This is a genomic window from Dyella halodurans, assembly GCF_026283925.1.
Classification (GTDB): domain Bacteria; phylum Pseudomonadota; class Gammaproteobacteria; order Xanthomonadales; family Rhodanobacteraceae; genus Dyella; species Dyella halodurans.
Map to the genome: position 1 here is coordinate 1 of NZ_JAPDPF010000002.1, position 461,373 is coordinate 461,373.

The 461,373-nt window shown below is 63.2% G+C and carries 360 protein-coding genes, 9 tRNA genes and 2 pseudogenes (1 of these 371 only partly in view); 211 read left to right on the plus strand and 160 right to left on the minus strand.

What is annotated here, in order from left to right; translation table 11 throughout:
• Positions 1-264 precede the first annotated feature (264 nt).
• The 17 genes from OUZ49_RS03835 to OUZ49_RS03915 form a co-directional block, all read right to left on the minus strand.
• A complete protein-coding gene (locus OUZ49_RS03835; protein ID WP_266148656.1) occupies positions 265-1,014 on the minus strand; it encodes a glycosyltransferase family 2 protein in 750 nt (249 codons plus the stop codon).
• Positions 1,011-1,955 (minus strand): methyltransferase domain-containing protein, encoded by a 945-nt coding sequence (locus OUZ49_RS03840; protein WP_266148657.1) that lies wholly within the window; start codon positions 1,953-1,955, stop codon positions 1,011-1,013. The genes OUZ49_RS03835 and OUZ49_RS03840 overlap by 4 nt, the downstream gene beginning before the upstream one ends.
• Positions 1,956-1,957: 2 nt before the next feature.
• Positions 1,958-3,190, minus strand: coding sequence for a hypothetical protein (locus tag OUZ49_RS03845; RefSeq protein ID WP_266148658.1), 1,233 nt, complete (start codon positions 3,188-3,190; stop codon positions 1,958-1,960).
• Entirely contained in the window at positions 3,187-4,365 is a 1,179-nt protein-coding gene (locus OUZ49_RS03850) for a glycosyltransferase family 4 protein (protein WP_266148659.1), read from the minus strand. Before OUZ49_RS03850 ends, OUZ49_RS03845 begins: the two co-directional genes overlap by 4 nt.
• Positions 4,362-5,003 carry a polysaccharide deacetylase family protein gene (locus OUZ49_RS03855; protein ID WP_266148660.1) on the minus strand — a complete coding sequence of 214 codons (642 nt, stop codon included), beginning with the start codon at positions 5,001-5,003 and terminating at the stop codon, positions 4,362-4,364. Before OUZ49_RS03855 ends, OUZ49_RS03850 begins: the two co-directional genes overlap by 4 nt.
• Positions 5,000-6,178, minus strand: a complete 1,179-nt coding sequence (locus OUZ49_RS03860) for a glycosyltransferase family 4 protein (RefSeq protein WP_266148661.1) — start codon at positions 6,176-6,178, stop codon at positions 5,000-5,002. The genes OUZ49_RS03855 and OUZ49_RS03860 overlap by 4 nt, the downstream gene beginning before the upstream one ends.
• 3 nt (positions 6,179-6,181) lie before the next feature.
• A complete protein-coding gene (locus OUZ49_RS03865) occupies positions 6,182-7,291 on the minus strand; it encodes a glycosyltransferase (protein ID WP_266148662.1) in 1,110 nt (369 codons plus the stop codon).
• Positions 7,288-8,646, minus strand: a complete 1,359-nt coding sequence (locus tag OUZ49_RS03870) for a phenylacetate--CoA ligase family protein (protein WP_266148663.1) — start codon at positions 8,644-8,646, stop codon at positions 7,288-7,290. Before OUZ49_RS03870 ends, OUZ49_RS03865 begins: the two co-directional genes overlap by 4 nt.
• Before the next feature lie 71 nt (positions 8,647-8,717).
• Entirely contained in the window at positions 8,718-10,076 is a 1,359-nt protein-coding gene (locus tag OUZ49_RS03875) for a phenylacetate--CoA ligase family protein (protein ID WP_266148664.1), read from the minus strand.
• A gap of 76 nt (positions 10,077-10,152) precedes the next feature.
• The gene (locus OUZ49_RS03880; protein ID WP_266148665.1) at positions 10,153-11,418 is read right to left on the minus strand and encodes an O-antigen ligase family protein; all 1,266 of its coding nucleotides are present in this window, start codon (positions 11,416-11,418) and stop codon (positions 10,153-10,155) included.
• The gene (locus OUZ49_RS03885) at positions 11,406-12,515 is read right to left on the minus strand and encodes a polysaccharide deacetylase family protein (RefSeq protein ID WP_266148666.1); all 1,110 of its coding nucleotides are present in this window, start codon (positions 12,513-12,515) and stop codon (positions 11,406-11,408) included. The genes OUZ49_RS03880 and OUZ49_RS03885 overlap by 13 nt, the downstream gene beginning before the upstream one ends.
• Positions 12,509-13,639 (minus strand): glycosyltransferase family 2 protein, encoded by a 1,131-nt coding sequence (locus OUZ49_RS03890; RefSeq protein ID WP_266148667.1) that lies wholly within the window; start codon positions 13,637-13,639, stop codon positions 12,509-12,511. Before OUZ49_RS03890 ends, OUZ49_RS03885 begins: the two co-directional genes overlap by 7 nt.
• A gap of 30 nt (positions 13,640-13,669) precedes the next feature.
• Positions 13,670-20,089, minus strand: a complete 6,420-nt coding sequence (locus OUZ49_RS03895) for a non-ribosomal peptide synthetase (RefSeq protein ID WP_266148668.1) — start codon at positions 20,087-20,089, stop codon at positions 13,670-13,672.
• Positions 20,086-27,318: a hybrid non-ribosomal peptide synthetase/type I polyketide synthase gene (locus tag OUZ49_RS03900; RefSeq protein ID WP_266148669.1), complete on the minus strand. Its 7,233-nt coding sequence runs from the start codon at positions 27,316-27,318 to the stop codon at positions 20,086-20,088. The genes OUZ49_RS03895 and OUZ49_RS03900 overlap by 4 nt, the downstream gene beginning before the upstream one ends.
• A 96-nt stretch (positions 27,319-27,414) precedes the next feature.
• Entirely contained in the window at positions 27,415-28,332 is a 918-nt protein-coding gene (locus OUZ49_RS03905) for a cupin-like domain-containing protein (RefSeq protein WP_266148670.1), read from the minus strand.
• Between the two features lie 221 nt (positions 28,333-28,553).
• On the minus strand, positions 28,554-29,492 hold the full coding sequence (locus OUZ49_RS03910) for a hypothetical protein (protein ID WP_266148671.1): 939 nt from the start codon (positions 29,490-29,492) through the stop codon (positions 28,554-28,556).
• An 80-nt stretch (positions 29,493-29,572) separates the two neighbouring features.
• A complete protein-coding gene (locus OUZ49_RS03915) occupies positions 29,573-30,277 on the minus strand; it encodes a hypothetical protein (protein ID WP_266148672.1) in 705 nt (234 codons plus the stop codon).
• A gap of 219 nt (positions 30,278-30,496) precedes the next feature.
• Between OUZ49_RS03915 and OUZ49_RS03920 the strand changes: the two genes are divergently transcribed.
• Complete coding sequence (locus OUZ49_RS03920) at positions 30,497-31,171, plus strand: hypothetical protein (protein WP_266148673.1); 675 nt, start codon at positions 30,497-30,499, stop codon at positions 31,169-31,171.
• Here the strand turns inward: OUZ49_RS03920 and OUZ49_RS03925 are convergent.
• The 11 genes from OUZ49_RS03925 to rnd all read right to left on the minus strand — a co-directional run bounded on the left by OUZ49_RS03925 (position 31,168) and on the right by rnd (position 45,774).
• Positions 31,168-32,568 carry a TIGR03013 family XrtA/PEP-CTERM system glycosyltransferase gene (locus tag OUZ49_RS03925; RefSeq protein WP_266148674.1) on the minus strand — a complete coding sequence of 467 codons (1,401 nt, stop codon included), beginning with the start codon at positions 32,566-32,568 and terminating at the stop codon, positions 31,168-31,170. The genes OUZ49_RS03920 and OUZ49_RS03925 overlap by 4 nt on opposite strands.
• Positions 32,569-32,750: 182 nt before the next feature.
• The gene (locus OUZ49_RS03930) at positions 32,751-33,506 is read right to left on the minus strand and encodes a 4'-phosphopantetheinyl transferase family protein (RefSeq protein WP_266148675.1); all 756 of its coding nucleotides are present in this window, start codon (positions 33,504-33,506) and stop codon (positions 32,751-32,753) included.
• A gap of 5 nt (positions 33,507-33,511) precedes the next feature.
• The gene (locus tag OUZ49_RS03935) at positions 33,512-35,188 is read right to left on the minus strand and encodes a GMC oxidoreductase (protein ID WP_266148676.1); all 1,677 of its coding nucleotides are present in this window, start codon (positions 35,186-35,188) and stop codon (positions 33,512-33,514) included.
• A gap of 111 nt (positions 35,189-35,299) precedes the next feature.
• On the minus strand, positions 35,300-36,310 hold the full coding sequence (locus tag OUZ49_RS03940) for an NAD-dependent epimerase (RefSeq protein WP_266148677.1): 1,011 nt from the start codon (positions 36,308-36,310) through the stop codon (positions 35,300-35,302).
• A gap of 29 nt (positions 36,311-36,339) precedes the next feature.
• Complete coding sequence (gene tviB / locus OUZ49_RS03945) at positions 36,340-37,617, minus strand: Vi polysaccharide biosynthesis UDP-N-acetylglucosamine C-6 dehydrogenase TviB (protein ID WP_266148678.1); 1,278 nt, start codon at positions 37,615-37,617, stop codon at positions 36,340-36,342.
• A 339-nt stretch (positions 37,618-37,956) separates the two neighbouring features.
• Positions 37,957-38,613, minus strand: a complete 657-nt coding sequence (locus OUZ49_RS03950; RefSeq protein WP_266148679.1) for a DUF2076 family protein — start codon at positions 38,611-38,613, stop codon at positions 37,957-37,959.
• Positions 38,614-38,799: 186 nt separating this feature from the next.
• Positions 38,800-39,633: a polyphosphate kinase 2 gene (gene ppk2 / locus OUZ49_RS03955; protein ID WP_266148680.1), complete on the minus strand. Its 834-nt coding sequence runs from the start codon at positions 39,631-39,633 to the stop codon at positions 38,800-38,802.
• A 23-nt stretch (positions 39,634-39,656) separates the two neighbouring features.
• On the minus strand, positions 39,657-41,351 hold the full coding sequence (locus tag OUZ49_RS03960; RefSeq protein WP_266148681.1) for a Na/Pi cotransporter family protein: 1,695 nt from the start codon (positions 41,349-41,351) through the stop codon (positions 39,657-39,659).
• 81 nt (positions 41,352-41,432) lie between these two features.
• Positions 41,433-44,165: a cation-translocating P-type ATPase gene (locus OUZ49_RS03965; RefSeq protein ID WP_266148682.1), complete on the minus strand. Its 2,733-nt coding sequence runs from the start codon at positions 44,163-44,165 to the stop codon at positions 41,433-41,435.
• 348 nt (positions 44,166-44,513) lie between these two features.
• Positions 44,514-44,589: transfer RNA gene (locus tag OUZ49_RS03970), tRNA-Ala, on the minus strand.
• A 63-nt stretch (positions 44,590-44,652) separates the two neighbouring features.
• A complete protein-coding gene (rnd, locus tag OUZ49_RS03975) occupies positions 44,653-45,774 on the minus strand; it encodes a ribonuclease D (RefSeq protein WP_266148683.1) in 1,122 nt (373 codons plus the stop codon).
• 105 nt (positions 45,775-45,879) lie between these two features.
• On the opposite strand from rnd, the gene OUZ49_RS03980 reads away from it, so the two are divergent.
• The 10 genes from OUZ49_RS03980 to OUZ49_RS04025 all read left to right on the plus strand — a co-directional run bounded on the left by OUZ49_RS03980 (position 45,880) and on the right by OUZ49_RS04025 (position 57,104).
• A complete protein-coding gene (locus tag OUZ49_RS03980; RefSeq protein WP_266148684.1) occupies positions 45,880-47,826 on the plus strand; it encodes an SUMF1/EgtB/PvdO family nonheme iron enzyme in 1,947 nt (648 codons plus the stop codon).
• Positions 47,827-48,081: 255 nt separating this feature from the next.
• A tRNA-Leu gene (locus OUZ49_RS03985) sits at positions 48,082-48,166 on the plus strand.
• Positions 48,167-48,245: 79 nt separating this feature from the next.
• Entirely contained in the window at positions 48,246-49,538 is a 1,293-nt protein-coding gene (gene tig, locus OUZ49_RS03990; protein WP_266148685.1) for a trigger factor, read from the plus strand.
• 37 nt (positions 49,539-49,575) lie between these two features.
• On the plus strand, positions 49,576-50,205 hold the full coding sequence (gene clpP / locus OUZ49_RS03995) for an ATP-dependent Clp endopeptidase proteolytic subunit ClpP (protein WP_266148686.1): 630 nt from the start codon (positions 49,576-49,578) through the stop codon (positions 50,203-50,205).
• Positions 50,206-50,311: 106 nt separating this feature from the next.
• Positions 50,312-51,607, plus strand: a complete 1,296-nt coding sequence (gene clpX, locus OUZ49_RS04000) for an ATP-dependent Clp protease ATP-binding subunit ClpX (RefSeq protein WP_266148687.1) — start codon at positions 50,312-50,314, stop codon at positions 51,605-51,607.
• Between the two features lie 177 nt (positions 51,608-51,784).
• Positions 51,785-54,325, plus strand: a complete 2,541-nt coding sequence (lon, locus tag OUZ49_RS04005) for an endopeptidase La (protein ID WP_266148688.1) — start codon at positions 51,785-51,787, stop codon at positions 54,323-54,325.
• Between the two features lie 332 nt (positions 54,326-54,657).
• Positions 54,658-54,930, plus strand: coding sequence for an HU family DNA-binding protein (locus tag OUZ49_RS04010; protein ID WP_019465590.1), 273 nt, complete (start codon positions 54,658-54,660; stop codon positions 54,928-54,930).
• Between the two features lie 21 nt (positions 54,931-54,951).
• Positions 54,952-55,026 (plus strand) — tRNA-Val (locus tag OUZ49_RS04015).
• A gap of 9 nt (positions 55,027-55,035) precedes the next feature.
• A tRNA-Asp gene (locus OUZ49_RS04020) sits at positions 55,036-55,112 on the plus strand.
• An 87-nt stretch (positions 55,113-55,199) separates the two neighbouring features.
• Positions 55,200-57,104, plus strand: a complete 1,905-nt coding sequence (locus OUZ49_RS04025) for a SurA N-terminal domain-containing protein (RefSeq protein WP_266148689.1) — start codon at positions 55,200-55,202, stop codon at positions 57,102-57,104.
• 77 nt (positions 57,105-57,181) lie between these two features.
• Here the strand turns inward: OUZ49_RS04025 and OUZ49_RS04030 are convergent, their stop codons facing one another.
• Genes OUZ49_RS04030 through gloB form a run of 3 tightly spaced genes read right to left on the minus strand, consistent with a single transcriptional unit; the run spans position 57,182 to position 60,016 of the window.
• Positions 57,182-57,964, minus strand: coding sequence for an enoyl-ACP reductase FabI (locus OUZ49_RS04030; protein ID WP_266148690.1), 783 nt, complete (start codon positions 57,962-57,964; stop codon positions 57,182-57,184).
• A 31-nt stretch (positions 57,965-57,995) separates the two neighbouring features.
• Positions 57,996-59,219 (minus strand): LysM peptidoglycan-binding domain-containing protein, encoded by a 1,224-nt coding sequence (locus OUZ49_RS04035; RefSeq protein ID WP_323134910.1) that lies wholly within the window; start codon positions 59,217-59,219, stop codon positions 57,996-57,998.
• A gap of 32 nt (positions 59,220-59,251) precedes the next feature.
• Positions 59,252-60,016: a hydroxyacylglutathione hydrolase gene (gloB, locus tag OUZ49_RS04040; protein ID WP_266148691.1), complete on the minus strand. Its 765-nt coding sequence runs from the start codon at positions 60,014-60,016 to the stop codon at positions 59,252-59,254.
• Positions 60,017-60,239: 223 nt separating this feature from the next.
• Between gloB and OUZ49_RS04045 the strand changes: the two genes are divergently transcribed.
• The 3 genes from OUZ49_RS04045 to dnaQ are packed head-to-tail and all read left to right on the plus strand — an operon-like array spanning position 60,240 to position 62,114.
• Entirely contained in the window at positions 60,240-60,923 is a 684-nt protein-coding gene (locus OUZ49_RS04045; RefSeq protein WP_266148692.1) for a methyltransferase domain-containing protein, read from the plus strand.
• Between the two features lie 28 nt (positions 60,924-60,951).
• On the plus strand, positions 60,952-61,395 hold the full coding sequence (rnhA, locus tag OUZ49_RS04050) for a ribonuclease HI (RefSeq protein ID WP_266148693.1): 444 nt from the start codon (positions 60,952-60,954) through the stop codon (positions 61,393-61,395).
• Positions 61,392-62,114 (plus strand): DNA polymerase III subunit epsilon, encoded by a 723-nt coding sequence (gene dnaQ / locus OUZ49_RS04055; RefSeq protein WP_266148694.1) that lies wholly within the window; start codon positions 61,392-61,394, stop codon positions 62,112-62,114. The genes rnhA and dnaQ overlap by 4 nt, the downstream gene beginning before the upstream one ends.
• A gap of 57 nt (positions 62,115-62,171) precedes the next feature.
• Here the strand turns inward: dnaQ and OUZ49_RS04060 are convergent, their stop codons facing one another.
• The 4 genes from OUZ49_RS04060 to ppsA form a co-directional block, all read right to left on the minus strand.
• The gene (locus tag OUZ49_RS04060; RefSeq protein ID WP_266148695.1) at positions 62,172-62,873 is read right to left on the minus strand and encodes a PP2C family protein-serine/threonine phosphatase; all 702 of its coding nucleotides are present in this window, start codon (positions 62,871-62,873) and stop codon (positions 62,172-62,174) included.
• Between the two features lie 454 nt (positions 62,874-63,327).
• Positions 63,328-63,417: transfer RNA gene (locus OUZ49_RS04065), tRNA-Ser, on the minus strand.
• Between the two features lie 89 nt (positions 63,418-63,506).
• Positions 63,507-64,181: a signal peptidase I gene (gene lepB, locus OUZ49_RS04070; RefSeq protein WP_266148696.1), complete on the minus strand. Its 675-nt coding sequence runs from the start codon at positions 64,179-64,181 to the stop codon at positions 63,507-63,509.
• A 160-nt stretch (positions 64,182-64,341) separates the two neighbouring features.
• Positions 64,342-66,714 (minus strand): phosphoenolpyruvate synthase, encoded by a 2,373-nt coding sequence (ppsA, locus tag OUZ49_RS04075; RefSeq protein ID WP_266148697.1) that lies wholly within the window; start codon positions 66,712-66,714, stop codon positions 64,342-64,344.
• 233 nt (positions 66,715-66,947) lie between these two features.
• Between ppsA and ppsR the strand changes: the two genes are divergently transcribed.
• Together ppsR and OUZ49_RS04085 are read left to right on the plus strand one after the other, a co-directional pair.
• The gene (ppsR, locus tag OUZ49_RS04080; RefSeq protein WP_266148698.1) at positions 66,948-67,763 is read left to right on the plus strand and encodes a posphoenolpyruvate synthetase regulatory kinase/phosphorylase PpsR; all 816 of its coding nucleotides are present in this window, start codon (positions 66,948-66,950) and stop codon (positions 67,761-67,763) included.
• 30 nt (positions 67,764-67,793) lie between these two features.
• Positions 67,794-68,285, plus strand: a complete 492-nt coding sequence (locus tag OUZ49_RS04085; protein ID WP_266148699.1) for a DUF1249 domain-containing protein — start codon at positions 67,794-67,796, stop codon at positions 68,283-68,285.
• Between the two features lie 129 nt (positions 68,286-68,414).
• Here OUZ49_RS04085 and OUZ49_RS04090 read toward each other — a convergent pair.
• The 3 genes from OUZ49_RS04090 to OUZ49_RS04100 all read right to left on the minus strand — a co-directional run bounded on the left by OUZ49_RS04090 (position 68,415) and on the right by OUZ49_RS04100 (position 68,689).
• Positions 68,415-68,491: transfer RNA gene (locus OUZ49_RS04090), tRNA-Asp, on the minus strand.
• Positions 68,492-68,524: 33 nt separating this feature from the next.
• Positions 68,525-68,600: transfer RNA gene (locus OUZ49_RS04095), tRNA-Glu, on the minus strand.
• Between the two features lie 13 nt (positions 68,601-68,613).
• Positions 68,614-68,689: transfer RNA gene (locus OUZ49_RS04100), tRNA-Ala, on the minus strand.
• 217 nt (positions 68,690-68,906) lie between these two features.
• Between OUZ49_RS04100 and OUZ49_RS04105 the strand changes: the two genes are divergently transcribed.
• The 5 genes from OUZ49_RS04105 to OUZ49_RS04125 all read left to right on the plus strand — a co-directional run bounded on the left by OUZ49_RS04105 (position 68,907) and on the right by OUZ49_RS04125 (position 74,071).
• Positions 68,907-70,676 carry a cation:proton antiporter gene (locus OUZ49_RS04105; protein ID WP_266148700.1) on the plus strand — a complete coding sequence of 590 codons (1,770 nt, stop codon included), beginning with the start codon at positions 68,907-68,909 and terminating at the stop codon, positions 70,674-70,676.
• Positions 70,677-70,896: 220 nt separating this feature from the next.
• Complete coding sequence (locus tag OUZ49_RS04110; protein ID WP_266148701.1) at positions 70,897-71,676, plus strand: FKBP-type peptidyl-prolyl cis-trans isomerase; 780 nt, start codon at positions 70,897-70,899, stop codon at positions 71,674-71,676.
• 195 nt (positions 71,677-71,871) lie between these two features.
• Positions 71,872-73,209, plus strand: a complete 1,338-nt coding sequence (locus OUZ49_RS04115) for a UDP-glucose dehydrogenase family protein (RefSeq protein WP_266148702.1) — start codon at positions 71,872-71,874, stop codon at positions 73,207-73,209.
• Positions 73,210-73,211: 2 nt separating this feature from the next.
• Entirely contained in the window at positions 73,212-73,430 is a 219-nt protein-coding gene (locus tag OUZ49_RS04120) for a SlyX family protein (protein ID WP_266148703.1), read from the plus strand.
• Between the two features lie 44 nt (positions 73,431-73,474).
• Complete coding sequence (locus OUZ49_RS04125) at positions 73,475-74,071, plus strand: DUF2058 domain-containing protein (protein ID WP_266148704.1); 597 nt, start codon at positions 73,475-73,477, stop codon at positions 74,069-74,071.
• Between the two features lie 81 nt (positions 74,072-74,152).
• Here the strand turns inward: OUZ49_RS04125 and OUZ49_RS04130 are convergent, their stop codons facing one another.
• Entirely contained in the window at positions 74,153-76,252 is a 2,100-nt protein-coding gene (locus OUZ49_RS04130) for a 3-hydroxyacyl-CoA dehydrogenase NAD-binding domain-containing protein (protein WP_266149365.1), read from the minus strand.
• A 205-nt stretch (positions 76,253-76,457) separates the two neighbouring features.
• Here OUZ49_RS04130 and OUZ49_RS04135 point away from each other — a divergent pair, with 205 nt between their 5' ends.
• The 11 genes from OUZ49_RS04135 (at position 76,458) to recO (ending at position 88,814) form a co-directional block, all read left to right on the plus strand.
• The gene (locus OUZ49_RS04135) at positions 76,458-76,952 is read left to right on the plus strand and encodes a hypothetical protein (RefSeq protein ID WP_266148705.1); all 495 of its coding nucleotides are present in this window, start codon (positions 76,458-76,460) and stop codon (positions 76,950-76,952) included.
• A gap of 1 nt (position 76,953) precedes the next feature.
• Positions 76,954-79,515, plus strand: coding sequence for a putative bifunctional diguanylate cyclase/phosphodiesterase (locus OUZ49_RS04140; protein WP_266148706.1), 2,562 nt, complete (start codon positions 76,954-76,956; stop codon positions 79,513-79,515).
• Positions 79,516-79,799: 284 nt separating this feature from the next.
• Complete coding sequence (gene rpoE / locus OUZ49_RS04145; protein WP_266148707.1) at positions 79,800-80,399, plus strand: RNA polymerase sigma factor RpoE; 600 nt, start codon at positions 79,800-79,802, stop codon at positions 80,397-80,399.
• Entirely contained in the window at positions 80,392-81,045 is a 654-nt protein-coding gene (locus OUZ49_RS04150; RefSeq protein ID WP_266148708.1) for a sigma-E factor negative regulatory protein, read from the plus strand. Before rpoE ends, OUZ49_RS04150 begins: the two co-directional genes overlap by 8 nt.
• Before the next feature lie 115 nt (positions 81,046-81,160).
• The gene (locus OUZ49_RS04155; protein WP_266148709.1) at positions 81,161-82,645 is read left to right on the plus strand and encodes a DegQ family serine endoprotease; all 1,485 of its coding nucleotides are present in this window, start codon (positions 81,161-81,163) and stop codon (positions 82,643-82,645) included.
• A gap of 238 nt (positions 82,646-82,883) precedes the next feature.
• Positions 82,884-84,674, plus strand: coding sequence for a translation elongation factor 4 (gene lepA / locus OUZ49_RS04160; protein ID WP_266148710.1), 1,791 nt, complete (start codon positions 82,884-82,886; stop codon positions 84,672-84,674).
• 49 nt (positions 84,675-84,723) lie between these two features.
• Positions 84,724-85,614 (plus strand): signal peptidase I, encoded by an 891-nt coding sequence (lepB, locus tag OUZ49_RS04165; RefSeq protein ID WP_266148711.1) that lies wholly within the window; start codon positions 84,724-84,726, stop codon positions 85,612-85,614.
• Between the two features lie 138 nt (positions 85,615-85,752).
• On the plus strand, positions 85,753-86,133 hold the full coding sequence (locus OUZ49_RS04170) for a DUF4845 domain-containing protein (protein WP_266148712.1): 381 nt from the start codon (positions 85,753-85,755) through the stop codon (positions 86,131-86,133).
• 15 nt (positions 86,134-86,148) lie between these two features.
• Positions 86,149-86,805: a ribonuclease III gene (gene rnc, locus OUZ49_RS04175; protein WP_266148713.1), complete on the plus strand. Its 657-nt coding sequence runs from the start codon at positions 86,149-86,151 to the stop codon at positions 86,803-86,805.
• Between the two features lie 240 nt (positions 86,806-87,045).
• Positions 87,046-87,987 carry a GTPase Era gene (gene era / locus OUZ49_RS04180; RefSeq protein ID WP_266148715.1) on the plus strand — a complete coding sequence of 314 codons (942 nt, stop codon included), beginning with the start codon at positions 87,046-87,048 and terminating at the stop codon, positions 87,985-87,987.
• Positions 87,988-88,103: 116 nt separating this feature from the next.
• Complete coding sequence (gene recO / locus OUZ49_RS04185; protein WP_266149367.1) at positions 88,104-88,814, plus strand: DNA repair protein RecO; 711 nt, start codon at positions 88,104-88,106, stop codon at positions 88,812-88,814.
• 4 nt (positions 88,815-88,818) lie between these two features.
• Here recO and OUZ49_RS04190 read toward each other — a convergent pair whose 3' ends face one another.
• Entirely contained in the window at positions 88,819-89,568 is a 750-nt protein-coding gene (locus OUZ49_RS04190) for a response regulator (RefSeq protein ID WP_266148716.1), read from the minus strand.
• A 44-nt stretch (positions 89,569-89,612) separates the two neighbouring features.
• On the opposite strand from OUZ49_RS04190, the gene OUZ49_RS04195 reads away from it, so the two are divergent.
• From OUZ49_RS04195 to OUZ49_RS04245, 11 genes are all read left to right on the plus strand, one after another.
• Positions 89,613-91,634, plus strand: coding sequence for an intermembrane phospholipid transport YdbH family protein (locus tag OUZ49_RS04195; RefSeq protein WP_266148717.1), 2,022 nt, complete (start codon positions 89,613-89,615; stop codon positions 91,632-91,634).
• Between the two features lie 32 nt (positions 91,635-91,666).
• Positions 91,667-92,272: a YdbL family probable chaperone protein gene (locus tag OUZ49_RS04200; RefSeq protein ID WP_266148718.1), complete on the plus strand. Its 606-nt coding sequence runs from the start codon at positions 91,667-91,669 to the stop codon at positions 92,270-92,272.
• 90 nt (positions 92,273-92,362) lie between these two features.
• Positions 92,363-93,676: a 23S rRNA (uracil(1939)-C(5))-methyltransferase RlmD gene (gene rlmD / locus OUZ49_RS04205; RefSeq protein ID WP_266148719.1), complete on the plus strand. Its 1,314-nt coding sequence runs from the start codon at positions 92,363-92,365 to the stop codon at positions 93,674-93,676.
• Positions 93,677-93,756: 80 nt separating this feature from the next.
• A complete protein-coding gene (locus tag OUZ49_RS04210) occupies positions 93,757-94,284 on the plus strand; it encodes a CYTH domain-containing protein (protein ID WP_266148721.1) in 528 nt (175 codons plus the stop codon).
• Complete coding sequence (gene nagZ, locus OUZ49_RS04215) at positions 94,278-95,309, plus strand: beta-N-acetylhexosaminidase (RefSeq protein ID WP_266148722.1); 1,032 nt, start codon at positions 94,278-94,280, stop codon at positions 95,307-95,309. The genes OUZ49_RS04210 and nagZ overlap by 7 nt, the downstream gene beginning before the upstream one ends.
• Positions 95,306-95,854 (plus strand): hypoxanthine-guanine phosphoribosyltransferase, encoded by a 549-nt coding sequence (locus OUZ49_RS04220; RefSeq protein WP_266148723.1) that lies wholly within the window; start codon positions 95,306-95,308, stop codon positions 95,852-95,854. The genes nagZ and OUZ49_RS04220 overlap by 4 nt, the downstream gene beginning before the upstream one ends.
• Positions 95,855-95,906: 52 nt before the next feature.
• The gene (locus OUZ49_RS04225; RefSeq protein ID WP_266148724.1) at positions 95,907-96,461 is read left to right on the plus strand and encodes an NADPH-dependent FMN reductase; all 555 of its coding nucleotides are present in this window, start codon (positions 95,907-95,909) and stop codon (positions 96,459-96,461) included.
• A gap of 10 nt (positions 96,462-96,471) precedes the next feature.
• A complete protein-coding gene (locus tag OUZ49_RS04230; protein ID WP_266148725.1) occupies positions 96,472-97,230 on the plus strand; it encodes an S-methyl-5'-thioinosine phosphorylase in 759 nt (252 codons plus the stop codon).
• A 161-nt stretch (positions 97,231-97,391) separates the two neighbouring features.
• Positions 97,392-97,598, plus strand: a complete 207-nt coding sequence (locus tag OUZ49_RS04235) for a cold-shock protein (protein WP_026633225.1) — start codon at positions 97,392-97,394, stop codon at positions 97,596-97,598.
• Positions 97,599-97,710: 112 nt separating this feature from the next.
• Complete coding sequence (locus tag OUZ49_RS04240; protein ID WP_266148726.1) at positions 97,711-98,730, plus strand: glycosylasparaginase; 1,020 nt, start codon at positions 97,711-97,713, stop codon at positions 98,728-98,730.
• A gap of 1 nt (position 98,731) precedes the next feature.
• On the plus strand, positions 98,732-99,457 hold the full coding sequence (locus tag OUZ49_RS04245; RefSeq protein WP_266148727.1) for a copper homeostasis protein CutC: 726 nt from the start codon (positions 98,732-98,734) through the stop codon (positions 99,455-99,457).
• A gap of 739 nt (positions 99,458-100,196) precedes the next feature.
• Here the strand turns inward: OUZ49_RS04245 and OUZ49_RS04250 are convergent.
• The 4 genes from OUZ49_RS04250 to OUZ49_RS04265 form a co-directional block, all read right to left on the minus strand.
• A complete protein-coding gene (locus OUZ49_RS04250) occupies positions 100,197-101,966 on the minus strand; it encodes an ABC transporter transmembrane domain-containing protein (RefSeq protein WP_266148728.1) in 1,770 nt (589 codons plus the stop codon).
• A gap of 82 nt (positions 101,967-102,048) precedes the next feature.
• The gene (locus tag OUZ49_RS04255) at positions 102,049-102,645 is read right to left on the minus strand and encodes an IMPACT family protein (RefSeq protein WP_266148730.1); all 597 of its coding nucleotides are present in this window, start codon (positions 102,643-102,645) and stop codon (positions 102,049-102,051) included.
• Positions 102,638-103,474 carry a hypothetical protein gene (locus OUZ49_RS04260; protein WP_266148731.1) on the minus strand — a complete coding sequence of 279 codons (837 nt, stop codon included), beginning with the start codon at positions 103,472-103,474 and terminating at the stop codon, positions 102,638-102,640. Before OUZ49_RS04260 ends, OUZ49_RS04255 begins: the two co-directional genes overlap by 8 nt.
• Positions 103,471-104,025 carry an RNA polymerase sigma factor gene (locus tag OUZ49_RS04265; protein ID WP_266148732.1) on the minus strand — a complete coding sequence of 185 codons (555 nt, stop codon included), beginning with the start codon at positions 104,023-104,025 and terminating at the stop codon, positions 103,471-103,473. Before OUZ49_RS04265 ends, OUZ49_RS04260 begins: the two co-directional genes overlap by 4 nt.
• A gap of 313 nt (positions 104,026-104,338) precedes the next feature.
• Between OUZ49_RS04265 and OUZ49_RS04270 the strand changes: the two genes are divergently transcribed.
• On the plus strand, positions 104,339-105,103 hold the full coding sequence (locus OUZ49_RS04270) for a YdcF family protein (RefSeq protein WP_266148733.1): 765 nt from the start codon (positions 104,339-104,341) through the stop codon (positions 105,101-105,103).
• Between the two features lie 178 nt (positions 105,104-105,281).
• Positions 105,282-107,045 carry a chloride channel protein gene (locus OUZ49_RS04275; protein ID WP_266149374.1) on the plus strand — a complete coding sequence of 588 codons (1,764 nt, stop codon included), beginning with the start codon at positions 105,282-105,284 and terminating at the stop codon, positions 107,043-107,045.
• 90 nt (positions 107,046-107,135) lie between these two features.
• Here the strand turns inward: OUZ49_RS04275 and OUZ49_RS04280 are convergent, their stop codons facing one another.
• Positions 107,136-108,197, minus strand: coding sequence for an NAD(P)-dependent alcohol dehydrogenase (locus tag OUZ49_RS04280; RefSeq protein ID WP_266148734.1), 1,062 nt, complete (start codon positions 108,195-108,197; stop codon positions 107,136-107,138).
• Positions 108,198-108,371: 174 nt separating this feature from the next.
• Between OUZ49_RS04280 and OUZ49_RS04285 the strand changes: the two genes are divergently transcribed.
• From OUZ49_RS04285 to OUZ49_RS04295, 3 genes are all read left to right on the plus strand, one after another.
• On the plus strand, positions 108,372-109,310 hold the full coding sequence (locus OUZ49_RS04285; protein WP_266148736.1) for an AraC family transcriptional regulator: 939 nt from the start codon (positions 108,372-108,374) through the stop codon (positions 109,308-109,310).
• Between the two features lie 225 nt (positions 109,311-109,535).
• Positions 109,536-111,089: a S10 family peptidase gene (locus OUZ49_RS04290; protein WP_266148738.1), complete on the plus strand. Its 1,554-nt coding sequence runs from the start codon at positions 109,536-109,538 to the stop codon at positions 111,087-111,089.
• Between the two features lie 170 nt (positions 111,090-111,259).
• On the plus strand, positions 111,260-112,423 hold the full coding sequence (locus OUZ49_RS04295) for an acyltransferase family protein (protein ID WP_266148739.1): 1,164 nt from the start codon (positions 111,260-111,262) through the stop codon (positions 112,421-112,423).
• A 218-nt stretch (positions 112,424-112,641) separates the two neighbouring features.
• Here OUZ49_RS04295 and OUZ49_RS04300 read toward each other — a convergent pair whose 3' ends face one another.
• Positions 112,642-113,859, minus strand: coding sequence for a TraB/GumN family protein (locus OUZ49_RS04300; protein WP_266148740.1), 1,218 nt, complete (start codon positions 113,857-113,859; stop codon positions 112,642-112,644).
• Positions 113,860-113,994: 135 nt separating this feature from the next.
• Between OUZ49_RS04300 and OUZ49_RS04305 the strand changes: the two genes are divergently transcribed.
• Positions 113,995-115,203: a DUF2252 family protein gene (locus OUZ49_RS04305; RefSeq protein ID WP_266148741.1), complete on the plus strand. Its 1,209-nt coding sequence runs from the start codon at positions 113,995-113,997 to the stop codon at positions 115,201-115,203.
• 68 nt (positions 115,204-115,271) lie between these two features.
• Here the strand turns inward: OUZ49_RS04305 and OUZ49_RS04310 are convergent, their stop codons facing one another.
• Positions 115,272-115,982 (minus strand): rRNA pseudouridine synthase, encoded by a 711-nt coding sequence (locus OUZ49_RS04310; protein ID WP_266148742.1) that lies wholly within the window; start codon positions 115,980-115,982, stop codon positions 115,272-115,274.
• 106 nt (positions 115,983-116,088) lie between these two features.
• Between OUZ49_RS04310 and OUZ49_RS04315 the strand changes: the two genes are divergently transcribed.
• Positions 116,089-116,610, plus strand: coding sequence for a GFA family protein (locus tag OUZ49_RS04315; RefSeq protein WP_266148743.1), 522 nt, complete (start codon positions 116,089-116,091; stop codon positions 116,608-116,610).
• A gap of 6 nt (positions 116,611-116,616) precedes the next feature.
• On the opposite strand, the gene OUZ49_RS04320 is transcribed toward OUZ49_RS04315, so the two are convergent.
• The 7 genes from OUZ49_RS04320 to OUZ49_RS04350 all read right to left on the minus strand — a co-directional run bounded on the left by OUZ49_RS04320 (position 116,617) and on the right by OUZ49_RS04350 (position 127,883).
• Positions 116,617-117,435 (minus strand): ribonuclease H-like domain-containing protein, encoded by an 819-nt coding sequence (locus tag OUZ49_RS04320; protein ID WP_266148744.1) that lies wholly within the window; start codon positions 117,433-117,435, stop codon positions 116,617-116,619.
• Positions 117,432-119,852, minus strand: coding sequence for a DEAD/DEAH box helicase (locus tag OUZ49_RS04325; RefSeq protein WP_266148745.1), 2,421 nt, complete (start codon positions 119,850-119,852; stop codon positions 117,432-117,434). Before OUZ49_RS04325 ends, OUZ49_RS04320 begins: the two co-directional genes overlap by 4 nt.
• 71 nt (positions 119,853-119,923) lie before the next feature.
• Positions 119,924-121,507, minus strand: a complete 1,584-nt coding sequence (locus OUZ49_RS04330) for an inorganic phosphate transporter (RefSeq protein WP_266148746.1) — start codon at positions 121,505-121,507, stop codon at positions 119,924-119,926.
• Between the two features lie 165 nt (positions 121,508-121,672).
• Positions 121,673-123,103 (minus strand): aldehyde dehydrogenase family protein, encoded by a 1,431-nt coding sequence (locus tag OUZ49_RS04335; RefSeq protein WP_266148748.1) that lies wholly within the window; start codon positions 123,101-123,103, stop codon positions 121,673-121,675.
• Positions 123,104-123,119: 16 nt separating this feature from the next.
• Positions 123,120-124,763 carry an acetolactate synthase large subunit gene (locus OUZ49_RS04340; protein ID WP_266148750.1) on the minus strand — a complete coding sequence of 548 codons (1,644 nt, stop codon included), beginning with the start codon at positions 124,761-124,763 and terminating at the stop codon, positions 123,120-123,122.
• Between the two features lie 104 nt (positions 124,764-124,867).
• Positions 124,868-126,277, minus strand: a complete 1,410-nt coding sequence (gene xseA, locus OUZ49_RS04345; RefSeq protein WP_266148752.1) for an exodeoxyribonuclease VII large subunit — start codon at positions 126,275-126,277, stop codon at positions 124,868-124,870.
• Between the two features lie 127 nt (positions 126,278-126,404).
• On the minus strand, positions 126,405-127,883 hold the full coding sequence (locus OUZ49_RS04350) for a phospholipase D-like domain-containing protein (RefSeq protein WP_380004066.1): 1,479 nt from the start codon (positions 127,881-127,883) through the stop codon (positions 126,405-126,407).
• A gap of 102 nt (positions 127,884-127,985) precedes the next feature.
• On the opposite strand from OUZ49_RS04350, the gene OUZ49_RS04355 reads away from it, so the two are divergent.
• Positions 127,986-129,956: an acetyl-CoA hydrolase/transferase C-terminal domain-containing protein gene (locus OUZ49_RS04355; RefSeq protein WP_266148754.1), complete on the plus strand. Its 1,971-nt coding sequence runs from the start codon at positions 127,986-127,988 to the stop codon at positions 129,954-129,956.
• On the opposite strand, the gene OUZ49_RS04360 is transcribed toward OUZ49_RS04355, so the two are convergent.
• On the minus strand, positions 129,953-130,654 hold the full coding sequence (locus OUZ49_RS04360) for a helix-turn-helix domain-containing protein (protein WP_266148756.1): 702 nt from the start codon (positions 130,652-130,654) through the stop codon (positions 129,953-129,955). The genes OUZ49_RS04355 and OUZ49_RS04360 overlap by 4 nt on opposite strands.
• A 247-nt stretch (positions 130,655-130,901) precedes the next feature.
• Between OUZ49_RS04360 and ispG the strand changes: the two genes are divergently transcribed.
• The 8 genes from ispG (at position 130,902) to OUZ49_RS04400 (ending at position 136,973) form a co-directional block, all read left to right on the plus strand.
• Positions 130,902-132,149: a flavodoxin-dependent (E)-4-hydroxy-3-methylbut-2-enyl-diphosphate synthase gene (gene ispG, locus OUZ49_RS04365; RefSeq protein ID WP_266148757.1), complete on the plus strand. Its 1,248-nt coding sequence runs from the start codon at positions 130,902-130,904 to the stop codon at positions 132,147-132,149.
• 10 nt (positions 132,150-132,159) lie between these two features.
• Positions 132,160-132,831, plus strand: coding sequence for a class I SAM-dependent methyltransferase (locus OUZ49_RS04370; protein WP_266148758.1), 672 nt, complete (start codon positions 132,160-132,162; stop codon positions 132,829-132,831).
• 18 nt (positions 132,832-132,849) lie between these two features.
• Positions 132,850-133,143: a DUF1905 domain-containing protein gene (locus tag OUZ49_RS04375; RefSeq protein ID WP_266148759.1), complete on the plus strand. Its 294-nt coding sequence runs from the start codon at positions 132,850-132,852 to the stop codon at positions 133,141-133,143.
• Positions 133,144-133,259: 116 nt separating this feature from the next.
• Positions 133,260-134,078 carry an HD-GYP domain-containing protein gene (locus OUZ49_RS04380; protein ID WP_266148760.1) on the plus strand — a complete coding sequence of 273 codons (819 nt, stop codon included), beginning with the start codon at positions 133,260-133,262 and terminating at the stop codon, positions 134,076-134,078.
• Between the two features lie 84 nt (positions 134,079-134,162).
• The gene (locus OUZ49_RS04385) at positions 134,163-134,564 is read left to right on the plus strand and encodes a DUF350 domain-containing protein (protein ID WP_266148761.1); all 402 of its coding nucleotides are present in this window, start codon (positions 134,163-134,165) and stop codon (positions 134,562-134,564) included.
• A 6-nt stretch (positions 134,565-134,570) separates the two neighbouring features.
• Positions 134,571-135,038 (plus strand): hypothetical protein, encoded by a 468-nt coding sequence (locus tag OUZ49_RS04390; protein ID WP_266148762.1) that lies wholly within the window; start codon positions 134,571-134,573, stop codon positions 135,036-135,038.
• Positions 135,038-136,144: a glutathionylspermidine synthase family protein gene (locus tag OUZ49_RS04395; RefSeq protein WP_266148763.1), complete on the plus strand. Its 1,107-nt coding sequence runs from the start codon at positions 135,038-135,040 to the stop codon at positions 136,142-136,144. The genes OUZ49_RS04390 and OUZ49_RS04395 overlap by 1 nt, the downstream gene beginning before the upstream one ends.
• A gap of 154 nt (positions 136,145-136,298) precedes the next feature.
• The gene (locus OUZ49_RS04400) at positions 136,299-136,973 is read left to right on the plus strand and encodes a MarC family NAAT transporter (protein ID WP_266148764.1); all 675 of its coding nucleotides are present in this window, start codon (positions 136,299-136,301) and stop codon (positions 136,971-136,973) included.
• 80 nt (positions 136,974-137,053) lie between these two features.
• Here OUZ49_RS04400 and aat read toward each other — a convergent pair whose 3' ends face one another.
• Positions 137,054-137,767 (minus strand): leucyl/phenylalanyl-tRNA--protein transferase, encoded by a 714-nt coding sequence (aat, locus tag OUZ49_RS04405; RefSeq protein ID WP_266148766.1) that lies wholly within the window; start codon positions 137,765-137,767, stop codon positions 137,054-137,056.
• A 108-nt stretch (positions 137,768-137,875) separates the two neighbouring features.
• On the opposite strand from aat, the gene OUZ49_RS04410 reads away from it, so the two are divergent.
• Complete coding sequence (locus OUZ49_RS04410) at positions 137,876-139,282, plus strand: serine hydrolase domain-containing protein (protein ID WP_266148768.1); 1,407 nt, start codon at positions 137,876-137,878, stop codon at positions 139,280-139,282.
• A 23-nt stretch (positions 139,283-139,305) separates the two neighbouring features.
• On the opposite strand, the gene OUZ49_RS04415 is transcribed toward OUZ49_RS04410, so the two are convergent.
• The 3 genes from OUZ49_RS04415 to trxB all read right to left on the minus strand — a co-directional run bounded on the left by OUZ49_RS04415 (position 139,306) and on the right by trxB (position 142,184).
• On the minus strand, positions 139,306-140,439 hold the full coding sequence (locus OUZ49_RS04415; RefSeq protein ID WP_266148770.1) for a GNAT family N-acetyltransferase: 1,134 nt from the start codon (positions 140,437-140,439) through the stop codon (positions 139,306-139,308).
• A 125-nt stretch (positions 140,440-140,564) separates the two neighbouring features.
• On the minus strand, positions 140,565-141,218 hold the full coding sequence (locus tag OUZ49_RS04420; protein ID WP_266148771.1) for a DsbA family protein: 654 nt from the start codon (positions 141,216-141,218) through the stop codon (positions 140,565-140,567).
• Positions 141,219-142,184, minus strand: coding sequence for a thioredoxin-disulfide reductase (gene trxB / locus OUZ49_RS04425; RefSeq protein ID WP_266148772.1), 966 nt, complete (start codon positions 142,182-142,184; stop codon positions 141,219-141,221). It lies immediately after the preceding gene.
• A 428-nt stretch (positions 142,185-142,612) separates the two neighbouring features.
• On the opposite strand from trxB, the gene OUZ49_RS04430 reads away from it, so the two are divergent.
• The 4 genes from OUZ49_RS04430 (at position 142,613) to OUZ49_RS04450 (ending at position 146,872) form a co-directional block, all read left to right on the plus strand.
• Positions 142,613-142,783, plus strand: coding sequence for a hypothetical protein (locus OUZ49_RS04430; RefSeq protein WP_266149412.1), 171 nt, complete (start codon positions 142,613-142,615; stop codon positions 142,781-142,783).
• A gap of 91 nt (positions 142,784-142,874) precedes the next feature.
• Positions 142,875-145,202: a DNA translocase FtsK gene (locus OUZ49_RS04440; protein WP_323134911.1), complete on the plus strand. Its 2,328-nt coding sequence runs from the start codon at positions 142,875-142,877 to the stop codon at positions 145,200-145,202.
• Between the two features lie 330 nt (positions 145,203-145,532).
• Positions 145,533-146,195 (plus strand): outer membrane lipoprotein periplasmic chaperone LolA, encoded by a 663-nt coding sequence (gene lolA / locus OUZ49_RS04445; RefSeq protein WP_266148773.1) that lies wholly within the window; start codon positions 145,533-145,535, stop codon positions 146,193-146,195.
• A gap of 8 nt (positions 146,196-146,203) precedes the next feature.
• The gene (locus OUZ49_RS04450) at positions 146,204-146,872 is read left to right on the plus strand and encodes a YoaK family protein (protein ID WP_266148775.1); all 669 of its coding nucleotides are present in this window, start codon (positions 146,204-146,206) and stop codon (positions 146,870-146,872) included.
• Between the two features lie 216 nt (positions 146,873-147,088).
• On the opposite strand, the gene OUZ49_RS04455 is transcribed toward OUZ49_RS04450, so the two are convergent.
• Positions 147,089-150,190 (minus strand): ligand-binding sensor domain-containing diguanylate cyclase, encoded by a 3,102-nt coding sequence (locus OUZ49_RS04455; protein WP_266148776.1) that lies wholly within the window; start codon positions 150,188-150,190, stop codon positions 147,089-147,091.
• Positions 150,191-150,479: 289 nt separating this feature from the next.
• Here OUZ49_RS04455 and OUZ49_RS04460 point away from each other — a divergent pair, with 289 nt between their 5' ends.
• Entirely contained in the window at positions 150,480-151,028 is a 549-nt protein-coding gene (locus tag OUZ49_RS04460; protein WP_266148777.1) for a cytochrome b, read from the plus strand.
• Positions 151,029-151,095: 67 nt separating this feature from the next.
• Here the strand turns inward: OUZ49_RS04460 and OUZ49_RS04465 are convergent, their stop codons facing one another.
• Entirely contained in the window at positions 151,096-151,803 is a 708-nt protein-coding gene (locus OUZ49_RS04465; RefSeq protein WP_266148778.1) for an acid phosphatase, read from the minus strand.
• Between the two features lie 2 nt (positions 151,804-151,805).
• Entirely contained in the window at positions 151,806-153,986 is a 2,181-nt protein-coding gene (locus OUZ49_RS04470) for a TonB-dependent receptor (RefSeq protein WP_266148779.1), read from the minus strand.
• 331 nt (positions 153,987-154,317) lie between these two features.
• On the opposite strand from OUZ49_RS04470, the gene OUZ49_RS04475 reads away from it, so the two are divergent.
• The 6 genes from OUZ49_RS04475 (at position 154,318) to OUZ49_RS04500 (ending at position 159,175) form a co-directional block, all read left to right on the plus strand.
• Entirely contained in the window at positions 154,318-155,655 is a 1,338-nt protein-coding gene (locus tag OUZ49_RS04475) for a replication-associated recombination protein A (RefSeq protein ID WP_266148780.1), read from the plus strand.
• Between the two features lie 192 nt (positions 155,656-155,847).
• On the plus strand, positions 155,848-156,477 hold the full coding sequence (locus OUZ49_RS04480; protein WP_266148781.1) for a 2-hydroxychromene-2-carboxylate isomerase: 630 nt from the start codon (positions 155,848-155,850) through the stop codon (positions 156,475-156,477).
• 117 nt (positions 156,478-156,594) lie between these two features.
• Positions 156,595-157,167 (plus strand): hypothetical protein, encoded by a 573-nt coding sequence (locus OUZ49_RS04485; RefSeq protein ID WP_266148782.1) that lies wholly within the window; start codon positions 156,595-156,597, stop codon positions 157,165-157,167.
• 155 nt (positions 157,168-157,322) lie between these two features.
• On the plus strand, positions 157,323-158,603 hold the full coding sequence (gene serS / locus OUZ49_RS04490) for a serine--tRNA ligase (protein ID WP_266148783.1): 1,281 nt from the start codon (positions 157,323-157,325) through the stop codon (positions 158,601-158,603).
• A gap of 7 nt (positions 158,604-158,610) precedes the next feature.
• A complete protein-coding gene (locus OUZ49_RS04495) occupies positions 158,611-158,973 on the plus strand; it encodes an LrgA (RefSeq protein ID WP_266148784.1) in 363 nt (120 codons plus the stop codon).
• Between the two features lie 112 nt (positions 158,974-159,085).
• Positions 159,086-159,175 (plus strand) — tRNA-Ser (locus OUZ49_RS04500).
• Between the two features lie 889 nt (positions 159,176-160,064).
• Here OUZ49_RS04500 and OUZ49_RS04505 read toward each other — a convergent pair.
• The gene (locus OUZ49_RS04505; RefSeq protein WP_266148785.1) at positions 160,065-161,021 is read right to left on the minus strand and encodes an SRPBCC family protein; all 957 of its coding nucleotides are present in this window, start codon (positions 161,019-161,021) and stop codon (positions 160,065-160,067) included.
• A gap of 193 nt (positions 161,022-161,214) precedes the next feature.
• Entirely contained in the window at positions 161,215-161,913 is a 699-nt protein-coding gene (locus tag OUZ49_RS04510; protein WP_266148786.1) for a hypothetical protein, read from the minus strand.
• 427 nt (positions 161,914-162,340) lie between these two features.
• Here OUZ49_RS04510 and OUZ49_RS04515 point away from each other — a divergent pair, with 427 nt between their 5' ends.
• A complete protein-coding gene (locus OUZ49_RS04515) occupies positions 162,341-162,721 on the plus strand; it encodes a helix-turn-helix domain-containing protein (protein WP_266148787.1) in 381 nt (126 codons plus the stop codon).
• Between the two features lie 157 nt (positions 162,722-162,878).
• Here OUZ49_RS04515 and OUZ49_RS04520 read toward each other — a convergent pair whose 3' ends face one another.
• Positions 162,879-163,766 carry a hypothetical protein gene (locus tag OUZ49_RS04520; protein WP_266148788.1) on the minus strand — a complete coding sequence of 296 codons (888 nt, stop codon included), beginning with the start codon at positions 163,764-163,766 and terminating at the stop codon, positions 162,879-162,881.
• Between the two features lie 257 nt (positions 163,767-164,023).
• Between OUZ49_RS04520 and OUZ49_RS04525 the strand changes: the two genes are divergently transcribed.
• The 5 genes from OUZ49_RS04525 to OUZ49_RS04540 all read left to right on the plus strand — a co-directional run bounded on the left by OUZ49_RS04525 (position 164,024) and on the right by OUZ49_RS04540 (position 168,670).
• The gene (locus OUZ49_RS04525; protein WP_266148789.1) at positions 164,024-164,329 is read left to right on the plus strand and encodes an autorepressor SdpR family transcription factor; all 306 of its coding nucleotides are present in this window, start codon (positions 164,024-164,026) and stop codon (positions 164,327-164,329) included.
• The gene (locus OUZ49_RS04530; protein WP_266148790.1) at positions 164,326-164,751 is read left to right on the plus strand and encodes a hypothetical protein; all 426 of its coding nucleotides are present in this window, start codon (positions 164,326-164,328) and stop codon (positions 164,749-164,751) included. Before OUZ49_RS04525 ends, OUZ49_RS04530 begins: the two co-directional genes overlap by 4 nt.
• Positions 164,752-165,504: 753 nt before the next feature.
• Positions 165,505-166,014, plus strand: coding sequence for a hypothetical protein (locus tag OUZ49_RS04535; protein WP_266148791.1), 510 nt, complete (start codon positions 165,505-165,507; stop codon positions 166,012-166,014).
• A 75-nt stretch (positions 166,015-166,089) separates the two neighbouring features.
• The gene (locus OUZ49_RS20930; RefSeq protein WP_380004078.1) at positions 166,090-166,503 is read left to right on the plus strand and encodes a DUF4279 domain-containing protein; all 414 of its coding nucleotides are present in this window, start codon (positions 166,090-166,092) and stop codon (positions 166,501-166,503) included.
• Between the two features lie 226 nt (positions 166,504-166,729).
• The gene (locus OUZ49_RS04540) at positions 166,730-168,670 is read left to right on the plus strand and encodes an AI-2E family transporter (protein ID WP_266148792.1); all 1,941 of its coding nucleotides are present in this window, start codon (positions 166,730-166,732) and stop codon (positions 168,668-168,670) included.
• On the opposite strand, the gene OUZ49_RS04545 is transcribed toward OUZ49_RS04540, so the two are convergent.
• Positions 168,647-169,339, minus strand: coding sequence for a dihydrofolate reductase family protein (locus OUZ49_RS04545; RefSeq protein ID WP_266148793.1), 693 nt, complete (start codon positions 169,337-169,339; stop codon positions 168,647-168,649). The two genes, OUZ49_RS04540 and OUZ49_RS04545, sit on opposite strands and share 24 nt — an antisense overlap.
• Before the next feature lie 622 nt (positions 169,340-169,961).
• Between OUZ49_RS04545 and OUZ49_RS04550 the strand changes: the two genes are divergently transcribed.
• A complete protein-coding gene (locus OUZ49_RS04550; protein ID WP_266148794.1) occupies positions 169,962-170,312 on the plus strand; it encodes a hypothetical protein in 351 nt (116 codons plus the stop codon).
• A gap of 529 nt (positions 170,313-170,841) precedes the next feature.
• Positions 170,842-171,489: an alpha/beta hydrolase gene (locus OUZ49_RS04555; RefSeq protein WP_266149380.1), complete on the plus strand. Its 648-nt coding sequence runs from the start codon at positions 170,842-170,844 to the stop codon at positions 171,487-171,489.
• Positions 171,490-172,088: 599 nt separating this feature from the next.
• Here OUZ49_RS04555 and OUZ49_RS04560 read toward each other — a convergent pair.
• The gene (locus OUZ49_RS04560) at positions 172,089-173,249 is read right to left on the minus strand and encodes an IS30 family transposase (RefSeq protein ID WP_266148795.1); all 1,161 of its coding nucleotides are present in this window, start codon (positions 173,247-173,249) and stop codon (positions 172,089-172,091) included.
• A 124-nt stretch (positions 173,250-173,373) separates the two neighbouring features.
• Here OUZ49_RS04560 and OUZ49_RS04565 point away from each other — a divergent pair, with 124 nt between their 5' ends.
• From OUZ49_RS04565 to OUZ49_RS04575, 3 genes are all read left to right on the plus strand, one after another.
• On the plus strand, positions 173,374-173,697 hold the full coding sequence (locus OUZ49_RS04565) for a DHCW motif cupin fold protein (RefSeq protein WP_266149382.1): 324 nt from the start codon (positions 173,374-173,376) through the stop codon (positions 173,695-173,697).
• Between the two features lie 326 nt (positions 173,698-174,023).
• Positions 174,024-174,533 carry a GNAT family N-acetyltransferase gene (locus OUZ49_RS04570; protein WP_266148796.1) on the plus strand — a complete coding sequence of 170 codons (510 nt, stop codon included), beginning with the start codon at positions 174,024-174,026 and terminating at the stop codon, positions 174,531-174,533.
• 372 nt (positions 174,534-174,905) lie between these two features.
• Positions 174,906-175,436: a phosphatase PAP2 family protein gene (locus OUZ49_RS04575; RefSeq protein WP_266148797.1), complete on the plus strand. Its 531-nt coding sequence runs from the start codon at positions 174,906-174,908 to the stop codon at positions 175,434-175,436.
• Between the two features lie 194 nt (positions 175,437-175,630).
• On the opposite strand, the gene OUZ49_RS04580 is transcribed toward OUZ49_RS04575, so the two are convergent.
• Complete coding sequence (locus OUZ49_RS04580) at positions 175,631-176,746, minus strand: hypothetical protein (RefSeq protein WP_266148798.1); 1,116 nt, start codon at positions 176,744-176,746, stop codon at positions 175,631-175,633.
• 577 nt (positions 176,747-177,323) lie between these two features.
• On the opposite strand from OUZ49_RS04580, the gene OUZ49_RS04585 reads away from it, so the two are divergent.
• The 5 genes from OUZ49_RS04585 (at position 177,324) to OUZ49_RS04605 (ending at position 190,611) form a co-directional block, all read left to right on the plus strand.
• On the plus strand, positions 177,324-179,663 hold the full coding sequence (locus tag OUZ49_RS04585) for a GH92 family glycosyl hydrolase (RefSeq protein ID WP_266148799.1): 2,340 nt from the start codon (positions 177,324-177,326) through the stop codon (positions 179,661-179,663).
• A 210-nt stretch (positions 179,664-179,873) separates the two neighbouring features.
• Positions 179,874-182,837 carry a TonB-dependent receptor domain-containing protein gene (locus OUZ49_RS04590; RefSeq protein WP_266148800.1) on the plus strand — a complete coding sequence of 988 codons (2,964 nt, stop codon included), beginning with the start codon at positions 179,874-179,876 and terminating at the stop codon, positions 182,835-182,837.
• Between the two features lie 123 nt (positions 182,838-182,960).
• Positions 182,961-186,398, plus strand: a complete 3,438-nt coding sequence (locus OUZ49_RS04595; RefSeq protein ID WP_266148801.1) for a GH92 family glycosyl hydrolase — start codon at positions 182,961-182,963, stop codon at positions 186,396-186,398.
• Positions 186,399-186,564: 166 nt separating this feature from the next.
• Positions 186,565-189,384 carry a TonB-dependent receptor plug domain-containing protein gene (locus OUZ49_RS04600; RefSeq protein ID WP_266148802.1) on the plus strand — a complete coding sequence of 940 codons (2,820 nt, stop codon included), beginning with the start codon at positions 186,565-186,567 and terminating at the stop codon, positions 189,382-189,384.
• A 453-nt stretch (positions 189,385-189,837) separates the two neighbouring features.
• Positions 189,838-190,611 (plus strand): DUF5694 domain-containing protein, encoded by a 774-nt coding sequence (locus OUZ49_RS04605; protein WP_266148803.1) that lies wholly within the window; start codon positions 189,838-189,840, stop codon positions 190,609-190,611.
• Positions 190,612-190,722: 111 nt separating this feature from the next.
• Here the strand turns inward: OUZ49_RS04605 and OUZ49_RS04610 are convergent, their stop codons facing one another.
• The 10 genes from OUZ49_RS04610 to OUZ49_RS04655 form a co-directional block, all read right to left on the minus strand.
• Positions 190,723-192,810, minus strand: a complete 2,088-nt coding sequence (locus tag OUZ49_RS04610) for an oxidoreductase (protein WP_266148804.1) — start codon at positions 192,808-192,810, stop codon at positions 190,723-190,725.
• Positions 192,811-192,933: 123 nt separating this feature from the next.
• On the minus strand, positions 192,934-194,247 hold the full coding sequence (locus OUZ49_RS04615; protein WP_266148805.1) for an amino acid permease: 1,314 nt from the start codon (positions 194,245-194,247) through the stop codon (positions 192,934-192,936).
• 18 nt (positions 194,248-194,265) lie between these two features.
• Positions 194,266-195,564 (minus strand): Xaa-Pro dipeptidase, encoded by a 1,299-nt coding sequence (locus tag OUZ49_RS04620; protein ID WP_266148806.1) that lies wholly within the window; start codon positions 195,562-195,564, stop codon positions 194,266-194,268.
• Positions 195,561-196,631, minus strand: coding sequence for an aromatic ring-hydroxylating oxygenase subunit alpha (locus OUZ49_RS04625; RefSeq protein ID WP_266148807.1), 1,071 nt, complete (start codon positions 196,629-196,631; stop codon positions 195,561-195,563). Before OUZ49_RS04625 ends, OUZ49_RS04620 begins: the two co-directional genes overlap by 4 nt.
• Positions 196,632-196,694: 63 nt before the next feature.
• Complete coding sequence (locus OUZ49_RS04630) at positions 196,695-198,740, minus strand: S9 family peptidase (RefSeq protein WP_266148808.1); 2,046 nt, start codon at positions 198,738-198,740, stop codon at positions 196,695-196,697.
• 4 nt (positions 198,741-198,744) lie between these two features.
• Entirely contained in the window at positions 198,745-200,094 is a 1,350-nt protein-coding gene (locus OUZ49_RS04635) for an acetyl ornithine aminotransferase family protein (protein WP_266148809.1), read from the minus strand.
• Positions 200,091-200,894 (minus strand): CoA-transferase subunit beta, encoded by an 804-nt coding sequence (locus OUZ49_RS04640; RefSeq protein ID WP_266148810.1) that lies wholly within the window; start codon positions 200,892-200,894, stop codon positions 200,091-200,093. The genes OUZ49_RS04635 and OUZ49_RS04640 overlap by 4 nt, the downstream gene beginning before the upstream one ends.
• The gene (locus tag OUZ49_RS04645; protein ID WP_266148811.1) at positions 200,891-201,736 is read right to left on the minus strand and encodes a CoA transferase subunit A; all 846 of its coding nucleotides are present in this window, start codon (positions 201,734-201,736) and stop codon (positions 200,891-200,893) included. Before OUZ49_RS04645 ends, OUZ49_RS04640 begins: the two co-directional genes overlap by 4 nt.
• A 114-nt stretch (positions 201,737-201,850) precedes the next feature.
• Positions 201,851-203,434, minus strand: coding sequence for an aldehyde dehydrogenase family protein (locus OUZ49_RS04650; protein ID WP_266148812.1), 1,584 nt, complete (start codon positions 203,432-203,434; stop codon positions 201,851-201,853).
• A 10-nt stretch (positions 203,435-203,444) separates the two neighbouring features.
• A complete protein-coding gene (locus OUZ49_RS04655) occupies positions 203,445-204,764 on the minus strand; it encodes an aminotransferase family protein (RefSeq protein ID WP_266148813.1) in 1,320 nt (439 codons plus the stop codon).
• Between the two features lie 105 nt (positions 204,765-204,869).
• Between OUZ49_RS04655 and OUZ49_RS04660 the strand changes: the two genes are divergently transcribed.
• From OUZ49_RS04660 to OUZ49_RS04680, 5 genes are all read left to right on the plus strand, one after another.
• Positions 204,870-205,688: an IclR family transcriptional regulator domain-containing protein gene (locus tag OUZ49_RS04660; RefSeq protein ID WP_266148814.1), complete on the plus strand. Its 819-nt coding sequence runs from the start codon at positions 204,870-204,872 to the stop codon at positions 205,686-205,688.
• Positions 205,681-206,883 (plus strand): 3-oxoadipyl-CoA thiolase, encoded by a 1,203-nt coding sequence (gene pcaF / locus OUZ49_RS04665; protein ID WP_266148815.1) that lies wholly within the window; start codon positions 205,681-205,683, stop codon positions 206,881-206,883. The genes OUZ49_RS04660 and pcaF overlap by 8 nt, the downstream gene beginning before the upstream one ends.
• Complete coding sequence (locus OUZ49_RS04670) at positions 206,880-208,277, plus strand: M20/M25/M40 family metallo-hydrolase (protein ID WP_266148816.1); 1,398 nt, start codon at positions 206,880-206,882, stop codon at positions 208,275-208,277. Before pcaF ends, OUZ49_RS04670 begins: the two co-directional genes overlap by 4 nt.
• 96 nt (positions 208,278-208,373) lie before the next feature.
• Positions 208,374-210,383, plus strand: coding sequence for a tetratricopeptide repeat-containing sulfotransferase family protein (locus OUZ49_RS04675; protein ID WP_266148817.1), 2,010 nt, complete (start codon positions 208,374-208,376; stop codon positions 210,381-210,383).
• A 90-nt stretch (positions 210,384-210,473) separates the two neighbouring features.
• Complete coding sequence (locus OUZ49_RS04680) at positions 210,474-212,981, plus strand: TonB-dependent receptor (RefSeq protein ID WP_266148818.1); 2,508 nt, start codon at positions 210,474-210,476, stop codon at positions 212,979-212,981.
• A 74-nt stretch (positions 212,982-213,055) separates the two neighbouring features.
• Here the strand turns inward: OUZ49_RS04680 and OUZ49_RS04685 are convergent, their stop codons facing one another.
• Positions 213,056-213,820 carry an alpha/beta hydrolase family protein gene (locus OUZ49_RS04685; RefSeq protein WP_266148819.1) on the minus strand — a complete coding sequence of 255 codons (765 nt, stop codon included), beginning with the start codon at positions 213,818-213,820 and terminating at the stop codon, positions 213,056-213,058.
• Here OUZ49_RS04685 and OUZ49_RS04690 point away from each other — a divergent pair.
• From OUZ49_RS04690 to OUZ49_RS04700, 3 genes are all read left to right on the plus strand, one after another.
• Positions 213,819-213,968, plus strand: a complete 150-nt coding sequence (locus tag OUZ49_RS04690; RefSeq protein WP_266148820.1) for a hypothetical protein — start codon at positions 213,819-213,821, stop codon at positions 213,966-213,968. The genes OUZ49_RS04685 and OUZ49_RS04690 overlap by 2 nt on opposite strands.
• A gap of 737 nt (positions 213,969-214,705) precedes the next feature.
• A complete protein-coding gene (locus OUZ49_RS04695) occupies positions 214,706-215,329 on the plus strand; it encodes an OmpA family protein (RefSeq protein ID WP_266148821.1) in 624 nt (207 codons plus the stop codon).
• 343 nt (positions 215,330-215,672) lie between these two features.
• On the plus strand, positions 215,673-217,550 hold the full coding sequence (locus tag OUZ49_RS04700) for a potassium transporter Kup (protein ID WP_266148822.1): 1,878 nt from the start codon (positions 215,673-215,675) through the stop codon (positions 217,548-217,550).
• A gap of 63 nt (positions 217,551-217,613) precedes the next feature.
• On the opposite strand, the gene OUZ49_RS04705 is transcribed toward OUZ49_RS04700, so the two are convergent.
• Positions 217,614-218,516: an META and DUF4377 domain-containing protein gene (locus OUZ49_RS04705; protein WP_266148823.1), complete on the minus strand. Its 903-nt coding sequence runs from the start codon at positions 218,514-218,516 to the stop codon at positions 217,614-217,616.
• Between the two features lie 284 nt (positions 218,517-218,800).
• Here OUZ49_RS04705 and OUZ49_RS04710 point away from each other — a divergent pair, with 284 nt between their 5' ends.
• Positions 218,801-219,739, plus strand: coding sequence for a TolB family protein (locus OUZ49_RS04710; protein ID WP_266148824.1), 939 nt, complete (start codon positions 218,801-218,803; stop codon positions 219,737-219,739).
• A gap of 114 nt (positions 219,740-219,853) precedes the next feature.
• Here OUZ49_RS04710 and OUZ49_RS04715 read toward each other — a convergent pair whose 3' ends face one another.
• From OUZ49_RS04715 to coxB, 4 genes are read right to left on the minus strand one after another with little or no spacing between them, the layout of a single operon-like run.
• Positions 219,854-221,179, minus strand: a complete 1,326-nt coding sequence (locus OUZ49_RS04715) for a ferredoxin reductase family protein (RefSeq protein WP_266148825.1) — start codon at positions 221,177-221,179, stop codon at positions 219,854-219,856.
• 31 nt (positions 221,180-221,210) lie between these two features.
• Positions 221,211-221,549, minus strand: a complete 339-nt coding sequence (locus OUZ49_RS04720) for a hypothetical protein (RefSeq protein ID WP_266148826.1) — start codon at positions 221,547-221,549, stop codon at positions 221,211-221,213.
• Positions 221,546-224,083, minus strand: a complete 2,538-nt coding sequence (gene ctaD, locus OUZ49_RS04725) for a cytochrome c oxidase subunit I (RefSeq protein ID WP_266148828.1) — start codon at positions 224,081-224,083, stop codon at positions 221,546-221,548. Before ctaD ends, OUZ49_RS04720 begins: the two co-directional genes overlap by 4 nt.
• On the minus strand, positions 224,080-224,739 hold the full coding sequence (coxB, locus tag OUZ49_RS04730) for a cytochrome c oxidase subunit II (protein ID WP_266148829.1): 660 nt from the start codon (positions 224,737-224,739) through the stop codon (positions 224,080-224,082). Before coxB ends, ctaD begins: the two co-directional genes overlap by 4 nt.
• A gap of 81 nt (positions 224,740-224,820) precedes the next feature.
• Here coxB and OUZ49_RS04735 point away from each other — a divergent pair, with 81 nt between their 5' ends.
• Positions 224,821-225,333 (plus strand): DUF2231 domain-containing protein, encoded by a 513-nt coding sequence (locus OUZ49_RS04735; RefSeq protein WP_266148830.1) that lies wholly within the window; start codon positions 224,821-224,823, stop codon positions 225,331-225,333.
• Here the strand turns inward: OUZ49_RS04735 and OUZ49_RS04740 are convergent.
• From OUZ49_RS04740 to OUZ49_RS04755, 4 genes are all read right to left on the minus strand, one after another.
• On the minus strand, positions 225,297-225,809 hold the full coding sequence (locus OUZ49_RS04740) for a CopD family protein (RefSeq protein WP_266148831.1): 513 nt from the start codon (positions 225,807-225,809) through the stop codon (positions 225,297-225,299). The two genes, OUZ49_RS04735 and OUZ49_RS04740, sit on opposite strands and share 37 nt — an antisense overlap.
• The gene (locus OUZ49_RS04745) at positions 225,806-226,531 is read right to left on the minus strand and encodes a cytochrome c oxidase assembly protein (protein WP_266148832.1); all 726 of its coding nucleotides are present in this window, start codon (positions 226,529-226,531) and stop codon (positions 225,806-225,808) included. The genes OUZ49_RS04740 and OUZ49_RS04745 overlap by 4 nt, the downstream gene beginning before the upstream one ends.
• Before the next feature lie 47 nt (positions 226,532-226,578).
• On the minus strand, positions 226,579-228,096 hold the full coding sequence (locus OUZ49_RS04750) for a Na+/H+ antiporter NhaC family protein (protein ID WP_266148833.1): 1,518 nt from the start codon (positions 228,094-228,096) through the stop codon (positions 226,579-226,581).
• Positions 228,097-228,207: 111 nt separating this feature from the next.
• Positions 228,208-229,533: a tetratricopeptide repeat protein gene (locus OUZ49_RS04755; RefSeq protein ID WP_266148834.1), complete on the minus strand. Its 1,326-nt coding sequence runs from the start codon at positions 229,531-229,533 to the stop codon at positions 228,208-228,210.
• A gap of 617 nt (positions 229,534-230,150) precedes the next feature.
• On the opposite strand from OUZ49_RS04755, the gene OUZ49_RS04760 reads away from it, so the two are divergent.
• The 16 genes from OUZ49_RS04760 to asnB all read left to right on the plus strand — a co-directional run bounded on the left by OUZ49_RS04760 (position 230,151) and on the right by asnB (position 247,342).
• On the plus strand, positions 230,151-231,575 hold the full coding sequence (locus tag OUZ49_RS04760; RefSeq protein ID WP_266148835.1) for a basic amino acid/polyamine antiporter: 1,425 nt from the start codon (positions 230,151-230,153) through the stop codon (positions 231,573-231,575).
• 32 nt (positions 231,576-231,607) lie between these two features.
• Positions 231,608-232,861 carry an arginine deiminase gene (gene arcA, locus OUZ49_RS04765; RefSeq protein WP_266148836.1) on the plus strand — a complete coding sequence of 418 codons (1,254 nt, stop codon included), beginning with the start codon at positions 231,608-231,610 and terminating at the stop codon, positions 232,859-232,861.
• A 170-nt stretch (positions 232,862-233,031) separates the two neighbouring features.
• Positions 233,032-234,144 carry an efflux RND transporter periplasmic adaptor subunit gene (locus OUZ49_RS04770; protein WP_266148837.1) on the plus strand — a complete coding sequence of 371 codons (1,113 nt, stop codon included), beginning with the start codon at positions 233,032-233,034 and terminating at the stop codon, positions 234,142-234,144.
• On the plus strand, positions 234,141-237,215 hold the full coding sequence (locus tag OUZ49_RS04775; RefSeq protein WP_266148838.1) for an efflux RND transporter permease subunit: 3,075 nt from the start codon (positions 234,141-234,143) through the stop codon (positions 237,213-237,215). Before OUZ49_RS04770 ends, OUZ49_RS04775 begins: the two co-directional genes overlap by 4 nt.
• 18 nt (positions 237,216-237,233) lie before the next feature.
• Complete coding sequence (locus OUZ49_RS04780) at positions 237,234-237,848, plus strand: hypothetical protein (RefSeq protein ID WP_266148839.1); 615 nt, start codon at positions 237,234-237,236, stop codon at positions 237,846-237,848.
• Complete coding sequence (locus OUZ49_RS04785) at positions 237,845-238,372, plus strand: Na+/H+ antiporter subunit E (RefSeq protein ID WP_266148840.1); 528 nt, start codon at positions 237,845-237,847, stop codon at positions 238,370-238,372. The genes OUZ49_RS04780 and OUZ49_RS04785 overlap by 4 nt, the downstream gene beginning before the upstream one ends.
• The gene (locus tag OUZ49_RS04790) at positions 238,365-238,652 is read left to right on the plus strand and encodes a monovalent cation/H+ antiporter complex subunit F (protein WP_266148841.1); all 288 of its coding nucleotides are present in this window, start codon (positions 238,365-238,367) and stop codon (positions 238,650-238,652) included. Before OUZ49_RS04785 ends, OUZ49_RS04790 begins: the two co-directional genes overlap by 8 nt.
• Positions 238,649-238,942: a monovalent cation/H(+) antiporter subunit G gene (locus OUZ49_RS04795; RefSeq protein WP_266148842.1), complete on the plus strand. Its 294-nt coding sequence runs from the start codon at positions 238,649-238,651 to the stop codon at positions 238,940-238,942. The genes OUZ49_RS04790 and OUZ49_RS04795 overlap by 4 nt, the downstream gene beginning before the upstream one ends.
• Positions 238,939-239,883 (plus strand): hydrogenase subunit MbhD domain-containing protein, encoded by a 945-nt coding sequence (locus tag OUZ49_RS04800; RefSeq protein WP_266148843.1) that lies wholly within the window; start codon positions 238,939-238,941, stop codon positions 239,881-239,883. The genes OUZ49_RS04795 and OUZ49_RS04800 overlap by 4 nt, the downstream gene beginning before the upstream one ends.
• A complete protein-coding gene (locus tag OUZ49_RS04805) occupies positions 239,880-240,227 on the plus strand; it encodes an NADH-quinone oxidoreductase subunit K (RefSeq protein WP_266148844.1) in 348 nt (115 codons plus the stop codon). Before OUZ49_RS04800 ends, OUZ49_RS04805 begins: the two co-directional genes overlap by 4 nt.
• Complete coding sequence (locus OUZ49_RS04810) at positions 240,228-241,757, plus strand: complex I subunit 5 family protein (RefSeq protein WP_266148845.1); 1,530 nt, start codon at positions 240,228-240,230, stop codon at positions 241,755-241,757. It abuts the gene before it with no gap.
• Positions 241,754-243,385, plus strand: a complete 1,632-nt coding sequence (locus tag OUZ49_RS04815) for a proton-conducting transporter transmembrane domain-containing protein (protein WP_266148846.1) — start codon at positions 241,754-241,756, stop codon at positions 243,383-243,385. The genes OUZ49_RS04810 and OUZ49_RS04815 overlap by 4 nt, the downstream gene beginning before the upstream one ends.
• An 89-nt stretch (positions 243,386-243,474) precedes the next feature.
• Entirely contained in the window at positions 243,475-244,920 is a 1,446-nt protein-coding gene (locus OUZ49_RS04820; protein ID WP_266148847.1) for an efflux transporter outer membrane subunit, read from the plus strand.
• A 77-nt stretch (positions 244,921-244,997) separates the two neighbouring features.
• Complete coding sequence (locus OUZ49_RS04825; protein WP_266148848.1) at positions 244,998-245,390, plus strand: SpoIIAA family protein; 393 nt, start codon at positions 244,998-245,000, stop codon at positions 245,388-245,390.
• Positions 245,387-245,575, plus strand: a complete 189-nt coding sequence (locus tag OUZ49_RS04830; RefSeq protein ID WP_266148849.1) for a hypothetical protein — start codon at positions 245,387-245,389, stop codon at positions 245,573-245,575. The genes OUZ49_RS04825 and OUZ49_RS04830 overlap by 4 nt, the downstream gene beginning before the upstream one ends.
• Positions 245,576-245,668: 93 nt before the next feature.
• Complete coding sequence (gene asnB, locus OUZ49_RS04835) at positions 245,669-247,342, plus strand: asparagine synthase B (protein WP_266148850.1); 1,674 nt, start codon at positions 245,669-245,671, stop codon at positions 247,340-247,342.
• A gap of 157 nt (positions 247,343-247,499) precedes the next feature.
• Here the strand turns inward: asnB and OUZ49_RS04840 are convergent, their stop codons facing one another.
• The gene (locus OUZ49_RS04840; protein ID WP_266148851.1) at positions 247,500-248,555 is read right to left on the minus strand and encodes an AI-2E family transporter; all 1,056 of its coding nucleotides are present in this window, start codon (positions 248,553-248,555) and stop codon (positions 247,500-247,502) included.
• Between the two features lie 216 nt (positions 248,556-248,771).
• On the opposite strand from OUZ49_RS04840, the gene prfB reads away from it, so the two are divergent.
• The 3 genes from prfB to lysS all read left to right on the plus strand — a co-directional run bounded on the left by prfB (position 248,772) and on the right by lysS (position 251,871).
• A protein-coding gene (gene prfB / locus OUZ49_RS04845; RefSeq protein WP_266148852.1) for a peptide chain release factor 2 occupies positions 248,772-249,897 on the plus strand; the annotation gives its coding sequence in 2 pieces (ribosomal slippage) (positions 248,772-248,846 and positions 248,848-249,897; 1,125 coding nt in all).
• A complete protein-coding gene (locus tag OUZ49_RS04850; RefSeq protein ID WP_266148853.1) occupies positions 249,890-250,246 on the plus strand; it encodes a hypothetical protein in 357 nt (118 codons plus the stop codon). Before prfB ends, OUZ49_RS04850 begins: the two co-directional genes overlap by 8 nt.
• Before the next feature lie 104 nt (positions 250,247-250,350).
• Positions 250,351-251,871: a lysine--tRNA ligase gene (gene lysS / locus OUZ49_RS04855; RefSeq protein ID WP_266148854.1), complete on the plus strand. Its 1,521-nt coding sequence runs from the start codon at positions 250,351-250,353 to the stop codon at positions 251,869-251,871.
• 64 nt (positions 251,872-251,935) lie between these two features.
• Here the strand turns inward: lysS and OUZ49_RS04860 are convergent, their stop codons facing one another.
• Positions 251,936-252,574 carry a YidC/Oxa1 family membrane protein insertase gene (locus OUZ49_RS04860; RefSeq protein ID WP_266148855.1) on the minus strand — a complete coding sequence of 213 codons (639 nt, stop codon included), beginning with the start codon at positions 252,572-252,574 and terminating at the stop codon, positions 251,936-251,938.
• 125 nt (positions 252,575-252,699) lie between these two features.
• On the opposite strand from OUZ49_RS04860, the gene OUZ49_RS04865 reads away from it, so the two are divergent.
• The 6 genes from OUZ49_RS04865 to OUZ49_RS04890 all read left to right on the plus strand — a co-directional run bounded on the left by OUZ49_RS04865 (position 252,700) and on the right by OUZ49_RS04890 (position 261,601).
• Positions 252,700-253,005 (plus strand): YciI family protein, encoded by a 306-nt coding sequence (locus tag OUZ49_RS04865; protein ID WP_266148856.1) that lies wholly within the window; start codon positions 252,700-252,702, stop codon positions 253,003-253,005.
• A complete protein-coding gene (locus OUZ49_RS04870) occupies positions 253,002-253,265 on the plus strand; it encodes a BolA family protein (protein ID WP_266148857.1) in 264 nt (87 codons plus the stop codon). Before OUZ49_RS04865 ends, OUZ49_RS04870 begins: the two co-directional genes overlap by 4 nt.
• A 236-nt stretch (positions 253,266-253,501) precedes the next feature.
• Positions 253,502-257,011, plus strand: coding sequence for a chromosome segregation protein SMC (smc, locus tag OUZ49_RS04875; protein ID WP_266148858.1), 3,510 nt, complete (start codon positions 253,502-253,504; stop codon positions 257,009-257,011).
• 11 nt (positions 257,012-257,022) lie between these two features.
• Positions 257,023-258,018 (plus strand): cell division protein ZipA, encoded by a 996-nt coding sequence (zipA, locus tag OUZ49_RS04880; protein WP_266148859.1) that lies wholly within the window; start codon positions 257,023-257,025, stop codon positions 258,016-258,018.
• Between the two features lie 142 nt (positions 258,019-258,160).
• On the plus strand, positions 258,161-259,738 hold the full coding sequence (locus OUZ49_RS04885) for a phospholipase D family protein (RefSeq protein ID WP_266148860.1): 1,578 nt from the start codon (positions 258,161-258,163) through the stop codon (positions 259,736-259,738).
• A 141-nt stretch (positions 259,739-259,879) separates the two neighbouring features.
• A complete protein-coding gene (locus tag OUZ49_RS04890; RefSeq protein ID WP_266148861.1) occupies positions 259,880-261,601 on the plus strand; it encodes an esterase/lipase family protein in 1,722 nt (573 codons plus the stop codon).
• 11 nt (positions 261,602-261,612) lie between these two features.
• Here the strand turns inward: OUZ49_RS04890 and OUZ49_RS04895 are convergent, their stop codons facing one another.
• A complete protein-coding gene (locus OUZ49_RS04895; RefSeq protein ID WP_266148862.1) occupies positions 261,613-262,074 on the minus strand; it encodes a cupin domain-containing protein in 462 nt (153 codons plus the stop codon).
• 16 nt (positions 262,075-262,090) lie between these two features.
• Positions 262,091-262,528, minus strand: coding sequence for a carboxymuconolactone decarboxylase family protein (locus OUZ49_RS04900; protein WP_266148863.1), 438 nt, complete (start codon positions 262,526-262,528; stop codon positions 262,091-262,093).
• A gap of 115 nt (positions 262,529-262,643) precedes the next feature.
• Here OUZ49_RS04900 and pdxR point away from each other — a divergent pair, with 115 nt between their 5' ends.
• Together pdxR and OUZ49_RS04910 are read left to right on the plus strand one after the other, a co-directional pair.
• Positions 262,644-264,068, plus strand: coding sequence for a MocR-like pyridoxine biosynthesis transcription factor PdxR (gene pdxR / locus OUZ49_RS04905; RefSeq protein WP_266148865.1), 1,425 nt, complete (start codon positions 262,644-262,646; stop codon positions 264,066-264,068).
• A gap of 284 nt (positions 264,069-264,352) precedes the next feature.
• A complete protein-coding gene (locus OUZ49_RS04910; protein WP_266148866.1) occupies positions 264,353-264,670 on the plus strand; it encodes an antitoxin Xre/MbcA/ParS toxin-binding domain-containing protein in 318 nt (105 codons plus the stop codon).
• Between the two features lie 27 nt (positions 264,671-264,697).
• On the opposite strand, the gene OUZ49_RS04915 is transcribed toward OUZ49_RS04910, so the two are convergent.
• The 3 genes from OUZ49_RS04915 to OUZ49_RS04925 are packed head-to-tail and all read right to left on the minus strand — an operon-like array spanning position 264,698 to position 266,801.
• The gene (locus OUZ49_RS04915) at positions 264,698-266,257 is read right to left on the minus strand and encodes a PepSY-associated TM helix domain-containing protein (protein ID WP_266148867.1); all 1,560 of its coding nucleotides are present in this window, start codon (positions 266,255-266,257) and stop codon (positions 264,698-264,700) included.
• Positions 266,258-266,268: 11 nt separating this feature from the next.
• Positions 266,269-266,529, minus strand: coding sequence for a hypothetical protein (locus OUZ49_RS04920; protein ID WP_266148868.1), 261 nt, complete (start codon positions 266,527-266,529; stop codon positions 266,269-266,271).
• The gene (locus OUZ49_RS04925; protein WP_266148869.1) at positions 266,526-266,801 is read right to left on the minus strand and encodes a hypothetical protein; all 276 of its coding nucleotides are present in this window, start codon (positions 266,799-266,801) and stop codon (positions 266,526-266,528) included. Before OUZ49_RS04925 ends, OUZ49_RS04920 begins: the two co-directional genes overlap by 4 nt.
• A 194-nt stretch (positions 266,802-266,995) precedes the next feature.
• On the opposite strand from OUZ49_RS04925, the gene OUZ49_RS04930 reads away from it, so the two are divergent.
• The 4 genes from OUZ49_RS04930 to OUZ49_RS04945 are packed head-to-tail and all read left to right on the plus strand — an operon-like array spanning position 266,996 to position 272,689.
• Positions 266,996-267,565: a LexA family protein gene (locus OUZ49_RS04930; RefSeq protein WP_266148870.1), complete on the plus strand. Its 570-nt coding sequence runs from the start codon at positions 266,996-266,998 to the stop codon at positions 267,563-267,565.
• A 4-nt stretch (positions 267,566-267,569) separates the two neighbouring features.
• Positions 267,570-268,193 (plus strand): translesion DNA synthesis-associated protein ImuA, encoded by a 624-nt coding sequence (imuA, locus tag OUZ49_RS04935; RefSeq protein WP_266148871.1) that lies wholly within the window; start codon positions 267,570-267,572, stop codon positions 268,191-268,193.
• A 12-nt stretch (positions 268,194-268,205) separates the two neighbouring features.
• The gene (locus OUZ49_RS04940; RefSeq protein WP_266148872.1) at positions 268,206-269,615 is read left to right on the plus strand and encodes a Y-family DNA polymerase; all 1,410 of its coding nucleotides are present in this window, start codon (positions 268,206-268,208) and stop codon (positions 269,613-269,615) included.
• Complete coding sequence (locus OUZ49_RS04945) at positions 269,612-272,689, plus strand: error-prone DNA polymerase (RefSeq protein WP_266148873.1); 3,078 nt, start codon at positions 269,612-269,614, stop codon at positions 272,687-272,689. The genes OUZ49_RS04940 and OUZ49_RS04945 overlap by 4 nt, the downstream gene beginning before the upstream one ends.
• Before the next feature lie 68 nt (positions 272,690-272,757).
• Here OUZ49_RS04945 and OUZ49_RS04950 read toward each other — a convergent pair whose 3' ends face one another.
• Together OUZ49_RS04950 and OUZ49_RS04955 are read right to left on the minus strand one after the other, a co-directional pair.
• Positions 272,758-273,339 carry a GNAT family N-acetyltransferase gene (locus tag OUZ49_RS04950; RefSeq protein ID WP_266148875.1) on the minus strand — a complete coding sequence of 194 codons (582 nt, stop codon included), beginning with the start codon at positions 273,337-273,339 and terminating at the stop codon, positions 272,758-272,760.
• A gap of 179 nt (positions 273,340-273,518) precedes the next feature.
• Positions 273,519-273,956 carry a universal stress protein gene (locus tag OUZ49_RS04955; protein ID WP_266148876.1) on the minus strand — a complete coding sequence of 146 codons (438 nt, stop codon included), beginning with the start codon at positions 273,954-273,956 and terminating at the stop codon, positions 273,519-273,521.
• Between the two features lie 323 nt (positions 273,957-274,279).
• On the opposite strand from OUZ49_RS04955, the gene OUZ49_RS04960 reads away from it, so the two are divergent.
• Entirely contained in the window at positions 274,280-274,714 is a 435-nt protein-coding gene (locus OUZ49_RS04960; RefSeq protein WP_266148877.1) for a universal stress protein, read from the plus strand.
• 6 nt (positions 274,715-274,720) lie between these two features.
• Here OUZ49_RS04960 and OUZ49_RS04965 read toward each other — a convergent pair whose 3' ends face one another.
• The gene (locus tag OUZ49_RS04965) at positions 274,721-274,948 is read right to left on the minus strand and encodes a hypothetical protein (protein ID WP_266148878.1); all 228 of its coding nucleotides are present in this window, start codon (positions 274,946-274,948) and stop codon (positions 274,721-274,723) included.
• A gap of 123 nt (positions 274,949-275,071) precedes the next feature.
• Here OUZ49_RS04965 and OUZ49_RS04970 point away from each other — a divergent pair, with 123 nt between their 5' ends.
• On the plus strand, positions 275,072-275,302 hold the full coding sequence (locus OUZ49_RS04970; protein ID WP_266148879.1) for a hypothetical protein: 231 nt from the start codon (positions 275,072-275,074) through the stop codon (positions 275,300-275,302).
• A gap of 53 nt (positions 275,303-275,355) precedes the next feature.
• On the opposite strand, the gene OUZ49_RS04975 is transcribed toward OUZ49_RS04970, so the two are convergent.
• Together OUZ49_RS04975 and OUZ49_RS04980 are read right to left on the minus strand one after the other, a co-directional pair.
• Complete coding sequence (locus OUZ49_RS04975; protein WP_266148880.1) at positions 275,356-276,363, minus strand: NAD(P)H-quinone oxidoreductase; 1,008 nt, start codon at positions 276,361-276,363, stop codon at positions 275,356-275,358.
• 37 nt (positions 276,364-276,400) lie between these two features.
• Positions 276,401-277,399 (minus strand): MBL fold metallo-hydrolase, encoded by a 999-nt coding sequence (locus tag OUZ49_RS04980; protein ID WP_266148881.1) that lies wholly within the window; start codon positions 277,397-277,399, stop codon positions 276,401-276,403.
• Between the two features lie 454 nt (positions 277,400-277,853).
• Here OUZ49_RS04980 and OUZ49_RS04985 point away from each other — a divergent pair, with 454 nt between their 5' ends.
• Positions 277,854-278,333 (plus strand): hypothetical protein, encoded by a 480-nt coding sequence (locus tag OUZ49_RS04985; protein WP_266148882.1) that lies wholly within the window; start codon positions 277,854-277,856, stop codon positions 278,331-278,333.
• A gap of 36 nt (positions 278,334-278,369) precedes the next feature.
• Here OUZ49_RS04985 and OUZ49_RS04990 read toward each other — a convergent pair whose 3' ends face one another.
• Together OUZ49_RS04990 and OUZ49_RS04995 are read right to left on the minus strand one after the other, a co-directional pair.
• Complete coding sequence (locus tag OUZ49_RS04990) at positions 278,370-279,980, minus strand: MASE1 domain-containing protein (protein ID WP_266148883.1); 1,611 nt, start codon at positions 279,978-279,980, stop codon at positions 278,370-278,372.
• 503 nt (positions 279,981-280,483) lie between these two features.
• Positions 280,484-280,891, minus strand: coding sequence for an OsmC family protein (locus OUZ49_RS04995; RefSeq protein ID WP_266148884.1), 408 nt, complete (start codon positions 280,889-280,891; stop codon positions 280,484-280,486).
• A gap of 446 nt (positions 280,892-281,337) precedes the next feature.
• On the opposite strand from OUZ49_RS04995, the gene OUZ49_RS05000 reads away from it, so the two are divergent.
• The gene (locus tag OUZ49_RS05000; protein ID WP_266148885.1) at positions 281,338-282,834 is read left to right on the plus strand and encodes an efflux transporter outer membrane subunit; all 1,497 of its coding nucleotides are present in this window, start codon (positions 281,338-281,340) and stop codon (positions 282,832-282,834) included.
• 17 nt (positions 282,835-282,851) lie between these two features.
• Here the strand turns inward: OUZ49_RS05000 and OUZ49_RS05005 are convergent, their stop codons facing one another.
• Positions 282,852-283,481, minus strand: a complete 630-nt coding sequence (locus tag OUZ49_RS05005; protein ID WP_266148886.1) for an isochorismatase family protein — start codon at positions 283,479-283,481, stop codon at positions 282,852-282,854.
• A 207-nt stretch (positions 283,482-283,688) separates the two neighbouring features.
• Between OUZ49_RS05005 and OUZ49_RS05010 the strand changes: the two genes are divergently transcribed.
• The 3 genes from OUZ49_RS05010 to pgm all read left to right on the plus strand — a co-directional run bounded on the left by OUZ49_RS05010 (position 283,689) and on the right by pgm (position 286,385).
• The gene (locus tag OUZ49_RS05010; RefSeq protein ID WP_266148887.1) at positions 283,689-284,111 is read left to right on the plus strand and encodes a GNAT family N-acetyltransferase; all 423 of its coding nucleotides are present in this window, start codon (positions 283,689-283,691) and stop codon (positions 284,109-284,111) included.
• Between the two features lie 171 nt (positions 284,112-284,282).
• The gene (locus OUZ49_RS05015) at positions 284,283-284,549 is read left to right on the plus strand and encodes a DksA/TraR family C4-type zinc finger protein (RefSeq protein WP_266148889.1); all 267 of its coding nucleotides are present in this window, start codon (positions 284,283-284,285) and stop codon (positions 284,547-284,549) included.
• 183 nt (positions 284,550-284,732) lie between these two features.
• Complete coding sequence (pgm, locus tag OUZ49_RS05020; RefSeq protein WP_266148890.1) at positions 284,733-286,385, plus strand: phosphoglucomutase (alpha-D-glucose-1,6-bisphosphate-dependent); 1,653 nt, start codon at positions 284,733-284,735, stop codon at positions 286,383-286,385.
• Positions 286,386-286,404: 19 nt separating this feature from the next.
• On the opposite strand, the gene OUZ49_RS05025 is transcribed toward pgm, so the two are convergent.
• From OUZ49_RS05025 to phbB, 7 genes are all read right to left on the minus strand, one after another.
• Positions 286,405-287,430, minus strand: coding sequence for an aldo/keto reductase (locus OUZ49_RS05025; protein WP_266148891.1), 1,026 nt, complete (start codon positions 287,428-287,430; stop codon positions 286,405-286,407).
• 158 nt (positions 287,431-287,588) lie between these two features.
• A complete protein-coding gene (locus OUZ49_RS05030) occupies positions 287,589-289,229 on the minus strand; it encodes an ArnT family glycosyltransferase (protein WP_266148892.1) in 1,641 nt (546 codons plus the stop codon).
• Between the two features lie 136 nt (positions 289,230-289,365).
• Positions 289,366-291,132, minus strand: a complete 1,767-nt coding sequence (locus OUZ49_RS05035) for an ArnT family glycosyltransferase (RefSeq protein WP_266148893.1) — start codon at positions 291,130-291,132, stop codon at positions 289,366-289,368.
• Positions 291,133-291,212: 80 nt separating this feature from the next.
• Positions 291,213-292,301 carry a glycosyltransferase family 9 protein gene (locus OUZ49_RS05040; protein ID WP_266148894.1) on the minus strand — a complete coding sequence of 363 codons (1,089 nt, stop codon included), beginning with the start codon at positions 292,299-292,301 and terminating at the stop codon, positions 291,213-291,215.
• Positions 292,302-292,654: 353 nt separating this feature from the next.
• Positions 292,655-293,131, minus strand: coding sequence for a host attachment protein (locus tag OUZ49_RS05045; RefSeq protein WP_266148895.1), 477 nt, complete (start codon positions 293,129-293,131; stop codon positions 292,655-292,657).
• 138 nt (positions 293,132-293,269) lie between these two features.
• Positions 293,270-293,821 carry a GNAT family N-acetyltransferase gene (locus OUZ49_RS05050; protein WP_266148896.1) on the minus strand — a complete coding sequence of 184 codons (552 nt, stop codon included), beginning with the start codon at positions 293,819-293,821 and terminating at the stop codon, positions 293,270-293,272.
• A 184-nt stretch (positions 293,822-294,005) separates the two neighbouring features.
• Positions 294,006-294,728, minus strand: a complete 723-nt coding sequence (phbB, locus tag OUZ49_RS05055) for an acetoacetyl-CoA reductase (protein WP_266148897.1) — start codon at positions 294,726-294,728, stop codon at positions 294,006-294,008.
• 234 nt (positions 294,729-294,962) lie between these two features.
• On the opposite strand from phbB, the gene OUZ49_RS05060 reads away from it, so the two are divergent.
• Positions 294,963-295,085, plus strand: a complete 123-nt coding sequence (locus tag OUZ49_RS05060) for a hypothetical protein (protein ID WP_266148898.1) — start codon at positions 294,963-294,965, stop codon at positions 295,083-295,085.
• 217 nt (positions 295,086-295,302) lie between these two features.
• Here the strand turns inward: OUZ49_RS05060 and ahpF are convergent, their stop codons facing one another.
• The 4 genes from ahpF to OUZ49_RS05080 form a co-directional block, all read right to left on the minus strand.
• Positions 295,303-296,883 (minus strand): alkyl hydroperoxide reductase subunit F, encoded by a 1,581-nt coding sequence (gene ahpF, locus OUZ49_RS05065; protein ID WP_266148899.1) that lies wholly within the window; start codon positions 296,881-296,883, stop codon positions 295,303-295,305.
• Positions 296,884-297,033: 150 nt separating this feature from the next.
• On the minus strand, positions 297,034-297,597 hold the full coding sequence (gene ahpC, locus OUZ49_RS05070) for an alkyl hydroperoxide reductase subunit C (protein WP_266148900.1): 564 nt from the start codon (positions 297,595-297,597) through the stop codon (positions 297,034-297,036).
• 368 nt (positions 297,598-297,965) lie between these two features.
• Complete coding sequence (gene katG, locus OUZ49_RS05075) at positions 297,966-300,227, minus strand: catalase/peroxidase HPI (protein WP_266148901.1); 2,262 nt, start codon at positions 300,225-300,227, stop codon at positions 297,966-297,968.
• Between the two features lie 755 nt (positions 300,228-300,982).
• Entirely contained in the window at positions 300,983-301,621 is a 639-nt protein-coding gene (locus OUZ49_RS05080; RefSeq protein ID WP_266148902.1) for an HD domain-containing protein, read from the minus strand.
• A 157-nt stretch (positions 301,622-301,778) separates the two neighbouring features.
• Between OUZ49_RS05080 and OUZ49_RS05085 the strand changes: the two genes are divergently transcribed.
• The gene (locus OUZ49_RS05085) at positions 301,779-302,747 is read left to right on the plus strand and encodes a GlxA family transcriptional regulator (RefSeq protein WP_266148903.1); all 969 of its coding nucleotides are present in this window, start codon (positions 301,779-301,781) and stop codon (positions 302,745-302,747) included.
• A 174-nt stretch (positions 302,748-302,921) separates the two neighbouring features.
• Here the strand turns inward: OUZ49_RS05085 and OUZ49_RS05090 are convergent, their stop codons facing one another.
• Genes OUZ49_RS05090 through OUZ49_RS05100 form a run of 3 tightly spaced genes read right to left on the minus strand, consistent with a single transcriptional unit; the run spans position 302,922 to position 306,304 of the window.
• A complete protein-coding gene (locus OUZ49_RS05090) occupies positions 302,922-303,596 on the minus strand; it encodes a response regulator transcription factor (protein ID WP_266148904.1) in 675 nt (224 codons plus the stop codon).
• A gap of 39 nt (positions 303,597-303,635) precedes the next feature.
• The gene (locus OUZ49_RS05095) at positions 303,636-303,995 is read right to left on the minus strand and encodes a response regulator (protein ID WP_266149384.1); all 360 of its coding nucleotides are present in this window, start codon (positions 303,993-303,995) and stop codon (positions 303,636-303,638) included.
• Between the two features lie 5 nt (positions 303,996-304,000).
• Complete coding sequence (locus OUZ49_RS05100; protein WP_266148905.1) at positions 304,001-306,304, minus strand: PAS domain-containing protein; 2,304 nt, start codon at positions 306,302-306,304, stop codon at positions 304,001-304,003.
• A gap of 746 nt (positions 306,305-307,050) precedes the next feature.
• Between OUZ49_RS05100 and OUZ49_RS05105 the strand changes: the two genes are divergently transcribed.
• The 4 genes from OUZ49_RS05105 to OUZ49_RS05120 all read left to right on the plus strand — a co-directional run bounded on the left by OUZ49_RS05105 (position 307,051) and on the right by OUZ49_RS05120 (position 310,463).
• Positions 307,051-307,725, plus strand: a complete 675-nt coding sequence (locus OUZ49_RS05105) for a type 1 glutamine amidotransferase domain-containing protein (protein ID WP_266148906.1) — start codon at positions 307,051-307,053, stop codon at positions 307,723-307,725.
• 356 nt (positions 307,726-308,081) lie between these two features.
• Positions 308,082-308,918, plus strand: a complete 837-nt coding sequence (locus tag OUZ49_RS05110) for an enoyl-CoA hydratase/isomerase family protein (protein WP_266148907.1) — start codon at positions 308,082-308,084, stop codon at positions 308,916-308,918.
• A gap of 49 nt (positions 308,919-308,967) precedes the next feature.
• Entirely contained in the window at positions 308,968-309,357 is a 390-nt protein-coding gene (locus tag OUZ49_RS05115) for a GlcG/HbpS family heme-binding protein (protein ID WP_266148908.1), read from the plus strand.
• 137 nt (positions 309,358-309,494) lie between these two features.
• Positions 309,495-310,463 carry an SOS response-associated peptidase family protein gene (locus tag OUZ49_RS05120; protein WP_266148909.1) on the plus strand — a complete coding sequence of 323 codons (969 nt, stop codon included), beginning with the start codon at positions 309,495-309,497 and terminating at the stop codon, positions 310,461-310,463.
• Positions 310,464-310,566: 103 nt separating this feature from the next.
• On the opposite strand, the gene OUZ49_RS05125 is transcribed toward OUZ49_RS05120, so the two are convergent.
• Positions 310,567-311,481, minus strand: coding sequence for a LysR family transcriptional regulator (locus OUZ49_RS05125; RefSeq protein WP_266148910.1), 915 nt, complete (start codon positions 311,479-311,481; stop codon positions 310,567-310,569).
• Between the two features lie 792 nt (positions 311,482-312,273).
• On the opposite strand from OUZ49_RS05125, the gene bcsB reads away from it, so the two are divergent.
• From bcsB to OUZ49_RS05170, 9 genes are read left to right on the plus strand one after another with little or no spacing between them, the layout of a single operon-like run.
• Positions 312,274-314,535 carry a cellulose biosynthesis cyclic di-GMP-binding regulatory protein BcsB gene (gene bcsB, locus OUZ49_RS05130; RefSeq protein ID WP_266148911.1) on the plus strand — a complete coding sequence of 754 codons (2,262 nt, stop codon included), beginning with the start codon at positions 312,274-312,276 and terminating at the stop codon, positions 314,533-314,535.
• Positions 314,536-314,562: 27 nt separating this feature from the next.
• Complete coding sequence (bcsZ, locus tag OUZ49_RS05135; protein WP_266148912.1) at positions 314,563-315,723, plus strand: cellulose synthase complex periplasmic endoglucanase BcsZ; 1,161 nt, start codon at positions 314,563-314,565, stop codon at positions 315,721-315,723.
• Complete coding sequence (locus OUZ49_RS05140; RefSeq protein WP_266148913.1) at positions 315,705-319,493, plus strand: cellulose synthase subunit BcsC-related outer membrane protein; 3,789 nt, start codon at positions 315,705-315,707, stop codon at positions 319,491-319,493. Before bcsZ ends, OUZ49_RS05140 begins: the two co-directional genes overlap by 19 nt.
• 30 nt (positions 319,494-319,523) lie before the next feature.
• Complete coding sequence (gene bcsE, locus OUZ49_RS05145) at positions 319,524-321,272, plus strand: cellulose biosynthesis protein BcsE (protein WP_266148914.1); 1,749 nt, start codon at positions 319,524-319,526, stop codon at positions 321,270-321,272.
• A gap of 7 nt (positions 321,273-321,279) precedes the next feature.
• Positions 321,280-321,483 carry a hypothetical protein gene (locus OUZ49_RS05150; protein WP_266148915.1) on the plus strand — a complete coding sequence of 68 codons (204 nt, stop codon included), beginning with the start codon at positions 321,280-321,282 and terminating at the stop codon, positions 321,481-321,483.
• Positions 321,480-322,286 (plus strand): cellulose biosynthesis protein BcsQ, encoded by an 807-nt coding sequence (gene bcsQ / locus OUZ49_RS05155; protein ID WP_266148916.1) that lies wholly within the window; start codon positions 321,480-321,482, stop codon positions 322,284-322,286. Before OUZ49_RS05150 ends, bcsQ begins: the two co-directional genes overlap by 4 nt.
• Positions 322,283-324,850 carry a UDP-forming cellulose synthase catalytic subunit gene (bcsA, locus tag OUZ49_RS05160; RefSeq protein ID WP_266148917.1) on the plus strand — a complete coding sequence of 856 codons (2,568 nt, stop codon included), beginning with the start codon at positions 322,283-322,285 and terminating at the stop codon, positions 324,848-324,850. The genes bcsQ and bcsA overlap by 4 nt, the downstream gene beginning before the upstream one ends.
• A gap of 11 nt (positions 324,851-324,861) precedes the next feature.
• The gene (gene bcsG / locus OUZ49_RS05165; RefSeq protein ID WP_266148918.1) at positions 324,862-326,445 is read left to right on the plus strand and encodes a cellulose biosynthesis protein BcsG; all 1,584 of its coding nucleotides are present in this window, start codon (positions 324,862-324,864) and stop codon (positions 326,443-326,445) included.
• Complete coding sequence (locus tag OUZ49_RS05170; RefSeq protein ID WP_266148919.1) at positions 326,445-326,639, plus strand: hypothetical protein; 195 nt, start codon at positions 326,445-326,447, stop codon at positions 326,637-326,639. The genes bcsG and OUZ49_RS05170 overlap by 1 nt, the downstream gene beginning before the upstream one ends.
• Positions 326,640-326,682: 43 nt before the next feature.
• On the opposite strand, the gene OUZ49_RS05175 is transcribed toward OUZ49_RS05170, so the two are convergent.
• From OUZ49_RS05175 to OUZ49_RS05185, 3 genes are all read right to left on the minus strand, one after another.
• The gene (locus tag OUZ49_RS05175; RefSeq protein ID WP_266148920.1) at positions 326,683-328,347 is read right to left on the minus strand and encodes a GGDEF domain-containing protein; all 1,665 of its coding nucleotides are present in this window, start codon (positions 328,345-328,347) and stop codon (positions 326,683-326,685) included.
• 520 nt (positions 328,348-328,867) lie between these two features.
• Entirely contained in the window at positions 328,868-329,548 is a 681-nt protein-coding gene (locus OUZ49_RS05180) for a hydrolase (RefSeq protein ID WP_266148921.1), read from the minus strand.
• 701 nt (positions 329,549-330,249) lie between these two features.
• Positions 330,250-330,576, minus strand: coding sequence for a helix-turn-helix domain-containing protein (locus tag OUZ49_RS05185; RefSeq protein WP_266148922.1), 327 nt, complete (start codon positions 330,574-330,576; stop codon positions 330,250-330,252).
• 399 nt (positions 330,577-330,975) lie between these two features.
• Between OUZ49_RS05185 and OUZ49_RS05190 the strand changes: the two genes are divergently transcribed.
• Both OUZ49_RS05190 and OUZ49_RS05195 read left to right on the plus strand, forming a co-directional pair.
• A complete protein-coding gene (locus tag OUZ49_RS05190; RefSeq protein ID WP_266148924.1) occupies positions 330,976-331,842 on the plus strand; it encodes a Crp/Fnr family transcriptional regulator in 867 nt (288 codons plus the stop codon).
• Between the two features lie 321 nt (positions 331,843-332,163).
• Entirely contained in the window at positions 332,164-334,395 is a 2,232-nt protein-coding gene (locus OUZ49_RS05195) for a sensor domain-containing diguanylate cyclase (RefSeq protein WP_266148925.1), read from the plus strand.
• A 69-nt stretch (positions 334,396-334,464) separates the two neighbouring features.
• Here OUZ49_RS05195 and OUZ49_RS05200 read toward each other — a convergent pair whose 3' ends face one another.
• Together OUZ49_RS05200 and OUZ49_RS05205 are read right to left on the minus strand one after the other, a co-directional pair.
• Positions 334,465-336,129, minus strand: a complete 1,665-nt coding sequence (locus tag OUZ49_RS05200) for an EAL domain-containing protein (RefSeq protein ID WP_266148926.1) — start codon at positions 336,127-336,129, stop codon at positions 334,465-334,467.
• 796 nt (positions 336,130-336,925) lie between these two features.
• Positions 336,926-337,294 carry a hypothetical protein gene (locus OUZ49_RS05205; RefSeq protein WP_266148927.1) on the minus strand — a complete coding sequence of 123 codons (369 nt, stop codon included), beginning with the start codon at positions 337,292-337,294 and terminating at the stop codon, positions 336,926-336,928.
• A 538-nt stretch (positions 337,295-337,832) separates the two neighbouring features.
• Here OUZ49_RS05205 and OUZ49_RS05210 point away from each other — a divergent pair.
• Positions 337,833-338,372 (plus strand): hypothetical protein, encoded by a 540-nt coding sequence (locus OUZ49_RS05210; protein ID WP_266148928.1) that lies wholly within the window; start codon positions 337,833-337,835, stop codon positions 338,370-338,372.
• Between the two features lie 258 nt (positions 338,373-338,630).
• Here the strand turns inward: OUZ49_RS05210 and OUZ49_RS05215 are convergent, their stop codons facing one another.
• The 6 genes from OUZ49_RS05215 to OUZ49_RS05240 all read right to left on the minus strand — a co-directional run bounded on the left by OUZ49_RS05215 (position 338,631) and on the right by OUZ49_RS05240 (position 345,807).
• Positions 338,631-339,101 (minus strand): hypothetical protein, encoded by a 471-nt coding sequence (locus OUZ49_RS05215; protein ID WP_266148929.1) that lies wholly within the window; start codon positions 339,099-339,101, stop codon positions 338,631-338,633.
• Positions 339,098-341,464 carry a hypothetical protein gene (locus OUZ49_RS05220; protein ID WP_266148930.1) on the minus strand — a complete coding sequence of 789 codons (2,367 nt, stop codon included), beginning with the start codon at positions 341,462-341,464 and terminating at the stop codon, positions 339,098-339,100. The genes OUZ49_RS05215 and OUZ49_RS05220 overlap by 4 nt, the downstream gene beginning before the upstream one ends.
• Positions 341,457-342,968, minus strand: coding sequence for a site-specific integrase (locus tag OUZ49_RS05225; protein ID WP_266148931.1), 1,512 nt, complete (start codon positions 342,966-342,968; stop codon positions 341,457-341,459). Before OUZ49_RS05225 ends, OUZ49_RS05220 begins: the two co-directional genes overlap by 8 nt.
• Position 342,969: 1 nt before the next feature.
• Positions 342,970-344,127: a site-specific integrase gene (locus OUZ49_RS05230; RefSeq protein ID WP_266148932.1), complete on the minus strand. Its 1,158-nt coding sequence runs from the start codon at positions 344,125-344,127 to the stop codon at positions 342,970-342,972.
• Between the two features lie 903 nt (positions 344,128-345,030).
• A complete protein-coding gene (locus OUZ49_RS05235; RefSeq protein ID WP_266148933.1) occupies positions 345,031-345,444 on the minus strand; it encodes an antitoxin VbhA family protein in 414 nt (137 codons plus the stop codon).
• A gap of 36 nt (positions 345,445-345,480) precedes the next feature.
• The gene (locus OUZ49_RS05240; protein ID WP_266148934.1) at positions 345,481-345,807 is read right to left on the minus strand and encodes a helix-turn-helix domain-containing protein; all 327 of its coding nucleotides are present in this window, start codon (positions 345,805-345,807) and stop codon (positions 345,481-345,483) included.
• A 117-nt stretch (positions 345,808-345,924) separates the two neighbouring features.
• Here OUZ49_RS05240 and OUZ49_RS05245 point away from each other — a divergent pair, with 117 nt between their 5' ends.
• Together OUZ49_RS05245 and OUZ49_RS05250 are read left to right on the plus strand one after the other, a co-directional pair.
• Complete coding sequence (locus tag OUZ49_RS05245; RefSeq protein ID WP_266148935.1) at positions 345,925-346,269, plus strand: hypothetical protein; 345 nt, start codon at positions 345,925-345,927, stop codon at positions 346,267-346,269.
• A 1,014-nt stretch (positions 346,270-347,283) separates the two neighbouring features.
• A complete protein-coding gene (locus OUZ49_RS05250) occupies positions 347,284-350,184 on the plus strand; it encodes a sensor histidine kinase (protein WP_266148936.1) in 2,901 nt (966 codons plus the stop codon).
• Between the two features lie 59 nt (positions 350,185-350,243).
• On the opposite strand, the gene OUZ49_RS05255 is transcribed toward OUZ49_RS05250, so the two are convergent.
• The 5 genes from OUZ49_RS05255 to OUZ49_RS05275 all read right to left on the minus strand — a co-directional run bounded on the left by OUZ49_RS05255 (position 350,244) and on the right by OUZ49_RS05275 (position 355,346).
• On the minus strand, positions 350,244-350,876 hold the full coding sequence (locus OUZ49_RS05255; RefSeq protein ID WP_266148937.1) for a glutathione S-transferase family protein: 633 nt from the start codon (positions 350,874-350,876) through the stop codon (positions 350,244-350,246).
• Between the two features lie 68 nt (positions 350,877-350,944).
• The gene (gene egtB, locus OUZ49_RS05260) at positions 350,945-353,137 is read right to left on the minus strand and encodes an ergothioneine biosynthesis protein EgtB (RefSeq protein ID WP_266148938.1); all 2,193 of its coding nucleotides are present in this window, start codon (positions 353,135-353,137) and stop codon (positions 350,945-350,947) included.
• A 119-nt stretch (positions 353,138-353,256) separates the two neighbouring features.
• The gene (locus OUZ49_RS05265; protein ID WP_266148939.1) at positions 353,257-354,003 is read right to left on the minus strand and encodes an SDR family NAD(P)-dependent oxidoreductase; all 747 of its coding nucleotides are present in this window, start codon (positions 354,001-354,003) and stop codon (positions 353,257-353,259) included.
• Between the two features lie 31 nt (positions 354,004-354,034).
• Complete coding sequence (locus tag OUZ49_RS05270) at positions 354,035-354,430, minus strand: DUF427 domain-containing protein (protein ID WP_266148940.1); 396 nt, start codon at positions 354,428-354,430, stop codon at positions 354,035-354,037.
• 61 nt (positions 354,431-354,491) lie between these two features.
• Positions 354,492-355,346: an alpha/beta fold hydrolase gene (locus OUZ49_RS05275; protein ID WP_266148941.1), complete on the minus strand. Its 855-nt coding sequence runs from the start codon at positions 355,344-355,346 to the stop codon at positions 354,492-354,494.
• A 169-nt stretch (positions 355,347-355,515) separates the two neighbouring features.
• On the opposite strand from OUZ49_RS05275, the gene OUZ49_RS05280 reads away from it, so the two are divergent.
• Complete coding sequence (locus OUZ49_RS05280; RefSeq protein WP_266148942.1) at positions 355,516-356,415, plus strand: LysR family transcriptional regulator; 900 nt, start codon at positions 355,516-355,518, stop codon at positions 356,413-356,415.
• A gap of 140 nt (positions 356,416-356,555) precedes the next feature.
• On the opposite strand, the gene OUZ49_RS05285 is transcribed toward OUZ49_RS05280, so the two are convergent.
• Positions 356,556-357,368 (minus strand): helix-turn-helix domain-containing protein, encoded by an 813-nt coding sequence (locus OUZ49_RS05285; protein ID WP_266148943.1) that lies wholly within the window; start codon positions 357,366-357,368, stop codon positions 356,556-356,558.
• Between the two features lie 339 nt (positions 357,369-357,707).
• On the opposite strand from OUZ49_RS05285, the gene OUZ49_RS05290 reads away from it, so the two are divergent.
• The 8 genes from OUZ49_RS05290 to OUZ49_RS05325 all read left to right on the plus strand — a co-directional run bounded on the left by OUZ49_RS05290 (position 357,708) and on the right by OUZ49_RS05325 (position 366,286).
• Positions 357,708-358,151, plus strand: a complete 444-nt coding sequence (locus tag OUZ49_RS05290) for a hypothetical protein (RefSeq protein WP_266148944.1) — start codon at positions 357,708-357,710, stop codon at positions 358,149-358,151.
• A gap of 45 nt (positions 358,152-358,196) precedes the next feature.
• Positions 358,197-358,607, plus strand: coding sequence for a tautomerase family protein (locus tag OUZ49_RS05295; RefSeq protein ID WP_266148945.1), 411 nt, complete (start codon positions 358,197-358,199; stop codon positions 358,605-358,607).
• Positions 358,608-358,763: 156 nt separating this feature from the next.
• Positions 358,764-359,918: an efflux RND transporter periplasmic adaptor subunit gene (locus OUZ49_RS05300; RefSeq protein WP_266148946.1), complete on the plus strand. Its 1,155-nt coding sequence runs from the start codon at positions 358,764-358,766 to the stop codon at positions 359,916-359,918.
• Positions 359,919-359,947: 29 nt separating this feature from the next.
• A complete protein-coding gene (locus OUZ49_RS05305) occupies positions 359,948-363,136 on the plus strand; it encodes an efflux RND transporter permease subunit (RefSeq protein ID WP_266148947.1) in 3,189 nt (1,062 codons plus the stop codon).
• An 11-nt stretch (positions 363,137-363,147) separates the two neighbouring features.
• Positions 363,148-364,683, plus strand: a complete 1,536-nt coding sequence (locus OUZ49_RS05310; protein ID WP_266148948.1) for an efflux transporter outer membrane subunit — start codon at positions 363,148-363,150, stop codon at positions 364,681-364,683.
• Between the two features lie 24 nt (positions 364,684-364,707).
• A complete protein-coding gene (locus tag OUZ49_RS05315; protein WP_266148949.1) occupies positions 364,708-365,121 on the plus strand; it encodes a hypothetical protein in 414 nt (137 codons plus the stop codon).
• 44 nt (positions 365,122-365,165) lie between these two features.
• Positions 365,166-365,468: a DUF2384 domain-containing protein gene (locus tag OUZ49_RS05320; protein WP_266148950.1), complete on the plus strand. Its 303-nt coding sequence runs from the start codon at positions 365,166-365,168 to the stop codon at positions 365,466-365,468.
• A 212-nt stretch (positions 365,469-365,680) separates the two neighbouring features.
• Entirely contained in the window at positions 365,681-366,286 is a 606-nt protein-coding gene (locus OUZ49_RS05325; RefSeq protein WP_266149386.1) for a response regulator, read from the plus strand.
• A 184-nt stretch (positions 366,287-366,470) separates the two neighbouring features.
• On the opposite strand, the gene OUZ49_RS05330 is transcribed toward OUZ49_RS05325, so the two are convergent.
• Genes OUZ49_RS05330 through OUZ49_RS05345 form a run of 4 tightly spaced genes read right to left on the minus strand, consistent with a single transcriptional unit; the run spans position 366,471 to position 369,791 of the window.
• Positions 366,471-367,220, minus strand: a complete 750-nt coding sequence (locus OUZ49_RS05330; protein ID WP_266148951.1) for an SDR family oxidoreductase — start codon at positions 367,218-367,220, stop codon at positions 366,471-366,473.
• Positions 367,221-367,235: 15 nt separating this feature from the next.
• On the minus strand, positions 367,236-367,637 hold the full coding sequence (locus tag OUZ49_RS05335) for a nuclear transport factor 2 family protein (RefSeq protein WP_266148952.1): 402 nt from the start codon (positions 367,635-367,637) through the stop codon (positions 367,236-367,238).
• A 20-nt stretch (positions 367,638-367,657) separates the two neighbouring features.
• Entirely contained in the window at positions 367,658-368,776 is a 1,119-nt protein-coding gene (locus OUZ49_RS05340; RefSeq protein ID WP_266148953.1) for an alkene reductase, read from the minus strand.
• 28 nt (positions 368,777-368,804) lie between these two features.
• Complete coding sequence (locus OUZ49_RS05345; protein ID WP_266148954.1) at positions 368,805-369,791, minus strand: zinc-dependent alcohol dehydrogenase family protein; 987 nt, start codon at positions 369,789-369,791, stop codon at positions 368,805-368,807.
• A 174-nt stretch (positions 369,792-369,965) separates the two neighbouring features.
• Here OUZ49_RS05345 and OUZ49_RS05350 point away from each other — a divergent pair, with 174 nt between their 5' ends.
• From OUZ49_RS05350 to OUZ49_RS05365, 4 genes are all read left to right on the plus strand, one after another.
• On the plus strand, positions 369,966-370,562 hold the full coding sequence (locus tag OUZ49_RS05350; protein WP_266148955.1) for a TetR/AcrR family transcriptional regulator: 597 nt from the start codon (positions 369,966-369,968) through the stop codon (positions 370,560-370,562).
• Between the two features lie 1,137 nt (positions 370,563-371,699).
• Positions 371,700-372,896 carry an alkene reductase gene (locus tag OUZ49_RS05355; RefSeq protein WP_266148956.1) on the plus strand — a complete coding sequence of 399 codons (1,197 nt, stop codon included), beginning with the start codon at positions 371,700-371,702 and terminating at the stop codon, positions 372,894-372,896.
• Positions 372,897-372,948: 52 nt separating this feature from the next.
• Complete coding sequence (locus tag OUZ49_RS05360; RefSeq protein ID WP_266148957.1) at positions 372,949-373,941, plus strand: zinc-dependent alcohol dehydrogenase family protein; 993 nt, start codon at positions 372,949-372,951, stop codon at positions 373,939-373,941.
• A gap of 344 nt (positions 373,942-374,285) precedes the next feature.
• Entirely contained in the window at positions 374,286-375,218 is a 933-nt protein-coding gene (locus tag OUZ49_RS05365) for an alpha/beta fold hydrolase (protein WP_266148958.1), read from the plus strand.
• Positions 375,219-375,475: 257 nt separating this feature from the next.
• On the opposite strand, the gene OUZ49_RS05370 is transcribed toward OUZ49_RS05365, so the two are convergent.
• Positions 375,476-376,375, minus strand: coding sequence for a LysR family transcriptional regulator (locus tag OUZ49_RS05370; protein WP_266148959.1), 900 nt, complete (start codon positions 376,373-376,375; stop codon positions 375,476-375,478).
• A gap of 164 nt (positions 376,376-376,539) precedes the next feature.
• Between OUZ49_RS05370 and OUZ49_RS05375 the strand changes: the two genes are divergently transcribed.
• The 6 genes from OUZ49_RS05375 (at position 376,540) to OUZ49_RS05400 (ending at position 387,200) form a co-directional block, all read left to right on the plus strand.
• On the plus strand, positions 376,540-377,136 hold the full coding sequence (locus tag OUZ49_RS05375) for a peroxiredoxin-like family protein (protein WP_266148960.1): 597 nt from the start codon (positions 376,540-376,542) through the stop codon (positions 377,134-377,136).
• A gap of 501 nt (positions 377,137-377,637) precedes the next feature.
• On the plus strand, positions 377,638-378,291 hold the full coding sequence (locus OUZ49_RS05380; RefSeq protein ID WP_266148961.1) for a glutathione S-transferase family protein: 654 nt from the start codon (positions 377,638-377,640) through the stop codon (positions 378,289-378,291).
• Positions 378,292-378,541: 250 nt separating this feature from the next.
• Positions 378,542-381,616, plus strand: coding sequence for a sensor histidine kinase (locus OUZ49_RS05385; RefSeq protein WP_266148962.1), 3,075 nt, complete (start codon positions 378,542-378,544; stop codon positions 381,614-381,616).
• Positions 381,617-382,662: 1,046 nt separating this feature from the next.
• Positions 382,663-383,403 carry an SDR family NAD(P)-dependent oxidoreductase gene (locus OUZ49_RS05390; protein ID WP_266148963.1) on the plus strand — a complete coding sequence of 247 codons (741 nt, stop codon included), beginning with the start codon at positions 382,663-382,665 and terminating at the stop codon, positions 383,401-383,403.
• A gap of 590 nt (positions 383,404-383,993) precedes the next feature.
• On the plus strand, positions 383,994-384,776 hold the full coding sequence (locus OUZ49_RS05395) for a hypothetical protein (protein ID WP_266148964.1): 783 nt from the start codon (positions 383,994-383,996) through the stop codon (positions 384,774-384,776).
• 207 nt (positions 384,777-384,983) lie between these two features.
• Positions 384,984-387,200: a hypothetical protein gene (locus OUZ49_RS05400; protein ID WP_266148965.1), complete on the plus strand. Its 2,217-nt coding sequence runs from the start codon at positions 384,984-384,986 to the stop codon at positions 387,198-387,200.
• A 35-nt stretch (positions 387,201-387,235) separates the two neighbouring features.
• Here OUZ49_RS05400 and OUZ49_RS05405 read toward each other — a convergent pair.
• Positions 387,236-387,501: pseudogene (locus OUZ49_RS05405) on the minus strand (integrase); the annotation flags it as partial.
• A gap of 308 nt (positions 387,502-387,809) precedes the next feature.
• On the opposite strand from OUZ49_RS05405, the gene OUZ49_RS05410 reads away from it, so the two are divergent.
• Positions 387,810-388,280: a hypothetical protein gene (locus OUZ49_RS05410; protein WP_266148966.1), complete on the plus strand. Its 471-nt coding sequence runs from the start codon at positions 387,810-387,812 to the stop codon at positions 388,278-388,280.
• Positions 388,281-388,517: 237 nt separating this feature from the next.
• Here OUZ49_RS05410 and OUZ49_RS05415 read toward each other — a convergent pair whose 3' ends face one another.
• The 3 genes and pseudogenes from OUZ49_RS05415 to OUZ49_RS20940 form a co-directional block, all read right to left on the minus strand.
• On the minus strand, positions 388,518-388,988 hold the full coding sequence (locus tag OUZ49_RS05415; RefSeq protein WP_266148967.1) for a hypothetical protein: 471 nt from the start codon (positions 388,986-388,988) through the stop codon (positions 388,518-388,520).
• Between the two features lie 58 nt (positions 388,989-389,046).
• Positions 389,047-389,481 (minus strand): annotated as a pseudogene (locus OUZ49_RS20935) (SOS response-associated peptidase family protein); the annotation flags it as partial.
• A 33-nt stretch (positions 389,482-389,514) separates the two neighbouring features.
• Positions 389,515-390,006, minus strand: a complete 492-nt coding sequence (locus OUZ49_RS20940) for a hypothetical protein (RefSeq protein WP_380004129.1) — start codon at positions 390,004-390,006, stop codon at positions 389,515-389,517.
• Between the two features lie 729 nt (positions 390,007-390,735).
• On the opposite strand from OUZ49_RS20940, the gene OUZ49_RS05425 reads away from it, so the two are divergent.
• A complete protein-coding gene (locus OUZ49_RS05425) occupies positions 390,736-391,686 on the plus strand; it encodes a TIR domain-containing protein (RefSeq protein ID WP_266148968.1) in 951 nt (316 codons plus the stop codon).
• A 742-nt stretch (positions 391,687-392,428) separates the two neighbouring features.
• Here the strand turns inward: OUZ49_RS05425 and OUZ49_RS05430 are convergent.
• The 3 genes from OUZ49_RS05430 to OUZ49_RS05440 form a co-directional block, all read right to left on the minus strand.
• On the minus strand, positions 392,429-392,680 hold the full coding sequence (locus OUZ49_RS05430; RefSeq protein ID WP_266148969.1) for a hypothetical protein: 252 nt from the start codon (positions 392,678-392,680) through the stop codon (positions 392,429-392,431).
• Positions 392,681-392,869: 189 nt separating this feature from the next.
• Entirely contained in the window at positions 392,870-393,010 is a 141-nt protein-coding gene (locus tag OUZ49_RS05435) for a hypothetical protein (RefSeq protein WP_266148970.1), read from the minus strand.
• Positions 393,010-393,432: a hypothetical protein gene (locus OUZ49_RS05440; RefSeq protein ID WP_266148971.1), complete on the minus strand. Its 423-nt coding sequence runs from the start codon at positions 393,430-393,432 to the stop codon at positions 393,010-393,012. Before OUZ49_RS05440 ends, OUZ49_RS05435 begins: the two co-directional genes overlap by 1 nt.
• Positions 393,433-393,526: 94 nt before the next feature.
• Here OUZ49_RS05440 and OUZ49_RS05445 point away from each other — a divergent pair, with 94 nt between their 5' ends.
• Both OUZ49_RS05445 and OUZ49_RS05450 read left to right on the plus strand, forming a co-directional pair.
• Positions 393,527-393,865 (plus strand): surface-adhesin E family protein, encoded by a 339-nt coding sequence (locus OUZ49_RS05445; RefSeq protein ID WP_266148972.1) that lies wholly within the window; start codon positions 393,527-393,529, stop codon positions 393,863-393,865.
• A 1,286-nt stretch (positions 393,866-395,151) separates the two neighbouring features.
• On the plus strand, positions 395,152-396,306 hold the full coding sequence (locus tag OUZ49_RS05450) for a trypsin-like serine peptidase (RefSeq protein ID WP_266148973.1): 1,155 nt from the start codon (positions 395,152-395,154) through the stop codon (positions 396,304-396,306).
• Position 396,307: 1 nt separating this feature from the next.
• Here OUZ49_RS05450 and OUZ49_RS05455 read toward each other — a convergent pair whose 3' ends face one another.
• The 5 genes from OUZ49_RS05455 to OUZ49_RS05470 form a co-directional block, all read right to left on the minus strand.
• On the minus strand, positions 396,308-397,324 hold the full coding sequence (locus OUZ49_RS05455) for a hypothetical protein (protein WP_266148974.1): 1,017 nt from the start codon (positions 397,322-397,324) through the stop codon (positions 396,308-396,310).
• Positions 397,321-397,920 carry a hypothetical protein gene (locus OUZ49_RS20945; RefSeq protein ID WP_423357769.1) on the minus strand — a complete coding sequence of 200 codons (600 nt, stop codon included), beginning with the start codon at positions 397,918-397,920 and terminating at the stop codon, positions 397,321-397,323. Before OUZ49_RS20945 ends, OUZ49_RS05455 begins: the two co-directional genes overlap by 4 nt.
• 778 nt (positions 397,921-398,698) lie before the next feature.
• On the minus strand, positions 398,699-399,544 hold the full coding sequence (locus OUZ49_RS05460; RefSeq protein ID WP_266148975.1) for a hypothetical protein: 846 nt from the start codon (positions 399,542-399,544) through the stop codon (positions 398,699-398,701).
• Between the two features lie 219 nt (positions 399,545-399,763).
• Positions 399,764-401,245, minus strand: a complete 1,482-nt coding sequence (locus tag OUZ49_RS05465) for an alkaline phosphatase family protein (protein ID WP_266148976.1) — start codon at positions 401,243-401,245, stop codon at positions 399,764-399,766.
• A 42-nt stretch (positions 401,246-401,287) separates the two neighbouring features.
• Positions 401,288-402,910, minus strand: a complete 1,623-nt coding sequence (locus OUZ49_RS05470) for a S53 family peptidase (RefSeq protein WP_266148977.1) — start codon at positions 402,908-402,910, stop codon at positions 401,288-401,290.
• A 363-nt stretch (positions 402,911-403,273) separates the two neighbouring features.
• On the opposite strand from OUZ49_RS05470, the gene OUZ49_RS05475 reads away from it, so the two are divergent.
• Positions 403,274-404,653 carry an FAD-dependent oxidoreductase gene (locus OUZ49_RS05475; protein WP_266148978.1) on the plus strand — a complete coding sequence of 460 codons (1,380 nt, stop codon included), beginning with the start codon at positions 403,274-403,276 and terminating at the stop codon, positions 404,651-404,653.
• A gap of 570 nt (positions 404,654-405,223) precedes the next feature.
• Positions 405,224-406,912: a hypothetical protein gene (locus tag OUZ49_RS05480; RefSeq protein ID WP_266148979.1), complete on the plus strand. Its 1,689-nt coding sequence runs from the start codon at positions 405,224-405,226 to the stop codon at positions 406,910-406,912.
• 84 nt (positions 406,913-406,996) lie between these two features.
• Here OUZ49_RS05480 and OUZ49_RS05485 read toward each other — a convergent pair whose 3' ends face one another.
• Complete coding sequence (locus tag OUZ49_RS05485) at positions 406,997-408,001, minus strand: LysR family transcriptional regulator (RefSeq protein WP_266148980.1); 1,005 nt, start codon at positions 407,999-408,001, stop codon at positions 406,997-406,999.
• On the opposite strand from OUZ49_RS05485, the gene OUZ49_RS05490 reads away from it, so the two are divergent.
• The 5 genes from OUZ49_RS05490 to OUZ49_RS05510 all read left to right on the plus strand — a co-directional run bounded on the left by OUZ49_RS05490 (position 407,984) and on the right by OUZ49_RS05510 (position 415,959).
• Positions 407,984-409,057, plus strand: a complete 1,074-nt coding sequence (locus OUZ49_RS05490) for an alkene reductase (RefSeq protein WP_266148981.1) — start codon at positions 407,984-407,986, stop codon at positions 409,055-409,057. The genes OUZ49_RS05485 and OUZ49_RS05490 overlap by 18 nt on opposite strands.
• A gap of 918 nt (positions 409,058-409,975) precedes the next feature.
• Positions 409,976-411,151, plus strand: a complete 1,176-nt coding sequence (locus tag OUZ49_RS05495; protein ID WP_266148982.1) for an HlyD family secretion protein — start codon at positions 409,976-409,978, stop codon at positions 411,149-411,151.
• A gap of 22 nt (positions 411,152-411,173) precedes the next feature.
• Complete coding sequence (locus tag OUZ49_RS05500) at positions 411,174-412,445, plus strand: hypothetical protein (RefSeq protein WP_266148983.1); 1,272 nt, start codon at positions 411,174-411,176, stop codon at positions 412,443-412,445.
• Positions 412,442-414,415, plus strand: coding sequence for a glycosyltransferase (locus OUZ49_RS05505; RefSeq protein ID WP_266148984.1), 1,974 nt, complete (start codon positions 412,442-412,444; stop codon positions 414,413-414,415). Before OUZ49_RS05500 ends, OUZ49_RS05505 begins: the two co-directional genes overlap by 4 nt.
• Before the next feature lie 14 nt (positions 414,416-414,429).
• Complete coding sequence (locus OUZ49_RS05510) at positions 414,430-415,959, plus strand: efflux transporter outer membrane subunit (protein ID WP_266148985.1); 1,530 nt, start codon at positions 414,430-414,432, stop codon at positions 415,957-415,959.
• A gap of 322 nt (positions 415,960-416,281) precedes the next feature.
• Here OUZ49_RS05510 and OUZ49_RS05515 read toward each other — a convergent pair whose 3' ends face one another.
• Entirely contained in the window at positions 416,282-417,283 is a 1,002-nt protein-coding gene (locus tag OUZ49_RS05515; protein ID WP_266148986.1) for a GlxA family transcriptional regulator, read from the minus strand.
• Positions 417,284-417,503: 220 nt separating this feature from the next.
• Between OUZ49_RS05515 and OUZ49_RS05520 the strand changes: the two genes are divergently transcribed.
• From OUZ49_RS05520 to OUZ49_RS05535, 4 genes are all read left to right on the plus strand, one after another.
• Entirely contained in the window at positions 417,504-418,361 is an 858-nt protein-coding gene (locus tag OUZ49_RS05520) for an alpha/beta fold hydrolase (RefSeq protein ID WP_266148987.1), read from the plus strand.
• 199 nt (positions 418,362-418,560) lie between these two features.
• Complete coding sequence (locus OUZ49_RS05525) at positions 418,561-419,298, plus strand: alpha/beta hydrolase (protein ID WP_266148988.1); 738 nt, start codon at positions 418,561-418,563, stop codon at positions 419,296-419,298.
• Positions 419,299-419,419: 121 nt separating this feature from the next.
• Positions 419,420-420,115, plus strand: a complete 696-nt coding sequence (locus OUZ49_RS05530) for a dienelactone hydrolase family protein (protein ID WP_266148989.1) — start codon at positions 419,420-419,422, stop codon at positions 420,113-420,115.
• A 66-nt stretch (positions 420,116-420,181) separates the two neighbouring features.
• Complete coding sequence (locus tag OUZ49_RS05535) at positions 420,182-420,808, plus strand: cysteine hydrolase family protein (RefSeq protein WP_266148990.1); 627 nt, start codon at positions 420,182-420,184, stop codon at positions 420,806-420,808.
• A gap of 186 nt (positions 420,809-420,994) precedes the next feature.
• On the opposite strand, the gene OUZ49_RS05540 is transcribed toward OUZ49_RS05535, so the two are convergent.
• Together OUZ49_RS05540 and OUZ49_RS05545 are read right to left on the minus strand one after the other, a co-directional pair.
• The gene (locus tag OUZ49_RS05540) at positions 420,995-422,734 is read right to left on the minus strand and encodes an alpha-keto acid decarboxylase family protein (protein ID WP_266148991.1); all 1,740 of its coding nucleotides are present in this window, start codon (positions 422,732-422,734) and stop codon (positions 420,995-420,997) included.
• Between the two features lie 388 nt (positions 422,735-423,122).
• On the minus strand, positions 423,123-424,010 hold the full coding sequence (locus OUZ49_RS05545) for a LysR family transcriptional regulator (RefSeq protein ID WP_266148992.1): 888 nt from the start codon (positions 424,008-424,010) through the stop codon (positions 423,123-423,125).
• A 97-nt stretch (positions 424,011-424,107) separates the two neighbouring features.
• On the opposite strand from OUZ49_RS05545, the gene OUZ49_RS05550 reads away from it, so the two are divergent.
• Entirely contained in the window at positions 424,108-425,526 is a 1,419-nt protein-coding gene (locus OUZ49_RS05550; RefSeq protein ID WP_266148993.1) for an aldehyde dehydrogenase family protein, read from the plus strand.
• Between the two features lie 301 nt (positions 425,527-425,827).
• On the opposite strand, the gene OUZ49_RS05555 is transcribed toward OUZ49_RS05550, so the two are convergent.
• From OUZ49_RS05555 to OUZ49_RS05570, 4 genes are all read right to left on the minus strand, one after another.
• A complete protein-coding gene (locus OUZ49_RS05555; RefSeq protein WP_266148994.1) occupies positions 425,828-426,637 on the minus strand; it encodes an acetoacetate decarboxylase family protein in 810 nt (269 codons plus the stop codon).
• Positions 426,638-426,783: 146 nt separating this feature from the next.
• Positions 426,784-428,079, minus strand: coding sequence for a c-type cytochrome (locus tag OUZ49_RS05560; protein WP_266148995.1), 1,296 nt, complete (start codon positions 428,077-428,079; stop codon positions 426,784-426,786).
• Positions 428,076-430,358 (minus strand): xanthine dehydrogenase family protein molybdopterin-binding subunit, encoded by a 2,283-nt coding sequence (locus OUZ49_RS05565; RefSeq protein ID WP_266148996.1) that lies wholly within the window; start codon positions 430,356-430,358, stop codon positions 428,076-428,078. The genes OUZ49_RS05560 and OUZ49_RS05565 overlap by 4 nt, the downstream gene beginning before the upstream one ends.
• A 63-nt stretch (positions 430,359-430,421) precedes the next feature.
• Positions 430,422-430,901 carry a (2Fe-2S)-binding protein gene (locus tag OUZ49_RS05570; protein WP_266148997.1) on the minus strand — a complete coding sequence of 160 codons (480 nt, stop codon included), beginning with the start codon at positions 430,899-430,901 and terminating at the stop codon, positions 430,422-430,424.
• Positions 430,902-431,130: 229 nt separating this feature from the next.
• On the opposite strand from OUZ49_RS05570, the gene OUZ49_RS05575 reads away from it, so the two are divergent.
• From OUZ49_RS05575 to OUZ49_RS05675, 21 genes are all read left to right on the plus strand, one after another.
• Positions 431,131-432,300: an XdhC family protein gene (locus OUZ49_RS05575; RefSeq protein ID WP_266148998.1), complete on the plus strand. Its 1,170-nt coding sequence runs from the start codon at positions 431,131-431,133 to the stop codon at positions 432,298-432,300.
• The gene (locus tag OUZ49_RS05580; protein ID WP_266148999.1) at positions 432,297-432,911 is read left to right on the plus strand and encodes a nucleotidyltransferase family protein; all 615 of its coding nucleotides are present in this window, start codon (positions 432,297-432,299) and stop codon (positions 432,909-432,911) included. The genes OUZ49_RS05575 and OUZ49_RS05580 overlap by 4 nt, the downstream gene beginning before the upstream one ends.
• Positions 432,912-433,550: 639 nt before the next feature.
• A complete protein-coding gene (locus OUZ49_RS05585) occupies positions 433,551-433,865 on the plus strand; it encodes a hypothetical protein (protein ID WP_266149001.1) in 315 nt (104 codons plus the stop codon).
• A 90-nt stretch (positions 433,866-433,955) separates the two neighbouring features.
• A complete protein-coding gene (locus tag OUZ49_RS05590; protein WP_266149002.1) occupies positions 433,956-436,226 on the plus strand; it encodes a phage tail sheath family protein in 2,271 nt (756 codons plus the stop codon).
• A 177-nt stretch (positions 436,227-436,403) separates the two neighbouring features.
• Positions 436,404-436,931 carry a phage tail protein gene (locus tag OUZ49_RS05595; protein WP_266149004.1) on the plus strand — a complete coding sequence of 176 codons (528 nt, stop codon included), beginning with the start codon at positions 436,404-436,406 and terminating at the stop codon, positions 436,929-436,931.
• Between the two features lie 9 nt (positions 436,932-436,940).
• Positions 436,941-437,669, plus strand: coding sequence for a hypothetical protein (locus OUZ49_RS05600; RefSeq protein ID WP_266149006.1), 729 nt, complete (start codon positions 436,941-436,943; stop codon positions 437,667-437,669).
• A gap of 155 nt (positions 437,670-437,824) precedes the next feature.
• A complete protein-coding gene (locus OUZ49_RS05605; protein WP_266149008.1) occupies positions 437,825-438,325 on the plus strand; it encodes a hypothetical protein in 501 nt (166 codons plus the stop codon).
• Positions 438,322-439,578, plus strand: a complete 1,257-nt coding sequence (locus tag OUZ49_RS05610) for a Pvc16 family protein (RefSeq protein ID WP_266149010.1) — start codon at positions 438,322-438,324, stop codon at positions 439,576-439,578. The genes OUZ49_RS05605 and OUZ49_RS05610 overlap by 4 nt, the downstream gene beginning before the upstream one ends.
• Positions 439,575-441,518, plus strand: a complete 1,944-nt coding sequence (locus OUZ49_RS05615; RefSeq protein ID WP_266149012.1) for an ATP-binding protein — start codon at positions 439,575-439,577, stop codon at positions 441,516-441,518. The genes OUZ49_RS05610 and OUZ49_RS05615 overlap by 4 nt, the downstream gene beginning before the upstream one ends.
• A gap of 435 nt (positions 441,519-441,953) precedes the next feature.
• Positions 441,954-442,556: a hypothetical protein gene (locus OUZ49_RS05620; protein ID WP_266149014.1), complete on the plus strand. Its 603-nt coding sequence runs from the start codon at positions 441,954-441,956 to the stop codon at positions 442,554-442,556.
• Positions 442,557-442,566: 10 nt separating this feature from the next.
• Positions 442,567-442,932 carry a LysM peptidoglycan-binding domain-containing protein gene (locus OUZ49_RS05625; protein WP_266149016.1) on the plus strand — a complete coding sequence of 122 codons (366 nt, stop codon included), beginning with the start codon at positions 442,567-442,569 and terminating at the stop codon, positions 442,930-442,932.
• Positions 442,925-444,061 carry a hypothetical protein gene (locus OUZ49_RS05630; protein WP_266149018.1) on the plus strand — a complete coding sequence of 379 codons (1,137 nt, stop codon included), beginning with the start codon at positions 442,925-442,927 and terminating at the stop codon, positions 444,059-444,061. Before OUZ49_RS05625 ends, OUZ49_RS05630 begins: the two co-directional genes overlap by 8 nt.
• Positions 444,062-444,084: 23 nt before the next feature.
• Positions 444,085-444,600: a phage baseplate assembly protein V gene (locus OUZ49_RS05635; protein ID WP_266149020.1), complete on the plus strand. Its 516-nt coding sequence runs from the start codon at positions 444,085-444,087 to the stop codon at positions 444,598-444,600.
• Between the two features lie 327 nt (positions 444,601-444,927).
• A complete protein-coding gene (locus tag OUZ49_RS05640; RefSeq protein WP_266149021.1) occupies positions 444,928-445,302 on the plus strand; it encodes a GPW/gp25 family protein in 375 nt (124 codons plus the stop codon).
• Positions 445,299-447,758 (plus strand): baseplate J/gp47 family protein, encoded by a 2,460-nt coding sequence (locus OUZ49_RS05645; protein ID WP_266149023.1) that lies wholly within the window; start codon positions 445,299-445,301, stop codon positions 447,756-447,758. Before OUZ49_RS05640 ends, OUZ49_RS05645 begins: the two co-directional genes overlap by 4 nt.
• Positions 447,755-450,538, plus strand: coding sequence for a putative baseplate assembly protein (locus OUZ49_RS05650; RefSeq protein WP_266149025.1), 2,784 nt, complete (start codon positions 447,755-447,757; stop codon positions 450,536-450,538). The genes OUZ49_RS05645 and OUZ49_RS05650 overlap by 4 nt, the downstream gene beginning before the upstream one ends.
• Complete coding sequence (locus OUZ49_RS05655; protein WP_266149026.1) at positions 450,535-452,817, plus strand: hypothetical protein; 2,283 nt, start codon at positions 450,535-450,537, stop codon at positions 452,815-452,817. The genes OUZ49_RS05650 and OUZ49_RS05655 overlap by 4 nt, the downstream gene beginning before the upstream one ends.
• A gap of 114 nt (positions 452,818-452,931) precedes the next feature.
• Complete coding sequence (locus tag OUZ49_RS05660; RefSeq protein WP_266149027.1) at positions 452,932-455,568, plus strand: DUF6519 domain-containing protein; 2,637 nt, start codon at positions 452,932-452,934, stop codon at positions 455,566-455,568.
• A gap of 16 nt (positions 455,569-455,584) precedes the next feature.
• Positions 455,585-456,493: a DUF6734 family protein gene (locus OUZ49_RS05665; RefSeq protein WP_266149028.1), complete on the plus strand. Its 909-nt coding sequence runs from the start codon at positions 455,585-455,587 to the stop codon at positions 456,491-456,493.
• A 1-nt stretch (position 456,494) separates the two neighbouring features.
• Positions 456,495-457,931, plus strand: coding sequence for an eCIS core domain-containing protein (locus OUZ49_RS05670; protein ID WP_266149029.1), 1,437 nt, complete (start codon positions 456,495-456,497; stop codon positions 457,929-457,931).
• Between the two features lie 21 nt (positions 457,932-457,952).
• Positions 457,953-461,373 carry the 5' portion of an eCIS core domain-containing protein gene (locus tag OUZ49_RS05675; protein WP_266149030.1) on the plus strand. The gene runs 1,499 nt beyond the window's last position, so 3,421 of the gene's 4,920 nt are visible here — the first part of the coding sequence; the start codon lies at positions 457,953-457,955; its stop codon lies off the right edge, out of view.

Consider the following 461,373-nt stretch of genomic DNA (forward strand, 5'->3'; position numbering starts at 1 on the left):
ATCGCGCCTCGCTCTTCGGCGCTCAGATGACTGTAGTTCTGACCCATGCATCACCTCGAAGGGGGTGTTGCACTTGATGTTAGAGACCGCCTTACTTTTCTTTGGGCCAGCAAAGAAAAGTGACTCGAGCGCCGGCAGGCGATCGAAACGCCCGCTGCGTAAGCGGCAAGCTGGCCACCACGCGCAGTTGTCGCGCTGCCGCGAGCACCCACCCCTCATCCCAGCCTTCTCCCCATAGGGGAGAAGGAGCGAGAGCAGGAGCACTCAGCGGCGCTTGCGTACCGCCTGCCAGGCGTAATGGCACATGTAGTGTGATGCCGCCAGCCAGCCCAGGCGTTCGATATCCCGGTAGATATGCCACTGCCATCGCGCAGCACGCAGCTTGTCCGACGACAGCGAACCGCCATGGACCAGATACCAAGCCAACGCGTCGGCATAAGGTACGCAACTGGCGCCGCCGGCCCGCCGTACCAGGTCGAGCCAGAACACATAGTCCTCATGTCCCACGGCGAGAAAGTGCGCGTCACCGAGGCTGCGGTGGTAGACGCCGGTGAGATTGCCGATATGGTTGCTGCGCAGCATGTCGTCATGGGTCACCACTGAGGGTGGACGCACGTGCGACAGCACATGGCCATCCTCGGCGACGCGATCGTAAGCGGTATAGCTCACCAGCGAGCCGGTGCCGCGCATATGGCCGATCTGCAGTTCGAGCTTGTGGGGGTGCCAGCGATCATCGCTGTCCAGGAACGCAATATAGCTGCCCTGGGCGGCCTCGATCCCGGCATTGCGCGCGGCGGCCACGCCGTTGTTGGAAGGCTGGTAAAGCACGCGCAGGCGATGGTCGGCGCGCGCCAGCTCACAGATCAGGCCGGTGGTGCCGTCGCGTGAACCATCGTCGACAATGATCAGCTCCAGCGCGGGATAAGTCTGTTCGCGCACCGACAGCACGGAGGCGCGCAGCGTGCGCTCCGCGTTGTACGCGGGCATGATCACGCTGACCAGGTCCGGTGTCATCCGGCCATTTCCGCATCGTGCTTGCGGGCGATGAAGTCGATCGAGGTGACGCAGAGCCGCTCGGGTGGAATATGCGCGAACTGCGGGTGCACGTGCAGCGCGGCGAGTTCTTTCAGGCGATTCTCTCGCGCAATCTCGGTGCTCATGGTGATATCGAAGCCGGCGGCCTTGGCGCGATCGATGAACTCGAAGGCGCGCAGGCGGTTCTGGTAGAGAAACGCGTTGTCCCAGCGCCGCCATTCGGCATCGGAATATTGCAGGTAGTTGAGCTGATTGATCTCATGGTCGATATAAGCGTAGTGATCGCCACAGTTGACCGAGTGGAACATGATGCCGCCGGGGGCGAGGATGCGCATGGCTTCGCGAAAGATGCCGTCGACGGCGTCGGGAAGCACGTGCTCCAGCACGCTATTGGAGAACACACAGTCGATCTGTCGCGGTTCGAGCCTGGTCTGGGCCGCATCGCTGGGTGCATCGTAAGTAACGACGCCGTCGGTGGCGGCGTGGATGTCGACGCCTTGGTCCAGGCGCTGAACCAGTTGCTGCTGCCGTTGGCGCACCTCGTCCTCGGCAATGCCGCAGGCCGTCGCGATCAAGGCGGTATAGCGGCCGAGATGGATCGCGCAGGCCCGCGCCAGCTCCGGCTTGAGGTGGCGATTGAGGTCGACCGTCACCACGCTGCGCGCACCACCGAGATAGCAGGCGAAGGGAAACGTGGGGTACCAGCCACTGCCGATCTCGAATAGTCGCGCTCCGACGATGGGCCTGCCTGCTTCGCTCAGATGGCCTGCCATCAAGCGCCAGTCATCCATCTTCACGTCGAACTCGCGCCCGAAGTCGCGCAAGCCGCCGAAGCGCCGCTGCAGCACGTAATGCGCCTCTTCGCCGCCCGGCACGTGGCCGAGCACCTTTTGCAACATACCCTTGGCACGCCAATGCATGATCATCCCTCCAGGTCGGCCCAGCCGGCCGCGGCCTTGATGCCGTGTCGATCTTGCGTATTTCGCCGCCAGGGGGCGTTGGCCAGCCCTGGCGGAGGTGGCAGTTCGTAGTCGCGATAGCGCGATGGGTTGCCGCTATGGCCGGCCTCCGCGGCTTTGACGATGTTGTACAGCTCGCGTGCCGTCACGTAATGCAGTACGTGGTGATTGCCATCGTTGTAATGCCGCTCCAGGTGCTCGTACATGGCGTGAGCCGGCTCGCCAAGCAAGGTATCCATGTCGCGTTCCTGGGTACCGTGGGTATGGATCTTGACGAAGATCCAGTTCGGCTGGCCCTCGACCTGGATGGCAGTGCGAATCCAGGCATCGATGCGCTCGGCATCGGGTGGGCAGGAGCGTCGGATGTCGGCGTTCTCGATGCGCGGCACCAGGCCAAAACGGCGTCGATGCCAGTTCAGGCCCAACGGACCCTGCACGATCATCAGGTCACCCGTGGGTTTTCCACCAGCCTTTACCGCAACGCCCACATCATGGGACTTGGGGCGCCGTGGATCGTCCGTGGCGTAATAGATCGCATTGATGGTGCGCGTCTGCGTATCGCTGGGAGCCGACGGCAAGGTGAAGTCCGCATAGCAGCCTAGCTCGCGCAGCAGGATCAGCTCATTGTTGAGGCCGCACCAGCGACCATCCGGACGCGAGTTGTCCAGGCACCAATTGCCGTGGATAAAGCCGAAGCGCAGTTCACCGGTGCGCGGGTCACGTGGCAGCGCGCCATGGCGCTCATGCAGAAGTTCGTTGAAGCGCGTGATGGTGGTGCGGAAGTTGTCTTCGTTGTCGTTGTCGTGATGGAGATGGATCTCGATTTCTCCATAGCCTTCCGCGCATAGCGCGGCGATCTTGTCGAGATGCTCCTCCAGGTACTCTTCTTCGGGATAAAAGAAGGAGTGCTGCGGTGGCCGCCCGTCCGCATCCCGGTGGGCGGAGGCGAGGACGCGGTAATCCTTGCACCAGCGATCGACACGTGCGCGCTGGGTCTCCAGATCGACCTTTCCCCAGGCAGGTTCGAAATGATCGACGAAGCAGAACATCACGTGCACGGGGCCGCTGGCCGGAGCAGGTGGGCGACGACGCAGATAGCTGCCGAGCCAGATCTGCATGTGGCGGGCGCGAACGCCTTTGACCAGCACCGCGGTTGCCAACAGCAGGATGAGCAGCAGGAACAGGATGGCGATCATGCCGGCACGCCTCCGCTCGGCAGCAGGGTCAGCAATTGCTCGGCGTTGTTGCGCCACTGGCGTTCGCGGACGATGTAGTCCCGCGCGGCGGCGCCCACGCGATGGCATTCGTCGGTGTGGGCCGTGAGTTCGAGCACGCGCTCGACGCAACGCTCGGTCTCGCCGCGCGGAAACAGCCAGCCGGTGCGGCCGTCGCTGATGACTTCGGTGACGGGGTCGTAATCCGGCGCCACCACGGCCACGCCCATCGCCATCAGCTCGAACAGCTTCATGGGCGAGCCGTAGTGATTGGAATCGGGCAACACGGCGTAGTCCATGCACGCAATCCAGCTGGCGATATCTTCATGCGGCACGCGACCCGGCGTGAGCACGCGGTCGGACAGTCCCCTGGCGGCAATCATTTCGCGGATGGTCGGCAGCATCAGGCCGTCGCCCACCAACACCAGGGCGAGGTCCGGCGCCTCGTTCAGGCGGGCGGCGATGTTCTCGACGAAGTACTGCACGCCATGCCATTGGGCAAACGCCCCAACGTGGCCGCAGACGATGCGATCGCGCAAGCCGCGGTCGGCGCGAAGTCGCGTGCGGTCAAAGCGGCTGGGGTCGAAGCGGGACAGGTCGGCGGCGTTGGGTGAGACCACCGACGGCGCCAGTTCGCCATACGCCTGTTGCGCCTGCTCGCGGAAGTAGTTGGAGATGAACACCAGGCCGGTGCAGTTGCGCAGGCACCAGCCCTCGATACGCCGCGCCAAGGTCTTCAGGTAAAGCGGTCGTACACGCTGGACCAGGGCCGAGTCGTTGATTTCCAGCACCAGGGGGATGCCACGACGACGCGCCATCCACACGGTGGCAAACAGGAACAACGAATAACGTTCGTAGATCAGCTCGGGTCGCAGCCGGCGGAATGCGCTGCGCATGCGCACCAGGGTGACCAGGTTGTAGGCAAGTTCCAGGAACTCGAACAGCACCCCAGGCATGCGTGTCACCAGGCGAGCGAGCGTTCCGCGCGAAGGCTTGGGTTGTTGGGGGCTTGTCTCATGCTCCCGCTCGGGATCGGCGCCAGGGAACGACAGCACGTTGACCTCGTGCCCCATGCCGCGCAAGGCATGCACGATGCCGCGTATATGCACGCCTTCGACGTGGCGTCCGCGCGTGCGATGGTGGTAGAGGATCCTCATGCAGCGTCCCCCGACAAGGCGTGGAACGTGTGGCCTTCGGCCAGCCACTCCGGCAGCAGGACGCGCAGCGCTTCGACCGCCCGATGGCTGTCATCGTGCATCAGCACGATGTCGCCGGGCAGGGGAGGCTGGTCGCGCAGTCTGGCGACGAAGGCATCGTGGGGCGGCTTCTGGTAGTCCAGGCTGTCGTAGGACCAATAGACGATGCTGCGTCCGTGGCGGGCGCAATGGAGCAATAGGCGCGTGTCCAGGTAGCCTTGCGGCGTGCGTACGCGATGGCGCGGGCGGGCGTCGAAGCTTCGCAGCAGTTCGTCCGTGCGCTGGAACTCCTCGAGCTGGTCGAGCAGCGACAAGGTCTTGAACATCCGGTGGCTATAGGAATGGTTACCGATCATGTGACCCTCGGCCACCATGCGTTCCACCAGGTCGGGGTACCGCTCGATCTTCTTGCCGATCAGGAAGAAGCTGGCATGGACGCGATGCTCGGCGAGGAGGTCGAGCAAGTACGGCGTGTAGTCCGGCTCCGGGCCATCGTCGAAACTCAGGTAGCGGGCGCCGCCATGGCTTGACCCGTGCGTTTGCACCAGGGCATCCGGCAATAGGCGGAGCAGTTCCTGTCGCTTTGGTTTGAGGTTCATGCGGTGGCCCTCAATGGCGAAGGAGAGGCGGCGACGACGTCGCGCAAGATGCCGGCCAGCCGGCTCACGTTGTCGTCCCAGCGAAAAGCGGCGGCCTGCCTGACGATGGCATCGCGCTCCCAGCGCGTGCCCGCGGCATCGATCAAGGCTTGAGACAAGGCGTCGCGATTGTGAGCTGGTACGAGCAGGCCAGCCTGGCTTGGCAGCACCTCCGGGATGCCGCCCACTCGCGTGGCGACAACCGGTGTGCCGCAGGACATCGCCTCCAGCACCACGTTCGGCACGCCTTCGTTGTGGCTGGGCAGGCACAGCAGGTCGGCAGCGCGGAACCAGTCAGGCAGCGCACCATGCGGGACGGGGCCGGCCAGGAAGACACGGTCGGCACAGCCCAGGGCGCTGGCGCGTTCGAGCAAGCTGGTCTGGCAAGGTCCGGCACCCACGTAGACCAGCTGCGCACGCGGGTGCTCGGCCAGCAAGGCCGGGAACGCCTCAAGCAGATCGAGGCAACCCTTCGCCAGCTTCAGGTTGCCTACGTACAGCACCAGTGGCGCGTCCGGCGACAGGTCGAGCCGCTCGCGCGCCTGACTGCGCGAACCGGGAGCGAACAGGCCCGGATCGACCCCGTTGTAGAGCACGTGCACACGCGCCGCATCGGCATCCAGCGCCACGGCCTTGGTGGCCAGCGCCTCGCTCACCGCGATCACCGCGTTGGCATGGTGAAGCGCAGAACGTATTTGTGGGCGGCGCAAGGCATGTTCGGCCTGCACATTGAGATCGCTGCCATGCACCTTGACCACATAGGGAATACCCAGGCGTCGCGCCAGCCAACCGACGGCGACGGCATCCGGATAGGCCCAGCTCACCAGCAGGCAATCGTAGTTGGCCAGGCGCAACTGGCGGCCGCGCTGGACCAGCAGCGACAGCAGCCAGCACATGGCGTGCAACGTACGCCCAATGCGTGGTGGATAGACGAACGTGAAGTGGTCGGTGCGAAGGCCGCTGACCTTCACCTCGCCCTTCCTGCCGCCCAGGCGCTCGCGAAAATCCACGGCCGTCAGCACGTCGACATCGTGGTATTGCCCAAGGCGCTCGAACTGCTGGCGGTTGAACGTGCCGCGGAGCGGGTCCCAGGGTGTGGGAAACAGGTTGGTGAGGATCAGTACGCGCAGTCGCATGGCTCAGTCCCTTGTCTCCTGATATAGCCGCGCGTAGCGCCCGGCCATGGCTTCCAGCGAGCCGTTCTGTTCCACCCATGCCCGTGCCGCACGGCCGCAGGCGGTGGCCTGCTGCGGCTCTTGCAGTAAGGCGAGCATGGCGTCGGCAAGGGCCCGCGGATTGCCTGCGGGTACCAGGCGCCCGGTGCGTCCGTCATGCACGATTTCACCGTTGCCGCCCACGTCGGTGGCCACGATCGGCAGCGCCACCGCACAGGCCTCGAGCAAGGCCATCGAATAGCCTTCGCTGCGCGAGGAGAGCACGAACAGGTCCAGTCCCTGCAGCAATTCATGCACGTCGTTGCGGTCGCCGAGGAAATGCACGCGTTGCTGCACGCCTTCCTCGCGGGCGCATTGCTCGAGCTGTGCACGCAGCTCGCCGTCGCCGATCAACACCAGGTCCGTGTCCGGACGCAGTGCGTGGATGCGGCGGAAGGCCTGGATCAGGCCGACCTGGTCCTTGGCCCAGTTGAGGCGGCCCACATTGCCGATCAGTCGGCTGTGCGGCGGCAGCTCCAGCGCCTGCAGCAGGCGCTCGCGCATATCGACCGAGGCCTGCGCAAACGTGTCGACCGGAATGCCGTTGGGTACCACTGTAGCCTTGAGCCCGGGCACGATGCCGCGCGCCACGGCGTCGCGACGGGCGGCTTCGCACACGGTGACGACGGTGTCCGTGTGCGCGAGCGAACGCCGATAAAGCCATTCGCGGCGCCCCGTGCGCTGGTTGATGCTCATGCCGTGCCGTGTGTTGACGACACGGCGGACACCCAGCCCACAACAGGCGAGCACGGCCTGGTAGTGCGCCACCGCGTTATGCGTGTGCAGCACCTCGGTACCGTGGCGGCGGATCACCCGTCGCGCCCGCGCCAGCGCACGCAGGTCCAGTCCTTGCCGTTTGTGGCAGCTGGTGACCGGGATGCCCAGGGTGTCCAGTTCATGCGCCTGCGACCCGGCTTCGAACAGGCACACCACCTGGCAGTGATGTCCTTGCCGATGCTGGATTTTCACCAGCTCCAGCACCATGCGTTCCAGGCCGCCGCGATTGAGGTTCTCGACCACGTGGGTAATGTTCACGGCGGCAGCTCCGAAATGGTGAGCCGCGTCTTGCCACTACGCGTCGGCGGTATGTCGTCGACGAAGTGGCAGTGCACCTCGATGTTGTCGCCGAGGACCTTGTGGATCTCACGGCGGATCATGGCCAGGGAGTCGTCGGTGAACGCCGCGCCGCGGACCAGTGAGAGATCCAGCCGGTCGAGTTGGCGCTGCACTACCTGATACTGGTTGACGCCGGGTACTTCCTTGAGCAGGAACGGGAAGAACATGCCGGGGAGGATGCGACCATCGGTCGTGCGGATCGCATCCAGCATGCGCCCTTCGACGCGGCTGATCAGGGGCAGGCCACGACCGCACACGCATGCCTCGGAAGACGACGTGATCAGGTCGCCGGTGGCGTAGCGGATGAAGGGCATGCCGTAATTGAACAGATCGGTGACCACCGCCTCGCCGGTATGCGCGTGCTGGTGGGGGCCGCTTGGTGGCAAACGCTCGACCAGCAGATGATCGGCATTCACGTGCATGCCCTTGCGCTGCTCGCATTCCGCGGCGATGAGCATGAACTCGCGACAGCCGTAGGTATTGAAGGCGGGGCAACCAAAAGCCTCCTCGATGATCCGGCGCTGGAACTCGTGCATCGCCTCGCCACAGACGATGAACGCCTGCGGCCGGTGCACGCGTCGCCCGGTAGCCAGCAGCCATTGCGCAAGCCGGAGCAGGGGGCCGAAATAGCCGAGCAGGATCTCCGGACGATAGCTGTCGACCAGGTCGGCGTACTCACCGATGTTCGCTTCCGTCATGTGGAAGATGTTTACGATGCGGCGACCAAAGGCCGCGTGATAAAGGCGGTCCTTCCAGCGTCGCCCCGCGCTGGTCGAGCCGATGCCGGTGCCCCACAGCATCAGGCTGCGCCGGCCCGGGAGCGCGTTGGCCCAGCCGTAGCCGCGCCACATCACGGCCTGGCGGCGTTCATTGCTCTCGCGTGTAAAGCCGAACTGCAAGGGTTCGCCGGTCGAACCGCTGGTGCTCTTGTACAACATCTGGTCGCGGCACGACGTGGCCTTCAGCTCATCCGCATGCCTGCGAATGTCGGCCTTGGTCAACAAAGGCAGGCGCGCATAGTCTTCCAGGCAGCGGATATCGTCCGGCGTGATGCCGAGCTCGCGCCACTGGCGTTGATAGAACGGCACGTCGCGATAACAGTGCTCCAGCAACAGCTTGAGTCGTGTCCATTGCAGCTCGGCGATCTGTTGCGGCGAGAGCCATTGCGTACGTTCGTATTCGGCCAGCCAGGTCAACGTGCGACGGCGCATCAGGCCGCTCTCGTAGGCGGGATATAGCACTCGGCGAAAGGCTGCTTCATACCATCCACTCATCACGGCGCTCCCCCGTGTGGTGCCTGCTCGAACGTCTCCGAGCCCAGGCCTGGCGATCACGTGAACCATGCTCATGGCGGCAGTTCCGATACCGTCACGCGCGTCTTGCCGGTATGGGTCAAGGGGATATCGTCGACGAAGTGGCAGTCGAGCTCGATGCTGTCGCCAAGCACCTTGCGGACCTCATGGCGGATCATGGCCAACGATTCCTCGTTGAATGCCGCGTCGCGCACGATGGATAGGTCAAGTCGTTCGAGCTGTCGTTGCACCAGCTGGAAGCGCGCGATGCCCGGTACATCCTTCAACATATGGGGAAAGAATTCGCCGGGGAGATAGCGGCCGTCCGCGGTACGGATCGCGTCGAGCACGCGTCCATCGATGCGGGCGAGCAGCGGCAGTCCGCGTCCGCAGGCGCAGCGTTCGGCGCTAGCGGTCGCCATGTCGCCATTGAGATAGCGTATGAAGGGCATGCCATAGTTGAACAGATCGGTGATGGCCACCTGCCCGTGATCGGATGCGGACGGAGTGCCATCGGTATCGACCAGCTCCAGCAGCAAATGGTCGGCGTTGACATGCAGGCCTTGGCGCTGTTCGCATTCGGCGGCGATCAGCATGAATTCGCGACAGCCATAGGTGTTGAATACCGGGCAGCCAAACGCCTGCTCGATGGTCTGGCGCTGAAACTCGTGCAGCGCCTCGGCACCGCCGATCACAGCCTGGGCCCGATATGGGGTTCGCCCGGTTTCCAGCAGCCACTGCGCCATGCGCATCAGCGGGCCTACATAGCCCACGATGATCTCGGGTCGGTAGCGGTCGATGGCGTCGGCGTACGAGGCCATGTTCGCTTCCGTCATATGGAAACTGTTGAGCATGCGCCGCGCGAACGCCGCGTTGTAGAGGCGGTCCTTGAGCTGGTGGGCGCGACTGGGTTCACCGACCGCGCCGCCCCACAGGTACAGGGTGCGCTTGCCCATGCGTGAGCCGGCCCAGGCGTAGCCGCGCCACATCACCGCCACGCGGCGTTCGTTGCTTTCGCGCGTATAGCCGAAGCGCAGCGGCTCGCCGGTGGAGCCGCCGGTGGCCTTGTAGAGCAGGCGCCCGCGCCAGCTTTCCGCCACCAGCTCGTCGGCATGTTCGCGAATATCGGCCTTGGTGAGTGGCGGCAGGCGCGCGTAGTCGTCCAGGTTCTTGATGTCCCCCGGGGTGACGCCAAGTGCCCGCCAGCGGCTGCGGTAATAAGGCACCTCGCGATGGCAGTGTTCGAGCAGGCGCTTGAGCCGTTCGAACTGCAGCGCGGCCACCCGCTCCGGCGCCAGCCATTGGTCGTGTTCGTAGGCGGCGAGCCAGGCCAGGGTGCCGCGCCGACGCAGTCCGGACTCGTAAGCCGGATAGAGCACGTGGCGGAACGCTTGCTCGTACCAGCCGCTCATCGCGTGGGGCTCCCTGGGACATTGGCGACAGGGACGGTCGCGCCTGCTCGATCGGGCGGGTTTGCGCGCATGGCGTTCATCCGGAGGTCTTCAGCAGGACGGCGACCAGTACGAACAGGCCCACGATGCTGCCCATGGCCGCCGGCACCCATCGCCACCATTCCTTGCCCAGGGTGAAACCACGCAGGTCGGGCAGGCGCTGGCGAGCACCCACGTAGTGACCGGTGACCATAGCGATGATCAGGTACATCACCACCGTATAGCTGCGGCTGAGAAAGAAGGCGGCGGTGAACAAGCCGCACAGCGACAGCAGCAGGGTCAGCGCGATGGCCCGTTCACGCCGTAGCTGGACGGGCTGGATGGGATCGCCAGCCTCGGCAGGGGCGTAGCGCAGCAGGGTCAACATCATCCAGAAGCTGTAGCAGACGAAGGCCAGCCACAGGGCGTAGCCGACGAAGCCGGTCTCGGCCAGCACCAGGACAAAGGAATTGTGCGCGGTCAGGTCGTTGTATTCGGTGAAGTTGCCCGCGCCTACGCCAAAGATCGGATGCGAGGTGAACAGGTGCATGCCGGTATACCAGGCATCCACGCGGCCACTGGCGGACTCCTCGCCGGCATCGAGTTCCTGCATGCGCGACGACAGCAGCTTCATGCCCGCCAGGCCTGCCGCGGCGAGCGTGCCGGCGATCACCGCACCGCGGCGCCGCCAGAGATACACGCCGGCCACCATCAGCACGGCGAGCAGCGCGCCGCGCGAATTGGTCAGGTAGACCCCATACAACAGCAAGGCGCTGCAGCCGAGCCAGAACAGGCGTCCGAGAAAGCCACCGTGGCGGCTGAGCAGAACCGACATGGGCAACGCCGCGGCAAACAGCAAGCCGAGATCGTTGGGATCGTTGAAGATGCCCACGTACTGGATGCGACCATCCTCGCCGATCGGCGTGCCGGTCCAACCGATGCCGGTCCTGGCCTGCTGGATGCCGTGGACGGCCAGCACGGCCGAGCACAGCACGATCACGGCCATGGAGATCAACAGACGGCGGGGCTGCGTGCAGGCGGCCGCGAACACGAAGAAGGCGATCACCACGGGACCGAATTTCTGTAGCTGGTCGAGCGCACCGCCGAACCAGCCGTTGACCGCCGTCGATATCATCAGCACGACCAGAAAGATCGGCAGTATCACGAACTGGGGTGCGGCAAAGGTCTTGGCGCTGGAAGCCAGCCAGCTGGCAAAGGCCAGCACCAGCACCACCGACAACACCGGCACGCCAACCAGCGCCGGCATATAGTCCTGCGGCCTGACGATGGTCAGGACCACGTAGAGCAGGATCAGTGGGAACATGTCCGCTCCTCGCCGCTCCCGCTCTGGTAGGTGGGCGTGGGGTAGCTCATCAGATGGGGCATGGTGAGCATGGAGGCGAACCAGCCCTTGCCCATGTTGCGTTCGATGGCCAGGCGATTGAGCGCGTAGCGATTCGAAGCGGGCTGGGGATTGGTCCCGCTCATATAGCTGCACGCCAACTGGAAACCGGCGTCGCGGGTAATGTCGATCACACGCTCGTCAAACGCACGCATGCTTCCCACCGGATAGGACATCAGCAGCGGCATCGTGCCGAGCTCGCGTTCCAGGGCCGCCTTGGAATCGAGCACTTCGCCTTCGAGCGCCGCCTGCGGGAGCTTGGACAACATCCAGTGGTGGACGCCATGCGAGCCGATCTCGAAACCGGCCGCGTGCATTTCGCGAATCTGCTCCCAGGACATGGGGCGACAATCGGGTGGGGCCGTGTCCGAGGGTATCCGCCACTCCTGCTCGAGCCGCTGGATCATGGCGGCCTGCTCGAGCGCACCCAGTTCCTTCATCCGGCACAGCACCTCGGTAGCGAGGGCACGACGCCCCTGGCGATCAGGCGGCAGTGCCATGTCCAGGCCCAGCTCCGGCAGCACCAGCTGCTGCGCGGCGGTGACCAGGATCATGTGCACCAGCCAGTCGTAGGCGTAGGGTCGGCCGCTGTCGATGTGCCCGGTGGATACGAAGAACGTGGCGGGTACGCCGAGCTCGCGCAGGATCGGAAACGCGATGCGGTAGTTGTCGTCGTAGCCATCGTCGAAGGTCACCACGACCGTATCGGCCGGCAGCGACTTGCCATCGTTCAGCGCGGCGGCGACATCACTCAGTCGCATCGGGTTATAGCGCTGCTTCAGCAACAGCATTTGCTCGCGGAAGCGATCCGGCGGCGCGCTGATCAGTTCGAGGTCGAACTCGTACGTCGCGGGGTCGGGCAGCGGCATGATGCGGTGGTAGGCGAGGATGCGCAGGTCCTTTTGCAGCCATGAGCGGACCCGCTGCAGCGAATGCAGCAGACCGCTGCTGTAGCACAGCTCGCCCAGTTGCCCACGCAGGCCGACAGCCAGGCCGCGGTCCTCCGTCTGTATCACCATGGCAGCGATCCCCGATTGCGGGCGAAGGCCACCAGCGCCTGCGCGGAAAACAGATTCAGATAGAAGAACGTCACGGCCAGGCGCACCGGCAGCCAGCGCGTCAAGGTGGGCTGCAAGCGACCGGCTGCCACCAGGCAGGCACCTGCAAGCAGCAACGCCAGCGTGACGGCGCAAGCCGGGTGGCGTCGAACCAGCAAGGCCGACATCACGGCGACGGTCAGCAACAGCCACGGCGTCGCCAGGCGCAACAGCTTATGGCTGACAAAACGCAGCCAGACCGGATTGTCCTGCGGCGACAGCAGCCATGGGGCGAGGCGAATGAGCTGGCAATGGCCGACGAAATTGTGGATGCGGCGCTCGCGGTCTTCTTCCGGGTGTTGCACCAGTCGGTCCCAGGCCAGCGCCCGGGGTTCGAAAATCACGCGCCGCCCGCGCGCAATCACGCGCATCGGCACCAGCAGGTCGTCGAGCATCGTGGCCGGCGGCAAGGGCTCGTAGAGCTCGCGCCGAATGACGTAAAGCGCGTTGCTGACACCGATGGTCGAACCCGACCGGCTTTCGGCGAGCCGGATCTTTTTTTCGTAGCGCCAATAGGCGTCGACGCCTTCGGCGAACGCAGTCTCGTTATTCGCCGGCAGCAACTCTCCGCCGACCACGCCGACCATCGGGTCGGCGAGGTTGGCGACGAGTTCGCGCAAGGCGATGGGCGCGAGTTTCTGGCGTACCTCGGTCAGCATCAACACGTCGCCACGCGCGCGGGCAACGGCACTGTTGAGGCAGACGGCCTTGCCGCGCCGGGGTACATAGTCGATCACGCGAACGCGCGGATCACCAGACTGGCGCGCCAAGGCGGCGGTCCCGTCGCGGCAGCCGTCGCAGACCACGATGATCTCCAGCCGGTCCTGCGGATAGTTGAGCGTGTCGAGGTTGGCGAGTTTCGACTGGATGTAGGCCGCGCCGTTTTGCACCACCATGATCACGCTGACCGACGGCGTCAGCGGCTGCTTGTCCACCCGCCGTGGGCTTAGCCGAGCGAGCAGCAGGATTCCCACGGGATAGCCTACGAAGACATAGGCCAGCAGCCAACTGGAAGCGAGAAACGCGGCGTAAGCCAGCGAGCTCATATCGGTCTCCCCCGAACCGAAGCGTTCATATCAGCGTCGCCCGAACAGGTTACGCAGGCGCTGGCCTAGTGGTGCCGGCTTTTCCGGTTGAACCGGTGCGTTGCCCAGCTCGGCTGCCAGCGTGCCCAAGCTGCCGTTGGCAATATCCAGCAGGTTCAGTCGCACGCCAGTCTCGCGTTGCACCCGGGCGGCCATTTCCACCGCCAGCAGCGAATGTCCGCCGATGTCGAAGAAGTTGTCGCTGGTGTGCACCTGGGTGAGATGCAGCAACTCGCACCACAAGGTGGCGAGCCGCTGTTCGTCGGGCGTCTTCGGCTGGATGGCGAGCGCCGCGAGATCGTCGGAACGATGGTCCGGCAGGGGCAGTGCGGATACATCGACTTCACCGCGGGCCGTCTGTGGCATGGCCTCGAGGATGAGCAGATTTCGCGGCATGGCGTAGCCAGGCAGCGTGTTGGCGAGCGCGATGCGCAGGCGGTCCCGATCGAGTTCGACGCCCGCCGCAGCGGCGACATAAGCATCGATCTGCGGGTTGCCGGAAGCATCCGTCCGGGTCACGGCGATGGTCTGCGCCACACCAGGATAGGCCAACAAGCGGGCTTCGATCGCCGCCGGCTCCACGTCGCATCCGCCGACCAGGAGGCGGCGATCGAGACGCCCCATCGCCTGCAGCTGGCCGTTGGCCAGCCAGCGCCCACGGCAGCCCGTGGGCACGAGCGGCGAGGTTGCCTGCGCGATGGACAGCAGGCCTCGGTTCGCGGCCTTGGTGCGGCAGCCGAACGGCTGGCTGAGCAGATCACCGGCCAGCACGATGTCGCCGATGGCGCCCACCGCACATGGACGCTGTTGACGGTCGAGGATCCACAGCTGGGCGCCGGCCAGGGGACGCCCGTTATGGACGCTGTCGCTGGCGCGCTCGACCGCACCGGCGCTCGCCACCACGGCGCCATCGTCGGTGCCGAAGATATTCCACAGCCCGGCACACTGCGCGAGCAGGGTGGTGACCAGTTCCGGGCTCGGGAGGTCGCCAAAACACACGGCCTTGAGCAGTCGGTTGCCAGGCCAGCCGGCAGCCAGCAGCGACTGCCAGGTGGTCGGCGTGGCAAACATCACATTGGCGTCGCTGTCCTGCACCAGGTCGGCGAGCGCCGCGCCATCGATCGTGTCATGCGGATTGCCCAGGATGAAGGTCGCGCCGCTGCAAAACGCCAGCAGGCTCTCGACGAACGACAAGCCGGTGACCGAAGGCGCCGTGCCCAGTACGCGATCGCCAGCCGCGATGCCCAGCGTGTCCTTGAGCCCGCTCAACATACACGCCAGCGCACGGTGGGTGATGGCCGTGCCCAGCGGTTGCCCGGTCGATCCACGCCCATACAGGGCGAATGCCACCGCGTCCGGGGATGCGCCGGCTGCTTCCTTGCGTGCGCTCGATGCGGCGATGATCTCGCTGGTATCGGCGTCGAGCCAGAGTGCCTTCATGCGCGGCCAGCCCAGGCTGGCCTCGAGTGAAGCCTCGCCTACCAGCAGGTCGATTTCCGCGTCGATGATGATGTCATGCAGCCTGGCGACGGGATCGCTCGGATCAAGCAGCACGCAACTGCCGCCGGCCTTGAGAATGCCCAGCATGCTGGCGAGCCGGTTAAGGCCGGGTTCCACGCAGAGGCCTACAGCGATACCCACGCCGATGCCGCGTTGACGAAGGCAGCTGGCGATGCGATTCGCGCGTTGTTCGAGTTCCGCATACGGCGTGCCCCAGCTACCGGCGTGCACGGCGGTCTGTTCCGGTGTGCGCTCCGCATGGGCTTCAAACAGCGCGACCACGCTGCCCGCTGCAGACGCCGGCGTCGGCGCGGCGTTCCACTGCCGTACCTGCTCCAGTCCGGCGGTGCTGATGGCGTTCAGTGCCTCGATGGATTGCGTGGGGTCTTCGCTGACCTGGGCCATCAGGGCGAGATAGCGGTCGCGCAGCAGGCGCGCCGTATCGCCTTGCAGGATGTCGGCGTTGTAGGTGACGCCACCGAGCATGCCCTTGTTGTTTTCCAGGAACCAGAGGCCGAGGTCCTCGGTCGCGCCGCTCTGGAACAGCAGGATCTGCTCATGGCTGAGGCCGCCCCAGTCCACGATGCGCTGGCGCGCGTCCTGGAACGAGAACAGCGCCTGGTAAAGCACGGCGCCATTGCCGTGGCCGCTGCGCAGTTCGCGCTGCAGGTATTCCAGCGGCACATCCGGGTAGCCGAAGCTTTCAATGGCGATGCTGCGTACCTGGCGCACGAAGTCGAGGAACGACAGCGTCGGATCCACGGTCACATGCAGCGGCAGCAGGTTGTTGAAATAGCCCATCACCGACTCGACTTCGGTCTGGTTGCGACCGCGCACCGGCGTGCCGATGACCAGATGCTGTTCCCCGGTCATGCCGCTCAGCAGTACGTAGTACAAGGCCAGCAGGGTCATGTTGAGCGTGGCATCGGCCTGGCGGGCGACGCCGTGCATGGTGTCGGTGGCGTCCCTCGGCACGCGTATCCACTCGGTGCGGCCGACGCCGGACATGCCTGGGCGCCGGGCGTGGTCGGTCGGCAGGGCGCGGGTTTCCTCCACCTTGGTCAGGCGCTCGCGCCAGTAGGCCAACTGCGACTGGAACGGCTCGGTTTCCAGCCATTGCGCATGCCAGGCGGCAAAATCGCCGTAACTTACCGGCAGCGGCGCAAGTGGAGACGGCGATCCTTGCGCGAATGCACGGTATAGCTGCGAGAGTTCCGCATACAGGATGTCGAACGACCAGCCGTCCCAGATGATGTGGTGCGGCATGAAGAAGAACACATGGTCGTCATCGGCCAGGCGGAACATGCGCGCGCTGAACAAGGGCGCCCGGGTGAGTTCGAATGGCGTGTCGGTCAGCGCCTGCAGCCGCTGCATCAGCACGCGATCACGTTCGTCTGCCGGCAGCGCTGAGAGGTCCTCGGCGGGGAACAGGCGGGTATCGACGCTGTCTTCGACGACCTGCTCGACGTCGTCGCCAGTGTGGCGAAAGGCCGTGCGCATGATCGGCTGGCGACGCGTGAGTTCCTGCAGCGCCTGCTCGAACGCTGCTTCATCCAGATGCCCGCGCAAACGGTGGGCCGAGGGCGCGTTGTAGGTGACGCGTCCGGGTTGCAGTTCTTCCAGCGCCCACAGGCGCTTTTGCATCAGGGACAGCGGCGCGCGCTCCTGCGCGGGACGACGCTGGATGGGCGCCACGGTAGCGGCGACACCACTGGCGAGCTGGCTGTCGATGGCGGCCGCCAGGCTCTCGATGGTCGGCGCGTCGAACAAGGTGCGGAACGACAGCGCGATGCCGAAGTCGCGATTGAGTCGCGCGGTAAGTTGCGCGGCCAGCAGCGAATGACCGCCGAGCGCGAAGAAGTTGTCGCGCACGTCGAGTTCCGGCAAGGCCAGCACGCCTTCCATGGCCGCGGCAACGCGCTGTTCGGTGTCGTTGCGCGGGGCGACTCGTTCGGTACCGGCAGCGACGGATTGGACTGGCGGCGCAGGCAAGGCCTTGCGGTCGATCTTGCCGTTCGGCAACAGGGGTACCGACTCCAGCTGCATCAGGTGCTGCGGCAGCATGTATTCGGGCAGGCGTCGCTTCATGGCAGCGCGTAAGCCGTCCTCGTCCAGCGTGGCGCCCTGGCGTGGCACCACATAGGCCACCAGGCGCACATCACCGGGGCGGTCTTCACGCGCCATCACGACAGCACGTGCCACCTCCGGCACATCGGCGAGCACGGCCTCGATCTCGCCCAGCTCGATGCGGTAGCCACGCACCTTGACCTGGAAATCCAGTCGACCCAGGTGTTCGAGCTGACCCTGGGCCAGCCAGCGGCCGCGATCGCCGGTGCGGTACATGCGGGCTTCCGGCGTAGCCGCGAACGGATCGGACAGGAAGCGCTCTGCCGTAAGCTCCGGCCGGTTCAGATAGCCCAGCGCAACGCCGGCGCCGCCAATATAGATCTCACCCGGCACGCCCAGCGGGCAGAGCGCGCCCAGCTCATCGAGAATATGCACGACGGTGTTGGCGACGGGACGACCGATATAGATCCCGTTGCGCGGCTGCTCCACGCGCCAATAGGTGGAATACACCGTGGTCTCGGTGGGCCCGTAACCGTTCCACACTTCGCCGCAGCGTTGCAACAGGGCCTCGGCCAGGTCGAGCAGCAGCGGCTCGCCACCGGAGACCGCGCGAAAATCCGGGCGACCCTGCCAGCCCGATTCGACCAGGATGCGCCAACCCGCAGGCGTGGCCTGCATCATGGTGGCGCCGCTGCGTTCGACCAGGCCGCGCAGGGCTGCGCCATCGCGCACGTCATCGTGATCGGCCACTATGATTTCGGCGCCGACGCTCAACGGCAACATGAGTTCCATGAAGGCGATGTCGAACGACAGCGTGGTGACGGCGACGAGATGGTCGTGCTCGCCGATGCCAGGCACGCGCTGCATGGTGGTGAGGAAATTCGAGGTGGTGCGGTGGGGCACGCGCACGCCCTTGGGGCGGCCGGTGGAGCCGGAGGTGAAGATCAGGTAGGCGACGGAATCCGGCATCGCGGTCCGCTCATTGCGCTCGGGTCGTTGCGGACTCGCACTTTCGATTTCCGCGGCATCCGCCGCCAGCGACAGCACCTGCGAGCTGGGGAAGTCGAAAGCGGCGGGCACCGTGTCGCTCACCACCAGCACGGCGAGCGCGGCATCTTCCGCCATGAAGCCCAGTCGATCGGCGGGGAAGCATGGATCCAGCGGCACATAGCCGGCACCGGCCTTGAGCACGGCCAATACGGCGGCAACCATATCGGTGCCGCGCTTGAGCGACAGGCCGACCAGCGATCCACGGCCCACGCCACGCTGGCGCAGCACATGGGCGATGCGGTTGGCGCGTGCCTCCAGTTCCGCGTAGCTCAGCGCGGTCGTACCATGCCTGACCGCGGCCCGGCCCGGCGCGCGATCCACCTGTGCTTCGAAGTACTGATGCGCAAGCTGCGCCTCAGGGTAGGGGGTCGGCGCAGGCTGCAGGGATTGCAAGGCGCGCTGCGCCGCGGCGGAGATCAGCCCCAGGCTGCCAGCAGCAGCGTCAGGAGCGGCGATCGCATGGCGCAGCAGGGTCTCGTATGCATCCAGCCAGCCGCGAATGGTCTCGCCGCGGAACAGGTCGCTGTTGTACTGGCACTCCAGCCGCACGCCACCGGCCACCTGCACGGCATTGACGAACAGCTCGAAGTTCTCGAACGCCCGCGGATTGCCCGCAAACTCGAACTCAAGTCCGGGGAAGGAGATCGTCCGCTCGTCCAGCGCCTGGTCGAGATTGAACAGCACGCTGACCAGGGGCAGCCGGCTGGGATCACGCGGCAGCGCAAGATGCGCAAGCAGGCTGCCTAGCGTGTACTGCTGGTGCTCGAAGGCGTCCAGCAAATCGCCGCGCACCTGACCCAGACCCGTGGAGAAGGGCGCGGCGCGATCCATCGCCACGCGCAGCGGCAGTACGTTGACGCAGTGGCCGACCAGGGCGTCGTGTCCGCCCGCTGCTTGTCCCGCCGAGGGAATGCCGATGACGACGTCGTCCTGGCCGCTCAGCCGCTGCAGCAGCAGGCCGAATCCCGTGAGCAGGGTGGCATACAGGCTGGCGCCGCGCTGCGCACCCATGCGCTTGACGTCGGCGACGAGGGCGGCATCCAGCGTGTAGTCCTCGCGTTGGGAGGCAAACGTGCGGCGGCGTGGGCGCGGTCGGTCGGTGGGCAGGTCGAGCGAGGAACTCGCGCCGGTGAATTGCTTCAACCAATAGTGTTCGGCGGCCTGGCCTTCGTCGGTGTTCGCGCGGTTCGCTTCGGCCAGTGCGAAGTCGGTAAAGCCGTCGACCGGGCCCGCGCCGTCGCCATGGCCGGTCTGCTGCGCATACAGCGCGGCGAGATCGCGCACGATCACGCCAAACGACCAGCCGTCGCAGATGATGTGATGCGCCGTGAACACGAGCAGGTGGTCCTGCTCGCCCAATTGCAGCAATTCCGTCCGCACCAAGGGGCCGTTTTCCAGATCGAATGGCGTCGTGACGACCTGGTGCAAGGTCTTGGCCACTTCGGCCTCGCGCTCACCGGCGGCCAGTCCGGACACGTCGCGCAGGGGACAGGGGACGGCCAATTGCGCGGCGATATAGAGCTCGTCGCCCTCGGCGCTCAAGCTGGCGCGCAGCGCCTCATGGCGATCGACCAGCTGCTGCAGGGCCGCCTGCAAGGCCGGCACATCGAGCGTGCCGCGCAGGCGCAGCGAGATGGACTCGTTATAAGCCAGTGAGGCCTCGGCCTCCAGCTTGCTGGCGAGCCATATCTCACGCTGTGTTTCCAGCGCGGGCGCGACGCGCGCCAGCGCGGCGCCGGCAAACGGATCGTAGTCGACGGCGACCGAGGCGGCTGTCGTGTCGTTCGGACTCATGCGTTGACCCTCATGTACTTGCCCGGCGCGTCAGGATTGGGCACGAACCAGGCCGGGTTGCCGTCCGGGTCTTTGCCCAGGCGCGCGCCGGTGACCGGTGGGCGGCTGGCGTCGAAGGCCAGGGCCTCGACGTTCTTGCGGCGTGGCAGGAACTCGGCTTCCTGCATCTCCAGCACGGATTCCTTGAAGGCCTTGGCGATGGCGACGAAGTCCTGTTCCGCATGCGCGGTGGTGAAGAAGCAGGGGAAGTTGTCCAGCACATGGATGCCGCGGCTGCGCATCATGGCGAACAGCAGGTCCTGCAACGGATGGTCTTCGGTAAAGCTGGTCTTCCATACCGAGGCGAAATGCACCAGCTTGATCGGCGCACCGACGCCGGCGCAGAACGCATTGAGCTCGTCCATCAGCAGTGCCGTGCGCGCATTGAGCCGTTCCTGCAGGGCGGAGCCGGCGCTCTTGAGGTGATCGAGCACGGCGTGCGCGGCAGCGAGGGCGAGCGGGTGCCGCACGAAGGTGCCGGCAAAATAGGTCACGCCCACCGTGGGAATCGAGGCATCGCCGTACTGCCAGCCGCCACCGTCCAGCGCATCCATATAGCGACGCTTGCCGGCGATCACGCCGATCGGGAAGCCGCCGCCGACCACCTTGCCGTACGAGGCCAGGTCCGCATCGATGCCGAGCACGGCCTGCGCGCCGCGCGGATGCGCGCGGAAGCCGGTGACCACTTCGTCGAAGATCAGCAAGGCGCCGGCATCGGCGGTAATGGCGCGCAGCTCCTTGAGGAAGTCGCGCGGCTGGAAGTCGGGACGGCGGCTCTGCACCGGCTCGACCAGCACGGCGGCGATGCTGGAGGCGCGCTCGCGGATGATCGCCAGCGATTCCGGCGTGCCGTAGTCCAGCACCAGCACGTTTTCCGAGGTGTTGCGCAGGATGCCGGGCGCGGCAGGCACCGAGCGCAGCTTCTTGGTCCCGCGCACGATCACTTCATCGAAGATGCCGTGGTAGGAGCCGGTGAAGATCACCAGGGTGTCGCGGCCGGTAACGGTACGGGCGATGCGCACCGTGCCCATCACTGCTTCGGATCCCGTGTTGCACAGCGCCGCGCGATCGAATCCCGTGAGCTCGCAGATCTGCTCGGCGACCTCGCCCGCGAGCGGATGCTGCGGACCGATCTCGTAGCCCGCGTCGAGTTGGCGGCGCACGGCGTCGATCACGAACTCCGGCTGCCAGCCGAACAGATTCATGCCGAAGCCGTTGAGCGCATCGACGTACTCGTTGCCGTCGAGGTCCCACACCTTCGAGCCCTTGGAGCGATTCACCACGATCTGGTAGATCATTTCCTTGAGCAACGGGCGGAAGCCGTTCACCACGCGCGGATCGGCCAGGTGGTCGCGGTGGCGCTGGGTGTATTCCTTGGACGCCCGCGTGCGGTCGATATAACGGCGCATGAAGGCGTCCAGCCGGGCCCGCTGGCGCTCGGTCAGTTCGGTATGGGTGGAATGGATGCGCGCAATGGCGCCAAAGGCTTTCTTGACGTCGTACGTGGTATGCGCGAGCGCAGCGTCTTCGTCCTGCACCGGTAACTCGGACGGCTTGGCCGTCGCCTCGGCCGCGATGGCTGGCGCAGCCGCTGCCGCCGGCATCGGCACCGACACGGGCGCGGCGGCGGCCGCCACCATCGGCGCGCCGGTGGCTGCGGCGGCCAGGAGCGCGAGTTGCTGCTGCATGATCAGCATCTGTTGCTGGATCACGTCCTGCATCACGTTGCCGCCTGCCATGGGCTGGATGGCGATCGGGCTCGCGGCGCTGATCGCGCTGGCAGGAGCTGCCGCAGGCAAGGGCGCGGCCGGTGCGCTGGTATCCGGCGGCAACAACTGATCGATATGCATGGCAAGACGCTCGAAGGTGGAGAACGACTCCATCAATTCGCGGAACGTGATCTTGAGCGCGAAGGTCTTCTGCAATTGCAGGGCCACCTGGGTGAGGGCCAGCGAATCGAGCCCAAGCTCGACAAAGCCTGAGGTCGGGTCGGCACCCTGCAACTCGGCACCCGACACGTCCTCGAACAAATCGGTGAGTTGGGCGACGAGTCGGGTATGGCGTGCAGAGCCGGCGGTCGCGCCGGTGAGGTTGGCATCCATGAAACTCTCCGCGGGAAGTGCAGATGGCGTGGTGAACAAGGGAACGACCTTGGCTACGACGGGTTCGATCGTCACCGCTGCCGGCGCGATGACTGGGGCTGCGACGGAAGGCAGCGCGTCGACCCAATGGCGTTTGCGCTCGAACGGATAGGTCGGCAGGCGCACGCGCATGCGGCGCTGGCGACGATCGAGTCCAGCTACGTCGACGCTGGCGCCGGCGCACCACAACTGGCCCAGGGCCTCGAGCCACGCGCTGCGTTCGTTGTCGTGCGCGTCGGCGAGCGAGGGCAGCACGATATGCGGGCGGCTCTGTGGATGCTGCCGCGCCAGCGTGGTCAAGGCCGTACGCGGCCCGACTTCGAGCAGCACCTGCTGTGGCTGTGCAAGCTGGGTCAGCAGTGCGGAGGAGAAGCGCACGGTGCCGCGAAGATGCCGCGTCCAGTAGTCGACCGACCTGGCCTCGTCATCGCCAAGTGCGTCACCGGTAAGCGTGGAGACGATGGGGATGGCCGGTGCCGACAACGCGACCTTGGCCACTTCCTGTCGGAACGGCTCCAGTGCGGGCTCCATCATTGCCGAGTGGAACGCGTGCGAAGTCTGCAGCAGTCGGCAGGCAATGCTGCCGGCTTCCAGCGCGGCGCGGAAGCGCTCGATCTCGTCGGTGGTGCCGCTGACCACGCAGGCGTTCGGCGCGTTCTCGGCAGCCAGCTGCAGGGCTGCGGGCAAGCGCGGGGCCAGCTGCGTGGCATCCATGCGCACGGACAGCATCGATCCAGGCGGCAGCGCCTGCATCAGGCGCCCACGTCGCGCCACCAGGCGTGCGCCGTCGGCGAGGCTCATGACCCCGCCCAGCACGGCAGCGACGAATTCACCGACGCTGTGGCCGATCATTGCGACAGGGTGAACCCCGAAGCTCATCCAGAGCCTGGCCAGCGCATATTCGATGGCGAACGTGGCCGGCTGGGTCAGCGAGGTTTCGCGCAGCGCATCCACATCCTCGGCAAACATGCGCTCGCGCAGATCAAACGACAGCTCGTCGAGCAAGGCCTGCGCACATTCGTCGATGGCCGCGCGAAACGCAGGCTCGGTGCCGTAGAGCGCGCGACCCATGCCGGCGTACTGTGAGCCCTGGCCGGGGAACATGAAGACCACGCCAGGGGGTTGGCTGGCTGCGGCGCGTGGTGACGCAACAGCGGCTTGTTGCAGCCGGCTCACGGCATCCTCGGGCGTATTCGCGACCACGTGCAGGCGCTGCTGGAACGCCTTGCGTCCGTGCAACAAGGTATGGGCGACATCGGCGAGATTGGTGCCGGCTTGCGTCGCCAGGTATGCGCCCAGCCGGTCGGCCGCGTTGGCGATCGCACACGGGGAGCGTGCGGAAAGCAGCAACAACTGCGGGCCATCGGCGGCGTCTGATGGTGTTACGAGCGGCGCCTGCTCCAGGATCACATGCGCATTGGTGCCGCCTACGCCGAACGAACTGACGCCGGCGCGCAGTGGTTCCGTACTGGCAGGCCAGTCGCGCAGCGTGTCGTTCACCACGAAGGGCGAGCCTGCGAAGTCGACCTTGGGATTGGTGGTCTGAAAATGCAGCGTCGGTGGCAGGACCCGGTCGCGCAATGACATCGCCGTCTTGATGACGCCGGTTGCGCCAGCGGCCATGACCAGGTGTCCTACATTGCTTTTCACCGAGCCGATCGCACAAAAGCCGCGTTCGTCAGTGCTCTGGCGGAAGGCAGCGGTAAGTCCTTCGATCTCGATGGGGTCGCCTAACGGAGTGGCTGTGCCATGCGCTTCCACGTAGGAGATCGAGCGGGCGTCGACGCCGGCATCGGCCAGCGCCATGGTGATCACGGCGGCCTGACCGGCGCTGCTGGGAGCGGTGAAGCTGGCCTTGAGGCCGCCATCGTTATTGATGGCGACGCCGCGAATCAGCGCAATGATGTCGTCGCCGTCGCGCTCGGCATCGGCAAGCCGCTTCAGCAGCAATACGGCGGCGCCGTCGCTGAACACCGTGCCCCTGGCGTCCGCGTCGAACGTGCGGGTGTGTCCATCGGGCGACAGCATCGAGCCTTCCTGCGACAGATAGCCACTGCGCGGCGGGCAGGTGATGGATGAGCCGCCGGCCAGGGCCATATCGCATTGCCCAGCGCGCAGCGCCGCCGTGGCCTGGCAAATCGCCACCAGCGAGGTCGAGCAGGCGGTGTTCATGCTGATCGCCGGGCCGGTGAGGTTGAGCTTGTGCGCGACGCGGGTGGCCAGGTAATCCTTTTCGTTGCCGAGCATCACCTGGAACGCGCCGAGCTTTTCGATCAGGTCGGGGCGGCTGCTGAGATGGCGTTGGAAGTAGGTGGCGTTGTGCATGCCGCCAAAGATGCCGACCGGTCCGTCATGCGCATCTGGCACGTAGCCGCCGCGCTCCATGCATTCCCAGCAAAGTTCCAGGAAGATCCGTTGCTGCGGATCGGTCAACTCGGCTTCGCGCGGCGACATGCCGAAGAAGGGCGCATCGAAATCCTCCACACCGTCGATCACGCCGCGCGCGGCGACATAGGCGGGATCGTTGCGCTCCGCGGCAGGCACGCCAGGATCGAGCTGGTCGGCGCTGAAATAGGTGATCGACTCGCGGCCGTCGCAGAGGTTTTGCCAGAACGTCTCCACGTCGCCCGCACCCGGGAAGCGACCGGCCATGGCGATGATGGCGATGGGCTCGCCGCCGTCTGCACGACGACCACGCGCGATCCGCGAGGCGAGCGCGGAACGGCTGTCGCGTCCCTCGATCAGCGCCGCCAGCGCGGTGGGCGTGGGATCGCCGAAAAACGCAGCTACGGTGGGCCGATCCGATATCTCGGCATGAATGCGCGCCAGCGTGCGCACCGCGAGCAGCGAGTTGCCGCCGAGATCGAAGAAGTTGTCGTGCCGTCCGACCTGATCCAGGCCGAGCACCTCGGCAAACAGCTCGCACAGCTGTTGTTCCCGTGGGCCTGTCGGGGGCATATAGGCATCGGCCAGCTCGGGGCGGCTACCGTCCGGCGCCGGCAAGGCGCGGCGATCGAGCTTGCCATTCTGGGTGACCGGGAAGCGCTCCAGCCGCAGGTAAATGGCCGGCACCATGAATTCTGGCAGGTTGCGGGAAAGCTGTTCGCGCAGGTGACGTGCACTGACGGCGGCATCATCGGCGACGTAGTACGCGACGAGGCGCTTCTGGCCTGGCCGGTCTTCGCGCGCCAGCACGGCGCCGGCGCGCACGCCCGGCGTGCGTTGCAAGGCGGCTTCGATTTCGCCGAGCTCGATGCGGAAGCCACGAATCTTGACCTGGTTGTCGGCACGGCCAATGAATTCAACCACGCCTTGCGGCAGCCAGCGCACCAGGTCGCCGGTGCGATAGAGGCGATCACCAGGCGCGCCAAAGGGGTCGGCCACGAAGCGCTCCGCAGTCAGCTCGGGGCGCTCCAGGTAGCCGCGCGCCAGCCCGATGCCACCGATATACAGCTCACCGGCGACGCCCACGGGTACCAGCTCGCCCCGCGCATTGAGCACATGCAAGCTGGTGTCGGCGATGGGGCTGCCGATCGGTACGGAGCGCGCCTGCGCGTCGAACGCGCGGGGAATCGGAAACGTGGCGGAAAACGTGGTGCATTCGGTAGGGCCGTAGCCATTGATGATGACCACGTCGGGCAGCGCGGCGTATGCCTTGAGTACATGCGGCACCGACAAGGCCTCGCCGCCAATCAACAGTTGCCGTAGTCCGCCCAGGCGGCTGGCATCGTCATCGACGATGGCGTTGAACAAGGCCGCCGTGAGCCAGGCGATTTGCGCGTCATGCCGCTGGATGGTGCGATACAGGCCGCAGCCGGTGGGTATGCGCTCGGCATGCACGATGCAGGTGCCGCCGTTCAGCAGCGCGCCCCAGATTTCCAGGGTCGATGCATCGAAGCCGAGTGGCGCGGCATGCAGCATTCGCGGTGCGTCGCCGAAGTCGACATAGCTGACGTCACGCACCAGGCGGATGATTGAACGGTGCATGATCTGCGCACCCTTCGGCGTCCCGGTGGAGCCCGAGGTGTACATCACATAGGCGAGCGACTCGCCATCGAGCGCTGGCAGGTCGTGTGCCGGGGCGCCTGCATCAAGCTGCGCAGCAGTCACCCGTGCCGCCTTGATGCCGGGCAGCGCCTGCGCATCGGCTGGCGCGATGACCAAGGCGGCCTGCGCGTCGTTGATGGTGAAGGCCAGGCGTTCCGCGGGATGATTGGCGTCCAGCGGAAGATAGGCGGCGCCGGCTTTCAGGATGCCGAGGATCACGGCGATCGCCTCGGCCGAGCGATCCAGCAGCAGGGCGACCGTGGCCCCGGCAGTCACGCCCGCGGCGGCGAGCCCGGCGGCGATGCGATTCGCGCGTGCCTCCAGCTCTGCGTAGGAGACCGTGCCATCGGCGGCCTCGATGGCGACCCGGCTCGGGCATTGCTGCGCCACGTCGGCGAACAGGTCGTGCACGGTGTCTTCGGGGCGACGGGGTTTGGCCGTCGCGTTCCATTGCTGCAGCAGGCGTGCGTGCTCGGCAGGCTCGATCACGTCGATCGATGCCAGCGTGGCATCGTCTACAGCCAGCAGCGCGGTCAAGGCACGCTTTACGCAGCCCGCGAACAGATCGATGGCGTTGGCGTCGAATGGCGAACGGAACGTGGTCTCCAGGTGCGCCGACGGGGCACTGCGCAGGCGCCAGTGGCTGTAGGCATTCGCTAGCGACTTTTCATCGATGTCGTCATCGTGAACCACCTGCCAGGCGGCCGAGGCGGCTGGCATGGATGCGTTGGCCAACGCATCCGCGACGGTTTCCATCCACGCGTTGCGGCGCATATCGCGCGGAACCGTGATGCTTACCTGGTAAGCGCCATGGGCGGTGAGCACGTTGCCGGTAATGACATCGGCACCGGTAAGACGCGACTCGGCCAAGGCAAGGGCCGCGCACAAGGCGGCTACCGGACCGATGGGAGTCGGGTAATCGTCGCCCAGCTCATGACTGCAGCGCAGCCAGTTGCATGCTGTGCCGCCGTGCGCACAAGGCAGCACATCAAACAACCGCATCGCGGCAATTCCGTCTTCCCCAGTGGCGTCCCTGTTGATTTCCATGGCATTCACTATGTTGAAGTCAGCGACGAGCGCTTACGGCGACGGGGCCTCTCAATCGGCTACGGCATAGGCGGTCTTGCGCGCCAGGGACGGGCAGGCGGGTGGCCGGCTGCCGACGCCACGCATGGCGATCAAGGCGGATGCACTCATGTAGCTGAGATCATCCAGCAGTTTGTGTTTGCCTACGGGGGGCGGCGACATGCCGTGGCGGCGCATCAGATCGTGCAGCACATGCTCCATCGCGTTGTGGCGCGTGGCGCGCGTGCTGTAGGTGAGGCTGATGGTGATGGAAGGTTCGGTGCCGGTTTCCACCATGTGCGGGCTGGTGATGGGGATATACGCACCCATGCCGGGGCCGACTTCGAACACATGGGCGCGTTCGCGAAATTCTTCCTGCCACTTGACCAGGTCGAGGTTGTGGCTCGAGTGGAAGCTGTCGCGGGCACGCTCGCTGCATACCGCGGTATCGTCCTGGTCCCACACGTACACCTTCTTGGTGCCGCGGATCTGCAGCAGGATGCCGTGGTTGCGGTCGATGTGGAAAGGCGTCGTCGTGTGTGGCGAAGCGACGAAGATCCAGCCTGCCCGGTAATACATGCCCGGGTCGTGGCGTTCGATGGTGGGCTGGATGGGATCGAGCGCGGTGTTGATCAGTTCGCGATAGGCCGGGTCGGCCTGCACGTGGCGCAGCAGCATCCACGCCTTGGCCGAATTGATCTGCTGCAGCGTTTCGGTGACCGAGCGGCGGTTGGGATACATGCGCGCGACTTCGTCGAAGTTCGCGTCCGCGCCAGCATGGTTGTTGAAGGTGAACAAATGCGTGGTGCCCTGGAAACGCTTGCCCAAGGCCACCAGCTGATCGGGCTGCAGCAACGGATGCTCAGTGAGCCGATGGCGGACCGCCTGCGGTCGCCATGGATCGAATGACTCCCAATCCATATCGATTAACGCGGAAGCGTTGGCGTACATGGATGACACCTCCCCAGCGCGGTGTAGTCGTGACCGACGTCGGAACGCGAGCCCCCTTGGCTTGGACATGTCGTGCCTGTGGCCCTGTGGCGCAGGCACGAAACGCGTCCGACCTCGTGGATTTCCTGTGATTGTCGGCCGAACGCCGGCGCATTTCCCTAGTCCATCCCGGCTATTCCTGCTCCTATTCCCTACTGCCTATGCCCCAGGCGTACAGGTCTTCAGGCCGCATCGTGCTGGGTGGCTCCCAACATGCGATGCAGGCGTTGCCCGGCGCGGGCCACGCTGCATTTGGCCCGATCCAGCCAGGCATGGCGTCCTACCGGTGCAGGGCGCAGCCCCAGCCCCCGCATGCGCGCGTTGAAGCGGTGCGCGTCGGTCCACATGTCCGATTGCCGTGTGCGGAAGGTCAGGGCCAGTGACACGGAGAGAGCGGTGCCGGTATGCACGCGATGCGGTGCGATAAACGGATGGTGCACGCCGGTGCCTGGGCGAAGGTCGAAGGCCAGGGCCTTTGCTTCGAACGACGGCTGGTAAGCGGGTCTTCCCCCGATGCGTGAGAGGAGGCGATCCTTCTGCTCGGAATTCATGATGTCGTCGTCGTCCTGGTCCCACAGATACACCGTTTTCTGGCCGCGAATCTGCAGCAGGAAGTTCATCTCGCGGTCCATGTGATACGGAGTCACCGAATCGCGCGCGGAAATGAAGATGTAGGAGGAATACCAGCTCATGATCGGGTCGAGCGGGTCGGTCTGCGCCGCGATTTCGCCGAGCAGACCATCGATCAGGGGCTGGTAGGTGGCGTCGCGCTCGGGATTGTTGATGCAGATATAGGCCTGCCTTTCCTCGAAATGCTGAAGCACGTCCTCCAGCGTCAGGCCTTGCTTGTAATCGTCATACGATGAGTCGAGCGGCGTGTCCCCCGGGATCTTGCCGACGCGGTAGAGGATCTGCTCCGGCGGCAGCCGGCGGCATAGCGCAAACAGTGGGTCGAGCTGGAATAGCGGGTGTTCGCCCAGGGCATGCCCGACCAGGAACGGCTTGCGGTTGTAATCGGTTCGCAGTGTTTCGGGCGCCAGTGCGAGCAGCGGCATGGCTTGGGCGCGACCACGACTGAGCATGTCGGCGTAGCCGGCTGGCGAGATGAATTGACCCACCATGGTCGTCCCCCATGAAAGCAACCAGCGTGTCGCTTAGTCGTGTTTCCAGAGTCGAGGTCGCGCGCGTCAGCGCCGCCGGCCTATTTGGACTGGAAGGCGAATAGCCAAAGTATGGCGCCTTGAATCGGCGAGCCAATCCAACTGACGTTATAGGTGCCTGCCGCTGCGACCTGACGATAGGCGACGGCGACTTGCACGCCGCTGTTGTCCGGCAGGGTCAGATAGCTATCGACCAGGGTGAATTCATGGTCCGGGCGCGTCGTCATGCGTTTGACGCCGGCATCTCCCCACCACACCGCAACCAGGGTGGCCGGTCCCGTCGTGGTGACGTTGCCGCTGGTCAGCACGAGCCCCGGTGCAGGGTAGTTCTGTGCCATGTCCTGCAATACGCCGGCGTGCATGACTTCGATGAACGGCACCGAGATCTCGCCGGCGGGATTGGCGCGCTTGGCAATGCTGACCGTGTGCCCGGCTCCTCCCTTGGCGGCGAGCACGACATAGGCAGACACGGTGAAAGCGCCGCCGTAACCGTTGTAGACCACGGTGTCGCCAACGCGCTTCCAGCGATTGTCATAGCTGTCGACAGGCTTGTCGGCGTTTCCTGCATAGCCGCCATTGAGCACGATCAGCGAGCTGCCGGTGGTTTGCGTATCGATCGGTGCGGTGACGGCGGGCGCCTTGCCCATACCCTCGGAATGGGTCAGCAAGGTGTGTGCGCCCAGTGCGGGTGTGGCCTGCGCGGTGGGAGGGGCGTCGGCTGCCTGGGATGCGGAGGCTCCGGCCATCAACAGGGCCGCCATGGTGGCGCGGCGGCATGAGTTTGCAACCCGGTTTCGACGGCCGTGCATCACGCGGTCCCCTCCGTCTATTGGGAAAGAGATATTGCGAACCACATCACACTATGTCAAGAATGATTTCTGCCGCAGGGTCACTCTGGCGTGGCTGGTTCCGCGCGATGAAGCAGACTCCTATAGGCATCGTGGAAACGCCGACAGGGGACCGGCTTGGCCAACGAGACCGACTTTCTCGATCTGTATCGGACGCTCGGGCTGCGCCCGGGTTGTAGCCTGCTTGACCTCAAGCAAGCCTACCGCCGTCATGTTGGACGCCTGCATCCCGATCGCATGGTGGGCGCGCCAAACGACCCTGCGGTGGCAGACCGGCTGCAACGCATCACCGCGCTTTATGGCGCCGCGATGGAATTCCAGCGTCAGCACGGGCGTCTGCCCGGGGCGACCTTGCGGGTGCGCTTTTCCGTGCCGGAGGCGAGCGCGCCGCCTGCACGCGTGCCCATGCCATCCAGGCGCCGCACGTCGCGGCGCTCGGGCATCATCGCCTTGGCGGTGGCGCTGGTGGCTGCGGTGCTGATCTGGAATGGCGTCGGCTGGTCACCCGCGCCGCCGGACGCCGCCGTACATGTCAGGGACACGCCCGCGCTGCCGCTAGGCAGCGAGGCGAATACGCCGGCGCTGGAAATCGGCATGTCGTCCGACCAGGTGCGTTCGATCGAGGGCGAGCCCACCAGCATTCATGACGATCGCTGGGAATACGGCCCTTCGTGGATTCGCTTCGAGCACGACGAAGTCGTGGATTGGTACAGCTCGCCGTTACGCTCATTGGCCACGGCCAAGCGTACGCCAGATGCCGCGCCGGTCGTGCCGACGGCAACCGACAACTAGCGCGCCCCGCGGCCGAACAACACCACCTCGACGGTCTGGATAAGAATCAGCAGGTCGAGCAGCAGGTTGTGGTTCTTCACATAGAACAGGTCGTACTTGAGCTTCTCGGCCGCCTCTTCGACGGTCGCTCCATAGGGATAGCTCAGCTGCGCCCAGCCGGCGAGGCCGGGTTTCAGGCAGTGGCGCAGACTGTAGTAGCGAATCTGCAAGGCCAGGTCAGCGACGAACTGGGGACGCTCGGGCCTTGGCCCCACGATGCTCATATCGCCCTTGAGTACATTCCACAGCTGCGGCAGTTCGTCGACGCGCAGCTTGCGGCTGATGCGGCCGACCCGCGTCACGCGGTCGTCGTTCTTGCTGGCCCAGCGGGCGATGCCGTCGCGTTCGGCGTCCGTGCGCATGCTACGGAACTTGAGCAACAGGAAGGTCCGGCCGTGTTCGCCGACGCGCTCCTGGCGATAGAGGATAGGCTGGCCCGGACCTGACTCCAGCCAGATCGCCAGCGCCTCGAGCAGCATCAAGGGCCAAAGCGTCAGCAGCAGCACGGTGGCGGCGCCCAGATCGAAGCAGCGCTTGCTGAGCAGGCGCAGCGGGGTGGCATTGAAGCCGCCTGAGAAAACCAGCCATGACGGATCGAGAATGGTGAGCTGCACGCGCCCCGACTCACGTTCAAAGAACGTGGTCAGGTCGGTGATGGTCACGCCCATCTGGCGGCATTCGAGCAGGTCGTCCATCGGCAGGTGACCGCGACGATCGTCCACGCCAACCACCACTTCGTCGATCTGCTCCCGCTGCACGATGACTTGCAGGGGCGTGTTCAGCCTCACGAGCTGTTCGTTGGGCACCGCCACGGGTTCGTCCATGCGGGGCACGTAGCCGACGACGCAGAAGCCCCGTCGATCGGTGCGGCGGCGCATCTGGTTGTGAATCTGCGCGGCCCTCATGCCCGCGCCAAGAATCAGTACCCGGCGCTTGAGTGCGTCCACGTCGACCAGGCGCAGGAAGGCCACGCGAAAACCGAGCACCAGGACAAAGCCCAGCGACAGCGCGATGGCCAGCACGCCACGGCCAACATAGGCTTGTGGCACGACGTAATAGCCGATCACCAGCAGGGTGCCACCCAGGGCGAACGCGACGGCCTGGCGCGCAAGCAGGCCAAAGCGGCTGGTGCGCATATGCGACTGGTACTGGCCCAGTGCGACCATGCCAATGACAATGACCGTGCCGAACACGAACGCACGTTCCGGCAGGTGCACCGAAAACTCCGCCAGCTCATCCGGGCTGCGGAAATAACGAAGGTACGTGGCCATGCTCAAGGACAAGGCGAGCAACAACAGCTCGCACAAGCCGAGCAGCAAGAGCCAACGCACGGATTGCCGACGCAGGAAACGAAGCATCCGACTTCCCCCTTTCCCCCAGATTTGCGCTGTTTTCCTTCAGCAGGCGGAAAGCGTAGAGCCGTGCAACGACCAGTGTCGATGTAACTTAGGTCAGAGTTTCGCCGGCAGTCATGCCTATGTTGCAGGCGTGAAACACCCATGTTGCCGAGGTACGTAGATGGCGAAGTGGCTAGTGATCGCTACGACTGCGGCAACCCAAGGACGTATGACGAACAGCGTGCTACGTTCACCGGCGCCGCCCATGCACCGACCAGTCCGATCGGCAGCTGCAGCGGGTGAACCCGACAGGGGGGCATGTTGGCGGCGGAGGCGGGCGGAGCAACCACACTCGTGGCGCTGACTGACATGTTCGATGGTGCTTCCTTGAGGCCTACGCCGAATGCCTTGAGCAAGGCCTCCTTGCGCGTCCATAGCTGCAGCAGCCAGGTTTCGTGTTGCGCCGGCGGAAGCAAGGCCAGGGTGGCGGCTTCGTCGCTTGAGCAGAGCATGGCGGCAAGATCGCGCAAGGCGGTGCGTGGCGGTGAGCGTTCAAGATCGACACCGATCGTTACCGCATCCGTAATCGCGATGGCGACCTGCGTGCCGCTATGGCTCAGGCTGGTCGCGTAGCTCGTGTCGGTGAGTATCGGTTGGCCTGACGGGCTGGTGGATAGCGGAACCCGCGCGGCTTCCAGTCGCAGTGTCAGGCCAAGCACGTGGCGCCACATCGCATGGGCCAGCACATAGGTATCGCGGTCGCGTGCATGCCGGAAGCGGGCAGCCCGTTCGCGCTCGCGTTGATCCAGCAGTGCATGGGCCTGTTCGCCGAAGTGCTTCCATGGCGCGCTATCGAACAGCGCGACACAGGCCTCGCCGGTGGCGGGTGGCTGGAAGCCGCAAGCAGCCAGTGCATGCGTGGCGCAGTAGGTGAAGGCCTGGCCCAGGGTGGCCGACATGGCCGCTACAACAGGCCCACGCTTTCGCAGGTGGCAAGCGCGCTGCGCAACTGGTCCGCCAGTCGAAGACTCAGCGCGACAATGGTGAAGGTCGGAAATGCCCAGCCGCCGGTGGGAAATACCGAGCTGCCGGCGATATGCAGGTTCTGCACGCCATGCACCTTGCAATCACGATCGACGACGCCTGAGCGCGGATCATCGGACATGCGCGTGGTGCCCAGGTGGTGGGCGGTGCCGTGGACCTGGGGAGCGGTGCCGTCGTCCTTTTCCAGCCAGGGCTCCAGTACAAAGCTGCCACTGCTGGCGCGCGCAAGTTCGTTACCGAACAGCGTGGCCGCCGAACGGTACGTGTGGTGATCGAGCGGCGTAAGCCGCCAGTCCACGTTGACCTTGCGCTGCCCCAGTGCGTCGGTTTCCGCTCCGAGAGTGATGCGGCTATGTGGATTGGGTGCCTGCTCAAAAAATCCCACCAGGTCGATATGGCTGCTGCTCACCGTGGGTTTGTCGGCGATCTTCTGCACGAAGGCACGGGCGATATCGCCGATGCCAAGGCCGAGCCTGAGCGCCAGTGTGCCCAGGCTCTCGGTGGGTGCGGCGAAGCCCTCGGTAGCAGGGCCGTTCCTGAGTGCCTCGCACAAGCGTGCCTCGAGCAATGCCCCTTCATCCTGCACGGGGCGGCGCAAGGCCGCGCGCAGTTCGCGCAAGGCGCGGATGCCATTGGGTAGCGGGCCTTCCACGCCAAACGGATGGACGCGCCCGTTCAGCAATCGCTGCCGACGCTGTGCCTGCGGGGACAGGCCGATCTCGGGAAACGTGGGTGAGCTGCCCTTGCCCGTCCGACGGTCGTAGGGGCGAGTGACACGGTGAGGCGCATCGGTGGAAAGCGTACCCAGCTTGCCGCTGGGGTGATCCATGAAGTAGCGTCCGACCACGTCGTGCTGGTTGCCCAGCCCTTGCGGCACGACCGAATCGGACAGCAGCAGCAGGCGGGCGTTTTCGATGCCGCCGCAGGCCAGCACGTACTGCCGGGCGCGAATCGTGCCGCGATAGCCGCCCAGTGTGCCGACGCGTGCTTCTTGTACGACTGCCCCATCGGACGTCGGCAGCAGCTCGAGCAGATTGACGTGCAGCAGCACCTGGATGTTGGGTGCCCGCTCCAGCTCATCGCGATACGCCTCGCCGAACAGGATCGGGCTGCGCGCGAAGATCTGGTTGACCAGCTTGGACTGCTCGAAATCCAGCGGCGGATGGGTCGTCGGACTCATGAACGAGCCGTCGGCAAATTCGTGGGCGTCGATTTGGCAATAGGACCGCGCGCGCATGTAGTAGGGCACGAGGTCGTTATAGGCGATCGGCCAGCCGCTATGTGGCACCCAGTCGCGCGGGTTCAGATCGTCGGGGCTCAGCGGAATGCAGCCGCCGCCCCACAAGTTGCAGCTGCCGCCGAAAACGCGCATGCGGGAGCTGCCAGGGTCCAGCGGCAGTGCACCCACCGAGCCACCTTCGTACAAGGCCTGGCTTTGCTGCTCGCCGGCTTCGCCGCCGCTTTCGACCAGGCAGACCTTGATCGAGCTGCCGATGAACGATCGAGCGATGGCGATACCCGCCGCACCGGCGCCGATAATGCACAGGTCCGCTTCCATGTGGGCCGGATGCGACCCGATCAGGTAGTCGATGATCACTCCATCCCCCTAGCGCCAGGAACCCGCAGGTACGCAACGTGGTACCGCTTTGACGAACTGATCCGTGGCGAATCGGGCAGGTGATTCGGGGCCACCTGGCGACCCTTTCAATCAGACACGGAAGTACTCTCGATACCAGCGTACAAAGTTCTCGACCCCGGTTTCTACCGACACCTGCGGCCTATAGCCAACGGCCTGTATCAGGTCCGTTACATCGGCTTCGGTGTCGGGCACATCGCCCGGCTGGAGCGGAAGCAACTCCATCGTCGCCTTGCGGCCAAGACACTGCTCCAGTACCTCGATGTAGTGCAGCAGCTCCACCGGGCGTTCGTTGCCGATGTTGAACAGGCGATAAGGCGCGACGCCGCTGTTCGCCGGATCGGGCGTGTTGCTGTTCCATTGCGTATCGATCGTGGGCACGTTGTCGAGCGTGCGGATCACGCCTTCGACGATGTCGTCCACGTAGGTGAAGCTGCGCTTGTGCTTCCCGTGATTGAAGACACGGATGGGTTCACCGGCGAGGATGGCGCGAGTGAACAGGAACAGCGCCATGTCCGGCCGACCCCACGGGCCGTATACGGTGAAGAAGCGCAGGCCCGTGCTTGGAATCCCGTACAGATGCGCGTAGCTATGCGCCATCTGCTCGTTGGCCTTCTTGGTGGCAGCGTAGAGCGTCAGCGGATGTTCGGCCGACCTGTGTTCGGAAAACGGCATGGCCGTGTTGGCGCCATACACCGAACTGGTGGAGGCAAACACCAGGTGTTCGACGCCATGGTGGCGGCAGCCTTCAAGCACATGCAGGAAACCCACCACGTTGCTGCTTGCATACACATGTGGGTTTTCCGCCGCGTAGCGCACGCCAGCCTGCGCAGCGAGATGCACGACGCGCTGCGGCCGGTGCCTGGCGAACGCCTGTTCCATGGCGCCGCGGTCGGCCAGGTCCGCATGGATATGCGTATAGCCGGGTCGGTCCACGAAGCGCGCGAGGCGCGCCTTCTTCAAGCTGACGTCGTAGTAGTCGTTGAGGTTGTCGAGACCAACGACTTCATCGCCACGGTCGAGCAAGCGTTCGGCGACGTAAGACCCGATGAAACCGGCGGTGCCAGTGACCAACACTTTCATTGAGGCGATTCCTATGGATCAGAGCATCCCTACAGACGGCCATCGACATCGGCGCGGGGAAGTACGTACTTAACGTCGTAGACCACCGATGCGGGCTTGCAGAAGGCGCGAATACCCGTGGCGCCCAGCGCGACGAACTGGTGATGACCGACGGCAACGATCACGGCGTCATAGCTGCCGGCCGGCGGTTCCGCGATCGGGGTGAGTGCATATTCGTGTTCGGCCTCCGCCGCGTTGATCCACGGATCGTGCACATCGATCTCGGCGTTGTAGCCACGCAACGCGTGCACGATGTCCACCACGCGCGTATTGCGCAGGTCCGGGCAGTTTTCCTTGAAGGCGAGGCCGAGTATCAGCACTTTCGCGCGCACCGGGTTGATGCCCTTGCGCACCATCAGGCGGATCACCTCGTTGGCGATATGCGGGCCCATGCTGTCGTTGGTGCGGCGTCCCGCCAGGATCACGTCCGGGTGGTGGCCCACTTCCTGCGCCTTGTGGGTGAGGTAGTAGGGGTCCACGCTGATGCAATGGCCACCGACGAGGCCGGGGCGGAATGGCAGGAAATTCCACTTGGTGCCGGCGGCCTGCAGTACTTCCAGGGTGTCGATGCCGAGTTTGTTGAACAGGATGGAGAGATCGTTCACCAGCGCGATGTTGAGGTCGCGCTGGGTGTTCTCGATGACCTTGGCGGCTTCGGCCACTTTCAGCGAGCTGGCCTTGTGCGTGCCGGCCGTGATGATGGAGCCGTACAAGCGATCGACGAAATCCGCCGTCTCCGGCGTCGAGCCCGAGGTCACCTTGAGGATGCTGGTGACGCGATGCTGTTTGTCGCCCGGGTTGATCCGCTCGGGGCTGTAGCCTGCGAAGAAGTCGCGGTTGTAGACCAGGCCCGAGCCTCTCTCCAGGATCGGCACGCACACTTCTTCCGTGCAACCCGGATACACGGTGGATTCGTACACCACGACGTCGCCGCGCTTGAGCACCTTGCCCAGGGTTTCGCTGGCGCGGATCAGCGGGGTCAGGTCCGGCCGCTTGGCCGAATCGATCGGCGTGGGCACGGTCACGATATAGACATTGCGATCGGCCAGGTCGGCGAGATCGGCACTGAAGCGCAGGTGTTCCACCTGTGCCAGCTCATCGGCGCTCACTTCCAGGGTGTTGTCGCGCCCTTCGCGCAATTCGGCGATGCGCCCTTGGTTGATGTCGAAGCCGACGGTGTCATAGCGCTTGCCAAACTCGACCGCCAGCGGGAGACCGACGTAGCCAAGACCAATGACGGCGAGCTTGGTGCTTTCCAGATTCTGCATACCAACGTCCCGGTTGCTGGTTTGTAAGGGCACGACGTAAGGGCACGACGTAAAGGCACGGATTCGGGCAGCAGGTTATCCGATGGATCACCCGGATGGGTTGCGAGGTAGCCCCGTGCGCTTGCTCGTGCCAAGTGCCGGTTAAGCGCGAACGCCCCTGTGCCTGTCGGCCAAACAAGGCTAACAGGGTATGGTGCCGTTTCAGCTAGGCCATTGGTTGCCTGCCGGAAGTGGGGTAAGGCCGCTTCGACTCACCCGCGTGGCAGGCACACGATGGGAGGAGGGCCGGGCGATGGCCTGCGCGTGCACCCGGGAGCGCACGCGCAGGCAGGGCATGCGTCAGGACCAGCTGCTGTCGTCGAAGCCGCCGTCGCTGCTGTCGTCAAAATCGCTGGACGCGAAGTCCTGGTCGCTGACGTCACGTGAGCCGCCATCACGCGAATCGTTGTCGTAGTAGTTGTTCTCGGTCACGTTTTCGATCACCGATGGCTGGCCACCGCCGCCAAACAAGCCGCCACCACCGTGGTGGCCGCCGAGCAGGTTCTCGATACCGTCGAACAGGAACATGCCGCCGGCCACGCCGGCTGCGGTCGTCGCCGCGCTGGCCAGGAAGCTCGGGGCCGCGCTTGGCTGGGGCTGGGCGGGTGCGCCGCCGCCGAACAAGCGATCCTTCCAACTGGGCGCGGCGGCCTGCTGCGGCGCCTGCGGTGGCATGGGCGGGGGCGGAGCACCCCAGGCAGACTGCTGTCCGCCAAGGAAACTGGCACCACCTTGTTGCGCGGCCAGCTGGGCCTGCAACTGGGCGATCTGCGCCTTGGCGCTGTCGAGCGCATGCTGCTGCAACAGGCTGCGCTGCACCAGCAGGTACAGCGCATCGGGCTGTCCGGCCAGGCGCTGGTGGATCAAGGCGTCCGCTTGCGGGTCCTTGGCCACGCCGCTGGCGGCGGCCAGGCGCATAAGGAAATCATCGAGTAGCTGTTGTTCCTGCGGTGTCATGACGTACGAATCTCCATGGGACGGCGAATGGCGCCCACTCTGACCGGCAGAATGCCAGGTGTGCAGTGCCGGAAGTGTGCCCGTTCTGCGTGACATCAAGTGTGCCGTGCCACTTGTTTGCCTGAGAGTCAGCCAATCGCAGGGACTTTCGACGGGTGCCCAGTCCTTGGACAGGCAGGCTCGCCGTCAGTATTTGGCCGGTACGAAGTGGTAGTCGTACGCTGGCGCCCGATAGCCCTTGGCCTTTTGCCTGGCCGGCAGCACGAACTTGGGGTGGGGGATTTCCTTGTAGGGGATCAGGCTTAGGAAGTGCGAGATGCAGTTCAGGCGGGCCCGTCGCTTGTCGTCGGCCTCGACCACATACCACGGTGCGACCTTGGTGTCGGTGGCGGCGAACATGGCGTCGCGCGCCTCCGAGTATTCGTACCAGCGCCGATGCGATTCCAGGTCCATTGGACTCAGTTTCCAGATCTTGCGGGGGTCGCGGATGCGCGCCTTGAACCGCCGCGTCTGTTCTTCCTTGCTGATCTCGAACCAGTATTTGATCAGGGTGATGCCCGAATCGATGATGTCCCTTTCCCACGCCGGGCACAGGCGCAGGAAGCGATGGTATTGATCGTCCGTGCAAAAACCCATGACATGCTCGACGCCGGCGCGGTTGTACCAGCTGCGATCGAAGATCACGATCTCTCCCCCGGACGGGAAGTGCTTGAAGTAGCGCTGGAAGTAGATCTGCGTGCGTTCCCGCTCGGACGGCGCAGGTAGCGCGACCGCGCGAAAGACGCGCGGGCTGACCCGTTCGGTCAGGCGCTTGATCACGCCACCCTTGCCGGCCGCGTCCCTGCCTTCAAACAGCACCACGATCCTGGCGCCGGTATGCTTGGCCCAGATCTGCAGCTTGACCAGCTCGGCATGCAGCTCGGCCATTTTTGCTTCGTAATCCGCCCGGCTCATCTTCGGCAGGGCGGTGGCTTGCGCGTCTTGCGCTGGCGCGGACGGCTTGGTTTTTTGTTTGCTCATGGCGTCACCATCGGCAGGCTGTGCTAGTTGAAGTCTTCGGAACGCTTCGCGATCGCCCGGGAGAGCTGGGCGATTTGCCTGAACTGCTCGATCAGGTCGGTGGCCAGGCGGAAATTCTGCACATCGGCCTTGTCGGCCAGCTGCAGCCGGTTGAGCAAGCCTTGCCGGGCGGTGGCCGCCAGCGCCTCGATATCCGCCTTCGCGGCAGCGACCTGGGCGGCGGCCTCGCCGCTGGGCTGGCCTATGGTGGTGATGGCCAGTTCGAGATTGCGCAGCACGGCCTCGGCGAAGCGGTAGCTGGATTCATCGCGCAGTCGCGTGAGGTCGATGCTTTGCGACAGCCGCTGCTGGCCAACCGAAACCAGGTTGGTGGCGATGATGCCGCTGACGCCTTCCAGGTTGGTGGTGACCTGGGCGAGGCCGACCAGGCGCTGGGCTTCCTTGCTGGAATGGTCGACTTCGGACAGCTGGCCGATGTAGTGGAGCACCTCGGACGCCAGCTGGTCGCTGTCCTTGTCCTGCTCCAGCAGCCGGTTGATGTCCTCCATGCTGCCGTCGATGACGGCCACCGAGCCGCGTCGCACGATGCCAAGCACATGCTCGCCGAGGCGTTTCAGCTCGAGGCAAACGCGCTCCAGTCCCAGTGACGGCACCGTCAGGGACGATTCGTCCAGGTAGATCGCTTCGCCGGCCGGCTTGGTTTCCTGCGGCCGTGACGGGGCGACGCGTTGGGCGAGCCGGCTGATCGGTCCGGTGAACCAGATCAGGATCAAGGTGCTGACCACGCTGAAGATCGTATGGACGTTGGCGACCTGGCGCGGGGTCTCGGCCGCCAGTCGCGCCACCCCTTCCAGCTCGGGATGCGACGGTGAAACGTAGCGCGTTAGCTCGGCCATCTGCGGGATGAAGAAAACCCAGAACAGGATGCCCAGGGCATTGAAGATGAGATGCACGATGCCAACCTGCAGCGCCTCGGGCGGTTTGCCGATGGCGGCCAGCAAGGCGGTGCCGCAGGTGCCGATATTGGCGCCGAGGATCAGCGCGATGCCGGCCTCCAGTGGCATCAGTCCCTGGCCGCCGAGCGCAATCACGATGGCCAGCGTCGCCGCCGAGCTTTGCACCACGGCAGTGAACACCGCGCCCACGAGGATGCCCAGCAGGGGGTTCTCCATGTCCTGCATGGCATCAATGAAAGGCTGAAACGTGCGCAGCGGGCGGGTGGCGTCGCCCATGAACTGGATACCCAGGAACAACAGGCCCAGGCCCAGGATGACGCCACCCAGCTGGCGTAGCAGCACGCGTTTCGCAAACGCATGCAGCAGGTAACCGAGCGCGAGCATGAAGGGCGTCAGTCGCGATACATCGAAGGCGATGATCTGCGCGGTGACCGTCGAGCCGATATTGGCGCCCATGATCATGGGCACGGACTGACTCAAGCTCATCAGGCCGGCGGAAACAAAGCCGACCATCAGCACGGTGGTGATCGTCGATGAATTGAGCAGGGCGGTGATGATGGCGCCGCCCAGGACGCCACGGAACCGATTGGCGGTGAGTGCGGACAGCATCGCCTGCAGCCTCGATCCGGCGATGGCCTTGAGGGCGCCGGTCAGAAACTCCAGGCCGAGCAGGAACAGGGCCAGGCCGCCCACCAGGATGCCAAACATGCGCACCAGATTCAGGCTGCCCGGTTCAATTTCCGCGAGTCCTGTGATCAGCATGGGCTGGATTTCCTCATGACACGCTCCGTGAAAACAGTGGCCTTCGAAAACGAACTGCGGTGTCCCAGGGCCGGCCGCTAGCTAGGCGGAGGAGGATCCCTTCGCTGCGTGCGACATGCGAATGATCCACTTCTCGGCCTCGACCACGAGGAAGAACACGAAGCCGCCAAGGATCAGCCACGGCCAGATGCGTAGCGGAATCGCCTCGGTGCCGAATAGCTCCTGCAACGGCAAGGCATAGGTAAACAGCAGCTGCAGGATCACCACCGCCCCAATGCCCATCGGCAGGTAGCGATTGCCCAGATGCGCCTTGATCGACAGCGACGAGTCGACCCGGTAGCGCGTATTGAGCAGATAAAAGATCTGGCCGATGGTGAGCGTATTGACCGCGACCGTGCGGCCGAGCTCATCGGACGCGTTTTGGGACTTCATCCAGAAGAACGCGCACAGGGTCAGCGCGAGCAGGCTCATGCCGACGAAGATCACCCGCCAGATGCCGAAGCCGGTAAGAATCGGACGCCCGGCCACGGCCGGCGGGCGACGCATCACGTCCAGTTCGTGCGGCTCAAACGAGATCACCAGGCCCAGCGCGACCGACGTCACCATATTGACCCACAGCACCTGCGGCGCCGTGATCGGCATGGTCAAGCCAAGCAGGATCGCCACCATGATCACGGCTGCCTGGGCCACGTTGGTCGGCAACATGAAGAGGATCGCCTTCTCGATATTGTTGTAGACCGTGCGCCCCTCGCGCACCGCGGCGGTGATCGAGGCGAAATTGTCGTCGGCAAGCACCATCGCTGCCGCCTCTTTGGTGACTTCGGTGCCCTTGATGCCCATGGCCACACCGATGTCCGCCTTCTTCAGTGCGGGCGCATCGTTCACGCCGTCGCCAGTCATCGCCACGATCTGGTTGTTTGCCTGGATGGCCTTGACCAGGCGCAGTTTGTGCTCGGGGCTGGCGCGTGCAAACACGTCGACGTTTTGCACCTGTTCCTGCAGCGTGGCGGTATCCATAGCCTCGATCTCGACCCCGGTCAGCGCCGTCTTGCCGTCGCCGATGCCGAGCATCTTCGCGATGGCGGCGGCGGTGATCTTGTGGTCACCGGTGATCATGGTCACGCGGATGCCGCCGGCATGGCATTCCGCCACTGCTTCGATTGCTTCCTTGCGCGGCGGATCGAGCAGGCCGACCAGCCCCAGCAGGACCAGCGTCCGGGGCAGGTCGGCGGGCGAGAGATTTCGCTCGGCGAGACCGGGATGGTCGAGCCAGGCGAGTGCAAGAACGCGTTCGCCCTGGGCCGCAAGCGCGTCAGAGGCGGCGAGGAAATGCGGGAGATTGATCGGCTGTGCACCGTCTTTCGCCTGCTGCCGATCGCAGTGCTCGAGGATGACTTCGGGCGCTCCCTTGACCAGCAGGAACTGACCGCCATCCGCCGCCTCATTCAGCGTGGCCATGAAGCGATGTTCCGACTCGAACGGAATCGCATCGACACGACGATAAGCGGATTCCTGCGCCTGCCGTTCGAGGCCGATCTTGTTCGCAAACGGATAGAGCGCGCCCTCGGTGGGGTCGCCTTCGACCTTCCACACCGCGTCCTCGAATCGCAATTCGGCGTCGTTGCACAGGATGGATACGCGGCCCATCAGCTCGAGCACGGGATCCTGGCCTGCGGGCGTGCCATCGCGCAGCACCCGCCCTCCCGGTGCATAGCCATCGCCTTCGATCTTGTAGACCGCATCCGCGGTGACCGCCGACACCACCATCATTTCCATCAAGGTCAGCGTGCCGGTCTTGTCGGAGCAGATGCGCGACACCGAACCCAGCGTCTCCACCGCGGGAAGCCGCCGGATGATGGCGTGGCGCTGGGCCATGCGTTGCACGCCGATGGCCAGGGTGATGGTGATGATTGCCGGCAAGCCTTCCGGGATCAGCGACACCGCGATACCGACGACGGCCTGGAAGATCTCGACGAACGGCAGTTCTTCGATCCAGTGGCCGTAGGCAAACACCAGGGCGGCAACGACGAAAATGACGGCCGTGATGGCGTAGCCGAATTTCTTGATCTGGCGGAGCAGCGGTGTTTCGAGCGCGTTGACGGAAGCCAGCATCTGATTGATGCGCCCGAGTTCGGTGTCGCTTCCCGTGGCGACCACCAGCCCGGTGCCGCGCCCGGACACGACCAGGGTTCCGGAGTAGGCCATGCTGTGGCGATCACCCACGGTCGCGTTGGCGGCAACCGGCTCGACGGACTTGTCGCTCGGTACCGATTCGCCGGTCAGCGCCGCTTCCTCCATGCGCAGATTCTTCACGTCAATCAGGCGGAGATCCGCCGGCACCTTGTCGCCCGACTCCAGCAGCACGATGTCGCCAGGCACCAATTGGTCCGAGGCGAGCATGCGCGTCTCGCCGGCGCGCAGGGTGCGCGCCTCGGCCGAAAGCATGTTGCGAATCGAATCGAGCGCTTTCTCTGCCTTGCCCTCCTGGACAAAGCCGAGCAGGGCATTGATGACGACGACACCGAGGATGATCGATGCATCGACCCACAAACCCAGCATCAGCTTGACGAAGCCGGCGCCGAGCAGCACATAGACAAGAATATTGTTGAACTGGCCGAGGAACTTCATCAGCAGGCTTTGCTTGCCGGCTTCCGGCAGGCGGTTGGGGCCGTACTTCTGCAGCCGCTCCGTGGCTTGCGTGGCGTCCAGTCCCGATGCAGGGTTTACGCCCAGCTTCTGCGCTGCATCCTCTGCGCTCAAGCCATACCAGGCCGGAGCATTCCCTTGACGTCCTTCACCTGCCGTTTCGTTCATCGCTCACTCCACAATGGCGTTGCGAGTGCTGAATCTTAGAAACCGGGAATGCGGGAGACTTTCTATCGCGGCTCTATCTGACGAAGGCGACAGTCATTCAACGTGGTCTCGCTCGATACATCCGCTTCGAACTGGGAGGCCGACGTTGCGCGCTTGAATGCCGCTTAAAGGAGTAGTTCAAGGGAATCCCCGCCTTGGGCAGGGCCGCTTGCTCAGCCTTGCCGACTGTGCAGAGTTTGTTGCGGAACGGCGTGTAGCGGGCGTGAGGCCTGGGATGGTGCCTCTCCAAATGCAAAAAAAAGCGCTTCACGCCGCAAGGCGCAAAACGCTATTTTGACCGCTATGAAGTGGTGGAGCGGAGGAGGATCGAACTCCCGACCTCTGCATTGCGAACGCAGCGCTCTCCCAGCTGAGCTACCGCCCCACACGAGCCATTGATATTACCAGTGGGCTCCGGCCTTCGCCAAGCCCCTGGACTGGCGGCCGGTCACGGCAGCAGGCGGGTCAGGCCGTCATGCAGGACATCGCGGCGCCAGCCTTCGAGAAACTCCGGCCACTGAGCCGTCACCACATATTCCTCCAGCACCTTGCGCGGGCACAGCAGGCCGCCGGGCAGGTCCAGTTCAGTGGCGCGGTTATCGGTATAGGTCTTCATGGCGGCGAGCGCCTTCTTTGCTTCGCCCTGCGGGGACTCCGGAATCGGTTCGGCGGCGGCGACTTCGTCGGCGTCGAGTGGAACACGCAGCAAGTCCAGCAGCTCCACTCGCTGCGGCGAGCGCAGTGCCCGCTGCCCACGCGTACGTTGTTCTAGCGCGCTGGCCGATGTCGGTGGCTGCTGGGCCAGGCTCATGGCCAGCGCGTCCTCGAGCAGCCACGGGCGAGGGCGGTCGAGCGTGCGTGCGGCCTGGTCGCGCCAGCGCAGAATGCGACGCAGCAGTGCACGTTGCTCGGGGCGCCATTCGGCGGCGCCGCGAAACGAACGCTGTGGCTGCGCGTCGCCTTCGCGGTGGCAGGCGCGCTGTTTCAGGCGCTCGCAGTCTTCGGCGTGCCAGGCAGTGCGATCGCGTTCTGCCAGGCGCGCGGCAAGCTGCTCGTGCACCGGCTTGAGGTAGACCACGTCCAGCGTGGCGTACGCGCATTGCGACGCGGTAAGCGGACGTTGCAGCCAGTCCGAGCGCGTCTCGCCCTTGTCCAGCTCCGCGCCCGTCAGCTCGGCGACCAGGGCGCGGTAACTGATGCCCAGCCCCATGCCGACGAAGGCGGCCGCGATCTGGGTGTCGAACAGGTGGTGTGGTCCGTGCGGCAGCAGCGGGGACAGCGCTTCGAGATCCTCGCTGGCGCTGTGCATGGCGGTAATGGCGCCACCGTCGCCAATCAGCGGGCGCAGTGCGTCGCCGATGTCGAAGGCGACGGGGTCGACCAGGGCGTAGCGTCCATTCCAGCCCAGCTGGATCAGGGCCAGCTGGGGATAGAACGTATTGCGGCGCATGAATTCGGTATCGAAGCCGAGCACGGCATCGGCGGGCAGCTCGCCCAGCCAGTCATGCAGGGCGTCGCGGTGATCGATCCATGCTGCGTCGGGGGGGGCGAGGTCGGAGTGCTGATGCATGCGTGTTCCTGGCGATGCGGAACGCGCATTGGCGCATTGTCCTGACATCGGTTTGTGCCTAAGGTTAAGCGGTGCACCATAGCAGGCCGACCAAGGACGCCCAACATGCCGAGCAAGGAATCCGTACGCCGCCAGCGTGCCATGGGTGGAGCCCTGGGCGTTGCCGTGCTCGGCTTGGCGCTCGTTTATCACTTCTTTCCACGCGTGTTTCATGTGGAGCCGTCGGTCGTCTCCGGCAAACGCGCCATGAACCTGGGCCCGATTCCCAGCGTTGCCCCCGGGGCGCCCGCGACGCCGGTCCGGGGCGTGGCGGAGATCGACGCCGGTCCGCCGCTGACGCTGGCGCCTACCGAGGTCATCGTGGCGCGGCTCGGGCACAAGGACACCCATCTGCCCGAACAGTTGAGTGCCGATACGCCCGAGGTCGAGGCGTTGCTGGCTCGCGCAGGCAAGGCGCTGCGCGGCGGTCAGCTGGCGGGCGACGAGAGTAGCGCTGCCGCACTCTACGAGCAGGCGCTGAAGCTCAAGCCGGACAGTCGTCGTGCGGCGCAAGGCTTGTTTGAAGTGCGCGCCCGCATGGTGGCGGAAATCAACCAGGACCTGGCTGTTGGCGATGCCGAGTCGGCCGGCGACCTGCTCGATACGCTCAAGGACATTCCCGATTCCAAAGACGACGTGGCCCAGCTGCAGGTGAAGTTGAAGACGCTGACGCAGGTGCGTCCGTTGCTGGCCAAGGCGGCCACTTTGCTGCAACAGGGCAGCGCGGACCAGCCCAAGGGCGCCAATGCACTGGAGCTGTATCGCCAGGTGCAGCAGATGGACCCGGACAATGCCGTGGCGGCGCAGGGCGTGTTGCAGGTGCAGCGGAGCGTGCTTGACCGCGCGCTGGCCGCGGTCGCGCAGAACGACTTCAAGGGCGCGGACCAGGCGCTGGCCGAGGCGGCGCAGATCCTGCCCGATTCGCCCGCGCTGCGCGACGTACATACGCGGGTCGACGGCATGCGCCAGGCGCGCGGGACGGGCATTCTCGCCCAGGCGCGTTCGGCCCTGGATGCCGGCAACCTGCCGTTGGCGCAGCAACTGGCCGACCAGGCCAAGGCGATCAGCCCTGACCTGGCCGGCCTGGGCGATTTCAGCGAGCGCCTGACCAATTCACGCCTGTATGCCAGCTTCAAGCCGGGCCAGGTCTTCACGGATCGCTTTGCGGATATGCCCGGACAGGCGCCGTCGATGGTGGTGATACCGACGGGCACCTTCCAGATGGGTGCGCCTGATGCCGAGGCGGGACGACAGGATGCCGAAATCCCGCAGCATGAGGTGACGATCGGCAAGGGTTTCGCGTTGTCACGCACCGCCGTCACCGTAGGCCAGTTCCGCGAGTTCGTGCGGGCCAGTGGTTATCAGCCGGATTCCGTGAAGCTGGGCGGTGCCAGTGTTTATGACGAAGGTACCGGCGCGATGCGTGACGATGTCAACGCCAGTTGGGAGACCGATTATGTCGGTCGCGCGGCCGACTCCCGCCTGCCGGTGGTCAATGTTTCCTGGAACGACGCCAAGGCCTATGTGGAGTGGCTCAGCCAGCGCACCGGCAAGACCTATCGTCTGCCGAGCGAGGCGGAATTCGAATACGCCCTGCGCGGCGGTACCGCCACGCGCTACTGGTGGGGAGAGGGCGGACCCACCTCGAAGGTGGAAAACCTCACCGGCGGCAATGACCGCTCGCCGAGCGGGCGTCGCTGGAGCAATGCCTTTCGTGGCTATAGCGACGGCTATTGGGGCCCGGCACCGGTGATGAGCTTCGCGCCCAATCCGTTCGGCCTGTACGACATCAACGGCAATGTGTCCGAATGGGTGCAGGACTGCTGGCACGACAGCTACCTGCGCGCGCCGCGCGACGGCAGCGCCTGGGTCAACCCGGGTTGCAGCGTGCGGGTGGTGCGCGGCGGCTCCTGGGGCAGCTCGCCGGAACAGGTGCGCTCGGCCTATCGTCAAGGTGCCGATGCCAGCGTGCGCAGCGGACGCGTAGGCTTCCGCGTCTTGCGCGAGCTCTAAGGCGACAAGATGAGATCGCCGTCGCAACCTTGTCGAGACGGCACCCATCCATGCCATAAGGCCCTGGGCGAAGAGCGCCCCGGCGCTTGTGTTGTCGGCTGCCCGAACCGTAAAATGACCCGCTTTCGTGTAAGGGAATCATCGACTTAGGGCGGAGTGTCCGGAGGCTGGCGGGGTGGGGTGCAAGAGCGGATTCGTCCAGCTTTTACCTTTTAAATCCGGTGCTTGCGGCAAGTTCCTCATAGTTGTTCTGATGCGAAAGTGGCGGAATTGGTAGACGCACTGGATTTAGGTTCCAGCGGGCTTGCTCGTGGGGGTTCGAGTCCCCCCTTTCGCACCATCCCTTACTGTATTTACAGGCGGCCGGGGGCCGCCATGCGCCTGTGACGGGCGCACTTTCAGGTACTCCAGGAGACGTCATGCAGGTTTCGGTTGAAAACGTCGGCAAGCTCGAGCGCAAGCTCACGGTAAAGTTTCCCGCGGAGCGCTTCGAGTCGCAGGTGAGCGCACGCATTGCCGAGATGGGTCGCACCGTGCGCCTCAAGGGCTTCCGTCCGGGCAAGGTGCCGACTGCGGTGATCCAGCAGCGCTTTGGCGACCAGGTGCGTGGCGAAGTGCTCTCCGACCTGATCGGCAGCACGCTGCGCGAAGCGGTCGAGCAGGAAAAGCTGCGCCCGATCGCCAACCCCGCCATCAACACCACCGGTAACCCGGTCGACGGCGAGATCGCCTATACCGCTACCTTCGAAGTGATGCCGGAGTTCCCGGAAGTCGACGTCGCCAAGCTGGAGATCTCCCGCCCGGTGGCGGAAGTGACCGATGCCGACATCGAAAAGATGATCGAGACCCTGCGCGTGCAGCGTCGCAGCTTCGACCCGGTCGAGCGCGCCTCGGTCGAGGGCGATTTCGTGATGTTCGAGTACTCGGCCCAGGCCGGCGACTACCGCTTCCCGGCCGAAGGCCTGGAGCGCGCGGGCAGCGTGCTGGGTTCGGGCACCTTGTTCAAGGCGCTGGACGAGGCGCTGGCTGGCCGCAAGGCGGATGACGAATTCGACGCCGAGATTGCCTTCCCGACCGATTTCCGCAACGAAAGCCTGGCTGGCAAAACCGCCCAGGTGCATTTCAAGATCATCAAGGTGCAGGAGCCGAAGCTGCCTGAGGTGGACGCCGAGTTCGCCAAGCTGTTCGGCATTGTCGACGGCGACCTGGAGAAGTTCCGCAAGGAAGTGCGCGCCAACCTCGAGCGCGAGCTCAAGGCGACCCTGATGGCCCGCCTCAAGTCCGAAGTGGCCGAGAAGCTGGCCAACGCACATCCGGACCTGGATGTGCCGAACCTGATGGTGCAGTCCGAGGCGCAGAACCTGGCCCAGGGCAGCGTGCCGCGCGGCCAACAGGTGCCGCCGCAGCTGATCGAGGCCGCCTCGCCGATCGCCCGCAAGCGCGTCATCGCCGGTCTGCTGATGGGTGAGATCGCCCGCAAGCAGTCGCTGGTGATCGACCGTACCCGTATTGCGGAGCAGCTCGCAGCCATCGCCTCGACCTACGAGGAGCCGGAGAAGGTCATTGAACTCTATAACCGTGACCCCCAACTGATGTCAGGGCTGCAGAATCGCGTGATGGAAGACCAGGTGGCAGAGTGGGTGGCAGATCACGCCAGCACCACGGTGCAGAACCTGGGCTTCGACGAGGTGATGCGCCCGGTCAGTGCCTGAGGCATCCTTCAGGCCCATCAACCGGAGAGCGACAAGCATGGCCATGGACCCGATCCAGAACCTCAACCTGGTACCGATCGTCGTCGAGCAGACCGCCCGCGGCGAACGCTCGTACGACATCTATTCGCGCCTCCTCAAGGAGCGCGTGATCTTCCTCGTGGGCGAGGTGAACGATCAGGTGGCAAACCTGCTGGTCGCGCAGATGCTGTTCCTTGAATCGGAGAATCCGGACAAGGACATCCATCTGTACATCAACAGCCCGGGCGGTGCCGTCACCGCCGGGCTGGCGATTTACGACACCATGCAGTTCATCAAGCCCGACGTCAGCACCATGTGCATCGGCCAGGCCTGCAGCGCCGCGTCGCTGCTGCTGATGGCCGGTGCCAAGGGCAAGCGTTATTCGCTGCCCAACTCACGCGTGATGATCCACCAGCCGTCCGGCGGCGCCCGCGGCCAGGCCACCGACATCGAAATCCAGGCCCAGGAAATCCTGTATCTGCGCCGCCGCCTGAACGACATCTACGTTCAGCACACCGGCCAGCCGCTGGACAAGATCGAGCGGGACATGGAGCGCGACCGCTTCATGAGCGCCGAGGCGGCCAAGGAATATGGCCTGATCGACTCGGTCCTCGACCGTCGCGCCGTCGATACGGTGAAATCGGCCTGATTTCAGGCGTCCGGCCCCGGTTCTGGCAGTCGTTCCGCGTCTCGCTGCAGACGCGGAACCCTGTGCTATTCTCAAACCGCAACCGATTTACCAGCAGGATCCAAGCATGAGCGACGAGCGGCAGGGCCGTTCCAACGACAGCGGCAAGATTCTCTACTGCTCTTTCTGCGGCAAGAGCCAGCATGAAGTGCGCAAGCTGATCGCGGGTCCGTCCGTGTTCATTTGCGATGAGTGCGTAGAGCTTTGCAACGACATCATCCGCGAGGAACTCGAGGAGAAGGCCGCCTCCGGGCGCAGCCAGCTGCCCAAGCCCCGCGAGATCATGGAAACGCTTGACCAGTACGTGGTCGGCCAGACCCGCGCCAAGAAGGCGCTGGCGGTGGCCGTGTACAACCACTACAAGCGGATGGAGTCGCGCCAGAAGAGCGACGACGTCGAGCTGGGCAAGTCCAACATCCTCCTGATCGGTCCAACCGGTTCGGGCAAGACGCTGCTGGCCGAGACGCTCGCACGCCTGCTCAACGTGCCGTTCACCATCGCCGACGCCACCACCCTCACCGAGGCGGGTTACGTGGGCGAGGATGTGGAAAACATCATTCAGAAGCTGCTGCAGAAGTGCGACTACGACGTCGACAAGGCGCAGTCGGGCATCGTCTATATCGACGAAATCGACAAGATCTCGCGCAAGAGCGAGAACCCGTCGATCACCCGCGACGTCTCCGGCGAAGGCGTGCAGCAGGCGCTGCTGAAGCTGATCGAGGGCACCTTGGCCTCGGTGCCGCCGCAGGGCGGCCGCAAGCATCCGCAGCAGGAATTCCTGCAGGTCGACACCAAGAACATCCTGTTCATCTGCGGTGGCGCGTTCGCCGGCCTGGAAAAAGTCATCCAGCAGCGTTCCGAGACCACCGGCATCGGCTTCTCGGCCGAGGTGCGCAGCAAGGAGCGTCGGGAAAACCTGGGCAAGGTGCTGGCGGATGTCGAGCCGGCCGACCTGGTGCGCTACGGCCTGATTCCGGAATTCGTCGGTCGTCTGCCGGTGGTGGCCACCCTGGACGAGCTGGACGAGCCTGCACTCGTGCAGATCCTCACCGAGCCGAAGAACGCGGTCACCAAGCAGTTCAAGAAACTGTTCGAGATGGAAGGCGTCGAGCTGGAGTTCCGTCCGGAGGCACTGCAGGCAATCGCCCGCAAGGCTTTGAAGCGCAAGACGGGCGCCCGCGGCCTGCGCACCATCCTCGAGCAGGTACTGCTGGACACGATGTACGAGCTGCCGTCGCTGGAGCACGTGAGCAAGGTCGTGGTGGATGATGCAGTGATCGATGGACAGGCCGAGCCTTATCTCATCTATCGCGGCAACCTCAAGCAACCGCGTGCCGCAGGCGAGGGTGGCGACGCCGCCTGACTCACTGCAACGTCGTTTTAGCTAGCGCGATGGCCTCGGCAAAACTGCCGGGGCCATTTCGTTTGTGTGGTTTGTCATGCACTTGTGTGCGTGGTCGTTTGCCACCACTTGACGTACAGAAGGCCCCGGCGCAGTGTCGGGGCGAACGAAATAATCATCCACGAGAGACTCTCTTCGATGGCAAAGAACGCCCCCAACCCCCAGGCCACCGGAGCCGTGCTGGAAGCCCTGCCAGTGCTGCCGCTGCGTGACGTGGTGGTCTATCCCCACATGGTCATTCCGTTGTTCGTCGGGCGTGACAAGTCGATGCGTGCGCTGGAGCGCGCCATGGAGGGCGAGCGCCAGATCCTGCTGGTGGCGCAAAAGAGCCCCGATATCGACGATCCCGCCATTGGCGACCTGCACGAGATCGGCACGCTGGCTGGCGTGCTGCAGTTGCTGAAGCTTCCCGATGGCACCGTCAAGGTGCTGGTCGAGGGACAGTCGCGCGTGGCGATCGAGAAATTCAACGAGGACGGCGGCATGCTGACCGCCACCTCGCGCATCATCGAGCCCGTCTACAGCAACAAGGAGCGCGAGCTCGACGTGGTGTCGCGCACCCTGGTCTCGCTGTTCGAGCAATTGGTCAAGCAAAGTCGCAAGCTGCCGCCGGAAGTGCTCGCCACGTTGTCGGGCATTGATGATCCGTCGCGCGTCGCCGATTCCATCGCGGCGCACTTGTCCGTGCGCATGGCCGACAAGCAAAAGGTGCTGGAGACGTCCGACGTTGGCCAGCGCCTCGAGCTGTTGATCGGGCTGGTCGATGGCGAGATGGATTTGCAGCAGGTGGAAAAGCGCATCCGCGGCCGCGTCAAGTCGCAGATGGAAAAGAGCCAGCGCGAGTACTACCTCAACGAACAGATGAAGGCCATCCAGAAGGAGCTCGGCGAGAGCGAGGAGGGCCCGAACGAGATCGAGGAGCTGCAGAAGAAGATCGAGGCTGCCGGCATGCCCAAGGCCGTGCTGGCCAAGGCGCGCCAGGAGTTCGGCAAGCTGCGCCAGATGTCGCCCATGTCGGCCGAGGCCACGGTGGTGCGCAACTACCTGGACTGGCTGGTCGGCGTGCCGTGGAAGAAGCGCAGCAAGGTGCGCAAGGACCTGCAGCTGGCGCAGGAAGTGCTGGACGCCGACCACTTCGGCCTGGAGAAGGTCAAGGAGCGCATCCTTGAATACCTCGCCGTGCAGCAGCGCGTGAACACCATGCGTGGCCCGATCCTGTGCCTGGTGGGTCCGCCGGGCGTGGGCAAGACCTCGCTGGGTCAGTCGATCGCCAAGGCGACGAACCGCAAGTTCGTCCGCATGAGCCTCGGCGGCGTGCGCGACGAAGCCGAGATTCGCGGGCATCGACGTACCTATATCGGCTCGATGCCGGGTCGCATCGTGCAGAACCTCAACAAGGTGGGCTCGAAGAACCCGCTGTTCGTGCTCGACGAGATCGACAAGATGTCGATGGATTTCCGCGGCGACCCGTCGTCGGCCCTGCTCGAGGTGCTCGATCCGGAGCAGAACCATGCGTTCAACGACCACTACCTGGAAGTCGACCTCGACCTCTCCGAGGTGATGTGGGTCGCCACGGCGAACTCGCTGAACATCCCCGGTCCCTTGCTGGACCGCATGGAAGTGATCCGCATTCCGGGTTACACCGAAGACGAGAAGCTGGGCATCGCGCAGAAATACCTGCTGCCCAAGCAGCTCAAGGCCAATGGCCTGAAGCCGGAGGAGCTCAGCGTCGATGAAGAGGCGCTGCGCGACATCGTGCGCTACTACACGCGCGAGTCCGGTGTCCGTAATCTCGAACGTGAGATTTCCAAGATCTGCCGCAAGGTGGTGAAGGAGCTGACCCTGGGTCAGGTCAAGAAGAGCGCGGTGGCGAAAGACCTGGCCAAGGGGCAGGTGAAGAAGGCGCTGGCGGCGGTAAAGACGGCCAAATCCAAGTCGAAGGCACCGGGTCACGCCGCGGTCAATTCAGACAATCTCGAGCACTATCTGGGCGTTCGGCGCTTCGATTTCGGTCGCAAGGAGCTGCAGAACGAAGTGGGCCTGGTGACCGGCCTGGCCTGGACCCAGGTGGGTGGCGACCTGCTCAGCATCGAGTCGTCGGTGGTGCCGGGCAAGGGTCGGCTGGTGAATACCGGGCAGCTTGGCGACGTCATGAAGGAGTCGATCCAGGCCGCGTTGTCGGTCGTGCGTGCCCGCGCCGACCGTCTCGGCATCGACCCGGAGTTCCACCAGAAGCTGGATATCCATATCCACGTGCCGGAAGGCGCCACGCCGAAGGACGGTCCCAGCGCGGGTATCGCCATGTGCACCGCCCTGGTGTCCGCCCTGACCAAGGTGCCGGTGCGCTCCGAAGTGGCGATGACGGGCGAGATCACCCTGCGTGGTCGCGTGCTGCCGATTGGCGGGCTCAAGGAGAAGCTGCTGGCTGCCCATCGCGGTGGCATCACCACGATCATCATTCCGGAAGACAACAAGAAAGACCTTGCGGATATTCCGCAAAACATCACCGGTTCGCTGGATATCCATCCCGTGCGCTGGATCGATGAAGTACTCGACATTGCCCTCGAGCGCCCCCTGCAGCCGCTGCAGGCCGCCGAAGACGGCAGCAAGCCCAAGGTCGAGGCACCCATCGACGACGCCCAGGACGAGTCGCAGGAGTCGTACACGCGACCGCACTGATGCGTGACCTGTTTCACCCTTGAAAAAACGGGCGGACCTCCGCCCGTTTTTTTTCGCCCGGGTCACGCGCTGCCGGCCCCGATCGCTAGCGTTTCGGTCACCACTTTGCAAGCGCTCTCGGATAACGCTGAACTGCGGGAACCCTTGGTATTGCTTGTCATTGCGGACCCTGTAGGCCACTGGTATAAAGGCGGCACCGCAGCCTGACGCCGAGCACGATGCGCAGTGATGCGGGGTTGCTTGGCGGCGCCTCGATGGCCAGTCATCACGGGGGCGTCGTCTTGTCCCAGACTGACCACGCGGGCTGCATAACCGTTTAAGGGAGTGTCTCAATGAATAAAACCGATCTGATCAATGCCATTGCCGAGAAGGCCGAACTCACCAAGGCTGACGCCGGCCGTGCTCTCGAGGCTTTCTTCGAGACCGTGCAGAAGGCGCTGAAGAAGGGCGACGACGTGTCGGTGGTGGGTTTTGGTACCTTCACCGTGCGCAAGCGCGCTGCCCGCACCGGCCGCAACCCGCGCACCAATGAGACGATCAAGATCAAGGCCTCGAAGGTTCCGGCGTTCAAGGCTGGCAAGACCCTCAAGGATGCCCTAAACTAAGCGGCTCTTCTGCTTGGTTTCGGGTGCTTAGCTCAGCGGTAGAGCGTCGCCCTTACAAGGCGAGGGTCGTAGGTTCGATCCCTACAGCACCCACCAGAAAAATGCGGAGCGGTAGTTCAGTCGGTTAGAATGCTGGCCTGTCACGCCGGAGGTCGCGGGTTCGAGTCCCGTCCGCTCCGCCACAGTTCGCAAGGGCGCCCGTGTGGCGCCTTTGCCTTTTAAGCGCCGCGCACATGGTGCGCTGAACAACGAATAGCCGGGAACAATCCATGCTGCAGGCAATACGTAACAAGCTACACGGGTGGCCTTCCGTCGTCATTCTGGGCATTTGCGTTTTCGCTATCTCGTTCTTCGGCATCGAGTCGTATTTCAGCTCGCGGACCGATACCTACGTGGCGATGGTTGGCAAGCACGAGATCAGCCAGCAGCAATATCAGCAGCGGATGAACGAGCTGCGCCAGCGCGCCATGGCCCAGCAGGGTGACCATTTCGATCCCACCATCTTCGAGCAGCCCGAAGCCAAGCGTCAGGTGCTCCAGCAGCTGATCGACGAGCAGGTGCTGCTGCAGGCCAACGACAAGCTGGGCATGCGGGTGTCCGACATCGCCGTGCGCGACCTGATTGCCGGCATCCAGGCCTTCCAGGTCAATGGCCAGTTCGACGCCAATACCTATCGTGCCGTCCTTGCCGCGCAGAACAAGTCGCCGGGCATGTTCGAGAACGACGTGCGCGCATCGCTGGAGACGTCGCTGCTGCCGGAAGCCATTGCTGCCACCACCTTCGTGACCGACGCCGACATGGATCGCTACCTGGCGCTGCGCGCGCAGCGCCGCGACCTGCGCTGGTTCGCCGTGCCGCGTCCGGCACTGACCGACACGCAAGTGACCGATGCGCAGCTGGAGGCGTTCTACAAGGAACACCAGGCGGACTTCATGAACCCCGAGCAGGTCTCGTTGAAGTTCATCGAAGTCAACGGCGCCGACCTCAAGCTCGACGCACAGCCGAGCGAAGACGACCTCAAGAAGCGCTACGAGGACGAAAAGCAGCGCTTCGTGCAGCCTGAGCAGCGTCTCGTATCGCACATCCTGATCAACGTGCCGAAGAACGCCACGCCGGATCAGCAGAAGGCGGCCTTGGCCCGCGCGGAAAAGATCGCCAGCGAAGCCACCCCGGAAGATTTCGCCAAGCTGGCCGAGCAGAATTCGGACGACTTGGGTTCGAAGCGCGCCGGCGGCGACCTGGGCTGGCTGGAAAAGGGCGTCACCAACCCGGCCTTCGATACCGCGCTGTTCGCGTTGCAGAAGGGCCAGGTCTCCAAGCCGGTGTTGTCCGACGAGGGCTACCACGTGCTCTGGCTGCGCGACGTGCGCAGCGGCCAGGCCAAGCCTTTTGCGGAAGTGCGTGACCAGATCGCCAAGGATTACCTGGCCACCGAGCGCGACCGTCGCTTCAGCGAGCTGGCCGGCAAGCTGACGGACCAGACCTACCAGAATCCCTCGTCGCTGGAGCCGGCGGCGCAGGCCTTGACCCTGCCCATCCAGACCACCGGGCTGGTCTCGCGCAAGGGCGGCGAAGGTCTGCTGGCGAACCCGAAGCTGGTCGAGGCGGCGTTCTCCGACGACGTGCTGACCCAGGGCAATAATTCAGGCCTGCTTGACCTGGGATCCAACCACGCGGTGGTCATCCGGGTCGACAAGCACGTACCGGCAGCGGCACGTCCGTTGGCCGAGGTGCGCGATCAGGTCCGCCAGAAGATCCTGGATGAGCGGATTGTCGCTGAGGCGCTGAAGCGTGCGGACGGTTTGCTTGAGCGCCTGCAGAAGGGCGAAGACATGCAGGCCGTGGCGGCCTCGACCGGCGCTGCCCTGCAGACGGTCCCGGAAGCCGTTCGCGTGCAGCAGGAACTGCCCGCCGAAGTGCTCGACCAGGCCTTCCTGTTGCCGCATCCGGCGGCGGGCAAGGCGCAGTTCGCGCGTGTCCAGATGCGCGATGGCAGTTTCGCCGTCGTGGCCGTCGACAAGGTGCAGGACGGCGATCTGAGCAAGGTGACGCCGGAGCAGCGCACCATGCTGCGTAGCCAGATGGCGCAGGCCTATGGCGCTATCGCGACGCATGAGTTCATCGAGGCGCTGAAGGCGAAGACCGAGATCAAGATCGCTCCGGAGCGCATGTAAACCGGTGCCACGGTTGTGATGCAAAAAGGGCGGCCCGATGGCCGCCTTTTTTTGTCTGGGATATCCATGCAACGGAGCTAGACGCCGGTCATGCCCAGGATGTTGTAGCCGGCATCGACGTGGGTGATCTCGCCAGTGATGCCCGAGGCAAGATCCGAACACAGAAAGGCGCCGACGTTGCCGACTTCATCGATGGTGACGCTGCGGCGCAGTGGCGCATGCTCATCGACATGGTCGAGCATCTTGCGGAAATTCGCGATGCCGGCGGCAGCAAGCGTCTTGATCGGGCCGGCGGAGATGGCGTTGACGCGCGTGCCCTCCGGACCGAGGTTGAACGCCAGATAGCGCACGTTCGCCTCGAGGCTGGCCTTGGCCAGGCCCATGACGTTGTAGTTGTCCATGGCGCGCTCGGCGCCCAGGTAGCTGAGCGTGAGAATGGCGCCGCCACGCCCGCCCATCAGCGGCCGGGCAGCCTTGGCCAGGGCCGCCAGGCTATAGCTGGAAATATCGTGCGCAATCGTGAAGCTCTCGCGCGTGAGATGGTCCAGGAACTCACCCTGCAAGGCTTCGCGCGGTGCAAACCCCACCGAGTGCACGAGGATGTCAAAACCTGCCCAGTGCTCGCCCAGCCTGTCGAACAGGTGCGCGATCTGCGCGTCTTCGGCTACGTCGCAAGGCAGCACGATGTTGGAGCCGAAGGTATTGGCGGCCTCGTCGACGCGGTCCTTCAGGCGCTCGTTCTGATAGGTAAAGGCGAGTTGTGCGCCTTCCCGATGCATGGCGTTGGCAATGCCCCAGGCAATCGAGCGCTGGCTCGCAATGCCGACCACCAGTGCCCGTTTGCCGTGCAGGAATCCCATGCGTCCTCCCAGCGCCAGAAAGCGCGCCCGGTCAGCCCGGGGAAGTGACCTTCAGCACCTGGCCCGGTTTCACGCCAGGTCCCTGCAGATGGTTCCACTGTTCCAGCTGCTTGATGTCGACCGAGTAAAGGCGCGCGATGCTCCACAGGCTTTCACCGGATTTGACCGTATGGGTCTTTGCCGACGACGCGGTCCGCTTCGTTTTTGCGGCTGGCGCCGAAGCCTCGGAACGATCATCGGTGGCCCCATTCAGGACGGCGGCCAGCGGCGGCAGTGCGGCGGCGCCCGGCACGCTTTGCACGTCGCCACCACGTTCGTTCTCGGCAAGCAGCGAGCTGCGGAACTGCTGCACGTGGTTGCTTGGAATCAGCAGGTAAGAGGCGGCGTTCGTGTCGACCATGCCGTTACGGAAGCCGGCATTGAGCTCCTTCAATTCGCTTGACGACATGCCGGCGTGGCTGGCGGCGTGTTCGATCGGCATGGAGCTGCTGACATTCACCGCAACCAGGCGTTGCTCGGAAGGCAGCAGCGGCAGGCTCACATTGAAGCGGGCAGGTTCGCGAATGACACAGGCAATCGCCAGCAGCTTGACCAGATGCTCGCGGGTGACGCGCTTTACCGGCAGCTTGGGTACGACAGGTTCGGCGGCAGGCACGCCATGCTGGTCGACCATCCGGCGCACGCCGAATTCGCCGGCGTTATACGCGTAGTCGACCAGGCGCCAGTCGCCGAGATCGTCGTGATAACGGCTCAGCAAGGTCATGATGGCATCCGTGGCCGCCGGGACGTCCATACGGCCATCGAAGTTCCTGTCGACCCGGATGCCCATCGCATTGGCGGTGGAAAGCATGATCTGCCACATGCCTGACGGCAGGTTCTTGCCGCCCGACACCGGTCGATACTGGCTCTCGACCCACGGCAACAAGGCGAATTCGCCAGCGACGTTATGCTTGGCGGCGACCTGCTGCACGTAGGCGAGGCGGGGCGCGACCGTGCTCATCTGGCTTTCGAATTGTTGCGGATTCTGGGTGTAGCGACGGGCCCATTCCATGATGCCCGGATCGGCATCGCAGTCGGCCATCGCGAAGCTGCCGCGCAGTTGATCCCAGATATTGGCGTTGTCGTCGCTGACCTTCACCGGGCCGGCGACCGGATGGCTGATATCGCGCACGGGCTCCGGCGCTGGCGCCGGCACGACGGGAACGTGCGGCTTCTGCGCGGGCGGCGTGGCGCAGGCGGCCAGCAGGATCGTCATGGCCAAGGGCAGGGGGCGTAAGCGTCGGCTCATCATCCGCGGAATACGTCCTTGTTGGCGCGCAGCGCGGCAAAACGCGCGACGCGGTCACCCTCGACGCCATGATGGCGACTCCATACGATCACGGCGTCGCTGTCCGTGCGCAGAAAAGGATTCGTCGCCCGTTCGGTATCCAGTGTGACCGGCAGGCTAGGGCGGTCGTGCGCGCGCAAGGCCGCCACTTCCTGCTGGCGCGCAGCCAGGGCTGCATTGCCGGGTTCGATGGTCTGTGCGAAACGGCCATTGGCCGCGGTGTATTCGTGCGCACAGCAGACCAGCAGTTCGCCGGGCAGGTTGGCAAGTCGATCGAGCGAGGCGAGCATTTGCATCGGCGTGCCCTCGAATAGCCGTCCGCAACCCATGCTGAAAAGCGTGTCGCCACACAACAAAACGCCCTCGCCGGCATAGGCGATATGCGTGCTGGTGTGTCCCGGCACGGCAATGACGTCAAAACGTGCCCGCGGCTCATCGAGCGCTACCACATCGCCGTCATCGACTCGCAGCGTCGCGATGGCGATGCGCTCGTCGCGCGGTGCGTACACCGGTACCGGGTGTCGGGACCGCAGCGCCTCGGTGCCACCGATATGGTCGTGGTGATGATGGGTCAGCAGGATCGCGCGCAGCTGCAGTCCGCGTTCCTTCAGGGCCGCCTCGACCGGACCGGCTTCTCCCGGATCGACGACGATGGCCTGGCCTGCATCATCGTGCAGTAGCCAGATGTAATTGTCGGCAAGCGCCGGTAACGGTACGACGTGCAAGGAGATCGCCTCCGCGGTTTCGTATCGACTGACGCAGGCATCCGTGCATGCGCGAAGTGGCCGACTATAAAGCGGCTCGGCGGCGCACTCGTTAGTGAGACGTTAACCGGGGGCCACGCCGTTCAGACTCGTGGACCGGTCGTGGGTCCTGGTGCAAACCAGGACACGTTATGGGTGGCTGCCGCTACACTGTCGGCATCGATCCATACCGGGCCGCCCAGGCATGTCGCAGCGCGACCAAGACATCTACGCCAGCACGCCGTTGCGCAGTCTTCTTGCCGAAGAGACGGTAGCCCTGGTGCCTGAATTGCAGCGTTGCAGCGGCACGCATGCGCTACTGGTCAGTGCCGCTCCGGACGACGTGCCGCCTGGCCTGCCCTTGCTCGGCTTGTGGACCCGATTGCGCCTCAACGCGGATCGTTACGGCGGCGATGTGTGCGGTCGCAGTGACGAAGCGCTGCCGTTCCTGGACGACGCCTTCGATCTGGTGCTGCTGCGTCATGCCTTGGAAGTATCCGCTACGCCGCAGGCGCTGCTGGAAGAGGCTTCGCGCGTATTGGCGCCGGGCGGCATGCTTGCGCTCACTGGCCTGCATCCATTCAGTGCCTGGCTGCCGTGGATGATGTGGCGTACCCGCGGACACGCGCCCGCCCTGCGTTCGCCGCTGCTGCTGGAGCGCTGGGCCCGGCGGCTGGACCTGAACATTGAACGGGTGGAGCGGGTTGGCCGTCTTTGGCCCAGCAGCAGCGTCGGCCTGGATGCAGCGCATAGTCTCGGCGGCGGTTATCTGCTGATCGCGCGCAAGCGGCGTCGTATGGCCACGCCGATCCGGCTGAAGCCAAAGCCCGTGTCCGCGCCGGTGAATGTGGGATTGGCGCCCGGCGCACGTCGCAACGCGGCGCATTGAACAACAACGAATACCATGATGGGTAACAATGACTGACGTGCAAGCTTTTACGGATGGCGCGTGCCTGGGTAATCCAGGGCCGGGTGGATGGGCTGCCTTGTTGCGGGCCAAGGGAACCGAGCGGATGCTCGCCGGGGGCGAAGCGGCCACCACCAACAATCGCATGGAGCTGATGGCCGCCATCGGTGCGCTTGAAGCGTTGACGCGTCCATGCAAGGTCGCGCTGACCACCGACTCACGCTATGTGATGCAAGGTATCGAGGAGTGGGTGCCGAAGTGGCGAGCCAACGGCTGGCGCACGGCAGACAAGAAGCCCGTGAAGAACCAGGACCTGTGGGAACGTTTGTCCGCGGCGACGCAGCTGCATGAAGTGCGCTGGCACTGGGTAAAAGGCCATAACGGCCATGCCGAGAACGAGCGCGTCGATCAGGCGGCACGCGAGCAGGCGGAGCAGTTCAGGAGCAAGCCATGAGGCAGATCGTGCTGGATACCGAGACCACGGGTCTCGAAGTGCGGCAGGGTCATCGACTGATCGAAATCGCCTGCGTGGAGATGATCGGGCGTCGCCCGAGCGGCCGTCATTATCAGACCTATCTCAATCCGGATCGCGCGATTGATGAAGGCGCGCGCCAGGTGACCGGCATCGAGGATGCGTTCCTGCTCGACAAGCCTCATTTCATCGATGTGGTGGACGAGTTTCTCGCCTTCATCGAGGGGGCCGAACTGATCATCCATAACGCCAGCTTCGACGTCGGCTTTCTGGATGCGGAACTGGCGCGCGCTGGTGAGCACTACGGTCGCATCGCCGATCGCTGCAGCGTGCTCGATACGCTGATGATGGCGCGCGAGCGCTATCCTGGGCAGCGCAATAGCCTGGATGCGTTGTGCAAGCGCCTAGGCGTGGACAATTCGGCGCGCGACCTCCACGGCGGCCTGATCGATGCGCAGCTGTTGGCCGAGGTCTATCTCGCGATGACCTCGGGCCAGGTCGGACTCGACCTTGGCTTTGAAGGGGCGCAAGAGCAGGGCGCGTCGGTCGCGCTGACGCCCATGGTGCTCGCTCGTCGCCCCCGCGTATTGCGCGCAAGCGACGAGGAGCTTGTCACGCATGAACGTCGCCTCGATGGCCTGGACAAGAGCTCGGGTGGCGTCAGCGTGTGGCGTCGCGAGGAGGCGGGAACAGTCAACTGAGACTGCTCCCGTGGCTTGCGTGGTCCGATGCCGCTTATCGGAAGCCGGTGAAGATCCTCAATTGACGCGCGCGAGGATGGCCGTGATGTTGTCGCTGCCGCCGCCGTCCAGGGCGGCGAGCAGCAGGTGCTCGACGCACTCCTGAGCCGACAGGTCCTGGCGCGATGCGATGCTGGCGATGGTGGTGTCGCCGACTTCCTCGGTCAGGCCGTCGCTGCACAGCAAAAAGCACATGCCGGGCTCCAGTCGGCCGCGCGCCATCCCGATATGCAACTGGTCGGCCGCGGTGATGCCCAGGGCCTGGGTAATCACGTTGCGTTGCGGATGGCGTGCGGCCTGGGCCGGATCAAGTGTGCCCGCAGCCACCAGTTCCTGCACCAGCGAATGATCGTGACTGACCTGACGCAGATGGTTCTGCCACAAATAGACGCGACTGTCGCCGACCCACACGACTTCGTAGTTTTCCGGACCCAGCCGTAGCGCGGCAATCGTGGTGCCCATCGGACGAGGGTCGTTGAAGCTGCGGCTGAACTGGATCAAGCGCTCGTCCGCGGCGCGAACCGCTTCAACGAGGCTGTGCCCGCGCGCCACCAGGTCCGCGACGGCATCGCGTACGAGGGCGGAAGCCACCTCGCCGTGCTGGTGGCCGCCCATGCCGTCGGCGACCAGAAACAGGCCAAGCGAGGCGTCGGCGTAATAGGTGTCTTCATTGCGCGTACGACGCAATCCAACATGGGTTCCGTGTCCGAATTCAATCATGGGAGACCTGGATTGGCGGGTCGTTGGGAGCATGACGGATGTGGGGGGAATGCGCAAAGAAGTAAGGGGGTGAATGGGGGTTTGGAAAGCTGAGGAGGGTTTGAACAAGCCGTCATTCCCGCGAACGCGGGAATCCAGTGACTTTGCATGGATGCAAGGACGCCGGATCTCCGCTCGGCCACTCCTTCGGCTGTTGGGAGCCGCGGGAAGTGACCGGCGGTGGCTTACTCGGACCGTCCCTGGAAACTCAAAAAAACAACCGGGTGCATCGTTTCGTGGAAGGTGGGATTGTCGGGTCCATCCATGGACCCGACCCCTTCGCGCTTGCGCGCTACGGGGCCAGCCTGCGGCTGTCCTTGTTGTTCCGGACAATTTTGTCGAACCCGGGTGGGTTCTCACCCAGCCGTCACCATCAAAAAAGCAAAACGCCCCACGTGGGGGCGTTTTGCTTTTTTGGCGGAGAGGGTGGGATTCGAACCCACGGTACGCTTACACGTACGCCTGATTTCGAGTCAGGTACATTCGACCACTCTGCCACCTCTCCAAAAACGGTGCGTGTGGTCCACGCGAGCCGGCAATCTTACGCGGACTGCGGCGTGCTGACAACTGGTTTGGCGATCTCGGGCCTACGATTTATTGCAGGGCCACGCCCCAGCGGTCGCCACGGGGCAGGTAGTGGTTGCCGGGGTCGAGGGAAAGGGCTACGCGGGTCGCGCGCCCGGTGATTTCGCCGCGCGGGAAGAAGCCGAAGTAGCGCGAATCGGCACTGTTGTCGCGGTTGTCGCCAAGCAGCAGGTATTGGCCGGCTGGGACGATGACCGGGCCGAAATCCTTGCCATGGCCCGCCTGGGCGATCGACCAGCGCACGAGGTGGTGCATGGCACCGACATTTTCCATCGCGTACTGCGCCGGGTCCTCACGGTCGTCGCGAATGCCTTGCACCGCGATCGGTTGGTAGCTGGCGGGCTGGCCGTTGATGTACAGGTGGTTCTCGCGTAGCGCGACCTCGTCGCCGGGCACGCCAATCACCCGTTTGACCAGCCTTTCGTTGGCACTGGCGGACTCCAACACCACGATGTCACCGCGCTGGGGGTCGGCACGATGGATCAGCGAGATATGGGTGAGTGGCAGGCGCACGTCATAGGCGGCCTTGTCGACCATGATGCGGTCGCCGATGCGGATGCTCGGTTGCATGGAGCCGGTGGGAACCACGTTCCAGTCCGCAATGGCGCTGCGGAAGATCACCATGCACAGCATGAAGGTGATGAAGCCCTTGTTGCGCGAGAGCAGACCCAGGATGGCGCGCATGCTATGTCCTTTGGCAGTGCCGGCAGGGTGGGGCGACGGATCGATGAATGAGACTTCGATCCCGGGCCAAAGTTTCCGACCCGCTGCACGCCGAGACCTGGCGCGCCAGGCATAAAAGAGGGCGGTGTTGCCACCGCCCTCTCGAGTCACGACTTCGGTTTTAGGCCGATTTGCGCTTGGCCAGTCGCAGCCAGGTATCGACCACGGTGTCGGGGTTGAGCGACACCGACTCAATGCCCTGGTCCATCAGCCACTCGGCGAGATCCGGATGATCGGATGGGCCCTGGCCGCAGATACCGACGTACTTGCCCTTTTCACGGGCGGTGTGGATCGCCATCGCCAGCAGCTTCTTCACCGCCGGATCGCGCTCGTCGAACAGGTTCGCCACGATGCTGGAGTCGCGGTCCAGGCCCAGGGTGAGCTGGGTGAGGTCGTTGGAGCCGATCGAGAAGCCGTCGAAGATTTCGAGGAACTCTGCGGCGAGCAGGGCGTTCGACGGGACCTCGCACATCATGATGATCTTGAGATCGTGCTCGCCCTGCTTGAGGCCGTTCTTGGCCAGCACCTCGACGACCTTGCGGCCTTCGCCCAGGGTACGCACGAACGGGATCATCACCCAGATATTGTCCAGGCCCATCACTTCGCGCACGCGCTTGACCGCCTTGCACTCCAGCCCGAACGACTCGGCGAAGCCTGGATCGACATAACGGCTGGCGCCGCGGTAGCCGATCATCGGGTTCTCTTCATGCGGCTCGTAGCGCGAACCGCCGATCAGGCCGGCGTACTCGTTCGACTTGAAGTCGGACAGGCGCACGATCACCGGCTTCGGATACACCGAGGCGGCGATGGTGGCGATGCCTTCGGCCAGGCGGTCGACGTAGAACGACACCGGGTCGGCATAGCCGGCCATGCGCTCGTCGATCTTGCGCTTGGTTTCGGCGTCCTGCTTGGCGTATTCCAGCAGGGCCTTCGGATGCACGCCGATGTGGCTGGCGATGATCATTTCCAGGCGCGCCAGGCCGATGCCGGCGTTCGGCAGCATGCCGAAGTCGAACGCGCGCTCCGGGTTGGCCACGTTCATCATGATCTTCAGCGGCGCCTCGGGCATGTCGCCCAGGTCCGCGGTGACGCGCTCAAACTTCAACGCGCCCTGGTAGATCATGCCGGTGTCGCCCTCGGCACAGGACACGGTCACTTCCGCGCCATCGGGAATCACGTCCAGGCCGTTGCCGGTGCCGACCACGGCCGGTACACCTAGTTCGCGGGCGATGATGGCGGCATGGCAGGTGCGGCCACCGCGGTTGGTGACGATGGCGGCGGCGCGCTTCATCACCGGCTCCCAATCGGGGTCGGTCATGTCGGCGATCAACACATCGCCGGTCTGCACCTTGCTCATGTCGGCCAGCGAGCGGATCACGCGGGCCTTGCCGGCACCGATCTTCTGGCCGATGGCGCGGCCCTCGGCAAGCACCTTGCCCTTTTCGTTGAGATGGAAGCGCTCGAGCTGGGTGGCGTGCGCGCGCGACTTCACTGTTTCCGGGCGCGCCTGCACGACATACAGCTTGCCGGTGTTGCCGTCCTTCGCCCACTCGATATCCATCGGGCGGCCGTAATGCTGCTCGATCACCAGGGCCTGCTTGGACAGTTCCTGCACGTCGTCGTCGTTGATGCAGAAGCGGTTGCGCAGCTCGGCCGGGGTTTCCTCGATGCGCACGCGCTCGCCGGGCTTGTCCGAATACACCATGCGCTGCTGCTTGGCGCCGAGGCTGCGACGCAGCACGGCCGGCTTGCCCTGCTTGAGCGTGGGTTTGAACACGTAGAACTCATCCGGATTCACCGCGCCCTGCACGACCATCTCGCCCAGGCCGTAGCTGCCGGTGACGAAGACGACGTCGCGGAAGCCGGACTCGGTGTCCAGCGTGAACAGCACGCCGGAAGCGCCCACGTCCGAGCGCACCATCAGCTGCACGCCAGCGGAAAGGAACACGTCCTCGTGCTTGAAGCCCTGGTGCACGCGGTAGGCAATGGCGCGGTCGTTGTACAGCGAGGCGAAGACTTCCTTCACCTTGTGCAGCACGTCCTCGATGCCGACCACGTTGAGGAAGGTTTCCTGCTGGCCGGCGAACGACGCGTCCGGCAGGTCTTCGGCGGTGGCGGAGGAACGCACGGCCACGGCGATATTGTCCGAGCCGGCGTCCTTGCACAGCTTGATGTAGGCGTCGCGGATGGCCTGGTCGAGCTCGCTCGGCAGCGGCGTCTCGGTAACCCATTCGCGGATTTCCTTGCCTGCCGCGGTCAGCGCCTCGACGTCATCCACGTCCAGCGTCGCCAGACGCGCCTGGATGCGCTTGGCCACGCCGCTCTTGTCGAGGTACTGCTGGAACGCATCGGCGGTGGTGGCGAAACCACCAGGCACGGACACGCCGAGTTTGGCGAGATTGCCGATCATCTCGCCCAGCGACGCATTCTTGCCGCCGACCTTGCCCAGGTCGGTCATGCGCAGCGTGTCGAGCCAAAGCACCAAGTCGTTCAAGGGAGTCTCCTTAAGAGCTCGTGAGTTTTAAAGGTCATCGGTGGCGCGGCTGGCCAGAAACCGGGCTACAAAGAACTGGTATTGTCCGCTGTCGATGGTGCGGAGCACAAGAAGACCATTACGGGCAAAACCCACGCCAGCTGCATACCAGTCAGGCACGAGTCAAGCAAAGACAGGCTTTTCCCGTTGAGCTAAGGTGGAGGCCAGGAACAGTCAGGGACTTCGGGTTAGCCATGCAGCGAACGGTTTTTTTCATCTCCGATTCCACTGGTATTACGGCCGAGACGATCGGCAACAGTATTTTGGCCCAGTTCGAAGGGGTTCAGTTCGAGAAGCACCGCTTGCCCTTTATCGACGACGCCCACAAGGCGGAAGCGGCGGCACTCCGAATCAAGACCCGCTACGCGCAGACCGGGCAGCGGCCGATCGTGGTCAATACCATGGCATCGCGCGATCTGTGCGAAATCGTGGCCGAGAGCGGCGCGCTGATGCTGGACGTGTTCGCGCCGTTCATCGGGCCGCTGGAGGATGAGCTGGGCGCCAAGCGTTCCGGCATGGTGAACCGCTCGCACGGCCTGGTCGACTTCGATAAGTACGAGGCGCGCATCAACGCGACCAACTATGCGCTGTCGCATGACGACGGCCTCGATGTGGACTACGCACAGGCCGACCTGATCCTGGTCGGCGTGTCGCGATCCGGCAAGACGCCCACCTGTCTCTACATGGCCTTGCATTACGGGGTCAGCGCCGCCAACTATCCTCTGACCGACGACGACCTGGACAAGCTGGAACTTCCGGTGAGGCTGCGTCCCTACAAGGACCGCCTTTTCGGTCTCACCATCGATGCGCAACGACTGGCGCAGATCCGCGAACAGCGGCGCGCCAACAGTCGTTATGCAACGCTGGAGCAATGCCGCTGGGAACTTGCGCAGGCGGACAAGCTGATGCGCCGCGAGGGTATTCCCAACCTCAACACCACGCACGTTTCCATCGAGGAAATTGCGAGCAAGATCTTCGACCGCTTCGGTATCGAGCGGACCATGTTCTGAGTTCCGAGCCCCAAGGAGTAGCTACCGCCGATGAGTGCCGTACTGGACAGCCGCAATGCCTTGTTGCCGGGACGCTTTGGTTTCCTGATGGGGCTGTATGCGGAGAACTATCACCGGCTGGCCAAGCTGTTTGCTCCGCAGGAGCTGCCGCCGGGGTTCTACGTATCCAGCGTGGACGATGGGCTCGATGTGCGGTTGCAGATCCAGGAGCGCCATCCGTATACCCTGGAACTCGAGCTCACCTACAACTTCGTCGATGCGCATACGGGGCAGCCGTCGCCATCGGCGCAGCTGCGCATGTATACCGATGCGCATGTGGCCGAAGCACTGCATTGTCATCCCGGGCGCCACCTGTGGCAGGTGCTTGGGCCGTTTCCGCCGGCGCACACGGTGCTGCAGCATCGCCTGCGCATGAACGGCTTCCTCTCGCGCTGGCTGGAATACCTGGCGGAGCAGGGGCATTCGAAGGGGACGCTCGAGCGACTGGAATCCCACCACTCCGGTGGTGACGCTGTTTTGTAGGAGCGCACCCAGTGCGCGAGAGCCTACGGAGCGGTAACGCCGCGGTCGCGCACTGGGTGCGCTCCTACCATGCGGTCGCAGTTTTCTGCAGGCAACAAAAAACCCGCCAATGGCGGGCTCTTCGTAAAGTGGCGGAGCGGACGGGACTCGAACCCGCGACCTCCGGCGTGACAGGCCAGCATTCTAACCGACTGAACTACCGCTCCACATTTTCTTCCAGACGCTTACCAACTCCAACTTGGCGTCCCCACGGGGATTCGAACCCCGGTCGCCACCGTGAAAGGGTGATGTCCTAGGCCTCTAGACGATGGGGACATGTCTAAGTTGTTGGTGGAGCCAGGCGGGATCGAACCGCCGACCTCCTGCATGCCATGCAGGCGCTCTCCCAGCTGAGCTATGGCCCCGTGCCTCTGGAAGCCCGAAAGAATAGGTCGGGATTGGGATTTCGTCAAGCATTCGCTACGAATTTTTTTCAAGAAATTGGCATGAACGAATCACAACAACCAGTTACGTCGAATCATGGGTGATGCGGAACGAGGGCAGGGAAGCTCACTGACGTAAAAAGCTGCTGATCGCGTGCCCGATTGTTAGTCTTGCCCGACGTCCCCACGGGTTTTGTCGATGCACGATCTGCAGTTCATCCAGGATCTTGCCACCGTCATGCTGATCGCAGGCCTGACGACGGTGATCTTCCAGCGTCTGCGTCAGCCGGTCGTGCTTGGATACATCATCGCTGGCGTGCTGGTGGGGCCGTACACGTTTCCCGTCGTCTTCATCCACGACGAGCAATCCATTCGCACCATGTCCGAGCTGGGTGTGATCCTGCTGCTGTTTGCGCTGGGTCTGGAATTCAGCCTAAAGAAGCTGCGCGAGGTCGGTGGCGCGGCCCTGGTGGCGGCCGTATGCGAAATCGTCCTGATGCTCTGGCTGGGCTACGAGATTGGACGCTTCTTCGGCTGGAGCGCGATGGACGCGTTGTTCCTGGGCGCCATGCTGTCGATGTCGTCGACCACCATCATCATGAAGGCTCTGGACGACCTGGGCTTGAAGCGCGAGCGATTCGCCCAGCTGATGTTCGGCATCCTGATCATCGAGGACGTGCTGGCCATCGTCTTGATGGCCTTGCTTACCGGCATTGCCAGCACCGGCGGCCTGGAAGCGAGCGAGGCGATGAGTGCGATCGGGCGACTCACCCTGTTCATGGCGGTGTCGCTGGTGGTGGGCTTGTTGCTGGTGCCGCGCGTGGTCGACTACATCGCCAGCGTGAGCCGCGACGACGTGCTGCTGGTCGCCGTGCTGGGCATTTGCTTCGGTTTCTGCCTGCTAGTCAACGAGATGGGTTACAGCGTTGCGCTAGGCGCATTCCTGATCGGCGCGATCGTGGGTGAAGCGGCCAGCGTGGAGCGCGTCGAGCGCATCATCGGACCGGTGCGCGACATGTTCAGCGCCGTGTTTTTCGTGGCGATTGGCATGCTGATTGATCCGGCCATGCTGGTGGCGTACTGGTTGCCCATCCTTGTGGTCACCGTGGTGGTGGTGGTGGGCAAGGTCCTTACCTGCGGCTTCGGTACGTTCGTGGCGGGCAATGACGCGCGTACCTCCCTGCGCGTCGGCATGGGCCTGGCGCAGATCGGTGAATTCTCGTTCGTGATCGCCTCGCTGGGCCTGACTCTCAAGGTGACCAGCGGCTTTCTCTATCCGGTCGCGGTGGCGGTGTCGGCGATCACCACCTTTCTTACCCCTTACCTCATCCGCGCGGCCGATCCTCTGGCCGGCTTGCTGGGTCGGCGTCTGCCCCATCGATTCACCAGCGTATTTGGCGCCTATACCTACTGGATGAGCAGCCTGAGCCTGGGCGAGCAGGGCGCGGTGGTGATGAAGATGATCCGTCGCCTGGTATGGCACGTGATCATCAACATGATGCTGGTGGTGGCGGCGTTCCTGATCATGTCGTTTCTGTATCGGCGCGGCGTTTTTCACTGGGATTTCCTGGCCGAGCGCCCGCAGATCAAGCGCAGTCTGGCGTGGTCCATTGCTGCACTGGTGTCGTTGCCGATGATCGTCGCCGCTTATCGCAAGGCCTCCGCGCTGGGCATGCTGTTGGCGGAACTGGGCATCCCCGAGCGGGTTGGCGGCGCCTACACCATGCGTCTTCGCGCAATGCTGGCGCGCGTGATTCCGTTGGTGACGATGTGGGTGCTGGGCCTGTTGGTGGCTGCACTGGCCTCGACCATACTGCCGCCGCGCGAGGTGGCCGTCGTGCTGATCCTGATCTTGCTGCTGCTGGTGTGGTTGCTTTGGCGTGGCCTGGTCCGCGTACATGCGCGTTTGCAGGCCGCCTTGCGGGACACCATCGACAAGCCGGGGCGCCCGGATGACGGCCCCGGTTGACCGAGGGCGGGATGACGGTGTCGAAGTCCAGCACGAAGCTTCGTGTAGAAATCGTAAAAAACCGCGTTAGTGCGCCACGTCGTGAACTTTTGATGATATTCGCCGGTCATAGCCCGGCATCGTTGCCAAGACTCAACAAGCGCCGCACAATGCGGGGCCTGCCTCCATCGGGGGGGCTAGTCCGGTAGCGCCGGCATATCCAAATACGAGGGAGTTCCACATGAAGCATTTTCTGCGTCCCACGCTGACGGCGGCCGCGCTGGCTGTTGCACTGGGCCTGACCGCTGGCGTGCACGCACAGGCTGCCAAGCCGGCTGCCGCTGCCCCTGCCGCCGCTCCGGCCGGCACGGTCGACAAGACCAAGGCCAGCTACGTCGTCGGTTGGGATCTGGCGAGCTCGCTGCCGCCGCTGGTCCGTGAAGAAGTGGACCCGGCCACGGTCGCCCGTGCGCTGCAGTCCGCCCTGTCCGGCCAGAAGCCGACCATGAGCGAGGCGGAAGCCAAGCAGGTTCGTGACGCATTCGTGGCCAACCTGCAGGCCAAGGCCAAGGCCGAGTACACCCAGGTCGCCAGCAAGAACAAGACCGAAGGCGACGCCTTCCTGGCCAAGAACAAGACCGCTCCCGGCGTGAAGACCACCGCATCGGGTCTGCAGTACCAGGTGATCAGCCAGGGTACCGGCGCCCGTCCGGGTCCGAGCGACACCGTGCAGGTCACCTATGTCGGCAGCTTCGTCAATGGCGAAGTGTTTGACGATTCGGCCAAGCACGAAGGTGGCGGTCCGGCTTCGATCCCGCTCGCTGGCGTGATTCCGGGCTTCCGTGAAGGCATCCAGCTGATGCAGGTCGGCGGTCATTACAAGTTCTTCATCCCGTCCAACATCGCCTACGGTGCGCAGCCGCAGAACGGCTTCCCGCCGAATGCGACGATCGTGTTCGACGTGAACCTGGTCAAGACCGGTCCGACCCAGGGTGGCGAGCAGCCGGCCGGCGCCAAGTAAGCGCTAGCTGAGCTTCAAGACATGGCAACGGGGCGCGAAGCAATTCGCGCCCCGTTTGCTTTGGTGGGAATCGACTGTCGTGCCTGACGTGAATGAAAGCTGCCGCTGACGCGTTGCGCTGGCCGTAGCGGCAAGCCAGTCGCGCCGCGTGGCCTGCTAGAATCTGCGATCTTGCTTCCAGGAGTTCTCGCGACAATGAAGGTCACCATTTTTGGCACTGGCTATGTGGGTTTGGTCACCGGTGCGTGCCTGGCTGAAATGGGTAACCACGTTGTGTGCGTCGATATCGATGCGGACAAGGTCGAGCGCCTCAAGCGCGGCGAGATTCCTATCTACGAGCCCGGCCTGGAGCCCATCGTCAAGCGCAACCATGCCAGCGGGCAGCTTGATTTCACGACCAGCGCGGAACCAGCCATCGAGCACGGTCAGGTGGCGTTTATCGCCGTGGGTACGCCACCCGACGAGGACGGTAGTGCCGACCTCAGGTATGTGCTGGGCGTTGCACGAACCATAGGCAGGCATCTGGAGCGCTACACGGTCGTCGTCAACAAATCGACCGTGCCGGTCGGCACCGCCGATCGTGTGCGCGAGGCGATTGCGGGCGAGTTGGCGGCGCGTGGCGTTGCGGTCGAGTTTGACGTCGTCTCCAACCCGGAATTCCTCAAGGAAGGCGATGCGGTGGAGGATTGCCTGCGTCCCGATCGCATCATCATCGGCAGCTCCAGCGAGCGCGCGGTGAATGTGTTGCGCAAACTCTACGCACCATTCAACCGCAACCACGAGCGCACGGTGGTGATGGACGAGCGGTCTGCCGAACTGACCAAGTACGCGGCCAACGCCATGCTGGCGACCAAGATCAGCTTCATGAACGAAATCGCCAATATCGCCGAACGGGTGGGCGCCGACGTCGAGCTGGTACGCCAGGGTATCGGCTCTGATCCGCGCATCGGCTACCACTTCATCTACCCGGGCGCCGGTTACGGTGGCTCGTGTTTCCCCAAGGACGTGCAGGCACTGGAGCGAACGGCCCGCGGCGTCGGTTACGACGCGCGCCTGCTCGGTGCCGTCGAAGCCGTCAACCACGACCAGAAGGCCAAACTGTTCGAGCTCATTGCGCGACACTTCGATGGCCAGCTGGCAGGCAAGACGATCGCGCTGTGGGGGCTGGCCTTCAAGCCGAATACGGACGATATGCGCGAGGCCTCCAGTCGCAACCTGATGGAGGCGCTGTGGGCGGCTGGCGCCAAGGTGCGTGCATTCGATCCGGAGGCAGCCAGGGAAACCCATCGCATCTACGGTGATCGCGACGAACTGAGCTTGTGCGATGGTGCTTACCAGGCGCTCGAGGGTGCGGACGTGCTGGCCATCGTCACCGAATGGAAGGCGTTTCGCAGCCCGGACTTCCAGCGCATTCGCACGATGTTGAAGAATCCCGCCATTTTCGATGGCCGCAATCTGTATGACCCCGTCGCCGTCGAGGAAGCCGGGCTGGCCTACTATGGCATCGGCCGCGGCCGTAGCCTGAGGCGCTGACCATGTCCGACGATGTACTGCAGCAACGCTTGAACGAGCTCGAGGTGAGGCTCACCTTCATCGACGACACGGTGAATGCACTGGCCTCGGCGGATGCGGAGCAGTCGGTGCGCATCGCCGCGCTGGAGCGGGCCATTCGCGACTTGCGCAACGAATTGTCGACGGTGCGCCTGTCGCAGGGTCATGATCCGCACAGCGAGCCCCCGCCGCCGCACTATTGATCGCACCACCATCACTTTCAGTACCACGCAAGCGAGTTCCGATCATGGCCGAATCCCTGCGCGATCAGCTGCTCAAGAGCGGCATCGTCAAACAGGTCCGCGAAGAAAAGCGACCGCTGCCACCCCAGGGAGGCAAGCCGCCTTTCCAGAAGCATGCCGGCAAGCCGCCGCAGCACAAGCAGCAAGGCAAGTCGTCGCCATCGCACAAGCCGGCGCAGGGCAAGAGCCAGGAAGAGATCGACCTGGCCAAGGCCTATGCGATCCGCGCGCAGACCGAGGCGAACGAACGCAAGCGTGCCGAGCAGGCGGCAGCCGAAGAGGCTCGCCTTCGTCGTGAGCGCAAGTTGAAGATCCAGCAATTGCTGGAAGGCAAGACGCTCAACAAGGCCGACGTCGATCACGTGCGGCATTTCGAGTACGGCGGCAAGATTCGTCGCGTGCATGTGGACGCCGAACAACTGGCTGCGCTCAACGTGGGCGAGTTGGGCGTGGTGCAGCAGCAGGGGCGTTACCTGCTGGTGGCGCGCGAGATGGCCGAACAGGTGCGAGCCATCGATGCGCATCTGGTGGCGCTGCTGGTTGAGCCCGGCAGCACGCCGGGTGTGGGCGAGGACGGCGTGCCTGACGACCTGATGTGGTGAGCGGCGCCACCAACTGACGTTGTCGCACATGAAAACGCCCGGCGAAAGCCGGGCGTTTTGCTGTTGCGTAGCGTGGCCAGGTCAGGCGTCGGCGGTTTCGGTCTGCATCGTGGCGGTCGACAGATCGAAACCGGCCTGAGCCAACGCAGGCAGGTCCCAGCCGCTCTTCGGGGAGAAGCGTTCGCCGTAGCGCTTGGCCAGCCGCTCCAGCTTGCCCTGCAGCACGGACGCGCCTTCGCTGCGCACGTACTGGATCGGGCCGCCACGGAAGGGCGCGAAGCCGGTGCCAAAGATCACGCCAGCGTCGAGCAGGTCGGCGTCGTCGACCACGCCTTCCGCCAGGCAAGCGACCGCTTCATTGACCATGGGCAGGATCATGCGGTCCTGCAGGTCGGGCGGCAGCACATAGTCGGGATCGACTTCCGGCTTCTGCGGCTTGCCGTCCTGCCATACATACAGGCCCTGGCCGTCCTTCTTGCCGCGCTTGCCGGCTTCGAGCTTTTCTTCCAGTCCTGGCGGCAGTTCGAGGCCGAGGAACGGTGCCAGCTCCTTGCCGACCGATGCGCACACATCCAGGCCCACGGTGTCGGCCAGTTCGATCGGCCCCATCGGCATACCGAACTTCTTCGCTTCCTTGTCCAGCACCGGGCCTGGCACGCCTTCGTTGTAGAGGCGCATGGCTTCGAGCAGGTAAGGCATCAGGATGCGGTTGACGAGGAAGCCGGGCGTGCCCTTGACGGCGACCGGCAACTTGCCGAGCGCCTTGCAGAAGGCAAGTGCGCGCTTCTCGGCGGCGGCATCGAGTTGATCGTGGCGCACCACTTCCACCAGCGGCATCTGCGCCACCGGATTGAAGAAGTGCAGGCCAAGGAATCGCTGTGCTGCTTTCAGGCCGACGCGGAGTTCATCGAGCGGAATGCTCGATGTATTGGTGGCCAGCAACTCATCGGACTGGAATTGCGGTTCGATGATGGCGTAGAGCGCTCGTTTGGCGTCGGCGTTCTCGTAGATCGCTTCGATGGCCAGATCGGCCGTGGCAACGCCCTTGCCATCGACATCGGCGCGCAGTCGACGCGCGGTCGCCTCGATCTTGTCCGCGGTCTTCAGTTTCTTTTCGTAGAACTGCCGCGCACGATCCAGCGCCGGCTGGATGTACTTCATCTCGCGGTCCTGCAGGGTCACTTCGAAACCCTTGAAAGCCGCCCACGCCGCGATATCGCCGCCCATCACGCCGGCGCCCACGACATGCACATGCTTGATGCCGTGCTGTACGCCACTGCCCTGGGCCTTCAGTCGTTCCTGCAGGAAGAAGATGCGGATCAGGTTTTGCGCCGTCGAGGTTTCCGCCAGCTTCGCCACCGAACGTGCCTCCAGCTTCAGCCGCTGCTGGATGCTCGAGCCGCCGCGCTTCCACACATCGATCAGGGCGAACGGTGCCGGGTAATGTTCCTTGCGAACCTTGGCTGCCGTTTGCTTGATGACCATGGGCGCCAGAATCTGCCGCGCCAGCCAGGTATTGCTGGCCCAGGCCTTGGCGCGCAGGGCGATGGGTCGGGCATGCGGGCGACGGAGCAGGGCCCGGGCTTCGGCCAGCAACTCGGCGGGAGGTGCAATGCGGTCCACCACGCCCAGGGCCAGCGCCCGCCGGGCCGACAAGGACTTGCCGGTCAGCATGACCGGCAGTGCCTCGGTGGCGCCGATCAGGCGAGGCAGTCGGGCTGAACCGCCCCAGCCAGGATGGATGCCCAGCATCACCTCGGGCAGGCCGATACGGGTTTTTTCGTCGTCCGCGGCGATGCGTTGGCCGCAGGCCAGGATCAGCTCGGTGCCGCCACCCATGCAGGCGCCGTGAATCGCCGCAACAGTCGGACAGGGCAGGCGCGCCAGCGACTCGTAGACCCGCTGGCCGTTCTCGATGTTCTCGAGCACGCTGCCCTGCTGGGCATAGGTCACGAACTCCTTGATATCGGCGCCGACGGCGAATCCGAAGGGCTTGGCCGAATGGATCAGCACGCCGGCGGGCTTTTCGATCGCCAGCCGCTCCACGATCTGGCCGAGCTCGTCCAGCACGTCGCGCGAGATCGCATTGACGCTGCTGCCCGCGCGATCAAGGGACAGGGTGACGATGCCGCTGTCATCCAGGTTCGTCTTCCAGTGATTGAAGCGCAGTCCTTCGAACATGGGCATGGGGAGGGTGACCGGGAAGGCTTGCACCATACCTTCCCGTAGCGAGGAATGCGAGACGGGCCAAGGGCTCGCCCGGCAATCATGAAGATCCCGTAAACCCGCGACCTGTGCACTGCCGCATGGAATATCGGGCCGAATCCGGCGAGGCTTGCATGCAAGGCTTTGCGAAGGCCTCCAGACCCCTTTAAGTTAGATGGCAATGAGCACACCAAATCCCAAACCAACCATCCAGGCCGGCGCCGAGATCCTCGAGCGCATCCTGGCCGCGCGCTGGAACCTGATCGCGCTCGAGGGCGGTGACGAGGTGGGCTTGATCGACCAGATGCGCTTGTTGGTGCGCCGCAGCGGCCAGGCAATCTATCTGTGGAATCCGGAAAATGGCCTGGGCAATCTGCGTGAAGAGCACAGCGGCCTGCCTGGTTCCCAGCGCCTGAACATCGCCCTGCGTTATGTGCAGCAGAGCAACCACTTCGGTGTCTACCTGCTGCAGCGGCCGCCGCTGCCCCTGGCCATGGGGGACGCCACCTTGCTACGCCAGCTGGCGCGCGCCAACACCGGCCACGTGCGGAGAATCGTCTTGCTCGACCCACCCCAGACCCTGGTCGCAAGCTTCAACGACGTGCTGGTACGCCTGAGCTGCCAGCCCGAGGCGGTTCGACGCCCGCGTCTGCGTGACGGCCGCTGGTTGCTCTGACATGACCCATCCTGCCGGCATCCTGGTCATCGCCGCCCAGCGCGAGCTGCGTCGCCTCCTGTTCGACACCTTTGATCGCGACGGACACTTTGTGGTGCATTCGGCGCGGGACGCCACCCACGCCGGCATTCTGCTTGAGGGTCGGCCGGCACTGGATCTGATCCTGGTGGCATTCGACGGCGACGGGCGTGACGCCCTGGCCGGCATCGAGGTGCTCCGCAGCCTGCCGGCTTGTGCGCAGGCGCCACTGATCGCCGTACTCGACGATCACGCCTTGCTCAAGCCTGCCGTGCTGCCTGCCGGCGTTGCCGACTGGCTGTATGCCTCGCAGGTCGAGCGCGAGTTGCTGGTGCGCTGGCAGCGCCTGCAACGGACGGCGACTGGACCAGGCGTAGCGCAAGGTTCCCGTTCGGAATCGAACGACGGCGACTACCGTTTTGCGTTCGACGAAGTCGATAGCGAGTGGTTGATTGTTGACCCGGTGCGCAGCCGGATCCTGGAATTCAGTCCTGCGCTGGCCCGCCACAGTGGGCTTGCCGACCATGAATTGCGCGGTCGCTCGCTGCAGGAAGTGCTTTCGTTTGCGGATGTCACGACGGAACAGGTCATTGCCGAAGGGTCTCGCCGCTGGTATTCCGGGCGTCGTCGTTCCGCGCGTGGCGTCGATACCGGCGAGGCGAATGCCCGCCCGGTGCGTCATGCCGGGCGCGATGCCGTGGCCCTGGTGTTTCGCAGCGACCGCGCGGGCGTACGCGCGGAGGTGGCGCTTGGCCTGCTGGCGCGCATGTTTGCGTCCGGCAGCGGCGACGAAGGCATCGCCGAAGCGGCTCGTTTGCTCTACGAGGAAATGGCGCTGGACTATGTGGCCGTATGGTCGGGGCGACCGGACGACGGCAGCGCGCCCATCCAGCTGGTGCAGTACTGGCGGGGCGAGGAGCAGGTCTGGCCTGGGCCGCACCTGCAGAGCTCGCTGCGCCTTGTCCTCGCCGGACAGGCCATGCTGCATCAGTCCGATGCCGCGCGCCTGGCCGCGGTGGATCCCTTGCTCGAGCAGTTGGGTTTGAGCGGGTTCGCCGGCTGGCCGCTGCAGGACGAGCGCCGCACGGTCTTGGGTGCCTTGCTGGTCGGCACGCGGCAGCCGTTGCCGGCACTGCCCATCGTCCAGCCCGTGCTGGCCTGTGCCGCCGTGCGCTTTGCCCATGCGTTGGAGCTGCGCCACTCGCGCGAGCAAGGTCGTGCCGAAGGGCTGCTGGATGCGCTTACCGGATTGCCCAATCGACTGCTGTTCAACGACCGTCTCGATACCGTCATTCGCGAGGCCAATCGCACCGGTGAATCGTTCGCCTTGTTGTTCGTCGACCTGGACCGCTTCAAGACCATCAACGACACGCTCGGCCATGCGGTCGGCGACCAGGTGCTGCTGACCACCACGCAACGCCTGCGCGGCAGCGTGCGCGCCTCCGATACGGTGGCGCGGTACGCCGGTGACGAGTTTGTGGTGATTCTCCGCCACATCGTGAAAAGCGAGGACGTGCTGCGCATTGCCGAGAAGATCGTGCAGGTGATGGGTGCGCCGCTGCGCATCGACGATGGCACCGAATTGCAGGTCACGGCTTCGATTGGCGTGAGTTTCTTCCCCGATGATGCCCCTGATGCCGAGACCTTGCTCAAGCACGCGGACGAGGCCATGTATGCGGCCAAGAGCCTGGGACGCAACAACTATCAGATCTTCGAGGGCAGCGCCGAGCAGTCGCAACAGCAGAACCTCGCGCTGAAGTCCGGCCTGCGCCACGCAGAGCACAAGGGCGAATTGCGGGTGTTCTATCAGCCGCAAGTGGATGCGGTGACCGAGGACATCGTCGGCATGGAAGCGCTGGTGCGCTGGGAGCACCCCGAGCTGGGCTTTATCGGTCCGGGCTTCTTCATCCCCCTGGCCGAGGAGACCGGCCTGATCGTGTCGATCGGCGAATGGGTGCTGCGTACGGCCTGTCGTCACGCGCAGGAATGGGAGCGGCGTTTTGGCTTGCGCCTGCGCCTGGGCGTGAACCTGTCGGCGGTGCAGTTGATGCAACCGAACCTGCTGGAGATCGTGGCATCGGCGCTCGACGAGAGCGGGCTGGAAGCAAGCCTGCTGGAAATGGAAGTGACCGAGAGCATCAGCATCAAGGCAGCCCCCAACCTGGTGGAAAACCTGCAGGGCCTGCATCGGCTGGGCTGTCGTATTGCCATCGACGACTTCGGTACCGGCGCCGCTTCGCTGGACTATCTGCGCAAGCTGCCGGCCGACCGCATCAAGATTGACCAAAGCTTCGTCCGCAATATCGGCGTGGATCCCGATGACGAAGCGATCGTGCGCGCCACCATCGAAATGGCCCACCGGCTCAAGCGGGGCGTCGTGGCGGAAGGCGTGGAGCTGGAGCAGCACATGGAGTTCCTGCGTGCCAACCAGTGCGATGAGCTGCAGGGCTTCCTGTTCTGCCGCCCGCTACCGCAGCCTGCGTTTGAAAAGCTCTTGCTCGAACGCCAGCACCTGCTCGCCGGGGTAAGCGGCACCGCCGCCTGACTTGCGCGAACGCGCCTCATCCCCATATGAATAGGTGAGGCGCTGATGCGCCCCGCTTGCCACGCCAGTGGGGGAGGGAGCGGCCATCCAGTAGCGGCGCGGTACGCCCATGGCGCGTTCGTGCGTTCTTGGGTGATGCGACGCCTCGGGGCGTCTTTCCCGGCAGGGGTTGGTAAACATGTGCGGACATGCTGAACTAGGACGCGTTGTTCTTGTCTGAGCAACTCACTCCTGTCCTGAGGCACCCCAAGCGCGTGGCAGCAACGACGAAGGAGATGGCCCGGATGGGCGAGAACGAACTGGACAGCGCGCTGGTCGAACGGGTCCAACAAGGGGACAAGCGGGCTTTTGACCTGCTGGTACGCAAATACCAGCACAAGGTCATCGGGCTGGTTTCGCGTTACGTGAAGAACTATGCCGAATGCGAGGATATCGCCCAGGAGGCGTTCATCCGCGCGTGGCGGGCCATCGGCTCGTTCCGTGGCGACAGTGCTTTCTATACTTGGCTGTACAAGATTGCCGTCAATACGGCGAAAAATCATCTGGTTGCGATGGGGCGGCGGCCGCCGGCGGACGACATCGCCATTGACGATGCGGCATTTGTGCCGGGTGCCGACCGCATGCACGAGAGCGCCACGCCCGAACGCGAGTTAATGCGACAGGAAATTGAACAAACGGTTTTTTCCACTGTCCAATCGCTGCCTGAGGAATTGCGGACCGCGATTACGTTGCGTGAAGTGGACGGCCTGAGCTACGAGGAAATCGCTGAGGCGATGGGTTGTCCGATCGGCACGGTGCGTTCACGTATTTTTCGGGCGCGTGAAGCTATTGATGAAAAACTGCGGCCACTGCTGTCAGACCGCGAGGACCGACACCATGAGTGACACCCAACGCGAAAACCTGTCTGCCGGCATGGACGGCGAGCTGTCGAAGGAAGAGCTGCGCTTTCTATTGCGCCGGCTCGACCACGACGCCTCGCTGCAGCAGGCGTGGTCGCGCTTTCACGTCGCCCGCGACGGTTTGCGGCGCCAGCTTGCGCCGCTGGCGGCAAGCGACTTCGCGAGCAAGGTCATGCACGCGATCGAGCAGGAAGCCGTGGTGGTCCATGGCAAGCGGCGACATTGGCTGCACTGGTCGGCGGGCGGAGCCATCGCGGCCAGCGTGGCAGTGGCGGCATTGATGCTGGCCCAGCCGGCCGGATCGGGGGCGGACCGGGCAATGCCGCAGACGGCGTCGGTGACCTCGCACGACTCCACCTTCGACAGCGATGCGCGACTGGCTCGCGCCGAAGCACCGGCTGCCGTGCCACCGTGGGTTAGCGCCTATTCAGCTTCCCAGCTCAGCCAGCAGGCCTCGGCCACGCTGGACAGCGATAGCAATGGCAGCTTGCTGTACTCGCGCAACAACCTGTCGCCCTACCAGTTGGACCGGTACCGCATCAACAACGGCGATGGCAGCTACCTGCTCTTGATCCATCCGGATCAGTCGATGCAGAAGTCGCCGGCGCAGGCTCCTGCCATAGCTCAGTGACACCCCGCCGTGTGTCCGACTCCGCGGCCTCGCACTTTCCCAATCCCGTTCGTCCACGCCAGCCTGCTCTGCGGGCTGGCATGGGCGTGCACCTGAAACCTTGATGGAGGAACCCATGAACCGACTCGCCCTGCGCGCGCTTTCGTGTTGTGTATTGATGAGCCTGGCACTGGCTGGCGGCGTGCAGGCGCAGAGTGCGCCCGTTGCGCCGAGCCTGCCCGACTTCACCGGGATCGTGCAGAAGAATGCCCCGTCCGTGGTGCACGTCGAGGCCAAGTACAGCGGCAAGAAGGCAAGCAAGGGCAAGTCGGCCGGCCGCGGCGCACCGGATGCGCCGGACGAAGACGATCCGCAGATGGAGATGTTCCGGCGCTTCTTCGGCATGCCGGCGATGCCGTCCCCCGACGAACAGCAGCACACTTCGCTGGGCTCGGGCTTCATTATCTCGAACGACGGTTACATCCTGACCAATAACCATGTCGTGGAGGGTGCGGACACCGTGACGGTGCGCCTGCAGGATCGCCGCACGCTGACCGCCAAGGTGATCGGCAGCGATCCGCAATACGACATCGCGCTGCTCAAGGTGGATGCGAAGGCCGGCCTGCCGGCCGTGAGCATCGGCGATTCACGCGCGCTCAAGCCCGGGCAGTGGGTGCTGGCGATCGGCTCGCCGTTCGGCTTCGACTACACGGTGACGCAAGGCATCGTCAGTGCCGTCGGCCGCAACCTGGGCAGCCAGGACCAGCCCTATACCTCGTTTATCCAGACCGATGTGCCGATCAACCGCGGCAACTCCGGCGGGCCGTTGTTCGACCTGCAGGGCCGCGTCGTGGGCGTCAATTCGCAGATCTACTCCAACACGGGCGGTTATCAGGGCGTCGCCTTTTCCATCCCGATCGACGTGGCCATGAACGTGGTCAAGCAGATCAAGGAGAAGGGCTATGTATCGCGCGGCGTCCTGGGGGTGATGGTGCAGGCCGTCACCGATGACGTGGCCAAGGCCTTCAATATCGATAGCGGCTCCGGTGCGGCCGTGACCCAGGTGACGCCTGGCAGCGGCGCGGAGAAGGCGGGCTTGCGCCCTGGGGACGTGATCCTTGCCTATAACGGGCAAAGCATCACCCAGAGTGCCGACCTGCCGCCGCTGGTGGGGCAGACCCCGCCAGGCAGCAAGGCCACGGTGCAGATCCTGCGCGATGGCAAGAAGCAGGACGTGAGTGTCACGGTTGGCGAAATGCCTCGTGACAAGAGCGCCACGCTGGCCTCGAACGATGCCAACAAGCCGGCCGCGCATGCGTCAGCCAGTGCCTTGGGTCTGGCGGTTCAGGACCTCGACGGCGACGCCCGCCAGCAATTGGGCCTGAAAGCGGGCGAGGGCGTGGGTATCAGCGGTATCAACGGCTCGCCAGCGGCCCGGGCGGGCCTGCAGCCAGGGGATGTGATCCTGATGGTCAACCAGAAGAAGGTGGGCAGTGTGGCTGCGTTCCGCGAGGCCACCAAGGACATCAAGCCGGGCGACACCGTCCTGTTGCTGGTCCGCCACGGCGATCAGAGCGGTTTTGTCGGCCTGACGGTGCCCAACGGCAAGCAGGACGAGTAAGCCAGTTGCTGCGCAAGCGGCCATCACGGGCCGGCCCTCCTTGGGAGAGCCGGCCCGTGCCGTTTCTGGGTCGAAGCCAAGCTTCCGGGCTGGGCCGTAGGTCGCTATAAGGGTGGCGAGGTAGCCGTCACGCCCGGACGACGCTGGTTCCATGCGATAATGCCGGGTTCGTATTGCCACCCCCGGCGATACGCTGCCTGCGCGCCGCGCAACGCAGTGAACGCAGCTAGCGTGCTCCATGGACCTGATTCGAAACTTCTCCATCATCGCCCACATCGATCACGGCAAATCCACGCTGGCCGATCGCATCATCCAGATCTGTGGCGGCTTGACCGAGCGCGAGATGGAGGCGCAAGTCCTCGACAATAATCCCATCGAGCGCGAGCGCGGCATCACCATCAAGGCACAGTCGGTGTCGCTGCCTTACACGGCGCGCGACGGCAAGACCTACCAGCTCAACTTCATCGATACGCCCGGACACGTGGACTTCAGTTATGAAGTCTCGCGTTCGCTGGCGGCCTGCGAAGGCGCCTTGCTGGTGGTCGATGCCGCCCAGGGCGTGGAGGCGCAGTCGGTCGCGAACTGCTATACCGCCGTGGAAATGGGCCTGGAAGTCGTGCCGGTGCTCAACAAGATCGATCTGCCCACCGCCGACCCGGAGAAGGTGAAGGGCGAGATCGAGGCGGTCATTGGCATCGATGCCGACGACGCCGTCGCCGTCAGCGCCAAGACCGGCCAGAACGTGGTCGAGGTGCTGGAAGCCATCGTGGCGCGCATTCCGCCGCCGAAGGTGGGTGACACGGATCGCCTGCAGGCGCTGATCATCGACTCGTGGTTCGACAATTATCTTGGCGTGGTCTCGCTGGTGCGCGTGATCCAGGGCGAGATCCGCCCGGGTGACAAACTGCTGGTGATGTCCACTGGCCGCACCCACGAAGTGGGCGAAGTGGGTGTATTCACCCCCAAGCGCAAGAAACTGGACAAGCTCTCATCCGGCGAGGTGGGCTGGGTCAACGCGTCGATCAAGGACGTGCATGGCGCCCCGGTGGGCGACACCTTGACCCAGGCCGGCAAGCCGGCAGACAAGCCGCTGCCGGGTTTCCAGACCATGCAGCCGCGCGTGTTCGCCGGCCTGTTCCCGGTCTCGGCGGACGACTATCCGGCGCTGCGCGAGGCGCTGGACAAGCTGCGCCTCAACGATGCGGCGATGTTCTTCGAACCGGAAAGCTCCGAGGCCATGGGCTTCGGCTTCCGCTGCGGCTTCCTCGGCCTGCTGCACATGGAAATCGTGCAGGAACGGCTGGAGCGTGAGTACGACCTGGATCTGGTCACCACGGCGCCGACGGTGGTGTACGAAATCCTCAAGAGCGACGGCTCGGTGATGCTGCTGGACAACCCGGCCAAGCTGCCGGCGGCGCATCTGATGGAGGAAATCCGCGAGCCGATCATCGTGGCCAATATCCTCACGCCGCCGGACTACATCGGCAACGTCATCACGCTGTGCGAGGAGAAGCGTGGCGTGCAGCGTTCGATCCAGTACCTGGCTACCCAGGTGCAGATCAGCTACGAGATCCCGCTGGCCGAAGTGGTGCTGGATTTCTTCGATCGCCTGAAGTCCGTTTCGCGTGGCTATGCCTCGATGGACTACCACTTCGAGCGCTTCGAGGCGGGTCCGTTCGTGCGCGTGGACGTGTTGATCAACGGCGACCGCGTGGATGCGCTGAGCCTGATCGTGCATCGCGTGCATGCCGAGCGCCGTGGCCGCGACCTGGTCGAGCGCATGAAGGACCTGATCCCCCGCCAGCAGTTCGACGTGGCCATCCAGGCCGCGATCGGCGCCCAGGTCATCGCCCGTTCCACGGTGAAAGCCTTGCGCAAGAACGTTCTGGCCAAGTGCTACGGCGGTGACGTCAGCCGCAAGAAAAAGCTGCTCGAGAAACAAAAGGAAGGCAAGAAGCGCATGAAGATGGTCGGCCGCGTGGAAATTCCACAGGAAGCCTTCCTTGCCGTACTGAAGGTGGACAAATAACAACCTGCGGATTCGGCGTCCCTCACGCCGAGCAACCTTGGAGTAGGGCATGGATTTCGATTTTTCGGCGATTCTGCTTGGCCTCACCGTCGTGTTTGGCGTGGTGTGGGGTCTGGACCGCCTGTTCTTCCACAAGCAGCGCAAGGCCAAGGCCGAAGCGACGCGTGCGGAAGTGCGCGAGCCGGTGATTGTGGACTGGTCGCGTTCGCTGTTTCCGGTGGTGCTGGTGGTGCTGCTGCTGCGTTCGTTCGTGGCCGAGCCGTTCCGCATTCCGTCCGGCTCGATGATGCCGACGCTCGACGTGGGCGACTTCATCCTGGTGAACAAGTTCGCCTATGGCTTGCGCATGCCGGCCTTCAACAACAAGTTCCTGAGCCTGGGCGAGCCCAAGCGCGGCGACGTCGTGGTATTCCGTTTCCCGGGCTATCTGTGCGAGGAGGACGGCAAGCTGGTGCGCAGCGGTGACCAGAGCTGTGCCGATCCGCATGCGCCGGTACCCAGCCAGAACTGGATCAAGCGCGTCATCGGCATGCCGGGCGACCGCGTGGAAATGCGCGGCGACCAGTTGCTGGTCAACGGCGAGCCGGTGGCGGCGGACCTGATCGGTCCCTACGAGGGTGATCCGAAGCGCCAGGAATCGCGCCTGATGCTTGAAATGGGCGCCACGGTGTGGAACGAACACCTGCCGAACGGGCAGGGTGGCGTGGTCAACCACCTGACGGCTCGGATGCCCAACTACGCCACCCCGCCGCCGCTGCCGAATGCGAGGGTGCCACTGGTGGTGCCGCAGGGCTGCTACCTGGCCATGGGTGACAACCGCTATAACAGCACCGACAGCCGCTGGTGGGGCTGCCTGCCGGAGCAGAATCTGGCCGGCAAGGCGTTCCTGATCTGGTTGAATTTCTACGACTTCAAGCGGATCGGTTCGATCATCCACTGAATGCCGTGATGCAGGTACGTGACCTGCTGGTGCGCTTAAGGGCAGAATCTGCTGCAACCGCCGGGGCCGGCGCATTGTGTTGCGCTTGCCCACGGCAAGTTTGGGGTAGAGCCGCGATGGCGGCATAGCGAGGGGACTATGAAATCGAAGCAGTCGGGCATCACCCTGATCGGGTTTCTCGTGGTGTTGATCGTTGTGTGCTTCTTTGGCTTTATGGCCATGAAGCTGATACCGGCCTACACCGAGTTCATGGGTGTCAACAAGGCCATGAACGATATCGCCACCGGCAGCATGGAAGGCAAGACGCTGGACGATGTTCGTCGCGACCTGGCGAAGAAGATGGACTTCCAGTACGTGGACGATGCCACCATCAAGCCCAAGGACATCACCATCAAGCGCGAGGGGAATGCGGCGCAACTGCACGTTACGTACGACAAGCGCATTCCCTTTATGTACAACATCGATTTCCTGCTGCACTTCGAGAAGAGCGTGGCGCTGCAGGGAAATATCGGTGGTTAAGCCCAGGCTAGTGATTTGACCAAACTCGCATACCGCTTTCGTGATCCCTCGCTCGGTCAGCTGGCCCTGACCCATCGCAGCGTGGGCAAGCCGAACAATGAGCGGATGGAATTCCTCGGCGACGCCCTGCTTGGCGTCGTAGTGGCCGAGTTGCTTTACGAGGCTCACCCGCATGCCAGCGAGGGTGAGCTTTCGCGCCTGCGTGCCCAACTGGTCAACGGGCAGGCGCTGGCGGTGATCGCACGCGAGCTCGAGCTCGGAGACGAGCTGAAGCTGGGCTCGGGTGAACTCAAGAGTGGCGGTTTTCGGCGCGAATCCATACTCGCCGATGCCTTCGAGGCGCTGGTGGCGGCGGTCTACCTGGATGCCGGCTTTGCCGAGTGCCGGGCCGTGGTTCGGGCGTTGTTCGAACCGTTGGTGGCGGCCATCCCGCGTTCGTCCAAGGACGCCAAGACCCGCCTGCAGGAGCTGCTGCAGGCGCGCGGCTGGTCACTGCCGCATTACGACCTGATCGACAGCCACGGCGAAGATCACGCCAAGACCTTCGATGTCTCCTGTGACATCAGCGAGCCCGAGGCCATCCGGGCCGAGGGCCGCGGCAGCAGTCGACGTGCAGCGGAGCAGGATGCTGCAGAGGCTGTGCTGCGCCGTTTGCAGGACCTGAAAGCCTGATTTCGGCGTTGTCCACCGCGGGTTTGGCTGCCCCGGGACGCTGATCCGGCAGGGTTTCATAGGGCAGTACCCGGCGCGCCACCCTGGGCGTGGGCGTCGCATGGACCGAGGCGACGGCGACGTCGCCGCTGCACGACCTTATCACCCAGTCGAATAACGACTTACACTCTCTATCTCTCCCGTGTCTTGCGCGTAACCGACTCGCGCGGGCCACGAGGACATCCGAAACAGGCTTTGATCATGAACGACAACGTTGATATCGACCTCGGCGCACCGGCCGAGCTTCCCCATGACGATTTCCGTTGTGGCCTGGTGGCCCTGGCGGGCCGACCGAATGTGGGCAAGTCCACCTTGCTCAATGCCTTGATCGGCTTTCGGCTGTCCATCGTCAGCCCGCGGCCGCAGACCACCCGCCACCGCATCCTCGGCATCGCCACCAGCGAAGCCGGGCAGATCATGTATGTGGATACGCCGGGCCTCCATCGCGGCGCCAAGCGGGCGATGAACCGCAGCCTCAATCGCGCGGCGCGTTCGGCGATCAGTGAGGTCGACGTGGTGGTGCAGGTGATCGAGGCGGGGCGCTGGACGGATGAGGACGAGGCGCTCTACGACGCCCTGGTCGAGCAGAAGGTGCCGCGCCTGCTGGTCATCAACAAGGTCGACCTGGCCAAGGAAAAGGCCACCATGCTGCCGTTCGTGGCCGACCTGATGACACGCCACAGCTTCGACGACGTGTATTACGTCAGTGCACTCAAGGAAAAGGGCCTGGCGGAGCTGCAGCAGGGCATTCTCAAGCGCTTGCCGGTGCAGCCGCCGGTGTATGGCGAGGACGAGGTCACCGACCGTAGCGAGCGCTTCCTGGCCGCTGAAATGGTGCGCGAGCAGCTGATGTTGCGGCTGGACCAGGAACTGCCTTATGCCACCACGGTCGAGATCGAACAGTTCACCGATCGCCCGGATGGCGTGGCCGAGATCCATGCGGTGATCTGGGTCGAGCGCGATGGCCAGAAGGCGATCGTGATCGGCAACGGTGGCGCCCAGTTGAAGGCCATCGGCACCTCGGCGCGGCGCCATATGGAGCGTACCTTTGAACGCAAGGTGTTCCTGCGCCTATGGGTCAAGGTACGTGAGGGCTGGGTCGACGACGAGACCATGCTCAAGAAGTTCGGCTATACGGATTAAGAGGCGACGGATGAGCTGCGAGCGCGCATGTTCGAGCGGCATTGACCAGCATGCGGACTTGCGCGTACCTGGCAACAGGGCGCCCTCACTACTCGCTGCTCGCCCCTAGCTTGTCGATGCGCATCGAGCAGCAGCCGGCCTACGTCTTGCATTCGCGGCCTTACCGCGAGACCTCGATGCTGCTCGAATGCCTGACCCATGATTACGGGCGCATTGGCGTCGTGGCGCGCGGGGTGCGGCGCGAACGTGCCCGCCTGCAGCGCGCCCAGCTCGAACCGTTCCAGCCGCTGGTGCTGGATTTATTGATGCGCGGTGAGCTGGCGACCTTGCAAGGCGCCGAGACCATCGGCGTGCCATGTCGCTTGCTGGGCGACGCAGGTCTTGCCGGGCTCTATGTCAACGAGCTCGTGGTTCGCCTGACGGGTCGCCAGGACCCGCAGCCCGAGTTGTTCGATGCGTATGCCCGAACGCTGCCGCGCCTGGCAACGACCGAGTCCCTGGCGTGGTCGCTGCGGCGCTTCGAGCGCGACTTGCTCGAGGCGGTCGGTTACGGCCTGCAACTGGAGTCGGATGCCGAATCGGGCGAGCCGCTGGAGCCAGGACAGCTCTATCGCTACACCGTCGAAGTGGGGCCATCTCCGTGTCGGCCGGGTACCGCGCATGCGTTGCGCGGCAGCGACCTGCTGGCGCTGGCGCAAGACCAGGCACCCGACGTGGCGGGCTTGTCCGCCTTGCGCGTGATGATGCGCGAGGTGATCCGCTTCCATCTGGGCGGAGGCGAGCTGCGTGCATGGCATGTGCTGGCCGCGGCCATGTCGCGACGCTGAGCGCTTAGCCAGTCCCCGCGAGCGCCTCGATCGTGGCCAGCAAGGCCTTGTTGAAGCGGGAAAGCGGCGCGAGTGAACCCGCATGGCCCAGCTTGAGATGCCGCTGCAACACGGTGGCTTGCGTGCCGAGCGCCGTCGCACCGCAGAAGCCGCAGGACGAGCGCAGGCGATGCAGCCGCTCTGCAAAGGCCTCGTGGTCATCGCGCAACACGTCGAGATCCTGGTAGAGGGCGACCAGTTCGGCGCGCAACAAGCTGCGCATCGCTTGGACGACATCGGCATCGCCCATGGTGGCGATGGCCTGCGCATCGTCAAGCAGTGGCAACGCGGCGGCGCCCGCCTGTACCAGGCCCAGGATCCGCCGCAGATCGGCCACGTTGCAGGGCTTCGTCAGCACTTCGCTGAACTCGGCGGCCAGCAGGCGTTGTCGCTCGGCCGGATCCATTTCCGCGCTGGTGGCGACGGCCGTGCAATCGCCGGAGCGCGCTTCGGGATCGCGGCGCAGGGCGGCCAAAACCTCCACGGCGCCCGCCCCCGGCATGCGGCAGTCCAGCAACAGCAGGTCGAAGGCGACGTCGTGGGCCAGGGCAATGGCAGCCATGCCATCGTCGCAGGCCTGGGCCTCGAGACCGAGGCTGCGCAAGGCTTCGACGAGAAAAAGCCGGCTGGCGGGATCGTCGTCGGCCACCAGGGCACGTGCCGTCCCGGGGGGCGCGGCCGCACCTGAAGCGTCGCTGGGAAGCGTGTTGAGCATGACTAGTCCGTGTCGTTCAGCTTATTTTGGCAGAATGGCGCCTCATGCGCTTCTCATCAAGCCACCTTTTGCTCAGTCTAGGCATCCTGCTTTGGGTCGGCCTGGCGCTGCCCGCGCGTGCGGATATTGCCCTGGGCGCCAAGACAGTCAGCCTGCCCGGACTCAAGCTGCAGGAGGTTCAGGGGCTGGTCGGTGAGGACGGCCGCGGTGGCTTGAAGCTCACGCTGCATGCCGCCAGGACAGACGTGCCGACCCTGGGGTGGCGAAGAGTCACTGCGGATCTGCAAGGCTCGTTGCAGCGCGACGTGCATTTGCGCTGGCTGTTCAATGGCACCGTGCAGCTGGTGGGCGCGCCCGGTGCAGCCTTGAGCAATGCAAAGGTCGCCATGGTCGTGGACGAGGCGGCCAACACGCTTGAAATAGACATCAGCCAGGCAGCGGCGCAGGCCAGCATGGCCTTGCCACTGGACCAGCCCACGCATGCGCAGATCAGCCTCAAGGGATTGCCGGCTGCGTGGCTGCAGGGTCTGTTGAGCACCATCTGGTCAGGGCGCGCCACGGCCGGCAAGCTTGACGCCGACATGGCGCTGGACCTGGAAAACAAAGGGGTCCAGGCGTCAGGTCAATTCGCGCTGAGTGCGGCCGGGTTCGATACGGCAAGCGGCACGCTGGCAGGGCAGGGTGTCAATGGCAACGGCCGTTTGAACATCGACACCACCAGCACGCCATCTCGCATCGATCTCGACGCCAGCATGCGCGGCGGCGAACTGTTGCTCGGACCGATCTACGCACGACTGCCCGATCACCCGGTCCAGCTGAGCCTTACGGCCACCACGCACAACGGAGCGGTGGACTTCACGCGCCTGCGCGTGGCGGACGCCGATGCGCTGCAGTTCGACGGCATGCTGGCGTTCAATGCCAAGGGTGAAGTGCAGAAGCTCAAGCTCGACAAGCTGCAGGCACGCTTTCCCGCGGCCTACCAGCGCTATGGACAGGCGTGGCTCACCACGCTGGGCATGCGTGACGTCCACATCGACGGCCAGCTTGCCGGCAGCCTCGACCTCGATGCATCGGGCCTGCGCAGTTTCGACTTCGACACCGATGGCTTGGACCTGGCCGACAGCGAAGGGCGCCTGTCGATCAAGGGCCTGCGTGGCGGTATCGATTGGGCCGCCGAAGGCGAGCGTCCCGCCACCAGCTTGAACTGGCAGGGCTTGCAGGTTTACCGCATGGTCGATGGCCCGGCCCAGTCGCACTGGCAAAGCCGAGCGGGCGCCTTGAGCCTGCAGCGTGCGCTGGAAGTGCCGCTGCTCAATGGCAAGGTCCGTATCGGCGACCTCGCATGGCGCCCCGCCGCCGTGAAGGGGCGCCGATTGGAGACATCGCTCACCTTTGCCGGCATCGATATGGCGGCTTTCTCGCGGGCCATGGGTTGGCCCGAGTTCCAGGGCACCTTAGGTGGCGCCATCCCGGGCCTGCGTTGGGTCGACGACCGCTTCGAGATGGAGGGCGGCCTGACCGTGAATGTGTTCGACGGCTTCCTCAATATCACGCGGATGTCGTTGCAGGGGCCATTCGGCTCCAGTCCCGTGTTGTCCGCGGATATCCAGTTGCGGCAGCTGGATCTGGCCTTGATGACCAATGTGTTCGACTTCGGCAGTATCACCGGGCGCCTGGACGGCTCCATTAACGAACTGCGCCTGGTCAACTGGAATCCGATCGCGTTCAAGGCCAATTTGCTGGCCGGCAGCGGTGGCCGCATCAGCCAGCGTGCCGTGAACAACCTCACCTCGGTCGGCGGCGGCGGGATGGCTGCCGGGCTGCAGGGCGCCGTGCTGAAGCTGTTCAAGACCTTTGGCTATAAGCGGATTGGCCTAAGCTGCGTGTTGCAGGGCTCGGTATGCCGTATGGGCGGTCTCGATAGCAGTGCGGATGGGTACACTATTCTGGAGGGTAGCGGCCTGCCGCACCTGCAAATCGTCGGCCACCAGACCCAGGTGGACTGGCCCACCCTGGTGCGCCGCCTGAAGGCAGCTACGGAAGGCACCCCGCCGGAAGTTCATTGAGCACCGGCCCCCCATCCCCGAAGGAGTCGAACATGCGGAAGTTTGTCTATGGATTGCTGACCACCCTGCTGGTGGCCATGGTGGGATGCGTCACCATCAACGTCTATTTTCCCGAGGCGGCGGCGCAAAAGGCAGCCGATCAGTTCATCGGCACCGTGCTCGACAGCAATGCCCCCGCAGCGGCTCCCCAAAAGGACCAGCCAACCGCACCCGCGAAGGACGGCCATCAGCCCTCGGCCATGCTGCTCGACCTGTTGATTCCGGCGGCTTATGCGGCCGATACGCCGAATATCCGCATCCAGACGGCCACCACCGAAGCCATCCACGATCGCATGCGGCAACGCTTTCACGAGACTCTCGCGCCCCTGTTCAGCAGCGGTGCGGTCGGTTTCACCAAGGACGGCCTGGTCGCCGTGCGCGATGCGACCAAGCTGCCGATGGACCAGCGCGCTGCGGTGAATGCCGCCGTGGCGGACGAAAATCGTGACCGTGACGCGCTCTATCGCGAGGTGGCCAATGCCAACAATCATCCGGAGTGGGAGGCGCAGATTCGTGCCACGTTTGCCAAGGGCTGGATCGAGCGTGCGCGCGCGGGCTGGTATTATCAGGACCCCTCGGGCGCCTGGAAGCAGAAGTAAGCCGCTCGCCCCATCCGCACCGCCCACCCGATTGTCGCGCCCGGGTCCGTCGATCCGGGCGCACTCGTTTTTGGCTGACCGCAGAGCACCATGAAAGAATTCCAAGCCACCATCACCGACCTCAGCCACGACGGCAAGGGCGTTACCCGCATCGACGGCAAGGCCGTCTTCGTCAGCGGCGCCTTGCTCGGCGAAGACGTCTTGCTGCGCATCCGCAAGCGCCATCGTCACTACGATGAGGCCGAGGTGGTGGAGTTGCTGAAAGCATCCCCGCACCGCGTCGAGCCGCGCTGCCGCCATTTCGGCCAATGCGGAGGCTGCTCGCTGCAGCACCTGGATGCCGAATCGCAGATCGAAGTGAAACAGCGCGTGCTGAAGGACAACTTCGAGCGCATCGGCAAGGTGAGTCCGGCGCTGTGGCTGCCGCCGCTGACCGATGACGCCTGGGGCTATCGCCGCAAAGGCCGCCTGTCCGTGCGCCAGGTGGCCAAGAAGGGACGCGTGCTGGTGGGGTTTCGCGAGGAGAGCAATCCGCGCTTCGTTGCCGACATCAGCCAGTGCGAAGTGGTGCACCCGGCGCTGGGGCCGAAGATCGGCCTGCTGGCCGAGCTGGTTGGTGGCATGGATGCAGCCACAGAAATACCGCAGATCGAATTTGCGGCGGGCGACGATACCGTGGCGCTGGTGTTCAGGCATATGTCGCCGCTGAGCGAGCGCGACCAGGCTGCGCTGGTGGCATTTGGCCAGCAGCATGGCTTTGCCATCTACCTGCAGCCGGGTGGCATCAGCAGCGTGCATCCGCTGTGGCCGGAGCATCCGCGGCTGGCGTTCCGCATTCCCAGCAGCGACGCGGCGTTCGACGACGTGGAGCTGGAATTCCGTCCGCTCGACTTCGTGCAGGTCAACGCCGGCATGAATCGCCGCATGATGGCCCGCACGATGGAACTGCTCGATCCACAACCGAATGACCGCGTGCTCGACCTGTTCTGCGGCCTGGGCAACTTCACCTTGCCGATCGCGCGCCGCGTGGCCGACGTCGTGGGCGTCGAAGGCGAACACGGCCTGGTCGAACGCGCCGCGGAAAATGCCGCGCGCAACGGCATCACGCATGCGCGTTTCGAAGTCGCCAACCTGTTCGAGGACCAGCGCCACGCAGCCTGGGCGAAACAATCGTGGGACAAACTGTTGCTCGATCCGCCGCGCGCGGGTGCCGACAAGGTGCTGGAATACCTGCCTCACAAGGACACCCACCGCATCGTCTACGTTTCATGCCACCCGGGCTCGCTGGCACGTGATGCCGGCATCCTGGTGGAGAAGCACGGCTTTCGCTTGAGTGCGGCGGGCGTGATGGATATGTTCCCGCACACCGCCCATGTGGAATCGATTGCGCTGTTCGAACGCTAGTCGGATGTCGGGGGCGCGCCGCGCAACGTGCGCCGGGTTTCGCCCCCGCCTAACTCAAACTCAGACATGTGACGACCACCATGGGTATCGAGATCGAACGCAAATTCCTGTTGAACGACGATGGCTGGCGTGAGTCGGTCGAGCGCAGCGAACGCATCGCGCAGGGTTATCTGGTGGGCGCACAGGCATTGCGCGATGGCACGGCCAGGGCTTCGGTGCGTGTGCGCCGTTCCGGCGATCACGCCTGGCTCAATATCAAGTCGGCACAGCTGGGCATCGAGCGTGCGGAATTCGAATACCCGATGCCACTCGCCGATGCCGAAGAGATGCTGGCGACGCTATGCGATGGCGTGCTGGAAAAAATCCGCCATCACGTCCGCGTGGATGGCGCGCTGTTCGAGATCGACGAATTCTTCGGTGACAACGCGGGCCTGGTCGTGGCCGAGATCGAGCTCACCGCGCCCGAGGCTGCGTTTCCGCAACCATCTTGGTTGGGTCGCGAGGTCAGCCATCTGGTGGGTTACTACAACGTCAACCTGATTGCGCATCCGTACGCCCACTGGACGCAGGATGAGCGCGATGCAGCCAGGGAGCCGACCTCATGCTGATGATCGGGCTGGCCGGCACCGCGCTGGCCGATGCGGAACATGCCTGGCTCAAGGCGACCGGTGTTGCAGGCGTGGTGCTGTTCTCGCGCAATTTCAGCTCGCGCGAGCAGTTGATGGCGTTGGTCGACGCGATTCGCGAGGTCGGCGGTGACGACATGCTGATCGCGGTCGACCAGGAAGGCGGTCCGGTGCAGCGGTTTCGCGAAGGCTTTACGCGCTTGCCGCCGCTGTCGGCGATTGGCGCCGTCTACGATCGCGATCCACACGACGCCGTGCGCCTGGCCGAGGAACATGCCTGGGTGATGTCCAGCGAGCTGCGCGCCAGCGGCGTCGATTTCAGCTTTGCGCCGGTGGTCGACCTGGCGCGCGGCAATGCGGCGATCGGTCCGCGTGCATTCCATGCCGACCCGGCCGCCGCCGCCGAGCTGGCGCAGGCTTATGTGCGCGGCATGCACCTGGGCGGCATGGCGGCGGTGCTCAAGCACTTTCCCGGACATGGTTCGGTGGCCGTCGATACGCACAAGGCCGCCGCCATCGATCCGCGAGCGCTCGACGAGATCCGCCGCGACGACCTGCTGCCGTTTGTCGAAGGTATCGAGGCGCATGCCGAAGCGGTGATGGTGGCGCATGTGATCTACCCCGCCGTCGACGATCGCCCGGCGGGTTTCTCGACGCGCTGGATCGAGCAGATCCTGCGCGGCGAACTGGGCTTCAATGGCGCCGTGATCAGCGATGACATCAGCATGGCCGCGGCCGGTGCGGCCGGTGGCGTCGCCGCGCGCGTCCACGCCCACCTCGACGCCGGCTGCGACCTGGTGCTGGCCTGTTTCCCCGACGTGGTGGAGGAGGCCATCGCCGCCGTGCAGGGCCGCGCCGCTACCGATCCCCAGCGACTGGCCGCCTTGCGCGGTGCCGTCGCCTCGACCTGGGAAGGACTGACCGACAACCCGCAGCGCGATCGCTTCATCGCGCGCATCACGACCCTCCATCCCGTGGCAGGACCAACCCCCGAAGGGCAGGCATGAACACACCAACACCCTCGCTGGCCGCCGCCTTGGCCGATGCGGATCTGCTGTTCGATCGTGAAGCGCTGGAATCGGTGATTGCCGACATGGGGCGCCAGATCGACGCGGCGCTCGATGGCGAGCGCGCCGTCTTCCTCACCGTGATGAATGGCGCGCTGATCTTCGCCGGTCAGCTGGCGCTGGCCATCCGTACCGACCTCGAATTCGATTACGTGCACGCCACCCGCTATCGCGGCGCCACCTCGGGCAGCGAGTTGCACTGGCTGCGCGAACCGGCCGCGGATCTGCAGGGGCGCACCGTGCTACTCGTGGACGATATCCTCGACGAAGGCCACACACTGAAGGCCGTGCGCGACGACTGCCTGCGCCGTGGCGCGCGGCGCGTGCTGATCGTCAGCCTGTGCACCAAGGACCACGACCGCCTGGTCGAGGGCATTGCGGCGGATTTCAACGGCGTGGAACTGCCTGACCGCTACGTATTCGGCTTCGGCATGGATTACCACGAGCAGGGTCGCAACCTGCCGGGTATCTATGCGCTGAAATAATCCTGGTCGCGCCAGTCGTGCGTGGCTGGCCATGGCAACGCGGAGCGGACGCATGAACATACTTGGCATCTCCGGCAGTCTGCGGCAGGCGTCCTTCAACACGGCCCTGCTGCATGCGGCACAGGAACTGGCGCCGGCAGGGATGCACATAGCCATCCATCGCCTGCACGACCTGCCGATGTTTGACCAGGACGTGGAAGAGCAGGGCGACCCGGCTGCCGTGGTGGCATGGAAGCAGGCGATCGACGCGGCGGACGGCCTGCTCATGGCCTGTCCGGAATACAACGGCGGCATCACCGGCGCGCTGAAGAACGCCATCGATTGGGCCTCGCGTATCGGCAAGGGACGCACGACGGCGGCACTCACCGGCAAGACCGTGTGCGTCATCGGCGCCAGCCCAGGCATTACCGGCTCGGTGCGCGCCCAGGACCAGCTGCGGCTGATCCTGCGTCGCGCCGGCGCCCGCACCGAACCCCAGGGTGACGTGCTGGTGTTCCAGGCACATACCAAGATCATCGATGGGCGGCTTGCGGACGAGCGCACGCGCGAGGCTTTGGGCCGCCATCTTCAGGGATTCGCCGAGCGGCTGGCCGCCACGGCACCATGACTCACTACCGATGCAGGAACGACCCGTGACTATTGATCTCGCCGTGATTGGCGGCAGCGGCTTGTATAACTTCCCCGGCCTGGAGAACCCCACGCGTCACAGCGTGGAGACGCCGTTCGGCCAGGCCTCGGGCGACGTGGTGATCGGCGACTTCGGCGGACGCCGCCTGGCCTTCCTGGCACGTCATGGCGAGAGCCATACGGTGCCGCCCCACCGCGTGAACTACCGCGCGAACCTGTGGGCACTGCATTCGCTGGGGGCGCGCCGCGTCATCGGCGTCAATGCCGTGGGCGGCATACGCGCCGACATGGGGCCGCGCGTCATCGTGGTGCCGGATCAGGTCATCGACTACACCCACGGCCGCTACACCAGTTTCTGCGACGTCGAGGGTGCCGAGGTCAGGCACATCGACTTCAGCGAGCCCTATACCGAATCGCTGCGTCGTCAATTGCTTGCGGCAGCGGCGACGGCGGGCATTGCGGTGATCGACGGCGGTTGCTACGGCGCCACCCAGGGGCCGCGCCTGGAGACGCGGGCGGAGATCGCCCGCATGAAGCGCGATGGCTGCGACCTGGTCGGCATGACCGGCATGCCGGAAGCCGTGCTGGCCCGCGAGCTGGAGCTGGAGTACGCCTGCCTGGCCCTGGTGGCTAATTTTGCAGCAGGTTGCGGCGACGAGGCGGAGATCAGCATCGAGGAAATCTTCGCCCATCTGGCCGCGGCGACCGCCGAAGTACCCCGCATCCTCGCCAATTTGGTCAAAAGCTGAGCAACAGGTTCGATTTTGATCGTGTGAATGCGATCACCATATTGCGCTTTGCTATGAAACATGTTGATACTTCCGCCGTGCCAGGGGCGGCGGACCAAGGGGTCAAGGTGGTTCACGCGCTTTCCGTGGTGCATCCAGTCCATGATTCAGAGGTTCACGCAATGCGTTTCGGTACGGTCAAGTGGTTCAACGACGCCAAGGGTTTCGGCTTCATCGCGCCTGAGGACGGTGGGGAGGACGTGTTCGTCCACTTTTCGGCGATCAACTCCAAGGGCTTTCGTAGCCTGCAGGAAGGTCAGCGCGTGAAGTTCGAAGTCACCACGGGCCCGAAGGGCGCCCAGGCTTCGGGCGTCGAGATCGCTGGTTGATTTCGGCGTTCCGGCGCGCGCGCCGGTCATCGAGGTAAAGGGAAACCCCGCGTCGTAAGACGCGGGGTTTTTTGTGTGGTGGACGAACCACCAGGCGTTTCCGGAGCAAGCCATGGCAGACCGTAGAGATTTCCTGAAAGCTTCCGTGCTGGGTGCTTCGGCACTCGCACTCGCCGGCAAGGCGGGTGCAAGCAGCATCACGGCGGGCAGACACGTCACCGGGGCACGCGTCGTGTCCACCTGGGACTTTGGCGTGGCGGCGAACCAGGCGGCCTGGTCCGTCCTTGGCCAGGGCGGTCATGCGCTGGACGCGGTGGAGACCGGCGTGATGGTGCCCGAGGCCGATTTGAAGAATCACAGCGTCGGCCGCGCCGGCTATCCGGATCGTGACGGCCACGTCTCGCTCGACGCCAGCATCATGGATGCCGACGGCAGTTGCGGCGCGGTGGCCGCGCTGGAACATATCGCGCACCCGATCCAGGTGGCGCGTCGGGTGATGGAGCGCACGCCGCACGTGCTGCTGGTGGGCGACGGTGCGCTGCAGTTCGCGCTCGAGCAAGGCTTCAAGAAGGAGGAGCTGCTGACGCCCGAATCCGAGCAGGCCTGGCGGGAGTGGCTGCAGACGGCGCATTACCAGCCGTCGGTCAACAGTGAAGTACGCAGCTACGGCAAGACCGGCTTGCCAGGCGGCAGCGGCAACCACGACACCATCGGCATGCTGGCCATCGATGCGCAGGGCCGGCTGGCCGGAGCCTGCACCACCAGCGGCATGGCGTGGAAGATGCGCGGCCGGGTGGGCGACAGCCCGATCATCGGTGCAGGCCTGTACGTGGATGGCGAGGTTGGCGCCGCCACCTCCACCGGCGTGGGCGAGGAAGTCATCCGCAACGTCGGCAGCTTCCTGGTGGTGGAACTGATGCGCCAGGGACGCTCGCCGCAGGACGCTTGCCGCGAAGCGGTCATGCGTATCGTCAAGCGCCGGCCCCAGGCCTCCAAGGACTTGCAGGTGGGCTTCCTGGCCATGAATCGCCACGGTGACGTCGGCGCCTGGGCGATCCAGCCCGGCTTCTCCTATGCGGTATGCGATTCGCAGCGCCAGAACGGCCTGCTGCCGGCCAAGAGCGTGTTCTGAGATGGCTGCCTGCCTGCTGGAAGTGGCTGCCAATTCGCTGGCTTCCGCCTTGGTCGCGCAGGAGGGCGGGGCCGGGCGTATCGAACTGTGCACGGCGCTGGAGCTGGGTGGGCTGACGCCTTCCCATGCCCAGATCGCGCTGGTGCGGGAACGCGTGCGCTTGCCGCTCTACGTGCTGGTACGACCGCGCGCTGGCGATTTCCTCTACAGCGATCTCGAGTTCGAAACCATGCGTCGCGATATCGAGGCGTGCGCCGCACTCGGTTGCGATGGGGTGGTGATCGGTGTGCTCGATGCCGATGGCGAGGTGGACCTGACGCGTTGCCGTGCTCTGGTCGCCGCTGCCGGCCGCATGGGCGTGACCTTCCATCGCGCCTTCGACATGGCGCGCGATCTGTCGCGCGCACTCGAGGATGTAATCGCACTTGGTGCAGAGCGTGTGCTGACCTCGGGTGGTGCGCGCTCGGCGATGGAAGGGGGCGCCTGCATTCGTACCTTGATCGAACTGGCCGGCGATCGGTTGACCATCATGCCCGGGGCGGGCGTTGCGCCCGGCAATATCGCGAGGTTGAAGGCGCTGACTGGCGCGCAAGAGTTTCACGCTTCGGCCAAGCGCCAGCTTTCATCGGCGATGCGTATGACGAGTGCCGTGCTGGCCGATATGGCCAGTGGCGAAATCCGTACTGATGTCGACACGGTGCGCGCCTTGGTGGCGGCGCTTTCCTAGAACGTTTTCAAAAATCTTCCGCGGGGCGCCTCGATCACCGCTCTGACTCCTTCTTCCCTCCGGGGAGAAGGCTGGGATGAGGGGAGGGTGCTCGCGATGACGCGACAACTAAGCGTGGCCGCAAGGGTGCCGCTTACGCAGCGGGCGTTCCGAACCGCTGCCGCGGTCCGGGTCACTTTTCTTTTGCTGGCCCAAAAGAAAAGTAACCCAAAGAAAATGGCCTCAAGAGCTCATAGCATTACGTGGAATGCGGGCCTGACGGGCGAGGCCAGCCAGATCGGTCTCGGCCCACGGCCGACACACAGCGGCTACACCGCAACGCGCCGAGGCGAAGAGGGCTTAAAGCGTGGGTGGTGTCGTGGCCTGGTGAGCGTCGGGATGCCGCGGGCGTTGCGACCGTAGGACCGACCTGCTTTAAGTCCTCACCGCTATGGCGCGTTGCGGTGTAGCCGCTGTGTAGCGGCCTTGGGTAGCAAACGATCCGATCGCAAAAACCTTCCAACGCTTCTATCCAACGGAGTGCTACCAGCTCTAGAGGCCATTTCTTTGGGTTACTTTTCTTTGGGCCAGCAAAGAAAAGTGACTCGGCTGCCGGCAGGCAGTCGAAACGCCCGCTGCGTAAGCGGCACCCTGGCGATAACGCCTAGTTGTCGCGTCATCGCAAGCACCCACCCCTCATCCCAACGTTCTCCCCGGCGGGGAGAAGGAGTCGGGGCTGTGGCGTAGCGCCCTGTCGATATCAGGCAGTGAATTGCAGGCGGGCCAGCTCCGCGTAGAGGCCACCTTCGGCCAGCAGGCTTTCGTGCGTGCCCTGGGCCACGATGCGGCCTCCATCCATCACCACGATGCGGTCGGCGCGCTGCACGGTGGCCAGGCGATGGGCGATGACCAGGGTGGTGCGACCCTTCTCCAGCCGTTCCAGCGCATGCTGGATGGCCGCTTCCGATTGCGCGTCGAGGGCGGAGGTCGCCTCGTCGAGCAGCAGCAGCGGCGCGTCGCGCAGGATGGCGCGGGCGATGGCGATGCGCTGGCGCTGGCCGCCGGACAGGCGCACCCCGCGCTCGCCCAGCTCCTCGTCGTAGCCCTTGCCCAGGGCGCTGATGAAGTCATTGGCTTCGGCAGCGCGGGCGGCATCACGCACTTCGTCGTCGCCGGCGTCCTGGCGGCCGAAGCGGATATTGTCCGCGGCGCTGCCGCTGAAGATCACCGTCTCCTGCGGCACCAAGGCGATGGCGCCACGCAGTTCGGGCAGGGCGAGCGCACGCAGGTCGAGGCCATCGAGGTTGATGCGCCCGACCTGCGGATCGTAGAAACGCAACAGCAGCGCAAACACCGTGCTCTTGCCGGCGCCTGACGGTCCCACCAGCGCCACGGTTTCGCCGGGACGGATCGCCAGGTCGAAGTCGTGCAGTGCGGGCGCATCGGGGCGCGTGGGGTAATGGAAGGCCACATGCTCGAAACGCAGCTCGCCGCGCAATGGCCGCGGCAGTGGCGTCGGCAGCGCGGGGCTGGCGATCTCGGCGTGCTCCTCGAACAGTTCGCCGATACGCTCCATCGCGCCGGCCGCGCGCAAGACGTCGCCCCATACTTCGGAAAGGCCTGCCAGCGAGCCCGCGGCAAGGAAGGCGTACACAATGAATTGCGCCAGCACACCCGTACTCATGGTGCCGGCCAGCACGTCGTGGGCACCCGCCCACAGCACCAGGGTGATGGCGCCGAAGAACAACACGATGACGCCAGCGGTCAGCGCCGAACGCATGCCGATGCGTTTGCGCGCCGTGGCCAGTGCGCGCGTGATGGCGCCGCCATAGCGCGTGCTTTCGATATCTTCGCGCGCATAGGCCTTTACGGCGGGCGCGGCATTGAGGGTTTCGTTGGCGATCGCGGCGGCGTCGGCCAGGCGATCCTGGCTGGCGCGCGAGAGCTTCTGCACGCGCCGGCCGAACACCAGGATCGGCAGCATCACGGCGGGGATCACCAGGGCGGTCAGGCCGGCCAGGTGTGGGCTGGTCCACACCATCAGGCCGGTGGCACCCAGCAACATCACGGCGCTGCGCAGCGCCACCGAGATGCCGGAGCCGATCAGGGCCTGGATGACCTCGGTATCCGTGCCCAGGCGCGAGATCAGTTCACCGACGCGGCTGCGTTCGAAAAAGCTCACGTCGAGCCGGATCACATGCGCATAGAGCCTGGCGCGCAGCGAAGCGAGCGCGCGCTCGCCGAGCAGGCTGATGCAGTAGTAGCGGGCCGCCGTGGCAAACGCGAGCACCAGCGCGACGCCGAACAGGCCGAGGAAGGTGGCGTTGATCGCCGAGGCATTGGCCTGGCTGAAGCCCCGGTCGATCATGTGGCGCACCGCCATCGGCAGCACCAGCGTGGCCGATGACGAGATCGCCAGAAACACCAGCCAGCCGATGGCGAGCGCGCGGTGTGGCCGCAGGAAGGGCCACAGCTTCAACAGGGTGCCAAGGCGGCGGTTGGGGCGTGGCGTGTTGGCGTCGTCGCTCATTCGTGCTCGCAGGTGGAGGCTGGCAAAGAGAAGCGGCGCGCGAAGGCGCCTGTCTCCAGAGGTGGGGCGGATGGCCGGCGATTCAATCCAGCCGGCGCGCGCTGTGGCGGCCCCTGCTGATATCGGTGATGCGCGCCTGGGCCTCACCGACCCGGCTTGCCGGTAGCTGGAGGTCGAGTTCGACGCCATTGGCATCGAACTCCTCGCGCGTCACCTCGGCGTCCAGTTCACGCAGGCGGGCCTTGAGCAGGGCAAGTTCGGCAAACTCGCAACGCAAGCCCAGTCGCGCCATCGCGACGATGGGGATGCGTGCGGCGAGACGCAGGCATTCCGCCGCGGTGCCGCCATAAGCGCGCACCAGACCGCCAGCGCCGAGCTTGATGCCGCCATACCAGCGCGTGACGACCACCACGGCGCAGTCGATACCCTGGCCCTCGATGGCCTGCAGGATCGGCCGCCCCGCGGTGCCGCCCGGCTCGCCATCATCGTTGAAACGATAGTCCTGGCCGATGCGGTAGGCCCAGCAATTGTGCGTGGCGGCGAGGTCGCTGACCTGGCGCACGAAGGCTAGCGCCTGCTCGGGTGTCTGCACGGGTGCGGCGTGGGCGAGAAAGCGGCTCTTCTTGATGTCCTCGCCGTGCTGGTGGGAGGCGGCGAGGGTGTACAGCGTTTCACTCATGGTCGGGCAATTGAGCGCGCACATCGTCAGGCAGGCTCACGTCAGGATGCGCCTGGCGGAATGCAGACAGGCGCTGCAATGCTTCATCGCGGCGATGTTGCGCAAACAGCAGGCGGATCTTGTCGAGCTCTTGCGCGGGTGTGTCGTTCGGGTTGGATGCCGTGGCATCCACGGCCGACGCCGGTGCGGGCGCTGCCGGGACAGGTGCGGCAGCTGCCATGGTTCGCATGGTCATCGCGCGCGCTGCGGGCTCGGCGCGGTAGCCGGCCGTCGCGGGCGGCACTGCAGAGGCCATGGGGGCTTGTGCTATCGCCATGGGCGGGGCAGGGGCTGGTGGTGGCGGAGCGAATGCCTGGTCGGCCATCTCGGTCGTGGCCACGCGGGACTTGGCGAGCGACTTGGCGGACTCGTGCAGGCGGCGCGTGGCCCGGGGGATTTCTGCAGGTGGCGCCTGCGCGACCATGGGCGCCGGCGATGTGGATGGCTGCAGCAGGGGCGCGCTGGTGGCAAGTGCGGGCGTCGGGCTCTCGGCCGGCGGCTGCCCCGGGATCGTGGCTGCGGCCGGGGCGGGTGCCTGCAGACTCGGCGACGGCTCGCGCATGCGTAGACCCAGCCCCAAGGCGAGCACCAGCACGGCGGCGCTGGCGGCGGCCACGGGCCAACGCGTGAAGCGCCGGTGTGTCTTCGAGCGCACGGCGTCGTCAGCGGCCTGGCGCACCGCCTGGTCGAGCGCCGGCGAAGGCTCTTTGCGCGGCAGGCTGCGATAAAGCGCCTGCAGCTCGTCTTCGCCGGGCAGCGATTCGTCGTCGTGGTGGTCGTGCGTATTCATTCGGCCAACTGTTCGCGCAAGCGGTTCATGGCATAGCGCAGGCGCGACTTCGCCGTTTCGCGTCCTACGCCGGTCACTTCGGCAATATCCTCCACACTCAGGTCATTCTCCAGGCGTAGCAGGACGGCCGTGCGCTGCTCATCGGGCAATTGTTCGATGGCGCGCTGCAGCCGGCGGCGACGCTGGAACTCGGACAGCACATGGTCGGGTTGTTCGTGTTCAGCGGTGGCGAGGTTGGCCAGCGCGCTTTCGGCCTCTTCGCCCGTGGCCAGGGGGCGTTTGCGTCGATGCTGATCGATCAGCAGGTTGTGCGCGATCTGCAGCAGCCAGGTGGTGAACTTGGCCTGTGGCGTATAGCGCGCCCGTGCGGCAATCACCCGGCTCCAGGTTTCCTGGAACAGTTCCTCCGCCTGCCGCGGATCGCGTGCGGCGCGCAACAGGAATCGGTACAAGGTGCCCCGATGGCGCGCATACAGCGCGTCAAACGCCGCCAGCTCGCCCCGGGCATAGGCCAGCATCAGCGTTGCGTCGTCATCCACGGCAGCATCCATGGGCGGCGAGGTTAAGCCAAATCGCCGGGCTGGGTAAGCGTGGATTGCGGCGACGGGGTGGTCGGTCACGGAGGGCAGGGTCTTAGCGCGCGCGGGGCCATATCCATGAAACGCCGAAGTCGCCTCGACGGGGTTGGCACCCAGGGACTTTTCCGTTGCCGGGGATAACGGCTCGGATCACCGGTTTGCTGAAATCTCCAGGCCGCCGGTTTTCGCGTCAGACGGAATACGCCCCACGCCCCCGACTTCGGCCACGCGAAAGTAGCGGACAGGCTCTAAGATGCCACCACTTTCCAGGGATCGGGTGACACCCATGCTGGTCATGCTATTCATCATGCTGCTGGTGGCCGCGCTGCTGTATCGCCTGCGTTGGCGCCGGCTGGGACACATGCTGGTGTTGCTGGCCCTGCTGCTGTTCCTGGGCATAGGCTGCGGGCCGGTGCCGCGTTTCCTGCTGCGCAGCCTGCAGGGTGCTTATGACATGGAGCCGCCGGTCGAGTGGGCGCCGCGCAACATCATCGTGTTGCTGGGTGCGGGTACGGTGGGGCCCAATGATGAGCGGCTGCAGCCGTCGTATTACGCGAACGGGCGCATCCTGCGCGCGGCGCAGCTGTACCAGGCTTGCAAGCTCGCCGGCAAGGCTTGTCGCCTGCTGGTAAGCGGTGGCGATTCGCAGGATCACGGTGAGCCCGAGGCGGTGGTCTATGTCCGGGCGCTACGTGCGCTGGGTATTCCGCAGTCCGACCTGATGGTGGAGGCGCGCAGCATGTCCACCTGGCAGAACGCCCAGTTCAGCCGGCCCCTGTTGGCGCAGTACGCGCCGCAGCACATTGTGCTGGTGACCTCGGCCGTCCATTTGCAGCGCAGTCTGCTGTACTTCGCGCATTTCGGCATCACCCCACAGCCGGTGGCGGGCGACTGGATCAGGGCAAACCGCATTCCGATTCCCGTGTCGTGGAACTTTGTGGCGACCGATGCGGCCGTCCACGAGTACCTGGGCATCCTGCGTTATCACGTCTACAACATGATGGGTTGGAACGCGCCGAAAGCGCCACCGCTGCATTCGCAAGCGAGCTGATAGGCGCGGCCAACCCCTGTTCATTTTCCAGCCAGCTATCGGGCGCAGTTCCGCGTAACCTTGCGCGGTCTACTTGCCCATCTGGCTACCGATGCTCTCCGATAAAACGCCTGAGCCGCACTCGCGTGCGGCGCTTCCGCTTGCCCCGTCGATGGACGCCACGCTGGCCGCGGCGCATATGCCGCGACAATTCCGCCCGTTGGGGCGGCGCGTGCTGTGGATAGCCGGCCTGGCGATGAGCCTGGGCGCCGTGGTGGCGTTGGTGGCGCGCGCGCTCACGGCCTTGATCGGCCTGGTCACGAATCTCGCCTTCCATGGACGCTGGAGCGCTGAGTTCAGCAGCCCCGCTGGCAATCATCTGGGCTTGTGGGTTATTGCCGTGCCGGTGCTCGGTGGCTTGATCGTGGGGGCCATGGCGCGCTGGGGTTCACGAGCGATCCGTGGGCATGGCATTCCCGAGGCGATGGAGCAGGTGCTGCTCAACGAGAGCCGTATTCCTGCGCGCATGACCTGGCTGAAGCCGGTATCGTCGGCCATCGCCATCGGCACCGGCGGGCCGTTTGGTGCGGAAGGTCCCATCATTGCCACCGGCGGCGCGCTGGGTTCGCTGGTCGGCCAATATCTGCACGTGACGGCCGACGAGCGCAAAACCCTGTTGGCGGCTGGTGCGGCTGCCGGTATGGCGGCGGTGTTTTCTGCGCCGATCTCATCGGTGCTGCTGGCCATCGAGCTCCTGCTGTTCGAGCGCCGTGCGCGTTCGCTGATTCCTGTTGCTTTGGCGGCGGTGATCGGCACCGGCGTGCGCTATGTGCTGGAAGGCAATGCGCCGATGTTTCCGATGCCGGAAATCGCCACGCCGACGTTCACCGCCTTGCTGGCCTATATGCTGATGGGGCTGCTGGCCGGCGTGGCCAGCGTAGGCATCACGCGTTTGACCTATGCCATCGAGGACGGCTTCGAAAAGCTGCCGATTCACTGGATGTGGTGGCCGGCAATCGGTGGCGTGGTCGTGGGCATCGTGGGTTACGTGATGCCGGCCACCCTGGGTGTGGGCTATAGCAATATTGCCGCCGTCGTGGCGGGTCAGATCGGACTGGGCAGCATGCTGGCCCTGTGCCTGTTGAAACTGCTGTCGTGGTCGGTGGCGCTGGGCAGCGGCACCTCGGGCGGCACGCTGGCGCCGCTGTTCACCATCGGCGGCGCGCTGGGCGGCGTGCTTGGCCTCGCCTGCGTGATGTGGCTGCCGTGGTTGCAGGTGGATCCGCGGGTGGCCGCACTGGTCTGCATGGCGGCGATCTTCGCCGGTGCATCGCGCGCGTTTCTCACCTCCGTGGTGTTTGCGTTCGAAACAACGCAGCAGCCGCATGGTCTGCTGCCGTTGCTCGGTGCGTGTGCGATGGCCTACCTGGTCTCCGGCCTGATGATGCGCAACACCATCATGACCGAGAAGATCGCACGCCGCGGCGTGCGCGTGCCTGCCGAATACAGCGCCGACTATCTGGAGCGGATCAGCGTGGGCGAGGCTTGCAGCCGCAAGGTGATCAGCCTGCGCGCGACACAAACGCTGGCGGCGGTGCGTCGATGGCTCGAGGCCGACAGCGCCGTGGCCCGTCACCAGGGCTTTCCGGTGCTGGGTGACGGAGCGCAACTGCTAGGCGTGGTGACACGGCGCGACCTGCTCGCTACGGGCCTGGCAGACGACGTGACGGTCGGTGACTTGCTGCGTCGTCCGCCGCTGGTGGTGCGCGAAGATCACAGCTTGCGTGATGCCGCCGACCATATGGTCGAGGCGGATGTAGGTCGCCTGGTGGTGGTTGGCGGCGAAGGCGGTCAGCAGGTGGTGGGCATCATTACGCGTGGTGACCTGTTGGCTGCGCACGCCCGGCGTTTGCGCGAAGCGCATCAAGCGAGTCGCTATAGAAGCCATAAGGGCAAGCTCTAGGGAAGGCCTGAACAAGTCGTCATCCCAGCCTCCGCTGGGATGACGAGCAAACACCCGTTCAAGCGTTCACTGGCAGCTGTCGTGGTTGTCTCAGGCAGTCTGCTTGAGCGACGCCATGTCGATCACGAAGCGATACTTCACATCGCTCTTCAGCACGCGCTCGTAGGCCTGGTTGATGTCCTGGATGGCGATCATCTCGATATCGCTGACGATGCCGTGCTCGGCGCAGAAATCCAGCATTTCCTGCGTCTCGGCGATACCGCCGATGGCCGAGCCGGAGATCGAGCGACGGCCCAGCACCACCATGGCGGCCTGCACCGGCGGCTCGATCGCTTCGAGCAAACCCACCAGGCACAGCACGCCGTTGAGCGTGAGCGTGTTGAGGTAGGGATTGAGGTCGTGCTGCGAAGGCACCGTATCCAGGATGAAGTCGAACTGGCGGGCCACGGCGGCCATCTGTGCGGCGTCGGTGGACAACACCACGTGGTCGGCACCGAGCTTGCGAGCTTCGGCTTCCTTGCCGGGGGAACGGGTAAACAGGGTTACCTCGGCGCCCATCGCCTTGGCAAACTTCAGGCCCATGTGGCCCAGGCCGCCCAGGCCAACGACGGCGACCTTGCTGCCCTTGCCGATGTTCCAGTGGCGCAGCGGTGACCAGGTGGTAATGCCCGCACACAGCAAGGGCGCTGCCGCCTTCGGGTCGAGCTTGTCGGAGACGGAGACGACGAACTTGTCCGACACCACGATGCGCTCGGAATAACCGCCGTAGGTGGGCTGGCCATCATGGCGATCCGTCCCGTTATAGGTCCAGGTAGGGCCTTCCACGCAATACGGCTCCAGCCCGGCCTCGCACGCGGCGCAGTGCTGGCAGGAATCGACCATGCAGCCGACGCCGACCATGTCGCCGAGCTTGAACTTGCTCACCTTGGCGCCAACAGCGCTGACGCGACCGATGATTTCGTGGCCCGGCACCATCGGATAGACGCTGCCATGCCATTCGTTGCGGGCCTGGTGGATATCCGTATGGCACACGCCGCAATAGAGAATATCGATCACCACGTCGTCCGGGCGCGGGTCGCGACGCTGGAACTGATGGGGAGCCAGCGCGGTGGTCGGCGATTGGGCGGCGTAGCCGAGGATGGGGAGAGCCATGCGTAACTCCTTGGGGGCGGGAATGGCGAAGGACGGAAGTATGCGAGCCGCAGTCCGGCCACGGGTAGCCGGATCCTGCGAGATCCTTGCCTGATCCTGCGATGTTGCATGCCTCACCCTCGCCATCGGTTGGAGGAACAGGCAATCTAGTCGGGTCCGAACATCAGCAAAGCCATGAATAACAAGCCTTCTTCCCATGCCCTGGATGCGCGTCTCGAACAGGGCCGCGAGGAATTGACAGCGGTCGTTGAACGATTGACGCCGGGCCAGGGCGTGCATGCCACGCGGTGGCCGGCCTTGAGCCTGTTCCGCGCCGACTCGCCCAGCGTGCCTATCTGCGCGATGTACGGGCCAGGCCTGGGACTGGCCCTGCAGGGCGCCAAGCAGATCCTGCTGGGGCAGCAGACGTTCGTGCATGAACCCGCGTCGTACCTGGTGACCTCGGTCGATGTGCCGGTGTCGTCGCAGGTGCTGCGTGCCAGGCCTGATGAGCCGTGCCTGTGCCTGACGTTTCAGCTGGACCTGCAGCGCATCCGCGAACTGTTGCCCGAAGTGAAGGCGGCCCGCGCCGCGCCGGTGTCGTCACGAGGCTTGGCATTCAGTCCGCTGGATGCCGGCCTGCTCGACCCCGTGTTGCGGCTGGCGCGCCTGCTCGATGCACCGGATGACCTGGCTGTGCTGGGGCCGCTGATCGAGCATGAGTTGCTCTATCGCCTGCTGACCGGCGAGCAGGGCGCGCACCTGGCGCAGATCGCGACCTCCGGCAGCCAGGGTCACCAGGTGTCGCGGGCCATCGACTGGCTGCGTCGCCACTATGACGAACCGCTGCGCATCGACGACCTGGCGGGGCGCGTGAACATGAGTGCATCGTCGCTGCATCATCATTTTCGCGCGATCACCGCAATGAGCCCGCTGCAGTATCAAAAGCAGTTGCGCCTGCATGAGGCGCGCCGCCTGTTGCTGGCCGATCAATGCGACGTCGCCACGGCGGCGCATCGGGTCGGCTATGAAAGTCCCTCGCAATTCAGTCGCGAATACAGCCGCCATTTCGGCGCGCCGCCGTTGCGCGACGTGGCGCGCCTGCGTCTCGCGGATGCGGACGCGGTGGCCTGAGGCGGCCTGCGCGGGCCGGGAAAGTCTTCCAGAAATCGCCCCTCGCTGCTCACCCCTGTCTTACGGCACTGGTGACATGCCCCCGGCTTGCCGCATCAATGGCGGTTCGCCTATCGCGCCCGTCCGGCCGCTTTCATCGAGAGCGGCGATCGGGGAGCGCGTACCCGGCGAGTTTGCCGCTTTCCCTTGAAACGCTTCCGTGTGAGACGCCTGATGATTCGTGACTTGCCTGTTCGTGTAACCCGTGTGGGGCGACGTGCCGCCTGGTGCGCCTGTGTACTGGCGGCCGGCCTGGCGCTGGCGCCGTGGACGGTCGCCGCCGCCGCTGATGCCAAGCCCGATGCCAAGGCTGCCGCTGCCGATACGGGTGCCGCCGAGAAGAAGAGCGATCTCGAGCTGCCGCCGTTGCCGGCGGACAAGACCATCAAGCAAAGCGTCAAGGTAGGCGGTCGCAGCGTGTCCTACGAGGCGACGGTGGGCGTGATTCCGGTGCGCAACGCGAAGGGCAAGAAAATCGCCGAGGTGGTCTACACCGCGTATACCGTGCCGGGCAGCGATCCGCACCGACCGGTGACGTTTGCGTTCAACGGTGGTCCGGGCGCGTCGTCGGTTTACCTCAACATGGGCGCGATCGGTCCCAAGCGCATCCAGTTCGGTGTGGATGGCGACGCGCCATCCGATGCCGCGATCACCAAGGACAATCCCAACACCTGGCTCGACATGACCGACCTGGTGTTCATCGACCCGGTGGGTACCGGCTTCTCGCGTTCGCTGGAAGACGAGGACGCGACCAAGAAGGACTTCTATGCCACCGAGGCCGACATCAAGTATCTGTCGCGCGTGGTGTATGACTGGCTGGTCAAGCACGGCCGCCTGCGCGCACCCAAGTACGTGATGGGCGAAAGCTACGGCGGCTACCGCGCGCCGCGTATCGCCTATGCCTTGCAGACGCAGATGGGCGTGGGCGTGAATGGCCTGGTGATGGTGTCGCCGTATCTCGATCCTGCCGCCATCGGCGATGGCGACGCGCTGTCGCCGCTGCCGTGGATGATCAACCTGCCGTCGATGACCGCCGCCCACCTGGAAAGCCAGGGCAAGCTGACGCCGGCGGCGATGAGCGACGTCGAGAACTATGTGCGCACCCAGTACGTCACCGACTTCCTGGCGGGTCGTTCGGACCCGGGCGCGATCAGCCGCATGGTGCAGAAGGTTTCCGCCTATACCGGTCTGGACCCGTCGGTGGTGGCCAAGCTCGATGGCCGCGTGGACATCGGCACCTTCCTGCGTGAAGTGCATCGCAACGACAAGAAGATCGGCAGCGTGTACGACTCCAATGTGACCGCGTTCGATCCGTTCCCCGGTTCCGCCGAACGTCAGTCGGGCGATCCGATCCTGGAAGCGCTGCTCGCGCCGACCACCAGCGCCATGGTGGACTTCGTCACGCGCGAAGTGGGCTGGAAGACGGATGCCCATTACGAGGCACTGTCGTATGCCGTGAACAAAGCATGGGACCGCGGTGACGCGAACGACAAGCCGGTGGCCGACCTGCGCAAGGCGATCGGCAACGATCCGAACATGAAGGCCCTGATCGTGCATGGCTACAACGACTTGTCCTGCCCGTTCTATACCTCGCAGCTGATTCTGAACCAGATGCCCGGCTTTGGTCAGACGCAGCGCGTGAAGCTGTCGGTCTATCCGGGCGGCCACATGTTCTACAGCCGTCCCGCCAGCGCCGCCTCGTTCAAGGCTGACGCCGCGGCGATGTACAACGCCAAGTAAGACACTTCAGCCGCTGGCCATAGCGTGTTTTGCGTTCGGGTCCAGAGCCCTGCGCGGAACACGTTGGCCAGGGGCTGCAGGGATGGCTGGCGGGCATCGTCAGCCGTCGCTACGGTCGTGGTTCGAATGGCCGGCATGATGGCCGGCCAGATGCACATCAAGGGAACATGATGAACCGCCTGCCAGGCCTGGATCTTCTGCGCGCGATCGCGATCGTATGGGTGATGATCTTCCACTCCTACATCGTGGGCGGCTGGGGACACTTCGGTGGCGTGGAGTCGTACGGCTGGATCGGGGTCGACTTGTTCTTCGTCCTCAGCGGCTACCTCATCGGTTCGCAGTTGCTGCAGCCCATGGCAGCAAACCAGGCGCCGTCACTGGTCGACTTCTATGTACGACGAGCCTTCCGCATCCTGCCGGCCTACCTGGTCGTGGTGGCGCTTTACTTCGCACTGCCCATCGTCCGCGAAGCGCCCGGCATCCAGCCGCTGTGGCAGTTCCTGACGTTCACGGTGAACCTGCTGATCGATGCCCAGCACAACCTCGCGTTCTCGCACGTGTGGTCGCTGTGTGTCGAGGAGCACTTCTACCTGCTGTTCCCGTTGCTGGCGTGGTGGTTGGCGCGCCGGCCGTCGGCGCCACGATTCATCGCCGTATGCGTGGCGGTCATGGGCATCGGCATGTTCATGCGTGGCTACGTATGGCTGCACGAGTTGGCGCCGGCTGGTGCCGCCGGCGATGGCGCCGAAGCGCAGCGGCATTTTCTTGAGGGCATCTACTACCCCTCATGGTCGCGCCTGGATGGATTGCTGGCGGGTGTGGTACTGGCCACCATCAAGGCTTATCGCAAACCGCTATGGGCACGACTGCAAGCTCGTGCCAACGCGATGCTGCTGATTGGCTTGGCCGTCACGGCCGTCGCCATCTGGTTGTTCCGCGACCGCACGGGTTTTATCGCCACCGTGCTGGGCTATCCGCTGCTGGCATGTGGCCTCGGCTTTATTGTGTTGGCCGGCAGCAGCGCGCAGGGCTTGTTGGGAAGGCTGAGGATTCCTGGTGCAGGCTGGCTCGCGCTCGCCTCGTACAGCCTTTATCTCACGCACAAGGCGGTATTCCATCTCGTCCGCGTGGCGCTGGGCCAGCATCTGGATGGCCATGCCTTCGCCGTCTTTCTCATTTATGCCGTCACCGTCCTGCTGGTTGGTGCGCTGTTGCACTATGTGGTGGAGCGTCCGTTCCTCCGTTGGCGTGACCGTTACCGGAAGCCTTCCGGCAAATCGTCAGCTATCTCGACAGCACCCGCGTCATCCGTCATGGCTGCGGATACGCCGTAAGGGAACTTCGAAAGACTCGTCATTCCCGCGAAAGCGGGAATCCAGCGACTTTCAATCCACTGAATACAAAGGCACTGGATTCCCGCTTTCGCGGGAATGACGGGAAAGAAGCAGGGTTCTTCAAGGTCTCCGTGAGTGCCAATGAGTGGTGCGCAGACGCCGCTGCCTTGCGCCCCGCTGGTCCGGCGCAGGGCAGGGGGATCACAGCAGGGTCACTGCTAATTCTGCTCGTCCGGCGCCTCCACCCGATAACCCTGAGCCTTGAGTTTGGCGAGGAAGCCGTCGGGCGCGAGTATCTGCTCCATCGATAGCAGCGCCACGGAACGATTGTTCCGCACGAGCGAGGATTCTGCTGCTTCCATCCAGGCTTTCTCGATGCGTTGCGGCAGGTCGGGAATATTCAGTTGCTTGGCAAAATCGCCGTTGATCGCGGCGACCACGCATGACTCGTAGGAGGCTCCCTGCGACAGGCTCTGCAGTGTCCTCATGTCGCCAGTAGCCCAGGCATTGGCGCGCTTGGTGAGCATGCCCATGTCGTGCTCGACCAGGTGCATGGTCTGGTCCAGGCAGGCGATACCCTGCTGCCTGCCCTGGTCAGCCGTCTGGGCGAGCGGCGACGCATGCGGGATCAGCAACTGATAGGTGACCGGAATGACACGGGTACCGTGCTTGCGCGCCAGCTTCTGCACGATGGCGGCGACATCGGTGTCATTGGTGAGGCCCGCCGACGCCAGCGCCGCTTCGTAGAGCTGCTGGGCGACCACGATCGGGCGCAGGTATTCCAGGGCGTCGTCATTGCCAAGGTACTGGCGCCTCAGTACCAGCCATCGGTCGTACATCTCCGGCGGGAGCAGTTTCTGCAGCGTGGCACCATCGGGATTCAGGCGGGCGGAAGGCTGCAAGGCCAGCCGGTTGAACAGGCTGGTCGGCATCTTCAGCTCGGCGGATGGCGGTTCAAGCAGCTCCTTGGCGCCCGCCAGGACTTTTTCAACCTGCGCTGTCTGCCACTCGGCATGCTTGGGCAGCGGTGACAGCGTGCCCAGGACCCATAGGACGTGATCACCCCGGCGCACCTGCCAGAGCGCTGGACCCGGCTGTTGGCCGGTCACGGTGACGGCCTGCAGGCTGACGACGCTCTCGGGAGACGGCGGCTTGATCACGCTGGCGGCATTCGCCGGCGGCGCGGCTGACTGCGCCCATGCAGGCATCGCCATGATCAGGGCGGCGACATAAATAGCGAACTTTCCTTGCATCGTGAGGCTCCTCGCGGTGACACGACGGCCCGTAGGCGCCTGGACGGCATCGCCATCGGCCATATCTGCTCGTACGCCAGGCAGCGCCATCGGCAGGGTGATCCGGCGCTGATGATTGAACACCACTCGCGTTCGTGGCGCCATATGCGCGATGCCCGTAGCCCCGATGGCCATGATGGTCATGATGGCGCGCCGGTGTTTTGCTGGTTCGCGTTGGTGCGCCGGCACCACGATTACTTGCGCCTGGCGTTCTCCGGTGATGACAACGAATCGTTCATCTGCGGCGGACGAGGATGCGGCTTGGGCCGAGGGCATCCGATGTCACGTGCGAAGAAAGCCAACGTATCGCCCCGTCGCCGAGCGGCGGCGCTGGAAAACAGGCGCCATCGCAAGATGGCGCGATCGGCCCATGCCTATGTACGCGGCAATACGGCGCAGTTCTACGCCTGGCTGGCGGAGGAGGGCGCATCGCTCCTGCCCGAGGGGCCGGCGATCTGGATCTGCGGTGATTGCCATGTCGGCAACTTGGGGCCGGTGGCCGACGACCACGGGCGAGTTCATATCCAGCTACGCGATTTCGATCAAAGCGCCATCAGCAATCCCGCCTACGACCTCATCCGGCTCTCGTTGTCCCTGGCGATGGCGGCGCGCGGCTCGGACCTTCCCGGCATTACCGCCGCTGAAATGATGGAAGCCGTGCTGGATGGTTATGAGGCTGCGTTTCCCGAAGTGGACGAGCCCGAGCCGGTCATGCCGGACACGATCAAACTGGTGATGAAGCGCGCCGCGCGGCGCAACTGGAAGGCCTTGGCGCACGAACGCATCCAGGGTGTCGACACCCAGCTACCCCTGGGTTCCGAGTTCTGGCCGATCACGGACAAGGAACGCAAGGCGATAGACAAGTTGTTCCTCGAGCCAGCGCTGGCCGACCTGGCAACCCAGCTGCGCCACCGCGACACGCAAGGGCAGGTGGCCGTGCTCGATGCCGCGTACTGGCGCAAGGGCTGCAGTTCGCTGGGCCGCCTGCGCTATGCAAGCCTGCTCGATGTCGATGGTGGAAGCGTCGAGGGCGACGATCTCTGCCTGGTCGATATCAAGGAGGCCGCCGCCTCCGTGGTACCGCGGGCAGCGGGCGTACGCATGCCGAGAGATTCGGCCGAACGCGTGGTTGTGGCGGCGCGGCACCTGTGTCCGGCCCTGGGCGACCGCATGCGTGCGACGCATCTGCTCGGCAAGCCGGTCTTTGTGCGCGAGCTACTGCCGCAGGATCTCAAGCTGGATATCGGGCGCATCAAGCGCAAGCAGGCCGTCCGCTCGGCCGCCTATCTCGCCCACGTGCTTGGCCGGGCCCACTCGACCCAGATGGATGCGGACATCCGGCGCTCCTGGCGCAACGAGCTGCATCGCCATCATACGCGTACGCTGGCCGCTCCTTCCTGGCTTTGGCGCGCGGTCACCGGGCTGCTTGCCATGCATGAACGCGAGTACTTGAACCATTGCCGGGCGTATGTCGGCGGTCGCGCCTAGTGCCTGAAGACTGGGCTGCGGTGCAACCTGGCGAAGCATGCACCGTCGCAGGTACTCGATCAGGGCATTCAGAACCGGTCAGTGCTGGCGAGATAACGCCATTGACCCGGCTGCAGGCGCGACATCGGAATGCGACCAACGCGGATGCGCTTGATCGCCTGCACCTGCAGCCCCACCGCATGGCACATGCGTTCGACCAGGTTGGGTGACACGCGCTTCAACGCGAAACGCAGGTGGGTTTCGTTCTGCCAGCTCACCTTGATCGGCGGCAGCGCGTAATTGTTGAAGCTGAGCCCGTGATTGAGCAGGGCGAGACCATTCGGCGCGAGCTTGCCGGCGACTTCGACGATGATCTCCTGCTCGATGCGATCGCTGTCTTCTTCCAATCGGCGCTTAACCCGCCAGTCCTGGGTGAACACCAGCAGTCCGCTGGCGTTGTCGGGCAAGGGCAGGGGCGATTCCAGTCGGGCGAAATGGCGCTTCAGCAGGCGCACGCCGGAGGCATCGTCCTCGGCGTGGCTTTCGATGCTGATCAGGGCGCGCGCCTGTTCGGCGGAAACACCTGCGGGTTTGTGTAATACGAGCGTGGCGGGTTCGGCGGCTTCGAGCTGCGCGTGCGGATCGATTTCGATGAGTTGATCCAGCACCTTGAACTGCGGCTCCTCCACCGTCTCGCCATTCACGCGTACCCAGCCGCCTTCGATGTACATCTCCGCCTCGCGCCGGGAGCACTGGGCCATGGCGGCGATACGTTTGGCGAGGCGGACGGGTTCGGTCATCAGGGGTGGCCTGGGGTGAGGGTGATTATTGTAGGCGGTGTGGAGGCGACAACGGGCAAAGGCCGCCCGGGCACCGTGCTGCGCAGCCGTGGCTGCGCATGGCGTCATGGCGGTCAGCGGCTCCGGATGGGTATGCTCCAGGGCCAGCGAGGCTGGAATGGGCGAGGTCGCCTGTTCATCAACGGATACCGAAAGCATGCTCATCCACGGTCGATGCCATTGCGGCAACATCGCGTTTTCGCTGGTCTGGGAACCCGATCCGGCGGAAATTCCCGCACGCGCCTGCGACTGCTCCTTCTGCAGCAAGCACGGCGGCGTGTGGACTTCCTGTCCGGGTGGCGCGCTGAAAGTCGTGGTGAAGGAACCATCATGCGTGTCCCGTTATGCGTTTGGCACCCGGACCGCGGTATTCCACACCTGCACGCGCTGCGGCGTGGTGCCGGTGGTGACCAGCGAGATCGATGGCCGCTTGTATGCAGTGGTCAGTGTCAACGCCTTCGACGATGTGGATCCGTCACTCATTCGTCGCGCGACGGGCAGCTTCGAGGGAGAAGACAAGGCATCGCGGCTCGCCCGTCGGCAGCGCAACTGGATCGCCGATGTCGAGTTCGTCGAGGCTGCCCGCTAACGGGATCTAGGCAGCGGATTCACGCGTGAAGTGACCCAGGATGCCGCCAAGGCTGCGCAGGTCCTGGCTGTTGTGCCGTGCGACGCGGTGCAGTGGCGCAGCCGAGCCACCACGCAGGAATCCCAGCCAGGCAGCTGGGGCTTCCGAACCAGGCAGATCGTCTTCGCGCACGACGTGCAGCAGTTGCCGTTCGACCGTGGCCAGGCGGCAGTTTTCCCAGACGCCGCGCCAGCGTCGGCGCACCGGATGGAGCAGGTCGATATGCGCCAGTCCGTGCAGCGGACAAGCGCGCTGATGCAGACGGAAACGCGTCTTCAGCAGCGGCGCGTCATAAGACTTGCCGTTGTAGCTAACCAGGACAGTGTCGGGACGCAGCCAGGACGCAAAGCAATCCAGCATGGCGGCTTCGGCCGCTAGCGTGGTGATCAGCAGCTGGCGTTCGCGAAACTGGCCGTGATGCCAATCCGCCACGCCAATCATGAAAGCCCGCGTGCCCGTGCCACCGGCCAGGCCGGTGGTTTCCGTGTCGAACAGCAACAGCCGTTCCGGCGCGACGACTTCGCCGACGCGGGCGAACGATGCGTCGAAGGCGGCTGGCGCGGGCGGCCAGATGCCGCTGGTTTCGCTTAACTGCAAACCGGGCGCAATGGTGTGGCCAGGTAGTACTTGCGGTACTGCCGACCGCGCCATCGACACGGGCTTGCGCTGCCGCACGGCAAGCAGTTGGCTCAAGCCGCCCGGGAGTGGCTCGGCGCGACGAGGCGGCGTCGGCGTGACGCCGGCCTGTCGACGGAGTCCACGCAATTTGTCCGCGAGTGCACTCATAAGGCGACGACCAGATCGAGCACGCGCGTGGCCAGCACTTTCAGCGGCGTATCGTTTTGCTCGTCGGCCGCCAGCACCGGCCCCACGCAGGCCGGGCAGCCCGCACGGCAATCGCAGCGCTGCACCAGTTCGCGCGCCAGCCGCACCAGGTCCTCGCGGCGCTCGAACAGCGGCGCGCTCAGGCCAACGCCACCGGGAAACGCGTCGTAGAGGTAAAGCGTCGGAATGAACGGGCCGTGCGCGCTGGCATCGAGCTCGCCCAGGCTGGAGCGTATTTGTGCGCGTCCGTTGAGATCAGGCGTGGCGAACCAGGCGCCGTCGCCGCTGCCGACGGCCTTTTGCAGGTCGCGCGCCTCGGCCATCACCGCCACCGTGGCGACGATGTGCAAGGCATGGGCTGCTGCCAGAAACCCGTCCAGCGCCTGCTGGCGATGGTCGAAGGCCTGCTCGAGCGCGCGCTGCGGCAACTGCCACCAGACGGCGGTGGTGTGGAGCTCAAGATCCGGCAGGTTGACCGGGCCGTAACCGATGTTCTCGTGCGTGTAGTAGCGAATCTTCTTGTAGCCGGCGACGCGCCGCGCCACATGCACTTCGCCGTGATGCGCGCTGCCTGCGCCGGCCGGCGAATGGTCGAACGCCTCGAGTACCTTGAGCCTGGTGTAGTCGATGGCATCCGTGTAGTAATCGACGTTGGTGTGCGTGACAAACGCCTTGCGACCGGTCCAGTCGAGGCGTTCGACCTGGTACGGCACGGACTGGATCATGTGGATGGCGCCTTCGTACAAGGTCAGTGCGGCAGCGCTGAAGTCGACTTCGGCCACGATGGTCTGCCGTCCCTGGGTGCGGTCGACCACGACGAAGTTGCCGTCCGCCACCGAGCGCAGCGAAACCGCGTTGGCCGGATAACTGTCGGCAATCCATTCGAAGCGGGCGCCTTCCTGATGCAGGACGCCTTCTTCGGCCAGGACCTGCAGCCACGGCGTGGCGTCCTGCGGACCGAAGCGTTCACCGTCATGGAACGGCAGCTCGAACGCCGCGCAGCGAATATGGTCAAGCAGGATCAGCGGCTGGTCCGGGGCAATGCGCGCATGTTCCGGTGACGCGCCCTGGAAGAATTCCGGATGGCGCACGAAGTATTGGTCCAGCGGATCGCTGCTCGCCACCAGCACGCCGAGCGATGCCTGTTGCCGCCGACCGGCACGCCCGAAGCGCTGCCAGGTGGCGGCCACGCTGCCGGGGTAGCCATTGAGCACCACCACGTCGAGCGCGCCGATGTCCACGCCCAGTTCGAGCGCCGACGTGCTGACGATGCCGTCCACCTGGCCGGCGCGCATCTCGCGTTCCGCCGCGCGGCGTTCGGTAGGCAGATAGCCGCCGCGATAGGCGCGAATGCGCGCCGGCTTGCGTGGGTCGCTATCGAACACGTCCTTCAGATATTTCGTCAGCACCTCGACCATCAGGCGCGATTGCGCGAAGACCAGCGTCTTCAGTCCGGCGCGGATGGCGGTGCGGGCGATGCGGTTGGACTGGGAGCGCGCCGATGCGCGTAGACCGAGGTCCGGGTTCACCACCGGCGGATTCCACAGCAGCACATGTTTCTCGCCTACGGGCGCGCCGCTTTCGGTGATCGCGGTGACGGGCTGTTCGATCAACGCGCTGGCGTGCTGGGCCGGATTGCCTATGGTGGCCGAGCACAGGATGAATTGCGGCGAGACGCCGTAGAACGCGCAGACGCGCTGCAGGCGCCGCAGCACATTGGCCACGTGGGAGCCGAACACGCCGCGATAGGTGTGCACCTCGTCGATCACCACGAAGCGCAGGTTCTCGAAGAACTGCGCCCATTTCGTGTGATGCGGCAGGATCGCCTGATGCAGCATGTCCGGGTTGCTCACCACGATGTCGCCGTGCAGGCGGATGGCCTGGCGCGCATCGCCCGGCGTGTCGCCATCGAAGGTGAAGGCCTTGACGCCGAGCGAGCCGGCCTGGTTGAGCTCCAGCAGTTCCGCGACCTGATCCTGCGCCAGCGCCTTGGTGGGAAACAGGAACAGCGCCTTGGCTTGTTGCTGGATCGCGGCGCTGATCACCGGCAGCGTGTAGCACAGGGATTTACCCGAGGCCGTGGGCGTGGCCACGACGACGTGCTCTCCCGCCGCCGTGGCCTGCCAGGCTTGCGCCTGGTGGGCGTAGAGGCGGTCGACGCCGCGTGCGCGCAAGGCCTCCATCAGTGGCGCCGGCATATCCGCCGGCAACGGCGCGTAGTCGCCTTCTCGTCTGGGCAAGACGAAGGCGCCGGTGATGCGATCGCGATAACGGCGCGCGAGGCGGCGGGCCAACTGGTCGCCTCCGCTGACGGGAGCGGCGAGCGCCCCGTCCTGTCGCACGGCGCGTTGGGCCAGGGGGTTGGGCAAGGCGTTCATCAGCAGGCTCCGTCGGAGCCTGCATTGGAGCGGCCGGCGGTCTCAAACGTTGAGACTGCCGGCGTGACTGGCTAGAACAGATGGCGCAGGGCGATATACAGGCCGCCGGCGAGCAGGATCGAGGCGGGCAGGGTCAGCACCCAGGCCATCAACAGGTTGCGCACTGTGCTCCATTGCAGGCCGGAGCCATTCGCGGCCATGGTGCCGGCCACGCCGGAGGTGAGCACATGGGTAGTGCTGACCGGCAGGTGGTACATGTCGGCGGCCTGGATCAGGCCCATCGCCACGAACTCGGCCGAAGCGCCTTGCGCGTAGGTCAGGTGTTCCTTGCCGATCTTCTCGCCCACCGTCACCACGATACGCTTCCAGCCCACCATGGTGCCCAGGCCGAGCGCGAGCGCCACGGCCACCTTGACCCACAGGGGAATGAACTGAATGGCCTTGGTGCCGAGGCCTTTCCAGGTCGTGAGCGTGGCCGTCTGCTCGGTGCTCAAGCCCGGCTGCGTCAGCACCAGCGGGATGACGGTATTGGCCAGGTAGATGTCATTGCGCACATTGCCCATCTGGTCCTGCGGCACGGAGCGCAGCGAGGGGCGGTTGCCCACCTGATGATCAATCTCGGCGATCAGCTCGACCAGCGCCGGTGCCGTTCCTGGCAGCAGGGCATGCTGCTGGATCGCTTTCGTGATCAAGTTGCGCGGATCGCCGATGACCGGCGTGGTATCACCCAGGCCAATCAGCACCTGGCGGGTTTCCACCGAGACCTCGTGGAAGGTCTTCACCTGGCCGCCGGTGACGGCGCCATTCAGGGCATAGGCCGTCGGCACCGTGCCGATCAGGATCAGCATGATCAGGCCCATGCCTTTCTGGCCATCGTTGGAGCCATGGCTGAAACTCACGCCAGTGCAGGTGAGCACCAGCAAGGCGCGGATCGGCCACGGCGGCGGCTTGTTGCCCTCCGGCGCGCGATACAGCGCAGGAATCTTCACCAGGTTCTTCAATACATACATCAGCAGGCCGGCGAGAATGAAACCGGCGATCGGCGAGAAGATCAGCCCCTTGAACACATTGATCGCGGCACCCCAGTCGACGCCGCTGGTGGCCGTGTTGACCGCGATCAGCTGATTGGCCAGGCCGACGCCGATGATCGAGCCGATCAAGGTATGCGAGGACGAGTTCGGCAGTCCGAAATACCAGGTGCCGAGATTCCAGATGATGGCCGCCAGCAACAACGCGAACACCATGGCGAAGCCGGCGTGGCCGCCGACCTGCAGGATCAGCTCGACCGGCAGCAAGGACACCACCGTGAACGCCACCGCGCCGGACGAGGTCAGCACGCCGAGGAAGTTGAAGACGCCCGACCAGATCACCGCCATATTGGCCGGCATGGAGTTCGTGTAGATCACCGTGGCCACGGCGTTGGCCGTGTCATGGAAGCCGTTGACGAACTCGAAGCCCAACGCGATCAGCAGGGCGATGCCGAGCAGGATGAAGGGCGCGGTCGCGTGCGATTTGACCACGGACAGATCGTCAACCAGATGCAGGCCCGCATAGCCGGCACCGATCAGCAGGATCGTGCCAAACAACAGGCCAAAGAGCCGGCCGGAGCCCTGACTTTGAGGCGAGACAGCGACAGCGGCGGCTTCGGTCTGCATGGGTATTCCCTCGTGGTCGGCCCGGCCGAAGCTAAGCACTGCACAAGACAGCAAGGTGACAGCCGGGAAACCTTGCTGCGGGTAACTTTCTCCCCCTGGAAGCGGGGTCGGACGGCCCGAAGAGTGGGGCTCAGGCCGTTCGCCCCGGATTGTTCAAACACCGGGTCAGCGTTCCCGCATCACCATAAGACGCAGCTCAGTCATGTCCTCGATGGCGTAGCGCACGCCTTCGCGGCCGATGCCGGAAAGTTTGATGCCGCCGTAAGGCATGTTGTCCACGCGGAAGCTGGGCACGTCATTGACCAGCACGCCGCCTTGTTCCAGTTCGTTCCATGCGCGCATGGCGTGGTCGAGACTGTCGGTGAAGACGCCGGCCTGCAGCCCGAAGTCGGAATCGTTGACCATGGCGATTGCGTCGTCAAACGAACGGTAGGGTTCGAGCAGCGCAAACGGACCAAACGCCTCCAGCCGATGGGCCTTGGCATCGGTAGGCACGTTCTCCATCAAGGTGGCTTCCAGCATGGCGCCGTTGCGCTTGCCGCCACACAGGATCTTGCCACCGGCCTTGCGCGCCTCCTCGATCCAGCCGTGCAGGCGTTCGGCCGCAGCTTCGTCGATCATCGGGCCGAGGAAGGTGTCCTTCTTCTTCGGGTCGCCAGCCTTGAGCTTCTTGACGGTAGCGACCAGGCGCTTCTTCACCTCTTCGTAGATCGACTCGTGCACGTAGATGCGTTGCACACTGATGCAGCTCTGGCCCGATTGATAGAGCGCGCCGAAGACCAGCCGTTCGATGACGTGGTCCAGCTTCGGTCCCTGGTCGGCGTCGACGATGCAGGCGGCATTGCCGCCCAACTCCAGCGTGACCTTCTTGTGGCCCGCGCGCGCTTTCAGGTCCCAGCCGATCTGGCTGCCGGTGAAGGAGAGCAGCTTGAAACGTGGATCTTCCACCAGCGGGCCGGCGTGCTTGCCGTCGAGATTGAGCACCGAGAACGCGCCCTTGGGCAGATCCGTCTCGGCCAGCACCTCGCCGATGATCAGCGCGCCGATCGGCGTACGCTCGGCCGGCTTGAGGACGAAGGGGCAGCCCGCGGCAATCGCGGGAGCGACCTTGTGCGCAACCAGGTTCAACGGAAAATTGAACGGCGTGATGAACGACACCGGCCCCAGCGGCACGCGCTTGGTATAGCCGTGATAGCCGTTCAGGCGCGGGGCGAGCTCCATGTTGAAGGTTTCGCCGTTGACGCGCACAGCTTCCTCGGCCGCGATGCGAAACGTTTCGATCAGCCGGGTCACTTCGCCGTCCGAGTCCTTGATCGGCTTGCCGGCTTCCACGCACAGCGCATAGGCCAGCTCCTCACGCCGCTCCGTGAAGCGATCGGCGCAGTGCTGCAGCACCTGCTGTCGCGCCCAGGGTTTGAATTCACGCATCGGGCCGCTGGCCTTCACGGCGGCAGCGATGGCTTTTTCGGTGGCTTTCGCATCGGGTACGGCCACGCGCGTGGCTACCTTGCCGCTGTACTTGTCCAGCACATCCATCATTTCCTTCGAGGTCTGTGGCTGGTTGGCGAGATAGTAGGGATAGCTTTTCGCGAGCATGCATGACTCCGCTCGATCAGACGGCAGCACTCAGCCGGCGGATCTCTTCGTTGAGGATGGGGTGGTTGTCGGAATAGTCGATGACCAGGTCGATCAGGTGCACGCCGCCGGTGTCGAAGGCGCGCTTCAAGGTAGGGAGGAAGGCATCGGCGCTGTCCGGACGATGTCCATGCGCGCCGTGTGCTTCGGCAAAGGCGACGAAATCGGGGTTGCCGAACACCATTCCGTAGTCGCTGAAGCCCATCTCCGCCTGCTTCCAGCGAATCATGCCGTAGGCATCGTCGCGCAGCAGCAGGATCACCAGGTCGAGCTTCAGTCGCACGCAGGTCTCAAGCTCCTGCGCATTCATCATGAAGCCGCCGTCGCCGCAGATGGCCAGGACCTTGCGCTCGGGGTAGACCATCTTCGCCGCCATCGCCGAAGGCAGGCCGGCGCCCATGGTGGCCAGCGCGTTGTCGAGCAGGATCGTGTTCGGCTGGCGTGCACGGTAATAGCGCGCGTACCAGATCTTGTACATGCCATTGTCCAGGCACAGCACGCCGTCATCGGGCATGTAGCGGCGGGTGTCGTCCACCACGCGCACGGGATGCATGGGGAAGCGGGGATCGTCCGCGTGGACGCGTAGTTGCGCGTGGAACGCCACGCGTACCCGGTCGAAGTAGGCGAAATCCCACTGCTCCTGAGCTTGCAACGCATCGGTCAGCCGCTCCACCGTGTGCGCAATATCGCCGACCACTTCAATCTGTGGAAAGTAGACCGCGTCCACCTCGGCCGATGAAAAGTTGATGTGGATGACGGTGCGTCGACCCTTTTGCATGAAGAACGGCGGCTTCTCCACCACGTCGTGGCCGACATTGATGATCACATCCGCCGCACTGATCGCGCGATGCACGAAATCGCCGTCGGAGAGCGCCGCGTTGCCCAGCCATAAAGGATGGTCCTCGTCGATCACGCCCTTGCCCATCTGGGTGGTAAAGAACGGGATGCCCAGCTTGTCGATGAAGGCGCGCAACGCCACCGTGGTGCGCTGGCGGTTGGCGGCGGCGCCAATCATCAGGATCGGATGCCTGGCATTGCTGATCGCCTCGGCAGCCTGCACCAGCGCGGCGTCATCCGGCGCGGGGCGGCGGGCATACTCGGTGGGCAACAGGATCGGGTCGTCCACGTGGTCGCGCGCGATGTCCTCGGGCAGTTCCAGGTGCACCGCGCCCGGGCGTTCCTCCTCGGCGCGGCGGAACGCTTCGCGTACGCGCGCAGGAATCGTCGACGCGGACACCAACTGGCGGGTGAACTTGGTCAACGGCTGCATCATGTCGACCACGTCGACCAGCTGGAAAAGCCCTTGCTTGGTTTCGCGGATCGGCTTCTGTCCGGTAATCATCAGCATCGGCATGGCGCCGAGCTGGGCATACGCCGCCGCGGTCACCAGGTTGGTGGCGCCGGGTCCCAGGGTGGACAGTGCCACGCCGGCTTCGCCGGTGAGCCGGCCCCAGGTGGCTGCCATGAAGCCGGCCGCCTGTTCGTGCCGGGTGACGATGAGTCGGATCGACGAATCGCGCAACGCTTCGACCAGGTCCAGGTTTTCCTCACCCGGCACGCCAAAGATGCTGCGGACTCCCTCGGCTTCCAGCGCCTTGACGAACAGTACTGCTGCCTTCATGCCGCGCTCCTCGGACGGAAGCGTGAAGGATGCGATACAAATCGTTCACGCCGCGTGAGGCGTTGGGCCCCGGGACGGGTAGGCCCGAGGCTTGCGTTACGGGCTCATGGCTCGATGGACTCGTCGCCCGCGTGGCCTGCCCTGACGGAGAGCGGCAATTCGCCATCGGCGAGTCTGGCGCGCAATGGTGTGCCGGGCTCGACATGCTGTGCCGAGCGAAGCACCTTGCCTTCCCGGTCGAACAAAATCGAGTAGCCGCGTTCCAGCGTGGCAAGCGGACTTACCGCGTGCATGGCGCGGCCGGCTTGTTGCAAGGTCAGGCGATCGCGTTCGAGCCGGCGTTCGACGGACTGGCGCAGGCGTTGGCGGAGTTCGGCCACGCGACGCTGCAGCAGCTGCAGGCGTAGGCGCGGATGCTGCGCCAGCAGTCTCGCGTGCACGCGGTCCAGGCGTGCGCGGCGGCTCTGTGCCTGTTCGCGCTGGATGCCGACCAGGCGCCTGTGCAGGTGCTGCAAGCGTTCGCGATCACGGGTGAGGCGCGCTTGGGGCCGTTGCGCCTGCAAGCGTGCAAACAGGTGATCGACACGCTGGATGCGCGCTTGCAGTCGGCGCTGTTCCAGCGTGATCAGGCGCTGTTGCAGTTGTTGCAGGTGTCGGCGCAACGCGAAGGCGTCGGGCACCAGCAATTCGGCCGCCGCGGAAGGCGTGGGTGCGCGCAGGTCGGCGACGAAATCGGCGATGCTGAAATCGATCTCATGGCCGACGGCCGACACTACCGGCACCGCGCTGGCGTGGATGGCGCGGGCGACCTGCTCGTCGTTGAAGGCCCACAAGTCCTCCAGCGAACCGCCGCCACGGGTCAGCAGCAGCACATCGTAGCGGCCGCTGGCCGACGCCTTGCGCAGCATGCTGACGATGGCCGGCGGCGCCTCGCGACCTTGCACCGGAACGGGCAGCACATCCACCTCGGCCAGCGGCCATCGTCGCGACATCACGCTCAGCACGTCGCGGACGGCGGCGCCGGTGGCGGAAGTGATGACGCCGATGCGGCGCGCATAACGGGGCAGGGCGCGCTTGCGCGCGGGGTCGAACAAGCCCTCTGCATCGAGTCGAGCCTTGAGCTGCTCGAACTCGCGTTGCAAGGCGCCTTCGCCGGCCAGCTCCATATGCTCGGCGACCAGCTGGAATTCGCCACGCGGCTCGTACAGGCCGACGCGGGCTCGCACCAGCACGTGCAGGCCATCGACGGGCTTGAACTTCAACCAGCCGCTCTTGGGACGGAACATCGCGCAGCGCACCTGGGCGCCGCTGTCCTTCAACGTAAAATACAAATGTCCGGACGCCGGGCGTGCCACGTTGGACAGCTCGCCTTCGATCCAGATCAGCGGCAGCGCATCTTCCAGCAGATCGCGCACCAGCCGATTGAGCGAGCTGGGGGTCAGGATGTGGCGCGGCGGCGAGCCGCCTTGCCCAGCCGAGCTGTGATCAGTCGTGTTGTCGTCGGACGCGTGCATGGAGGCGCGAGACTAGCACGGACCATCCGGGTGGTATTGCTTGGATTACATCCGCTTGCCCGCTCATGCATAGTCTGGCCATGAGACAATCGGCATAATTCATTGAATATAAACAATTGCGACCAGCTCAGGCGGTTTCGTCGGCATCGGCCACTGGCTGCCGGGCGCGTCGGCGCAGCCGCCAGGCGCGCACCCCGAAATTGATCGCGAACCAGGCGCACAGCAGGCCCAGCGGCCAGCCCAGGACGGCGGGCCAGGCGATCTCGACCACGGCCAGCAGGGTCAGCAGCAGGGCGCCGGTGACCAGCGGGCTGATCGAGGTGTCGCCGAGCACGCGCCGATCCGTCAGTGCTGCACCCATGGTATTGGCGATGCGCAGGGCGCCCGCGGCGGCACGCCCGGAACTGCCGCCCGCATGGCGGGGGCGGGGCGGTCGCGCCGAGCTGCTTTGCACATGGTCGGAGCGCGGGTTCCAGCGCCGAGGCGCCAGCACGATCTCGGTCGCGTTGCCCAGGTCCTGCTCGTACTGTTCAGCCAACTGCTGGGCGACGCCTGCGTCCTCGATCGCCACGTCGATCTCGCGGTTGCTCAGCCAGCTGGCGATATTGAGATTGGACGAGCCGACGCGCGCCCATTGGCCGTCGGCCACGGCGGTCTTGGCGTGCAGCATCGAGCCGTTCCACTCGAATACCCGAATGCCTGCCTTGAGCAGGGGCCGGTAGCCCGAGCGCGACATGCCGGCGACCATCGGGATATCGCTGCTGCCAGGTACCAGCAGGCGCACGTCGACGCCGTCGCGTGCCGCCGCGGCGAGCGCCTGCACATAAGGGGCGATGCCGATGAAGTAGGCATCGGTCAGCCAGAGCGTCTTGCGCGCCATGGCGGCAATCAGTTGGTCGAGGCGATACATGCCAGCGGTGGCAGGTTGCGTGGCGATAACGCGCAAGGCTACGGAGCCCATCGGCATCGCCTGCCCTGGTGGCGCGAGCGGTGGCAAGGGCGCGCCAATGCTGGACCAGCTTTCCGCAAACGCATGCTCCAGTTCGACCACGGCGGGCCCGTGCAGGGCGACGCCGGTATCCCGCCAGGGCGCCACCTTGCGCTGCGCATTCCCCAGCCACTTCTGGCTGATGCATACGCCGGAGAGAAAGCCCTGCCTGCCATCCACGACCAGCAGCTTGCGATGGTCACGGCTGATCCAGCCAAAGGGATGGCCGAGCTGCAGGGGATTGAAGGCCCGCACGTGGCCACCGGCGTGGCGCAACGGCGTCCAGAAACCGGCGCGGGACTGTCCCTTGCAACCGAGCCAGTCGTAGATCACCGCGACGTAGACACCGCGACGCGCACATTCGACCAAGGCATCACGGAAGGCGCGGCCGACCTCGTCGTCGCGAACGATGTAGTTCTCGAGCAACACGCGCTGCCTGGCGTTGCGGATGGCGGCGAGCCACGCTTCGAAGTGAGCGGCGGCATCGATCAGCAGATCCACCGCATTGCCGCCGAGCAAAGGAGCGCCGGCGGCGCGGCTCAGGGCCTGTTCGGCGAGTAGACGGGCGGGTGCGGATGCAAGCGGCGGCCTCGTATTCATGGGGCGAGTGTAGGACATGGTTACGCGCCGCCTTCAAATCACGTTCACCCGGACAGTGTCAGGAATAGGCGCCACCAGCCGCGCATGTCGTTCCCTTGAACCTTCTGCCATGATCATTCCATGTCGCCAGAGCATTGCTATACCGACACCGAGGCCTGCGCACATCACCTGGCCGAACGGCTGGGGCCGGATCTGCGCATGGCCGCGCCACTGGGCCTGGGCAAGCCGCATGGCCTGCTCAATGCGCTTTACCAGCTGACGACGGCCGATACGTCGCGCTCGCTATCGCTCTACACCGCACTGTCGCTGACCCGGCCACAGCCGGCGGCGGGGCTGGAGGCGCGCTTTACCGGCCCGTTCCTGGCGCGGCATTTCGGTGACGATGCGGTGGACCCGCAGTACGCGGTCGACCAGGCTCGCAACGCCTTGCCGACGAACGTGGCGGTGCATGAGTTCTACATGCAGTCGGGCGCGCTGCTGGGATCGTCGACGGCACAGCGCAACTACATCAGCCAGAACTACACCCATGTCGCGCGTGACCTCGCCATGCAGGACATCAACCTGCTGGTGCAACTGGTGGCCCGACGGGAAACGGCGGAAGGCGTGCGTTACAGTCTTTCCTGCAATCCCGACCTGACGCTCGATTTCATCGACCGCATGGTGCAGGCCGGCAAGCCACGGCCCGTATGCGTGGCGGTGGTGCATCCGGACCTGCCATATATCACCGGGCATGCCGAGGTCGCCCAGGACTATTTCGATCTCGAACTTTGTCCCGAATCATCGCCGCCGCTGTTTGCGCTGCCGCGCCAGCCCATCGACCTGGCCGAATACGCCCTGGGGCTGCACGCCAGCGCCCTGGTTAAGGATGGCGGCTGCCTGCAGATCGGCATTGGCGTGTTGTCGGATGCGCTGGTCTACGCGCTGCGCTTACGACAGCAGGACAACACGGCCTGGCGTCGCATGCTGGTGGCGCTGGATCCACGCGGCGGCACCCACGCCTTGGCGGCGCGCATGGGCGGGCTGGCGCCATTCCGCACCGGACTGTACGGCGCCAGCGAAATGGTGATGGATGGCTTCATGCACCTGCAGCGCGCCGGCATCCTGAAGCGGCGCGCCTGGGACAATATCGCGCTTGAACGTGCCGCCGCCTGTGGCCGGCTGTCGCCTGAAACTCCCGGTGGCCACTATCTGAGAGGGGCGTTTTTCCTGGGTTCGCACGAACTCTACGCGTGGCTGGCCGCGATGGAAGCGGAGGATCCCGATGCCATCGACATGTGTCGCGTGTCCAACGTCAACCAGCTCTATGGCGATCATCAGGTGCTCGCCTCCCTGCAGCGCCGCGGCGCCCGCTTCTTCAATACCTGCATGATGGCCACCTTGCTCGGTTCGGCGGTTTCCGACGCGCTGGAGAATGGCGAGGTGGTGAGCGGCGTGGGTGGGCAGTACAACTTCGTCGCCATGGCGCAGGAACTGGCCGATGGCCGTTCGGTACTGCTGTTGCGGTCCACGCGGCGCGGTCGCGGCGGCGTGGAAACGAATATCCGCTGGAACTACGGCCACACCACGATTCCGCGCCACCTGCGCGACATGTACGTCACCGAGTACGGTGTGGCCGACCTGCGCGGCAAGACCGATAGCGAATGCATCGAGGCGATGCTGGCGATCAGCGATGCGCGTTTCCTGGATGCGCTATGCGCGGAGGCCAAGTCGCACGGCAAGCTGGCAGCGGACTTCCAGATACCCGAGCGTTGGCGCAACAACCAGCCCGAGTTTCTGCGCGAGACGCTGACCCCGTGGCAGCGCAAGGGCCTGCTGCCGGCGTTTCCGTTTGGCAGCGACTTTACCGAGGTGGAACAGCGCCTGTTGCCAGCGCTGAAGTGGCTGCAGGCGGCGAGCGCGACGTGGCGCGGCAAGCTCCGTATTGTTGCTGCCCTGATGCGGCCCGGTGCTGCAGTCGATGGCGAACAGGAAGCGCTGGAACGCATGCGCCTGGCCAGGCCCGCCGGCCTGCGCGAGCGCCTGCTCCGACGCCTGCTGGCGGCCGCCTTGCGGCGTGTCCAAGCGGCGCCGGGTGAGCGCCCTGCGACTTAGTGCACCAACAGCGACTGGCCAAGCTCGCGCAGGCCATCGAGATCGAGCAGGTTCACGCCATGCCGATCGAGCTGGATCATGCCGCGCTGGCGGAATCGACCCAACAGGCGACTGACCGTCTCGGTGGTCAGGCGCAGATGGTTGCCGATATCGGCGCGAGACATGGGGAGCGGCAGGTGGTCGGTGGACAAACCGAGCGACGCGCGGCGATCGCGCAGGTCGACCAGGAACGCGGCGAACCGCTCTTCCGCCAGGTAGTTGCCGCCGCTCAGCTGCAAATGCGAGATACGGTGGCTGGCCGCGTTCATCAGGTGCCAGGGCACATCGGGCTGCTGCGTGGCGACCTGGCGAATGGCGTTGAACGGGAAGCGGCAGAATTGCGTCTTGCCGAGCGCCACGACGGCATTGTCATGGTGTTCGCGGTCAATCGCGTCCAGCCCAATCATCTCGCCGGGCAGATGGAACGCCACCACCTGTTCTCGGCCCGCGACATCCACCGCCACCGTCTTGGCCATGCCGGTCTGCACCGCGTAGATGGCGCGGAACGGCGACAGCGGCCGGTACAGGTACTCGCCCGTGCGCAGCGGGCCGATGCGCTCGGCGATATGGCGCAGGCCGGACAGCTCCGGACGATCGTAGCCGCTGGCCTGGCAGACAGGGGCATGGCCACACCCGGCGCAGCTCTGGGAGGGCGGCATGCGGGTTTGCTGGCGCTGTGATGAGTGGGTAGTGAACATGACGGTTCAGGCTTCCTTATCCGGGCTGGTTTCCAGGGTTCCATCATCCACGCTGACGACGGAAACGGGGCCTCGTGCGCGGTTTTGCCGCACGATTTAACGGGGTTCCGGGCTTTTTCCGGGCCGCTAGGGCGTGCGTGGCGGTTCGGTTATCCTCTATGGGACGCCGCATCACCCTCGCGGCCCTGGTGCCTGACCGACCCATCCTATGAGTGATACCTCTTCCTCTCCGCGTACCGCCCAGCGTCGTCCCAGCGTGGGCGTCAAGATTGGCAAGATCACCGTTGGCGGCGGCGCACCCATCGTGGTGCAGTCGATGACCAATACGGATACGGAGGATCCGGCAAGCACGGCCAAGCAGATCGCCGAGCTGGCGCGGGCCGGTTCGGAGCTGGTGCGCATCACGGTGAACACGCCCGCGGCCGCCGCGGCTGTGCCGCGCATCCGCGAGAAGCTGGAGATGATGGGCGTGGACGTGCCGATCATCGGCGACTTCCACTACAACGGCCACCAGCTGCTGGAAGCCGAGCCCGCCTGCGCCGAAGCGTTGGCGAAGTACCGCATCAATCCGGGCAATGTCGGTTTCGGCAAGAAGAAGGACAGCCAGTTCGCCTCGATCATCGAGATGGCGCTGCGCTACGACAAGCCGGTGCGCATTGGCGCCAACTGGGGTTCACTCGACCAGAGCATGGTGGCCATGCTGATGGACGAGAATCACCAGCGCGCCGAGCCCTGGGACGCCGCGCATGTGGCGCGCGAGGCCTTGATCCGTTCGGCGCTGGATTCGGCGCAGCGTGCGGAAGAGATCGGCCTGCCGCGCGATCGCATCATCCTCTCGTGCAAGGTCTCCGGCGTGCAGGAGCTGATCTCGGTCTACCGCGACATCGCGGGGCGCTGCGATTACGCCTTGCACCTGGGCCTCACCGAAGCGGGCATGGGCTCGAAGGGCATTACCGCGTCGTCCGCCGCGCTGGCGGTGCTGTTGCAGGAAGGCATCGGCGACACCATCCGCATCTCGTTGACGCCGGAGCCTGGCGCATCGCGCACGGGCGAGGTGATCGTGGCGCAGGAGTTGCTGCAGACTATGGGCTTGCGTGCGTTCACGCCACTGGTCACGGCGTGCCCGGGCTGCGGACGCACCACCAGCGAATTCTTCCAGGTACTGGCACGCACCGTGCAGACGCATGTGCGTGAACAAATGCCCTTGTGGCGCGTGCAATACGACGGCGTGGAGAACCTGACGCTGGCGGTGATGGGCTGCGTGGTCAACGGCCCCGGCGAGTCCAAGCACGCGAATATCGGCATTTCCTTGCCGGGCAATGGCGAGGCGCCGTCCGCACCGGTGTTCATCGACGGCGAAAAGGCGATGACCTTGCGCGGCGACAATATCGCCGGCGAATTCATCGGCATTCTCGACCAGTACGTCGCCACGAAATACGCCAGCCGCGTCGGCTGAGACACGGGCCATGACGACCGCGTCGAGCGAACGGCTAATCCTCGACGCGTGGGAGGTCAATGCGCAGGCCTGGGAGCGTGCCGTGCGCGACCGGCGCATCGAGAGCCGCCGGCTGGTGACCGACCAGGCCATCGTGGAGGCGGTGCTGTCACGCGCGCCGCGCAAGGTCATTGACCTGGGCTGTGGCGAAGGCTGGCTGGCGCGAACCTTGGCCGGCGCGGGCGTGCAGGTGGTTGGCGTGGACGTGGTGCCTTCCCTGGTCGAAGCCGCCCAGTCGCACGGCGGCGGCGAATTTCATCTGCTCTCCTACGCCGACGTGGCGGCCCGTGCGCTGAAGCAACGCGCCGATGTAGTCGTGTGCAATTTCTCCCTGCTGGGCGAGGCATCGGTTAACGAACTGCTCGCTTCGGTGCCTAGCTTGCTCGAAGCTGGCGGTGTCCTGCTGGTACAGACCCTGCACCCGCTGGCTGGCACAGGCACGGAGGCTTACCGCGATGGCTGGCGCGATGGCTCCTGGGATGGTTGCGGCGAGGGCTTCGGCAAGCCGGCGCCGTGGTATTTCCGCACCCTGGGTGGCTGGTTGGCGGCGTTCCGGGCTGCCGGCCTGGAGCTCCTGCGCATCGATGAACCCCTGCACCCTCGCACTGGACGCCCCGCGTCCGTTATCTTCATGGCGGGGTGAAGCAGGGGAGGGCGGGGGATGAACAGGCATCGCGCCGTGGCATTTCGTGCTGCCGTGCAGAGTGGTCACAACCAACGGCTGGTGCCGCTACCGTTCGATCCGGTGAGCCAGTGGTCCACGCCGGCACGGCCCCTATGGAAATGCGGGCACGGCCATCGGGTCCGCGGCAGCCTCAACGGGCAGAGTTTCCAGGGCGCTGTGGTCGAGCGCGCCGGCGCGTTCTGGCTGTTGCTGGACGAGGCCTTGTTTGCCGCCACCGGCCTGGGCGTTGGGCAACTGGTCGACGTGCTGATCGAGCCCGAAGAGATTTGATGTGACGCGCGACACACTCCATGCTCTTTCCATGCGCACGCTCAAGGGTATGCTCGCCCCCCGGCATCGAGGGTCTAACCTGATGCCACCGGAGGGTAAGTCCGCGTGAGGCAAGGATGACGATCAAGCCACAACTTCGCACCGTGATCATCTACGTAGTGGCCGCGTGGCTGTGGATCGTGTTTTCGGATCGCGTGCTGTATGCGCTAGTGCACGAGCCACATTCGCTGGCGCTATTGCACAGCGTCAAGGCCTGCTTGTTCGTGCTGTGTACGGGCCTGCTGCTGTACTGGCTGATCGGGCGCGATATGCGGCGCCTGGACAACCTCAATCACATGCTGGTCAACGGCAATGAGCAATCGTTGCGCGCCCTGGTGTCGGCGATGGACATCCGGCACAAGGAAACCAGCGATCATTCCGAGCGCGTGATGCGCATGACGGTGGCGCTGGCGCGCCGCGCAGGCATCGAGGGCGATGCGCTGCGTCACGTCAGGTTCGGTGCCTTGCTCCACGACATCGGCAAGCTGGCCTTGCCGGATGCGATCCTGATCAAGCCCGGCCCGCTGGACGCGGACGAGATGACCCTGATGCGCACGCACACCACGCTTGGGCGGGACCTGCTGATGCGCACGGCGTTCCTGCGGCCGGCCATCGAGATTCCCTACGCGCACCATGAGCGCTGGGACGGTACCGGCTATCCGCGTGGCCTGCGTGGCGAAGAGATACCGCTGGCGGCGCGCATCTTCAGCGTGGTCGACGTATGGGATGCACTGAGCTATCCGCGCGTGTACAAGTCCGCGTGGCCGGAACACGAAGTGCTGGACTATCTGCGCAACGCCGCCGGCGCCCAGCTCGATCCCCAGATCGTCGGTTTGTTTCTGGAGCATTACGACGACATGAAGGCGATTGGCGTCGACGGTGCCGCAATCTGCTGACGGCGGCACAGTGGACGACCCGCGGGACCCCTGCGCTACACTCCGTCCGTGCCCGGGGCGGGCGCGTGTACAGGGGAAATCACCGTGTTGCCGGAACTTTCAACGCTGCCGGCGTTTGCCGCGTATTTCGGGTTCGGCGTGTGTTTTCTCGCGCTCTTTTGCACCGTCCATATCTGGCTCACGCCGCAGCGCGAACTTGAGCTGATTCGCCATGGCAACCAGGCGGCAGCGATCAGCCTGGTCGGTGCCTTGCTTGGCTTTGCCGCACCGCTGGCCAGCGCCATGGCGCACAGTGTCAGCATGCTGGACCTGGCCGTCTGGGGCGTGGTTGCCCTGGTCGTTCAATGGCTGGCCCACGTGGCCATGCGCTTGCTGATTCACGACCTGGCCGCGCAGATCGAGTCGGACAATCGCGCTGTTGCCGTGCTGGCTGCCGGGGTCGCCGTCGCGGTGGGTGTCGTCAACGCTGCCGCGATGACTTCGTAGCACCTCATGAGCTACCCAGAGAAACCCGGCAGTCCGGGAGAGTGGCGCCCCTCCAGCAGCCCGCCCGTGCGGCGTGATGCGCAGTTTCGGCCACTCCCGCCACGCCTGCAGAAGCGCTCGCTTGCGGTGCCCTTGGCCGCCTTGGGCGGTGCGGCCATCGTCGGGCTGTCTGTCCTGGGCCATGGCCAGGATGTACAGCGCAATCGTTACGACAACTTTGAAAGTTGTGTTCACGACTACTCCACCGGCCAGTGTGAGGAAGACACGGCCGTGGGTTCGAACGTTGGTGGACTGCACTATTACGGCCCCTGGTATCGCAGTGGCGGCGGCGGTGACGCTGCGGACCCAGGACCAGGCCGCACGCTGGGTGCGGGCGGGGTCGCCGGTGGCGTGGCGGAAGGGCCGCGTTCGGTGGAACTTGGCACGCGCGGTGGCTTCGGTTCGTCCGGCCGCGTAGCGGCACGAGGCGGTTGATGCGGCGCGAGGCCTGTCAGCCACGCCCGGACTGGCGCGCGCGGCTTGAATCCCTCGGTTTCGCCTTCCATACCATTGACGGCCAACCGTATTGGCGCGAAGACGCGCGTTACCTCTTCGATGCGCGGGAAATCGACGAGATCGAAGCCGCCACCAACGAGTTGCATGCGCTTTGTCTGGAGGCGGTCGACCGGATCGTACGTGCTGGTCGCTACGACGCGCTCGGTATCGATGCGCGCGCCGCCACCCTGGTCGAGCGGAGCTGGTGGGATCGCGAGCCGGCGTTGTATGGCCGCATGGACCTCGTCTATGACGGCAGCGCGCCGCCGCGACTGCTGGAATACAACGCAGATACGCCGACGTCGCTATTCGAAGCCTCCGTTGCGCAATGGTACTGGTTGCAGGACGTCGCACCGGATGCGGACCAGTTCAATGCCATCCACGAAGCCCTGGTCGAACGCTGGCAAATCTTGCCCAAGGCCTCGCATGTGCACTTCGCCGCTTGCTACGACAACATCGAAGACGCCGTGACGACCGACTACCTGCTCGATACCTGCCTGCAGGCGGGCCATCGCGCAACGGCGCTGGATATCGAACAGGTCGGTTGGTCGGGACGTGACTTCATTGATCTCGACAATGCGCCGATTGCGCGCTTGTTCAAGCTCTATCCGTGGGAATGGCTACTCACCGAACCGTTTGCGGACCATTTGCTGGACGCCCCTCTGCGCTGGGTGGAACCAGCGTGGAAAATGCTGTTGTCGAACAAGGCCATCTTGCCGTTGCTGTGGGAATTTTTTCCAGGACACCCCAATCTGCTCGCTGCCAGTCGCGTGCGCGCAGACATCGAGGGCGCCGTGGTGCGTAAACCCTGCTGGGGCCGGGAAGGTGCCGGCGTCATCGTGCTGGACAGCAATGCGCCAGAACCTCGTGCCGACGAGCCGTGCATCTATCAGGCGTTGGCGCCGCTGCCAGTATTCGATAATCGCCATGCCCTGGTCGGTTCCTGGGTGGTTGGCCATACCGCTGTCGGCATGGGCATCAGGGAAGACGCCGACCGCATCACCCGGAACACCAGCTGCTTCGTGCCACACCTGTTCAAAGGGTGAATGGCGGCGTCACTTCCAGGCGGACGCGATCCCTGTCATGAGCGGTCTTCACGGATTCTTGTCGTAGGCAATGCGTATTTGTCCTGCCAGCAGCAGTTCGCTGGCGACCGTACCAGGCGCCGGGCTTTGGCTACCTCCAGGGAAGCAGACCGCTATGCTCACGTTGCTCGACAATGTCGCGCTGGGATTGCTGGGACTGTTGCCGATCGCCAACCCGTTGACGAGCGCCACCGTGTTGCTGGCGCTCACCGCTCGTTATCCGGAAGCCGAGCGAAACCGGCAGATCAACCGGGCGACGATCTACGTGGTGATCATGCTGCTGCTGTGCTTTTACGCAGGGAACGCGATCATCAGCGGCTTCGGCATCTCGATTCCCGGGCTACGTGTCGCTGGCGGACTGATCGTGTCCTATATCGGTTTCGGCATGTTGTTTCCCCCTGCGCGCGTGGGCGAAGACGACGTGCAAGTGGAGATGGCGTCGCACGGCGAGTCGGCCAAGTTGAAAGACATCGCCTTCATTCCGCTGACCATGCCGTGCACCACGGGGCCGGGCACCATCGCCTTCATCATCAGTGCCTCGTCAGGCTTTCCGGGCAGCCTGATGTCGCCCCTGGTGCATGCCTCGGTGGTCATCACGGTCGTGCTGTTCGCGCTGGTCTTCTGGCTGTGCCTGCGCGGGGCGACCAAGATCGTGGGTTTCCTCGGCGAGACCGGCGTCGATGCCACGGCACGTCTGATGGGCTTTCTGCTCGTCTGCATTGGCGTGCAGTTCATCATCAACGGGATATCCGACCTGTTGCGCATCTGGGGCTTTATCACGATTTCCTAGCACGCCATGCCGAATGGATGGCGCCTGCGCTGCGCACCGGGCGGCCGTGCGCCCGACACGTGTCCGGCGGCACCGGCGCGCTACAACTGCGCCAGCGGCGTGAACTCCGTCCACCGGCCGGGTTGTCCGGGCAGGTGGGTGATCTGCGCCACCATGCGCAGGAACTGTGCACGCGGGTACTCCACGGCACCGAGTTGCAGGAGATGGGCGTTGGTGACCTGCGCGTCGATCAGTGGGAAATCCCAGCGCTGCAGCAACCGGGCGAGCGCCATCAAGGCCACGCGGGAGCCGCCGCTTTCGGCGCTGAACATGGACTCGCCGCAGAACAGGCGACCCACGGCGATGCCGTAGATGCCGCCCACCAGCCGCTCGCCTTCCCATACCTCGACGCTGTGGGCATGGCCCAGCTCGTAGAGCTGGGTATAGGCGTCAACCATGGCGGGCACGATCCAGGTGCCGCTCTGGCTTGGCCTGGGCGCGGCACAAGCCTCCACCACCTGGCGGAAGGCGTGATCGACGGTAATGCGCCAGGACACCTGCGCCAGACGCCGACGAAGGCTGCGATTGGGCTTGAGCGCCTGCGTGTGGAAGACGCAACGCGGATCGGGCGACCACCACAACAGCGGCTCGTCCTCGTTGAACCAGGGGAAGATGCCTTGGGCATAGGCGGCCAGCAGTCGTCGCGACGACAAATCACCGCCGAAGGCCAGCAGGCCGTTCGGTTCGTTCAGCGCCTTGCGCGGATCGGGAAAGTGCTCCGGCCTGGCTGAATCGAGCAGGGGCAAGCGGATCATCGTGGCCCATCGGGTGAGTGCGGAATGGTCGGCGTGTGCCGCCCGACAGATGCTAACCGGATGAGGATGTGATTAGCATGATGGCCCCTTCGAAGGTGAAGCATTTCCATGCCGCGATTTCCCTGGCTGATGTCCTTGTGGTCCGTTTCGCTGGCTGCAGCGGCCATGCCCGCCGCTCCCGCCGTCGACAAGCGCATCGACGCCGACGTGCATGCGGTGCTGCAGCGTACGGAAACGCCTGGCGCAGCGATTGCCGTGTTCAAGGATGGGCAGCTGGTTTATCGCCAGGCGTACGGCTTGCGCGACCGTGACGGCCATCTGCCCGCCAGCGTGGATACCTGGTTCGAGATCGGTTCGATCACCAAGCAGTTCACCGCGGCAGCGATCCTGCAGCTGCAGGAAGCCGGCAAGCTCACCATCGATGCAAAGCTGGCCACGTATCTGCCCGACGCCCCGCACGCCAACGAAGTGACCTTGCGCCAGCTGCTGTCGCATACCAGCGGCCTGCCCGAGTACGTGGATGGGCCGGATATCGAGCAGGCGGCGACCAGGCCGGCCACGTTTGATCAGCTGGTGGCGCGCATCAAGGACAAGCCGCTCGATTTCGCGCCAGGTAGCCGCTGGTCGTACAGCAATACCGGCTATCTCATGTTGGGGCGCGTCATCGAGGTGGTGTCGCAGGAATCCTACCGGCATTACGTGCAAACCCATCTGCTCGATAGCGCCGGCCTGACGCAGACTTTTACCGTCGCGGACGAAGCCCATCTGCCGGTGATGGCGATCGGCTACCGGCATGCGCAGGGGCGACTCGAACGTGCGCCGACGATTCACGACACGTTTGGCTGGGCGGCAGGCAATCTCGTGTCCACCCTGGGCGACCTGCAGAAATGGAACCAGGCCTTGATGGGCGGCAAGATCGTCAGCCCGGCGGACTATGCCTTGATGAGTACGTCGGTGATGACGACGGAAAAGGGTAGCGCCGATTACGGACTCGGCCTGTTCGTCGACTCGGTGGAAGGCCAGCCAAGGGTAGGGCACACGGGTGGCTCGTTCGGATTCACCACGGCGAACGAGTACTTTCCGAAGCAGGGCGTTCGCATCATCGCGTTCACCAACAACGGGGATAACCCTGAGCCGGGTGAAATGCTCACGACGGCGATCTTCAACGAGCTTTATCCGGAGATCTACGCCGCCATGCGCAAGCCAGCGGCGGGCGAGGATACCGCCATGACTGCAGCCGCCAGGGCGACGTTCACGCAATTGCAGGGTGGCAGCGAGGACTCCTCACGCTTTGGCGCCAAGCTCGATGCCAAGCTGAAAGCCGGTCTGTCGGCACGCCTTGCCAAGCAGTTCTCGCCCTACGGCGCGCCAACGGCGTTTGTCTTCAAGGGCCGGCGTGTCGACGGCGCGGTGACCTGGTTTGATTACCTGATCCAGTTCGGGCCGGGCAGCATCCTGAAGTTCGGCCTGGGCATCGATCAGGCCGGCAAGGTGGCTTCGCTCTCATTTGGCTAGGGCGCCGGCGCGGCGTTGCGCTGTCAGCGCAGCGCGTAGGGGCTGTGCGAGTGCAGATGCTGGGCATACTCCTCCACCGCCGCGTCCTCCTGCACGAGCGACGCCCGCACGGCGGCGCGGAAATCCTCGTTCACCAGGTAATGGCGCGAATGCGTTCGTACCGGCAGGAAGCCGCGGGCGAGCTTGTGTTCGCCCTGGGCGCCGGGCTCGAAGCGTTGCAGGCCGTGGCGTATCGCATGCTCGATGCCCTGGTAGTAGCACAGCTCGAAGTGCAGCCCTGGCACGTCCACGTCGCCACCCCAGTAGCGCCCGTACAAGGTGTCGTTGCTTTGCAGGAACAGCGCCATGGCGACGATGTCATGCCCGTCGTGCGCCATCGCCACCTGCACGGCATCGCCCAGCGTCTCGCCGAGGCTCAGGAAGAACGCGCGCGTCAACGCCGCGTGATTGCCCTTGGCGTCGAAGGTGGACTCGTAGAGTGCGTGAATCCGCCGCCATTCATTCACGCTGAGCCCACTGCCGCCGCGCATCTCGATGGCCAGCCCGCAGCTGGCCACGTGGTTGCGCTCCTGGCGGATGTTCTTTCGCTTCTTGTGGTTCAGCGCGGCCAGGAAGTCGGCAAACTCGGCGTGCTGGCGATTCTGCCAATGGAACTGGATGTCCGAGCGCGCGAGCCACTCGTCGCCAAACGCCGCGAGTTCCTCCTCGCGCAGAAAATTCGCATGGACGGACGAGATATTCATGCGCTTGGCGAACGCGGCCATCGCCGATGCCAGCGCCTGCCGCCGCGCCGCGGCCTGCGGTCCGTTGCCGGCCAGCAGGCGTGGGCCGGGCACGGGCGAGTAGGGCGCGGCGTTGAGCAACTTCGGATAGTAATCGCCGCCGGCCCGCTCCCAGGCGCTGGCCCAGCTCCAGTCGAAGACGAACTCGCCGTGCGAATTGCCCTTGAGATAAAGCGGTGCAGCGGCAATGAGCTGGCCATCCTGGTACAGGCACAGATGATGGGCCTGCCAGCCCCAGTTTGCGCGAATGCAACCGGTGCGCTCCAGCGCGGCGAGAAACGCGTGCGACACGAAGGGATTGTCGTCCGGCCGCAAGGCGTCCCAGGCGTGGGCGGGAATATCGTCGATGCTGGAATGGAAGCGGACGTCGGTCACGATAGGCGCCGATGGGGCAGGGTCAGCCATCCTGGGCCAGTCCGCCAACGTCCGGACGAAACCGAATCCGGGCTTGCACCGGGATGGCGGTCAGGGCGAGCGTCAGGCGGGCTGGCAGCATGCGCTCAATGTACCGCCGGCAGCAGCGCGGCGATGCGATTGACGAAGTTGGCTGGCCGGCCGTAATCGTAGTGATGCGGCAACAACTGGCGCTTGCCGTGGATTTCCAGCGCGAGCGTGGGAAAGCCCTGGCCACCCAGTTCACCGAGCAGGCGCCGGCTATCCTGGACGTGCTCGAGCGTCGGCGTGCCCTGGACCTTGGCAAAGGATTGCTGGAATGCCTCGCCATCCAGGCCCAGCGTTTCCGCCAGCTCGGTCAACACCGACGGTTCCACCACGCGCAGACCTTGCTGGTAGTGCGCGTTCTGGATCGCCACCAGCATGGGATACGCCTGGCCGGCATCGAGCGCCTGGGCGGCCAACACGCCGGCAATCGGCGGCAGCGAGAACAACACCGTGCCGTGTTCGGCCAGCAAGCCCTCCTGGTACGGCTTGCCGAACGGCTGGCCGCTGAGCGAGGCGATGCGTTCGTCCGCATGCACGATGTGCTCGGCCAGCTCCGGTTCCAGCGTGCGCGGCTCGTCGAACAGGCCGCCACCGTGCAGCTTCAGCGCAACGCGGCCGCCGAGCGTGTCGACCACCGCGCTGACCAGCGGCTGTGCGGCATAGCACCAGCCGCACAGCGGGTCATGGATGTAATGCAGCGTGGCAACCGCCATTCAGGAGGCCGGACCTTGCTGATCGAGCCAGCGCTCGGCGTCCAGTGCGGCCATGCAGCCGAAGCCGGCCGAGGTCACCGCCTGGCGATACACATGGTCGGCCACATCGCCGGCAGCGAACACGCCGGCCACCGAGGTCATCGTGGCCATGCCGTTCAGGCCGGTGCGGATCTTGATGTAGCCGTCGTGCATGTCGAGCTGGCCGTCGAAGATGCCGGTGTTCGGCGTGTGGCCGATGGCGACGAAGAAGCCGGTGGCGGCGATGTCGCGCGTCTCGCCGGTGTTGATGTCCTTGACGCGCACGCCGGTCACGCCGGAGTTGTCGCCCAGCACTTCGTCGACGGTGTGGTTCCACACCAGGTCGATCTTGCCGGCCGCGGCCTTCTCGAACAGCTTGTCCTGCATGATCTTTTCGGCGCGCAGCTTGTCGCGGCGATGGACCAGGGTGACCTTGCTGGCGATGTTGGAGAGGTACAGCGCTTCCTCGACCGCGGTATTGCCGCCGCCAATCACCACCACTTCCTGCTCGCGGAAGAAGAAGCCGTCGCAGGTGGCGCAGGCGGACACGCCCTTGCCCTTGAAGTGCTGCTCGCTGGCAATGCCCAGGTACTTGGCGGTGGCGCCAGTGGCGATGATCAGCGCATCACAGGTGTACTCGCCGGAATCGCCCTTGAGGCGGAACGGGCGCTGCTTGAGATCCACCGTGTGGATATGGTCGAACACCATCTCGGTATGGAAACGCTCGGCATGCTCAGCCATGCGCTGCATCAGCGCCGGACCCTGCAGTCCCTCGACATCACCCGGCCAGTTGTCCACGTCGGTGGTCGTCATCAGCTGGCCACCCTGCTGCAGGCCGGTGATCATGGTCGGCTTGAGGTTGGCGCGGGCAGCGTAGACGGCGGCGGTGTAGCCGGCGGGACCGCTGCCGAGGATCAGCAGGCGGCTGTGCTTGGTGACTGTGTTCATGCTTTCCTTCTATCCGCGTGGTGAGGCGGTAATGATCGGTGGTTTGGGTGGTGAAACCCAGCCTGGCGTGAGGTGGCCATGCCCGGGCGACTGGCGGGTGCGGTGGCGTATTTCCTGGGGGATGCCTGGCAGGTTTTGACGCCGCGCCATGGATATCCCTTTGACTTTCCTCGACATCTGCCTGGTGGCTTGGCATCGCCATGTGATGGGAATGTGAAAACGACCTCCGGGTCCTGGCTGGAATCCTGCGGATTCGCCGGTGACCCGGTGGGTCATTCGCTCCAGCCCTGGTAACGGTTTCTTCCAGTCGCATCGCCAGGACCGCTGCGTTGCGCCCGAACCCGCAAGGATGGGGAAGACCGCAGGTCTATTCAAGGCTGCGACGCCTCGGCGTGGATCGCTCCGTTTCGCGGACTGGCGCGAAACGCGTGGCGGACTTTGTGCGGCAGCGCTCGTCGATGGCGCTTTCTCCCGCTATTCTTCCCCTCGTGCAGCGTCCAGCCGCCGGCAACCAACGGCGCCCGATCGAACCGCTGCGTCAGGGGATCGACCTGGGCCGTGATGTGCTGGTTCATCCAGCGGTCAAGGGCATGGCGTAAGTTTTGTCCGCCCGTGCGGGGACTTGGAAAGACCGGCCATGCCTGGCGTGGCCGGACACTCTTCAGTACAGACATCAGGAAAAGGAATACGGTGGCGCGTAGCGCGAACGTCAAGAAGGAAAAGGAGCGCGAGGGCCTCAGCGAAGAGCTGAAGCGCCGTCTGCGCGAGGCTGGGGCACTGCTGTTGCTGCCGTTGGCCTTGTACCTATTGGTTTGCCTGTTCAGCTACAACGACCAGGACCCCAGTTGGGGTCATGTCGGCACGGCCGAGCACGCCATGAACTTTGGCGGCGCGGTCGGTGCCAACATCGCCAATGTCCTGCGCTACATCTTCGGACTGGTGTCCTATTTCTTCCCGCTGCTGTTGCTGGTGCTCGGCGTGCAGGTGCTGCGCCACCGCGGCGAAAAGAACGTGCAGCCGTGGGAGCCTTCGCTGCGGCTGATCGGCTCGGTGTTCTTCTTCATCACGGCGCCGGCACTGCTATATCTCAACTTTCATGATGAGCCCGTGCTGCCGCAAGGCGTGGGCGGCATCATCGGCATGTGGGTGGGGCGCGGCCTGATCCATGCGCTGGGCGACAAAGGCGCGCCGCTGCTGCTGCTGGCCTTGTTCCTGGTCGCCGTGACGCTCGCCACCGGCCTGTCGTGGTTTCGCGTGATGGATGTGACCGGGCAGGGCGTCCTGCGCTTTGCCGGCTGGTTCGGCGGCAAGCTGCGCGAGGCGCCGGACGTGCTGGCCGCCCGCCAGGCACGCGCCGAGCGCGAAGTGGTCAAGAAGGTCGAGGCAGTCAAGCAGGCCAAGCGCGAACCCGTGCGCATCGAAGTGCCGCCGGCGCCGGTGGTGAAGAGCGAGCGCGCCAGGCTGGAAACGCAGATCCCGCTGTTCACCGGGGCCTCGGCGCCGGGCGAATTGCCGCCGCTGTCGCTGCTCGATGAAGCGCCGGAGCAGGGCCCGGGCTATTCCGAGGAAACCCTGGAAGTGCTGTCGCGCCAGGTCGAGCTGAAGCTCAAGGATTTCCGCATCGAGGCCAAGGTGGTGGGCGTGTATCCCGGCCCGGTCATCACCCGTTTCGAGCTGGAGCCCGCCGCGGGCGTGCGCGGTTCGCAGGTATCGAGCCTGGACAAGGACATTGCGCGCGGACTTTCAGTGGTCAGCGTGCGCGTGGTCGACGTGATTCCCGGCAAGAACGTGATCGGCCTGGAAATCCCCAATACCCGCAAGCAGATCGTCTATCTCTCGGAGATCCTGCGTTCGGACAAGTACGACCAGATGAAGTCGCCGGTGGCGCTGGCGCTGGGCAAGGACATCGCCGGCCGACCGGTGGTGGCCGACCTGGCCAAGATGCCGCACTTGCTGGTGGCCGGTACCACCGGCTCGGGCAAATCCGTCGCGGTCAACGCGATGGTGTTGAGCTTGCTGTACAAGGCCAGTGCCAAAGACGTGCGCATGATCATGATCGACCCGAAGATGCTCGAGCTTTCGGTCTACGAAGGCATCCCGCATCTGCTCGCGCCGGTCGTGACCGACATGAAGGAAGCCGCCAACGCGTTGCGCTGGTGCGTGGCCGAGATGGAGCGCCGCTACAAGTTGATGGCCGCAGTGGGCGTGCGCAACCTCGCCGGCTTCAACAAGAAGGTGAAGGACGCCGAGAACGCCGGCCAGCCGCTGCTCGACCCGTTGTTCCGCCCGAACCCGGAAATGCCGAACCTGGCGGCCGAGCCGCTGGAGCCGCTGCCATACATCGTGATCATCATCGACGAGTTTGCCGACATGATGATGATCGTCGGCAAGAAAGTCGAAGAACTGATCGCCCGCCTCGCGCAGAAGGCGCGCGCCGCCGGCGTGCACCTGGTGCTGGCCACGCAGCGTCCGTCGGTGGACGTGATCACCGGCTTGATCAAGGCGAACATCCCCACCCGCATCGCGTTCCAGGTGTCGAGCAAGATCGACTCGCGCACGATTCTCGATCAATCGGGTGCCGAGGCGCTGCTCGGCCACGGCGACATGCTCTACCTGCCGCCGGGCACGGCCACGCCTGAGCGCGTGCACGGCGCTTTCGTGGACGACCACGAGGTGCATAACGTGGTGAACTGGCTTAAGGCGCAAGGTTCGCCGCAGTACATCGAAGGCGTGCTGGAAGAGGTGCAGGCCACCAGCGACGGCAAATTCATCAACGACTCCGGCCTGCCGCAGGACGGCGAAGAGGGCGGCGACGCCGAGGCGCAGCTGTACGACCGCGCCGTGCGCATCGTCACCGAGTCGCGCCGCGCGTCGATTTCCGGCGTCCAGCGCCACCTGCGCATCGGCTACAACCGCGCGGCCCGCCTGATCGAACAGATGGAGCAGGACGGCGTGGTCAGCGCACCCCAGCACAACGGCAACCGCGAAGTGCTGGCGCCGCCACCGCCGAAGAACTGACTATTTGCCCGAAATCCCAGCGGCTCTCGACAGCCGAAGGGCTGGTCAGGCTGGGACTTCGGGAGCTCCGCACCTCTGCTCGTCATCCCAGCGAAGGCTGGGATCCAGTGCCTTTGTTCGCGGCAGGCTACGCGACAAAAGCAAAGTCGCTGGATCCCAGCTTTCGCTGGGATGACGGTGAGGGTGGCCCGACGGTGAGGGAGGGGCGACGGTGAGGGTCGGATGACGGTGAGGGGGCGGCAACCAGGCTTCGTGTCGACCCGAATCGCCCAGTCGCCATTAAGCTATAGCCCCGCAGACTTCGCGCATTGCTCCACCCACAGGGTCCCCATGAAACGCTCGCTTGTTCTCGTCGCCTCCGCGCTCCTGCTTTCGCTGACCGGTTTCGCCCAGGCCGCCGCCGGCCCGGCGCGCGCCAAGCTCGACGCCTTCGCCACCGGCCTGCATTCGCTCACCGGCAAGTTCACCCAGTCGCTGACCGACGCGAACGGCAGTGGCTCCAAGACCAGCACCGGCACCTTGGCGCTCGAGGCGCCGCGCCAGTTCCGCTGGGAGACGCTGACGCCGTACAAGCAGACCATCGTTGCCGACGGCAGCCGCGTGTGGTTGTACGACCCGGACCTCGAGCAGGTCACCGTGCGCGTGCAGAGTTCCGAGGAATCGCACAGCCCGCTGACCGTGCTGACCGATCTCAAGCAGATGGACAAGGACTTCCAGGTCGCCGAGCAGGGCGAGCACGATGGCTTGAGCTGGCTGCGCCTCACCTCGACCGCGAAGGACCCGCAGTTCGACTATGCGGACCTCGGTTTTGACGCCAATGGCCTGGCCCGCATGGTGTTCCGCGACCAGCTCGGCGCTACCACCGATATCCGCTTCTCCGCCTGGCAGCGCAACGCGCCGATTGCACCGGCGACGTTCAACTTCGTGCCGCCGCCGGGCGCCGATGTCATCGGCGACGTGCCGGTGCTCAGCACCCAGCCGATCAAGAACTGAGCGCGGCCGTGCTGCGTCAGCTGCCGCGCTGGGCCTGGATCGGCGGCGGTTTGCTGGCGCTGATCGCCGGCTGCATCAATGCCGTCGGCTATCTCTGTTTTCGGCATCAGCCGATCACCCACCTGACCGGCACCAGCACCGAGCTGGGTCTGGCGCTGGCCCGCCTCGACGCGACCGAGGTCGCGCACTGGGCACTGGCCATCGGATCGTTCTTGGCCGGCGCGGTGTTGAGTGGCTTTATCGTGCAGCAGAGCGTGCTGCAGCTGGGGCGCCGCTACGGCGTCGTGCTGATGATCGAGTCGGTGCTGTTGTTTGCCGCGACGCCCTTGATCCACGGCCAGCACGATCTCGGCCTGTACCTGGCATCGGCAGCCTGTGGCTTGCAGAACGCCATGGTCAGCACGTATAGCGGCGCGACGTTCCGCACCACGCACCTTTCCGGCATCTTCACCGACCTCGGCATTTACATGGGCCAGCGCTTGCGTGGGTTGCCGGTGGACAGGTTGCGCGTGCAGGTATGCCTGCTGGTGGCCAGCCACTTCATCGTCGGCGCCACCCTGGGTGCACTCGGTTTCCTGGCCTGGCAGGAGCGCGTGTTGCTGGTGCCGGCCGTGCTTACGGGCGTGGTGGGCCTGGCTTATGCGATTTATCGGCAACGTAGGCTGGCGACGGGCTGAGATCCTGTTCCACGTCTCGGCGGTGGCCGAAAAACACCCCACGCATTCCCGCGATAGCGATCCCGTGCAGGAGCGCACCCTGTGCGCGATGGACGTCTCCTCAGTCCCCCCTAATCATCATCGCCAGCGCACCGCCTAAACGGCCCGCTGGCGGCAGCGATAGGAACAGAGGCGAGCGCCGGTCGCGCACAGGGTGCGCTCCTACACCAGCCAGCCTCACAACGCCGCCACACAGCGATTGCGGCCGGCGTGCTTGGCCTGATACAGCGCCTCGTCTGCACGGGATAGCCATTGCGACAGGCTCTCGCCTGCGCGATAGGCAGCCACGCCGATGCTGGCCGTCACGGCGATCGGGCGGCCCTCGTGGACGGCGTGCTGCTCGGCCACCGCCAGGCGAATACGTTCTGCCACGGCCATGCCCTGCGCCAAGGTGCCGCCGGGGAGGCATATCACCAGCTCTTCGCCGCCGTAGCGGCCGACCAGGTCATCCTCGCGGCACTGTTGCAGGATCGCCGCGCATGCGGCGCGGATCACTGCATCGCCGGCCAGGTGGCCATGGCCATCATTGATCTGCTTGAAGTGATCCAGGTCGAGCAGGGCGATGCAGGCGCCGCCATCCGGCGCTGCCTGGCGGACTTCCTCTGCCAGCGCAAAAAAACGTCGGCGGTTGCAGGCGCCGGTCAGCTCATCGGTGTTGGCCAGCTCGTCCAGGCGCAGGTTGGCGGCGCGCAGGTCGCGCGTATGCATGTCGATCTGCTGTTGCAGCAGGCGGGCCTTGCGTTGCAGGTACAGCGTGCGTAGCTGGATCAGCCCGACCATCACGGCAAGCAGCAGCAGGATTGCGATGACCCTGGCGGTCACGGTCTCATACCAGCGTGGCTCCGCCAGTACCTGGAAAGTCGTCTCGATTCGGCGCGGCTGCATGCCCCGCGTCGTGGCACGCAGGTGCAAGGTGTATTCGCCGTAGGGCAGGTTGGTATAGATCGCCGAGGGCAGGCTGCCCCGCGGAACCTCGCTCCACGTCTCGTCGAATCCCTCCATGCGATAGCTGTATGCAGTTTCCGACGGTGCCTGGTAGTCGAGCAGGGCAAAGTCCACGCGCAGGCTGCGGCTATGCGGCCCCAGCTTCAAGGATTCGCCAGCGCGCGGCAGCTTGCCGAACGGCATGGGCACGCCATTGAGTTCGACCTGGGTGGCGATCAAAGGGGGATCAGGCGTATTCGGCGGACGCCAGTCGGGCCGGATCACCGTAAGTCCGCCGAGCCCGCCAAACAGCAGCTCGCCGGTGGGCGCGCGGGCCGCGGCCGCATAGATGTAACTGGCGATGCGCAGGCCGTCGCGAATACCCAGGTTGCGTACGGTATGGGTGGAGCCGTCGATCATGGCCACGCCATTGGGCAGGCTGACCCACAGGTTGCCGTTGTCGTCGGACATCACTGCATTGACGCTATCGCTGGCCAGTCCTTCCGCGCTGCCGATGTGGCGGAAGCGAAACGTGCCCTGCTTGTCCCATTGCTCCAGCAGGCTCAGGCCACCGGCGGTGCCGATCCATTGCTGTCCTTCCGGATCGGTCGCCATCGACGTGACCAGGTCGTTCGGCAGGCTGGTTGGATCGCCAGGGCGATTCAGCACACGGGTGAAGTCACGTGTCTGCAAGGGGTTGGCGGCGATCGAGATGCCGTAAGCCGTGAGGTACCAGATGGTGTGATCCACCGCGGCGATGTGCCGTACGGTGTCGCTCGAGAGGCTGCCAGGATCGTTTGGCGCATGACGAAAATGCACCACGGCGTGCGTGTGGGTGTTGTAGCGATAGACGCCGTCGTAGGTGGCAATCAGCAGTTGCTCGCCATCGCTGAGCAGGCTCAGCACGGGTTTTTCGTCGAGCTCGGCCAGCAGGGAGTCCTGCAGGACGAAAGTGTCCGGATCCACCCGCGCCAGCCCCTGGGTGCCTATCCAGATGGTGCCATCCGGCCCTTCGGCGAACGCCTGCACGTCGCGCCGGGCCTGGTTGCCGCCAAGCTGCAGGTGGCGGATCTGGCCCTTGCCAAGATCGATCACATCGATGCGTCCCGAGCTCATGCCCAGCCAGATGCGTTGACGCTTGTCGACGTAGATGCCACGCACATTGGTATTGGCGATCGCGCGGTCGGTGCGGGCCGACGGCTGCAGCGCAAACGCGGTGCGCGCATTCGGGTCGTGCCGCGCAATGCCGAGATCGGTCGCGGCCCAGACATTGCCGGAGCGGTCCTGCATCAGCGCACGCACGGAGTCACCCGGCAGCGACGACGGCACCGCGGTGTCGTGAGTGATCGCGCGTACACCGGCGGCGCCGGGCGAGTAGGCCAGCACGCCGGTGCCGTCCGTGCCGATCCACAGCGTGTCGGCTGAAATCTCCAGGAAATCGCGCACGGTGGCGCGGCGTGCGTGGTCCTGCTCGAACCCGCTGAATCCTGGCACGCCTTGCCAATGGCCGTCGGTATCGCGGTAGGCGGCGCCCGCTTGCGTGCTGCCGACCCAGAGTCGGCCCTCGCGGTCCTCGCGGATAGCCCAGATGCCGTCGCTGAGCACGGTGTCGATGCTGCCGTCGGGGCGCGGTGGACGTACGAAGGCGTGCGAGCCGGCGCGGCGGAAGAACAGGCCCTTGCTGTTGCCCAGCCACAGATTGCCTGCGTCATCCTGCAGCACGCTGAAATTCCGCGGCGAGGCGTCGTCGCCCGTCGCCACGGGCACGATGCGGTTGGTGCGCAGGTCCAGGTAATCCAGGCCGTGGTCGGTGGCGATCCAGACCCCGTTGTCGCGGTCGTGCGCCAGCGCGTAGATCTTGCGGTCCGAGGTGCCGCCCCGGCCAATCGGATAGTTGCGCAGCGTATTGCTGACAGGATCGAAGCGGCTCAGTCCTCCCGCATTGGTACCTATCAGCACGCCGCCATCCTGCAGGGCGAGCAGGCTGCGCACATAGGCGTCAGGCAGGCCCGAGCGGCCACCGGCCGCCACGCTGAACACCTGCATGCGATAACCGTCGTAGCGGACCAGTCCGCCTATGGTGCCGACCCATAGCAAACCGCGCTGGTCCTGCACGATCGCCGTTGCGATCGAATGCGGCAAGCCGTCGTTGATGCCGAGCCGGTCGAACCAGGGCGCATCGAACGGCGCCCAGGGATCCTCGGCACGCACCGCGCTGCATGGCAGCAACAGGATAAAGAGCAAGGCCAGCCAAGAGTACAGGCGATGAAGCCGGCCGCTGCCTGCATACGACGTTGAAGCAGGCGATGCTGGCGCGGGCGAGGCACGCCGCGGCAGGACAGTGCCGTCGGCCACCCTCCCGTCCGGGTAAAACCTGCTTTGTTGATGTGACATTTCACCTCACCGCAGCATGGATGCCACATGTGAGAGCAGATGATAGCCGTAGCGGGTTGCTTGCTGACATGCCCAGTCATGCGAGGACGACAGCGCACCCCGTGGTGAAGCGAGATGGCGCCCAGGTCGCCCGTGGATGCTAAGCCGGATCAAAGCCAGCTTCGGCGACATTGGCTAGGCTGGCATGGGTCGACGTCGGCAACGAGGTCGCCGCCATGCCGCTGTCCCTTTCGATACCACCGAGGTTGCCGTGTCCACTATTCGTTATGCGCCGTGGTTGCGCCGTCTGCATTGGCTGATCGCCTTGCTTGTTGCCTGCGCACTTGTGCTGATTGAGATCCGGGGCTGGTTTCCGCGCGGCTCGGCCATGCGCAGCGGCGTCAAATGGGCCCATATGCAGTTCGGCATGGCCGTGCTGCTGCTGATGGTGCCGCGCCTGCTCGCGCGCGCGCGGTCGGCGGTGCCGCCGATATCGCCGCAGCCGCCACGCTGGCAGGACATGCTCAGCAAGCTCGTTCACCTGGCGCTGTACCTGCTGGCCTTTGCCGTGCCGCTGCTGGGCATGGCCATGATGTTCGCCGCGGGCAAGCCGTGGAACCTGCTCGGCCTGCCGTTGCCCGTGCTGGGCGTCGGCAACAGCGATCTTGCCCATCGCATCGGCGATGTCCATGAGACGGCAGGCGACGTGCTGATGTGGCTGGCCATCGTTCACGCCGCCACCGCGCTGTTCCATCATTACGTGCAGCGGGACGATACCTTGCGAAGGATGTTGTCCGGCCGCCGCAACGAAGTTCAGTAGAGTCCACTACCCAGGCAGGCCTTGTTGGCGGCACCGGTGTTGCTGGCCGATGCCGCCGTGCGGGCGATCAGCCCGGTCCGTCCTTGGGAGGGGTGGTAGGCAGTTTCAGCGCGGCGCGCAACTCAAGCCGCGCCGCCTCGTAGTCTGCTTGCCAATCCGGGTCATGCAGCAAGTCGGCACCGATGACGGTGCCGGCCAGTCGGCCGGCTTCGATATCGCTGGGGAAATGCACGCCCATCACCACGCGATGCTGGGCGTACAGGTCGGCGCGGGCAAATATCGCCGCGCGCTTCTCCGGCACCATGTTGGCCAGCAACACGGCTTCGCTATAACCCAGCGTGGCGTGACCGCTGGGATAGCTCCAGTCGTCCGCCTTCTCCTGCGCCAGCGGCTGCACCTGTGCCGACACGATCGGTGGGCGCGGGTGATGCCAGTAGATCTTCGCTGGCTTGACGGCCGCCTTGTCGTAAATGACCAGTCGTGCGAACAAGGCTGCCGTGTGCGGCAGTTTGGCTGCCTCGAAGCTGCTGCCAAAGACGTCGGCGAAACGGAACACCGAATGCTCGTTGTCCGCGCGGGCAGCCGCTTCGTCCGCCGGCGTGCGGCTTGCTTGCACGCCAAGCACGGTCTGCAGCTCGTGCTGCGCCGCCAGCGAGCCTGCGGCAGGCGGAGGCGGCAGCACGGCCACCAGGTCCGGGGTGGAACCGCCGCTGCCAGAGGCAGCGGCGGAGAGGGCCAGCGACAGTGCCAGCCCGAGGATCGTCATGCGCATCATGGTCAGAACTTCGCCGAGAGCGTGACCATGTAGCTGCGTTCCGGGATGGTGAAATACAGCGGCGTGTTGTCCTGCGCCGTGTAGCCGGCCAGCGCGTAGATGCTCTTGTTGTCGAACAGGTTGGAGACCTGCAGGCCCACGCGGATTTCCTTCAGGTCCGCCATGTCCGTAAACGCATAGCTGGCGGCGAAGTTGGTGATCGCGTAGCCGCCAAACGGCTGGGTCTGTCCGGTGTCGCCATAGCGGTAGCCGACGAACTTGTCGATCAGCGAGGCATACAGCGGACCCTGGTTGTAGATCACGCCAAGCGCCGCGGTCTTGCTCGGTGCGTTCGGCAGCCACTGGTTGGTGGTCGAGTCGGTGGCACGGTTCAGCGAGCCGTTGGCGTAGACGCTGAAGCCGGCGCCGAGCAGGTAGCTGCCTTCCATCTCGAAGCCCTTGTAGATGGCGCCACCCTGATTGAAGAACTCGGTGATGCCGCCGACCTTGCGGCTTTCGATCTTGTTGTTGAAGTTGATGTAGTAGACATCGGCCGACAAGGTCAGGCGATCGTCGTTCCAGTTGGTGCCGAGCTGGCGGTTGATCGTCTGCTGCGGCTGCAGGCTGCTGCTGTCCTGCGGCGAGACGGTATAGAACGTGTTGAGGTTGGGTGCCAGGAAGCCCTTGGCCCATTGCGCGTAGGCCGTCCAGTTCGAGCTGAACTGCCAGTGCAGCGCGGCGGAGGGCAGGACCTTGGTCCAGTCCTTGGAGTAGTCCAGCGGATCCAGCGTTTTCTGGTTCACCGAGGCATCGATCTCGCGCTTGAAATCGACATACTTCACGCCGCCGACCACGTAGCCCGCGTCGGTGATGTTCCACTGGTATTCCAGGTAGGGCTGGAAGGTTTTCAGCGTGTCGTCCATGTTGCGGTCGATTGCCGCCGACGCCGGCACCGCATTGGGCGCGCCATTGAGCGTCGCATCCACTTCATGCAGCCAGCGCAGGTTGTCCTGGTCGTCGTACCAGAAGCCGGTGTGGATCTCGCCCGGCCCCAGGTCCTTGGTCAGGCGGAAAATATCGCCCCAGGAGCGATACCAGTTGCGCATGCGCTGGCCAGGGACGTTGTCCGGTCCGTAGATCGTGCCATTCGGCGTCTCGCCGTTCGGGTCTTCGCCGTTGTAGCCGAAGTGGTTGTACGCGAGGGTGTAAACCTTGTTGTCGATGGTCCAGCCGGAGAACTCCGAGTGCAGGCCGAGATAGCCGAGGTAGGTGCTGATGTCGTCCTTGTTGTAGCCGTAGTAGTTCTGGCTGGTCGGATCGTTGCTGAGCGCGAAGTTCGGACCGTGCTGGGCGATCTGGGCGGCCGTGGCGCCAAACGGCACGTACTGGGTGATGTTGTTGTACATGCCGGCGAACGTCAGCGTGGTGTTGTCGCCGATCGGTTGCACGACCTTCGCGAACACGTTCTGACGGCGCTGGCCCGAGTAGGTGAGGTAGCCGTCCGAGTCGCTGTTCTGCACATTGATCACGGCCGTGGTGCCGCCGGTCTGGTCGATGCGTCCGGTGTTGAACGTCGCGCCCTGGACCTCGGTGCTCCAGCTGCCGAAGGTGAGGTAGGGCTCGATGCCGAAGTGGTCGGACGGCGTCAGCGAGTTCACCCCGACGGTGCCGCCGAAGGTGGCGTTGCCCAGCGTGCTGGCCGTGCCCGGACCGCGATCGATCAGGATGCTGCCGGTGGTCGCGTTGTTGAAGTACGAGGTCGAGTGATGGGTGAAGTCGTTCGGGTCGCCCCAGGGAATGCCGTCAAACGTGACGTTGTACTCGCCGTCCTGGAAGCCGCGCATGGCGACCACCGGAGCCTCCATCAGGCCCGGGCCGTTCGGCGCCACGGTGGAGATGCTGGGCGCGATCGCGATCGCATCGGTGTAGTCGCCGGTCGGCGGCACGTTCTTCTGGATAAACAGGCTGTTGATGATCGACTGCGGCTGGGTGGCGATGGCCGAACCCTGGGTCGGTGAAATATTGCTGATCACGTCGGTGCCGGTGACCTGGACCGCGTCCAGGTTCTTGGCCGCCGTCGTCGCGGCGCTGCTGTCTGCCGAGGTGGCGTCGCCAGCCCAGGCGGGTGACGCGAGTGCCGCGGCCAGGCAAAGAGCAATAGTCGTCCGAGAGCGCAAATAAAGCGCCTTATTCTGCCGTGTCATGGGGGAGCCCGTTGGATTGTTATTGAGGTGTGAAGCGGAACGTCACCGTAATTGGGCTGTATGACAGTTTGGCAACAAAATGATTATTTTATTCTTCGTAGATAATCGAAACAAATTGCGCTAAGACAACGCTAAGAGAGATGAAGATAATCCTCTAAGGCAATTATAAGAAACCACTAAGGTTCGTAATAAACAAGCATTATCAGGCTAATGATAAAGGCTCGCTCCGTGCGCCAGTTCAGGTTTTCATACAGCGTCGCCGCGCACCGCGCGTACCTGGCCCGCGCTGTCTTTGCGGCTCGTGGCGCCTCGATGTCCTATCATTCCGGGCATGTCACGCCGCGATATGTACGACGCCCCGGGCCTGTTTGCCGAGTCCGATGATCTGAAGCCCCTGGCCGAACGCATGCGCCCGCGCACGCTCGACGAAATCGTCGGCCAGCAACGCGTGCTGGCGCCCGGCAAGGCGCTGCGGCGCGCGCTGGAAGCCGGACGCGTGCACTCCATGGTGTTGTGGGGGCCGCCAGGCTGCGGCAAGACCACGATTGCACTGCTGGTAGCGCGCTATGCGGATGCCGACTTCCGCGCGATCTCCGCCGTGCTGTCGGGCCTGCCCGATGTGCGCAAGGCGCTGGCCGAGGCGGAAGCCAATTTCGCGCAGGGGCGCCGCACCGTGTTGTTCGTGGACGAGGTACACCGCTTCAACAAGGCTCAGCAGGATGCCTTCCTGCCGCATATCGAGCGCGGTGTCATCATCTTCATTGGCGCCACCACCGAGAACCCGTCGTTCGAGCTGAACTCCGCACTGCTGTCGCGCTGCCGCGTGCATGTGCTCGAAGCGGTGACGATCGACGACATCGTCACTGCGCTCAAGCGCGCCTTGCACGACCACGAGCGCGGCCTTGGCGAGATGGCGCTGGAGGTTTCGGACGAATCGCTGCGCCTGATCGCGCACGCGGCCGACGGTGACGTGCGCCGCGGACTGACGCTGCTGGAGATCGCTGCGGAACTGGCCGAGAACCATCGCATCGACGACACCACGCTGACCCAGGTGCTGGCCGATCGCACGCGCCGTTTCGACAAGGGCGGCGAGCAGTTCTACGACCAGATCTCCGCGCTGCATAAATCCGTGCGTTCGTCCGACCCCGACGCTGCCGTGTACTGGCTGTGTCGCATGCTGGACGGTGGTGTCGACCCGCTTTATCTCGCCCGCCGCATGACCCGCATGGCAGTGGAGGATGTTGGCCTGGCCGAGCCACGCGCGTGGCGCATGGCGCTGGATGCGTGGGACACCTATGAACGCCTGGGCAGTCCGGAAGGCGAGCTGGGCCTGGCGCAGCTGGCCATCTGGCTGGCGATCGCGCCCAAGAGCAACGCGGCTTACAAGGCCTATAACGACGCACGCGCCCTTATCCGCGAAACCGGCACGCTCGACGTGCCGATGCATTTGCGCAATGCGCCAACCAAACTGATGAAGGGCCTTGGCTACGGCACCGGCTACCAGTACGACCACGATGCCGAAGGCGGTGTGGCGCTGGACCAGCAGTGTTTGCCGGACCAGCTCGACGGTACGGTGTTCTACGAACCGGTGGAGCGCGGATTGGAGTTGAAGCTGCGCGAGAAGTTGTTGAGTTTGCGTGAGGCGCGGCGTCAAGCCCGCAACAAGTGACACTCAGCTACAGTCCGCCTTGGTTTTTGCTCGTCATTCCAGCGAAAGCTGGAATCCAGTGCCTTTAGGGCACAGCAAAGTCGCTGGATCCCAGCTTCCGCTGGGATGACGATTCCGTGAGTCCATCCTTTGCCCTAGTCGGCCAGGGTCCGTATTCGCGAACGAACCCCAACAATGCTCTCGAGGTCCGCCATGCCCATCACCTGGTATTTCGACTTCATCTCCCCCTTCGCCTGGCTGCAATGGCCCAAGGTCAAGGCGCTAGCCGCGACGCATCCGGTCATCCTGCGTCCCATCCTGTTCGCCGGCGTGCTCGACCGCCGCGGCCAGAAGGGCCCGGCGGAAATCCCGGTCAAACGCGAATTCACCTATCGCCACGCCTTGTGGCGCGCCCGCCAGGCCGGTCAGTCACTGCGCTTTCCGCCTACGCATCCGTTCAATCCGCTGGCAGCGCTGCGGCTATGCATCGCTGCCGGCAGCAGCGTGGAGGCAACCGACGCGATCTTTGACTGGATCTGGGGGCGGGGCCACGCGGGCGATAGCGTCGATGCACTGGCACCGGTGGCGGCGCGCCTGGGTATTGCCGATCCGGCGACAGCTATCGCCGAGCCTGCAGTGAAGGCACAACTCAAGGCGAATTTCGATGCCGCGATGGAGGAGGGCGTGTTTGGCGTACCCACGCTCTCCCTGGACGGTCGCCTGTTCTGGGGCGACGACGCCCATGATTTCGCGCTCGCCTGCCTGCATGATCCCTCGCTATGGGACGAGCCCGAGATGCAGCGCGTGGCAAGCTTGCCGATTGGCATGGCACGTTCCGTCTGAGAGCTATGCATCCGCCATGACTCGGCCACCCTGGGTTGCCTTGCTGCGACACAGCTTGCGGCCTGTCGCACCGGGGGCATAGATTCGGCCCACCGAAGGTTTCGTGGGGAGCGGACCATGCGCGTACTCGTAGCGGCACTGCTGGGCGGCATCGTGATGTTTCTGTGGGGCGCCATCGCCCATTTGGCGCTGGGCCTGGGTAACCCCGGCATTCACCAACCGGTGAATGAGGATGTGGTGCTCAGCAGCTTGCATCAGGGGCTGGGCGCGGAACCCGGCGTGTATATCCTGCCGTCGATCGATCCCAACAAGATGGGCGACAAGGCCACCATCGCCGCGTACTCCACCAAGTCCCAGGCGTCACCCTATGCGTGGGTGGTCTATATGCCGCAGGGCGAGGATCTCTCCAATATGACCCGGCAACTGCCACGGCAGTGGGCTTCGGACACCTTGGCCGCACTGGCTCTAGCCTTTGTGATGGCACTAGGGCCGTTCGGCTTGATCAAGCGCATGTACATTGCGCTGGCCTTTGCAGTCTTTGCCTGGCTCAGCGACATGGTGCCGTACTGGAACTGGTATCGCTTTCCTTCCTCACTGACGGTAGCCGCCCTGGTCGAGCAGGTAATTGGCTGGCTGTTGGCCGGTGCAGTAATGGCCTGGTGGCTCGGGCGTCGGCGCAAGACGTTCTAGGGGGCGCGCTCGTAGCTTCCTCTCCCCTCCGGGGAGAGGAAGCTCGCACAGACGGGGTTTCGCGATGCCTCATGCGGCCCGCCGCCCCCGACATTGCGGCCATCACGGCCACCCAGCGATAATCCCGCGTTCCGAGTCATCATCCTGGATCGATCATGCTGGACCCTGCACTGCTGCGCTCGCGCCTGGCCGAAACCGCCGAGCGCCTCAAGGAAACCCGTGGTTTCACGCTCGACGTGGCCGCCATCGAGGCCTTGGAGAGTCAGCGCAAGCAGCTGTCCACCGAGACCCAGGAACTGCAGAACCTGCGCAATACGCGGTCCAAGGCCATCGGCCAGGCCAAGGGCAAAGGCGAGGACGTCGCTCCGCTGATGGCTGAAGTGGCCGGCATCGGTGACAAGCTCAAGGCCAACGAGCAAGCGCTGGCCGACGTCCAGGCCAAGCTCGCCGAGATCTCGCTCGGCCTGCCGAATATCCCGCATGCGTCCGTGCCGCTGGGCAAGGACGAAAACGACAACCAGGAAATCCTGCGCTGGGGCACGCCGCGGCAGTTCGATTTCCCGGTCAAGGATCACGTCGACCTCGGCGAGCGTCATGGCTGGCTGGACGGTGAGGCGGGCGCCAAGCTGTCCGGTTCGCGCTTCACGGTGATGCGCGGCCAGTTGGCCCGCCTGCATCGCGCACTCGCGCAGTTCATGCTCGACCTGCAGACCGGCGAGCACGGCTATCTCGAATGCAACGTGCCGGTGATCGTCAACGCCGACAGCATGCTCGGCACCGGCCAGCTGCCGAAGTTCGAGGAAGACCTGTTCGCCACCCAGGTGGGCGACAGCAAGCGTTACCTGATTCCCACCGCCGAGGTGCCGCTGACCAACTTGATGCGCGACACCATCCAGGAAGCCGATGCCCTGCCGTTGCGCATGACCGCGCACACGCTGTGCTTCCGCGCCGAGGCGGGCAGCTACGGTCGCGACGTGCGAGGCATGATCCGCCAGCACCAGTTCGAGAAGATCGAGATGGTGCAGATCGCCCGCGCCAGCGACTCCTACGCCCAGCTCGAAGAAATGGTCGGCCACGCCGAGAAAGTGCTGCAGCTGCTCGGCCTGCCGTACCGCAAGGTGCTGCTCTGCACCGGCGACATGGGCTTCGGCTCGGCCAAGACCTACGACCTGGAAGTGTGGCTGCCCAGCCAGAACACCTACCGCGAAATTTCGAGCTGCTCCAACTTCGAGGATTTCCAGGCGCGTCGCCTGCAGGCGCGCGTACGCAACCCGGAAACCGGCAAGCCCGAACTGGTGCACACGCTCAACGGCTCCGGCCTCGCCGTCGGCCGCACCCTGGTCGCCGTGATGGAGAACTATCAGAACACCGATGGCTCGATCACCGTGCCCGAGGCGTTGCGCTCGTATATGCGCGGCATGGACAAGGTTGCCTGAGATCGCCATGAGCACCCAGCGCTGGGACAAGGTCGAACTCACCGCCAGCTACACCTTGCTGACGATCCTGGCCACCGAACTGCTGACCCGCCTCGGGCTGTTCAGCATGTTCCCGCTGCCCCCGGTTGACCTGGTGCTCTCCCTCATCGCCACGGTGCTGGTCATCGGCGCGTTCTGGTTCGCCCGCACCAGCCGCAAGGCCCGCTTCTGGATCATCGGCTTCGCCAGCGCTACCCAACTGGTGCCGATGGTGGTCCGCCAGCCCATCCTGCTCTTGCCCCTGGTCGGCGCCGCCATTCCGGTCGCCATCATGCTATGGGCGATGATTGCCTTATCAAAAAAAGGGCAGGGCACCGCACCCCATTCCTGATACGATGTCGCCCCTGTAAGACGAGTGGGATACTTCAGCACGCCCACCCGTCATTCCCGCGAAAGCGGGAATCCAGCGCCTTAAATGGCACTGGCAGCGCAGCAAAAATCACGGAGAGATGGCCGAGTGGTTTAAGGCAGCAGTCTTGAAAACTGCCGTAGGTGTAAGCCTACCGTGGGTTCGAATCCCACTCTCTCCGCCAGATACGCAAAGCGCCCCCTAGTGGGGCGTTTTGCGTATCTGGCGGAGAGAGTGGTGTGGACGAGCCCACTGGTTCGACAAAATGGTCAGGAACCATTTTGGACAGCCGCAGGCTGGCCCCGTAGCGCGAGGCGCGGAGGGGTTGGGTGCATGGATGCACCCAACAATCCCACTCCCCACAAGAAACAAAAGCGCCCCCTAGTGGGGCGTTTTGCGTATCTGGCGGAGAGAGTGGTGTGGACGAGCCCACTGGTTCGACAAAATGGTCAGGAACCACAAGGACAGCCGCAGGCTGGCCCCATAGCGCGAGGCGCGGAGGGGTTGGGTGCATGGATGCACCCAACAATCCCACTCCCCACAAGAAACAAAAGCGCCCCCTAGTCGGGCGTTTTGCGTATCTGGCGAAGAGAGTGGTGTGGACGAGCCCACTGGTTCGACAAAATGGTCAGGAACCACAAGGACAGCCGCAGGCTGGCCCCGTAGCGCGAAGCGCGGAGGGGTTGGGTGCATGGATGCACCCAACAATCCCACTCCCCACAAGAAGCGAAAGCGCCCCCCTAGTGGGGCGTTTTGCGTATCTGGCGAAGAGAGTGGTGTGGACGAGCCCACTGGTTCGACAAAATGGTCAGAAACCACAAGGACAGCCGAAGGCTGGCCCCGTAGCGCGAAGCGCGGAGGGGTTGGGTGCATGGATGCACCCAACAGTCCCACTCTCTTCGCCAGAAACGAAATCGCCCCTCGCTGGGGGCGTTTTCGTTTCTGAGGACGATCGGCTCTTGGGCAAGGTGCGATCCGACTCTAGTTTTGTTTGGCGGATCATCCGGCTTTGCACATCAATCAGCGTGGGACATGGATGGGGTTTAACTGTCTACGTCCCGTTTTCTCGATCATCAGCCCATGTAGTTGTGCAGCCAGATGCCCTTCAAATACTTGAGTGCCTGCATGTAGACGTTGTCGTTGTTGTTGTGTTGCACGCAGATGGGGAAGATCCATACCGAGTTGGAACCCTGGGCGACAACCGAGGCGTGCTGCCCGGCGATGACGTGGCCGCCTACCAAACTATTCCCACAGCCGAAACCGTTGGACTGGTAGGACGTGCAGATGACGGGATAGGTGTTGAACTGGTTGGCCCACAGCTGTATCCAGGTCAGTCCGGCGATCTTCGGATCATTGGTGCTGCCAATGACGTTCGCGAAGGCCTCTCCATAGTTGAGCGTGACCTCGCCACCAAAGACCGAATCCACGGTAAAGACTTGCTCTCCGGGCCCATACTGGCGACCCGCTTGGTGGAGACCCTGAAATTGGCCGTCCCGGTAGACGGTGAGGAACTTTTGATGCTCCTCCGCGGACATCTCGGGTGGGTGCTTGCGAACCTGCACGATCAGATGAGGCTGCTCCTGCAACGCCTCGATCACCCGATCATTGACGGTCCTCACGATGCCCTTGAAAACGTCTCTAAGCCCTGGCGTCAACGGTGTGACGTAATTCCAGCGGGGGTTGGACGTCAGGTCGTCAGCGACGAAGCCCCCTCCAGTGACCCGTTGGCGGCAGAATTCCGACGTTCCCTCCGGCACCGTGGTCAGGCACATGGAGCGGGCCGAGTCGAAGTCGGTACCATTGACGGTGACGACATGCCTGTCGGGCTCGTAGGTGTATTCGAAACTGAACTTCCCCAGCAGTCGCCGACCTTCCACGCGGTCGACGACGCCGAGATCGACGTACTCCGACTGGGCCACGTGCGTGCCTTCCTTCAAATGGAAGTCCACCTTGTGTTCGCGATCATGCAAGCTGACAAACGCGTTCTGGTAAGCGATCGGTAATGAGAAACGCACCTGGATATCCAACATAAGACTTCCCTCGCGTCATGCCGGGAACCTGGTGGTGTGCCGAACCGACGGATCCCCGAGGGTACGTATCGGATCGCGTCACGCCGGCGGTTTCACGGCGAAACCAAGCTCGGCCGTGGCGACATGGCCGCGCACGGCGAATGGATGCGTCCGCCGGTACAGTCACAAGCGGACGCACAAAGCCCGGACGGGACTACTTAGGCGCGACGTAGTTGTAGTTGACCACCGTGTACGAGTAGTCGTACGACTGATGCTCGACGCTGCCGCAAGGCACACTGACGAACCAGGTGCTTACTTCGGACGTCGAATAGACGTACTGGAAGGATGTAACAACCACGTTAAGCACCGGCATCACGGAGATCATGCCGATGATGGTTCCGAAGTTCTCAGTCACCGTGCTCTGTTTGGTCTGGGCCTGGACGTCGCCCATTTCCGTGGTGAGGTAGGTCAACATCGGCGCCACATCACCGCTCAGGCCTCCCAGGACGGCGGCAAAAAACTCCCCGTTGATGCTGGCCGCGGTCCCTGACCCTTGTTGCGTGTTCTGGTCGGCGGTGGTTTCTGCCATGCCATCGATAGAGTTCATCGCCGTCGTCATGGCGGCCTGGTCCAGGAGATACAGGCCATTCACTACTTCCTGGCCACTCGTGTTCTTGACCGCCGCCTTGATCGCCGAGGACATCCCCAAGGCGGTTTCGAAGGCCTTCGTGACGTCGGCCACGACGTCCTTCGGCCAATCGTTTTCGATGTATGCAAACAGGAAGTCCGAACTCGGTGCGTGCAGCCACTTGCCTTGATCGGTCATGGTCACGAGGTAGCTTGGATGGCGCCTGCGCGGCAGGGCAAGAGCGCGACGAAGTTGACGACGCACCAGAACGCTTTCATTGCTCATGAATCCTCCTATGGCCGATGGCACGAGCGAAGTCGCCACGAGATCACTGCCACTGGAAAGCTGGGGCAGCTCACCATGCAATTTTCGAATCGCTGTCGGCACGAACGTTGGGATGGGTAAGACGACTGGGCGGATTCGCTGCAGCGCGAGCTGCTGAACCCGTGAAGATGATCTGCAGATTCATGGTTCGACCTCCCGGAGCCATGCGGACAAGCCCCTCGAACCACGCAATGAGCGTGCGCCGGTGTCGATAACGAACTCAAGCGCGAGACCTTGCGTGCGACTCAAAGTACTTGCGCCCCGTGCACGATTCGTGAGCGTGCTGATCTATTCCAGTTGGCCAGTACGACCCTCCAAAAGTAGAGCTCGCCGTTGGTGGGTGCGCACGATGTGGTCTCATGTCCGATCGGTACCGAGAGGAACTCGCATGACCGACACACGAGCGAAGCGACTGCGGTCCGCCATGAATAGACGCGGACTGACGAAGCTGAGTGCAATGGCGGCCACGATGGGGGTGACCGAAAGCGCGGTGAGCCGCTGGCGCCATGGTGGCAAGATGACCGTGGACAACGTGACGGTCCTATGCGACGTGCTGGATATCTCCATGGACTGGCTGTTGCTCGGGCGGGGAGATATGGAGCAGCACAAGCCTTCCACCCAGCAGATCCACCCACACATCGCTCGCGCAGTCGCTCGCTTGAAGCCCCACGCTCGTGAACATCTGTCGAAGTTCCTCCGGTCGATTCAGGACGAGCCGATCCAGGACGATCCGATCCGGGACGACCCGATCCGAGATGACTCGGGGTGATAGGGACGCAGGTGGGACTGGGGAGGTCTTTGCCGCGTTGCCGCACCTTTTTGCGAGATCGAGGACGCCATCGAAGTGCTGATGACCAAGGTCTTCATCAGGCAACCACCTCGTCGTCTCGAATCGTTCCCGACACCTTTTTCGACACGGTCTCGAATTAGTGATGCGCCGCAGGCTTGGGCGCTATCGCAAGACCAATCACCCAGCCCACGTAAAAGCGGATATCGATCGTGTACTCACTCCATGAGTAGATGACCAAGGGTTTGGACGAAAGCAGCAGTACCAGCTGCAGTAGCCCCGTCGAAGCGAGCCATATCAAGGCGATCACGGTCGTCAATTTCACGCACCGCGAAAGATTCCATGGCTCCCTGGACTTTTGCTTGATGAGAAAGCCAGCGAGAAGAATGCACGTACAGGGCACGCTCGTCGTGAATATGTCGTTCCAATCCCACTCAAATATGACGCCAATGAGCGGGATGGTGAGTAGGGCGGCGAGTAGTGCAGGGAGGCTTAGCCATCGCGTTTTGTGCGCGCATAGCCATGCCACCGTCACCATGAACGGAATGCATGACCACTGCAGCACCTCCTCGATCGCTGAGGCGAGGCTGTCCTTTCCTTGATCATGCGCATTGGCGGCCGAAACGTAGCTGGTGATGGCTTCGTGCACGAGAACGGCCAGCACCGCAAAGCTGAAAGCGGCGAGCGTCGCGTGCGTCGTGGTTCGATGCCGGTGCGCGAGATCGAGCCGCATGAATCGTAGCCGCTCGGTCAGAGGTTCTACGAAGAACGCCACGATCGCACCGACGAACAGCACGGACCCGGCGGCGGTCCAGCTGAAATGGTGGACGACCGTGAGTAAGCCTTGCCAGATCAGTTCCGGGGATGCAGAGCAGATGGCCACCCAGGTCGCAAAGAAGAATACGTTGATGGCGTCGACGAAGGAGGAATGCCCGCTTGAGAGATCGTGCGATTCTGCAGGGCCGGCCTGAGCTTGCCGTTCGCTCTGCTCTGAGGCAGCGCCAGCTTCATCAGATGGAAGTTTCATCGTCGCCCTCGTCTTCGAGTAGCGCTCCAGGGCCAGACGGCCATCGTAACTGAATCGAGTAGGGCTACCGAAGCAGACGTGGTGAGGGGCCGAGTGAGTCACCCCTGATTTGGCGAAGATGTAATGCCTAGCGTCCTTCGGTACATGCTTCCGGCGTACCGAGTAAGGAGTGGGGAATAGAGGGCGGCGTGGGCCGCCCCGTCCCGCCTTCCAGGTTCCACTTGACATTTATTTAGATATTTAGCTAAATAGCGACAATGAACGCCGTCTTCAAAGCCTTGGCTGACCCGACCCGCCGCAAGGTGCTGGAGTTGCTGCGCCAGGGGCCGATGACCGCTGGGGACCTGTCGGACCAATTCCCGGTGTCGCGGCCGACCATGTCGGCGCATTTTGCGGTGCTGCGCGAGGCTGACCTGATCGAGGCCAACAAGATCGGCACGAGCATCCTCTATCAGTTGAAGTTGTCGGTGCTGGAAGACGCACTACTGAGCTTCACCCAGCTGTTCGGTATTGGCGCTGGCGAGGCCCAGCGCAAACCCACCCGTAAAGGAGCCGACAAATGAGCGCGAACCCCCATCTTCTCCGCGCGAAACAAGAAATTCTCTTCGGCCTAAAGTTGGCCGCCGCGATGATTGGCGGCGCCCTGTTGCTCACGCTGGCCCGCAAGCTCGGATGGGTCGACGGTGAGCAGGTCGGGCGCGGGCAAAACGTGATCATCGGTCTCGCCTTGGCGGCCTTCTGCAACCTCATGCCAAAGCGGCTGAACGCATCGCCTCAGTCCGTCCGCTGTGTGACGCTGGCGCAGTCGATAGCGCGCGTCGGCGGTTGGGCCATGACGCTGGCGTTCCTGGTATGGACCGCGCTATGGGCATTCGCGCCGCTGCCGCTGGCCAGGCCCGGCGCGGTGGCCGCTATCGGCGCTGGCGTCGCGGTCATGCTGGGCTACGCAGTGTGGAAGGTGGCAAGGTCCACTTCGGGTCGGTAGCGAACCTTGTGACCACGTCGGTCTTTCGGCAAGCTGGGGAGGTCCGTTTCCGACCGCAAGCGGACCTGAGGGTAGCCTTGGATGGGGCTCAAAGTCTTGAATTTCTGCGAAAGGCAGCCGCGGGCTCGTTCGTGGATGTTGTTCGCCACCGAGGGTCATATGAGAAGCAAGATTGCCCGCCAGGTCTTAGTGGTGTTGAGTCTTTGCATGTTTCTAGTTTCGATGCCTCTTCAGACCATGGGTATTGGATCGCCTGGCTGGGGCGTGTTCCTTTTGGGTTGGGCAGGGCCGGCAACCATCCTAGAAGTGGGGCCCTTTGTCGCGTTTGGCTGGTTCGCTAATCCCCTCCTATTTGCTGCATGGGCGGCTACCCTGGCGGGTGAAAGAAGACCGGCGCTGGCATACGCCGGTGCTGGTCTTGTTCTGGGTACTCTTGTTCTTCTGGGCCAGCGGGTGGTCTTAAATCCGGATTCAGACGCAGGCACTAGTCCTTTGGAGCACGGCCCGGGATTTTGGACTTGGCTTGTCGCGCTCATGCTTGGTGTCATCGGAGCGGCACTCGTACGTCGGAAGGGTTAGCTGCGTACGCTAGTGTTCACGGGAAGCACTGTCCGCTCCCGCCTGCGGATTCAGCCGGTCGTTGCAACACTCCTGCTGTTCGCACAGTCTTCAGTGTGTTGCATCGACTGGCTGAAACCACAACCCCAAGCGGACCTTAAGCAGGAGCGGGAAAATGGCAACAAGGACGCATTGATGAAGCTCATGGCTTTGCTACTAACCGCCACTCTATTGATGCCAGCGGGCCCCGCCCTGACTAGAGACCTGTCAGCCAACGAAGTCCTCGCGCACATTCGGAAGGTGGGGGAGAGGCGGGCGCTCGCCGACTACTTCGAATCGCATGACTGGTCTAACTTGACACGTGGAATAGGCTCAGGCGAACCGGAATGGCTTGGGGTCTATCAAGCGCTGCGGCCTGTTTCCGATGGCGAATCAGGCGAAGATCTCGGAGAGGCGATCTTCGATGCGCTGCCAAAATATCCATTCCGCGTCTTGCCGATCCTGGAAGTGGAGACTCACGTCACTGTTCAGGAGCTTTGTACGTTTAGCTTCGAATCCAAATATCCTGACGATGGTGTAGAGAGCTATCTCACTCGCCTGGACGGGGCACTGGCGCTCGCGGCAGGCGAGAATGAGCGACGAATGGCAAGTCAGTGTCGACTTGGAATCCAAGCAACAAAAGAATCCATCAAACATGGATCCTAGTGTCGGCTCCCGACCCGAAGCAGACCCAATCGGGAGCTCACTGCGAGAGGTACTTTGCACTTGGTTCAAAAGGCCATGCACACATACTCTGTACAACTCAGGATCAGTGGGGCAGGACTCTGCCCCGACGAGATCACCGATCGAATCGGCCTTGAACCTAACCAAGTGAGACGAAAGGGGCAGCCGAGAAACACAAAAGAGCTATGGTCCGAATCGATGTGGTCATACGATGGCTCTGCTGACGGCTCGATAAGGGAGTGGAGCAGCCTAGAGGAAGGGCTGTCATCGGTCATGGATGCCCTTTGGCCCAAACGCGCGTCAATCGGTGCATATGCACGCCACTTCCATGTTGTTTGGTGGTGTGGCCACTTCCAGTCCAGCTTTGACGGCGGCCCGACCTTCTCTGTTGCGCTACTACAGAGGCTGGCTGAATTTGGCGTTCCTCTATATCTCGACAACTATTTTTCGGATGCGGACGAAACCGAATAACGTGTCAACACGAGGTCCGCTCCCGACCCAAAGCCGACACGACAAATTTAGATCGCATCACGTCCAGGGATCCGACGTCCCCCCACTGCAAGTTACGCGATGTTTCAGAGTGCGGCGGTGAAACTGCGCTGGCGACGTCGGCTACCCCATCAAGCTATGCTCTAGCCTGCCTAAGGACAGCATCACGGTCCGACGCCGGATCAACCGAGAGAGGCTGGAGGGTTTCATGGCTTCTGAATCACAAGTGGCGCCACCTGCCTCACCCAGCCAGCGCGCGATCACCATCATCGCTTCGGCCACGATATTGGCCTTGCTCTATTTTGGCCGGGAAGTGCTGGTGCCGATTGCGTTGGCGCTGTTCCTTAGCCTGCTGATGGATCCGTGGGTGCGGCTGTATCGGCGTCTGGGCATGGGACACGGCCTGTCGGTGTTCATTGCCGTGCTCGCCCTGGTGGTGATCGTTACCGGCCTGACGACGGTGATCGGCTCCCAGGTGGTGCACATGGCCCGCAGTCTGCCGCAGTACCAGGCGACCATCCACTCGAAGGCGCAGACGCTGCGCGCCATGACGGTCGGTCGCATGGAGGCGGTGCAGGGCGAGTTCGGCAAGGTGATCAACCTGCCCGAAGCGCGCAACGCCTATCCGCCGCTGACATCGCCCACTGCGCCTTCGTATCTGGCACCCACGGCGCCAAGTGCCGAGCCGGTGCAGGCACCAACGCCCAACACGCCTACGGCGGTAATTACGCGCATTCTCTCCACGGTATGGATTCCACTGCAGACCGCCGGCATCGTGCTGGTCGTGCTGGTGTTTGTGTTGCTGGAACACGAGTCTTTGCGCGATCGCTTTATTCGCCTGGTCGGTGGCGCGGATCTGCGCGCGAGTACCGCCGCCATCAATGACGCGGGCGAGCGGCTGTCGCGATTCTTCGTCTCTACGTTCTCGGTCAATTTCGGCGTGGGCGCGGCCATATGGCTGGGGCTTTCACTAATGGGGTTGCCCGGTGCACCGCTCTGGGGCGTGCTCACTGCGGTACTGCGGTTCGTGCCTTATGTGGGCGTATGGATGGTTGCGGTGCTCGCGGCGGTATTCGCAGCTGCGGTGGTTCCGGGCTGGTCGCTGCTGCTGATGACGCTGGCGTTGTTCCTGGTGGTCGAGCTCGTGGTGTCCCAGTTGGTCGAGCCGCTGCTCTACGGGCATACCACTGGCCTGTCGCCACTGGCTATCGTGGTGGCGGCGATCTTCTGGAGCTGGCTGTGGGGGCCGGTCGGGCTGATCATGTCCACGCCATTGACGCTCTGTCTGGTGGTGGCCGGACGTCACATCAAGGCGCTGGATCTGCTTAGCATCCTGCTGGGCGACGCGCCCGCGTTGACGATGCCGCAGCGGCTTTATCAGCGCGCGCTTTCCGGCGACTCACAGGAAATCATTGCGGAAGCCCGCGAGTTTCTGAAGCGCAAGTCGTTTGCGGCTTATTGCGATGCCGTGCTGTTGCCGGCAATGCAGCTTGCGCGCATCGACCTGACGCGCGGGGCAATCAATCGCGAGCAGCAAGAGGGTGTACGACATGTCATCGTGACGGTGGTCGAGACCCTGGGGGGCGAGGCGCGACGGTGGTCGAGCCGGCGTCGTCCCAGCTCGGTGCTCGATGATGTAAGCATTGGTCGTCGCCTGCGACAGCAGCGGGAAAATATCAGCGGACGCTGGCAGGGGCCGCTGTCGGTGGCGCCGGAGTCCGTGGTGCTTTGCGTGGGCCTGGGATCCATGGCCGACGATCTGGCCACGGAGATACTTACGCGCATCCTGCGCAATCTTCATATTGATGCACGCCATCTGTCGACGGAGGATTTCATTGCCTTCGAAGCCGAATTGCATCCGGAGCTGACGCCCAATGCGGTCTCCATGGTCTATATCGTCAGCGCCGATCCGGCCCGTGCAGCGCAAGGCGATGCACTGGCCGGTGACATGCGCGTGCGCTTCCCCCATGCCTGCATCGTGGCGGTGCTGCTGCCGGAATTGCTGAGCCCGCGCGAGGAACTGGCGCCTGTTGGTGCGGATGTCAACGAAGTCGTGGAGTCACTGGAAGCGGCTGCCCTGCAAGCGATCGCCAGGTTCCCCAAGGTGGGCGAAGACACGGCGCCTTCAGCGCGCCGCTCTCGGGGCTGATGCCTCTTCCTGCGCCCATGCCGCGCGCCGATTTAGCTCCGCGGCGCTCGGTTCCTTGGTCTCGAACGAGCCGGTTGGCACCTCGCCGGCTGGTTCATAAGTTGCGAACACCACACCGCTATTGGACACGAAATGCTCGACCAGCTTGAGTGCGCCCGGCTTCTGCGAGCCGTCGAAGACGCGCCTGCCTTGGCCAAGCAGGACCGGGAAGGTCATCAGGATCAGCCGGTCGATCAGACCCGCGGCAAGCAACGGTCCATAGAGGGAGCTGCTGCCCTGGATCAGCAGGTCACGGCCCTCGCTCTGCTTGACCGCGGCAACCGCTTCGGCGGTGTCGCCGCATAGCTTGTGGCTACCTTCCCAGGTTAGCGGCTCGTCGGCATGCGTGAGCACATATTTGTTGATGCGCTGGAATTTCACGCCGATCGCATGATCCTGGTTATACGGCCAGTAGGCGGCGAAAATATCGTAGGTGCGCTTGCCGAGCAGCAGGTCAAATTCCGGTTCGTCGAAAATCCTGGCAGTCGGCGCCTGCATGCTCTCGTCCCAGAACGGCGCGGTCCAGCCGCCGAAACGAAAGCCGCCAGACCGATCCTCCTCGGGAGCACCGGGCGCCTGGATGACGCCATCCAGCGACTGAAAGAAGGCGCCCGTCAGCTTGCGCTTCATCACGATGGTGTTGTCAGCCATGCTTGCTCTCCTTCGGGTCGAATCGCGGGTGCGCTGGCGACGTCGTCCCACGGCCTTCGTGGGCTAAGTGGCGCGCTCTCAAACCAGCATCAGAAGCGCGATCGTAACGCTACGAATGCGGTCGCCGCGTCATGGGCAGGGCCGCTAACCACGTCTGCTTGGCTGGATCGGTGACCGGCTGCAGGGCAGGGGCCAAAAACGACCGGAGTCGCTTGGCCGGCCGAGTCTGTCGCCCTCGCGGTGCATCGCGTGGACGGTATGAGGTAGCTCCCTGCGCAAATTGTTCCAGCCCCTGAGTAGGGCCCGCAGGAGCCAGGCGGTATCGCCTATCGTTTGCAAATAGCCGACGTCAATAACAGCTAAACCCCACACGCAAGCTCGCTGCTTCGCCACACAAAACACCGCGCTTCTCAAGCGATGCGCGGGCTTTCTCCCGGCGGACACGGCTTGCGTGGCATGCGAAGGTCCGCGAGTCGGCGGATGCGATGCATCCAGTCTTTCCGCCGACACGTTGCTTCATCGCAAGGGAAATAGCGCGGGCCGAAAGGGCAGCAACCCAGACGACCCGCTGACCACAACCAACTTACACTAGGAGTTGATCATGGCTACGATCGATCATACGGCAGCCACCGGTTCTTCCGCTTCCAACGGCGTCACACGTCCGACAAATCCACTTGGCCGTCCGTTCTGGACACTGTCGCTCGCCAAGGATGCCGACAAGTTCCGCTCCGCTCGTATCACCGGCTTGTGCATGGGCATTCAGGCGGTGACACGCATCCTGGCCAACAGCGACACCTTTCGCGTGATCCAGTCGAAATGCGATCAAATGGAGCCAGGCAGCTGGCCCCTGGACAGCGAGATCACCGAGGGCATGTTCGCCGCGCTCTACTTCCTCAGCGAACAGGCGGAATTCGCCTGCAAGTCGTCCCTGGACGAACTGGGCTTCGAATAAGACCGGGTGTTCGCATAGCGGGAGCGACTTTCGCTGGCGCGGTGACGGGCACTGAACGAGGGACAAAGGTGACATGGATCACAAGCTGCGCTTCCCGCTTTTGTAGGAGCGCCGCTTGTGCACCAAGAATCCACCCGCAAACGGCATCGCGTGGTCATGGCACTGAGGCCGGCCGGCGGCTGGTCGCGCATTGGGTGCGCTCCTACAAGGGGGGGCGGGACCGCGGATGCCAGTCAGGCTGAACATCAGGTCCGGAGAGCGCTGATCATCTGGCCGATGCTGACGAGGGGCGGGTAGGGTGCTGCTGCCAGACACTACCGGTCATCGACTGAAAGGACTCGCTTGCGACCCGAATCAAACATGAAAAGGCCAGCTTTCGAAGGTGGAGACTGACTAAGATGTCTGTAGGCGCAGTCGTTTAGACGGCAGATGTCGCCAGACTGCTTCGCGGCAAATGCCATGGCGGAGGTCCACTTTAGGGGGAGTAACGATGCTGAAGAGGCGAAGCGCAGGCTGGCTTCTTCTGTCAATGTTGATCGCGTTTCTTGGGCTTGTTGGCTTATGGGCTGCCGGGTCGTTTCTGGTTCGCCCGATCCAGGGCTCTATAGGGGCGCCGCCTCCTGACCTTCCTGCTCGGGCCGTCGCCTTTGCTGGAGCGAGCGGCGAGCCCATTCATGGCTGGCTTGTATCCGGGACGGAAGGGCAAGGTGCGGTTTTACTTCTACATGGTGTTCGCGCTGACCGGCGAGCCATGATCGACCGCGCACGCTTCCTGCATGCGGCCGGCTATGCAGTGCTGTTGATTGACTTCCAAGCCGCAGGCGAGAGCCCCGGCAAAGCCATTACATTCGGCTTGCGCGAAGCGAACGACGTAAAGACATCGCTGCGATACATCCATCAACAGCTTCCAGGCGAGCGCGTGGGCATCATCGGCACGTCCATGGGTGGGGCCGCCACCGTTCTGGCCGAGCCTGACGTACAGGCTGATGCTGTGGTACTGGAACAGGTCTATCCGACCATCAAACAAGCGACGGAGGACAGGCTTGCCATCCACATGGGACCCATGGGGCGCTGGCTGGCCCCCGTACTGCTGACAACTCTACACGCTCATCTCGACATTTCTCCCGATCAATTGCGCCCGATTGACCAAATTGGGCGCTGTCGATGCCCAAACTAATGATCGTGGGTGATCGCGATCGGGACACCACAATTGCCGAATCATATGCAATGTTTCGCGCGGCGACGGGACCTAAGGATCTATGGGTGGTACGAGGCGCAAGTCACGTTGACCTGTGCAGATACGCAGGGATCGACTATCAGGTGAGGGTGCTTAGCTTTTTCGATGTCTGGCTTCGAGGGACGCCGCCGCGATAGGATCCGCTCAGATTTTCGGACCAGCTAACGGGGAGCTCGCGGCCAGCCCGTAGCGGACGTCGCGCGGGGACAACAATTGGAGAATGCCTTGGTTTTATTCGCGCTCACGAGACACGGATTGTCAGAGGCTATCGATCTCACGCGGGGTAGCAACTCGGCGATCTGGGTGAATCATGGTCTATTGGATGTAGCGAATGTGGACGAGTTACGTGCAGAAGGCTTTGATCTGACGAACTTCGTCCACTGGATTGATCCTGTTGACGAAAGGGCAGTTCAAGATGCAGCAGCAACCATTCGGGAGCATCACCCCGATCAAGTCCTCTACATTGAGCGAAGTTAGCTTTTAGGTTCGCTTCCGACCCAAGGCGGCCATATCCATTGGGTCCGCTTCCGCATGCGGATTCAACCGGTCGTTGCAACAGTTTGATGAAATCGCTCGGCCGGCGTCTCGAAGTTTAGAGTCTTTCTTGGACGTCCGTTCAACTCGCGCGCTACAGCGTTGAGCTTTGCCTGCGAGTGCACGGACAAGTCGGTGCCCTTGGGGAAATACTGCCTCAGCAAGCCGTTGGTGTTCTCGTTCGACCCTCGCTGCCACGGATGCTGGGGATCACAGAAGTAGACTTGGATATCGGTCGCCAGCGTAAAGCGTTTGTGGTCGGCCATTTCGCTACCGCGATCCCAGGTCAGCGAGCGATAGAGTTCCTTGGGCAACGTGCGCGCATGTTTGATCAACGCATCGACAACCGTCTCGGTGTCTTTCCGGGCGACTTGGATCAGCATGACAAAGCGCGTGTACCGCTCAACGAGGGTGACGATCTGGCTGTTGCCGCTGCCGCAGAGCAGGTCGCCTTCCCAATGACCGGGTACGGCCCGGTCCTCCACGCTGGCCGGGCGCTCGCTGATGGAGACCGTGTCGCGTAGCCGGCCGTGGTTTGCCGTCTTCTGCGTGTGCTGACGCGACCGGCGCATCGTTCGAGTGCGTCGCAAGTGGGCCAATAGTTCTTTTTTTAAGGCACCGCGGGCCTGGACGTAGAGGGTGCGATAGATGGTCTCGTGTGACACCTGGCGGTCCTCGTTGCCCGGGTAGGTGTGCTTAAGCCAACCGGCAATCTGCTCCGGCGCCCATCGCCCTTGCAGCTTCTTTCCCACGTAGTTGGCGAGCACCCTGTGCTTGGCCAGCTTGCAGACCTTGGGGCGACGGGCGCGATCCCAGGCTTGCTGATCGGCCCGGTTGGCTCGGTAATCGTCCCGACCGCCGCTACGCTGGATCTCGCGACTAATGGTCGACGGTGCTCGCCGCAGTTGCAAGGCGATGGCGCGGATCGAACGGCCCGCGACCAGGGCTCGGGAGATCTCTTCGCGCTCGGCTAGGGTCAACGCGCGCTCGGCGCGGCGACGAGGCATCGGTCGTATGCCACCGGTCTCAGCGAGTATCCGACGCACCGACGAGTGGTGCCGATCGAACAGCTTGGCGATCTCGTGCAACGACTCCCCAAGCTGCCAGCGGTCCCACATCACCGCCTTCTGAGTCACTGTGTAATGGATCCGTGGTCGTTGAGCCATTGCCACACACCTCCTGCTGCCGCAGTCTAGGGGTGTTGCAACGACCGGTTGAATCCGCACACCATTGCGGACGTTGCGTCACTACATATCTGCTTCGTTACCCGGCAAGGAGTCGCCCGTGAAAATGTCAGACATCCCATTTGGTACAACAGATTGGTCATCCGTGGACCCAACGGAGCACGCGGGCGAGTCTGGTTTCGCCTATTGGCGTACCAGGAACTTCGGAAGTTTGCGGGTTCGGATGATTGAGTACACACCGGGCTATCTTGCGGATCATTGGTGCCTCAAAGGGCACATCCTCCTTTGCATGGAAGGCGAGCTCCATACTGAGCTCAACGACGGTCGCCAATTCACGCTGAAGCCCGGCATGAGCTATCAAGTCGGTGATGACGCGGAAGCGCACCGGTCCTATACCGATATAGGTGCCAAGCTGTTCGTTGTTGACTGAGCTGCAGCGAGTCGATTGCGCCTTGATCCTGACGACTGGAAGGGCGCATGAAGAAGGCTGCCAGGAATCTTGTGAAGGCTGATGTTCGCGTCCGACTGCGGATTCAGCCGGTCGTTGCTTCTCGAAAAGCTTGGCAATCTGGTGAAGTGACTCACCACGTTGCCAACGGTCCCATATCAGCCCAATCGGAGTGTCGGTGTAATGAGTCGGAGGCCGTTGGAACATCTTGCAGCACTCTTGCTGCTCGCGCAGTCTTCGGTGTGTTGCAACGACCGGCTGAATCCGCAAGCCCAAGCGGGCATCGCCAACGCAGAGAGAGTCTGAGGGTGAAGCGCTCCGAGATCCACAGCGGTAGCCTGCGTATAAGAAAGGCGAACCTCGACGACGCTCCGGGGATTTTCGCGCTTCGACGCGAGGCCATTCTTGCGCAATGTCGCGGTCACTATCCGCCGCGTGACTTGGAGATATGGACATCCGGGGCCATGTCGGAGGCGTTTGCCCGACGCGTCGAAGAGCTGTTCTACGTTGTCGACGTGGATGCACGTATGGCGGGTTGCGGGATGATCGATCTTTCAACGGGCAAGATTGACGCGGTCTTTGTGCGGCCCGAGTACATGAGGCGCGGCGTGGGACGGGCGATCATGGACCACCTGGAACACCTCGCTCTGCGTGCCGGCCTTGCCAAGCTCCATCTGGAGGCTACGTTGAACGCCGCGCCGTTCTATCTTGCTTTGGGGTTCCAGCCCGAAGGCGACAAGCTCTACCGATCGTCCCTGGGTGTAAGCCTGGCATGCGTATCGATGAGCAAGCCGCTACGAAAAGGCTGGGAAGGGTAAGTGCCCTGCGGTGTGCGGTCAGGCGGGTTTTTCAAAGTATGCCAAAGCGACTTTTATCTCCATTCGCGTTTGGACACCTGTTGGCATTTCGCACGAGAAGGCCTTTTAGTTCGATCCCTGGGGGCGCTTCACCCATGGACATGGATTCCGCTTCCGATCCGCAGCGGACATGACGTGAGCCGTCCAAACGGCCAGTTACGTCAGCCAAGTAAGCGACTTGAAAGCCGGCGAGCGTATCGTTTCCGCAATTAGATGAAGCGCGGCAGCGGCACGGGGGTGCTTATGCGTGCTCGATGGCTAATAGCTCTCATTCTCGTCATGCCATGTGGCCCTGCTTGGTGCGGTAGCGGCATCCTTGGGCTCGATCACACGGTGCGCTACGACAACAGTGGCATCTGGAATCGGACCAATCAGGAAATCCTCCTGTACGGCACGATTGCCACGGTGGGCGGCGGCGCGCTCTGGCTTGGGGACAACGACAAGCTTGGTGACACGTTTTGGCGATCGGTCGACTCGCTGGTCATTACGGGCGTCGGCACGCAGGTGATGAAGTGGACGTTCCAGCGAGAGCGACCCTCACAGACTGACAACCCCAATAAATGGTTCCAGGGCATACACGCGCAAAGCTTCCCGAGCGGCGAAGTCGCGGCCGTCTCCGCCGCCGTGACACCCTTCATGGCGGCCTATGGTCCCGACCATCCTGCGGTCTACCTCCTGGCCATATTGCCGGCATACGACGCCGTTGCTCGCGTGAAAACCCATGGACACTGGCAAAGCGACGTGCTGTTTGGAGCGGCCATCGGCGCGGGCGTCGGCATCTGGAGCGCGCATAGGGACTCGCCGTGGATCATTACGCTGCTACCGGGCGGGTTCCGCGTGGGTTACGTGCATCACTTCGATTGAGCCCGAAGCACTTCGCAACGCCAGGTATAAAGTCTGTGGCACGGCGGACGAGATAGGGTCGGCTTGCGGGCCGGAACGGGCAGTTTGACGTTGCAGCGCAAGCTTGGCGGATCGACAGGGCCGCTTGGATCGCCTTGCCCGCTCCGTGTTTCTGCTTGGAACGGCAAACGATCGTTCAATCGCAAACGCTTCGCTTACCTCGCACGCAGATCCGTGACATACGCGTCAGCGATCAACACGGTAAGCGAAGCGGCCGCCGCGAATACAAAAAAGCGGTAGGTGTCCGCCGGGAAAAACAGCATATGTAGTGCGACGAAACTCAGGCAGATGGTGATGATCTGGGCTGTCTCATTCGCGGTTCCATGGGCTTTCTTCAGCAGCAGCCAAGCCAATGCGAGTCCGAAGATCACAAAATGCGGTTGCGTCGTGAAGCTATAAGCCATCGAAATATACGGCCGGAGGTAATCGCCCAGGGCGCGTGATGGGATCAATGTGGCGGGATACGGCGACTTGTTGATGAACGACATGTTGAACAGGGTCAGCCATCCATAGCTGCCGTTGGACAGGGTGGCGAACAAGTAGAGTGCGCCGGCGGCTATCGCGGAGGCGACAGACTTCGCTTTGCTGCCGTTGACGAAGGTGTGTGCCAGCACCAGCAGGGACAGTAGCAGGGCGTCGGTCCTGACCAGCGGGAGCAGGGCTGCCAGGATGAAGACCAGGGAGCTGTTCCTGATCAGGGCATGGAGCGTCCATAGCGAGAAAAAGCAGGCCATGGCGTCGGGGGTGGACAAGCGCGCGATGTCCAGCAAGCCACAAGCGAGGACGACGAAAGGAATGCTCCAAAGTGGCGCACGCAACCTGACACTGAGGGCGGCCAACATGAAGACCGATAGGGCGGCAAACGTAGCGCTGACGATATGGGTGGCTTCGGGGTAGTCGGAACCCAAGGCATGTACGACCTTGAGCGACTGCATGTACAACACGCGAATGCTGTAGAACGGCAATTGCTGCTGCAAGGATGTCGGGTCGTGAAACACCGTGGCCCGGTAGTCGCCCTGGATCAATTGAGCGAAGGTGGCGGCGTCGACGGCGTTTTTCACGCTAGCGTAGGTGGCCTCATTCAAGCTGGCGCCATGGTGGCCTTCCGTGCTCAGCGCGACGGCCACATAGCCGATCTCGTCCCAGTTGTTGTAGGGCTTCTTCAGGCCAACCGCCAGGACCGACAGTGCGGGGAGCACGGTCAGGGCCAAGCCGAAGAGGCTTAACAAGGGGTGCTGGTCGCCTGGTTTCGGATATCCATCCGCTTGCATGTAACTAGCCTATAGGAGATCGCCTTGGCCATGCGGGCCAAAGTCAAACTTTCCCAATGGCGCGCCCGCAGCAGCCTGTGGCGTTGTTGGATGGCGAGCGGGGCCGCCGGCGTCTGCGCATCGTGGTCATGCGCGAAGGCTTCGTCGCCCATCACAAGCGCGTGCGTCGGCGAGGTCGCGGGCGGATCCAGGGATTAGTCAATCGGGTCGGGCGGGGTGAATTTTTCATGCAATGCAGCAAGCTTTGTGGGGCGGAGTCGATATAGAGTCCACGCCCATGCGTAACGCGTCGGCCATTTGGCGTTGCGTGTTTCTCCGGTCCCTGGCTGTTCGCAGGGGCTCGATAACCACGTGCGACTGCGTCCGCCATTTTTTTTGACGCAAATTTAGATCGATCTAAATCCAATGGGCGGGGCTGGGATCGTTGCCAGACAACCGCTTGGGGCCAACGAATGCCAAGGAAGCGTTTCCTATGAATCAACCGTCTGCCATGAATCGTTCGGGATCTCGCGCTAACCCAAGAACCGACTCGTGGTCACGAGGCCTGGCCCTGGCCCTGGCTGGATTGATCACCACGATGACGGGGCAGGCGATGGCGCAGGAGGCGGGTCGCAGCGCCGACCTGGTGAATCCACTCATCGGCAGCCGCAACGGCGGCAACACCTTTCCTGGCGTGTCGATGCCGTTGGGCATGCTGCAGTGGAGCCCGGAGAACACGCGCGGCAAGCACGCGCACACAGCGTCGCCCAGCGGCTACCAGTACGACGCCACGCGTATTCGCGGTTTCAGTCTTACCCACCTTTCCGGGGCTGGTTGCGCCGGTGCGAGTGGCGACATTCCCTTCATGCCGGTCACCGTGCCGGTGGCGAGTTCGCCATCCGCCGACCTCGGCGACAGCATCTACGCCAGTGATTTCTCGCACGCCGATGAGGTGGCGAAGGTTGGCGACTATCGCGTCGGTCTGTCCAGCGGCGTACACGTTGCCCTGGCGGCGGCGACGCGTAGTGGCATGGCGAGCTTTGCGTACCCGGCCGGCAAGCCCGCGAACCTGTTGATCCGCACGTCGGACTCGGAAGTCGGCAGCAGCGACGCCAGCGTCACGATCGACGCGGCGACGCGCACCGTGCGCGGCTCGGTGACCAGTGGCAACTTCTGTGGCTATCTGGCGCAGGCGGATCAGCGCAGCTACTACACGCTGTACTTCGTGGCCAGTTTCGATCAGCCATTTGACCGCACGGGCGCCTGGCACGATGGCACGGTACAGCCCGGCCAGAAAAACGCGCACGGTGGCACTGGCTACGGCGACAAGGGTTATCCGGAAGCGGGCAAGGGCTCCGGCGTGTGGCTTGGCTTTGCGCCGGGCCATGGCACCGTGCAGGTGCGCGTAGGCATTTCCTATGTAAGCCTGGCCAATGCCCAGGCCAATCTCGACGCGGAGATTCCCAAAGGCACCACGCTGGCGCAGTTGCGTGAGCGTACGCGTGATGCCTGGAGCGGGGCGCTGGACAGGATTTCAATCCAGGGCGGTACCGAAGATCAGCGGACCACGTTCTACACCGCGCTCTATCACTCGCTGATCCATCCCAATGTATTCAGCGACAGCAACGGCGAATACCGTGGTTTCGACCAGCAGGTGCATCGCATCACCGGCACGCAACACGCGCAATACGCGAACTTCTCCGGCTGGGATGTGTATCGCTCGCAGCTGCAGTTGCTCACCTGGCTCGATCCTGAGGTGGGCGGTGATATTGCCCAGTCGCTGTACAACCAGGCCACGCAGAATGGTGGCGAGTGGGACCGCTGGACCCACAATAGCGGTGGCACGCATGTGATGAGCGGCGACCCGGCCGTGCCGGCGCTGGCGGCCATCGATGCCTTCGGTGGGCACAACTTCGACCTCAAGAACGCGTACGCCTCCCTCGTCAAGGCGGCCACCGAAACCACGGCGCATGACCTCTCCGACGATGGCTGCAATGTGGAATGCGTGGGACAGCGGCCGTCACTGGACCAGTGGCTGCAGTTGCACTACATCGCCACTACCTCGCACGCCTGGGCGGGTGCGGCGGAAACGCTGGAAGACGCCACGGCCGATTTCGCCCTGGCGCAACTGGCCGCGCGCGTCGGTGATGCCGAGGGTGAGCGCCGCTTTCTCACCCGCGCCGGCTACTGGCGCAATCTGTTCAATCCCAAGGCCGCGCCGGAAGGCGGCTACATCCAGAACCGCAATGCCGACGGAAGCTGGCCGGCATTTACGCCGGAGACGGAGGATGGTTTCGTCGAAGGGAGTGCATCGGTTTATCTATGGATGTTGCCGTTTGACGTGCACGGATTGTTCGAGCAACTCGGTGGTTACGACAAGGCCGTCGAGCGACTCGATCGCTTCTTCCACGACGACAAGGGCCAATGGGCGCTGACCCGATCCGGTCCGCGGCATGCCGAACTCGATAACGAGCCTTCGATCGGCGCACCCTGGCTTTACGCCTTCGCTGGTCAGCCCTACAAGACGCAGGAAGCCGTGCGTGTCGTGCTCAACACGCTGTGGAAGAACGCGCCGGAAGGCATTCCCGGCAATGACGACCTAGGCGAGATGTCATCGTGGTACGTGTGGTCGGCGGTTGGGCTTTATCCGGCCATTCCAGGGCGAGCCGAACTGGTGATTGGCAGTCCGTTGTTCCCGCGCGCCGTCATCCATCGTGCGGGTGGCGATGTGTCGATCGACGCCGCCGAGGCGGCCACCGATGCACCGTTCGTGCACGGGCTCACGGTGAATGGCCAGCCGCATGACAGCCCATGGTTGCCTGCTGACTTCGCCGTCCATGGCGGGCATCTCGATTTTTCGCTGCGTGCCACGGCTGATCCGCACTGGGGCAGCGATATCCGCAAGGCTCCGCCGTCCTTTTCGCCGCCGCAGTCCTGAGCGGCGGTATCCGGGGGTGGGCTTTGTTTCAAATTTGGATCGATCAAAGCATGACGAGTTTGCATGGTCTGGATGGTCAGCCGTGGCTGCCTTGCAAGCCCGGTGGCCGCTTGGAGTTTTTTCTCCCATCGCGCCAAACGCTTTGAGCGATTAGCCCGCATACGTTTTTAAAAAAGTCGTTGAACACATCGATAAAAAAGAGGGTGCTTGATGAAGATCGGAGAGAACAAACTATGCACGTCGGTGCGCGTGGCGCTGTCGCTGGGCATGCTCGCGGCGAGCACGTACGGGACCACGGCTTTCGCGCAGGACGCGCAGCCGGCGAGTAACGCGGCGCCGGAACAGGCCAAGAGCAAGACACTCGACACGGTCACCGTGACGGGCTCACTGATTCGCCGCGTGGACGTGGAAACGGCGAGCCCGGTCGTGACCATCGACCGCGCCCAGATCCAGGCCACCGGCAAGCAGACGTTGGGTGATCTGGTGCAGCAGCTGCCGGCGATGACCGGCGGCAACGTCAACCCGCAGGTCAACAACGGTGGCGGCACCGGCGGTTCGAGCATCAACCTGCGCGGCCTGGGTTCCAACCGCACGCTGATCCTGGTGGATGGCCAACGCCTGCTGAGCAAGGATCCGAACGCGATTCCGGCCGATGCTATCGAGCGCATTGAAGTGCTGCCGACCGGCGCCTCGGCGACCTACGGTTCGGATGCCATTGGCGGCGTGGTCAACTTCATCCTGCGCCGAAACTATCAGGGCGCTACCTTCACTGCCAACGTCGGCCAGTCCGATCGCAACGACGGCAACCAGAGCGGCTATACCTTCACTTTCGGACAGTCGTCCGACAAGGGAAGCCTCATGGCCGGCATCAACTACAACAAGCAGGACGGCGTGCTGGCCGCCAACCGCGACTTCTCCAAGCATGCGCTGACGCTGTCCGGCAGCAACGTGGTGGTCGGTGGCTCGTCATCCACGCCGGTGGGTCGCATCCAGCTCCCCGGTACCGTGGCTGACCCGGCGAAGGGCATTCAAGCCAGCAGGCTTGCCGGCCAGTTCGGTTGCGGCTACGTGTCGTTGAACTCTGGCGGCAACAGCCAGGTGGTCAACAACGCGAATTATCATTGCTACGGCAACGGCGACAAATACAACTACGCTGCGGTCAACCTGATCATGACGCCGCAGGAGCGCACGGGCGGCTTCATCAATGGCGACTACCACCTCGGCGATCACGTAACCGCGTATGTGGACGCGATCTACCAGAAGACCTCGTCCAACGCCCAGTTGGCGCCGACGGTGTACGGTACCGCGTCGACAGGTGCCGTGATCGACCAGAACAACGCGTTCAATCCGTTCGGCGTGGGCTTCGGAGCGAACGGAAATACGCTGTCTTCGCGCCTGACATCGAACGGCAATCGTACGGCGATGAACGGCAGCACCGACGCGCAGATCAATACCGGCTTCCGCGGCGACTTCACCGCCTGGGGCAAGAACTGGAACTGGGACGCGGGCTACAACTACGGTCACCAGAGCGTGGTCAAAACGGTTGGTGGCCTGGTTGATGGAACCCTCCTGTATACGGGCGCCTCCACCATGGGTGCCGATGGCGTGGCGACAGGTTCCGGTTGCCCCAGCGTAGTGGCCTGCCAGTTCAATCCGTTCGACATCAATTCGCCCGGTTCCGTGGCGGCGATCAAGGCGGCCAGCGTGACGGCCCCTTCGAACCTCTACACCATCGAAAAGACCTGGCACGCCGGACTTAGCGGCGAGTTGTTCAGCCTGCCCGCCGGTGGCGTGCAGCTCGCGGTGGGTGCCGAGTACCGCACGGATTACGAGCGCTCCATTCCTGCGCCGCAGTTGTTGCTCGATCCCAGCACGGGCAACTGCGTGCTGGGCAGCCAGTGCCTGAGCGCCGTGCAAGGTGGCTACAGCACCAAGGACGTCTATGCCGAAGCGTTCATTCCGCTGCTTGCAGGCCTGCCGGGCGTGCAATCGCTCAACCTGACCATCGGCGACCGCTATTCGAAGATCCAGACCTTCGGCAGCACCAACAACTTCAAGTTCGCGCTGGAGTACAAGCCGTTCGACGACTTGCTGTTGCGCGGCACCATGGAAGATGTGTTCCGCGCACCGAACCTCACCGAGCTGTACAGCTCGGGCTCCGATTCACCGATGATCCATACCGACCCATGTACCGGTTTCACCGGTGCGCCGGCAGGATCGCCGCTGGCCCTGGCCTGCCAGTACGTGCCCACCAACGGCACCTTCGTCAACAACTCCGTGGCCTCGCAGACGCAGGCGGGCACGGTGACCCAGGGCGCCCGCGTGGCTGGCTTCCCGGTCAAGCCGGAACATGGCACTTCGTATGATTTCGGTGCGGTGTACAGCCCCTCGTATGTGCCAGGCCTTTCCACCACCGTCGACGTGTGGCGCGTGACCCTCAACGACACGATCACCAGCGTGGGTCTGCAGAGCCTGCTCAATCTCTGCGCCGCTGGCTCGACCATCTACTGTCAGTACATCCAGCGTACGCCCAGCGGTCCGAATGCGGGTCAGCTGCTGCAGTCCACGGTGGAGCCCACCGGCAACCTGGGCAGCATCAGCACCAGCGGCATCGACTGGTCGGCGAACTACAAGCTGCCGCAGTTCTCCTTTGGCCAGTTCAATGTTGGCGTCAACGCGACCTACCTGAAGTACTACACGCAGAACACCGCACCGGGCGTGGCGGGCAATATCACCTACCAGAATGCCGGTCGCTATCTACCAGGCGGTTCCGCGCAGGCGGCAGCGTGCCCGGACAACATCGGCGGCTGCCTGTTCCCGCGCTGGCGCGCACAGGGTTACGTGGATTGGCAGCAGGGCGGTTGGAGTGCCCAGTGGCGCATGCGCTGGATCAGCGGCTTCACCAACGGCGGTGCCGCGGGTTCGGTCAATGACACCCAGCCGAACTTCGAACCGGGCACGATCCTGCACTACGGCTCGACGATGTACAACGACGTATCGCTCGGCTACAACATCGCACCGATCAATACGCGCGTGGATTTTGGCGTGAACAACCTGTTCGACAAGCAGCCGCCCATGCTGTACGCGAACAACACGATCAATGCCAATACCGATCCCAGCGACTTCGACCTGATGGGCCGCTACTTCTGGGCTCGTGTGACGGTCAAGTTCTAACGCTGCGCGTAGAGCAGCGATGGCCTTGGAGGGCTGCGCGAATGCAAGCGCAGCCCTCTCCAAGGCCATGAGGTCGAGCAGGACACGAGCGTGTATCTGACAAAGCATGACTGGATGGCATGAATGAACGACGCATCGCCCGAACGTAGCGGCTTTCCTTATGGATGGGCACACCTGATGTGCCTGTTGCTGACCTTGTTCCTGGTGGCTGGTGCGTACGCATCGGCGAGTCAGGAGAGCGAAGGCGGCAACCCGCATGCCTCGTTCATGAACTCGTTCGAAGCGGGCGATGCGACACCCCGATTGGCCGGCTCTAAGGGCTGGCATCTGAGCGTAGTACCCGGCCCCGGCAAGGAGGAGCCTCCCACCTCCAAGCCGGGCGTCGGCTTTTCAGGCACGCATGCCTTGCGCTATGACGCCGACGCGGTCGGCGAACGGCAGGCTCGGCGCGCGACCCTGTTCCGGGTTCGTCAACGCGTGGATGCGAACACCCACTTGTCTTACCTGGTGTTTCCGGCGAGATCGGGCGAGGCCGCGCAAAGTCCCGCCCAATATGTCGCCGTCGATCTGCTGTTTGCCGATGGCTCGCGCCTGTCCGCGCTGAATGCCCATGACCAGCATCGCGTGCCTGCCAGCGCTAGCGCGCAGGGAAGTGCCCGCGTGTTGTACGACAACCAATGGAATGCGCTGGATGTCGATGTCGGCGCCGCAGCCGGTGGACGCACCGTCACCGCGATTGAACTGACCGAGGACGCCCCGGCGAACAGCCCGGGCTTTCATGGCTATGTCGATGACATTCGCCTGGGCGATGCAGCGTCGGTGGACGCGATGGCCAAGCCCAATAGCTATGTCGATACGCGACGCGGCAGTTATGCCAATGGGCACTACTCGCGCGGCAATACGTTTCCCGCCGTAGCGCTGCCGCACGGCTTCAATTTCTGGACGCCGACCACCAACGCCGGTTCGGATTGGATCTATCAGTACCAGGAGCGCAACGACGCCAATAATCATCCGCGGATTGAGGCGTTCGCGCTCAGCCACGAACCCAGTCCGTGGATGGGCGACCGCCAGACCTTCCAGGTGATGCCCGCCGAAGTCCCCGCCGGCGCGCCACCGCTCGATCGTTCCGCGCGTGCGCTGAGTTTCACGCACGACCACGAGATCGCTCGCGCCGACCTGTACCAGGTGCGGTTCGACAACGGCATGACGGCGGCAATGACGCCGACCAGCCATGCGGCGATGTTCCGCTTCACTTTTACCGGAGATCGCGCGCAGCTGGTGTTCGACAATCGCAATGACCATGGCGAGGTCGTGTTGGAGCCGTCGCGGCAAAGCATCAGCGGCTATTCGGACGTGGCCAGTCGGCTCTCCACCGGCGCGACGCGGCTGTTCTTCTATGCCACCATCGATCGCCCAGTCACCGAAAGCGGCCGACTGAGCGGGGCGGGGCGCGATCATGTCGCCGCCTGGTTTGGCGTCGATACGAGCAGCGACAAGACGGTGACCATGCGCATGGCCACGTCGCTGATCAGCGTGGATCAGGCGAGGCGCAACCTGGCCCAGGAAATTGCCCCGGACGATACGTTCGACACGGTGCAGGCACGTGCGGCCGCGCGTTGGAACCAGCTGCTCGGTGTCGTCGAGTTGCCCGACGCCAGGCCAGCAAACAAGGTGCTGCTCTATTCCAACCTGTATCGCCTGTTCCTGTATCCGAACGAAGCCTTCGAGAACGTCGGTACGACGGCGCAGCCGGACTACCGTTACGCCAGTCCGTTCTCCGCCGCGGAGCGTGCCAACACGCCCACGCAGACCGGCGCGCGCGTGCTGGCTGGCCGACCCTACGTCAACAACGGCCTGTGGGACACCTATCGCACCGCGTGGCCTGCGTATTCGCTGCTCACGCCCACCCAGGCCGGCGAGATGATCGACGGCTTCGTCCAGCAATATCGGGACGGTGGCTGGATTGCCCGCTGGTCCTCGCCCGGCTATGCCGACCTGATGGTGGGCACGAGCGCCGACATTGCCTTTGCCGATGCGTGGAACAAGGGCGTGCACAATTTCGACGTACGCTCGTTCTACCAGGCGGCGCTGAAAGACGCGACGGTGGTCAGCGATATCGCCGGTGCCGGCCGCAAGGGATTGGTGCGATCGGTCTTCAACGGCTACGTGGACAACAGTGTCGATGAAGGCTTGTCCTGGTCGATGGCTGGCTATCTCAACGACTTCGGCGTCGGCGAACTGGCGCAAAGCCTTGCCGCTACGCATGACGCGAACGATTCTTACGCCGGCCACTACGCCGACGATGCGCGCTACTTCCACAGTCGCGCGCAGAACTACATCAAGTTGTTCGATCCCGCCGTGGGATTTTTCGTGGGTCGTACGCCGGACGGCGCCTGGCGCACCGATGCCGCGCATTTCGACCCACGCTCCTGGGGTGGTGACTATACCGAAACGAATGCCTGGAACATGGCCTTCGAAGGCGTGCAGGACGGGCAGGGCCTGGCCAACCTCTACGGTGGTCGCGAGGGGCTGGCCAGGAAACTCGATGCGTTCTTCGACGCGGGCACGGACTTCCATGTTGGCGCGTACGGTGACGTGATCCACGAGATGCTTGAGGCGCGCGACGTGCGCATGGGCCAGTATGGCCATAGCAACCAGCCATCGCACCACATCCTCTATATGTACGATCTGGTCGGCGAGCCATGGAAAACGCAGGATAAAGTGCGTGATGCCTTGTCCCGGCTCTACGTCGGTAGCGAGATCGGGCAGGGCTATCCCGGCGATGAGGACAATGGCGAAATGTCGGGCTGGTGGCTGTTCAGCGCTGCCGGCTTCTATCCGCTGCGCATGGGTACACCGACCTATGCCATCGGCGCGCCCTATTTTCCGCACATGATCATCCATCTCGAAAATGGTCGTGACATCGACATCCGCGCGCCTGACGTGAGCGACCGCAACCGTTACATCCAGAGCGTGACGCTCAATGGTCAGCCGTACGATAAGACCTGGTTGAATCACACCGATCTCGCCCAGGGCGCCGCCCTGGTATTTCATATGGGGCCGCAGCCGTCGCGCTGGGGCACGGCGGGTGACGAGGCACGACTGCCATCGCTTACGCAGGGCGATAAACCACCGTCGCCGTTGGTCGATCTGGTGGACGCGGCGAAGTCACAGGTGACAGTCGATGGCGACCTCGCTGCCGCGCGGGCCGTCAGTGACAACACATCCGAGACGGAGGCGCTGTTGAAGGGTGCTAAGCCCGCCGTACAGGTGCGCTTCGACGCCGTGCAGCGCGTGCTGATGTACACGATCACGTCGGCGGCCAAGGAGGGGCAGGATCCTCGCGGCTGGAAGCTGGAAGGCTCCTCCGATGGCGTGCACTGGACCACGCTGGATCAGCGCCGTGGCGAATCGTTCCACTGGCGTCGGCAGGCCCGCGTGTTCGGGGTCACTCATCCAGGGGACTTCAGCTACTACCGCTTGCGTATCGAACAGAACGCTGCGACGCACGCCGTCGCCGTGTCCGAGATCGAGTGGCTCGGGTATTTGCCCCAGTCCTAAGTAAACCAATGCAGGAAGGAACACGGTCGCGGGAGGACTCATCCTCGCGGCAAGGGGGAGGCTTTGCCTTCGTCAGGCCGAAAGGGTGGGGCGACCGCATAGGAAGTCACCGTAGGGCGAGTCTTCGGCGGTGACCTGAAAACATCCGAGGGAGAACTGTTGCATCATGAAACCGAACATCGCAGGAGCGTTTGCTACATCCTTGTTGGCACTATCGATCACCCAGGCCCTGGCCACCGAGGTCGATCTGGCCACGCCATCCCAGTCCGCGCAGGCAACGCCGGCGCAGGACGACAGCAGCAAGACCGACCCTACCGACAAGGGCGGCAAGGCCAAGAAGCTCGAAGCCGTGCAGGTGACCGGATCGCTGATTCCGCGGGCCCAGATCGAAGGGCCCTCGCCCATCACCACCATCACCGCGAAGGATATTGACCGCCAGGGCTTTGCCGATACGTTTGAAGCGCTGCGCGCGCTGCCCATTGCGAACGGATCGGTACAGGACCCGCAGCAGACCGGTGGCTACACGCCTGGCGCCAAGACGATCAGCCTATTCGGCCTCAGTCCGAGCTTTACGCTGACCTTGCTCAACGGTCGGCCGATGGCAAGCTATCCGCTTGCCTACAACGGCAACAACAACATCACCGATATCTCGAATATCCCGGTCGGCCTGATCGACCATATCGATGTCTTGACTGGTGGCCAATCGTCGGTCTACGGCTCGGCAGCGATCGCAGGCGTGGTCAACATCGTGCTCAAGGACCATATCGAAGGCACCCATATGAGCCTGCGTTATGGCGAATACACCGATGGTGGCGGCGCCAGCAAGCGCTTCCAGCTCAGTTCCGGCCATCAGTGGGGAGCACTCGAGGTCAGTGGCGGCCTGCAGTTGTCCAAGGAAGATCCGGTCTACGCGTACCAGCGTAGCTACATCGATTCCTACGACGACGATCCCACCGGGAAGGGGGCGGTCAACTCGCGAACCTTCCTGCGCATGGCCGAGGGCAGCAATCCGCACTACATCGACCCCGGCGCAGCGACGTGCGCGCCGCTGAGCAACCTTTACGATGGCAGCACCACGTACAGCTACCGGGCCGGATCGAACCTCGGTTACTACTGCGGCAGCCCCAAGAATGTCGGCTATGCCACGCTCGCCAACCAGAGCACGGACGCGAACGGTTCGCTGTTCGTGCGTTACCACGTCAACGACAACACCGAACTGTATTCGGACATGCTGTACAGCTACAGCAATCCGACCTATTCGGGCGGCAGCCCGTTCTGGAACCAGACGTTTTACAACCAGGCCAGCGGCCAATACGAGCAGTGGCAACGCATTTTCGCGCCGGAGGAAGTGGGCCTGGATGCCAAGGACCAGCATGTCTTCACGCGCAGCTACAACGTCAGCATGGGCGTGCGCGGCGGCATCGGCAACTCAAGCTGGAATTACGATGCCTACTACAACCGCTCCCAGTCCGATGTCGTGCGCCGGTCCACCGACTTCCTGGCCAATAACGGTATCGATGCCTACTACCTCGGCCCGCAATTGGGTACGGACGCAAGCGGCTATCCGATTTTTTCGCCGAATTTAGATCGATTGTATCAGCCGTTGACGCGCGCCCTTTACGACCAGTTCTCCGCTACCAACCGGGCCGACTCCATGGCCTGGACCCAGAACGAGACGGTAACCGCCAACACCACCAGCTTGTTCTCGCTGCCCGCGGGCGACGTCGGTTTCGCGGCCATCGTGCAGAACAGCAACGAACGCTTCGATAATCGCTCCGCCAGCCCGCTGGCCGACGAGGGCTATTTCCGTGGCGTGACGGGGAGCACCACCGCATCCGGCAAGCGGAGTCAATACGCGTTCGGTGGCGAAATGCGGATACCTCTGCTGCAGCAGTTGACCGCCAACGTGTCCACGCGTTACGACAAGTACAGCTATGCGGGCGGTGGCAATGGCAAGGCGACCTATAAACTGGGTCTGGAATATCGTCCTATCGACACCTTGTTGCTTCGCGGCAGCTACGCCACTGCGTTCCGCGCCCCGGACATGTTCTATTTGTTCTCGTCGCGCAGCAGTGGTTATTCCCAGTCCACCGACTATTACAAGTGTCGGGAAGCCGGCTACAACTCGCAAACCTACGGCGACTGCGCGCAATCGGGTACATCGATGCTGGCCGTGAGCTCGGGCAATACGGCACTGAAGGACATTACCGCGAAATCCTTCACGTACGGTTTCGTGTGGTCCACCTCGGACAATCGCCTTAGCTGGTCGGTCGATTACAACGCCGTCCGCATCTCCAACGAGGTGGTGACGCTGAGTACCGATGAGATCCTGTCGCAGGAGGCCAATTGTCGCCTCGGTGTGTCGGAGAACGGGCAGACCAGCTATGACATCAACTCACCCACGTGCCGCGAAGTGCTTGGCGAGGTGAAACGACTGCCGTCGACCGACCCGATCAACCCCGGTGGCATACAGGAGGTGGATACCTATCCGATCAACGTGGCGTCTGAATTCCAGTCGGGCATACAGTCCTCACTGAGCTATCACCTGCCAACCGCCTCCATCGGCATGTTCCAGTTCAATCTGGACTATTACGACGAGCTCAGGCACACCTACCAGGAGAAGGCGGGCGACCCCACGCTCAACTACCTGTGCTGCTCCAACTCCGACGAGTTCAAGAGCCGCGTGAGCGGGTCGGCTACCTGGACCATCGGCAAGTGGAGCAGCACGCTGTTCGGCGTCCGCAATGGCACGACCTGGAATGCGATCGGCACGCAGAAGGACGTCGGTCCATGGATCACCTTCAACGGTAGCGTGAACTATAAGGTGACGCCCAAGGCAACGATTTCGCTGATCGCCAACAACATCGCCAACAAGCGTCCGCCGGTCGACACCACCAACGGAAGCTGGCCGTACTATGACGAGGGTAACTACAGCGCCTTGGGCCGGGCGGTCTACCTGGAGCTCGGTTTCGACTTCGGAAGCTGATGCTCATGTGCCTCGTGCGGGCAGGCTTTGCCTCTGCGCACGAGGCATCTACGCATCATCGACATGCAACGGCGGGTACCGAGTTCCAGCTCATGCCGGTGGCGTACGCCGCAAGTCCTCGGTGTCCACGGTGTGGAAGCGGCGCTTGAAAGCGACTTCACCTGACGGTGCTTCTTCCGGCTCGCGTGCATAGCGATGGCCGGCGTAGATCGCCTGGGCGATCAGGCCGGGGGCCCCGGCGTCGCCAGCAAGCCAGTGCCGGCATCGCGGTTTGGCGGAGGCTGCTGATACGGCAATCGCCGTAGCATGAAATTACGCTGCCGAGGGCATTAAGATGCCCATTCAAGCGAGGGACCGTTCATGCTACGAAACGTCGCGCGAGTTGTATTCCAGCTGATCGCCTGCGCCTTGGCGCCCAGCCTGGCTTACGCGGCCGAGTCTCCGCCAGAGATCATGTTTCTCGGCGTATTCCACCTGTCGAATCCAGGCAAGGACGCGGTCAACGTCAGCGTGGACGATGTGCGGGCGCCACGGCGGCAGCAAGAGCTGCAGGCGCTCAGCGAGGCACTTGCAAAGTTCCGGCCGACGATTATCGCGGTAGAGCGACCGCAAGCTGATCAGGCGCATCTCGATGAACTTTTCCAGGCTTACAGCGATGGCAGTCGCTCATTGTCCGTAAGCGAGGACGAGCAAATTGGCATGCGGCTGGCCAGGATCGCAGGTGTACGCGGCGTCGTGGGCGTGGACTCAAACTCCACCAAGCCGCCGGTCAGCGAAGATCTCTACGATTTCGAAGCTGCGGCGCAGCGCTTTGGGCAATCGGACGTACTCGTTGCGGTCAATGCGCGCAACCAGCGGCGCGTCGACGTGGTGATGGATGCGCTCAAGCGCGGCACCATCGTGGACGCACTGGGGGAAGCGAATCGGCCAGACTTCCTCGCGGCGTTTCGCAAGGAGTCGTTGAACTATCTTCGTATCACCAAGGGCGACGAGACGCCGGGCGCAAACTGGTTGCAGTTTTGGTACGGCCGCAATCTTCGCATCGTCGGCCGGCTCGCGGCCCTGGCCAAGCCATCGGACCGTATCCTGGTGATCTTTGGTTTTGGCCACGTTCCGCTGCTCCAGGAATTTGCGCAGCAGTCGGGATTTTTCACCGTCGTCGACCCTCAGCCTTTTCTTCGCGATGCGGCAGAACGGTTGAAGCATGCAAGGGACAAAAAGGGGTGAGGCGGGGCGGCTGTGCCTGACATGCGCGGCGCGGTCCGTGCTGACATATTGAACCCTGCGGCGGGTACGCAGTTTCTGGCGCTCGACCTCCGAGGACGTGAGCCCCCCAGCTCATGGCGGTGGCATGCGTCGCAAATCGTCGGCGTCTGCCGTGTGGAAATGGCGCTGGAAGGCAACCTCGCCTGCTGGCGCTTCTTCCAGTTCGCGCGCATAGCGATGACCAGCGTAGATCGCGTGGGCGATTAGGCCGGGTGCCTCGGCATCGCCAATGCAGCGTAGCGACTGGATCCCGGCATCGGACCAGTCCGCCTCGCGTCGGAGGAGTTCCTGGTACAGCGCGTCGGCGGGCAGGCGTGAGGTGACCATGACGATGGCGTCGCAGGGGCGCTCGTGGCGCAGGCCGTCCCAGCCGTTTTCAAGGGTCAGGGTGGTGTCGGTGAAGTCGGCGATGTTGTGCGACACGATGACCTCGATACCCTGCTTGGCCATGCGTTTGCGGATATGGCGATAGTCCAGCGTGTTCACGCTCCAGGGCGCGACGCTGTCCTCCGGTGTCACGTAGGTGACCTCACAGCCCTGCTGACGCAGCAGGTCGGCGGCGACACTCGCGTGGTAGAAACCGTCGTCATCGAACACCACGACGCGGCCGCTCGGCATGCGCCCATCCAGCAAGTCGTCGGGCGTGAACACGCGCGGATGGTCGGCAAGCTCGGCGATGCCGAGGCCGTTGCTGCGTCCAAAGCCGTCGCGGCGCCAATGGCATCCGGTGGCGAGCACCACATGTTCGGCGCCAAAATCCAGTACGTCCTGTGCGCTGAGCACGGAGTCGAGATAAAGGGAGACGTTGGAGAGCTTGCCGATCTGGCCGACGCGCCAGTCACGCACACGCGCCCATTCGGCCAGGCCCGGCAGGCGCGCTTCGCGGGTGACGCGGCCGCCCAGTTCACGCCGCGCCTCGGCGAGGCTGACCTCGTAGCCGCGCTGGCCAAGCGCGCGCGCGGCCTCAAGGCCGGCGGGGCCGCCGCCCACGACCAGCACGCGACTTGCCGTGCGACGAGGCTGGATGCGTTCGGGGTGCCAGCCCTTGCGCCATTCCTCGCCCATGGTCGGGTTCTGCGTGCAGCGGATCGGCGAGATGGTCATGTCGCCCGACACACAGATGTTGCAGCCGATGCATTCGCGGATGTCGTCGATCCTGCCTTCCTCTATCTTGCGCGGCAGGAACGGATCGGCGATTGACGGTCGCGCGGCGCCGATCATGTCGAGCACGCCACGGCGAATCTGCGAAACCATGGTGTCCGGCGAGGTGAAGCGGCCGACGCCGACGACGGGTTTGCTGGTGGTTTTCTTGACGAAGTCGATGAACGGTTCCTGCGCGCCTTCGGCGGCAAAGCGCGACGGCACGGAGTCGTTGTACCAAGCGGCGAGATTGACGTCCCAAAGATCCGGCAGTTCGGCCAGCAGGCCGACGATGTCCTGCGCTTCGGCGAGTTCCACGCCGCTGGGACCGAGCAGTTCATCGGTGGCGAAGCGCAGGGCCACGGCGCAGGTATCGCCAACCGCGTCGCGCGTGTCGGCGAGCACTTCGCGCAGCAGGCGCACGCGATTTTCCAGCGAACCGCCGTATTCATCGCTGCGCTGGTTGCGGCGACGCTGCAGGAAATGCATCGGCAGCGAGAGGTCGTGTGCGGCATAGACGTAGACGATGTCCATGCCCGCGCGCTTGCCGCGCAGGGCGGCCTCGCGATGCCAGCGCCGGTATTCGCGGATGTCATGGCGCGTCATGGCACGCGCCTGCGAGGGATAACCGTATTTCGAGACCTGGTGCGACGGAGCCAGCAGCACTTCGCGCGAGTACAGGTTCGAAGCGGTAGGGCCGTTATGCGACAGCTCCACGGCCGCCAGCGCGCCGTGGGCGTGGACCTTGTCGCACATCAGGGCCAGTGCGGGGATGTCGCGGTCGTCCCAGAGCCGCGCTTCCACGTACGGCGTGAGGTCGCTGCTCGGATGGATTTCGCACTCTTCAGTCGAGATCACCGCCCAGCCGCCCTCGGCCTTGATCTCGCGCATGGCCGCGTGGGCCAGCGGCATCGCGTGACCCATGCCATTGCAATGCGGTACCTGGAAGAAGCGGTTCTTGGCCGTTACCGGGCCGATCTTCAGCGGCGTGAAAAGGATGTCGTAGCGAGGGTCGCGCATGGTTGGAACCTGTTCTTTGGCTGTACGTGGGGCGCGCTGAAAGCGATTTGCGCAGAGCGATGGAGTGTAGGTCGGGACATCGCCGAGTGATGACGCGGAAGGACGGGCACGTGGGCCCGGCCCTTAGACCTTGACGGGGGTGACGGCGTGCCGGCGCAAGCGCATGAAGGCATACAGCGGCAGGCCCGCGGCCATCAGGGCGAGGGCGAGCAGGAAGGGTTCCTCGCCGCTGCCGATGAAGGCGAAGACCACATAAAGCGCACCGGTGATGGCGACCAGCAGTGCTCGGCGTCTGAGCTGGGCTACCTCGCCGCGACGCCACAGCACGGCGAGCGCGAGGGAGCAGCACAGATACAGCGGCAGGTTGGCGGCGGTCACGACCCGGGTGAGGAAGGTGAAGGCGGCGACCAGCGAGTTGCTGTAGCTCATCCAGATCATGATCGACGCGAGCACGCCGGTGACGACCAGGGCGATAGCGGGAGCGCCGTGCCGATTGTTGCGCGCGAACACGGCGGGCAGCACGCCGTTGACGGCCATGGTCCGGGTGAGTTCGCCGACCAGCAGGGTCCAGCCATTGAGCGCGCCGAGCCCGCTCACCACCACGAATAGCGACAGCCAGCGTCCGACGCCGGCGCCGACATAGCGGTCCATCAGCATGGCGAACGGTGCGCCGGAGTCGGCCAGCTCCGTTTGCTTGATCAGCAGGATCGGCACGGTGGAGACGACGATATAGACCAGTGCGGTCAGCACGGTTCCCGCCATGGTGGCGCGAGGGATCGTGCGTCCCGGGTTGTCGACGCGACCCGCCGGAATGCTGGCCGATTCGATGCCGAGCATGGCGTACAGGGCTATGGTCGACGCCGCCATCACGCCGGACAGCGTCACCGGCGTTACAGGAGGATGGGCGACGAAGGTGGCTGGCGTGATCAGCAGGATCCAGCCGCCAAGCAGCGCAATGGCGACCATGGGCAGCAGCTTCAGCACGGTGGTGACGATTTGCACGCCACCGCCCGTGCGCACACCCAGCAGGTTGACGGCCACGAACGACCACAACAGGCCCAGGGCGAACAGCGCCGGCTGGATCCTGCCCAGGTCCGGCATCACCACGGTGATATAGCCTACGACGCCGGTGGCCAGCGCCGCATTGGTGAGCCACAACGACACCCAGTACGCCCACAGCGCCATATACGCCGGCAGCTCGCCGAGGGTGCTGCGGATATAGCCGTAGGGACCATCGGCGCCTGGCAAGGCGTGCGAGAGATGCGCGAACACGCGTGCCAGGACCAGGCAGCCGGCCAGGGTGACCACCCAGCCGATCAGCGCATTGAAGCCGTACGGAGCGAGCGACGCGGGCAGGATGAAGATGCCCATGCCAATGACATTGCCTACCACCAGGGCAGTGCAGGTCCAGAAACCGATCTTGTTGCCGTCGCTCATGTCTGCGCTCTTCAAGGGTTAGTCGAGGGAAACCGGCCGTCCGTCCTTGACCACGCCCTGCACCTGGCGCAGGCACTCGACGTTCTGCAGCGGATCGCAGGCCACGGCCACCAGGTCGGCGGCCTTGTTGGGTGCGATCGAGCCCAGTTCCTTCTCCTTGCCCATGAGGCGCGCCGCATCGATGGTGGCTGCACGGATCGCCTGTAGCGGTGTCATGCCGTAACGAACCATGTACGCGAACTGGCGGGCGTTGTCACCATGCGGATAAACGCCCGCATCCGTGCCGAACGCAATATGCACGCCGGCCTTGACGGCCTTGCGGAAGCCCTCGCGCTGGGCCTCGGTGGTTTCGGTGTTCTTGCGCAGCTTCTCGGCCGACCAGCCCTCGCTGCGGCCGACGCTGTCGATGTAGTCGCCGTTGTAGATGTCGGCGACCAGCCAGGTGCCGTGCTGCTTCATCAGCGCGATACCCTCGTCGTCGATCAACGAGCCGTGTTCGATCGAGCGCACGCCTGCGCGCACCGCGCGCTTGATGCCCTCGGCGCCATGCGCGTGCGCGGCCACAAACTTGCCACGCTTGGCGGCTTCCTCCACCGCGGCGTGGATCTCCGCTTCGGTGTACTCCGATTGCCCCGGTTCGGTGCCGTCGGTGAGTACCGCGCCGGTGGCGATCACCTTGATCAGGTCGGCGCCATGGTCGAGGATGATGTCCACATGCCGGCGCACGTCGTCGACGCCCTTGGACACGCCGCGACGAAACTCCATCGGCACTTCGGTGCCCGCTGGCAGTCCGGTGATCTCGCCACCGCCGCCCGGGATCGTGATATACGCGCCGGCGACGAACATGCGCGGCCCCGGCACCTCGCCCGCGTTGATCGCATCGCGCAGCGCGATGTCGGCGAAGCCGCGATAGACGCCGACGTCGCGCACCGTGGTGAAGCCGGCGCGCAAGGTATCGCGTGCGTTCTTTGCGCCAATGAAGGCGTCGCGCGCCGGGTTGCTCTTCAACGCCGCGCCGGGGTCGGCAGACTCGGTCTCATCGGCGATATGGGTGTGCATGTCCATCAGCCCCGGCACCACGGTGTAGCCAGTCCAGTCCAGGACCTTCGCGCCGCTGCCGGCAGCAGCGGACCAGGGCTGCACGCTGACGACGCGACCGGCCTGGATGGTGACGGCCTGGTCGGCCAGCATCTTGCCGGTGTCGACGTCGAGCAGGTGGCCGGCATGCACGACCGTGCGCTGCGCGCCCTCGGCCGCAGCAGGCAGGGCCGCGAGCACCGCGATGGCGCAGAACAGGCTGGACAGCTTCATCCTCATGCAGAATCTCCCGCGTCACGGGCGTAGGCCGTGCGCAATAGGTTGTGGAAATGCCAGACGCCGCTTTCGCGTCTGGGGCACAGCCGTCCCGGTTCGTAGTAGCCGGAAGCCAAACCCTTTTGCACGGCCTCGCAGATATCGATGTCCTCTTGCTGCACTTCGTCGCTGAAGCTCTGGTCGGCCGCGATGCGCGCCTGCGCGGCATCGTCCTGCGCGTAGTAGTAGTCGAATTCCACGCGGCAGCGCCCCGGTCCCAGCGGCAGGATGCGGTTGGTCTGCAGCCGGCCCGGCATGATGTTGAGCATCACGTTGGGATAGATGAAGTAATAGAACGCCTGGCCGTCGCCATAGATGTCGGCACTGTTGCGCAGCGGCGAGGATTGCAGCGAGTACCAGGGGAACAGCTCGGTGTCGTAGGCGCGGTAGTCGAGCACCCGCGACAGGCCCGGGTGCACATGCGGGAGGTGATAGCCTTCAAGGAAGTTGTCGATGTAGACCTTCCAGTTGCACTCGATGTCGTAGCTGTCGCGGCGCAGGTAGCGCATGGCGGACAAGTCAATCGGGGCGATGCGCTCCGTGATGCCCGCGTAGACCTCTTCGAACGGCGGCACCGACGGATCCAGCGCCACGAAGACCAGGCCTTGCCATTCGTGCACGCGCAAGGGCGGCAGGCGGATGTCCTCGACCTTGAAATCGCAGGCGCTGTGCATCTCCGGCGCCACGCGCAGCTGGCCTTCCAGCGTGTAGGTCCAGCCGTGGTACTTGCAGTGCAGCGAGCGCGCGCCCTTGCCGTTGCATAGGGCCAACGGCCCGGCACGGTGGCGACAGACATTGGGAAACGCGCGCAACACGCCGTCCTGGCCGCGCACCAGCAGCACCGGCACGCCACCTACGTGTTCGACCACGTGATCGCCCGGCTCGGCCAGCAGCCCCTGGTGCGCCACCAGCTGCCAGCTGCGCGCGAACACCGCGCGTTGCTCCATCGCCAGCATGGCGTCGCCGAAGTAATAGTGCGGCGACAGGGCGCGGGCGTGATCGAGGCTCGTGATGGCGGTGTCAGCTGGCATGCGTGGTTTCACTCTCGAGTGGGACTGGCGGCCGCTAGGCCGGTTCAACGGAGACTACAGGGTTCATGGCGCGTCGCCAGCGCGCTTGAGGAAACGGTCGTACCAGGCCAGGTTACGCTCCATGCGGTCGCGCAGATAACTCGGCACGGTGAGGCCATGGTGCTGGCCCGGATAGACCACCAGTTCGGTGGGAATGCGCAACGAGCGCAAGGCCTGGTACATCTGCTCGGCGCCGATGCAGGGCACGTTGAAGTCGCGCTCGCCGCACTGGAACAGCGTGGGGGTCGTGATCTGCGCGGCGTGCAGGAAGGGGTAACTGGCGCGATCCCAGGCGGCGCGGTGGTCCCATGGCGTGCCGAGTTCGAGTTCGTATTCGCGCGCGTATTCGTCGTCGCCGTACATGCCATACATATTGCCGGAGCCCGCACCGGCGATGGCCGCCTTGAAGCGCGTGTCGCGCGCGATCAGCTCATCCGTGAGGATCGCGCCGTAGCTCCAGCCACCGACGCCCAGGCGCTGCGGATCGGCAATGCCGAGACGCACCGCGTGATCGACGCCGGCCAGCACGTCCTGCGCGTCCTTGTTGCCCCAGTCGGCATAAATCGCCTTGGCAAACGCAAAGCCACGGCCGGAGCTGCCGCGCGGATTCACCGCGAGCACGGCATAGCCGTTGGCGGCGTAGACCTGCCAGTCGGGCATGAACTCGTGGCTGAACTGGTATACCGGGCCGCCGTGCACGCGCACGATGGTGGGATAGCGCTGGCCAGGCACATAGTCGAGCGGCTTGATCAGCAGGGCGTCGAGCGCGGTGCCGTCGGCGCTCTTGAGATGCAAGGTCTCGGCGCTGGCGAGCTGCTTGCCGCGCAACCAGTCGTTGTGATCACTGAGTGTGCGCAGCCCGTCGCGTTCCACCGCGGCCAACTCGTAGGGGTGGGTGTCGTCGCCGCCAAGCACCACGATGCGGCCGTTGCTGGACACGTCGAGATCGGTATCGAAGCGCTCGCCATGGGTCAGCTCGGTGAGCTTGCCACTGGCGAGTTCGATGCGCGACAGGTGGGTGGCTTCGGCCTGTTCGACCAGGGCGTACACGCTGCGCCCATCCGGCGACCAGCGCGGCTTGGTAAAGCAGCGGTCGATCGGCGCCGGCAAGCTGGCCTTGCCGGTGGCCACGTCGATCACCGCCAGCTGCCATGGGGCGTAGTAGATCCAGTGGTCTTCGTCGCTTTGCAGGTAGGCGATGTGGCTGCTGTCAGGGCTCCATGCCGGACGCGTTTCCCAGTAGGGATCGAGGTCGGAACCCGGGAACGTGGTGAGTTGGCGTTCCTTGGCACCGGCCTGCGGCGCGATCACATAGATGTCGAAGTTCAGATGACGATCGGGATCGTCACCGCGCTTGGTGACATAGGCGATCAGCTTGCCGTCGGGCGACCACGCCGGCAATTGTTCATCATGCTTGCCCGCAGTAAGCAGGCTGGCCTTGCCGCTGTCGATGTCGACGACGTAGAGGTGCTTGTGGCGGTGGTCGAGCCAGCCGTCGTCGTCGTCCTTGAACTGGAAGCGGTCGGTGACGATTGGCGGCGGGTTCTTCGGCTTCTTCGCCTCGGCTGGGCGCTCCGGGTCGAACGCAATCACCGCGAGCTGCCTGCCGTCCGGCGCCAGCACGAAGTCTTCCACGCCGCTGGGGAGGTGGGTAAGCCGGCGCGCCTCGCCACCGTCGGCAGGCATCATCCATACCTGCGCCTTGGTGTCGTCATCACTGGCGTCGTCGTCCCCCTTGCGATCGGACAGGAAGGCAATGAACCTGCCGTCCGCCGACCACTGCGGCCGCGACTCGTTGCTGTCGGGCGTGCGGGTGAGCTGGGTGCGCGCCGTGCCGTCGTAGCGCACGCGCCACAGGTCCGATTGCGGTTGATCGCGGTCCGGGTTGGCGGTGGTGACGGTATAGACGATGAGCTGGCCGTCACGCGACAGCGCCGGCTCGCCGATCTCGGCGAGGCGGTTGATGTCGGCAGCCGTGAAGCGCGTGTCGTCGTCATGCGCGAATGCTGCACTGGCAAGCAGGGCCACAAGACTCAGGGCCAGCAGGACGACCGGATGGCGACGATGCATGCCGTCAGTGTCCCGCAAGCGCCTGGTCGAGGCTTGCGCGAAGCAGCTCCATCGCTTCGTCCACCTCGGCGGTGCCGACGTTCAGCGGCGGCATGAAGCGCACCGTGCTGCTGCCACAGGAAAGCAGCAGCAGGCCGTTGTGGAACGCGCGGGTGACCACATCGTCGCAGAGCGCGCGAGCCGGCGTGTTCTCGCCATCGCCCTCCACCAGTTCCATGCCGATCATCAGGCCCTTGCCGCGTACTTCGCCGATGCAGGGATAGTCGCGCGCCAGCTCGCGCAGGCGCGCCATGAAGTATTCGCCGACGCTGGCAGCGTTGTCGGCGTAGCCACCGGCCACGAGATCGAGCGTAGCATTGGCGGCGGCGCAGGCCAGCGGGTTGCCGCCGTAGGTATTGCCGTGGGCGCCACGCTTCCATTGCGACATCAGCGATTTCTTCGCCACCACCGCCCCGATCGGTAGGCCCGAACCCAGGCCTTTCGCCAGCGTCATGATGTCGGGGGCGACGCCCCAGTGTTCGCTCGCGAACAGCTTGCCGGTGCGCCCCACGCCCGACTGCACTTCGTCGAAGATCAGCAGGATGCCGTGCTGGTCGCACAGCGTGCGCAGCCCGGCCAGAAAACCGTCCGGAGGCACGAGATAACCACCTTCGCCCTGGATGGGTTCGACCAGGATTGCCGCGACCTCGGCGGCGGGTACGCTGCGCTCGAACAACATGCGGATGTAGTCGAGCACGGCCTTGCCCTGGTCGGCGCCGGCAAACAGCGGCCGGTACGGGTTCGGAAACGGCACGTGGGTCACGCCGGGCATGGTCGGCGCAAAGCCGAGCTGCTGCGTGTATTTGCTCGAAGTGAACGACAGCGAGCCCATGGTGCGGCCATGAAAACCGCCCAGGAAACCGAGATAACGCGGCCGCCGGGTGACGTAGCGCGCCAGCTTAAGCGCGCCCTCGACCGCCTCGGTGCCGGACTGGCACAGGAAGCTCATCGCCGGCTCGCCAGCGAGCGTGGTCATCGGGTTCAGGCGTGCGAGCCGCTCGCCCAGGCCCGTCATTTCTTCATGCCAGTAGTCGCTGGAGATGTGCAGGAAGCGATCGGCTGCCGCCTTCACCGCGGCCACCACCTGCGGATGCGCGTGACCGGTGGCGCACACCGCGATGCCGGCCGCGAAATCGAGGAAGCGATTGCCGTCGACGTCCCACACTTCGGTACCGCGGCCATGTGACATCACAAAGGGATAGTCGCGCGGATACGAGGGCGAGATCACCTCGGCGTCGCGGGCGAGCATGTCGCGCGCCTTCGGGCCGGGCAGGGCGGTCCGGCTGTGCTTGGGGTTGGGAGCGCTGGTGTTCACGGCAGTCCTTCGGGAGCTAGCGGCAGGTGGACAGGGCAGGCGTGCGCTTCACGGGTGCGGGCAAAGAGCGCCCGCAAGGTGTCGAGTTCGTGCGGCGTGGGCGGGGCGATCGTGTCGATGGCGTCAGCCAGGGCGAGTGGCCAGCCGACCGCGGCGCACGCCTCCTCGACACTGGCATCCGCGAACAGGGCCACCAGTTGCAGCTCGTCGGTTTGCGGATGCGGCGCCAACATGCCGAAGTCGGTGATGACGGCACGCGGCCCGCCGCCGGGCGCACCACCACGTGCTCGCGCGCCGTAGCCATCGAGGTAGCCCGCGCTGGTGCAGAAATCCAGGCGCTCGACGAAGCTCCGTTTCGACGCCTTGGCCATCACGAACACCTGCCTGGCATGCAAGGCGATTTCCGGCGCGCCGCCGGCACCCGGTAGACGTGTTGTTGGCAGATCGTAAGGGCCGATCACGGTGCTGTTGAGGTTGCCATAGCGATCGATCTGCGCTGCACCGAGGAAACCAATGTCGACGCGGCCCGCCTGCAGGTAATAGCTGAAGACCTCGGGCAGCGGCACCACGTAGGCGGCCGTCTCGGCCAGCTCGCCGTCGCCGATGGACAGCGGCAATACCTGCGGCCGTGTACCGATGGTGCCTGATTCATAGATCAGCACGAGGCCCGGCGCGTGGGTGAGGCGCGCGAGGTTGCACGCGGCGCTCGGCAGGCCAATGCCGACGAAGCACACGCTCTTGTCACGCAGCAGGCGCGCGGCAGCAACGGTCATCCATTCATTGCGCGAACATCCGCTCATCCATCGGCCCGGGTCAGGCCGGTGAGAAACGCCCGGTGATCACTCGTGCGAAGCACATGCTGCTCCATCCAGGCAAGGAAGTCGTCGCGCTCGCGCGCGACCGTGTCCCAGCGTTGATAAAAACTGTTGTCGCGGGTGTAGTGCCCCCGCGCATAGGACGGATACGCGCCGCCCGGGCAATGCACGACCGCGGTGACGATCCAGTGCGGCAGGACGATGGCGTTCATCGCCGGCGGCAGCTCCTCGACCAGCTCCTCGACGGTGACGATCAGGGTATGTGCCGCCAACGCCGCTTCACGGGCTGCGCCGAGGATGCCCTCGATGGCGACATTGCCCTCACGGTCGGCGCGCTGCGCGTGCAGAATGGTGACGTCGGGATTGATCGCCGGTACCGCGGCCAGCGACTCGCCGGTGAAGGGGCAGGTGACGCTGCGGATATTCGGATTGCGCGCCGGCAGGTCGGTGCCGGCATAGCCGCGTAGCGTGCCGAACGGCAGCCGCGCCGCACCCGCGCAGAAGGCGGCGGCCATGCCCGCGTGGCTGTGTTCGTCCAGTTCCAGCGGGTTCGGCCACTGGTGTTCCACCGCGTCGCGCAGGCGATGCAGCGAGCCCACGCCGGGATTGCCGCCCCAGGAAAACGTGAGCTTGCGTGCGCAGCCCATGCCGATCATCTGGTCATAGACCAGGTCCGGGGTCATGCGTATCAGGTGCAGCCCGCGTTTGCGCTGGCGAATGATCTCGTGGCCGGCGGCGAATGGAATCAGATGCGTGAAGCCTTCCAGGGCCACGCTGGCGCCATCGGTGATGTAGTCGTGGATCGCATCGGCTAGCGAGAAGAACATGCGAGAGCCTCTGGATGGTCTGCACGAAGGGCGCGCCGCCAGCGGCAGGCGCGCGGGACGAGGGCGAGCGGGGAACGGTCGAGCGGTACACGACTGCACGAGATCAAAAGGCGTTCACTCCACCACGGTGCGCGACTGCTCGCGCAGGTATTGCGCGAGGTAATAGAACGAGGCGATGGCCTTGCCGGTGGAACCGGAGCCCTTCCAGCCGCCAAATGGCTGGTAGCCAGGCCATGCCCCGGTGGTGGCGCCTTGCTGGCGATTGGCGTAGGTCACGCCGGCTTCGATGTGGTCGTGGAACCAGGCCACTTCATCCGCCGCGCCGAAGAATCCGGCAGTGAGCCCCATCGAGGTATCGTTCGCCAGCCGCATGGCCTCGTCGCGATCGCCACAGCGGTGCAGCATCAGGATCGGCAGGAACATCTCCTGTCGCCACAAGGGATGCGTCAGCGATGCCTCGGCCAGCAGCGGTTCGACGTAGTAGCCGCGAGCGAGCGCCGGGGCGCCATCGCTGGCCGTGCCAAGCTGCGCCCCACCGCTGATCACACGCGCCCCCGCGGCGCGCAGGTCGTCGGCGTAGCGCTGGTAGTTGGCGTAGGCGGCAGCGTTGACGACCGGTCCCAGCCAATGCTCGCGTCGGCGTGGATCACCGATGCGGATGGCGGCGATCTGCGCCTGCAGCCGTTCGATCAACGCGTCGGCGATGCTTTCATGCACGTACACCCGCGAGAGTGCAGAGCACTTTTGTCCGCTCATGCCATAGGCGGATCGCACGATGCCGGCGGCGGCGCGCTCCAGGTCGGCGCGGGCGGTGACGATGCACGGGTTCTTGCCGCCCATCTCGGCAATGCAAGGGCGCGGATACGCGCCACTTACCATGTGCTGCATGAGCTGCCGGCCCACCGGCACCGAACCGGTAAAGGTGATGCCTGCGGTGTGCGGATGCTGCACCAGCGCTTCGCCAATATCGCGCCCTGAGCCGGACAGGTAATTGAACACACCGGGCGGCAGGCCGGCGTCGCGGATGCAATCGGCAAGCAGGCGACCGGCCCAGGGCGTATCGCTGGCGCCCTTGAGCACCACGGTATTGCCGGTGACCAGGGCGGCGGCGGCGGGGCCGCCTGCCAGGGCGAGCGGGAAGTTGAAGGGTGCGATCACCACCCACACGCCGTACGGCCGCATCACACTGGCATTGTGCGAAGCGATCCCTTCGATGGGATCGTCCGGAAGCGGGTTGGTATAGCCGGCGTGGTTTTCGAAATCGTTGGCGTAGTGATGGAAGAAGTCGACCGTCTCCTGCGTCTCGCCGAGTGCTTCCATGCGGTTCTTGCCGACTTCGAGCGTGAGCGCAGCGGCGATCTCATACACCCGCTGTTCCATCAGGTCGCCAACGCGCCGCACCATCCGTGCGCGCTCAGCCACCGGCGTGGCGCGCCAGGCGGGGAAGGCCGCCTGCGCGGCGGCCATGGCTTCGTCGGCATCGACCAGCGAGGCCAGGGCGAACTCGCCCAGTCGCAGATCGCTGTCGAACGGTGCGCGGCGATCGGCGTATTCCGCGGTGTAGCAGTCGGCGCCGTTGACGAACAAGGGATGGCTGCCACCGAGGGTGGCCTCGACGCGAGCCATGGCGGCATCGAAGCGCTCGTGCATCGCCTCGGGCGGGTTGTACATGGTGGCGTAGGTGAGGCGAAAGCTCATCGTCGATTCCTCAGGCCTGTGCAGGAAAGAAGCGCGTCAACAGACGGTCGAGCAGGGCCAGCGCGTCGGCCAGCGCGTGCTCGTCGATGACCAGGGGCGGCGCCAGCAGGATCAGGTTGCCGCGGCAGGCGAACGACACGCCTTCGGCCATCGCTGTTTCGAGCATGGCGTTGAGCTCGGCCGGCATCGTCGGCCACGCTGTTAGAGGTTCGCGGGTGACGCGGTCGGCGACCAGCTCGATCACCGCGAACAGGCCGTGCCCACCACGCACATCGCCGATGACCGGATGACGGGACTGCATGGTCTTCAACTCGGCGAACATTCGCGCGCCCAGCGTGCGCGAGCGGACGATCAGGTCTTCATCCTCGTAGGCTTGCAGCGCCGCCAGGCCGGCGGCGCAGGACAAGGGGTGTCCGCAATAGGTGAGGCCGGTATAAAGCATGTCGTGCTGCAGGCGCGCGGCGATTTCCGCCGACAGCACGACCGCACCGAGCGGTAGATGGGCGCCGGTGAGGCCTTTCGCCAAGGTCATCAGGTCGGGCTTGCCGATATCGCCATAACGTTGCCAGGCAAACCACTCGCCGCAGCGGCCGAAGCCGCTCATGACTTCGTCGGCGATCAGGTAGACCCCACGCGAACGGGTCGCCTGGCGCAGGTTCGGCCAGTAGTTGTCCGGGGCGACAATGCCATTGGTGCCGGCGTTCGGCTCCATCATTACGGCGGCGACGGTGTCTGCGCCGAGTCGATCGATGGTCTCGGCGATCGCCACCACCGCACGTTCGCCGCAGATCGCCCCGTCGTGGCTGCCAAAGGCTCCTTGATAAGCATAAGGCGGCGGCACGTGGAGCACGCCGAGTGCTTGCGGGTCGACCTGGTCGCGCGTGCGCGCATCGCCGGACAAGGCCATGCAGGCGTAACTGGCGCCGTGATAGGAGCGGTCGCGCGTGATGATGTGGCCGCGCGGCTTGCGGCTGGCCTGGCGCGCAAATTTCAGCGCGTTCTCGTTGGCGTCCGCACCGGCCAGGGTAAAGAACACACGGCCGCCTTCGTAGCCGGCCTTTTCCAGCAAGGCGGTGGCCAGCGCTGCGCGTGGTTCGGCACCCCAGGCCGAAGTGACGAAGCACAGCTGCTCGGCCTGGCGGCGGATCGCCTCCACCACGGCGGGATGCTGGTGGCCGAGATTGCTGCACTCGGCCAGGCTGCTCATATCGAGAATGCGACGGCCGTCGGCCAACTCAAGGAATGCGCCGCTGCCGCCGACGACCGTCGGCGCTCGCCATTCGGACTGCACGCACCAGCTATGCAGGACGCTATCGCCTTCGTGTGCCAAGCCTCTCCCCCCGGATCGACCTTGTTCGATTACCGAACAATAATTCGTATTGCGAACTCATTGGAATCCTTCTACGCTCGATCTGTCAATGGACCTTCGTGGCGTATGCAATCGAACCCCTTCGAAGACAGTGCAGACTATGTGCAATCGCTGGCGCGCGGACTTCAGGTGCTGCGCGCCTTTGACCGTCAACTGGCCAATCCCAGCCTTTCGCAGGTCGCCGAACGCACCGGCCTGTCGCGTGCGGTGACGCGGCGTCTGCTGTTGACGTTCCAGCATCTGGGTTACGTCGGCAGCCACGGCCGCAGCTTCTATCTCACGCCCCGGGTGCTGGAGCTTGGCTACAGCTATCTCAGTTCGCTGGACCTGACCGAACTGGCGCAGCAGAGCATGGCCTTGCTGTCGGAGCGTGTGGGCGAGTCCTGTTCGATGGCCGTGCTGGACGGCAGCGACGTCGTCTATGTGCTGCGCGTGCCGGTGCGTCGCGTGATGAGCGTCGCACTTGGCGTGGGCGCACGCCTGCCGGCTTTCGCGACGTCGTTGGGGCGCGCGATGCTGTCCGGCCTCTCCGATGCGGAGCTGGCCGGCTGGCTGCGTGGCCAGAAGTTTCGCCACCTCACCCCGTTCACGTTACGCACGGCGACCGCACTCAAGGCTGAGGTAAGGCGCGTGCGTGAGCAGGGCTACGCAGTTGCGTCGCGCGAGCTTGAAGTCGGGCTGTTTTCGATCGCCGTGCCGATCCGCGCCGGCGACGGCCGCATCGTCGCCGCATTGAACGTCGGCATGCCCTATAGCGACGATGCGCCTGCGCGCGCAGTCAAGCTGATCTTGCCGGCGCTGCAGGATGCGCAACGCTCGATCGAACACACGATCCAGCGTGGTGGCTGGCAACCACACATGGCGATGCAAGGAGTCTATGAGTAGCGCCTACGTCGTCGACGCCACACGCACACCGTTCGGCCGCCATGCTGGCGCGTTGGCTGGCGTGCGCGCCGACGATCTGGCAGCACTGCCGATCACCGCACTGATGAAGCGTCACCCGGGCCTGGACTGGGCGGCGCTGGACGAAGTGATGCTCGGCTGCGCCAATCAGTCGGGCGAGGACAACCGCAACGTGGCACGCATGGCGGTGCTGCTGTCCGGGCTGCCGGAGAGCATTCCTGCGGTTACCGTCAATCGCCTCTGCGCCTCGGGCCTGGAAGCGATCGGCCAGGGCGCGCGCGCGATCGCCTGCGGCGAGGCGGAGCTGATTATCGCTGGTGGCGTCGAGAGCATGTCGCGTGCGCCGTACGTGATGGCCAAGGCGATGGGCGCGTACACGCGCGATCAGCAACTGGAGGACACCACGCTGGGATGGCGGCTGGTCAATCCGCGGATGCAGGCGAGCTACGGTATCGAATCGATGACGCAGACGGCGGAGAACCTTGCGCGCGAACATGGGATCGATCGTGCGGACCAGGATGCCTATGCATGGCGCAGCCAACAGCGGGCTGCGCATGCACAGCGGCAAGGCTGGCTGGCCGAGGAAATCACCGCCGTCGCAGCGCAGCAAGGCCAGCAGACGGTCACCGTCGAGGCGGACGAGCATCTGCGCCCCAATACCTCGATCGCGCAGCTGTCCATGCTGAAGCCCCTGCTCGGCACGCACGCCAGCATTACGGCGGGGAATGCCTCAGGGCTCAACGACGGCGCCGGCGCCGTGTTGCTGGCATCGGAAGTCGCGCTGCGCAAATTCAAGCTGCAGCCGCTGGCGCGCATCGTCGGCATGGCTTCGGCAGGCGTCGCACCACGCGTGATGGGCATCGGACCGGTCCTGGCGATGCGCAAGTTGCTCGCCCGCACCGGCCTTGGCTTGTCCGACTTCGATCGCATCGAAATCAATGAGGCGTTTGCGGCGCAGGTACTGGCCTGCTCGCGGATGCTTGGCTTGTCCGACGACGCCGAGCACGTGAATGCGAATGGCGGCGCGATCGCGCTCGGCCATCCGCTTGGTGCGAGCGGCGCCCGCCTGGCCATGACCGCGGCGTTTGCGCTGCGTCGGCACGGCCAGCGGCGTGCGCTGGTGAGTCTTTGTGTGGGCGTCGGACAAGGTTTGGCGCTGGCTTTGGAGCAGGCATGAAACGCATCGCGAATTTCCGTCTCGTCACCGCCCTGGCCGCGCTGCTGCCGTTGGCTTCGCACGCCGAGCAGGACGCGGCCAGCAGCCAGAACGCGCTCGGCCGCGAGCTGTTGAGCGAAATGATTGCCATCGATTCGACATCGGAACATGGCAGCACCACGGTCGTCGCGGAAAAGCTGGCGCAGCGTTTCGTCGCTGCAGGCTTTGCGCCGGCCGACGTGCAGGTGGTCGGTGACGATCCGAAACGGCGCAACCTGGTGGTGCGGCTGCATGGTCGCGGCGAACGCGAGCCGGTGCTGCTGTTGGCGCATCTGGATGTAGTCGAGGCGCGTCGCGAGGACTGGCACGTCGACCCATTCACCCTGACCGAACGCGACGGTTACTTCTACGGTCGCGGCACCATGGACATCAAGGGTGGCGGCGCAGGCCTGGTGAGTGCGCTGTTGCGCTTGCATCGCGAAGGCGTCAAGCCCAAGGGTGACTACATTCTCGCGCTGACCGCCGGCGAGGAAGATGGTGTCTCCAATGGCGTGGAATGGTTGCTCGCGCATCGCCCGGAGCTGATCCGCTCGGCGTATTCGATCAATGTCGACGGCGGCGGGCCCGAGATCCGCGCCGGCAAGCCTGCCGTGCTGTCGGTGGAAACCGCGGAAAAGGTGTTCCTCAGCTATACGCTCACCGTACACAATCCTGGCGGCCATAGTTCGCTGCCGACGGCCGACAACGCCATCTATCGGCTGGCCAAGGCGCTGGATCGGCTGTCGGCGTTGCAGTTCCCCTTGCGCACCAATGCGGCGACGCGCGGCTACTACGCGGGCCTGGCGGCGTTCTATAGCGGCCAGATGGCGGCCGACATGCGCGCGGTGGCGCATGAGCCATCCGATCCTGCGGCGCTGGCGCGGCTCGCGGCGACCTCGGCGTACAACAATTCACAGCTGCGCAGCACCTGCGTACCGACCTTGCTGAAGGGTGGGCATGCCGAGAATGCTTTGCCGCAGATGGCGCAGGCCACGATCAACTGTCGCCTGTTGCCGGACGAAGACTTCGACCAGGTGGATGCCGCGCTGAAGCGCGTCGTCGCCGACCCCGCCGTGGAGATCGCACGTGTCGCGCCACCGAAACCGAGTCCGCCGAGCCCGGTGGACAAGGCGTTGTTTGCGCTGGTCGCCAGCACGGCCAAGAGCCTGTGGGGGCCGATTCCGGTGTCGCCCTATATGGCCGCCGGCGCATCCGACAGCGTGTTCCTGCGCGCGGCCGGCATGCCTTCGTATGTGTTCAACGGGCTTCCCTATGACGTGGACGACGACCGTTCGCATGGCCAGGACGAGCGCATCCTGGTCGATGCCTATGACCAGTCGCTGGAATTCAATTACCGGTTGCTCAAGGACCTTTGAGGAGTTGCGTCGCCCCATGCACTGCACGATGCCCCAAGCCAAGCACACCGCATGCCGTCCGGATCGACGTGCCGAACGCTGCGCGGTCTACGCACGATGAACGAACACGCGACCGGTACGCTGGAGCAGGCGCTGGCCCATGCGGAGCGCCTGCTGGCGCGGGATCCGGTGTTGGCGGGCGAGCAGGCGGCGGAAATCCTCAAGATCGTCGCCGGTCACCCCGTGGCCTTGCGCGTGTCGGCACTGGCACGGGCGGAGCAGGGCGATCTACCGGGCGCGATCGCGATCCTTGTGCCGCTGGCGCAGGCACAACCGAGCTGGGCGCTGGTCCATCTCGATGTGGGCATCGCGCTGGGCCGTACCGGACAGGGACAGGCAGCGATCGCCGCGCTGCGCAAGGCGGTGGCCTTGAAACCCGAGCTGCCGCAAGCGTGGCGCGAACTTGGCGATCAGCTGATGGCAGCAGGCGAACACGATGCCGCCGATGCCGCTTATGCGCAGCATATCCGTCACTCCACCCGCGATCCGGGCCTGCTTGCCGCCGCGACCGCCCTGGTCGAAAACCGTATCCCCGAGGCCGAGGCCTTGCTACGCGAACATCTGCGCCAGGCGCCCACCGACGTGGCCGCCATGCGCATGTTCGCCGAGCTCGCTGCGCGCCAGGGACGCACCGAGGATGCCGTGAGCCTGCTCGCGCAATGCCTGGAGCTGGCGCCCGGCTTCCATGCTGCGCGCCAGAACTACGCGCTGGTATTGCACCGTAGCAACCAGTCCGAGCGGGCGTTGGCCGAGATTGAACGATTGCTCGCGGTGGAGCCAGACCACCCCGGTTATCGCAACCTCAAGGCAGCGGTGTTGTGTCGGATTGGCGATTACGCGCCCGCCATCGACATCTATGCCGAGTTGCTGGAGCAGCATCCGGGCAACCCGAAGGTGTGGATGAGCTATGGGCACGCGCTGAAGACGACGGGTCGTGGCGACCGTGCGATCGCCGCCTATCGGCACAGCCTGGAGCTGGAGCCGTCCTTCGGCGAGGTGTGGTGGAGCCTGGCCAACCTCAAGACCTTTCGCTTCAGCGCCGATGATGTTGCGGCCATGCGCGCGCAACTGGTACGCACCGATCTTGGCGATGACGATCGACTGCATCTGGAATTTGCCATTGGCAAGGCTCTGGAGGATGTCGGCGAGTACGCGCCTTCATTCCAGCATTACGCGCAAGGCAATGCGATCCGGCGCGCCCAGCTGCACTACAGCGCCGACGAAACCAGCGCGCGCGTGCGCCATATCCGCGAACGCTATACCCGCGAGTACTTCGGCGCCCGCGCGGGCGCGGGTTGCCACGCGCCCGACCCGATCTTCATCGTCGGCCTGCCACGCGCGGGCTCGACCCTGATCGAGCAGATCCTGTCCAGCCACAGCCAGGTGGAAGGCACGATGGAACTGCCGGAAATCACCTCGATCACGCGTACCTTGCGCGCACAGGGCGACGCCACCAGCGTCATGCCCTACCACGAGGCGCTGGCGGCCCTCGAAGGGGACGCGCTGAGCGAACTGGGCGAACGTTACCTCGCCCATACGAGCATCCAGCGCAAGACCCCATCGCCGTTCTTCATCGACAAGATGCCGAACAACTTCATGCATCTCGGCCTGATCCATCTGATCCTGCCGAACGCGAAGATCATCGACGCCCGTCGGCATCCATTGGCCTGCTGCTTTTCCGGTTTCAAGCAGCACTTCGCCAGGGGTCAGAGCTTCAGCTACAGCCAGCAAGACCTGGGGCGCTACTACCGCGACTACGTTGCGCTGATGAGCCATTTTGACGAGGTGCTGCCGGGGCGCATCCACCGCGTCATCTACGAGCATATGGTCGAGGACACCGAAGGAGAGGTTCGGCGTCTCCTCGACTATTGCGGTCTGCCGTTCGAGCCATCGTGCCTGCGTTTCTTCGAGAACGCGCGTCCGGTGCGCACGGCGAGTTCGGAACAGGTGCGCAGACCGATTTACCGCGAGGGGGTGGACCACTGGCGGCACTACGAAGCGTGGTTGGGGCCATTGGTGGAGGCATTGGGGCCGGTGCTCGGGCGATATCCCGATGCGCCGGAATGAAGTGACTTAGCAGGCGCCGAACGGTCGCCGTCATAAGAATTCCGGGGGAGGAAGTCGATGCACAGGGGCAGGCTCAGACAACCAAGAAGTATGCGGCCGGTGAGATTGGTACGAATGCCGCTGGCCGCGGCGATCTGTATCGCCGTGGCATCACCGGCGTTCGGGCAGGACTCGGGGCAGAGCCAGGGCCAGGGCCAAAGTCAGGGGCCCGCTGCGGCACCGGCCGCGCCGGCAGGCGCGAAGACACTCAATGCGGTGACGGTGACCGCACAAAAGCGCGAGGAGAATCTGCAGAAGGTGCCGATCAGCATGAGCGTGCTGGGCCAGGACCGGCTGGAGGAACTTCACGTCAAGAGTTTCGACGACTACGTGAAATACCTGCCGACGGTGTCCTACCAGACCTTCGGCCCGGGCTTCGCGCTGATCTACATGCGTGGCGTGGCCAGTGGTGGCGACGGCAACCACTCCGGCTCGCAGCCGAGCGTGGGCGTGTATCTGGACGAGCAGCCGGTCACCACGATCCAGGGGCCGCTCGATATCCACATGTACGACATCTCCCGTGTCGAGGCGTTGGCAGGTCCGCAAGGCACCTTGTACGGCGCCAGCGCGGAAGCGGGTGCGCTGCGCATCATCACCAACAAGCCTGATCCCAGCGGCTTCGCGGCCAGCTACAGTGCTGGCATCGATTCAGTCGACCACGGCGGCATCGGCTATACCGCCGAGGGCATGATCAACCTGCCGATCTCCACCGGCTCGGCCATCCGCCTGGTCGGCTGGCACGAGCACGACGCCGGCTACATCGACAACGACGTGGGTTCACGCACGTTCCCAACGTCCGGCATCACGGTCAGCAATGCGAACGGTTGCGCGCAAACCCCGACCCTGGTGTGCACCGGGGCCGCCAAGAAAAACTACAACGACGTCGATATCAGCGGCGGACGCATGGCGCTGAAGTTCGGCATCAACGATGACTGGTCGATCAGTCCTACCGTGATGGGGCAACAGACGATCGCCAATGGCAACGTCGCGTCCGATCCGCAGGTCGGCAGCCTGGCCATCACGCATTTCTACCCGGAGCGCTCCGACGACCGTTGGGTCCAGGCGGCGCTGACGGTGGAGGGCAAGATCGGCAATTTCGACCTGACCTATGCCTACGCGCACCTCAGGCGCAATCAGGAGGAAGAAAGCGACTACAGCGACTACTCGTTCTGGTACGACACGCTGGCCGGCTACGGCGCCTATATTCGCGACAATGCCGGCAACCTGATCAATCCGTCGCAGTTCATCCAGAGCAAAGACCGCTACACCATGCAGAGCCATGAACTGCGCATCGCCTCGCCGAAGGACGATCGCCTGCGCGTGGTGGGTGGCATCTTCTGGCAAAAGCAGGTGCACGACATCCAGCAGCGCTACATGATCAATGGCTTCGCCGACAGCCTCTCGGTGACGGGCTGGCCCGACACCTTGTGGTTGACCGAGCAGCGCCGCATCGACCAGGACGAAGCAATCTTCGGCGAGGTGTCGTACGACTTCATCCCCGACACCCTCACCGGCACGGTTGGCGGGCGCTATTTTCATACCGACAACAGCCTGGGCGGCTTCTACGGCTTCAGCGCCGGATACGCACCCGACTCCACCTACGGCGAGGCGGGCTGCATTTCGCCGACGCCGTATCGCGGCGCGCCGTGCATGGACTTTGCCAAGCAGACCAAGGAAAACGGTTCGCTCGGCAAGGCCAACCTGACCTGGCAGATCACCTCCGACAAGATGATCTATGCCACCTGGTCCGAGGGCTTCCGTCCCGGCGGCATCAACCGCCGCGGCAGCCTGCCGCCGTACCAGTCGGACTGGCTCACCAACTACGAGCTCGGCTGGAAGACCACCTGGCTCGACAACCGGCTGTCGTGGAACGGGGCGGTGTTCCGCGAGAAGTGGAAGGACTTCCAGTTCAGCATTCTCGGCGCGAACGGACTCACCGAAATCAAGAACGCCGGCCAGGCCCAGATTGACGGCCTGGAATCGGATCTGAACTGGGCGGCGACGTACAACCTGCAACTCAGCGCAGGCTTCGCCTTGTACAACGCCAAACTCACCGAGAACTACTGCGGCTTTACTGATACCAATGGCCACCCGATCACCTATTGTCCGGCAGGCACCATCAACCCGCTCACCGGCGAAGCCGTCACCGGGCCGCAGGCGCCCTCGGGCACGCAGCTGCCGGTGACGCCACGCTTCAAGGGCAATCTCACGGCGCGCTATTCGTGGGACATCGGCGGCAAGGATGCCTATGTGCAGGCGGCAGTCGTGCATGTCGGCGCGCGGCAGTCGGATCTGCGTCTGTACGAGCGCGGGCTGCTGGGCGAAATGCCGGCCTACACGACGGCGGACCTTTCGGCGGGGATCAAGAAGAACGGACGTTCGCTGGACTTCTATGTCACCAACGTGTTCGACAAGCGTGGCCAGCTCTACCGTTTTGCCGAGTGCGCGGAAGCGGTGTGCGCGGCACACAACGTGGTGCCGGCCTATCCCAACGGACAGGTCTATACGGTCATGACGCAGCCGCGGACGTTTGGCCTGCGCTTCACCCAGGAGTTCTAGGCCAGACGAGTCGTGTGCAGGTACAGGAGCCCCGGTGTGAACCGGGGCTCTTCTTGTATGGATTGGCGACGGCGTTATGGGTAACGCTCAAACCAGGCGGCAACCTGGCGACGTACCTCGGCTTGCGCGGGTTGATTGGCCCATTGATGGGGCATGTCGGCCACGACGCTGTCCTGGAATCGCTCCGCCGCATGCGCCTGTGCGTAGCTACGCCTTAGCGCGTCTTGCAGCTCGCGCAGCCCTTGTTGCGAGATGACGTCATCCTCGCTGCCCTGAAGGATCAGCAGGGCCGGAGGCGGGATGCTGCTGGCGATATCGGCGGTGCGCCCCGCCACATCGGAGCGCGCAGCCAGTGCGCGACTTTCCGCGCCCCATGCGTAATGCTGCCCGGTGGCATGCTCAAACGCTTCGACAGAAGCACTCAATCCCGTCGATGGATTGAGCACCACCGCCGAACCAATCGGCACGCGGTGCTCGGCAAGCGACAGCAAGAGCGCGGCTCCGCCAGCGGAAAATCCAAACAACCCGATGCGCTCGCCCGCCCTCATGCAGCCACGCTGCTCAAGCTCCCGCACCACCGCAGGCAACTCATCGACGGCGCCCATCACAATCGGCTTGAACACCAGCAGGCCCACGTCCTGCTGCTGGCGGCGGACGAGCTCGAGCTTGCCTCCCGCGGGAGCGCGCTGCCCGAACAACGGTAGCCCCAGGTAAACCTTGATTGCCGGCACCTCATCCAGGGGAAGGGCGGCCATCAGCGCCTGTTCGCTATCCGGTGAGCCGAAGCCGTGCCACAAGACGATCGGTGGGCGGCTCACCTTGACGGGAATTCGAATCATGGCCGGAACGCCCGCCAGCTCCGTTATCACCGTGCTGGCCGAATGCGCGCCACCAAAACAGCGCGCTCCCGTGCCGGCGGGCGACTCATCGGAGGATGCCATCGCCGCAGGCAACGAAAACGCGCAGAGAGCCATGCAGATCAACTGACCGGCCAAGGTGGGATGACACTTCCTCATGCGTTCCTCGCCATGCCATGAACGGACCGATCAACAGCCCATGGTGGGCGAATCGTAGCGCGTCATCAGCGCAGTCTTTTGTGATGTGCAGGCCCATGGCCAGAACGTCGGGCCTGGCCAAGGCACGATCCAAGATTGCGGGCTTGTCGACCGCACTGCCGGCGCGCTGCGAACGAGCAGACGTCCGCGCCCAACGTTGCCGTATACCTAGGTCCCCCGGTGATCGAGCCAGTCCCGGCGAGTGCTGGCTGGCGGAGCGGCGCGCCACGGCCAAGCCGCGACGTTCATGTTTCCTCACACATGGTTTCCAGTCCGCGGCCTGTGACGATTCGGGCTTGGGGCGCGCGCGACCACGGCCGGGGCCTGAGCAGATAGTTCAGAAATGGTGCATTTACGCGGCCCCCAGGGCGGATATCCGTCCTCCGCCAGACAGCCCGCATATTCACGCCAGCTTGCCGTCTCATAGCGCATGTTTCGCTCGACGCGTTCCCGACGAGTCACGCTTCGTGAGCGTCGCAAATTCGTGCGGCCCAGGGGGTGGTTCAGATCGTTGCGATTTGTTGCATGTTCCCGGCGGGCCGCGCTTCGCGAGCGTCGCAGCGTTGTAGAGGCATAGCGCGTGCAGTGGATGTTGCTTCCAGAGCCACCTTGCGCGCTCCTGATATCGGCATGCCCGTGAGCATGCCGCCCAAGAAGAGGAGATCGATCATGGTACGCGTGAGCTCTCGAATCGGTTATGGGTTCGTGTGTGTATGCGTTATGGCGCTCGGCGGCTGCTCGGATTTCGTCAAGAAGGCAGATTTCGACTCCGCCATTACGGAATTGCGGAACAACGATCAAAGGCAGCAGCAGGAAATCGACGCGATCAAGCAGGAGATGCAGCAGCGCTTCGCCAAATACGATGCGGCGATCGCCGAGATGCAGGGTCGTATTCGCGTTGACACGATCGCGCTTTTCGACACCGACAAGGCGGACTTGCGCGACCAGGACAAGGCGCTGCTCGATGAGTATGCGAAAGTAATGAAAGAGCACCACTCCAATGCTCTGATTACGGTCGAAGGTTTCACCGACCCCTCCGGCTCCGCAGGTCACAACTACCGGCTGGGCATGCGGCGTGCGCAGGCAGTGCGCAATTATCTGGTGCAGACAGGCGGGCTTGCCGACAGCCAGGTTCGGGCCGTGAGCTATGGCCAGGCGAAGAATCGACAAGTCATAGCCGGAGCGTATGGCGAAAAAGGATTGCCCAATCGTCGTGCGGCACTGGTCGTTGATTTCAACGGCAACGCAGAGAGCGCACCTGCAGCGAGCGACACTGGCAATACCAGTGGCTGAGTAGTCGTTCGTCTTGCACCTGCCTATGGAATCGCTGGTGCGACATTTGTCCTGACGACAAAGGCCGCCGTAAGGCGGCCTTTGGCTGCGTGCCATCCCAATCGATGGCTGCGAGGCATCGAATAGTCGGGCCAGATTTTTTGCGCGGGCGTGCGTGTGCGAGCTCCGGCGTGCGCGCTTGAAGCGCGCCATCGCTTGAGGGATGGTCATTATCGCGAATAGCTGCAGTGTTATTTCTTGCGAAAGCGCGCAGGCCCGGCGTTTCTTTGTTCCGCTCTTAATGACTGTCACCTAGGGGTAGTACGCTGCCGGCTTATTCGTTTGGCGTCGATCAGGTGCACCCGTGAGCCAGGAACCCACATCGAGCCCCTGGAAGAAACCCTCGACCCTGGTCGCTGGTGTCGGGGCGCTGGGCGTGGTCTTCGGTGACATCGGCACGAGTCCGCTTTACACCTTCAAGACGGTGCTGGATTTGACCGGCAGTCACTCCGCGCAAACCATCTTCGGGGTGATTTCGCTACTGGTCTGGACACTGATCATCGTCACCACGGTGAAGTACGCGGGCTTCGCCATGCGCATCGACAACGATGGGGAGGGCGGCATTCTCGCCTTGATGGCCTTGCTTGGCGTGAAACGGCACAAGCGCCCGGCGATCGTAGCCGTTGGGCTGTTTGGCGCCGCGTTGATTTATGGCGATGGGGCAATCACACCGGCGATCTCGGTGTTGTCGGCCCTGGAAGGCCTGAATATTGCGGCGCCATCCTTGCAACCGTATGTGTTGCCGCTAACCGCGGTGATCCTGCTGGGGCTGTTTGCACTGCAGCCCATGGGAACCGCGAAAATCGGGCGTGCGTTCGGTCCCATCATGGCGATCTGGTTCCTGACCATGGCCGTGCTTGGCGTGTGGGGTATCGTGCGGCACCCGGGGATCCTGTGGGCGCTCAACCCGTATTACGCGCTTGCCTACCTGGTGCACGGTGGCAGCGGCGCATTTCTGGTGCTGGGTGGTGTGTTCCTGTGCGTGACGGGTGCGGAAGCCTTGTACGCCGATATGGGCCACTTTGGCGCGGGTCCGATCAAGCTGGCGTGGTCGGCGCTGGTGTTTCCCAGCCTGGTGCTGAATTACGCGGGGCAGGGCGCGATCGTGCTGGAAGGTGCGCCGACGGAGGGGAATATTTTCTATCACCTGTGCCCGCCATCCTTGACGCTGCCGCTGATCATCCTGGCGACCATCGCCACCATCATTGCCAGCCAGTCGATCATCACCGGTGCGTTTTCGATGACGCGACAGGCGATCCAGCTTGGCTGGATGCCGCGCCTGCGAATTCGCCAGACCTCGGGTGAGGGCTACGGGCAGATCTACGTGGGTGGCGTCAACTGGATCCTGATGCTGGTGACCATTGGCCTGGCGCTGGCGTTTCGCAAGTCGGACAACCTCGCCGGCGCCTACGGTATCGCCGTGTCGGCCACGATGTTGATGACCACCGGGCTATTGTTCATTGCCATGCGCGAAATCTGGAAGTGGAACCTCGCCGCGAGTGCTGCGGTGGCCGGCCTGTTCTTCGTGGTCGATGCGGCCTTCTTCTCGTCGAACATGATGAAGCTACTGGAAGGCGGCTATGTGCCCTTGCTGCTTGCGGCCATGGTCTATCTCATCATGTTCGTGTGGCACAAGGGCATCAAGGCCGTGGCCAACCGGCTTGGCGAGAATCCCGTGCCCATCGATGCGTTCCTCAGTGAGATGGCGGAGTCCGGGATATGTCGCGTGCCAGGTACGGCGGTGTTCCTGACGCGTGCGCGGGCCACGACGCCTCCGGTCATGATCTGGTACGTCAAGCACACCCATGCCTTGCATGAGCGAGTGCTGGCCGTGACCCTGGATGTCGCGTCGACGCCTTACATCGTGGCGAAAGATCGCCTGACCATGGAGGAGCTGGCTCCGAATTTCTGGTCGATCACGGCGAGCTACGGCTTCATGCAAAAACCCGACCTGCCGTCCTTGATGTCGCAAATCGTTGCCAGTGGGTGCTCCATGGATACGCACGAACTCACGTATTTCACCGGTATGGAGAAAATCGTGCCGCGCACGGATGGCCGCGGCCTGCCGCGCTGGATCGTGTCGCTGTTCAGCGTGCTGTTGCGCAATAGCACGCGCCTGACCGACTACCTGCAGGTGCCGCCAGGGCAGGTGGTGGATATAGGCCGGCAGGTGTCGATCTGAGCATGGCAATGGCGACGCCTTTCACCCCGCCTGCCAGCTGAAGCGACAGGCGGGGTGAGCCCGTCACTGCGCGACCTTTTCCGACTCCACGACCAGATCCAGCACATAAGCGGACGTCGGTGCATTGGCGGGCGCGTTGTTCAGCGTAAAACGCTTCACGCGCAGCACGTTGCGAATACCAGGCTCATGGGTGTAACCCTCGATCTCCTGATTCAGCGGGTGCCATTCGCCTGGCGTGCCGGTCGCGAGGCCGTGCTCATCGAAAAAGCGATCGCGTACTTGCAGGCATTGTTGGGCGCCGAGCACGGGATGATTGGCCAGTACAGGATGGTTGGCCGGCACGGTACCGCTGCATGGCACGGTTTGCGCGGCGACTTCAAGGAAGGCCGTTTCGCCCGGACCGCCAAAGCGCGTCTCGGCCGTCGGCACGCCAGTGAAGCTCAAGGTATCGCCGCTGTCGGTGACCAATTGCAGGCGGGGTGCGGCTCCTTCGCCTTGCAGGCTTAGTTTCAAGCTGCCCTGGAGGCGCTGGCTGATGGCGCCGTCAAGCGCGGCAAGGGCAGGTTCGACGCAGGCCATCCTGCTCTGCATCATCGGGCCGATCTGCAGGCGCCCGTTGTCGACGTGGTAGCCGCCGCCCATGACATTGCAGCTGTTGATGACGTTGACGCGACCAGTGTTGAAGTCCAGCTGCACCGGCTTGTCGGGACGGACGAACAGCGCATCGATGCGCTTGCCGCTGCTGTCGGTGGCGTCATTCAGCTGCCAGTGATAGCGGCCGAGCGGGCTGGTATCGGTCGTCGCTGCCGTCGTTGCGGCCGGTGCTGGCGCCGTTGTTGCGGCCGGTGGTTTCGCGGCGGCCGTGGCCGCGCTGGCCGTGGTCGTCGAAGACGCGGGGGCCGTCGATTGTGGTGATTGCGAACAGGCGGCAAGCGCGAGCGGAAGAAGTAGCAGGCGGTATTTCATGGGGACCTCCGTTGACGAGGGCGGAGTTGCCGGGTTGTTGCGGATGGTCGATGCCGAGCCACGCGCCCGGCGATGCCAGGGTGAAAGATCGACGTGTGCTCGTCTTCGAACAGTGAAGGGGCAGGGGTATCAGCCTGCGTACCTCGAGTCCGGGATTCCGTGACCAACGACAGGGTCCGGGTTTCCTGGTGAATCCAGCCGGTATGCTTTGCCGGCAGCGATACGCATGCGTGCTCGATCGTTCCGTGGTGCCGCGCTCCCAGCCTACCTAGCAAGGACACTTCATGCTCCGCTACGCGTTCCTTGGCTTGCTTGTCTTGAGTGTCGTGCCGGCCTCGGCCGCCGATGCAACACCCAGCGTCTTCGCTCCCGGCGTGATTTCCGGGCCTTTGCACGACAGCGCGCCGGCCTTTACGCCCGATGGCTCAACGGTGTACTTCTCGCGCAGCGATGGACCGCACTCGAGCATCCTGGTCAGTCACCTGGAACAAGGCCAGTGGTCGCAGCCATCGACGGCGCCGTTCTCCGGGCAGTGGAGCGATATGGAGCCGACCATGTCGCCGGATGGACACACCCTGGTGTTTATCTCCAATCGACCAAAGACGCCAGGTGGCAAGCCGCTGGATGGCTTCTTCATGGGGCGCAGCTTCCCCGCAGCCGGAGGCAATCTGTGGATGGTGACGCGCCAGGGTGATGGCTGGAGTACGCCTGTGCGCTTGTCGGACCAGGTCAATCGCAGCGACTCAACCTTCGCACCCAGCGTGGCAGCGGATGGAGCACTGTATTTCATGCATCCGGCGCAGGATCCCAGGCACTTCCAGCTCTATCGTGCTGCCTATGTGCATGGTGCTTACCAGGAGCCGCAGCCGTTGCCATTCAGCGATGGCACCACCACCGACGTCGACCCGGCGGTCGCGCCGGATGAGTCGTTCCTGGTGTTCGGCTCCAATCGCGTGCCGGCGCGCCAGATCGACCTGTTCATCGTGTTCCGCGATGACGGCCATTGGGGCACGCCCATCCATCTTGGCGATGTGGTGAACAGCGCCGGCTCCGATGCGGAGGCGCGCCTGAGTCCCGACCGTCGCACGCTGTATTTCGCCAGCGATCGGCTTAGCGAGATGCCGCCGGGTGCGGTGCGCGCCGATTGGGACAACGGCAAATACAACATCTGGCAGGTGTCGTTGGCACCGTGGCTGGATGCGCACGCCAAGCTCACGAAATGAAAGCCGTTGCTAGGTGCTTACCCGCACGAAGGCAAACACGAAGGCCAGCAGCACGACGATGACGCCGGTGGCGACGACGAGCCGGTCGGCAAACAAGCGGCGCATGAGAACCTCCTAGACGAAGCTGTAGCGCTCCGAGTGGTACTTGGCGAGCGGCACCTTCATCTCGCCGAGGGCCTGTTCGATCGCATCCATCATCACGTTCGGTCCGCAAATGAAGTACTCGTGATCGGCGTAGCCGGGCGGCAAGTGGCGCTTGAACAGCTCGGCATTGATGTAACCGCTTTCGCCGGTCCAGCCGTCGGGTGGCTGCGAGAGCACGTGGACGACAGTCAGGTCGAGACGTAACTTCATTGTTTCCAGTTCCTCGCGAAAGCTGATCGACTCCCAGTCCTTGCTGCCGTACAGCAGGACCAGTGGGCGCCGGTCTCCACGGTCGGCCAAGGTGCGGATCATGCTCATCATCGGCGTGATGCCGATGCCACCCGCGATCAGCACGTGCATGTCGGCCGGGTTGCCGATGGTGAAGGCGCCATAAGGCCCGTCGAGGTAGACGCGTTGCCCGACCGTCACCCTCGGCACGGCGCTGGTGAAGTCACCCAGCTTGCGAATCGACATCTCGACGCGCCCGTCGCTGACTTCGGCACTCGACGAGAACGAGAATGGGTGGCCAGTGATCTTGAACGGGCTGCCCCATAGCGTGAGCCAGCCGAACTGGCCGGGACGAAAGCGAAAGCCGGCATGGCCATCAGGGCGCATGACCAGGGTCGTCGTATCGCCTCGTTCCGGTCGCACCTCGGCGATGCGGTATGGCCGGCGCAGCATGAACAGGGGTTTGATGATGCGCACGTAGAGCAGTAGCGCAATCCAGAAGGTCGCCATGCCCATCCACAGCGTGCGCTTCCACGGATCGACCAGGTAATAGCCCCAGGCCACCATATGCGCCATGCCGGCGGTCACCGCCGTCAGCGCGAGCACGATGTGGGTGAGATGCCAGGTTTCGTAGCTGATCTTCAGCCGGGTGCGCCACAGCGCCATCACCACCAGCAGGATCAGCGAGCCGATCGACAGTCCGGCAAAGACCGCACCCAGTGGAAGTTCGGGGATGGAAGCGGGGAGCACCATCGACTCCGATCCGGCCGCCAGGAGAATGAGCGGATGCGCCATCACCAGACTCACGGCGATGAGCGATACGCGACGATGAAAGTGGTAAATGACGTCTTCGCCCCAGGGCTCGGTTACATAGCGAAAGCGCGCGGTGAGTCCGAACTGCAAGCCCATGATGGCCAGCCCAGAATAGCCGAGCGCGATCGAGAACTCGGTGCCGAAGCCCCGGGTGGGCGGCAGTGCGCGGGTCAACAAGGCGAACAGCGGCGCGAGGATGAACAACAGGTAGATCGCCGACCAGAGGGCCTTGTGTAGGAGATCGCGTGCCTGCATCGATGTCATCTCCTCGGCGCTGACTCAGGGATCAGATGCAGGTCTTGAGCACGAGTGAAGGTGCGAACGTGATGACGGTGGCTACCAGGGCGGCGATCAAGGTCCACACCACGACCGTCTGCAGAAAGACCGCCGCCTGGCCGAGTTTGGGTTCGGGGCGGGCCGTGGCCAGGTGGCGCCACATCCAGGCAATGACGATCAGGTGCACGAACAGCACGATGGCGAGGCTCCAGCGTAGCGCCCCCGCCTGCCAACCGAACGCGCAGCCGATGGCGTGCAAGGCGTAGAGCACGACCAGCGCGCTGCACCACACCAGGAAGCCCGCTGCCAGCAGCCAGAGTCGCCGTGGCGGCACGGCACGCCCGTTCATGGCCGGGCTCCCAAGGTGGCGACCAGCGCGGGCAGCGCGAGCACCAGACCGAGCGCGATGATGCCGGTCACGGTCGTGTAGTCGAGCCACAGGCGGCTCAGGCGCAGATCGGTCAGGCGCCGTGGCGAAATGAAGCCCGCATGGATGCGCAGGAGGTTGCTGATCAGAAAGAGCAGTCCGATGCCGGCGTGCAAGGCGACAAAGCCGATCAGCGCCGCGGCCGTGGCACCGAGTGCGTGTTGATGCGGATGGGGCGTGACGCTGCCGATCAGCCCCACGGCTGCCGCGATGGCCGCCAGCAGTGCGATCACGGCCAGGCCAATCCAACCCTGGGCCCTGGCGCCGGCGGACGTCGCGCGGAGTGAGCCGCGAGCCGCCACGGCGGCGATGACCAAGGCGACGATCACACCGAGGGCAAGCACGCGGCTGGCTTCGGGCGCGAGATTGGCCGGCCAGTGCGGCGCGGCGATCCACAGATAAAACGTGCCGAAGACCAGTGAGGTGAACAGCGTGCCGTCGGCGACCAGGACACAGATCAGCGCCAGCCATGGCGGCGCACTGGCGACTTCGGTGTGTGGCGGCACACTGGCACCGTGGCCGATGGGCAGCGGGCCATAGTCACGCCCGAGGCCAGCACGCTGGCCGGCAAGCACGAACAGTCCGATGGTCACCAAGGCCATCGCGAGCGACAGCAGATACAGCTTGAAGAGCATTGCCAGCACCGCGGCGCCGGTGAACAGTGCAGTCACCAGTGGCAGGTAGGTGGGCTGCGGCAGCACGATCACCTGGTCCGGTTCGCCTGACGTCATATGTACGCCGAGTGTCTCCTGCCAGCCGTTGCGGGCGAAGCCGAGATAGCCTTCGCCACGCGCCAGCGACAGCGCGAGCTGGCCCGGAGCGGCTTGCTCCTTGCCGGGGCCAAGGCGGGGAATCGACGCAAACGCATAAGGTGCCGGCGGCATCGGCATCGCCCATTCCAGGGTCGTTGCATTCCACGGGTTGCGTCGCACGCGGCGTCCGAAGCGCAACTGCACGATGATGTCGATCACCGCCATGCCGAAGCCGATCGTCATCACGAAGCTGCCCACCGAGGACAGCAGATTCAGCCAGTCCCAGCCTTCGTCGCCGTTATACGTGAACACGCGCCGCGGCATGCCGAGCAGGCCGGTGAGATGCATCATGAAGAAGGTCAGGTTGAAGCCGATGAAGATCAGCCAGAACGCAGGCACCGCGAGTCGATAGGCGGCCGTACGCCCGGTCAGCAACGGCAACCAGTAATAGAACCCGGCCATCATGGGGAAGGCGAGCGCACCGGCCACCACATAGTGCATATGCGCCACGATGAAATACGTGTCGTGCGCCTGCCAGTCGAACGGGACGATGGCGAGCATGACGCCAGTCAGTCCGCCTGCGGTGAAGACGAAAAAGAAGCCGAAGATGTACAGCATCGGCAGGTCCCAGCGGGGCTTGCCATGGGCCAGCGTGGCGAGCCAGGCAAAGAACTGCACCGCCGTCGGCACCGCCACGATCGCCGAGCCGGCCGAGAAAAATGCCAGCGCGAGATGCGGTATGCCTACCGTGAACATGTGGTGCACCCAGATGCCAAAGCTGAGGAAGGCCAGCGCGATGATCGCGACGACGATGGCCCGATAGCCGACCAGGGGGCGGTTGGCGAAGACCGGGATCATGGTCGACAACGCGCCCGCCATGGGCAGGAAGATGATGTAGACGTCAGGATGGCCGAACAGCCAGAACAGGTGCTGCCATAGCAGGGCGCTGCCGCCGCGGGTTGGATCGAAGAACGGCAGGCCGAAGGCGCGTTCGATCTCCAGCAGGATCGAGCCGAGGATCAGTGGCGGAAACGCCACGATCATCATCATGGCGGTCACCAGGATGTACCAGCCGAAGATCGGCATGCGATCCAGCGACATGCCGGGCGCACGCATCTTCAGCACCGAGACGACGATCTCCATGGCCAGCGATAGCGCCGAGATCTCGACGAAGGTGACGCCGAGCAGCCAGACATCGGCGTTGACGCCCGGCGTGTAGACGTTGGAGCTGAGCGGCGTATACATGAACCAGCCGCTGTCCGGCGCCACCCGCGCAATCAACGAGACCGTCAGGATGGTGCCCCCGAGCAGGTAGCACCAGTAGCCGTAGGCGGTGAGCCGTGGAAAGGCGAAATCGCGCGTGCCGAGGATCTTCGGCGTCAGGTAGACGGCAAAGCTTTCCACCATCGGAATGGCGAACAGGAACAGCATCATGGAGCCGTGCATGGTGAAGACCTGGTTGTAGGTCTCGGCGTCCATGAAGTCGCCATTCGGCGTCGCCAGCTGCACGCGCGTCAGCATGCCCAGGATGCCGCCAATGGCGAAGAACACGAACGACGTGATCACCATGCGCAAGCCGATCACCGAATGATTGACGGCGGCCAGTCGTTGCCACCCCGGGCCGGTGGCCCAGATCTTCACCAGTTGGCGGTGCAGCCGCAGTGCCGGTGCACCCTGGGGTGGCTGTTCGACGCTAGCGCTCATGGTTCCGCCTTGGTGGTGGCAGCCGCGGCAGCGAGCGCGGCGGGGTAGTCTGCGGGACGATCGACGATGACGACGAAGTGCATCCTGGCGTGGCCGACGCCGCAGAACTCGTTGCATTGGCCCTCGTAGCGACCGGGCGTATCCGCCTGGATGCGCAGGTGGTTCACCTGACCGGGCACGGCGTCGATCTTGCCGGCGAGCCGCGGCACCCAGAAGGCGTGGATCACGTCCTCGCTGCTGACGTCGATGTCGACGGGTGTGCCCGCAGGCAGGTGCAGCACGTTGGTGGTCGCCACGTTGCCCCGGTCGGGATAGCGGAAGGTCCAGACCCATTGCCTGGCCACCGCCTCGATCCGCGGCGGCGAGTGCCCGGGTAGTGGCAGCAGCCGCTCGCCGGCCAGCAGTCCGTAGCAGATCAGCGGGAGCAGGATGACTGCGGGCAGGGCCAGGCCACCCAGCACGATCCAGCGCGAAGACGGCAGCCGTGAACCCCATCCAGGACGAAGCACCACCAGCAGAAACAGTGTCAAGACCAGGGCGAACAGTACGCCGGCACCGGCCAGCATCACCCACCACAGCAAGGCGATCGACGCCGCGGAGGGCCCGCTGGGGTCGAGCGTCGACAGCGGACCGCTGCAGCCGCAGAGCGCAGCCATGAGTCCCGCCACGACCATCACGCCGGGAAGACGACGATGCTGCGAAAACCAATGATTGACCCGGCGCAGAGGACGATGGCCATGGCGAAGCACGGCGATTCCGCAGGCCAGCCCAGGAGTCAGGTCCTGCTGGAAATGAAGCGGCTGGACATGGGCTCCGCGGTGGCCCTGGTCGGGCACCCAATCCACGTGATGATGGTGCATTTCCCCGTCGCGTTCGTGGTGGCGACGTTCGGCATCGACATCCTTTATTGGTGGTCGGGTGACGCATTCTGGGTGCGCGCAGGGCTGTGGTCCGCGGGCATGGCGTTCTGGAGTGGCGTGGCCGCCAGCATTGTCGGCACCGGCGAGTTGTTGCTGGTGCGCGGCATCCGCATGCTGGAAGCGAGTTGGTCGCACGCCGTGGCCGCCATGACTCTGGTCGGCATCGCCGGCGCCAATTGGGGCATCCGCCTGGTCAATCCGGCCGATGTGCTGCCACATGGCCTGGTCGTCTCGGCCATCGCCACGGTGATGGTCGGCTTCGCCGGCTGGCACGGAGGCAAACTGGTGTTCGATCATGGCGTCGGCATCTTGGTTTCGCCGAAGGACTGATGCAGCCAGCGGGCCAGTCCGCCGGGCTCGAACAAATGCGCGGCGATCTGGTTCGCATCGATCTGCGGCTTGGCCAGCACGACCCAGAGAATGCCTGCAATCACCAGCAGGTAGGCGCTGGACAAGCTGAGGTAGGCAAGCCGGCTGAAGCGTCCGTTCGGCAGGAACAGCTGGTGCATCACCAGACCGGCGGCGACGTGCAGCATGGCCATGATCCCCACCAGCACCATCTTCAGCGAGAACCATTCCTGAAACGTGCGTTGCAGGAAGATCAGCGCGGTGCCGCTGGCGATCGCGATGAAGGCGGCGGGTGAAGTCAGTTCGACGAAGACCAGCCGGGTGACTCGATGCAACTGCTCGAGGTCGTCCCCTGGCTTAAGCAGGCGGCGCTGCCAGAACAAAAACGGCAGGGCGAGCAGGCCTCCCGACCACAAGGCAATCGTTGCCAGATGGATGAACTTCAGCGCGGTGGTCATAAGGCGGACTCGCTGGGCCGCAAGCTGGACCAGGCGAGCCACAGGCCCACGCCTAAATAAGGCAGCATCGCCGGTACCCACATCAGCAGTCCGGCCAGTTGCTGGTCGGCGACAGGCGACAGGCCCCAGGCCGCCGTGCTGGTCAGGTGCACCAGGTAAAGCGGCTGGCGTGCGAACACGATGATCGCGCCGAGCAGGCCCATCTGTCCGATCGTGGTGGCGAGCGCCAGCAGGGCCGGCCCGGTCGGCAGCGACGGCGCCAGAATCGCGCGCCACATCAGCCACGCGCTGCCCAACATGGACAGTTGCATCAGCCAATACGCCGGCACGCTGGCCAGGCCCCAGGTATACGGCCCCGGTGCGTGCCACAACCACAGGATGACGGCATGCACCGCGACCAGCACGGCAAGCGGCAGGGGATTCGTGTGTCGCTGTGGAAACGCGCGCGCCAGCAACGGCGCCACGCCGGCCACCAGAAGCATGTGATGCAGCACGCGCGCCGAGAACAGGGCCGATGACAGCGCGCACAGTGGCGAGACAAAGATGAACAGCATCAGCGCGATCGCGCCCCAGCCTGCCCGCGCATTGGCCGAACGACCACGCGCCATGTACAACGCCAGCATCGCCAGGGCAGTGATGACTACGGGGTCGGTATTCCAGCGCGCCCACAGGTCGCTCGGGACGGCGGCGGGACCGCAGTAGGCAATCATCGGACCTGGCATGACACGATGTCCTTTCAGGGTCTCGTACCCCGCGGCAACTCGCGGAGCTATTCCCTCGCTTTCGGTGTGTCGTCGGCGTGAACGCCGGGCGCCGCAGCGGCCGGCTCGATCGGGATGTGGCGGACCTTGAATCCGGTGATGCCGAGCAGCAAGGTGCAGATCGGTGCGGCGATATTGAAGATCGCAAACGGCATGTAGGCCAAGGTGGATACGCCCAGTACCGCCGCCATGTACGCACCGCAGGAATTCCATGGCACCAGGGGCGAGGTGACGATGCCGGCATCGCCTACCGAGCGCGACAGGTTTTCCGGCGCCAGTCCGCGCTTGGCGAACTCGGCCTTGAACAACCGGCTTGGCAGCAGCAGCGCGATGTATTGGTCGCCGGCGACGATGTTGAGCCCGATGGCGGTGGCGACGACGGTAATGAATAGCCGGCCTATGGTCCTGGCGCGCAGCAGCACGGGCGTGACCAGCTTGCCGAGCATGCCGAAATCGTCCACGAGGATGCCGAAGGTGACGGCGCCGATGATCAGCCAGATGGTCAGCAGCATGCTGTCCATGCCACCACGCGAAAGCAGTGCGTCCACCTGCGGGATGCCGGAATTCGCCTCGAAACCGTTGGCCATGGCCAGCCAGATGCCCTTGATCGCGGCGATCGGCGCGGGCGTGTCCGGCTCGGCAATGAAGCGCGCAATCGCCTGTGGCTGCATGAAGGCGGCCATGACGCCGGCCAGCAAGGCGGCGCCCATGATGGCCAGTGATGCGGGCACCTTGCGTATCGACAAGCCCAGCAGGAACAGCAGGGGGATGAGGTTCCAGGGGGTAATGTTGAACAGGGCGTCGAGCCTGGCCAGTTCCCCTTCGGTGAACGCGCTGTTGAAGCCTCCACCCCGATTGAGACCGAGCACCGCAAATGCGACCAGGGCAAGCAAGCCGGCGGGTATCGTGGTCCACACCTGCGAGCGGATATGCACATAGAGATCCACGCCGGCCAATTGCGCCGCGAGCACGGTGCTCTCCGAGAGCGGTGAGACCTTGTCGCCGACATAGGCGCCGGAAATGATCGCGCCCGCCGTGATGGCGGGTGACAGGCCGATCATATTGGCCAGCCCGACGAGGCCAACGCCCAGGGTGCCGGCCGTGGTCCACGAGCTGCCGATGCTGAGGGAGGTGGCAGCGCACACCAGGAAGGCGATCGGGTAGAACCACGCCGGCGTGATCAGCTTGATGCCGTAGTAGACCAGGGTGGGAATGGTGCCGGACATGTTCCAGGTGCCGATCAAGGCGCCGACGGCAAGCAGGATGAAGATGGCGCCCACCACGGTGGCGATGCCCTTGCGGCCGGACTCCTGAACTTCCTCCCACGTGTGACCGTTCTTGAAGATGATCAGGATGGCGACCATCGTGCTGAGGATGATCGCGACCTGCAGTGGGCCGTCGACCGCCTTGAGGCCGAAGAGCGCGACGGATGCGCCCACCAGGCCGACCAGCGCCAACAGCGGGACGACGGCATCCAGATAGGAAGGCGGCCTGGGCGTGCGAGGTGTTGGGGTTGCGGCGTTCATGGGGGCCTGGACTGACTGCGTGGAGCGGTTAAGAACAGGTTCGCTGTCACGCTAGGTGGGCGGCATCATCTGGCCGCCGGTAGCTTGGTGGCGAAGGAGCCGCCGGATGCATCAGAAACTCTTTCGCACGTTGACGAAGATCTCGGTCGAGCTGTAATTGAAGCCGATGTCGGCATTGCTCTTGTCGTGCAGCCACAGTATCGAAGGCCGCAAGCTCCAGGTTGGCGCGAACTCCCAGGTCAAATAGGTGCCCGCCTCGTGCAGGTTGTCGTTACGCTGCGCCAGGATGACGCCGTCGAGCGCTTCAGGGTGAAAATGCAGCGCCTCCATGTCGTAGGCATTGTGCTCCCACCAGTAATAAATGCCCCAGTCCACCGTGTCAGTGAATGCGAAATCCAGTGTCGCCGACGCACCGTACAGATCGGAGTTGCCATCCGGCAGCGTCGTCGAGACATAGCGGCCGAAGCGTCCGTCGACGGTGAGACTGGCTCGGCCATCCATGAATGAATGGATCCAGCCGGCCGTGCCCTGGGCGGTCGTGCGGGTCCAGGTGACGACCGGCTCGCCCGGAAACCAGCGTCGGGAGTAGAGCAGTTCGAAGCTGAGCTGATTGGCGGCATCGAGACGATGGCTGTAGTCGCCATAAATACCGGCATCGTTACGATAATTGCCGTTGCCGCGATAGCTGACGCGGCCCCTGAAGCCCACCGCCAGGTTGTTGTCGCCGAACGAGCGGCTGCCCGCCATGTTCCAGCGCAGATCGGAGTTGTCCCGGCTGTCGTTGTTGTCGAAGTAGCGGAAGCGATAGTCCAGCGTGCCACTGAGCGCGTAGCCGTTGTCGAGTTCGTAGTTGAGTCCGCCGCCAACGCGAAGATTGTAGAACGTATCCTTGCGATCACTGCCGCCAAATGTCTGCGTCCCGATGGTGTCATGCACGTCGTAGACGCCGATGCCGGTTTCCGCATAGCCGAAACTCGTCAGGCGCCTGCCTCCCTCGACGGACTGCGTGGCAGCGTCGTTGTAGATCCTGACCTGGCTCAGCAAATCCGGTGGCAGATTGTCGAAACGCAGCACCGTCTCGAATTCGATCTTTGCCTCGGCGTAGCGACCGAGTGCGTAGTACGCGCGGCCTAGTGCGAGATGCGCGCGCGGCGAGTCAGGCTGTGCCGCGAGGCTGGCCTGAAACAACTCCTTCGCCTGTTCGGCGTGGCCTGCGCCTAGGGCGGCGCGACCGAGCACGTAGTCGAAGGCGGGGTCGCCACGCCTGGCCTCGGCCATGGGCGAAAGCAGGTCGTACGCTTCGGCGTACTTGCCATCGCGCAACAGTTGTTGCGCGTGGTCGAGTTCAGCGCTCGCCGTGGGGCTCGCCGTGGCGGCGGTTCCGCCGGCGAAGGCGGCGTCGATCGGCTGCGATACCAGGCCGGCAATGAAAAGCATGAATGCGACCGACCATTTCGGGCGCGGGCGAGCGCGGAAAACGGTGCGAGTGGAAGTCAATCCATGCATGGCTTTATCCGATTTTGATATCGATTAACGATGCTCGGTCGTTGATGCTGTGATCTGTCGAATGAATGAATTATTTGGCGCGTATAAGGTCGGTGACTGATTCCATCGAGTCCGCCGAAAATAGTCGCCATTACTCGTTGCGAATTCCCCGGCCATCCACGCCCTGCTTGCCGCGCATGAGTGGCAACTCATGATCGGTGGTTTTAGCGGCTCGATACATGAAGAGAGCGTGAGGACTTCGATTGTGCAGGATCAGTGATGGTTTCGGCTGCGGGCATTTCGATTGTGTACGTGCCGTGACACTCGCTTTCTCGCTATCGCGATTTATTTTGCCGTGCAGGAGGAGCGATTCTTCGGCGTCTCGCGACAACGTTTTCTTCGTCTCCGACCAGTATTTTTACTGATATGTATTACTGGCTACTTTACTTACCATCCCTGCGTGGGGTGATGAAACGACAGGCCGCTCGCATGCCTGCCTGTGGTCAAACGGGCCAAATTTCCGGCGCATATCTGGAATTCCGATCTACATGACTAGATAGGGAGCAGGCATGGCTACGACCGAAAAGAAAATGTCGCGGATGCAACTCACCGCGATGGTGGTGGGTGGCATGGTTGGCGCGGGTATCTTTTCGCTGCCGCGTACCTTCGCCAACGCCACTGGCCCCCTCGGTGCCGTCATCGCCTGGCTGATCGCCGGCACCGGCATGTACATGCTGGCGCGGGTGTTCCAGTCGCTGGCCGAGCGCAAGCCCGATCTCGACGCTGGCGTCTATGCCTATGCCAAGGCCGGCTTTGGCGACTATCCGGGTTTTCTTTCGGCTTTTGGTTACTGGATCGGCAGCTGCATCGGCAACGTGTCGTACTGGGTGCTGATCAAGTCGACCCTTGGCGCCTTCTTCCCGGTCTTTGGCGAGGGCAACACGGTAACCGCCATCGTGGTCGCATCGATCGGCATCTGGCTGTTCCATTTCATGATACTGAGGGGCGTCCAGCAAGCGGCATTCATCAACAGCGTCGTCACCGTGGCCAAGGTCATTCCGATCCTTGTCTTCATTTTGATCCTGATCTTCGCCTTCAGGATGAACATGTTCAGCGGGAACTTCTATGGCGGCGGCCTGGAAGGCGGCATCTTCGAGCAGGTGCGCGCGACCATGCTGGTCACGGTCTTCGTCTTCCTCGGCATCGAGGGCGCCAGCGTGTATTCGCGCTATGCAAAGGAACGCTCCGACGTCGGTACGGCCACGATCACGGGCTTCATCATCGTGACCACGCTGATGGTGCTGGTGACCCTGCTGCCTTATGCCGTGCTGCAGCGGGTCGATGTCGCTGGCATGCGCCAGCCTTCGATGGCGGCGGTACTCGAAGCGGTGGTTGGTCACTGGGGCGCAGTCTTCGTCAGCATTGGCTTGCTGGTATCGGTGCTGGGTGCCTATCTCGCCTGGTCGCTGATCTGCGCCGAGGTGCTGTTTACCGCCGCGAAGACGAAGGACATGCCCTCGGTGTTCGCCCGGGAGAACAAGAACAAGGTGCCCATGGTCGCCTTGTGGGCAACCAATATCGTCGTACAACTGATCGTCATCACCACCTATTGGTCGCGTGACGCCTTCGCGCTGATGTTGAGCCTGACCAGTGCGATGAGCCTGATTCCCTTCCTGCTGGTGGCGGCCTACGGCCTGCAGCTGACCAAGCGCCGTGAAACCTACGAGGTGCGGCCGCAGGAGCACGGGCGTGACCTCGTCATCGCGATTCTCGCCACCATCTACACGGCCTTTCTGCTGTACGCCGGTGGCATCAAGTTCATCGTCCTGTCGGCCGTGCTGTATGCGCCAGGCACCGCGCTGTACTTCTGGAGCCAGCGCGAACAGAACAAACCCATCTTTGCCAAGACATCGGACTGGATCATCTTCGCCCTTGCGGTGATCGGCGCGATCGTTGGCATTTATTGGATCGCAACTGGCTACATGCAGATCTAGACGTTCATTAGTCTTCGAGATCGGAGAACATCATGACGAGTGGGAAAACGGGTGAATTCGGGGTGTATTCGGAGGTCGGGCAGTTGCGCAAGGTCATGGTGTGCGCGCCAGGCCTGGCGCATTCGCGCCTGACGCCGAGCAACTGCGACGATCTTCTGTTCGACGACGTGCTGTGGGTGGACAACGCCAAGCGCGACCATTTCGATTTCGTCAACAAGATGCGCGACCGCGGCATCGAAGTGCTGGAGATGCACAACCTGCTGGCGGAAACCGTGGCGGTGCCGGAAGGCAAGAAGTGGATACTCGACAACCAGGTCGTGCCCAACCAGGTGGGACTAGGCTTCATTGATGAACTGCGCAGCTATCTGGAAGGGCTGGAGAATCGCAAGCTGGCTGAAACGCTGCTGGGCGGCTTGTCGACGCATGACTTTCCAGAGGACGTGGGTGGCAAGGCGCTGGCCGTCGTCAAGGAAGCGGCGGGCGTCACCGAGTATCTGCTGCCACCGCTGCCGAATACCTTGTACACGCGCGACACCACCTGCTGGATCTATGGCGGCGTGACACTGAATCCGCTGTATTGGCCGGCACGCCACGAGGAAACGGTCCTCACCACCGCCATCTACAAGTTCCACCCGGATTTCGCCGGCAAGGTCAATGTGTGGTGGGGTGACCCGACCGAGGATCACGGCCTGGCCACGCTGGAAGGTGGCGACGTGATGCCGATCGGCAAGGGCGTCGTGCTGATCGGCATGAGCGAGCGCACCTCGCGCCAGGCCATCAGTCAGCTCGCAGCCACGCTGTTCCAGAAGGGCGCCGCGGAGCGGGTGATCGTGGCGGCCATGCCGAAGATTCGCGCCGCCATGCATCTGGATACGGTGTTCACGTTCGCGGACCGCGACTGCGTCCTGTTGGCGCCGGACTTCCTGGCGCAGACGCGCGCGTTCTCGTATCGGCCGAGCAGCCACCCGAGTGGCGTCGAGCTGCACAAGGAAAAGAAGGACTTCGTCGACGTGGTGGCCGAGTCGCTGGGGCTCAAGCAGCTGCGCGTGATCGAGGCAGGCGGCAGCGACTACCAGCGTGAGCGCACGCAGTGGGACAGCGGCGCCAATCTGGTCTGCGCCTCGCCGGGCGTGGTCTACGCCTACGATCGCAACACCTACACGAACACCTTGCTGCGCAAGGCAGGTATCGAAGTGATCACGATAGTTGGCGCAGAACTGGGCCGCGGACGCGGCGGCGGTCATTGCATGACGTGCCCGATTATCCGTGACGCGGTGGATTACTGATGGCTTAGGAGCGCTTCCGTCGTTGCGAGACGGAAGCGCCATCGCGCGGTCGGCCCGAATGGGGCAGGCGGCATGGGGAGGGTCAGAAAAAAATACCGAGCTCCAAGGCCGCCGCCGGCTTGTTCCCCAACACCCCAGGCGGCAACCAAGTCACTATCAGGAAGACGCCCGTGTCTGCGAACTGCGCGATCCGTCGAGTTGTTCATGCTCCTGTGGCCCTGGTGCTGTGCGCGCTCGCAGCCACCGTGCTGCTGTCGGCGTGCCAGCGCGGCAGCGAGGAGCAGGCCGCTGAAATCCGCCCCGTGCGCGTCCTCACCATCGAGCGGCAGATGGTCGGCGACAGTATTTCCCTGACCGGGCGCCTGCAGGCGCAAGCCGAAGTCAATGAATCCTTCCGCATCGACGGCCGCCTGATCGAGCGCAACGTCGATGTCGGCGATCGGGTTCGCCCCGGCCAGGTGCTGGCGCGGCTGGACCAGATGAACGAGCAGAGCAACCTGCAGTCCGCGCGCGCCCAATTGGCGGCCGCCCAGGCACAAGGACTGGAGGCACGCACCAGTTATGCCCGCATGCGCGACCTGCTGGCCGAGCATGCGGTGTCGCGCGCCTCGTTCGAGCAGGCCGAGGCGATGCAGAAGATCACCCAGTCGCAGATCGATTCGGCGCAGGCGCTGGTCGAGATCGCCCAGAACCGGCTGAGCTATACCAACCTCGTTTCCGACGCCGCCGGTGTGGTGACCGCCCGTGGTCCGGAAGCTGGCGAGGTGGTGGCCGCGGGACGCATGATCGTCCAGGTGGCGCGCGAAGGCGCGGTCGACGCCGTCTTCGATGTGCCGGCGGCGGTCAAGGACGTTGCACCAACGAATCCCGAAATCCTCGTGGCGCTGGGTGGCGATCCAAAGGTAACGGCCGTCGGCAAGGTGCGCGAAGTGTCGCCCCGTGCCGACCCGATCACCGGCACCTTTACCGTGCGCGTCCGGCTGATCAATCCGCCGCCGGCGATGCGCCTGGGCAGCACGGTGACGGGGCGCATGAAACTCGACAGGGTGCCCGCGCTGGATATTCCGGCCAGCGCACTGATTCGGCCGGGCGGCAAGCCGGCCGTATGGATCGTCGATACCAAGGCCGGGACGGTGTCCGAGCGCAACGTCGAGCTGCAGGCCTATGACGCGGAGCGCGTGCAGGTGTCGCAAGGGCTGGCACCAGGGGATGTGATTGTCACTGCCGGTGTACAGGCGCTGCGGCCAGGGCAGAAGGTCCGCTGGACCGAGGCGACAAAATGATCGGCCCGAACCTGTCGGAATGGGCGCTCTCGAAGCGTTCACTGGTGGTGTTCCTGATGATCATTTCGGTGATCGCGGGCACGCTGTCGTTTCTCAAGCTGGGTCGTGCCGAGGACCCGGTCTTCACGTTTCGCACCATGGTGGTGGTGGCGGCCTGGCCTGGCGCGACGGTCGACGAGACGACCTCGCAGGTGACCGAGCGACTCGAGCGCACACTGCAGGAAACGCCTCATCTCGAACGCGTGCGCAGCTACACGACGGCGGGGCAGACGACGATCTTCGTCGATCTGAAGCAGTCCACGCCGCCGGCCGTGGTTCCCGACGTCTGGTATCAGGTGCGCAAGAACATCGGTGACATGCGGATGACGTTGCCGGCCGGGGTGGTCGGGCCGTTCTTCAACGACGACTTCGGTGACACCTTCGGCATCATTTACGCGTTCACTGCCGACGGCTACAGCTTCCGCGAATTGCGCGACCGGGTCGAAGCGATCCGCTCGCGCCTGCTGCTGGTGCCGGACGTCTCCAAGATCGAGGTGCTGGGCGCGCAGGACGAGCAGATCTTCATCGAGTTCTCGACCGAGCGGCTGGCGGGCCTGCGCCTGGACTACCCGAGCATCGTGGCGGCCTTGCAGGCGCAGAACGTGATCCGCCCGGCCGGCGTGCTGCATACCAACCAGGAACGGGTATTCATGCGGGTCAGCGGTTCCTTCGATACGGAGGAGGACATCGCCAACGTCAATCTGGTGCTGAGCGGACGCATCATCCGGCTGGGTGACATCGCCAAGGTGCGGCGCGGCTACGCCGATCCGCCGCAGCCGATGTTCCGCGTCAACGGCAAGCCGGCGATCGGCCTGGCCATCGCGATGCGCGACGCCGGCGACATTCTCGCGCTCGGCCGCAATATCAAGGCCGTGATGGCCGACGTCACCGCGAACCTTCCTCACGGCATCGAGCCGACCCTGGTGGCCGACCAGGCGGTGACGGTCGACGTGGCGATCAATGATTTCATGGCCTCGCTATGGCAGGCCATCATCATCATCCTGGTGTGCAGCTTCGTCAGCCTGGGCGTGCGTCCGGGCATGGTGGTGGCGCTGTCGATTCCGCTGACCCTGGCGATCGTGTTCGCCATCATGGACATCGTGCATATCGACCTGCACCGGGTATCGCTTGGCGCGCTGATCATTGCGCTGACCTTGCTGGTCGACGATGCGATGACCACGGTCGACGCCATGATCAACCGCCTGGCCGCCGGCGACAGCAAGGACCAGGCGGCCACGTTTGCCTATCGCACGCTGGCCGCGCCGATGCTGATCGGCACCCTGGTGACGATTTCCAGCTTCGTGCCGATCGGCTTCGCCCGGAGTTCTGCGGGCGAGTACACGTTCTCGATCTTCGCCGTGGTGGCGATCGCGCTGATCGTGTCCTGGCTTGGCGCGGTGATCTTCGCGCCGCTGGTCGGCAAGGCGATCCTGAAAGCGCCCAAGGCGGACGCGAATGCGAAACCGAGCAAGCTGATCAGTGCCTATGGTGGTTTCCTGAAGGGCGCGATCCGCGCGCGCTGGTTGACCATCGGGCTCACGCTCGCCGCCTTCGTGGTGTCGATGTTCCTGGTGCGCTTCGTGCCGCAGCAGTTCTTCCCGGCCTCGGATCGACCCGAACTCACTGTCGACCTGACCCTGCGCCAGAACGCCTCGATCTATGCGACCGAGGCCGAGGCCGAGCGCTTCGAGGCCTTGTTGAAGGACGATCCCGACGTCGACCACTTCAGCACCTATGTGGGCCGCGGCGCCGTGCGCTTCATCCTCACGCTCAACGTGCAGCTGGCCAATCCGTTCTTCGCCCAGGTGGTGGTGGTGGCCAAGAACCTTGAGGCACGCGATCGGCTGCAGCTGAAACTGGAGAAGGCGCTGGCCGAGCAGTTCCCCGATATCGTGGCGCGCATTTCCCCGCTCGAACTGGGTCCGCCAGTGGGATGGCCGTTGCAGTACCGCGTCTCCGGTCCGGACAAGGACGAGGTGCGCAAGATCGCGCTCGACCTGGCCGGCATCCTGGGTGCGGATCCGCGTTCGCGCCACGTGAACTTCGACTGGATGGAGCCGGCGCGGCAGATCCAGATCCACATCAACCAGGACGAGGCGCGCCAACTCGGCGTCAGCAGTGCCCAGCTGGCCGCCATCATGAATGCCACCATCACCGGCACCACGGTGACCCAGGTGCGCGACGACATCTACCTGGTCAATGTGGTGGCGCGCGCCAGCGAAGAGCAACGCCAGTCGATCCGCACCCTGAGTACGCTGCAGGTGCCCACGCCGAGTGGCCGCATGGTGCCACTCAACCAGTTCGCGACGTTTGCGGAAGAGCAGGAAGCCCCGCTGATCTGGCGGCGTGACCGCGTGCCGACGCTGACCGTCCGCGCGGACGTGCGGCGGGGCGTGCTGCCCGACGAGGTGGTCGAGACGCTGGCGCCGAAGATCAAGGACTTCAACGCCAAGCTGCCGAAGGACTACAAGGTCGAGACCGGCGGCTTGTACGAGGAGAGCGCGGAATCGAGCGCCTCGGTGTTTGCCGTGGTGCCGCTGATGATCCTGCTCATGCTGATCAGCATGATGGTGCTGCTGGTGAGCTTCCGGCGGCTGGCGATGGTGGTCTGCGTGATGCCGTTGGGCATGATCGGCGTGGTGTTGGCCTTGCTGATCTTCAACCGGCCACTCGGCTTCGTGGCGATCCTGGGCATTCTGGCCTTGATCGGCATGATCGCCAAGAACGGTGTGATCCTGATCGTGCAGATCGAAACCTACCGCAGCGAAGGCATGGGCGTGCTCGAAGCCGTGGTGGCGTCGGGCACCTCGCGCATGCGTCCGATGATGCTGACCTCGATCTCGACGGTGTTCGGCCTGATCCCGATCGCACCGACGGTGTTCTGGGGTTCGATGGCCATCGCCATCATGGGCGGCCTGCTGGTGGCTACGGTGCTGACCCTGATCTTCCTGCCGGCGCTTTACATGGTGGTATTTGGCAAGGAAGAACGAACACCGGCGCTATCCGGCACGGCGAACGATTCCTCGACCTGATGGAGGAGGGCGGACGCGATGAGCTTGGCATCCACATCGACGGCGATTACGGGATTTTCCGCTGCACCCACGGACGATGCGCGCGCTGCCGTGCTCGATCTCTATGTCGCGGATCTCGCGCAATTGTTCGACGCGATGGATCTGGCGCCTCTGGGCGAGCGCGACCTGGACCCCAAGACGGATGCATTCATCGTCGACTGGGCGCAGGAGTTGCCGGCGACGCAGTCGCTGCAGCTGGTCATTCATCTAGGCAAGCCGTCCGCCAGCGGGCAGGACGCCGCGATGGTGGGTGAGGCGGTGCATGAGTATTACGCGCATTGTGCACTGGCTACGCGCCGTCGGTTGACCAAGCTGTTTCGGGTGGGCCGCATCAGCCTGTTGATCGGCGTCGTGTTCGTCGGTGTGGCCGCCGGCATCGGCGAAGCCGTCGTCAGCCTGTTCAGCAAGGAGCGCTATGCCACCCTGGTGCACGAAAGCGTGGTGATCGGCGCCTGGGTGGCGCTGTGGCGGCCGATGGAGATCTTTCTCTACGACTGGTGGCCCATCCGCGCCGAGGCACGGCTGTTCGAGCGCTTGAGCAAGCTGCATGTCCACCTGGTCGCCATGGGTGGGCAGGACGGGGTGCCGCCATGAGGCCCGTTCCCGATAAGGGCAAAGAACCCGTAAGCCATTCGCGTGTACCCACGATCCTGGAGCGCGGCCTGCTGTTCTTCCTGGTGTGGCTGGTGCTGATGCCGAGCGTGAAGCTCGCGGATCTCGTGGTCGGCGTGATCGCGGCAGTGCTGGCGACCTGGACCAGCCTGCGGCTGCTGCCACCCGAGGCCGGCTATCTGCGCTTTGGCGCCTTGCTGGCCTTCGTGCCGCATTTCATGTGGCAGTCGGTGCTGGCGGGCGTGGATGTGGCCCGCCGGGCCTTCGATCCGCGCCTGCCATTGCGGCCGGGCTTCGTGGTCTGCCGCGTAGGTTTTCCGCCAGGGCCAGCACGCAATGAGTTCGCCGTGATCACCAGCCTGTTGCCGGGCTCGGTGCCCGCAGGCGATGTCGAGGGGGCGATCATTTATCACGCGCTGGATACGCGGCAGCCCGTCGCCGAACAGTTGGCGGAAGAGGAAAAGCGGCTGACCGCCGCCCTGATCGGCGGCGACGGCCATGACTAGTTTTCTGCTCGCGATGACGTTCTTCGTGGTGGTGATGGTCGCCGTGGGGTTGTTCTGTGTCCTGCGCGGCGCCAGCAATGCCGACCGCATGATGGCCGTGCAATTGTTCGGTACCGGCGGCATCGCGGCGCTGTTGTTGGCCGGTGTAGCGAATGGCACGGAAGGCGTGGTTGAAGTGGTGCTGACGCTGTCGGTGCTGGCGGCATTCGCGGCGGTGGCCTTCGTCAAGGCCGATGAATCGGGCGCCAAGGACGACGACCGCCCGGAGCAGGGGCCATGAGGATCGCCGCCGACATCTTCACCATCGTCGCCATCCTCACCGGTGCGTTTTTCTTTCTGGCCGGCACCGTCGGCCTGTTGCGTTTTCCGGACACGCTCACCCGGCTGCATGCACTGACCAAGGCCGACAACCTCGGGTTGGGGCTGGTGGTGCTGGGCTTGCTGCCGCAGTCCAGCAGTGTGTTTGGCGGATTGAAAATGATCCTGGTCTGGCTGCTGGTCCTGCTCGCCTCAGCCACGGTGTCCCAGTTGATCGCGCGCGCCGCGCGTCGCGGTGGGCCGCATCCATGAGCATCGCGCTGCACCTCGCCCTGATCGCGCTGCTGCTTGCGCTTGCCTTCTGGACCGTCGTCGCCCGCGAGACGTTCGCGGCCGTTGCCGGTTTTGTTTCCTACGGTTTGCTGCTGACCCTGGCATGGGTGGCACTGTCGGCTGTCGACGTGGCCTTGACCGAGGCGGCCATCGGTGCGGGCCTGACTGGCGCGTTGCTGATCGGCGCGACGTCCCGCCTGCGCAAGACTGAAGCGGCCGCCCGGGCCGAACGGCCAGGTCGGGCGACGCGTGTGCTGGCGGCCATCGTTGCCACCGCAGTCGCCGCAGCCATCGCAGCCTGCGTCCTGCTGCTGCCGGATCCGGGCCCAAGCTTGGCCCCTGAGGTCGCGCAGAACCTTGCCTCGACCGGCGTGGGCAACCCGATCACGGCCGTGCTGATGTCGTTCCGCGCGATGGATACGATGCTGGAAGCGATCGTGCTGCTGTTTGGCTTGATCGGTATCTGGTCGTTGGCCTCGGACCGCTATTGGGGTGGCCGGCCGGGACTGGCCCCGGTGGTCGAACCCAACGGCATCCTGGCCTATCTCGCACGCGTGCTGCCGCCGATCGGCCTGGTGGTCGGCATCTACATCCTGTGGGTAGGCGCCGATTACCCGGGCGGCAAGTTTCAGGGCGGTACCGTGCTTGCCGCGATGTGGCTGCTGCTGCTCATGTCCGGCTTGCATGACGCGCCCGCGGTGAGCCAGCGCTGGGTGCGCCTGGCACTGGTCGCAGGACCGGCCGTGTTCATCCTCGTCGGCGTCCTCGGCGTGTTCGTGGCCGGCGCTTTCCTGGGTTATCCGGAAGGTCTCGCCAAGCCGTTGATCATCGTCATCGAGGTGGCGTTGCTGCCGTCGCTGGCGGTCACCCTGACCCTGCTGCTGATGGGGCCGCCCCAGCGATCGGAGTCGTCGCCATGAACGCGCCGACCTTGTTCGGGCTGTGCGCCGCCGTGCTGGTCGGCTTCGGGCTGTACGGCCTGATCGTGCATCCGCAGCCGCTGCGCAAAGTGCTCTCGTTCAACCTGATGGGTAGCGGCGTCTTCCTGGTCTGCGCGGTGATTGCGCGCCGTGGCGCGGCAGCTGGGATGGGCGGCGATCCGGTGCCGCAGGCCTTGCTGATCACCGCCATCGTGGTCGCCTTCGCGGCCTCGGCGCTTGCCGTGGCCTTGATGCTGCGCCAGTTCGACGAAACCGGCTCCAGCTCGCTTTCGAACGACCCTGGCCCCGCGCCGGCCAAGCCAGCTGCCAAAGGCGAGGCCTGAGTGTCGCCCGCAGCGCCAGTGAACCTGACCACGCCAGGCGGCCTGTTGCTCGTGCTCGCGGTGCTGCTGCCGTTTGCTGGCGTGCTGCTTGGACTGGTGCTCGGCGGTCGTCATGCGCAGCGGGTGGCGTGGCTGACGATACTGCTTGGCATCGGTGTCGTGCTCGCGATCACGCGGGCCTCGCTGGGCTCCGGTGCATCGCTGGTCTATCTGCTGGGTGGATGGGCGCCACCGCTAGGTGTCGCGCTCCGCGCAGACGGTCTCGCGGTCTGCATGATGCTGGTGGTTGCCGTGGTCGTCGGCGCGGTGGGCGTCTACGCGAATGGCGATTTCGGCACGCCTGCGGGCCAGCGCGAAACCCGGGCGGCGCTCGCGTTCTGGCTCCTGCTGCTGGCGGTGTGGGGATCGCTGAACCTGGTGTTCGTGAGTGGCGACATCTTCACCTTGTACGTAGCGCTGGAACTGCTGACCTTTGCCGGCGTTCCGCTGGTGGCCCTCGATGGCCGGGCCGAGACGCTGCAGGCGGCGCTGCGTTATCTGGTCTACGCCTTGCTCGGCTCGATGTTCTACTTGCTGGGCACGTTCTTGCTGTATGGCGCTTACGGCACGCTCGACATCGCGCTGCTGGCAGAGAGAGTCGGAGCGCAGCCTGTGACCTGGATGGCGGCGGCACTGATGACGGCAGGCCTGCTGGCGAAGACCGCGCTGTTTCCGTTGCATCTGTGGCTGCCGCCTGCGCATGCGGGTGCACCCGCTGCGGCGAGTGCGCTGCTTTCCGCACTGGTGATCAAGGGCGCCTGGTTCCTGGTCGTGCGGCTGTGGGTCGACGTGTTTCCCGGCATCGTGAGCTTGCCGGCGGCGCAGTTGCTCGCGGCGCTGGGTGCATCGGCGATCATCGTTGGCAATATCGTGGCGCTGCGCCAAGCACGGCTGAAGTTGTTGATCGCCTACTCGACGGTGGCCCAGATCGGTTACCTGTTCCTGATGTTTCCCTTGGTCCAGGCGCTCAACGCGACGCAACAAGGCAACGCGGCGGCAGTCACCGGCGGCCTGCTGCAGGCGATCTCGCACGCGACGGCGAAAGCGGCAATGTTCATGGCGGCCGGACTGATCTACAGCACGCTTGGCCATGACCGCGTGGCCGATCTTCGCGGTGCCGGGAGGGCCTTGCCGATGACCATCACCGCGTTCGCGCTGGCCGGCGCTTCGCTGATCGGCCTGCCGCCCTCGGGTGGCTTCCTGGCCAAGTGGCTGCTGCTGTCGGCCGCCATCGCCACGGCGCAATGGTGGTGGGTGCTGGTGATGCTGGTCGGTGGCCTGCTTACCAGTGCCTATGTCTTCATGGTGGTGGTCCGCGCCATGGCGCCCGCGGCGCCGGGCTGGTCGCCGAAGAAGCAGGTGCCGGGCTATCAACAGGCAGCCGTGCTGGGGCTGGCCCTGTGTTCCTTCCTGCTCGGCTTGGCGGCCTTGCTGCCGTTCGATGTGGCGCAGATCGGTCGCGCGGTCGTGCCGCTGGTTGGTTCGCCATGAATCTCGACCAGACCCTGCTGGCCGCCGCGATGGGCCTGCCGTTGCTATTGCTGCTTGCCTGCGCGTCGGCACGCCTGCGCCGTCGCATGCCGGCGCTGTTCGTGCTCGCGCCGTTGCCGGCGCTCGCGGCCGCGCTATGGGCTGGCCACGATTCGATGCTGGTGCTCGGCAATACTCGCTTTGCCCTGCGCTTTGCGCTCGACCTTCCGGGCGCGATGCTGCTGGGTTGCGCCGCCGTGCTGTGGGCGCTGGCGGGCATGTTTGCCTGGCGTTATCTGCGTGAGCGGGCAGACAGCGACGGCCTGGTGGTCTGCTGGCTGATGACCTTGACCGGTTGCGTTGGTGTCTTCCTGGCCGCTGACATGATCGGTTTCTATTTCCTGCTGGCCGTGCTCAGCGTCGGCGCCAGCGGCCTGGTGCTGCAGGGGGAGGGACCGCAGGCGGTGCGCGCCAGCGCGATCTACCTCGGCCTCGCCTTGCTGGCCGAAGCCTTCCTGCTGGCGGGGCTGATCCTGCTGGCGCAGGCCACGCCGGACGGCAGCCTGCTGATCCGCGACGCGGCGGCGGCATTGCCGGGCTCGCCGTGGCGCGACCTCACCCTGATCCTGCTGCTGGTCGGCCTGGGCATGAAGGCCGGCCTGGTGCCGCTGCATTTCTGGATGCCGCTCGCCTATGGCGAGGCGCCGATACCCGCGGCGGCGGTGATGAGCGGCGCCGTGGTCAAGGCCAGCATCCTCGCCTTGATCCGTTTCCTGCCGTGGAGCACCGCACTGCCCGATGCCGGGCATGCACTGGCCCTGATCGGCCTGTTCGGCGCGATCTACGGCGTGCTCATCGGCATTACCCAGTCGCAGCCCAAACTGATCCTGGCCTATTCGAGCGTGAGTCAGATGGGTTTCCTGGTGGCAGTGATCGGCATGGGGCTGGCAGCGGGCGATACCGGCACCGCCTTGGCGGCAGCCTTCTATGCCGCGCACCATCTGCTGGTGAAGGGCGCGCTGTTCCTCGCCGTGGGCGTGGTGATGCTTACCGGTCGCCGGCACCGTTGGCCGATGCTGGTGCCTGCTGCCGTCATCGCGTTGGGCTTGGGCGGCCTGCCGCTGACTGGCGGCGCGCTGACGAAGTACGCGGCCAAGGACCTGCTCGGCGAGGGTCTGGCCGGCTCGGTGGCGGTGGTGTCGTCGATTGCCACGACCTTGCTGATGATCCACTTCCTGCGTCGTCTCAGCGCCATGACGGCTGTCGAAGCCGATGCCCGCGCTCCCGCAGCGATGGTCACTGCCTGGCTCGCCATGGCGCTGGCGTCGCTGCTTATTCCATGGGCGCTTTACCTGGCCATACCGATCGACACGCTGCCCAAGGCCGTCGCGCCGGCCGCCTTGTGGGCGGCGCTTTGGCCGGTGCTGGTGGGTGCGCTGCTGGCGCTCGGCCTGGATCGGCTTGGGACGCGGATACCGCAGGTGCCCGCGGGCGACGTGGGCGAGGTTCTGTATCCGCTGGAAGACGCCAGCATGGCGGCGGGCGGCTGGTGCGAGCGCGTGGACGCGTTCACCCGCCGCTGGGCCGTGTCTTGTATCGCCTTGTTGCTGGTGTCGTTGCTGTTTGGCTGGACGCTGATGGTGGGTTGATGCTGGCGTGCGATTTCATCACGCGCGAGCGCGCACATTAGCGACGGTTGAGTCTTTCCCAGTCCGTTTGTTTCAACGGGGAATGCGCCATGAGAAGGTTGACATTGATGATGCTCGCCGCCGCCTCGGTCGCGCTTGCCGGCTGCATGGTCGGGCCGAACTACCAGCGTCCCACGGTGGAGACGCCGGAGCAGTGGCGCATCGACCTGCCCAAGGCCGAGGAAGTCGTCAATACCAAATGGTGGGAGCAGTTTGGCGATCCGGTACTGAATCAGCTGATCGAAACGGCGTTGCGCGACAACCTGGATGTGCGTGTCGCCGCGGCGCGCGTCGACCAGTTCATTGGCATCCTGCGCACATCGCGCGCACAGGCATTGCCACAGATCAGCTACAACGCGAACGCCAGCCACAACCGCACCAGCGAAGTCGGCATGCCGCCGCTGTCGCCCGCGCTTGACCCCGAATTCAACCTCTACCAGGGGACGCTCGCCGCGTTCTGGCAGATCGACTTGTTCGGCCGCGTGCGCCGTCTCAACGAGGCGGCGCAGGCCCAGGTCTATGCAAGCGAACAGGCCCAGCGCGGTGTGGTGTTGTCACTGGTGGCGGGCGTGGCCAATAGCTACATCACCCTGCGTGGACTGGATCGCCAGCGTGAGATCGCGGTGGCGACGGCGGCCAATTTCGGCGAGACCATGCGCATCTTCGAGTTGCGCTACAAGTCGGGCCTGGTCTCCGAAACCGAAGTGTCGCAAGTGCGCTCGCAGTTCAAGCTGGCGCAAACCGCGATCCCGGCCATCGACCAGCAGATCGCGATCCTGGAAAACGGCATCTCGGTCCTGCTCGGCCACAATCCGGGCCCGATCCCGCGTGGCAAGTCGATCGACGAGTTGATGCTACCGGTGATCCCGGCGGATATCCCTTCGACCGTGCTGGAACGGCGTCCGGACATCCTGCAGGCGGAGCAAAACCTGGTTGCGGCCAATGCCAATGTCGGCGCCACGCGCGCGCTCTACTATCCGAACATCTCCTTGACCGGCCTGCTTGGATCGGTCAGCACGGCCTTCAGCGACTTCCTGACCGGCCCTGCGCAGGCGTGGTCGGTGGGGGCAGGGCTGACCGGACCGATCTTCACTTCGGGCGCGATTCGCGGGCAGGTGCGCTCAGCCGAGGCACAGAAGCAACAGGCCGAGCTGTTCTACCAACAGGCGGTGTTGAATGCGTTGGGCGATACCAACGACGCGTTGATCGGCGCGCAGAAGACGATCGAGCAGGTGGTCTTGCAGCAGCAGCGCGTGGATTCCTTGCGCGAATACGCGCGACTGTCCCGCCTGAAATTCGAAAGCGGCCTGATCGGCTATCTCGATGTACTGGTCTCGGAAAACGACTTGTTTGCCGCCGAACTGTCACTCGCCAGCCTCAGCGCGCAACGCTATACGCAGGTGGTGAGTGTGTACCAGGCGATGGGCGGCGGTTGGGTGGATCTTGCCGATGCCATGACGCCGGTGCCGCTAGGTTCGGTGCAGACACACAAGTAATGGCTTGCGCCTGACCGATGACGTATGCGTAACATGTGTTTTGCGATACAAAGAACCGAGCCACAGGGATACAACGCATGATCGAGCAGATTCAAGGTTTGCCGCCGGGCACACTGGGCTTTCGCGCCAGCGGGCAGGTGACCGCCGCAGACTACGAGCGGGTGCTGGTGCCGGATATCGAGGCGGCGTTTGCCTTGAATCGCAAGTTGCGCCTGCTTTACCACGTCGGTCCGGATTTCACCGGCTTCGATCCGGGCGCGATGTGGGACGACATGATGCTCGGCTTCCGCCATTTCAGCGGCTGGGATCGCGTGGCGCTGGTCACCGACGTGGCCTGGCTACGCATTGCCGCGTCCGCCATGGGTTTCGTGGTGCCTGCCGAGTTCCGCCTCTTCAGCAATGCCGAACTGGTGCTGGCGATCGACTGGATTCGCGAGCCGAAGCCGGCGACGGAAGAAGAGAACAAATGAAACTGTTTGCGGGGTCCTTGTCAGCGGCCACGGCTTGTGTTGAAGTCGGCGCCATGTCCTGCCTCCGCGCCCGTTTTGTTTCCATGACTGCCACCGCCGCTTCCGCGACGGCAGGCACTCATGCGTGCGCGCTGAATAACAACGCCAATAACAATACCCGCATCGACGGGTGGGCCGGCGTGTAAGCAGAAACTGCAAACATTCACGCAAAAAGGCCCGCTCCCAGCGGGCCTTTTTGTTTTTCCACTGCACGAAAAACCAACCAAGGGACCTGTGTCATGTGTTCGATCTTCGGCATGTTCGACCTGCAGCCAGGCGATGACCTGGCGGCATTGCGCCAGCAGGCGCTGGAGCTTTCCCAACGCCAGCGCCATCGTGGCCCGGACTGGAGCGGTGTGTTCGTCGACGCCGGTGTGATCCTGGTGCACGAGCGCCTGGCCATCGTCGACCCGGCCAGCGGCGCGCAACCACTGCGCTCGCGCGATGGCGCGCTGGCGTTGGCGGTGAACGGCGAGATCTACAACCACCGCGAGTTGCGCGCCGCCAGCGGCTATGACTTCACCACGGGTTCGGACTGTGAGGTGATCAATGCGCTGTATCGCGAACCGGTCAGCCCGCTTGAATGGGTGGCCAGACTCAACGGCATCTTTGCCTTTGCCCTGTGGGACAGCGAGGCAGCGCGCTATCTGATCGCCCGCGATCCGATCGGCGTCTGCCCGCTGTACTGGGGGCATGATGGCGAAGGGCGGCTGTGCGTGGCCTCGGAGATGAAGGCGTTGTCCAGCCTTTGCGCCGACGTGGCGCCGTTTCCACCGGGCCATGTGTATGACAGTGCCGATGGCGAGCTGCGTCGTTATTACCACAAGCCCTGGCGCGATTACTCCCATACCCAAGGCCACGACGTTTCGTCGCAGGATTTGCGCGAGGCCTTCGAGCAGGCGGTGCATCGCCAGCTGATGACGGACGTGCCCTATGGCGTGCTGCTCTCCGGCGGCCTGGATTCCTCGCTGGTGGCTGCCTGCGCCGCGCGATTCGCGCGTCACCGGGTGGAGGACGACGACCGCGGCGAGGCCTGGTGGCCGCGCCTGCATTCCTTCGCGATCGGGCTGGAAGGCTCGCCCGATCTCGCCGCCGCCCAGGTCGCTGCGGATGCGCTGGGTACGGTGCATCACGGCTTCGTCTATACGTTCTGGGAAGGGCTGGACGCGTTGCCCGAAGTCATTCGCCATATCGAAACTTATGACGTCACCACCATCCGCGCCTCGACGCCGATGTACCTGCTGGCGCGTCGGATCAAGGCCATGGGCGTGAAGATGGTGCTGTCAGGTGAAGGTTCGGACGAGATCTTTGGCGGCTACCTGTATTTCCACAAGGCGCCGTCGGCCGAGGCGTTCCACGAGGAAACCGTGCGCAAGCTGGATGCACTGCATAGCTACGACTGCCTGCGCGCGAACAAGTCGATGATGGCCTGGGGCGTGGAGGCACGCGTGCCGTTCCTGGACCTGGCATTTCTCGACGTGGCCATGGGCCTGGATGCGCGGCACAAGATGGCGGGCAACGGACGTATCGAGAAGGCCGTCTTGCGCGAGGCGTTCCAGGGTGCCTTGCCGGACGAGATCCTGTGGCGGCAGAAGGAGCAGTTCAGCGATGGCGTCGGCTATGGCTGGATCGACGGCCTCAAGGCGCATGCGGAGCAGGCGATCAGCGATCGCGAATTTGCCGCGGCGGCGACGCGCTTCCCGCACAACACGCCGGCGACCAAGGAGGCTTACCTGTATCGGCGCATCTTCGAACGCTACTATCCGGGACAGGCCTGCGCGGCGACCGTGCCGGGCGGCAAGTCCATCGCGTGCTCCTCACCCGCGGCCCTGGCCTGGGATCCGACGTTTGCAGGCGCGGCCGATCCGTCCGGGCGTGCGGTGCGTGGCGTGCATCAGCAGGCGTTGGCGTAACGGCTTGTCTTCCTCTCCCCTCCGGGGAGAGGACTGAGGTGAGGGGCGGGTGGTCGCGATGAGGTGGCTACGAAGCACGCTTCGTCTGCATTTCGTCGCAAGATTGCCCCCTCACCCCAACCCTCTCCCCAGTGGGGAGAGGGAGCTGACGGCGCGGTCAGTTCTCGTCCAAATCCCCACTACGCGACAACAACACCGCCACCGGCCGCGTACCCGGAAACTCCGAAAACACCATCGCCATGCAGGCGGTAATCGGCACCGCCAGAAAGGCGCCTGGAATGCCCCACAGCGCGCTCCACACGGTCAGGCTGATCAGGATGGCGAATGGGCTGAGGTTCAGCGAATTGCCCATCAGGTACGGGTCGAGAAAATTGCCTATGAAGAACTGTGGCACCGACAGCGCCAGCGCTAGCATCAGCACCGTATCGGTATCGCCATACTGGACGACGGCAAACGCCACCGGGAAAAACACGCTGAGGAACGAGCCGATATAGGGCACGTAATTCAACAGCGTGATCACCACCGCCCAGAACGCGGCCAGCTCCAGCCCGAAGAACGCCATGACCGCCCAGCTGACCAGGCCAAGCAGCAGGCTCAGCAGGGTCTTCAGCGCCAGGTAGGTGCCCACGCGCTGGTTGATGTGCACGATGATCTTTTCCAGCTGCGCCACGTTGTGCGGCTGATCCGAGAGATGCGCCAGCTTGTTCGGCAGGTTGCCCTTCTCGACCAGCAGGAAGGCGACGTAGAGGAACACCACGATCAGGCTGGCGGCGATCGAGGTGACAGACAGCACGGTGGAGCCGATCAGGCGCTGCATATTGACCTGGCCGAGCACGTCGCGTCGCAAGGTGGCCCAGGTCGGCTCGGACTCGAAGCCGAATCGGGCAGCGCCTTTCTGGATCATGGTCAGCAAGGTGGCCTGGTACTGCGGCAGCAAGGTCGCGACACGCGTGAGGTTGGTCATGATCAGGGAGGCCATGGCCATCAAGGCCAGCGCGATCACCAGGATCGACAGCGCGTAATGCAGCTTCATGGGCAGGCGCGGCCCGATCACCGGAATGCGGTAGAGCAGTCGGGTCAGGCCGACGATCACGTAGACCACCAGGATGCTCAGGACCACCGGCTCGAAGATCTTCCTGCCGACGTGGAGCACCCACCCCACGGCCATCGCGAATACCACGCCATAGACCAGGGACTGAAATCGCTCGTTCATGCGGGCATGGGTCCGGGCAAAAGGGGCGCCTGGTGCGGGCCGGGCTGCGTCTAGCCTTGCCGTCCGTGACCGACCGTGTCGGAGCCTTACCGGTGGCGCGACTTTTTTATGTGAAATCGCCCCCAGGCCGGGGCGCGCCAGGCCGCGCCGCGCCTTACCGGCAAATCGGAGTCCTCTGTTATCCTAAAGGGCTGCTGATACGGAAGCTCAACCCAAATGATCGAAACCAATCCGATCCTTGCGCAGATCGCGGACCTCAAGGGCCGCGTCGAGTCGCTTAGGGGGTATCTTTGACTACGCCACCAAGCGTGAGCGTCTCGAAGAAGTAAGCCGCGAACTGGAAAGCCCCACCGTGTGGGACGATCCGCCGCGCGCCCAGGAGTTGGGCCGCGAACGCGCCCGCCTGGACACCATCGTCAGTGGCATCGACAGCTTGACGGCCGGTTTGACCGACGCCGGCGAGCTGCTGGAGATGGCCGCCGCCGACAACGACGAGGACACCGCCAACTCGGTGATCGCCGACCTGCGTGGCCTCGACGCCAAGGTGAGCAAGCTGGAATTCCAGCGCATGTTCTCCGGCAAGATGGACGCCAACAACGCATTCGTGGACATCCAGGCCGGCGCCGGCGGCACCGAGGCGCAGGACTGGGCCGAAATCCTGCTGCGCATGTACCTGCGCTGGGCCGAATCGCGCGGCTGGAAGACCGAGTTGCTGGAAGTCAGCGGTGGCGAAGTGGCCGGCATCAAGTCCGCCACCTTCCGCGTGGAAGGCGACTACGCCTACGGCTGGCTGAAGACCGAGATCGGCGTGCACCGCCTGGTGCGCAAAAGCCCGTTCGATTCGGACAATCGCCGCCATACCAGCTTCACTTCGGTGTTCGTGTCGCCGGAAGTGGATGACGACATCGATATCGACATCAACCCGGCCGACCTGCGCACCGACGTGTACCGTTCGTCCGGCGCCGGTGGTCAGCACGTCAACAAGACCGAGTCGGCCGTGCGTATCACGCATATCCCGACCAATACGGTGGTGGCCTGCCAGACCGAGCGCAGCCAGCACGCCAACCGCGACCGCGCCATGAAGATGCTGGCGGCCAAGCTGTATGAGCTGGAGCTGCAGAAGCGCAATGCCGAGAAGGACGCGCTGGAAGCGTCCAAGTCGGACATCGGCTGGGGCAGCCAGATCCGCAACTACGTGCTCGACCAGAGCCGTATCAAGGACCTGCGCACCGGTATCGAGCGCTCCGATACGCAGAAGGTGCTCGATGGCGACCTGGATGAATTCATCGAGGCCAGCCTGAAGTCGGGCCTGGATGCGGGCGCCAAGCGCGTGGATGCCTGATCGCGAGCCATCGAATCTGCACGACGACCGAGGTGTTGCCTGCATGAACAGAACGAAGACTTTCGCCATTCTGGTTGTGTGGGCCGCCCTGGCGGCAAGCAGCGGCGTGGCCGGCGCGCAGCAGGAAGGCACGTCGTCCTCCTCCGGCCAGGGTGTCAAGCAAGATGCCAAGGCGGCCGGCAAGGACATTGGCGACGGCGCCCGCGATATCGGGCACGCGACCAAGAACGCAGCCATTTCGGTCGGCCACGGCGCGAAAGAAGCAGACCAGGGCATCGGGCATGGCGCGAAAGAAGGCTGGGAGGCCACCAAACACGCAGTGAAACACGTGTTCGGCAAGAACGATTGACAGTCGGCGTCGCGGGCAAGCACTGTCCCGCTCGTCCGCTGATCGGATGACAACTAGAGATGCGTCCGCCGAACGGCGCGGGCGCCGGCAGCTACGGAAACCTCATGACTGAACCGACCGATATCCAGCCCATCGACGAGAACAAGCTGATCGCCGAGCGCCGCGAGAAACTGAAGGCGTTGCGCGGGCAGGGCGTGGCGTTTCCGAATGACTTCAAGGTCGATGCGTTTGCAGGCGACCTGCAGGCCGAATTCGCCGATGTCGAGCAGTGGACCGCCGAGAGCATCGAAGGCGCCGCGCGGCGCGTGAAGGTGGCCGGCCGCATCATGCTCAAGCGTGACCAGGGCAAGGTCGCCTTTGTGCAGATGCAGGACTTCAGCGGCCGCATCCAGCTGTTCATCCACCAGGGCACGGTAGGCGAGGACACCTTCAAGGCCTTCAAGGGCTGGGACCTGGGCGACATCGTGGGCGCCGAAGGCGTGCTGATGCGCACCAAGACCGGCGAGCTGTCGGTGAAGGTCGATGTGCTGCGCCTGCTGACCAAGAGCCTGCGCCCGCTGCCGGACAAGCGCCATGGCCTGGCCGACGTCGAGCAGCGCTATCGCCAGCGCTATGTCGACCTGATCGTGACCGAAGAAGCGCGCCGCACGTTCGCGCAGCGCTCGAAGATCATCGGCTTTATCCGCAAGTGGCTCGAGGCCGAGCCGCGCCGCTTCATGGAAGTGGAAACGCCGATGATGCACGTGATCCCGGGCGGCGCCACCGCGCGTCCGTTCGTCACCCACCACAATGCGCTCGACATGGACCTGTACCTGCGCGTGGCGCCGGAGCTGTACCTCAAGCGCCTGGTGGTCGGCGGCTTCGATCGCGTGTACGAGATCAACCGCAACTTCCGCAACGAGGGCGTGTCTACGCGGCACAACCCCGAATTCACCATGCTGGAGCTGTACCAGGCCTACGCCACCCACGCCGAGATCATGGATCTCACCGAAGAGGTGATCCGTGAGTCGGCCAAGGCGGTGATTGGCACCACCAAGCTCACCTGGGATGGCGTCGAGATCGACGTCGGCCCGGCGTTCCGGCGCTGGAGCATGGAAGACGCGGTGCTGGAACTGAACCCGGAGATCCGCCGCGAAGAGCTGCGTGACCGTGATGCGCTGGTGGCCCACTGCAAGCGCCTGGGCATTCCGCTCAAGGGCGAGTTCGGCTGGGGCCGCCTGGTGCTGGAGATTTTCGAGAAGACGGTGGAGCACACCCTGATCCAGCCGACCTTCATCACCGACCATCCGGTCGAGGTGTCGCCGCTGGCCCGCGAAAGCGACACCAAGCCGGGCATCACCGACCGCTTCGAGCTGTTCGTCAACGCCAAGGAGCTGGCGAATGGTTTCTCCGAGTTGAACGACCCGGAAGACCAGGCCGCGCGCTTCCAGGCCCAGGTGGATGCGAAGGCATCCGGCGACGACGAAGCCATGCACTTCGACGCGGACTACATCCGCGCACTGGAAGTGGGCCTGCCGCCGACGGGCGGCCTGGGCATCGGCATCGATCGCCTGGTGATGTTGCTGACCAACGCGTCGTCGATCCGCGACGTGTTGCTGTTCCCGTATATGCGCCCGGAAGCCTGAGGCCCGTCAGGCCGTGGATGAGCAAAGGGCCCGCATCGTGCGGGCCCTTTGTTTTGGCTGTGGGTCAGGCGGTTGTGCGGATGCGTCGCCGCAACAGCACCGACTGCAGCAGGTTCACCCCGCTGGAGGCGGCCCAGTACAGGCCCAGGCCGGCGGCGAGATGCCAAACCACGAAGAATGAGATCACCACGGGCAGCCATTGCAGCAAGGTCTTGGCCTGTGCGGACATCGCCGGGTTCAAGAGGATGGCGGCATAGCTCAGTGCCGCAACCAAGGCGGCCAGCCACAGATCGGGTCGAGCCAGCTTGGGAATCCACAGAAAGGCTCCCGCGCCAGCCAGGCCTTGGCGAATCGCTGCATAGACACCCAGTCCCAGCGGAGCCTGGACCATCGCCGTCAGTAAGCCGCCGCCCATGCCGACGCCCAGGCCATGTTCGCGATAAAGCGTGCGCATGGCGGCCGCATGGGCCATGGGGTCGTCAGCGTGGCGCTGGGCCAGTTGCTCCAGTTTCGGTTTCAAGGCGGTCATGGCCTGTCGTTGCCGCCAGGCGTGCTCCGCGGCGCGCAAGGTCCACGGCAGCAAGACCAGCCGGACCATCAGGGCCAAGGCGATCACGGCCATGCCGTAACTGCCGTTGAGACCATGCGCCAGGCTATCCAGAACCTGTGCGATCAAAGCGACAAAGCTGTTCCACAACGCCACAGTACGTCCCCTTTCGTATCGTCAACGATGCTTGCGAAGTGGGCATGCCCCGCAGCCATTCCAAGGGGCGGATGCCATGCGGCATTGTCGGCTAAACTTGGCGATTCACTCAGCAGGAGCTTGCCATGTGGTTCGCCATTGTCGGTACCGACGTCCCTGATTCGCTGGAAAAGCGGAAAAGCGTGCGACCGGCCCACATCGGGCGGCTGCAGCAGCTGCTCGAGGAGGGGCGCTTGCTGGTGGCGGGCCCGTTTCCGGCGATCGAGTCGGATGACCCGGGCCCGGCTGGTTTCACGGGCAGCCTGATCCTGGCTGAATTTCCGTCCCAGGCCGAGGCGGAGGCCTGGGCCAAGGCGGATCCGTATGTGGACGCCGGTGTCTACGCCAGCGTCAGCATCAAGCCGTTCCTCAAGGCGCTGCCGCGGGCATGAGCGCACCGATGGTCGAGCAGATCCGTGAGCGCCTGCAGCAGGCGCTCGATCCCGTGGCTCTTGAGGTGCTGGACGAAGGCCACAAGCACGCCGGCCACGCCAACGAGGGCAAGGGGCACTACCACGTACGCATTGTCAGCGCGGCGTTTGCCGGGCAGTTGCCGATCAAGCGGCACCGCCTGGTTTACGCGGCATTGCAGGGCCTGATGGACAACGGCATCCACGCGTTGTCGATCGATGCCAAGGTGCCTGGCGAATAGATCACATGGTCGCTGCCCCGTACCAGCGGCATCCCTGCGGCCTTCCCTGGCCGAAGGGCTGATCAAGCCGCGGTAACAGGCTCATGCTCCATACATAAAGCCCTAATTAACATTGACTTACATATCAATGTTAAAGTGGATTGGTCTGGCGAAACGCATTGCAGCAGCGGCCTGCGTTTGGCACAGTGCCCCATCGCCCGAAAGCCTCGGGCATCTCACCCAGCGTTGATGCCCGAATGCGCCTGACCACGATCAAACTCGCCGGTTTCAAGTCCTTTGTGGACCCGACCACGTTGCACCTGCCAACCAATATGACCGGCGTGGTGGGGCCTAATGGTTGCGGCAAGTCCAACATCATCGACGCCATCCGCTGGGTGATGGGCGAAAGCGCCGCCAGCCGCCTGCGCGGCGACTCGCTCACCGACGTGATCTTCTCCGGCTCCAACGCGCGCAAGCCGGTGGGCCAGGCCACGGTCGAGCTGATCTTCGACAACGCCGATGGCACCATCCAGGGCGAGTACGGCCAGTACGCCGAGATATCAGTGAAGCGCCAGGTCACCCGTGACGGCCAGTCGGCGTACTTCCTCAATGGCGCACGCTGCCGTCGTCGTGACATCACCGATTTGTTCCTCGGCACCGGCCTGGGCCCGCGCAGCTACTCGATCATCGAACAGGGCATGATCAGCCAGATCGTCGAGGCGGCGCCCGACGAGCTGCGCATGCATCTGGAAGAGGCGGCCGGCATCTCCAAGTACAAGGAGCGCCGCAAGGAAACCGAGAGCCGCATCAAGTCCACCCGCGAAAACCTCGACCGCGTGCGCGACGTGCGCGACGAAGTGGACAAGCAGCTCGAACACCTCAATCGCCAGGCCCGCGCCGCCGAGCGCTGGAAGGCCTTGAAGGAAGAGCAGACGCGCAAGGAAGCCGAGCTGCGCGCGCTCGAATACCGCGGGCTCAAGGGTCAGCACGATGGCGAAGGCGCCGGCTTGTCCGCTGCCGAGATCGAGATCGAGCGCGAGCTGGCCGGTCAGCGCCATGTCGAAGCGCAGCTGGAAAGCGTGCGCGAGCGGCACATCGGCGCCTCCGAACATCTGAATGCGGTGCAGGCCGAGGTCTACAAGGTCGGCGCCGAGATCGCCCGCGTCGAGCAGCAGGTGCGTTACAACCGCGAGACGGCCGATCGCCTGTTGCGCTCGCAGGGCGAGACCGAGCGCGAGCACGCCGAACTGGCCGAGCACATCGCCAACGATCGCACCCAGGTGGAAACGTTGCGCATGGCGCTGGCCGAGGGTGAGCCGCGACTGGAGGCCCTGCAGCAGATGCAGGACGACACCGCCGACTCACTGCGCGACACCGAAACCAAGTTGGCCGACTGGCAGCAGCGCTGGGACTCGCATACGCGTACCGCGGGCGAGTCCAGCCGGGCCGCCGAGGTGGAGCGCACCAAGCTCAATTATCTCGACCGCCAGGCGGTCGACCTGTCGCGTCGGCGCGAGGCGCTGGAGGGCGAGCAGAAAGCCACTGATGTGGCGGCGCTGGATGCGGCCGCCGAACAGCTGCAGGTCGAGCACGAAACCCAGCACGAGCGAGTGGAATCGTTGGGCAGCCTGCTCGACCAGCACAAGACCGGTTACGAGAAGGTGCTCGACGAAGAGCGCCAGGTGCAGTCCTCGCTCAACGAGGCGCGCCAGCAGCTGCAATCCGCCCGCGGCCGGCAGTCGTCGCTGGAAGCCTTGCAGCACGCCGCGCTGGGCCAGGAAGAAAGCGCCGCCAGCGGCTGGCTGGCCCGCCTGGGCCTGGACAAGTCGCGCCGCCTGGGTGAGTCGCTGCAGGTGGAAGCTGGCTGGGAAACTGCCGTCGAAACTGCCCTGGCTGGTTTCCTCGACAGCGTGCTGGTGGACGAATCGCACACGTTGGCGTCCGAGTTCGGCTCGCTGGACAACGCCGACGTCGCCCTGGTCAATGCGGCCGAGGGTGGCGTCAACACCGCCGGCACGCTGGCGGCGCACGTGCGCGGCCCAGCGGCAGCGGTATCGATTCTTGCTCATGTGCTGACCGCCGATACGATCGAGCATGCGCATGAGCGCGTGGCCCAGCTTTCCGCCTTGGCGCCGTACCAGTCGGTGATGACGCGCAATGGCGAATGGCTCGGCCCTGGCTGGGCCCGCGTGCGCCGTGCACAGGGCAACCAGGTCGGCGTGCTGGCGCGTGAGCGCGAGATGCGCACCTTGGCCGAACAGATCATGGCGCTGGAAGAGCGCATCGAGGAAGCGACCAACACGCTCGATGACCTGCGCACGCGCAAGTTCGAGGCCGAGCGCGCGCGTGACGACGCCCAGCGCGAGCTGTACAACGCGCATCGCCGCCAGTCCGAACTGGCCGGTCAGTTGCAAAGCCATCGCGGCAAGATGGAAACCGCGCGTGCCCGTGCCGAGAAGGTGGCCGGCGAGTTGTCGGACCTGATCAGCCAGCTCGACGAGCTGCAGACGCAGACCCGCGACGCGCGTGCGCGCCTGGACGAATCGGTCGGCCACATGGGCGACCTGGAAGACCAGCGCCGCGAGCTGGAAAACGAACGCCGTGCCCTGCTTGAGTCGCGCGAGGAAGCACGCATGAACGCGCGCGAGGCGGCCGACCAGTCGCATGCGCTGGCACTGGCAATGGAGTCCAAGCGTTCCTCGCTGGCCTCGCTGGAACAGGCGCTGTCGCGCATGGATACGCAGCTGCGCCAGATCGAGGCGCGCCGCACCGAAATCGCCGAACAGCTCGCCGCGGGTTCCGACCCCATCGCCGAGCTGGAGGCCGAGCGCCAGACTTATCTGGATCAGCGCCTGCTGGTCGACAAGCAGCTGGTCGAGGCGCGCCGTGCGGTGGAGGATTGCGACGCCGAGTTCCGCCGGCTGGAGCAGGAGCGCCAGCGCATCGAGCATGGCCTCAACGGCCTGCGCGAGAAGCTCTCGCAGAAGCGTCTTGCCGCACAGGCCCTGCAGTTGCGCGCCGAGCAGCTGGCTGAAGCGATCACGGCCTCGGGCCTGGAGCTCGAACCCTTGCTGGCCGAGCTGGCCGAAGATGCCGACGCCAGCCAGTGGCGCACGCAGCTGGTCGAGATCGGCCAGAAGATCGTGCGCCTGGAGCCGGTGAATCTCGCCGCTATCCAGGAGCATGCCGAGCAAAGCGAGCGCAAGACCTATCTCGACAACCAGCTCGCCGACCTGGTCAGCGCGATGGAAACGCTGGAGGCGGCAATCAAGAAGATCGATCGCGAAACGCGCCAGCGCTTCAAGGAAACCTTCGACCGCGTGAATGCCGGCGTGCAGGAACTGTTCCCGCGCCTGTTCGGCGGCGGCCACGCTTATCTCGAGCTCACCGGCGACGACCTGCTGGACACCGGCGTGGCGATCATGGCGCGCCCACCGGGCAAGCGCGTGTCCAATATCACCTTGCTGTCCGGTGGCGAAAAGGCCTTGACCGCGGTATCGCTGGTGTTCGCCATCTTCGGCCTGAATCCGGCGCCGTTCTGCCTGCTCGACGAGGTCGACGCGCCGCTCGACGAAGCGAACGTCGGCCGCTTCTCCAACATGGTCAAGGAGATGAGCGAGAAGGTGCAGTTCATCTTCGTCAGCCATAACAAGGCCACCATGGAGGCGGCCTCGCAGCTGTGCGGCGTGACCATGCGCGAAGCCGGTGTGTCGCGTCTGGTGCAGGTGGATCTCGCCGAAGCGGCTAAACTTGCGGGCGCTGCTTGAGGAATCTGACCATGACCGTACAACCCGTGCTTGCCTTCGCCTGGAATCCTGCTGTCGGCATTCCCATGCTGATCGTTGGCCTGATCGTGCTGGCACTGATCTGGTTGTTCGGCCAGCCAAAGAAAGAGCAGGGCAGGCGGCGTGCCGTGGCTGGCCAGGCCGGTGAGCGGCGCGAACCGACCTTCGGCAATGAAGACGCATCACACGACGAGCCGTCCTTCAGCGCACGCGATGATTTCCAACTGGATCCGCTGGACGAACGCCAGCCGCACCAGGGCGAGCTGGACATGGGGCTGCGCGAGGAGCTGGAACGGCTCGGCGCGACGCTGGCGGGCGGCAAGGGTCGGATCGAGCCTGCGCCGCTGACCCGCCCGGGCGGCATCGCCGGATCGATTGTCGATGCGCTGCGCGCACCACCGGAACAGTTCGAACACAGCCTTGCGGGTGCCGCGCCGCATGAATCCGCGCCCGAGCCGGCGCCGGTGCTGGCTCCCGCACCGGCTCCCGCCGCACCGCGCGTGCCGCCACGTTCGGACGTGGGTCGTCGCCCGGAGCGCTTGCCGGTCGAACGCATCGTCACCTTGTTCGTGGTGGCACGCGAAGGAAATGTATTCAACGGCGCTGACTTGATCGTTGCAGCCGAGAAGGCCGGCCTCGAGTTCGGCGACATGGGCATCTATCACCGACTGGTGGACGGCAAGCGCGAGCTGGGGCCGATCTTCAGCGTCGCGAACATGCTCAAGCCCGGCAATTTCGACCTGACCCGGCTCGATGCCTTGCTGACGCCTGGCCTCAGTTTCTTCATGACCTTGCCGGCGCCGATTCCCGCGCTCGATGCCTGGGACACCATGCTGCCGACCGCCCAGCGACTGGCCGAGCTGCTGGACGGCCAGGTGCTGGATGAGGAGCGCAATGCGCTCGGGCGCCAGCGCGTGGCGCATATACGAGACGAGCTGCGCGGCTGGGACCGCGACCACGAAGGCAAGGAAATCACATTCGGTCGTTGAGAATTCCCCCAAGGGGTTACCTTTGTGTATGTAGGAGCGCACCCTGTGGGCGATCCAGGCTGACGAGGTATCACGGCATCGCGTTGTAGGTTATCGCGCACTGGGCGCGCCCCTGCACGAGGTGTTCACCTAAGGGGGAGGCATGACCTGCAAATCGCTGCGTCACTTCGCGTGGCTGGGATTGTTGACGCTCGTCGCATGCACGCATTCCGACCTGCGCCCAGACTATCCACGCGTTCCCAGTACGATGTTGCCGGCAACGGCCGATGCGCCGCTGGCTGCGTACGCGACCCGCCTCACCACCAGGCACACCACCGAATCCGGCGTGCGCCTGATCAGCGATGCGAACGAAGCGCTGCTGGCGCGCATCGCGTTGGCCGATCGCGCCGTGCACTCGCTCGACCTGCAGTACTACACCTTTCATAGCGACGCGACCGGCGAGTTGCTTGCCAACCACCTGATCGCCGCGGCCGATCGCGGCGTACGCGTGAGATTGTTGCTCGATGACCTGCATGTGGCCGGAAACGATGAAGTGTTGCGGGCACTGGATGGCCACCCGCATATCGAGATCCGCCTGTTCAACCCGTTCCTGGAGCGCAACTCGTCGCTATGGGGCATCGGCAAGCAGTTCGCCGGCGATTTCTCGCGCCTGAATCGCCGCATGCACAACAAGGCCTTCATCGCCGACAGTTCGATGGCTATCGCGGGTGGCCGCAATATCGGTGACGAGTATTTCGACGCCAGCGGCAATGTGAACTTCCGCGACCTCGATGTGCTGGTGGTAGGCCCGGTCGTCCAGGAAATCGGCACCGCGTTCGACAACTACTGGAACAGCCAGCTGTCATTTCCCATCGGCGCGTTTCATCACAAGGCCTTGAACCCGGCCGAGGCGGCGAGTATCCGTGAAGACATCAGGGTCAATGCGCGCCTGTTCAGCCAGAGCAACTACGCGCAGAACCTGGTCACGCGTGCGGGCGACGTTACGCATGAAGTGTCCTCCGCCGATTGGGCGTGGGGGCCAGCCACCTATCTGGCGGATGATCCCGAGAAGGCAAACCCAACCACCAGCAACGATGGCCTGACCATGGTGCCGGCGATGCGGGCCTGGACGGATTCGGCGCAGCATCGCCTGACCCTGATCAATCCTTACTTCCTGCCCGGCGAGCGCGGCGTCACTTATCTGCAGAACTTGCGCGACCGTGGCGTGGAAATCCACGTACTGACCAATTCGCTGGCGTCGACCGATGCAGGCGACGTGTACAACGCCTATGCCTCGTACCGCCCGCCTTTGCTGAAGATGGGGGTGAGCCTGTATGAGCTGAAGCCCGACCCCAGCGGCGGGCATGGCGGGGGCAGCCATTTCTTTGGCTCCAGCTCGGGCTCCAACAGCCTGCATGCGAAGGCGATCGTGGTGGATGACGGGCATGCGTTCGTCGGCTCGATGAACCTCGATCCGCGCTCCCTCGACCTCAACACCGAGGACGGCGTCATCATCGAATCACCGGTGCTTGCCCAAGCCTTGCTTGCCATCTTCGCGGACGCCACCCGGCCGACGCACAGCTATAGCGTGTTGCTGGACGGGTCGACGGGGCGCGTCTACTGGCAGGGGCAGCAGTCGGACGGTCAGGTGATCCGCTATGACCACGCCCCCGAAACGACCTGGTGGCGACGTTTCAAGGTGGGGCTGGGCGACCTGTTGCCGATCGAACACCTGCTTTAGAGACGGCGCGCGCCGGCCTCGCTGTGGCGGGACAGATGCACGCGCATGCCGACAAGCGTAAGTTGCGGGCCGTTGGCTGGGCTTGCGCACCCCGCCGTCGAAGCGGGTCGGACAGGGCTACGGCTGGCGATGGGAGCTTGCATGCGCCGTCTTGAGGCTGGTGACAACCGAAGCATCACGGCAGGCTTCCAGGCGACCTCGTGCGTGCCTGCGCGGGTCAGGCATGGCGTGCTGGCCCAATGGCGCTGGTTGGGACTGTGGGTGTTCGGCCTGCTGCTGGCTGCCTGCGCCTCCGCGCCGCATCCGGGCGCACCGTCGGCGGCGCCACCGGACCCCTTGGTCGAAGCCAGGCGACTCTGGCGTGAGCTGCCGCATCAGTCGGACGCCGAAGTGTCCGCGCGGATCGCCATGCATTGCGCAGCGTACGCCTACCTGGCCCTGGGCAGTCGCCATGCGGCCCAGCGACGCGAGGCCGAGGCCATCAGCAACATGTGCAGCGGATTGCTGGTGGACTTTCTGCTCGAGCACGAGCCGCCACGATGGACCGCCGAAACGCTGGAGGTCGGCGAGGCAAAGCTCGCCGTCGAATTCCGCGGGGTGTCGAGCAGCCTGTCGGGGACGATGGCCTTGATCCGCGCCGATACCGTGCTCATCCCGCCCGTGATGGGCACGCGCTATGCGACGCCGGGCCTGGGTATACCGCTGGTGGCCATCCAGGCGCGCTGCACGGATCACCCGGCTTGCCGTCTTTTCCCGTCGGAGGGGGTGGCCCGTCCGGTGACGGCATGGGTCGAGCAGGACGGCGAAGGCATGCCTCATCTGGTCATGACCGATCCGACCCTGCATCCGGACATCGTGGTGAACAATCAGCATGCCGTGCTTGCCAGTGACGTCACCGCGCCGCTGGCCGCGTTGTATGACAAGTCACGGCTGCAACGCCTGGCGATATGGAATCTGCTTGGCGGTACCGAACTGGCGGTTCGCGAAGGCCTTTACCTGTTGGAGGACTACGACCCGAACAAGACGCCCATCATCATGTTGCATGGCCTGGGGCGCAGCCCGCTGATCTGGGCCAGGCTGACCAACATGATCTTCGGCTCGCCCGAATTGCATGCGCGTTACCAGGTCTGGCACGTGGTGTTTCCCACCAATACGCCGGTCTTGCTCGATCGCCACCGCGTCCAGCAATTTCTCGACGATGGCTGGCGCGCGCTGGACCCGTCAGGCGCGGCGCCGGCACGGCAGAACATGGTGCTGATCGGGCACAGCATGGGCGGCGTGATGTCGCGCCTGCTGGCCTCCAATAGCGACGAAGTGATCTGGAATGCCGTCTTCGATGAGCCCGTCACGGCGTTGAGCGGCACTCCCGCCGATATTGCCGTGGTAGACAGCATCTTTCACTTCAAGGCGTATCCGGGCGTAAGCCGGGCGATTTTCCTGGCTGCACCGCATAAGGGCAGTCCGGTTGCCGATGAGTTCATCGGCCAGCTTGCCTTGCGCCTGGTGCGGGTCAGTGCCCCGGAAGTGGATGCGCTGCTGCGCGTGGCCAAGGCCAATCGCCAGCATGAGTCGCTGGCGTTGGCAGCCGACTATCAGAAGGAAGGCCTGAGCAGCATCAGCACCCTGCGTCCGGATCAGCCGGTGAGCCATGCCGCGCAATCGCTGATGCCGGTCGCGAGTGTGCGTTACTACACCTTCGCCGGCAGCCTCCCCGGTGCGCGACCACCCGGAGACGGTTTCGTGCCCCTCAGCAGCGCCATACTGCCCGGGGCCACCTCCACCACGATCGTGAAAAGTGGGCACCAGCTGTATCTCAATGACCAAGTGCTGACGAAGATTCTTGAGATTCTTCGTCAGCCCTGAGATCACTCGGCTCAGTGTGTCGCCAGACTGGGCAATGGCGGGCTCAGGCCGGAGACTTGCGCTAGCGGAAGCTTGATGGGCTCGTTCTCGCCAACGATGGCCCACACCAGCAGCGTGGCGGGCTGTGTCTCGCTCGGATTGCGCGTCATCAGATGATGCACACGCGGTGCCTCGTACCAGCTGTCACCCGTCTTGTAGGTCCTGGGTGCCTGGCCCTCCAGTTGCGAGACCACGCTGCCGTCCAGCACATAGGCGAAGATCGAGCCTGGATGCAGGTGCGGTGCCGCGCTCTGGCCCGGGGCCAGGGTGACCGTGGCCATCATGACGTGCTTGCCCGGTACGTCCGCCAGTGATTGCTTCATCAAGGGCTGGACGTGTTCTTCATCGCCATGTGCATACACGGCGCCGGCGACACCGAGGGCGACGGCGCCTGCAAGGAACGCCGAGGCCGCGCGAGAGAGGTAGGTGTTCATGGCTGCCCCCGTGGCGTCAGGCGGGGAGTTTGCGGAAGGCAATGGCGAAGCGGTTCCAGCCGTTGATCGCCACGATCAGCAAGGTCAGGTCCGTCAACTCCTCCGGCGAGAAGTGGGGTTGCACGGCTTCCCACACACTGTCCGGCGCGTGGCTTTGCGCGATCAGGGTGAGCGCTTCGGTCCATTCCAGCGCGGCGCGTTCGCGATCGGTGAAGAAGGTCGTTTCGCGCCACACGCAGAGCGTGGCGAGGCGACGCTCGTTTTCGCCGGCCTTGCGTGCATCGGACGCATGCATGTCCACGCAATACGCGCAGCCATTGATCTGCGAGGCACGCAGGCGCACCAGGTCGACCAGCGACTTTTCCAGGCCGCTTTTGCCGATGCGCTGCTCCAGGCCCATCATCGCCTTGATGGCATCGGGGTTGGACTTGTAGAAATCGAGACGCTCGCTCATGTCTATGCTCCTGGGTGGTGGCATTCAGTGGAGAAGGTGAGATAAGGCTAGACTGATCATTGGACTACCTAAATGTCCAATTCTCGGCATTTTGAGGTGACCATTGGATATCCAGTTGACCATTGCTGGCCGCCGCGACCTGACGGGCCAGTTGTACCGGCAACTGCGGATCGCCATCGTGGAGGGTCGCCTGTCCGCAGGCGAGCGGCTGCCGTCCACGCGCGACCTGGCCGGGCAACTGGGTGTGTCGCGCAAGACGCCGCTTGAGGCCTACGAACGCTTGATTGCCGAGGGTTTCCTGGTCAGCCATGCGGGTGACGGCACCTACGTCGCCGCAGGGCTGGCGCCGGCGCTTGTCAGTACACGCGCTCGCAATGCCATGTCGCCCAGGCCGGCGTCCGTGTGGAAGCGCGTGCCGGATGCGCTGTCGATGCCCAAGCCCGGCACGCAGCTCACCCATGATTATCTGGGTGGCGTGACCGACAAGGCGCTGTTTCGTGGCGAGGTATGGCGCAAGTGCATCAACCACGCCTTGCGTGTGCAGATGCGCGGACGCGGCGTGTACCACGACCCGGGTGGCGAGCAGGAGCTGCGCTTGGCGATCGCGCGCTATGTCGGCTTCAACCGGGGAATAGCCTGCGACTGGCAGGATGTGATCGTGACGCAGGGGGCGCAGCAGGCCATCGACCTGGCGGCGCGGGTCATGGTCAATCCCGGCGATACCGCGGCGGTGGAGGAGCCGGGCTATCCGCCGGCGCGCTCCAGCCTGCTGGCACTGGGGGCGCGCGTGGTGCCGGTTCGGGTGGACGGCGAAGGCTTGGTGGTAAGCGCACTCCCGGATCATGCCCGGCTGGTTTACGTCACCCCCTCGCATCAGTTTCCGCTGGGCATGCCGATGAGCCTGGAGCGCCGCCTCGCGCTGCTGGAATGGGCATCGGCGCGTGGCGCTCTGATCGTGGAAGACGATTACGACGGCGAGTTCCGCTTCGAGGGGCGGCCGATGGAGTCGCTGAGGAGCCTCGATCGCAGCGGCGTGGTGGCCTATGTGGGCACCTTTTCCAAGACGATTTTTCCCGAGTTGCGCCTGGGCTACGTGATACCGCCCGCATCGCTCACGGCCGACTTCCTCAAGGCCAAGCAGATCAACGACTGGCACGGCAACAGCCTGACCGAGGCCGCACTGGCGCGTTTCATGCTGGATGGCGATTTCGGCAGGCACCTACGGCGCGTGCACCGGTATTACGCCGAACGGCGACAGGCGTTGCTGGGACATCTGGAAGGCGAGCTGTCGCCTTGGCTGGAACCCATTGCGCCGGTGGCTGGCATCCATCTTGCGGCCCGGTTGCGTAAGGGATTGAGCGAGGAAGCCGTGATCGCCAGCGCGCGCGCCGACTCCATAGGGCTGTACGGCATCTCTGGTTTTTATGCCGGCCGACGGGCGAGGCAGGGACTCATGTTTGGCTACGGAGATATTTCGGTGGCCGCCATCCATGCGTCCATGTCCCGGCTCAAAACGGTGCTGGCCCGTCTGTCGCCCTGAATCCGCTGCAAGGTAACGCGCTGTTGCTGAGCAACCAAGCTAACCAAAAGTCGTAGCTGATCAGCCTAGAGAATTCACGCAAATTCAGCATAACCTTGAGCATGATCCAGTCGCATGGGCGGTAGCGCCGAGATGGCCGGATGCAGCGTGGCAGACGGCGAATTCGCGGGTTGCACAGGGAGGTCAGACTTGGTCATTGCGCTGATCCGATCGAGGGGGAGGTCGGGAGCAGCTGATGACACGGACGAGAGGCGTGTGGATGGGGGCAAATAAGGAGCGAACGTATGCGCAAAGTTACGATCAAGTTTCAGGACGTCGCCACGGAGCTTGCTCAGATCAACACCCTGCGGGATGACGTGATGGAGCGTGCGTTCGGCGCTCTGGAAAAGCAGCATGCCTCGCTCGCCACCATGCTGGTGCAGAGCCTGCGCGACCGCGATCGCGCCGTGCGCTGGATGTGCCGGCACCAGAGCGCATTCGACGGCCGCACAGCCTACGAGCTGCTTGCCGATGGCGAAGCGGACACGGTGTGGGACGAGATCGCACTGATGGGTGACGCGCCCGCTGTCGCGCGCTCCAGCGCGGTGCGGATGGCTTATTGACCGTCGCCTGGCATCGGGCGCGCTTGCTCAGGAAGCGGCTGGCAGCGCCCACACGCTATGGGCGTTGCCCGTGCGGGCGCGCCGGGCGGTTGCGCGTGCAAAACACGCAAACAGGATGCCAAGGGCTATGCCGGCAAGGTCGACGCCGAGCACGCGCCCGCTCAGTGGCGTCCACGCCTGCGCGAATGCACTCGCATTGCCAATCAGGTCAGCGACTGCCACGAGCATGGTGAGTACCGCGGTGGCCATGAGCAATTCGACCGTTGCCTTCGCGATAGGGCGAATGCAGGCATACGCACAAGCTGCCAGGAACAGGCCGTAACAGGCGACGCGCTGAGGCATGCCGGCATCCGCGCCCAGCCGGACGGCCAGCCAGGTCGCGGCGAATGCGCCTGAGATACCCAGGCAGGTGCCCAGGAAGACGCCGATGGTGGCGCGCGCCATGACCCGCGTGCGGCGCGGCTGATCGAGATGGCGCCGTTTGCGACGTGATTCGATCCACAGCAGGTTGCCCGAATAGAACAGGAAGGCGCCCGCCAGCCCCAGGATGAAATACAGCCACTGCACGGTGCGCCCGCCGAAACTGCCGAAGTGCAGGCCATACAGCGCGGCATAACTGATGCCGTTAAGGCTGTAAGCATCACCGGCAAAGGTGCGCAGCACGCGGCCGTCGCGCGCGGACAGCACGATCGTGCCGAAGGTGCCCAGCGTGTGCTGCGAAAGCCCGCGCACCTCGGCCACGGCGTTGTAGTCGCCGTAGTGCACGAAATGCAGGTAATCGGGCTCGAACGTGGTGACTCCCAAGCTCAAGGCCGTGGCACGGGCGCGTTCGATCAGCGCCTCGGGAGCAAGCATGGCGGCCGGCGTGCCGCTGGCGGTGACTGCAGGCGTGGTCTGCGTGGCCTGGGCGAAGGCGCTGTAAAGCTTGCCGTCAAACGCGACGGTATTGAGCGTGGCCAGGGTCAGGCCAAGCAGGCAGAACAGCGCGCCGGTGATCGAGAAAATGATGTGGAAGGGAAGGCTGATCACGCCGATCGCATTGTGCGCGTCCTGCCATAGCCGCTTGAGATTACGGCCTGCCCGGATGGCGAACAGGCTGCTCACCAGTTGCGGCAGGTGCATGACGAAACCTGATACCAGCGCCAGACCGTAGAGCAAGCTGACGATGCCCATCAGGTATAGGCCAATCACCGGCAAGCCGAGCGAATCATGCACGGCGTAGATGAAGTCGGCGAGTTCGCTTGCGCCAGCTTCCGTGCGTGGCTCATGCAACTGGCTGGCCGTAGCAAAGCGCTCGTCGTTCTTGTCCTGCCAGAACGCATAGGCCGCATGCGAGGCGTCGATCGGCAGCACGATGCCAAAGTCGTCCTTGGCTGCCGGCTGGGTCGCGACGAGGCGCTCGATCAGCGCGTGTACCGGCACCTCGGCATCCGCCGCGCCACGCCACGGCGGGTTCTGCCAGGTCGCGATGTCGTTGTGGAACACGGTGAGTGCGCCGGCATAGAACGCCACGAACAGCGCAAAGCCGGCCAGCAGGCCGGTCCAGGTGTGCACCGTCTGATAGGTGCGAATAGTGGAGGCTTTCATGGCGTCATCCGTTACTGGAAGCCTGCCGAGCGCGTTGCCCACAGCACGATAAAGGCGGCCGCATTGGCGATGCCGAGCACCATCCAGGCGCGCGTACCGCTGCGGAACATATAGGTGCCGGCCATCAAGCCGATCCATAGCGGAAAGAACAGGATCAGCGCCGGAATGAGAAACGTCGCGCCGCCGTGGGGCAGTAGCCGCAACAGCAAGGCGATCAGCGCAGCAGCGAGCGGGAAGCCGAGCAGGGTGCCGGCCAGGCAGCGCGCCATCATGGCGTGTTCGTCTCGGTCACATCGGCGCTGCGCCACCAGGCGAGATAGGGCAGGATCACCCAGGCCAGCATCAAGGTAGTCAACGCGGCAGCGAGTCCGGCGCCAGTGCCGGCGACCTTCAGCCAGCGGGCGGCACCTGCGATGATCAGCAGCCAGCCTGCCAGGCGCGCCATGACATGCAGCGGGCTCTTCATCAGTTTCTGCTGCCCGCTCGCCAGATAAACGAGAGCGGCGCCGGCCAGATTCAGCAGCAGCGCGCTGAGGGTCATCACGTGGCGTTGTTCCTTGTCAGACCGGAAAGGCGTTGCATCGCCTTTAATGCGAATTATTCTTATTTCGATGGAGCGCCATGTCAACCTTGGCAGGACAAGTTTGACGGGAAATCACTGACAAGACGCGATGTATCTCAGGTGGTGAGATGCGCATCGTGGTATCTTGATTATCGGCCCCATATTCAAGATGACCCATGCCTCCTTCCGATCACGGTGGTAGTCGCCCAGGCGCCGGTCGTCCTGCCGGCGAGCCCAGTCAGCGTATCCGCGTGCCTGAAAGCCAGGTGCCATCGGTGCTGGCCTATCTGGAGGCCTATCGGGGTACCGCTTCACTGGAAGCGCCGCGGCCGATGTCGCTGACTCCCTCGACCGTGGGGCTTACTGCCTTTCTGAGTCGCGTGCCGGCGGGCGTGCCATCGGTGGCGGATGACGATGTCGACGAGGTGGTCGATCTCAACGAGCACCTGGTCCTGCCTGGGCACGAGCCGAGCACCTTCATTATCCGGGTGTCGGGCTGGTCGATGATTGGTGCGGGCATTTTTGATCGCGACGAAGTGCTGGTGGATCGCGCGCTCGCGCCGCGCCAGGGTGACATCGTGGTGGCGGTGGTCAATGGCGAGCTGACCATCAAGCGGCTCGGCAAGGTCGATGGCCACATCGCCTTGTTGCCGGAGAACGCCCACTTCAAACCCATCGTGTTCCGGGAAGGCGAGACGCTGGAGATCTGGGGTGTCGTCACCCGTTGCCTGCGCACGTTGCGCTGACGTCATGGGCCAGGTTGTTGCACTCTCGTCGCTGTTTGAAGCTCGTCAGGTTTGGAAAGGGCGGGCAGTGTCGCTGCCCGACAGCAGCCAGCCGACAGGTTGGCCCGCGCTCGATGAGGCGCTGCCGAGTGGCGGCTGGCCCGAGCATGCGATGACTGAAATCCTGCTGCCTGCCGATGGCGTGGGAGAGCTGCAATTGGTGTTGCCCACCCTGGCGCGACTCACGCGGGAGGCGCGCAGCGTCATGCTGATCACGCCGCCGTATCTGCCCTATGTGCCTGGCTGGGAAGCGCGTGGCGTGATGATGTCCCACGTGGATATCGTGCAGGCCGGGGAGCGCGACGTGCTGTGGGCCGCCGAGCAATGCCTGCGTTCGGGCAGTTGTGCGGCCGTGCTGGCGTGGCCGCTGCAGGCGGACGATCGCGCCTTGCGCCGCCTGCAGGTGGCCGCCGATACGGGCAAGGCGCTGGCGTTCGTGTTTCGCGATCGGCGTCATGCGGCGCAGGCGTCGCCGGCGGCGTTGCGGCTGGAGCTGGAAAGCGAGCCCTCGTTGCAGGTACGCATACGCAAATGCCGTGGCGGGCAACCGCCGGCTGGCATGTTGCCGCTTGCCGCCGGTTGGTCGTGAGGAGGGCGCGACATGCTGTGGGCTTGTGTGTTGCTGCCGCAGCTGGCGCTGGATGGTGTCCTCCGGCGACAGCCGCCCACGGAGGCGCCACTGGTGCTGGTCAGTGGCCCGGCGCAGGCGCGCGTCGTGCATGCGGCGAACCGCTCCGCGCGTGCCGCCGGCCTGTATCGCGGCCAGCGCCTCACCGCAGCGCAAGCCTTGCTGAGCCAGTTCGCGATGGTCGAGCACGACCCCGAGGACGAGGCGCGCTGGCACCGCCTGCTGGCGGCCTGGGCGTATCGCTATAGCGGCGAGGTCGGCTTGCTGGCGCATGCGCTGGTGCTGGAGGTGAGTCGCAGCCTGAATCTGTTCGGGCCGTGGCCACGCTTCGAATCACTGCTGCGTGACGACCTCAAGGAGCTGGGCTTTCGCCACCGCATCGCGCTCGCGCCCACGCCGCATGCCGCCTATGTGCTGACCGGTGTCCACGATGGCCTGGCGGTGATGACGCCCGACACGCTGCGGCGTGCACTGTTGCCCATTCCGATTGCGCGCGCCCGCCTGCCTGACGACGCAGCGCAGGCCTTGCCCTCGATGGGTATCCGCACCCTGGGGCAGTTGTTTGCGCTGCCGCGCGCCGGCTTGCAGCGACGCTTTGGCAGCGAGCTGGTGGCACAGCTCGATCGGCTTGCCGGCGACGAGCCTTCGCCGATGGAAAACTATCGCCCGCCCGATACGTTCGAGCAGCGCATGGAATGGACGCACGAGATCGAGCACGTCGAGGCCCTGGTATTTCCGCTACGCCGCCTGACCGGCGATCTGTCGGCCTACCTGGCCGGGCGCGATGGCGGCGTGCAGCGTTTCGAGCTTGAGCTGGAACACCGCAGCGGGCCGCCTACGCGGGTAACCGTGGGCATGCTGTCGGCCGGGCGCGATGCAGCACTGTTGTTCGAATGCGCGCGCGGCCGCATGGAGCGGCTGGAGCTGTCGCAGCCGGTCGTTGCGATGCGCCTGCTGGCGCGCGACCTGCCGCCCTTCGTGCCGGCCGGCCGCGACCTGTTCGATACGCGCCCGACGAATGCCGTGCCACTGGAGCAGTTGCGCGAGCGCCTGCGCGCGCGTCTGGGCGAGGCGTCCATCCAGCATCTTCGCCGCACGCTGGATCCGCGACCCGAGTTGGCACAGACCACCACGGCAGGCGTCGGTGCCACGCATGCGATCTCGCTGCCACGTCCCACCTGGTTGCTTCATACGCCGCGACCACTGCGTGGGCCGGCGCCAACCATCCTGGCCGGCCCCGAGCGCATCGAAACCGGCTGGTGGGATGGTGGCGACCTGCGCCGCGACTACTACGTGGTGCGCACTGCGCAAGGCCAGTGCGCCTGGGTGTTCTGTGCGCCGGGCGAGCAGGGCGGGTGGATGCTGCATGGGTGGTTTGCATGAACGCGTATGCCGAGCTGCATTGCCTGTCGAACTTTTCGTTTCAGCGCGGCGCATCGAGTGCGCGCGAATTGTTCGAGCGGGCGAGGGAGTGCGGTTATCGCGCGCTGGCCGTCACCGACGAGTGTTCGCTTGCCGGCATCGTGCGCGCCTTCGAGGCGTCGCGCGATACCGGCGTGGCGCTGATCGTCGGCGCCGAGTTCCAGCTGGACGATGGCCCCAAGCTGGTCCTGCTGTGCGAGGACCTTGCCGGCTATACCGCGCTGTGCGCGCTGATCACGCGGGGCCGGCGCGCGGCGGAGAAGGGCAGCTATCGCGTGACGCGACAGGATCTGGCCGATGGATTGCCCGGCACCTTGGCGCTATGGATCCCGGCCAGCCAACCCGATCGCGAACATGGCGCCTGGCTGCGCTCGTTGTTTCATGATCGCTTGTGGCTGGCAGTTGAGCTGCATCGCGGTCCGGATGATGCGCGTCGCCTGGTGCAGCTGGAGGCGTTGGCCGATTCGCTGGGTGTGCCTGCGGTGGCCACCAGCGATGTGCATATGCATGTGCGCCGCCGGCGCGCCTTGCAGGATGTGATGACCGCGCTGCGCCATCACCGCACCGTGGCCGAAGCGGGCGACCTGCTGTTTCCCAATGGCGAGCGCCATCTGCGTACGCGCGAGGCGTTGGCGGCGATCTATCCGTCACGCCTGCTGGAAGAAAGCGTGCACATCGCCGAGCGCTGCCGTTTTGCCCTGACCGACCTGAAGTATCGCTACCCGGCCGAGCTGGTGCCCGAAGGCTATACGGCGACCGCGTGGCTGCGGCACCTGACTGAAGAAGGTGTGCGCTGGCGCTGGCCGCAGGGTGTTCCGGCCAAGGTGCGCGAGCAGATCGAGCATGAGCTGGCCCTGGTCGAGCAACTCAAGTACGAATCGTATTTCCTCACCGTGCAGGACATCGTCAGCCACGCCCGCAGCGAGGGCATTCTCTGCCAGGGACGCGGCTCGGCGGCCAACTCCGCGGTCTGCTATGCCCTGGGTGTCACGGCGGTGGACCCGGAGCACACCACGCTGCTGGTCGAACGTTTCATTTCCGCCGAGCGCGACGAGCCGCCGGATATCGATATCGACTTCGAGCACGAGCGGCGCGAGGAGGTCATCCAGTACATCTACCGCAAGTACGGTCGCGAACGTGCGGCGCTGGCGGCCACCGTGATCTGCTATCGCGGCCGCAGCGCGGTACGCGACGTGGCCCGCGCGCTGGGCCTGCCCATGGACCAGATCGACCTGCTGTCGCGTGTGTTTGCCTGGCAGGATGGCGATGATCCGCTGGATGGTCGGCTGCGTGAGCGTGGCTTCGATCCGGATAGCCCGGTATTGCGGCGCGTACTGGCGCTTACCGCCGAGTTGCGGGATTTTCCCCGCCACCTGTCCCAGCACGTCGGCGGCTTCGTGATTTCCGACCAGCCGCTATCGCACCTGGTACCGGTGGAAAACGCGTCCATGCCGGACCGCACCATCATCCAGTGGGACAAGGATGATCTGGATACGATGCGCCTGCTGAAGGTCGATTGCCTGGCGCTGGGCATGCTGACCTGCATCCGCAAATGCATGGATCTGTTGCAGGCGCATCACGGCGTCGAGGTGACGCTGGCCACCATGCCGAAGGAAGACCCCAGGACCTACGAGATGATCCGGGCCGCCGACACCATTGGCGTGTTCCAGATCGAATCGCGCGCGCAGATGGCGATGCTGCCGCGACACCGGCCGGAGAATTTCTACGACCTGGTGATCCAGGTGGCGATCGTGCGGCCGGGTCCCATCCAGGGCGACATGGTGCATCCGTACCTGCGCCGCAAGCGCGGCGAGGAGCCGGTGACTTATCCGTCGGAGGCTTTGCGCAGCGTCTTCGAGCGTACGCTCGGCGTGCCGCTGTTCCAGGAACAGGTGATGAAGCTGGCGATCGTCGCCGCCGGATATTCGCCGGGCGAGGCTGATGCACTGCGTCGTTCGATGGCGGCGTGGCGGCGCAATGGCGATATGGAAATCCATCGCGTGAAGCTCATGAAGGGCATGCTCGAGAGTGGTTTCACGCAGGAGTTCGCAGCACGCCTGTTCGAACAGATCAAAGGCTTCGGTTCGTATGGGTTTCCCGAAAGCCACGCAGCGAGTTTCGCGCTGCTGGTTTATGCCAGCAGCTGGCTGAAATGCCATTATCGGGCGGAGTTCTTGTGCGCCTTGCTCAACTCGCAGCCGATGGGTTTTTATTCGGCCAGCCAGCTGGTGCAGGATGCGCAGCGCCATGGCGTCAACGTGCGTCCCGTCGATGTGCGCTACAGCGTATGGGACAACATGCTGGAGAACGACGCCGCCTCCATCGGTGGTTTTGCGATACGACTTGGCTTTCGCCAGATTCGCGGATGCCGCCAGGACATGGCGGAGCGGCTTGGCGCGGAACGCGCGCGGCGACCTTTTGATGACGTGGCTGACCTGTGCACACGCACGGGCATGAATCGACAGCAGCAGGAGGCGTTGGCCGAAGCCGATGCCCTGCGCGGCCTGGCGGGTCATCGCCATCGCGCACGCTGGGCCATCGCCGGCATCGAGGCGCAGCTCCCCTTGTTCGGTCACGCCAGCCCGGAAGAACCCGCGGTTGCACTGCCGCCACCGTCGCAGGCTGAAAATACCCTGGCCGACTATGCGCGCGTGGGCCTGACGCTGGGGCCACACCCCTTGCAGCAGCTGCGCAAGCGGCTGCGTGCCTTGCATTGCATGGATGGGCGCGCGCTAAGCCATCAGCCGCATGCCAGCCAGGTGCGCGCGGCTGGCCTGGTGACGCAACGCCAGCGTCCGCAGACGGCCAGCGGCGTCACCTTCATCACCATGGAAGACGAGTTCGGCCCGATCAATGTGGTGGTCTGGAGTCAGGTGGCCGAGCGGCAGCGGCGCATCTATCTGGAGGCGAACCTGCTTGGCGTCGAAGGACGCTGGGAGCATGTGGATGGGGTCAGTCACCTCATCGCGCACCGGTTGATCGATTTCAGCCATTTGCTTGGCTCACTGGATAGCCGGTCGAGGGATTTCCATTGAGGCAGGCGGCCCCTCCCTTGCCGGCGCAGGGGAGGGTTGCGATGTCGTGGGTAGCGTCGGCGTGCGCGTTATAAGTTGAGCGTGTGAATGGCCTGGGACGGATCGGCGGGATCCAGTCGGCGCTCAAAGCCAAGGTGCCTGGCAAGACCGCTCATGGCCTGGTTCGACGCCGAGTCCATCGAGACCATGCGCTTGAACCCGTTCCGGCGCGCCTCGTCGATCAGGTGGCGCATCAGCAAGGTGCCGAGTCCGCGATTAAGCCAGTCATCGGCCACAGTCACGGCGCTCTCGCACGTGTGCTCTTCCGCGGTGGCGCAATAGCGGCTCACGCCGATCTCCCGCAGCTTGCCTTTGTCGTGGATCAGCGCGATGAAGGCCGTGCGTTTCTGGTAGTCGAGATTCATCAGTTGATCGATCAGTGCTTCGCTGGGCTGCTTGAAATTGCAGTGAAAACGGAGGCGCCGCGACTTGGGCGAGAGATCGCGGATGAAGTCCGTTTCCAGGTCGCGATCACCGGCCTGCAAGGGGCGGATCAGGATGGGCGTGCCATCGCTCAGATGATCGATCCAGTGCTTGTCTCCGAGGGCCTCGGCTACATAGGTAAAGCCCGCGTGGAGCGAGGGCTCGAGGGAACGAATGGAAATGGACATGGCAACCTCCCGACAAGTGAGGGATCGCCAGGATGGATTCGTTTCCCGGCGATGGGGAATCGACGACTAGGTTCCCTTAAGACTTCTACGCCTCGGTGGTCGGGCCTGACCTGATGCAGGTCAATTCAGCTTGGCCATGCAAGGTGATGCCCAAATATTGCTCGCGGGAGACAGTTACATCAGTGATACACCAAGACTGGCGCGTCGCTGCTCAGCAGCACCTTCTGGGTTTCACTGCCAAGGAGCAGACGGGTCATGCCGCGCCAGCCATGCGACGCCATGACCACCAAGTCGCACTGCTTGTCCTTCGCGGTCTGCACAATCGTCTCGGCAGGTAGGCCGCCAAACGCCACCTGGCCGTCGAACGGCACGCCTGCGGCCTCGGCGAGGGCCCGGACATCGGCCAGGTAGCGCTCGGCATGCGTCCTGGCCTCCTCGGTATAGGCGTATTCCGTGGCCGCGAGCAGGGCGCCCATATAGGCGATGCTCTGGAACGGCGCAATCACATGCAAGGCATGGACGCGCGCCTGGCAGATCTTCGCCAGCTCGATGCCGGCTTTGGCGGCGCGCAGCGAGAGTTCCGAGCCGTCGATGGGCAGGAGAATGTGCTGATACATGGGCGTCCTCGTCGAGTGCGTGCAGGTGATGGGGCAGGGAAGGGCAAGCAGCGCGTAGGGCCGCGCCGCGGCGCCTAGCGTCGTGCAACCGCCGTCGAGCGCCCGTCATGAGCTTAGGCTGGCCTGTCGGCGCATTCTTGATCCAGGTCAGGTCCGCAGGTGGCAGAGCGCCAGGGAGCCACCGAGCTCGGGGCAGCTGGGCTCTTCACGCGGCGTGACCGGAATCAATGCAATAGATCGCCAGCCGGTCGAACGGCAGGCAGCGCGCGCCGCGCCTTCATCGGCCTACACTAATAGCGGCTCCGCCAAAGGGAGGTTCTGACATGTTTCAGCACATTCTTCTTCCCGTCGATGGCTCCGCACATGCGCTTAATGCCGTGGATATCGGCATCGAACTGGCGGGAAAACTAGGGGCCAGAGTGCATACGGTACACGTGCTTCCGCCGCTACCCGCTGTTTCATACGTCGCCGAACTGATCCAGTCGCGGAGTTCTTACACCGAGCTCGCCAAGGCGCGCGCCGAAACCTATCTGAGCGAAGTTTGCAGGCGCGCAAGCGCCGCCGGCGTGCCGTGCGAGACCGAGTATGTCTTCGATCTGCGACCTTATGTGGCCATCGTGGCGACGGCGGCGAAACATCACTGCGACCTGATCGTGATGTCGTCACGCGGCGCGCAGGGACTGGAGCGCGTGCTGCTGGGCAGCGTCACGCACAAGGTCATGCTGTGCTGCGACCTGCCTGTACTGGTCTGTCACTGATATCGATCAGATCTGATCGTCGGGCGGCACCAGGTGATGCTTCACCTGGATGGCATCAAGACGGTCGCAGATCCAGCCTTGGTCGCCGGGGCCGGCATGGGCCTGGACTGCGTCCGCCAGATTCTTGAAGGTGGACCAGAAATCGTTGGCATTCACCTTGCTTTGCACCAGTCCGGGGATGAATTCATCCAGTGCATCGAGCATTTGATTGAGTTCGGCATGGGTCTTGGCCATGTCGGCAAGCCTACACCGGGCCACCATCAACACGGCGCGAAATCTTTATCCAAAGGGTCACATTGGTTTAACGGCGATCGCGGCAGCTTGAATACCCCTCATGGGCGACGAGGTGATGCGATCATGGAATCGGAACGCGAAAACGACCTGCTTTCCCGTGCATGCGATGAGTTGCTTGAACAGAACTCGCTGCTGCAACAGGAGGTGGAACTGCTTCGTGCGCAGTTGAGGCGGCATCCCTCGGGCGAGATGCAGATTCGGGAAGCCCAACGCCAGATGGAAGAACTGGTGGAGACCACCCGGGGACATACGCCATGTCCGTCCATGACCCACTACGAGGCATCCTTGATCTGACCAGGGGTGGCAAGCAGGGGGAGCGCAAATCTGGCGGGCACCTGTCGCGGCACTCAGTGGCTGACCTCGAGCACGATCTTGCCGATGTGTTGCCCGTCCTCCATCGCGCGATGCGCATCCGCAGCACGTTCGAGCGGATACACCGCGTGAATCAGCGGCAGGCAACGTCCCTCATCCAGCACAGGCCACACATGCGTCCGCAATGACGTTGCGATGGCGGCCTTCTCCGATGCGGTGCGGGGCCGCATGGTGGAGCCGGTGATGTGGGCGCGCTTGTGGGCGATGCTGGCCAGGTTGACCTGCGGGGCGACGGTTCCGCCGAGAAACCCGATCAGCAGCAGGCGGCCGTCCTGGCCGAGCGCGCGCAGGTTGTCGTTGAAATAGCTGCCACCCATGATGTCGAGGATGACATCCACGCCGCGTCCGTTCGTGCGTTCCAGCACGACGTCGGCGAACGGTGTTGCGCGATAATTGATGGGCTCGCCGCCGAGTTCGCGAATGGCTTTGCACTTCTCCGCGCTACCCGCGGTAGCGAACGTACGTATGCCGAATTCGCGACACAGCATGAGTGCCGTCGTGCCTATGCCACTGGTGCCGCCATGGATCAGCACGGTGTCACCCTTGCTGACTTGGCCCATGTCGAACAGGTTGGCCCATACCGTGAAGAAGGTCTCGGGCATGGCGGCTGCTTGTTGCGATGTCAGTCCTCGCGGAATCGGCAGCACCTGACCCGCCGGGGCCACACAGTACTGGGCATAGCCGCCGCCATTGGTGAGCGCACAGACCGCGTCGCCGAAGGTGAATCCGTCGACGCCTTCGCCGAATGCCGCGATCGTGCCAGCCACCTCCAGGCCGGGAATCGGGCTGGCGCCGGGCGGTATCGGATAGTGCCCGGCGCGCTGGAGTACATCCGGTCGATTGACGCCCGCTGCCTCGACGCGTATCAGCAACTCGCCGGGCCCAGGATGCGGCGTAGGTACGCTGCGCGGCTGCAGCACCTCAGGCCCACCGGGAGCGCTGATCTGGATTTCGGCCATCGTACTCGGCAGTGTCGCGTGCATGGCGTTGCTTCCGGTGGCTTGCGTGCTGAATCGCCGCTTACGTCGCGACTTCGGGCGTAGCGTATCGGTGCCTGCGACGTCGGACGAACCAGCGTATACCGAAGGCCATGCCGATAAGAAGCACCACGGCGATGACCCCCAGGCACTGCAGCATGCGCGTCTGGCTGTACATCACGAACATGCCGTTCTGTCCGTAGAAGCCGTTGTAGCTCGCCAGCACAGTTGGCAGATTCATCAATGCGTCCTTGCCCAAGGGCAGCGCCCGTTCGTTGGGGTGATAGCTGGAGCCCATCTCCAGGGTCTGGCCATTGCGGTCCAGTTCGATGTGTCCGCCCAGGACGTAAGTCACGGGACGCGTCCGCATGAAATCCGCCATGCGCGCGGCGCTGGCACGGTCGGCGTCGGCATCGTCGATGATGAGTCGGCCGGGAAGCAGGAAGTCGCCGGTGAAAACAAGTCCCGTCGCACGATCGTAGTAGGAGACATGCGAGGCGTAGTGCCCCGGCGTGGGGACGACATCGACGATGCGGTTGCCAAGGTCCACCTGGGCGATGCCATCGGGCCAGTGCGAGAAACCAAAGTACTCGGTGACGTGCGCGAGATCGGTACCGACGATCGTCACCTGGGGTAGCGAAGCGAATTGCACATCGCCCGAGCGATGATCGAGGTGGCCATGGGTGTGCACGACGATCAGCGGAAGCCTCGCTCCACCTACGGTCGGCAGCAACGACATGACGGTGGACGCCAGCGGCATCTTTTGCGCCTCGCTGACGTCACCGCTATCGATCAGCAAGGCCTTGGAGTCGCCAATCAGCAGGTACATGAAGGGCCCCTCATAGGTCGCGCAGAGGCTCTCGCGCAAGATGTAGGTGCGTTCGTTGTAGCGATGAACCTGCAATGGGCGTGGATGATTCGCGTTGCAGTCCGCCGCGCCGGCATCCCATTGCACGTCCATCGAGCCGGTGGCGACCTGCGCGGAGGCCACGCCGGCAAGCAGGGAACCGAAAGCCAGCAACACATACAGCATGCGTTTCATCGTGCTTCGCCAGTGGTGAGGGGCGCGCCAGCATGGCGCAAGTCGATCCCGGGCGTCGGATGCCGACGGGCGGGACAAGGTTTAAAGCCGTTCGCTCGGCCGTGCCCTGGCGTTCAGGGTTGTGCATCGCGCATGGATCGGCGCGCGCCACCCGTCCTGCATGAACGGGCATCGTGAAACATTGCGTTGAGCTTGCAACTCGATTCAATTCACATCGGCTACACGGCGTATGAAGGGCTATAGCGCGTATCCAGCCAAGCGCATCACTACCGCCCGGTGAGTGTGTCGTCGCCGCTGGCCAGCTCTGGCCCTACGGCCGCGTGCACCTGCGGGTGCCTGTGCATGTGGGGAGCAGGGCGAATTTGGCGGACCGGCGGCATCTCCGCGAGGGGAGGCGCCGGTCCGGAATCCAATCGGTGGATGCCTGAGGGCATCCAGGAATCAGGGGTCGGCTATGAAGGGAAAGCATATGCAGCATGCATCGATTCGGTTCGCCCGCTTTGCCGTGGTTGGCTTGTTGGTCATGGCGTCGGGCCTATCCAGCGCCATGGCAACGGATGGCCTGCCGTCCACGGGGCTCGGGCAGTCCTGGCCTAATGCCACCGACGTCAGCGCCAGTCCTCGTTGGCACGTCTACGTGTTCCAGCGCCAGGGCGTCCGCTACATCCAGGTCAATGATTTGAACGGCAAGGTACATACCGCGTTTGCTGCGGCGGCCGGCAATTTCCTGGGCTTGCCCGTGGGCGTGGATGCGGCAGGCCTGGCGACTCCGCAGGAACCACTGCCCGTGCCGGCCAGCAAGAAGGGTGAAATCGTTTACCAGGACGCCGCCGTCAAAGTGTTCGTAGCACCCCAGGCGGATGGCAGCCTGCGCGTGTTTGCGGCGAGCGGCGATTGCACGGATCCGATCGAGTGCACGTCGCGGATTCAGTGACGATTTGCGCGTCGGTCCGGATAACCGAGGCGCCTCCTAGGCGGAGGCGCCTCGATGGAGCGGAAAGGCGCGCAGTGAATCGCGCAGGAGCAGCGTGATACTCATGCCGTCCGACAGGTCACGCAGATGCACGTAGCCGCCATAGATCTGAGCGCGATCGCGAATGCTGGCGATGCCCAGCCCGCTCGCTCCCAGCAGCGTCATCGCCTGCTTCCAGGCCTCCGGTGACGCCGCGGTTGGCTCGTCGGCGGGCGCTCCGCGCCTGCCGACCAGGCGCATGACGACCCAACGCTGACCACCCGTGTGGCCGCCACGGACCTGCAAGCGGATGTGCTGCGATTGGCCGCGCGACAGCACATAGACCAGCACTTCGCAGGCCAGGCGATAGAGCGCCATATGAACATCTGGCGCCAGTTGGCTCAGTCCGCGCCCGGACAATTCGCAGCGATAAGTGGCACCGGCCATGCCGACGGCCTGGGCAAACGGCCCATCGCGCAAGGTGGCGGGCACGCCGCGCTCGCGCCAGCCGCGGGGATAGAGTGCGTTGGCCAGTCGATGCATTTCGTGTTGCGTCAGCGCGGCCTGGCGGGAATAGGCGCGCTCCTCGTTCGCCGGCAACACATGCCGTAGACGATCCAGTAGCCGATTGTGATTCTCGCGAATGTTTTGGCCAATGTTTTCGAGCGCATCGGCAGCCTGGCGCAAGCGCAATTCCTCAAGATAAAGGCCTTGCTGCGCCAGCTGGAAGCCGCGCAAGGTATCGACCTGGCTGGACTGTGCCGAATGTGTCTGATGCGCAATGCGCGAGCCGAGCATGAGCAGGGTGGTGATGGCGAAGGCCATCAGCGCCTGCGCCTGGATCACCTCCGGATCGCGCACCATGGTCGATGTCGTCGCCACCGCGATGCTCGCCAACATCCCGCCCAGGGCTGCACCTTGCCAGCCGTGGCGAGAGGTGAGCCACACCACCGGGAGAAACATGGCGATGCGCAATACCTGCATGCTGTCACCGTGACTGCTGAGGACCAGGCCCATCAGCGTCAGCAGTGGCACCAGCACGCCGATCACGCCATCCCTGGCCAGGTGGCTTTGCCAAAGCGTCGCCTCCGAGTTTGCGCCTGGGCTCTCGGTCACCCAGAGATAGAGGGCAAGCACGGCCGGCACCAGGGTAAGCGCGCCCAGGTAATTGCCAAGGAAGTAGCCAAACACGACTTGCGCGGTAACCACGGGCGCGGCCACGTGGCCGGCCATCTGCACGGTGGGCAGGATGGCGGCGCTGCAGATCGCGGTGAGCAGTGCGGCCAACATCGTCACACCAAGCAGCATGATCATGTTGATCTGGTGGTTGCCGTGAAACAGGCGGGAACGCCGTTGGCACCACGCGACCAGCATGGCCAACGGGGCAATGGGAGGGATTGCCGTCAGCAGCGCCCAGTGCCACCCGAACTGGTCCTGGCAACTCCATGCCTGGTAGCCGACGGGAATGAATTCGCCGACGATCAGTGCAGGCCAGTAGCGGGCGGGCACCAGCAGCAGGCACGCCAGGCGCAGTCCGGCTGGAAGATTCCAATGCGAGGCGGACACGCTGCGCAGCAAGACGTAACAGGCCGCATAAGCGGCGGCGATGGCCAGCTGGCGGCCCCACATGAATCGCCTTGTTGCTTCCCCCATGGCGTGCTTCCCCTTGATCGCTGCGTCCCCGGGGTTTGCCCGGGATGAGGTAATCCAATGGACCGAGCGGTCGCGACGCGACGCCCTGGGTGCCTGCAATGCCTCGAGCTTCACGCGCTTTTGGGACGGCTGGTTGCTGGGCGCAATGCCACTCGACTTCCCTGAAGGAGTCCTTGTTGGGTAGCGCGTCTTGCGTCGAGTGGCTCGCCACCTGGCGCGTGTCTCGCCTGGGATTCCCAAAGCGAACTCTGGCATGTTCACCGGTGATTTCTTGGTGAAGAGTGTCGCGAGACGGGCAGGTCCCGTGATCGCGATTTTTTGCGACATCAGCGAGAGCTCGCTCGTCATCGCCGTGATGGCTGCATGATTCGCTGCCAAGCGCCGGATCGACAAGGCAATGCATGGCGCCCGAATGGTGTCCGGCGACACCGCGACACGGCGTTGTTCCGTGTCGTGGCAGGGGCTTGCCCGCGCCTCACTTAAAGCGCGTCACCACGCGCGCTGGATATCTCGGCACCTTCGCGCATGGCCTTGGTCACCGGGGTGTTGGCCACGATCTCCAGCAGGCGCTTCCACTGTTCGTCCGTCAGTGGCTGGTCTGAGCGCAGGACGCGGTGCACATGCAGGCGGCCGTCGTCATCGCGGGTCAATGCAAGCTCGGCACGGAATCGCCCCAGCTCCCATCCCTTGCGCTGCGCGTACATGCGCAACGTGATAGCCGTGCAGGCGGCAAGCGAAGCGAGGTAGTAGTCAAATGGCGCCGGTCCCGCACCTTGGCCGCCTAGTTTGGCCGGCTCATCGGTATCGAGCACGAAGTGATTCGCCTCGATGTGGTGAAGATAGTTGGTGCCAGTGGATTCAATGCTGGCAAGCGAAACTGGTGGCATGTCGTCAATCTCCCATGGATGTTGCTAGCCCACTTACCGCAGTGACTCTGTCCATTCCAGCCGACCTGGCCTCGGTGCGCCAGCGTGGACAACGCAGCCCGCGTCGCACCGCGCATGCAGGATGCCATCGCTCGCAATCCTGCAATTCGACCAAGGTAGCAGTACCGCGATGCGCGCTGGTGCGCGGCGTATCCGACAATAGCGCGGTCACCGCCAGAAGCACGCGGTTGCTGCGATGCACGCATCAGGGGGTGGCGATATAATTGCGGCACTGGGGCGTTCTTGTTGTCGCCAGGTGACACTCGCGTTGACCGTGCTTGACGACTGGCCATGACGTTGAAGCCGGCGACAAGCGGATTGGCCATGATCCCCTCGCGCGGCTCCGCGACATGGACGAGAAACGGCATCGTCGTGCGCCCCACTTTCTTCCCCGGATGATCTTCCCCATGCGTTTACCTGTTCTTCCCATTGCCTTGGCGCTTTCACTCACCCTGGCTGGCTGCGTCAGCAGTCGCGGCCTGCACACCACGGGTACGCTGAGCGATCCGGGCAAGCTCTCTTCCGAGCGCAGCCTGGCGGACGTCAAGCTCAGTGCCACCGCATGGCCGGCGCAGGATTGGTGGGTGGCATTCGGCGATCCTCAGTTGACCTCGCTGATCGACGAAGCGCTGAAGACCAACCCGAGCCTGGATGAGGCCGAAGCGCGCGCCCGCCAGGCGCAGGCCGTGGCCGATAGCTACAACGCCGGCCGCAAGCCGCAGGCGGAACTGGACGCTTCGATCACCGGTGCTTATCTTTCGAAAAAGAATCCGATCTATCCGGTCTACGTGCTGGGCACGTTTGCCTGGAGCAAGTCGGTTACGGCGGGATTCTCGTGGGATCTCGACTTGTGGGGTGGCAAGCGTGATGCGTGGGAGGCGGCCCTGGGCCGCAGTCGCGCTGCGCAAATCGACGCGTATGCTGCGCGCATCCAGTTGTCGGTCAACGTAGCGCGCGCCTACGTGCTGCTGGGCTACGCATTCGCCCAACAGGATGTCGCCGCAGCCGAACTGCAGCGCACCACCCAGGCGCTGGACGTGACCCGCCGCCTGGTGGCTGGTGGCCTCGAGGCGCGCCAACAAGAACATCTGGCCGACTCGCAGGTCTCCGGGGCCGAACAGCAGAAAGTGGCAGCCGATCGCGCCATCGATGCGGCACGCAGCAGTCTTTCGATCCTGTTGGGGCAGGGGCCGGATCGTGGCCTCGCCATCGAGCGGCCGCATCTGGTCGATGTCGGTCCCGCCGTCTTGCCAGATAAGCTGCCAGTGGACCTGGTCGGCCGTCGTGCCGACCTGGTCGCCGCGCGCTGGCAGATCGAGGCCGCTGCCAAGGACGTCAAGGGCACCAAGACCGAATTCCTGCCCAATATCAGCCTGACCGCGCTGGCTGGTTTCATTGCCGTCGGTGGCAGCACCAATGTGTTCCAGCTGCCGGCGCGAGACTACGCCTTTGGCCCTGCGCTAAGCCTGCCGATCTTCGATGGCGGTCGCCGCCGCGCCCAGCTTGCGGCTGCCGATGCGGGCTACGATGCCCTGGTGGCGCGCTACAACGGCCTGCTCGTCAACGCCTTGAACGACGTATCCGACCAGGTCTCCGCCTTGAGCTCGGTGCGCGCCCAGATCGTGCTGGAAAAGCGTTCGGAAGAAGACGCGCAGAAGAGCTGGGATGACGCCATCAAGGCCTATCGTGGCGGCCTGAAGGGGCCGCTGACGCCACTGACGAGTCGTCAACAACTGCTGCTGGCGCAGCAACGGCTGGCCCTGCTGGAAAGCCAGCAAACGGATATTTCGATCCGCCTGATCGAAGCCCTCGGCGGCGGCTTCGACGGTGCGGCGGAAGTAGCCGAGGTCAATGCGGAACACCCGCAGCAGGCTTCGTCGGCCAAGAGCGATGCCAGCCGCTGAGTGCGGCGCGAGGCCACTCAGGTAGGGTGAATCATGTCTCTTGCATACGCCAGGCCGATACCGTAGCCGCCACCGTGGGCTTCGACGATCGCCCGCGCGGCGTCGTAGGTTTCGTGGCGGGTCCAGTCGCGCTGCAATTCCAGCAGGACCTGTATCCATGAGGTGAGCTTCACGCCGGCCGCTTCCAGTCGGCGCAGCGCCAGTTCATGGCCCGCCGTGGTCAAGCCGCCACAGGCATCGGCAACCACCAGCACGTCATAGCCGTCCGCCAGCGCCGACAGCGCGCAAAACGTGACGCAGGCCTCGCTGAGCAGGCCTGACAGCAGCAGTCGCCGGCGCCCGGTGGCGATCACCGCGGCCCGGGCAGCGGCATCTTCCCAGACATTCATGCTGCGCCGTTCAATCGGCTGTACGCCCGGAATGGCTGCCTGGATGGGTGGCATCAAGGGCCCGCTGTACACCTTCGAGGCCGAAGTGGATGCAACGATGGGCAGGTTGAAGGCGACGGCGGTACGCGCCAGGGCCACCGTATTGGCAAGCAGGGTCTGGCGATCGATCGAGCCCACGCCAAAGGCGAGTCCGGCCTGTTGATCGATCAGCACCAGGGCGCATTCGTCGGGCACAAGCAAGGTTGTGGCGGATGTCATGACGAACTCCTCGATGTCTGGCGCTGGCGCAACGCACGCGGTCACACGTGCTCGGGTGTGGTCTTTTAGTCCTAAGCGCGTCAACGACTCGTCGGGGATGCTCTCATGCATGTTTTGCAAGGGCGGATGCGTCATCGGGCCCGGCGGAGTACGCGGCATGCAGCAGGCCCGGATAGACTGAATTCCCACCCCCGACCGAACGTCCCCATGACGCATCGCTTGCTCAGCCTCGACAAGCCGACCCTCGACGATCGTGAGGCGATCGTGGCCCCGCTGCGTGCCTACAATCGTGAGCATGCCGCGCCGACGGAAATGCTCCCGCTCGCCATCCTGCTCCAGGACGACCAGGGGCAGACGGTCGGCGGGCTCTGGGGCAGAACCTTGTTCGACTGGCTCTATGTCGAACTGCTGGCCGTACCCGAATACTTGCGCGGCCAGGACGTGGGGACATCGCTCATGCGCAAGGCCGAGCAGATCGCCCGGGATCGTGGCTGCGTGGGCGCCTGGCTCGATACGTTTGCGTTCCAGGCCCGCGGTTTCTATGAGCGGCTCGGCTATCGCGTGTTCGGCGAAATTGCGGATCATCCTGTCGGCAGTGCGCGATACTTCCTGAGCAAGCGCTTTGGCTGAACGAAACGCGTTCTGTCTGGGCACGTGTCGGGACCTGTCCGTTGGTTATTCATCGGGGCGCCCTCATTTGGTTGCTCCATAAGGTTGGGTGACGCCAACCAGCAGGCTGGCGTCGCGAACACGTTTCGCGCCTTTACAGGGCGCGCCGCCGCAGCAATGGGCGAGGCGAGCATGGCAACAGGCTGGGCCGGAGACGGCGCCGTACAAGATCAGATCGACGCAACCGTGGAAGACGCGGTGAAGCGCGCGCGTAGCCGTCTCAACAAGGGGCCGAGCCTGAGCCGCTGCGAAGACTGCGATGCGCCGATTCCGGAGGCACGGCGTGAAGCCGTGCCTGGCGTGCGCCTGTGCATCTCCTGCCAGGAAGCGCACGACCGGGAGCAGGCGGCGTCGAGCGGCTACAACCGCCGCGGTAGCAAGGACAGCCAGCTGCGTTGATGGCCCTAGGCTTGGGCGTGACCACGGGCCTTCAGCGGCGAGGGGATGCGTGTCGGTATTGACACTGGTCGGCGAAGCGCGGGTCAATAGTGGTCTTTTCCGCCGCGTAAGAGTGCGTAGTCGCATGACGATGTCCTTTGCCACCGCTGAACGCCACCCATCGACCCGCCGTGAGGCTCGCGCATGAGCGCCACCATCAGCCCACTCGCCGGCAAGCCGGCGCCGGCAGCGCTGCTCGTTGACGTATCCCGCCTGCGCGATGCCTACGTCGACCTGCGCCCCGACCCCAGCGTAGCGAGCCAGCGTGTGGCGTTTGGTACCTCAGGGCATCGCGGCAGTTCGTTCGAGCGCAGCTTCAACGAATGGCACGTGCTGGCGATCACCCAGGCCATTTGCGAATACCGCCAGGGCAAGGGCATCGATGGGCCGATCTTTATCGGCATCGACAGCCACGCGCTGTCCCAGCCGGCGTTTGAAAGCGCGCTGGAAGTGTTGGCAGCCAACGGCGTGCAGACGATGATTGCCAAGGGTGGCGAATTCACGCCGACACCCGCGATCTCGCAGGCGATCCTGACCGCCAACCGCGACCGCAGCACGGGACTGGCCGACGGCATCGTGATTACGCCTTCGCACAATCCGCCCGATAGTGGCGGCTTCAAGTACAACCCGCCGAACGGTGGTCCGGCCGACACCGACGTCACGGGCTGGATCCAGCGTCGTGCGAACGAGTTGCTGGAAAACCAGCTCAGGGGCGTGCATCGCGTGCCGTTCTCGCAGGCGCTGCATGCATCGACCACGCATGAGCACGATTTCATTGATGCCTATGTGCGCGATCTGGGCAACGTGATCGACTTTGATGTGGTGCGCGGCAGTGGCGTTCACCTCGGGGTGGATCCGCTGGGCGGCGCAGGCGTGCATTACTGGGCTCCGATTGCAGAACGCTACAAGATCGATCTCACCGTCGTCAGTGACGAAGTGGATCCCACGTTCCGCTTCATGAGCGTGGATTGGGACGGCAAGATCCGCATGGATCCTTCTTCGTCCTACGCGATGCAGCGCCTGATCGAGCTCCGGGATCGTTACGACGTCGCCTTCGCCTGCGACACGGATCACGACCGCCATGGCATCGTGACCCGCAGCAGCGGCCTGCTGTTGCCTAACCACTATCTCGCCGTGATGGTGGACTACCTGTACCAGCATCGGCCGCAGTGGCGTGCGGACGCCGCCGTGGGCAAGACCCTGGTGAGTTCGGCCCTGATCGACCGCGTGGCCAAGCGCCTAGGTCGTCGCCTGCACGAGGTGCCGGTTGGTTTCAAATGGTTTGTCGAAGGGCTGTTCGATGGCTCGCTCGGCTTTGGCGGCGAGGAAAGTGCGGGCGCGTCGTTTCTGCGCCGGGACGGTGGCGTGTGGAGCACCGACAAGGATGGCATTGCGGCCGCGTTGATGTCGGCGGAAATCACCGGGCGCACCGGCCGTGATCCGGGCGAGCGCTATGCCCAGTTGACGGCAGAGCTGGGCCGGCCCGTGTCCGAGCGCGTCGACGCGCCAGCCAATGCGCAGCAGAAGGCACGGCTTTCCAAGCTTTCACCGGAGCAGGTGACGAGCACCGAACTGGCCGGCGAAAAAATCGTGAGCGTGCTCGATCGCGCGCCTGCCAACGGCGCATCGATCGGCGGCATCAAGGTCGTCTCCGAAAGCGGCTGGTTCGCCGCACGCCCCTCGGGCACCGAGGATATCTACAAGATCTACGCGGAGAGCTTCAAGGATGAAGCGCACCTGCAGCAGTTGCTGCAGGAAGCGCAAGGCATGGTCGACGCCGCGCTGGGCGCGGCGTGACGGCGCCACGAGCAGGCGCTTAGACCGGTGACGGATTGAGCTCGGCGAATCCGCTTTGATGCCAATAGGGGTACGCCGACGTGAACGCGCTGGCCGCATCCAGCTTGGCGACCTGGTCCGCCGTGAGGTTCCAGCCCACGGCGCCCAGGTTCTGGCGCAGTTGTTCCTCATTGCGTGCACCGATCACCACGGTCGCCACGGTGGGGCGCTGCAATAGCCAGTTCAGGGCGATCTGCGGCACGCTCTTGCCGGTCTCCGCGGCGATGGCGTCGAGCGCATCGATCACCCGATAGAGATACTCGTCATCCATCTGCGGTCCCTTGTCGCCCGTCGCGTGCAAGCGACTCTGCGCGGGCAGGGCGGCGCCGCGGCGCAACTTGCCAGTCAGTCGACCCCAGCCCAGCGGGCTCCATACGACGGCACCCACGCCCTGGTCCAGGCCCAGCGGCATCAGCTCGGACTCGTAGTCGCGACCGATCAGCGCGTAATAGGCCTGGTGGGCGACATAGCGCGGATAACCATAGCGATCCGCCACGGCGAGCGATTTCATCAGGTGCCAACCGGAGAAATTGGACGCGCCCACGTAGCGAATCTTGCCGGCGCGCACCAGGTCGTCCAGAGTCGAAAGCGTTTCTTCGACCGGCGTCCTGGCGTCGAATCCATGCAGCTGGAACAAGTCGATATAGTCCGTGCCCAGGCGCTTCAAGGCGGCGTCGACGGCCCTGAGCAGGTGAAAGCGCGAGGAGCCGACGTCGTTCGGGTCGTCGCCGGAGCGGAACGTGGCCTTGGTGGAAATCAGTACACGATCGCGGCGCCCCTTGATCGCCTCGCCAAGGATCGACTCGGCGGCGCCGTCGGAATAGACGTCCGCACTGTCGAACATGTTCAGGCCGGCTTCGAGGCAGATGTCGACCAGTCGCCGTGCTTCCGTCACATCGGTCGAGCCCCAGGCGCCGAAGAACTCGCCCTTGCCGCCGAACGTGCCTGTGCCAAAACTAAGCACCGGGACCTTGAGGCCCGATGCGCCCAATTGCCGATATTCCATGAGTAAGCCTCTGGGGTGGTGGAAGCTACCGGGATGGGGGCGGATACAGGCGATCCAAGGCTTTGCGCGTCCGCGCACGACATCGCGGCGACGTTGCCCGAGACAAGAAGCGCCGCGCGATCGGCGCCAGAAAGCCCCAGGGCTTATTCGAACCTGGGTTAGTACGAAACCTGCTGTTTTTCCAGCGCTTCCGCATAGGCAGGCGCCGGCCACACGGCCAGCCAGATGCCGCGGAACGGTTGCGTGTAGACGGCATGCTCCCGGTCGGCGTCGGACAAGCGTTTCGGGTAGGTCACGATCAGCCCGTCGGGATGCGCGTCAGCCCATGCCCGGGTGGTTTCGATGCCGTGCACCTGCTCCACGGGGCGGGTCAGTCGACCGAGGAACGTGTACTGCCCGTCATTCGTCTCGACACTGGCGACCGGCTGGCCATGCGCCTCGGCTTTCGCCAGCAGCGCAGCCACCGGGGTGAAGTCGTAGGCCGGCCACAGGGTCAGGCTGAACAGGCCATTGGCGGCGACGGTGGCGATCAGGCCGGCGCCTGCGACCCGATACAGCTCGCCCTTGCGGGTGATCACCAGGCCCAGTGCAATCAACAAATACAGGACGCCAAACGGCACGCTATAGGGCAGCAGGCCCACAAACTGGGGCGCCTTGGTAACGCCATGCCTGACCAGCGTGCCCAGCAAGATCAGCGCAAGGCCGAGCACGGCACTCACCACGGCCATGGGCCACGGGCCGAGCCAACGACTGCCGCTGCCGCGCCGGTCCTGCAGGTAGAGCAGGGCGACGGCCATCAACATGGCGAAGCCGGCATATTCGGGCAGCAGGTAATACGGCTGCTTGCCGCTGACCAGCGAGAAGCCCAGCAAGACCGGGCCGATCCACGCAAACAGGAAGCGCAAGCCCGACTCGAACGGACGGCGCAAGCTTGCCAACGCCACCCATACGCGTGGCCACAGCACGACCGGAAACACCAGCATCGGAATTACCGGCACATACCACCAGAACGGCTCAGCATGGGCGAAGGCATCCACCACGCGACCGGCGGTCTGGTGCACCAGCAACTTCTGGCGATACGTTTCACCGCCTGCCCAGGCGGCCAGCAAGGCCCAGGTCAGCAGCAGCGACAGGCCCGCGAGAATGGCCGCGCCGCCGCGCACATACCAGCGGCGGCGCTCACGTTGCGCCCACGGGCTCCACAGCGGACCCAGCAGCCAGGGGAAGGCCACGTGCAGCAACATCACCGGCCCCTTGGCCAGCAAGCCCAGCCCAACCGCCAGGGCAAACCAGGCAAAACGCGGCGCCTCGTGGCGTGGCGTTGGCACCAGGCACAACAGCGCGGCGAGCACGCAGTTCGCCAACAGCACCTCGTACATCACCTGCAGGCCAAACAGGAACCCATAGGAAAACGCGAGCAGGATCCACGGCGTGACATGGGCGACCAGCGGCCGCCCAGGAAACAAGCGGCGTGCCAGCGTCGAGACCAGGATCAGCTGCAGGCCACCCAGTGCCACTTCGAGCAGGCGCGGCCACACATCGCCAACGCCGCCGATCGCCCAGCCCAGATGGATCAGCCACAGCAGCAAGGGCGGTTTGTCGCTGTACGGCACGCCATTGAGATAGGGGACCAGGAAGCTGTGATGAATCCACATTTCCCACGCCACCGACAGGGTCCGCGTGGAATACATCGGCATCGGGCCATGCTGGAAGATGGCAAGCAAGGCCGCGGGTACCCAGAACAGCAGCCATGACCACTGGGCGCAGCGTGCGAGTAGCGGGCGCGGTGTGGTGGTCATGGGCTGGCCTGGGTGGTTTGCTGGTGTCACGTCGATGACTCGATGTCGGTAATCAATTGTCGTTGCTTGGGGGCAAGCCTGGGCGGCGAAGGATCGAGGCCGCCCGGTTGCCCTGCGATGCGGCGCGGACGCCGCCTCAACGGCGGCTGTCAATGCCGCCCCAGTCCTCGACCTTGCCCTCGGGCACGTTGCCGCCTCGGCACGCAGGTGCAATGGCATCGAGCCGGTAGAGCCGCCAGTCGCGCCCGCTGGTCACGCCCATGTCGATGGATGCGTCGCGATCGACGCAAGGCGCCATCACGTCCGCGAGGATCAGGACCCAGCGATGGGTCGGGTCTTTTTCCTGCCACACGATGGCGTCGGACAACTGGCGATGCCACGGCGTGACAAAGCCGAAATCGGTCACCTTGCGCTCGAACGCCAGCGGCAATTCTTCCTTCCAGGCCACCAGGGCCAGCTCCGCGTCGGGCCCGATGGTCTGTTCAACCCGTTGCACCAGGCCCGCCGGGGAGCTCGCCTTGGCCAGTAGCGGTGCGCCCCACAGGCTCCACAGCAACCAGAAGCCGGCAAGGCCGGCGAGCAAGGCCATGCCTGCGCGGCGTGCCCGGAACACCAGCACGCACAGCAGCAGCCACGCGCCCGCCACCACGAACATCCACCAGATCGACGCGGCCTGGTCGCCAAGCTGCCGTGCTGCCGCAAAGCGCGTGGCGAACGCCGAATGGAACAGCAACGAATGTGCGCCTAGGCCCAGCGCCGGCAGCGCGAGCAGCAGCAGGAACCCGATGGCGGTCCACTGCGCCCAGCGCCGCTGCAGGATCGTGTCGAGGAAGGGGCCTGCGCACAGCGCCAGCAGCGGCAGCGCGGGCATGATGTACACGTCGCGCTTCGCCCGGGTCAGGCTGAAGAACAGGATCAGCAGGACCACCCATGCCATCGGCAACAGGAAGCGGGCGTCACGCTCGCGCACCTGCTGTCGCCACGCCGGCAACAGCCCTGGCAGGGCCAGCGTCAGCGGCAGCCATGAGGTGATGATTACCTCGAGGTAAAACCAGGGCGGCTGAAAACTGTTCCACGGATGAACATAACGGTTCACCGTCTGGTTGAAGAAGATGTCGTGGACATAGTCACGTGCCGTCTCGCTGTCGTGCGCGTGCACGTAGAGCAGCAGCGGCACCAGCCACAGTGCGATGGCCGCCACGAACGCGACGCCGCCGCCCAGCCAGTGGACGGCATGCCCCTTGATCGACGGCAGCTGCTTCCAGCCTTGCTGGCGCGCGAACAGCCAGGGCAGGAACATCAGGAAGGCCAGCACGCCAACGCCCTTGGTGATGACGCCCAGTCCTGCCGCGAAGCAACCCAGCCAGAACGCACGCCAGTCCGGCCCCAGCAGGAAATGACGCAGCAGCCCGTAGTTGGCCAGCGTCACGAAGAAGGTCACGGTGGGATCGATCTGGCCGCGTTTGGCCTGGAACAGGAACTGCACGGTGAAAAGCAGGCCCAGCCCGGCCCACAGGCCGGCGCGATGTCCCCAAAGCCGTCGACCCAGGTCGTAGACAAGCCAGAGCGTGCCCAGGGAGCACAGCAGGGAGGGCAGCAGGAAGGCGACCCACCATTGGCCGGTCAAGGTGTACGACAGCGCCTGCATCGCCATGAAGGTGGGCGGTTTGTCGGAGTACCAGTCGGCGCCCCGATGGGGGATCAGCCAGTTGCCGGATGCCACCATCTGGTGCGCAACGAGGGCGAAGCGCGGCTCGTCCGACGGCGTCGGGCCGCGCATGCCTATGCCCGCAGCAAGCAGCAGGAGCGCCCCGAGCATCAGCAGCCAGCGTTGGGTTCGTTCGCGCCGCAAGGCCTTTTCCGCCGGCGCCGGCGGAATCGGCAACGCTTGTTCAGCCGCCATCGGAAGTCATCGTGAATCGCAGTAAGGACGCGCAGGGTGCCAGATACGCGTCCTCGTGTCTCGGGGCAGGCAACCCGCGCTTACGGTCCCGCCGGGCCGCTGATGGCCTCGATTGCCCTATCTGACGGCATCGATTCATGCGAGGCCTGCCCGGTTGGCCCCTTCGCAAGCAGGCCCGAGAACGACTCCACTACCTTCTGCGCGGTTTCGCGCGCCGTCAGGCCCTTGGTGACCAGGGCGCAACTGCCGAGACCGTAAGGCTCATAAACCGTGGCGTCGGTGACGCTGAACATGCCCACGGTCGGTACGCGAGACGCGACCGCGAGATGCATGACGCCGCAGTCGGCGCTGACCATCAGGTCAACGCCTGCCATCACGGCACTCATGCGTCGGATATCGGTGGTGAAGTAGCCGGGAAACTCAGAGTCGAGCATCGAACGGCCGTGCATGGGGACGATTTCGACGATGTTCGAGCTTGGGCTCAGTTCGCGGAAGGTGTCCATGAACTCCTTCCACCACTCGCGGCTGTATCGCTTCGCACCGGTGGCATTGGCAAAGACACCGACCACCAGCGGAGTCATGGCCTGCTGCGGGACCGCCAGCAGGTCGCGAATGACCTTGCGCCCGTGCGCACGTTCCGCATCGGTCAGCCGTATATCCAGGGTGGGATAGTCGATGGCTGCGCCAGCGGCGTGGGACGCACCCCAGTGCAGCAGATCGACCGCACGCTTCGCCATGTGCTCCGGCGCCGCAGAGAGCGGCACGCTATGCGTAAGTCCCGACTTTTCCGGTGTATCGCTGTAGCCGAGCTTGAAGCGGCCCTTGGTGAATTTCACCAGTGCGCGACTGAAACCGGATGCCACGATCGGATCGATGATCAGGTCGTACTGGGTCTTCCTCACCCCCAGCAGCATGCGCAGGAAGCGCACGGGGCGCTTGAAGCCGCGCTTGGGCAGGCAATAGATGTTCTTGACGCTGAAGAACGTACTGAACACTTCCTTGGCTATGTCGCCTTCGGCAAGGATGTCGATCTCGACGCCCTTATAGAGGCGCTCAAGCTCGGTGATCAGCGGCGTCAGCAAGACCATATTGCCCAGCCGATGATTCGGTCGGCACACCAGGATCCGATAAATCCCTTTTCGCGGGATGGGTTCCTGCGTTTGATTCACGAAGCTTTTGTTCAAGCGACACCGATAGTGAGTATGGATTCAACGGGAGTTGACGGGGTCGTGCCAACTCCTTGCTGAAAAAGGATTTTTGTATTTCCAGATAACGCAGTATCGGCTCCGGCGGCTTTCATGGCGCTTAGAGCCGAACGGGCCGAGCAGGGCCTCCCCAACCCTCTGGAAGCGCAGGTACACCGCCAAATCGGCACGCCGGCGTGCCCAGGGCACGTCGGGCAGCGCCCATCCCGGTCAGCCGGGAGATGGCGGCTCCCGGCATGGTGCCTACACGCAGATACGTGCTCCACATCCTGTCCAATGTGCTGGATGCGCCAAGTACTTTGCAATAGCTACGCCTGCTACGCCGCCGCATGCGCCGGCTGCGCCCGGAAATCGTGCGGAAAGGCCACATGCAGGCGATCGAGCAGGTCGCTGGGTCGGAGCGCGATGAGATCGTTTCCTATCTCGCCCGCCACCTGGGCCGCGAGGTGGTCGTCGAGGCTCTCATGCAGGACGCCGAGGAAGCGGGGCGGGGCAACCAGGAAGAGGCGCTCGAACTGATGGTGTACCTGGCCATTGATCAAGGCCTTCTTCAAGGATTTCGCGAACTGGTGGGCATGCTTCTCGCGCCACGTCCGGTGCGGCGCGTTGGCGTGCCGGGTCGGCCCGAGGCTGTCCTTGCTGCGCGGCAGCCTGTGGCCGAGGCCATTGCGGTTTGTGTTCCGTCCGTCGAGATTCGTGAAGCAGGCAATCTCGACCAGGGCATGGGAGGGCCTGGCCATCTCGAATAGCCGTGCCTTCGCTGCGTCCGACACGAGAATCCACGCGTTCGACATATGTCCTCCCCACGACATCGGTGAACCGGTTTGCGATGGTTGCGGCCGGCGAAGCCGCTGGAGCCGCGTCCTGCCGGCGCGGCGTGCACTAGTCGAGACGCCTCAACGGGAGTGCGGGGCAGGCGTTGGTGCGTGCCGTTAGTCGTTCAGTTCAAGCTCGAAGGTGACGGAAGCGGGATCTTCCGGGTCAGGGCGACTGTGAAAGCCAAGATGCCGTGCAAGTGCATGCGTGCCGGCACTACGAACGGCGTCGATCGCATACATCCGCCGGATGCCACGCAACCGTGCCATGCCGATGAGGTGCTGCATGAGGATGCCGCCGACGCCGCACTTCTGCCACGCGGGATCCACGGTCACGGCGCAGTCGCAACGCGTGCCATCCTCGCTGGCGCGGTAGCAAGCCACACCGACCTCCACCTCGTTGCCGTCCTCATCGGCAAACGCGGCCAAGGCCAATTCGCGTGGATCGAAATGCGTCAGGTCCCTGGCGGCTTCCTCGCTGTCGTCCTTGATCAGCCCCAGGAAGCGATATGACAGGCCTTCAGGGGTCAGGCGCGAAAGGAAATCACGTTCCAGCGAGACATCCGCCTGATCGATGGGGCGGATATGGATCAGGCGGCCGTCACGTAGTCGTCCTTTCCAGGACGCCGGGTTGGGTGCCGCCGAAAAATGGGCGGAAATCTGTTGCATAGCGCGGCCCTCGTCGCAGGTAACCGGCCGATATTTGATCCTGGCTGACCAGGCACTTCCCTGGACGGGTCCACGGAAAGTCGTCCGCTGACCCAGGTAACCATACGCCGAATGGAATGACAGTTCCGTCCAGGGAGGGCGGCTCGTGGCACACGCCGATCAGGCCGTGCGACAGGTGCCGGGGTCAGCTCATCCATTGCCCGCCATTGACGCTGAAGGTGGCGCCAGTGATGAAGCTGGCGTCTTCGCTGACCAACAGGGAAACCAGTTGCGCCACATCCTGCGCTCGGCCAAGACGTCCGCAGGGAATGGCCGCCACGATCGCCTTCAGCAGCTCCGGTCGCACCGCCTCGATCATTTCGGTTTCGCAATAGCCCGGTGCCACGGCATTTACTGTAATGCCCTTGCACGCGCTTTCGAGGGCCAGCGCGCGGGTGAAGCCAAGCACGCCCGCCTTGGAGGCCGAGTAATTGACCTGGCCCAGCTGTCCCTTTTGTCCGTTGATCGAGCTGACATTCACGATACGGCCGTAACCACGCTCGCGCATGCCCTCGATCACGTTACGGCACATATTGAACACCGAGCCGAGATTCGTGCGCATGACCTCGACCCATTGCTGCTCGTTCATCCGGTGCAGCATCGCATCGCGGGTGATGCCGGCGTTGTTGATGAGTACGTCGATCGGCCCGACCTCGGCCTCCACCCGCTGCACCCCTTCGGCGCACTCCTGAAAACTGGATACGTCCCAGTGGTAGACCGGGATCGAGGTTTCCTCGTGAAACACCTCGGCCGCCTCGTGATGGCCGCAATAAAGTGCGACGACCCGGAAGCCGTCCATTTTCAGCGCAACGGCAATCGCGCGGCCCAATCCGCGCGTCCCGCCCGTGACTACGGCAATACGGCTCATGACAGTCTCCCGCCTACTGCCGAGGCAGGTTGCGCCAGCCGGCGTAAACGTTTGTTGAAGGCTCAGGGATAGAGTGAGGCTGACCAGGGTCTGAGCAAGCCGCTGCGTACCAACCCAGCTGAGACCACCGCGCAACAATGCCGCAACATGGCCATGCTGTAGTCCAAGCCGTCGGAGCCGTGGCGCACGCTGGTCGGTTTCGACCTTGACGGTCTCATAATGAGGAGGACACCTATGTCATCCGTGCTGGTTGGATCATTCGCGATTTCGGCGCTGGTCATCGAAATCGCCATCATGCGCACTCTGGAAGCGCGCTGGATTGTCGCGAGGGATGCTCGCCGCGAGGCGCAATCCTAGACTCGCACCTGGCACAACCGCACGCGATCGATACGGGAGCTGCTGCAGCCAGCCTTGGCTGGGTGCTGCCGTGCCCTGCAACCATCCTCGTACGTCGAGGCGCCGCGAGTGATCTCCGGCCTGGTCCGATATCGCGGCGGCGCTGAACAGCCCACACGTCGGAGCAGGGCAGGGACGCGCTGATCCAGAGGATCGACGCATCCCGTGCCCGGGCGGGTCAGGCTACCAGGGCTTCTTCGGTGACCGGCAGGCGGATCAGGTAGTCGAAGGCACTCAGCGATGCCTTGGAGCCTTCGCCCATGGCGATCACGATCTGCTTGTACGGCACCGTGGTGACGTCGCCCGCGGCAAACACGCCTGGCAGCGAGGTCTCGCCGCGTGCGTCCACCTCGATCTCCCCGCGCGGCGACAGCTGCAGCGTGCCCTTGAGCCATTCGGTGTTCGGCAGCAAACCAATCTGCACAAACACGCCTTCCAGCGCCAACTGGCGGCTGTCGCCGCTGCTGCGGTCGGTATAGGCCAGGCCGGTGACTTTCTGGCCATCGCCGTGGACTTCGGTGGTCTGCGCGCTGACGATCACGTCGACGTTAGCCAGGCTGCGCAGCTTGCGCTGCAGGACTTCATCCGCACGCAGCTTGCTGTCGAACTCCAGCAAGGTCACGTGACCCACGATACCGGCCAGGTCGATCGCCGCTTCCACGCCGGAGTTGCCGCCACCGATCACTGCCACGCGCTTGCCCTTGAACAGCGGGCCATCGCAATGCGGGCAATAGGTGACGCCCTTGTTGCGATATTCCTGCTCACCCGGCACGTTCATATTGCGCCAGCGCGCACCGGTGGAAAGGATCACCGTCTTCGCCTTCAAGGTGGCGCCATTGGCCAGGCGCACGGCATGCAGTTCGCCCGGCTCATCGGCCGCGATCAGTTGATCGGCGCGTTGCAGGTTCATCACGTCCACGTCGTATTCGTGCACGTGCTGCTCAAGCGCCGCGGCCAGCTTGGGGCCTTCGGTATACGGCACCGAGATGAAGTTCTCGATGGACATGGTATCCAGCACCTGGCCGCCAAAGCGCTCCGCGACGACGCCGGTGCGGATGCCCTTGCGCGCGGCATAGATGGCCGCCGCAGCGCCGGCCGGGCCGCCGCCGATCACCAGCACGTCGAACGCCGGCTTGGACTTGAGCCGCTCTGCCGCGCGATCCGCTGCGCCACTATCCAGGCGCGCTGCAATCTGCTCGATGCTCATGCGGCCGGTGTCGAACGGCTCGCCATTGAGAAACACGGTAGGTACCGCCATCACCTGGCGCTCGTTCACCTCGTCCTGGAACAGCGAGCCGTCAATCGCGACATGCTTGATGTTCGGATTGAGTACGCTCATCAGGTTCAGCGCCTGCACGGTGTCGGGGCAGCTGTGGCAGGACAGCGACATGAACGTCTCGAAGCGATATTCGCCATCGAGATGACGCACCTGCTCGATGACTTCCTGCGTCGCCTTCGACGGGTGGCCGCCCACATGCAGCAGGGCCAGCACCAGCGAGGTGAATTCATGGCCCAGCGGGATGCCAGCGAAACTGACGCTGACGTCAGTGCCCAGGCGATTGATCGCGAAGGACGGCTTGCGCGTCTCCGTACCATCGGGGCTCAGCGAGATCTTGTCCGACAAGGACGCGATGTCCTGCAGCAAGCCCAGCAGCTCCTGCGACTTGGCGCTTTCATCCAGCGAGGCCACCAGTTCGATCGGGTGTACGACCTTTTCGAGGTAGGCCTGCAATTGGGACTTCAGATCGGCATCCAGCATGGTGACTCCTCGGCTTTCTTCGGGGTGCATGCCACGAGCACCCGGCGGGGCCGGGCGTCGTGGACGCAGGGAATTCGGAGGTCGGACCCGGCGAAGCGCCGGGTCCGAAGCGGCTCGATGCAGCGCGCCGTCAAACAGAACGGTGGTGGCTTAGATCTTGCCGACCAGGTGCAGCGACGGCTTCAGGGTGGTCTCGCCTTCCTTCCACTTGGCCGGGCACACTTCACCCGGGTGGGAGGCGACGTACTGGGCGGCCTTGACCTTGCGCAGCAGCTCGGAAGCGTCGCGGCCGATGCCGTTGTCATGGATCTCGCACAGCTTGATCTGGCCTTCCGGATTGATCACGAAGGTGCCGCGCAAGGCCAGGCCTTCTTCCTCGATCATGACGTCGAAGTTGCGGGTGATCGCGCCGGTCGGGTCACCGATCATCGTGTACTGCACCTTCTTGATCGCGTCGGAGGTGTCGTGCCATGCCTTGTGCGCGAAGTGCGTGTCGGTCGACACCGCATAAACCTCAACGCCCAGCTTCTGGAACTGGGGATAGGAGTCAGCCAGGTCTTCCAGCTCGGTCGGGCACACGAAGGTGAAGTCGGCCGGGTAGAACACCACCACGGACCACTTGCCCTTCAGCGTGGCATCGGAGACTTCGATGAACTGGCCATCCTTGAAAGCGTGGGCCTTGAACGGTTTGATTTCGGTATTGATCAACGACATCGTGATTTCGTCCGCAGTGGTTAGTGGAGATGCAAGGTTAACGGCCTTGACACGATTGAGCCAATTGATTGTTGCCATGAACCCGATTCACCTGGGCTATGGCCAGCCTTCGCGCAGCGGCTGCTAGCGGCGCCGTGGGCGCCACGGATGGGTGGTGGAGAAGCGACTCCAGCCAGGGGTGGCCAACAAGTGTGCAGCGGGGAGCCGAGGCGGCGGCAGCAACACCGGGCTTTGCCAGCGCGAAACCTGAAAGGCGGTTGGCGCAAGGGGTGAGGTCGGGACGGTGCTACCCGGTCCCGACCTGGTTCGGGATGGCCCGAGACCAGGTCGAGATGGCCGACTGGATTTTCACGCTCCAGGCGCCGGGATCACGCCAGGTCGAAACGATCGAGGTTCATGACCTTGGCCCAGGCGGCCACGAAGTCATTGACGAACTTCTCCTGCGCGTCCGAGCTGCCGTAAACCTCGGCAAGGGCCCGGAGCTGGGAGTTCGAGCCGAAGATGAGGTCGACGCGCGTGCCGGTCCACTTGGCCTTGCCGGTGGCGCGATCCAGTCCTTCGAACACGTCCTGGTCTTTCGAAGTGGCCTTCCACTCCGTGCCCATGTCGAGCAGGTTGACGAAGAAATCATTGGTCAGCGCTTCCGGCCGGTGGGTGAAAACACCATGCTTGGTCTGGCCGACGTTGGTATGGAGGACGCGCATGCCGCCGACGAGCACCGTCATCTCCGGTGCGGACAGGGTGAGCAGTTGCGCCTTGTCCACCAGCAAGGCTTCGGCCGAGACGCTGTATTTCTTCTTCTGGAAATTGCGGAAGCCATCGGCGATCGGTTCCAGCACCGCGAACGACGCCACATCGGTTTGCTCCTGCGAGGCATCCGTGCGCCCCGGGCTGAAGGGAACCGTGACAGCGTGGCCGGCATTTTTTGCCGCCTGCTCGACGCCGGCACATCCGGCCAACACGATCAGGTCGGCCAGCGAAACCTTCTTGCCGCCAGACTGGCTGCCGTTGAATTCGCCCTGGATCTGTTCAAGGGTTTTCAGCACCTTGGCCTGATCCCCATGTTGATTGCTGGCCCAATCCTTCTGCGGGGCGAGACGAATGCGCGCGCCGTTGGCGCCGCCGCGCTTGTCGGAGCCACGGAAGGTTGACGCTGCAGCCCAGGCAGTGGAGACCAGATGCGAGACGGGCAGGCCCGACGCCAGGATCTTGCTCTTCAGGGATGCGACATCCTTCGCATCGATCAGCGCGTGGTCGACGGCAGGTACCGGGTCTTGCCAGATCAGTTGCTCCTTGGGGACCTCGGGGCCGAGATAGCGCGCGATTGGGCCCATGTCGCGATGCGTCAGCTTGAACCACGCCCGCGCGAACGCGTCGGCAAGCTGGTCCGGATGCTGGTGGAAGCGCCTGGAAATCTTTTCGTAGACCGGGTCGAGCCGCAGGGACAGGTCGGTGGTCAGCATGGTTGGCGCGTGACGCTTCGACGGGTCGTGGGCGTCCGGAATGGTGCCGGCGCCAGCGCCGTTCTTCGCTGTCCACTGATTGGCGCCCGCCGGACTCTTGGTGAGCTCCCATTCGTAGCCGAACAGGATCTCGAAGAAGCTGTTGTCCCACTTCGTCGGCGTGTTGGTCCAGGTCACTTCAAGGCCGCTGGTGATTGCATCACCGCCTTTGCCCGTGCGGAAACTGCTCTTCCAGCCGAGGCCTTGTTCCTCGATGCCGGCACCTTCGGGTTCGGGCCCCACGTGGGTCGCCGGGCCGGCGCCATGGGTCTTGCCGAAGGTGTGGCCGCCGGCGATAAGCGCCACGGTTTCCTCGTCATCCATCGCCATGCGCGCGAACGTCTCGCGGATGTCGTGCGCCGCGGCGAGCGGGTCGGGGTTGCCGTCGGGACCTTCCGGGTTGACGTAAATCAGGCCCATCTGCACGGCGGCGAGCGGATTTTCCAGATGGCGTCCCCGGTCCGTGCGGCTGGTTTCGGAGCCGTGCAATTCCTTCTCGGCCACCAGCACGCCCTCATTATTGCCAGCGGGACCCTTGCCATAGCGGATGTCGCCGCCCAGCCAGGTCTTCTCGTTACCCCAGTAGACGTCCTCTTCCGGTTCCCACACATCCTCGCGTCCGCCGCCGAACCCAAACGTTTTGAAGCCCATCGATTCCAGCGCGACATTGCCGGTCAGGACGATCAGGTCGGCCCAGGAAATGCTGCGGCCATATTTCTGTTTGATCGGCCAGATCAGTCGGCGCGCCTTGTCGAGGCTGACGTTGTCGGGCCAGCTGTTGAGCGGTGCAAAGCGCTGCTGGCCGGAGCCCGCGCCGCCGCGACCGTCGCCGATGCGGTAGGTGCCGGCGGCGTGCCAGGACATGCGGATGAATAGAGGTCCGTAGTGGCCGAAGTCGGCCGGCCACCAGTCCTGAGAGTCGGTCATCAGCGCCAGGAGATCTTTCTTCACGGCCGCATAGTCGAGACTCTTGAACGCTTCGGCGTAGTTGAAGCCATGATCCATCGGGTCGGACGAGGACGAGTGCTGGTGCAGGATCTTCAGGTTCAGCTGGTTCGGCCACCAGTCACTGTTCGATGTACCGCTGCCAGCGGTGTGATTGAACGGGCACTTCGTTTCAGTTGACATGTAATCCCTACCTTTGGTCGTTTGACTACAACCACTCGGCCCGGTTAGGAGTCCGAGTACCGAAAAAATAGGTGTCGCTATGTTCGAGGCGATCTTGCTGACGCCAGTGTTGCCGTGGGGTGCCGGTTCAGCACAGCACAACGTGCGCATGCATTGCGTCAGTGGGCTGTGGCGGTCGGCAACTCGTGCACAGGCGACCGGTGGTCATGGGTTTCGACGTGCTCTTGGCGTCCTTTGCAGTGGCAGGAAGAGACGTGCGCGAGCGCTGCGAGCATTTCGCGGGGACGCGCTATCGCGGCGAGTCTAGGCCCGCGTTTCCTGCGAAGGAAATCGATTGTTTTGATGCGAACCATAGTCTGAGGCTATGGAGTGGCGGCCCTGGCAGACGCCGGTTCGGGGCGCCGGAATGGCCGCAGGGAAGGCCTGAGGCCGCTCTCATTGCTCGTGAGTTGTGTGATTTATATTTATATAAAACAATAATATACGCACATAATTTCAAGTAATAACTCACCAACATTCCGTGGTGAGCAACGATGGCCTCGCGGACCTGAAGGCGGTGGCCAGGGTCGGCAGGCCTGCCTGGCGTCACGATCAGGCCGTCTCGACGAGCGCTGACGCCACGGGTTCGCCGGCTGCGCGGCCATGGCCAGTGCGGCGACACGCAGGGGGAGCTTGCGCAGTCTTTCAAGCGGGCGCGATTCGAAGCCACCACCTAGCCGCCCAGCGGCCCGTCCCGTCAGGCATGACTGCAAGGCTCAGCTTGGCCAGGCCGAGCCCAGGATGATGTTGCAGAAGTTGCCGCGATGGAAATGCGGATCCTTGAGCGCCATCACGTCGGCCTTGACGTTGCCGAAGGTCGTTTCGGGCTTGTGTCGGATGCCCTGGTAGAAGGCCTCGATGATGTCCTGCTTGAACTGGGTGCCGCGAGGGTGCGCTTCGACGATCAACGCACGATCGCCCTCATCAACCTTGGGGAAGCCCAGGCCCATGACGTCCATTTCGACGCCTGCCGTCAGCAGCGCCACTTCGGGCTTCATGAACTCGGGAATGCCTGGTGTCGTATGCAGCGCGATGCTGGTCCAGACCAGGTCGATGGCGTTTTCGGCAATGCCGTGACGTCGCAGGAAATCCGCTGCCGTGTTGGCGCCATCCACCTCGAAACGCTTGTCGGGGCGGCTATGGGCCGGCATGAGCCCCATGTCGTGGAACATGGCCGCAACATAGAGCAGCTCCGCATCAAACACTCGCTGCTGTTTCTTGCCCGTCAGGGCGCCAAATAAAAAGACGCGGCGCGAATGATGAAACAGCAGATCTGTCTCGGTGTCCCTGACGAGATCGGTGACTTCACGCGCCAGCTGGCTGTCGGGAATCTGGATTCCTGCGATGGTGGTCATGGGTGTACTCCTGGGCTGGGGTTGACGGAAGCGAAGGTTTAGCCCTGTCGAGTCCAGATTAGAACTCCAGGTTCGCGTGGCATGTATTGATGTGATGTAGCAAATCGTGCCATTGTGTGACGCTTCAAGACATGCGCGTGCGTCAGCGCCTATCAACATGCCCAAGACCATCGCCATCCTCGCCTGCCCAGGTGTCCAGCTTCTGGACGTCTCAGGCCCGCTGGACGTGTTCGCCGAGGCGAATCAGCAGGCCGGGCAAAAGGTCTACGAGCTCTTGGTGGTCGGGACTTCCGGGCGCGCCATTGAAAGTTCCTCGGGCGTTCGGCTGATGCCGGATGCGACGCTGCGCGATCCGCTGGGCCGGCTTGATACCGTGCTGGTGGCCGGCGCACCCAGCCTGCCCGAGGCGTCGGTCAACCTGACCGTGCTCGAGTGGCTACGCGGCGTTGCCCGCAAGAGCCGGCGTTTTGGTTCCATCTGCAATGGCGCGCTCGTCCTGGCTGCCAGCGGTCTCATTGGAGGCCGCCGGATCACGACGCATTGGGGTGTGGTCGAGACCTTGCGCCAGCGACACCCCGATGTGATGGTCGAGCCGGACGCGCTGTATGTCCGGGATGGGCGTGTATGCACGGCTGCCGGAGTCACTGCGGGCATGGATCTGGCGCTGGCGTTGGTGGAGGAGGATCTTGGCCGCGACCTGGCCATGCAGGTCGCTGGCCAGCTGGTGATGTTTTTCAAGCGACCGGGCGGCCAGCTGCAATTCAGTCGACATGGAGAGGCTGAGCTGGCCGGCCACTCAGCCATACAGGCGTTGCAGCGCTGGATCGGTGCGAACCCTGCGGAAGACCATTCAGTGGCTTCGCTCGCCCACCGCGCAGGACTGAGCCCCCGCCATTTTGCGCGCGTGTTCCACCAGGAAGTCGGCATCCCGCCTGCCGAGTACGTCGAGACCGTTCGTGTGGAAGCGGCGCGCCGATTGCTGGAGATGGGTAACGAGCCTCCCAAGAGAGTGGCAGGGTTGTGCGGCTATGCGGACGTCAACGGGCTGCGACGTGCCTTTGTGCGCAGGCTGGGCGTGACGCCCGCCGACTATCGACGCCAACATCGCGCTGGCGACATGGGCTAGCAGGACGGAATTGGTGTGAACGGCTGCCGATACGGCGCGGTCTGCCGAAACCGCGTGAACGGGGCATGCGACGGTCAGCAGGCTGGTAGCCCTCGCCGCGGACCGGGCTGATTCGACCGCCCATGGCGCGCCGATAGACGTTCGTCGTCGCCCCGACGATCCGAGCAACCTTGTTCAACGCCTGCCCGCATGCGCCTGGTCGAAGCGCGCAGCCATATTGACCAGGTCGGCCAGCGAAGCGGCCTTCATCTTGCGCATCACCTGGCCGCGGTGTGCCTTCACCGTGATCTCGCTGATGCCAAGCTCGCCCGCGATCTGCTTGTTCAGCAGGCCCATCACCACCAGGGCCATGACCTCGCGTTCGCGCTTGCTGAGCGATGCATGATGCGCCTCGAGCACGCCCAGCTCCGCCTCATGCTCCAGTGCGGCGCGGCTACGATCGATGGCGTGCCGGATGGCGCGCAACAACACGTCGTCCTCGAAGGGTTTGGTCAGGAACTCCACCGCGCCTGCCTTCATCGCCTGGACCGTCATGGGCACGTCACCGTAACCCGTGATGAAGATGATCGGCATATCGTTCCGATCAGCGGCGATGAGCTTTTGCAGGTCGAGGCCGCTGAGATCCGGCAGCGACACATCCAGCACCAGGCAACTCGGGGCAAAGATTCGAGGTTGAGCCAAAAAATCCCGGGCGGAGGCAAATGTCTCGGGCTGCCAGCCTTCGAAACGAATCAGCGCCTCGAGTGATTCACGCACGGAAATGTCGTCGTCGACGACAAAGACGATAGGTTTGGCCGACGGGACGGGAGCTGGTCTGATTCCCTGGTCGGCTTCATTCAACAAACGCATGGCTGTCTCCGGAAGCAAGAGCGCACCCCATCGCTCGCTTCATTGAAAAGCAGCGTGCAGTGCCGCGAGCAGCACCGTTTCGCTGAAAGGTTTGAAAAGACAATCCACCGCGCCGCGCTTGAGCGCGAGCGCGCGGATGGTTTCGTCCCTGCTGGCGGTGATGAAGACGATGGGGATATGCCGGCCGCTGAGCGCCAGTTCACGCTGGAGGTCGAGCCCGGACATGCCCGGCATGGCGATATCGAGAATCAGGCACTTGGCCGTCCCAAGGCAATCGGAGGTGAGGAACTCTTCCGCGGACGAGAAGGCCCGCGCCGAAAACCCCAGCTCGGTAAGCAGGTCGGGCAGCGATTCGCGGACGGACTCGTCGTCATCGACCACCGTGACCAAAGGATGCATGGCTATCACGGATTCCCCGTCGTGCTCGTTGCATCGATCCCGTGAGGCATGGCCGTTGCGACCGCCCTGTTGCTTTCCGCGCCATTGCTGCATGCGCGAGGAATAGAAAACCAGAAGGTTGCGCCGGGCCCCTCATTCGTGGCCGCCTGCAACCGTCCATGATGCCGCTCGACAATGGACTGGCTTATCGATAGCCCAATGCCCATGCCACTGCTCTTGGTCGTGAAGAACGTCTCAAACATCTTGTTCGCCACCTCAGGCCTGAAGCCCACGCCCGAGTCCCGCACCGTCAACCGTACAAAATCGCCTCCATCTTCCTCGGTCCTGATCATCACCTGCCTGGGGCGGTCGTCGACGCCGCTCACGGCCTCGGTCGCATTCAGTAGCAAGTTCAAGATGACCTGTTGCAGTTGGACGCGGTCGCCAGTAACCGGCGGCAGGTCGTCGGAAAACTCTGTCCTCAACATCACCCGGCTGTTTTTCAGTGTGCTCTGGGTGAGCGCGATCACCTCCTTCGCAGCCTCGTTTAGATTCACTCGTTCCGCAATCGAGTCCTTTTTGCTGAACAGGGAACGCACCCGCGTAATGACATCGGAGGCGCGATGACCGTCTCGGATGGTCCGCCTTGCGGTCTCGAGCGCGCCCTGGACGTTGGGAGGATCGGCGGCCAACATCCGCAGGCATGTGCTGGCATTGGTGATGACCCCTGACAGCGGCTGATTCACTTCGTGAGCGATCGAGGCGGTCAAGGCGCCGAGACTGTTGACCTTGGCCATGCGGGCCAGCTCGGAGCGGAGCGCGCCGAGCGTTTCTTCCGAGACACGGCGTTGCGTCACGTCCTGAAGTGCGCCGATATACTCGCGCTGCCCGCAGCGCCCCCGCGTACTGTGGGAAACGACGTGCACGTATTTCACCGCGCCGCCCGGCATGAGTAGGCGAATCTCGTAATCATGGTCGGCACCGGTGCTGCGCGCGTCGGCCTTCTTGTCGGACAAGAGGAGGATGTCATCCGGGTGGATCCGATCGGCGATCCGCTCCAGCGTAACGGCGGTCCCGGGCTCGAATTCGAAGATGCGATAAAGCTCTTCCGAAAATACGATGACATCGGTGTCCAGACTCCAGGAGAAGCTGCCGGTCAGGCTGGTGCGCTGACCCTCGGCGAGGAACGCCTCACTGAGCCGCAGATTCTCTTCCGCCCGCTTTCGATCGTCGATATCGATACTGATGCCGTACCACTTGATGATGTTGCCGGACGCATTTCGCAGTGGGTTGACGCGAAACAGAAACCACCTGTACTCACCATCAAAGCGACGCAGCCGCGCTTCGGTCTCCCCAGGCGTCTGGGAGGCCATGACCAGTTGCCACCAGGCGGTCAGATCGTGGACGTCATCGGGGTGAAGCGCGACCGTCAGGCCCCATTCGTTCGCCTGTTTTGCCGAGAGGCCGACGTAGTCAAGATAGTGCTGGTTGAAGAACTCGCCGGAGCCATCGGTACGCGCCGACCACGCCAGCGCAGGAATCGTGTTGATGATCGAGCTGAGGTCGCGTTCGGCCGTGCTCGGTACGTCTCCGCGGCGAGTTCGGTCATCGATATCGATGAGCAAATGAAGCCAGCAGAAGATGTAGCCTCGCGCGTCTCGAACAGGCATGCCGGCAAGGTTGAACCAGCGGTATGTCCCGTCGTAGCGGCGATGGCGACTCTGGACGCTGTAGGCAAAACCCGTCTCGCGCGCTTTCGATTGCGCCGCGAGGATGCCGGGGCGGTCCTCTGGATGGGTCAGGTTGCAGACTTTAAGGCCTTTCAGTTCATCGAGCGATTTGCCGAAATAATCGAGGGTAGGCTGGTTGAGATCGCGAACTTCACCCGAGGGCGTCGTGACCGCAACGGGAAACGGAATACTGTCGATGATCACCGACAAATTGGGTTCCCCCAGTCGCGCGGTTCCCTCGGCGCGCCTGCGCTCCTCGATATCGGAGTTGATGCCCCGCCATTTGACGACGCGCCCGGATGGGTCCATCAACGGACTCATTCTGAAAAGCAGCCGGCGATAGTCTCCATCGCAATGGCGCATGCGCACCTCGAGCTCCCCCGGTTTGCCGGAAGCCACCATCGTGCGCCAACCTTGAAGCAGGGTGGGGAAGTCGTCCGGATGGACCGCCGACCTCCACGCCTGGCGCTTGGCCTCTTCGATGCTTAGCCCGGTGTATTCACACCAGCGCTTGTTGATCAAGCCCACGCACCCCTCGGGAAGAGTCGTCCACGCGAACCCGGTGAGGGCGTCGAAGATCCGGATCAACTCGTTTTCCACCACAACCTTCCTCGGGGTTTATGCGCCACTATCAAGAGGTCCGTCCATCGTACTTTGGTGTTGGCGCAAGGCCGGCGGCGACACCGCGTGATGCGGTGCCGACAGCAATGCCAAGCGAACAGGTGCGTGCAGGACGCATCCGTCGTTGGCCATCACGACGAATGGCGTTCGCACCTTTCCCCGGACAATCCATGGGCCGGCGACAGGGTCCGATGGCTTCTCTCAGTGCGCCTGTGGTGGTTCTGCGCGCCTGGGCGTCTCGACACCATCGTCCATTGCCCTCGATTCCCTGAGCGCGTTGGGACGCATAGTTTGCAGCACGCTCGTCGGTACATCCGTGCACGGTGGATGACCGCGACGTGAAATGGCTGCCTTTTTATGTCGCCCAAGCGCGTGCCGAGGCGTTCGTCGCACAAGTCGCTGCGCCGCGCCAGTGAGTCCGCGTTGCGCGAAGCCAGGCCAACTGGCGTCGGCGATGCCGTTGCACCGGCCTATCGGGATCGCCAGTTGGACCTTGGTGTCGCAGTGGATCGCGACCGATACCAAAGCTGCATAGACGGTAAGCCGCGGTCTGGCGCACGCTCGCGGGATGCCCGATCCGCGCGAGGGGAGCGGCCCATTCATGGCCGACTATACCTATGCGTTGAACGTCATCGGATAGCGATGAGCCGCTCCGGCAAGGTTCGTGCTCCCTGTTCCCGATGGGCGATTTTCAATCGAACGTCATTTCGCCGGAGGAAAACCACATGAAGATTCTCATGGTACTCACTTCTCACGATATCCTGGGCAACACCGGTCGCAAGACCGGTTTTTGGCTAGAGGAATTTGCCTCCCCGTATTTTGTCTTCACCGATGCGGGGGTCACGGTAACCGTGGTGTCCCCGAAAGGCGGCCAGCCTCCCATCGACCCCAAGAGTGACGACCCCAACAATCAGACGCCAGCGCAGACTCGCTTCAAGGCGGATAAGAAGGCCATGGCGGTGCTGGCCAGCACGCTACGCCTCGACTCCGTCTCGTCCAAGGATTTCGACACGGTGTTTTATTCCGGCGGACACGGCCCCATGTGGGACCTCGCGGAGGATCCCGTTTCCGTCAAATTGATCGAGTCGTTCTATGACAGCGGAAAACCGGTCGCCGCGGTTTGCCATGCCCCGGGCGTGCTGCGACATGTGAAGTACAAAGGGGAGTCGATCGTGAAGGGAAAACGCGTTTCAGGATTCACCAATACCGAGGAAGAGGCGGTCCAGCTGACCAAGGTTGTGCCGTTCCTGGTCGAGGATGAATTGAAGCGGCTCGGTGGCTACTTTCAGAAGACCGATGACTGGCATCCGTTCGCCGTCGTCGATGGTCGCCTCATTACGGGTCAGAATCCTGCCTCTTCGACAATGACAGCCGAGGCGCTGCTCAGCATCATGAAATGATGTCCGCCGAGAGTGAAGACCAGGGCCAGGTGGTCTTCAGGCGCGAGCGCGGCCCGGATCGCTGATGACGACGTGGGCCGTGGCGATCGTCATGGGCACTCTGTAATGTCACGTTGCAGATTCCGCACGGCGTCCCAGGTTTGCGGCACTCGACGCGGTCGTGAATGAATCGCAGGCTTGCCCGGCGACTGCCGAGTTCCGCTAGGCGAAGGAAAGGCGCTAGTCCGGCGGCGAGGGTGGAACGACTCGGTCCAGCTCATACGATGGTCTCGACGATACCTTCGTGCAATGGCGCGTCCCTGAGGCTGGCGTTAAACGTGAGGACCCAGCGCAGGTGTCGGCGACAAGAGGCTGCTTTGAACGCGACGACGAACTCCGCTCAGATTCGAGTTGCCAAGCGGTCGCCGGCCTATTGGCGGGTGACGATCGACAACCCGCCGCTCAACGTCATGGGGCCGCCGATGGTCGTGCAGTTCCATGCGCTCATCGACGCCCTCGAGGCCGATGAAAACGTGAAGGTCGTGGTCTTTGACAGCGCAGTGGATGGCTATTTCCTGAATCATTCCGACTTCGAGGCCAGGATCGAGGACCTGACCTCGCTGCCGGCCGGCCCGACCGGATTGCCGCAATGGCCGGACTTCCTCGTGCGGCTGACACGCGTGCCCGTCGTCTCCATCGCGCTTATCCGCGGGCGGGCCACAGGCAATGGCAGCGAGCTCACCCTCGCCTGTGACATGAGTTTTGCCAGTCGAGAAAAAGCCATCATTTCCCAGTGGGAAGTGGGCGTGGGCCTGGTTGCCGGCGGCGGCCCCATGGCTCGGCTGCCCCAGCTCATCGGCCGCAACCGAGCGCTGGAGGTGCTTTTGAGTTCGGAGGACATCGGGGGCGACCAGGCCGAGGCCTATGGCTATGTCAATCGCGCCTTGCCCGATGCCGAGCTCGACGCGTTCGTGGAGGCGTTGGCGGCTCGCATCGCCAGGTTCGACAAATGGGCCATCGCCAACACCAAGCGCCTCGTCAACACCACGCTGCCGCCCGACGTCGAGCTCGGCGCCGGCTGGGACGCGTGCCTCGCATCGATAGCACGGCCCGCCGCGCAGCGAAGCTTCAAGGCCTTGTTCGCGCTTGGATTCCATAAGCCGGGGGATGTCGAAGATCGGCTCGGCTATTACATAGGCCAGCTCGAGCGCTAGGTCAGCGTGCGACGCGGCCTCCCGCCGCTGCGGAAGAGGACGAACTCATATGGATCTGCTCACAACGGCCAAGGCGCTGGCCGAACGCGTGGAGGCCGAGGCGACGCGGGCCGGGGTCCCGGTTTCAGTCTGCGTCATCGACACCCATGGCAACCTCGTACTCCAGCATCGCATGAATGGTGCGCCGCTGTTCTCGCTGCAGATCTCCGAGCGCAAAGCCTATACGTCAGCGCTGATTGGGATACGCACCGCGGATCTGGTGCCGCTCACGCAACCGGGCCAGCCGCTGTTTCCGCTGCTCGCCCTGGCCGGGGGGCGCTACACCGCGATGGGCGGCGGCGTGCCGCTGTCGCAAGATGGCAGAGTATTTGCCGGCGTCGGCGTCAGTGGCGGCACGACCGAGCAAGACATCGCCATCGTCGAGGCGGCGGTCCGCTGAGGTGCGCTCCGGCGTCCGCCCAGGGCGCTGTCACGCCCCGTCGCGCCCGGCCCGCGGCTGCGAGGTGATGCGCCAATCCATGTAGGCGTAAGCTGATTCTCCCGCGGGCGCCAGACCCGCCAGCCGAGCACCTGGCCATGTGCTACTCCGCCCAGATCGCCGCCGACTACGACAAGTTCGTGCGTGAATGGGGTGCCGTCATCAGCCTCAAGCGCTTCGTGGAGTTGTTCTGGGAGAAGCGCAAGGATGGCCAGTGGGTGAAGATCCCCAAGTCCATGCGGGAGGCGTTTCGAAAGCCCCACGGCGAGGATGACTTCGAACTCGCCAAGCTGGTCGCCGAAGGCGATCGCGAGCAGATCGAAAAGTATGAGGTCGAACTGCAGGCGCAAAACCAACGTCTGGCGAAGGCCGAGGCAGTCCTCGCCGGACCGAAGCCTACGAAGACGGCCGCCAAGGATCGGGAGGTGGCCAGCAGAAAGATCCAGGCCGCTCAGCGCAACCTCGACGACATGCAGCGCAAACAGCTGCTCGACAAGGACTCACGCATCTACCCGGGTCAATATGCGCCGGTGCTGATCGAAAAGGATGGCAAGCGCATCGTGGTGCCCATGCGTTACCAATGCCGGCTGCCTGGCTGGACCGAAGCGATGGAGCGGCAGAAGCCGGGAACCTATAACGCCAGACGGGACAATCTTGATAAGGCCTGGGGAAAGCTGTTTGGTCACCGTCACGGCATCATGATCGTGACCCGCTTCTACGAGAATGTGTCCCGCCACAAGATGGAGGGCAGGGAGCTGCGACCGGGCGAGCGGGAAGAAAACGTCGTGCTGGCGTTCGACCCGCAGCCGCCGCAGGAAATGCTGGTGGCGTGCTTATGGAACCTGTCGCCGGGTGGCGACCATGGCACTGACCTGTTCTCGTTTGCTGCGATCACGGACGAACCGCCACCCGAGATTTTGGCCGCCGGCCATGATCGGTGCATCGTGCCCATCAAATCGGAGCATGTAGACGCCTGGCTCAAGCCGGACCCGAACGATCTCGAGGCGCTATACGCGATACTCGACGATCGTGCCCGGCCGTATTACGAGCACCGCCTGGCCGCGTAATCTTCGGCGCATCAGGCGATATGTTGGCGAAAGCGCTGGGGAAATCCGCGCGCTTCGCGCCACCGCCTGAGGGCGACCCTGGTTTGGAATCTACGGCGCCGACCTAGGACGTTTCCGGGCTTTCATACCCGAGACGCTGCCGCAGCCGCGGCGTTGCAAAGTCCAGGAAAGCACGCAGCTTTAGCGGTACGTGGCGCTGCCGTGGATAGACCAGGCTGGCAGGCATGGGTGTCGGTTCGAAAGCCTGCAGCAGCCGCACCAGCACCCCGGAACGCAAGGCATCGGCAACCTGGTCCGAGAGGACGCGGGCAATGCCGGCATCGGCGATAGCGGCAACGACCGCGGCCTCTGCTGCATTGACGATGAGGCGCGACGCTACCTGGACCACTTGCGCCGTTCGCTCGAAGCGAAACTCCCACCTGTCTGCGGCGGAGTAACCCTCGTAGGTGATGCACTCGTGTGCGACCAGATCGTTAGGCTCCTTGGGGTAGCCGCGCGATGCCAGGTAGGCGGGGCTGGCGCACAGCACGCGACTGATCAGTGCAATGCGCGTGGCGATGATGTCGCTGTCCGGAAGCTCGCCCAGGCGCACCGCGACATCGACATGTTCCTCGAGCAGGTTGCTGACGCGATCACTCAACTGGATGCGGGCACGGATTTCCGGATACGCCTGCAGAAACTCGACCAGCACGGGGACGACATGGTGGCGGCCGATGACCAGCGGCGCGCTGATGACCAACTCCCCCTGAGGCGCGCGATACTCGCCGGATGCCGTGCGCTCGGCTTCCACGAGGTCTTCCAGGATGCGCCGGCACGAGGCGACATACTCGCGGCCCGCATCGGTCAAGGTGAGCCGTCGCGTCCCTCGCAGCAACAGGCGGATGCGGAGGTGTTCCTCCAGGTCCGATACGCGGCGACTCACCGTGGCCAACGGTAGATGCAGTTGGCGACTGGCGGCGGAAAGGCTGCCAGTGTCCACCGCCGCCAGCAGGATTCTCATTGCTTCGAGTCGGTCCATGGCCTCTCACCTATGGAAGGGTTACGACCAAATTTAATCGTTAGTGAACTGACCTGGAAGGGTCTGGGCCCGCCACGTATCGTGCCAACCACGAAATAACCGAGGCCGGCCGGTGTCTTTGTCGAGCCGGGCAATGCAGGCTTCGTTGGGTGAGCGTGCTGACCCAGTCTCGCGGCCGTTTGCCCCAACCGAGTTCTCTTGGTCGGGTTCGGGAGCGCCATGTATTGGCGGGACGTGCACGAACGCATCAGCGCCAATCGAATAAGTTTCTGCCGATTCGCTAACGCACGACAAGCACAACAAGGCGTTCACCGACGCATCACAGCCTCGAGGATCCTGCTTGCCCGAATCGGCGGCCGGTTCTCATGCGCTGGTCTTGTTCGCCCCATCGTGTATGCACCAGATCGAGGCACATGCCGGGTGATTCACGTTTCCTTTATCGCCGTTTCATTATTCGTTTCAGACAAGTAACGATGTTCTTGCTCTTGGCCGCATGGATGCCCAGTGATCGTTGGCCGGCCTGAGTCGGGGACGGTAGTGACACTTGCAGAATCGGGGCGATGCACGCAGCGGGAGGCTTGGGGAACACGGTGTCGATGATGGGCTGCACCTAGGGTTGGGCCTGCAACCGAGCGTGCCCCGAGCAACCATTGATTGACAGGGTACGGGTTGGGGATGCTGAGCCCGCGGAGAGGCCCGTCGAGTCTGCGACGTTCCATCAATCATCCAAGGCAACACGTCATGTGGCTCTCTCATCGTGTTCGTCGACGCGTCTTGCTCCTGGGGTGTGCCTTGGCTTTGGCTGCCAATGCGTTGGCCAGCGCCAACCAGAACGGCGACAAGAGCGGCGCTGTGAGCAAGGCACCCGCGCCCGCGACTACGAGCGCTCCTGCGCAAGCCGGCAACGATCTCGTCGTGACGCCTGGCGCTGCGCCTGGCGAAACCCGCGAGCTTTCCCTGAGTCAGATGGGTGCCTATGGCGTGATCAGGCTGCGCGGCACGGACTCGAACGCCGCGTTGAATGTGTCGGTTCGCAATGACGAGGTGGTGACGGCGGCCAAGCTCACCCTGGTCTATAGCTATTCGCCGGCGTTGATCTTCGAGCTTTCGCATCTGAAGGTTTCCATCAACGGCGAGACCATCACCACGCTGCCACTGGAAAAGGCCTTGGCCGGCCAGCCTGTGACCAAGGTGATTGATTTCGATCCTCGCTTGTTCACGGACTTCAACCGCATCAGCGTGCAAATGATCGCGCACTACACGCTCGATCACTGCGAAGACCCGTATCACTCTTCGCTGTGGGCGGAAATCAGCCCCAACACGGCGATGAGCCTCACTACGTCGCGCATCAGCCTGCCGAGCAACCTGGCCCTGCTGCCGGCACCGTTCTTCGATAGTCGCGACAATCGGCGGGTGACGGTGCCGTTTGTGCTGCCGGCGCATGCCGATCCGTCCACCTTGCGTGCGGCCGGTGTGGTTTCGTCGTGGCTCGGCGCGCTGGCGCAGTGGCGCGGCGCACGCTTTCCGGTATCGCCGACGCCGCCAGCGGGTACTCATGCCATTGCCTTCGCGCTGCCGAACGCGCAGCCCGCAGGAGTCAACCTGGGCGAGATCAAGGGGCCGACCGTGATGGTGATGGCCAATCCCGCCAGTCCACCCGAGTCTGGTTTCAAGCTGCTGGTGATCGCGGGGCGCGATGCCAAGGAGTTGCAGCTGGCCGCCAACGCGCTGGTGCTCGGTCAGGCCGGCATGGCGGGCGACACAGCCATCGTGAAGACCGTGGACATGGGCCCGGAGCGTCAGCCATACGATGCACCCAATTGGCAGCCAGTGAATCGCCCGCTGCTGTTCAAGGAGCTGGTTGCCGATCCGCAGCAGCTGCAGGTATCCGGCTTCAACCCGCTCCCGATCCGCGTTGACATGCGCCTGCCGCCGGATCTGTTCGCCTGGGCACGGCATAGCGTGCCGCTGGATGTGCATTATCGTTACACGGCACCGTCAATCGTCAACGACTCGATTCTCAACGTGGGCATTAACAACCAGCTGTTGCGCTCGGTGCGCCTGCGGCCGGCGAATCCTTCGGGCGTGGAGCGGCAGTTCAACGTGCCGCTGCTGTCGGGCGCCGAAGCGCGTGGCGAGGAGGAGGTGCGCGTGCCGGCGCTGCAGATTGGCGGCAACAACCAGTTCCAGTTCGAATTCCATCTGGATTCGCAGAAGACCGGTCTGTGCGTAGCCACCGCCAGTGACAGCGCGCGCGCCTCGATCGATCCTGAATCCAGCATCGACTTCAGCCAGTTCGTGCATTACACGGCGATGCCGAACCTGGCGTTCTTCGCCAACAGCGGCTTCCCGTTCACCCGCATGGCCGATCTGGCCGACACCGCCGTGGTGGTGCCCGATGCGCCCGATGCCAAGGAGCTGGAGGCGACGTTGACCATGCTGGGTCAGCTGGGGCGCTGGAGCGGCCTGCCTGCGTTGCGCGTCACCCTGGTGCCCGCCAGTGCGGTGGACACGGTGCACGATCGCGACTTGTTGGTGATCGGCACAGGTTCATCAGGACAGCTGCTGACCACATGGGGGCAGGGCTTGCCGATGCTGATCGAGCGCAGCCGCAACGAGCTGGCCTTGCGCGATCAGGCCAGCGTAAGCAGCCGCGCGATGAACGCTCCCACGGGTCGCGCCGCGCTGATCGTCAATGGTCCTACGGCGGCGTTCGTGGGCTTTGAATCGCCACTCGCGCGCGGCAGGAGCGTGGTGGCGCTGGCTGCCAGCTCGTCGGACCAGCTTGATCGCCTGCTGGATGCCCTGGGTGACGACACAAGGGTCAGTGAAATTCGTGGCGACCTCACCGTGGTGCGGGGAAAGATCGTCACCGGCTTGAGCGTGGGCGACACTTACTTCGTTGGCCATCTGCCGTGGTATGCGTGGCTGTGGATACATATCTCCCGCTATCCCGCGCTGATGGCGCTCTCCGGCGTGCTGGCAGGCCTGTTCGTCGCACTGACCGTGTTCTGGGCCTTGGGTCGTATCGCTGCACGTCGTCTCGACAGGTGACGCATGCGCGGCGTCCGGATTCCGCTGATGCGAGTGCTGCTGATGGCGGCAACGATGGCCGCATCCGGCGGCGCGATGGCGGGCAGTTGCGCCTGGCCTGACTGGGAAAGCTTCAAGCACACCACGATGAGCGATGACGGTCGCGTCATCGACAACAGCTCGCCACAGCAGATCACCGTGTCCGAAGGCCAGTCCTACGCGCTGTTCTTCGCGCTGGTGGCGAATGATCGTGCCACCTTCGACCGCGTGCTCAACTGGACCCAGAACAATCTGGCCCAGGGTGATCTGACCACCCATTTGCCGGCGTGGATCTGGGGGCGCCTGGAAGCGAAGGCCGGTGCAGGCGGCAACCAGGACAAGACTGCCGCGCCGGCGTGGGGCGTGATTGATGCGAATGCCGCTTCGGACGCGGACCTGTGGATCGCCTACGCGCTGCTGGAAGCCGGGCGGCTCTGGCATGAGCGTAGTTACACCGCGCTGGGCACGGTGCTTGCGCGCAACATCCTGGCCAAGGAAACGGCGGTGCTGCCCAGCCTGGGACGCACCTTGCTGCCTGGCCCGGTGGGGTTTCATCCGCAGGAGGACGTCTGGCGGCTCAACCCCAGTTACGTCCCGCTGCAGGTCGTGCGCCATATGGCGACAGCGCTGCCAGACCAGGCGGAATGGAAGGCCGTATTCGACAGTTCGGTGAAACTGGTGACGGAAACCGCACCGCACGGCTTTTCGCCCGACTGGGTGCTGTATCGCCGCGACCAGGGCTTTCTGCCAGACGAGGCCTCCAAGGCCGAGGGTGCCTACAACGCGATCCGCGTCTATTTGTGGGCGGGCATGCTCGCGCCTGATGCGCCATCGCGAGCCGCGGCCTTGGGTGCGTTTCATCCGCTGGCAGATTTCGTGGTGGCCCACGGTTTTCCGCCCGAGCGCGTGGATACCCGCACCGGCACGGCAGGCAGCAATGCCGGCAACGAAGGCTTCTCCGCCGCGGTGGCGCCCTACCTGGCCGCGCTGGGCCGGAACGATCTGGCTGAGGCCCAGGTGCAGCGCGCTCGCTCGCACCAGGCGCCGTTGGGCTACTACAGCCAGGTGCTGTCGCTGTTTGGCCTTGGCTATCTCGATGGGCTTTATCGTTTCGATGCGGCGGGTTCGGTGACGCCTGCCTGGACGACGACATGTCCCGCGGCGCACTAAGCGACCTGTGGCTGCCGGTGGCGGCGTTGGTGGCGGTCGCCAGCGCGCCGCTGTGCATGTGGGCACAGACGGCACCGAGTCCGCCGATGAAGCAACTGCTCGACTCGGCGCGCGTATGGCAGTCCAAGAACCGGCCCGACATGGCGCGTGGCATCGTTGCGAAGGCGCTGCTGATCGACCCCACGCAACCGGACGCGCTGGCCCTGATGGGCGAGGTCGAGCTGTCGTCGAACCGACCCGCTGAAGCCGCCAAACTGTTGCAGAAGTTGCAGGCGCTTGCTCCAAACCATCCCGCCACGCTTGAGCTGGCCGACGCGTACCGCCTGGCCACCAGCGACAAGATGGCCCTGGCGCAGGCGCTCCTGCTGGCTCACTCGGGCAAGCCGGAAGAGGGCTGGCAGCAGATGCAGGCGTTGTTTCCCCACGGTGCGCCCCGTGGCGCCCTGGCTGACAGTTACTACCGCGTGATGGCGGGCGCGCCGGGCGGGCGCGACCGGGCCATTGCTGAACTGCGCACGCGCGTCGCCGAGGATCCTGACGACCTGGATCTGGCCCTGACCCTGGCCAACCTGCTGACCGACCGACGCGACACCATGGTCGAAGGCCTGGACATCATCTATCGGGTCTATCAGCGCCAGGACAGCAACCGCGCGCGGGCGCTCGACTTGTGGCGACGCGCACTCAACAGTGCCGGCAGTGACGACCCGGCGTATTACGTCTGGTACCAGCGCTATCTCAAGGAAGTGCCCGACGACACCGGCGCGCAAGCCGCCCTGGCAGCCCTGGCCAAGAAGGGCGGCGCGACCTACGTGGGGCCACCCAGGGGCAGCGGGTCCACGGCCACGGGTGGGGCGGCGCCCAGCGTGCCGTCGGCCACGGCGCGCGAGGGTGAGGCGGCGGGCAACCAGGGCCTGACCCTGATGCGCGAGGGTCGCCATGACGAGGCGCGCGCCCAGTTTGCCCGTGCGTTGCAGCTCGATCCGGACAACGCCGCCAAGTGGCGCAGCCTGATGGCGACCAGCACGTTCTGGGGCACGCTGGCGAAGGCGCGGGCGGCCAATGCCGAGGGCCATCCGGAACAGGGCGAAGCGCTGGCGCGCGAAGCGTTGCGCCAGCAGGCCGACCAGGCCGATGCGAAAGAGGTGCTGGCGACGTCGCTGATCGCGCAGGAGAAGTGGGCCCAGGCAGAGGCCGTGTTGCGCCCGATGGTGGACGCAGCACAACCCAACGTGGATGCGCTGGCCTTGCTGGCCAAGGTGCTGATCCAGACCCATCGCGCGGACGAAGTCACCCCACTGATCGAACGAGCCGAGCAGCGTTACTCGGGCTCAGGCGAGGCCATGCTCAAGCTTCGCGCGCATCTGTTGTCGATCCAGGCCGACCAGCTGATCGCCGAGGAAAAGCATGGCGCGGCCGTGCTGACGCTGGAGCGGGCCATACGCCTCACGCCGCAGGACGCCTGGCTGCGCTACACGCTGGCACGGCAGTACCGCGACCTCGCTTTGCCGGCCTTGGGGCGTTCGGTGATGGAAGACGGATTGGCGCTCGCGCCCACGCCGGACATGCGCTACGCCACGGCGCTCTATCTCAACTCCCTGGACGACATCGACGGCGCCAGCGCGGTGCTGGCGCAGGTGCCCACCGCGGATCGGTCGACCGGCATGCGCGAACTGGCCAGCAACCTGCAGGCCCAGCGCGAGCTGCGCGAGATTCGACAACTGGTGGCGAAAGGGCGTCGGCAAGAGGCGGGGCAACGGCTCGACCGCCTGGCCGCGCAGTCCAGGGATGATTCGCAAATGCTGGCCAGCGTGGCGCGCGAGTGGATTGCGCTGGGCGAGCCGGACAAGGGCCTCAAGCTGGTGCGCGATTGGTTGGATGCCCATCCCAGCGACCCGGCCATCAGCGTGCGCTTGCGCTACGGCGAACTGCTGGCGGCAGCGAACCGCGACGACCAGCTGCCGGCCTGGATCGCCGATGCGCGCGCACGCCCTGGCGTCACCCAGGAACAGCAGGCGCAATTCGATGACCAGCTGCTGCGCTTGTCGCTGCGCACGGCCGGCCGACAGATCGATGCGGGTGAGCTGAAGCGGGCGGGACACACGCTGGATGCAGTGCCGGATGCGGGCAAGGCCGATCGGCGCTGGCTACTGGCCCAGGCGGAGCTGCTCGAAGCGAGGCGCGATTACCGTGGCGCCGAGGCCGCTGCCCGCCAGGTGCTGGTGAACCATCCCGGCGATGTCGATGCGCGCCTGACCATCGCCCGCATGCAGGCGCACAGGGGGCAACGCAGGGAAGCTGAAGAGACGGTGCGCGAGGTACTGGCCGATACGCCGGCCGATGACGTGGATACGCGCCTGGCCGTGGCGCGTCGTTTCTCGGCGCTGGGGCGACGCGCCGAGGCGCGTGCCGTGGTCGATCCCTTGCGACAGCAGTATCCCGATCGTTCCGACGTGACCTTGCAGGCCGGGCGAGTGGCGCAGGCCGAGGGTGACTTCAACGGCGCCGCCCGGCTTTACCGCACGGCGCTGGCGCAGGAACAGGGCGAGGGCGAAACGCCCAGCCCCGAAGACGGCCTGACTTCGGCCGGACGTGCGCTGCAGGGGCTGGATGACCGACGCCAGGGCCAGCTGGCGATGGGGGTGATTCAGTCCAACCTCTCCGGCACCGATGGCATCTCGCGGCTCAATGCCACCGAGATACCGATTTACGCGCGCATTCCCGACGGCTATACCGGGCACTACTTCTTCCACGCCGATCCGGTATTGCTCGACACCGGGCGCTTGCGGGCCGACCAGTTCGACCCCGCCTACGAGTTCGGCCAGATCGCGGCGCTGGGCAACGCGGGCCTGGCGCCGGTGCGGGAGAACGACAAGGGCGTGGCCCTGGCCGCGGGCTACGAGTTCAATGGCGCCGACAACAGCTGGCGCGCCGATATCGGCAGCACGCCGCTCGGCTTCACCGTCACCAACGTGCTGGGTGGATTCCTGTACCGGCACGATTTCTACAGCTCGTCCTTGACCGTGGACGTGTCCCGCCGCCCAGTGACCAGTAGCCTCGTTTCCTATGCGGGAGCGAGGGATCCTGCTTCGGGCGAGACCTGGGGCGGCGTGGTGCACACAGGAATCAACGTTCGCGGCGCGCATGACGTGGGCATCACCACCTTGTTCGCCTCGGTGGGATACGGTGAGTTGACCGGTCACCATGTGGAGGACAACCACGACTTCAAGGTGCGCACGGGCATCGACTGGCCCGTGCTGGTCAGGCCCGATCAGCGCTTCAGCAGCGGCCTGGTGATCAATTACTGGCACTACGACAACAACCAGCATTTCTACACGTTTGGCAATGGTGGCTACTACAGTCCGCAGAAGTACGTGTCCGTCTCGATTCCGCTGGACTGGACAGGGCGCCGCGAACGCTGGTCGTGGGAGCTGGAGGCGTCGGTGGGCAAATCCTGGACGCGCGAGGACGAAGCGCCGTTCTTTCCCACCCGCCCCGACTTGCAGATGCAGGCGGTGGCGCGCATGGCGGCTGCTAGCCTGGGATCGCCGTACTTCGGCAACGGCACCGGCGGCGGCTTCAGCTACACGGTGGCGGCCGCGCTGGAGTATCGCATCGCGCCGCAGTGGGTCATCGGCACGCGCCTTAAGCTGGATCGTTCACACGATTACGCTCCCAACCTTGGCACGATCTATCTGCGCTATTTCTTCGACAAGCAGCGCTTGCCGGTGCCGTTCCCTCCCGATCCCGTGAAACCGTATTCCTCGTATTGACCGGCAGTCTTGCCACATCGGACGACCATTGTGACGAAGGTTTCCCAACCAGGTACCGATACGAACCGGCCGCACCTCTCGCCAGCCATTCTGCGCCTGAACCAGTCGCTGGCCATCGATGGGTTGCCGCCGTCGCTGGCTGCGCTGGCCACGGGCTACGTTTATGCGGTGTACGCGAATCGTTCCGCCGCACGGGATACCTTGTTCTGGAAGACCGCGGTCAACTCCTTGCTCATTCCGGTGAATGTGCTGTCCACGCGCTCGGCGCAGGAGATCGCGCAGGCGCTCAAGCAGCACGGCATGGATATCGACGAGCCAGGCAGGGTGCACCACCGCGCCAACGTGTGTGCCTTGCGCATGCCCGCCAACCGCGATGGCTGCGAGGTGCTGATCGAGGCGCTGCAGGCCATGTCCGAGCAATGTGCCGGGCCTGCCACGCAGTTCCTGATCGAGGGCGCAGCGGCCTGCTTCGCCTGGCAGGATCGCGCCACCCTGATCCGCCAGGGCGCCGCCCTGGCCAGCTGGTGCGCGCGTACCCGCCACAGCGTGCTCCTGGTCATGCTGCCGCCCATGGTGCAGGAAGGTGGTGGTTTCCTGCCGTTGGCCGATTTCCAGATCCGTTTCGGTGGCGCGGCGCAGCTGCGCCAGGTGCAGGGCGAATATCGCTGGGAGGTGGCGTTCTGGCGCGACAACCGCGGTGCGCTGGCGGCCAACGAATCGATACCGCTGCGCTTTTCGCCCACCGATCATCGACTGGTGGCGGTCATCGATGAGACGCAGGAACGCGTCGGCCTGCTGGCGCCGGACGAAAACGTGGTGATGGTGTCGCGTGACGCCGTCCTGCATGAGCGATCGGTGCCGCGGGACTGGAAGGTCCTGGCCGATAACGATGCCCTGGTGGTGGCGGCCACGCATGCGGTCGCCGCCACCGTGATCCTGCATTACGGCATCAAGGAGAACCTGGCCAAGCTGGCCAAGCACGTGAACTTCCTGCGCCGGGAATGCGGCAAGGCGCTGAAGATCCTCATCCGCGAAGACAACGTCAGCATCCGCTACGAGCTGGTGCTGTCCACCCTGGGTGCCAACGGCATCATTCCGCGCAGCACCTCGTTCGGGCAGATGGAGGTGATCGTGGAAGGGGTGCAGGGGCAGGTGTTCTCGCGTGCCGTGCCAGACGACTACCGCGCCGCGCTGTCCGCGGCGATGTCCGATTCCACCAGCGGCTATGTGCCCGCGCAGCGTTTCGTGGCGCTGGTGCGCGAGGCGATGGAGCGCAGCCGTCCCGTCCGCCTGCCGAACGTGTTGCTGCAATTGATGCTGGAGTCGGACGTGGCCGCCATCGACGCGATCAAAGCCTGCAGGATGCGTCGCGCCGGCGACCTGTGCACGGCCAGCGGCGACAGCGTGTATGTGTTCTTGTTCGCCTGTCACGTCGATGATGCCGGCAAGGCCGTCGCCAACGTGTTTGAGCGGCCGCTGCCGGAACTGTTCCGCGGTGAATTGCGCGCTGGCGATCGCGACTCGATTCTCAGCGAGCTGGATACGCTGGAGAACGATATCGCTGAACTGCCGCCACCGGATTATTCGAGCCTGCTGGAGCCGATGCCGACCAGTGCGGCGCCGGCGGGCGACGCCGCCACCCACGACGAGCCGCCGGCGCCGTCACCCGCAAGCCTGCCGCTGTGGAGCATGGCCGACATGGCCAGCAGGGAATCGGCCGGCGCCGTCGCCGTATCGCCACCGCGCGTCGCCGCGCTGCCGTTCAAGCTCCCGGGTTAGCAGCGCCATGAGCCTCTTTCTCGACTCTTTCGTGTGGGGACTGCTGCTGGCTGCGCCGCTGTGGTGGCTGGCTTGGCGGCTGCACCTGGCGTACTGGGTGCCGCGCCTGCTGTCCTTGCTGCGTCGTCGCTCGGTGCGTTTGCCGGCACAGTTGCAGCCGCTGGTTTTGCTGGGCAAGCGGCAGCAGGATCGCGAGGGAAGGCGCGCATGAAGACCATCGCGATCATTTCCTCGGTAGGCGGGGCGGGCCGCACCACGCTGACCGCCATGCTGGCCGGCCTGTTGAAGGCGCGCGAGCACGCCGTGCTCGCGGTGGAGTGCGATCCCGCCAACGTGTTGGCGACGTATTGCGGCTTGCATGAGCCGGCCCGGCACGGAGTGGCCTCGTATGCGTCGACAGCTGCCGACACCGTGGGCCAGGCTGCCCTGGAGGGCGATGACGGCGTGTTGTGGTTGCCCTGGGGCAGTGCAGGCGGCGATCACGGCGAACCCGACGTCGAGCGGGACCAGCACATGGCAACGGTCCTGCAGGCGCAACCTTCATGGTTGCGCGGCCTGCTTGGCCGTGTGGACCTGCCCACCTCCGGCGTGGCCCTGGTCGATGCTGCGACGTGGCCGTCCGTGCATGCCGCGCAGGCGATCGACGCCGCCGACCTGGTGCTGGTGGTGGTGCCCCCGCGACCACTGGCCTGCGCCACGCTGCCGCGCCTGCGTGCCGAGCTGAAGCGGCTGGGCAAGCCGGGCCTGTATGTCGCCAATGCGGTGTCGCCGGCAGCCCAGCTGCATATCGACATCCTGGCGATGTTGCGCCATGCGCTCGGGGCGGAGCTGTCTGCGTATCGCATCCATGCGGATGCCGGTATTCCCGAGGCGCTGGCACGCAACCAGAATTTTCATCTCAGCGCGCCGCATTCGCAGGCCGCGCACGACCTGCAGGGCCTGGCGTCGTGGCTGTCGTCCTGGGCCAAGCGAGCGGCGAATTCACACGCTCATGCCTCTGGAGTAGCGCCATGAGCGGCGCGGCATCCGTGTCTGCGATGGCGCGCATCAAGGCGACGCTGGCACACCAGCTCGGCGTCGACGCGGATGGCAGTCGTCGCCTGTGGCTGCTGCGGCTGTTGTTCAGGCCGCCGCGATCCGGTCAGCCGGACTGGGCCATGCAATGGAGCGACACGCTGGCGCAACACCTGCACGAGGAGTTGCACATCGGCGCAGGGGAGGGCGCCGGCGTGTGGATGAAGCGCCTGTTCTTTCGGCCGCTACGGCGTCGCGTGCACCTCGCCGCCAGCTTGCATCATGCACGCCATCATCGTGGCCAGCAGCGTCGGTCCATGTTGGCGGGGCGCATCAGCCGTTGGCTCGCCCCGGCCTATGGCGCCGTGGGTCGCGCAACGCACGCGGTGTCCGAGCGATTGCCCAGCGTGCCCTGGCAAAAAGTAAGCGAGCGTATCGACGAATGGTCGTTCAAGCTCGATCGTGTGCCGTATGTCAGGCCGGTGGTCCTACTGCTGGCGCTGGCCGCGGCGCTGGCGTTCTGGACCACGCCGGTACCGCTGGCCGCGCAGTTCCGGCTGTTCGTCCTGGTCTGCCTGGTGATGGTGGTGGTGCGGCATATACCGGGGCGCTGGCCGACCATGCTGATGGTGTCGCTGTCGATCCTGATGGCGGGGCGCTACATCTGGTGGCGAACCACCGAAACCCTGCGTTTTTCAAGCGCGGTTGAAACGGTGTTCGGCTATATCCTGTACTCGGCGGAATTCTATACCTGGATCGTGCTGTTCCTCGGCTATGCCCAGACGGCGTGGCCGCTGCATCGAAAACCCATGCCGCTGCCCGAGGACAGGGACAGCTGGCCGACGGTGGACGTCTATATTCCCACCTATAACGAGCCGCTGAGCGTGGTCAGTCCGGCCGTGCTGGCGGCCAAGAGCATGGACTGGCCACGGGAGAAGCTGCGCGTCTATGTGCTGGACGACGGCAGTCGCGAGGAATTCCAGCGCTTCGCGGCCGAGGTCGGCGTGGGTTACCTCACCCGCGAGGAGCACCACTTCGCCAAGGCCGGCAATATCAATCATGCGCTGGGGCTGACTAGTGGCGAGTACATCGCCATCTTCGACTGCGACCATATCCCGACGCGCTCGTTCCTGCAGACCACCATGGGCGAGTTCCTGGCCGACCCGAAGTGCGCGCTGGTGCAGACCCCGCACCATTTCTTCTCGCCCGATCCGTTCGAGCGCAACTACGACACGTTCATGCGCGTGCCCAGCGAGGGCAGTCTGTTCTACGGGCTCATCCAGGACGGCAACGACTTCTGGAACGCCACCTTCTTCTGTGGCTCGTGCGCGGTGATCAAGCGCGCGCCGCTGCTGGAGGTGGGCGGCATTGCCGTGGAGACGGTGACCGAGGACGCGCACACGGCGCTGAAAATGCATCGTCGCGGCTATCGCAGCGCCTACCTGCGCATCGTGCAGGCAGCGGGACTTGCGACGGAGAGCCTGTCGGGACTGGTCGGCCAGCGTATCCGCTGGGCCCGTGGCATGGCGCAGATCTTCCGGGTGGACAACCCGTGGATCGGCAAAGGGCTGAGCTTTTTCCAGCGTGTTTGCTACAGCAACGCCATGCTGCATTTCTTCTATGGTTTCCCGCGCCTGATCTTCCTGGTGATGCCGTGCGCGTACCTGTTCTTCGGCCTGCACGTGTTCAATGCGGACGCCGTATCGGTGATGGCGTATGTGTTGCCTTATCTGTATGTCGCGGGGCTGGCCAATTCGCGCATCCAGGGCCAGTACCGTCATTCGTTCTGGGCCGAGGTGTATGAGTCGGTGCTTGCCTGGTACACGGTGATGCCAACGACCGTTGCCTTCATCAATCCCAAGAAGGGCAAGTTCAACGTCACCGCCAAGGGCGGGCTGATCGAAGAGGCGTACCTCGATTGGAGTACCTCCAAGCCATACATGTGGTTGCTTGCGCTGAACCTGGCGGGCCTGGTCGCTGGCGTGGTGCGCATCTTTACCGTGCAGAGGGACGAGCCCGTCACGGTATTGATGAACATGGTGTGGGGCCTGTTCAACGTGGCCATGCTCGGCGCCGCCGTCGGCGTGGCCAAGGAGGCAAAGCAGGTTCGGGTCGCGCACCACGTGCCGCTGCGGGTGCCGGCCACCCTGATCCTGCCGGACGGCAAGACGATTGCCTGCCACACCGAGAATTACTCCACGGGCGGTCTGGGCATCGTGCTACCCGAGCCGCTGGGACTGAAACGCGGCGAGACGCTCGGCGTGGCCTTGCAGAGAGGCTCCATGGAGTACTACTTCCGCGCCGTGGTGGCACGCAATACCGAAATGCATCTGGGCCTCAAGTTCGAGGACTGGTCGTACGAGAAGGAGCTGCAACTCGTGCAGTGCACGTTTGGCCGCGCCGATGCGTGGGTGCGCTGGGATGAGCAATTCGTACGGGATGCACCGCTGCACAGTTTTATCGAGGTAATCGAGATGGGTTACCAGGGTGTGCTGCGCCTGTTCGACGCCGCCCTGGATGCGATCGAGACCACCGTGTTGCGCCGCCCGCGCCAGCCAGGATGACGGGATAGCCCATGGAATTCTGGAATCTCTACTTCATCGCCAAGTTCTACCTGGCATCGGTGGGCAAGCTCAGGCCGTTGTGGTGGCTCAACCTGCTGTTCGCACTCGCCTTGATCGTTCCGCTGCGGCAGCGCTGGCAGCGTGTACTGCGCCTGGTGCTCGCCCTGCTGGCAGGCGCGGCACTGGCGTACCGCGAGTCGGACCTGCCGCCGTTCGGGTATGTGTTGCGCCAGATACCCGCACTCGCAGCCTTTTCGCCAGCCTATATGATGGAGCTGGCACAACGCATCTTCACGCCGGCCATGGTCTATGTGCCGATTGCGGCGGTGGTGGCCTATGTCGTGATCAACCGCTGGGTGCGGGTCACCACGTTCGTGCTGCTTGCCCTGGTCCTGTTTCCGCTGTTGGAAGGTGTCGGGGCGCTAGCCGCGAAGGTCGCTGCACCCTCCGGCTACACCAATGGCGCTGCTGCGAATACCCCGGCGGCCGAGGCCGGTGCCAATGCCACCACCGGCAGCTACGACGAGCAGCTCGCTGCGTTCCGCCGGGGTGAGGCAAATCGGCGCGTTTCGTTCTTTCCCATGAGCGCCGACCCGGCCGTGCAGTTCGACATCATCGTCATCCATATCTGTTCGCTGTCCTGGGATGACCTGGACGCCGTCAACATGAGCGACAATCCGTTGCTCGGCCGTTTCGACTACCTCTTCAAGAACTTCAGCAGTGCGGCAAGCTACAGCGGCCCGGCCGCGATCCGTGTGCTGCGCGCCTCCTGCGGACAGCAGGCCCATGCGGATCTGTACAGCCCGGCGCCCCAGGGTTGCCAGATCTTCGCCGACTTGGCGGCTGCCGGCTACGACGTCCAGTTCATGATGAATCACGATGGCCACTTCGACGATTTCCGCGGCACCGTCCAGCGCGAGATCGGGATCGCCGGCCTGCAGGCACAATCGACCGCAGGCTTGCCGGTGGTGATGAAGGAGTTCGATGGCTCGCCGCTGGCGGGCGATTACGACGCCCTGGCCAGGTGGTACCAGGGCCGCGTCGACCGGGGTGGTGGTCCGGTGGCCTTGTACTACAACACAGTGACCTTGCATGACGGCAACCGCCTGCCCAACAGCAATCTGACCAGCCAGCAATCCTTCCCGATACGTCTGAAGAATCTGCTCGGTGATGTCGATCGACTGATCGATCTCATCGGCCGCTCCGGGCGCAAGGCCGTGCTGGTGTTCGTGCCCGAGCACGGCGCGGCCTTCCGCGGCGATGCCGGGCAGATCTCCGGATTGCGCGATATACCGACGCCACGCATCATCCATGTACCGGTTGGCGTCAAGTTGATCGGGTTGCCGACGGCCGCGCAGAAGCAGGGGCCTCCCGTGGTCATCGATACGCCTACCAGCTACCTCGCGCTGGCGCAGCTGATTTCCGGACTGGTGGCCAATAGTCCGTTCCGCGCGGGTGCGCCGCCCTTGCAGCAATACGCCACGGACTTGCCGCAGACGCGCATGGTGGGCGAGAACGAAAAGACGGTGACCTTGAGTACAGCCAATGGTTATGTGATCCACACGCCGGAGGGCGTCTGGATGGAGGGCAAGTGATGGCCGATCCGCATGACGAACACCTGAAGCTGATCCCGGACGACATCGAAGCCTTTGCGGGCCATATCGAAGGCATCGATCCGTCGCGTTACTACGACAGTCAGGAGCAGGATGTCTGGCTCGCCGCCACGCGGCGCTGGCCCTTGCTGGCTGCGGTCTTCCAAGCCAATGGCGGTGGCGACGGGCATCGATGAGCAAGGCTCGTCTGCGAGGACCAGCCGCGGCCGTGATGGTGCATCAGGTCTCGTCGTCGGCCTCGATGCGATCGCGACCATGCTCCTTGGCGCGGTAGAGCAGGGCGTCAGCTCGCCGGAGCAGCGCTTCAAGTTCAGGCGCATTGGCTCGCCGTTCGATCGCAATGCCAAAGCTGGCCGTCATGCCGAACTCGGCGCCATCGACAGCCGAGACGGTTTCCTGATGAAGTCGCCCTCGCAGCCGCTCGGCCAGTTCGCGGGCCTGGGCGGGGCTCTCGACGCCAAGCAGGATCGCAAATTCCTCGCCGCCGACGCGCGCCAGCAGGTCGTCTGCACGCAAGGTATCACGGCAGAGCGCGGACAGCGTCACCAGGGCGCGGTCGCCGGTCTCATGGCCGTAGGTGTCATTGATCTGCTTGAAGTGGTCGATATCGAGCATCACCAGCGCCACGTACGGCGCGGCCTGCCGCTGGTCCTTCAACATGGCCGTAGCCTTGTCGCTGAAGGCCCGACGGTTGAGCAGGCCGGTCAGTGCGTCCGTCTCGGCCATGGTCCGAAGTTCACCGATCAGGCGCTTGCGCTCTCTTTCGAGGCGGAGCCGTTCGACGCTATTTTGTTTGAGGACGCCCACGGCACCAAACAAATCCTTCACCTCGCCCCGGTAGCCGGAGCGGGGAACGGATATGGCGAGGTCGCCGGAGGCGATGGCCAGCACCAGCCTTCTGGCTTCCACAAACGGCCGTACGATTTTCTCGCGGAATCGCCAAGCCATTAGCAGGACGATGCCAGTGAGCGCTAAGGCGAGCAGGCCTGCGCCAGCCAGCAAGATGGCGTGCGTGTGCAAGCTAGTGCGAATGGTGGCTTCTGCCAGAGCCAGGGTGTCATCGCGGAAGCGGTCGATGGCGGTCAGCAGGGGTGTGTAGTAATCGCCAAATTGGATCACCGAAATGCCCGCCCCGCCAGGCGTGGCCATCGACAATCGCAAGCTGTCGATATAGGTGAGCCCGTTTTTGAAGTAACGTTGATTGATATTGGAATAGTCCGCCTGCAGCGAGCTCGGTAAGCCATGGATACTTGGGCCGATCAGTGCCCTTAGCTGATCGATCTTGCCGAGTGTCCATGCGATGTCGAGGGCCTCACGCTCGGTAAGGGGGCGGTGGGCCACCAGCGCCGGTATGAACCGCGATGCGACCAGCCCGGCATGTTCGCGCAGGAGTGCCGCCAACCGCACGGTCATCAAGTAGCTCTGTACATCCGCGTTCTCTCTGATAACGCCAGTCGCACTTTCGTCGGCGATGGAAGAAAGCATCGGTATTGCATCCACCAGGTGGCCGAACGCGAGCAGGATGTCGGTGACGTCGCCATGGCCGCGGTCGACCCGGAAGCTCGCGTCCAGCTCACGCCGTGCGTTGGTCAGGGTCGCGCGCACGCGGTCGTATTGCGCAAGCAAGGGTGCGCAGGTTCGGCACCTGGGGTTGCGCAGGGCGCGGCCCAGTTCATCCAGTTGCATGTCGGTGCCCTGGCGTGCGCGTTCCAGTGCTGCGATTTGCAAGTCGTCAGGCGGTGCGCCCCCTCCCAGAATCGCAAAGGTCGGCTGGCGTTCGGCGGAGAGCCTGGCCATGGTGCGCAGTGCTGCCTGCAGCACCGCAAACTCTCTTTTCGCCTCGGCAGCGTCTCGATAGCCCAGCCATTGCTCGACAAACAACATGAGCACCAGCGATACCACCACGGCATAGATGACAATGACGATGTGGCGAAATCGACGATTGACCGAATCGCTGGCTGGCGCCCTGTCAGGCATGACGGCGGTGGCCCTCGCTAAGTCCTGCTTTTGGTGGCGCCGCTACCAGGGCTGACCAGGCAGCGGGATTGTTGAACAAGCGCGCACAAGCATCCTCACGATCCCCAGCGACTTTCCATGCCAACCTGGGGCGATGTAGTTCCGCCTCCGGTGCAACCCTAAATGTGAGGATGTGAAGCCGCCAAGAAGCGCCTCGGTGCCAGCGGCGCCGAATAGGGCCGGCCCCTCTGGGTCTGTAGATCTACCGCTGATCGCGGTCGTCGAGGGAACGCATCCCGACTAAGGACTTCCCCGCGTGGACAGGCCCTGGCTCAGGCCCAAGGTCGCCATCCGTCGTCGCAATGCTTTATGCCGTGATGGGGCGCCGGGCAATCCTTTCTGCCGCAGTCGGTCGGGGCGCGACCAAGTGGGGGCCGAGCAGATGCCCTTATGTCTTCACAGGATTCGGGCCAATGCGCTTGCCGTGCTTGACGCGTTCCGGGCCCTTGTGGACATGGGTAACCGCGTAGTCCACGCCCATGCCGTAGGCGCCTGAATGCTCCTTGACGATCGCCATGACCTGGTCATAGGTTTCCTTTCTCGCCCAGTCTCGCTGCCACTCAAGCATCACGGGCTGCCACGTTATGGGAATGACACCCGCTTGCACCATCCGGTCCATTGCGTACTTGTGGGCATCCACCGAGGTGCCCCCCGACGCGTCAGCCACCATATAGATTTCGTAGTCCGTGTCTTTCATGGCGCTCAAGGCAAACGTTGCGTTGCAGACCTCGGTCCACAACCCCGAGACCACAATCTTCTTCCGCTTGTTGGCAGCCAACGCGTCGCGGACATTTTGATCGTCCCACGAGTTCATCGACGTGCGCTCCAGGATGTCTTTGTCTGGAAATACGGCCAGGAGTTCGGGGTAGGTGTTGCCCGAGAAACTTTCAGTTTCAACGGTCGTTATGGTCGTCGGAATATTGAAGGCCTTGGCGGCCTTCGCTAGCGCAACCACGTTGTTCTTCAGGGTTTGACGATCGATGGACTGGACGCCGAACGCCATCTGAGGCTGCTGGTCAATAAAGAGGACCTGGCTATTTTGCGGTGTCAAAACTTCACGGTTTGACATGGTCGTATTCCTATGGTGATGGGTAGTAAGCAAGTGCACTCCACGCAACGCGTGCTTCGACCGGCATTTTTTGGCCCCAAGGCATCGCGGAATATCCCGGCACTACATCACAGTCGTTTCCTCCGTCGTCCGCGGTGCTTCGCATCTACGTCCGTGATGGATGCTGTGATATCAGGGCCTCCTGACGATTGGGGATATCGGCGCAACGGATCACCTGGTCGACCGACGTGCACGGGCTCAGGCGCGAAGGCGACGAAGCGGGAATAGGCCAGTTACTGCGAGCGCTAGGTAGGCACCATTAGGTAGCGCCGAATTGGATGTTCCCGTTGAGTGCTCATGAGGTCGGCGATTCCGAGGATCAGAATCCAGCGAAAGCCCAAAGCGTGGCGTCCGTGTCGTGGCCGAATAGGTGTTGGCGGCCAGTGAGGCGAGATCCGAAATATTGACGCGCAATGCGGCGTTGGCGCCCACGGTCACCACCGTCGGGAAAGTGTGCATCGGCTTGTGTGAAACGCGCGTAATACGCGACAAGGCTGGTCTTTTACTAGACCTGCCGCGCCACGGGAGGACGGCTCAAGGTGCATTGGTGGAACCGACAGCCCAGGGGGTCTTTGATGGCCCGTCTGCAGAATCCTGATAGCCGCCGACGCAGACTCGCTGCGTTTAGGTGCTGAACGTGCCTCTATCCCAGGGGAGTTCATTTATCCATCGATGACAATGGATGTGAGTAGGTGCTCATCCCGCACGACGATCTTGGAAAAGGTCACTTGAATGGCCAGCTCCTTCTCCAATTGCTTCAGCTCACGATTGAGGAAAGGTCGCGAACAACCGACGAAATCCGCCAGTTGATCTTGCGCAGTCTTCAGGCCCAGATGAATTCCGTCATAGCGAAGCACGCCAAGTTTATCCAGGTACGTTGAAGCTAGCGCACGGTTACTGCCGACGTTGGCTTGACTTCCGCGACGCTGACGGCACTTCCAAGCCGACCGCTTCATCCCCGACTGCAGCCGCGCATATCGCTTGGACACGATGTGCCCCTTGCGGCGAATTCGCGTGGGTTGGCTCGCCTCTGGATGCGGTACTCGGGCAAGGGGCAGGCAAGGGGGATTTGCAGAGTTTGTCACCTCAGAGACAGATTTGACGTCAACTGGCCATTAGCCTTCATTGGCGAAGGTCGCCCCTGCGCGCTCCATGCGCCGCGGTCAAATCGATTCACGCGGCGCGCGGAAGACAAGCAATCACCGACGTTTCTTGAAGACGCGCCGCTACCCCACGTGGAAGGCGCCTTGTTCGGTCGCCGGAATCCCGTTGCGTCGCAGATTGTGCGGTCAGTTCGAGCCGGATAGGAGCGCTCGCTCATCAAGTTTTGTGGTGGGGCGTTACATGGAGCACCTCGATCCCCTCACCAACTTTTAACGAGGCCTCCCATGGGTGATTCCGCCAAGGTCCTGCGACTACCGATTCCTTGCCCCGGACGCTCGTTGCGCGCGTTGGCTGGCTGCGCCGAGGATGCGACTGGCATGTGTACCTCTCCCATCGCCTGCCTCAATAACAAGGCGGCGAGGAATGCCGCAAAAGGCGCAAAGGTCGAGCAACTTTTTGAAGTAGCGAATCTGCTTGAGACAGCGAGTTGGGCCCAACGCGTTCAGCGATCGACGCTGGAGGCACTCTTGAGGAATGGAAGGCCGCGCAGAATGGTCCGTGGCGAAGTCATTGCGCGGAGTGGGGCGGCGGCGCGAAACCTGATTCTCGTCGTGTCGGGGGCCATCGAAGTAAGCATGATGAGCCCGGGCGCGCGTCGCCGCATTGCGGCATATCTCGGGCCTGGAGAGATCTTCAACATCGTACCGTTCATGGATTGGGATGGCTCACTTCATGACGCGATCGCGCAAAGCGACATGCTCGTTCTCATGCTGGATCGTGCTGTCGTTGAAGATGCCATGGCCAATGATTCGATGCTGGGGCTCATACTCATGGAGATGGTCGCCAAACGGGCCCGACTGTTCTACCGCGTGCTAGCCGAGCATTCGCTGCTCTCTCCGCGTGATCGATGCGTTCGAACATTGCTGCATCTCGCCGCGAAGTTTGGAGTGGTCATGCCCGATGGAAATGTGGACATCACCTTGAGGCTTTCTCAGGAAGAGCTGGCAGACGTCGTGGGTTGTTCGCGGCAGAAGCTGAATGTTCAACTGAAACAACTTGAGAGAGATGGGTTTATTAGTCTTGCCTACGCGCAGGTTTCCATCTCCAACGAGCCGGGCCTTCTGGCATTGGTCGTAGAGGGTCGGAAGTAGCCAGGGCAAGGGTCCGTCAGATGCTGGTACTTCGCTTTCATGACCGCGCTTTATCGTAACTCAAGGCGGACTCGACGCTCCGAGCATTAGAGTCCTCTCAAGCCTGAGTCTTCGGTCCGCTGCAGGCAAGGTTTCGGGGCCGTACCCATTGAAAGCACCCGTAGCGTTTCCGCTCCCGGAGCGGGTGCTTGGATGACCGTACGTCTGATGAACAGATTCGAGCTCGGGACATTTCAGATCCTGATCTGTCACCTTCGAGACAGTCTGTAGCGGCGGCCCATCGCTATGCTCGTTCGCGAGTTGCGTAGAGAGTTTTCAGGCATGCTCGTTTCCACCTTTCCAACCAGCGCGGCGCCCAGGACGATCGCCACGCCAGAACAAGAACAGCCGCGCAGTGCCCGTCTACTCTTCTGGGGCGGTGCGGTTGCGCTGTTCGTCATGGTGCTGGTTTCGGACGCAGCCACGATGATGTTGCGTCGCCATGTAGGGACCATGGCCCCGATCTGGTCAGCCAACGGCTTTGTAGCCGGTGCGCTGGTGTGCATACCACGTCGATATTGGCCGGCGATGGTCATGACGACTTTGGTAGCTCTTTTTCTCGGCCAATATCTGGCCTTCGGCACGCTGCAAGGTGATCACCTACTCGTGGCGTCCCTGCTGGCAACGGCGAACGTGCTGGAGATTCTGTTGGTCTCTTTCACCATTCGCCGCTATCTCCCGGTCGTCGCTGGAGAGGCCAGTGGCTACCTTCGTCTCGGTCGAGTACTGATCGGTGCATCGCTGGCAGGCTGTGTTGCATCCACCATGCTGGCCGTCGTCGCGCATGCGTTGGCCCCCGATAGCGCGCTCCTCGAAACGTCAGAGAACTGGTTCCCCGCGCATCTGCTTGGCATGGTGATCGTCGGCATGTTCACCCTGGTGGTGTTTCGCGAACGCGGCCGCGTATTTGGCACGCCAGGGACGCGGATGCGCATGTTGCGCGACGTGCTGCTGCTCACGGCCGTCACCATCGGCGTGTTCGCGCAGACGCGCTATCCGCTGCTATTCACGGTCTTTGCACCGCTGCTGTTCCTTGTATTTCGCTACGGTTCCACCGGCCTGGTCGTAGGTGTGACCATCTTGACCCTGGTCACCAACATGGCCACGGCTTTCGATGTAGGACCATTCTCGCTCATTCCCCACACGACAGTCGAAGAGCGCACCTTGATCGCGCAGGTCTATCTGGGCGTGATATGCCTGGTAGCCGTGCCCGTGATGCTGGCACTCGGAGACAGGCAACGCCTCTCCGGGAAAGTCGCTGAAAGCGAACGCCTGTATAGGCTGCTGGCCGAGTACGCCAGCGACCTGGTCGTGCGCATGGCCAGTGATGGTGCCCGACGCTACGTTTCGCCGTCGGTAAAGGAGCTGCTGGGCTGGACACCTGAGCAGTTCGCGGCCCAAGGGGTCGAAGCCATTCACCCGGACGATCGGGAGCGCGTGGCCGCAGTCATTGGGCACTTGCGGCGTACCGGAGAGTCGAAGCTCGTGCGTTACCGGGTCCGCAATCGCGCGGGCGGCTACCATTGGTTCGAGGGTCTAGGCAAGCTCGCGCCCAGTCCGGATCGTGCCGGTGAGATCGAGTTGGTCTATTCCGCCCGCGACATCACCGCGCGCGTGCTGACCGAAAGAGCGCTGGCCAACAGCGAGGGTCGCCTACGCGCAATCACGGACGCCATGCCAGCGATCATTGCGCATGTGGATGCCGAGCAGCGCTATACGTTTGTCAACGCATTTGCGGGCGAAGTGAACGGCGTCGAGGCTGCATCGATCATTGGGCATACGGTCATGGAGGTGCGTGGCCCTGACGTCTATGCCGTGCTCAAGCCACATATCGAGCTGGCCCTGCGTGGCACCACCACCACATTCGAGTACGACGTGAAGTTGGACGGTCAGACCCGGTACTTCCAGGCCAACTATTTGCCGGCACGCACCGGCGACGGAACGCCCAACGGCTTTTACGCGCTGAACACGGAAATCACGCGCATCAAGCTGGCCGAACAGCAATTGCACTTCCTGGCGCATCATGATGCACTCACCGGTATTCCCAACCGGCTGACGTTCCAGGAAAGCGTCCAGCTCGCGGTGCAGCGTTCCGCGATCACGCACGAACCGTTGCTGCTGATGATGATCGACGTCGATCACTTCAAGCAGATCAACGACACCTACGGCCATGCCGCTGGCGACACCGTCCTGAGCGAGGTGGCGACGCGGCTCAGTGCGACAGTCCGAAAAACCGATCTGCTTGCACGCCTCGGCGGCGATGAATTCGTGATCCTTTGCCCCAACATCGAGGACATCGACACCGCCCGGAACCTGGCGCAGAAGATCACCGATGCGATGCAACGACCAGCCTCGCTCGGCCACACCGAGATCAACGTCACCTTGAGCATCGGCGTGGCGCTATGCCGCGATACCACCTCGGCGGACGCCCTGGAGAAGCGCGCCGACGAGGCGCTCTACCAGGCCAAGGAAGCCGGGCGCGCGTGCTTCCGCATTGCCACGGATGGCGTCTGACTTGAAGGGCCTGAGAGAGACGTATTCGTTGGGTTTCGACGCATAATGGGCCGTTTTCGATGCCGAGCGCTATGGTTGCCGTGAGGGGTTTGGGCCGCCTATGGACTCCGCTGTCTGTCGGCCGAGCGAACTCAGTAGTTCGCGGCATGTCATCGGTTTGGCGAAGTGCCAGCCTTGGGCGTACTCCACGCCCCGGTCCCTGAGGTACGTGGCCTGTGCTGCATTCTCCACACCTTCTGCTATCAGCCGAAGTTGCAGATCCTTTGCCAGTGCAATGATGTGCAGGACGACATCATTCTTCACGGACTCGGTGTCGATGGCATCGATAAACGATTTGTCGATCTTCAGATAGTCGGTGCTGAGCGTCTGCAGGTAGCAGAGACTAGAATAACCCGTCCCAAAGTCGTCGATCGCGACCGCGAAACCAAGTTTCCGTATTTCTTCCATAATGTTTCGCGCCTTTTCAGGATCGATGAGGCTGCGCTCCGTGGCTTCGATCACGAAGTTGCGCGCGTTCGCCCCTGTCACCCCTGCGCAGAATTTGGTCAGGCGCGACACAACATCAGGTGACTGTATTTCGATGGAAGACACATTGATGGCGACATGGAAATGCGGGTGGCTCTCGAAGAAGCCCGCCATGTCAGCCGTCACCAGTTCGAACACATGATCCGTGATCTCTTCGATGACGCCCGATTCTTCTGCAACCGAAATGAAGACGTCAGGCCGCACCTGTTCTCCAGTCGACCTTCGCCAGCGCAGCAACGCCTCGGCGCCAACCCATCGACCGGTCTTCAGTTCCACCACGGGCTGATAGACCAGATGAAATTCCCGTCTCCACAGCGCATCCCGAATGCTTTCGGAGAGCGGCACTCGACGAAGCGCCGATCGGGCGGCCGCGAGCAAAAGTACGGCCATCGCAAAGGCTGCACAGGACAGGATAAGCAAGCCGGCGTAGCGAATCCGGGCGCGCACCTCATCATCAGGGATCGCGGCGAATGCAAAGTAGTCGTATCTGGGCGAACGCCAGAGCGAAACGATCCGATGGTTCTGGACGAATTGCGTGTGCTTTGAGTCGCCCAGTCTGGTTCGCCAGGTTGGATCGACCCCACCCCGAGCCGCCTTGATCTCGTTCGAGCTATAGATGACCGTGCCGACCGCCATATCGCGGTCATTGATAAAGACATCGATAGGCAAGGTCGGCGAAAGAATGGCCGAGTACCCGTTTCCGGCGGCCGTGATGATCGTGACTGGCTGTGGCTCGATGCTGCTGGCGAGAGACAGGTTCACATCCCGTAGCATCATCAAGTTCCCTGAAGTGCCCTGATACCTCGGAGGCGGCAAAGGGATGCCCGCGCCATGGCTTCCATAGGAAGAGCACATGAGTCGACCGTTTGCGACGTATCCCACACCCTGCAGTTGCCCGTATTTGAGGTTGGTCTGCGCCATCAGTGCCAGATTCTCTGGCGAGCAGGGGAGGGCGCCTTGAGTTTGCACATCGCGAATGGCCGCACGTATCTGATCACTCGAGCGCTCACTGCGCTCCAGGACCTCCACCCCGACAGCGTTCAGTTTGCCAAATGCCGCATTCCAGATCTGGTTACTGGCGTAATGAAACGCGACGCCCGCAAGCAGGGCGATAACCAGAGTTCCAATAAGCGCAGACGAAACAAAGGCCTTTATGCGGCCAATAGGACCTCTGTTGAAAGCACGGACGTAGTGTCCAAGCGGATGCATGCTTCATGCTCCAGAGGATTTGGGCCACGAACTCCGTGGCTTGCCCCGTATCCGGCAGCCAAGCCGAATACCACTAAACCTGTACGATCACGCTGCGAAATATGCGGATGGCGCGTTGCAACGGCAGGGCGCCTGGACCGCCACTGTCCATAGCTATGACCTGAGGATGTCAGGCAACACTCTGCATCATTTGATCGTCAATTGATGTGAAAATGGCGATTCTTGCAGAGCCTTTTCCGCTCTTCCGCTCACGTCGAGGCTGGCGCTGGTCCGCTGCCGCCATTCGTTCTTGCCCCTGTTTTACGCAAGGACCAATGCTGCTATCGCGTTGGCCTGTTTCGAGCCCAGGTTGCCTCATTGGTACGTAAGGGTAAGAAGGAATACATCGACTGTTCGTGCCTGGCGTGATTGAGTCATGTAGTTGAAGTAATACGAAAGCACACGATCTGCGTTGTTTGCCGTTAATGGCGATAATCGAGCGCGAACGGGCGGATGTTCGGAGTTCAGTGCATCCCTGGTGCTCTCATGGCAAAAGGGGTGAGGTGGTCCGCCCGGATTTAAGTTCGCAGAAAGTAGCTGAATTCGTTCTGCGGCTACGTCACATGTCGGCGCTACAACTTCCCCTTGAAAGGAAATCGTCCCCGCGCTAGCCGCAAAGGGAATCGTTAGCGTCAAATCGAGGCAGAGCGTAGCCATCAGGCTCGTCCACTTCATGCTGAGAAGGATGCGTGGTGACATCCAGAATCAAATTGAAGATGTATCTTGGACAACGTACGGCTGCCAAGTCCGCTTTCCATTAGCACTTCGATGTCCAGAAGTTGCCCAGCCACCGCGACCGAAGCGCCTTGCCGTGAGTGGTGCCGATTTTCCGAATCGCTTCGCGGGCCTGATCGGGTATCGCCAGAACGTGTTTTCGCGACTGCGATTCAGGGAAATCGATCGCACAGATCGAGCTGTGCAGGGATAGCCCGTATAGCCACAAGATATCTTCGATCTCAATGCTGGATAAGCGAAATATGTCCCGGCAGACAACGCGCCTGGTTCTATTCAACAGCGAGTTGAGCTCGTCAAGATATTGGTAACGACCATCCTTTTTGAGGAGAGCGCTATCGACCATGCCATCAAGTGCCGACAAGAGTGGTGAATAGCAGTCGTTCGTCGCCATTGGACTTTCCATCACGCAGGAATATTTTTAGCTGAGGGGTATCACCGTATGGCCCACGAAAGGGCAACGACGACCATGGCCCCAAAGATCGCTCCCAGCGCACCCGCCGTTAGCGCTGTTCTGTATAGAAGGCTTCGTGCCGACGTCGGCACTCTTGTAGTGCGACGATAAGCTGCACGGGATTGCCGCATCGTCATCGCTGCAATTTTGCTGCTTCACAAGAGCGCATTCGTCTCTGGATTCGGTGCTCGGGAAGGGACAGGCTAGTGGGCGACCCTCTTGAAGTCTGTCACCCCAGAGACAGATTCGAGGTCGGGTAGTCGCCAGCCTCTCATTGCGAAGGTGGCAAATAGAATGGCCTTTAGCCGGCGCTTGCCTGGCGCGCCACCAGAAGAATCGACTCGCGCGACTCGGCTCTAACGAGAGAGGGCGTTTCCAACGTGTCGCGTTCCAAATCAGAGGGCAGGGAGCTGCAACGCGGCGAGAAGGTAGGTAATGGCGTCCCCAAATCCGACCCGCAGCCGCCCAGGAGATGCAGATGGCCTGTGTCTGGAGCATCTCCCAAGCGGCAGACCAGGGGATCGACCTATTCCCTTTTGCGGCCATCTCCGTCGAACGGCCTCGCGAAGTCTTGGCTGCTGGCCACAACACGCGATCATGGATGATCGGGCCCGGCCGCATGATCAGCCGCGGACCAGATGAAGTCCTGGCGACCCGCAGGAACCACCAGTCCAGTTGCACCAAAGACTGGCTCGTCGACCCAGCGAAGAAAGAGCTTGGCGTTCCGATGTGTCAGCCTGGGACCGTTTCGGCCACTGAGCGACGGGATGAGGAAATACCGACGCATCTTCCAGCCGCACCAGTCGCCTGCGAAGTCATGGCGGCAATCCGACGATCCGCGAGCATCTGGGCGATCTCGCGGACGGTCATGGCCAACCTGGACGGTGCGCGCAAGGCCTGGGTACCGGCATCAAACGTCCAGTCAAATGACATGGGCTGCTTCCTGCGGGAACTGAGGTGTTCAAAAGGAAGCAAGGCGGCTACCAAGCCGCGTCAGGGAACGCCTAAAGCGGCGTGAGAGCCTACTGATGTAATTTTACAGAGTAGGTCGTTTCCGCTGCCGTTGCGATTTGACCTATCTTTAATCGACAGATATATCAATTACTTGACATGCCTTGGCGCCCGTTACACTGCGGCCGGGCCGTTGCGTACCATTTGCTGCTGGGTGTTGCACTCGCTCGAAAATTTTCAGTTGGCGAAAGTGACGGGGCATGCTCAAGGCTGCGCCCCGAGAGACAAGGGTGTTGATGACTGCCTGGCAGCGATCAACGCTTACTTAACGATCATCCCTGCCGGGCCCCAAGCCTAGGGATTCGACCTGAGCTTTTGGAAGAGCGCCCATCCCGTTCAACGATCGACGGACCTGATCCCACTGTGGGAAGAACTTCACCCAGGCGCGCATGCCCCCCACTTCACCCACGGCTAGAAGCATGGCCTTGTGGGACGCAATCAGAAGCTCACGCGATTGCTGGAGAGCTAGGCACGACTCCTCCAGTCGCGCGACCTTCAGCCGCAAGTTGGTGACGGACTCCTGGTCGACGTCCTCGGCAAGCTTCCTGATTGCCTGCTGGCGTCGCTGGAACTCTTCCAGAAGGGCGCGTCGTTGCGCATGCCGGGTGATATCGGATGCATTCTTGAACGGCGCCCCTGATTCCCGCGTGACCGCTCTTGCCGTGATCGTGACGTTGGACGAAAGCATCTGCTCGAGCGCGGCTTGTAGCTTGGCTATGTCATCCACGATGCTCATTGGTCACCATCCCTTCGTGGCTGAGCATCGAGAATGGAGCCTTGCGACACGGGCTCAACCGAAGTGAAGAGATCGCGACCTTCCGGGAAGGGCTTGCTGTCCGGCGCTGTATCCAGAACGATCTTAATGTTACCGACGCGAGTGGCGATGGATTGGAGCTGGTTTTCCCAGCCGACGTTACGGCTGGATTCCGGAACGGCCTTGATACTCGATTCGACGCGAATGGTCATATCAAGAAGTTTCTGCAGGTTTTCTCGCTCCGAGGTTACTTTCGTACGCGTCAGGTGCCTGCATCCGTTGAAGCACTCCAAGTGTTTAGGGCAGGGGTCGACAACGAAGCTGTTAACGCACAAGCCGTATGGCGTGACGTGCAGTCCGTCGGCCTCTGCCTCTAAATATTCGAACGCCGCTTGGTCACCCTTGCTTGTCTGAATCTTCAGAAATTCATCAATGATGGGGCCACTGACTCTTCGGGCCACGATGAGCTTCGCGAGCTCCTTTGTCCGATCTCCAAGGGAGGCCGCCACCTCCGGGAGGTCAACGTGAGCCAAGTCTTCTGCAAGGCTCCGATGATCGTAGGCATGGCTTTGCGACACGTTTCGACGCCCGAATCGCTTGGTGATGATCGCGTCAGAGACGCCGACTCTAAAGAGCTCCGCATTTTGAAGGTGACGGATCGAATGAGTGACCATCTTCAGCCCGCGGGACTCCGGATCTCTGCAGTACCGTGCAAAAAGTCCGTTTTCGCCTCCTGCGAGCATCTTTTGTATATCTTGCGCCGATGCACGCCCCACAAAGGCATAGCGTTTCACATCAACGATACCGCCGTTCCTGCCGTCGATCAATGATCGGATCGGCGTGAGAAAGAGGATGCCTGCCGGGCTGATTGACCCATTTTTAAGCGGAAAGGGCGTCGTATCAGACAACTTGGTCGCCATGAATTTGTGGACCGCGACTTCCACCGCCTTCACGCTGACGAATGCCTCATGCCACGGCGTATTTCCCCTGAAGGGCCGATTTCGCGCATCTACAATTTCGACACCCGTTGCCTTGCAGAACTTAGCCCAGTATTTGCCTATGTTGTCGCTCAGGCCATGGCGAAACCGACGCGACTCGTGCCACTCTCGAATTTCGTCGAGAACATTGCTGTCGTAAGAGGCTCGGTATTTTTCGACAAGATCTTCGGGCAACGGACGGGAGGTGATTTGAATGGCCCCGGAGAGTCGCGTGTACATCTCCCACGCTGGCACCAGATCGCCTTCGCCAAGCTCGGGAAATATCCGGCCTGTCGCAACCTGGTGCTGTAGACGAATGCGCATCGCCGCCGTTAGTGCTCTCGCCCTTTCTACCGCCTCTTGAGTCATGTCCGCCAGGAGTGCGGGAACGTGTTGGAGGGTTTCAAAGAGATACACACCGGAAGACTTCTCATCATCCGGCTGCTTCTCCGCAAAGTAGCGGAGCGATAGGGATCGACCTATGCCGCCAAGCGTTTCTGCGGGGCGGCCCATTGGATCGATATGCTGAGTCCACAGAAGGCAGTCATTTGGAAGGAGAGCTGTCTCGCCGATACGCATTCCTGTGGCAATCGCAAGCTTGAGGTGCTCAAATCGAAGTGCGTCCGCGAAGGTCTTTGGCCGCTCGGTGTAAATAATTCTCACCAACTCCCAAAAGGCCTTCTCATCAGGAAGCCTATCGGCGGCTTTTCGCTCACTCAGCTCTTTCCGCTGGCTGTCTGTGCGGCGGTAGCTATTGTCCCGCTTCTCGAGACTCTCCACAGCCGCATGTTGGGTGGCCGCCTCTGTTGTTGCATACGGCACGCAGTAGCGAAGTAGGGGTGAGTGGTTCGCAACATGCCGCACGTCAAGCTGGTTCCTGACAGCCATCTTAAGATTCGCCGCTATCTTTCCGGATGCACCGAAACGCATGGCCACGTTGTATGCCAATTTTATTAGATCCGGCGTGACGTCCGTCGGGTCTGTGTCCTGCGCACAAAGTGCCAGGATGCGGAGCGGGCGCAGGACGTTAATCAGCGCGTGCTGCGGTTTATTTCTCTTGACAAGAATCTCGTCAAGAACCACCGACTTGCATAGGTCCGCCCAGCCCTTCGTCATGGTCGATCGCAACGGGGACTTCGGGTGATCGGGCGGCATGGTTTCTTGCAGTGCTACTAGCTCCGCCTCCGAAAACTCGAAGCCAGTGAGCCATAGAGTCGGAGGTGGAACTTGCCCCGCAAGGGTAGTCAGATTCCATCGCTCGCTCTTTGCAACCCTTCCGGTCGCGTTATCGCCGATGTCCCAGGAAAGCCCGTTTGCGGTGGCGAGTCGCTGGCCGGCCTCGACAAGCCTGGTCAGGAACTCATTCATTGGCTTCGCCCATGCTTTCAGCGGCATCGCTCGGTATGCCGTGGATGACTTGCATGGCCGCGCGCAGTGTGCGCGTTAACTGGGCCTGTGAACCTGACCCAGTCTCATGAGAGGCATTCGCAAACATCCTGACTACCGGTCGAAGGCTGTCGACGACGTTTTCGTGGACGCTACGATCAGCCACAGGAAGAAAACGCCTGCATGTGTAACAACTGAGAACGGGGTTCTTGGCGCATAGGCTTTGCCCGATAGTGCAGCCACCAATTCCCGCGATCGGTATACCGTGTGGTACCGCGCCAATCTGCTGCGACGGCGGAAGGGCGCGAAGCTCCGTGCTCGTAATGGTTTTTGTTTTAGCTGTTTCGGCGATCGTCGTGTAGATGGGGGATAGGGACAAGGCTTGATTGACGCGCTCGGCCTGCGAAGGAGATGCGTCAAAGTAGACGTTCGCCGTTAGCGTGGACGCATGCCCTAAGAATTCACTCAGCGAGATGTGGGACGCACCGGCATCCGCCAGTCTCTGCGCGGCCGTGTGCCGAAGATCGGTGGGAGTCCATGCCTCCCCCAGTAGTTCAGAAGTCAAATCAATGATGACGTGACTGACACTGGCAGGCGACAGGTGAAAGAGACTGTCCGCTGGCGAAGTCGAGTCGGCATGCTTCGATCCTTGCCTCCTTAAGAATTCAACAAATAGCGCCGCCCATTCATGCTTGATGCGGCGAGTTACTCTGCGAAGGGCATCTCTATCCCGAAGCTTGATGAGAGGAACCGACACATGCACCGCGCCGCTTTCATGAAGCCTCACATCCTGGACCTTGATTCGCGCGATAGAGCCAGGGCGCAAGCCGTACTGGTGGGATAGCAGCAGAATGCACGCGTTCCGCAGCTCGAGGTCGCCAATGCTAGTGCTGCCGCGATCAATTGCCGCCTTTAGGTCGTCAAAGAATTCTATGATGAGGCTTTGTTGATCGAGCGGAACAAAGCACTCGCGATTTCGGACGGTTTTATAGATATCTGCGCGCGGCGCCCGTAATGCGCTTACAAGGTCATGCAGATCCATAGTCCATTGACCAATTGACAGTTCGCACATTGAGTGAATCGCAGATCGCAGTGCGCCGGCGACGCTAACGGTCTCCACCGGTAGAACAAACTCATTCCAGTATTCGGACCATTCTGTCGGGCTTAATGTGGCAGCTCTTGCGAGGTGGCTTGGCCGAGTGAAGAGCAGGTTGGCGTAGGTGACTACGGTGCTCGGATCGCATCGATCGAACAGATCGGTCACGATGTGCTTAAAAAGCAATCGGTATCTCAGGGGGAACCTGAGAAAATTTAGGTTGTGCTTCGTTCCGTCAGCGTGCACGTACCAAATATCGGTCTCAGAAAGATGAGATATGGAACGAACCTTGTCGTGGAAGTCGTCGTAGTAGCGAATCAACCGGGGCAGATTGTCTGGTACTTCAGGAGACGGGAGCTGCTCAAGGGAAAGGGCTTCGGGGGAGTTCATTTCAATTGACACCATCAAATCGTCGGAGCGAATTTACGAGGCAGTCGTAGCTCTCATTCCAGTCTTCAGCCGCCGCCGCCTCAAAGTACGCCCTGCCATAGTGGCGCGGCATGGGTGATGAAGGAGACCAACCGAAAAAGGCACGAAGTTTCTCGCAGGCGGTGTCGAGGTTGTCGCCATGGTCGACATATTTGCTGAGACGATAGACGGCGCAGGTATGTCTCAAGCTGTGAAGGGTTACGCTGTGCGTTCCGCGATCCTGAAGTGTTTTCACTGCGCTGACCGACAGGCTGCCAGTGGCGATTTCCATAATGCGCTGAAAGGATCTCAAATTGAGCGGCTTGCCTTTTTGAGAGCCAAACAAGAAGGGATGGCTCGAACGCCTCTTTTTATATGTGCCGACCAGGTCCGAAATGACCGCCAATTCCTCCGAGACTGGAAGTTGCCTTGCCGAGTGCCTTGTCTTCAATGAGGGCTTGTCGCGCCTCGGATCCTCATTTGCATAGGGAGAGCGCCCCACGTTGATCCAATGACGCTCCTTGTTGGCTTTAACATCGAAGGACGAACTGATGGCATCAACGGGCAACATCGCGAGCTCGCTTCGGCGGAGGCCTGTATGTAGCAGGAGGATGAAGATCAGGTAGTTTCGCCAGCGCTCCCTCTCGGAACGGAAGGGGTTGCGTACGTGCTTCGGGTCAAAGATTTCGCATAACTCGCGCACCACCAATGAAGGAAGGGCGCGTATTGGAAGAGGTGGCCGCGAAGGGGAGGGTGAAAGCTGGCCATAAAGCCGTCGTATGCGCCGCAGTCGAGTATTGAGGTCCTTTACTCGTGCCTCTGCGCTGGGGCCCAGATAGGTCAGCATGTCAGTTACAAAGCGGCTGGCAGACGTCCAAGCCAGATCACCCGACACGCCCTTGGCGGACGCCTCGTTGCGAACTTTGGTGTGGAAGGCAAGTAGAATTGCCTCAATCGCGTCAAAGTCCGCCGCCATGAGCACGCGATCGAGACTTTCGCCGCCCAACACTTCAGCAGCGCGGTAAAGTCGATCGACCGCATACAGGTGGCGAATCCTGGTGTTTGATGCGAGCCCAGCCAGAATCGCCTCAGACCAAATGGTTGCGCAGTACCGGGGGAGCCCGTGGGAGTCGATCAACACGGCGCCTGCCAGCCCTCTGGGCGCCGCATGTCCCGTAATAACTAGAGTCCCCATTGCCATGGACCGGCGCGCAGCGGCACGAAGGAAGGCGCCATGCTCCTTGAGTACCGCAATTGCAAGGAGTGCCAGGAAGCGCGATTGGAGTTAGGCCGCCCCATTACATACCCTTCGGAATTCCAGGATGTCGTGTATTAACGCGTTCGACCGTGCAACCCATTACTTGAGGCTTGAAGCGAGCACCATTAAGCGATGGTTTATCGGCGCCTCGATCACAGGCCGCTATCCATGGTGCGGATTACGGTGATGGCTGCGGATCCCGAGTGAAGGCCTGCATTGGCTGTTATCATCCACGCCATCACACCCGCCACGCCTCACTACCACGGCTCATTTGCCTTGGCACGCGCAAATTGGCGGGTTTTTTTTGCCTGTTCCAAGGGCTAGGGACAGATGGTTTCACCTGCACCGCGCCAGGAGAATCCAGCCCGCGCGCAGTCAGACCCGTCATTTCACATCCAGCCGTCACCAGTGACGGCCCGCCGCCAGGGCGTCACTGGTAACTGTCCAGGCGGGCATGCGCGATGCAGGGTTGTAGACATCGTTCAAGCCTCAAACCAGCCAAATTTGCGACTGACGCAAAATTGGCTGGGGTGACCTCGATTATCGAAGCGTCGTGCGATGAAACAGGCTACGCATCGTAACTAGCGAGACTCTGGCTTTGTGACCGTTGTGATCGGCCCGGGCCTGTACCACGCTGCGTCTTCAGAGCACTCCGGAATATCGCTGCAGTCGATGTTCTCTTCCCGTATCGCCGCCAGGCGCGCGTGCGCCTCAGCGCTCAGAGCCGCCGGCTTGCCCGTGTCCAGCCTGAATTTTATGACTTTCCCTTTCAGCATGGCGGCGCCCTCATTCGGGTTTTAGAGCTACCAGCTCGGCCAATGTGATTTCTCCGGCCACATAGCGGCGGGTGCGCTCCTTGGTGGCATCGTCCGGGGTGAAGCCTTCCAGGGCAACGGTAGCCAGCGCGTAATTCACACATTCCTGACGGCGTTGCCGCGCAGCCTCGCCACCCTCGATCACTTCCATCCCGCCGCCCGGTAGCATCCGGACTAGGTCGCCCTGATCGTCCAAACCGACGTAGCCTCCTTCAGCGCGCATCTTGGCGGCGAGGGCGTCGCTTTCTGGGTTTGGCGCCATGAGGTAGGCCGCAAACATGTCCATGAAAATGTCGGCTTCGTCTTCCGACAGGTCGTCGGCATCAAACTTGCCATGCAGAGCAGCATGAACGCGATCTAGCGTGTAACCGACCGTTTTGTTCATGGTGGGTCCCTGGTTGTCGGTCTAATTCACCTGTGTTCATCTACCTTTTCGACCGTCCAAGCTCTTCAGCAGTCGATCCTTGTCAGCTGATGTGAGCTTGTCAAATGCCAAGATCATGGCGGCCATCTTGTCGTCCGCCGCAAAAAGGTAGGGCAGGGGGACCTCAAGGGCCTTGGCCAGGCGCTGAACCGTGGCCATGTCTGGCTCATGGATGCCCTTCTCGTACCTATTGATGCGAGTACTGGCCACGAAGGGATCAATCCCTGCCTCAATTCCAAGGCTCTTTTGAGAGAGGCCTCGATCTTCTCGAGCCTCCTTTAGCCGCCGCTGGAAGACCAGGCGGAGGTCAGCATCACCGGGCATGCGTACGCGTCTCGTAGATTGATGCTACGAGATTCGTAGTTTTGCCTTGAGTTCGATACTACGAATTTCGTAGCATGCAGCGCAAGCCCCTAATGGGCGGAAATTGGGCTCACGGTCATGCGGCTGCTGCTCACCGACGAAGATGATCCGATCTCCATCCCGCTTGACGATGTCATCCGGGAGGCCTGGGCTCTCCAGTACGACAGGGCGCATCGAGGCGATAGCATGGATCGGCTCCGTGAACGAATCGCAATTTGCTTCGCTAACAGCCTAGCTGTGTGCCTCGACACCGATCTACAGCCACCGACTGCCGCTCAGATGCAGTACGCCACATCGATTGCCAGGGAGCTTGGTGTTTCGTTGCCCTACGAGGCACTCCGTTTTCGCGGAACCATGGCAGATTTCATCGACCGTTTCGCGGACGCTCTGCGTGCTAAACGCGAAACCTATCTCCGCAAATAGGGGATGCCCATGACAAGTGATGAAGATGATCGTTTTGGTATGCCACAGAGCGCCTTCGAAGCTGCGTCGGACAGCGACGGACGTGACAGTCCAGTTTTCCGCGTCGGAATGTATGTGCCTACGCGCAGAGAAGTAGCGAAGCTACGGGCGGACGACCTACGACCGATCCTCATTGACTGGATGTTGGAGAGTCCGAGCGAGCTGATTCCCAATAACGAGCAGATATCTGCCGTCCGAGTCATATTGGGCACTCGAACTGATGCTGGTGAGGCTGTGATTCAGCAACTGATTGGCGAATGCGACGCCTATCTTAGAGTTTAGGTGCTTGGCTCATTGGTGCCGAACTCCGGCGATGCCGTGGCGCAGTCTAGTCGCGCGCATCAATTAGGACGCGTTATTCGGAGGTAGGGGGGGGCGGGAGGCCCTAGGGAGCGGGGCGGCAGGGTCGGTATTGGCTCGCGCCCTGCATTTGCCGAGAGACATACCACTAGCAAAATCTTTCATTTGTAACTATCGGACGGGTCGCGGGGCGAGCGGCTCACCGCTCGAAGCAATTGGACTCCACCTCGCGAGGGCGCAAGCGCCTAAGGCGGAGCGTCGCGCGGTGCGGGAAAAGAAGGAAATAGCCGACGAACTGGATCCTCACGAAGGTATCGGTGAGTCACACCCAGGATGTCTGTGCGTTCGATTTGCAAGCCGTTCACTTAGACTAGGAACAACGAGTCGAAGGAAATCGGGTCGCACATGAATGAACGCGGGGTCGGCAGACGGATTTCCCAGCGCATTGGTCGGTCGGCTCGACCTGGCGTCATGGTGGAGGTGGTGGCTTCGGTGGCTGTGTTGGCCGGCCTTATGGGTCTCGCCAACGGGTGTTTCGCGCGCGAGGCCACACGTGAGTCTGCGTCAGCGGATCGAGACGCGAATTCAGCGCCTATCTACTCCCGTGCTACGGAGGCGTCAGTACAGGCAAGCGCGCCGTCCGAGACCCCCTCCCAGGCAACGACGGATCCGTGGGTGAGAGGCAAATTGCAGGTGCCTCTTACGGACCTCAACATCACCGTGTACGGTCACAAGGAGGGCGCGCCGACGCTAGTCGTCGCCATCGCTCAGACGCCCGATGGCTTTTTATGGTTGGGTACCCGTGCAGGCCTAGTGCGTTTTGATGGGGTTACATTCAAATCGATCGAAGAGGTAAAGGGATATATCCAAACCCTGTTCGTGGATGCGCGAGGTGACCTTTGGATAGGCTATCGCCTCGGGGGAGCCGTTAGGGCTCACGACGGCGTATACGACGACATCAGCGCCGGGCTTAACCCCAAGAGATCAGTTCTACAGATTCTTGCTGACGCCCAGGGAACACTTTGGGCGGCGACAACGTACGGCCTCTATCACCTTTCACGCGATAGATGGATATCAGCCAGTGCGGCCGAAGGTTTCGATCATGCTCTAGGGCCGATCTCCCTTTGGAGTGCGCGAAGCCATGCATTGATCGCGATCGAAGAGGGTAAGACGGTCTGGGTACAAGACTCCGGCCAGGCGCATTTTCATCGAGCGAACATGGACGAGCTCGTGAACGCTGAGTTCGGCGTGTCGGCTCAGCACGTGTCAAAAGGCGCTATGAATGTCCTTAAGGCCAACTTTACCGATCAGTCATCTACCTTTCGCGCGGATCAAAATGGCGCGATTTGGACGTTTCGACCATCGTTTATGCGGCTCACTGACATGCCCAGCGCAGAAGGTCATACATGGACGACTGAACCCTGGCCCGATCCTGCCGCGGCCGCAGGTTCCGGGGGGTTTTTCAGCCGTGAGCAGACCGTGCCGCAGTCTGCTTTCATTGACAGGGAAGGAAATATTTGGGTCGGTACGATTGATGGCGTGGTTCGCTTTCGGGCGAACAAGATGCGCTCGGTGGCACCGGACTCGGTTGCCTTGGCCCCCGCCATGGATAGAGATGCGGACGGCAGTGTCTGGGTCGCCTCTTCACAGCACGGCCCCGTCTATCGCGTGACCCATGGCGTTGGCCAAACTTGGGACGCAGGCAAACGATGGGTTCAGGCAGTCCGTGTGGACCGTGAGGGGAATACGTGGTTTCTCAATAACAACTTGGACGTCCCATTTCGCGAAAACGCTATCGAGCGAGTGGGCGTTCGAGGCGGCACGACGAAAATTAGCTATTCGTTGGGTGTGAAGAATGCAGTCACCGCGTGGGCGGACGATCCCGATGGCGGCTATCTCTTGGCCAGCCCGAGCGGCATATTTCGATGGCTTGATGGCCGGTGGAGTGATGGGGCGGGGCGCCCCGAGCTTCCGGTCGACGGCCCCTTTCGACTAACTCCCGATAAGCATGGCGGCGTGTGGCTCGCATATCCGGGAAACCGCATATCCCACCTCACGGCCCAAGGCGTTACCAACTACGCCGAAAAGAACGGGCTGGCCTTGGGAAATATCTTCGCCATAACCACCTTTGGGGACGATATTTGGGCGGCGGGCGACCGGGGCGTGGCCAAGCTAGACCATGGCCAATTCATTCGACTCGGCGGCGACATTGGTAATCGCTTGACTGGCGCCACGGGAATCGTGGAGTCGAGCAATGGCGATCTTTGGGTCAACTGTGATGCCGGCCTATATCACCTGGCTTCGCAAGATTGGGGCGCTACCCTTCGAGGAGACCGTCAAGTCCTTACGGCCGCCCACCTCTACGACGAGGAGGACGGGCTGCAAGGGGGCAATATTGATGTCTTCCCCGGCCCCACCTTGGTTGAAGACGGTGACGGACGCATCTTTGCCGCGAGACTCGCGGGCGCAAGCTGGATAGATCCAAAGGAGAGCTCCAGCAACATGCAGCCTCCCAAGGTTTTCATCGAGACCATACAGGCCGACGGAGTTCGGTATCCGCTGGGTCAAGGTCCCCGGCTGCAAGCGCGAACGCATGCCATTCGGATCGACTACACAGCGACTGCGCTTTCGCGGCCCGAGCAGGTGACGTTCAAGTACAGGCTGGACGGCGTCGACAGCAGCTGGCAGGTCGCGGCAAGGCAACGCAGCGCGTACTACGCGGATCTCCCTCCCGGTGACTATACCTTCCATGTGATAGCCAGCAACGAAGATGGCATTTCCAGTATTCGCGAAGGCGTGGCCTATTTCAGCGTTGCCCCAGCGTTCTATCAGACATGGTGGTTTCGCGCCGGATATATAGGTGTTGCCGCGCTGCTGCTGTGGCTCATCTTCAGGCTAAGGGTGAGGCAACTTCAATCGCGCTTACGGCTTGAACTGCGGGCTAAGCACGAGGAGCGCGACCGAATCGCACGCGAGCTGCACGACACGTTGATGCAAGGAATGCATGGCCTGGTGCTCAAGTTACAAGTTTGGTCGGACGATCCGTCGATAGACGCCAAACATCGCCGGTCCATGGAAGGGGCAGCGGACGCCACGCGGAATTTACTGACCGAGGGTCGTGACAAGATTGTCGCTCTGCGTTCGTCTTCCGATGAATCTTCCGACCTTTTGGAGCGATTTGAGCAAGTGGGGAACGAGTGCCTATCGTTGAAGCCGGGCGTCAACGTTTTGGTGCAGCAGGCCGGCCAGCGGCGCTCCTTGGCCCTCGATGCCGCGGAAGAGATTTTCCAGATTGGTCGCGAGGCGTTGCGGAACGCTTTCATGCACGCCAGTGCCCAGACTGTGTCAGTGAACATTGACTATGGAGTGGCAGACCTAAGCCTTCGCATTAGCGACGACGGCGATGGTCTTCCCCCCGAGGTCTTGGGAAAGGGGGCACTCCCGGGTCACTGGGGTATGCTGGGCATGAAGGAGCGGGCCAAGAACTTGGGCGGGAAACTCGTCCTTTCCGGCGGTAAGTTGCAAGGAACGACCGTTCAGTTAACCGTTCCCGGAAAAACGGCGTACGCCAATTAGGGGCGGCCGACGGTGGTGCCTTTGAACTTACCGAGAAACTTTCTGGTGCGCGAATTCGCTTATGCCTTTGCACTCGGACGAGCGGACACATCGTCGTACCAACGCCGCAGTGCGTATCGCTCTTCGGGAATTGGCATGCTGAAGCCGGTTGCGGCAAAGTCCACGGTGACGAGCAGCGTTATATCTGCGATAGAAAACCGGGCGCCAGCGACGAATGGCACGTCCTCAAGCCGCGCATCGATGTCCGCATAGAAGTTCGTCAGTCGTAGCTTGCTTCGCCCGACCACTTCTAGGATCTGGTCGTAGTCATGAGGGCCCGACAGCGCGCGCCCCTTCAGCCCTATGTGTGCATTTCGAACGCCTTCCATGGTGGCAGCAAAACCATCAAGCTCAACACGTCGCTCCCACATCGAGACGATGCCTTTGTCTGCGGCGTCCGTCCCTAGCAGCGGCGTTGAGGGGTGAATCTCCTCAAGGTAGCGCCAGATGGCCGGTACTTCTGCGATTACGCGACCGTCATCCAACTCTAGTGCCGGTACTTGCAGTCTCGGATTGATCGACCTGTATTGGTCCGACATCTGCTCATTTTCACCGAGATTGATCTCCCGAAACGGGATACTCAGACCCTTTTCGGCCAGAAAAACCCTGACCCGTCGAGAGTTTGGCGAGGCAGGTGAGTGATAGAGTTCCACAGGACTTCTCCGGACATGCTGAATCTAGGGCGGAAGACTTTGAGTCACGTCCTGCCATCAGGGCGACGTCAGTCGTCGGCGACGAGCCGAAACACTCCAAAGGGCTGAGCCTCGCTGACCCATGTTTGAGCGATTTTCCAACCCGTGCCTTGCACCAGCGAAGCAAACGAAGCTGGCGTGAACTTGTGGGAGTTTTCCGTGTGGATGGTTTCGCCCGCATCGAACCGGAATTCCTTGCCCGCCACGGTCACACGCTGATCTACCTGGCTAACCAGATGCATCTCAATACGCTGCTTGTCTGGGTTCCACACGGACTGGTGTTCGAACAGATCCAGGTCAATATTGGCCCCTAGCTCGCGGTTGAACCGCACCAGAAGATTCTTGTTGAAGCGGGCGGTGACTCCGTCGGCGTCGTTGTACGCGGCAAGAAGCGTCTTTATGTCCTTGACCAGATCGACGCCTACAATCAACTGCGAAGCGTCGCCCAATTCCGCACGAAGCTTACGGAGAAGGTTCGTTGCGTCAGCGGGTTCAAAGTTGCCGATGGTGGATCCCGGAAAGAACCCTATCACTGCCGCCCGACGGAATTCGTCGGGCAGCAGCAAGGGCTGCGTAAAATCTGCGACCAACGGGCGAATGGCAAGGTTCGGGTAAATCGCCTCCAGCCTCTTGCGAGCCTGCGCCAACGCGGCTCCGCTGATGTCGATGGGTACATACGACGACAGCTGCGGCGCTGCATCCAGCAGCAGCCGGGTCTTCTCGCTGGCACCACTACCCAGCTCAACCAAGGCGGCACCATCGGGCATGGCAGCCGCGAGGGCCGGTGCAATCGTGGCGAGCAGAGACAGTTCGGTGCGAGTGGGGTAGTACTCCGGCGTCGCGCAGATCTGCTCAAACAGTTCCGATCCAGCGGCGTCGTAAAAGTACTTCGGCGATAGAGTTTTCCGGGACCCACTCAGCCCTGCGACGGCATCCCGTGCGAACTCGTTATCGTCATTCTGGGTCTTGTCGCGGGTGACGACGTCGCGTGCCAGGCGAACACCCGAAAACATCCAGCGCTGATCCGGACGGTAGAAGTTCCGATAGGACGGGCGTACGTGGTCAGGCGGCGTTGCCAAGGACGCGCCGCGCAGGACCATCTGGCCGGACATGAATTTGCCGTTGTATTCGCCCAAGGCATCCGGCGCGGCCTCATAACCCGGATATGCATCGTAACTGCTGCGGGTCCACTGCCAGGCGACGTCGTAGATCTGCTCCAGCTTTCCCTCTCGCGCGGCATGTTCCCACTCAGCCTCGGTGGGCAGCCGCGCGCCTTTCCAGCGGGCAAACGCCGCTGCTTCGTAGTAGCTTACGTGTGTGACGGGCGCGGTCACATCCAGGGGGCGCATGCCTTGAAGCGTCATGTGGCGCCACTGCGCGCCGTCGTGTTCCCAATAGAGTGGGGCGCGCCATTGTTGCGCCTGAGCCAGGCTCCAGCCATCCGACAGCCACCATCGCGGTTGTTCGTAGCCGCCATCGTTCATGAAGTCCAGCCACTCGCCAACGGTAACCAATCGGTCGGCGATCTCGAAGGGCTCAAGCCACACGCGATGCGCGGGACCCTCGTTGTCGTAGAAGAACCCCGGTTCTTGCATGCCAATGGTCACGAGGCCGCCTTCCAGCGACTGGAAGTTGCTTTGGCGAATACTTTTGATCTTGAACCGGGCGCTGCGATCATAGGCCGGGCACAGAGGGGACTGGGCAAACAAGTGAAGAATATCCATGAGCAACAACTCCTGGTGTTGCTGCTCATGCGCCAGGCCCAGATCGATGATCGCCAACGCAGTCTTAGAGGGTCCGGACTGCAGGAATTCCAGCAGATGATCATCTACGTACTCGCGATAGGCGAAGACGTCATCGACGGTGGGCCGACTGATCAGCCCACGTTGGGGGCGGGGGTGACGTGGGCCGGCCGCCTCGTAATAAGAGTTGAACAAATACGCGTAACTCGAATCGAAAACGCGGTACCCAGATTTGAACGCGGAGAGTACGAACGTCTCGAAAAACCAGGTGGTATGTGCCAGATGCCACTTGGCTGGACTGGCGTCAGGCATCGACTGAAGCACCATGTCCTCTGCGTCCAACGGCTGAACGAGAATTTCCGTGTCGGCACGAATGGATTGATAGCGATCCACCAACTCGCTGGTCGTGCGATCCATCTTTCGTACAAGATGGTTGACGGCTGCCGATTCCATCTGAGCAGAAAGTTGTGCACGAAGCATGGCTGGACTCCTTAGGTTTCGCTGGCCATTTGGCCTGCGCGCTGTGTCGCAAAGAAACGGTGGCGCCTGATGACTCCTCGTAAGACGGGAAGTCGACGTACGCGCGAGGCGGTGGGCACTTACAGCTTGGAACCGCCGTCGACGCGCAGGGTGTCGCCGGTGATCCAGCGGGCATCGTCGGATGCGAGGAAGGTCACCGCACCAGCAATGTCCTCGGGCGTAGCCAATCGCTTGAGTGCCTGCATGGAGATAGCGCGATCACGGCCCGTTTCCGTCTTGGTGAAGTTGGACATGTCGGTATCCACGACACCGGGCGCGACGGCGTTGACGCGAATGCCTCGCTCGCCCAAGGCGGCCGCAAAGTGCTTCACCAGCGTGTCGATCGCACCCTTGGTGGCCGCGTACGCCGACAGCGTCCCCGCTACGGCTCGCGCGACGAGAGAGGAGGTGAAGATGACGGTGCTTCCCTTGCACATGGTGGGCAGAAGCTGCTGCACGAGGAAGTAAGGTGCGCGCACGTTGACGGCGAACAGCTGATCGAAGTCCTCGACGGTCAGCTCTTCAATGGGCACCGCCTTGGAGATGCCTGCGTTGGCGACCAGGATGTCCAGGCGATCCCCGATGATGCTACGCACCTGTTTTGCCAGCTCGTGCGCGCCGTTCGGTGTACTCAAGTCGGCGCTCACTTTCTGGGCGCGACCACCGTTGGCCACGATCTCCTTGACGACCGCGTTGGCTTCCTTCTGCGCGCTGCCGTAATGAACGATGACCTGGGCGCCTTGCCTGGCCAGGGCGAGGGCGATGGCCCGGCCGATGCCGCGGGAGGCCCCGGTAACCAGGGCGGTCTTTCCAGCTAACGTAGTCATGGGGTGAGTACCTAGTTTGGCGACAGACGTTTCAAGCCATCTCGTCGATGGAGTCGACGCGATCGGAGTAGAACGCGAGGTGGTCCTTGATTTCCGCCACGGCGGGGAAGGGAGCTTCGTAAGTCCACACGGCATCCTTGCCCTGTTGGTCGCCGACAGATATGCCGAAATAGCTGCAGTCGCCCTTGTACGGGCAGTACGTGGAGTGCTCGGATCGCGCCAGTAGCGACATGTTCACGTCCCTGCGTGGGATGTAGTGCACGGGCGGGTAGCTGGCCTCGCGCAAGGTGAGTGCGTTCCTCGAATCGGCGATAATCTGACCGCCGAATGTCACAACGACGCGTTGTGGATTGGCTTCGATCTCGATCGGATGCTCGGGACTGGGTACTTTGACGGACCGCACGGCCGGCTGTGCTTGCTGGTTCACTGGGGTGTCTCCGGAGGAGCGGGTTCGCCGCTCCTCGGTGGAAGGAATCGTCGGGTCGAAATCAGACCTTTTCGTCGAGGAAGTGACCCACGTGGAGTGCGAAGCGCTCCGGGTACTGGTATTGCGCGCCGTGGTTGCCGTCCGGATAAAGAATCAGCTGGGCGTTCGGCAGGTTCTGAAACAGGATGTACGAGTTGATCGTGTATATGATCACGTCGTTATGGCCGTTGAGGATCAATGTCGGCTGCGTGATCGTCTTGAGATAGTCGTAGGCGTTCGGCTGCGGCGCGCCCCACTTGCCCAAGGCCTCAAGCTGCGCGGGAGCCACCTTCTCGTTGGACTCGGGATCACGATCCTGCGTACGTGCGCGGAAGCGCTTGAGGAAGGCGCGGCCGGCTCGCTGACTGGCTTCCGAGTCGGTAAAGAACACCTTCAACCAAAGATGGTCAGGTTCGTCATACGTGGCACCGAAGATCACCTGCGCTTCGGGCGTCAGTGAGTCCATGCCTTCGCCGCTGCGCGGGCCGGTACCTACCAGCACGAGCTTGCGCACCAGTTGGGGCTCGGCCTGGGTCAGCGCCTGCGCCACCAGGCCGCCGAGCGAGAAGCCCAGCACGTCGACCTGCGACAGGCCCAGCGCCTTCACGAAAGCGGCAGCGTTAGCGGCCATGCCTTCGATGGAGGTGGGCACGTCGCCGGAGCTGCCACCAATGCCTGCGTTGTCGAACAAGATGACTTCGCGGCCGCTTGCCAGGCCGTCGGTTACGGCCGGGTCCCAGTGGTCAATGGTGCCGGTGAAGTGCATGTTGAAGAGCAGAGGCACGCCACCGGCCTTGCCAAAGCGGCGATAAGCGAAGCGAACGCCGTTGGCTTCGACGAACTGGGTGGGGGCGGTCTGATGGGTGTGGGTGGTCATGATTTCGGTCTCCCGGAGGGATGAGCTGGTTGATTTGGAAAGGCCTCGTAGGCATCGCTCCAAGGCCATCGAACTTGCTACGGAGCGAAATCTAGGCTCCTATGGCGCTTTTGCAAAAGACTTTGTAGGCTTGGGGCCATGCCTGAAAGGCATGCCTATAGGAGCGGTCGTGGAGCTTCGCCATCTCCGGTATTTCGTCGCCATCGCGGAAACCGGCAGCCTGACGGTGGCTGCGGAGCGCAGGCTCTATACCTCGCAACCGTCGCTCAGTCGCCAGATAAAGGACCTTGAGGATCAGGTCGGTACACCTTTGTTGAGCCGCAGCTCCCGAGGCGTGGTGCTGACGGAAGCCGGGAAGGCTTTTCTCGATCATGCCCGCCTGGCACTGCACCAGGTCGATGCCGCGGTCGAAGCGGCGCGCCGAGCGGCACAACCGGCGAAGCAGCGCTTTTCTTTGGGCTTCTTGACGGGGCAGGAGATGACATGGCTTCCGGAAGCCATGCGTGTCCTGCGAGCCGAACTGCCGAATATCGACGTGACGGTATCCAGCGACTACTCGCCGGATCTTGCGGAAGCGCTCGCTCGCGGACGATTGGATGTCGCCTTCATGCGCGCCGAGCCCGACATGGACCTGGCCTATCGGCGCGTGTCGCGAGAACCAGTAATTGTCTTGATGCCGAGCGACCACCCTTTGGCTAGCCGCTCCAGCATCCACCCGAAAGACCTCGAGGGCCTGCCGTTTATCGCGATGGCCAACAAGGCGAAAGTGCTGCGCTCCGTTATCGATGAGTATCTTGCCAACGAGGGCGCCGCAGTGACGCCAGCCCAGTCCGTCGACAACCCTGCAATGGTCATGTCGCTGGTGGCTTCCACTCGGGGCGTGGCGCTGATTCCGTCGTACATCGAACCGCTCATGCCCTGGTCCGTGGTCAGTCGGCCACTGGCCGGCGCCCCGCCCATGGTCGATCTCGTGGTGGGGTATAGCCCATCGAACCAGTCGCCCATTCTTCATCTATTTCTCTCGCACCTGGATGAGCTGGTTGCCCGGGTCGGAAAGACGGAGGTTTGACCAGTCTCGTTTGGCGATGCTCGCCGCGTGGACGGTGGCGGGTCTTGCACGCGCTGGCTGCAGGAATCTCCAATCCATCGCGAGGGTTGCGCGCGTACGCCGGCCGAAGCCGGCGGGTCGGCGCGACGCAAGCAGGGGAATCACGCCGCCTTGGTTGGCCAGGCGCGCCGATAGGCGCCGGGGCTGACCCCCATCTTCTGCGCAAACATGCGCGTGAAATGGCTTTGATCGGAAAAGCCACACGCAAGAGCAATGTCCACGAGAGATAGCGACGTCGACTGCATCAGCTCGATCGACCGTTCGATGCGTTGCGCGAGCAGCCACTGGTAGGGCGGAACACCTACGCTTTTCTTGAAGCCTTTGACAAACGCACTGGGTGAGAGGCGGCAAGCCTCGGCGACATCCTGGAGGCTGACGCCATCGGCCATGGATTCCCGTAGCAGCTCGCGCGCGCGGCGCTGCTGCCAAGGAGCGAGTCCGCCCGATGCGTGGCGGCTGCGCGCAAGCTTCTTTGAGCCATAGCGTTCAGCGACGTGCCCGCAAAGGGCGTACAGCAAGTGATCGACCACGCGCGCGCTATCGCTGTCGCGGAGATAGGGAAGAAGCGCCTCACCGATGTAACGAATGGTTTCGTCGCGAAACGCCTCGCCTGGAGCAACATTGAGTTCGGAATCGCGTGGATCGAAGTGCTCACACACTTCGGCGATGGCTCGCTTGGGTGCATAGAACGTCAACTGATGCAGCGGCTCCTCGCAGTAGAAAACGGGATGCTGCGCGAGATCGAAGAAAGTCGTGGCCCCTTTGGCCCAGGCGCCGCTGCTGATGAGCCGCCCACCCAGCCACATTTCGTGATGGCTCACGTCTCGAAGTTGCAGGCCGATGAGGTACGCCTCTTCGCTGGCCATGGGAAGGGTAAAGCCCGGAGCGCGCTGCTCGAACTGGATCTCGGTCACGGCGACAGGCAGACCTCCAGGCGTCTGCCTGACCAGGGTCGGAGGGCTTCCTAGACTAAAGGAGCGGCCCAACTGCTCACCAAACGCACCACGCAACATGTCGGTACTCCCAAGATTATCGGACGACGCGACCTGCTCAGCTCCCGGGTGGATAGTGCAACGGAACGGATGTGCTTCTAAACCACCCGAAAGTGAGTTTTTTTGCGTGAAAGCCCGGTCTCGCTACGGCGGTTCCCCCTGTGAATCATCCCGGGTGCAGTCGCGACGATGGGCAAGGTCGCCTGCAGACCTCAAGCAGAGGACAACACGATTCCTACCCGGTGGTGAGGTTTCGCATCGTTGACCCCAATCGATGCCTCGCTTCATCGGGAAGCGATTGAGGAAGAAATCTTCCAATTCAGCTCGTCCGTGCAATCGATTGAGTTGCGATGCCCAGACACTTTGCACGTCATCAAGGGAGCGCCGGCCATGAACTCACCGCATCGACGCATAGGCGGTTTTGCACCTATTGGTTTTCCCACGAGCAGGAAAGGCGAAATTCTGATCAAAGTGCGAAAGTCGGTGAGCGATGCGATTCCGGAGCAGCAGACGGATTCCATCTGGCGGATCGCGTTGGCTATCGCGAAGGAGATAGAAGGCACTACGCAGGCGGGCGAGAACTGGATGCGTAACGAGGCCATCGCGGAATTCGGCGGGCTGACGGCGACCGACCTCATCGAGGTCGGCCAGGGCGGGCAGGTGATCGGCTTCCTGCTGGATGTACTGGTTGGCTGCAGGGGCTAGGAGGAGACATCCCCTTCGCGAACATTCCCAAACGGAGATGAGGCAATGCCACTCATTCGAATCGACGTACTTGAGGGTCGTTCGACCAGTGAACTTCAAGCCCTCTGCGATCAGATCCACCTGGCCATGGTTGAGGCTTTCGGGGTGCCGTTGCGCGACCGATATCAGCTCGTGCATCAACACCGGGCGGACACGATATACGTGGAGGACACGGGGCTGGGGTATGCGCGCTCCACCGCGGTCGTGGTGATAAGTGTGACCAGCCGCCCCCGCCCAAGAGAAGCCAAGGTGCGGTTCTACCGGCTCGTATCAGATCGACTTCAGAGGTACTGCGGCGTCGCAGCTGAAGATACGGTGATAAGCATCACGACCAACCAGGACGAGGACTGGAGCTTTGGCCTTGGGCGGGCGCAATTCCTGACCGGGGAGCTCAGCGTGGGGCACGCCGCGAGGTGAATGCTCCGTCGCGCTGATGTCCGTGGATGGAATCAACAATTGCTCGCTTCTTGAACAAGAACCGGACCCAGCTTATCGACAAGATCCATCCACATCTCAGGTCGCCGGCATCTCCTCGGCAATGGGCCTCTAGCGCAGCACTAAGGTGGGTGGCATATGAAACGGAAGAACAAAACTCGTCTGATCATCGGCGTGGTGGTTGTTCTGGGTGGCGGCGGTCTTTTGTTGATGCACGTCAGCCGTACGCACGCGGCCGTGGCAGCGGTCGCGCCGCCGCCGGTGGAAGCGGACGTCGCGACCGTGCTGAATCGGAAGGTGACCGAATGGCAAAGTTACTCGGGTCGCCTGCAGGCCGTAGACCATGTCGAGATTCACGCACTGGTGCCCGGCACCATTGAAGCCATCTACTTTCGCGATGGTCAGCAGGTCAAAAAGGGAGACCCGCTTTTCCTGATAGATCCGCGGCCTTACCAGGCCTCCCTGGACCAGGCCCTCGCGGACGTACAGTCCGCCAAGGCCTCGGAGAAATTCGCCCAGGATGACTTTGAGCGGGCCAAGAAGCTTATCGCCAACAATGCGATGTCGCGGCGTGACTACGATGAGAAGGCGGACGATCTGGCGTCGGCGGCGGCCAAACGGAAGGCCGCTGAAGCGGCCGCAGAGCGCGCGCGTGTCAACCTGGAGTACACCCACATTACGGCGCCGGTCAGTGGTCGGATGTCCCGGACCGAGTTCACTGTCGGTAACATCGTCTCGGCAGGAACCAGCTCTCCGGCACTCACGAGCCTGGTGTCGATTTCGCCCATCTACGCCGAGTTCGACGTCGACGAGCAAACATACCTGGGCTTCATCGCGCACCGCGAAGGTCGTGACATTGAAGTGCGGCTCGGCCTTGCCAACGAGACCGGCTATTCCCGGCTTGGCAAGCTCTTCTTTGTCGACAACCAGCTGAGCGCGGCGTCGGGAACCATTCGGGTCCGCGCCATTTTCGAGAACCTCGACGGGGCCCTGGTCCCTGGCCTATTCGCGCGCGTGCAGGTCCAGGGCGGTTTGCCGCACCCGGCGGTCTTGATCGACGAAAAGTCGATTTCCACCGACCAGGCCAGAAAATTCGTTTACGTGGTCGATGCGGGCAATCACGCGCAGTACCGGGCGATTGTACCGGGAGCCGAGAGTGCAGGCTTGAGGCAGGTGGTCTCTGGGCTCCAGCCGGGCGAGCGCATTGTCGTCAGTGGCTTCCAACGCATTCATCCCGGCGACGAGATTCGGCCGAAAGACGTTCCGATGGCTGGGGAAAGTTCCACCGATTAATGATGTACACCTGACCGGGACGCTTTGCGATGGATATCTCCAAGTTCTTTATTGATCGGCCCATCTTTGCAGGGGTCCTGTCGACGCTTATCTTGCTGACAGGACTCATTGCTCTCTACATGCTTCCCGTCTCTGAGTATCCCGAGGTGATACCGCCGTCGGTGATCGTGCAGGCCAGCTACCCTGGTGCGAATCCGAAGGTCATTGCCGATACGGTGGCTGCGCCGCTCGAGGAGCAGATCAATGGCGTCGAGGGCATGTTGTACATGCAATCGCAGGCCAGCAGCGACGGTAACCTGACGCTCACGGTGACTTTCCGTCTGGGTGTCGATCCCGACAAAGCCCAGCAACTCGTCCAGAACCGCGTCAACCAGGCGCTGCCGCGGCTCCCTCCCGATGTTCAGCAGCTTGGCGTTACCACACTCAAATCCTCGCCCACGCTTACGATGGTCGTGCACCTCATTTCTCCGGATGCGCGATACGACCAGGCCTATTTGAGGAACTATGCACTGATCAACGTCAAGGAGCGGCTTGAACGCATCGAAGGCGTTGGCCAGGTGCAATTGCAAGGCTCAGGCGACTACGCCATGCGCGTATGGATAGACCCCAACAAGCTCTCCGAGAAGTCGCTGACGGCCGCCGATGTGGTCACTGCCATCCGCGAACAAAACGTGCAGGTCGCGGCCGGATTGATTGGTCAATCGCCCATGGACGGCAAGGCCCCGCTGCAGTTGAGCATCAATACGCATGGTCGTCTCCAGTCGGAAGATGACTTTCGAAACATCATCCTCAAGACCAACGGCGGTGCCACGACTTATCTGAAGGACGTCGCACGGGTGGAGCTTGGCCAGGCCGAATTCGGGTCCAGGGCGCTGCTAAGCAACAAGGAAGCGGTGGCCATATGGATATTTCAATTGCCAGGCGCCAACTCGCTCCAGATATCCGATGCCATTCGTGCCGAGATGGCCGAGCTAAAAAAGGATATGCCGCCCGGCGTTGACTACACCATCATCTACGACCCAACGCGCTTCGTACGATCGAGCATTCACGCTGTCATACACACGCTACTGGAGGCCATTTCGCTGGTCGTGCTGGTTGTCATCGTGTTCCTGCAGACCTGGCGCGCCTCGCTCATCCCGCTCATCGCGGTTCCTGTTTCCATCGTCGGAACCTTCGCCCTGCTGCTACTGCTTGGCTATTCTGTCAACACCTTGTCGTTGTTCGGCATGGTGCTGGCCATCGGCATTGTGGTCGACGATGCCATCGTGGTCGTTGAGAACGTCGAGCGAAACATTCAGTCCGGCCTGCCGGCACGGGATGCCACCCATCAGGCGATGCGAGAGGTGAGTGGCCCCATCATCGCGATCGCCCTGACCCTGGTGGCGGTCTTCGTTCCACTGGCCTTTATGTCGGGCTTGACCGGCCAGTTTTACAAGCAATTCGCCATGACGATTGCCATATCCACGGTGATATCGGCGTTCAATTCACTCACGTTGTCGCCAGCGCTCGCGGCACTACTCCTGAAAGGTCACAACGAGCCCAAGGACGCGCTGACTCGATGGATGGATCGTTGGCTGGGTCCATTCTTCACACGTTTCAACCGGGTGTTCCATCGCAGCTCCGAATCGTACGGCCGCGGCGTGGAGCGCGTCATCGCCCACAAGGGACGCATGGTCGCGATCTACCTGGTATTGCTCGCCGGCGCTCTACTCATGGCCCGTATCGTGCCTGGTGGCTTCATTCCCGCGCAGGACAAGGAATATCTCATCTCCGTGGTGCAGCTACCAAACGGCTCGTCGCTCGATCGAACTGAGGAGATCGTGCGCGAAATGGGCGCCATAGCCATCAAGATGCCCGGCGTGGAAGGTGCCGTACAGCACCCGGGCATGTCCATCAACGGCTTCAACAACTCGTCGAGCGCCGCCGTTGTCTTTATCAAGTTGTTGCCGTTCGAGGAACGACACGGTGAGGCACAGACAGCCGCGGCGATCGCCAAGGCCCTCAATGAGAAGTACGCCGGCATCAAGGGAGCGTACGTAGCGGTATTCCCGCCACCTCCGATCCTCGGGCTTGGCAATCTTGGTGGCTTCAAGTTCCAGATCGAAGACCAGGCTGCCCAGGGCTATGCGGCGCTCAACGACGTCCTCCAGGCGTTTCTGAAGAAGGCGGCAGCGACGCCGGAGCTGGGACCCACGTTCTCCGCCTACCAGATCAACGTGCCGCAGCTCCAGGTCGACCTCGACCGGCTCCGGGCGAAGCAGCTTGGCGTTTCCGTCACCGACGTCTTCAGTACCTTGCAGATCTATCTTGGATCTCAATACGTCAATGACTTCAACCGATTCGGCCGCGTCTACCAGGTTCGGGTGCAAGCGGACTCGGCCTATCGCGCCAAGGCCGAGGATATCGGGCTGCTGAAAACGCGAAACGCCGCCGGAGAAATGATTCCGCTTTCTTCACTGGTCGACGTCTCGCAGACATACGGCCCTGAGACCGTGGTTCGGTATAACGGATTCACGGCGGCAGATGTCAGCGGCGGCCCGGCTCCAGGCTACTCCACAGGCCAGGCGCAAGCGGCGATTCAGCGCATCGCCGCGGAAACACTACCCCGGGGGTTCAAGCTCGAATGGACCGACCTGGCTTACCAGCAAATGCTGGTTGGCAACGCCTCACTGATCGTTTTTCCCATCAGCGTGCTGCTGGTCTTTCTGACCTTGGCCGCACTCTACGAGAGCCTGGTCTTACCGCTGGCCGTGATCCTGATCGTACCCATGAGCTTGTTGTGCGCGTTATTGGGTGTGTGGCTCACCCAAGGCGACAACAACATATTTACTCAGGTCGGCTTGATGATACTCGTCGGGTTGGCCTCGAAGAACGCCATTCTGATCGTCGAGTTTGCCCGCGAGTTGGAAATCCAGGGCCGAAGCATTGTCGCCGCTGCAGTGGAGGCGAGTCGCTTGCGTCTTCGCCCGATCCTGATGACATCGATCGCCTTTGTGATGGGTGTTTTGCCGCTCGTTCTTTCAAGCGGCGCGGGCGCAGAAACACGCCGCGCCATGGGCGTGGCGGTGTTCTTCGGCATGCTGGGCGTCACTCTGTTTGGCCTCATGCTCACGCCGGTGTTCTACGTACTGCTACGCACCCTGGCCGGCGGCAAGTTGATCGTGGACAAGCACGGGCATAACCCGCGAGTCCTTGGCTTTGAAGAAGCGGGCCTATAAGAGGTGCAATCATGACGAGCCAAACTCTGCGCTATGCGCTTGCTGCTGCGGTGTGCGTTACAGGTGGCTGCAGCCTGGAGCCGTCCTATCACGTGCCAGAAAGCGCCTCCGCGGGCCCGTACAAGGAGTTGTCTGTCAGGACCCCCGAGGAAACGGGCAGTTGGCAGCCAGCGATTCCCGCCGAGAATCAAGCGCGCGGGCAATGGTGGCAGGTGTTTGGCGATGAACGATTGAACGCGCTCGAAACACAGGCCGCCAGCGCCAACCAGGATGTGAAGGCGGCTGCCGCGCGGGTCAGTGAGGCCCGCGGTCTGCAGCGGGTTGCCCATTCGCAGTGGTTTCCCCAGCTGGGAGCGGGGTTTGGGCCTTCCCGGCAGCTTGAGGGCCCTGATTCCTTAGGTGTCACTCCTGGCTCCAATCCTTCGCCACAGACCGTGTGGCGTGCGCAAATCGCCGTGTCCTACGAGCTGGACCTGTTTGGCCGAATCGCTTCCACGAACCATGCCGCGGCTGCTGATACCCAGCAAACTGAAGCGCTGCTGAGGTCGGCCCAACTGGCGCTGCAGGCCGATGTGGCCCAGACCTATTTCCTGCTGCGTGAACTGGATGCCGAGATTGCCGTAGTCGAGCGAACGGTAGATCTTCGGAAGGCACAATTGGACTTCGTACAGCATCGATATGATGCGGGCGATGTCAGCGAGCTGGATGTGGCACAGGCCAGGACGGAAGTGGAGACCGCCCGCTCGGACGCCATGACCTTGGCCCGTGAACGCGCCACCACCGAACATGCGCTCGCTGTATTGTTGGGCCAGGCACCGGCTCAGCTCACTATGTCTGCCGATCCGCTGGTACCCATCAGCGTTTCCATCCCTGCAGACATGCCATCGGCATTGCTGGAGCGACGACCGGATATCGCGGCTGCCGAGCGTGCCATGGCTGCCGCGAATGCTCGGATCGGCGTCGCGCGCTCGGCATTTTTTCCGTCGCTCACGCTGACAGGAACAGGTGGCTACGAGTCGAGCTCACTGAGCAACCTGTTCAACTGGTCCAACAGGACGTTCTTGTTAGGTCCACTTGTCGGCACCCCTCTGGTTGGGCCGCTCTTCGACGGCGGTCAGCGGCGGGGGAATCTTGTCCACGCGAAGGCCCAGTATGAGGAAGATGTTGCCATCTATCGTCAAACGGTGCTGGTCGCGTTTCGCGAAGTGGAGGACGGCCTGGCGAACGTTCGCATTCTCCACGACCAAACCCAGGTCGAGGAGGCGGCGGTGCAGGCGTCGTCTCGCGCAGCGCAGCTTTCACGAACGCAATATGACGATGGCCAGGTTAGCTATCTTGATGTGATCGAGACCGAGAGGACCCTGCTTGAAACCAGGCGGCGCGCGATCCAGCTGCAAGGGGAGCAAGCCACTTCCACGGTGCAACTGATCCGGGCGTTGGGAGGAGGGTGGGGCGTAACGAGTCAGGTCTCAACGATCCAGGACAAAGCGCACCCCGGTTCCGCCCAGATCAACGGACCGCTGTTCGTTGCGGCATCAAGCAACTAATCACCGAACGCGAGGAGAGGGCGCATGAGTACTTCGCTGGGAGCGTTGTTAATCGCATTGCAGGCTCGACCTGCGTCGGCGGAAAGTGAGGAGCTTCACCGGCGTGCGCACGCAAAAGGGCCTTGTGCCGTGGAGGACCTCACGCTGATCGAGCTGTTTTTCCGCGACGCGGCGTTGTCGTTTGCCACGGCCATTCTGTCGGGTGTTCTGCCGCGTCCTATTTCTATCGGCCGTGGGTGCCACGAAAAGGTCGCCGCCACACTTCAGACTTTTCGCTGGAAGAGCGACTTTGATGTGCGTTCAGCCGAGCACCCTTACCACCCCATCTGGCAAAACTTTGCCAGTTGGTGCCAAGCGTCTGGGCTTGAGCCCAAGTTGGATGGCACCCCGGGAGCGAAAGAGCCCGCGTATGTGCTCTTTGTCGAAGCCAATCGATGAGTTACCACGCCAAGAAACGACTTGCACCTTCGGGAAGATAAAGCATGAGGCCTAAAAGCAAAGCCTTTGAATTGGTTGTTCAAGATCTGGCCCGAATCGATGAGATGCGAAAAGTGGCCATGAAAGAGGCGTTCGCGGTGCTCGAGGAGCACGACCCTGAAGTCGCCGATATTCTCCTGGTGCAGTTCGGCGACCGGCGACGCGCCGCATGCTGGATGTGCGTCACGCACCGTTTTCTCGAGGGACGGACTGCTTATGAGGCCCTCGCACAGGGCGACGTGGATGTTCTATGGGATGTGCTCGCCAGCGCCGATCCGAATGGGGCGTTGTCCTGGGAAAGGGGTTAGCCCAGGTAGTTGGGACTGAGGCGCACTCCCAATGGCATCACATCGCTCCTCCACACTCTCCGTGACACCAGCTCCTCAACATGGTGCAATATGAAACGGAGGGGGCAGCCGCGGCCGTGGCCGGCGGTATCCGTATTCGCCAAGCCCGCCGTGCAGTTCCTGGAGTGATTACTTTCGAGTGCGCCGCCTTGGTAAGCCAGACCCTGATTCAGGTGCTTGTGGTCGACGATCATCCGATGATGCGGGATGGTTTGCGGGCGACCATCGAACTTGAGACCGACATGCAAGTCGCGGGCGAGGCTGTGGACGGTGCGCAGGCGATCGAATTGTTCGAAGCGCTGCGGCCCGACGTTACCTTGCTCGACCTGCAGATGCCGCACGTTGATGGGCTGCAGGCCTTGACCGCCATCCGAAAGTTGAAGCCCGACGCGTCCATCGTGGTCTTTACCATCTATCCGGGCGATGCGCGGGTCACGCAAGCCCTTACGCTGGGCGCGACGTCGTATCTTCTCAAGTCTGCCAGGAAAGACGAGATCGTCGCGGCGATCCGGGCGGCGGCGCATGGGCAGCAAGTGATCGCGGCGGAAATCAGTGATGAGTTGGCCGCGAACCAAGGCAGGGCGGTCCTTACGGTCCGAGAATTGAGCCTCCTCCGTCTCGTCAAGGAAGGCATGTCCAATCGCCTCATTGCCGAATCGCTGTTTCTCTCGGAAGACACAGTGAAGACGTATATGAAGAACATCCTGCTCAAGTTGGGTGCTTCGGATCGCACGCATGCGGTCACCATTGCCCAGCGGCGCGGCTTTATCGACTCCTGAGTTGTGTGTCTTTGCGGGCACCTTCGTTGGCGGCCCTGCAAGTCAGCTTCCGGCTCCGTCTGTTAGCGCGACAACTCACTGGCCCGAACGATTCCATCGCCCATGACGTGCGACGGGTCACTGATTGACCGGCCCACCTTGGGTGCCGAGGCTGCAAGGCACCCATACAGGAGAGTCAACGCAGTTAACCGGGATTGGCGAACAGATCGTTGAACTGGTTGACCCAGGCATGTTCGTTAGGGCCCGGATTGGCTCGCATGTCGGGTGCCTGTCCAACCAGGACTTCATTGACGCCCGAACCCAGCTGTTCCATGGCGCCGGCAATGAATTCATCGAGCGGCATGGCTCGCTCTTCCTCGCTGCTGTTCATCAGCTCGGTTCGTACCCAGGGAGGCGCGATTTCGATAAGCGACACGCCTGCGTGCTTCAGCAAATAGCGCTGTGACAGCGTGTAGGAGTGAAGCGCTGCCTTCGTCGCGCTGTAGACCGCGGCCAGTGCCAAGGGTACGAAGCCAAGCACCGATGTCACGTTGGCAATCACGGCCCCCTCTTTGGACTTCAGGTGCTCAATGAGTGCCGAGGTCATGCGCACCGGCCCGAGAAGGTTGGTGGTGACGGTCGACGTCAGGATGGCATCATCAACGACGCCATCGGCGCCGTCCGGCAGCATGATGCCTGCATTGTTGATGAGGACATTGAGGTCGGGATGATCAGAGATCAGCTGACGGGCTACGGTTTCGATGCTTTGCGGACTTGAAATGTCCAATTCAACGGCCAGCATGCCTGGGTTGGCGCCCGTCGTTTCCCGCAGTCGATCAAGCCGTCGGCCGGCGATGATCACCTTGTTGCCACGCTTGTGCAGTGCCTCAGCCAGGCCGCGCCCGATACCCGAGCCACCGCCGGTGATGAAAATGGTATTGCCAGTAAGTTTCATGGTGTTCGCTCCAGATTACGAGGGAAAGTGATCGCCAAACATGGGGCGACCGCTCTTGGATTCGGCTTGCGTGGCCTCGTCCTGCAATACGTCCCAGTGCTCGGCCAACAGGCCGTTCTCGATGCGCACAATGTCTGCGGCGATCCATGCGGCGGCGCGGCCATGGCCGGAGAATCGACCGTGCAGGATGACGTAGTCGTCCTGGGCCACGACCAGGCCTGGCTCGTAACGCAGTTCGCGGGGCAGGCTGCGGATCAGATTGAATAGCCCCTCGCGCCCTGGCTCGATGTGTGCGCTGTGCTGTATGTAACGGTCTGACCAGAACATGGAAGCCGTATCGTAGTCACGCCGGTTAAACAGCGTATCGAAGGCTTTGAGTACGATCGTCTTGTTTTGTGCGGGGGTGGTCTTCGGCATGATTTTCTCCCTAGAAAGGGTCAAGCTGGCGCGCGTTCCAACGCGGGATAGTCGACGTAACCATTCGGTCCGGAGGCATACACGGTGCTCCAGTCGACATCGTTCAGCGAAGCGTCTGCAGCAAGTCGCTCCACCAGGTCGGGGTTGGCGATATAAGGGCGGCCAAACGCGACCAGGTCGGCTAGGCCCGTGGCGATCAACCTTTCCGCGCGCCGCGCATCCATGTCGACATTGGCAATCAGGGTGCCCCGGTATAGCTTGCGAAAATGCTCAAACATGGCGACGCCGGCGAGATGCTCAATGGGGCTGCCCGTGACGTCCGTATTCGTACCCATGAGCAACAGGTGCGACAGGTCATAATCGTTCAGTCGGTTGATGACGTACTCAGCGGTGGGAAGTGTCTCTTCGTCGGCCGCGAGCGGACCGCTCAAATGCATCGGTCCGACCTTGATACCCACGCGCGTGGCGTCGACTTCGCGGAGGATGCTTTCCAGCGACTCAAACAGCAGTCGCGCGCGATTCTCGACGGAGCCACCGTATTCGTCGGTCCGCTTATTGGTACCGCGGGCGAGAAACTGCGCGATGAGATACAGGTAGTTGGCTTGCAGCTGGACACCGTCAAAGCCCGCTTCCATGGCATTGCGGGCAGCCCGACCGTAATCACGCACGGTATCCCGGATGTCTTGCTTGCTCATGGGTCGTGGCGTCACCGTTGGCTTGTGGCCGAGTGGCGTCACGCTCTGCTGTTCGGGGTTGATGTCCGACGCCGACATGGGTGGTACGCCGTTGAAAAAATCCGGGTGTGACATCGCGCCGGTATGCCAGAGTTGGGCAACGATGCGACCGCCGGCTTCGTGTACGGCGTCGGTAACCACGCGCCAGCCGCGCACCTGGTCGGCGCTCCACAGGCCCGGCGTGTCTGCCCATCCGAATCCATCGGGGCTGATGGCCGTGCACTCGCCGATAATCAAGCCCGCTGAGGCACGTTGCGCGTAGTAGCGCGCCTGCAGCTTGGTGGGCACCTGGTTCGAACTCGTGGCGCGCATGCGGGTCAAAGGCGCCATCACCACGCGATTGGGAAGGGGGAGCGCTCCCATGGTCGTGGGAGAAAGCAGGGACGGATAAGAATGCTTGTTCATTGAAGGAGTGGGCCCGGTCTGGATGGGATCAAACGGTGACGACGATCTTTCCCACGTGCTCACCTGCTTCCATATAGCGGTGAGCACCAACGATGTCGTCGAGCGTGAAGGTTTTGGCCAGCGTCGTCTTGAACAATCCGCGTTCGAACCCGCCGTCGACAAACGCTTTCAGTGCGGCCAGCTTGGTGTCGTCACGGGTTGTCTTTGTCAGCGAGAGCCCGCGAATCGTCAGCTCTTCACTGAGCACGGCAAGCGGTGACAGCAGTGCCACTTGTTGGCTCAAGGCGCCGTAGAGGACGAGGGTGCCCTGCGGAGCAGCCAGCTCGCTCAAGATGGCGAACAGCGGGCCGCCGATGGCATCGAATACGAGGTCAACGCCTTTGTCCCTGGTGAATTTGAACACCGCGGCTTTTAGGCCGTGCGTCGATGTGACGACGACAGCGTCGGCGCCGTGCGCTTGCAGAGCCGCGGCCTTGGAAGGACTGCTCGTCGCCGCGATAACGCGTGCCCCCACCGATTTGGCGATCTGCAGGGCCGCAAGTCCTACGCTGCTGGACGCGGCAGTAACCAGCACGGTTTGCCCTGCGCTGAGTCGACCGCGATCGATCAGGCCAGCCCACGCCGTGCCAAAGGCTACCCAGGTGGATGCGGCATCGACATCGGTCACGCCTTCGGGTATGCGCACCAGGGAACGCGCGGGTGCCAGTGACAGTTCACCGTACAATCCGTACTGCGCGGCCGGGAAGGCGGGAATGACAGCGACGCGCTCGCCGATGGCGAAGCCGCTGACCTCGGGGCCCAGCGCGTCGATTTCGCCAACCGCTTCAAAACCGATCTTGGAGGGTAATGCCGGGCTGGTGGCCGCGCGGCCGGAACGCAAGGTGACTTCGGTGCGGTTGATTCCAATGGCGCGGACGCGAAGACGCACTTCCGCGGGCCCGGGCTCTTCGGGCGGGTGCTCTTCGAGGCGTAGCACTTCGGGTCCACCCCAAGAACGAATTCGTACGGTACGCATCGCGGCTCCTCTAAGTACCGGCTGCACCCGAGCCGGACTTGCGCTAGACTGAAATGACAATGGTGTTCACCATCGATTTAGTCAGCATGGAGGTGGCGCGAGCCAATGTCAATGGTAGTCACCATTGTTTGTGCAAGGAACAGATGAAAGGTCGTTTCGGAAAGGAGTGATGGGATGGGCGTGACTAAGCAGCAAGCCATTGAAAACAAAAGATCCATCGTGGCCGCTGCGGAAGGGCTTTTCCGCGCCCGGGGCGTGGACGCCGTGGGCTTGACCGAGCTGACGAAAGCGGCGGGATTCACTCAAGGCGGCTTCTATAACCACTTCAAATCCAAGGACGCGCTGGTCGCAGCGGTGATGGAAAAGGCGATTGAGCAGGGTGGTCAGGAGCTGGATGCCGCCATTTCCGCATCGCAAGCGGCTGCGGCCGATCCGATGGCAAGACAAGTCGAGTGGTACCTGTCTCCCGATCACCGAGCCAATATCGAAGCCGGCTGTCCCTTGACGGTATTTGCGGGCGATGTGCGACGCATGGGCAAAGACGCCCGGGAGACCTACGCCAAGGGACTGGCGCATAACTTCGAGCAGCTCGCCGACATCGTTGATGGTGTCGACGCCAACGACAGACGCAAAAAGGCCGTTGCGGCGTTCAGCCAGATGGTAGGAGCCGTATTGCTATCGCGCGCGGTCGTCGATTCCGCCCCCGAACTGGCCGACGAAATTCTCCGGGACGCGCGCGCGAACCTGCTCGCTGCAGTCAAGGGAAAGTAGGGCGGAAGGCTTCACCTGGGCTGACATACGCATCGGATGCACAGTAACGCGGGGAAGGGCAACCGACGGAAGCGCGGGACACGCGTTGCCGACAGATCTCCACCACGTCATGACGGCTGGTCTGGTCTGATCCGATCCCAGCAATACCCCGTTCGCTCTCAGTCGCGCGGCAGCGCCATGCAAGTGGACTTCGCTCAAGAGGTCGGCTCCCGACCGTTCTGCACAACTTGAGCCATCCATGCTTGCCTGAGGCGTGGGCCGCGTCGGCGCGGCTTCGCTTCTGAACGTCAGGCCGCAAGCCATGGCGAAAATCACCAGCATGAAGATCGCAAAACGCAGGTTTCCGGCACGTCGATCCCGGAAGTGGCGCCTTGACTCATGACAAGGGCGCTCCGACACGTCGTTGGGAGTGGTCGATCCAACTTTTGGCTTTGGCATTTGGCGTTGCATGGGTGGGTCTCGCTTTGGCAGCCGATCGCAGTCGCATGGCATCGCTGTTGAGCGAAGGGCCTGTGCGGCAGCACGCTGACCGGTCTTGAAGGCGTGCGTGCAAGATCGCCGAGCCTTCAATGTGTTGATTGGCGCCGGCTAGCGAAGCGATCAGGGCGGCGATCTTGAGCGCCAATGACGACGGTTAGAAGGCGCATTCTGGGATGGTGGTTATTCCATTCAGGGATGATCGGGCAGGCAGCGTTGACAGGCGGGCCACGAAGACGCACTGCTCGCGCCACGTCACAACATAACCATGTCCATCGCAGCGATGTCTTGTCGAATCCTGCCGCGTTACCACCTACGTTTCGCCATGGACACGCAAAGCGAGCGCCCGCTATCGGAGGCGCTACGCGTCAGTTCTTCTTGCGTCGGCATCTCGCGCTCCCGTACCACGCGAGCGTCGGTGGCTGCTGGGCCGCCGGCGCGCCGTGCATGGATGGTCGTCGCATCGGACCAGGCGAAAACCGAAATACACAAAAGCGCCTGTAATCCTTCAATCGCATTCGATGCCCGCCCTCTATCTTTACCGTGGCGACTCGTCCTTCGCTTGGTGCCGGCGCTCGCACCGCGCTGGCGGGACAGGTTGATTCATCCATTTTTGGAATGAGCGCCATCCAATTCAGCGTCTTCTGGAGTCGGATAAGAATGGATAACTTCTTCCTCGAGACGTCCGCAGGGCGCCGATTTTTCGAAGCTCATTCCACATTCCGAGGAAAGATCATGGCTAACTTGTTTACCCCCACCCAAGTCGGCGCCTATCCGCTCTCCCATCGCGTTGTGCTGGCCCCGATGACGCGTCTGCGCACGATTCAGCCCGGTGATATTCCGAGCCCGATGATGGCGGACTTCTACGGTCAGCGTTCATCCGATGGCGGCCTCGTGATCATCGAAGGCACGAGCATTTCATTGACCGCGCGTTCGTACTTTGGCGCCGCCAGTTTCTACCACGACGGTCAAATGGATGGCTGGAAGGCTGTTGCCGACGCGGTGCATGCGAAGGGCGGCCGAGCCTTCATGCAGCTTATCCACGGCGGCCGCCAGTCGCATGTTGACATGACCGGTGGCGCCACGCCGCTGGCACCGTCGGTGGTGCCGTTCGAAGGCGTAGCACTCACGAAGGATGGCTGGGTGCCGGCGTCGCCGCATCGAGCGCTCGAAATCGACGAAATCCCTGGAATCATCGAGGACTTCCGCATCGCCGCCCAGCGCGCCAAGGATGCTGGATTCGACGGCGTGGAATTGCACGGCGCCAACGGCTACCTGGTCGACCAGTTCATTCAGGACGGCACGAACACGCGTACGGACGCATACGGTGGTCCGATCGAAAGGCGCGTGCGCTTCCTTCGCGAGGCGACTGAGGCACTCATCTCGGTGTGGGGCGCGGACCGCGTGGGTGTGCGCGTATCACCGTCAGGCGAGTGGGGTGGCATCTCCGATAGCAATCCGGACGCGACGTTCAGTCACGTCGCCAAGGTGCTCGACAGCTACAAGGTTGCCTATCTGCACGTTATCGAGCCCCGCATCAAGGGCGACAGCACTCTGCATGAGGGCCACCCGCCGGTGGCATCCAAGTCCCTGCGACCGTTCTTTTCCGGCTCGATCATCGCCGCTGGTGGCTTTGACGGTGATAGTGCGAACGCCATCGTGGCGGCGGGTGATGCCGACCTGGTCGCCTTTGGTCGCCACTTTTCGTCGAACCCGGATCTCGCGTACCGCCTGCAGCACGGGCTGCCGCTGACTCCGTACGTACGTGATGCGTTCTGGGGCGGCTCAGAAGAGAACTACTCCGACTTTCCGACCCACCAAGAGTCACAGGCCAAGAAAGACGCCGTGATCGCTTGATCGGCGTCGCAATTCGCATCATCAGACAAAGCACCCCTTAGGAGATCCTAAAATGTCACGCACCTTCCAGTTCGCTCGGGCCGGTGGCCCCGAAGTACTTGAGATCAGCGAAGCGCCTGTCGCCACCCCGGGCGCAAACGAAGTCAGAATCAAGGTCAAGGCGATCGGCCTCAACCGCGCCGAATCGATGTGGCGGCGCGACGAGTACATCGAGCCGGTGAAGTTTCCGGCAGGCCTCGGCTACGAAGCGTCCGGCATCGTGGACGCGGTCGGCCGCGAAGTGAAGGGCATTGCCGTTGGTGACACGGTCAGTGTGATGCCGTCGTTCTCGCAGAACGATTACCACACCTATGGCGATGAGATCCTGGTGCCCGATTACGCGGTGATCAAGCACCCGAAGACCCTGGGCTTCGCCGAGGCCGCTTCGGTCTGGATGATGTTCGTGACCGCTTACGGCGCGCTCATTGAAGACGCAAAGGTCGGGAAGGGCGACTTCGTGGTGATTCCTGCCGCGTCGAGCAGCGTCGGCCTGGCGGCGATCCAGGTTGCCCGGCTCGCCGGAGCGTCTGTGATTGCGTTGACCCGCACCAATGCCAAGAAGAAGCAGCTGCTTGAAGTGGGCGCCACGCATGTCATTGTCACCGAGGAGCAGGACTTCGCCTCCGAGATTCTGAAGATCACCGAGGGTAACGGCCCGCGCGTCATCTTCGATCCGGTGGGCGGCGCGAGCTTCAGCAAACTGGTGTCGTTGCTGCCGTTTCAGGGAATTGCCTTCATCTACGGCTTGTTGGACGAGAAGGAGCCCACGGCGCTTCCGGTGCTGGACATGATCGCCAAGAATCTTACGGTGAGGGCTCACAACATCTGGATCACCAGCGGCGATGCCGGCCGTCGTAACGCGGCTATCGAGTTCGTGTCGAAGGGCCTGGCTAGCGGCGCGCTGACGCCTATCATCGACCGCCAGTTCAAGTTCGAAGACATGGTCGAGGCGCATCGCTACCTCGAGAAGAATGGCCAGTTCGGCAAGATTGTCGTGACCCTGTAAGCACGAAGGAACCGCCCGGCGCTTTGCCGGGCGGTTCCGCATGGCTCAACCCTGTCTCGAAAGACTTCCGGTCGATTTCGCGCCTTTTGAAGCAGTTTGTCGCCGAGAAAACTACGCGAACGGTCGGGCAATCCGACGAAGCCATCGCTGGGCCGGCCCTGTGGGCGCCAACGTAAATCCGATGACCGTGCCGCACTGCGGCTCATCGTGGCGCATCGAGGCTCCTTGCAAGTGGCGTGGTTCCCTGTGCCGCTTTCTTAACCCCGGATTTTGTCGCTCCAGGCTCGATGCAAGTCGCGTCGATCGCACTGGAGCCGGAACCTCATTAAACCTGGACTTCCAAAATGACCAACCATACGCACGTAACCGCCCCCACTCAGTATGTCGAGGCAAACGGCATTCGCTTTGCCTATCGCCGCTTCGGCGCGCGCGGCGGCATCCCTCTCGTGTTCAATCAGCACTACACCGGAACCATGGACTATTGGGATCCGGCAGTGACCGATGGCCTTGCCCAGGGGCGCGAGGTGATTCTCTTCAACAACGCGGGTATCTCCAGCAGCTCTGGGGAAGTGCCGACCACGATTCAGGAAATGGGTGCAAACACCATCGCCTTTATCAAGGCCTTGTCGCTGGACAAGGTCGACGTACTTGGCTTTTCCATCGGCGGCATGGTGGCTCAGGAGGTTGCATTGCAGGCCCCTGAGCTGGTTCGCCGCCTGATCCTCGTTGGCACGGGCCCTCGAGGCGGTGAGGGCATCGCCCCCATGACCAAGGCCGCGGCCGAGATCTTTGGCGCGACGTATGAGCCGGCCGAGCACCTCTGGCTTGCGGTTCACTTTTCTCCCTCCCCGGCGAGTCGGGCGGCAGGTCTCGAATTTCTCAAGCGCAAGCATCAGCGTCGCGAAGGCCGCGACCCTGAAGTGAATGAAAAAGTGGCGCCGGCGCAAATCGAAGCGCTGGGCAAGTACGGCGTGCAGTTCGATGGCGTTCTCGATTACTTGAAGGGTATTCATCAGCCGACGCTAATCGTCCAAGGCAGCAACGACGTGATTGCACCGACGGTCAATTCGTACACGATGCAGCAGTACATGCCGAACGCTCAGCTCATTCTCTATCCCGACTCCAACCATGGCTCGTTTTACCAATACCCCGAGTTGTTCGTGGAGCAGGCCGATCAGTTCTTGACCTGGGAGCTTCAGGGCGATGGGCATGTCGGGGCGCAGGCAACCCGCCTTCCGTTCCCGGCGCTGCCGCCCCGCAGCGGCTCCGACGTCTGAATCGATTTCGGGTAATGGCAGCCGCTTAGGCTGTTCCCGGTCGCTAAACCGTGCCTCAGCCGGCTGCCCAAGAATGGCAGCCGGTTGGGGCCGTTTCATTGTGGCGATCAGGATTACGAGTGCGGCGGACAAATTCCGGATCGATAGATCCAGTGCACCTGAACCAGACTCTGGGTTGCGACCCTGAGTCATGGCGTCGACGCTGGTGGCCGGGCCATGCCAGGCTCGCGCGGGGCACCTCGCCAGAGATCTTTCAGCTAAAGATTGAAGTCGGGCGCCAGGCATTCCTCCACGAATGCGGTGAACTGCCTTGCCTTCGCGCTGGCTAAGCGACCGGTGGGATAGAGCGCTGAGAGCGGGATGGCTGGAAGCTCCCAGTCATCAAGTACGGCCACCACTTCCCCTGACTTGAGCTCTGGCTGGAATGCCCACTCGGACGCCACGGCGAAGCCGGCGCCGGAAAAGACCGCCGCGCGCAGACCTTCTGTCGCGGATATGCGCATGCGACCGGAGAGCTTGACTGACATCTCCGCGGTCCCTTTGCGAAAGACCCAGTGTTCTCCACCGTTGAGGTCCCGCGTGTACACAATCGCGCGGTGCGCAAGCAGGTCAGCGGGAACCTGTGGTGTTCCGTACTTGGCAAAGTATTCCGGCGTAGCGACAACCCGCCGGCGGGCCACTCCGATTCGTTTCGCCGTCATATTGGAGTCGGCGAGTTCGCCCATTCTCAGTGCCAGGTCGATGCCTTCATTCACCAGGTCGATGTTCCGATCGTCCAGGACCAGTTCCAACTCAAGGCTCGGATGGGACTCAAGGAATGCTTCGACGCGAGGAACGATATGGAGTCGGGCGAAGCAAACAGCGGCAGAGACTCGCAGGCGTCCGGTGAGACCGGCTGCGGTACCCCGGGCCGCCTGCACGGCTTCGTCGGTCTCCTCCATGGCTCTCTTGGCGCGCAGATAGAAGTTCTGCCCAGCTTCGGTCGGCGTCAGGGTCCGGGTGGATCGGAGCAATAGCTTCACTCCCAGCCATTCCTCCAGTTGAGCAATGGCCTTGGATACCGCGGGCTGGCCCACATCAAAGTGCCTGGCCGCTGCGGAGAACGAACCGGTATCGACGACCCGTATGTAGATTTCTATCGCCGACAGTCGGTCCATCCTTTCTCTCCGTGGAATGAGCGTTATGCAATTTTGCGCCTATTGCTGACTGCAGGGTAGGAATAGAGTGCTATCCACCTTCCTTGCCTGTCCGTCCGGCCATGCCCCCGTCAAACTCAGATTCGTCGACTCGGCACGCGGTCGATGCTGATGCCGAGCTAGCCATGGCCGCCTCGTCCGAGGCAGCGAGCAAGGCCTTGCGTGCCGGCGCGCGAGCGCCGCTTTTCGCGCTTCGTGACACCCATGGCCAAGGCGTGTCGCTGGACCGCCTTTTGGATGCGGGTCCCGTCATCCTGCACTTCTTCCGCGGGGCATGGTGTTCGTTCGGGGAGCGGGGCCTGGCCGATCTTGCGGGCGCCTACGATCAATTCAAGGACCTGGGAGCCAGTGCAATGGCCATTGCACCTCCGAGCAAACCGGCGGCGCCCGTCCTGCCCCTCCCGATGCCAGAGCTGATCGATGAAAATCTGAAGGTGTCGCGCGCTTTCGGATTGGCCTATGAACTACCGCTGACACTCCGAGCCCGTTACGAGGAGCTGGGCTACCAACCGCCGGTCACCCGGACCGCCAACAGCTTTCTGGTCCCTATCCCCGCGACTTATCTGATCGACCATGAAGGAGTCGTTGCATTGGCCTATGTGGATGTCGACTATCGCAACGGCTTTGATGTGGACTCACTCGTGAAAGCTCTCCGCGCCCTGCAGGCCAGGCGCTTGTCAGTTCCTCGATCGCCGAAACCAGGCACTTCATCTCCTCGGTAGGAGCGGAAAAGCGGAGCAGCTTGATTCCTTGACCTGATCCCAGGCGTGCATTGGCGACCTACGGGTGGCCCGTCGGTGATGCTTGGAGACTCACTGAGCGCAATGCTCAACCATCTTGGTTGCCGGAACGGCGCCCGCGTCGCCCCGTTCGCGTAACGAGGGGCCGAGGCTCGCTTGAACGCCGAGGGCGTCGATTCTGCCGAAATCTTCAAATAAGGTGCAATCACTCAATTGCTCCCTCGCAACTTCTGGCACTGTCGAACCATCGGGCGAGCAGCGCGTATCCGAATGTTGCGTGCGGCCAAGGCAAGCATGCCCATGGGTTCAGGAGCGCCCACTTCTGGGGAAACGCGACTGTACAAGCGGCCGCACGCATGGCCTGGCGTGGCCTTGGCTAACCGCAGGGGAAGGAATGCGCGCCTCTAGCGCTCGATACGCTTCGAGTGGCGCCCGCGCTTCCGACATACACACCGCTCCATCATTCAGCGCGCACAAATGACCATGAACTTCGATGACTCTCTGAAGGTACTCGCGAAGAGCGAGCGGCTTGTACTCTACGGCGCTCGCACGGAAAACAGTCAGCGAGCCGCGATTGCGCTCGTGGAGGCCGGTGTTGTGTTTGAGGCGGCAAAACTCACCGCTGGCTGCAGTGGCCCGATTGCAGACCGATTTCTGGGTCAAAATCCGCTTACCGAGGTTCCCGTACTAGCCGCTTACAATGATCAGGAGGTCGTGTGGTCACTCAGTCAGTGGAGCGCCATCATGATGGACGCCGCTGCAAGCGCCCCGGGACGGCTTTTGCCTGCGCAACGCAGCGACGAGAGGAGGGCGCTGGAGCGCTTCTTTTACTTCCTTACGGACGTGATCGCCCCCAGTCATGCGGGCCGCTATCTCGACCGGGAAGGTGTGCAAGACGGGGCCAAGGCAATGACGGCCCTGACCAGCGAGCGCATCGAACGCTGTGAATCCTTTCTTGAGTATGGTCCTTACATGGCGGGCGAAGCTTTTGGCCTTGCCGACATCGCGGCATACACGCTGATCCATGCGGTACCGCAAGATCTGCACTGGAAGTACTTTCCGTTGCTCACCGACTGGTATGCCAGGGTCGAGGCAAGGCCTGGGGTCAGGTGGGGAATGGCCGCGTTTGGGGAATGAAGGGTTAGCGCCCGTCTCGCCAATTCGCTCCCCGTCATTTGGATGGGTGGCGCCACCTTCGGCGGCATGGGTCGAGACTCGAAGGGGAGTCCGCAGGCGATGGGCGGCCAGGAGCCCACAAAGCTTATGTTGCGCTGCAAGGTGGCGTGCTAACCTGAAATTGACGGTGGGGAGCCAACTGGCCTGATGCCGGCCGTCACCCTGACTTCGTTCCCATTTATTCCGCGAGCGTCACGGCAGAGGCGATTGCATGATGGCTAAGTGTCCGAAGTGGGTCAAAACAATCGCGATAGCCTTGGTGCTTGCGCAAAGCTGCACGTCGGTGTTGCCTGCTCAAGAGGCATCCGACCTTGTTGCATCACCGACTCCATCGTCAACCATGACGACAGTCGACGCGCGCTCCCGCCGGCCACTGACCGACTTTTCAATTACGCCATATGCGGCACAGCAAGGGGCTCCTGCCAATGTGAACTGGCTTGCGCAAACCCCGGATGGCTTCCTGTGGCTTTGCACCTCCGAGGGCGTGGTCCGTTTCGACGGCGTCAGTTTCGAGCGAAATCTAGGGAACGGACTGCCAGGCGATAGCGCCTCTGCGATGTTCGTAGATCGAAGTGGCGACCTTTGGGTGGGATTCAATGATGGGCGCATCGCGCGTCGCGCCAATGGCGTCTTCAGCGAGATTGACCAAGGCCTTCCAAAAGCTGGACGAATTATCTGGTCGATCGTGCAAGATGCGGGCGGGAATATGTGGGCCACCTCTGGATATGGCCTCTACTACTTGGACGGGTCCTTGTGGCGAGAAGTTGGACATGACGTTGGAGCAAACCCTGGCTCCGTGTACGGCCTCGCTGGACTGCTTGATGACGGACGCTTATTTGTCGCAAACAATAAAAAGGTTTGGTTCCAGATACGTGGAACCATGTCGTTCGAACCAGGCGACAGCAAGGAAATCTGGCGATCGAAACTTGGCTTTGACTACACGCAGCTGCCACCCGGCCCTGCGGTCGACAAGCTCAAGACGATCATCGAGCGGCCGCTTGGCATCTCGCTCCGCGCTATCTCAAGAGATGCGACCGGCGCCCTTTGGGCACTGGGAGATAATGTCGAGCGGTTCCACTGGGTGGGATCGCCAGGCGGTAAGCAACAACTAGTGGTCGACGAGCTGAGCTACAGCGCCGACGCCTATGGTCTGTTTTCCGACCGTGAGGGCAACGTCTGGACGGCCAGTATTGACGGCATCCGGCGCTTAAGACCAAACAAGTTTCAAAGCGTCTTTTCGAAGGACACCGTCCCACTGGCTGGCCTCGTTCGAGGCGTGCACGAGGATATCTGGATCGTTCCAACGCAAGCCGGCGACGTCTACGACGTCACTATGGAAGGATCCACAAAATGGGACGCGCTTGGGCGTGGGTTCGCGTCGGCTTCAAGTGATGTGGACGGGAACATTTGGTTTCTGAAGAACGATGCGGATCCGAAGAACGATGACATTCGCATCCTCAAAGACGGAAAGTTCGAGCATCTTCCTTATCCGAAAGGCTTGAACGGCCGCGCGGTGGAGACGATCCTGAGTGACCCTGCCGGCGGTCATCTGTTGGTCTCTACGCTGGGCTTGTACCGCTACAAGGATGGCGCGTGGCTGCCAGACCCCGTTTATGTGAATCTCCCACGAGATCCGCCGAGAGGGGCACGCTCGGACCGGTTTGGCCGAGTCTGGATCATGTACGCCGACAACAGGGTTGCCGTGATAGACAAGTCTGGTCCGACGATGTTTTCGTCGGAGAACGGGCTGTCAGTAGGGGATCCTTGGTCTGTCTATGTTGGTCCAACGAAGACGTGGGTGGTAGGTCTGAGTGGGATTGCCTATCTCGATGGCAACCGCTTCGTTTCCGTTTCGCCCGTGATCCGGTCAAATGGTGAGGCACTCAAGCGAATTCTGGACGCCGTGGAGACGAGCGACGGTGATCTATGGTTGAATGCCGGCGCTGGCGTCGCGCACATATCTCGAAGTGAGATACGCCGCGTGATGGAATCGCCTAGCCAAAGGCCAATCGCGGATGTCTTGGATGAAGAGGACGGACTCCAGGGTGGTCTCGTCCCCGATAACTTCACTGTCTCAATGATCGTGGATAAATCTCGGCGGCTATGGGTGGTACGCGCCCAAGGTGTGTCTTGGATAGATCTCGATCATGTCCCGCACAATGCGGTGCCTCCCCTGGTTTCTTTTACGCGAATGGACGCAGATGACAAGCATCTGGCGACACTTCCCGCCATGAAGCTTCCGGCATTGACACGTTCCGTACGAATTGGCTTCACCGCGCCATCGCTATCGATACCAGAGCGAGTCAGGTTTCGAGTCAAACTGGATGGATTTGACACCGCTTGGCAAGACGCTGGCGCAGTCCGATCTTCCACCTACACCAATCTGGGACCAGGGAAGTACAAGTTTCTGGTGCGTGCATCAAACGAAGATGGACTTTGGGGCGAACAAGATGCCTCGCTATCGTTTGCAATTGCGCCGGCCTATTACCAAACGTGGTGGTTCCGAGCTATCGCCGTACTTGTCGCGCTCTGCGCTCTCTGGCGACTCCTTTCGCTGCGCATTCGCCAGTTGCAGTCGAGACTTCATCTGCAACTTACGACGCGGCACGCCGAGCGGGAGCGCATCGCCCGAGAGCTGCACGATACCTTGATGCAAGGCGTGCACGGCCTCTTACTTCAGGTTCAATCATGGTCCGGCGATACCTCTTTGGCGGAGAGTCGTCGCGATCAAATGAAACGTGCTGAAGACCAAGCGCGCAGTATGTTGATCGAAGGTCGCGACCGCATCATAGAGTTGCGTAATTCAACGTCTGTAGACGCTAACTTGGAGCATAATCTCCGAGAAATATGCGACGAAAGCGCAGCGATTTATGCGTCGACGTTCGTACTGACGAGCGAGGGTGTTGCCCGCACTTTACGTGCGGAAAGCGCAGGCGAAGTTCTCAACATTGGCCGTGAAGCTATTCGAAACGCATTCGCGCACAGCCATGCATCCAAGATTTCGGTGCATGTGCGGTATGGTGCCGATGGCCTGCATATGTTGGTGAGTGACGACGGATGCGGTATCCCTGCAGACATTCTTAAAGCGGGTGGGCGAGACGGGCATTGGGGCATCGTGGGCATGAGGGAGCGTGCCAAACGGATTGGAGCGTACCTGGAAATCCGGCGCGGGAGCCAGGCGGGCACCGAGTTCGTACTAAAGGTTCCTGCTAGCGTAATTTATGTCGCGCCCGCCCGAAAAGTAGTTCGCATGATCGACGTAATGCGCTCAAAGTTCCGCTTTTGATGCGCTTACATTGGTTTGTGAGAGGGCATTCGGCACCCGTCGTAAGAGATGACCTGTTGGCGGCTACGCGATTAGTGGGGGTTGTCGAGGCTCTGCGCTGGCCGGTTCTCTAGGCTCCGCTTATAACCCTCTATGGATACATCGCCCCTCGCCTGGCGTTAGTTTCACCATCTGAGACTTGATAGCCTTAGGCTCGCCGCCATGGACGAAGCCCGCCCAATCCTTCTTGCAGTAGCCGCGAGCCTTGGCCGATTACAGGTCAGGATGCTTCGTCTCTCGAACCGGCAGCTTGCGGTATCGCAGGGTCGCCTCGCGCGCGTGACCAGAAGCCATTGGACAGTTGCGGACCTGTCACCCCCTTCCGAATGGCTGGAAGCGACACCGCCGAGGACATCCCTGGGTGGCGCCATTGCAGCCGTCGCACTGGCGCAGGTCCACTTACTCTCAATGATCGAAGCCGAAGGTCCGATCGACCGAAGACAGGCATGTCGAGTGGTGTGGCACATCAGCTGTGGGGGAGGGTGGAGTCCCATCTTGCTAAGGTTGGCCACCCATCTTGGTGTCTCTTTGGCAAGCTCTCCTTTGGAGGTAACCCACGGGGCGAGCTTGCATCAGGCGGCAATGCCTCGGCGACCGAGGCAGCCAGTGGTCTAAGCGCCATATCACAGAATCCTGCTTGCGACCCGCCGGTCACACCTTGACTGAGCGAAGCGTGTGCGGTTTTCGACGTCCTTAGTTTGGGCGACGCCACCAGATTGCCGCTGTAGGTCCTTCTCTCGGCCGCCACAGCGAGCTTGCTAGCCTCGGCGACGGCATCGATGGTCAGGGGCGTCAAAGCCCCGTGGTACTTCTGCTAACCCATGCCTATCAGGCATGGGGCGAAGCTTACAAAGACTTATTCAAAGCCGTCACGTCAGCCTACATTTCGCGGTGTCAAGAAGTGGGGCCCCTCAAGGCTATGCCTGGCGGGCCGCGTCGCCGAAGTTTGAAGTTCCCATGCTGCACCGTGCCCGGTTCAGCCCCCCCAAGAAACCTGAGGAATTCCCATGTCGAAGCTAGCCAAGAAAGTAGCCCTGGTTACCGGTGGTTCGCGCGGTATCGGCGCCGCCATCGCCAAGCGTCTGGCCGCCGATGGCGCAAGCGTAGCCATCACGTACGCCAAGGACAGCAGCATGGCCTCCGCCGTCGTCAAGGCCATTGAATCCAAGGGCGGAAAAGCCATCGCTATTCAGGCGGATGCCGCCGATGTCGACGCTGTGAAGAGTGCGGTCGACAAAGCGGTTGCCGCTTTCGGCCGGCTCGATGTCCTGGTGAATAATGCCGGCACAGCCATTCCCAAGCCGTTCGAAGAGACCACGCTTGAGGAGTTGAATCGTGTCATCGATATCAATGTCCGCGGTGTGTTCGTCACGACGCAAGCGGCGTTGAAGCATATGAATGACAACGGCCGCATCATCATGATCGGCTCATGCGTGGGCGAACGTGTTATGACGCCAGGCCTCGTGCCGTACTCGGCAACGAAGGGCGCGGTGAAGATGTTTACCCAGGGCCTGTCGAGGGAAGTAGGCGGTCGAGGCATTACGGTTAACAACGTGCAGCCGGGCCCAATCGATACCGATCTGAATCCCGCCGCGGGCGAATGGGCCGTGCCACAGAAGGCGGCCACCGCACTTGACCGCTATGGCACCGTGGATGAAGTCGCTGCGCTGGTGGCATTTATCGCGAGCCCTGAGGCGGCGTACATCACCGGGGCGAATCTGACCGTCGATGGCGGAACCAACGCCTAAACGTGCCCTCATACTTCGCCGGTAGCATCCGCCGAATAGGCCTGGTTGAGAGTCGGCGTGCCACGCACGTCGCCCTCAATCGAGGCAGTAAGCGCTATGGCATCTGGGCGAATGCCGCAGTTTAAAATCGATCACAACGATCTGTTTCAAACGGATCAACGCTACGGTGACCTGCTTTTTTAGACGGTCGGCGCTGTACGTCCGGGTCCATACGCCGCACGACGAAGTTGCCGTGGCTCATCGGACCCGGCTAGTGATGAGAATTTGACCGGGCGTCGAAGTAGCTGATTAGGGCAAGTTATCAGGGCTAGGGCGTGCGCCTGCTTCCAACCAAAGCGGCGACCGCTCCAAGACCAATGCTCTCCGCCCGGTTAATGCCATCTCCAAACTTGAGTGTGGCGATCTTGGCGTTTTGTGGCAGGTAAATCTCTGGTTTCTGCCACCTGGAGCCAGGGATGATCTCATAGGTCTCGACGGGCTAGAGTCTGACCAGCGGGCCTCTGACGTGCTTTCGTCGTATGCTGTCTAACAGCTCGCTCAAAGCGGACACGCGTACCGCGCGCCGCTTAACTTCAGCGTTAGGGGGACTCGTGTCGCATTCGCAACAAGTTGAACAATCGGCTTCCGCAGTTCGCCGCATGTGGGAACGTCACGGGGTGAAGCAACCACTGCGATTCATCGCCTTCTGTTTAAGCATGCTTCCGATCCCCGTCATACAGCAGGTCGGTCAGGCCGTCGACCGGCATCTGTCGGACAAGGATTTGGACAACCGGCTCCAGACACTGTGGGATAAGGTCGTGACGCTCAACGCAACGGCCCAGACCGCGGAGACTGTCGAGGATGCAGTCATTGAAGTTGCCCGAGCTGTTGAGTTGAGCCCAGAGCTACAGCAAGAAACGCGGGCACTGTTACAAGAGCTAGGCGTTCGACAAAAGGAATTTATCGCCATTTCGGAAGAGCGCAGTTTCCAAAGCATACTCAACTCGCTCGTCGTAGCAGAGTCTGCTGTTTTCTCTTCGCGCTCGGGCGCCACGACAAACATTGAGGGAACAACAGTTCACGCAGATCGGACTCTTCTCCATTCGACCGGAGAAAGCAAAAACTACATTAACCACAGTACGTTTCAAGGCATTGGTGGATCCGTGGGCATGCAGGGCATGTCCACACAAGGGAACATCATGGTGCAAGGCAGCTCCGTCGGGTTCGGACCGAACTCATCCCTCATTTTCGGCGGAAATCCTTTTCTTGTTTCCGGAACGTGCCCAAACTGCGGCACGCTAAATCAAGCGGATCGGCGCCAGTTGGTTGGACACTCCCATATCCAGTGTGTCGGTTGCAAGGCAACGCTGCCCTTTCGCCTACCGCCTGCCTAACAATTCGTTCAAGCAGGTGCGAATCGACGTCGCTCCGATTTCAATAGTGGAGGGCTTTAGCGTCCGGGGCGGAACTGCTCTCGCACCGAGTTGTTGGGCAACCATGCTGGCGAAAAAATCGCCACTCCGAGCAATTAAGCCGTCTGCTTGGACATCTGCCAAGCTTTGAGAATGATAAGAAGCAAGCCACGTTTCAGGGGGAGTGTGATGTCCGATGGAAAGATGATTGATCAGGAAGGAAATCGTTCTTTGGATCGCCCGCTCATTGCGTACGCTTTTCTTGCGCAAGCGACGCAGCAACCAGGAGATCTGATGAGCGGGCTAGCGCCCATATTCAAGCCGATTGCTAAACAGAAGAAAGGCGAGAATTTCCAGCCGGAAGAATTCGCGCACATGGTCGAGGATATATACGGAATTAAGCTGCACCCGTGGGCGGCAGAGGATTTAGCGCCAAGGCTTGAGGCTTGCGGCATTCTCACGAAGATTAACCTCCTTGAATCTGGGCAGGCTGCAAGCTATGTCTACGCAGAAGTAGAACAATCGTTTGACGAGGTTTCCGAGGCAGCCATTAGGGCAGTGCTGCGCGACTTTACTGAGTATGCGACGAAGATGCTAAGTGATCACAAGATCACGCTTAGCGAGCAAGAGCTTGAGAAGGTCTTCCTGGATCATCTTGTCCTGACAGACTTCAATTCAATAAGGAGCCGCCCACAACAGTTGGCTGCCGAGCGAAAAAGCGAAAGGACCCTTTCTCTTCCGAAAAGCAAAGCAGTGGAGGACCAAGAAAATGAAAGCGCGCAGTTGGCCCGTCTGGATGTCATCTGTGCCTCATATATCTTGGAGGCCTTCACTAAAAATCGCGACGTCTATGAGCTTCTTGTCAAGATCGCGAGCGGCGCGTTGCTGGCGGAAGTTGTTCTGAATGTTCAGAGCCCTTCGACAGGCATCAATCTACGAGCGTTGACTGTGATTCTTGATGCTCCACTCGTGATGTCCATCCTTGATCTGCGCGCGCCTGAGGCCACCGAGTATGCCAGGGCGTTTGCAAATCAGCTGAAGTCCAATGGGGCGTCACTGAAGATTTTCAATCACTCAATAGACGAGATCGGCTACAACCTAAAAAGTGTTGTCGAAAACGTTTCAAATGGCGGAGGCCACGGTGCTACGGCAAGACGTTTGCGCTTCGAGAAGAATTTTCGCGTTTATCTAACCAGCATCCAGCAAGACATCCGATCCGCCCTTGATCGATTTGACATCAAGCCAATCGAAAGCCCGTCTTCTGCGATTTCGTTGCAGGAGCTCTCAAAAGACGAGGAGAATGAGTTTGGCTCGATGCTTGGTTTTTATCAGAATTGGCAAGCCCAAGCCCGGGACGCATCTTCCGTGGCAGGCACAATACGCCTTAGGCGAAAAGCTCACGCTCGACTGAGCTCCTTTCAAAATGCACTCTATATCTTTGTCACGGAAAATACGCGGGTTGCAGACAAATCAGCCAAATTTGCAGTCACGAAGAAACTCATCATTGAGAACGAGGTTCCGCCGGCCTTGTCGGACCGCTTTCTTGCAGGCCTTCTCTGGGTTGTCTTTGGGGGCAAGACAGATGAGCTTACGCATCATCGATTGCTGGCCAACTGCGTCGCGGCGCTTGAGCCGCGGACAGATGTAACCGCCAAAGTGCAGCAATTCTTGAGCGAGCTCGATGAGCAGAAGGCAGCACACTTCAGAGCACTAATGACGGACGAGCGCGCGGGCCAGCACCTGATGCAGTTGACCTTAGGTGACGCTCTACTCGTTCACACCAGGGACGACGCATCTGACTTGCTGATCGCCATCGAAAGTCAGATGGAGGCGAAGCATAGAGCTCGCTTCGAAGAAAGCGCCGCGGAGATTAAAGCTGCCGCTGACGCTCGAATCGTTGAAATTGAAAAGGAAAAGGCGGAAGAGGTGGCCGAGGCAAAATCCAGGCTCGCGCAAATGGAAAGGGCTGGCTTGCAAGCGGATATGGAGCTGCAATCCCTCAGGGATCGCCAAACTGAAGAACAAGAACGAAGGAAGCAGGTCGAAGAGTCGGCCATGAACGGAAAGAGGGCGCTTCTTAGTGCGGCTGTGAAGGCGGCCATCCGTTCCGCGGGACGCACACGAATCCTTATCTATTTGGCGTTCTTTGCGTTAATGATCTTCATCGCGATTGCTCCCATCTTCGCTGACACAAATAAGCTCAAATGGATGGCCACTTTAGTTGCCGTTATCACAATCATCGTTACCGCCACCGGCTTCTGGGAGCTACCCAGGATCCTGTTCGAGCGCGTTGTTGCGTCCAGGCAATCCGCCGTGTTTAACGAGAAGATTGCGGAGTACGCGTTACAGGGGCACGAGGATTTGTTCGTAATCGACTGGAACTCCGGTGAGGTCGTTCCGAAGTAGTTGATTGAAGATAGGTGTAGTACGGAGAGATGCCTCAGGCGTTTGAGCTTGTGCGCGGCCGACATCACCGCAATACGCTGGGTCACGGTCGACAGCTTCAGTGGCCTGAGCTTCGCCTTGAGACCCGCAGCGACCAGCGCCTGGTCGGCGGCGAGCGGCAACTCACTGACTAGGCCAACCTTGTTTCTGCGCTGGATGTGGTCGACCAGGAACTGGATGACCACGGCCTCGGCTACCGGCAACGTCAGCTCAAGCCCGAAGCGGGCCTGATCCAACCGGCCCAATAGCGCAGAACGGCGGCACGAGGCTGGAGGCGGACGTGGTGAGGGCACATGAGGCGCGGGCGCCCCAAGGGTCTAGCTGTTTGGGTTTCGGTAGTTAAATTCCGGGAACATCACCTCAACGCGCTAAACCCCTGGGGCCCAGCGCACTCAAACTCTGAGAGTCGCACTTATCCGCCAGTCCTGTAGAAGAAACGCAACACTCCTGGAACTTCCGGCTTTTGACATAATATACATTATGCGAAATTAAATGGGCAGGTCGTCGCAGGTGGCCTCGGCCGTTCAAGGCCTTAGCTAGGCTGATTCACCATGTGCAAGGAATGCGCATATGCGTCCCCGCCAACGCTTGAGCTGGGTCTATGACGACCATCGCCAAGAATTCACAACGCCGGCCGGTCGCGTGATCTCACTCCATGAGATCGCGGCCATGATGCAGGATCAACTCATCTGTCACCACGATTTCCAGGGTGCATGGATCGGCTGGCGGATGCGCCAGAACCGACTCATACCCCCATCGGCAAACTTCCGCAGCAGCCAAATCACGCCGAACACGCTGCGTGCCTTCAATCGCTGGCTGGCGAGCTTTGATGGCTACCAGTACCAACTATCACCGGACACGTCCCAACTGGAACAAGCCGGTCAGCCTCAAACCGAAACAACTTCCCGTTCTCGCACTCAATCCGAGGCAGACCCACCGCAGGCGGCTCCCTCGGTGGCTCAATCGCAGCAGCACGAACCACGACGACGCGCTGAGGTGATTGAACTGGCTGCCTATCGGCAGCGCGCCCGCGCTCGATGATGTAGCGGTATAGCGGCACCGTTGCCAGCACGAGCATGGCAGCCAATGCGTAGTAGCCCACGTCTTTCCCGGTCATAAATCCTCCCTGTCCGGGAGAGCCTATCAAAAGCGGGTTTCCCGGGGATGGGTGAGGAACGTAGGTCTAACCATGACGACATGGCCCGCAGGCGCGGGCGATTTGTAGATGACGGCTATCAGGGCGTGTCCGTCATGCGGGAAGCAGATCAAATGCCTTAATTACTTACTCGCGCACTCACTGACCTTAATTCTTTCCTTTAAGGAATTGTATTTATTAACTAGCTCTTCCGGGCCATGCTGCTCAGCACTGTAGGCGTCGGCAGTAAAAAACATATACGGCGTCTCATAAAAAGAATTAGACAGAAAATGCGCGACGTCGAATTTGGAGCTGTAGATGTCGTGATCAAAGCCCGCATTTAATACACTAAAATCTATCGCCGAGGCGGCGCTTTCTTTTGCCCTGTCATAATGGCAATTCCTTAGATGATTTAAGATCTGCATATCTTGTAAGGCTTGCGAGAAATAGACGTTGTATTCGTTCTTTTTGCCGAACACGAAGCCCGACCAAAATGCGGACCAATACATCATCCACCCGAAAGCCACGATCAATACCAGATAAAAGACGCGCTTAATTATCACTTCCCCTCCCCCGTGCATCCCGATGCGAATTGAGTCAGCCTTCCCAGGCATAGGACCTCCCTGTGTCAGGGAGGCTACCAAATGCAGCCTTGGCGAGCGGCGATCTCTACTAGGCCGCCAGACGGTGCTCGTAGTGTAGCCGGGCCCGATCATCGAGAATCGCGTAGAGCGTGGCCAGATTATTCGGGTCTGGACTGAGCCAAGCATCGACATGCTCGGGCTTGATCGGGACGATGCGTCGGTCGTGGCCAGCGGCCAAAACTTCGGACGGCGGCTCGTCGGTGATGGCGGCAAACGAGAATAGGTCGGTTCTGTGGTCTGCACCTTTTGAGATGCTCCAAAGGCAGGCGACCAGCATCTCCTGGGGCGGCTTCGGATCGAATTCGAGAACGACGTTCTCTTCCTTTTCGCCGGGTTGCAGCTCCCTGCCCTCTAGTTTGTGACGTGACACATTTTCGTAGAAGCGGGTCACGATGATGATGCCGTGGTGGTGACCGAACAGCTTACCCCATGACTTTTCGAGGTTGTCGCGGCGGGCGTTGTACGTACCTGGGTATTGGCGTTCGGTCTTTTCATCTCAGCGTGGCAGGCGACACTGATACCGCATGGGCACGACGATGCGCTGCCCTTCCTTCTTGATCATCACTGGCGCCCACTCGCCCGGATAGATGCGTGAGTCCTTGTCGGCAGGTTCCGCGCGTGTCAGGTCGTGCTGAGCGGCCTTGAGCTTATTCGTGGCAATACGCTGGTCTTCGGCTGCCTTCTTGGTAGGCTTCGGGCCGGCGAGCACTCCCTCGGCTTTGGCCAGGCGCTCCTGTAGGGTGGCCACCTCTCTATAGAGTTTGTCGGCCAGGTCGAGGTCGCCCTCGGCTACCAGCTTGGCCAGCTCGAAGCCCTCCTCGCCCTGGGGCTTCCGGAATGCCTCACGCATGGCCTTGGGGATCTTGGTCCAGCCGCCGTCTTTGCGCTTCCCCCAGAACAGCTCGACGAAGCGCTTGATGCTGATGACTGCGCCCCATTCGCGGACGAACTTGTCGTAATCGGCTTCGATCTGGGCGGAATAGCACATGGCCAGGTGCTCGGCTGACGGGCGGATGGCCCACGCGTGGATGAGAATAACGCTAGTACGCGCGACGGTCTTGTGGATGTTTCCACAGAGGAATGGTGCGCCAGTGACATCGAGTCCAACGCTCAAGCTGCGCCTTGGCTTTCCAGAGGCTAGCGTACTTTGCGTAAAACTCCGGGCCGTCGCTCAGGCGGCCTTTCGGCCAGACGCAGGCGTACCACTGGCCCTGAATCGATTGAGCCACCAGGGCGTACTGAATGGTCTTTACCGGGTCGACCACGTGACCGTACCACCTCGCTTCCAGGGTCACCCCGGATACCTTGGGCTGGTCCCATTGGATGACGACGTGATCGCTCATTCTTGGCACGGTACGCCGGAGCAGTCTCAACGGGCGCGACCTGGGCAAAGGCACTTCGCGTCACCAGCCAAATACTACGTATTTGCCCGGCGACACTCAGGTAGATCACAGGCGGCCACCCGATGGGATGGCCTGATGAGCAACGCCCAAGAGCGGGTTTTGCAGGGGTAGTTGCGGGAGTTGAGCCAGGAGTGGCGGTGTAGCCCGCGGGAGCGGGCTATATGCAGGTGGCGGCTTCTACGACAGCAAAAGGGCGTATCCGTCCTGCGGACAACAGAAGCCTTGGGACTTCCTACAACCCTCCCTTGGCAGGCGTATCATCACTCAATTGCGTCGCAACCCTGCCATCCTCACGACCCAAAAAGGGACAAGTCATGAACCTGCGATGGACGCCGATATTTGGAGAATTTAGCGGCATTGATAGCAACGTCCTTACCTTCCACGGCAAGCCCACAAACTGGATCGACGCGGCAACAGGCAAGGAGCGCGATGATGGGGGCGCGGCCGGCTTCGCACTCTGCGATGCGCAATTTAGCGGCGGCACGATCTCGTTGAAGGCTATCTTCGAGGCGCCTACCTCACCTGCCAGCGTGTCCATAGCGCTTGCCGTCGATGTGGGAGCCTCAAAGTCCATAACGATAGGCCTTGGGATTGCGGGGGCGCTCGTCGCCGCTGCAAGCAACGACGGGCGCGAATGGCGTCCAATACAGGGAGCCATGGTGGGCGTTGCGGAAACGATCAAAGCGAACAAAGAATACGAGCTTTCCGTGACCATTATTGGGACTCGTGTACTCGTCAAAGTCAATGGCGCCCAGATGGTTGATTTTGTCTTGCCTAATCCAGTAGCCGGGCTGCCCGTAGGCATGAATGTTCTCTCGAAATCGAAAGTAACCATCAGCGACTATGAGGTAAAGAGCGAAAAGCCGAAGGCTTTTATCGTCATGCAATTCTCTACTCCCTATAACGAGCTCTATAAGGAGGTGATTAAGAAAGTTTGTCTCGAATTTGATGTTGAGCCGGTGCGCGTAGATGAAATCTACTCACAGGGCCTGATCATTCAGGACATCACGAGGCAGCTTACGGAAGCCGCGGTCGTCATTGCTGAGATTACTCCGACAAATGCGAATGTGTATTACGAAGTAGGTTATGCACACGCGATCAACAAACCGACGATTCTGATCGCCGATAAATCAATCAAGCTCCCCTTTGATGTTTCACCATTTCGCGTACTTATGTACGAGAACACGATCGACGGCAAAGGACGCGTCGAAGAAGGTCTTCGTCGACATCTGCAAGCAGTCTTTCGGCCAGGCCAACCAATCTAGTCAATTTTCCTGCCACCGGTCCATGGAGATTTCTGACCTCGACGGCTGGCCGGACAGTGGCCTACGCCCTTCGAGACATGGAGCCAGAACGGATGGCGCAGTAGCCTCCTGCAGCTGTGTGCTGACATTCGACGAATCGGGAAGACAACTAATGCCAAATGCGAAAGCAACGACATTTGCGGATCCTGCGGATATCGCGGCGTTTCAACGCGCAAAGGCGAGAGGGCTATCTGACGAAGAAGCTGCAGCTGTGGGAGACAACGGAGTCGGGCTGTGGGGCGCCGATACTACCTCCACTTCAGTTGCCATGTGCGCGCTCCCCAGGGACGTGTGGATGGCTAAATGGGGTAGCCAGGAGAACGCCGGTGGCAAGAGAGTCACCGTGTCCTACCAGGGCGTCACAGCGACCGGCGAACTTCAAGACACGATGCCGCCCACCGGCAAAATTCACAACCGAGCCGGAATTGACCTCAACCCTGGCTTCTGCATTGCTCTGCATATAGCGGAAGGCGGAGCCTACGACCCAGTGTTCTGGGATTGGACTACATAGCAACTGAAACCGCGCCGCAGCCGTCGACTCCCAAATACCATTCTCGGATCAGAGGATTTCGCGTCTCGCGGCGCCGCGTCTCCTCTTCGCCAGAACGGCTTACTCACCAGACGGCCCTAACACCACATTTTGCGCGGGCGCCGCGAATTGTTGAGGGCGGCACTTCCTAGGAACCTGTGCCGCCCTCGTGCATCACTTCTTTGGACAGAGGATATCCAAGACGGCATCGCCTACGGCTTGGATTATCTGCCCAGTGAGCTTGCCACCGAGCCATAGGGGAACAGCCGCCGCGATAAGCGCGAGTGCATCAGCAATTAGCTTCTTATTGCCGCACACATCGAAACCAACTGTATTGGCGTGGATGCTATTGTTCTTTATGTGCGCTTGTACATCTTGACGCAGCTGGTTGATTGCATCTGCGCTGAGTATCTGGACGTTGGCCACGGTTAACCTCCCTCGGTCGCGATGGAATGAGCGATCAGGTGAGTTGGCGCGACGACACAACTCGGGACCGGGGCGGTGGCTGGACGCTACAACCTCCACCATAGAGGATTCGTGAAGGGTCGGAAGAGACGCTCCCAGCGTGTCCGTAAGGCCACTAGACGACAACGCCCTTTTGTCTACCAATGACCGTCAGGCGCGATGAGAAGAAATGGCAGCGCGCAACAAGCGCCAGGCGTGCAGGAGGCCGTAGCAGCTCGCGTTCGCGCCGATCACCGCGGCCACACCTTCCGAAATCAGGCCGAGGTCGGCCAGTAGCGCAACAATCGGCATCAGCGCATTCCCCTGGCAATTTGGTGTTGTGGCGGGCTGTAGTCCTGCGGAATGCCGGTCTTAGGCCAGTAGCCACTCGAATCGGCCACGGTAGCCGCGGGGGCCGTCGCGGGTGCTTCCTGCTGCTCCCGGTCCGGTCGGCGCATCTCGCGATCCAGGGGCTTGCGGAAGGGGTAGTAGAGGCCGTCGCGTGCGATCGAACGGCAAACACCCGGATCTGTCTCGTATTTCGTGCCCTGCTCCGTGTGACAGGTGCAGCGGCCATCATCGACGGCAATGCAGAACAGCTCGGGCACGCCTTGCACGGGCAACTGATCGTAGGCCGGCGCGGTCCATGGCTGGCCTTTCACGCGCGGCTTGATCCAACTGGCGAAGTCACGGCGGCGCAAATCGTCGTCGGCGTCCTTGGATGAGCAAACCATTTCCCGGTCGTGTACCAGCGAGTCTCGCCACGATCCTTCCTTTGGCCCCGACACCGTCGGTGGTTGACGACGCGTAGCAATCACGGATGATCACGTGACATCCTTGTGGACGTACGACGCCAGGACCGTTCTGGAGAATGGCAAAGCCACCGGCCTCCTCATGACTGTTTCGATGGAAAGCAAGGATGTCCCGGGCCACTCCGGCATTGCCTACAACAAAGAGGTTGCGCGCTTGCAGGTGGACTGTAAGCAGCACACAGCCAGCGTGCTCGAGAATTCGTACTTGGATTCCACTGGCGTCAACGGCGGCAGCGTCGTCCAGTCGGGTTCCTATACCGAGAAGAGGCCCGTCGTCATCGTGCCCGAGTCCATGCTAGACAAAGGTATCGATGCCCTCTGTCAGGCTCCGAATGCAGCGCTGAAGCACGGCTAGCAAATATCCCCATCATGGTGAGATGGCTCTAGTTCGTCACGCATACTGAATGCGTTACGGCGACTGTTAAGCGACGCCTTGCCATCCCTCGATTGAGTTCGCCAACACCCAAACTAACTCCGTCGTTGGTAGCCGATTCGGGAGCGCCAACTAGCGACCACGATGGCGAATGATCGCAGGATCGGGCGAGTGGCCGTTCGGGCCTCGGCTGCCGTTTTCAGCCCTTGGGACGGCGGCGGCCAGGAGAGGAGGATTTGACCGATCCCTTTTTCGACCTCTTGCGTGCAGCGCGCGCAGTCGGCGGTGGTGTGCCTTGCCACTTGGCGATGGTCGCCTCCAACGCTTCCACCCGCCCTGCTTATTCTGCGGCCGTCTGCTCGGCGGTTCGCACCGATTCCAGCAAACCCCGTTCATGGCCTTCGAGTTGGGCGATGTGCTTTTCGCGATCGCGCAGTTCCCGTTCCTTACCGTTAGGCTTACAGCTTCAACAATTGCTAGCTCGCCACCCCGTGGACATCCATCGGCGTACGGCATCTTCGCAATGTTGTACTCGCACGAGGCAAGCGGCCACAGAACGAAAGTGGTATGAGTTTTGGTGGCGCCGCCAGAAAATAACGTACAACGCCCATCGAAATACTGGTAGGCATTCGGCTTAGGACATCCAAGGACAATGTCTGGCATCTACAGCCTCAGGTCGGGAGCCTTAAGTAAAAATACTTGGCTCAACCACACTTTTTTACTGATGCCATCGTCGCGTCCTAAGGCGTAAGCTTTGTGAGGCAATGTGCCATAACGTTTCACGTGAGGAGCCGTATGCGGCAATTCACTCTTCCCGCGTGAACTGAAAATCGAAAGCGCTCGTCCTCTCATTTGGCTGATGCTCGCCGACAAGAGCGCAGGCAAACACAGGCTTGCGGTCAGTTCGTCTGTTCAATCAACTAGTGCGTCAAGCAACCAGCGTCCGACCGACCTCTCATTGGTCATTCGAGTGGCACGACTTTCGTACAGAAAGGATTTCCTAGCGACCCGTCATTCGCCTGGCACCGGATGTTTCCGCTGACTCCCTACCTGTCGATGGCATCCCGTGGGGAGTGTGGATGCATGGAATCTTCGCGGCGACACTCATTTGTATGACGAGTAACTACCACCACTCCCGGCCATCGCGAACAAGGGCTACCGCTCATCGGTCGCAGCATGAAGCCAAATGGGAGCAGAGTCTCGCCAAGCCCGTTTGAGGGAAGTATGGAGTTCTAGCTGCGCGACATATTCCTGCTAAGGAGAATTGCATGGCAACCACCAAGAGCAGTGATCGAAAGCTCAACAAACCGCCGCTCTCTATCGACGAAGTCGTTCTGCGAGACAATATTGCCGCCACCAAGAAGCCGCCGGCGGATACGATCGCGCTATTGACGACGCGGCGCTTGATGTTGAGCGGCCCCAAAGATCTTCCTAAGGAGCTCCAAAAGGCACTGAGTGACATGAAGCGGGCCGAGCCCGGACTATCCCTGCCATTGCCGCCGTCGACCATCATCGGCCTGCCCGGCAACACTGGTGAACGAGTCCCTCACAAGGCGCTTGCGGCAAGCGCGGGCACATCTTCGAGCGGCCAGCCATTCAAGCCCGATTGGGCGCCCTTGGTGTACCACCCCAAGATTGGAGCCAAGCCCAGACAGAAATATCTTCGAGGCTTGGGTGGGCGGCGAATCGTGCCGACGGATAACCAGAGTTTCATCTATGGCTCGGACGATCGGCGCGTGTTCTATCCGTCCGGTTATCCGTGGCGCTGTATCGGCAGGGTTGATGTGTACCCGAATGCCGATGCAGACAATTTCTCGAGCTGGGGTAGCGGCGTGCTCATCGGAGACCGACTTGTGCTCACCGCCGGTCATGTTCCGCCGGTCAACCCCGCGCCGGGCACGTGGAAGATGCGCTTCACGGCCGGTATGTACAACGGCTCTGCCGTCGATGGCCCGGGCGCTGTCTCCTATGTATCCGACTTCAAGGGATACACCGGCGGGCTCTCTGGCGTTGATTACGCGGTACTCCGGCTGTACGAACCACTTGGAACTCACATGGGTTACTTTGGTTGGAAAACCTATGACGACAGCTGGACCGGCGGGGACTACTGGTGGTTGGCAGGATACCCATTCGACATTGCAGCAGAAAACAGCCCATCCTATCAGGCGGGGATCGCGGTCCTTGACCAGGACTCAGACCAAGGCGGCCTGGAGCTTGAGCATCATGGCGATACTGCCAGCGGCGATTCCGGCGGCCCATTCTGGGGTTTCTGGGACGAAGGTCCGTACGTCGTCGGTACGGTAAGCGGCCACGAACACGTCAGCGGCCCTTCCTGGGCTGGTGGCGAGGACAACAACATCGCTGCGGGAGGAAGTCCGCTGTCGAACTTACTCGCTTGGGCACGTAGCAACTGGCCGGCCTGAGTCAGTCTGGGAACTCCTCCAGCCATGCGTGGACGATGGCCTGGAAGGACCGCACGAACGCTGAGCCATAATCGTCGGCGATCTCGCGGAGCTGGAAGAGCCGGAGCGCTAGGCGGCGCGCTTCGGCTTCCGCGAGACCACCGTCCACAACGCGTCGCAAGGCATCTTCAATGTTCCGGGGCACATCATAACTGGCACGAGCCAGCCACCAAAGTGGTCGGCTCCAATTGCCGGCCACCCAGTCTTCGTGAATGTCAGCCAAGTCGTCTGCTATCCAGATTGCCTCGCCGGCAATGCGTGCTGAGGCGACTGTCGCTGCGCGACGCCCGTCACCTCTATTCGGAGCAGCCAATAAGGCCAGACGGGACAACGTGGCTGTGGGCAGCGCACTCTTGCGCCGAAGAGCGCGCCAAACGGCAAGCGTTGGACTCGAATGGTCGCGCAGGTTAGCGCCAGACTCACACTCGGCAAGGTGCATGGCGTGCAGTTGTGCTCCGAGTGCTGCATGCCCATGGCGGTCGCCGCCAAGTCGCCGGGACCGAGCAAGGAACTCCACAATCAACGCCATAAGCGCATCGATTGCGACATCTCCACTAAGTTTCATCTTCGGTGGCATTTCCGACAGATGTGCCGCGAGAAAGGTTGGAGTGACGTACTGGCTCAGGAGCACTGCGCGGTCAGAGAAGCGATCCAGAATCCGATCGAACAGTACAATGCCAAGGTTAAAGAGCGCGCCAGCATGGCAGACCTGTGGTCGTAGCGACGCGGGCGTTCCGGCTAGAAAGGCGAGGCCTTCGGCTTGCTGCCACCCGTAGCCAAGGATTCGGGTGAGCGCGGGCTCGGTTAAATCGAGAGACCGTGCCCCCTCTTTGAGAAGATCTGCGTCACCAAGCGCTCTTGGTAGCAAACGCTGGCCGGCTGCGTAGGCGCCCTGACGGACTCGTAGCTCGCGATGCGGTGGCAGCAGGACGCCCGCGCCGTCGAGGATCTCACTGACCACTTGTCGCAGCTCACTCATAGTGCACGCTCGCTGCGCGCCAACGCCGCCACGCACAAAGCCGAGGTGAAAAGCCTGTTGTGGTCATTGGCAATCACTCCTGTGCCCAGGCTATGAACGCGCCATGGGTGGTAGTCGTCGGGTTTGGTGACCCATGGCGGCGGGATGCGCATCTCTGCATGGCTTGGCCAGAAGCCGTCAACCTCTCGCCGGGCGCTCAGGCTTTGGGACGCTCGTTGCCGGCACGTTCTATGGCCACCCGCGATGGCAAGTATCGATAGGGACGCGGCGGTCGCAAAAACTGATTTGGGTCGGCACCAAGACCCGTCGCGTCTCTGCCCGCTCTGGACCCAATCGGCTGCGCGCCATACCGCGTTCATGTCGCCCATCGCAGCGGCTAGCTCAACGGCTTGCAGCGTCGAAAAGTGCCGAGATGCCCACCAGTACGCAGGCCACGATCCATCACTCCGCTGCCGCTCGCTGACATAGCGCCAAGCCGCCTTCGCTTCGGCCGCATGCTCCTTTCCGAGCGAAGCAAATGCAGCCCCCGCAATGGCCGTCACTTCGAGATGCGCGCGACACCATCCATCAAGTGGAATATGCGCCCCCAACCGCATATAGCGAAGTATCGGGCGATGCTTCGCGTAAGTACAAACCCCACCAGATTCGGGGTGCTGATGTCGCACGAGGCACGCCGCCGCACGCGAGATGACTGCGCTTCGGCAGCCGATCGCAACCAGGAAGAGAAGCACGCATGCTGTCGTGTCGGCGTCTGTGGGGACATCCGCGTGATATCCCCAGCCCCCATCATCATGCTGGCGATCAATCAAGGCAGTGGCGGTAGGGACCAGAAGATCACGACTACAGCCTGCCCGGAGAAGCTGCAGACCAATAAATGACGAAGGCCAGTCAATGCCTTCGCCAGCGAGGGTGCGAAATTCCCGCCACAGGCCGTCGCTGTTACGACGGCTCGCTAAGAGTGGAGCTACTTCACTAACTAGAGAGCTCACACGCGCGCCTCATTATGAAGTTTACTTTCGCGCACCGTTTGGGACGATAGTCGACGCGACGTTGACCTCCCTGTTCCCGAGTCATTGCAGACGATTACTCGGCGTCTGTGGAATGAGAGTGAATGGAACGCAAGGTGCTGACCCTCTTTCCTCACTGGGACGATCCACGCCTGATTAGGCGTTCGGCGGCCTGCCGGCTAACTGCCGGGTACCCTCGATAACTTGACCTAATCGCCACCCGTACGTCGAATTCGCCGATAAGCACGTCGTGCGACGACATACCAGCGGCTTATCCTCTGCCCCGGGAATCGATTCGCAGGCGTCGCATTACTCCGCAAGGCGGTTGGACACACCTCTTTCAAAGTCATCAAGCTCGGGGGCTCGGCTAGGATGGCTTGCCACCCGTGCCCCGGATGCCATCCAGTTTCTCCAGCAAGCTAAACCAGAACGGTGCGCCAAACAGCGTCGCGGTCGCCGTGATGATCCAACCTGGTAACGCCCAAGCCATCGCCTCGTAGAAGATGTCTGGCTTACCTTCCTTCAATGCCCACAGGCGCCCCCAGCCCACCGGCAGCTCGTTGATATTCCCGAGCGCCTGGGCGACATCCTTGGGTTCAGACCATGCAGGCAAGCCATGGCCGACGAGCGCGGCATGCCATAGCGTCGTCATGACTTGATGGGCGTCGATGTTGAACGCTATGGCTATCAACAGCCCGAAGATGAACGTCCAAAGCTGCGCCTTCCTCTTGTAGGCACCCGACACGCGATCCATAGCGCCGTCGAACCACTGTGCCACCGCCGACTCGAAACGACTGACGTCCCCGGATGCCCTGTCGAACAGTCCGAGCAGACAGTCCCTAAGCTGTTGGTCACCGATGTCCGCAATGGTCTGCCGAATGGCAACCGGATCCACGCTACCTGCCCGCAGCTTGTCAACCAGCGCTTGCGCGAAGTCCATTGGCTTGATGTAGGACGGCGTCACGCGCGATGACAGCTCGTCGATGCTCCTGGCGGCCCCGTTGTCACGCGGGTTGACCAGGGCATGATTGTAGATCCCCAGCACCAAAGGCAGTTGCCGATTGAGCAAATCCTGAATCCCCTGAAGCAGGGTCGACGCGCGCCATCTGAGCATCGAAGCAACTGCCTCCTGCAGGCTGCTGGCAATCAAGGCGATTGAGCCACAGCACACGATCAACCCGACGGCAACTTCGAGTACAGCGCTTCCGAACATAACCCCTCCGTTGTCATGATCATTTCAAGCACGGTGAATCGCTCTGATGACTTGAATCACGGGGGGCGAACCGAAGAACGGCCGCCCCGGTCTGGGCGCCGCGCGAAACAGGCGCCTTGCGATTGTCACCCCGCACAATGCACGAACGCATGCTTGTCTTCCGTGCGCGTGGTCGCTTCCTTGTCGTCGTGAGCACGAAACTCCCAGCCTGCCTCTAGTTTACTTCACCAGGATTCTTGACCGATGCTGCTTGAGGCGCGTCGTCACTTGGTTGATATAGTCAAGGCTCTCCCCGACGGTTTTCACGGAAATATCGGGAAGTACGACCTGTGCGAGCGCATGCGAAGCGGCAGGAGGCGCACTGGCGTGCCTCAGGCCAATATCGATGCTTGCGGCTATGCGGGTGAAGCCGGCGAGTGCGGGATCAGGCGTGTCGTTGACATCGGGAGGGACTGGGGCTGCCGTGTCCGTAGCCTCCCCTATCGCGTTGAGCGTCTTTGGCGCGTCGTCGCCACGCGAAACATTGCGCGTGAGCAGGGGCATGAGTGATGTCGCATTGGCATCTCGAGCCGTAAGCGATGGAAGGCCGAAAAGAGCACAGACCGTACGCAAGATGGAAGTGTGATCGCATACGGCATTTTCCACCGCCGGGTCCACCCACGGCGATACGAGGACTGCCGGAACACGGACGCCGTAGCGTTGAAAATCGAAGCTATACGGATTCTCTGCACGACTGGAGTTCAAATCCTGGTCGCCCGGCGCCGTGCACTGAACCGGCGCAACATGGTCGAAGAACCCGCCGTGTTCGTCATAGGTGACAACGAGCAAGGAGTCCTCCCAGACGGGTGAATTCCTGATCGTCTCGTAGACGTATTTGATCAGTGCCTCGCCACTGGACAAGCGGCTGCGTGGATGCTGGGAATTGCCGAAGAACATATTTGAGGCGAGATTGTAGTCGGGCTCGATGAAGGCATAACCCACATCGTAGTTGCCTGAGTTGAGTTCGGCGGCGAAAGGATCATTCGAGTCGCCGGGGCGTATCGAGACAAAATTGCTGCTTCCCGCGATAAACGGCATCACGTGACGACCAACGGCGAGCACTTGTGGCATGTCGTCCCCGTGATACACACGCCATGGCACCTTATGCGTATCGAGAAGGTCGTATATCGAGCCGTTCTGGAACTCGAAGGCGGCAGACGACATGGTGACGCCGGATAGCGACGTGAGACCGCTCGGGCTGTTGGTCAAGCCACCGGAGGAGCCGGCATGCACGAAAAAGCGGTTTGGCCAGGTGGGGCCAGGCATCGATGAAAACCATCGATTGAACACAACGAACGAGCTTGCAAGTTGCTGCAGGATCGGCGCCCCGCCATCCGCAAAACAATCCATGACCATGGCGCCGCCGTCGCCCTGGCTCTGCACGAAGCCCTGCATGTTCGGCGGTGCACTGGATATTCCACTCGCGCCCACGCCCGGTGCTACCGAGTAGAGCTGCTGCCAAACGTTTTCAAACTCGTGAGCAGGATCCACGGCTGGCCGATCCATCGCCCTATTACTCACTGGCACGGGATCCGGAGTGCACCCGGGTCGATTGGGGTTGCTCATGTCAGGTGTCACGCCGTCGACGCCCGGCAGGTAGCCAAGGATGTGATCGAACGACCGATTCTCCAGCATGAGCACGAAAACGTGTTTTACGGGCACGCGAGGCTCCTAATGCCAGGATCTGGCCGACGAGTTCCAGGACTAAGACAGCGCAGTCAACAAGCTCGTGCCAATGGGAGTGCCCCACCCCGATACCGCGTCATAGCCCTGGCCGGCGCTATATCCCTGGCCGGGCTGCGGGCTGGACGCGTTCTGGCCGACGGTGATGTCGTGACATGCCGTAACGCCAAGGGATGGGTTGCCGGCCTGGCTGCCATACAGCAATGGTGTAAGGAATTGTGGCGGCTTATGGCTTGGCAAGGCACTCTGAATGCGCGCAAGCAAGGCGGCCCATAGCGGTGTCGACGCGCTCGTCCCGCCGCTGGGGCTGGGCTGGCCGAGAAAGATCAGGTCGTAGTACGGCGGACCCGCGAGTGCCGCCACATCGGGTATGACGCGCCCAGGGAGGCTGCCGTTATTGATCGAGTTGACGCTAACGTTCTGCCAGGACGGTCGCTCGAAGTAGATGCTGACTCCACCACCGGTCGCACCGCCTCCGTCACTGGTGCGACGACCGGGCGACTCCCACCACACTTCCTCGGTTGCCTGCGTACTCGAGCCCACGAGCATCGTGCCGCCCACGCTCAGCGTGAACGGGCTTGAGCTCGGAAAATCGACGTGGGCGCGGCCGTCGGCAATTTCATCACCCGAGCCATCATCGCCGGCGGCTATGCAAACCGTTATCCCAAGTAGCGCAGCAGCCTGCAGGCGATCATTGATGGCCGCGCGCGCCGCCGCGCTCCAACTTGGATCATCCTCCGGCATGCCCCAGCTTACGGATAGCGCCACCGGGAGGCCGGCCCCATTCGCGGTCACTTTGTTCAGCAAGTCGACCCACCCTTTCTGGGTGAACGGCGCGAAATACACGTCGATACTCGCACCAGGACACAGGCCGGCGACGATTTGCACGTCCATCAACACTTCGCCCGAGGAGTCCAATTCCGCCGTCTGCTTGGCCTTCGGGAGCGCCTTGATCTGTGCCAGCGTGAGTGCCTCTTTGCCGACTGGAATGACGGTGACTTGCGGTATCGGACGGCCGAACTTGTTGCAATAGGCGGAGACGTCGTCGGGAAAGTAGCCGCCGTCGAATTCGGCAATGGCGATGCGTTGGCCTGCGGCATCGCCATCTGGGAAGGCGTAGCGTGTTTCGAGATCGGAAGGTCCCAGGGGCGCAGGTGCACCGACGGCACGCGCACCGATCTTGGGTTTACGCCGTGCCACGCGGCGCTCATCCAGGCCGAAAACGCCGGTGACAATATCCTTGAGTTCGGACGGCACGTGGATCACACCCTCGCGTCCGCGATAGCGACCCTGCGTAGCGCTTTCATAGAGACCGAGCTTGAGTCCAAAGGCCGCCTCCATGGCGGCAACGGTGCCACTGACCCGCATGCTACGACCGGCCAGCGATATATCTTCGACCTGCAGGTTCAACGACGTGAGCACTTGCGCCACTTTGTCCGCATCCGCCTTGGCAGAGGCGTACTTTCCCTCGAATTCGGCCAGGCTCAAGGGCTTTGCGGGTAAGTCGTTGGCACCCGGCAGGGCGGGCCCGCGCAGACCAATGGTTACCTCGACCCGCGCCTGTTGATCCGCATCGCCAACGCGCTTGGCCGTGGCGTTCGGCGGGCGCTCGCTACCAGGAAGCTCGACATAGGACGTCGCCATGGCCAGATCTCCCTATTGCGTCGCGTTGTCATCTGGTAAGCAGCAAGCCGCACCGCTTCAATTCGCGGGAACAATACGCTTGCGGACGTTCAGAACAATTGGACAGTGGTTGTAGGCCATTCGGGTGGCCGGTTTGCGGCCGCGCACAAGGCATGCGAAACCTTGTCAATCGATCGGTAGAGGGTCACAAGCGGCGCGTACCGATCGTCCCGAAGGATCACTGGAAATCCAAGCGTCCGCACGCCGAACTGAGCCAGGTCGAGGCACCCTAAATTGCGACCTCCAGGGGACGCGGCGGGCCTATCATTCCGTGCAGGCGATGGTTACTGAACTCAGCGCGACCGATTGAGCTGGAGAATGGCCATGAATAGTCTGGGCGAGCATGCGATCGTGATCGGTGCCAGCGTGGGTGGGCTCCTGGCCGCACGCGCACTGTCGGATTTCTATAGCACGGTCACCGTGCTCGAACGCGATGCGTTCCCCGCGGCAGATATTCCACGCAAGGGCGTACCACAGGGTCGCCATATCCATGGTCTGCTTGCGCGCGGAAGCACCGTACTCGAAGCGTTCTTTCCTGGCTATAACACCGAAGTCGTCGCGCAAAGCGGCGGGTTGACCGGCGATGTCGTCAACGATGTGATCTGGATGGGGCGCAACGTCCGACTTGCCAACGGCAAGAGCGACCTGATCGGCTTGCTTGCAAGTCGTCCCGTGCTCGAGGGCCACCTGCGCCGACGGCTTCTACAGTTGCCCAACGTTCGCGCCATGGAACATTGCGCTGTGCAGAGCCTCGCCACCACCCCTGATAATCAGAACGTGACCGGAGTGCGCGCATGTGTCGAGGGCAACCCTGAAGAGACGATCGACGCGGACCTCGTCGTCGATGCGACCGGGCGCGGCTCATCCAGTGCGAGGTGGCTTGAAAAGCTCGGGTACCAGGCGCCGGCAGACCAGAAGGTCCATATCGGCATCTCCTACATGACACGTACCTACCGACGTCGGCCCACTGATCTTGGCGGCAAGCTCGGCGTCGTCGTCGTCGGTAGCGAGCCAAACTGGCGGAACGGCGCCATGCTCGCGCAGGAGGGCGATAGCTGGATCGTTAGTGCCGGCGGCTTTCTTGGCGATGACGCGCCCGACGACGAGCAAGGCTTTCTCGCATTTCTGGCAACGCTGCCAACCATGGAGATTCACGACGTTGTCGCCCACGCAGAGCCGCTAACCGAATTCACTCGTTACGGCTACCCAGCCAGCCATCGACGGCGTTACGAGAAGCTCGGGAGCTTCCCCGAAGGTTTCCTGGTTTTTGGTGATGCCTTCTGCAGCTTCAACCCAATCTACGGCCAGGGCATGACCGTCGCGGCGTTGGAGGCGCTGGTCCTGCAAGCATGCCTACGCGCTGGTCCCCGTGATCTTGCGCGTCGATTCTTCAAGGAGGCCGCAGTCATCGTGGACATTCCCTGGGACATAGCGGTGGGAAGCGATCTCCGCAACCTGCAAGTCAAGGGCGCCCGCTCGCCCATGTTGCGTTTCATCAACTGGTACATCGGCAAGCTTCATCTTGCTGCGACGAAGGACAGCGCGCTGGCGATCGCGTTTCTTAAGGTCGTCAACCTGATGATGCCGCCATCCTCACTGCTCAGCCCTGCCATCGCCAGGCGGGTCTGGCGTGGCAGTCGAGGGGCTGTGCCGTCGATAGCCTCGACTGCCATCGAGCCAGCGAAGCGGCATAGAGCACCGTGATGACCCGTCAACACTGTGATGCCAATGAAGGCCCCCGGATGTGCTCGCGATGATACGTTCAGGAGCACCTCCGACGTCGAATCCGATCGTCCATGGCAGTGGGTCGACGATGGCGCGTAGTGGCGGACGCAACGTTGACAACCTGCATACCCTACGCCACATGCCACGCCGTGAACGCCAAATCTTCGCCCACCGTCCCTACCGACGATAAGGCTGCCTGATCGCCCTGCCCTCGCATGCGTCTGCGGCTGCGTGCGAATCCCGAGACGGCTTGCCATGAGGTGGAAGCGGAGACTACGGATTCGCCAATACGCGACCCGGGATTGCGGCCGTCTCCCACGGTTGCTCGAGGAAATGACGCGGCGGCGTGGCAGAGCGACCGGCCTGAATTTCACGGCCAACATCATTCGCAGGCTTTTGCGATCAGTTCGCCTCGACCTGTAACGGAGTTGCGACACTCGTTGGTCTTTCGTTCGAAACGTCGCGCTTTGTCAAGAATCCTTCACCAGTTGTCACTAGCGTGGCCCTGCTCGCCCATTCCTGGGCAAGCCACGACCCCTGGAGAGCACCATGACAAATCGTTTGTCTCTTCGTATTGCTCGGCGGCGTATCAGCGCGACTCTCGCGCTCGTTTTGTTAGGCAGTGGCGTTCTTGCCCATGCCGATGATTCCAGGAATCAGCACGACATCCATTTCTGGCCGGGCAACCTGGTCCTGAGCCGCAGTGTGTACGACAACAAGGCCAGCAACGTCGAGGTCGGTACCATCCTGCCCGTCAACTGCGCCAATACGACAGGCGGCTGTGGCGCGGCGAGCGGAGCACCCTACGACGGCACCTACCCGTATGTATGGAACAACGATTTGTACGACGCCAGCTTCGGCATCACGGCGCGCATCTACCTGGATCAGCTGACACCCGATGGCCACCTGATTGACTCCTTGCAGGTACCCAATAGCCTGCTGCCGACCGCGCCGGAAGGCGAACTCGTGACCAGCTTCAGCTCCAAGTCGGAGCTTGCGCTGCACCTTTCGCAGGATCACAAACACCTGAGCTTCATGGGCTACGTCGCACCGGTGAACACGCTTGATGTGTCCAATTCGAACACGCCAGGCGCCGTCGATCCGACCAACCCGGATGGTCAAAACTTCTACCGGGCCGTGGCTACGGTCGACCGCAAGGGCCACTTCAGCTTCACCGAGACCAATGCCTACAGCGGCAACAATGGCCGTGCCGCCATCCTGCTCGACCGTGATGGCGCCGACTACTTCTTCACCGCCGGCAATGCCGGCAATGGCAGCAATCCGCAACCCACGGGCGTGATCCTCGGCGCCGGCACGCAATTCATTACGCCGGCGCACCTGCCGGAAATCGCCCAGCTACCGGGAGCAAGCACACCCCTGGCCAGCTTCTCGGTGACGTCGCTGGGCCTGAAGGCCGACAAGGTTGGCAAGGACGACAACTTCCGCGGCATGACCGTGCATGACAACGTGGTGTATCTCACCAAGGGCAGCGGCGGAAATGGCGTGAACACGGTGTATTTCGTCGACACGACGGGCACGGCCTGCCCCAACGGTGTCGGCGTGCCGGTCGCTGGCGCGCCACTGCCGAAGGCGCCACTGGCTTATGACGCGAGCACGCTGCAGACCAGCGGGCTGCCGACCAACATGTGCATCCTGGCCGGCTTCCCGACCACGCCGGCGAAAACCGCCAAGCCGCTCGCCTATCCGTTCGCCTTGTGGTTCGCCGATGCGAATACCCTCTACGTAGCAGATGAAGGCGACGGCTATGTGGGTGGTGCCGATCTGTACACCCACGCAGCTGCGCAGACCACCGCGGGCCTGCAGAAGTGGGTGTACAACAGCAGCAGCAAGACCTGGTCGCTGGCCTATACCCTGCAAACGGGGCTGAACCTGGGTCAAGCCTATGCGGTATCCGGCTATCCGACCGGTACCAATGCCGCCACTGAGCTGCCGTGGTCGCCAGCCACCGACGGTTTGCGCAACCTCGTGGGTCGGGTCGATCACGACGGCCAGGTGACGATCTGGGCTACGACCTCGACGGTCAGCGGCAACGGCGATATCGGTGCCGATCCGAACCGGCTGGTGGCGATCCGTGACGTGCTGAAAAACAGCAGCGCCACGACGGCGGCCCAGGAAACGTTTGTCACGTTACGTACGGCGGCCTTTGCCGAAGTACTGCGAGGCGTCTCGTTTACGCCGGAACAGGACTCGGATGATCGCGGCCACGATCGCCATTGAGTGGATGATCGTCGAGCGTCGTACAGAGGTGCCGGCGCCAACGCGCCGGCACTTCGCTGATGATGGATAGAGCGCCGTGAGCCTTTATGCGTTGGCCAGCTGCTCTTTCAAAAATTCAATGAAACGCTGCGTCTTCGCCGGCAGCAAACGCGTTTCGGTCAGTGCATAGACGGGAACCGGCTTGCCATGCCATTGCGGCAGCACGCGGACCAGCCGCCCCGCAGCCAGGTCGTCCACGACCAGTGCATCCGTCAACAGGACGATGCCCATTCCCAGCGTCGCCAGCCGACATATCAGGCCGACGTTGTTGATCGTGAAGCGACTATGGGGCGCGACTTCGATGACTTCCCTTTCGCGATGCAAGATCCATGGGCGGTCTTTCAGGATGTTCAGGCATTCGTGGTGTTCGAGGTCGGCTGGCTTCGCAGGCTGCCCCGCGCGCGCAAGATAGTCCGGCGACGCGTAAAGGTGCGGCACAAAGGACGCCAGAGGGCGCGCGATCAGGTGCGAGCTTTCCGGCTCACCGATACGGATCGCCACATCGAAAGGCTCGCTGACGAGATCGACCTGTCGCGGCGTCAGGTCGAAGTCGAAGCGGATGCCCGGGTAGCGCGCAGCAAACTCGGCAATCAACGGCGCCACATAGATTGTGGCGAAATCAACGGGCAGCGAGGCGCGAAGCACGCCGCTCGGTTGGGCGAGCATGTCGCCCAGCTCCTGATGAGCAAGCTTGGCCTCGTCGACGATGCGCTTGCACCGCTCGAAGTAGATCTGGCCCGCCTCGGTCAACTCGACCTTGCGCGTGGTGCGGTGAAGCAGGCGCAATCCGATCGCCTTCTCCAGCGCGCTGATGCGTCGCGATAGCGTGGAATTGGGAACCCCGGTCGCCTCGGACGCACCGCGAAAACCCCTGGCTTTGACGACTTCCACGAACAACGCCATGTCGTTGAGTATTTCCATGAAATTACTCCATTCATGGATCAATGAAATCCAACACACCCACTTTATCCCACTAGCGGGTTGGCCGCATGATTTCTTCGCCCCAAATACGTAACCGTTGAGGACCTCATGATGACTCGCCTGTTTCAACCCGTTCGCCTCGGCGATTACACCCTGCAAAACCGTCTGGTGATGGCGCCCATGACGCGCAGTCGTGCCGAGTTCGATGGCACGCCGGGCGCATTGGCCGCGGCGTACTACGCGCAGCGCGCCGATCTCGGCCTGATCGTTACCGAGGGCACGCAGCCGTCGGACGATGGCCAGGGCTATCTCACCACGCCGGGCATCTACACCGCCGCGCACGTCGAGGGATGGCGAAGGATCACCTCCGCCGTGCACGCCAAGGGCTCTCATATCTTCATCCAGCTGATGCATGCCGGGCGCATGTCGCACCCCGACAACACGCCGCATCACCGCCAGGCCGTCGCGCCATCTGCCATCGCCCCAGGCGCACCGATGTTCACGGTGAAAGGCATGCAGGACATCCCCGTGCCGCGCGCGCTCACCTTGAACGAAGTCCGCGAGACCATCGCGGATTTCCGCCACGCAGCACGTCGTGCGATCGAGGCCGGGGCTGACGGCGTCGAGATCCACGGCGCCAACGCTTACCTTGTGCACCAGTTTCTCGCCCCGAGCGCCAACGTGCGGACAGACGAATACGGCGGCTCCATTGAAAACCGTGCTCGCTTCGCCATCGAGGTGGCAGCTGCCATCGCCGATGAAATTGGCGCCGATCGGACGGCCATCCGCCTATCGCCTGGCACGACCATGTGGGGCATCGATGAAGGCCCCAACGGCCCGGATCTCTATCGCTACCTGGTAGCCGAACTCGACCGCCTGGGACTCGCTTACCTGCATATCATGCATTTGGGCAACGAGGCCTTGCTTGCCGATCTGCGCCAGCTCTGGACGCGCGCGTTGATCCTCAGCCGCCCCGGACGCCCACGTGAGCAGATAGGGTCGGACGTCGTCTCGGGCCTGGCCGACCTGGAAGCCTATGGTCAGTTGGTGCTCGCCAATCCGGACTTCCTCAAGCGACTGCGGACCGGCGCGCCCATGAACGATGTCGACCCCAGGACGTTCTTTGGTGGCGGCGCGGAAGGCTATGTCGATTACCCCCTGCTGAGCGACGCCACCGCAGCCTGAGCGCGCTGGATGTGCCCGGGATAGCCGCGAGAACGCGGTGAATCCCGGGCCTTCGCTTCCATCGGTATCGAGGGCTGCAAGCTGGCGGGCTTCGGGGTGAGCGCCATAGTCGCGTGCTCGAATCTCTCCACCACTACGCGCACGAGCCTGCGGTTCAGCGGAACCCGCCCGGGGCCCAGTGCAGGTTTCAATTCGGGATGACGCTTACGCTCCCGGCACGCCAGCATGCTTCGCGCCTGCTCCTGGCACAGGGCAAAAGCCTCGTTAGCAGAGTCCATGCTTGAGAGCATGTTGCTCGGAACTCGGTCGGCCCTACAGCCCTGCACGGAGTGCAGCCAAGACGACCAGCATCTTCCTTTCGCCTCCCTCTGCCGGCTCCAAGGGTCATGTCCAAGGCGCGGATGACTTTGTGGAGACTTGGCACGCCATCATCCTCGGACGTCTATCAAGCGCTTAGCCCGACAACGTGTTGCGCTGCGACAGCTGTGTGTCAAGCAGCCGTCGACAATCCGTCGATGGGTCGTGGTCATCGCGTGACAATTGTCTTTCTCTTGAACTGAAATCTAACTGATCCCAACGTTTGCGCGGATCAAGACAGATGGCGTTCATCCGCATTCAACTATTCCTTTACGGGTCTGGTGCTGACGCAGTGCATCAATCAGGACGCGCAATACCTGCGATTCGCCGCACGTAAGTCCTCTGCGCGCCAGATACAGCCAACTCGTTGTGCCATCTCGCACTGAGATGTGCTCTTTCTCTTCGCCCCGCTTCGGCGTTCGGGTGTGGGCGTTTGCGCGACATCAATGACAGAGGCGATCCATTTTGAACACGCAGTTGCTTCCTACTGAACCTTTACTTCGACCTAGCGCTCCACCTCCCAGCAAGATCAAGCCCGACAGGAAGTCACCGCTAGCCTCTGTGCCACGCCTTGCCGGCTACGCATTGATGGCCTTCATCGGCTGGTTGCTGGTATCGACGCTGTTCGAGCCCTGGGTCTCCACCAAGGCCACGCGCGCCGTCATCAACGCGCCGGCCATCCTGATCACCACACCTATCAGCGGTACGGTCAGCGCCCAGTACGCGCAAAATGGGCAACCCATTGCGCCAGGGCAAACCATCGCCGTGGTGAAGAACGCCACCGTGCCACGCGATGCACTAACCACCCTTCTCACGCAACGCCTTGAGCTGCAAAGCCATCTGGACGACGTCAGCAGCCGCCTGCAGGCGGATCAGCACATGCTCGACTACACCAATGGGCAATATGAAAAATACCAACAGGCAAGCTTGACCCAGCTCAAAAGCTCCTACGAATCGGTGCAGGCGCAGCAGGAAGCGACCAACGCCAAACTGGAAGCCCTCGACGCCAAATATGCACGCGCCATGGCCCTGGAACGTGACGGCGCCATCAGCGCGGCTACGGTAGCTGCCGCGCGGTCAGATGCCGATACCGCCCGCAAGGAAGCCGATGCATTGGACAAGAACGCTCAAAGCGTCAGCGCAGGTATCGCCGCTGCGCAACGCGGCGTGTATGTCTCCGCCGGCCAGGACAGCAACGGCCAGTTGCCGCAACTGGCGCAGCATCGCGCCGATATTCAGAACAGCATCAAGGAAGAGCAGGCGCAGATCGATGCAATGAGCCATCAGATGGGCGATCTCAACCAGTTGATCACGCACGAGCAGGATCGTGTGCAAGCGCTCTCTGACTATGCCGTCAAGGCCTATGCACCCGGCAAGGCACAGGAGGTGGTCGCCCCGATTGGCACGCAAGTGGCCGCAGGAGCGACCTTGGTTCGCGCCACCGACTGCAGCAAAACCGATGTCGTGGCGGTGTTCCCAGCTCGCATGACATCACGGCTGAATATCGGCACTGAGCTGCACGTGCGCGTCAGCGAGGCCAGCCGGCCACGCAGTGCGCACATCACGCAGCTGATGCCAAAGGCCACCGAATCCATGCAGAACGCCTACAGCGCGCCCTTTCCCTATGCCGAAGACGGCTCTGTCTACGCGCTTGCCCAATGGGACAGCCCGAGCCCCGCCGACACCGCACCGCAATCCTGCACACCTGGCCGCAGCGTGATGGCGAGCTTGCGCTGAGTTGGCATCGAAGGAGAACGGTATGTCTATGCGATGGCGTCACGTTGCTAGCGTCGGCCTGATGGTCACGATGGTTGCATCCGCGCATGCAAACGCGGCCGGGGCTTTACAGCAACAGCTCGCCGCCAGCAGTTGCGCCACCTTGCGCTCGGCGGCGACGGCAGAACCCGGCAGCGGTCCCATGCTGTTGCCAAGCTACCCTACCCTGCAACAAGGCGATGACTCGACCAAGGCGCTGGAAAACGTGGCGTTCGTCTACGACAACGCTCTGGCCGGCATTGCCCTCAGCGCCTGCGGAAGCCCTGATCAGGCACGCCGCATTGCCGATGCCCTGCTGCTTGCTGCTGCGCACGATCCCGGCTTCAAGGATGGGCGACTGCGTAATGCCTACCGCTCAGGTCCAACCAGTGGCGACAAGGTCGAACTGCCGGGCTACTGGCAGAGTCATGGCAACTACTGGAGCCAGGACCCGTATCAGGTCGGCACCGCCGTCGGTAATGTCGCGTGGGCCGCCTTGCTGCTCCTGACCGTCTACGATCACAGTCACGATCGTCGTTATCTGGATGGCGCCCTGGCGCAGCTGCGCTGGATCCAGGATCACGCTTCTGGCGGCACGCCGCCAGGGGGCTATGAAGGCGGGCTCTTCGGTTATGACAATGCCCAACGTGTCCAGCACTGGAAAGCTACCGAACACAATATCGACGTCTACGCCGCCGCCACCTGGGCTGGTCGCGACAGCGGCGATCCAGCGCTAGCGCAGCAGGCGAAACTCGCGGGCGGCTTCGTTCATGCGATGTGGGACGACACGCAGCATCGTTTCCTTGTCGGCACCCTGGACGATGGCAAGACGCTTTCGCGCGACAAATCCGGGCTGGACGCCCAGGTCTGGCCGCTGCTGGCGTTCACTCCGCCGCCGGCCGCGTGGAACCAGGTCTGGTCATGGGTCGATGCGCAACATCGCTACGGCGAAGGCTACGGCTATCGCCGTCAGCCCGACGGGATCTGGACCGAAGGCACGGCGCAGGTAGCCACCGCGCTGCAAGCCAGTGGCAAACCGGTACCCGACGCCGTCTGGCAGTTGCTCCTGGCGCAACGCAGCGACGGCGGCATGCTGTACGCCACGCCGCAACCGCGGATCGGCACCGACTTCGCCATTGGGCCCACGTCGACCTATGCCGACTTCTTCTACTACCACCTGCCGCATCTGGGCGCGACCGCCTGGGCGGCCTTGGCAGCCAAGGGCTGGAATCCACTCACCGGTCGTCCGATCGAGCGCTCGGAAGGCACGCCATGAGCCTGCCCGTCGATCAGCTGAAGCTGCTGCAGCTCCTGGCGCTGACCGTGTTGTTCGGCATAGGCATGGCGTGCATGGCCAATCCGAAACGGTCGCTCCATCGACTGGTCTTCGGTACGTTCGCGGGCGTCCTGCTACTGCGCTATGCCATCTGGCGCAGCACGGAAACCCTGCCTGATGCCAGCCACGGCTTCGCCAGCGTGTGGTCTTACGTATTCTTCTTCTTCGAGATGGTTTCCATCGTCTACACGCTGGCCACCATCGTGGTGATGGTGCGCCGGCGCGATTCACGCCCATCCGCCGATGCCGGTGAAGCGAGGCTGCGCGCCGCCGGAGCCGCCGTCCCCGCGGTGGATGTGTTCATTGCCACCTACAACGAGGACCTGCAGATCCTCGAGAAGACCATCGTCTCGGCGAAGGCCATCGACTATCCGCATGTCAACGTATGGGTGCTGGACGACACCCGTCGCGACTGGCTCCGCGATTACTGCGCGCGCATGGGCGTGCATTACGTGCGCCGCTCCGATAACCGCCACGCCAAGGCCGGCAATCTCAACAACGGGCTCACGCTGTCCGCGCAGCTCACCAACGCGCCCTACATCCTGGTGCTGGACGCCGATTTCGCGCCGCAGAAGAACATTCTCTACCGCATCCTTGGCCTGTTCGACGAGCGCAACGTAGCCTTGGTACAGACGCCACAGTTCTACTACAACGCCGATCCGATCCAGCACAACCTGGGTGCGACCGACAGCTGGGTGGACGAACAACGCGTGTTCTTCGACGTGTTCCAGCCATCGCGCGATGCCTGGAACTCGGCCTTTTGTGTCGGCACGTCGTTCGTGGTGTCGCGCAACGCCATCACCCAGGCCGGAGGCTTCCCTACCGACAGTGTTTGCGAAGACATCCATACCACCTACGTGCTGCGCAGGAACGGCCAGATCACCCGCTGGCTCAACGAGCGTCTTTCCGTGGGCTTGTCCGCCGAGGGCCTGATCGAGTACATCAACCAACGCGGCCGCTGGTGCCTGGGCACCATGCAGGTGGCCTTGTTGAAGGATGGCCCGCTACGCGGTGCCGGCTACCCCCTGGTTGACCGGCTGCACTATATCCACGGGATGCTGCACTGGATCGGCAAGCCCTTCCTGCTGCTGATGCTGATCGCGCCGGTGCTGTACTGGTACTTCGGCATCGCGGCGTTCTACACCACGCCGCAGCAGTTCGTTTATTACGGCGTGCCGGCACTGGTCGGATTCTGGCTCTACGGCCCGTGGATCACCGACCGAAAAACGCTGCCGATCTTTACCGAGGTCACCCAATTGGTGGCGGCCTATGCCGTGACGATGACCATGATTTCCGCTTGCTTCAAGCCATTCGGGCGCCCCTTCAAGGTCACCGCCAAGGGGCTTGATCGCAGCAAAGTGGTTGTCCACTGGAAACTGGCCAGCTTCTTCATCGTACTCATGCTGTGCCTGATGGCGGGCGCTGTTAATAGCGTGATGACTGCAGAGATGAATGGCGGCGTCGTGTTCAACCTGGCATGGACGCTGATCGCCCTGGTACTGGACCTGGCCGCGATCGTGGCCTGCGTGGATCTGCCGCGACTGCGGCAAGAAGAGCGCTTCCCCTTCGCGCGCGCCGCGCGCTGGCGTCAAGGTAACCATGTGCAAGCCAGCGAGTTCATCGACATCTCGCTCGATGGTGCCGCCATGAGTCACAGCCCGGTGATGCCCGTGCCGGGCCAAGCACTTGAAGTGTCGGTGCCGGAAGTCGGCTGGGTTCCGGCCAAGGTGGTGCGGCTCAGCAAGCGCCGCTTGTGCGTGCGCTTCCAGCCGGATGAGGCAACCCGGCACCGCCTGATCAAACTGATCTTTTGTCATGCCCCACACAACATCGCCGTCAAGGCACGGCCGCTACGCGCCTTCGCGCAACTGATGCGCATGGCGGGCTTTGCCCTCTTTCCTCCGCGATGATCCTGGAGATCGCCATGAAACCACTCCTCTGCTCTGCCGCCCTTGCCAGCTGCCTGCTGGCCGGCTGCTCGATGGAGCCGACCTATCAACGGCCCGGGATGCCTGTCCCCAACAGCTTCCCGTCGGCCGCGCCCACCACGCAAGCCGCGCCGTCAGCGGCAGAGACACGGGCCGACACCGCGGTGGCGAACCTGGACTGGCATCAATTTTTCAGGGATCCGGCGTTGCAACGCCTGATTGAAATCGCCCTTGGCAACAACCGTGACTTGCGCGTCGCCGCCGCCAACATGACCCAGGCACGCGCCAACTATGGTGTGGCACGTGCCAGCCTGTTTCCGGAGCTTGATCTGCAAGCCTATGGCGGGCGGCAGCGCCTTCCTGCCCAGACACAGCAGCCAGCTAACGGCTTGCTTGGCCCGGTCCAGAACAACAACGACAAGGCGGCCACGTTCAATACGTATCAGGTACAAGCGGGCATGACCAGCTATGAGCTGGACTTCTTCGGCCATCAACGAGCGATCGCCCACGAGTCGGGCAAGCTGGCCGATGCCAGTGCGGCCGAATACGAAGCTGCACGCATTGCCTTGATCGGCGAAGTGGCCAATGCCTATCTTTCGCTCAATGCCGATCGCGCCTTGCTGCAGCTGGCTCAACAGACCTTGGCCGCACAGCAACAGCACGCCCAGGTCATGAATAAGGCGTACGGCGACGGTGGCGTGTCGGAATTCGACATGCGCCGATCGCAAACCCAGGCAGACGCCGCCCAGGTAGACGTGGAAAACGTGCAAATCCGGATCGCCAAGGACATCAATGCCATGGCCGTGCTCATTGGCCAACCGCTGCCTGCCAGCTACGGCACGCCAAGCCAATGGCAGGATCCGCTGTTGACCGACGTGCCGGCGGGGCTACCGTCCTCGCTGCTCGACCGCCGTCCCGACATCGTCGCTGCGGAAGACCGGCTGCGTGCCGCCAACGCCGATATCGGTCGCGCCCGCGCCGCCTTCTTTCCCAATATCGCGCTGACCGCTGTGCTGGGCACGTTGAGCGGCGGCCTTTCCAACTTGTTCCACGCCGGCTCGGCGGCATGGACCGCTGCGGCTTCCGGCTCGATGCCGTTGCTGGACTGGGGCAAGAACAAGAACGGCCTTGCTGCCAGCAAGGCCGGTTACACCGGCGCCGTGGCGGCCTATGAAGGTACGGTGCAAGAGGCGTTCCGCGAGGTGGCCGACGCGCTGGCCGTCCGCGACCATATCGTGCCCGAGCTCAAGGCCCAGCAGGCACTGGTGGACCAGTCACAACGCGTCTATGCGATCTCGCAGGTACGCTTCAAGGAAGGCCTCGACGACTACATATCCAGCCAGGATGCGCAGCGTTCGCTATACAACGACCAGCAAAAACTGGTCAGCTTGAAGCTTGACCAAGCCGTCAACCAGGTCAATCTCTACAAAGCCCTTGGTGGCGGCTGGAACCAGGCCAACAGCGGCAAAACCACAGCCAGCGTGACCGCGCCTGCGCAACTGTCGTCCATGCGGGCATCTCCCTGAAAGACAAACGCCGGCGCCCGGCATGTCCGCTAGAGGAGGTCCCGCCGAAAGCTGGCGTCGATGCCACTTTCGATTGGATGAAGAGCATGATGGGGCTGCCGCGCGAGGTGTTTATCCCCATGCACGTGGTCTATCGCAAGGATGCGCTTCCCGGACCGGCCGGTCGCGCCTTCATCTCGCAATTGGGCTTTTGACGATGCATCGAATGCGTGCCTGCATCAGCACTCCAGGTCCAAATAGCTGCGCGCAACCGCCATCAGACTCAGAATGTAGCTGCGATGGTCGCGCCATCAGCGAGGCCTTACTTCTCCGCCAACACGTCTCAGGACGCCGCGGCAGTGACAAGGGGCGCATACGATTCACGCGCTTCGGCGCCGAAGCGCTGTCGATAGCCGGATGGCGTCAAGCCAGTGAACCTCCGGAATTGTCGACGGAAGTTGTCGACATCCTCGTAACCGATAGTCGCGGCGATCTCGTTGACGCTTGCCCGCGTAAATTCCAGCAATTCGCGCGCACGCGATATGCGTAGCCTTTGCTGATACTCCAGCGGCTTCATGCCGGTCGCCTTGGTGAATCGCCGAAGGAAGGTTCTCGGCTCCATGCATGCGTGTGTCGCCAGCTCCGTCACCGATATTACGCGTTCCCTCTGACCGGCCAGCCACTCCTGGGCTCTTGCTATCGCGCTGTCGCCATGCTTCAGCTTCGGATCAAAGTCGCTATAGAAACGCTGCTCTCGGCCCGGCGGGTCGATGTTCATGTAGCGGGCCGTATCCAACATGACGCCGGGCCCAAACAGTCGTTCAACGAGACGCAGGCCAAGGTCTGCCCAGGCAAGAACGCCGCCCGCGGTAAGCACGTCACCGTAGTCGATAACCATGTGGTCCGTTTCGACCAAGACATCGGGAAACTCACGGGAGAACTGGTCATGCAGCGCCCAGTGCGTCGTCGCCTGCCGTCCCGCGAGCAAGCCCGTCCTTGCAAGGATAAAGACTCCACCGCAAACGGCGGCTATCACCACGCCCCTTGCATGCATCCCGCGCAGCCACGCTATAAGCACCTCATCTCTTGAACGGCTCTGGGTGGCCCGAAGGTTTCCAGGGAGCACCAGGACGACCAGGTCGTGATGGGCCTCTGCGCTGCTGTCGTATGTACAGGTCACGCAGGATCCACCGGGCTCGCTCTTCCAATGGGTGATGCGCAGGGAAGGCAAGGCGACCTGCCCTTGGCGCCTGGCTGCCATCTGGCCGGCGTAGGTGAAGAGCTCGGTAAGACCATGCAGTCCGGTGGCTGAAGTCCCGGCGTCCAGCACGATGCCGACCTCCAACTGAGGCCTTGCAGGTTTGACCGTTTTAACCGGTCTTTTTGTCTGAATCTGCCGTTGCTGGCCGTTGCTGGCCGTTGTTGCCGAGCATACGCTTCATCTCCCCAAAGACGATCTGGCTCCAAGGAAGGGCATCCGTCCAGCCATGACATGTAGCCGTCCAGGGTCTTGCCGGACAAGCGGCGCCAAAGGGCTAGCCCTTACAACTTAGCGGAGCAAGCGTATGACTCTGCAAGGCACCAAGTTAGTAAACGCCGGTAGCGCGTACATTACAACCAGTGACGGCGCGAAGATCTTCTACAAGGACTGGGGTGGTGGGCAGCCCCTGGTTTTCCACCATGGCTGGCCACTATCGGCGGACGACTGGGATGCCCAGATGATGTTCTTCCTTGCCCAGGGCTTTCGCGTCATTGCCCATGATCGACGAGGCCATGGACGCTCGACGCAGACGTTAAACGGCAACGACATGGACACCTATGCCGCCGACGTGGCCGAACTCGCGGATGCACTGGATCTCAGGAACGCCATTCACATCGGGCATTCGACGGGCGGTGGCGAGGTCATCCGGTACGTGGCGCGCCATGCGAACGGACGCGCCGTCAAGGCGGTGATCATCAGCGCCATTCCGCCCGGGCTGATGCAATCAGTCAAGAATCCCCAGGGCGTTCCCAAGGAAGTGATCGATGGCATCCGCGACGGTACCGCGGCTCACCGCTCGCAATTCTATCTGGACATCACCCTTCCCTTTTATGGATACAACCGACCCGGTGCGGTCGTTTCCGAGGGTATTCGCCAAAACTGGTGGCGACAGGGAATGATGGGAGGAATCAAGGCCCAGTACGACTGCATCAAGGCCTTCTCTGAATCCGAGTTCTATGACGATCTGGCAGCCATCGACATCCCCGTGCTCGTGATGCACGGCGAGGACGACCAGATTGCTCCGTTCGCCGCCACCGGAAAGCAGTCCGTGGCACTACTCAGGAAAGGCACCTTGAAATCGTATCCAGGGTTTCCTCACGGAATGCCTACCACCCATGCGGACACAATCAATGCAGACCTCCTGGCGTTTGTCCGGAGTTGAGCCAGAGGGAAAGCAAAGGATCGCCTTGCGATGCCGACATCAATCACACGACTTGCTTGTCAGTTGGGGCCATTGAGCCGCCAAGCCCGTTCGTTATGCCAACCCAGCCAGGAGAGCCGACATGGCCACACGATCTGAAAGGTCCATTTGGAAACTCGCCGCAAAGCCACTGCTACTCGCGACACTTGGTGGAATGGCCATGACGGCTGCGGCCGCCCCACCTGCCGGCATCAAGCATGTGGTTCTGGTGCACGGCGCCTTTGCCGACGGCTCCGGCTGGGAACCCGTGGCCAACATCCTCAGGAAGGACGGCTACTCGGTGGCAGTAGTCCAGCATCCCGAGACGTCGTTTGCCGAAGACGTCAAGTTCACCAAGGCCGTGATCGACCGCCAGCCCGGTCCGGTGGTTCTCGTGGGTCACAGCTACGGTGGCGCCGTCATCACCGAGGCCGGCAATGATCCCAAGGTTGCCGCGCTGGTCTACATCGCAGCGTTCGGGCCGGATGCAGGCGAAAGCGCCGCCGCGATCGAGCAGGCGCTACCACCCGCCACCAAGGGGATCAAAGCCACTGATGATGGCTACTTCTACATTGACCCAGCCGCGTTCGCCGCCGATTTCGCCGCGGACGTTCCCTCGCCCCAGGTTGATTTCATGGCGGAGTCGCAGGTGCTGATTTCGAAGGACTCGTTCACCTCGCCGATCACATCACCCGCATGGAAGACCAAGCCGAGCTGGTACATGGTGGCCACGCAGGATCGCTCGATCAACCCTGACCAGGAGCGCATGATGGCCAAGCGCATGAAGGCCAAGACGATCGAAGTGAATTCGAGCCATGTCGCCTATATTTCACATCCGAAGGAAACGGCGAAGCTCATCGAGGAAGCAGCAGCCTCGGCATCGAGCAATCCGCGCCCCGTGGCGAAGATCAGCGAATGAAGGTCGCGAAGGCCACGCATTGGGACATGCGTGGCCTCGGCACTATCCAGCCACGCTCCTCCGCTCAACATGAGGGCCTCTGCCGGGGTCCAGGCAAAGACTGCTCAGTCAGGAGAATACGATGAATGATCACTTCATCATAAAGGGCCGTGATGGTGAATTCACGGCTTACGTTGCGCGGCCCAAGGCGTCGCCGGCCCCGGCCATCGTCGTTCTGCAGGAGTTGTTCGGCGTCAACGCCGACATTCGCGCGGCCTGCGATGAACTGGCCGAACAGGGCTTTCTTGCCGTGGCACCCGACTTGTTCTGGCGCCAGGAACCCGGCTTGAGCCTGAGCGTGACCTCCGAGGATGACTGGCAACACGGGCTTCGTCTCTATCAGGCCTACGATCGGGATGCCGGCGTCAGAGACATCGAGGACACGATAAAGGCCGTCGCCAAGCTCCCCGAAAGCAACGGCAAGGTAGGCATTCTCGGTTATTGCCTCGGCGCGCTCATGGTGTTTCTGACTGCCGCACGTTCCGATATTGATGCCGCGGTCGCCTATCATGGCGCCGACACCGACAAATACCTCGGGGAGTCCGGTGGACTTCGTGCACCCCTTTTGATGCATTTGGGCGAGGAAGACGAGTTCATTTCAAAGTCCGCCCAAGCAGCGATCAAGCAGGCACTAGCCGGCAAACCGAATGCGACGGTCCATAGCTATCCGGGACAACGTCACGCCTTCTCCCGGCACGGTGGGGCACACTATGACCCGGCCGCGGCATCACTGGCCCACACCAGGACTTACCAGTTCCTCCATCAAAGCCTGGGCTGATGATGGATTACACCGGCGCATCCCTACGCAGCGGCCCGGGTCGGAGCCATCGAACGGGAGTGGACCATGGCTGAGACAACCTACGAGCCCGACTTGACGGGCTTACTCATCGTCGACCCCTATAACGACTTCCTGTCCGAAGGCGGCAAGCTCTACCAGCTCAGTCGTGAGACGCTGGCGTCCTTCCATGTCGTTGAGCATATGCGCCAGGTTCTCGCTGCTGCGCGGTCGCGGGGAATCAAGGTCTTCATTGCGCCCCATCACCGCTGGCGTGACAGCGATAGGCATCTTCACTGGAAGACGATGCCACCGGTGCAGGCCAGCGCATACGGGAATCGCGTGTTCGCGGACGGTACCTGGGGCGGCAGTTTTCACCCGGACTTCGTACCGTTGCCTGGCGACGTGGTCGCGCTGGAACATTGGATGTCCAGTGGATTTGCCAACACCGATCTCGACCTTCAGCTCAAGAAGCACGGGTTACGCAAGCTCATCCTCATCGGCATGCGCGCCAACACCTGCATCGAATCGACATTGCGTTTCGCCGCTGAATTGGGTTACGAGGTAACGGTCGTCAAGGATGCCATTGGCAGCTTTGGCCACGCGGAGATGGACGCGTCTCTCGAATTCAATATGCCTGCTTACGCGAACGCCATTCTCTCGACGAAAGAAGTCGTCGACAAGCTATCGAAATGAGAGCCGGTGTGCACCTGTCGCTTGAGCTCACTTGGATGCCGCTGCCGCGGCACTCCACCACCATCGCAAGCATTCCAAGTTCAGCCCGACGTCGGTTGCCTCGATTTGCAGACCTGCGGTGAAAAAACGCGATCAAGGTCGCACCCGCGGCGATTTCGGCGGTGCCGTGGATGCCATGGCTCTCCGTCATACCCTTGTCTCCGCGGTAGTGGGCCGAAGCTGCAGGCCTGCGCGGTGTTGCGGGCCGGTCGGCCCGTAGTCGAGCTCGGCACCCAGGTTACTGCTCCTCAAGATCGGTGCGGGAGCGTCACAGGAGTCCATCATCGATTCGATGAAGATCAGCCGGTCGTTTGCTGTGCCAAGGGCCTTTTTCAGGTCTCCGCCAGTCTTCACCACAAACGATCGTGCCCTGGTGCCAGGGCGAAGCACTTTCGGCAGATCGGCATAGGACCAGTTGGCAATGTCGTTGTACGTCTCGGTCTTGCCTATATAGCCGCGTTCGATCGTGTATCCGCCGTTGTTGATCAGCGAGATCACCGGCTTGTGGTCGTGCCGCAGTATGGTGGATAGCTCCTGCGCCGTGACCTGGAACGAGCCGTCGCCAATGAGCAGCAGGTGACGACGATCGGGCGCCGCGGTCAATGCGCCAAGCAAGGCTCCGACCGAATAGCCGATCGACCCCCAGTTGATCGACCCAATGAAGGTGCACTTAGGCGGGAGCTTGAGGCCAAGCAGGGAAAAGGACGTGCCATTGTCGACGTACAGGACATCACCGGGGCGCAGGTAGCCCTGAATGGCCTGCCAATAGGTGGCCTGAGTCAGCTTGGCGGTATCGTCGGCGCGCGTGCTCGGCGCGGCTGCCGCAACTGCGCGCGGAGTGCGCTTGTTGACTTGACGGACCGCGTCGATGACGCCGTGGAGGACTTCCTTGAGCGTCACCGCCTGATAGTTGTCGTTGCCGACGTCGATCGAGTGCCCGCGAGCGTGGATCGTGTTGACGGGTAGCGAGGCCGTGAAATCCCCGGTCGTCACCTCGATCGGGCGGTAGCCGACAGCAAGCAGGCAGTCGCTGTTCTCAATCGTCTCGCGCACTCCTGGCTCGCTCGACTTGCCACCGTAGATGCCGACGTAATGGGCAAAGGACTCGTCGATGACGCCCTTGGCTGCGTTGATCACGGCCACGGGCGCCCGCATTTTTTCAGCCAACTCCATGAGCATGGGAGCGACACCGAAACGGTCGGCATCCGCATCCACCAGGACCGCGGGCGACTTCGCGGCGGACAGCCGTTCAGCCACGGCCGCGATACACGAACGCAGTCGTTCGGGATCACTGGGCGGATCCGCCAGAACGAGCGGCGTCGTGGGAACTTCGATGTCGAGATAAGCAATGTCTGATGGAAACTCCATGTACACCGGAAGCTTCTCGCGCCATGCGGTGAGGATCAGGCGATCAATCTCGACCACCGCGTTGCGCGGGGTGATCCTGGCCTGCGCCGCCGTCACATGCGAGTACGCATGAAGGAAATGGTCAAAACCTCCATCAGCCATGGTGTGGTGCATGCCAAGCCCGCGGTCGATGGACCTGAGCGGTATCGAGCCGCTGATGCAGATGACCGGGACGTGTTCTGCACATGAGCCGGCGACTCCGTTGAGCGCGCTCAGCGCGCCAACTCCGTTGGTGACGAGCAAGGCGCCGAGCCCGTTCAGGCGAGCATAGCCATCCGCTGCATAGGAGGCGGTCAGCTCACCGGTGGTGCCGATCCATGTCAGCTTGCCGGCGTCGTAGAGCTGTTGCAGCAACGTGAGGTTGTAGTCGCCGGGCAGGCCGAACAAGTGACGGATGCCGGCTTCTTCGAGACGTCGGAGAAGGAAGTCGCCGATCTTCATGCGCTGCGTATGGTTGACGGTGCTTTGCTTGCTTGCCATGGCGGACTCCCGATCTAAGCCATTGAAGACATGCGGCAAAGAAATCTGTCTGCGAGCTCAGGGCAACTATGGTGACTTGGGCTCGATGGCGCGGGCCTCCGCGCATGCTCGATGGCGTGGAACATCGATTTTGCATAGGACTGACTGTCGTGTTCGCACGCGATATCTCGAATCCGAACATCAACGGGCGACCATTCTCCTGCATCGGCAGTCAAGGTTTCATGCATTGATGCCAACGACCGTTCGCGCGGGATCTTGCTCTCCCACTGGGCAGATCAGCCCCACGCCAAACCAAACGAAGCCAAGGGGGCTTCCCCGATCTCGCCAAGTTCGATCGTGATGCGTCCAACAGAAGTGCCGGCGCCCGCGCGCCGGCGCGTCGCTTGCGCTAGCCGATTTCCTTGATCAGCTCCACGAGCGCACGCAGTGGCGCTGGCACGTGACGGCGACCCGGGTAATACAGGGCAAGCCGCTCGAATGGCGGGGTCCAGTCTTCCAATACGCGTTCCAGGCGCCCGGCGGCGAGATCGGCCTCGGCGTCAAACTCGCTCAAATAGATAACACCCAGCCCAGCCAAGGCGGCCTCGCGCAGCAGGTGGGGTTCGTCCAGCGTAACAACACCGGGCACGGCGACCGTCAGGGTCTCGCCGTGACGTTCAAATTCCCAATGATAGATATGGCCCGCGGGCATGCGCGCACGGATCGAGACATGGCTGGTCAAGTCACCCGGATGACGCGGCCGACCGTGCCTGGCGAAATAATCGGGTGACCCAACGACGGCATGCCGAATCTGCGGCCCCGTTGGCACCGCCACCATGTCGCCGGGAATCACGTCCTGGGTGCGGAAGCCGGCGTCGTACCCTTCGCGGACGATATCGATCATGCGCGCTTCGGTGACAAGCTCCAGCTCGACGCGCGGATAGCGCTGCATGTACGGAATCAGCAGCGGCTTCATCAGGCGCCTAGCCGCACCCACCGACGTATTCAGGCGCAGGCTGCCGATGGGTTCGTCGGCCGATTCGCCCGCCCGCTCCATGGCCCCGCGTATACCGGCCACGGCCGGCGCCACGTCCGACACAAAACGTTCGCCTGCCTCGGTAAGGCGCACGCTGCGCGTCGTGCGATGGAACAGCCGCGTGCCGATGCGCGCCTCCAGCGCGGCCACAGATTGGCTCAAAGCCGACGTCGACATTTCCAGTTCCGCCGCGGCTGCGCGGAAGCTGCCCAGCCTGGTCACCGCCAGCACCGCCTCGAGTTCGGTGAGACCACTGCGCATTATCCGTCTCCACTTAACAACGCATTCGGTTTTGTACAGCTTATCAGGGCAATGAGCAGCCCACATCCTTGCGGATACCTTCTCAAGGAGAACCGCCATGCATCGCATCGACCAGATCTATATCGACGGCGCCTTCGTCACCCCACACGGCGAGGAAGACTTCGAACTGTTCAACCCGGCGACCGAGGGCGTGATCGGCACCGTCCGCCTCGCCGACGCCGACGACGCCCGCCGAGCCATCGCCGCCGCCAAACGCGCCCTCCCCGCGTGGTCACGCACAACGTTGTCGGAACGCGCCGCCCTGTTGCGGCGCATGCATGCGGCCGTCGTCGCGCGTGAGGACGAACTGTTCGCCGCCATCGTGCAGGAGTACGGGGCTCCGGCATCGCGCTCGCGCTGGATGGTGCAGCACGCCGCCCAGGTCTTCCTCGACGCCATCGAGGCCATGGAGGCCTACGACTTCGAGCGCAGCCTCGGGACGGCACGCGTCGTCATGCAGCCCGTGGGTGTCGTGGGCCTGATCACGCCGTGGAACAGCAACGCCGGTTTCATCGGCAGCAAACTTGCCGCCGCATTGGCTGCTGGGTGCACAGCGGTGCTCAAGCCCAGCGAGATGAGCGCGCTGCAAACGCGTGTGATGACGGAGGCCCTGCACGAGGCCGGCGCGCCGGCGGGCGTGTTCAACATCGTGACCGGCCGCGGCGACGTCGTGGGTGCGGCTATCGTGGAAAGTCCCGACGTGCGCAAAATCTCCTTCACCGGCTCCACCGCCGTGGGCAAGAGCATCCTGCGCGCCGCTGCCGATGACATCAAGCGTGTGACATTGGAGCTGGGTGGCAAATCGCCCACGATCATTCTCGATGACGCCGACTTCACCACCGCCGTGCCGCTGGCGATCCAGGCAGGCTTCATGAACAGTGGACAGGCTTGCATCGCCGGCACGCGTATCCTGGTGCCGCGTGCCCGGCTGGCCGAGTTCGAGGCACTCGCCATGGCTGCTGTGGAAGCCACCATCGCCGGTGATCCGACGCATCCCGATACCGCCGTTGGACCCATGGTCAGCCGCAAGCAGTGGGAACGCGTGCAAGGCTACATCCGCAAGGGCATCGAAGAGGGTGCGCGGCTGCTGGCCGGTGGCGAGGGTCGTCCAGGTGGCCGTGAGCGCGGCTGGCTCGTGCGCCCTACCCTGTTCACGGACGTGCGCAACGACATGGCCATCGCCCGTGAGGAGATCTTCGGGCCGGTGCTGTCGATCATCCCGTACAGCGATGAAGATGAAGCCGTGGCCATCGCGAATGACACGACCTATGGCTTGTCGGCGTACGTGGTGACCACAAGTGCTGAACGCGGCGCGCGCGTCGCAGCGCGCATCGATGCGGGCCGCGTCATGGTCAACACGCTCGCCCACGAACCCAGGGCGCCGTTCGGTGGTTTCAAGCAATCCGGTCTCGGCCGCGAATACGGCGTCTTCGGCTTGGAGGCTTACCTGGAGCCAAAGACCATCATCGGTCGATAGGCAATTTAGGCTTCGTCGATCCCTGGCATACCACCCATGTTTGTGCCCGCTGCACAAGCATGGATGTCGAGGCCACCCAAACATCACGCGCCATCAGGGGCTCGACTTCCCGCAAAGCGCTCCGCACGGCGATGCTGCTGAAACATCTCGACCAGATGATCGATGAGGCGCGCGTCCTGGCCGGCAGTGAAAATCTCGTTGGGTGCTGGCCTCGACCGTACGCCACGCCTTCCTGATGTCGCTCGTCGGTTAGACATCATTCCGACTGCTACAAAAGGGCCCTGGGCCGCGCGAGGCTTGATTACTTTGCGGCCGCCGAATGATCGACAAGCGTCTTCAGATCGGTCACGTCATAGGACACCGACATGCGATAACCGCTGCCGCACCGCACCGGCGCAAGCTCAGACAGCTCTTCGTTTTCGCACTCAGGCAGGGTCAGCTCACCTTTGCCCATCCACGCATCGGCAATCTTGAAGTTATCCATGATGGATTCGACGAGTTCGTGGACGGCCGGGCGCTCCCACTGGCCCGCTGCCAGCCGCGGAAAATGGCGCATATTGAGCGTGGGGCGCGAACCTAAGACGGCGAGATCGCTAACGGCCTTTTCGAGGGTAACGGTACCTCGTGCAATGCGCTGCCCACAGGTCGACGCCGTTGCACCAAATCGCCCTCCAGCTGCGATCTTGGGGCATGCGGCACCAGGCGCCGCAAAAGTGCGGGTCTGGGAAACCTGGCCCAGTCGCTTCGGAAAGCCCTGCACCCATCCACGTGCCACCGCCGCGTCATTGTCGACGAAGATATATGGGCAAAATGCCACCGGCTTGGCATCAAACAGGGCATCAACAAGGATAAAGAACTCCCTGTACTGGTAGCGCGCCGGATCCAGGAACTCGTCGTGCTCGCCGGTGAATTGCCAGTCGATGAAATAAGCCTGTGCGTGACCATCGGCCTTGTCGTCGGCCTGTAGCTCCGCGGGCAACACAGACTTTACGGCTTCCGGCTTCGCCCAGAAGTCGATGACCAGGAAATCTCCGGCGTAGTGCCAGGGTGGTGGCGGTGAAATATTGGAGAGTCCGCGTGGGGTCAGGGGTGAAAAATAGTTTTTCTTCATTTGACCGCTCCCAGACGAAGCCACAACAGGTGATTTCGATCCCATGCTTGTCAGACAAGGGTCCGCAACTTGACCATGATCAAGATGACCATGACCGCGCAAGCCAACGGCCAACGCCCCCAACACGCGCTACGCATGGACGCGCATCATCTGCGCTTCGCCACGTCGTCCACGCTAAGCGCGCCTTGCTGGCCACCGAAGTGATTGACGACGTAGTTCGACAAGGCGGCAATCTCGGCATCGGAATACGCACGACCAAACGATGGCATGAAGACATGCTGGGCGCCGACACGAAGCTGCGACCCATGCAGGATCACCTGGGTAAGGTTGGTCGCATGAGGATCCCGGACGGAGCGCAGACCAGCGAGTGAGGCATAGTCGGTTTGCCGGCCTTGCCCATTGTCGAGATGGCAACCCGCGCACGCGCCTACGAACAACTGTTCGCCGAGGCCGGGCGTGCCATTCGCCGATCCGCTGGGCGCGGCCGCGGCAGCCATCGCCGGAACGGCGGCGCCGCCCTGCTGCGGCTTCACTTCGCGCAGGTAGGCGACGAGGGCGGATATGTCCTCCGACGTCAGGTATTGCAGGCTGTTCTCGATCACTTCGCCCATGGGCCCGGAAGCGGTGCCGCGTCCTGCTGCATGACCTTTGGTCAGATAGTCGGTCAGCTCCTGGTCGCTCCATGCACCGATACCGTGATCCTTGTCCGAGGTGATGTTGTAGGCCATCCAGCCCTGCAATTCGGCGCCCCCCAGGTTCTCGTCGGTCTTTAGCGCAAAGGCACGGTTTCTTGGCGTGTGGCATTCGCTGCAATGACCAAGCGCCGTGGCCAGGTAGGCGCCGCGATTCCAGGCGGCGGATTTGCCCTGATCCTGCACAAAACGCTGCTTCTTAAGGAACAACGCATTCCAGAAGCTGATCGCCCAGCGGTGGTTGTAAGGGAATGAAAGGTCGTTGCTGCGCGCCGGCGCGTGAACCGTGGGAAGGCTGAACAAATAGGCCTTGATGGCCAGAATGTCCTCGCGACTCAGCGCCGTGTACGACGTGTAGGGAAAAGCGGGATACAGCGGCCGGCCTTGCTTGTTCACGCCTGCATGCAAGGCGCGCACGAAATCGTCGTCGCTCCAGCTGCCAATACCGGTTTCTTTATCGGCGGTGATGTTGCTGGAATAGAGGGTTCCCATGGGCAGCTTGAAGGCCACGCCACCGGCATAGGGCTGGCCGCCGGGCACTGTATGGCAAGCCGCGCAATCGGCTGCGCGCGCCAGGTATTCACCCCGCGCCAGCGTGTCGGTGATGCTGGCCGGGGCACCGGCGCTGGCGGGTTGAAGCGCCTGATCCTCCCCGCCGTTACGCACGGTGATCAAGGCGTAGGCGCCGAAGCCGAGCACACCCAGCAGGACCAGGATGACGAGCACGCCGATGAGACGACCGATCTTCATACGAGCATCCTCGCCACCGAGGCAACATCGCTGGGAATATCGAGCGGCGTTGCTGCGGACAAGGCGGCCTTAAGCGCGTTGTTGTCCGACACCAGCGCCGACCTGTCGATAGGCAGGGTCCTTAGGCGCACGCCAGTCGCCGCAAAGACGGCGTTCAACAGGCTAGGCATGGCCATGACCGTGGCGGTTTCGCCGATGCCCCCCGGCTGCTCCTTGCTGTGGACAATGTGCACCTCCATCGGCGGCGTCTGGTTGAGTCGCATCACGCGGTAGTCGTTGAAGTTGCGCTGTTCCACCGCGCCGTCCTTCAAAGTAATGCCGCTGTAGAGCGCCGCACTCCAGCCAAACACGAGTCCGCCCTGAATCTGCGCTTCCACCGTGTTCGGGTTCACCACCATGCCGCAATCGACGGCTGTCACCGCGCGCCGCAAGCTGATCTCGCCTTGCGGCGATACCTCCACGTCCACGACGACGCAAAGGTAGCTGCCAAACGGTGCGGCCAGTGCCACGCCGCGCCCGTGTCGCGGTGGCAGCGCGCCCTGCCCCCAACCCGCTTTCTGCGTCGCCAGCTCCAGCACGGCGAGGGCGCGCGGGTTGTCGCCGAGCATGGATTTTCTAAAGGCAACCGGGTCCTTGCCCGCAGCATGCGCCAGCTCGTCGACAAAGCTCTCGACGACGAACACGTTATGCGTCGACCCCACACCACGCCACCAGCCGACCGCCAAGCCGGAGGGCATGTCATGCCGCACCCATTCCACGCGCATGTTCGGCATTTCGTAGGGAAGGTCCGCCGCGCACTCCACCAGGTCCGGATCGAGTCCGTTCTTGCCCATGGCCGAAGGAGCGAATGTCGCCAACACCGACGCCCCGGTGGTGCGATGGGTCCATGCCACGGGTTTACCCTGGCCATCGAGCGTGGAGGAAATTCGGTCGTAATAGGCGGGACGGTAGCGGTCCTGCGCGATGTCCTCTTCGCGGGTCCAGATCACCTTGACGGGGTAATCCACCTGCTTGGCGATGGCCACGGCCTGCTCGACGGAGTCCTCGAACAGGCGTCGTCCGAATCCGCCGCCCATGTACTGGTTGTGCACCACGATGCGCTCGGCCGGCAGGCCGGTGATCTTGGTGGCGACATCGACACAGCGCGCAGGCACCTGCGAGCCCACCCAGATCTCGCAGGCATCGGGCCGCACGTGGACCACGGTGTTGATCGGCTCCATGGTCGCGTGCGCTAGCATCGGCAACTGGTAGGTGGCGGAAACCAGTTTGCCGCTGACGCCGTCGACGTGTCCGACATCGCGCCCCACGATGGGCGTGCCGTGCTCGGAAGCCTCGGCCAGGTCCTTGAACAACTGCTCGGTGGTCAGCTTGCCGTTGGCACCGCGATCCCAGTGAATGTCCAGCGCGTCCAGGCCCTGCCTGGCGGCCCAGAAGTGTTCGCCGATCACCGCCACGGCATTGTCCAGCTTCACCACCGCGAGCACGCCAGGCACGGCGCGGGCGCGCGTATCGTCCACCGAGACCAGCCGCCCGCCAAACGTCGGGCAGGCCTGCACCGTGGCCACCTTCATGCCCGGTACGCGGATGTCGATGCCGAACGGCAGGCTGCCATCCACCTTGCCTGGCGTATCCACGCGACGCAGTGGCTTGCCGATGAGCTGGAAATCGCTCGGGCTTTTCAAAGGTGCCTTGTCGGGAGGAGTCACCTGCGCCGCTGCATCCGCCAGTTCGGCGTAGCGCAGCGTGCGACCACTAGGCGCATGGGTGACGACACCGCGCGCCACCGTGCATTGCGAAGGGTCCACCTTCCAGTGCTGGGCTGCAGCGCTTACCAGCAAATAGCGCGCCGCGGCGCCCGCGTTTCGCAGGGTCGACCAGCAATAGCGAATGGTGGTTGAACCACCCGTCGCCTGCTCGCCCAGCATGGGATTGGAATAGAGTTTGCGATTGGGTGGCGCATGTTCGACGGTGATCTGGTCGAGCCCCACGTCCAGCTCCTCGGCCAGCAAGGTGGCCTGGCCCGTATACGCGCCCTGCCCCATCTCGATGCTTGGCATCACCAGTTGCACGCTGCCATCGTTGCCGACGCGCACGAAGGCGTTGGGCGCAAACTGCGGCTGACCCTGGTCGATTCGCGCCGTCTCCGCCATTCCCCAGGCGCGCATGGGGCCACTCAGCCAGATGAAAGCCACCACCAGTCCGCCACGCTTGATCAGCTCTCGGCGGGACGGGTTCAGCGGACCATCGCCGTCCTCAACAGGGGTAACGCGGATAGCCATGGCTTAGCTCTCGGTCGGTATCTCGTGTCCGTAACGGCGTCGCCGCAGCAAGGTCGCCCGATCTCAGGCGATGGTCTGTGGCAGGGTGATTTGTCCCGTTGCGGCCTGCTTGATGGCTGCGCGTATGCGGACATAGGTGCCGCAGCGACACAGGTTGCCGGACATGGCCCTGTCAATGTCCGTATCCGTCGGTTGCGGCGTCTGCGCGAGCAAGGCCGTTGCCGACATGATCTGGCCCGACTGGCAGTAGCCACATTGCGCCACTTCGATGCCAAGCCATGCCTGCTGCATGCGCTTGCCGATATCCGTGGCGCCGATGCCTTCGATGGTCGTGATCTTCTTGTTTATCGCACCGCTCACCGGCAACACACAGGAGCGAACCGGCTGGCCGTCCAGATGCACGGTGCACGCGCCGCACTGCGCAATACCGCATCCGAACTTGGTGCCGGTCAGGCCAATGACATCGCGCAACACCCACAACAGGGGCATGTCTTCGGGCACCTCGACCTGCGAATCCTGACCATTGATAGAAAGGACGATCATGCGGGTCTCCCTGCGAGGTCGTGTCGCCGCGACCCGCCCGGAGTTGGCATCCGGGAACCGAGGCCATGCCTTATTGGAATACCGTCATCACCACGCGGCATGCCCCGCGCGGGGTTGAGAACAGGTTTGAATCTTCCTCCAGCGGAAAGAAAAGACAAGTGAAGGCCAGAGGTCGTCGCGCCGCCGGCGCCCCCCCGCCGGCACCGTCCCTGGGCCCGATCGGGGCCACGTGCTGCCGCTGGCATTGGCCGGGCCTTTTGACCGAACATGGCAACCGCCCCCTTCTTGGCCTCGCATCATGAACGTCGCCCAAGAGTTTGAGCCGCTTTACCGCGCGGTCCAGGCACTTAACCTGGGACCCGATCGGGAGGGTGCGGCACTGGTCACCATCACGCGGACGCGCGGATCCACCTTCCGACGTGCCGGCGCGAGCATGCTGGTGCTTCCCGACGGTCACATGGTGTGCGAGTTGTCCGGTGGATGTCCGCAGCGGGACATCGCACTTCGCGCGCGGCGGGTGATCGCCCATGGCCAGCCGGCGCTGGTGGAGTATGGGCGCCACGCAAACCTGGACGTGATGCTTGAAACCGGCTGCGGCGGCGAACTGGAAGTACTCATCGAGCCGCTACGAGAGCCGGCTGACCTGGACTTCCTCGAGTCCGTCGCGCACATGCATGCGCGCCGCGTCGCCGGTGCCATGGCCACCGTTTATGCGGTGGATGGGCAGATCCTCGCCCCTCGCCCGCTTCGACTGCTGCATGGCGATGGGATCCACTGGAGCAATATCGAGGACGCGTCCTTTCGCGATCGAATCGCCTCCGAGTTGTCCCAAACCCTTGCGCCCCCGACAAGCGCGGCAGTCACCAGGCATGTGGCGATGAACGGGAAACGCTACGACATCCTCGTCGAATCGCAGCCACCGCTGCACGCACTGGTCATCGTTGGCGATGGTGCCAGCGCGCGATCGCTCGCCGAATTGTCGGTGCGACTGGGCTGGCAAACCACGCGGGTTGACTACACGCATGAGACTACCGACGTGGCCGATGGCATTCGCCTCATCAACGCTTCGCCCCGGGCACTCGCGGCGCAAGTGCCGCTGGATAGCGCGACGTCGGCCGTGGTGATGACGCATCGTCTGGAACGTGATCTGGCCTACCTCGAAGCCCTGCTGGCGACGCCGGTCGGCTATCTGGGGGTGATTGGATCGCGCCAGCGAACTGCGCGCGTGCGAGAGGCATTCCCGGATACACAGATGCGATTGCATGCGCCCGCGGGGCTGGACGTGGGCTCGGAAACGCCGCATGAAATTGCCCTGGCGGTAGCCGCGGAAATCCTGGCCGTACGCAACGGCAGAGACGGCGGGCCACTATCCCACTCGCAAACCCCGATACATCCATGAACAGCCAGGGACAGCGCATAGCCGCCGTCTTGCTCGCGGCGGGAAACGCCAGCCGCTTCGGTGCGGCCAAGCAAACCCTGGCCATCGAAGGCATTCCCATGGTGCGCCGTGCCGCCATGACTGCGCTCCACGCTGGTCTCTCTCCAGTGGTCGTAGTGATCGGTGCCTATGCTGACGCGGTCAGGCCATGCTTGGCCGGCTTGCCCGTACAAGTCGTCGAGAACCCCGACTGGACAACAGGCATGGGTGGATCGCTGGGGCTAGGTGTCAGAACCGCCGTCGCGAGGGAGGCCGCGCCAGATGCACTTGTCGTGCTGCTGGCCGACCAGCCCGGCATCCGGGCAGCGCACCTGAAAGGCATGATCGAAGCACACGCCACTGCACCCGGACACATCCACGCGGCACAGTTCAACGGCCACCTTGGACCGCCTTGCCTGTTCCCTCGGGATTACTTTGAAGAGCTGGCCTCGCTGCAAGGCCAAAAAGGCGCCCAGCGATTGATCGAACGTTATTTCGACTGCGTGGATGTTCACGACCTTCCTGCCGCCGCCTTCGACATCGATACACCTGGCGATCACGCAGTGTGGCTCGCCCATCAAGGAATCGACTGAAAGGACGTGCCGGCGTTTACCCCCCGCATGTTTACTGCAACGCCGGGAGCTTCCGGCAACGTAACAACATCTTGCTTGTTTGGCGTCCTCGCGTTCGTGCCCCCAAGATGGGGCGACCATTGCTCACGACGCAGCAGGCCGCTGCGCAATCATTGGACTTGCCAAGCCAACCATTACTTATGGGGGGAGATCTTGGCGTATTGACCGCCGAACAACGTCGCGGAAAGGATGGGCGGCGCGTTTGCGGACACTTGCTTCGCTACCCACGTAACTTGACCTGATCGCCTTGCGGCGATAGCTGCGAGCGTTTCTGGTCCGCCATATCCACGATCTTCTAGGCAACGCTGGCGCACTGAGGCCATCGCCTGCGTGATAACGCTTGGAATGCGCCGTGATTCAAACCCTGCAACGACAGGCGGGCAACGTCTCGCATTACTCATAGGACAAAATGCCCTCGAGCCAGGACAAATTCGCCCACGTAGCCATAGGGCGCACGATGGCTCGTGTTGGCATAGATCGACGCCTCTGCCAAGTGGACAAAACTGTCCACCCTAGGCTCTGAGGCCATGATGCGATGCGCCTAGAAACGGGCCCATGCGTGAAACACCTGCTTGGCATTGTCCTTGCCCGCAGTTAGCCATGAATGGTGAGGAACAGCCCAGTGACCCCGGTGCGGTGTCGCATGCGGCGTGTCGCCTTGCCCGTTATCTGCGCGCCAATCCGCTCGCAGGGGATACCAAGGAGGGCATTGCGCAATGGTGGCTAGGGTTTGCGTCCGTATCGGTCGATGTGGTGGGGCGCGCGATAGCGCTGCTGCAGGAGGCGGGCGTCCTCGAAACGGTGCGCGCTGCGGATGGGCATGTGCGCTATCGGCGCGTGTCCATCGATGCCGAGGGCGACGCGCGCCTGGACCGTTTCATTGCCGTCCATGCCGACCCCACGGCAAGGCACTGAACGCATGCTCACCTTCCCTGCCACATACGCTTCCCAGGTCTGTTCACGGCCTGGGCCTCACCATGTTCCAACGTCAGCAAGGTAACCACTATGGCGACGTCCTATAGCTATCCCGGCGTGTACGTGCAGGAACTGCAAAGCGCCTCCCACCCCATCACCGGCGTGCCGACTTCGATTACCGCCTTCGTGGGTTACACCAACAGCGGCATCGACAACAGGGCGCAGGAAATCTTCAGTTTCGGCGATTACGAGCGCTTGTATGGCGGCCTCGCCTCCGACAGCGAGGTGAGCTACGCGGTGCAGCAGTTCTTTCAGAACGGCGGCGCGCAAGCCTATGTCGTGCGAACACCGGCTGCATCGCTCGGCGCCACGGCTGCGAACGTGGTGTTTCAATCCTTCACTTTCGAAGCACTGAGCAGCGGTACCGCCGCGAACGCCAATCTGATGATCGACATCGACTACATCGGACTGAATCCGGACACGGGCAGCAAGAATGACAAGATCTTCAATCTGACGATCACCGACCTGGCCGGCGGTACAGTCGAATACTTCCCTTCCGTTGCCTACGACAACACCCTGAGCAACTGGGTGCAAACCGTCATCAACGATCCGGACAACGGCTCACAACTGATCAAGATGGATACGCCGAACGCGCTGCAGCTCGGCGCAATCAAGGCCCTTATCGGCGTGGGCATCGAACAAACCGGACTCGTAGGCACAGGCATCACGCCTTACAGTGTCGCCAGCGCGATCTGCGGTACGACGGCCATGGCTTCCGGCAATGTGGCTGTCACGGCAGGCAGCAACGAAGTGATCGGCACCGGCACGCACTTCAGCACCGAGTTGAAGTTCGGCCAGTGGATCACCATCGGCGCCGACACCACGCCATACCGCATTCTTGCAATCGCCAATGACACCAGCCTCACGCTGGCACAAAACGCCGGCACTACCCAGGCCGGTGTAGGCATCACCGTGGCCAACACCACCATACCGAACAAGGACTACGGGCTCACGCTGAGCACGAGCAATCCCGCCACGCCGCCGGCAGGGCTGCCGATGACGGTAAAGGTGATTCCCAAGAACAGCCAGTTGCCGATGACACTGAGCGGCCTCGCCACGCAGCTCCAACAAGCTTTCAACGCAGCGCTGGCGGTGCAGATGCCGGGTGCGACGGTGCAGATCACCGTAACGCAGTTGCCCGGTTCGCCAACTGCGCAGGCGCTCCGCATCAATGCCCTGCTCCCCGGCAACCCGGACGCGGTGATCAGCATCGCGGATCCGTCTGGCGCATCCACACTGCAAGCCTGCACCACGTACATCGGCCTTAAGGCCGGCACGACCACCAATAATGTCGCCCATTACGCGCTGGGTACGGGTCATGGCGGCTGGGGCGACCAAACCACTTCGGCCCTGGGCGCGGATGGCACGGGCCTGCCAGCCACCGCCGACATCATCGGCGACCAGGCATCGTTCACCGGCATCTACGCGTTGCAGAAAGTCGATCTGTTCAACCTCCTCTGCATTCCCGATGCGACGCGCGCCACCAAGGGCGACCCCTCCGCGCTGGATCCGAACATCAATACCAGCGCGATCTATAGTACGGCCGTCGCACTGTGCGACCAGCGGCGCGCGTTTCTGTTAATCGATTCGCCACCGAACGTCACTAGCGTGGCATCCGCAGTAGATTGGAAGAGCACGGGCCTGGGTGTGGTCGATGCAAACGGCGCCGCGTTCTTCCCGCGCCTGCGTCTCCCCGATCCGCTCAACAAGTATCAGTTGCGCACCTTCGCGCCGTGCGGTGTTGTCGCGGGCGTCTATGCCACCACCGACGGCAGTCGCGGCGTGTGGAAAGCGCCCGCGGGCACAGCCGCCGTGCTCAATGGCGTACAGAGCATGGCCTACAAGCTCAGCGACGCCGAAAACGGTGTACTCAATCCGCTGGGGCTTAACTGCATGCGCAACTTCCCCGTGTACGGTTCGGTGCTATGGGGTGCGCGCACGCTGATGGGTGCGGACGCGATGACGAACCAATGGAAATACGTACCGGTGCGGCGCACCGCGTTGTTCATCGAGGAAAGCCTTTATCGCGGCACGCAGTGGGTCGTGTTCGAACCGAACGATGAGCCGTTGTGGGCGTCCATCCGGCTTAACGTCGGAGGATTTATGCAAACCCTGTTCCTCAAGGGCGCCTTCCAGGGAAGCACGCCGCAGCAGGCCTATTTCGTCAAATGCGACGGCGAGACGACCACGCAAACCGATATCGACAACGGCATCGTCAACATTCTTGTCGGCTTCGCCCCGCTGAAGCCGGCGGAATTCGTGGTGATCCAGATCGAACAGATCGCCGGGCAGACGTCCTGATGTCGAACCGTCCTCATGAAGCTCCATCTTTTCCTTGTCGTCATTCCCGCGAAAGCCGAGGCCCATCCTCACTTTTACCCAAGAAAACCATCAAATCCCGCTTTCGCGGGAATGACGGCAAAGAGAGAACACGCATTGCCGATGGAACATGACCCGCGTCTTCTACGGAGATGAATCATGGCCGAATTCACTGCCAATCCCCAGCGCTTCGATCCTTACAAGAACTTCAAATTCCGCCTCAAATGGGGCGGACGCTATGTGGCCGGCGTTAGCAAGGTATCGGCGCTCAAGCGCACCACCGAGGTGGTCAAGCATCGCAACGGCGGCGATCCTAGCACCAGTCGCAAGTCGCCCGGGCGCAACGAGTTCGAGGCGATCACGCTGGAACGCGGCGTGACGCACGATCCCGATTTCGAAGCCTGGGCAGCCAAGGTATGGCAGGTCGGCGCCACGCTTGGGAGCGAAGTGTCTCTGGCGGATTTTCGCAAGGACGTGATCCTTGACTTCTACAACGAGGCCGGGCAACTGGCGATCAGCTACAAGATTTATCGCGCCTGGGTATCCGAATACCAGGCATTGCCGGATCTGGATGCCAACGCTAACGCCGTCGCCATTCAGCACATCAAGCTGGAAAACGAAGGCTGGGAGCGCGACACCTCGGTCACCGAGCCTACCGAGCCCAGTTACAACTCCACCGCGGCCTAGGACGTGATGATGCCTATGCTACCCCTCTCCGGCGAACGCTTGCTGGCCGCATGCGAACAGGCGCATGGCGAGTCCGCCATGTTACGCGCCATCACGCTGCTTGCTGCGGTGTTGCCGGAATGCGGGCGCGAACAAGTGCTGCAATGGCCGATCGCGCAGCGCAACCGTCTTTTGCTGCAACTGCATCGGATCAGCTTTGGCCCTTCGCTGGACGGCTATGCCGCCTGCACGCAATGCGGTACCGGCATGGAACTTCACCTGGCGGTCGCCGACGTACTGGATGACATCGACGAGAGCCGCGTACCCACGGGCCTCGAATGGCTCGAAGCGGATCAACCCAGATCGATGCGCCAGGCCACTAGCGCCGATTTGCTGGCCGCCGCCCAGGCTCCCAGCGAGGCGATAGCCGAAGAACGATTGTTGCTGCGCTGCATGGGCATGGACGAATCCTCCGCACCGACGCTTCCGGCAGACGCCATGCAGGCGGCACGCGTGCGCTTTGAGCAGCTGCATGCCGCTAGCCAGTTGCATTGCGTGATGCACTGTCCCGAATGCGATCACGAAGCCGCGTGGGAGCTCGATCCCGTGCACTTCGTGTGGCGGGAAGCACGGCGCGCCGCAGGCCGCCTGCTCAACGACGTCCACATGCTCGCCCTTAACTATGGCTGGAGCGAGGCGGACATTGTCTCGATGAACCCCAGGCGCCGCGAAACCTACCTGGAGTTGCTTGAGGCATGAGTCCTATCCTGCACAGGCTGATCAGTGACGCCCGCGGTGTAGATCAATCCGCCGTGCCGCGGATCGAGCCATTGCTCGCGCCGCACTTTGCCGGAAGGCCACGCGCTGGAGACATGTCGCCTTTGCGCGGAGTTCAAGCGCAAGTCGACGCGCCTGTGCATACGATGACAACGGCCGGCCTGGCGCATACGCGGGTGCCGCCGATGCGAACACGCAGCACGACCGTCGCCACGTCGCAAGCCGCACCCTCGACACACGCCGAACGCGCTCACGACGCGCAAATGGGCGAATCGGCCCAGGCGATAGCCTCGCCGGCACCGCTGGAGCAGGCACCCTCACACTTGCTGATCGAACACGTGCGCGAGGAACCCGTTGCACGCGACACGCTCCAACCGATCCTGCCGGCGACGGTCCCTCCAGAGCAGAGCGCACCTAAGGCAGCTCGTGCGACAGCCGGACCGTTGCACCTGGCGCAAGCCGTCGCAGGCCAAGCCCCCGCGATCGAAGAGCACACTCAAACCATCACCATCTCGATCGGCCGCGTCGAAGTGCGCAACGCACCGCCGCCCGCGCTGGCGCCATCGCGCCGCTCGACGTTCAAGCCAGGCATGAGCCTTGATGCCTTCCTCGGCCGTGGCAGGAGCGATGAACGATGAGCAATTACCTTGCCGTCGGCGGCGTTAGCGCGGTGTTGCGCTGGTTGTTGACCGATGCATTGACCAGCGGCGGTCCTAGCGTGATTCTCGGTGGCAGCAGCGCCGGCATCACTGTCACCTCGCCCGATCTGGTGCCGGTGGGCGCGGACGAGCAGCCGGGCGTGAACATTTTCATGTATTACGCCAGCCTCAATCCGGCGTTGCGTAATGTCAATCTTCCATCGCGTAATGCCTATGGCAATGCCATCAGCAATCCGCCACTCGCACTCAACCTGCACTACTTGGTCAGCGCCTACGGGAGCAAGCAGTTCGATCCGGAAATCCTTCTTGGCTGGGCCATGAAGGTGCTTCACGATACGCCGGTGGTACCCCGCCAGACGATTCAGGATGCGCTCGACGCGCTATTGCCCGGCGGCACGCACGAAGGTTCGTTGATCGACGGCTGTCTACTCGCCAGCCAGATCGAACACATCCGCATCACGCCGGAAACGCTCACCACCGAAGAGATCTATCGGTTATGGACCGCGTTCCAGACCAGCTATCGGCCTACTACGTCGTATCAGGTTTCGGTGGTCGTGATCCAGGACACCAATACCTATGCATCGAACCTTCCGGTGCAGACGCGTTCGGTGTTGGTGCTGCCAATGCAATCGCCGGTGATCGACAGCATCGTGCCGGGCGCGGTGGCCGCCGGCGGCACGTTCACCGTGCTGGGAGGCAACTTCGTGGGCGATGCGGCCAGCCAGACACTGGTGTCGATCGACGGCGCTGCCGGCATCGCGCCTGCCACGCTGCAAAGCAAGGCGTTGCGTGTGACGCTTCCATCAACATTGCAAGCCGGCACTCGACTGCTGCGCGTGCAGCGCACGGTCACCTTTCCCACGTCGTCAAAGCCGCATGCGGGCTTCAGCTCCAGCCCCATGCCATTCCAGTTGCTGCCGACGATCACCAACGCGACACCCAATCCCGTCGCGCAGAGCGGTTCGGTGACGATCACCGTATCGCCGTCGGTGGGCAGCATGCAGCAGGCCGCGCTTTATATCGGCGATATCGCTATCCCCATCGATCAGCGCCCCACCAGCGCACCGTTAAGTTCCAGCACGCTGGTCTTTCCGCTCGCCAACTCGGTGCCGGTGGGCACATATCCGCTCCGCATCGAGATCGACGGCGCGCAAAGCCGGCTCACCTTGGACACCACTACCGGAAGCCCGACCTTCGGTGAGTACCTGCCGCAATTGCAGGTGACGCCATGAACGCCGTCCGCACGCTTGCCAACGAATCCCTCTCGCAGGCATTGGATCGCGTCTACCGCAAACTCGTGACGGGAGCCGGCACGGAGACGCCGCAAGCGTCAGCCTCACTCCCCTACAACGCCGACGACGAAACACCGGGGCACCGCCTGCACGACCTGCAGGCCATGTTCGCCCTCAGTCCATTCGAACGCGATGTGCTGGTGTTGTGCCTGGGTTGCAGCATCGAAGCACGATTCGTGACAGCCTGCGCCGCCGCACACGAGAACGCGCAAGCCAACTGGCCCACCTTTGGGCTGGCACTGGCGACCTTGGACGATCCGCACTGGAGCGCCATCGGCCGTGCGCGGCCACTGCGCTACTGGACCCTTATCGAGATGGTGCGCCCGGCCGGCAACTACGCGCCGCTACTACACGCGCCGTTGCAGATCGACGAACGCATTCTGCATTACCTCCTCGGCGTGCCAGCTATTGAGGAACGGCTAGAAGCGCTAACGCACCCGTTCTCCGTCCCGTCGGACTCGGGCAATGCATTGCGTCGGGACAGTGCATTGCGCGATGGGCTTCGCCACTGGCTTGGCCATGCAGAGCAAGGCAAGGCCGTCTTGTTGTGTGGCGAACGCAGCGCGTCGCGTTCGTCGGCCTTCGTCGCGCTGTGCAAAGAAGCCGGCTTGAATCCATACAGCCTGTACGCAGCGGATCTTCCCGCCGCCGCGGAAGAGCGTAACACGCTGGCCCGCTTATGGACGCGTGAAGCGGCGCTGCAAAACGCAGCACTGTTTGTTCGCTGCAACGATGGCGACAACGTGCATATGCTGGCCGGATGGTTGGATCAGGTACAGGCCCCGGTCGCCGTGGATGCCCCATCGGGATCGTCGGCGGAACGACTGCCGGGCTTGCGCCTGGAAGTGCCGGAGCTTTCGGCCGAAGAACGCAAGGCGGCCTGGATCGATCAATTGGGTGACGTGTCGCGGCATCTCAATGGCACTCTGGATCGCATCGTCGAATACTTTCATTTCGACGCGGCCACGATCCAGGCTGCCGCGTCCATCGCACGGGAGACGGAGCTTGACGAGCATGAAGCGATTGAGCGAACCGCTTGGCGCATTTGCCGACAGCAGGGGCGCCGTTCGCTGGACAATCTCGCGCGCAGGATCGAGCCGCGCGCCGAGTGGTCAGACTTGATATTGCCACCCACGCAAACCGAGACGCTGCAGCAGATCGCCATTCACATGCGCCAGCGCGCCGTGGTCAACCAATGCTGGGGCTTCGCTGAACGCTACAGTCGCGGTCATGGCTTGAGCGCATTGTTCGCAGGAGCCAGCGGCACGGGCAAGACCATGGCCGCGGAAGTGCTCGCGCGCGAACTGGACCTGGACCTGTACCAGGTCGATCTCGCCGCTCTGGTCAGTAAATACATTGGCGAAACCGAAAAGAATCTGCGCCGCGTGTTCGATGCCGCGGAGGAAAGCGGTGCGGTGTTGCTGTTCGACGAATGCGACGCCTTGTTCGGAAAACGTAGCGAAGTGCGCGACAGCCACGACCGCTACGCGAATATGGAAGTGGCTTACCTTCTGCAACGCATGGATAGCTATCGCGGAGTGGCGATCCTCACGACCAATATGCGGCACTCGTTGGATTCGGCGTTCGTGCGGCGTATCCGCTTCATCGTGCAGTTTCCTTTCCCCGACGCAGCGTCGCGCGCACGCATCTGGCAAGGAATCTTCCCCAAGAACGCGCCGCTCGACCGGATCGACTACGAGCAGTTGTCGCAACTGAATATAGCCGGCGGCACGATCCGCAATATCGCCACACATGCGGCCTTCCTGGCGGCCGAGGCTGGTACGTCGATTGGCGCGCCACAGATTCTCGCCGCGTCGCGACTGGAATACGCGAAATTGGACAAGCCACTCACATCGTCGGAAACGAAGGGATGGGTATGAGCGCGTCACATCACCCGCGTCGCACGCGCTTGGCAGAAGCGGCCCCATCCCCTGCTCGCAGGAGAGGTCTGGGGTGGGCTGAGACCTTGCCTCAGCCCTCTCCGCCAGGCTTCACGCCCTCCCAACCTATCCCGGGGATCAGGGGCAAGGGCCCATTGGAGGCGCATCCCTCGCATGTGGCCGTACGTATCGATATCGGGACACTGTACTTGCACGGATATAGCACAGCACAGCAACGACGATTCCTGCGTACGTTGGAGACGCAACTCGCGCAAATGGCGACCGCTCGAACCGATTGGTCAGTGCTCGCATCGCGACATATTGCGCGCCTTGAGCCCTTCCAAGTGCGCGCGGGCACCACGCCCGAAGAGGCCGCGTCCATGGTCACGCAACAACTGTTTGACCTGTGCACAGGTCACGACACGGAGGACCTCCATGGCTAACGTGTCGCCGCTGCTACGCAAGGGCGCCATTCTCACGCTCGACCCGACGCTGGGAATTCCTCTCGGCAAGATCATGCTGCAATACAACCCCGACACGATCACGCGCTCGCTCAAACCGCAAAGCGTAGGCGACGAACCCGATCGAACCGAGATCCTTCGCCTTAAGGGCCCGCCGATCGAAACCATCAAGTGCGAGATCGAGATCGACGCGACCGATCAGCTGGCCGATAGCGATGCCACTACGATGTCGCTGGGCATCCAGCCACAGCTATCGCTGTTGGAACTCTTGCTCTATCCGAGCAGCGGCACGCTGATCGTCAACGAAGTACTGTCGCTGTTCGGAACCATCGAGATTCTACCGATGGAATCGGCGCTCACCGTCTTCGCATGGAGCAACCAGCGCGTGACGCCGGTGCGCATTACCGAGATGGAGATCACCGAGGAGGCCTTCGATCCTCAGCTCAACCCGATCCGCGCCAAGGTTTCGCTTGGCCTGCGCGTGTTGAGCGTAAACGACGTCGGCTTCCTCACGCCTGCGGGTGCGTTGTATCTGGTCTACCAGACCAGCAAAGAAGCCATGGCGCAGATGGGATAGGGGAACCGATATGGATCAGGCGCTCGCTTCGCTCATCACCTCAGCGGCCGGCACCGGCGCACCGACGCTTACCTCCAGCCGCTACTACGGCTCGGCCACTTGCCCATACACTCTGCCGAACGGCACGCAGGTGATGTATCTAGCACGGCGCATTCTGCCGCAGGCTGGCATCTATCAAGCCGTGCAGACCTATGTGGTGGTAGACGGCGATCGCCTGGACAATCTCGCCGCGAAGTTTCTCGGCGATCCGCTGCTGTATTGGATGATCTGCGATGCCAACAACAGCACGGATCTCGATGCGCTCACCGCTCAAGTCGGTCGCAGCATCCTGATTCCGATGTCGTCGAGCATTCCTCCCGGAGCGCGCTATGGCTAGCCCGCTCTACCTCACGCTGATGGCCGGACCGGGCGTCGCACTGCCGGTGCCCAAGCCGCTTATCGATGCACTGGTGTCAGCCGAAGTGACCGAGTCCGCCACAGGGAAAAGCGGCTTCCAGCTTACGTTCACGCTGGCCGACAACTCGATTCTGGAAACCTTCTTCCTGCTTGCCGCGTCCGCGCCCATTCCCTTGCTGCGCGTTGTGTTGATGGCGAATTTTGGCGGCCTGCCGCAAATCGTGGTGGACGGCATCGTGCTGCACCACGAAGTGGTGCCCGACGCGATGAAAGGATCGTCCAAGCTGGTGGTCACCGGCCAGGATCTTTCGGCGCTGATGGACCTGATCGATTTTACCGGCCTGCCCTATCCCGGCATGGGTCCGGATCTGCGCGTGCTCACCATCCTTGCCAAATACGCGGCGTTCGGCGTGGTTCCGGAAGTGATTCCGATGCTGATACCGGACATCGAAGTACCGGTCGTTTCCACGCCCTCGCAGAAGAGTACCGACCTTTCCTACATCCAGCAGTTGGCCAAGGACTGCGGCTACGTGTTCTACATGGTTCCCGGTCCGCTACCCGGCATGAGCCAGGCGTATTGGGGACCGATGATACGCATCGGCATGCCGCAACAATGCTTGAACGTGAATCTGGACTGCTGGACCAACGTGGAGAGTCTCAACTTCAAATACGAGCCGCAGCACTCGGTGTTGCCAATCGTGTTCTCGCAGGATCAGTACACCAAGCTGGTGTTTCCGATTCCAATTCCGCCGATCACACCGTTCAATCCGCCGCTTGGCATCGCCGTGCCGATTCCGCAGAAAGTGGAACAACTCGACGAGACCGCGAAGCTGCCGATCGGCCAGGCGATCATGCAAGGCATGGCGCGCGCAGTCGAAAGCGCTGACGTCGTGACCAGCGAAGGGTCGCTGGATGTATTGCGTTACGGCGACATTTTGCGTGCGCGCAGCCTGGTGGGCATGCGCGGCGCAGGCATCGCCTTCGACGGCATGTATTACGTGGACAGCGTCACGCATCACCTGAAGCCCGGCGAATACAAGCAGAACTTCGTGCTCAAGCGCAATGCGCTGATCGCGAACACGCCGATCGTGCCTTCGTTGCCGTTCTGACCGAGTCGACACGGAGCCCGCCCATGAGCAAGTCCGGCAAGCACTACGGCAAATACCGCGGCACGGTGCTCGACAACATCGATCCGATGCAAATGGGCCGGCTGATGGTGCAGATCGCCGATGTATCCAACGTGCTTCCTTCCACGTGGGCAATGCCATGCCTGCCGTTCGGCGGCATTCAGTCCGGCATGTTCGTAGCGCCGGCGATCGGTTCGGGCGTGTGGATCGAATTCGAGCAAGGCAATCCGGATTACCCCATCTGGGTCGGGTGCTTTTGGGGATCGGCAGCAGAAGTTCCCGCGCTCGCATTGGCCACGCCGCCGGGGCTGCAAAGCATGGTGATGCAAACCACGCTGCAGAATACGCTGATGATCAGCGACGCGCCCGGTCCGACCGGCGGCATTCTGCTGAAGACCACCGCGGGCGCGATGATTTCGATCTCCGAAATCGGGATCACCATCAGCAACGGCCAGGGCGCCACCATCGTGATGGCGGGCCCAAGCGTCACCATCAACGAAGGCGCGCTGGAGGTAATCTGATGCCCGGCCCACTTCTCCAGCAAGGCGCAACGGTCGTGTGCATGCACGGCGGTCAGGCCATGCCGACGGTGCCCAACCCCGCGGTAACGCTAAGCGGCATGCCCAGCTCCCTGTTGCCTGAGCCGTGGAGTGTGATCGGATGCGCCGGCATCCCGCCGGCCGGCATTCCTCCTTGCGTTACGGCCCAGTGGACAGCGGGTACCACCCGCGTAACATCGTTCGGCCAACCCTTGCTTGTACTGAGCAGCACGGCCGTATGCATGCCGACCGGTACGCCGTTGCTTCCGGTCGTCGCACAACTTCGCGTGACGGCGATGTGAGGGGCCAATGAACATCGCCTTCCCTTATCAACTCGACACCAGCGGCCACACCGCGCAAGTTGACGTTTCACAGCACGTCGCCGACATGATCGAGCAGATCCTGTTCACCTCGCCCGGCGAGCGCGTGAACCGTCCCACCTTCGGCAGCGGCACGGCGCAACTGGTCTTCGCGCCGAACAGCGACGTGCTGGCAATGGCGCAGCAGAACGTGATCCAGGCGAGTCTGCAGATGTGGCTGTCGGATCTGATCCGGGTGCAATCGGTCACTGCAGTCGCCGACGATGCGACCTTGCAAATCACCGTGGTCTACACCCTGCTGCAAACCCAACAGCAGCAAACGCAGCAATTCGTCTACGGTAGCGGCCCGGGACCAAGCCCATGATCTACTTCTGCGCCCAGAAGAGTCGCCGCGACCTGGTCTTGCGCAGTGCGCTTCTCAACGGCATCGACTACCTGGAAGTGGTGAGCGACCACCCGGGGTGCGGCAAGCAATTGGCCGTTACCTTCTTGAAGGACGCGCGCGGCCTGCAGCTCGCGCCGGCAAACGTCGTCGTCAGCGGCGATACCGTGCTGAACGTGGTCGCCGTGCATGCCGCCACCGACGAAGACCCGCAGCTGGTCATTGTTGACCTCGACCACACCGGCGATTTCTCGCCCTATACGCTTACGCTGGTCGGTCTGCCCGGCGGCATCGATCCGCCGGCAGGACTCGATCCGCAGCTTTCGGCACTGACGTTCTCGTTCAAGGCGGACTGCCCGTCACCGGTCGATTGCCGCGTCGAATCGTGTTGCCCCTTGCCGGCCATCGCGCCACCCGACATCAACTACCTGGCCAAGGATTACAGCGGTTTCGTCCAGGTGATGCGTGATCGCATGGCGGTACTGGTACCGGGTTGGAACGAAACGCATGCGGCGGACATCGGCATCGCCATCATCGAAGCGCTGGCCTATGCCGCCGACCATCTGAGCTACCAGCAGGATGCCGTGAGCACGGAGGCCTACATCGGCACCGCGCGCAGCCGCATTTCGTTGCGCCGGCATGCGCGGCTGGTAGATTACACCGTAGGCGAAGGCTGCAATGCGCGCGCATGGGTCTACCTGGAAACCCTGATCGATGGATTGCCCGTACCGAAAGACACCGCGTTCTATGTACGCACGCCGGGCGAGGCCGCAGTCGTCGATCCGCTTGACCTACCCCACGCAAGCCTGTTGAGGAACAGCACGCAACCGATCTTCAGCAGCCTCTGCGATGCAAGGCTGTACCAGGAACAGAACGAGATCCACTTCTACACCTGGGGCGACAGCGATTGCTGCCTGCCAGTCGGCGCCACGCAGGCAGCGCTGGTCAATACGCTCGGCACGCTGGCCGTAGGCACCGTGCTGATCTTCGAGGAAGTGGTGGGACCGCGGACGGGAAGCCCGGATGACGCTGACCCCATGCATCGCTGGGCTGTGCGGCTGACTGGCGTGCGTACGACGAGCGACAACGGCACCGCACTGAGCGATCCGCTCAACGGCCAGGCCATCACGGAGGTGAGCTGGTCGAGCGACGACGCGCTGCCGTTTCCGCTGTGCCTTTCATCCACCTACACCGGCGACGACGGTCCCGTTCAACTGTTCGATGTCAGCGTGGCGCGGGGCAATATCGTGCCTTCCGACCACGGCATCGCCGTGCGGGATGAGGTGCTTGGCGTCGTGCCCGATCTTCCGCCGGAACCGCAAGTGGAAACCAGTTGCGCGTGCGATACAGAGACGATTGCAGCCGCATCCATGCTGCCGCCGCACGCGCGCTTCTATCCGCAACTCGCACAAACACCGCTGACTTTTGCGCACGCCTACGACGCCAGCGCACCCGCCAGTGCGTTCGCTACGGGAATGCCCAGCACCGCATCGGCAATGATCGCCGTCTACAGCGACGACGGACGCACCTGGACTGCCACCGAAGACATGCTTTCCAGCCGTGCCAACAGCAACAGCTTTGTGCCGGAGGTCGAATATGATGGCTCGGCGTTCCTGCGCTTTGGCGACGGCCAATACGGCGAGGCGCCCGATCCCGGTTTGCAATTCACCGCCGACTACCGCGTGGGCAATGGCAGTCAAGGCAACGTCGGCCACGACACGATCGCGCACATGATCGGCAACCCCAAGCAGATCCGTAGCGTGCGCAATCCGCTGGCGGCGACGGGCGGCGTGGACCCGGAAAGTATGGAACACATTCGCCAGTACGCGCCGTTTGCGTTCCAGGCGCAGGAGCGCTGCGTCACCGAAGACGACTACGGCACGATGACCGCGACCTTCCCCGGCGTCCGCCAGGCGCGCGGCAGCCTGCGCTGGACCGGAAGCTGGTACACCGCCTTCGTATCGGTGGAAGCACAAGGCGCGCTATCACAGCAGCTTGTTCACGATACCAAACATCGTTTGAATCTTCTGCGCATGCTCGGCGTTGACGTGGCCGTGGAAGCGGCCAAGATCGTCGGGCTCGATATCGTGCTGCGCATTTGCGTGGCGCCCGATCATTTCCGCGGCGACGTGTATGCTGCGCTGCTGAAGCTGTTCATTACCGGCGACCAGTGCGGCGGGCAACGCGGCCTGCTCAATGCTGACAACTTCGTCTTCGGCGAATCCGTCTATGCGAGCCCGCTGATCGCCGCCGCACAGTCCGTGGATGGCGTGGTGTCGGCAACCTTGGTGACATTTGGCCGCCTGGACAAACCTTGGGTTAACGGCACGGTGAAGGGCTATATCGCCCTCGCCCGCCTGGAAATCGCCCGCTGCGATAACGATCCCAATCACCTCGACCGCGGCGTGTTCGCGCTGCAACTGGATGGTGGAAAATGAGCGTGTGCCCGGCTACGACGGAACAGCTGTGCGGTTGCTGCATCGGCATTGCGTTGGAGACGCCGGAATACATCGGTAATCGTCCCGCCTTGCCGGCCATCGCCTATCGCGTCGGACGTTATGCCACGTTCGACGCAAGCATGCTGGCCTGCCTTTCGCCAGACGCGTACAAACCCATGGGTTTACTGCGCACGCGCGAGAGCAGTGACTATACCATCGCCCTGCTCGACAGTTGGGCGGTGGTGCTGGATATCCTGACGTTCTATCAGGAACGCTTCGCGAACGAAGCGCATCTGCGTACGGCGGTCGATCAACGTTCGGTGTTCGAACTGTCGCGACTGATCGGCTATGTGCCTTCGCCTGGCGTGGCCGCTTCCGCCGTGCTGGCTTTCACGCTTTCCGATGCACCTGGCTCGCCCGATAACGTGACGATACCGGCCGGTACGCGCGTGCAGAGTGTGCCAGGACCGGGACAGACGCCGCAGGTGTTCGAAACCAGCACGGCCATCACCGCCATCATCGATTACAACGCCTTGCCGGCGCAGACGGCGGTGCCATGGCAACTGGCGGGCAGCGACACCTTTACCTGGTTCAAAGGCACGGCCAACAACATCAACGTGGGCGACATGCTGTTGTTTGTCCGAGCCAAGAACGGTGTGCCCAACGGCACCGGGCCTGGCGATGCGCACTACGTGGTTGCGGTCAACGTCGACAACAACGGCGGCAACACGCAGGTGACATGGGATGCGCCATTGAACAGCGACTTCCCTGCCGGGCTCGGGACGCAGGACGTTTGCGTCTACATTTTCCGAAAAAAAGCCGCGCTCTATGGCGCGCAGGCCCCCAACGCCGCGTCGCTGCCCTATTCGGCCGTCCAATACGTGGGAGGCTCGCCTGGCGCCGTAGGTCTCGACTGGGATTACGACCAATACGGCTACGGTAGCGACCAGATCAGTCTGGATGCGTCCTATGCAGGGCTGACACCCGCATCCGGTGCGCCGCAATGGATCGTGCTCACCACAACACGGGACGTCATCGTGTTCTTCCAGATCACGAATGCGAACGACGGCAATCCCAATTTCTACACGCTCACCACCAAGGTCACGCAGCTCACGCTCGCCCTGGGCCAGGTGATCGCGCCGCCCGGTACTTATGCGCTGGACGACGTCCTGGCATATTTTACTGCGGAAACGCGCGGCACTACCGCTTACGTGCAGAGCGTGCAGCTGACGCCGGCCGGTTTGCCGTTGACACAATGGAGCGGCTCCTACACGTTGTCATCAGGGATGCTCGCACCTGTAGCAGGAAACAAGGTGACGGTGACGGGCGGGCAATTGGTCGTGCCGGGCCAGCCGACGGGCCTTTCAGGCAAGCGCGTACGCATCCAGGTGCAGCCGGGCGCAAGCGCCAGCTTCACACCCGCACAATCCAGCGCTGAGCTGACGGTTGCCGACGACCAGATCTTCCTGGTCGACGCCTATCCGCCGCAGCCGGACCATAGCGGCACGCCGGCGTGGTCGGTTATCAGCTTGAACGGTGTTGCCGGCACGCTGCGGCTGGACGATGCCTACGTGAAACTGTTGCCCGCCGACAAGAACGATGCCGTGGCGAGCGAAGCGGCACTGGTCAGCACAACCCAGGTCAACGGCGACCTTTCCGCCATCGGCCTGGACGACGCCCTGGCACGCATCTACGACGCCAGCACAGTCAAGCTGAATGCGAACGCCGTCAGTGCCACGCAAGGCGAGACCGTGCAAGAGCTGCTGGGCTCAGGCGACGCTACCAATGCCGCGCTGACGTTTACGCTTAAGCAGACACCGCTCACCTATGTCTCGTCCACCAGCAACAACGGCACGAAGTCCACGCTGCAGGTGTGGGTGAACAATCTTCAATGGCACGAGGTGACCAATCTCCTCGCTGCCGGCCCTGCTGATCGCGTGTTCGTGACGCGGGCGAACGCGAGCGGACAGACCATGGTGCAGTTCGGCGACGGCATCAACGGTGCGCGCACGCCGACTGGGCAGATGAATATCCGTGCGATCTATCGCAAAGGCATCGGCAGCGCCGGCAACGTAATCGCTGGACAGCTTTCGCAGGCGCTGGATCGGCCGCAGGGTTTGAAATCCGCCACTAATCCCGGCGCCGCATCCGGCGGTGCGGACCCGGCAACGGCGGACGACGCGCGTGCGCGCGCTCCGCTGCCAACGCTCACGCTCGCCCGCGTGGTATCGCTGGAGGACTATCAGAACTATGCGCTTAACTTCGGTGGCATTGCCAAGGCTGCCGCATCGTGGACGTATTTCAACGGCAGGCGCGGTGTCTTCCTCAGCGTGGCAGGCGCAGACGGTACGACGTTCCAGCCGGATGATCCGGTGATCATGCATCTGATCCAGTCGCTGCAGACCTACGGTAACCCGTACGTGCCCTTGCAGGTGGTCTCCTACGTGCCGGTGCCGTTCCAGATCGCGGCGAGCGTCCGCGTCGATACCGACGATTACGACAACAAGGCCGTGCTGGCGCAGGTGTGGCAGAACATCACCGATGTATTTGCTTTTGATCGCCGGCAGCTCGGTCAAAACGTGACAGCCAGCGAAATCATCGAGATTGTACAGCAGACGCCCGGCGTGGTCGCCACACGCCTCACGGCGCTGTTCGTCTCCACCGACCCGACCGGCATGGTACCCGCGCAACTCTGCGCGGCCAGCGCGCAACCGCCGCTTGGCGCGCAAATGCTGCAACTGGATCCGGCCTGCGAAAACGCCTTCGGAGCATGGACATGAGCCTCGACGCCGCCGGCCTGTATGCATTGATGCCCGCGGTCTACCGCACGCGCGACGCCGTGAGCGGCGGACCGCTGCAAGCCTTGTTCAAAGTGCTCGCGCTGCAGGCGGGCATGGTCGAGGAGAATATCCAGCAGCTCTACGATGATGAGTTCGTCGAGACCTGCATGCCGTGGGTCATTCCGTATATTGGCGACCTGATTGGCTACAACAGCATCTATCAGATCGCCGCAGGAATCGACAGTCGCGCCGAAGTGGCCAATACCATCGGCTACCGGCGGCGCAAGGGAACGCCCATCGCATTGCAGCAGGTAGCCACGAACGTTTCCGGTCGACCCGCCGTGGTGGTTGAGGAATTTCGGCGCGTGATCACCACACAAAGCATGCGCCTGCCACGACCGCATCACGTGGCGTGCCTCAATCTGCGCTGCAGCGACGTGCTCGAAAACCTGCACGACACCGCGTTCGATCTGAGCAGCCGTACAGTGGAAGTGAGGCGCATCGCGCCGCGCCTACGCAACATCGCGACCCCCGATCCGGCACCGATCGACATCGCCCTTCATGGTGGCGGGCGTTTCAATGTACCGGATATCGCCGTGCATCTGTGGCGGTGCCAGCCGTGGTTTGTCGATCACGCGCCGGCCTTCGTCATCGATGCGCATCGCTTCAAGTTCCATCCGATCGGCCTGGACGCGCCGCTGTTTTCACTGCCGCCGACTTATCCTGCCTTCACGCACATCAATACGCGCCTGGACGTACCGCAGCCGATCCGGCGCGGTGAATTCGAACGCCAGTTGACGGATTTCTACGGCCCTAGCCTCATGCTCTACGCTGACGGCGTAGTTGTGCCCGTGACCCAGATCTATAGCGCGAATCTTGCCGATCGCCCGAACGGCACATGGTGCAAAGTCGCCGCTGGCAAGATCGCGATCGATCCCGAACTCGGTCGCATCCAGTACGCCGCCGATCTCACGCCGCCGCAATCGCTACGCCTGAGCTACACCTACGGTTTTCCGGCGGCTATCGGCGGCGGTCCTTACGACCGCACGGCCACCCTCGGCCAGGAAATGCCGACCGCCCATCCCGAACAAGCGCAGTTCTTTGCGCAAGTGGGCACGGCGGCATTTCCCGATCTCGCCAGCGCCGTCGCGCAGTGGAATCTGTTGCCGGCAGGCTCCACCGGCATCATCGTGCTCACAGGCTTTGAGCGCTATGCGATCGACCTCACCGGCGCGAATGCGATTTTACTCGCGTCGGGAAGCACGCTCGCCATCGCCGCCGCTGTGCCGGTACCGTCCGGCGGTGCGCGCGACATGGTCTGGAACAACGCCTGCGTCACCCTGCGCGGCAACATCACCGTGCAAGGGCTTCCGCCACCGGCGATGCCCGAGGGCGAAACGGCGCCACCCGGGCAGTTGATCGTCAATGGCCTATGGATCGAAGGGCAGCTCGTGATGGGCGGCAACGCCGCCATGATACAGATGTCCGACTGCACGCTGATACCCGGGCTGGGTGCGGCCAATCCTGGGGTCTCGCCATGCGAACCGGGCGTGGTCGTCGGCAACGACAGTACGTTCTGCATGGCCCGCTGCATTAGCGGTCCGATCGCCGCAAACGTGGCCGGCAGCGTGCGCGTATGCAATAGCATCGTCGACGCAAACTCGCCGTGCTGTGTGGCGTATGCCGGTCTCGACGGCTATTCGCCCGGCGCCGATCTTCATATCGAAGACAGCACGGTAATCGGCAAAGTCCGCACGCGCACTCTGCAGCTCGCGTCCAATACTATCTTCTTCGCACGCCTTGGACGGCACGATCCGTGGCCAGCGGCGCTGTGGTGCAGTCGCCGACAAACCGGTTGCGTGCGCTTTTGCTCGCTGCCGCGCGAGGCCATCACACCGCGACGTTACGAGTGCCTGCCGCCCGATGCCAGTAGCGCGGCCAGGTTCACGCCAAGCTTCATCACGTTGAGCTATGGCCACCCTGCCTACGCACTACTCAGCGGCGTTACGCCCATCGCTGTGTGGCGCGGCGCGGATGATGGCTCGCAAATGGGTGTGTATCACCAAATCCAGGAAACCCAGGCGGTATCCAACGTGCAGATCCGCACCCCCGAATATCTGCCGGTGATGCTGGAAGCGGGCATCTTCCTGCATCCCTCGCAGCCCATGTTGCGTCCCGCACCGCCCGCGTTCAGTTACTACCACCGGGCAGCGAGCTGCTGCGGCGACGACGATGACGACTCGGCGAACCTGCCGGGTATCGGTTCGAATTTGCTGTAGATACATGAACATGACATCCCGCCAGGAGCTTCACATGGTCATCATTCCTGCGTTCGCGGGAATGGCGGCAAAAATCAGGCGAGATCTACGACATACCTACACAGGGTAAAGGCCATGAAAGGTGATTTCAGCCGGATTCGCTTCGAGCCGAACAAGCATTACACGGACGTGCTCGATCAACAGGGCCGTGTGGCTTACGACGCGGATCACAATGAACAGCGCTTTATCGACGGCCACCGGCGCACGGCGCAGACCATCGACACGATTGGCCCTTACGGGGCGCCCATGGGCGACGCCGGCTTCGCCATCAGCATCGTGGGTGGAAACCTGCAGATCGGCGCCGGACGCTACTACGTGCTGGGCCTTCTGTGCGAGAACCCGGACGCGATTTACTACGACCAGCAGCCGTTCCTTCTCGACGGTGGCGATACCGGCAATCCGACGTTCCTGCTGGAAGAATTGTTGCGCCAACGGGACGCTTGTCTGTGCGTTTATCTGGAAGTGTGGCAGCGCATGGTCACCGCACTGGACGACGATTGCCTGGGCGAACCGGCGCTAGGCCAGGCGGATACGACCGTGCGCATGCAGACGGTTTGGCGCGTGGTGGCAAGCTTGCTCATACCCAAGAGCTCATCGAAAGGAACGCTGACGAATCCAGCGAGTGAAAACGCGACGGCGAGTTCGTCGCTTACGCTTCGAGAAGCGGTACTGCAGGCCAGCGCGAACATGAATGCCGTCCATCTCAAGGCGGCGACGCCCGCGGCGGCGACGGAGAACCCGGCATTTACCGACGCTGCGCTCGGCGATGTATCCGCGACACATCAAGCCACCGGCTGCAGCTGCGCGGCGATGTACAAACAATTGCCGCTGGCGCACACCGGCACGCTATGCGCCGGGCTCGCCGACAACGGCGGCGATTGCGGTTGCCAGCCGATCCCGGCTGCCGGCTATACCGGCCAGGAGAATCAGCTCTATCGCTTCGAGATCCAACACACCGGATCGTTGAGCACCGCCACGTTCAAGTGGTCGCGAGAGAATGCGTCCATCGTGGCCGCCGTCCTCGCCGTCACCGGAAACAAGGTGACGGTCAGTAGCCTAGGCATGGACGCCAATCTCGGCTTCCAGGAAGGTCAGTGGGTAGAGATCGGCGATGACAACGATCTGTTCGGCGAAACGCCGAATCAACCCGGCAAGCTGTATCAGATCCAAAGCATCGATCGCCCCTCGCTGACAGTCACGATGACGACGACGGTGCAGCCGGTAGATACCGCACGTCACGCACGCATGCGTCGTTGGGATCAGAGCGACGCTAGCGCCGGTACCGCAGGGCAGCCATTGTCCGACAACTGGATCGACATCGAAAATGGTATCCGCGTGCGCTTCGGCAAAGGCCATTACTTCGCTGGCGACGCGTGGGTGGTTCCGGCGCGCAGTGCGACGGGCGACATCGATTGGCCGCCGTGCGGCAGCAATGGCGATTGTTTTCAGCCGCCGCACTACGCGATGGTGTACCGCGCACCGCTCGCATGCATTCACTCGAACAACGCGTTCAACCGCGCCGCGCTAGACATCAATGAAAGTGTCGGAAACTATGGCGGTCGCTTCAAGGTCGACGACTGCCGGCGCCTCTTTCCAAGCCTTACCGATATCGGCAACCTGGCCAATGCAAACGCGCTGCACATTACTGGCATCAGCTGGAACAACGATCGCGCGATGACCTTCGATGCGCTGATCAAGCAAGGTCTGACGGTGACGTTCGATCAACCGCCCGATAGCCCACTCACGCCCGCGAATTTCATCGTCACGTTCGAGATGCCGATGGTGGCGCAGGCGGAGTACGGAACGATGCAGAACGCATTCGCCTTGAATACCTTGAACCCTTCCCCGCCTGCTCCCGCGGCGTCGCCGGCACCCGCACCCGCGCCGGCGACGCCCGCGCCGGCAGCCGGCGTCGATAAAAACCTGCTCAAAGATATACAGTTTCGCCTGCTTCCTACGCCGACGACGATCCGCTCGCCGTTCATCGTCGATTCGAGCGTGGCCGCCAACGGTAACGACGTCGTGTGGAGCCTACCTATCCAGGGGGTCAGCAAAAGCCAGCTAACGGAATTGGAAGCGATCGACTTGGCGCTGGCAGCTTCCGCGCGGCAGGGGTTGCCGGCGCGCGTGCGCGTGAAACTGCCCGGCCACATGCTTTATGCGACTACCGCCGCGGGCAAGCAGTTGTATCTGGATGGACAGGTATTCGGCATCACCGCCGGATCGGCCAACATTGCATTCAATGAGCAGTACGTCGACCTGCAATTCCCGAGCGGTAACGACATGCGGGCCAGCGATTTCGAAAGCTGGTTTTATCTTTATCCCGCGCTGGCGGTGCAAAGCGTGAGCTTTACTTACAGCCAGGTCACCGTTGCCGATGAAAATGGGAATACCGTGGTGACCAGCACCATGCCGGCAGCCGCCACCAGTCCGGTAGTGCAGCAGGCAACGATTGCCTTGAATTATTCGGCACTGCAAGCCACCACCGTGCAACTGGCGATGTCGGGCGATGCCAGCATTGCCAGCGTACCTGCGTCGGTGACAGTACCAGCCGGCGAAAGCAGCGTAACGGTGGATGTGACGCTGCAAGGTGTTCCGCCGAACGCCGGCACGGACTCGTTCACGCTTACGGCGTCGCTGCCTTCGGCACTGGGCTTCGCCACGTCGCAAACCGCTTCGTTCAGTGTCACCGGCACCCTCTTCTTCAAATAGCCATCGGGAGCTCGCCATGCGTGCCGTGTGGTCGTTCTGGAGCAAGCCTTATCAAGCCCGTAAGGGACGGACCTGGCGGGAACCGCATCATCACCTGCTCGCCTGGGGTTTGTCGCTACGGCAAGCGAGAAAACACTATCCGGACACCATGCTGGTGACCGACAAGGCTGGCAAGGCACTGCTGATCGACCAGCTGGGCCTGGATTTCAAGCACGTCAGCACCGAACTGGACGCATTGCGTGACGTGGACATTGGCTGGTGGGCGCTCGGCAAGGTGTATGCGTACAGCTTGCAAGATCGACCGTTCATCCATCTGGATACTGACGTATTCCTCTGGAAGCCATTGCCGTCGAGCGTGGCCCAGTCGCCGGTGTTCGCGCAGTCGCCGGAGTTCCATCCCGGCGTTGGTCCAGACTGCCCGCCCGCGAAAGTCGAAGCGGCGTTCGCGAAATATGACCTGGAGTTGCCGCGGGAATGGGAATGGTCTCGCTCGCTCGGCGAATCGTCTTTCCGCGAGGAAAACTGCGGCATCCTCGGTGGACAACGCCACGACTTCCTGCGCTATTACGCACAGCTTGCCTTGCGCATGGTGCGTGACCCGATCCACGTACCCGCGTGGCGGGAGCTGCCAAACAAGGACGGTTACAACATGATGGTCGAACAGTTCCTGCTGTCGGCCTGCCTGGATTACCACCGCATCCATCCGCAATCGCCTTATCGCGACGTAAGGGTCGGCTATCTGCTACCGAATTGGGCAGACGCGTTCGATTCGTCGAAGGTCGCGCAAGTGGGATACACCCACTTGCTCGGCGACAGCAAGGCCGACGGAGCGGTAATGCAACGGCTAGAACGACGCATGCAAAGCGAAGATCGCAATTTCTACCGACACTGTCTGTGGCTCGGTCAACGCCTGGCCGGCGCGTGACATGGACAAACGCCCAGCCAAGCCGATCGGTGATGTGGTTCGTCCTGCTAGCGCGCGCAAGCAAGGCGGCAATGCCGCGTCATCGTCGGCGCAACGGACAAAGGGGCCGCAAGCCACCAGCAACGCGACGCCGAAAGCACCGACGCACATTCCCGCTTTGGCGCCAAACGAACACGCTGCAGGTCGCCCCTTGAGCCCCGAACTGCAGTCTCACTTCGCCACGCGCATGCAAGCCGATCTGAGCAACGTGCGCATCCATACCGACGAAGCGGCCGCACGATCGGCGGCCGACATGCACGCGAAAGCCTATACCATCGGCAAGGACATCGTCTTCGGTGCGCAACGCTATCAACCTGAAACGCGCGGCGGCGAGCGCTTATTGGCCCACGAATTGGCGCACACGGCGCAAACCAGCGACACCGCCGCATCAACCGTCAGCAAGCCGACAGACGAGAGCGAACGCGACGCCGACCGCGTGGCCGACGCCGTAACCCGAGGAGATCACGCGACGCCGCGCGCCAAAGCCAATGCGGCCATTCAACGCGAGCCGCTGAACGACAAGGATGCTTCCAAGCACGAACCCCTGCTCGATCGCATGTTGGACAAGGCTTCACCTTTGCTCGCCGCGTCGACAGGCTCGACCACCTTGAACAACTTTGATACCGGCAAGTCCGATCTCAAGCCCAAGCATCTCGCCGAGCTTCGAAAAACCGCGCAGACGATCACGGTACTGCTGCGCCAGTACCCGAACTCCACCGTCACCATCATCGGCCATACCGATACCGTAGGAACGGAAGCACGCAATCTCGCGCTCGGTCAGGCCCGCGCTACCGCAGCAGCGGATGCACTGGAAAAATTCGGCGTGCCCGCCGCCATCGTCACCACTACCAGCGCCGGCGAAGGTCCGCCACAGGCCGTGAAGACCAAGGACGAAGTGCCGAATGTGCAAAACCGTCGCGTCGAAGTGCGCTTCGACCCGAAAGCGTCACCCATCCCCAGCATCGTGCCCAAGCTGGAGCCCAAGAAGCAGGACGAGCCAAGCATCTTTGCACAACCGCCCCCGCCGCCGATCATCGACCTGCGTATTCACCCCCATGACGACGACATGCATCCCGTGGGGCCCTACCGCCACGACGATGCACCACCCAATTTGTGGAAGCCGATTCCGCCGGCCCCGAAAGGTACCGGACCGAAATCCGCTCTGGATATCATCGGCGAAAGGATCATCGATCCGGTCGTCGATGGCGTTGCGCATGGCTTGTCCAAGGACATGCGCGACAAGATCAAACAAGCAGCACGCGACGCGGTGAAATCAGGCGTCGCAAAGGGCGCAAGGGCGGCTGCCGAAGCCGCCGGCTTAAGGGACACGAAGGGACTGGATGCCGTCGAGAAGGCGACGGAAGCGGCTATCCAAGAAAAGGGACGCACGCCGCCATGATCAATCCGATCTAGCCAAGAAATGGGCGCCCAGGCCGTCAGCGCCGCCAAGAGTATCGCCGTTGGTGCACGTGAGGCGGCAAAGGTGACGCGCGCGAAAGCGCCTGCAGATCGACCCGCGCAACAAGAGCTCGATGCCAGCCGGACCTTTTCCCTGCCCGCTACGTTCGGGTCGATTCCGGCGCAGGCGCCGGACGAAGGCACGAACCTTCCCTTGCGACTTCAGCGAAAATGCGCGAAGTGCGCTGAGGAAGACGATGACGAACTGAGCATCCACCGCAAACCATCACTCTCGATATTCTCGGCTCCCGAAGTGGCGCTGCAACGCAAGTGCGACGCGTGCGAAAACGACGACGACAGCGAACATCCCTCCGTGCAACGTAAACCCGTTGCACTTGGTGACCTCTCTTCGACGAGCGTTTTGCTGCGAAGAAAATGCAACCAGTGTAGTAACGAGGAGCACGACGAACTGCCACGGCTGCACCGCAAGCCCGTGCGCCAGGAAACGGATGGCCACGCACGGCAAGCCCCGCTTTCGCGTCCCGAGCACCTCGTTCGCGAAGCCATGCGTCGCAGCGTGGGGCAAGGCCTCACGCCTACCGTACGCCTCCAGATGGAACATGCCTATGGCGTCGACCTCGGCAACGTGAGGATTCATACTGATACCTCGGCGAACGAAGCAACACAGGCTGTCGCGGCTCAAGCCTACACGCTTGGGCAAGCCATATATTTCGGTCCTGGTCGTTATCAACCGCACACCACGGCGGGGCGCGAATTGCTCGCGCACGAACTCGCGCACGTGATCCAGAATCGTCGAGGAAAGGCCTCGAGCTCTTCGCGAGATCACTCCATGCAGGTCAGCGCGCCGAACGATGCCTGCGAACTGGAAGCGGACGCCGCCGCTCGCGCAGTGATTGCCGGGGGCATCTTCAACGTACGTGGCAGCGGTGGCGACGCGCTGCACCGGAAAGATCTGCTTGGCACGGCCATCGAGTGGGGAAAGACCAAGGTCGACCAAGCCGAATCCGCCGTGGGCACCGGCGTCAAGGAAGTTGCCGAATTTACCGGCGAGCAATTGATTGCACTTGTGCGCAGGGTTGCACCGGGTCTTGCCGACATCATCAGCGAAGGCCCCGTCGATTACGCCAAGCGCAAAGTGTCCGAGGCGCTGGACGCTCATATGCCGGATGCCCTCGGCGGCTTCAGCCTCAGCGAGCTGGGTCAAAACATCGGCTCGTGGCTTGGCGAGGCCAAGGACTTCGTCAAGGGCCTGGCCCAGGGCGAAGAAGAAGCTTGCCAGAAATTCACCGGTTTCATGAAGAAGCTCTCCGATTTCGTCGGCAAGTTAATCGACAACCCCGTCGTGAATGCGGTGACCAGTGTGTTCGACAAGGTCACCGACTTCGTCACCAAGGCGCTCAAGGTTGTCGGCGAACCGCTATTCGACGGTTTGAAGGAATACGTGTCGGGCGCGTGGTCCGCGCTCAAGAAAGTGGCCAGCACGGTCTCTGGTTGGTTCACCGCGGCAAAAAATGCATTAGGCGATCTGTGGACGAAGTTGATGTCCCTGCTCGGTTTCGACGGCAGCAGCGAAGACGGCGTATGGAGCTGGATGAAAGGCGAAGCCGCCAAGGTTTGGGATGGCATCAAGGCCGCTGTGCAACCCATCATCGAGCCGCTCAAGAAGGTCGCTTCGGTGATTGCGTTGCTGACCCCAATGGGCCAGATCCACGCGATCATCAAGTACGGCCCAAAGGTCGTCGAAGTGGTGAAATGGATCTGGCAGAACGGGCTGGATCCGGAAAAAATACGCAACGCGCCCGCAGACATACGCGGCATGCTGGAGACGGTCGGCGGCGATGTCGACGGCTTCAAAGGCAAATTGCAGGAAGGCACGGATTGGCTATCCGACAAAATGTCTTCCTTGGCGGATGCCGTGCTGGATGTCGCGTCCAAGGTGAGCGGACTCCCGCTAGTGAGCTTCGCGCACCAGATGTTTGACGATGCGCGAGATGCCCTCAATACACTTGTCAAGGACATCAAGGACGGCGCGGACAAGGCCGTGGCCGCCATCGAGGACGTCGGCAAGAAGATTGCCGATTTCGTGGCACCGTACAAAGAGGTGATTTCCAGCGTGATCCTGGCGATTGCGTCGCCGCCGATGATTCCGGTCATCCTGGCCGGTTGGGCCTGGCGCAAACTGCCCGATTGCATCAAGTCGCCCATCCTCGATTTCGTCCTCGATATCGCCATCAAAGCGATCGGAAAGATTCCAGCCGTGCCGACGTTTGGCCTACTGTGGCCATTGCTGAAGCCGGGGGTGCTCACCTTCCTCGAAACATTGCGCGCCGCCGACAAGACGGTGAAGGAAGACGTTTCAAACAAGATCGCCAAGATCATCAGCGGTGCAAGCCCCGAATTCCTCATCGCGTTCGTCAAAGGATTCTTGCAGGGCGTGTGGGAAGGCATCAGCGATCCGATCAGCGCGATCTGGACGGTCATGGATGGTCTCGACAAAGCGACGCAATATCTGCTCAGCCTTGCTGGCCTCGACGACAAAACGGGTGAAGGCGCGGCGGATGCCAGCGCGCAACCCACAGCTTCGAGCGCCGGCGCGCCCCCTGCCGAGCATCATGCAGCGACATCGTCGCCCGCACCTGCAAAAGCGTCGACAGCGGGATCCGCCGTCGGACCAGCCGCCCCCGCAACGGCGCCTGCGGCGGCTACCGCCGCGCCGTCGCCCAATCATCACACCGTAACGGCAACACCGGCAACGGCTCATACCGTGACAGCCAGTGCGGCACCTACTGCGGCTACATCCACCGCAGTCGCGGCCACGTCGTCCGGGAGCGATGCCGAGCGCGACGCGGCGACGCAGTCGCTGGAGCCCGGCGATATGACGGCACTCAAGAGCGCCGCGGGCGATGCCGCAAAAGCCATCGGGCCCGATGTCGACACCGTCAAGGCGAATTTCTGGGATGCCGTGCAGGAGTACTTCAACGGCAGCAGCATCACGTTCGATGAAATGGTGCAGCGCCTGTCCGAAACCTGGGAAGCAGCCAAGTCCAAGATTTCCGAAGGCGGCGCCTGGCTTGCGAATCAGTTGATGACATTCTTCAAAGACGGCGGCGCCGAAGCGGAGGTTGGCGACAAAGTCGGCTGGCTCAGCGGCACTTTGGTATTCCAGATCGTGCTGGATGCGATTACCGCCGGCACCTGGACCGAAGCCGATTCCATCCTGGTCGGCATTGCCAAGTTCATCAACTGGCCAATGGAAGCGCTTGGCGAAGCATTCAAGCTACTCAAGTCGCTCGGCAAATACCTGCTCGATGGGCTCAAGAGCCTGGGCTCCGCAATCAAGGAAACGGCTGCAGGCGCCTTCAAGACCGTATCGAAAGCCATCGGCAGCATCGGTGAGAAATTGCTTGCCTTCGGTGAGCAAA

Excerpts from the sequence above, each read along its gene's own strand:
- OUZ49_RS04965 (WP_266148878.1), bottom strand. The coding sequence starts at position 274,948 with ATGGCCAAGACCCATGCCGAACTCAATCAAATGCTCGATGCACTGGAT.
- OUZ49_RS05225 (WP_266148931.1), bottom strand. The coding sequence starts at position 342,968 with ATGAACTCCCCCGAAGCCCTTTCCCTTGAGCAGCTCCCGTCTCCTGAA.
- OUZ49_RS04210 (WP_266148721.1), top strand. The coding sequence starts at position 93,757 with ATGGGTATCGAGATCGAACGCAAATTCCTGTTGAACGACGATGGCTGG.
- OUZ49_RS05125 (WP_266148910.1), bottom strand. The coding sequence starts at position 311,481 with ATGGACCGACTCGAAGCAATGAGAATCCTGCTGGCGGCGGTGGACACT.
- OUZ49_RS05245 (WP_266148935.1), top strand. The coding sequence starts at position 345,925 with ATGCGGCTGCTGCTCACCGACGAAGATGATCCGATCTCCATCCCGCTT.
- OUZ49_RS03885 (WP_266148666.1), bottom strand. The coding sequence starts at position 12,515 with ATGGTGATACAGACGGAGGACCGCGGCCTGGCTGTCGGCCTGCGTGGG.
- OUZ49_RS04705 (WP_266148823.1), bottom strand. The coding sequence starts at position 218,516 with ATGAAATACCGCCTGCTACTTCTTCCGCTCGCGCTTGCCGCCTGTTCG.
- OUZ49_RS05350 (WP_266148955.1), top strand. The coding sequence starts at position 369,966 with ATGGGCGTGACTAAGCAGCAAGCCATTGAAAACAAAAGATCCATCGTG.
- OUZ49_RS04650 (WP_266148812.1), bottom strand. The coding sequence starts at position 203,434 with ATGAGCTTTCGCCTCACCTACGCCACCATGTACAACCCGCCCGAGGCG.
- OUZ49_RS04030 (WP_266148690.1), bottom strand. The coding sequence starts at position 57,964 with ATGGGATTCCTGCACGGCAAACGGGCACTGGTGGTCGGCATTGCGAGC.
- OUZ49_RS04250 (WP_266148728.1), bottom strand. The coding sequence starts at position 101,966 with ATGAGCGACGACGCCAACACGCCACGCCCCAACCGCCGCCTTGGCACC.
- rnhA (WP_266148693.1), top strand. The coding sequence starts at position 60,952 with ATGACTGACGTGCAAGCTTTTACGGATGGCGCGTGCCTGGGTAATCCA.
- OUZ49_RS05235 (WP_266148933.1), bottom strand. The coding sequence starts at position 345,444 with ATGAACAAAACGGTCGGTTACACGCTAGATCGCGTTCATGCTGCTCTG.
- OUZ49_RS05665 (WP_266149028.1), top strand. The coding sequence starts at position 455,585 with ATGCGTGCCGTGTGGTCGTTCTGGAGCAAGCCTTATCAAGCCCGTAAG.
- OUZ49_RS05030 (WP_266148892.1), bottom strand. The coding sequence starts at position 289,229 with ATGACCACCACACCGCGCCCGCTACTCGCACGCTGCGCCCAGTGGTCA.
- OUZ49_RS05310 (WP_266148948.1), top strand. The coding sequence starts at position 363,148 with ATGACGAGCCAAACTCTGCGCTATGCGCTTGCTGCTGCGGTGTGCGTT.
- serS (WP_266148783.1), top strand. The coding sequence starts at position 157,323 with ATGCTGGACCCTGCACTGCTGCGCTCGCGCCTGGCCGAAACCGCCGAG.
- OUZ49_RS04125 (WP_266148704.1), top strand. The coding sequence starts at position 73,475 with ATGGCCGAATCCCTGCGCGATCAGCTGCTCAAGAGCGGCATCGTCAAA.
- OUZ49_RS05215 (WP_266148929.1), bottom strand. The coding sequence starts at position 339,101 with ATGAGCATCGTGGATGACATAGCCAAGCTACAAGCCGCGCTCGAGCAG.
- OUZ49_RS05590 (WP_266149002.1), top strand. The coding sequence starts at position 433,956 with ATGGCGACGTCCTATAGCTATCCCGGCGTGTACGTGCAGGAACTGCAA.
- OUZ49_RS05090 (WP_266148904.1), bottom strand. The coding sequence starts at position 303,596 with ATGCGTTTGTTGAATGAAGCCGACCAGGGAATCAGACCAGCTCCCGTC.
- zipA (WP_266148859.1), top strand. The coding sequence starts at position 257,023 with ATGACCGTACAACCCGTGCTTGCCTTCGCCTGGAATCCTGCTGTCGGC.
- OUZ49_RS05000 (WP_266148885.1), top strand. The coding sequence starts at position 281,338 with ATGCGTTTACCTGTTCTTCCCATTGCCTTGGCGCTTTCACTCACCCTG.
- OUZ49_RS04350 (WP_380004066.1), bottom strand. The coding sequence starts at position 127,883 with ATGTCCTACACTCGCCCCATGAATACGAGGCCGCCGCTTGCATCCGCA.
- OUZ49_RS05660 (WP_266149027.1), top strand. The coding sequence starts at position 452,932 with ATGAAAGGTGATTTCAGCCGGATTCGCTTCGAGCCGAACAAGCATTAC.
- OUZ49_RS05470 (WP_266148977.1), bottom strand. The coding sequence starts at position 402,910 with ATGGCGACGTCCTATGTCGAGCTTCCTGGTAGCGAGCGCCCGCCGAAC.
- OUZ49_RS04395 (WP_266148763.1), top strand. The coding sequence starts at position 135,038 with ATGCGGCGCGAGGCCTGTCAGCCACGCCCGGACTGGCGCGCGCGGCTT.
- OUZ49_RS05385 (WP_266148962.1), top strand. The coding sequence starts at position 378,542 with ATGATGGCTAAGTGTCCGAAGTGGGTCAAAACAATCGCGATAGCCTTG.
- OUZ49_RS03910 (WP_266148671.1), bottom strand. The coding sequence starts at position 29,492 with ATGGTGGGTCAATTCATCTCGCCAGCCGGCTACGCCGACATGCTCAGT.
- OUZ49_RS05600 (WP_266149006.1), top strand. The coding sequence starts at position 436,941 with ATGCCTATGCTACCCCTCTCCGGCGAACGCTTGCTGGCCGCATGCGAA.
- OUZ49_RS04985 (WP_266148882.1), top strand. The coding sequence starts at position 277,854 with ATGAAGGGAAAGCATATGCAGCATGCATCGATTCGGTTCGCCCGCTTT.
- OUZ49_RS04330 (WP_266148746.1), bottom strand. The coding sequence starts at position 121,507 with ATGCAGACCGAAGCCGCCGCTGTCGCTGTCTCGCCTCAAAGTCAGGGC.
- OUZ49_RS04390 (WP_266148762.1), top strand. The coding sequence starts at position 134,571 with ATGAGCTACCCAGAGAAACCCGGCAGTCCGGGAGAGTGGCGCCCCTCC.
- OUZ49_RS04870 (WP_266148857.1), top strand. The coding sequence starts at position 253,002 with ATGAGCGCACCGATGGTCGAGCAGATCCGTGAGCGCCTGCAGCAGGCG.
- OUZ49_RS04520 (WP_266148788.1), bottom strand. The coding sequence starts at position 163,766 with ATGAAACTTCCATCTGATGAAGCTGGCGCTGCCTCAGAGCAGAGCGAA.
- OUZ49_RS05140 (WP_266148913.1), top strand. The coding sequence starts at position 315,705 with ATGTCCCGCGGCGCACTAAGCGACCTGTGGCTGCCGGTGGCGGCGTTG.
- OUZ49_RS04645 (WP_266148811.1), bottom strand. The coding sequence starts at position 201,736 with ATGTTCTTCTCGCTAGCCGATGCGATCCACGACTACATCACCGATGGC.
- OUZ49_RS04475 (WP_266148780.1), top strand. The coding sequence starts at position 154,318 with ATGTCACGCCGCGATATGTACGACGCCCCGGGCCTGTTTGCCGAGTCC.
- OUZ49_RS03940 (WP_266148677.1), bottom strand. The coding sequence starts at position 36,310 with ATGAAAGTGTTGGTCACTGGCACCGCCGGTTTCATCGGGTCTTACGTC.
- OUZ49_RS04220 (WP_266148723.1), top strand. The coding sequence starts at position 95,306 with ATGAACACACCAACACCCTCGCTGGCCGCCGCCTTGGCCGATGCGGAT.
- OUZ49_RS05505 (WP_266148984.1), top strand. The coding sequence starts at position 412,442 with ATGAGCCTGCCCGTCGATCAGCTGAAGCTGCTGCAGCTCCTGGCGCTG.
- OUZ49_RS05330 (WP_266148951.1), bottom strand. The coding sequence starts at position 367,220 with ATGAAACTTACTGGCAATACCATTTTCATCACCGGCGGTGGCTCGGGT.
- OUZ49_RS04545 (WP_266148793.1), bottom strand. The coding sequence starts at position 169,339 with ATGAAGCGCAAGCTGACGGGCGCCTTCTTTCAGTCGCTGGATGGCGTC.
- OUZ49_RS04750 (WP_266148833.1), bottom strand. The coding sequence starts at position 228,096 with ATGAACGCCGCAACCCCAACACCTCGCACGCCCAGGCCGCCTTCCTAT.
- pgm (WP_266148890.1), top strand. The coding sequence starts at position 284,733 with ATGAGCGCCACCATCAGCCCACTCGCCGGCAAGCCGGCGCCGGCAGCG.
- OUZ49_RS04340 (WP_266148750.1), bottom strand. The coding sequence starts at position 124,763 with ATGAAGGCAGCAGTACTGTTCGTCAAGGCGCTGGAAGCCGAGGGAGTC.
- OUZ49_RS04715 (WP_266148825.1), bottom strand. The coding sequence starts at position 221,179 with ATGCAGGCACGCGATCTCCTACACAAGGCCCTCTGGTCGGCGATCTAC.
- OUZ49_RS05560 (WP_266148995.1), bottom strand. The coding sequence starts at position 428,079 with ATGAAGATCGGTCGTCTCATCGGCGTGCTCGTCATCCTGGTCCTGCTG.
- OUZ49_RS05550 (WP_266148993.1), top strand. The coding sequence starts at position 424,108 with ATGCATCGCATCGACCAGATCTATATCGACGGCGCCTTCGTCACCCCA.
- OUZ49_RS04225 (WP_266148724.1), top strand. The coding sequence starts at position 95,907 with ATGAACATACTTGGCATCTCCGGCAGTCTGCGGCAGGCGTCCTTCAAC.
- OUZ49_RS05425 (WP_266148968.1), top strand. The coding sequence starts at position 390,736 with ATGAACCTGCGATGGACGCCGATATTTGGAGAATTTAGCGGCATTGAT.
- OUZ49_RS04890 (WP_266148861.1), top strand. The coding sequence starts at position 259,880 with ATGCGCCGTCTTGAGGCTGGTGACAACCGAAGCATCACGGCAGGCTTC.
- imuA (WP_266148871.1), top strand. The coding sequence starts at position 267,570 with ATGGGCCAGGTTGTTGCACTCTCGTCGCTGTTTGAAGCTCGTCAGGTT.
- OUZ49_RS05170 (WP_266148919.1), top strand. The coding sequence starts at position 326,445 with ATGGCCGATCCGCATGACGAACACCTGAAGCTGATCCCGGACGACATC.
- OUZ49_RS04955 (WP_266148876.1), bottom strand. The coding sequence starts at position 273,956 with ATGTATCAGCACATTCTCCTGCCCATCGACGGCTCGGAACTCTCGCTG.
- OUZ49_RS05300 (WP_266148946.1), top strand. The coding sequence starts at position 358,764 with ATGAAACGGAAGAACAAAACTCGTCTGATCATCGGCGTGGTGGTTGTT.
- OUZ49_RS03965 (WP_266148682.1), bottom strand. The coding sequence starts at position 44,165 with ATGAACGAAACGGCAGGTGAAGGACGTCAAGGGAATGCTCCGGCCTGG.
- OUZ49_RS05060 (WP_266148898.1), top strand. The coding sequence starts at position 294,963 with ATGTCATCCGTGCTGGTTGGATCATTCGCGATTTCGGCGCTGGTCATC.
- OUZ49_RS04325 (WP_266148745.1), bottom strand. The coding sequence starts at position 119,852 with ATGAACGCCTTGCCCAACCCCCTGGCCCAACGCGCCGTGCGACAGGAC.
- OUZ49_RS05340 (WP_266148953.1), bottom strand. The coding sequence starts at position 368,776 with ATGAACAAGCATTCTTATCCGTCCCTGCTTTCTCCCACGACCATGGGA.
- lepB (WP_266148711.1), top strand. The coding sequence starts at position 84,724 with ATGGATTTCGATTTTTCGGCGATTCTGCTTGGCCTCACCGTCGTGTTT.
- OUZ49_RS04780 (WP_266148839.1), top strand. The coding sequence starts at position 237,234 with ATGAGCTTGGCATCCACATCGACGGCGATTACGGGATTTTCCGCTGCA.
- OUZ49_RS04380 (WP_266148760.1), top strand. The coding sequence starts at position 133,260 with ATGACGATCAAGCCACAACTTCGCACCGTGATCATCTACGTAGTGGCC.
- OUZ49_RS05015 (WP_266148889.1), top strand. The coding sequence starts at position 284,283 with ATGGCAACAGGCTGGGCCGGAGACGGCGCCGTACAAGATCAGATCGAC.
- aat (WP_266148766.1), bottom strand. The coding sequence starts at position 137,767 with ATGATCCGCTTGCCCCTGCTCGATTCAGCCAGGCCGGAGCACTTTCCC.
- OUZ49_RS04285 (WP_266148736.1), top strand. The coding sequence starts at position 108,372 with ATGAATAACAAGCCTTCTTCCCATGCCCTGGATGCGCGTCTCGAACAG.
- OUZ49_RS04990 (WP_266148883.1), bottom strand. The coding sequence starts at position 279,980 with ATGTGGGGCCGCCAGCTGGCCATCGCCGCCGCTTATGCGGCCTGTTAC.
- asnB (WP_266148850.1), top strand. The coding sequence starts at position 245,669 with ATGTGTTCGATCTTCGGCATGTTCGACCTGCAGCCAGGCGATGACCTG.
- OUZ49_RS05200 (WP_266148926.1), bottom strand. The coding sequence starts at position 336,129 with ATGCATCCGCTTGGACACTACGTCCGTGCTTTCAACAGAGGTCCTATT.
- OUZ49_RS05025 (WP_266148891.1), bottom strand. The coding sequence starts at position 287,430 with ATGGAATATCGGCAATTGGGCGCATCGGGCCTCAAGGTCCCGGTGCTT.
- OUZ49_RS05120 (WP_266148909.1), top strand. The coding sequence starts at position 309,495 with ATGTGCTACTCCGCCCAGATCGCCGCCGACTACGACAAGTTCGTGCGT.
- OUZ49_RS04305 (WP_266148741.1), top strand. The coding sequence starts at position 113,995 with ATGTCACGTGCGAAGAAAGCCAACGTATCGCCCCGTCGCCGAGCGGCG.
- OUZ49_RS04555 (WP_266149380.1), top strand. The coding sequence starts at position 170,842 with ATGTTGATCGCGTTTCTTGGGCTTGTTGGCTTATGGGCTGCCGGGTCG.
- OUZ49_RS04670 (WP_266148816.1), top strand. The coding sequence starts at position 206,880 with ATGAAACGCATCGCGAATTTCCGTCTCGTCACCGCCCTGGCCGCGCTG.
- bcsG (WP_266148918.1), top strand. The coding sequence starts at position 324,862 with ATGGAATTCTGGAATCTCTACTTCATCGCCAAGTTCTACCTGGCATCG.
- OUZ49_RS05490 (WP_266148981.1), top strand. The coding sequence starts at position 407,984 with ATGACTCGCCTGTTTCAACCCGTTCGCCTCGGCGATTACACCCTGCAA.
- OUZ49_RS05080 (WP_266148902.1), bottom strand. The coding sequence starts at position 301,621 with ATGACCACCATCGCAGGAATCCAGATTCCCGACAGCCAGCTGGCGCGT.
- OUZ49_RS05365 (WP_266148958.1), top strand. The coding sequence starts at position 374,286 with ATGACCAACCATACGCACGTAACCGCCCCCACTCAGTATGTCGAGGCA.
- OUZ49_RS05220 (WP_266148930.1), bottom strand. The coding sequence starts at position 341,464 with ATGAATGAGTTCCTGACCAGGCTTGTCGAGGCCGGCCAGCGACTCGCC.
- OUZ49_RS04710 (WP_266148824.1), top strand. The coding sequence starts at position 218,801 with ATGCTCCGCTACGCGTTCCTTGGCTTGCTTGTCTTGAGTGTCGTGCCG.
- OUZ49_RS04895 (WP_266148862.1), bottom strand. The coding sequence starts at position 262,074 with ATGAACACCTACCTCTCTCGCGCGGCCTCGGCGTTCCTTGCAGGCGCC.
- OUZ49_RS03895 (WP_266148668.1), bottom strand. The coding sequence starts at position 20,089 with ATGAGTCCGAACGACACGACAGCCGCCTCGGTCGCCGTCGACTACGAT.
- OUZ49_RS05625 (WP_266149016.1), top strand. The coding sequence starts at position 442,567 with ATGGATCAGGCGCTCGCTTCGCTCATCACCTCAGCGGCCGGCACCGGC.
- OUZ49_RS04975 (WP_266148880.1), bottom strand. The coding sequence starts at position 276,363 with ATGCACGCGACACTGCCGAGTACGATGGCCGAAATCCAGATCAGCGCT.
- OUZ49_RS05540 (WP_266148991.1), bottom strand. The coding sequence starts at position 422,734 with ATGGCAAGCAAGCAAAGCACCGTCAACCATACGCAGCGCATGAAGATC.
- bcsZ (WP_266148912.1), top strand. The coding sequence starts at position 314,563 with ATGCGAGTGCTGCTGATGGCGGCAACGATGGCCGCATCCGGCGGCGCG.
- OUZ49_RS04585 (WP_266148799.1), top strand. The coding sequence starts at position 177,324 with ATGACGGGGCAGGCGATGGCGCAGGAGGCGGGTCGCAGCGCCGACCTG.
- OUZ49_RS04830 (WP_266148849.1), top strand. The coding sequence starts at position 245,387 with ATGAAACTGTTTGCGGGGTCCTTGTCAGCGGCCACGGCTTGTGTTGAA.
- OUZ49_RS05265 (WP_266148939.1), bottom strand. The coding sequence starts at position 354,003 with ATGACTACGTTAGCTGGAAAGACCGCCCTGGTTACCGGGGCCTCCCGC.
- OUZ49_RS04760 (WP_266148835.1), top strand. The coding sequence starts at position 230,151 with ATGGCTACGACCGAAAAGAAAATGTCGCGGATGCAACTCACCGCGATG.
- lysS (WP_266148854.1), top strand. The coding sequence starts at position 250,351 with ATGACTGAACCGACCGATATCCAGCCCATCGACGAGAACAAGCTGATC.
- OUZ49_RS05180 (WP_266148921.1), bottom strand. The coding sequence starts at position 329,548 with ATGTCAAACCGTGAAGTTTTGACACCGCAAAATAGCCAGGTCCTCTTT.
- OUZ49_RS04735 (WP_266148830.1), top strand. The coding sequence starts at position 224,821 with ATGGCGAAGCACGGCGATTCCGCAGGCCAGCCCAGGAGTCAGGTCCTG.
- OUZ49_RS05635 (WP_266149020.1), top strand. The coding sequence starts at position 444,085 with ATGAGCAAGTCCGGCAAGCACTACGGCAAATACCGCGGCACGGTGCTC.
- lolA (WP_266148773.1), top strand. The coding sequence starts at position 145,533 with ATGAAACGCTCGCTTGTTCTCGTCGCCTCCGCGCTCCTGCTTTCGCTG.
- OUZ49_RS04025 (WP_266148689.1), top strand. The coding sequence starts at position 55,200 with ATGCTGCAGGCAATACGTAACAAGCTACACGGGTGGCCTTCCGTCGTC.
- ctaD (WP_266148828.1), bottom strand. The coding sequence starts at position 224,083 with ATGAGCGCTAGCGTCGAACAGCCACCCCAGGGTGCACCGGCACTGCGG.
- OUZ49_RS05050 (WP_266148896.1), bottom strand. The coding sequence starts at position 293,821 with ATGCAACAGATTTCCGCCCATTTTTCGGCGGCACCCAACCCGGCGTCC.
- rpoE (WP_266148707.1), top strand. The coding sequence starts at position 79,800 with ATGGGCGAGAACGAACTGGACAGCGCGCTGGTCGAACGGGTCCAACAA.
- OUZ49_RS04150 (WP_266148708.1), top strand. The coding sequence starts at position 80,392 with ATGAGTGACACCCAACGCGAAAACCTGTCTGCCGGCATGGACGGCGAG.
- OUZ49_RS05475 (WP_266148978.1), top strand. The coding sequence starts at position 403,274 with ATGAATAGTCTGGGCGAGCATGCGATCGTGATCGGTGCCAGCGTGGGT.
- OUZ49_RS05545 (WP_266148992.1), bottom strand. The coding sequence starts at position 424,010 with ATGCGCAGTGGTCTCACCGAACTCGAGGCGGTGCTGGCGGTGACCAGG.
- bcsQ (WP_266148916.1), top strand. The coding sequence starts at position 321,480 with ATGAAGACCATCGCGATCATTTCCTCGGTAGGCGGGGCGGGCCGCACC.
- OUZ49_RS04865 (WP_266148856.1), top strand. The coding sequence starts at position 252,700 with ATGTGGTTCGCCATTGTCGGTACCGACGTCCCTGATTCGCTGGAAAAG.
- OUZ49_RS04805 (WP_266148844.1), top strand. The coding sequence starts at position 239,880 with ATGAACGCGCCGACCTTGTTCGGGCTGTGCGCCGCCGTGCTGGTCGGC.
- OUZ49_RS04945 (WP_266148873.1), top strand. The coding sequence starts at position 269,612 with ATGAACGCGTATGCCGAGCTGCATTGCCTGTCGAACTTTTCGTTTCAG.
- OUZ49_RS05400 (WP_266148965.1), top strand. The coding sequence starts at position 384,984 with ATGTCCGATGGAAAGATGATTGATCAGGAAGGAAATCGTTCTTTGGAT.
- katG (WP_266148901.1), bottom strand. The coding sequence starts at position 300,227 with ATGTCAACTGAAACGAAGTGCCCGTTCAATCACACCGCTGGCAGCGGT.
- xseA (WP_266148752.1), bottom strand. The coding sequence starts at position 126,277 with ATGCACGCGTCCGACGACAACACGACTGATCACAGCTCGGCTGGGCAA.
- OUZ49_RS04355 (WP_266148754.1), top strand. The coding sequence starts at position 127,986 with ATGTCGCCAGAGCATTGCTATACCGACACCGAGGCCTGCGCACATCAC.
- OUZ49_RS05320 (WP_266148950.1), top strand. The coding sequence starts at position 365,166 with ATGAGGCCTAAAAGCAAAGCCTTTGAATTGGTTGTTCAAGATCTGGCC.
- OUZ49_RS05595 (WP_266149004.1), top strand. The coding sequence starts at position 436,404 with ATGGCCGAATTCACTGCCAATCCCCAGCGCTTCGATCCTTACAAGAAC.
- dnaQ (WP_266148694.1), top strand. The coding sequence starts at position 61,392 with ATGAGGCAGATCGTGCTGGATACCGAGACCACGGGTCTCGAAGTGCGG.
- OUZ49_RS04115 (WP_266148702.1), top strand. The coding sequence starts at position 71,872 with ATGAAGGTCACCATTTTTGGCACTGGCTATGTGGGTTTGGTCACCGGT.
- ppsR (WP_266148698.1), top strand. The coding sequence starts at position 66,948 with ATGCAGCGAACGGTTTTTTTCATCTCCGATTCCACTGGTATTACGGCC.
- lon (WP_266148688.1), top strand. The coding sequence starts at position 51,785 with ATGGCAAAGAACGCCCCCAACCCCCAGGCCACCGGAGCCGTGCTGGAA.
- OUZ49_RS20930 (WP_380004078.1), top strand. The coding sequence starts at position 166,090 with ATGCACACATACTCTGTACAACTCAGGATCAGTGGGGCAGGACTCTGC.
- smc (WP_266148858.1), top strand. The coding sequence starts at position 253,502 with ATGCGCCTGACCACGATCAAACTCGCCGGTTTCAAGTCCTTTGTGGAC.
- OUZ49_RS04275 (WP_266149374.1), top strand. The coding sequence starts at position 105,282 with ATGCCGCGACAATTCCGCCCGTTGGGGCGGCGCGTGCTGTGGATAGCC.
- OUZ49_RS04190 (WP_266148716.1), bottom strand. The coding sequence starts at position 89,568 with ATGCTCAACACGCTTCCCAGCGACGCTTCAGGTGCGGCCGCGCCCCCC.
- OUZ49_RS04375 (WP_266148759.1), top strand. The coding sequence starts at position 132,850 with ATGAACAGGCATCGCGCCGTGGCATTTCGTGCTGCCGTGCAGAGTGGT.
- OUZ49_RS03930 (WP_266148675.1), bottom strand. The coding sequence starts at position 33,506 with ATGTCGGCCACCCTGGGCCAGGCCTTCACCTACTGCGCCACGCATGCA.
- OUZ49_RS05410 (WP_266148966.1), top strand. The coding sequence starts at position 387,810 with ATGCGTCCCCGCCAACGCTTGAGCTGGGTCTATGACGACCATCGCCAA.
- OUZ49_RS04815 (WP_266148846.1), top strand. The coding sequence starts at position 241,754 with ATGAATCTCGACCAGACCCTGCTGGCCGCCGCGATGGGCCTGCCGTTG.
- OUZ49_RS05315 (WP_266148949.1), top strand. The coding sequence starts at position 364,708 with ATGAGTACTTCGCTGGGAGCGTTGTTAATCGCATTGCAGGCTCGACCT.
- OUZ49_RS05440 (WP_266148971.1), bottom strand. The coding sequence starts at position 393,432 with ATGGTTTGCTCATCCAAGGACGCCGACGACGATTTGCGCCGCCGTGAC.
- OUZ49_RS04130 (WP_266149365.1), bottom strand. The coding sequence starts at position 76,252 with ATGTTCGAAGGACTGCGCTTCAATCACTGGAAGACGAACCTGGATGAC.
- OUZ49_RS04200 (WP_266148718.1), top strand. The coding sequence starts at position 91,667 with ATGCGGAAGTTTGTCTATGGATTGCTGACCACCCTGCTGGTGGCCATG.
- OUZ49_RS05525 (WP_266148988.1), top strand. The coding sequence starts at position 418,561 with ATGACGGCTGCGGCCGCCCCACCTGCCGGCATCAAGCATGTGGTTCTG.
- OUZ49_RS03835 (WP_266148656.1), bottom strand. The coding sequence starts at position 1,014 with ATGACACCGGACCTGGTCAGCGTGATCATGCCCGCGTACAACGCGGAG.
- nagZ (WP_266148722.1), top strand. The coding sequence starts at position 94,278 with ATGCTGATGATCGGGCTGGCCGGCACCGCGCTGGCCGATGCGGAACAT.
- OUZ49_RS05380 (WP_266148961.1), top strand. The coding sequence starts at position 377,638 with ATGAACTTCGATGACTCTCTGAAGGTACTCGCGAAGAGCGAGCGGCTT.
- OUZ49_RS04335 (WP_266148748.1), bottom strand. The coding sequence starts at position 123,103 with ATGCTCGCGAAAAGCTATCCCTACTATCTCGCCAACCAGCCACAGACC.
- OUZ49_RS05670 (WP_266149029.1), top strand. The coding sequence starts at position 456,495 with ATGGACAAACGCCCAGCCAAGCCGATCGGTGATGTGGTTCGTCCTGCT.
- OUZ49_RS04625 (WP_266148807.1), bottom strand. The coding sequence starts at position 196,631 with ATGCCAGCTGACACCGCCATCACGAGCCTCGATCACGCCCGCGCCCTG.
- OUZ49_RS04230 (WP_266148725.1), top strand. The coding sequence starts at position 96,472 with ATGCAGGAACGACCCGTGACTATTGATCTCGCCGTGATTGGCGGCAGC.
- ahpF (WP_266148899.1), bottom strand. The coding sequence starts at position 296,883 with ATGCTGGATGCCGATCTGAAGTCCCAATTGCAGGCCTACCTCGAAAAG.
- OUZ49_RS03845 (WP_266148658.1), bottom strand. The coding sequence starts at position 3,190 with ATGATCGCCATCCTGTTCCTGCTGCTCATCCTGCTGTTGGCAACCGCG.
- OUZ49_RS04685 (WP_266148819.1), bottom strand. The coding sequence starts at position 213,820 with ATGATTCGAATTCCCGTCAAGGTGAGCCGCCCACCGATCGTCTTGTGG.
- OUZ49_RS05565 (WP_266148996.1), bottom strand. The coding sequence starts at position 430,358 with ATGGCTATCCGCGTTACCCCTGTTGAGGACGGCGATGGTCCGCTGAAC.
- OUZ49_RS04840 (WP_266148851.1), bottom strand. The coding sequence starts at position 248,555 with ATGAACGAGCGATTTCAGTCCCTGGTCTATGGCGTGGTATTCGCGATG.
- OUZ49_RS04740 (WP_266148831.1), bottom strand. The coding sequence starts at position 225,809 with ATGACCACCGCGCTGAAGTTCATCCATCTGGCAACGATTGCCTTGTGG.
- phbB (WP_266148897.1), bottom strand. The coding sequence starts at position 294,728 with ATGAGCCGTATTGCCGTAGTCACGGGCGGGACGCGCGGATTGGGCCGC.
- clpX (WP_266148687.1), top strand. The coding sequence starts at position 50,312 with ATGAGCGACGAGCGGCAGGGCCGTTCCAACGACAGCGGCAAGATTCTC.
- OUZ49_RS04045 (WP_266148692.1), top strand. The coding sequence starts at position 60,240 with ATGTCGCAGCGCGACCAAGACATCTACGCCAGCACGCCGTTGCGCAGT.
- OUZ49_RS04505 (WP_266148785.1), bottom strand. The coding sequence starts at position 161,021 with ATGTTGGATATCCAGGTGCGTTTCTCATTACCGATCGCTTACCAGAAC.
- OUZ49_RS04590 (WP_266148800.1), top strand. The coding sequence starts at position 179,874 with ATGAAGATCGGAGAGAACAAACTATGCACGTCGGTGCGCGTGGCGCTG.
- OUZ49_RS04530 (WP_266148790.1), top strand. The coding sequence starts at position 164,326 with ATGAGCGCGAACCCCCATCTTCTCCGCGCGAAACAAGAAATTCTCTTC.
- rnd (WP_266148683.1), bottom strand. The coding sequence starts at position 45,774 with ATGCATCAGCACTCCGACCTCGCCCCCCCCGACGCAGCATGGATCGAT.
- OUZ49_RS04195 (WP_266148717.1), top strand. The coding sequence starts at position 89,613 with ATGCGCTTCTCATCAAGCCACCTTTTGCTCAGTCTAGGCATCCTGCTT.
- OUZ49_RS05305 (WP_266148947.1), top strand. The coding sequence starts at position 359,948 with ATGGATATCTCCAAGTTCTTTATTGATCGGCCCATCTTTGCAGGGGTC.
- OUZ49_RS04680 (WP_266148818.1), top strand. The coding sequence starts at position 210,474 with ATGCGGCCGGTGAGATTGGTACGAATGCCGCTGGCCGCGGCGATCTGT.
- OUZ49_RS03905 (WP_266148670.1), bottom strand. The coding sequence starts at position 28,332 with ATGTACGCCAACGCTTCCGCGTTAATCGATATGGATTGGGAGTCATTC.
- OUZ49_RS05190 (WP_266148924.1), top strand. The coding sequence starts at position 330,976 with ATGGGTGATTCCGCCAAGGTCCTGCGACTACCGATTCCTTGCCCCGGA.
- era (WP_266148715.1), top strand. The coding sequence starts at position 87,046 with ATGAACGACAACGTTGATATCGACCTCGGCGCACCGGCCGAGCTTCCC.
- OUZ49_RS04110 (WP_266148701.1), top strand. The coding sequence starts at position 70,897 with ATGAAGCATTTTCTGCGTCCCACGCTGACGGCGGCCGCGCTGGCTGTT.
- OUZ49_RS04775 (WP_266148838.1), top strand. The coding sequence starts at position 234,141 with ATGATCGGCCCGAACCTGTCGGAATGGGCGCTCTCGAAGCGTTCACTG.
- trxB (WP_266148772.1), bottom strand. The coding sequence starts at position 142,184 with ATGAACACAGTCACCAAGCACAGCCGCCTGCTGATCCTCGGCAGCGGT.
- OUZ49_RS04960 (WP_266148877.1), top strand. The coding sequence starts at position 274,280 with ATGTTTCAGCACATTCTTCTTCCCGTCGATGGCTCCGCACATGCGCTT.
- OUZ49_RS03870 (WP_266148663.1), bottom strand. The coding sequence starts at position 8,646 with ATGAGTGGATGGTATGAAGCAGCCTTTCGCCGAGTGCTATATCCCGCC.
- OUZ49_RS05620 (WP_266149014.1), top strand. The coding sequence starts at position 441,954 with ATGGCTAACGTGTCGCCGCTGCTACGCAAGGGCGCCATTCTCACGCTC.
- OUZ49_RS05450 (WP_266148973.1), top strand. The coding sequence starts at position 395,152 with ATGGCAACCACCAAGAGCAGTGATCGAAAGCTCAACAAACCGCCGCTC.
- OUZ49_RS04560 (WP_266148795.1), bottom strand. The coding sequence starts at position 173,249 with ATGGCTCAACGACCACGGATCCATTACACAGTGACTCAGAAGGCGGTG.
- OUZ49_RS04825 (WP_266148848.1), top strand. The coding sequence starts at position 244,998 with ATGATCGAGCAGATTCAAGGTTTGCCGCCGGGCACACTGGGCTTTCGC.
- OUZ49_RS04470 (WP_266148779.1), bottom strand. The coding sequence starts at position 153,986 with ATGACACGGCAGAATAAGGCGCTTTATTTGCGCTCTCGGACGACTATT.
- OUZ49_RS03850 (WP_266148659.1), bottom strand. The coding sequence starts at position 4,365 with ATGAGGATCCTCTACCACCATCGCACGCGCGGACGCCACGTCGAAGGC.
- OUZ49_RS04525 (WP_266148789.1), top strand. The coding sequence starts at position 164,024 with ATGAACGCCGTCTTCAAAGCCTTGGCTGACCCGACCCGCCGCAAGGTG.
- OUZ49_RS04105 (WP_266148700.1), top strand. The coding sequence starts at position 68,907 with ATGCACGATCTGCAGTTCATCCAGGATCTTGCCACCGTCATGCTGATC.
- OUZ49_RS04820 (WP_266148847.1), top strand. The coding sequence starts at position 243,475 with ATGAGAAGGTTGACATTGATGATGCTCGCCGCCGCCTCGGTCGCGCTT.
- OUZ49_RS04800 (WP_266148843.1), top strand. The coding sequence starts at position 238,939 with ATGAGCATCGCGCTGCACCTCGCCCTGATCGCGCTGCTGCTTGCGCTT.
- OUZ49_RS03855 (WP_266148660.1), bottom strand. The coding sequence starts at position 5,003 with ATGAACCTCAAACCAAAGCGACAGGAACTGCTCCGCCTATTGCCGGAT.
- egtB (WP_266148938.1), bottom strand. The coding sequence starts at position 353,137 with ATGCTTCGTGCACAACTTTCTGCTCAGATGGAATCGGCAGCCGTCAAC.
- OUZ49_RS05520 (WP_266148987.1), top strand. The coding sequence starts at position 417,504 with ATGACTCTGCAAGGCACCAAGTTAGTAAACGCCGGTAGCGCGTACATT.
- arcA (WP_266148836.1), top strand. The coding sequence starts at position 231,608 with ATGACGAGTGGGAAAACGGGTGAATTCGGGGTGTATTCGGAGGTCGGG.
- OUZ49_RS04620 (WP_266148806.1), bottom strand. The coding sequence starts at position 195,564 with ATGAGGATGAAGCTGTCCAGCCTGTTCTGCGCCATCGCGGTGCTCGCG.
- OUZ49_RS04420 (WP_266148771.1), bottom strand. The coding sequence starts at position 141,218 with ATGGCGGTTGCCACGCTGCATTACATCCATGACCCGCTGTGCGGCTGG.
- OUZ49_RS04260 (WP_266148731.1), bottom strand. The coding sequence starts at position 103,474 with ATGAATACGCACGACCACCACGACGACGAATCGCTGCCCGGCGAAGAC.
- OUZ49_RS04155 (WP_266148709.1), top strand. The coding sequence starts at position 81,161 with ATGAACCGACTCGCCCTGCGCGCGCTTTCGTGTTGTGTATTGATGAGC.
- OUZ49_RS05630 (WP_266149018.1), top strand. The coding sequence starts at position 442,925 with ATGGCTAGCCCGCTCTACCTCACGCTGATGGCCGGACCGGGCGTCGCA.
- OUZ49_RS04300 (WP_266148740.1), bottom strand. The coding sequence starts at position 113,859 with ATGACCATCATGGCCATCGGGGCTACGGGCATCGCGCATATGGCGCCA.
- OUZ49_RS05570 (WP_266148997.1), bottom strand. The coding sequence starts at position 430,901 with ATGATCGTCCTTTCTATCAATGGTCAGGATTCGCAGGTCGAGGTGCCC.
- OUZ49_RS03950 (WP_266148679.1), bottom strand. The coding sequence starts at position 38,613 with ATGACACCGCAGGAACAACAGCTACTCGATGATTTCCTTATGCGCCTG.
- tviB (WP_266148678.1), bottom strand. The coding sequence starts at position 37,617 with ATGCAGAATCTGGAAAGCACCAAGCTCGCCGTCATTGGTCTTGGCTAC.
- OUZ49_RS05335 (WP_266148952.1), bottom strand. The coding sequence starts at position 367,637 with ATGCCGAAGACCACCCCCGCACAAAACAAGACGATCGTACTCAAAGCC.
- OUZ49_RS05105 (WP_266148906.1), top strand. The coding sequence starts at position 307,051 with ATGAAGATTCTCATGGTACTCACTTCTCACGATATCCTGGGCAACACC.
- OUZ49_RS04510 (WP_266148786.1), bottom strand. The coding sequence starts at position 161,913 with ATGAGCAATGAAAGCGTTCTGGTGCGTCGTCAACTTCGTCGCGCTCTT.
- rlmD (WP_266148719.1), top strand. The coding sequence starts at position 92,363 with ATGAAAGAATTCCAAGCCACCATCACCGACCTCAGCCACGACGGCAAG.
- OUZ49_RS04245 (WP_266148727.1), top strand. The coding sequence starts at position 98,732 with ATGGCTGCCTGCCTGCTGGAAGTGGCTGCCAATTCGCTGGCTTCCGCC.
- OUZ49_RS04235 (WP_026633225.1), top strand. The coding sequence starts at position 97,392 with ATGCGTTTCGGTACGGTCAAGTGGTTCAACGACGCCAAGGGTTTCGGC.
- tig (WP_266148685.1), top strand. The coding sequence starts at position 48,246 with ATGCAGGTTTCGGTTGAAAACGTCGGCAAGCTCGAGCGCAAGCTCACG.
- clpP (WP_266148686.1), top strand. The coding sequence starts at position 49,576 with ATGGCCATGGACCCGATCCAGAACCTCAACCTGGTACCGATCGTCGTC.
- OUZ49_RS04515 (WP_266148787.1), top strand. The coding sequence starts at position 162,341 with ATGACCGACACACGAGCGAAGCGACTGCGGTCCGCCATGAATAGACGC.
- OUZ49_RS04140 (WP_266148706.1), top strand. The coding sequence starts at position 76,954 with ATGACCCATCCTGCCGGCATCCTGGTCATCGCCGCCCAGCGCGAGCTG.
- OUZ49_RS03890 (WP_266148667.1), bottom strand. The coding sequence starts at position 13,639 with ATGAGCTCGCTGGCTTACGCCGCGTTTCTCGCTTCCAGTTGGCTGCTG.
- OUZ49_RS03860 (WP_266148661.1), bottom strand. The coding sequence starts at position 6,178 with ATGCGACTGCGCGTACTGATCCTCACCAACCTGTTTCCCACACCCTGG.
- OUZ49_RS05085 (WP_266148903.1), top strand. The coding sequence starts at position 301,779 with ATGCCCAAGACCATCGCCATCCTCGCCTGCCCAGGTGTCCAGCTTCTG.
- OUZ49_RS04120 (WP_266148703.1), top strand. The coding sequence starts at position 73,212 with ATGTCCGACGATGTACTGCAGCAACGCTTGAACGAGCTCGAGGTGAGG.
- OUZ49_RS04280 (WP_266148734.1), bottom strand. The coding sequence starts at position 108,197 with ATGGCTCTCCCCATCCTCGGCTACGCCGCCCAATCGCCGACCACCGCG.
- OUZ49_RS05390 (WP_266148963.1), top strand. The coding sequence starts at position 382,663 with ATGTCGAAGCTAGCCAAGAAAGTAGCCCTGGTTACCGGTGGTTCGCGC.
- OUZ49_RS05010 (WP_266148887.1), top strand. The coding sequence starts at position 283,689 with ATGACGCATCGCTTGCTCAGCCTCGACAAGCCGACCCTCGACGATCGT.
- OUZ49_RS04615 (WP_266148805.1), bottom strand. The coding sequence starts at position 194,247 with ATGAGCGACGGCAACAAGATCGGTTTCTGGACCTGCACTGCCCTGGTG.
- OUZ49_RS04995 (WP_266148884.1), bottom strand. The coding sequence starts at position 280,891 with ATGCCACCAGTTTCGCTTGCCAGCATTGAATCCACTGGCACCAACTAT.
- OUZ49_RS04640 (WP_266148810.1), bottom strand. The coding sequence starts at position 200,894 with ATGAGCGGATGTTCGCGCAATGAATGGATGACCGTTGCTGCCGCGCGC.
- OUZ49_RS04720 (WP_266148826.1), bottom strand. The coding sequence starts at position 221,549 with ATGAACGGGCGTGCCGTGCCGCCACGGCGACTCTGGCTGCTGGCAGCG.
- OUZ49_RS04060 (WP_266148695.1), bottom strand. The coding sequence starts at position 62,873 with ATGATTGAATTCGGACACGGAACCCATGTTGGATTGCGTCGTACGCGC.
- OUZ49_RS04485 (WP_266148782.1), top strand. The coding sequence starts at position 156,595 with ATGCGCGTACTCGTAGCGGCACTGCTGGGCGGCATCGTGATGTTTCTG.
- OUZ49_RS05650 (WP_266149025.1), top strand. The coding sequence starts at position 447,755 with ATGAGCGTGTGCCCGGCTACGACGGAACAGCTGTGCGGTTGCTGCATC.
- OUZ49_RS04850 (WP_266148853.1), top strand. The coding sequence starts at position 249,890 with ATGCCTGATCGCGAGCCATCGAATCTGCACGACGACCGAGGTGTTGCC.
- OUZ49_RS04565 (WP_266149382.1), top strand. The coding sequence starts at position 173,374 with ATGTCAGACATCCCATTTGGTACAACAGATTGGTCATCCGTGGACCCA.
- OUZ49_RS05645 (WP_266149023.1), top strand. The coding sequence starts at position 445,299 with ATGATCTACTTCTGCGCCCAGAAGAGTCGCCGCGACCTGGTCTTGCGC.
- OUZ49_RS04035 (WP_323134910.1), bottom strand. The coding sequence starts at position 59,219 with ATGACGATCCTGCTGGCCGCCTGCGCCACGCCGCCCGCGCAGAAGCCG.
- OUZ49_RS04240 (WP_266148726.1), top strand. The coding sequence starts at position 97,711 with ATGGCAGACCGTAGAGATTTCCTGAAAGCTTCCGTGCTGGGTGCTTCG.
- OUZ49_RS05580 (WP_266148999.1), top strand. The coding sequence starts at position 432,297 with ATGAACAGCCAGGGACAGCGCATAGCCGCCGTCTTGCTCGCGGCGGGA.
- OUZ49_RS03980 (WP_266148684.1), top strand. The coding sequence starts at position 45,880 with ATGCCGAGCAAGGAATCCGTACGCCGCCAGCGTGCCATGGGTGGAGCC.
- OUZ49_RS04605 (WP_266148803.1), top strand. The coding sequence starts at position 189,838 with ATGTTTCTCGGCGTATTCCACCTGTCGAATCCAGGCAAGGACGCGGTC.
- OUZ49_RS04595 (WP_266148801.1), top strand. The coding sequence starts at position 182,961 with ATGAACGACGCATCGCCCGAACGTAGCGGCTTTCCTTATGGATGGGCA.
- OUZ49_RS05360 (WP_266148957.1), top strand. The coding sequence starts at position 372,949 with ATGTCACGCACCTTCCAGTTCGCTCGGGCCGGTGGCCCCGAAGTACTT.
- OUZ49_RS05370 (WP_266148959.1), bottom strand. The coding sequence starts at position 376,375 with ATGGACCGACTGTCGGCGATAGAAATCTACATACGGGTCGTCGATACC.
- OUZ49_RS04900 (WP_266148863.1), bottom strand. The coding sequence starts at position 262,528 with ATGAGCGAGCGTCTCGATTTCTACAAGTCCAACCCCGATGCCATCAAG.
- ispG (WP_266148757.1), top strand. The coding sequence starts at position 130,902 with ATGAGTGATACCTCTTCCTCTCCGCGTACCGCCCAGCGTCGTCCCAGC.
- OUZ49_RS05210 (WP_266148928.1), top strand. The coding sequence starts at position 337,833 with ATGGCCTGTGTCTGGAGCATCTCCCAAGCGGCAGACCAGGGGATCGAC.
- OUZ49_RS05095 (WP_266149384.1), bottom strand. The coding sequence starts at position 303,995 with ATGCATCCTTTGGTCACGGTGGTCGATGACGACGAGTCCGTCCGCGAA.
- OUZ49_RS03960 (WP_266148681.1), bottom strand. The coding sequence starts at position 41,351 with ATGCTGATCACAGGACTCGCGGAAATTGAACCGGGCAGCCTGAATCTG.
- OUZ49_RS05535 (WP_266148990.1), top strand. The coding sequence starts at position 420,182 with ATGGCTGAGACAACCTACGAGCCCGACTTGACGGGCTTACTCATCGTC.
- OUZ49_RS04465 (WP_266148778.1), bottom strand. The coding sequence starts at position 151,803 with ATGATGCGCATGACGATCCTCGGGCTGGCACTGTCGCTGGCCCTCTCC.
- OUZ49_RS04910 (WP_266148866.1), top strand. The coding sequence starts at position 264,353 with ATGCGCAAAGTTACGATCAAGTTTCAGGACGTCGCCACGGAGCTTGCT.
- OUZ49_RS04265 (WP_266148732.1), bottom strand. The coding sequence starts at position 104,025 with ATGGATGCTGCCGTGGATGACGACGCAACGCTGATGCTGGCCTATGCC.
- OUZ49_RS04320 (WP_266148744.1), bottom strand. The coding sequence starts at position 117,435 with ATGAGTGCACTCGCGGACAAATTGCGTGGACTCCGTCGACAGGCCGGC.
- OUZ49_RS05555 (WP_266148994.1), bottom strand. The coding sequence starts at position 426,637 with ATGAAGAAAAACTATTTTTCACCCCTGACCCCACGCGGACTCTCCAAT.
- OUZ49_RS04315 (WP_266148743.1), top strand. The coding sequence starts at position 116,089 with ATGGCGGTCAGCGGCTCCGGATGGGTATGCTCCAGGGCCAGCGAGGCT.
- OUZ49_RS04480 (WP_266148781.1), top strand. The coding sequence starts at position 155,848 with ATGCCCATCACCTGGTATTTCGACTTCATCTCCCCCTTCGCCTGGCTG.
- lepB (WP_266148696.1), bottom strand. The coding sequence starts at position 64,181 with ATGCGCGCCATCCTGGGTCTGCTCTCGCGCAACAAGGGCTTCATCACC.
- OUZ49_RS04270 (WP_266148733.1), top strand. The coding sequence starts at position 104,339 with ATGCTGGTCATGCTATTCATCATGCTGCTGGTGGCCGCGCTGCTGTAT.
- OUZ49_RS04540 (WP_266148792.1), top strand. The coding sequence starts at position 166,730 with ATGGCTTCTGAATCACAAGTGGCGCCACCTGCCTCACCCAGCCAGCGC.
- OUZ49_RS05045 (WP_266148895.1), bottom strand. The coding sequence starts at position 293,131 with ATGTCGAACGCGTGGATTCTCGTGTCGGACGCAGCGAAGGCACGGCTA.
- coxB (WP_266148829.1), bottom strand. The coding sequence starts at position 224,739 with ATGGCTGCGCTCTGCGGCTGCAGCGGTCCGCTGTCGACGCTCGACCCC.
- OUZ49_RS05435 (WP_266148970.1), bottom strand. The coding sequence starts at position 393,010 with ATGCCGATTGTTGCGCTACTGGCCGACCTCGGCCTGATTTCGGAAGGT.
- OUZ49_RS04135 (WP_266148705.1), top strand. The coding sequence starts at position 76,458 with ATGAGCACACCAAATCCCAAACCAACCATCCAGGCCGGCGCCGAGATC.
- OUZ49_RS05295 (WP_266148945.1), top strand. The coding sequence starts at position 358,197 with ATGCCACTCATTCGAATCGACGTACTTGAGGGTCGTTCGACCAGTGAA.
- OUZ49_RS04690 (WP_266148820.1), top strand. The coding sequence starts at position 213,819 with ATGGCCGGAACGCCCGCCAGCTCCGTTATCACCGTGCTGGCCGAATGC.
- lepA (WP_266148710.1), top strand. The coding sequence starts at position 82,884 with ATGGACCTGATTCGAAACTTCTCCATCATCGCCCACATCGATCACGGC.
- OUZ49_RS05615 (WP_266149012.1), top strand. The coding sequence starts at position 439,575 with ATGAACGCCGTCCGCACGCTTGCCAACGAATCCCTCTCGCAGGCATTG.
- OUZ49_RS04630 (WP_266148808.1), bottom strand. The coding sequence starts at position 198,740 with ATGCATCGTCGCCATCCGGTCGTCCTGCTGGCCCTGAGTCTTGTGGCC.
- OUZ49_RS04920 (WP_266148868.1), bottom strand. The coding sequence starts at position 266,529 with ATGATGGCGCGCTGCCTGGCCGGCACCCTGCTCGGCTTCCCGCTCGCT.
- OUZ49_RS20940 (WP_380004129.1), bottom strand. The coding sequence starts at position 390,006 with ATGTGCTATTCCGCCCAGATCGAAGCCGATTACGACAAGTTCGTCCGC.
- OUZ49_RS04535 (WP_266148791.1), top strand. The coding sequence starts at position 165,505 with ATGAAGCTCATGGCTTTGCTACTAACCGCCACTCTATTGATGCCAGCG.
- OUZ49_RS05035 (WP_266148893.1), bottom strand. The coding sequence starts at position 291,132 with ATGGCGGCTGAACAAGCGTTGCCGATTCCGCCGGCGCCGGCGGAAAAG.
- OUZ49_RS03900 (WP_266148669.1), bottom strand. The coding sequence starts at position 27,318 with ATGCGGTTGTTTGATGTGCTGCCTTGTGCGCACGGCGGCACAGCATGC.
- OUZ49_RS05375 (WP_266148960.1), top strand. The coding sequence starts at position 376,540 with ATGGCCGCCTCGTCCGAGGCAGCGAGCAAGGCCTTGCGTGCCGGCGCG.
- OUZ49_RS04550 (WP_266148794.1), top strand. The coding sequence starts at position 169,962 with ATGGCTACGATCGATCATACGGCAGCCACCGGTTCTTCCGCTTCCAAC.
- OUZ49_RS04790 (WP_266148841.1), top strand. The coding sequence starts at position 238,365 with ATGACTAGTTTTCTGCTCGCGATGACGTTCTTCGTGGTGGTGATGGTC.
- OUZ49_RS05005 (WP_266148886.1), bottom strand. The coding sequence starts at position 283,481 with ATGACATCCGCCACAACCTTGCTTGTGCCCGACGAATGCGCCCTGGTG.
- OUZ49_RS04410 (WP_266148768.1), top strand. The coding sequence starts at position 137,876 with ATGCCGCGATTTCCCTGGCTGATGTCCTTGTGGTCCGTTTCGCTGGCT.
- ahpC (WP_266148900.1), bottom strand. The coding sequence starts at position 297,597 with ATGTCGTTGATCAATACCGAAATCAAACCGTTCAAGGCCCACGCTTTC.
- OUZ49_RS04580 (WP_266148798.1), bottom strand. The coding sequence starts at position 176,746 with ATGCAAGCGGATGGATATCCGAAACCAGGCGACCAGCACCCCTTGTTA.
- OUZ49_RS04360 (WP_266148756.1), bottom strand. The coding sequence starts at position 130,654 with ATGCCGCCCTCCCAGAGCTGCGCCGGGTGTGGCCATGCCCCTGTCTGC.
- OUZ49_RS04950 (WP_266148875.1), bottom strand. The coding sequence starts at position 273,339 with ATGTCCATTTCCATTCGTTCCCTCGAGCCCTCGCTCCACGCGGGCTTT.
- OUZ49_RS05640 (WP_266149021.1), top strand. The coding sequence starts at position 444,928 with ATGAACATCGCCTTCCCTTATCAACTCGACACCAGCGGCCACACCGCG.
- OUZ49_RS05585 (WP_266149001.1), top strand. The coding sequence starts at position 433,551 with ATGAATGGTGAGGAACAGCCCAGTGACCCCGGTGCGGTGTCGCATGCG.
- OUZ49_RS04695 (WP_266148821.1), top strand. The coding sequence starts at position 214,706 with ATGGTACGCGTGAGCTCTCGAATCGGTTATGGGTTCGTGTGTGTATGC.
- OUZ49_RS04885 (WP_266148860.1), top strand. The coding sequence starts at position 258,161 with ATGACCTGCAAATCGCTGCGTCACTTCGCGTGGCTGGGATTGTTGACG.
- OUZ49_RS05530 (WP_266148989.1), top strand. The coding sequence starts at position 419,420 with ATGAATGATCACTTCATCATAAAGGGCCGTGATGGTGAATTCACGGCT.
- OUZ49_RS04940 (WP_266148872.1), top strand. The coding sequence starts at position 268,206 with ATGCTGTGGGCTTGTGTGTTGCTGCCGCAGCTGGCGCTGGATGGTGTC.
- OUZ49_RS04915 (WP_266148867.1), bottom strand. The coding sequence starts at position 266,257 with ATGAAAGCCTCCACTATTCGCACCTATCAGACGGTGCACACCTGGACC.
- OUZ49_RS05115 (WP_266148908.1), top strand. The coding sequence starts at position 308,968 with ATGGATCTGCTCACAACGGCCAAGGCGCTGGCCGAACGCGTGGAGGCC.
- OUZ49_RS04295 (WP_266148739.1), top strand. The coding sequence starts at position 111,260 with ATGAACCGCCTGCCAGGCCTGGATCTTCTGCGCGCGATCGCGATCGTA.
- OUZ49_RS04980 (WP_266148881.1), bottom strand. The coding sequence starts at position 277,399 with ATGAAACGCATGCTGTATGTGTTGCTGGCTTTCGGTTCCCTGCTTGCC.
- OUZ49_RS04495 (WP_266148784.1), top strand. The coding sequence starts at position 158,611 with ATGAGCACCCAGCGCTGGGACAAGGTCGAACTCACCGCCAGCTACACC.
- OUZ49_RS03915 (WP_266148672.1), bottom strand. The coding sequence starts at position 30,277 with ATGGCCGGAGCCTCCGCATCCCAGGCAGCCGACGCCCCTCCCACCGCG.
- OUZ49_RS05460 (WP_266148975.1), bottom strand. The coding sequence starts at position 399,544 with ATGTTCGGAAGCGCTGTACTCGAAGTTGCCGTCGGGTTGATCGTGTGC.
- OUZ49_RS04085 (WP_266148699.1), top strand. The coding sequence starts at position 67,794 with ATGAGTGCCGTACTGGACAGCCGCAATGCCTTGTTGCCGGGACGCTTT.
- OUZ49_RS04755 (WP_266148834.1), bottom strand. The coding sequence starts at position 229,533 with ATGCTTTTCATTGCCGGCCTGGTATCGCAGCCGATCGACGCCGCCTTC.
- OUZ49_RS04745 (WP_266148832.1), bottom strand. The coding sequence starts at position 226,531 with ATGCCAGGTCCGATGATTGCCTACTGCGGTCCCGCCGCCGTCCCGAGC.
- OUZ49_RS04400 (WP_266148764.1), top strand. The coding sequence starts at position 136,299 with ATGCTCACGTTGCTCGACAATGTCGCGCTGGGATTGCTGGGACTGTTG.
- OUZ49_RS05500 (WP_266148983.1), top strand. The coding sequence starts at position 411,174 with ATGTCTATGCGATGGCGTCACGTTGCTAGCGTCGGCCTGATGGTCACG.
- OUZ49_RS04795 (WP_266148842.1), top strand. The coding sequence starts at position 238,649 with ATGAGGATCGCCGCCGACATCTTCACCATCGTCGCCATCCTCACCGGT.
- OUZ49_RS05175 (WP_266148920.1), bottom strand. The coding sequence starts at position 328,347 with ATGTTGTTTGTCGAGCAATGGCTGGGCTATCGAGACGCTGCCGAGGCG.
- OUZ49_RS04170 (WP_266148712.1), top strand. The coding sequence starts at position 85,753 with ATGAAATCGAAGCAGTCGGGCATCACCCTGATCGGGTTTCTCGTGGTG.
- OUZ49_RS04675 (WP_266148817.1), top strand. The coding sequence starts at position 208,374 with ATGAACGAACACGCGACCGGTACGCTGGAGCAGGCGCTGGCCCATGCG.
- OUZ49_RS03925 (WP_266148674.1), bottom strand. The coding sequence starts at position 32,568 with ATGCTTCGTTTCCTGCGTCGGCAATCCGTGCGTTGGCTCTTGCTGCTC.
- OUZ49_RS04310 (WP_266148742.1), bottom strand. The coding sequence starts at position 115,982 with ATGACCGAACCCGTCCGCCTCGCCAAACGTATCGCCGCCATGGCCCAG.
- OUZ49_RS05205 (WP_266148927.1), bottom strand. The coding sequence starts at position 337,294 with ATGGCGACGAACGACTGCTATTCACCACTCTTGTCGGCACTTGATGGC.
- OUZ49_RS05345 (WP_266148954.1), bottom strand. The coding sequence starts at position 369,791 with ATGCGTACCGTACGAATTCGTTCTTGGGGTGGACCCGAAGTGCTACGC.
- OUZ49_RS05455 (WP_266148974.1), bottom strand. The coding sequence starts at position 397,324 with ATGAGTGAGCTGCGACAAGTGGTCAGTGAGATCCTCGACGGCGCGGGC.
- OUZ49_RS05610 (WP_266149010.1), top strand. The coding sequence starts at position 438,322 with ATGAGCAATTACCTTGCCGTCGGCGGCGTTAGCGCGGTGTTGCGCTGG.
- OUZ49_RS04785 (WP_266148840.1), top strand. The coding sequence starts at position 237,845 with ATGAGGCCCGTTCCCGATAAGGGCAAAGAACCCGTAAGCCATTCGCGT.
- OUZ49_RS04600 (WP_266148802.1), top strand. The coding sequence starts at position 186,565 with ATGAAACCGAACATCGCAGGAGCGTTTGCTACATCCTTGTTGGCACTA.
- OUZ49_RS04255 (WP_266148730.1), bottom strand. The coding sequence starts at position 102,645 with ATGAGTGAAACGCTGTACACCCTCGCCGCCTCCCACCAGCACGGCGAG.
- pcaF (WP_266148815.1), top strand. The coding sequence starts at position 205,681 with ATGAGTAGCGCCTACGTCGTCGACGCCACACGCACACCGTTCGGCCGC.
- OUZ49_RS04930 (WP_266148870.1), top strand. The coding sequence starts at position 266,996 with ATGCCTCCTTCCGATCACGGTGGTAGTCGCCCAGGCGCCGGTCGTCCT.
- OUZ49_RS03840 (WP_266148657.1), bottom strand. The coding sequence starts at position 1,955 with ATGCATTGGCGTGCCAAGGGTATGTTGCAAAAGGTGCTCGGCCACGTG.
- ppk2 (WP_266148680.1), bottom strand. The coding sequence starts at position 39,633 with ATGAGCAAACAAAAAACCAAGCCGTCCGCGCCAGCGCAAGACGCGCAA.
- OUZ49_RS05150 (WP_266148915.1), top strand. The coding sequence starts at position 321,280 with ATGAGCCTCTTTCTCGACTCTTTCGTGTGGGGACTGCTGCTGGCTGCG.
- recO (WP_266149367.1), top strand. The coding sequence starts at position 88,104 with ATGCGCATCGAGCAGCAGCCGGCCTACGTCTTGCATTCGCGGCCTTAC.
- OUZ49_RS03880 (WP_266148665.1), bottom strand. The coding sequence starts at position 11,418 with ATGTTCCCACTGATCCTGCTCTACGTGGTCCTGACCATCGTCAGGCCG.
- bcsA (WP_266148917.1), top strand. The coding sequence starts at position 322,283 with ATGAGCGGCGCGGCATCCGTGTCTGCGATGGCGCGCATCAAGGCGACG.
- OUZ49_RS04660 (WP_266148814.1), top strand. The coding sequence starts at position 204,870 with ATGCAATCGAACCCCTTCGAAGACAGTGCAGACTATGTGCAATCGCTG.
- OUZ49_RS05415 (WP_266148967.1), bottom strand. The coding sequence starts at position 388,988 with ATGCCTGGGAAGGCTGACTCAATTCGCATCGGGATGCACGGGGGAGGG.
- OUZ49_RS05655 (WP_266149026.1), top strand. The coding sequence starts at position 450,535 with ATGAGCCTCGACGCCGCCGGCCTGTATGCATTGATGCCCGCGGTCTAC.
- OUZ49_RS04010 (WP_019465590.1), top strand. The coding sequence starts at position 54,658 with ATGAATAAAACCGATCTGATCAATGCCATTGCCGAGAAGGCCGAACTC.
- OUZ49_RS05195 (WP_266148925.1), top strand. The coding sequence starts at position 332,164 with ATGCTCGTTTCCACCTTTCCAACCAGCGCGGCGCCCAGGACGATCGCC.
- OUZ49_RS04370 (WP_266148758.1), top strand. The coding sequence starts at position 132,160 with ATGACGACCGCGTCGAGCGAACGGCTAATCCTCGACGCGTGGGAGGTC.
- OUZ49_RS05480 (WP_266148979.1), top strand. The coding sequence starts at position 405,224 with ATGACAAATCGTTTGTCTCTTCGTATTGCTCGGCGGCGTATCAGCGCG.
- OUZ49_RS03875 (WP_266148664.1), bottom strand. The coding sequence starts at position 10,076 with ATGAGCGGCTGGTACGAGCAAGCGTTCCGCCACGTGCTCTATCCGGCT.
- OUZ49_RS05355 (WP_266148956.1), top strand. The coding sequence starts at position 371,700 with ATGGATAACTTCTTCCTCGAGACGTCCGCAGGGCGCCGATTTTTCGAA.
- OUZ49_RS04610 (WP_266148804.1), bottom strand. The coding sequence starts at position 192,810 with ATGCGCGACCCTCGCTACGACATCCTTTTCACGCCGCTGAAGATCGGC.
- OUZ49_RS20945 (WP_423357769.1), bottom strand. The coding sequence starts at position 397,920 with ATGCGGTTGGGGGCGCATATTCCACTTGATGGATGGTGTCGCGCGCAT.
- OUZ49_RS04970 (WP_266148879.1), top strand. The coding sequence starts at position 275,072 with ATGGAATCGGAACGCGAAAACGACCTGCTTTCCCGTGCATGCGATGAG.
- OUZ49_RS05275 (WP_266148941.1), bottom strand. The coding sequence starts at position 355,346 with ATGACCACCCACACCCATCAGACCGCCCCCACCCAGTTCGTCGAAGCC.
- OUZ49_RS05510 (WP_266148985.1), top strand. The coding sequence starts at position 414,430 with ATGAAACCACTCCTCTGCTCTGCCGCCCTTGCCAGCTGCCTGCTGGCC.
- OUZ49_RS05240 (WP_266148934.1), bottom strand. The coding sequence starts at position 345,807 with ATGCCCGGTGATGCTGACCTCCGCCTGGTCTTCCAGCGGCGGCTAAAG.